Source organism: Mycobacterium sp. NPDC004974 (assembly GCF_053600815.1).
This window is the reverse complement of sequence record NZ_JBSGAQ010000001.1, coordinates 1-456,976: the sequence shown is the minus strand read 5'-3', so window position 1 is coordinate 456,976 and position 456,976 is coordinate 1. Positions and strand designations below refer to the sequence as shown.

General features: G+C 66.6%; 453 protein-coding genes, 2 tRNA genes and 3 pseudogenes (1 of these 458 cut by a window edge). 181 read left to right on the top strand and 277 right to left on the bottom strand.

The features are described from left to right. The 14 genes in view from ACWEFV_RS02290 to hypD are tightly spaced (at most 17 nt apart) and all read left to right on the top strand, a layout consistent with a single transcriptional unit that may run on beyond the window. A protein-coding gene (locus ACWEFV_RS02290; RefSeq protein WP_135453824.1) for a NifU family protein crosses the window boundary here: on the top strand, positions 1-781 show its 3' portion. It extends 134 nt beyond the left edge of the window; the window shows 781 of its 915 coding nt (coding positions 135-915); its start codon lies beyond the left edge, outside the window; the stop codon is at positions 779-781. Beyond that, positions 778-1,410, top strand: a complete 633-nt coding sequence (locus ACWEFV_RS02285; protein WP_135453823.1) for a DUF5947 family protein — start codon at positions 778-780, stop codon at positions 1,408-1,410. The genes ACWEFV_RS02290 and ACWEFV_RS02285 overlap by 4 nt, the downstream gene beginning before the upstream one ends. Continuing rightward, on the top strand, positions 1,407-2,078 hold the full coding sequence (locus ACWEFV_RS02280) for a DUF6084 family protein (RefSeq protein WP_450068930.1): 672 nt from the start codon (positions 1,407-1,409) through the stop codon (positions 2,076-2,078). The genes ACWEFV_RS02285 and ACWEFV_RS02280 overlap by 4 nt, the downstream gene beginning before the upstream one ends. Then, positions 2,075-3,394, top strand: a complete 1,320-nt coding sequence (locus ACWEFV_RS02275) for a hypothetical protein (protein ID WP_450068929.1) — start codon at positions 2,075-2,077, stop codon at positions 3,392-3,394. The genes ACWEFV_RS02280 and ACWEFV_RS02275 overlap by 4 nt, the downstream gene beginning before the upstream one ends. Before the next feature lie 12 nt (positions 3,395-3,406). Beyond that, positions 3,407-3,526: a DUF6893 family small protein gene (locus ACWEFV_RS02270; protein ID WP_135453820.1), complete on the top strand. Its 120-nt coding sequence runs from the start codon at positions 3,407-3,409 to the stop codon at positions 3,524-3,526. Positions 3,527-3,539: 13 nt separating this feature from the next. Continuing rightward, positions 3,540-4,022 (top strand): hydrogenase maturation protease, encoded by a 483-nt coding sequence (locus ACWEFV_RS02265; RefSeq protein WP_450069252.1) that lies wholly within the window; start codon positions 3,540-3,542, stop codon positions 4,020-4,022. Between the two features lie 3 nt (positions 4,023-4,025). Beyond that, on the top strand, positions 4,026-4,280 hold the full coding sequence (locus ACWEFV_RS02260; protein ID WP_135453818.1) for a HypC/HybG/HupF family hydrogenase formation chaperone: 255 nt from the start codon (positions 4,026-4,028) through the stop codon (positions 4,278-4,280). After that, positions 4,277-6,574 (top strand): carbamoyltransferase HypF, encoded by a 2,298-nt coding sequence (gene hypF / locus ACWEFV_RS02255; protein WP_450068928.1) that lies wholly within the window; start codon positions 4,277-4,279, stop codon positions 6,572-6,574. Before ACWEFV_RS02260 ends, hypF begins: the two co-directional genes overlap by 4 nt. A gap of 4 nt (positions 6,575-6,578) precedes the next feature. Beyond that, a complete protein-coding gene (locus tag ACWEFV_RS02250) occupies positions 6,579-7,328 on the top strand; it encodes a DUF6390 family protein (protein WP_450068927.1) in 750 nt (249 codons plus the stop codon). Further along, positions 7,325-8,086, top strand: a complete 762-nt coding sequence (locus ACWEFV_RS02245) for a hydrogenase assembly protein HupF (protein ID WP_450068926.1) — start codon at positions 7,325-7,327, stop codon at positions 8,084-8,086. Before ACWEFV_RS02250 ends, ACWEFV_RS02245 begins: the two co-directional genes overlap by 4 nt. Before the next feature lie 4 nt (positions 8,087-8,090). After that, positions 8,091-8,765: a D-sedoheptulose-7-phosphate isomerase gene (locus ACWEFV_RS02240; protein WP_450068925.1), complete on the top strand. Its 675-nt coding sequence runs from the start codon at positions 8,091-8,093 to the stop codon at positions 8,763-8,765. Continuing rightward, entirely contained in the window at positions 8,762-9,862 is a 1,101-nt protein-coding gene (hypE, locus tag ACWEFV_RS02235) for a hydrogenase expression/formation protein HypE (RefSeq protein ID WP_135453813.1), read from the top strand. The genes ACWEFV_RS02240 and hypE overlap by 4 nt, the downstream gene beginning before the upstream one ends. A gap of 17 nt (positions 9,863-9,879) precedes the next feature. Beyond that, positions 9,880-10,152, top strand: coding sequence for a HypC/HybG/HupF family hydrogenase formation chaperone (locus ACWEFV_RS02230; protein ID WP_450068924.1), 273 nt, complete (start codon positions 9,880-9,882; stop codon positions 10,150-10,152). Positions 10,153-10,169: 17 nt separating this feature from the next. Continuing rightward, positions 10,170-11,294 (top strand): hydrogenase formation protein HypD, encoded by a 1,125-nt coding sequence (gene hypD, locus ACWEFV_RS02225; protein ID WP_450068923.1) that lies wholly within the window; start codon positions 10,170-10,172, stop codon positions 11,292-11,294. 10 nt (positions 11,295-11,304) lie between these two features. Here hypD and ACWEFV_RS02220 read toward each other — a convergent pair whose 3' ends face one another. The 3 genes from ACWEFV_RS02220 to ACWEFV_RS02210 are packed head-to-tail and all read right to left on the bottom strand — an operon-like array spanning position 11,305 to position 12,936. Further along, complete coding sequence (locus ACWEFV_RS02220; protein WP_135453810.1) at positions 11,305-11,508, bottom strand: hypothetical protein; 204 nt, start codon at positions 11,506-11,508, stop codon at positions 11,305-11,307. A gap of 51 nt (positions 11,509-11,559) precedes the next feature. Further along, positions 11,560-11,754, bottom strand: coding sequence for a DUF3046 domain-containing protein (locus ACWEFV_RS02215; RefSeq protein WP_135453809.1), 195 nt, complete (start codon positions 11,752-11,754; stop codon positions 11,560-11,562). Between the two features lie 9 nt (positions 11,755-11,763). Next, a complete protein-coding gene (locus ACWEFV_RS02210) occupies positions 11,764-12,936 on the bottom strand; it encodes a glycosyltransferase (RefSeq protein ID WP_135453808.1) in 1,173 nt (390 codons plus the stop codon). Between the two features lie 41 nt (positions 12,937-12,977). Between ACWEFV_RS02210 and ACWEFV_RS02205 the strand changes: the two genes are divergently transcribed. After that, entirely contained in the window at positions 12,978-13,412 is a 435-nt protein-coding gene (locus ACWEFV_RS02205) for a limonene-1,2-epoxide hydrolase family protein (protein WP_135453807.1), read from the top strand. A gap of 7 nt (positions 13,413-13,419) precedes the next feature. Here the strand turns inward: ACWEFV_RS02205 and pspM are convergent, their stop codons facing one another. The 5 genes from pspM to pgsA form a co-directional block, all read right to left on the bottom strand. Continuing rightward, a complete protein-coding gene (gene pspM / locus ACWEFV_RS02200; protein ID WP_450068922.1) occupies positions 13,420-14,238 on the bottom strand; it encodes a phage shock envelope stress response protein PspM in 819 nt (272 codons plus the stop codon). A 20-nt stretch (positions 14,239-14,258) separates the two neighbouring features. Beyond that, positions 14,259-15,074, bottom strand: a complete 816-nt coding sequence (pspA, locus tag ACWEFV_RS02195) for a phage shock protein PspA (RefSeq protein WP_135453805.1) — start codon at positions 15,072-15,074, stop codon at positions 14,259-14,261. Positions 15,075-15,277: 203 nt separating this feature from the next. Next, positions 15,278-15,619 (bottom strand): transcriptional regulator ClgR, encoded by a 342-nt coding sequence (gene clgR / locus ACWEFV_RS02190; protein ID WP_135453804.1) that lies wholly within the window; start codon positions 15,617-15,619, stop codon positions 15,278-15,280. Between the two features lie 98 nt (positions 15,620-15,717). Then, a complete protein-coding gene (locus ACWEFV_RS02185; protein ID WP_450068921.1) occupies positions 15,718-16,206 on the bottom strand; it encodes a CinA family protein in 489 nt (162 codons plus the stop codon). After that, complete coding sequence (pgsA, locus tag ACWEFV_RS02180; protein ID WP_135453803.1) at positions 16,184-16,789, bottom strand: CDP-diacylglycerol--glycerol-3-phosphate 3-phosphatidyltransferase; 606 nt, start codon at positions 16,787-16,789, stop codon at positions 16,184-16,186. The genes ACWEFV_RS02185 and pgsA overlap by 23 nt, the downstream gene beginning before the upstream one ends. A gap of 42 nt (positions 16,790-16,831) precedes the next feature. Between pgsA and ACWEFV_RS02175 the strand changes: the two genes are divergently transcribed. Next, a complete protein-coding gene (locus ACWEFV_RS02175) occupies positions 16,832-17,353 on the top strand; it encodes an amino-acid N-acetyltransferase (protein ID WP_210115505.1) in 522 nt (173 codons plus the stop codon). A 57-nt stretch (positions 17,354-17,410) separates the two neighbouring features. Here ACWEFV_RS02175 and ACWEFV_RS02170 read toward each other — a convergent pair whose 3' ends face one another. Next, positions 17,411-19,993, bottom strand: a complete 2,583-nt coding sequence (locus ACWEFV_RS02170) for a DNA translocase FtsK (RefSeq protein ID WP_450068920.1) — start codon at positions 19,991-19,993, stop codon at positions 17,411-17,413. Between the two features lie 159 nt (positions 19,994-20,152). On the opposite strand from ACWEFV_RS02170, the gene ACWEFV_RS02165 reads away from it, so the two are divergent. The 3 genes from ACWEFV_RS02165 to ACWEFV_RS02155 are packed head-to-tail and all read left to right on the top strand — an operon-like array spanning position 20,153 to position 22,160. Beyond that, positions 20,153-20,467, top strand: a complete 315-nt coding sequence (locus ACWEFV_RS02165) for a putative quinol monooxygenase (protein WP_135453800.1) — start codon at positions 20,153-20,155, stop codon at positions 20,465-20,467. Then, positions 20,467-21,294 carry a mycofactocin-coupled SDR family oxidoreductase gene (locus tag ACWEFV_RS02160; protein ID WP_450068919.1) on the top strand — a complete coding sequence of 276 codons (828 nt, stop codon included), beginning with the start codon at positions 20,467-20,469 and terminating at the stop codon, positions 21,292-21,294. Before ACWEFV_RS02165 ends, ACWEFV_RS02160 begins: the two co-directional genes overlap by 1 nt. Further along, entirely contained in the window at positions 21,291-22,160 is an 870-nt protein-coding gene (locus ACWEFV_RS02155; RefSeq protein WP_450068918.1) for an SAM-dependent methyltransferase, read from the top strand. Before ACWEFV_RS02160 ends, ACWEFV_RS02155 begins: the two co-directional genes overlap by 4 nt. On the opposite strand, the gene ACWEFV_RS02150 is transcribed toward ACWEFV_RS02155, so the two are convergent. Next, positions 22,157-22,564, bottom strand: coding sequence for a group III truncated hemoglobin (locus ACWEFV_RS02150; protein ID WP_135453797.1), 408 nt, complete (start codon positions 22,562-22,564; stop codon positions 22,157-22,159). The genes ACWEFV_RS02155 and ACWEFV_RS02150 overlap by 4 nt on opposite strands. 72 nt (positions 22,565-22,636) lie before the next feature. Here ACWEFV_RS02150 and ACWEFV_RS02145 point away from each other — a divergent pair, with 72 nt between their 5' ends. Then, entirely contained in the window at positions 22,637-23,260 is a 624-nt protein-coding gene (locus ACWEFV_RS02145) for a helix-turn-helix transcriptional regulator (protein ID WP_135453796.1), read from the top strand. Further along, positions 23,260-23,697 carry a hypothetical protein gene (locus ACWEFV_RS02140; protein WP_450068917.1) on the top strand — a complete coding sequence of 146 codons (438 nt, stop codon included), beginning with the start codon at positions 23,260-23,262 and terminating at the stop codon, positions 23,695-23,697. Before ACWEFV_RS02145 ends, ACWEFV_RS02140 begins: the two co-directional genes overlap by 1 nt. Here the strand turns inward: ACWEFV_RS02140 and ACWEFV_RS02135 are convergent. The 5 genes from ACWEFV_RS02135 to ACWEFV_RS02115 all read right to left on the bottom strand — a co-directional run bounded on the left by ACWEFV_RS02135 (position 23,683) and on the right by ACWEFV_RS02115 (position 28,735). Beyond that, the gene (locus tag ACWEFV_RS02135) at positions 23,683-24,357 is read right to left on the bottom strand and encodes a hypothetical protein (protein ID WP_450068916.1); all 675 of its coding nucleotides are present in this window, start codon (positions 24,355-24,357) and stop codon (positions 23,683-23,685) included. The two genes, ACWEFV_RS02140 and ACWEFV_RS02135, sit on opposite strands and share 15 nt — an antisense overlap. Before the next feature lie 47 nt (positions 24,358-24,404). Further along, positions 24,405-26,081, bottom strand: coding sequence for a ribonuclease J (locus ACWEFV_RS02130; protein ID WP_450068915.1), 1,677 nt, complete (start codon positions 26,079-26,081; stop codon positions 24,405-24,407). Further along, positions 26,081-26,983 carry a 4-hydroxy-tetrahydrodipicolinate synthase gene (gene dapA, locus ACWEFV_RS02125; protein WP_450068914.1) on the bottom strand — a complete coding sequence of 301 codons (903 nt, stop codon included), beginning with the start codon at positions 26,981-26,983 and terminating at the stop codon, positions 26,081-26,083. The genes ACWEFV_RS02130 and dapA overlap by 1 nt, the downstream gene beginning before the upstream one ends. Positions 26,984-27,005: 22 nt before the next feature. Then, complete coding sequence (gene thyX, locus ACWEFV_RS02120; protein WP_135453791.1) at positions 27,006-27,758, bottom strand: FAD-dependent thymidylate synthase; 753 nt, start codon at positions 27,756-27,758, stop codon at positions 27,006-27,008. A gap of 116 nt (positions 27,759-27,874) precedes the next feature. Further along, entirely contained in the window at positions 27,875-28,735 is an 861-nt protein-coding gene (locus ACWEFV_RS02115; protein WP_450068913.1) for a hypothetical protein, read from the bottom strand. Between the two features lie 102 nt (positions 28,736-28,837). Between ACWEFV_RS02115 and ACWEFV_RS02110 the strand changes: the two genes are divergently transcribed. The 5 genes from ACWEFV_RS02110 (at position 28,838) to ACWEFV_RS02090 (ending at position 33,415) form a co-directional block, all read left to right on the top strand. Further along, complete coding sequence (locus ACWEFV_RS02110; RefSeq protein WP_450068912.1) at positions 28,838-29,704, top strand: hypothetical protein; 867 nt, start codon at positions 28,838-28,840, stop codon at positions 29,702-29,704. Between the two features lie 328 nt (positions 29,705-30,032). Beyond that, on the top strand, positions 30,033-30,314 hold the full coding sequence (locus ACWEFV_RS02105) for a hypothetical protein (protein WP_450068911.1): 282 nt from the start codon (positions 30,033-30,035) through the stop codon (positions 30,312-30,314). Positions 30,315-30,543: 229 nt separating this feature from the next. Next, the gene (locus ACWEFV_RS02100; RefSeq protein WP_450068910.1) at positions 30,544-31,098 is read left to right on the top strand and encodes a TetR/AcrR family transcriptional regulator; all 555 of its coding nucleotides are present in this window, start codon (positions 30,544-30,546) and stop codon (positions 31,096-31,098) included. Then, positions 31,095-32,171, top strand: a complete 1,077-nt coding sequence (locus ACWEFV_RS02095) for a DUF1214 domain-containing protein (RefSeq protein WP_450068909.1) — start codon at positions 31,095-31,097, stop codon at positions 32,169-32,171. Before ACWEFV_RS02100 ends, ACWEFV_RS02095 begins: the two co-directional genes overlap by 4 nt. Then, a complete protein-coding gene (locus tag ACWEFV_RS02090; RefSeq protein ID WP_450068908.1) occupies positions 32,168-33,415 on the top strand; it encodes a sulfotransferase family protein in 1,248 nt (415 codons plus the stop codon). Before ACWEFV_RS02095 ends, ACWEFV_RS02090 begins: the two co-directional genes overlap by 4 nt. Before the next feature lie 69 nt (positions 33,416-33,484). Here the strand turns inward: ACWEFV_RS02090 and ACWEFV_RS02085 are convergent, their stop codons facing one another. Beyond that, entirely contained in the window at positions 33,485-34,273 is a 789-nt protein-coding gene (locus ACWEFV_RS02085) for a FadR/GntR family transcriptional regulator (RefSeq protein ID WP_450068907.1), read from the bottom strand. An 81-nt stretch (positions 34,274-34,354) separates the two neighbouring features. Between ACWEFV_RS02085 and ACWEFV_RS02080 the strand changes: the two genes are divergently transcribed. After that, complete coding sequence (locus tag ACWEFV_RS02080; protein ID WP_450068906.1) at positions 34,355-35,272, top strand: proline iminopeptidase-family hydrolase; 918 nt, start codon at positions 34,355-34,357, stop codon at positions 35,270-35,272. A gap of 30 nt (positions 35,273-35,302) precedes the next feature. Then, on the top strand, positions 35,303-36,709 hold the full coding sequence (locus tag ACWEFV_RS02075; protein WP_450068905.1) for an APC family permease: 1,407 nt from the start codon (positions 35,303-35,305) through the stop codon (positions 36,707-36,709). On the opposite strand, the gene ACWEFV_RS02070 is transcribed toward ACWEFV_RS02075, so the two are convergent. Then, the gene (locus tag ACWEFV_RS02070; protein WP_450068904.1) at positions 36,686-37,888 is read right to left on the bottom strand and encodes a winged helix-turn-helix domain-containing protein; all 1,203 of its coding nucleotides are present in this window, start codon (positions 37,886-37,888) and stop codon (positions 36,686-36,688) included. The genes ACWEFV_RS02075 and ACWEFV_RS02070 overlap by 24 nt on opposite strands. Positions 37,889-37,949: 61 nt before the next feature. Here ACWEFV_RS02070 and ACWEFV_RS02065 point away from each other — a divergent pair, with 61 nt between their 5' ends. Beyond that, positions 37,950-39,191, top strand: coding sequence for a DUF4303 domain-containing protein (locus tag ACWEFV_RS02065; protein WP_450068903.1), 1,242 nt, complete (start codon positions 37,950-37,952; stop codon positions 39,189-39,191). Here ACWEFV_RS02065 and ACWEFV_RS02060 read toward each other — a convergent pair. Both ACWEFV_RS02060 and ACWEFV_RS02055 read right to left on the bottom strand, forming a co-directional pair. Continuing rightward, complete coding sequence (locus ACWEFV_RS02060; RefSeq protein WP_450068902.1) at positions 39,173-39,679, bottom strand: dihydrofolate reductase; 507 nt, start codon at positions 39,677-39,679, stop codon at positions 39,173-39,175. The two genes, ACWEFV_RS02065 and ACWEFV_RS02060, sit on opposite strands and share 19 nt — an antisense overlap. Then, positions 39,676-40,476 (bottom strand): thymidylate synthase, encoded by an 801-nt coding sequence (locus ACWEFV_RS02055; protein ID WP_450068901.1) that lies wholly within the window; start codon positions 40,474-40,476, stop codon positions 39,676-39,678. The genes ACWEFV_RS02060 and ACWEFV_RS02055 overlap by 4 nt, the downstream gene beginning before the upstream one ends. Before the next feature lie 42 nt (positions 40,477-40,518). Between ACWEFV_RS02055 and ACWEFV_RS02050 the strand changes: the two genes are divergently transcribed. Continuing rightward, positions 40,519-41,268 (top strand): dienelactone hydrolase family protein, encoded by a 750-nt coding sequence (locus tag ACWEFV_RS02050; RefSeq protein ID WP_450068900.1) that lies wholly within the window; start codon positions 40,519-40,521, stop codon positions 41,266-41,268. A 21-nt stretch (positions 41,269-41,289) separates the two neighbouring features. Next, positions 41,290-42,207 carry an HpcH/HpaI aldolase/citrate lyase family protein gene (locus tag ACWEFV_RS02045; protein WP_135453777.1) on the top strand — a complete coding sequence of 306 codons (918 nt, stop codon included), beginning with the start codon at positions 41,290-41,292 and terminating at the stop codon, positions 42,205-42,207. 7 nt (positions 42,208-42,214) lie between these two features. Here ACWEFV_RS02045 and ACWEFV_RS02040 read toward each other — a convergent pair whose 3' ends face one another. Genes ACWEFV_RS02040 through dapB form a run of 4 tightly spaced genes read right to left on the bottom strand, consistent with a single transcriptional unit; the run spans position 42,215 to position 44,348 of the window. After that, complete coding sequence (locus tag ACWEFV_RS02040; protein WP_135453776.1) at positions 42,215-42,679, bottom strand: hypothetical protein; 465 nt, start codon at positions 42,677-42,679, stop codon at positions 42,215-42,217. A 12-nt stretch (positions 42,680-42,691) separates the two neighbouring features. Further along, complete coding sequence (locus ACWEFV_RS02035) at positions 42,692-43,147, bottom strand: flavodoxin family protein (protein ID WP_450068899.1); 456 nt, start codon at positions 43,145-43,147, stop codon at positions 42,692-42,694. Next, complete coding sequence (locus tag ACWEFV_RS02030; protein ID WP_135453774.1) at positions 43,144-43,614, bottom strand: hypothetical protein; 471 nt, start codon at positions 43,612-43,614, stop codon at positions 43,144-43,146. Before ACWEFV_RS02030 ends, ACWEFV_RS02035 begins: the two co-directional genes overlap by 4 nt. Next, on the bottom strand, positions 43,611-44,348 hold the full coding sequence (gene dapB, locus ACWEFV_RS02025) for a 4-hydroxy-tetrahydrodipicolinate reductase (protein WP_450068898.1): 738 nt from the start codon (positions 44,346-44,348) through the stop codon (positions 43,611-43,613). Before dapB ends, ACWEFV_RS02030 begins: the two co-directional genes overlap by 4 nt. Positions 44,349-44,544: 196 nt before the next feature. Between dapB and ACWEFV_RS02020 the strand changes: the two genes are divergently transcribed. Together ACWEFV_RS02020 and ACWEFV_RS02015 are read left to right on the top strand one after the other, a co-directional pair. Then, the gene (locus ACWEFV_RS02020) at positions 44,545-45,777 is read left to right on the top strand and encodes an acetamidase/formamidase family protein (RefSeq protein WP_450068897.1); all 1,233 of its coding nucleotides are present in this window, start codon (positions 44,545-44,547) and stop codon (positions 45,775-45,777) included. Between the two features lie 70 nt (positions 45,778-45,847). Further along, positions 45,848-46,480 (top strand): AmiS/UreI family transporter, encoded by a 633-nt coding sequence (locus tag ACWEFV_RS02015; protein WP_450068896.1) that lies wholly within the window; start codon positions 45,848-45,850, stop codon positions 46,478-46,480. A 21-nt stretch (positions 46,481-46,501) separates the two neighbouring features. Here ACWEFV_RS02015 and ACWEFV_RS02010 read toward each other — a convergent pair whose 3' ends face one another. Next, positions 46,502-46,933: a MarR family winged helix-turn-helix transcriptional regulator gene (locus ACWEFV_RS02010; RefSeq protein WP_450068895.1), complete on the bottom strand. Its 432-nt coding sequence runs from the start codon at positions 46,931-46,933 to the stop codon at positions 46,502-46,504. 96 nt (positions 46,934-47,029) lie between these two features. Between ACWEFV_RS02010 and ACWEFV_RS02005 the strand changes: the two genes are divergently transcribed. Together ACWEFV_RS02005 and ACWEFV_RS02000 are read left to right on the top strand one after the other, a co-directional pair. Then, positions 47,030-48,079 carry a substrate-binding domain-containing protein gene (locus tag ACWEFV_RS02005; RefSeq protein ID WP_450068894.1) on the top strand — a complete coding sequence of 350 codons (1,050 nt, stop codon included), beginning with the start codon at positions 47,030-47,032 and terminating at the stop codon, positions 48,077-48,079. Between the two features lie 69 nt (positions 48,080-48,148). Continuing rightward, the gene (locus ACWEFV_RS02000) at positions 48,149-48,910 is read left to right on the top strand and encodes an META domain-containing protein (protein WP_450068893.1); all 762 of its coding nucleotides are present in this window, start codon (positions 48,149-48,151) and stop codon (positions 48,908-48,910) included. A gap of 2 nt (positions 48,911-48,912) precedes the next feature. Here ACWEFV_RS02000 and ACWEFV_RS01995 read toward each other — a convergent pair whose 3' ends face one another. After that, a complete protein-coding gene (locus ACWEFV_RS01995; RefSeq protein ID WP_450068892.1) occupies positions 48,913-49,425 on the bottom strand; it encodes an Lrp/AsnC family transcriptional regulator in 513 nt (170 codons plus the stop codon). A gap of 93 nt (positions 49,426-49,518) precedes the next feature. Between ACWEFV_RS01995 and ald the strand changes: the two genes are divergently transcribed. Then, entirely contained in the window at positions 49,519-50,634 is a 1,116-nt protein-coding gene (gene ald, locus ACWEFV_RS01990; RefSeq protein WP_135453767.1) for an alanine dehydrogenase, read from the top strand. A 199-nt stretch (positions 50,635-50,833) separates the two neighbouring features. After that, entirely contained in the window at positions 50,834-51,304 is a 471-nt protein-coding gene (locus ACWEFV_RS01985) for an Hsp20/alpha crystallin family protein (protein ID WP_450068891.1), read from the top strand. Here ACWEFV_RS01985 and bla read toward each other — a convergent pair. The 6 genes from bla to ACWEFV_RS01955 form a co-directional block, all read right to left on the bottom strand. Continuing rightward, the gene (bla, locus tag ACWEFV_RS01980) at positions 51,296-52,174 is read right to left on the bottom strand and encodes a class A beta-lactamase (RefSeq protein WP_450068890.1); all 879 of its coding nucleotides are present in this window, start codon (positions 52,172-52,174) and stop codon (positions 51,296-51,298) included. The genes ACWEFV_RS01985 and bla overlap by 9 nt on opposite strands. A gap of 18 nt (positions 52,175-52,192) precedes the next feature. After that, the gene (locus ACWEFV_RS01975) at positions 52,193-53,482 is read right to left on the bottom strand and encodes a M16 family metallopeptidase (protein ID WP_135453764.1); all 1,290 of its coding nucleotides are present in this window, start codon (positions 53,480-53,482) and stop codon (positions 52,193-52,195) included. Between the two features lie 29 nt (positions 53,483-53,511). After that, positions 53,512-55,770 carry a polyribonucleotide nucleotidyltransferase gene (locus ACWEFV_RS01970; protein WP_450068889.1) on the bottom strand — a complete coding sequence of 753 codons (2,259 nt, stop codon included), beginning with the start codon at positions 55,768-55,770 and terminating at the stop codon, positions 53,512-53,514. Between the two features lie 290 nt (positions 55,771-56,060). Then, a complete protein-coding gene (lppU, locus tag ACWEFV_RS01965; protein ID WP_450068888.1) occupies positions 56,061-56,561 on the bottom strand; it encodes an LppU family putative lipoprotein in 501 nt (166 codons plus the stop codon). A 10-nt stretch (positions 56,562-56,571) separates the two neighbouring features. After that, positions 56,572-56,841 (bottom strand): 30S ribosomal protein S15, encoded by a 270-nt coding sequence (gene rpsO, locus ACWEFV_RS01960; RefSeq protein ID WP_135453762.1) that lies wholly within the window; start codon positions 56,839-56,841, stop codon positions 56,572-56,574. A 137-nt stretch (positions 56,842-56,978) separates the two neighbouring features. After that, positions 56,979-57,974, bottom strand: a complete 996-nt coding sequence (locus ACWEFV_RS01955) for a bifunctional riboflavin kinase/FAD synthetase (RefSeq protein ID WP_135453761.1) — start codon at positions 57,972-57,974, stop codon at positions 56,979-56,981. Positions 57,975-58,054: 80 nt separating this feature from the next. On the opposite strand from ACWEFV_RS01955, the gene mntR reads away from it, so the two are divergent. The 3 genes from mntR to ACWEFV_RS01940 all read left to right on the top strand — a co-directional run bounded on the left by mntR (position 58,055) and on the right by ACWEFV_RS01940 (position 61,234). Continuing rightward, complete coding sequence (mntR, locus tag ACWEFV_RS01950) at positions 58,055-58,777, top strand: manganese-binding transcriptional regulator MntR (RefSeq protein ID WP_135453760.1); 723 nt, start codon at positions 58,055-58,057, stop codon at positions 58,775-58,777. 73 nt (positions 58,778-58,850) lie between these two features. Beyond that, positions 58,851-60,020: an LLM class flavin-dependent oxidoreductase gene (locus ACWEFV_RS01945; RefSeq protein ID WP_450068887.1), complete on the top strand. Its 1,170-nt coding sequence runs from the start codon at positions 58,851-58,853 to the stop codon at positions 60,018-60,020. Next, entirely contained in the window at positions 60,017-61,234 is a 1,218-nt protein-coding gene (locus tag ACWEFV_RS01940) for an SfnB family sulfur acquisition oxidoreductase (protein ID WP_450068886.1), read from the top strand. The genes ACWEFV_RS01945 and ACWEFV_RS01940 overlap by 4 nt, the downstream gene beginning before the upstream one ends. Before the next feature lie 11 nt (positions 61,235-61,245). Here ACWEFV_RS01940 and truB read toward each other — a convergent pair whose 3' ends face one another. Genes truB through ACWEFV_RS01925 form a run of 3 tightly spaced genes read right to left on the bottom strand, consistent with a single transcriptional unit; the run spans position 61,246 to position 63,757 of the window. Then, positions 61,246-62,133, bottom strand: coding sequence for a tRNA pseudouridine(55) synthase TruB (truB, locus tag ACWEFV_RS01935; protein WP_450068885.1), 888 nt, complete (start codon positions 62,131-62,133; stop codon positions 61,246-61,248). Continuing rightward, a complete protein-coding gene (gene pptT, locus ACWEFV_RS01930; RefSeq protein WP_450068884.1) occupies positions 62,130-62,804 on the bottom strand; it encodes a 4'-phosphopantetheinyl transferase PptT in 675 nt (224 codons plus the stop codon). Before pptT ends, truB begins: the two co-directional genes overlap by 4 nt. After that, complete coding sequence (locus ACWEFV_RS01925) at positions 62,801-63,757, bottom strand: metallophosphoesterase family protein (RefSeq protein ID WP_167857812.1); 957 nt, start codon at positions 63,755-63,757, stop codon at positions 62,801-62,803. The genes pptT and ACWEFV_RS01925 overlap by 4 nt, the downstream gene beginning before the upstream one ends. A gap of 164 nt (positions 63,758-63,921) precedes the next feature. On the opposite strand from ACWEFV_RS01925, the gene ACWEFV_RS01920 reads away from it, so the two are divergent. Continuing rightward, on the top strand, positions 63,922-64,515 hold the full coding sequence (locus ACWEFV_RS01920; RefSeq protein WP_450068883.1) for a DUF3558 domain-containing protein: 594 nt from the start codon (positions 63,922-63,924) through the stop codon (positions 64,513-64,515). Positions 64,516-64,564: 49 nt separating this feature from the next. Next, on the top strand, positions 64,565-66,208 hold the full coding sequence (locus ACWEFV_RS01915; protein WP_450068882.1) for a CocE/NonD family hydrolase: 1,644 nt from the start codon (positions 64,565-64,567) through the stop codon (positions 66,206-66,208). On the opposite strand, the gene ACWEFV_RS01910 is transcribed toward ACWEFV_RS01915, so the two are convergent. Together ACWEFV_RS01910 and ACWEFV_RS01905 are read right to left on the bottom strand one after the other, a co-directional pair. Further along, positions 66,197-66,745, bottom strand: a complete 549-nt coding sequence (locus ACWEFV_RS01910; RefSeq protein WP_450068881.1) for a DUF1802 family protein — start codon at positions 66,743-66,745, stop codon at positions 66,197-66,199. The two genes, ACWEFV_RS01915 and ACWEFV_RS01910, sit on opposite strands and share 12 nt — an antisense overlap. Then, the gene (locus ACWEFV_RS01905; protein WP_167857811.1) at positions 66,742-67,008 is read right to left on the bottom strand and encodes a DUF2277 domain-containing protein; all 267 of its coding nucleotides are present in this window, start codon (positions 67,006-67,008) and stop codon (positions 66,742-66,744) included. The genes ACWEFV_RS01910 and ACWEFV_RS01905 overlap by 4 nt, the downstream gene beginning before the upstream one ends. A gap of 45 nt (positions 67,009-67,053) precedes the next feature. Here ACWEFV_RS01905 and ACWEFV_RS01900 point away from each other — a divergent pair, with 45 nt between their 5' ends. Continuing rightward, entirely contained in the window at positions 67,054-67,812 is a 759-nt protein-coding gene (locus tag ACWEFV_RS01900) for an enoyl-CoA hydratase (RefSeq protein WP_450068880.1), read from the top strand. A 50-nt stretch (positions 67,813-67,862) separates the two neighbouring features. Here ACWEFV_RS01900 and ACWEFV_RS01895 read toward each other — a convergent pair whose 3' ends face one another. The 4 genes from ACWEFV_RS01895 to ACWEFV_RS01880 form a co-directional block, all read right to left on the bottom strand. After that, positions 67,863-68,372, bottom strand: a complete 510-nt coding sequence (locus tag ACWEFV_RS01895; RefSeq protein ID WP_450068879.1) for a hypothetical protein — start codon at positions 68,370-68,372, stop codon at positions 67,863-67,865. Between the two features lie 23 nt (positions 68,373-68,395). Beyond that, positions 68,396-69,577 carry a type VII secretion target gene (locus tag ACWEFV_RS01890; RefSeq protein WP_450068878.1) on the bottom strand — a complete coding sequence of 394 codons (1,182 nt, stop codon included), beginning with the start codon at positions 69,575-69,577 and terminating at the stop codon, positions 68,396-68,398. Positions 69,578-69,584: 7 nt separating this feature from the next. Next, positions 69,585-70,097 carry a WXG100 family type VII secretion target gene (locus ACWEFV_RS01885; protein ID WP_450068877.1) on the bottom strand — a complete coding sequence of 171 codons (513 nt, stop codon included), beginning with the start codon at positions 70,095-70,097 and terminating at the stop codon, positions 69,585-69,587. Positions 70,098-70,221: 124 nt separating this feature from the next. After that, positions 70,222-70,665: a MerR family transcriptional regulator gene (locus ACWEFV_RS01880; RefSeq protein ID WP_135453748.1), complete on the bottom strand. Its 444-nt coding sequence runs from the start codon at positions 70,663-70,665 to the stop codon at positions 70,222-70,224. A 46-nt stretch (positions 70,666-70,711) separates the two neighbouring features. Between ACWEFV_RS01880 and ACWEFV_RS01875 the strand changes: the two genes are divergently transcribed. From ACWEFV_RS01875 to ACWEFV_RS01860, 4 genes are read left to right on the top strand one after another with little or no spacing between them, the layout of a single operon-like run. Beyond that, entirely contained in the window at positions 70,712-71,329 is a 618-nt protein-coding gene (locus ACWEFV_RS01875; protein ID WP_135453747.1) for a class I SAM-dependent methyltransferase, read from the top strand. 56 nt (positions 71,330-71,385) lie between these two features. Next, positions 71,386-71,868 carry a hypothetical protein gene (locus ACWEFV_RS01870; RefSeq protein WP_450068876.1) on the top strand — a complete coding sequence of 161 codons (483 nt, stop codon included), beginning with the start codon at positions 71,386-71,388 and terminating at the stop codon, positions 71,866-71,868. Further along, complete coding sequence (locus tag ACWEFV_RS01865; protein WP_450068875.1) at positions 71,868-72,167, top strand: hypothetical protein; 300 nt, start codon at positions 71,868-71,870, stop codon at positions 72,165-72,167. Before ACWEFV_RS01870 ends, ACWEFV_RS01865 begins: the two co-directional genes overlap by 1 nt. After that, positions 72,167-73,264 carry a hypothetical protein gene (locus ACWEFV_RS01860; RefSeq protein WP_450068874.1) on the top strand — a complete coding sequence of 366 codons (1,098 nt, stop codon included), beginning with the start codon at positions 72,167-72,169 and terminating at the stop codon, positions 73,262-73,264. The genes ACWEFV_RS01865 and ACWEFV_RS01860 overlap by 1 nt, the downstream gene beginning before the upstream one ends. Before the next feature lie 5 nt (positions 73,265-73,269). On the opposite strand, the gene ACWEFV_RS01855 is transcribed toward ACWEFV_RS01860, so the two are convergent. From ACWEFV_RS01855 to rimP, 7 genes are all read right to left on the bottom strand, one after another. Next, the gene (locus ACWEFV_RS01855; RefSeq protein WP_450068873.1) at positions 73,270-74,604 is read right to left on the bottom strand and encodes an MATE family efflux transporter; all 1,335 of its coding nucleotides are present in this window, start codon (positions 74,602-74,604) and stop codon (positions 73,270-73,272) included. A 39-nt stretch (positions 74,605-74,643) separates the two neighbouring features. Further along, positions 74,644-75,648: a DHH family phosphoesterase gene (locus tag ACWEFV_RS01850; RefSeq protein WP_450068872.1), complete on the bottom strand. Its 1,005-nt coding sequence runs from the start codon at positions 75,646-75,648 to the stop codon at positions 74,644-74,646. Then, entirely contained in the window at positions 75,641-76,144 is a 504-nt protein-coding gene (gene rbfA / locus ACWEFV_RS01845; RefSeq protein WP_450068871.1) for a 30S ribosome-binding factor RbfA, read from the bottom strand. Before rbfA ends, ACWEFV_RS01850 begins: the two co-directional genes overlap by 8 nt. Positions 76,145-76,147: 3 nt before the next feature. Then, the gene (infB, locus tag ACWEFV_RS01840) at positions 76,148-78,973 is read right to left on the bottom strand and encodes a translation initiation factor IF-2 (protein ID WP_135453741.1); all 2,826 of its coding nucleotides are present in this window, start codon (positions 78,971-78,973) and stop codon (positions 76,148-76,150) included. A 102-nt stretch (positions 78,974-79,075) separates the two neighbouring features. Beyond that, a complete protein-coding gene (locus ACWEFV_RS01835) occupies positions 79,076-79,309 on the bottom strand; it encodes a YlxR family protein (protein WP_286175279.1) in 234 nt (77 codons plus the stop codon). Positions 79,310-79,477: 168 nt separating this feature from the next. Further along, positions 79,478-80,506: a transcription termination factor NusA gene (gene nusA, locus ACWEFV_RS01830; protein WP_090512613.1), complete on the bottom strand. Its 1,029-nt coding sequence runs from the start codon at positions 80,504-80,506 to the stop codon at positions 79,478-79,480. After that, positions 80,503-81,048 (bottom strand): ribosome maturation factor RimP, encoded by a 546-nt coding sequence (gene rimP, locus ACWEFV_RS01825; protein ID WP_135459973.1) that lies wholly within the window; start codon positions 81,046-81,048, stop codon positions 80,503-80,505. The genes nusA and rimP overlap by 4 nt, the downstream gene beginning before the upstream one ends. A 208-nt stretch (positions 81,049-81,256) precedes the next feature. Between rimP and ACWEFV_RS01820 the strand changes: the two genes are divergently transcribed. The 3 genes from ACWEFV_RS01820 to ACWEFV_RS01810 all read left to right on the top strand — a co-directional run bounded on the left by ACWEFV_RS01820 (position 81,257) and on the right by ACWEFV_RS01810 (position 83,024). Beyond that, positions 81,257-81,781, top strand: a complete 525-nt coding sequence (locus tag ACWEFV_RS01820) for a hypothetical protein (protein WP_450068870.1) — start codon at positions 81,257-81,259, stop codon at positions 81,779-81,781. After that, the gene (locus ACWEFV_RS01815) at positions 81,778-82,257 is read left to right on the top strand and encodes a ferritin-like domain-containing protein (protein ID WP_450068869.1); all 480 of its coding nucleotides are present in this window, start codon (positions 81,778-81,780) and stop codon (positions 82,255-82,257) included. Before ACWEFV_RS01820 ends, ACWEFV_RS01815 begins: the two co-directional genes overlap by 4 nt. A gap of 146 nt (positions 82,258-82,403) precedes the next feature. Beyond that, the gene (locus ACWEFV_RS01810) at positions 82,404-83,024 is read left to right on the top strand and encodes an antibiotic biosynthesis monooxygenase (protein ID WP_135453736.1); all 621 of its coding nucleotides are present in this window, start codon (positions 82,404-82,406) and stop codon (positions 83,022-83,024) included. Between the two features lie 70 nt (positions 83,025-83,094). On the opposite strand, the gene ACWEFV_RS01805 is transcribed toward ACWEFV_RS01810, so the two are convergent. Genes ACWEFV_RS01805 through mqo form a run of 9 tightly spaced genes read right to left on the bottom strand, consistent with a single transcriptional unit; the run spans position 83,095 to position 94,238 of the window. After that, complete coding sequence (locus tag ACWEFV_RS01805; RefSeq protein ID WP_450068868.1) at positions 83,095-84,855, bottom strand: proline--tRNA ligase; 1,761 nt, start codon at positions 84,853-84,855, stop codon at positions 83,095-83,097. Between the two features lie 24 nt (positions 84,856-84,879). Next, positions 84,880-85,554 carry a VOC family protein gene (locus tag ACWEFV_RS01800; RefSeq protein ID WP_450068867.1) on the bottom strand — a complete coding sequence of 225 codons (675 nt, stop codon included), beginning with the start codon at positions 85,552-85,554 and terminating at the stop codon, positions 84,880-84,882. Between the two features lie 21 nt (positions 85,555-85,575). Next, positions 85,576-87,096 (bottom strand): MFS transporter, encoded by a 1,521-nt coding sequence (locus ACWEFV_RS01795; RefSeq protein ID WP_135453733.1) that lies wholly within the window; start codon positions 87,094-87,096, stop codon positions 85,576-85,578. A 33-nt stretch (positions 87,097-87,129) separates the two neighbouring features. After that, on the bottom strand, positions 87,130-88,350 hold the full coding sequence (gene cobA, locus ACWEFV_RS01790) for a uroporphyrinogen-III C-methyltransferase (protein WP_135453732.1): 1,221 nt from the start codon (positions 88,348-88,350) through the stop codon (positions 87,130-87,132). A gap of 19 nt (positions 88,351-88,369) precedes the next feature. Continuing rightward, entirely contained in the window at positions 88,370-89,731 is a 1,362-nt protein-coding gene (locus ACWEFV_RS01785; RefSeq protein WP_450068866.1) for a cobyrinate a,c-diamide synthase, read from the bottom strand. Positions 89,732-89,744: 13 nt separating this feature from the next. Next, complete coding sequence (gene cobO / locus ACWEFV_RS01780) at positions 89,745-90,359, bottom strand: cob(I)yrinic acid a,c-diamide adenosyltransferase (RefSeq protein WP_450068865.1); 615 nt, start codon at positions 90,357-90,359, stop codon at positions 89,745-89,747. Between the two features lie 34 nt (positions 90,360-90,393). Continuing rightward, complete coding sequence (locus tag ACWEFV_RS01775) at positions 90,394-92,265, bottom strand: magnesium chelatase subunit D family protein (protein WP_450068864.1); 1,872 nt, start codon at positions 92,263-92,265, stop codon at positions 90,394-90,396. Positions 92,266-92,299: 34 nt separating this feature from the next. Beyond that, positions 92,300-92,785 carry a GNAT family N-acetyltransferase gene (locus ACWEFV_RS01770; protein ID WP_135453729.1) on the bottom strand — a complete coding sequence of 162 codons (486 nt, stop codon included), beginning with the start codon at positions 92,783-92,785 and terminating at the stop codon, positions 92,300-92,302. A 13-nt stretch (positions 92,786-92,798) separates the two neighbouring features. Beyond that, a complete protein-coding gene (mqo, locus tag ACWEFV_RS01765) occupies positions 92,799-94,238 on the bottom strand; it encodes a malate dehydrogenase (quinone) (RefSeq protein ID WP_450069251.1) in 1,440 nt (479 codons plus the stop codon). A gap of 571 nt (positions 94,239-94,809) precedes the next feature. Between mqo and ACWEFV_RS01760 the strand changes: the two genes are divergently transcribed. Together ACWEFV_RS01760 and mtr are read left to right on the top strand one after the other, a co-directional pair. Beyond that, a complete protein-coding gene (locus ACWEFV_RS01760; protein ID WP_135453727.1) occupies positions 94,810-95,850 on the top strand; it encodes an alpha/beta hydrolase in 1,041 nt (346 codons plus the stop codon). A 9-nt stretch (positions 95,851-95,859) separates the two neighbouring features. After that, positions 95,860-97,245: a mycothione reductase gene (gene mtr / locus ACWEFV_RS01755; RefSeq protein ID WP_450068863.1), complete on the top strand. Its 1,386-nt coding sequence runs from the start codon at positions 95,860-95,862 to the stop codon at positions 97,243-97,245. Here the strand turns inward: mtr and ACWEFV_RS01750 are convergent. Genes ACWEFV_RS01750 through ACWEFV_RS01720 form a run of 7 tightly spaced genes read right to left on the bottom strand, consistent with a single transcriptional unit; the run spans position 97,242 to position 103,781 of the window. Next, entirely contained in the window at positions 97,242-98,342 is a 1,101-nt protein-coding gene (locus tag ACWEFV_RS01750; RefSeq protein ID WP_450068862.1) for a HoxN/HupN/NixA family nickel/cobalt transporter, read from the bottom strand. The two genes, mtr and ACWEFV_RS01750, sit on opposite strands and share 4 nt — an antisense overlap. 56 nt (positions 98,343-98,398) lie before the next feature. Then, on the bottom strand, positions 98,399-98,728 hold the full coding sequence (locus tag ACWEFV_RS01745; protein WP_450068861.1) for an ArsR/SmtB family transcription factor: 330 nt from the start codon (positions 98,726-98,728) through the stop codon (positions 98,399-98,401). A gap of 9 nt (positions 98,729-98,737) precedes the next feature. After that, complete coding sequence (locus tag ACWEFV_RS01740; RefSeq protein ID WP_135453723.1) at positions 98,738-99,502, bottom strand: FadR/GntR family transcriptional regulator; 765 nt, start codon at positions 99,500-99,502, stop codon at positions 98,738-98,740. Between the two features lie 17 nt (positions 99,503-99,519). Further along, positions 99,520-100,293, bottom strand: coding sequence for a 3-oxoacyl-ACP reductase (locus tag ACWEFV_RS01735; RefSeq protein WP_135453722.1), 774 nt, complete (start codon positions 100,291-100,293; stop codon positions 99,520-99,522). Next, the gene (locus ACWEFV_RS01730) at positions 100,293-101,672 is read right to left on the bottom strand and encodes an aldehyde dehydrogenase family protein (protein WP_450068860.1); all 1,380 of its coding nucleotides are present in this window, start codon (positions 101,670-101,672) and stop codon (positions 100,293-100,295) included. Before ACWEFV_RS01730 ends, ACWEFV_RS01735 begins: the two co-directional genes overlap by 1 nt. Further along, positions 101,669-102,412 (bottom strand): gamma-glutamyl-gamma-aminobutyrate hydrolase family protein, encoded by a 744-nt coding sequence (locus ACWEFV_RS01725; protein ID WP_450069250.1) that lies wholly within the window; start codon positions 102,410-102,412, stop codon positions 101,669-101,671. The genes ACWEFV_RS01730 and ACWEFV_RS01725 overlap by 4 nt, the downstream gene beginning before the upstream one ends. 1 nt (position 102,413) lies before the next feature. Further along, positions 102,414-103,781 carry a glutamine synthetase family protein gene (locus ACWEFV_RS01720; RefSeq protein ID WP_450068859.1) on the bottom strand — a complete coding sequence of 456 codons (1,368 nt, stop codon included), beginning with the start codon at positions 103,779-103,781 and terminating at the stop codon, positions 102,414-102,416. Between the two features lie 189 nt (positions 103,782-103,970). Between ACWEFV_RS01720 and ACWEFV_RS01715 the strand changes: the two genes are divergently transcribed. After that, positions 103,971-105,560, top strand: coding sequence for an amino acid permease (locus ACWEFV_RS01715; protein WP_450068858.1), 1,590 nt, complete (start codon positions 103,971-103,973; stop codon positions 105,558-105,560). Here the strand turns inward: ACWEFV_RS01715 and ACWEFV_RS01710 are convergent, their stop codons facing one another. Beyond that, the gene (locus tag ACWEFV_RS01710) at positions 105,561-108,884 is read right to left on the bottom strand and encodes a DEAD/DEAH box helicase (RefSeq protein WP_450068857.1); all 3,324 of its coding nucleotides are present in this window, start codon (positions 108,882-108,884) and stop codon (positions 105,561-105,563) included. Positions 108,885-108,981: 97 nt separating this feature from the next. On the opposite strand from ACWEFV_RS01710, the gene ACWEFV_RS01705 reads away from it, so the two are divergent. Beyond that, complete coding sequence (locus ACWEFV_RS01705) at positions 108,982-110,787, top strand: N-acetylglutaminylglutamine amidotransferase (RefSeq protein ID WP_450068856.1); 1,806 nt, start codon at positions 108,982-108,984, stop codon at positions 110,785-110,787. Continuing rightward, positions 110,784-112,571 carry an N-acetylglutaminylglutamine synthetase gene (ngg, locus tag ACWEFV_RS01700; protein WP_450068855.1) on the top strand — a complete coding sequence of 596 codons (1,788 nt, stop codon included), beginning with the start codon at positions 110,784-110,786 and terminating at the stop codon, positions 112,569-112,571. The genes ACWEFV_RS01705 and ngg overlap by 4 nt, the downstream gene beginning before the upstream one ends. Before the next feature lie 81 nt (positions 112,572-112,652). Here ngg and ACWEFV_RS01695 read toward each other — a convergent pair whose 3' ends face one another. From ACWEFV_RS01695 to ACWEFV_RS01675, 5 genes are all read right to left on the bottom strand, one after another. Then, positions 112,653-113,216, bottom strand: coding sequence for an alpha/beta fold hydrolase (locus ACWEFV_RS01695; RefSeq protein ID WP_135453716.1), 564 nt, complete (start codon positions 113,214-113,216; stop codon positions 112,653-112,655). A 63-nt stretch (positions 113,217-113,279) separates the two neighbouring features. After that, the gene (locus ACWEFV_RS01690) at positions 113,280-113,954 is read right to left on the bottom strand and encodes a hypothetical protein (RefSeq protein ID WP_450068854.1); all 675 of its coding nucleotides are present in this window, start codon (positions 113,952-113,954) and stop codon (positions 113,280-113,282) included. A 9-nt stretch (positions 113,955-113,963) separates the two neighbouring features. Next, positions 113,964-115,463, bottom strand: a complete 1,500-nt coding sequence (locus ACWEFV_RS01685; protein ID WP_450068853.1) for a cobyric acid synthase — start codon at positions 115,461-115,463, stop codon at positions 113,964-113,966. A gap of 10 nt (positions 115,464-115,473) precedes the next feature. Then, on the bottom strand, positions 115,474-116,331 hold the full coding sequence (map, locus tag ACWEFV_RS01680) for a type I methionyl aminopeptidase (RefSeq protein ID WP_450068852.1): 858 nt from the start codon (positions 116,329-116,331) through the stop codon (positions 115,474-115,476). Positions 116,332-116,347: 16 nt separating this feature from the next. Further along, entirely contained in the window at positions 116,348-116,932 is a 585-nt protein-coding gene (locus ACWEFV_RS01675) for a TetR family transcriptional regulator (RefSeq protein WP_450068851.1), read from the bottom strand. 41 nt (positions 116,933-116,973) lie between these two features. On the opposite strand from ACWEFV_RS01675, the gene ACWEFV_RS01670 reads away from it, so the two are divergent. The 3 genes from ACWEFV_RS01670 to ACWEFV_RS01660 all read left to right on the top strand — a co-directional run bounded on the left by ACWEFV_RS01670 (position 116,974) and on the right by ACWEFV_RS01660 (position 119,667). Then, positions 116,974-118,035 carry a DUF1214 domain-containing protein gene (locus ACWEFV_RS01670; protein ID WP_450068850.1) on the top strand — a complete coding sequence of 354 codons (1,062 nt, stop codon included), beginning with the start codon at positions 116,974-116,976 and terminating at the stop codon, positions 118,033-118,035. Continuing rightward, positions 118,032-119,216: a sulfotransferase family protein gene (locus tag ACWEFV_RS01665; RefSeq protein WP_450068849.1), complete on the top strand. Its 1,185-nt coding sequence runs from the start codon at positions 118,032-118,034 to the stop codon at positions 119,214-119,216. Before ACWEFV_RS01670 ends, ACWEFV_RS01665 begins: the two co-directional genes overlap by 4 nt. A gap of 70 nt (positions 119,217-119,286) precedes the next feature. Then, positions 119,287-119,667 carry a PaaI family thioesterase gene (locus ACWEFV_RS01660; RefSeq protein ID WP_450068848.1) on the top strand — a complete coding sequence of 127 codons (381 nt, stop codon included), beginning with the start codon at positions 119,287-119,289 and terminating at the stop codon, positions 119,665-119,667. A gap of 7 nt (positions 119,668-119,674) precedes the next feature. On the opposite strand, the gene ACWEFV_RS01655 is transcribed toward ACWEFV_RS01660, so the two are convergent. From ACWEFV_RS01655 to ACWEFV_RS01645, 3 genes are all read right to left on the bottom strand, one after another. Further along, the gene (locus tag ACWEFV_RS01655; RefSeq protein ID WP_135453709.1) at positions 119,675-120,262 is read right to left on the bottom strand and encodes a DUF1707 SHOCT-like domain-containing protein; all 588 of its coding nucleotides are present in this window, start codon (positions 120,260-120,262) and stop codon (positions 119,675-119,677) included. A 23-nt stretch (positions 120,263-120,285) separates the two neighbouring features. Next, the gene (locus tag ACWEFV_RS01650; protein ID WP_135453708.1) at positions 120,286-122,109 is read right to left on the bottom strand and encodes a penicillin-binding transpeptidase domain-containing protein; all 1,824 of its coding nucleotides are present in this window, start codon (positions 122,107-122,109) and stop codon (positions 120,286-120,288) included. 96 nt (positions 122,110-122,205) lie between these two features. Continuing rightward, complete coding sequence (locus tag ACWEFV_RS01645; RefSeq protein ID WP_450068847.1) at positions 122,206-122,814, bottom strand: TetR/AcrR family transcriptional regulator; 609 nt, start codon at positions 122,812-122,814, stop codon at positions 122,206-122,208. 76 nt (positions 122,815-122,890) lie between these two features. On the opposite strand from ACWEFV_RS01645, the gene ACWEFV_RS01640 reads away from it, so the two are divergent. Further along, positions 122,891-123,442, top strand: a complete 552-nt coding sequence (locus ACWEFV_RS01640) for a peroxiredoxin-like family protein (RefSeq protein WP_450068846.1) — start codon at positions 122,891-122,893, stop codon at positions 123,440-123,442. An 18-nt stretch (positions 123,443-123,460) separates the two neighbouring features. On the opposite strand, the gene ACWEFV_RS01635 is transcribed toward ACWEFV_RS01640, so the two are convergent. From ACWEFV_RS01635 to sigI, 5 genes are read right to left on the bottom strand one after another with little or no spacing between them, the layout of a single operon-like run. Next, complete coding sequence (locus tag ACWEFV_RS01635) at positions 123,461-124,315, bottom strand: GNAT family N-acetyltransferase (protein ID WP_450068845.1); 855 nt, start codon at positions 124,313-124,315, stop codon at positions 123,461-123,463. A 55-nt stretch (positions 124,316-124,370) separates the two neighbouring features. After that, on the bottom strand, positions 124,371-125,528 hold the full coding sequence (ispG, locus tag ACWEFV_RS01630; protein ID WP_210115501.1) for a flavodoxin-dependent (E)-4-hydroxy-3-methylbut-2-enyl-diphosphate synthase: 1,158 nt from the start codon (positions 125,526-125,528) through the stop codon (positions 124,371-124,373). A 10-nt stretch (positions 125,529-125,538) separates the two neighbouring features. After that, entirely contained in the window at positions 125,539-126,759 is a 1,221-nt protein-coding gene (locus ACWEFV_RS01625; RefSeq protein WP_135453704.1) for a M50 family metallopeptidase, read from the bottom strand. Beyond that, positions 126,756-127,940 carry a 1-deoxy-D-xylulose-5-phosphate reductoisomerase gene (gene dxr, locus ACWEFV_RS01620; protein ID WP_450068844.1) on the bottom strand — a complete coding sequence of 395 codons (1,185 nt, stop codon included), beginning with the start codon at positions 127,938-127,940 and terminating at the stop codon, positions 126,756-126,758. The genes ACWEFV_RS01625 and dxr overlap by 4 nt, the downstream gene beginning before the upstream one ends. Before the next feature lie 41 nt (positions 127,941-127,981). After that, complete coding sequence (gene sigI / locus ACWEFV_RS01615) at positions 127,982-128,836, bottom strand: RNA polymerase sigma factor SigI (protein WP_450068843.1); 855 nt, start codon at positions 128,834-128,836, stop codon at positions 127,982-127,984. Between the two features lie 93 nt (positions 128,837-128,929). Between sigI and ACWEFV_RS01610 the strand changes: the two genes are divergently transcribed. Both ACWEFV_RS01610 and ACWEFV_RS01605 read left to right on the top strand, forming a co-directional pair. Continuing rightward, on the top strand, positions 128,930-129,772 hold the full coding sequence (locus tag ACWEFV_RS01610) for an NmrA family NAD(P)-binding protein (RefSeq protein ID WP_450068842.1): 843 nt from the start codon (positions 128,930-128,932) through the stop codon (positions 129,770-129,772). A gap of 12 nt (positions 129,773-129,784) precedes the next feature. Continuing rightward, on the top strand, positions 129,785-130,237 hold the full coding sequence (locus ACWEFV_RS01605) for a nitroreductase family deazaflavin-dependent oxidoreductase (protein ID WP_135453700.1): 453 nt from the start codon (positions 129,785-129,787) through the stop codon (positions 130,235-130,237). On the opposite strand, the gene ACWEFV_RS01600 is transcribed toward ACWEFV_RS01605, so the two are convergent. Genes ACWEFV_RS01600 through ACWEFV_RS01590 form a run of 3 tightly spaced genes read right to left on the bottom strand, consistent with a single transcriptional unit; the run spans position 130,234 to position 132,461 of the window. Next, a complete protein-coding gene (locus ACWEFV_RS01600) occupies positions 130,234-131,040 on the bottom strand; it encodes a DUF4097 family beta strand repeat-containing protein (protein ID WP_135453699.1) in 807 nt (268 codons plus the stop codon). The genes ACWEFV_RS01605 and ACWEFV_RS01600 overlap by 4 nt on opposite strands. Positions 131,041-131,061: 21 nt before the next feature. Then, positions 131,062-131,538: a histidine kinase gene (locus tag ACWEFV_RS01595; protein WP_450068841.1), complete on the bottom strand. Its 477-nt coding sequence runs from the start codon at positions 131,536-131,538 to the stop codon at positions 131,062-131,064. 53 nt (positions 131,539-131,591) lie between these two features. Continuing rightward, positions 131,592-132,461: a TIGR03619 family F420-dependent LLM class oxidoreductase gene (locus ACWEFV_RS01590; RefSeq protein ID WP_450068840.1), complete on the bottom strand. Its 870-nt coding sequence runs from the start codon at positions 132,459-132,461 to the stop codon at positions 131,592-131,594. A gap of 48 nt (positions 132,462-132,509) precedes the next feature. Between ACWEFV_RS01590 and ACWEFV_RS01585 the strand changes: the two genes are divergently transcribed. Both ACWEFV_RS01585 and ACWEFV_RS01580 read left to right on the top strand, forming a co-directional pair. Beyond that, positions 132,510-133,844 carry a cryptochrome/photolyase family protein gene (locus tag ACWEFV_RS01585; RefSeq protein ID WP_450068839.1) on the top strand — a complete coding sequence of 445 codons (1,335 nt, stop codon included), beginning with the start codon at positions 132,510-132,512 and terminating at the stop codon, positions 133,842-133,844. Between the two features lie 87 nt (positions 133,845-133,931). Next, positions 133,932-134,186, top strand: a complete 255-nt coding sequence (locus tag ACWEFV_RS01580) for a DUF2631 domain-containing protein (RefSeq protein WP_135453695.1) — start codon at positions 133,932-133,934, stop codon at positions 134,184-134,186. 22 nt (positions 134,187-134,208) lie between these two features. Here the strand turns inward: ACWEFV_RS01580 and ACWEFV_RS01575 are convergent, their stop codons facing one another. Continuing rightward, positions 134,209-135,075 (bottom strand): acyl-CoA thioesterase, encoded by an 867-nt coding sequence (locus ACWEFV_RS01575; protein ID WP_450068838.1) that lies wholly within the window; start codon positions 135,073-135,075, stop codon positions 134,209-134,211. Further along, positions 135,075-135,668: a hypothetical protein gene (locus ACWEFV_RS01570; RefSeq protein WP_450068837.1), complete on the bottom strand. Its 594-nt coding sequence runs from the start codon at positions 135,666-135,668 to the stop codon at positions 135,075-135,077. The genes ACWEFV_RS01575 and ACWEFV_RS01570 overlap by 1 nt, the downstream gene beginning before the upstream one ends. A gap of 209 nt (positions 135,669-135,877) precedes the next feature. Between ACWEFV_RS01570 and ACWEFV_RS01565 the strand changes: the two genes are divergently transcribed. Next, positions 135,878-136,585, top strand: coding sequence for a DUF427 domain-containing protein (locus tag ACWEFV_RS01565; protein ID WP_450068836.1), 708 nt, complete (start codon positions 135,878-135,880; stop codon positions 136,583-136,585). A 28-nt stretch (positions 136,586-136,613) separates the two neighbouring features. Further along, complete coding sequence (locus ACWEFV_RS01560) at positions 136,614-137,093, top strand: SRPBCC family protein (RefSeq protein WP_450068835.1); 480 nt, start codon at positions 136,614-136,616, stop codon at positions 137,091-137,093. Here ACWEFV_RS01560 and ACWEFV_RS01555 read toward each other — a convergent pair. The 8 genes from ACWEFV_RS01555 to ACWEFV_RS01520 all read right to left on the bottom strand — a co-directional run bounded on the left by ACWEFV_RS01555 (position 137,085) and on the right by ACWEFV_RS01520 (position 145,420). Further along, complete coding sequence (locus ACWEFV_RS01555; RefSeq protein ID WP_450068834.1) at positions 137,085-138,323, bottom strand: MinD/ParA family ATP-binding protein; 1,239 nt, start codon at positions 138,321-138,323, stop codon at positions 137,085-137,087. The genes ACWEFV_RS01560 and ACWEFV_RS01555 overlap by 9 nt on opposite strands. 191 nt (positions 138,324-138,514) lie before the next feature. Then, complete coding sequence (locus ACWEFV_RS01550) at positions 138,515-139,438, bottom strand: alpha/beta hydrolase (protein WP_450068833.1); 924 nt, start codon at positions 139,436-139,438, stop codon at positions 138,515-138,517. 3 nt (positions 139,439-139,441) lie between these two features. After that, on the bottom strand, positions 139,442-140,974 hold the full coding sequence (locus tag ACWEFV_RS01545) for a flavin-containing monooxygenase (protein ID WP_450068832.1): 1,533 nt from the start codon (positions 140,972-140,974) through the stop codon (positions 139,442-139,444). Beyond that, positions 140,956-141,687 carry an SDR family NAD(P)-dependent oxidoreductase gene (locus tag ACWEFV_RS01540; RefSeq protein ID WP_450068831.1) on the bottom strand — a complete coding sequence of 244 codons (732 nt, stop codon included), beginning with the start codon at positions 141,685-141,687 and terminating at the stop codon, positions 140,956-140,958. Before ACWEFV_RS01540 ends, ACWEFV_RS01545 begins: the two co-directional genes overlap by 19 nt. Before the next feature lie 11 nt (positions 141,688-141,698). Further along, positions 141,699-142,511 (bottom strand): HpcH/HpaI aldolase family protein, encoded by an 813-nt coding sequence (locus tag ACWEFV_RS01535; protein ID WP_450068830.1) that lies wholly within the window; start codon positions 142,509-142,511, stop codon positions 141,699-141,701. Next, the gene (locus ACWEFV_RS01530; protein ID WP_450068829.1) at positions 142,508-143,476 is read right to left on the bottom strand and encodes a zinc-binding dehydrogenase; all 969 of its coding nucleotides are present in this window, start codon (positions 143,474-143,476) and stop codon (positions 142,508-142,510) included. The genes ACWEFV_RS01535 and ACWEFV_RS01530 overlap by 4 nt, the downstream gene beginning before the upstream one ends. Position 143,477: 1 nt before the next feature. Then, positions 143,478-144,707, bottom strand: coding sequence for a cytochrome P450 (locus ACWEFV_RS01525; RefSeq protein WP_450068828.1), 1,230 nt, complete (start codon positions 144,705-144,707; stop codon positions 143,478-143,480). Positions 144,708-144,715: 8 nt separating this feature from the next. Continuing rightward, complete coding sequence (locus ACWEFV_RS01520) at positions 144,716-145,420, bottom strand: hypothetical protein (RefSeq protein WP_044517584.1); 705 nt, start codon at positions 145,418-145,420, stop codon at positions 144,716-144,718. Positions 145,421-145,495: 75 nt separating this feature from the next. Here ACWEFV_RS01520 and ACWEFV_RS01515 point away from each other — a divergent pair, with 75 nt between their 5' ends. Continuing rightward, positions 145,496-146,395: an SMP-30/gluconolactonase/LRE family protein gene (locus ACWEFV_RS01515; RefSeq protein ID WP_450068827.1), complete on the top strand. Its 900-nt coding sequence runs from the start codon at positions 145,496-145,498 to the stop codon at positions 146,393-146,395. Between the two features lie 9 nt (positions 146,396-146,404). Next, on the top strand, positions 146,405-147,220 hold the full coding sequence (locus tag ACWEFV_RS01510; protein ID WP_450068826.1) for a thioesterase family protein: 816 nt from the start codon (positions 146,405-146,407) through the stop codon (positions 147,218-147,220). 63 nt (positions 147,221-147,283) lie between these two features. Here ACWEFV_RS01510 and ACWEFV_RS01505 read toward each other — a convergent pair whose 3' ends face one another. The 6 genes from ACWEFV_RS01505 to ACWEFV_RS01480 are packed head-to-tail and all read right to left on the bottom strand — an operon-like array spanning position 147,284 to position 154,231. Continuing rightward, positions 147,284-148,960 carry a CocE/NonD family hydrolase gene (locus tag ACWEFV_RS01505; RefSeq protein WP_450068825.1) on the bottom strand — a complete coding sequence of 559 codons (1,677 nt, stop codon included), beginning with the start codon at positions 148,958-148,960 and terminating at the stop codon, positions 147,284-147,286. Further along, positions 148,960-150,609: an ABC transporter substrate-binding protein gene (locus ACWEFV_RS01500; protein WP_450068824.1), complete on the bottom strand. Its 1,650-nt coding sequence runs from the start codon at positions 150,607-150,609 to the stop codon at positions 148,960-148,962. Before ACWEFV_RS01500 ends, ACWEFV_RS01505 begins: the two co-directional genes overlap by 1 nt. Next, positions 150,606-151,448: an ABC transporter ATP-binding protein gene (locus tag ACWEFV_RS01495; protein ID WP_450068823.1), complete on the bottom strand. Its 843-nt coding sequence runs from the start codon at positions 151,446-151,448 to the stop codon at positions 150,606-150,608. Before ACWEFV_RS01495 ends, ACWEFV_RS01500 begins: the two co-directional genes overlap by 4 nt. Continuing rightward, positions 151,441-152,385, bottom strand: a complete 945-nt coding sequence (locus tag ACWEFV_RS01490; protein WP_450068822.1) for an ABC transporter ATP-binding protein — start codon at positions 152,383-152,385, stop codon at positions 151,441-151,443. The genes ACWEFV_RS01495 and ACWEFV_RS01490 overlap by 8 nt, the downstream gene beginning before the upstream one ends. Positions 152,386-152,423: 38 nt before the next feature. After that, complete coding sequence (locus ACWEFV_RS01485; RefSeq protein WP_450068821.1) at positions 152,424-153,275, bottom strand: ABC transporter permease; 852 nt, start codon at positions 153,273-153,275, stop codon at positions 152,424-152,426. Continuing rightward, entirely contained in the window at positions 153,272-154,231 is a 960-nt protein-coding gene (locus ACWEFV_RS01480; protein ID WP_450068820.1) for an ABC transporter permease, read from the bottom strand. Before ACWEFV_RS01480 ends, ACWEFV_RS01485 begins: the two co-directional genes overlap by 4 nt. Before the next feature lie 167 nt (positions 154,232-154,398). Here ACWEFV_RS01480 and ACWEFV_RS01475 point away from each other — a divergent pair, with 167 nt between their 5' ends. From ACWEFV_RS01475 to ACWEFV_RS01465, 3 genes are all read left to right on the top strand, one after another. Beyond that, on the top strand, positions 154,399-154,998 hold the full coding sequence (locus ACWEFV_RS01475) for a TetR/AcrR family transcriptional regulator (protein ID WP_450068819.1): 600 nt from the start codon (positions 154,399-154,401) through the stop codon (positions 154,996-154,998). 295 nt (positions 154,999-155,293) lie between these two features. Then, on the top strand, positions 155,294-155,641 hold the full coding sequence (locus tag ACWEFV_RS01470; RefSeq protein WP_450068818.1) for a cupin domain-containing protein: 348 nt from the start codon (positions 155,294-155,296) through the stop codon (positions 155,639-155,641). 127 nt (positions 155,642-155,768) lie between these two features. Continuing rightward, positions 155,769-157,181, top strand: coding sequence for an NAD(P)/FAD-dependent oxidoreductase (locus tag ACWEFV_RS01465; RefSeq protein ID WP_450068817.1), 1,413 nt, complete (start codon positions 155,769-155,771; stop codon positions 157,179-157,181). A 1-nt stretch (position 157,182) separates the two neighbouring features. Here the strand turns inward: ACWEFV_RS01465 and ACWEFV_RS01460 are convergent, their stop codons facing one another. Next, the gene (locus ACWEFV_RS01460) at positions 157,183-158,439 is read right to left on the bottom strand and encodes a cytochrome P450 (protein WP_450068816.1); all 1,257 of its coding nucleotides are present in this window, start codon (positions 158,437-158,439) and stop codon (positions 157,183-157,185) included. An 87-nt stretch (positions 158,440-158,526) separates the two neighbouring features. On the opposite strand from ACWEFV_RS01460, the gene ACWEFV_RS01455 reads away from it, so the two are divergent. Further along, the gene (locus ACWEFV_RS01455; RefSeq protein WP_450068815.1) at positions 158,527-159,063 is read left to right on the top strand and encodes a TetR/AcrR family transcriptional regulator; all 537 of its coding nucleotides are present in this window, start codon (positions 158,527-158,529) and stop codon (positions 159,061-159,063) included. A gap of 36 nt (positions 159,064-159,099) precedes the next feature. Then, entirely contained in the window at positions 159,100-161,322 is a 2,223-nt protein-coding gene (locus ACWEFV_RS01450; RefSeq protein ID WP_450068814.1) for a glycoside hydrolase family 3 C-terminal domain-containing protein, read from the top strand. On the opposite strand, the gene ACWEFV_RS01445 is transcribed toward ACWEFV_RS01450, so the two are convergent. Further along, on the bottom strand, positions 161,303-162,490 hold the full coding sequence (locus ACWEFV_RS01445; RefSeq protein WP_450068813.1) for a CaiB/BaiF CoA transferase family protein: 1,188 nt from the start codon (positions 162,488-162,490) through the stop codon (positions 161,303-161,305). The two genes, ACWEFV_RS01450 and ACWEFV_RS01445, sit on opposite strands and share 20 nt — an antisense overlap. A 56-nt stretch (positions 162,491-162,546) precedes the next feature. Between ACWEFV_RS01445 and ACWEFV_RS01440 the strand changes: the two genes are divergently transcribed. The 4 genes from ACWEFV_RS01440 (at position 162,547) to ACWEFV_RS01425 (ending at position 166,312) form a co-directional block, all read left to right on the top strand. Next, positions 162,547-163,686, top strand: coding sequence for a phosphotransferase (locus ACWEFV_RS01440; protein WP_450068812.1), 1,140 nt, complete (start codon positions 162,547-162,549; stop codon positions 163,684-163,686). Positions 163,687-163,729: 43 nt separating this feature from the next. Continuing rightward, positions 163,730-164,287, top strand: coding sequence for a TetR/AcrR family transcriptional regulator (locus ACWEFV_RS01435; RefSeq protein ID WP_135453672.1), 558 nt, complete (start codon positions 163,730-163,732; stop codon positions 164,285-164,287). Positions 164,288-164,423: 136 nt separating this feature from the next. Beyond that, positions 164,424-165,908: an aldehyde dehydrogenase family protein gene (locus tag ACWEFV_RS01430; protein WP_135453671.1), complete on the top strand. Its 1,485-nt coding sequence runs from the start codon at positions 164,424-164,426 to the stop codon at positions 165,906-165,908. Further along, positions 165,905-166,312: a nuclear transport factor 2 family protein gene (locus tag ACWEFV_RS01425; protein WP_450068811.1), complete on the top strand. Its 408-nt coding sequence runs from the start codon at positions 165,905-165,907 to the stop codon at positions 166,310-166,312. The genes ACWEFV_RS01430 and ACWEFV_RS01425 overlap by 4 nt, the downstream gene beginning before the upstream one ends. A gap of 94 nt (positions 166,313-166,406) precedes the next feature. Here the strand turns inward: ACWEFV_RS01425 and rlmN are convergent, their stop codons facing one another. Both rlmN and ACWEFV_RS01415 read right to left on the bottom strand, forming a co-directional pair. Further along, complete coding sequence (gene rlmN, locus ACWEFV_RS01420; protein WP_450068810.1) at positions 166,407-167,513, bottom strand: 23S rRNA (adenine(2503)-C(2))-methyltransferase RlmN; 1,107 nt, start codon at positions 167,511-167,513, stop codon at positions 166,407-166,409. A 113-nt stretch (positions 167,514-167,626) separates the two neighbouring features. Next, positions 167,627-168,253 (bottom strand): TetR/AcrR family transcriptional regulator, encoded by a 627-nt coding sequence (locus ACWEFV_RS01415; RefSeq protein ID WP_450068809.1) that lies wholly within the window; start codon positions 168,251-168,253, stop codon positions 167,627-167,629. Positions 168,254-168,304: 51 nt separating this feature from the next. Here ACWEFV_RS01415 and ACWEFV_RS01410 point away from each other — a divergent pair, with 51 nt between their 5' ends. The 3 genes from ACWEFV_RS01410 to ACWEFV_RS01400 are packed head-to-tail and all read left to right on the top strand — an operon-like array spanning position 168,305 to position 171,116. Next, positions 168,305-169,567, top strand: coding sequence for an aminotransferase-like domain-containing protein (locus ACWEFV_RS01410; protein ID WP_450068808.1), 1,263 nt, complete (start codon positions 168,305-168,307; stop codon positions 169,565-169,567). Beyond that, complete coding sequence (locus tag ACWEFV_RS01405) at positions 169,564-170,406, top strand: SMP-30/gluconolactonase/LRE family protein (protein WP_450068807.1); 843 nt, start codon at positions 169,564-169,566, stop codon at positions 170,404-170,406. The genes ACWEFV_RS01410 and ACWEFV_RS01405 overlap by 4 nt, the downstream gene beginning before the upstream one ends. Continuing rightward, positions 170,403-171,116, top strand: coding sequence for a hypothetical protein (locus tag ACWEFV_RS01400; protein WP_450068806.1), 714 nt, complete (start codon positions 170,403-170,405; stop codon positions 171,114-171,116). The genes ACWEFV_RS01405 and ACWEFV_RS01400 overlap by 4 nt, the downstream gene beginning before the upstream one ends. A 41-nt stretch (positions 171,117-171,157) precedes the next feature. Here ACWEFV_RS01400 and ACWEFV_RS01395 read toward each other — a convergent pair whose 3' ends face one another. The 4 genes from ACWEFV_RS01395 to ACWEFV_RS01380 form a co-directional block, all read right to left on the bottom strand. Continuing rightward, entirely contained in the window at positions 171,158-172,012 is an 855-nt protein-coding gene (locus tag ACWEFV_RS01395) for a phosphatidate cytidylyltransferase (RefSeq protein WP_450068805.1), read from the bottom strand. A gap of 23 nt (positions 172,013-172,035) precedes the next feature. After that, on the bottom strand, positions 172,036-172,593 hold the full coding sequence (gene frr / locus ACWEFV_RS01390; RefSeq protein WP_135453664.1) for a ribosome recycling factor: 558 nt from the start codon (positions 172,591-172,593) through the stop codon (positions 172,036-172,038). A 22-nt stretch (positions 172,594-172,615) separates the two neighbouring features. Continuing rightward, entirely contained in the window at positions 172,616-173,365 is a 750-nt protein-coding gene (pyrH, locus tag ACWEFV_RS01385; RefSeq protein WP_135453663.1) for a UMP kinase, read from the bottom strand. A gap of 146 nt (positions 173,366-173,511) precedes the next feature. Next, positions 173,512-174,204, bottom strand: coding sequence for a class I SAM-dependent methyltransferase (locus ACWEFV_RS01380; protein WP_450068804.1), 693 nt, complete (start codon positions 174,202-174,204; stop codon positions 173,512-173,514). A gap of 36 nt (positions 174,205-174,240) precedes the next feature. On the opposite strand from ACWEFV_RS01380, the gene ACWEFV_RS01375 reads away from it, so the two are divergent. Next, complete coding sequence (locus ACWEFV_RS01375) at positions 174,241-174,681, top strand: MarR family winged helix-turn-helix transcriptional regulator (protein ID WP_450068803.1); 441 nt, start codon at positions 174,241-174,243, stop codon at positions 174,679-174,681. 52 nt (positions 174,682-174,733) lie between these two features. Next, the gene (locus ACWEFV_RS01370) at positions 174,734-175,855 is read left to right on the top strand and encodes a glycerate kinase (RefSeq protein ID WP_450068802.1); all 1,122 of its coding nucleotides are present in this window, start codon (positions 174,734-174,736) and stop codon (positions 175,853-175,855) included. 30 nt (positions 175,856-175,885) lie between these two features. On the opposite strand, the gene ACWEFV_RS01365 is transcribed toward ACWEFV_RS01370, so the two are convergent. The 7 genes from ACWEFV_RS01365 to rpsB form a co-directional block, all read right to left on the bottom strand. Further along, the gene (locus ACWEFV_RS01365; protein WP_450068801.1) at positions 175,886-176,341 is read right to left on the bottom strand and encodes a DUF350 domain-containing protein; all 456 of its coding nucleotides are present in this window, start codon (positions 176,339-176,341) and stop codon (positions 175,886-175,888) included. A 19-nt stretch (positions 176,342-176,360) separates the two neighbouring features. After that, on the bottom strand, positions 176,361-177,524 hold the full coding sequence (locus ACWEFV_RS01360) for a glutathionylspermidine synthase family protein (RefSeq protein WP_135453658.1): 1,164 nt from the start codon (positions 177,522-177,524) through the stop codon (positions 176,361-176,363). Beyond that, on the bottom strand, positions 177,525-178,079 hold the full coding sequence (locus ACWEFV_RS01355) for a hypothetical protein (protein WP_135453657.1): 555 nt from the start codon (positions 178,077-178,079) through the stop codon (positions 177,525-177,527). Between the two features lie 138 nt (positions 178,080-178,217). Continuing rightward, the gene (locus tag ACWEFV_RS01350; protein ID WP_450068800.1) at positions 178,218-179,702 is read right to left on the bottom strand and encodes an amidase; all 1,485 of its coding nucleotides are present in this window, start codon (positions 179,700-179,702) and stop codon (positions 178,218-178,220) included. A 23-nt stretch (positions 179,703-179,725) separates the two neighbouring features. Then, positions 179,726-180,580, bottom strand: coding sequence for an LLM class F420-dependent oxidoreductase (locus ACWEFV_RS01345; RefSeq protein ID WP_135453656.1), 855 nt, complete (start codon positions 180,578-180,580; stop codon positions 179,726-179,728). Between the two features lie 186 nt (positions 180,581-180,766). Continuing rightward, positions 180,767-181,594: a translation elongation factor Ts gene (gene tsf, locus ACWEFV_RS01340; RefSeq protein WP_135453655.1), complete on the bottom strand. Its 828-nt coding sequence runs from the start codon at positions 181,592-181,594 to the stop codon at positions 180,767-180,769. A 19-nt stretch (positions 181,595-181,613) separates the two neighbouring features. After that, complete coding sequence (gene rpsB / locus ACWEFV_RS01335) at positions 181,614-182,444, bottom strand: 30S ribosomal protein S2 (protein WP_135453654.1); 831 nt, start codon at positions 182,442-182,444, stop codon at positions 181,614-181,616. Between the two features lie 361 nt (positions 182,445-182,805). On the opposite strand from rpsB, the pseudogene ACWEFV_RS01330 reads away from it, so the two are divergent. Both ACWEFV_RS01330 and ACWEFV_RS01325 read left to right on the top strand, forming a co-directional pair. Further along, positions 182,806-183,231 (top strand): annotated as a pseudogene (locus ACWEFV_RS01330) (M23 family metallopeptidase); the annotation flags it as partial. 59 nt (positions 183,232-183,290) lie between these two features. Next, positions 183,291-184,256: a TIGR03621 family F420-dependent LLM class oxidoreductase gene (locus ACWEFV_RS01325; protein ID WP_450068799.1), complete on the top strand. Its 966-nt coding sequence runs from the start codon at positions 183,291-183,293 to the stop codon at positions 184,254-184,256. Here the strand turns inward: ACWEFV_RS01325 and ACWEFV_RS01320 are convergent. The 11 genes from ACWEFV_RS01320 to ACWEFV_RS01270 form a co-directional block, all read right to left on the bottom strand. Next, a complete protein-coding gene (locus tag ACWEFV_RS01320) occupies positions 184,240-185,106 on the bottom strand; it encodes an alpha/beta fold hydrolase (RefSeq protein ID WP_450068798.1) in 867 nt (288 codons plus the stop codon). The two genes, ACWEFV_RS01325 and ACWEFV_RS01320, sit on opposite strands and share 17 nt — an antisense overlap. A 45-nt stretch (positions 185,107-185,151) precedes the next feature. Next, positions 185,152-186,048: a tyrosine recombinase XerC gene (locus tag ACWEFV_RS01315; protein WP_450068797.1), complete on the bottom strand. Its 897-nt coding sequence runs from the start codon at positions 186,046-186,048 to the stop codon at positions 185,152-185,154. 68 nt (positions 186,049-186,116) lie between these two features. Continuing rightward, complete coding sequence (locus ACWEFV_RS01310) at positions 186,117-188,039, bottom strand: acyl-CoA dehydrogenase family protein (protein WP_450068796.1); 1,923 nt, start codon at positions 188,037-188,039, stop codon at positions 186,117-186,119. Then, positions 188,036-189,082, bottom strand: a complete 1,047-nt coding sequence (locus tag ACWEFV_RS01305) for an oxygenase MpaB family protein (RefSeq protein ID WP_450068795.1) — start codon at positions 189,080-189,082, stop codon at positions 188,036-188,038. Before ACWEFV_RS01305 ends, ACWEFV_RS01310 begins: the two co-directional genes overlap by 4 nt. A gap of 22 nt (positions 189,083-189,104) precedes the next feature. Then, positions 189,105-189,728: a TetR/AcrR family transcriptional regulator gene (locus ACWEFV_RS01300; RefSeq protein WP_135453648.1), complete on the bottom strand. Its 624-nt coding sequence runs from the start codon at positions 189,726-189,728 to the stop codon at positions 189,105-189,107. A gap of 96 nt (positions 189,729-189,824) precedes the next feature. Beyond that, positions 189,825-191,678: a CocE/NonD family hydrolase gene (locus tag ACWEFV_RS01295; protein ID WP_450068794.1), complete on the bottom strand. Its 1,854-nt coding sequence runs from the start codon at positions 191,676-191,678 to the stop codon at positions 189,825-189,827. Positions 191,679-191,736: 58 nt separating this feature from the next. Continuing rightward, positions 191,737-192,897 carry an alpha-hydroxy-acid oxidizing protein gene (locus ACWEFV_RS01290; protein ID WP_450068793.1) on the bottom strand — a complete coding sequence of 387 codons (1,161 nt, stop codon included), beginning with the start codon at positions 192,895-192,897 and terminating at the stop codon, positions 191,737-191,739. Positions 192,898-192,920: 23 nt separating this feature from the next. Beyond that, a complete protein-coding gene (locus ACWEFV_RS01285; protein WP_450068792.1) occupies positions 192,921-193,787 on the bottom strand; it encodes a siderophore-interacting protein in 867 nt (288 codons plus the stop codon). 123 nt (positions 193,788-193,910) lie between these two features. After that, on the bottom strand, positions 193,911-195,098 hold the full coding sequence (gene dprA, locus ACWEFV_RS01280) for a DNA-processing protein DprA (RefSeq protein WP_450068791.1): 1,188 nt from the start codon (positions 195,096-195,098) through the stop codon (positions 193,911-193,913). Further along, positions 195,095-196,606: a YifB family Mg chelatase-like AAA ATPase gene (locus ACWEFV_RS01275; protein WP_450068790.1), complete on the bottom strand. Its 1,512-nt coding sequence runs from the start codon at positions 196,604-196,606 to the stop codon at positions 195,095-195,097. The genes dprA and ACWEFV_RS01275 overlap by 4 nt, the downstream gene beginning before the upstream one ends. Position 196,607: 1 nt before the next feature. Then, positions 196,608-196,976 (bottom strand): YraN family protein, encoded by a 369-nt coding sequence (locus ACWEFV_RS01270; RefSeq protein ID WP_167857800.1) that lies wholly within the window; start codon positions 196,974-196,976, stop codon positions 196,608-196,610. Positions 196,977-197,231: 255 nt separating this feature from the next. Here ACWEFV_RS01270 and ACWEFV_RS01265 point away from each other — a divergent pair, with 255 nt between their 5' ends. Beyond that, positions 197,232-197,855: a hypothetical protein gene (locus ACWEFV_RS01265; RefSeq protein ID WP_450068789.1), complete on the top strand. Its 624-nt coding sequence runs from the start codon at positions 197,232-197,234 to the stop codon at positions 197,853-197,855. A 245-nt stretch (positions 197,856-198,100) separates the two neighbouring features. Here ACWEFV_RS01265 and ACWEFV_RS01260 read toward each other — a convergent pair whose 3' ends face one another. Then, complete coding sequence (locus tag ACWEFV_RS01260) at positions 198,101-198,700, bottom strand: GNAT family N-acetyltransferase (RefSeq protein WP_450068788.1); 600 nt, start codon at positions 198,698-198,700, stop codon at positions 198,101-198,103. A gap of 116 nt (positions 198,701-198,816) precedes the next feature. Here ACWEFV_RS01260 and ACWEFV_RS01255 point away from each other — a divergent pair, with 116 nt between their 5' ends. The 5 genes from ACWEFV_RS01255 to ACWEFV_RS01235 all read left to right on the top strand — a co-directional run bounded on the left by ACWEFV_RS01255 (position 198,817) and on the right by ACWEFV_RS01235 (position 205,670). Next, entirely contained in the window at positions 198,817-199,338 is a 522-nt protein-coding gene (locus ACWEFV_RS01255) for a TetR/AcrR family transcriptional regulator C-terminal domain-containing protein (protein ID WP_450068787.1), read from the top strand. Positions 199,339-199,456: 118 nt separating this feature from the next. Continuing rightward, complete coding sequence (locus tag ACWEFV_RS01250; RefSeq protein ID WP_450068786.1) at positions 199,457-200,473, top strand: iron ABC transporter substrate-binding protein; 1,017 nt, start codon at positions 199,457-199,459, stop codon at positions 200,471-200,473. Beyond that, complete coding sequence (locus ACWEFV_RS01245; protein WP_450068785.1) at positions 200,474-202,048, top strand: ABC transporter permease; 1,575 nt, start codon at positions 200,474-200,476, stop codon at positions 202,046-202,048. Further along, entirely contained in the window at positions 202,045-203,103 is a 1,059-nt protein-coding gene (locus ACWEFV_RS01240; RefSeq protein ID WP_135453638.1) for an ABC transporter ATP-binding protein, read from the top strand. Before ACWEFV_RS01245 ends, ACWEFV_RS01240 begins: the two co-directional genes overlap by 4 nt. After that, on the top strand, positions 203,100-205,670 hold the full coding sequence (locus tag ACWEFV_RS01235; RefSeq protein WP_450068784.1) for an AMP-binding protein: 2,571 nt from the start codon (positions 203,100-203,102) through the stop codon (positions 205,668-205,670). Before ACWEFV_RS01240 ends, ACWEFV_RS01235 begins: the two co-directional genes overlap by 4 nt. Here ACWEFV_RS01235 and ACWEFV_RS01230 read toward each other — a convergent pair. After that, entirely contained in the window at positions 205,609-206,094 is a 486-nt protein-coding gene (locus tag ACWEFV_RS01230; protein WP_450068783.1) for a MarR family winged helix-turn-helix transcriptional regulator, read from the bottom strand. The genes ACWEFV_RS01235 and ACWEFV_RS01230 overlap by 62 nt on opposite strands. Before the next feature lie 140 nt (positions 206,095-206,234). On the opposite strand from ACWEFV_RS01230, the gene ACWEFV_RS01225 reads away from it, so the two are divergent. Genes ACWEFV_RS01225 through ACWEFV_RS01215 form a run of 3 tightly spaced genes read left to right on the top strand, consistent with a single transcriptional unit; the run spans position 206,235 to position 209,891 of the window. Continuing rightward, a complete protein-coding gene (locus tag ACWEFV_RS01225; protein ID WP_450068782.1) occupies positions 206,235-207,365 on the top strand; it encodes a spirocyclase AveC family protein in 1,131 nt (376 codons plus the stop codon). 5 nt (positions 207,366-207,370) lie between these two features. After that, a complete protein-coding gene (locus ACWEFV_RS01220; protein ID WP_450068781.1) occupies positions 207,371-209,086 on the top strand; it encodes a VWA domain-containing protein in 1,716 nt (571 codons plus the stop codon). Beyond that, positions 209,061-209,891 (top strand): AAA family ATPase, encoded by an 831-nt coding sequence (locus tag ACWEFV_RS01215; protein ID WP_450068780.1) that lies wholly within the window; start codon positions 209,061-209,063, stop codon positions 209,889-209,891. Before ACWEFV_RS01220 ends, ACWEFV_RS01215 begins: the two co-directional genes overlap by 26 nt. 1 nt (position 209,892) lies before the next feature. On the opposite strand, the gene ACWEFV_RS01210 is transcribed toward ACWEFV_RS01215, so the two are convergent. The 10 genes from ACWEFV_RS01210 to ACWEFV_RS01165 all read right to left on the bottom strand — a co-directional run bounded on the left by ACWEFV_RS01210 (position 209,893) and on the right by ACWEFV_RS01165 (position 222,486). Further along, complete coding sequence (locus ACWEFV_RS01210; RefSeq protein ID WP_450068779.1) at positions 209,893-211,539, bottom strand: GMC family oxidoreductase; 1,647 nt, start codon at positions 211,537-211,539, stop codon at positions 209,893-209,895. 154 nt (positions 211,540-211,693) lie between these two features. Continuing rightward, positions 211,694-212,191 (bottom strand): Rv2253/PknI dimerization domain-containing protein, encoded by a 498-nt coding sequence (locus ACWEFV_RS01205; protein ID WP_450068778.1) that lies wholly within the window; start codon positions 212,189-212,191, stop codon positions 211,694-211,696. A 47-nt stretch (positions 212,192-212,238) separates the two neighbouring features. Beyond that, a complete protein-coding gene (locus ACWEFV_RS01200) occupies positions 212,239-213,837 on the bottom strand; it encodes an MCE family protein (RefSeq protein ID WP_450068777.1) in 1,599 nt (532 codons plus the stop codon). Then, complete coding sequence (locus ACWEFV_RS01195) at positions 213,838-215,148, bottom strand: MCE family protein (RefSeq protein ID WP_450068776.1); 1,311 nt, start codon at positions 215,146-215,148, stop codon at positions 213,838-213,840. After that, entirely contained in the window at positions 215,145-216,599 is a 1,455-nt protein-coding gene (locus ACWEFV_RS01190) for an MCE family protein (RefSeq protein WP_450068775.1), read from the bottom strand. Before ACWEFV_RS01190 ends, ACWEFV_RS01195 begins: the two co-directional genes overlap by 4 nt. Continuing rightward, positions 216,596-217,693 (bottom strand): MCE family protein, encoded by a 1,098-nt coding sequence (locus ACWEFV_RS01185; RefSeq protein WP_450068774.1) that lies wholly within the window; start codon positions 217,691-217,693, stop codon positions 216,596-216,598. The genes ACWEFV_RS01190 and ACWEFV_RS01185 overlap by 4 nt, the downstream gene beginning before the upstream one ends. After that, positions 217,693-218,721, bottom strand: a complete 1,029-nt coding sequence (locus ACWEFV_RS01180) for an MCE family protein (protein WP_450068773.1) — start codon at positions 218,719-218,721, stop codon at positions 217,693-217,695. Before ACWEFV_RS01180 ends, ACWEFV_RS01185 begins: the two co-directional genes overlap by 1 nt. Further along, complete coding sequence (locus tag ACWEFV_RS01175) at positions 218,718-219,926, bottom strand: MCE family protein (protein ID WP_450069249.1); 1,209 nt, start codon at positions 219,924-219,926, stop codon at positions 218,718-218,720. Before ACWEFV_RS01175 ends, ACWEFV_RS01180 begins: the two co-directional genes overlap by 4 nt. 532 nt (positions 219,927-220,458) lie before the next feature. Then, positions 220,459-221,634, bottom strand: a complete 1,176-nt coding sequence (locus tag ACWEFV_RS01170) for an ABC transporter substrate-binding protein (RefSeq protein ID WP_450068772.1) — start codon at positions 221,632-221,634, stop codon at positions 220,459-220,461. Between the two features lie 75 nt (positions 221,635-221,709). Continuing rightward, a complete protein-coding gene (locus ACWEFV_RS01165; protein WP_418048435.1) occupies positions 221,710-222,486 on the bottom strand; it encodes a FadR/GntR family transcriptional regulator in 777 nt (258 codons plus the stop codon). A 200-nt stretch (positions 222,487-222,686) separates the two neighbouring features. Here ACWEFV_RS01165 and ACWEFV_RS01160 point away from each other — a divergent pair, with 200 nt between their 5' ends. Then, positions 222,687-223,709: a hypothetical protein gene (locus tag ACWEFV_RS01160; RefSeq protein ID WP_450068771.1), complete on the top strand. Its 1,023-nt coding sequence runs from the start codon at positions 222,687-222,689 to the stop codon at positions 223,707-223,709. After that, positions 223,706-224,572: a hypothetical protein gene (locus tag ACWEFV_RS01155; RefSeq protein WP_450068770.1), complete on the top strand. Its 867-nt coding sequence runs from the start codon at positions 223,706-223,708 to the stop codon at positions 224,570-224,572. The genes ACWEFV_RS01160 and ACWEFV_RS01155 overlap by 4 nt, the downstream gene beginning before the upstream one ends. A gap of 3 nt (positions 224,573-224,575) precedes the next feature. Here ACWEFV_RS01155 and ACWEFV_RS01150 read toward each other — a convergent pair whose 3' ends face one another. From ACWEFV_RS01150 to ACWEFV_RS01125, 6 genes are all read right to left on the bottom strand, one after another. Next, on the bottom strand, positions 224,576-225,388 hold the full coding sequence (locus ACWEFV_RS01150; RefSeq protein ID WP_450068769.1) for an acyl-CoA thioesterase: 813 nt from the start codon (positions 225,386-225,388) through the stop codon (positions 224,576-224,578). After that, positions 225,385-226,614: a CoA transferase gene (locus ACWEFV_RS01145; protein ID WP_450068768.1), complete on the bottom strand. Its 1,230-nt coding sequence runs from the start codon at positions 226,612-226,614 to the stop codon at positions 225,385-225,387. Before ACWEFV_RS01145 ends, ACWEFV_RS01150 begins: the two co-directional genes overlap by 4 nt. Positions 226,615-226,626: 12 nt before the next feature. Beyond that, entirely contained in the window at positions 226,627-228,774 is a 2,148-nt protein-coding gene (locus tag ACWEFV_RS01140; RefSeq protein ID WP_450068767.1) for a thiamine pyrophosphate-dependent enzyme, read from the bottom strand. Between the two features lies 1 nt (position 228,775). Then, a complete protein-coding gene (locus tag ACWEFV_RS01135) occupies positions 228,776-229,549 on the bottom strand; it encodes an HAD-IIA family hydrolase (RefSeq protein WP_135453634.1) in 774 nt (257 codons plus the stop codon). Between the two features lie 144 nt (positions 229,550-229,693). After that, positions 229,694-231,079 (bottom strand): aminotransferase class III-fold pyridoxal phosphate-dependent enzyme, encoded by a 1,386-nt coding sequence (locus tag ACWEFV_RS01130; RefSeq protein ID WP_450068766.1) that lies wholly within the window; start codon positions 231,077-231,079, stop codon positions 229,694-229,696. 13 nt (positions 231,080-231,092) lie between these two features. Next, positions 231,093-232,586, bottom strand: a complete 1,494-nt coding sequence (locus ACWEFV_RS01125) for a CoA-acylating methylmalonate-semialdehyde dehydrogenase (RefSeq protein WP_135453632.1) — start codon at positions 232,584-232,586, stop codon at positions 231,093-231,095. 113 nt (positions 232,587-232,699) lie between these two features. Here ACWEFV_RS01125 and ACWEFV_RS01120 point away from each other — a divergent pair, with 113 nt between their 5' ends. After that, positions 232,700-234,304: a PucR family transcriptional regulator gene (locus ACWEFV_RS01120; protein ID WP_450068765.1), complete on the top strand. Its 1,605-nt coding sequence runs from the start codon at positions 232,700-232,702 to the stop codon at positions 234,302-234,304. A gap of 5 nt (positions 234,305-234,309) precedes the next feature. Here the strand turns inward: ACWEFV_RS01120 and ACWEFV_RS01115 are convergent, their stop codons facing one another. Further along, entirely contained in the window at positions 234,310-235,722 is a 1,413-nt protein-coding gene (locus ACWEFV_RS01115; RefSeq protein ID WP_450068764.1) for an acyl-CoA synthetase, read from the bottom strand. 36 nt (positions 235,723-235,758) lie between these two features. Further along, positions 235,759-237,111, bottom strand: coding sequence for an SLC13 family permease (locus ACWEFV_RS01110; RefSeq protein ID WP_450068763.1), 1,353 nt, complete (start codon positions 237,109-237,111; stop codon positions 235,759-235,761). Positions 237,112-237,246: 135 nt separating this feature from the next. Here ACWEFV_RS01110 and ACWEFV_RS01105 point away from each other — a divergent pair, with 135 nt between their 5' ends. From ACWEFV_RS01105 to ACWEFV_RS01090, 4 genes are read left to right on the top strand one after another with little or no spacing between them, the layout of a single operon-like run. After that, positions 237,247-237,987 (top strand): IclR family transcriptional regulator, encoded by a 741-nt coding sequence (locus tag ACWEFV_RS01105; protein WP_135453628.1) that lies wholly within the window; start codon positions 237,247-237,249, stop codon positions 237,985-237,987. 33 nt (positions 237,988-238,020) lie between these two features. Then, a complete protein-coding gene (locus ACWEFV_RS01100; protein ID WP_450068762.1) occupies positions 238,021-238,407 on the top strand; it encodes a DUF2237 family protein in 387 nt (128 codons plus the stop codon). A 19-nt stretch (positions 238,408-238,426) separates the two neighbouring features. Continuing rightward, the gene (locus ACWEFV_RS01095; RefSeq protein ID WP_450068761.1) at positions 238,427-239,881 is read left to right on the top strand and encodes a protein adenylyltransferase SelO; all 1,455 of its coding nucleotides are present in this window, start codon (positions 238,427-238,429) and stop codon (positions 239,879-239,881) included. A 24-nt stretch (positions 239,882-239,905) separates the two neighbouring features. Beyond that, positions 239,906-240,610, top strand: coding sequence for a dienelactone hydrolase family protein (locus tag ACWEFV_RS01090; RefSeq protein WP_450068760.1), 705 nt, complete (start codon positions 239,906-239,908; stop codon positions 240,608-240,610). On the opposite strand, the gene ACWEFV_RS01085 is transcribed toward ACWEFV_RS01090, so the two are convergent. The 5 genes from ACWEFV_RS01085 to rplS form a co-directional block, all read right to left on the bottom strand. Beyond that, the gene (locus tag ACWEFV_RS01085) at positions 240,597-241,799 is read right to left on the bottom strand and encodes an amidohydrolase (protein WP_135459962.1); all 1,203 of its coding nucleotides are present in this window, start codon (positions 241,797-241,799) and stop codon (positions 240,597-240,599) included. The genes ACWEFV_RS01090 and ACWEFV_RS01085 overlap by 14 nt on opposite strands. Before the next feature lie 72 nt (positions 241,800-241,871). Beyond that, the gene (locus ACWEFV_RS01080) at positions 241,872-242,177 is read right to left on the bottom strand and encodes a DUF2469 domain-containing protein (protein WP_003881082.1); all 306 of its coding nucleotides are present in this window, start codon (positions 242,175-242,177) and stop codon (positions 241,872-241,874) included. After that, positions 242,174-242,959 (bottom strand): ribonuclease HII, encoded by a 786-nt coding sequence (locus ACWEFV_RS01075; RefSeq protein ID WP_286175278.1) that lies wholly within the window; start codon positions 242,957-242,959, stop codon positions 242,174-242,176. Before ACWEFV_RS01075 ends, ACWEFV_RS01080 begins: the two co-directional genes overlap by 4 nt. Positions 242,960-242,981: 22 nt before the next feature. After that, a complete protein-coding gene (gene lepB / locus ACWEFV_RS01070; protein WP_450068759.1) occupies positions 242,982-243,842 on the bottom strand; it encodes a signal peptidase I in 861 nt (286 codons plus the stop codon). Positions 243,843-243,909: 67 nt separating this feature from the next. Beyond that, complete coding sequence (gene rplS, locus ACWEFV_RS01065; RefSeq protein WP_029111328.1) at positions 243,910-244,251, bottom strand: 50S ribosomal protein L19; 342 nt, start codon at positions 244,249-244,251, stop codon at positions 243,910-243,912. Positions 244,252-244,576: 325 nt separating this feature from the next. Here rplS and ACWEFV_RS01060 point away from each other — a divergent pair, with 325 nt between their 5' ends. Then, complete coding sequence (locus tag ACWEFV_RS01060) at positions 244,577-245,533, top strand: hypothetical protein (RefSeq protein ID WP_450068758.1); 957 nt, start codon at positions 244,577-244,579, stop codon at positions 245,531-245,533. Here the strand turns inward: ACWEFV_RS01060 and trmD are convergent. The 5 genes from trmD to ACWEFV_RS01035 all read right to left on the bottom strand — a co-directional run bounded on the left by trmD (position 245,530) and on the right by ACWEFV_RS01035 (position 248,110). Beyond that, positions 245,530-246,213, bottom strand: coding sequence for a tRNA (guanosine(37)-N1)-methyltransferase TrmD (gene trmD, locus ACWEFV_RS01055; protein WP_135453623.1), 684 nt, complete (start codon positions 246,211-246,213; stop codon positions 245,530-245,532). The two genes, ACWEFV_RS01060 and trmD, sit on opposite strands and share 4 nt — an antisense overlap. Positions 246,214-246,226: 13 nt before the next feature. Further along, a complete protein-coding gene (gene rimM, locus ACWEFV_RS01050; RefSeq protein WP_135453622.1) occupies positions 246,227-246,754 on the bottom strand; it encodes a ribosome maturation factor RimM in 528 nt (175 codons plus the stop codon). A 10-nt stretch (positions 246,755-246,764) separates the two neighbouring features. Further along, positions 246,765-247,007 (bottom strand): RNA-binding protein, encoded by a 243-nt coding sequence (locus tag ACWEFV_RS01045; RefSeq protein ID WP_003881089.1) that lies wholly within the window; start codon positions 247,005-247,007, stop codon positions 246,765-246,767. An 8-nt stretch (positions 247,008-247,015) separates the two neighbouring features. Next, positions 247,016-247,495: a 30S ribosomal protein S16 gene (gene rpsP / locus ACWEFV_RS01040; protein ID WP_135453621.1), complete on the bottom strand. Its 480-nt coding sequence runs from the start codon at positions 247,493-247,495 to the stop codon at positions 247,016-247,018. A gap of 195 nt (positions 247,496-247,690) precedes the next feature. After that, on the bottom strand, positions 247,691-248,110 hold the full coding sequence (locus ACWEFV_RS01035; protein ID WP_450068757.1) for a nuclear transport factor 2 family protein: 420 nt from the start codon (positions 248,108-248,110) through the stop codon (positions 247,691-247,693). 41 nt (positions 248,111-248,151) lie between these two features. Here ACWEFV_RS01035 and ACWEFV_RS01030 point away from each other — a divergent pair, with 41 nt between their 5' ends. The 3 genes from ACWEFV_RS01030 to ACWEFV_RS01020 all read left to right on the top strand — a co-directional run bounded on the left by ACWEFV_RS01030 (position 248,152) and on the right by ACWEFV_RS01020 (position 251,615). Further along, positions 248,152-249,054: a D-alanyl-D-alanine carboxypeptidase family protein gene (locus ACWEFV_RS01030; protein WP_450068756.1), complete on the top strand. Its 903-nt coding sequence runs from the start codon at positions 248,152-248,154 to the stop codon at positions 249,052-249,054. Between the two features lie 78 nt (positions 249,055-249,132). After that, the gene (locus ACWEFV_RS01025; RefSeq protein ID WP_450068755.1) at positions 249,133-249,960 is read left to right on the top strand and encodes a D-alanyl-D-alanine carboxypeptidase; all 828 of its coding nucleotides are present in this window, start codon (positions 249,133-249,135) and stop codon (positions 249,958-249,960) included. 149 nt (positions 249,961-250,109) lie between these two features. Beyond that, positions 250,110-251,615, top strand: a complete 1,506-nt coding sequence (locus ACWEFV_RS01020; RefSeq protein WP_450069248.1) for a diflavin oxidoreductase — start codon at positions 250,110-250,112, stop codon at positions 251,613-251,615. 78 nt (positions 251,616-251,693) lie between these two features. Here ACWEFV_RS01020 and ACWEFV_RS01015 read toward each other — a convergent pair whose 3' ends face one another. The 8 genes and pseudogenes from ACWEFV_RS01015 to ACWEFV_RS00980 all read right to left on the bottom strand — a co-directional run bounded on the left by ACWEFV_RS01015 (position 251,694) and on the right by ACWEFV_RS00980 (position 261,020). Then, positions 251,694-252,758 (bottom strand): metal-dependent hydrolase family protein, encoded by a 1,065-nt coding sequence (locus tag ACWEFV_RS01015; RefSeq protein ID WP_450068754.1) that lies wholly within the window; start codon positions 252,756-252,758, stop codon positions 251,694-251,696. A 4-nt stretch (positions 252,759-252,762) separates the two neighbouring features. Beyond that, on the bottom strand, positions 252,763-254,316 hold the full coding sequence (gene ffh, locus ACWEFV_RS01010; RefSeq protein WP_450068753.1) for a signal recognition particle protein: 1,554 nt from the start codon (positions 254,314-254,316) through the stop codon (positions 252,763-252,765). Between the two features lie 9 nt (positions 254,317-254,325). Continuing rightward, a complete protein-coding gene (locus ACWEFV_RS01005; RefSeq protein ID WP_450068752.1) occupies positions 254,326-254,835 on the bottom strand; it encodes a hypothetical protein in 510 nt (169 codons plus the stop codon). Between the two features lie 270 nt (positions 254,836-255,105). Beyond that, the gene (locus ACWEFV_RS01000) at positions 255,106-257,604 is read right to left on the bottom strand and encodes a [protein-PII] uridylyltransferase (RefSeq protein WP_450068751.1); all 2,499 of its coding nucleotides are present in this window, start codon (positions 257,602-257,604) and stop codon (positions 255,106-255,108) included. 81 nt (positions 257,605-257,685) lie between these two features. Continuing rightward, positions 257,686-258,024: a P-II family nitrogen regulator gene (locus tag ACWEFV_RS00995; protein WP_003881099.1), complete on the bottom strand. Its 339-nt coding sequence runs from the start codon at positions 258,022-258,024 to the stop codon at positions 257,686-257,688. A 6-nt stretch (positions 258,025-258,030) separates the two neighbouring features. Then, positions 258,031-259,386, bottom strand: a complete 1,356-nt coding sequence (locus ACWEFV_RS00990; RefSeq protein ID WP_167857796.1) for an ammonium transporter — start codon at positions 259,384-259,386, stop codon at positions 258,031-258,033. Between the two features lie 183 nt (positions 259,387-259,569). Next, positions 259,570-259,929, bottom strand: a pseudogene (locus ACWEFV_RS00985) (signal recognition particle-docking protein FtsY); the annotation flags it as partial. A 266-nt stretch (positions 259,930-260,195) separates the two neighbouring features. Continuing rightward, complete coding sequence (locus ACWEFV_RS00980) at positions 260,196-261,020, bottom strand: carbon-nitrogen hydrolase family protein (protein WP_450068750.1); 825 nt, start codon at positions 261,018-261,020, stop codon at positions 260,196-260,198. A 332-nt stretch (positions 261,021-261,352) separates the two neighbouring features. On the opposite strand from ACWEFV_RS00980, the gene ACWEFV_RS00975 reads away from it, so the two are divergent. Genes ACWEFV_RS00975 through ACWEFV_RS00955 form a run of 5 tightly spaced genes read left to right on the top strand, consistent with a single transcriptional unit; the run spans position 261,353 to position 266,363 of the window. Continuing rightward, a complete protein-coding gene (locus ACWEFV_RS00975; protein ID WP_450068749.1) occupies positions 261,353-262,597 on the top strand; it encodes a flavin-containing monooxygenase in 1,245 nt (414 codons plus the stop codon). A 40-nt stretch (positions 262,598-262,637) separates the two neighbouring features. After that, on the top strand, positions 262,638-263,072 hold the full coding sequence (locus ACWEFV_RS00970; RefSeq protein WP_450068748.1) for a RidA family protein: 435 nt from the start codon (positions 262,638-262,640) through the stop codon (positions 263,070-263,072). Then, positions 263,069-263,743 (top strand): DUF1028 domain-containing protein, encoded by a 675-nt coding sequence (locus ACWEFV_RS00965; protein WP_450068747.1) that lies wholly within the window; start codon positions 263,069-263,071, stop codon positions 263,741-263,743. The genes ACWEFV_RS00970 and ACWEFV_RS00965 overlap by 4 nt, the downstream gene beginning before the upstream one ends. Continuing rightward, complete coding sequence (locus tag ACWEFV_RS00960) at positions 263,740-264,903, top strand: M20 family metallopeptidase (RefSeq protein ID WP_450068746.1); 1,164 nt, start codon at positions 263,740-263,742, stop codon at positions 264,901-264,903. The genes ACWEFV_RS00965 and ACWEFV_RS00960 overlap by 4 nt, the downstream gene beginning before the upstream one ends. Continuing rightward, positions 264,900-266,363 carry an aspartate ammonia-lyase gene (locus ACWEFV_RS00955; RefSeq protein WP_450068745.1) on the top strand — a complete coding sequence of 488 codons (1,464 nt, stop codon included), beginning with the start codon at positions 264,900-264,902 and terminating at the stop codon, positions 266,361-266,363. The genes ACWEFV_RS00960 and ACWEFV_RS00955 overlap by 4 nt, the downstream gene beginning before the upstream one ends. A gap of 5 nt (positions 266,364-266,368) precedes the next feature. Here the strand turns inward: ACWEFV_RS00955 and ACWEFV_RS00950 are convergent, their stop codons facing one another. Together ACWEFV_RS00950 and ACWEFV_RS00945 are read right to left on the bottom strand one after the other, a co-directional pair. Next, a complete protein-coding gene (locus ACWEFV_RS00950; protein WP_450068744.1) occupies positions 266,369-267,298 on the bottom strand; it encodes a LysR family transcriptional regulator in 930 nt (309 codons plus the stop codon). A 90-nt stretch (positions 267,299-267,388) separates the two neighbouring features. After that, positions 267,389-268,921: a purine-cytosine permease family protein gene (locus tag ACWEFV_RS00945; protein ID WP_450068743.1), complete on the bottom strand. Its 1,533-nt coding sequence runs from the start codon at positions 268,919-268,921 to the stop codon at positions 267,389-267,391. 128 nt (positions 268,922-269,049) lie between these two features. Here ACWEFV_RS00945 and ACWEFV_RS00940 point away from each other — a divergent pair. Continuing rightward, positions 269,050-269,181, top strand: a pseudogene (locus ACWEFV_RS00940) (IS30 family transposase); the annotation flags it as partial. A 142-nt stretch (positions 269,182-269,323) separates the two neighbouring features. Here the strand turns inward: ACWEFV_RS00940 and ftsY are convergent. Beyond that, positions 269,324-270,670 carry a signal recognition particle-docking protein FtsY gene (gene ftsY / locus ACWEFV_RS00935; protein ID WP_450069247.1) on the bottom strand — a complete coding sequence of 449 codons (1,347 nt, stop codon included), beginning with the start codon at positions 270,668-270,670 and terminating at the stop codon, positions 269,324-269,326. Between the two features lie 401 nt (positions 270,671-271,071). Between ftsY and ACWEFV_RS00930 the strand changes: the two genes are divergently transcribed. Continuing rightward, positions 271,072-272,682, top strand: coding sequence for a PE-PPE domain-containing protein (locus ACWEFV_RS00930; protein ID WP_450068742.1), 1,611 nt, complete (start codon positions 271,072-271,074; stop codon positions 272,680-272,682). A 332-nt stretch (positions 272,683-273,014) separates the two neighbouring features. Next, positions 273,015-273,545 (top strand): hypothetical protein, encoded by a 531-nt coding sequence (locus ACWEFV_RS00925; RefSeq protein ID WP_167857795.1) that lies wholly within the window; start codon positions 273,015-273,017, stop codon positions 273,543-273,545. Positions 273,546-273,553: 8 nt separating this feature from the next. On the opposite strand, the gene smc is transcribed toward ACWEFV_RS00925, so the two are convergent. Genes smc through ACWEFV_RS00910 form a run of 3 tightly spaced genes read right to left on the bottom strand, consistent with a single transcriptional unit; the run spans position 273,554 to position 277,880 of the window. Further along, positions 273,554-277,141, bottom strand: a complete 3,588-nt coding sequence (smc, locus tag ACWEFV_RS00920; RefSeq protein ID WP_135453611.1) for a chromosome segregation protein SMC — start codon at positions 277,139-277,141, stop codon at positions 273,554-273,556. A 26-nt stretch (positions 277,142-277,167) separates the two neighbouring features. Further along, positions 277,168-277,476 carry an acylphosphatase gene (locus tag ACWEFV_RS00915; protein WP_450068741.1) on the bottom strand — a complete coding sequence of 103 codons (309 nt, stop codon included), beginning with the start codon at positions 277,474-277,476 and terminating at the stop codon, positions 277,168-277,170. Then, positions 277,473-277,880, bottom strand: coding sequence for an OsmC family protein (locus ACWEFV_RS00910; RefSeq protein WP_450068740.1), 408 nt, complete (start codon positions 277,878-277,880; stop codon positions 277,473-277,475). The genes ACWEFV_RS00915 and ACWEFV_RS00910 overlap by 4 nt, the downstream gene beginning before the upstream one ends. Before the next feature lie 214 nt (positions 277,881-278,094). Here ACWEFV_RS00910 and ACWEFV_RS00905 point away from each other — a divergent pair, with 214 nt between their 5' ends. Beyond that, the gene (locus ACWEFV_RS00905; RefSeq protein WP_450068739.1) at positions 278,095-278,838 is read left to right on the top strand and encodes an Rv0361 family membrane protein; all 744 of its coding nucleotides are present in this window, start codon (positions 278,095-278,097) and stop codon (positions 278,836-278,838) included. A gap of 10 nt (positions 278,839-278,848) precedes the next feature. Here the strand turns inward: ACWEFV_RS00905 and mutM are convergent, their stop codons facing one another. The 10 genes from mutM to ACWEFV_RS00855 form a co-directional block, all read right to left on the bottom strand. Continuing rightward, complete coding sequence (gene mutM / locus ACWEFV_RS00900; RefSeq protein ID WP_450068738.1) at positions 278,849-279,715, bottom strand: bifunctional DNA-formamidopyrimidine glycosylase/DNA-(apurinic or apyrimidinic site) lyase; 867 nt, start codon at positions 279,713-279,715, stop codon at positions 278,849-278,851. A 6-nt stretch (positions 279,716-279,721) separates the two neighbouring features. After that, complete coding sequence (gene rnc / locus ACWEFV_RS00895) at positions 279,722-280,414, bottom strand: ribonuclease III (RefSeq protein WP_135453606.1); 693 nt, start codon at positions 280,412-280,414, stop codon at positions 279,722-279,724. Then, positions 280,411-281,022, bottom strand: a complete 612-nt coding sequence (locus ACWEFV_RS00890) for a YceD family protein (RefSeq protein ID WP_450068737.1) — start codon at positions 281,020-281,022, stop codon at positions 280,411-280,413. The genes rnc and ACWEFV_RS00890 overlap by 4 nt, the downstream gene beginning before the upstream one ends. A gap of 67 nt (positions 281,023-281,089) precedes the next feature. Then, positions 281,090-281,827, bottom strand: coding sequence for a cell division protein SepIVA (sepIVA, locus tag ACWEFV_RS00885; protein WP_135453604.1), 738 nt, complete (start codon positions 281,825-281,827; stop codon positions 281,090-281,092). A 136-nt stretch (positions 281,828-281,963) separates the two neighbouring features. Further along, positions 281,964-282,440, bottom strand: a complete 477-nt coding sequence (gene coaD / locus ACWEFV_RS00880) for a pantetheine-phosphate adenylyltransferase (protein WP_135453603.1) — start codon at positions 282,438-282,440, stop codon at positions 281,964-281,966. A 38-nt stretch (positions 282,441-282,478) separates the two neighbouring features. Continuing rightward, positions 282,479-283,033, bottom strand: coding sequence for a 16S rRNA (guanine(966)-N(2))-methyltransferase RsmD (rsmD, locus tag ACWEFV_RS00875; protein ID WP_450069246.1), 555 nt, complete (start codon positions 283,031-283,033; stop codon positions 282,479-282,481). Next, positions 283,030-286,449, bottom strand: a complete 3,420-nt coding sequence (locus ACWEFV_RS00870) for a pyruvate carboxylase (RefSeq protein WP_450068736.1) — start codon at positions 286,447-286,449, stop codon at positions 283,030-283,032. Before ACWEFV_RS00870 ends, rsmD begins: the two co-directional genes overlap by 4 nt. A gap of 34 nt (positions 286,450-286,483) precedes the next feature. Beyond that, complete coding sequence (locus ACWEFV_RS00865) at positions 286,484-287,107, bottom strand: vitamin K epoxide reductase family protein (protein ID WP_450068735.1); 624 nt, start codon at positions 287,105-287,107, stop codon at positions 286,484-286,486. Further along, positions 287,104-287,937 (bottom strand): DsbA family protein, encoded by an 834-nt coding sequence (locus ACWEFV_RS00860; RefSeq protein ID WP_450068734.1) that lies wholly within the window; start codon positions 287,935-287,937, stop codon positions 287,104-287,106. Before ACWEFV_RS00860 ends, ACWEFV_RS00865 begins: the two co-directional genes overlap by 4 nt. A 27-nt stretch (positions 287,938-287,964) precedes the next feature. After that, positions 287,965-289,101 (bottom strand): alpha/beta hydrolase, encoded by a 1,137-nt coding sequence (locus ACWEFV_RS00855; RefSeq protein ID WP_450068733.1) that lies wholly within the window; start codon positions 289,099-289,101, stop codon positions 287,965-287,967. A 13-nt stretch (positions 289,102-289,114) separates the two neighbouring features. Between ACWEFV_RS00855 and ACWEFV_RS00850 the strand changes: the two genes are divergently transcribed. From ACWEFV_RS00850 to ACWEFV_RS00835, 4 genes are all read left to right on the top strand, one after another. Further along, positions 289,115-289,942, top strand: a complete 828-nt coding sequence (locus tag ACWEFV_RS00850; protein WP_450069245.1) for an aldo/keto reductase — start codon at positions 289,115-289,117, stop codon at positions 289,940-289,942. Between the two features lie 5 nt (positions 289,943-289,947). Then, on the top strand, positions 289,948-290,790 hold the full coding sequence (locus tag ACWEFV_RS00845) for an aldo/keto reductase (protein ID WP_135453599.1): 843 nt from the start codon (positions 289,948-289,950) through the stop codon (positions 290,788-290,790). Positions 290,791-290,961: 171 nt separating this feature from the next. Beyond that, positions 290,962-291,579, top strand: coding sequence for a TetR/AcrR family transcriptional regulator (locus ACWEFV_RS00840; protein WP_450068732.1), 618 nt, complete (start codon positions 290,962-290,964; stop codon positions 291,577-291,579). Further along, the gene (locus ACWEFV_RS00835; RefSeq protein ID WP_450068731.1) at positions 291,576-291,935 is read left to right on the top strand and encodes a DoxX family protein; all 360 of its coding nucleotides are present in this window, start codon (positions 291,576-291,578) and stop codon (positions 291,933-291,935) included. Before ACWEFV_RS00840 ends, ACWEFV_RS00835 begins: the two co-directional genes overlap by 4 nt. A 20-nt stretch (positions 291,936-291,955) precedes the next feature. Here ACWEFV_RS00835 and ACWEFV_RS00830 read toward each other — a convergent pair whose 3' ends face one another. Genes ACWEFV_RS00830 through ACWEFV_RS00820 form a run of 3 tightly spaced genes read right to left on the bottom strand, consistent with a single transcriptional unit; the run spans position 291,956 to position 296,549 of the window. After that, positions 291,956-292,663: an HNH endonuclease family protein gene (locus ACWEFV_RS00830; RefSeq protein ID WP_450068730.1), complete on the bottom strand. Its 708-nt coding sequence runs from the start codon at positions 292,661-292,663 to the stop codon at positions 291,956-291,958. Beyond that, positions 292,660-294,909, bottom strand: coding sequence for an ATP-dependent DNA helicase RecG (recG, locus tag ACWEFV_RS00825; protein ID WP_450068729.1), 2,250 nt, complete (start codon positions 294,907-294,909; stop codon positions 292,660-292,662). Before recG ends, ACWEFV_RS00830 begins: the two co-directional genes overlap by 4 nt. Next, positions 294,909-296,549, bottom strand: coding sequence for a DAK2 domain-containing protein (locus tag ACWEFV_RS00820; RefSeq protein ID WP_450068728.1), 1,641 nt, complete (start codon positions 296,547-296,549; stop codon positions 294,909-294,911). The genes recG and ACWEFV_RS00820 overlap by 1 nt, the downstream gene beginning before the upstream one ends. Positions 296,550-296,811: 262 nt before the next feature. Between ACWEFV_RS00820 and rpmB the strand changes: the two genes are divergently transcribed. After that, positions 296,812-297,006, top strand: a complete 195-nt coding sequence (rpmB, locus tag ACWEFV_RS00815) for a 50S ribosomal protein L28 (protein WP_135453593.1) — start codon at positions 296,812-296,814, stop codon at positions 297,004-297,006. Between the two features lie 102 nt (positions 297,007-297,108). On the opposite strand, the gene ACWEFV_RS00810 is transcribed toward rpmB, so the two are convergent. From ACWEFV_RS00810 to ACWEFV_RS00800, 3 genes are read right to left on the bottom strand one after another with little or no spacing between them, the layout of a single operon-like run. Continuing rightward, on the bottom strand, positions 297,109-297,411 hold the full coding sequence (locus ACWEFV_RS00810) for a hypothetical protein (protein ID WP_450068727.1): 303 nt from the start codon (positions 297,409-297,411) through the stop codon (positions 297,109-297,111). A 12-nt stretch (positions 297,412-297,423) separates the two neighbouring features. After that, entirely contained in the window at positions 297,424-298,134 is a 711-nt protein-coding gene (locus ACWEFV_RS00805; RefSeq protein WP_450069244.1) for a uracil-DNA glycosylase, read from the bottom strand. Between the two features lie 51 nt (positions 298,135-298,185). Beyond that, the gene (locus tag ACWEFV_RS00800; RefSeq protein WP_450068726.1) at positions 298,186-299,178 is read right to left on the bottom strand and encodes a thiamine-phosphate kinase; all 993 of its coding nucleotides are present in this window, start codon (positions 299,176-299,178) and stop codon (positions 298,186-298,188) included. A gap of 106 nt (positions 299,179-299,284) precedes the next feature. Between ACWEFV_RS00800 and ACWEFV_RS00795 the strand changes: the two genes are divergently transcribed. After that, entirely contained in the window at positions 299,285-299,527 is a 243-nt protein-coding gene (locus ACWEFV_RS00795) for an Lrp/AsnC ligand binding domain-containing protein (RefSeq protein WP_450068725.1), read from the top strand. A gap of 10 nt (positions 299,528-299,537) precedes the next feature. Next, the gene (locus tag ACWEFV_RS00790) at positions 299,538-300,116 is read left to right on the top strand and encodes a DUF3515 domain-containing protein (RefSeq protein ID WP_450068724.1); all 579 of its coding nucleotides are present in this window, start codon (positions 299,538-299,540) and stop codon (positions 300,114-300,116) included. A 28-nt stretch (positions 300,117-300,144) separates the two neighbouring features. On the opposite strand, the gene ACWEFV_RS00785 is transcribed toward ACWEFV_RS00790, so the two are convergent. The 3 genes from ACWEFV_RS00785 to ACWEFV_RS00775 all read right to left on the bottom strand — a co-directional run bounded on the left by ACWEFV_RS00785 (position 300,145) and on the right by ACWEFV_RS00775 (position 303,445). Next, a complete protein-coding gene (locus ACWEFV_RS00785) occupies positions 300,145-301,266 on the bottom strand; it encodes a D-alanine--D-alanine ligase family protein (protein WP_450068723.1) in 1,122 nt (373 codons plus the stop codon). 62 nt (positions 301,267-301,328) lie between these two features. Continuing rightward, the gene (locus ACWEFV_RS00780) at positions 301,329-302,435 is read right to left on the bottom strand and encodes a cystathionine gamma-lyase (protein WP_450068722.1); all 1,107 of its coding nucleotides are present in this window, start codon (positions 302,433-302,435) and stop codon (positions 301,329-301,331) included. Between the two features lie 29 nt (positions 302,436-302,464). Then, the gene (locus ACWEFV_RS00775; protein WP_135459956.1) at positions 302,465-303,445 is read right to left on the bottom strand and encodes an NAD(P)H-dependent glycerol-3-phosphate dehydrogenase; all 981 of its coding nucleotides are present in this window, start codon (positions 303,443-303,445) and stop codon (positions 302,465-302,467) included. An 82-nt stretch (positions 303,446-303,527) separates the two neighbouring features. Here ACWEFV_RS00775 and cofC point away from each other — a divergent pair, with 82 nt between their 5' ends. From cofC to mutT1, 3 genes are read left to right on the top strand one after another with little or no spacing between them, the layout of a single operon-like run. After that, positions 303,528-304,196, top strand: a complete 669-nt coding sequence (gene cofC / locus ACWEFV_RS00770; RefSeq protein WP_135453587.1) for a 2-phospho-L-lactate guanylyltransferase — start codon at positions 303,528-303,530, stop codon at positions 304,194-304,196. A gap of 22 nt (positions 304,197-304,218) precedes the next feature. Next, entirely contained in the window at positions 304,219-306,426 is a 2,208-nt protein-coding gene (locus ACWEFV_RS00765) for an RNA degradosome polyphosphate kinase (RefSeq protein WP_450068721.1), read from the top strand. A 42-nt stretch (positions 306,427-306,468) separates the two neighbouring features. Beyond that, entirely contained in the window at positions 306,469-307,407 is a 939-nt protein-coding gene (mutT1, locus tag ACWEFV_RS00760; RefSeq protein ID WP_450068720.1) for an 8-oxo-(d)GTP phosphatase MutT1, read from the top strand. Between the two features lie 62 nt (positions 307,408-307,469). Here mutT1 and ACWEFV_RS00755 read toward each other — a convergent pair whose 3' ends face one another. From ACWEFV_RS00755 to leuC, 3 genes are all read right to left on the bottom strand, one after another. Beyond that, complete coding sequence (locus tag ACWEFV_RS00755; RefSeq protein WP_450068719.1) at positions 307,470-308,144, bottom strand: HU family DNA-binding protein; 675 nt, start codon at positions 308,142-308,144, stop codon at positions 307,470-307,472. Positions 308,145-308,359: 215 nt separating this feature from the next. After that, complete coding sequence (gene leuD / locus ACWEFV_RS00750) at positions 308,360-308,953, bottom strand: 3-isopropylmalate dehydratase small subunit (protein WP_135453583.1); 594 nt, start codon at positions 308,951-308,953, stop codon at positions 308,360-308,362. Between the two features lie 21 nt (positions 308,954-308,974). Continuing rightward, on the bottom strand, positions 308,975-310,429 hold the full coding sequence (gene leuC / locus ACWEFV_RS00745; RefSeq protein ID WP_135453582.1) for a 3-isopropylmalate dehydratase large subunit: 1,455 nt from the start codon (positions 310,427-310,429) through the stop codon (positions 308,975-308,977). Positions 310,430-310,547: 118 nt separating this feature from the next. Between leuC and ACWEFV_RS00740 the strand changes: the two genes are divergently transcribed. Then, the gene (locus tag ACWEFV_RS00740; protein WP_135453581.1) at positions 310,548-311,249 is read left to right on the top strand and encodes an IclR family transcriptional regulator; all 702 of its coding nucleotides are present in this window, start codon (positions 310,548-310,550) and stop codon (positions 311,247-311,249) included. A 191-nt stretch (positions 311,250-311,440) separates the two neighbouring features. On the opposite strand, the gene ACWEFV_RS00735 is transcribed toward ACWEFV_RS00740, so the two are convergent. The 5 genes from ACWEFV_RS00735 to ACWEFV_RS00715 all read right to left on the bottom strand — a co-directional run bounded on the left by ACWEFV_RS00735 (position 311,441) and on the right by ACWEFV_RS00715 (position 315,256). After that, positions 311,441-311,513, bottom strand: a tRNA-Glu gene (locus ACWEFV_RS00735). Positions 311,514-311,581: 68 nt separating this feature from the next. After that, positions 311,582-311,656 (bottom strand) — tRNA-Gln (locus tag ACWEFV_RS00730). Between the two features lie 141 nt (positions 311,657-311,797). Continuing rightward, positions 311,798-313,264, bottom strand: a complete 1,467-nt coding sequence (gene gltX, locus ACWEFV_RS00725; protein WP_450068718.1) for a glutamate--tRNA ligase — start codon at positions 313,262-313,264, stop codon at positions 311,798-311,800. 9 nt (positions 313,265-313,273) lie between these two features. Next, on the bottom strand, positions 313,274-314,050 hold the full coding sequence (locus ACWEFV_RS00720; RefSeq protein WP_450068717.1) for a fumarylacetoacetate hydrolase family protein: 777 nt from the start codon (positions 314,048-314,050) through the stop codon (positions 313,274-313,276). 60 nt (positions 314,051-314,110) lie between these two features. Further along, positions 314,111-315,256, bottom strand: coding sequence for an alpha/beta hydrolase family protein (locus tag ACWEFV_RS00715; protein ID WP_135453578.1), 1,146 nt, complete (start codon positions 315,254-315,256; stop codon positions 314,111-314,113). Positions 315,257-315,375: 119 nt separating this feature from the next. On the opposite strand from ACWEFV_RS00715, the gene ACWEFV_RS00710 reads away from it, so the two are divergent. After that, entirely contained in the window at positions 315,376-316,569 is a 1,194-nt protein-coding gene (locus ACWEFV_RS00710; protein ID WP_450068716.1) for an MFS transporter, read from the top strand. A 70-nt stretch (positions 316,570-316,639) separates the two neighbouring features. Here the strand turns inward: ACWEFV_RS00710 and ACWEFV_RS00705 are convergent, their stop codons facing one another. After that, positions 316,640-317,374, bottom strand: a complete 735-nt coding sequence (locus ACWEFV_RS00705) for a lytic transglycosylase domain-containing protein (protein ID WP_450068715.1) — start codon at positions 317,372-317,374, stop codon at positions 316,640-316,642. 3 nt (positions 317,375-317,377) lie between these two features. After that, on the bottom strand, positions 317,378-318,376 hold the full coding sequence (locus tag ACWEFV_RS00700) for a VWA domain-containing protein (protein ID WP_450068714.1): 999 nt from the start codon (positions 318,374-318,376) through the stop codon (positions 317,378-317,380). Between the two features lie 180 nt (positions 318,377-318,556). Here ACWEFV_RS00700 and ACWEFV_RS00695 point away from each other — a divergent pair, with 180 nt between their 5' ends. Then, on the top strand, positions 318,557-319,516 hold the full coding sequence (locus ACWEFV_RS00695) for a VWA domain-containing protein (RefSeq protein ID WP_450068713.1): 960 nt from the start codon (positions 318,557-318,559) through the stop codon (positions 319,514-319,516). Positions 319,517-319,600: 84 nt separating this feature from the next. Here the strand turns inward: ACWEFV_RS00695 and ACWEFV_RS00690 are convergent, their stop codons facing one another. Then, positions 319,601-320,611, bottom strand: a complete 1,011-nt coding sequence (locus ACWEFV_RS00690; RefSeq protein WP_135453573.1) for a 3-isopropylmalate dehydrogenase — start codon at positions 320,609-320,611, stop codon at positions 319,601-319,603. Next, on the bottom strand, positions 320,608-322,194 hold the full coding sequence (serA, locus tag ACWEFV_RS00685) for a phosphoglycerate dehydrogenase (protein ID WP_135453572.1): 1,587 nt from the start codon (positions 322,192-322,194) through the stop codon (positions 320,608-320,610). Before serA ends, ACWEFV_RS00690 begins: the two co-directional genes overlap by 4 nt. A gap of 60 nt (positions 322,195-322,254) precedes the next feature. Between serA and ACWEFV_RS00680 the strand changes: the two genes are divergently transcribed. The 3 genes from ACWEFV_RS00680 to ACWEFV_RS00670 are packed head-to-tail and all read left to right on the top strand — an operon-like array spanning position 322,255 to position 324,680. Beyond that, positions 322,255-323,685, top strand: coding sequence for a phytoene desaturase family protein (locus ACWEFV_RS00680; protein ID WP_450068712.1), 1,431 nt, complete (start codon positions 322,255-322,257; stop codon positions 323,683-323,685). Beyond that, entirely contained in the window at positions 323,682-324,293 is a 612-nt protein-coding gene (gene wrbA, locus ACWEFV_RS00675; RefSeq protein WP_450068711.1) for an NAD(P)H:quinone oxidoreductase, read from the top strand. The genes ACWEFV_RS00680 and wrbA overlap by 4 nt, the downstream gene beginning before the upstream one ends. Before the next feature lie 48 nt (positions 324,294-324,341). After that, a complete protein-coding gene (locus ACWEFV_RS00670; RefSeq protein WP_450068710.1) occupies positions 324,342-324,680 on the top strand; it encodes a hypothetical protein in 339 nt (112 codons plus the stop codon). A gap of 71 nt (positions 324,681-324,751) precedes the next feature. Here ACWEFV_RS00670 and ilvC read toward each other — a convergent pair whose 3' ends face one another. The 3 genes from ilvC to ACWEFV_RS00655 form a co-directional block, all read right to left on the bottom strand. After that, the gene (gene ilvC, locus ACWEFV_RS00665; protein WP_210115643.1) at positions 324,752-325,753 is read right to left on the bottom strand and encodes a ketol-acid reductoisomerase; all 1,002 of its coding nucleotides are present in this window, start codon (positions 325,751-325,753) and stop codon (positions 324,752-324,754) included. Positions 325,754-325,820: 67 nt separating this feature from the next. Beyond that, a complete protein-coding gene (gene ilvN / locus ACWEFV_RS00660; protein WP_135453568.1) occupies positions 325,821-326,333 on the bottom strand; it encodes an acetolactate synthase small subunit in 513 nt (170 codons plus the stop codon). Beyond that, positions 326,333-328,195 carry an acetolactate synthase large subunit gene (locus ACWEFV_RS00655; protein ID WP_450068709.1) on the bottom strand — a complete coding sequence of 621 codons (1,863 nt, stop codon included), beginning with the start codon at positions 328,193-328,195 and terminating at the stop codon, positions 326,333-326,335. The genes ilvN and ACWEFV_RS00655 overlap by 1 nt, the downstream gene beginning before the upstream one ends. Before the next feature lie 356 nt (positions 328,196-328,551). Here ACWEFV_RS00655 and ACWEFV_RS00650 point away from each other — a divergent pair, with 356 nt between their 5' ends. Continuing rightward, a complete protein-coding gene (locus ACWEFV_RS00650; RefSeq protein WP_450069243.1) occupies positions 328,552-328,893 on the top strand; it encodes a PH domain-containing protein in 342 nt (113 codons plus the stop codon). Between the two features lie 13 nt (positions 328,894-328,906). On the opposite strand, the gene ACWEFV_RS00645 is transcribed toward ACWEFV_RS00650, so the two are convergent. Next, entirely contained in the window at positions 328,907-329,749 is an 843-nt protein-coding gene (locus tag ACWEFV_RS00645) for a DoxX family protein (RefSeq protein WP_450068708.1), read from the bottom strand. Positions 329,750-329,885: 136 nt separating this feature from the next. Between ACWEFV_RS00645 and ACWEFV_RS00640 the strand changes: the two genes are divergently transcribed. After that, positions 329,886-331,007, top strand: a complete 1,122-nt coding sequence (locus ACWEFV_RS00640; RefSeq protein WP_450068707.1) for a PQQ-dependent sugar dehydrogenase — start codon at positions 329,886-329,888, stop codon at positions 331,005-331,007. 101 nt (positions 331,008-331,108) lie between these two features. Further along, positions 331,109-331,768 (top strand): TetR/AcrR family transcriptional regulator, encoded by a 660-nt coding sequence (locus ACWEFV_RS00635; RefSeq protein WP_167857789.1) that lies wholly within the window; start codon positions 331,109-331,111, stop codon positions 331,766-331,768. A 7-nt stretch (positions 331,769-331,775) separates the two neighbouring features. Here ACWEFV_RS00635 and gatB read toward each other — a convergent pair whose 3' ends face one another. Further along, on the bottom strand, positions 331,776-333,287 hold the full coding sequence (gene gatB, locus ACWEFV_RS00630) for an Asp-tRNA(Asn)/Glu-tRNA(Gln) amidotransferase subunit GatB (RefSeq protein WP_450068706.1): 1,512 nt from the start codon (positions 333,285-333,287) through the stop codon (positions 331,776-331,778). Positions 333,288-333,313: 26 nt separating this feature from the next. Then, positions 333,314-333,787: a MarR family winged helix-turn-helix transcriptional regulator gene (locus tag ACWEFV_RS00625; RefSeq protein WP_450068705.1), complete on the bottom strand. Its 474-nt coding sequence runs from the start codon at positions 333,785-333,787 to the stop codon at positions 333,314-333,316. Between the two features lie 75 nt (positions 333,788-333,862). Here ACWEFV_RS00625 and ACWEFV_RS00620 point away from each other — a divergent pair, with 75 nt between their 5' ends. After that, positions 333,863-334,555 (top strand): NAD(P)-dependent oxidoreductase, encoded by a 693-nt coding sequence (locus tag ACWEFV_RS00620; RefSeq protein ID WP_450068704.1) that lies wholly within the window; start codon positions 333,863-333,865, stop codon positions 334,553-334,555. Positions 334,556-334,563: 8 nt separating this feature from the next. Here ACWEFV_RS00620 and ACWEFV_RS00615 read toward each other — a convergent pair whose 3' ends face one another. The 3 genes from ACWEFV_RS00615 to gatC all read right to left on the bottom strand — a co-directional run bounded on the left by ACWEFV_RS00615 (position 334,564) and on the right by gatC (position 337,485). Then, entirely contained in the window at positions 334,564-335,595 is a 1,032-nt protein-coding gene (locus tag ACWEFV_RS00615) for an ATP-dependent 6-phosphofructokinase (protein ID WP_135453561.1), read from the bottom strand. 103 nt (positions 335,596-335,698) lie between these two features. Continuing rightward, on the bottom strand, positions 335,699-337,180 hold the full coding sequence (gene gatA, locus ACWEFV_RS00610) for an Asp-tRNA(Asn)/Glu-tRNA(Gln) amidotransferase subunit GatA (protein WP_450068703.1): 1,482 nt from the start codon (positions 337,178-337,180) through the stop codon (positions 335,699-335,701). Positions 337,181-337,185: 5 nt separating this feature from the next. Then, the gene (gatC, locus tag ACWEFV_RS00605; RefSeq protein WP_044517434.1) at positions 337,186-337,485 is read right to left on the bottom strand and encodes an Asp-tRNA(Asn)/Glu-tRNA(Gln) amidotransferase subunit GatC; all 300 of its coding nucleotides are present in this window, start codon (positions 337,483-337,485) and stop codon (positions 337,186-337,188) included. 103 nt (positions 337,486-337,588) lie between these two features. Here gatC and ACWEFV_RS00600 point away from each other — a divergent pair, with 103 nt between their 5' ends. Continuing rightward, positions 337,589-338,248: an amino acid-binding protein gene (locus ACWEFV_RS00600; protein WP_450068702.1), complete on the top strand. Its 660-nt coding sequence runs from the start codon at positions 337,589-337,591 to the stop codon at positions 338,246-338,248. Between the two features lie 12 nt (positions 338,249-338,260). Here ACWEFV_RS00600 and ligA read toward each other — a convergent pair whose 3' ends face one another. Next, positions 338,261-340,354, bottom strand: coding sequence for an NAD-dependent DNA ligase LigA (gene ligA / locus ACWEFV_RS00595; RefSeq protein WP_450068701.1), 2,094 nt, complete (start codon positions 340,352-340,354; stop codon positions 338,261-338,263). Positions 340,355-340,388: 34 nt separating this feature from the next. Further along, on the bottom strand, positions 340,389-341,810 hold the full coding sequence (locus ACWEFV_RS00590; protein ID WP_450068700.1) for a multicopper oxidase family protein: 1,422 nt from the start codon (positions 341,808-341,810) through the stop codon (positions 340,389-340,391). A 103-nt stretch (positions 341,811-341,913) separates the two neighbouring features. On the opposite strand from ACWEFV_RS00590, the gene ACWEFV_RS00585 reads away from it, so the two are divergent. The 3 genes from ACWEFV_RS00585 to ACWEFV_RS00575 all read left to right on the top strand — a co-directional run bounded on the left by ACWEFV_RS00585 (position 341,914) and on the right by ACWEFV_RS00575 (position 345,391). Then, positions 341,914-342,315 carry an MmcQ/YjbR family DNA-binding protein gene (locus ACWEFV_RS00585; RefSeq protein WP_450068699.1) on the top strand — a complete coding sequence of 134 codons (402 nt, stop codon included), beginning with the start codon at positions 341,914-341,916 and terminating at the stop codon, positions 342,313-342,315. Between the two features lie 12 nt (positions 342,316-342,327). After that, on the top strand, positions 342,328-343,902 hold the full coding sequence (locus ACWEFV_RS00580) for a 4-coumarate--CoA ligase family protein (protein WP_450068698.1): 1,575 nt from the start codon (positions 342,328-342,330) through the stop codon (positions 343,900-343,902). Positions 343,903-344,128: 226 nt separating this feature from the next. Further along, the gene (locus ACWEFV_RS00575; protein WP_450068697.1) at positions 344,129-345,391 is read left to right on the top strand and encodes a hypothetical protein; all 1,263 of its coding nucleotides are present in this window, start codon (positions 344,129-344,131) and stop codon (positions 345,389-345,391) included. Between the two features lie 855 nt (positions 345,392-346,246). On the opposite strand, the gene ACWEFV_RS00570 is transcribed toward ACWEFV_RS00575, so the two are convergent. From ACWEFV_RS00570 to ACWEFV_RS00525, 10 genes are all read right to left on the bottom strand, one after another. Beyond that, complete coding sequence (locus ACWEFV_RS00570; RefSeq protein ID WP_450068696.1) at positions 346,247-347,257, bottom strand: methionine synthase; 1,011 nt, start codon at positions 347,255-347,257, stop codon at positions 346,247-346,249. A 10-nt stretch (positions 347,258-347,267) separates the two neighbouring features. After that, on the bottom strand, positions 347,268-348,338 hold the full coding sequence (mnmA, locus tag ACWEFV_RS00565; RefSeq protein ID WP_450068695.1) for a tRNA 2-thiouridine(34) synthase MnmA: 1,071 nt from the start codon (positions 348,336-348,338) through the stop codon (positions 347,268-347,270). Beyond that, positions 348,335-349,561, bottom strand: coding sequence for a cysteine desulfurase family protein (locus tag ACWEFV_RS00560; RefSeq protein ID WP_450068694.1), 1,227 nt, complete (start codon positions 349,559-349,561; stop codon positions 348,335-348,337). Before ACWEFV_RS00560 ends, mnmA begins: the two co-directional genes overlap by 4 nt. A 47-nt stretch (positions 349,562-349,608) precedes the next feature. Beyond that, positions 349,609-350,451: a lysophospholipid acyltransferase family protein gene (locus ACWEFV_RS00555; protein ID WP_450068693.1), complete on the bottom strand. Its 843-nt coding sequence runs from the start codon at positions 350,449-350,451 to the stop codon at positions 349,609-349,611. Further along, complete coding sequence (locus ACWEFV_RS00550) at positions 350,448-351,296, bottom strand: GNAT family N-acetyltransferase (protein ID WP_135453549.1); 849 nt, start codon at positions 351,294-351,296, stop codon at positions 350,448-350,450. Before ACWEFV_RS00550 ends, ACWEFV_RS00555 begins: the two co-directional genes overlap by 4 nt. 87 nt (positions 351,297-351,383) lie before the next feature. After that, entirely contained in the window at positions 351,384-352,043 is a 660-nt protein-coding gene (locus tag ACWEFV_RS00545; RefSeq protein WP_450068692.1) for a nitroreductase, read from the bottom strand. Continuing rightward, positions 352,043-352,453: a cupin domain-containing protein gene (locus ACWEFV_RS00540; protein WP_044517420.1), complete on the bottom strand. Its 411-nt coding sequence runs from the start codon at positions 352,451-352,453 to the stop codon at positions 352,043-352,045. The genes ACWEFV_RS00545 and ACWEFV_RS00540 overlap by 1 nt, the downstream gene beginning before the upstream one ends. Position 352,454: 1 nt before the next feature. Beyond that, positions 352,455-353,198 carry an SDR family oxidoreductase gene (locus ACWEFV_RS00535; protein WP_450068691.1) on the bottom strand — a complete coding sequence of 248 codons (744 nt, stop codon included), beginning with the start codon at positions 353,196-353,198 and terminating at the stop codon, positions 352,455-352,457. Between the two features lie 250 nt (positions 353,199-353,448). After that, positions 353,449-354,405 carry an electron transfer flavoprotein subunit alpha/FixB family protein gene (locus ACWEFV_RS00530; RefSeq protein ID WP_135453546.1) on the bottom strand — a complete coding sequence of 319 codons (957 nt, stop codon included), beginning with the start codon at positions 354,403-354,405 and terminating at the stop codon, positions 353,449-353,451. A 33-nt stretch (positions 354,406-354,438) separates the two neighbouring features. Continuing rightward, a complete protein-coding gene (locus ACWEFV_RS00525) occupies positions 354,439-355,230 on the bottom strand; it encodes an electron transfer flavoprotein subunit beta/FixA family protein (protein WP_044517415.1) in 792 nt (263 codons plus the stop codon). A gap of 217 nt (positions 355,231-355,447) precedes the next feature. Here ACWEFV_RS00525 and ACWEFV_RS00520 point away from each other — a divergent pair, with 217 nt between their 5' ends. The 5 genes from ACWEFV_RS00520 to ACWEFV_RS00500 all read left to right on the top strand — a co-directional run bounded on the left by ACWEFV_RS00520 (position 355,448) and on the right by ACWEFV_RS00500 (position 360,244). After that, complete coding sequence (locus tag ACWEFV_RS00520; protein WP_135453545.1) at positions 355,448-356,221, top strand: class I SAM-dependent methyltransferase; 774 nt, start codon at positions 355,448-355,450, stop codon at positions 356,219-356,221. Beyond that, positions 356,218-357,804: a glycoside hydrolase family 57 protein gene (locus ACWEFV_RS00515; RefSeq protein WP_135453544.1), complete on the top strand. Its 1,587-nt coding sequence runs from the start codon at positions 356,218-356,220 to the stop codon at positions 357,802-357,804. The genes ACWEFV_RS00520 and ACWEFV_RS00515 overlap by 4 nt, the downstream gene beginning before the upstream one ends. An 85-nt stretch (positions 357,805-357,889) precedes the next feature. Continuing rightward, positions 357,890-359,131 carry a glycosyltransferase family 4 protein gene (locus ACWEFV_RS00510; RefSeq protein ID WP_450068690.1) on the top strand — a complete coding sequence of 414 codons (1,242 nt, stop codon included), beginning with the start codon at positions 357,890-357,892 and terminating at the stop codon, positions 359,129-359,131. Between the two features lie 40 nt (positions 359,132-359,171). Further along, on the top strand, positions 359,172-359,576 hold the full coding sequence (locus ACWEFV_RS00505; protein ID WP_450068689.1) for an MFS transporter: 405 nt from the start codon (positions 359,172-359,174) through the stop codon (positions 359,574-359,576). A gap of 71 nt (positions 359,577-359,647) precedes the next feature. After that, positions 359,648-360,244 carry a hypothetical protein gene (locus tag ACWEFV_RS00500; RefSeq protein WP_450069242.1) on the top strand — a complete coding sequence of 199 codons (597 nt, stop codon included), beginning with the start codon at positions 359,648-359,650 and terminating at the stop codon, positions 360,242-360,244. Positions 360,245-360,253: 9 nt separating this feature from the next. Here ACWEFV_RS00500 and ACWEFV_RS00495 read toward each other — a convergent pair whose 3' ends face one another. Further along, positions 360,254-360,997, bottom strand: a complete 744-nt coding sequence (locus ACWEFV_RS00495) for an acyltransferase (protein ID WP_135453542.1) — start codon at positions 360,995-360,997, stop codon at positions 360,254-360,256. A 117-nt stretch (positions 360,998-361,114) separates the two neighbouring features. Here ACWEFV_RS00495 and ACWEFV_RS00490 point away from each other — a divergent pair, with 117 nt between their 5' ends. After that, positions 361,115-362,398, top strand: coding sequence for an outer membrane protein assembly factor BamB family protein (locus tag ACWEFV_RS00490; protein ID WP_135459951.1), 1,284 nt, complete (start codon positions 361,115-361,117; stop codon positions 362,396-362,398). Between the two features lie 26 nt (positions 362,399-362,424). Here the strand turns inward: ACWEFV_RS00490 and ACWEFV_RS00485 are convergent, their stop codons facing one another. The 8 genes from ACWEFV_RS00485 to ACWEFV_RS00450 all read right to left on the bottom strand — a co-directional run bounded on the left by ACWEFV_RS00485 (position 362,425) and on the right by ACWEFV_RS00450 (position 368,633). Then, complete coding sequence (locus ACWEFV_RS00485) at positions 362,425-363,114, bottom strand: esterase (RefSeq protein ID WP_450068688.1); 690 nt, start codon at positions 363,112-363,114, stop codon at positions 362,425-362,427. A gap of 75 nt (positions 363,115-363,189) precedes the next feature. Continuing rightward, positions 363,190-364,362, bottom strand: a complete 1,173-nt coding sequence (locus tag ACWEFV_RS00480; protein WP_450068687.1) for a THUMP-like domain-containing protein — start codon at positions 364,360-364,362, stop codon at positions 363,190-363,192. Further along, on the bottom strand, positions 364,362-365,318 hold the full coding sequence (locus ACWEFV_RS00475; RefSeq protein ID WP_135459949.1) for a class I SAM-dependent methyltransferase: 957 nt from the start codon (positions 365,316-365,318) through the stop codon (positions 364,362-364,364). Before ACWEFV_RS00475 ends, ACWEFV_RS00480 begins: the two co-directional genes overlap by 1 nt. Positions 365,319-365,409: 91 nt before the next feature. Further along, positions 365,410-366,090, bottom strand: coding sequence for an enoyl-CoA hydratase (locus ACWEFV_RS00470; protein ID WP_450069241.1), 681 nt, complete (start codon positions 366,088-366,090; stop codon positions 365,410-365,412). Then, entirely contained in the window at positions 366,078-366,977 is a 900-nt protein-coding gene (locus ACWEFV_RS00465) for an NUDIX hydrolase (RefSeq protein WP_167857787.1), read from the bottom strand. The genes ACWEFV_RS00470 and ACWEFV_RS00465 overlap by 13 nt, the downstream gene beginning before the upstream one ends. Continuing rightward, positions 366,974-367,843 (bottom strand): ABC transporter ATP-binding protein, encoded by an 870-nt coding sequence (locus ACWEFV_RS00460; protein WP_450068686.1) that lies wholly within the window; start codon positions 367,841-367,843, stop codon positions 366,974-366,976. Before ACWEFV_RS00460 ends, ACWEFV_RS00465 begins: the two co-directional genes overlap by 4 nt. Next, the gene (yczE, locus tag ACWEFV_RS00455) at positions 367,774-368,490 is read right to left on the bottom strand and encodes a membrane protein YczE (RefSeq protein ID WP_450068685.1); all 717 of its coding nucleotides are present in this window, start codon (positions 368,488-368,490) and stop codon (positions 367,774-367,776) included. The genes ACWEFV_RS00460 and yczE overlap by 70 nt, the downstream gene beginning before the upstream one ends. Beyond that, positions 368,487-368,633, bottom strand: coding sequence for a hypothetical protein (locus ACWEFV_RS00450; RefSeq protein WP_167857786.1), 147 nt, complete (start codon positions 368,631-368,633; stop codon positions 368,487-368,489). Before ACWEFV_RS00450 ends, yczE begins: the two co-directional genes overlap by 4 nt. Before the next feature lie 64 nt (positions 368,634-368,697). Here ACWEFV_RS00450 and yczR point away from each other — a divergent pair, with 64 nt between their 5' ends. Further along, on the top strand, positions 368,698-370,137 hold the full coding sequence (gene yczR / locus ACWEFV_RS00445) for a MocR-like transcription factor YczR (RefSeq protein ID WP_450068684.1): 1,440 nt from the start codon (positions 368,698-368,700) through the stop codon (positions 370,135-370,137). 7 nt (positions 370,138-370,144) lie between these two features. Here the strand turns inward: yczR and ACWEFV_RS00440 are convergent, their stop codons facing one another. The 3 genes from ACWEFV_RS00440 to ctaD are packed head-to-tail and all read right to left on the bottom strand — an operon-like array spanning position 370,145 to position 373,514. Next, entirely contained in the window at positions 370,145-370,453 is a 309-nt protein-coding gene (locus ACWEFV_RS00440; protein WP_036439478.1) for a hypothetical protein, read from the bottom strand. A 46-nt stretch (positions 370,454-370,499) separates the two neighbouring features. Further along, positions 370,500-371,744 carry a phosphoserine phosphatase SerB gene (gene serB / locus ACWEFV_RS00435; RefSeq protein WP_450068683.1) on the bottom strand — a complete coding sequence of 415 codons (1,245 nt, stop codon included), beginning with the start codon at positions 371,742-371,744 and terminating at the stop codon, positions 370,500-370,502. 42 nt (positions 371,745-371,786) lie between these two features. Then, positions 371,787-373,514, bottom strand: coding sequence for an aa3-type cytochrome oxidase subunit I (gene ctaD / locus ACWEFV_RS00430; RefSeq protein WP_135453536.1), 1,728 nt, complete (start codon positions 373,512-373,514; stop codon positions 371,787-371,789). Between the two features lie 176 nt (positions 373,515-373,690). Here ctaD and ACWEFV_RS00425 point away from each other — a divergent pair, with 176 nt between their 5' ends. After that, on the top strand, positions 373,691-374,764 hold the full coding sequence (locus ACWEFV_RS00425; RefSeq protein ID WP_135453535.1) for an iron-siderophore ABC transporter substrate-binding protein: 1,074 nt from the start codon (positions 373,691-373,693) through the stop codon (positions 374,762-374,764). Here ACWEFV_RS00425 and ACWEFV_RS00420 read toward each other — a convergent pair. From ACWEFV_RS00420 to ACWEFV_RS00385, 8 genes are read right to left on the bottom strand one after another with little or no spacing between them, the layout of a single operon-like run. Further along, a complete protein-coding gene (locus ACWEFV_RS00420) occupies positions 374,757-375,788 on the bottom strand; it encodes an isopenicillin N synthase family dioxygenase (RefSeq protein ID WP_135459947.1) in 1,032 nt (343 codons plus the stop codon). The two genes, ACWEFV_RS00425 and ACWEFV_RS00420, sit on opposite strands and share 8 nt — an antisense overlap. A 26-nt stretch (positions 375,789-375,814) precedes the next feature. Then, positions 375,815-376,348 carry a hypothetical protein gene (locus ACWEFV_RS00415; protein ID WP_135453534.1) on the bottom strand — a complete coding sequence of 178 codons (534 nt, stop codon included), beginning with the start codon at positions 376,346-376,348 and terminating at the stop codon, positions 375,815-375,817. Next, positions 376,345-377,202 (bottom strand): N-acyl homoserine lactonase family protein, encoded by an 858-nt coding sequence (locus tag ACWEFV_RS00410; protein ID WP_135453533.1) that lies wholly within the window; start codon positions 377,200-377,202, stop codon positions 376,345-376,347. Before ACWEFV_RS00410 ends, ACWEFV_RS00415 begins: the two co-directional genes overlap by 4 nt. Further along, the gene (locus ACWEFV_RS00405; RefSeq protein WP_135453532.1) at positions 377,202-378,782 is read right to left on the bottom strand and encodes an ABC transporter substrate-binding protein; all 1,581 of its coding nucleotides are present in this window, start codon (positions 378,780-378,782) and stop codon (positions 377,202-377,204) included. Before ACWEFV_RS00405 ends, ACWEFV_RS00410 begins: the two co-directional genes overlap by 1 nt. Further along, complete coding sequence (locus tag ACWEFV_RS00400; protein ID WP_135453531.1) at positions 378,779-379,414, bottom strand: cysteine hydrolase family protein; 636 nt, start codon at positions 379,412-379,414, stop codon at positions 378,779-378,781. Before ACWEFV_RS00400 ends, ACWEFV_RS00405 begins: the two co-directional genes overlap by 4 nt. Continuing rightward, positions 379,415-380,419 carry an ABC transporter permease gene (locus tag ACWEFV_RS00395; protein ID WP_135453530.1) on the bottom strand — a complete coding sequence of 335 codons (1,005 nt, stop codon included), beginning with the start codon at positions 380,417-380,419 and terminating at the stop codon, positions 379,415-379,417. 15 nt (positions 380,420-380,434) lie between these two features. After that, a complete protein-coding gene (locus tag ACWEFV_RS00390; RefSeq protein ID WP_450068682.1) occupies positions 380,435-381,304 on the bottom strand; it encodes an ABC transporter permease in 870 nt (289 codons plus the stop codon). Then, positions 381,304-383,355 (bottom strand): dipeptide ABC transporter ATP-binding protein, encoded by a 2,052-nt coding sequence (locus tag ACWEFV_RS00385; protein ID WP_450068681.1) that lies wholly within the window; start codon positions 383,353-383,355, stop codon positions 381,304-381,306. Before ACWEFV_RS00385 ends, ACWEFV_RS00390 begins: the two co-directional genes overlap by 1 nt. A 223-nt stretch (positions 383,356-383,578) precedes the next feature. Between ACWEFV_RS00385 and ACWEFV_RS00380 the strand changes: the two genes are divergently transcribed. The 3 genes from ACWEFV_RS00380 (at position 383,579) to ACWEFV_RS00370 (ending at position 385,752) form a co-directional block, all read left to right on the top strand. Then, a complete protein-coding gene (locus ACWEFV_RS00380; protein WP_135453528.1) occupies positions 383,579-384,256 on the top strand; it encodes a TetR/AcrR family transcriptional regulator in 678 nt (225 codons plus the stop codon). A 10-nt stretch (positions 384,257-384,266) separates the two neighbouring features. After that, positions 384,267-384,542 (top strand): YciI family protein, encoded by a 276-nt coding sequence (locus tag ACWEFV_RS00375; RefSeq protein WP_450068680.1) that lies wholly within the window; start codon positions 384,267-384,269, stop codon positions 384,540-384,542. A 160-nt stretch (positions 384,543-384,702) separates the two neighbouring features. Continuing rightward, the gene (locus ACWEFV_RS00370) at positions 384,703-385,752 is read left to right on the top strand and encodes an NAD(P)-dependent alcohol dehydrogenase (protein WP_450068679.1); all 1,050 of its coding nucleotides are present in this window, start codon (positions 384,703-384,705) and stop codon (positions 385,750-385,752) included. An 82-nt stretch (positions 385,753-385,834) separates the two neighbouring features. Here the strand turns inward: ACWEFV_RS00370 and ACWEFV_RS00365 are convergent, their stop codons facing one another. Next, complete coding sequence (locus ACWEFV_RS00365) at positions 385,835-386,185, bottom strand: DUF3349 domain-containing protein (RefSeq protein WP_450068678.1); 351 nt, start codon at positions 386,183-386,185, stop codon at positions 385,835-385,837. A 145-nt stretch (positions 386,186-386,330) separates the two neighbouring features. Between ACWEFV_RS00365 and ACWEFV_RS00360 the strand changes: the two genes are divergently transcribed. Beyond that, complete coding sequence (locus ACWEFV_RS00360; protein WP_450068677.1) at positions 386,331-387,782, top strand: LLM class flavin-dependent oxidoreductase; 1,452 nt, start codon at positions 386,331-386,333, stop codon at positions 387,780-387,782. Position 387,783: 1 nt separating this feature from the next. On the opposite strand, the gene ACWEFV_RS00355 is transcribed toward ACWEFV_RS00360, so the two are convergent. Beyond that, complete coding sequence (locus ACWEFV_RS00355) at positions 387,784-389,163, bottom strand: alpha/beta hydrolase (RefSeq protein WP_450068676.1); 1,380 nt, start codon at positions 389,161-389,163, stop codon at positions 387,784-387,786. A gap of 252 nt (positions 389,164-389,415) precedes the next feature. Next, positions 389,416-389,781 carry a heme-binding protein gene (locus ACWEFV_RS00350; RefSeq protein WP_450068675.1) on the bottom strand — a complete coding sequence of 122 codons (366 nt, stop codon included), beginning with the start codon at positions 389,779-389,781 and terminating at the stop codon, positions 389,416-389,418. A gap of 157 nt (positions 389,782-389,938) precedes the next feature. Here ACWEFV_RS00350 and ACWEFV_RS00345 point away from each other — a divergent pair, with 157 nt between their 5' ends. After that, a complete protein-coding gene (locus ACWEFV_RS00345; RefSeq protein WP_135453521.1) occupies positions 389,939-390,190 on the top strand; it encodes a hypothetical protein in 252 nt (83 codons plus the stop codon). A gap of 265 nt (positions 390,191-390,455) precedes the next feature. After that, the gene (locus ACWEFV_RS00340) at positions 390,456-391,592 is read left to right on the top strand and encodes a transporter substrate-binding domain-containing protein (protein WP_450068674.1); all 1,137 of its coding nucleotides are present in this window, start codon (positions 390,456-390,458) and stop codon (positions 391,590-391,592) included. Positions 391,593-391,604: 12 nt separating this feature from the next. Here the strand turns inward: ACWEFV_RS00340 and ACWEFV_RS00335 are convergent, their stop codons facing one another. After that, positions 391,605-392,105 carry a DUF2510 domain-containing protein gene (locus ACWEFV_RS00335; RefSeq protein ID WP_450068673.1) on the bottom strand — a complete coding sequence of 167 codons (501 nt, stop codon included), beginning with the start codon at positions 392,103-392,105 and terminating at the stop codon, positions 391,605-391,607. A 282-nt stretch (positions 392,106-392,387) separates the two neighbouring features. Here ACWEFV_RS00335 and ACWEFV_RS00330 point away from each other — a divergent pair, with 282 nt between their 5' ends. Further along, a complete protein-coding gene (locus ACWEFV_RS00330) occupies positions 392,388-392,930 on the top strand; it encodes a hypothetical protein (RefSeq protein ID WP_135453520.1) in 543 nt (180 codons plus the stop codon). 19 nt (positions 392,931-392,949) lie between these two features. Here the strand turns inward: ACWEFV_RS00330 and nrdF are convergent, their stop codons facing one another. The 3 genes from nrdF to ACWEFV_RS00315 form a co-directional block, all read right to left on the bottom strand. Then, complete coding sequence (gene nrdF / locus ACWEFV_RS00325; protein ID WP_064865507.1) at positions 392,950-393,912, bottom strand: class 1b ribonucleoside-diphosphate reductase subunit beta; 963 nt, start codon at positions 393,910-393,912, stop codon at positions 392,950-392,952. Positions 393,913-393,987: 75 nt separating this feature from the next. Further along, a complete protein-coding gene (locus tag ACWEFV_RS00320) occupies positions 393,988-395,529 on the bottom strand; it encodes a flavin-containing monooxygenase (RefSeq protein WP_450068672.1) in 1,542 nt (513 codons plus the stop codon). Between the two features lie 80 nt (positions 395,530-395,609). Beyond that, a complete protein-coding gene (locus tag ACWEFV_RS00315) occupies positions 395,610-396,350 on the bottom strand; it encodes a TetR/AcrR family transcriptional regulator (protein ID WP_450068671.1) in 741 nt (246 codons plus the stop codon). 151 nt (positions 396,351-396,501) lie between these two features. Between ACWEFV_RS00315 and ACWEFV_RS00310 the strand changes: the two genes are divergently transcribed. Next, positions 396,502-397,680 carry an NAD(P)/FAD-dependent oxidoreductase gene (locus ACWEFV_RS00310; protein WP_450068670.1) on the top strand — a complete coding sequence of 393 codons (1,179 nt, stop codon included), beginning with the start codon at positions 396,502-396,504 and terminating at the stop codon, positions 397,678-397,680. A gap of 110 nt (positions 397,681-397,790) precedes the next feature. Then, on the top strand, positions 397,791-400,028 hold the full coding sequence (locus ACWEFV_RS00305; RefSeq protein WP_450068669.1) for a M20/M25/M40 family metallo-hydrolase: 2,238 nt from the start codon (positions 397,791-397,793) through the stop codon (positions 400,026-400,028). Positions 400,029-400,030: 2 nt separating this feature from the next. On the opposite strand, the gene ACWEFV_RS00300 is transcribed toward ACWEFV_RS00305, so the two are convergent. Further along, entirely contained in the window at positions 400,031-400,744 is a 714-nt protein-coding gene (locus tag ACWEFV_RS00300) for a LysR family transcriptional regulator substrate-binding protein (RefSeq protein WP_450068668.1), read from the bottom strand. 28 nt (positions 400,745-400,772) lie between these two features. Here ACWEFV_RS00300 and ACWEFV_RS00295 point away from each other — a divergent pair, with 28 nt between their 5' ends. The 3 genes from ACWEFV_RS00295 to ACWEFV_RS00285 all read left to right on the top strand — a co-directional run bounded on the left by ACWEFV_RS00295 (position 400,773) and on the right by ACWEFV_RS00285 (position 402,498). Further along, the gene (locus ACWEFV_RS00295; RefSeq protein WP_450068667.1) at positions 400,773-401,159 is read left to right on the top strand and encodes a DUF5997 family protein; all 387 of its coding nucleotides are present in this window, start codon (positions 400,773-400,775) and stop codon (positions 401,157-401,159) included. A gap of 582 nt (positions 401,160-401,741) precedes the next feature. After that, positions 401,742-401,999: a hypothetical protein gene (locus ACWEFV_RS00290; RefSeq protein ID WP_450068666.1), complete on the top strand. Its 258-nt coding sequence runs from the start codon at positions 401,742-401,744 to the stop codon at positions 401,997-401,999. Positions 402,000-402,039: 40 nt separating this feature from the next. After that, on the top strand, positions 402,040-402,498 hold the full coding sequence (locus tag ACWEFV_RS00285; RefSeq protein ID WP_450068665.1) for a hypothetical protein: 459 nt from the start codon (positions 402,040-402,042) through the stop codon (positions 402,496-402,498). Between the two features lie 41 nt (positions 402,499-402,539). Here ACWEFV_RS00285 and ACWEFV_RS00280 read toward each other — a convergent pair whose 3' ends face one another. After that, the gene (locus tag ACWEFV_RS00280) at positions 402,540-403,106 is read right to left on the bottom strand and encodes a metallophosphoesterase (RefSeq protein WP_450068664.1); all 567 of its coding nucleotides are present in this window, start codon (positions 403,104-403,106) and stop codon (positions 402,540-402,542) included. A gap of 183 nt (positions 403,107-403,289) precedes the next feature. On the opposite strand from ACWEFV_RS00280, the gene ACWEFV_RS00275 reads away from it, so the two are divergent. Next, positions 403,290-403,712, top strand: coding sequence for a CDGP domain-containing protein (locus tag ACWEFV_RS00275; protein WP_450068663.1), 423 nt, complete (start codon positions 403,290-403,292; stop codon positions 403,710-403,712). Positions 403,713-403,794: 82 nt separating this feature from the next. Here ACWEFV_RS00275 and ACWEFV_RS00270 read toward each other — a convergent pair whose 3' ends face one another. From ACWEFV_RS00270 to ACWEFV_RS00230, 9 genes are all read right to left on the bottom strand, one after another. Further along, positions 403,795-404,148, bottom strand: coding sequence for a cupin domain-containing protein (locus tag ACWEFV_RS00270; protein ID WP_450068662.1), 354 nt, complete (start codon positions 404,146-404,148; stop codon positions 403,795-403,797). 97 nt (positions 404,149-404,245) lie between these two features. Beyond that, the gene (locus ACWEFV_RS00265; RefSeq protein WP_450068661.1) at positions 404,246-404,410 is read right to left on the bottom strand and encodes a hypothetical protein; all 165 of its coding nucleotides are present in this window, start codon (positions 404,408-404,410) and stop codon (positions 404,246-404,248) included. 58 nt (positions 404,411-404,468) lie between these two features. Continuing rightward, the gene (locus ACWEFV_RS00260; protein WP_450068660.1) at positions 404,469-404,990 is read right to left on the bottom strand and encodes a DUF2628 domain-containing protein; all 522 of its coding nucleotides are present in this window, start codon (positions 404,988-404,990) and stop codon (positions 404,469-404,471) included. Between the two features lie 112 nt (positions 404,991-405,102). Beyond that, positions 405,103-405,243, bottom strand: coding sequence for a hypothetical protein (locus ACWEFV_RS00255; RefSeq protein WP_450068659.1), 141 nt, complete (start codon positions 405,241-405,243; stop codon positions 405,103-405,105). 610 nt (positions 405,244-405,853) lie between these two features. Next, positions 405,854-406,633 (bottom strand): NUMOD3 domain-containing DNA-binding protein, encoded by a 780-nt coding sequence (locus ACWEFV_RS00250; protein ID WP_450068658.1) that lies wholly within the window; start codon positions 406,631-406,633, stop codon positions 405,854-405,856. Positions 406,634-406,660: 27 nt separating this feature from the next. Then, on the bottom strand, positions 406,661-408,778 hold the full coding sequence (gene nrdE, locus ACWEFV_RS00245) for a class 1b ribonucleoside-diphosphate reductase subunit alpha (RefSeq protein WP_450069240.1): 2,118 nt from the start codon (positions 408,776-408,778) through the stop codon (positions 406,661-406,663). A gap of 17 nt (positions 408,779-408,795) precedes the next feature. Further along, positions 408,796-409,248 (bottom strand): class Ib ribonucleoside-diphosphate reductase assembly flavoprotein NrdI, encoded by a 453-nt coding sequence (gene nrdI / locus ACWEFV_RS00240; RefSeq protein ID WP_450068657.1) that lies wholly within the window; start codon positions 409,246-409,248, stop codon positions 408,796-408,798. Between the two features lie 37 nt (positions 409,249-409,285). Beyond that, the gene (locus tag ACWEFV_RS00235; RefSeq protein WP_450068656.1) at positions 409,286-409,525 is read right to left on the bottom strand and encodes a redoxin NrdH; all 240 of its coding nucleotides are present in this window, start codon (positions 409,523-409,525) and stop codon (positions 409,286-409,288) included. Positions 409,526-410,027: 502 nt separating this feature from the next. After that, positions 410,028-410,570, bottom strand: a complete 543-nt coding sequence (locus ACWEFV_RS00230) for an NAD(P)H-dependent oxidoreductase (protein WP_450068655.1) — start codon at positions 410,568-410,570, stop codon at positions 410,028-410,030. Between the two features lie 89 nt (positions 410,571-410,659). On the opposite strand from ACWEFV_RS00230, the gene ACWEFV_RS00225 reads away from it, so the two are divergent. From ACWEFV_RS00225 to ACWEFV_RS00215, 3 genes are read left to right on the top strand one after another with little or no spacing between them, the layout of a single operon-like run. Next, entirely contained in the window at positions 410,660-411,265 is a 606-nt protein-coding gene (locus tag ACWEFV_RS00225) for a TetR/AcrR family transcriptional regulator (protein WP_135453494.1), read from the top strand. A 4-nt stretch (positions 411,266-411,269) separates the two neighbouring features. Next, entirely contained in the window at positions 411,270-412,346 is a 1,077-nt protein-coding gene (locus ACWEFV_RS00220) for a DNA polymerase IV (RefSeq protein ID WP_450068654.1), read from the top strand. A gap of 10 nt (positions 412,347-412,356) precedes the next feature. Next, a complete protein-coding gene (locus tag ACWEFV_RS00215) occupies positions 412,357-413,535 on the top strand; it encodes an AAA family ATPase (protein ID WP_450068653.1) in 1,179 nt (392 codons plus the stop codon). On the opposite strand, the gene ACWEFV_RS00210 is transcribed toward ACWEFV_RS00215, so the two are convergent. Next, positions 413,532-414,413, bottom strand: coding sequence for an SDR family oxidoreductase (locus ACWEFV_RS00210; protein ID WP_135453491.1), 882 nt, complete (start codon positions 414,411-414,413; stop codon positions 413,532-413,534). The two genes, ACWEFV_RS00215 and ACWEFV_RS00210, sit on opposite strands and share 4 nt — an antisense overlap. 22 nt (positions 414,414-414,435) lie before the next feature. Further along, positions 414,436-415,089 carry a TetR/AcrR family transcriptional regulator gene (locus tag ACWEFV_RS00205; protein WP_450068652.1) on the bottom strand — a complete coding sequence of 218 codons (654 nt, stop codon included), beginning with the start codon at positions 415,087-415,089 and terminating at the stop codon, positions 414,436-414,438. 128 nt (positions 415,090-415,217) lie between these two features. Between ACWEFV_RS00205 and ACWEFV_RS00200 the strand changes: the two genes are divergently transcribed. After that, positions 415,218-416,699: a cytochrome P450 gene (locus ACWEFV_RS00200; protein WP_450068651.1), complete on the top strand. Its 1,482-nt coding sequence runs from the start codon at positions 415,218-415,220 to the stop codon at positions 416,697-416,699. Between the two features lie 87 nt (positions 416,700-416,786). Here the strand turns inward: ACWEFV_RS00200 and ACWEFV_RS00195 are convergent, their stop codons facing one another. Further along, positions 416,787-417,272 carry a homocitrate synthase gene (locus ACWEFV_RS00195; protein WP_450068650.1) on the bottom strand — a complete coding sequence of 162 codons (486 nt, stop codon included), beginning with the start codon at positions 417,270-417,272 and terminating at the stop codon, positions 416,787-416,789. A 190-nt stretch (positions 417,273-417,462) separates the two neighbouring features. Between ACWEFV_RS00195 and ACWEFV_RS00190 the strand changes: the two genes are divergently transcribed. Then, positions 417,463-418,224: a sulfite exporter TauE/SafE family protein gene (locus tag ACWEFV_RS00190; protein WP_135453485.1), complete on the top strand. Its 762-nt coding sequence runs from the start codon at positions 417,463-417,465 to the stop codon at positions 418,222-418,224. 25 nt (positions 418,225-418,249) lie between these two features. Here the strand turns inward: ACWEFV_RS00190 and ACWEFV_RS00185 are convergent, their stop codons facing one another. Both ACWEFV_RS00185 and ACWEFV_RS00180 read right to left on the bottom strand, forming a co-directional pair. Continuing rightward, complete coding sequence (locus tag ACWEFV_RS00185) at positions 418,250-419,314, bottom strand: phosphotransferase family protein (RefSeq protein WP_450068649.1); 1,065 nt, start codon at positions 419,312-419,314, stop codon at positions 418,250-418,252. A 47-nt stretch (positions 419,315-419,361) separates the two neighbouring features. Next, positions 419,362-420,177 carry a class I SAM-dependent methyltransferase gene (locus tag ACWEFV_RS00180; protein ID WP_450069239.1) on the bottom strand — a complete coding sequence of 272 codons (816 nt, stop codon included), beginning with the start codon at positions 420,175-420,177 and terminating at the stop codon, positions 419,362-419,364. A 172-nt stretch (positions 420,178-420,349) separates the two neighbouring features. Here ACWEFV_RS00180 and ACWEFV_RS00175 point away from each other — a divergent pair, with 172 nt between their 5' ends. Further along, positions 420,350-421,024: a winged helix-turn-helix transcriptional regulator gene (locus ACWEFV_RS00175; protein WP_135453482.1), complete on the top strand. Its 675-nt coding sequence runs from the start codon at positions 420,350-420,352 to the stop codon at positions 421,022-421,024. Positions 421,025-421,028: 4 nt separating this feature from the next. Here the strand turns inward: ACWEFV_RS00175 and poxB are convergent, their stop codons facing one another. Together poxB and ACWEFV_RS00165 are read right to left on the bottom strand one after the other, a co-directional pair. Then, positions 421,029-422,765 (bottom strand): ubiquinone-dependent pyruvate dehydrogenase, encoded by a 1,737-nt coding sequence (gene poxB, locus ACWEFV_RS00170; RefSeq protein ID WP_450068648.1) that lies wholly within the window; start codon positions 422,763-422,765, stop codon positions 421,029-421,031. Between the two features lie 70 nt (positions 422,766-422,835). Further along, positions 422,836-423,603 (bottom strand): SDR family NAD(P)-dependent oxidoreductase, encoded by a 768-nt coding sequence (locus ACWEFV_RS00165; protein WP_090424937.1) that lies wholly within the window; start codon positions 423,601-423,603, stop codon positions 422,836-422,838. Positions 423,604-423,838: 235 nt separating this feature from the next. Here ACWEFV_RS00165 and ACWEFV_RS00160 point away from each other — a divergent pair, with 235 nt between their 5' ends. The 8 genes from ACWEFV_RS00160 to ACWEFV_RS00125 all read left to right on the top strand — a co-directional run bounded on the left by ACWEFV_RS00160 (position 423,839) and on the right by ACWEFV_RS00125 (position 430,964). After that, complete coding sequence (locus tag ACWEFV_RS00160; protein WP_450068647.1) at positions 423,839-424,219, top strand: glutamyl-tRNA amidotransferase; 381 nt, start codon at positions 423,839-423,841, stop codon at positions 424,217-424,219. Positions 424,220-424,240: 21 nt separating this feature from the next. Further along, positions 424,241-425,770 (top strand): ATP-dependent DNA ligase, encoded by a 1,530-nt coding sequence (locus ACWEFV_RS00155; protein ID WP_450068646.1) that lies wholly within the window; start codon positions 424,241-424,243, stop codon positions 425,768-425,770. 46 nt (positions 425,771-425,816) lie between these two features. Then, entirely contained in the window at positions 425,817-426,089 is a 273-nt protein-coding gene (locus ACWEFV_RS00150; protein ID WP_450068645.1) for a hypothetical protein, read from the top strand. Positions 426,090-426,093: 4 nt separating this feature from the next. Further along, positions 426,094-426,501, top strand: a complete 408-nt coding sequence (locus tag ACWEFV_RS00145) for a hypothetical protein (RefSeq protein ID WP_135453479.1) — start codon at positions 426,094-426,096, stop codon at positions 426,499-426,501. 191 nt (positions 426,502-426,692) lie between these two features. Further along, positions 426,693-428,999 (top strand): carbon starvation CstA family protein, encoded by a 2,307-nt coding sequence (locus ACWEFV_RS00140; RefSeq protein WP_135453478.1) that lies wholly within the window; start codon positions 426,693-426,695, stop codon positions 428,997-428,999. Beyond that, positions 428,999-429,136, top strand: coding sequence for a YbdD/YjiX family protein (locus ACWEFV_RS00135; RefSeq protein ID WP_450068644.1), 138 nt, complete (start codon positions 428,999-429,001; stop codon positions 429,134-429,136). Before ACWEFV_RS00140 ends, ACWEFV_RS00135 begins: the two co-directional genes overlap by 1 nt. Positions 429,137-429,227: 91 nt before the next feature. Beyond that, the gene (locus tag ACWEFV_RS00130) at positions 429,228-430,514 is read left to right on the top strand and encodes an amidohydrolase family protein (protein WP_135453476.1); all 1,287 of its coding nucleotides are present in this window, start codon (positions 429,228-429,230) and stop codon (positions 430,512-430,514) included. Positions 430,515-430,601: 87 nt separating this feature from the next. After that, on the top strand, positions 430,602-430,964 hold the full coding sequence (locus ACWEFV_RS00125) for a VOC family protein (protein WP_450068643.1): 363 nt from the start codon (positions 430,602-430,604) through the stop codon (positions 430,962-430,964). An 11-nt stretch (positions 430,965-430,975) separates the two neighbouring features. Here the strand turns inward: ACWEFV_RS00125 and ACWEFV_RS00120 are convergent, their stop codons facing one another. Both ACWEFV_RS00120 and ACWEFV_RS00115 read right to left on the bottom strand, forming a co-directional pair. Next, complete coding sequence (locus ACWEFV_RS00120) at positions 430,976-432,211, bottom strand: cytochrome P450 (protein WP_450068642.1); 1,236 nt, start codon at positions 432,209-432,211, stop codon at positions 430,976-430,978. Continuing rightward, complete coding sequence (locus ACWEFV_RS00115) at positions 432,208-433,263, bottom strand: LLM class F420-dependent oxidoreductase (RefSeq protein ID WP_450068641.1); 1,056 nt, start codon at positions 433,261-433,263, stop codon at positions 432,208-432,210. Before ACWEFV_RS00115 ends, ACWEFV_RS00120 begins: the two co-directional genes overlap by 4 nt. Before the next feature lie 139 nt (positions 433,264-433,402). On the opposite strand from ACWEFV_RS00115, the gene ACWEFV_RS00110 reads away from it, so the two are divergent. After that, positions 433,403-434,899: an acyl-CoA carboxylase subunit beta gene (locus ACWEFV_RS00110; protein ID WP_450068640.1), complete on the top strand. Its 1,497-nt coding sequence runs from the start codon at positions 433,403-433,405 to the stop codon at positions 434,897-434,899. 190 nt (positions 434,900-435,089) lie between these two features. Here ACWEFV_RS00110 and ACWEFV_RS00105 read toward each other — a convergent pair whose 3' ends face one another. The 3 genes from ACWEFV_RS00105 to ACWEFV_RS00095 are packed head-to-tail and all read right to left on the bottom strand — an operon-like array spanning position 435,090 to position 437,550. Continuing rightward, positions 435,090-436,139, bottom strand: a complete 1,050-nt coding sequence (locus ACWEFV_RS00105; protein ID WP_450068639.1) for a TIGR03857 family LLM class F420-dependent oxidoreductase — start codon at positions 436,137-436,139, stop codon at positions 435,090-435,092. After that, positions 436,136-436,507: a nuclear transport factor 2 family protein gene (locus tag ACWEFV_RS00100; protein ID WP_135453470.1), complete on the bottom strand. Its 372-nt coding sequence runs from the start codon at positions 436,505-436,507 to the stop codon at positions 436,136-436,138. Before ACWEFV_RS00100 ends, ACWEFV_RS00105 begins: the two co-directional genes overlap by 4 nt. Beyond that, positions 436,504-437,550 carry a phosphotransferase gene (locus ACWEFV_RS00095; protein ID WP_450068638.1) on the bottom strand — a complete coding sequence of 349 codons (1,047 nt, stop codon included), beginning with the start codon at positions 437,548-437,550 and terminating at the stop codon, positions 436,504-436,506. The genes ACWEFV_RS00100 and ACWEFV_RS00095 overlap by 4 nt, the downstream gene beginning before the upstream one ends. Before the next feature lie 68 nt (positions 437,551-437,618). On the opposite strand from ACWEFV_RS00095, the gene ACWEFV_RS00090 reads away from it, so the two are divergent. Further along, positions 437,619-438,227: a TetR/AcrR family transcriptional regulator gene (locus ACWEFV_RS00090; RefSeq protein ID WP_450068637.1), complete on the top strand. Its 609-nt coding sequence runs from the start codon at positions 437,619-437,621 to the stop codon at positions 438,225-438,227. Here the strand turns inward: ACWEFV_RS00090 and ACWEFV_RS00085 are convergent. The 5 genes from ACWEFV_RS00085 to ACWEFV_RS00065 all read right to left on the bottom strand — a co-directional run bounded on the left by ACWEFV_RS00085 (position 438,210) and on the right by ACWEFV_RS00065 (position 443,825). Then, on the bottom strand, positions 438,210-439,232 hold the full coding sequence (locus ACWEFV_RS00085; RefSeq protein ID WP_450068636.1) for an alpha/beta hydrolase: 1,023 nt from the start codon (positions 439,230-439,232) through the stop codon (positions 438,210-438,212). The two genes, ACWEFV_RS00090 and ACWEFV_RS00085, sit on opposite strands and share 18 nt — an antisense overlap. A gap of 55 nt (positions 439,233-439,287) precedes the next feature. Next, positions 439,288-440,904, bottom strand: a complete 1,617-nt coding sequence (locus ACWEFV_RS00080) for a flavin-containing monooxygenase (protein ID WP_450068635.1) — start codon at positions 440,902-440,904, stop codon at positions 439,288-439,290. Next, complete coding sequence (locus ACWEFV_RS00075; protein WP_450068634.1) at positions 440,901-441,920, bottom strand: NAD-dependent epimerase/dehydratase family protein; 1,020 nt, start codon at positions 441,918-441,920, stop codon at positions 440,901-440,903. The genes ACWEFV_RS00080 and ACWEFV_RS00075 overlap by 4 nt, the downstream gene beginning before the upstream one ends. 187 nt (positions 441,921-442,107) lie before the next feature. Next, the gene (locus tag ACWEFV_RS00070; protein WP_135453465.1) at positions 442,108-442,542 is read right to left on the bottom strand and encodes a nuclear transport factor 2 family protein; all 435 of its coding nucleotides are present in this window, start codon (positions 442,540-442,542) and stop codon (positions 442,108-442,110) included. Between the two features lie 77 nt (positions 442,543-442,619). Next, positions 442,620-443,825, bottom strand: coding sequence for a cytochrome P450 (locus ACWEFV_RS00065; RefSeq protein WP_450068633.1), 1,206 nt, complete (start codon positions 443,823-443,825; stop codon positions 442,620-442,622). A 272-nt stretch (positions 443,826-444,097) separates the two neighbouring features. Between ACWEFV_RS00065 and ACWEFV_RS00060 the strand changes: the two genes are divergently transcribed. Genes ACWEFV_RS00060 through ACWEFV_RS00050 form a run of 3 tightly spaced genes read left to right on the top strand, consistent with a single transcriptional unit; the run spans position 444,098 to position 447,403 of the window. Then, entirely contained in the window at positions 444,098-445,114 is a 1,017-nt protein-coding gene (locus tag ACWEFV_RS00060; protein WP_450068632.1) for a Rieske 2Fe-2S domain-containing protein, read from the top strand. Then, the gene (locus ACWEFV_RS00055; RefSeq protein ID WP_450068631.1) at positions 445,111-445,728 is read left to right on the top strand and encodes a cysteine hydrolase; all 618 of its coding nucleotides are present in this window, start codon (positions 445,111-445,113) and stop codon (positions 445,726-445,728) included. The genes ACWEFV_RS00060 and ACWEFV_RS00055 overlap by 4 nt, the downstream gene beginning before the upstream one ends. A gap of 19 nt (positions 445,729-445,747) precedes the next feature. Continuing rightward, positions 445,748-447,403 carry an acyl-CoA synthetase gene (locus ACWEFV_RS00050; RefSeq protein ID WP_450068630.1) on the top strand — a complete coding sequence of 552 codons (1,656 nt, stop codon included), beginning with the start codon at positions 445,748-445,750 and terminating at the stop codon, positions 447,401-447,403. Here ACWEFV_RS00050 and ACWEFV_RS00045 read toward each other — a convergent pair. Beyond that, entirely contained in the window at positions 447,387-448,874 is a 1,488-nt protein-coding gene (locus ACWEFV_RS00045) for an aldehyde dehydrogenase family protein (protein ID WP_450068629.1), read from the bottom strand. The two genes, ACWEFV_RS00050 and ACWEFV_RS00045, sit on opposite strands and share 17 nt — an antisense overlap. Positions 448,875-449,033: 159 nt before the next feature. On the opposite strand from ACWEFV_RS00045, the gene ACWEFV_RS00040 reads away from it, so the two are divergent. From ACWEFV_RS00040 to ACWEFV_RS00030, 3 genes are all read left to right on the top strand, one after another. Next, positions 449,034-449,819 (top strand): SDR family oxidoreductase, encoded by a 786-nt coding sequence (locus ACWEFV_RS00040; protein ID WP_450068628.1) that lies wholly within the window; start codon positions 449,034-449,036, stop codon positions 449,817-449,819. A 90-nt stretch (positions 449,820-449,909) separates the two neighbouring features. After that, positions 449,910-451,130: a cytochrome P450 gene (locus ACWEFV_RS00035; protein ID WP_450068627.1), complete on the top strand. Its 1,221-nt coding sequence runs from the start codon at positions 449,910-449,912 to the stop codon at positions 451,128-451,130. An 11-nt stretch (positions 451,131-451,141) separates the two neighbouring features. Continuing rightward, entirely contained in the window at positions 451,142-451,834 is a 693-nt protein-coding gene (locus ACWEFV_RS00030; protein WP_135453458.1) for a TetR/AcrR family transcriptional regulator, read from the top strand. Here ACWEFV_RS00030 and ACWEFV_RS00025 read toward each other — a convergent pair. Further along, positions 451,826-452,167, bottom strand: a complete 342-nt coding sequence (locus tag ACWEFV_RS00025; protein WP_450068626.1) for a winged helix-turn-helix transcriptional regulator — start codon at positions 452,165-452,167, stop codon at positions 451,826-451,828. The genes ACWEFV_RS00030 and ACWEFV_RS00025 overlap by 9 nt on opposite strands. 92 nt (positions 452,168-452,259) lie before the next feature. Between ACWEFV_RS00025 and ACWEFV_RS00020 the strand changes: the two genes are divergently transcribed. Then, positions 452,260-452,904: an NADPH-dependent F420 reductase gene (locus ACWEFV_RS00020; RefSeq protein ID WP_450068625.1), complete on the top strand. Its 645-nt coding sequence runs from the start codon at positions 452,260-452,262 to the stop codon at positions 452,902-452,904. On the opposite strand, the gene ACWEFV_RS00015 is transcribed toward ACWEFV_RS00020, so the two are convergent. Continuing rightward, positions 452,898-454,433, bottom strand: coding sequence for an aldehyde dehydrogenase family protein (locus tag ACWEFV_RS00015; RefSeq protein WP_450068624.1), 1,536 nt, complete (start codon positions 454,431-454,433; stop codon positions 452,898-452,900). The two genes, ACWEFV_RS00020 and ACWEFV_RS00015, sit on opposite strands and share 7 nt — an antisense overlap. A 103-nt stretch (positions 454,434-454,536) precedes the next feature. Next, positions 454,537-456,759, bottom strand: coding sequence for a molybdopterin-containing oxidoreductase family protein (locus ACWEFV_RS00010; RefSeq protein WP_450068623.1), 2,223 nt, complete (start codon positions 456,757-456,759; stop codon positions 454,537-454,539). A gap of 29 nt (positions 456,760-456,788) precedes the next feature. On the opposite strand from ACWEFV_RS00010, the gene ACWEFV_RS00005 reads away from it, so the two are divergent. Further along, on the top strand, positions 456,789-456,976 hold a 188-nt coding region (locus tag ACWEFV_RS00005), incomplete at its 3' end, for a Zn-ribbon domain-containing OB-fold protein (protein WP_450068622.1).

Below are 456,976 nucleotides of genomic sequence, written 5' to 3'. Positions count from 1 at the left end.
GCTCGTGCGCGAGCTCACCGACCTCTACGGCGCGGCGCTGGGACGGCTGCTGCGGATCGCCACGGACCATTCCCCCGAGCCGGCGGATGCGGTCACCGAGGCGGTGGCTGCCGACAACCTGGTGGCCAGTCTGCTGCTGGTGCACGGGCTGCATCCGTATCCGGTGCACCGCCGCATCGCCGACGCGCTCGACAGTGTCCGTCCCTACCTCGGATCCCACGGCGGTGATGTCGACCTGATCGAAGTCGACGGCCCGGTCGTGCGGCTGCGGTTCACCGGAAGTTGCAAGAGCTGCCCGTCGTCGGCCGCCACGCTCGAGCTGACGATCGAGGACGCGATCCGGGCGGCGGCGCCCGAGATCTCGTCCATCGACGTGGTCACCGCCGGCCCCGAGCCGAATCTGATATCCGCGGAGTCGCTGCTGGCCCGGGTACACCCCGACGGACATCGGCACGCCACCTGGCGGCCGGTTCCGGAACTCGACGAGTTGGCTGCTGGTGAGGTCGGCGGATTCGAGGTCGGCGCGACCGCGGTGCTGGCCTGCCGAATCGGTGCGCAGCTGTTCGTCTACCGGGATCGCTGCCCGCAGTGCACGCGCGGGCTGGCCGGCGCCACGCTGACCGGCTCGGTGCTGCACTGTCCGAACTGTGGTTCCGGATTTGACGTGGTCCATGCCGGGATCGGCGCCGACGGCGAATCCGGTTCGCACCTCGAGCCGATACCGCTCTTGGCGCGTGACGGAGTGAGCTCGATCGCGCTGGCCGAGGAGGTCGCGTCATGACCGGGCCGTTGGACGTGCTGGCCCGCATCCGCGCCGCGGCGCCCGGACCCAGGCGGGACGGCCAGAGCTGCGAAATGTGCGCCGAACCTATCACCGAACCGCATCAACACGTGGTCAATGTGGCTGGGCGGCAACTGATGTGCGTATGCCGCGGGTGCTATCTGCTGTTCACCGACGATCATGCCCAGCTGCGTTACCGGGCCATCGGAGACCGCTACCTTCACCTCGCCGACTTCGGTCTGGGCCGGCGGGACTGGGAGGCGCTGCAGATCCCGGTCGGTCTGGCGTTCTTCTTCTGGAATTCGGCTCTGGGACGTGTGGTGGCGTTCTATCCCGGCCCCGCCGGGGCAACCGAATCCGAACTGCCGCTGGACGCCTGGGCCGGTGTCCGGCGTTCCGATCCGAGGGTGGACCTGATCTCCGAGGACACCGAGGCATTGCTGGTGCAGGTACCCGACGACGAAACCCGGTCGCCCACCTGTCATGTGGTACCAATCGACGCCTGCTACGAGTTCGTCGGACGGCTGCGGATGTTGTGGCGTGGATTCGACGGTGGCCAGGACGTACGCGACTACGTCGACGAATTCTTCGACAGTCTCGCCGACCGCAGCACGGTGGTGACGAGATGACCGGGCCCAACGCCACCCCCACTCCCGACGTCTCGACCGACGTCACGTTCGCGGTCCTCGACATGGCGCCCGAACCGTATGCGGTGAGCCCGATCCTGACCGCCCGGATCGGTATCACCGCCGTCGGCGAGACCCCGGTACACGCGATCGCGCTGCGCTGCCAGATCCGCATCGAACCGGGGCGGCGGGATTACACCGATGCGGAGGCCGCCGGGTTGCTCGACCTGTTCGGCCCGCGGGACCGCTGGGGCACGACACAACGCACCTTCCTGTGGCAGCACAGCACCGCGATGGTGCCCGGATTCGCCGGCACCACCCTCGTCGAGCTGCCGGTCAGCGGAACCTACGACTTCGACGTCGCGGCGGCGAAGTACCTGCACGCACTGCGCGGCGGCTCGGTACCGCTGCGATTCCTGTTCAGCGGCACCGTCTTCACGCCAGGTGCCCGCGGATTCGCGGTCCAGCAGATTCCGTGGGACCGCGAGGACCCGTTCGACATGCCGGTCACGGTGTGGCAACAGCTGATGGCACAGCATTTTCCGAACACGGGATGGCTGCGGCTCGGCCGCGACACCCTCGACGAGCTGGCCTCCTACAAGACACGCTGGGGCATGCTGTCGTTCGACGAAGCGATCGACACCCTGCTGGCACGGCAGGAAATCCGATGAACGGCAATCTGGACCAGGTCCTCGCGGTCGCCGACGCCGTCCTCTACGAGGGCTATCTGCTCTACCCGTACCGGGCGAACTCGGCCAAGAACCAATGCCGTTGGCAGTTCGGCGTACTCGGCCCGGCCGATGCCGAGCAATCCGGTATCGGTGAGGACAGCTCGCTGTCGGCGCAACTGCTGGTCCGCGGTCACGGGCACCCGCAGATCACGGTCACCGTCCGGTTCCTGCAGCTGCAACGCCGAACCGCCGAACGCCGCCGCGGCGACGGCAGCTTCGAGCCGGTCGACGAGCTCACCGCCGCGGGGCAGTCCTGGCTGACCTGGGACGAGGCGGTTGAACATCAGACCGCCTTCGGCCCGTTCGACATCCCCGATCTGGAGGTGCCGCAGACACATCCCATCACGGTCGATGCGGGCACCGACATCGAGAGCGTCGACGGTGGCCGGATCGTTCGCCGCCGTCGCGAGCTCCACGGCGAGTTCACCGTCGCCGCAGAAGCCGACGCGGGCTTGATCCGGCTCACGATGACGGTACGCAACTGTGCGGGACCCGCGCGCGACAAGGACGATGCGATCGCGGCGTCGTTGATCGGCACACACCTGATCATCGAAGTCACCGACGGCGAGTTCATCTCACTGCTGGAACCGGACGCACCCGCCGCCGGGGCGGCGTCGCGGTGTCGGCACCATCGTTGCTTCCCTGTGCTCGCGGGGAAGCCGGGCACGCACGACCTGATGCTCGTTTCGCCGGTCATCCTCTACGACCATCCGGAGATCGCCGAACAGAGCCAGGGCGACCTCTTCGACTCGTGCGAGATCGACGAGATCCTGACGCTGAGGGTCATGACGATGACCGACGAGGAGAAAGCCAGCGCCCGGGCCACCGATCCCCGGGCAGCCGAGATCATCGACCGCTGTGACTCGATGTCCCCGGAGGCGATGCTCGACCTGCACGGTGTCCTGCGCGATCCGCACGCCGCGGATCCAGGCCTGATTCCGCAGATACCCGACGGCATCGATTGGTGGGATCCCCTGGCCGACAACGCCGTGGATCCCGCCGTCGATGCGGTCCTGATCAACGGGGTGCGCGTCTGCCGCGGCAGCCGGGTGCGGTTGCACCCGTCCCGCCGGGCCGACGCGCAGGACATCTTCTTCGCCGGCCGCACCGCACAGGTGGCCTCGGTCCACGAGGACGTCGAGGGCGAGCGGCACATCGGCGTCGTGCTCGACGACGACCCGGCCGCGGATCTGCACGCGTGGTACGGCCGCTATCTGTACTTCGCCGCCGACGAAGTCGAGCCATTGGCGCAGTGAGAGGAGTTCGAGATGGAAGTTGTGGGTTGGATCGCTGTCATCGCCGTCGCGGCGGTCGTGGTCGCCGGGGTACTGGTCGGGGTCCGGTCGATCCCCGACGCCCGGCGCTATCTGAAGATGCGACGGATGTAGCGGGCGAGGTGCGATCACGTCTTCAGTTCTGGTAGCCGGCATCGGCAATATCTTTCTCGGTGACGATGGATTCGGTCCCGAGGTGATGCGGCGTCTGCCGCCGAGCCTCGCCGGTCCGGATATTCGGCTGTGCGACTACGGGATTCGAGGTGTGCACCTGGCCTATGACCTGCTCGACGGCTGGGATTCCCTCGTCCTGGTCGACGCGTTGCCCAGCCGGGGCCGCCCCGGCGCGTTGCACGTGTTCGAGGCTGATCGTGAAAGCCTGTCGAGTGCTTCGGGTCTGGACGCGCACGCGATGGATCCCACTGCGGTGTTCGCCAGCATGCGGGCGCTGGGAGGTAGCCCGCCCTACACCGTCGTCATCGGCTGCGAGGTGGCCACCGTGGCTGACGGTATCGGGCTCTCGGAGCCCGTTGCGGCCGCGATTCCCGGCGCCGTAACGGCGGTCGAAGCTGCCGTGGCACGGTTGTCGGCCCCGGTCAGGGAGGGATGAGCCATGTGCCTCGGAATCCCCGGCCAGGTGGTGCGGATGCTCCCGGGATACGGCGACCAGCTCGCGCTCGTCGACGTCGCGGGCGAGCACCGCAAGGTCAATGTCGGCATGCTGCCCGACGAGACCTTCTCCCCCGGCGACTGGGTGATCATCCACATGGGTTTCGCTGTCGAGAAGACCGACCACGCCGGCGCCGAGGCCGCGATGCGGGGCCTGGAGTTGCTGGGGCGCGGCCGCAACACCGAGGTGCCACCGTGACCACGCGGCGCCGGCTGCGTATCGGCGTTCACGGAGTCGTCCAGGGCGTGGGCTTCCGGCCGTTCGTCTACACCACGGCGGCCGCGCTCGGGCTGACCGGCTGTGTCCGCAACGACAGTTCCGGCGCCGTCATCGAGATCGAAGGTGCCCCCGGCGATCTCGAGGCGTTCCTGTACCGGTTGCGCACCGACCCGCCCGTACTGGCGGTGATCGAGTCCGTCGACACCCGGCCGATACCCGTCTGCGGTGGCACCGGATTCACGATCGCCGACACCTCCAGGTCCGGCGGCGGCCGCACCCTCGCCTCCCCCGACGTGGCGATGTGCCCGGAATGTACTGCCGAGCAACGCGATCCGTCCAACCGTCGGTACCGACACGCCTTCATCAACTGCACCAACTGCGGGCCCAGGTTCACCATCATCGCCTCACTGCCCTATGACCGCGATGCCACCACGATGGCGCGTTTCGCCATGTGCGCCGAATGTGCACGTGAGTATGCCGATCCGGCCGACCGCCGCTTCCACGCGCAGCCGGTGTGCTGCCCGAGCTGCGGCCCGACATTGCGGTGGGACCACGAATCCGGTGCGCTCACCGGCGAAGCCGCGCTGCGGCGGGCCAGGCGCCTGCTGACCGACGGAGCGATCCTCGCGGTCAAGGGCATCGGCGGTTACCACCTCGCCTGCGACGCCGCGAACGCCGCCACGGTCACCGAACTTCGTCGGCGTAAACAGCGGGGCGACAAGCCGTTCGCGGTGATGGTTCCCGATCTGCCCACCGCGCGCCAGATCGCCGAGGTCCACGACACTGCAGCCCGGGTGCTGTGCGGACCGCAGCGGCCGATCGTTCTGCTGCCCCGCGCGCCCGGTGCACCGGTCGCCGAATCAGTGGCACCCCGCAACCCCGACCTGGGCGTCCTGCTCGCCTACACGCCACTGCACACCCTGCTGTTCGGGCTCCCCGGCGATCCGCCCGGCCCCAGGGTTCTGGTGATGACCTCGGCCAATGTCAGTGGCGAACCGATCTGTTACTCCGACGACGATGCGCGACGCCGGCTCTCACACATCGCTGACGGATGGCTGATGCATGACCGCGAAATCCTGGTGCCCTGCGACGATTCGGTGGTCCGGGTCGCCGACGGCGAGGAGCTGGCCATCCGCAGATCCCGGGGCTACGCGCCGCTGCCGGTCGCCCTGCCGGTCGCGGTGCCGCCGACCCTGGCGGTCGGCGCCGACCTCAAGAACACCATCGCGGTGGCCGACCACCGGTACGCCTGGCTGAGCGCCTACATCGGCGATATGGACAGCCTGGCGACATTGTCGGCGTTCGAGCGCGCAGTCCACCATCTGGAGGCACTGACCGGCGTCGAACCCGAAACCCTGGTCTGCGACGCGCATCCGGGGTACCGCTCCAGCGACTGGGCTCATCGCAATGCCGGGTCCCACCCGGTAAGGACGGTCCAGCATCACCACGCCCACATCGCCGCGGTCATGGCCGAACACGGCCTGGACGGAACGCAGCAGGTGCTCGGATTCGCCTTCGACGGAACCGGATACGGACCCGACGGCACGGTGTGGGGCGGTGAGGTACTGGTCGCCGACTACAAGGGCTATCGGCGGGTTGCCCACCTCACGCGGGTACCGATGGCCGGCGGTGACATCAGCGTGCTGCGCCCCTACCGGATGGCGCTGTCCCACCTGTGGGCGGCCGGGCTGCCGTGGGATGCCGATCTGCCGCCGGTCCGCGCGTGCCCCGACGACGAGCTCCGGACCCTGGCACATCAACTGGCGACCGGTTCCGGCTGCGTTGCGACGTCGAGCATGGGCCGGTTGTTCGACGCGGTGTCGGCGTTGATCGGGGTGCGACAGACGGTTGCCTACGAGGCGCAGGCCGCCATCGAGCTGGAAGGGATTTCGCGTGGCACCGAGGCGGGCGCTCGCCGGTACGCCTTCGAAGTGGACTCCGGCGCGTCACCCGTCACCATCGACCCGGCCCCCGTACTCGCGGCGATCATCGTCGACCTGCGCGCCGGTGTGACACCTGCGGTGATCGGTGCCCGATTCCACCACGCTGTCGCCGGGCTCATCGTCGAACTGGCACGCGAACTGATGGAGACGAACGGCTGCACGGCGCAACCGGTGGCATTGTCCGGCGGGGTTTTCCAGAACCTCCTGCTGCTGCGCCTGACCTTGGCCGGAATGCAACAACAGGGCCTGGAAGTGATCACCCACCGCCGGGTGCCGCCGAACGACGGCGGTCTCGCCCTGGGCCAGCTACTGGTCGGGAATGCGGGGTGAAGCCATGACCGCGTTGCCGACCCAACAACTGCCCACCGGATACCGGCTGTTCGCCCGGTATGCCTTCCCGCCCAACGAACTCGGGTACTGCGGCCCCACCGGGCCGGCAGTCACACCCGGGGACAACACGGCCGAGTTTGCTTCACATGCAAAGGAATTCGACGGCGCGTGGCCGTATCTGCATTCTATCGCCGAGGCAGTCGGTGCCGACCCGCTGGACGCCGAGGTGGTTCGAAGCTATTGGGTCGGCGGACCGCTCCTGGACCGGGTGGATCCGACAATCCTGCTGGCCCAGCTGCGAGCAGCGTTCCGGGGTCAGGTGACGGGAGGGCTCGACACCGTGCCCGCTACCGGGACGACTGCCGGCGCGGCACTGGCCCACCACAGCTTCCACGTGTTCGTCGTATACCCGTGGATCCGGTTCCTGGACCGGGATCCGGGCACCGCCCTTCATGTCCTGCAGAACTGCCGGATCCGTTGGGGCACAGTCGCAGCGGTCGAGGACGAGCACGTCGTCGTCGAGTCCTGCCCGTTGGTGCTGGACGACACTCGCCTCACGATCGGCGAGCCCGTCACCGAACGCATCCGGTGGAGCCGGGACGGGAAATCCCTGACGAACATTCCCGCACCGGGTGACACCGTGTCCGCGCACTGGGATTGGGTGTGCGACACGCTGACGCCCGGCGAGACCACGGCGCTGGCCGACGCCACCCGCGCCACCCTCGACCTGATCAACACAGGAGGTCGATCATGAGTACCACGACACCGGCCGTCACCACACCGGCCGTCACCGGGTCGCCGGGGGCGCCTTTCGTGGACACGGACCTGGCCGCCGATCTGGCCGCGGCAGCACTGGATGTGGCCCGCAAGTTCCACGACGGCGCCACACTCTGGGTCATTGCGCCCCAATGGGAACCGCACGCCCATCACGTGGCCGTCGAGTTCGTCCACCCGGTCATCGTCGGCAAGCGCGCGCTGCCCTCGGTCGCGCTGGTCGAGCCCGATCCGGTGGCCCAGGCCCGGGTCGCCAGTCAGCCCGGAGATCTGCTCCTGGCCGTCGCCTCAGCCGACCAGCCGGCGGCGGTCGATGCCATGCGGCGGGCCGCCGCATGGGGTGTCACGACGTTGTGGATCGGCTGCGGCCCGCGCCCCCCGGCCGGTGCCGCCCACCACATCCTGTGGGTCGACTCCGATGACCCGATGGTCCCGGCCACCGGCCGGTTCGTCCTGATCTACCACCTGCTGTGGGAGCTCACCCACGTGTGCTTCGAACATCCCGGCCTGTTGACGCCCGCAAATGAAGACACCGGGCCGTCCTGCGTCACCTGCGGTGACGAAGGACGTCTGGCCGAAGTCGTGATCGCACCCACCGAAGCCGGTGGACGGGCCCTGGTCCGCAGTGCTGCCGGAGAGGAATGGGTGGACAGCGCCGTGCTCGAACAGGTCACCGTCAACGACCTGATCCTGATACACGCGGGTACGGCGATCGCGATGCCGCCGGAAGGCAGGTGAAGTCATGACCAACACCGAGAGCACGGGCTTCCTCTACCCGTTCATCGAATCGGAAGAGACCGACGTCCGAGCGCTGCTCGACGACCTGGCGGCCTCGGCACGCGGCAAGGCCGCCGAAAGCGCTCGGCTACAACAGGAATCACTACAGGAGTACACCGAAGGCCTGAACGCGGCCGGGGCCGCCATGGCCGACCGCTTCCTGCGCGGGGGCCGCCTGTACACCCTGGGAAACGGTGGCAGCTCCACCGACGCGGCCACCCTGGCCTCCCTGTTCAGCCGGCCCGCGAGGGGAAGACCGGTGGCGGCCTGGTCACTTGCCGCCGACGAGGCGGTGGTCACCGCGCTGGGCAACGACGTGGGTTTCGACCTGATCTTCAAACGCCAGATCATCGCGCACGCCCGCGATCGCGACATCGCCATCGCACTGTCCACGTCGGGTAACTCCGAAGACCTCATGACCGCCATCGCCGAGGCCAAGTTGCGTGGCGTACTCACCATCGGATTCTCGGGGCACGACGGCGGACGGATGGCGATCGTGGCCGGGGAGTCCGGGGATCTGGACTTCTGTTTCACGGTGCACAGCCAGAGCATTCACCGCATCCAGGAGAGCCACGCGATGCTCGGTTATCGGCTGTGGACAGTGGTGCAGGACCACATGGCACGGGCGTACGCATCATGAGCACCGTCGCCGCCTCGACCGCAGCCCAACGCGAGGACCGCGTACTGGAGCGGATCGAGAAGTTCCGGCAGCGACGCCCGCGCCTGATCGACGAGGTCGTGACCCTGGCGCACGGCGCCGGCGGGAAATCGTCGGCAGCACTGGTCGATGCGGTCTTCGTCGAGGCGTTCCGCAACCCCGAGCTCGAACAGCTCGGGGACGCCGCCCTGCTGCGTACCCCGTCCGGTGACACGCTGGCGTTCTCCACCGATTCGTATGTGGTTGCGCCGCATCGCTTCCCGGGCGGTTCCATCGGGCACGTCGCAGTACACGGAACCATCAACGACCTGGCGGTCTCGGGCGCCCGCCCGCTTTGGCTCTCGGCAGGCTTCGTCATCGAGGAGGGCTTCGCAATCGCCGAGTTGCGCGAGATCGTCGCCGACATGAGCGAGGCCGCCGCGCGGGCCGGAGTCCAGATCGTCACGGGCGACACGAAAGTCGTCGGTAAGGGCGCCGCCGACGGCATGTACATCTGCACCGCCGGGGTCGGCATCGTGCCGGCGGGCAGACGGTTGTCGCGGGAGAACGTCCGCACCGGGGACCGGGTCCTACTGTCGGGCACGATCGGCGACCACGGAATGGCGGTCATGCTGGCCCGCGGTGACCTTGCCATCGATGCCGACATTGCCTCTGACACCGCACCTCTGCACGAGCTCGTCGAGATTCTGCTGGCCGCCGCACCGTCCACCCGGTGGATGCGCGACGCCACCCGCGGAGGTGTCGGCACGGTGTGCAACGAACTGGCCAAGGACTCACCGTTCGCGGTGATCCTCGACGAGGCCCGCATTCCCGTCGAGCCACAGGTCGCGGGTGCCTGCGACTTACTCGGCATCGACCCGCTCTACGTCGCGAACGAGGGAAAGTTCCTCGCGATCGTCCCGGCCGACGAGGCGGACGCCGCGGTCGCCGCGCTGCACGCGCATCCGCAGGGCGCCCGGGCCACAGTGGTCGGCGAAATCGTCGCAGAGCCGCCCGGGATCGTCGCGCTGCGTACCGCCTTCGGCGGCAGCCGGATCGTCGACATGCTCGTGGGCGACCCGCTCCCCCGGATCTGCTAGGTGAAAGGAGCAGTCCCATGTGTCTGGGCATTCCCGGCCAGGTCGTCGACATCGTCGACGCCGAGGCCTACCTCGCCAAGGTCGATGTCAACGGGGTACGCCGGGTGATCAGCGTCCGCCTGCTCGCCGACGACAACCTGCAGGTCGGTGACTGGGTCCTGGTGCATGTCGGGTTCGCGATGGCCAAGATCGACGAGCGCGAAGCGACGCTGACGCTCGATCAGGTGCAAAAAATGGGCGCCGACTACACGACGGAGATCGACGCCTTCAATTCCTCCGAAATCGCCTGACGCAAAGAGGTGTCCGCATGAAGTTCGTCGACGAATTCCGGGACCCGGCGGCCGCCCGCGCCCTGGTGAAAGCGATCACCGAGCTTGCCGCCGGTGACGAGTTCAAGTTCATGGAGGTCTGCGGCGGCCACACCCACACCATCTACCGGCACGGGATCGAGCATCTGCTCCCGGAGTCCATCGAACTGGTCCACGGGCCCGGATGCCCGGTGTGCGTGATCCCCATGGGCCGGGTGGACGACGCGATGTGGCTGGCCGAACAGCCCGGCGTCATCTTCACCACGTTCGGCGACATGATGCGGGTACCGGGGTCCAACGGCAACCTGATCGAGGCCAAGGCCCGCGGCGCCGACATCCGGTTCGTCTACTCACCACTCGACGCACTCAAGATCGCCCGCGACAATCCCGAACGCCATGTGGTGTTCTTCGCGGTCGGGTTCGAGACGACGGCGCCGTCCACCGCCGTCACGCTGGTGCGCGCCCGCGCACTCGGCGTCGAAAACTTCAGCGTGTTCTGCAACCACGTCACCATCGTCCCGCCGATCAAAGCCATCCTCGAGTCACCTGACCTGCGGCTTTCGGGATTCCTGGGGCCCGGTCACGTCTCGACCGTGGTGGGTCTGCGCCCATACCGCTTCGTCCCCGCCGTTTACCACAAACCGATCGTGGTGGCGGGCTTCGAACCACTCGACATCCTGGCCTCGGTGCACATGCTGCTGCGCCAGATCCGCGACGGCCGCTGCGAGGTGGAAAACCAGTACACCCGGGTGGTGCGGCCCGAAGGTAATACCGCGGCACTGAAACTGATGGCTGAGACCTTCGAACTACGGCCGCACTTCGAATGGCGCGGGCTCGGCTTCATCTCGCAGAGCGCGCTCAAGATCCACCCCGACTACGCCCACTACGACGCCGAGCTGATCTTCGAGATGCCCGGTGTGCGCGTTGCCGATCCCAAGGCCTGCCAGTGCGGCGAGGTGCTCAAGGGCGTCATCAAACCGTGGGAGTGCAAGGTGTTCGGGACCGCCTGCACACCGGAAACCCCGATCGGTACCTGCATGGTGTCCCCCGAGGGAGCCTGCGCGGCCTATTACAATTTCGGCAGATTGCATCGCGAAACCGCGCAGCTGTTGCTGCGGCATTAGCGATCCGGGATCAATGACGCCAGTTCGGAAAATTGTCGAGATCCCGCAGCGTCAACACGAACCCGAATGCGCCGACAGCGACGGCCAGGAAGTAGCCGAGCGCCGCCTGCCATCCGGTCAACGTCGACGCCACCAACCAACACAGCAGCACCGCCGCGATCACCAGCAGAACACCGTAGAGCGGTGTCCGCATCGGATGATCACCAAGACCCATAAGTCCGGTATACGCCGAAAGTACGGGTGGGAAAAGCCCCGGCTTGACCGTTCACCACTGATCGCGCGGGACGTCGAAGTCCGCGCACAGCGCCCGCCACACGTTGCGCGGCTCCACCCCGTCCTCGATGGCCTGTGCGGGTGTGCGGCCGTTGAGGGCAGTGAGCACGTGGTCGACGAGCAGCGAACGACCCCGCATCGAGCCGAACTGGCCTTCTACGAGCTCATTGAATTCCGTCAACCGCACGGGCCCAACCTACCCAGTGCCCGCGAGTGCGTCATGGCACACCCGTACCGGATCCGTCACCTCGGACAGCGAGGCGCCACCGCGCTGAGCGGCCGCACGGTGGGAGGATGACCCGAGCACGGTGCCGACCGCAGCGGTCAGCGAGTCCGCGGAAAGTGGCCGCACCAGCTGCCCACTGCCCTGGCGCACAACCCGATTGGCGATCTCCCACTGATCACCGCCACCCGGCACCACCACCATGGGCACGCCGGCCAACAGTGCCTTGGACACCAAGCCGTGCCCACCGCCGCAGATCACCAGATCGGCGTGCGACAACAACTCGTCCTGGCGGCCCAGTCCCACGGCTGCCCACGGCGGCACCTCGACATCGGCGCCGCCCAGTCGCGACACCACCACACGCGCCCCATCGGGCAGCGTCTCACCCGGCCGCAGCGAGTCCAGGACCAGTTCCGACATCCCCTGCGTCCCAGTGGTCGCGGTCGACGGCGCCACCATCACGACCGGCCCCGATCCCGGCGGCACGGTCAGCACCGCGTCGGTCGGCTCGAAATGCAACGGGCCCACCACCACGGCCTCGGCCGGCCAATCCGGGCGCGGCACCTCCAACGCGGGCAGGGTGGCGATCAACCGCCGCAACGGACCGGGGTCGACCGACGGAAGGCCGAGGTCAGCGCGCACGACAGCGCGCTCGGCCAGGCCGGCCCGCACGGACCTCGCGGTCAGCGCCCGCATGACGGCGTCGCGCAGCCGTCCGCGCAGGCCGACACCGGGGGCCAGCCCGCTGCCCAGTGGCGGCAACCCCTTCGACGGCAGGTACAGCGGATGTGGACTGAGCTCGACCCACGGCAATCCGAGCAGCTCGGCGGCCAGCCCGCCACAGGCGGTGATCACGTCGGAGACCACGAGATCCGGTTGCAGCTCCCTCAGTCCGGGGACGTTGAGCTGCGCCATCCGCCCGGCACGCTGGTGAATCTTGGCCCCGGCGTCGGCATCGTCGTCGGCATCGGTGGCGTCGAGGCCGACGAGTTCGACTGCGTCGATACCGGCGGCTCGCGCGGTGTCGAGCCATTCCACCCCGGTCAGCAGCGTGGGGGTATCCCCCGCGGCCAGGAACTTCAGGCACAACGCCAGGGCCGGGAAGGCATGTCCGGGATCGGGTCCGGCGACCACAGCTACGCGCACCGGCCTACCCTGCCACAGCGCTGCACCATTAGGCTGCGGGCATGGCTGACCAATCCACCACCGCAGCTGCGTCCCAGACCAGCACGGTCGAGACCTTCCTCAACGCACTGCAGGAGCAGGACTTCGACACAGCCGAGAGCACACTGGCGCAGAACCTGGTGTATCAGAACGTGGGGTTTCCGACTGTGTACGGACGCAACCGCGCGATGAAGCTGTTCCGGTCGATGCCGGGCCGGGTCGGCTTCGAGGTGAAGATCCACCGGATCGCCGCCGATGGCGCGGCCGTGCTGACCGAACGCACCGACGCGTTGGTGTTCGGGCCGCTGCGCCTGCAGTTCTGGGTATGCGGGGTGTTCGAGGTGCACGAAGGCCGAATCACGCTGTGGCGGGACTACTTCGACATGTTCGACATGCTCAAGGCGACGGTGCGCGGCCTCGTCGGCGTCGTCGTGCCGGCACTGCGCACCTCGCTGTAACCGCGATTCAGGCGCGGCGCAGCTGACCGAGTTCGTCGAACGCCTGCGCCCAGCCGACCAGGCGATCGGTGGCACCGGTCAACTCGCTGCGGTAACGCTGCTGCGACAACGGCGACGCAGCGCCGTGCCCGCTGTTCACTGTCGACACCAGTTGCGCTGCGGCAGTGACCATTTCGTTGTACTGCCGCACACCCTGGCCGAGCTGGGCGGTGAACGCGTTGATGGTGGGCACCAGATGCTGACGCGATTGCGGGGCGTTGCTGATCGCGCGCTCCATCGAGACCACCTCGGTGGCGGTGGCCGCCATCGTCCGCGCAGTGTGGTTGGCCACCGCGGTCAACTCACGCAGTTCCTCCGCGGGAAGCATCCGGCCGCGCTCCAATACGCCGAGTAACGAGAACATGCCTCGCTCCGAGGCCATCAGCGCCGCCATGGGCTGGCGGGCCGCCGAACCCCAGGGCGGCAACCGTCGTCCGGATACCGGCCGCTGCGCCGGAAGCGGTTCCGCGCGCAACCACCGGTAGCGGAGCCAGAACAGTGTGGCCGGGAAGGCCGCGCCTGCTGCGATCGCTCCGCTGATGATCAGGCCCCAGACCGGTGTGCTCCACGACGCCAGCAGCGCCGTCACGAGCACCCAGAACACGCTCGACAGGGTGAAGAACACCCCGAAGCGCAGCGCCCACCGCCGCTTGCGCAACAGCTTTGCGCGCGGATCGGCGGCGGCGCTGAGCTTTTCGGTCAGCGCACCGGACAGATCGGCCGCGGTATCGATAGCCCGCTGCGCCAGCGATCTCCAGGCGTCCGGTCGGCCGGTCTTGGTAGCCATGATCTACAACACTCGAATCGCTATTGGCCGAGCGGGTTTTCGGGGGTGGCAGGAGTTTGGCTGGCCGCCGGGGAGGCCGGCGTGGCCGGGGCGGCGTCACCGCTGGGCAGCGCGTCACCACGCATCGAAGCGCGGATCTGCTCGAGCCGGGAGTGGCCCGCCATCTGGACGCTGGCCTGCTGGACCTCCATCATGCGGCCCTGTACGGAGTTCTGGGCCAGCTCGGCCTCGCCCATGGCGTTGGCGTAGCGGCGCTCGATCTTCTGGCGCACTTCGTCGAGGCTCGGGGTGTTACCCGGCGCGGCGACCTCACTCATCGACCGGAGCGAGGAACTGACCTGCTCCTGCATCTTGGCCTGCTCCAGCTGCGACAGCAGCTTGGTGCGCTCGGCGATCTTCTGCTGCAGCATCATCGCGTTCTGCTCGACGGCCTTCTTGGCCTGCCCGGCGGCCTGCAGGGCCTGATCGTGCAGCGCCTTGAGGTCCTCGACGCTCTGCTCGGAGGTCACCAGCTGCGCCGCGAACGCCTCGGCGGCGTTGGTGTACTCGGTGGCCTTGGCCGCATCACCGGCAGCGGTGGCCTGATCGGCCAGCGTCAACGCCTGGCGGACATTGACCTGCAGCTTCTCGATGTCAGCGAGCTGACGGCTCAGCCGCATCTCCAGCTGGCGCTGGTTGCCGATGACCTGGGCGGCCTGCTGGGTGAGTGCCTGATGCTGACGCTGGGCGTCCTCGATGGCCTGCTGGATCTGCACCTTCGGATCGGCGTATTCGTCGACCTTGGAGCTGAACAGCGCCATCAGGTACTTCCACGCCTTGACGAACGGATTGGCCATTGGTTCGTTCCGCCTTATCTGTCGGGCTTGTCAGGCCCTTGATGGGGCCTTGTCGTTCAGGTTGCCGCAATTCCTCTGATGCCAACTTATCGGTTCCGGACATGCAGCCACAGCCCCGCACGCTGTTCGCATGGGTGTTTTGCGAAAATTCGCGCCGAAGGGACGAGCAGCGCAATCAGGCCGGCGCCGGGACCGTGCTCATGTCACGCAACGGCCATCGACACGACCTGTGGAATGACCACCTTGGTCGCCGCGTCGATGTGGGCGACATTGGCGTGGGCCGGCACCTGGACCGCGGCGCCGGCGTGTTCACGCTCGGCCATGTTCTCGCCCGCATCGGTGAGTACCCGCGACAGCGGCACGTCCAGGGCGTCGCAGATGGCGCTGAGCAGTTCGCTGGAAGCCTCCTTGCGGCCCCGCTCCACTTCGGAGAGGTACCCGAGGCTCACCCGCGCCGCGTCGGACACTTCACGCAACGTCCGCCCCTGCTCGGTGCGGGCGTTACGCAGCACGTCGCCGATCACCTCACGCAGCAATGTCGTCATCGCGCTCTCCTTCGCCTCGCCTGTCACAGGTTCGCTAAAAAGACCAACGCCGCCGGCCACCGCAAGGTTCCCGAAGGAAACCGTTGAACAGATTTCGGTTACTGGTTCTCGACCAGGAAGCGCAATCGGGCGATGGCCTCGTCGACGGCGGCGCGGCGGATATCCCAGCGTGAGCCGGACACCGAAAGCTCGATGACCTCGGTGTCGACCGGGCCGGCCAGGCCGATGAACACGGTGCCCACCGGGTGCCCACCGTGCGGTTCCGGCCCGGCCACGCCGGTCAGGCCGACACCCCAGGTAGCTGCGCAACGCTGCCGCGCCCCAACGGCCAGCGCCCGTGCGGTGGGAGCCGCAACCGGGCCGACCGCATCGAGCACCTGCGGAGCCACTCCGGCCAGCCAGATCTTGGTGTCCTCGTTGTAGGTGACCAGGCCGCCCTGCAGAACCGCGCTGGCCCCGGACACCCCCGCCAGCGTCGCCGCGAGCAGCCCGCCGGTGAGCGACTCGGCGGTGGCCACGCTCTGTGAGCGCACCGTCAGGTCGGCGACCAGGGCCCTGGCGTCGTCAGTGAGCAGCGGATCGTCCACGCGAATCCCTGATCGCGGATATGACGTAGTCGGCACCGGTGAGCACGGTCAACACCACGGCCGCCCACATGATCACCCAGGCGACATCGAGCCAGATGGCGGGCCACGCATGCAGCGGCAGGATGAACAGCCCGATGGCCACGGCTTGCACCAGTGTCTTGAGCTTGCCGCCGCGGCTGGCCGGGATCACGCCGTGCCGCAGCACCGCGAACCGCAACACGGTGATCCCGATCTCACGGGTCAGCACCACCGCGGTGATCCACCACGGCAGATCGCCGAGCATCGACAGGCCGATCAGCGCTGCCCCGATCAGCGCCTTGTCGGCGATCGGATCGGCCAGAGTGCCGAACTCGGTGATCATCCCGTAGCTGCGGGCCAAAGCCCCGTCGAAATGGTCGGTGATCACCGCGACCGCGAACACCGCGAAAGCGGCGATCCGCCAGCCGGTTTCATGGCCGTCGCCGGCGAACAGAAATACGAGGAAGACCGGAACCAGCACCATCCGCACTCCTGTGAGCACGTTGGCGAGGTTGGCCACGCGCGCACGCGGGACCACCGGATCGGTAGAAGGTTGGCCCGGCACCGCAACAGAATATCGGTTGCCGTAACCGATACTCTTGCGCCTGTGAACCCAGGCAGTGTCGAGCCGCGCAAACACCCTGTGGTGCGCCGCGCCCGCACGTCCGATGTCCCGGCGATCAAGAGCCTGGTTGACGTCTATGCGGGCAAGATCCTGCTGGAGAAGAACCTGGTGACGCTGTACGAGGCGGTCCAGGAATTCTGGGTGGTCGAACTCGACGACGAACTGGTCGGATGCGGCGCGCTCCATGTGCTGTGGGCCGACCTCGGCGAGGTACGCACGGTGGCCGTGCATCCGAAGGTCCGCGGGACCGGCGTCGGCCATGTGTTGGTCGAGCAGTTGCTCGATGTCGCCCGCGACCTCCACCTGAGCCGGATCTTCGTGCTGACCTTCGAGGTCGACTTCTTCGGCAAGCACGGTTTCGAAGAGATCGACGGCACGCCGGTGACCGCCGAGGTGTACGAGGAGATGTGCCGCTCATACGACACGGGTGTGGCGGAGTTCCTCGACCTGTCCTACGTCAAGCCCAACACCTTGGGCAATACGCGGATGCTGTTGACGCTCTGAGTGATTTGTGGAGCCCTACCCGTATTGGTCACGGGTAAGACTCCACAAATCGTCGGTCTAGAACCCGTCCGGATCGTCGGCGGCGGCGCCGTTGGCGTCCGAGCCGCCCTGGATCAGCATCAGCGTGCCGGCCAGCTCATCGGGCTTCACCAGCACCTCGCGGGCCTTGGAGCCCTCGGACGGCCCGACGATGCCCCGGGTCTCCATCAGGTCCATCAGGCGGCCTGCCTTGGCGAACCCAACGCGCAGCTTGCGCTGCAGCATCGAGGTGGACCCGAACTGGCTCGACACGACCAGTTCCACGGCCTGCAGGAAGACGTCCATGTCGTCGCCGATATCGCTGTCGATGTCGCGCTTCTCGACGGTCTTGACCGTGACGCCGTCGATGAACTCGGGCTGGGCCTGCTCCTTGGTGTAGGCGACGACGGCCTGGATTTCCTCGTCGCTGACGAAGGCGCCCTGCACGCGGATCGGCTTGGGAGCTTCCGACGGCTGGAACAGCGCGTCACCCTTACCAGTGAGCTTCTCGGCGCCGACCTGGTCGAGGATGACGCGCGAGTTGGTGGCGTTGGTGACACCGAATGCCATGCGGGACGGCACGTTGGCCTTGATCAGGCCGGTGACCACCGACACCACCGGCTGCTGGGTGGCCAGCACCAGGTGGATACCCGCGGCGCGGGCCTTCTGGGTGATACGGACGATCGCGTCTTCGACGTCGCGCGGGGCCTGCATCATCAGGTCGGCCAGCTCGTCGACGACGCACAGGATGTACGGGTAGGTCTTGTAGACCCGCTCACTGCCCAGCGGCGCGGTGATCTCGCCCGAGCGCACCTTCTTGTTGAAATCGTCGATGTGCCGGACACCGCTGGCGCTCATGTCCTGGTAGCGCTGCTCCATCTCCTCGACCAGCCAGGCCAGCGCGGCGGCAGCCTTCTTCGGGTCGATGATCACGGGCGTGATCAGGTGCGGAATGCCTTGGTACGGCGGGAATTCCACCATCTTCGGGTCGACCAGGATCATCCGGACCTCGTCCGGTGTCGCGCGCTGCAGCAGCGACACGAGCATCGAGTTGATGAAGCTCGACTTACCCGAACCGGTGGAGCCGGCCACCAGCAGGTGCGGCATCTTGGCCAGGTTGTAGCTGATGAAGTGGCCTTCGACATCCTTGCCGATGCCGAACACCATCGGATGGTGGTCATTGCGGGTGGTCGGTGCGCTCAGCACGTCCTTGAGCCGGACCATCTCGCGGTCGCTGTTCGGCACCTCGACACCGACAGCGGACTTACCGGGGATCGGCGCCAGCAGGCGGATGTGCTCGTTGGCCACCGCGTAGGCCAGGTTGCGCTGCAACTGCGTGAATCGCTCGACGCGGACGCCGGGCCCAAGCTCGATCTCGTACCGGGTGACGGTCGGGCCGCGCTGGAAACCGGTGACCGTGGCGTCGACCTTGAACTGCTCCATCACCTCGGTGATGGCGTTCACGATGCGGTCGTTGTCCCGGCCGACCCGCTTCGGTGGGTCACCGTCGGCCAGCAAGTCCAGCGGCGGCAGGGTGTAATCACCCTCGATCACCCGGTCGATCACCAGGGTGTCGTCGGTCTCCTTGGCCGGCTTCGACCCGGATTCGGTTCCGGCCTTCTTGCGCCGCGGTTTGACGGCGGGCTCAGGGACGGTGGGTGCGTCAGATTCGTCGGGCAGCGGGTAGTTGTCCATCGGCGTGCCGGTCGGCGCCTTGGGCGCCTCGATCGCGGCTGTCGGCCAGGTCTGGGCCTGCGTGTCACCGCCTGCGATGTCGTCGTCGTAGTAGCCGTCGGACAGGTCGTCGTAGCCGTCCTCGTCATCGAACTCGTCGGCGTAGTCCCCGTCGTAATCGTCGTCATAGTCGTCATCGTGGAACGCCCGGGTGCTGAACATGCTCCGCAGCGTCGAGGGCACCTCACGGATCGTCGTCCCGGTGACCAGCAGTAGACCGAACAGCACACCCATGAACAGCAGCGGCGCCGCGATCCACTCAGTCAGCCCGTCCGACAGCGGCCCGCCGATGGCGAAGCCGACGAATCCGGCGGCATGCTGACGTGCGACGGGATCCTGCGGCGAGCCCGACCACAGGTGCCACAGGCCCAGCATCGGCAGTGCGATCATGGCCGATCCCAGGATCAGCCGGGGGCGGGATTCCGGATCAGGTTCGGTGCGCATCAAGACGACGGCAACGGCGCCCAGGACGACGGGCACCAGAACAACCGGGCCTCCGATGAGGGTGCGCACTGCGGTGTCGATCCACTGCCCCACCGGGCCGGCCGCATGGAACCAGGAGCTGGCAGCCACGACGACGGCGATGCCGAGCAGCGCGAGAGCCATACCGTCACGGCGATGGCCGGGTTCGATATCGCGGGCGCGCCCCACCGAGCGGGCGGTCGAACCGGCCCCCTTGGCCAGCATCAACCAGCCGGCGCGGGCACCTTGGCCGAGCTTCTGGCCGGCGGCAGAGACGGGTGAGGCCTGGGTCCGGCGGGCGGGCTTACGCCGTGGCGCAGCCGGGCGACCCTTGCGGGCCGGCGCCGGACGCCGCGAACCGCCCCGCGAGCTGGCATTCGACCTGCTCGAACGCGCTCCGGATCGGCCGGCGGTCTTGTTAGCCATGACCGCAAGCCTAGTCGCATATGCCCCACAATCACCATCTGCCACACGGGTCACAAGACGGTCTCAAATGACACTTAGCCATACGAACCAAATCCACCCGCTTATCGCCTAGGGTGGACGCTCGTCCAGTTTCGGCACTCATCGAGGAGTTCTGCACATATGCCTGTTGTCGTCGTCGCCACCATGAAGGCCAAGCCCGAATCCGTCGACGCAGTGCGCGAGGCCTGCACCAACGCCGTCGCAGCCGTCCACGACGAGCCGGGCTGCCAGCTGTATTCGCTGCATGAGGCCGACGGCACCTTCGTGTTCGTCGAGCAGTGGGCCGACGCCGATGCACTCAAGGCGCACAGCACCGCCCCGGCGATCGGCACCCTGTTCGGCTCCATCGGCGAACTGCTCGACGGTGCCCCCGATATCAAAATGTTGCAACCCGTCGTCGCGGGTGACCCCGCCAAGGGACAGCTGCGCGCCTAATGGCCACCGAAGCTCCCCTGGCCGGCAAGGTCGCCTTCATCACCGGCGCTGCGCGCGGCCAGGGGCGGGCCGAGGCCCTGCGACTGGCCTCCGACGGGGCCGACATCATCGCGATCGACCTATGCCACCAGATCGAGTCGGTGCCCTACCCGCTGGCCACCCCCGAGGATCTGGCGGCGACGGTCAAGCTCGTAGAGGAGACGGGTGCGCGCATCGTCGCTTCGCAAGCCGATGTGCGCGATGAGGAAGCTCTGCGAGCGGCGCTGCAGACCGGGGTTGATCAGCTCGGCCGGCTCGACATCGTCGTCGCCAATGCCGGGATCGCCCCGATGCAGTCGGGTCCCGACGGCTGGCGCGATGTCATCGACGTCAACCTGACCGGCGTACACCACACCGTCGAGGCGGCGATCCCGATCATGGTCGCCCAGGGCGACGGTGGATCGATCGTCCTGATCAGCTCGGCAGCCGGCCTGATTGGTGTCGGCGGCGGGGACCGCGGCTCACTCGGTTACACCGCCGCCAAGCACGGGGTGGTGGGCCTGATGCGGGCCTACGCCAATTTCCTTGCCCCGCACAGCATTCGGGTCAACTCGATCCACCCCACCGGAGTGGACACCCCGATGATCAACAACGAGTTCACCCGGGATTGGCTGCGCCACATCTCCGAGGAACTCAACGCCCCAACCGATTTCTCCAACGCACTGCCGGTGCAGGTGGTACAGGCGGAGGACATCGCCAATGCGGTGGCCTGGCTGGTGTCGGATCAGGCGCGTTACGTCACGGGCGTGACACTTCCCGTGGACGCCGGCATCGTCAACAAGCGATGAGCGATCCCGTCGCCGCCACCGCGATCGGCCCGATGGTGCTCGCCGCCGTCGAGCAGTACGAACCGGTGCGGCGACGGCTCGTCGACGACGAATTGGCGTTGTCGTTCCTCCCGGCGGGACTCCGTGCGTTCACCCGGGCCGCGCGTTGGTCCGTTGCCCGCAGACTTCTGATCAGGGCGACCGAACGCTCGGGACCTGGGCTGTGGGCGAATCTGACCTGCCGCAAGCGCTACATCGGCGACAAGCTCACGCAGGCCCTGCCGAATATCGACGCCGTGGTGATTCTCGGCGCCGGCCTGGACACAAAGGGCTACCGGCTCGCCCGGCACACCGCGATCCCGGTGTTCGAGGTGGACCTGCCGATCAACATCGAGCGCAAACGCTCGGTGGTGCGCGGCGCGCTGGGAACCGTGCCGGACTCGGTGCACCTGGTGCCGGTGGATTTCGAACGCGATGACCTGGCCGCCGAACTGGCCAGGCACGGCCACCGCAGTGAACACCGCACGTTCTTCATCTGGGAAGGCGTGACGCAGTATCTGAGCGCTGAAAGTGTCGCGGCGACATTCGAGTTCCTTCGCTCGGCGACGCCGGGGAGCCTGTTGGCATTCACGTATGTCCGCAGCGATTTCATCGACGGCACCAACCGGTACGGGGCCGAATCGCTGTATCGGCGGTTCCGCGTCCGCAGCCGGCTGTGGCAGTTCGGGCTGGACCCGGACCGGGTGGCGTCGTTCATCGAGCCCTACGGCTGGAATTTGATCGAGCAGGCCGGGCCCGAGTACCTCACCTCGCACTACATTTCACCCGCCGGCCGGAAGCTGACCGCCTCACAGGTGGAATGGACGGCTTTCGCCGAAAAGCGCTAGCAGGCAACCAACGCGTCGAGTTCCGCGGCATCGACACCGGCCAGTCGCCGATGCATGGCCTTGGCGATACGGCCGGCCTGCAGCTTGGCCCGCTCGGCATACGGACCTGAGAACAGCTCGTCGACGGTGTCGGTCCACAGGGTCAGCCAGCGCACGAAATGTTGCGCCGACAACGGATGACGGGCGTGCAGTTCACGGTGCACGATCAGGGCGCTGCCGTGGTAGAGCCCGGCGCGGAACAGCACGGTCTCCCAGAAATCGCACATGACAGGCAGATGGGATCGCAGGCCCTTGGCGCGCAGCTCGGAGAACGGTTCGGCGAGCACCGGATCCGACAGCGCGTTGCTGTAGAAGCGCCACAGCAGCAGCTCGACATCCTCGCGGCCTGCCAGGTCTTCAGACATCGGACTGATCCCTTCCGGGCCGGTCGCGCGTCGCCCTAGTTTCTACAATCTCCTGTTGTATAAACTCTAGCGATGATCCCCGCGATCGGGAAGCGCCGAGTCGACGTGCTGAGCACGTTGAAGGCCTCTGCAACGCCGATGACGAGCGCGCAGATCGCCGCCCGACTCGACGTTCACACCAACACCGTGCGGTTTCACCTGGAGCACCTCGAGGCCGGCGGGCAGGTGGAACGTGTCCAACCTCACCACCGCAGCCCCGGGCGGCCCCCGCAGCTGTACCGGGCGGTGCGCCGGATGGACCCGACCGGACCCACCCATTACCGGATGCTCGCCGAGATCCTGGCCAATGGATTGGCTTCCGACGACGACCCCGCCGCCAAAGCCCGGGAGATGGGGCGTGCCTGGGGACGCACGATGCCGCGCCCGGCGATCGACTCCCCCGTTGACGCCCTGGTACAGACACTCGATGACATCGGTTTCGCGCCGGAGCCACCCGAGAATGATCAACTCCGGTTGCGCCACTGCCCATTTCTCGAGTTGGCCCAGACCCGCGCGTCGGTTGTGTGCCCGATCCACCTGGGGTTGATGCAGGGGGCGTTGGAAAGCTGGCAGGCACCGGTTGCGGTCGAGCGACTCGACGCGTTCGTCGAACCGGATCTGTGCGTGGCCCACCTGGGCCCGAAAGGAGATTCATGATGAACGCCGGTCTGGCTGTCGCGGTCGCCGTGACCTTCTGCTGGCTGGGCATGGTGCTGGCGATCTCGTTCATCGAGGCGCCGCTGAAGTTCCGGGCACCGGGCGTGACGCTGCAGATCGGACTCGGTATCGGGCGCATGGTTTTCCGTGCATTGAACACGGTGGAAACCACGTTCGCCGTCGCCATCATCGTGACCCTCGCCCTGCATCGCCCGTCCGTAGCGGCGATCGCGGCCTTCGCAATTGCCATCGTGGCGCTCGCCGTTCAACTGATTGCCGTGCGTCCCAAGCTGACTCAGCGCTCCAACGCCGTACTCGCCGTCGCCCCGGGCGAAGAGCCGGCGGGGCGTTCACAGGCGCACTACGTCTATGTGGCGTTCGAACTCATCAAAGTGATCGCCCTGCCGACCGGCGGGATTCTGCTACTTGCCGGCTGACTCCACGCTCGGCGTCTTGACCTGAACCACAAGACCATTCGAGTACGGCCGGTGCGGGTCGCGCGGACTCGCCTCGGGAAGAATGAGACGCCAGCCCTCATACGGATTCTTGTCACCTGCCACAAGAAATCCACCCCTGGCGCCCGGGCCCGCGAGCTCGTCGGCACTGCGGATCGGACCGTCGGCGAACAGGTCGCCGGCCTGGCCAAGGGTCGCAGGATTCGACGCCAACCGCCCGAGCCACGAGACGATCGCATCGTGCACGTAAGCCGCCTGCGCATCGGGCAGCCGTGCGTCGATCAGAATTGCGACCTTGCCGTCGGGAAAACCGGCCGGGTACACGTCGCACAGGAGTCCGCCCCGCGCCACCCGGTCGTAGAAGCGACGCGCCAGGATGGACGGCATGAGCTTCGACCCCACGACGACAGCGACGAGCGCCACCACGAACACGACGGTGACGGTGGTACTGGGTCCGCGCTCCCGGACAACGAGCGAATACACCGCCCACGAGAAAACCACCGCGAACAGGAAGCCTCCGACGACGAGCAGATATCGAAGAAAGAACGGGTACTCCACCGCACGCTTTGCTTCGTCCACCGAGCTGAACGGCGGAATCGGACGGCGTCGCCCGAATGGCACCTCAGGCGCTGGTCGGCTCACCATGCCAATCTAACTGCACCGCCGAGTCGCTCGGTGCACCAATTTGGCTAGATCTCGATGACCGTCGGCACGATCATCGGCTGGCGACGGTAGGTCTCCCCCACCCACTTGCCCACCGTGCGCCGGATCGCCTGCGCGATGCGGGTCGGGTCCGTGATGTTGTCGGCGGCAAGGCTTTCCAGCTCCCGCTCGACGTTGCGGGCGACCGGCTCCAGCGCTTTCGGGTCTTCGGAGAATCCGCGGGAATACAGATGGGCCGGCGCGGCGGGCTTTCCGGTCTCGCGGTGGACGACTACCGTCACCGCCACGAAACCCGAAGACAGGATCAGGCGTTCACCAAGGGTGGCGTCCCCGACATCGCCGGTGATCAGCCCGTCGACGAACATCTTGCCGACCGTCACCGCACCGGAGATCGAGGCCTTACCGGCCACCAGGTCCACACTGACACCGTTCTCGGCCAGCACGATGTTCTCCGACGGAACCCCGGTGCTCGCGGCCAGTGCCGCGTTGGCGCGCATGTGCCGCCAGGTGCCGTGCACCGGCATCACGTTGCGGGGACGTACCCCGTTGTAGAGGAACAGCAGCTCCCCCGCGTACGCGTGGCCGGAAACATGCACGCGCGCTTGGGCATTGGTGACCACGCGGGCGCCAATCTTGGCCAGTGCGTCGATGACACCGTAGACCGCTTCCTCGTTGCCCGGGATCAGCGACGAGGACAGGATGATCAGATCGCCGGCGGTCAGCGTGATGCTGCGGTGCTCGCCCCGCGACATCCGGGACAGTGCGGCCATCGGCTCACCCTGGGTACCGGTGGTGATCAGGACGACCTTCTCGGGCGGCATCATCTCGGCCGCGCCGATGTCGAGGATGTCGGCGTCGTCGACCTTCAGGTAGCCCAGCTCGCGGGCGATGCCCATGTTGCGCACCATCGAGCGTCCGACGTACGAAACCTTCCGACCCAGCGCCACCGCCGCATCTGTGATCTGTTGTACGCGATCGACATTCGATGCGAAGCAGGCCACGATTACCCGGCCCTCGGCACCGCGGATCAGCCGGTGCAGCGTCGGGCCGACCTCACTCTCGGACGGGCTGACACCCGGGTGTTCGGAATTGGTCGAGTCGCAAAGGAACAGGTCGACACCGGCGTCCCCGAGCCGCGACATGCCCGGCAGGTCTGTCGGGCGGCCGTCGAGCGGCTGCTGGTCGAGCTTGATGTCGCCGGTGTGCAGCACGGTGCCGGCACCGGTGTGGATCGCGACGGCCAGACACCCCGGAATCGAGTGATTGACGGCGAAGTACTCGCATTCGAAGACGCCGTGCTGGCTGCTCTGCCGCTCGGCGACCTCGACGCACACCGGCTTGATCCGGTGTTCACGGCACTTCTCGCGGATCAGCGCAATGGTGAACTTCGAGCCGACCACCGGGATGTCCGGACGCAGCTTGAGCAGGAACGGAATCGCCCCGATGTGGTCCTCGTGGGCATGGGTGACGACGAGCGCTTCGACATCGTCGAGACGGTCCTCGACGTGGCGCAGATCCGGCAGGATCAGGTCGACGCCGGGCTCGTCATGCCCGGGGAAGAGCACCCCGCAGTCCACGATGAGCAATCTGCCCAGGTGCTCGAAGACCGTCATGTTGCGGCCGATTTCGCTGATTCCACCCAGCGCGGTAACTCGCAGACCGCCGGGGGCCAGTGGCTTGGGGGGCGCGAGTTCGGTGCTCACTATCGCAACACCGCAGCCGCACGCATATCGACGGCCAGCGCCTCGATCTCGGCCGGGGACGCCGGGATCTGCGGCAGTCGTGGCTGACCGGCATCGAATCCCTGCAACCGTAGGCCTTCCTTGGACATCGTCACCCCACCGAGGCGGGCCTGGGCGGCAGCCAGCGGGGCCAACGAGACGTTGATCTTGCGGGCAGTGGCGATATCGCCAGAGTTGAACGCGGTCAACATGTCCCGCAACTGGCCGGCGGCCAGGTGACCCCAGACGCTGACGAAGCCGACGGCACCCATGGCCAACCAGGGCAGGTTCAGGGCGTCGTCGCCCGAGTAGTACACCAACCCGGTCTCGGCGATGATCTGGCCGCCACCGTGCAGGTCACCCTTCGCGTCTTTGACGCCCACGATGTTCGGGTGCGCGGCCAGGGCGTGGATGGTCTCCCAGGCGATGGGAATGGAGGACCGCGGCGGGATGTCGTAGAGCAGGTTCGGCAGATCGGTGGCGTCGGCGACGGCGGTGAAGTGCGCGATCAGACCGGCCTGCGGGGGCCGTGAGTAGTACGGCGTCACCACGAGCAGGCCGTGTGCCCCCTCGGCGGCGCAGGCCTTGGCCAGGTGCACGCTGTGGGCGGTGTCATAGCTGCCCGCGCCGGCGACGATGCGGGCCCGGTCCCCGACTGCCTCCAGCACGGTGCGCAGCAGCGCGAGCTTCTCGTCATCGGTGGTGGTCGGCGATTCGCCGGTGGTACCGGAGAGCACCAGGCCGTCACAGCCGGCGTCGATCAGGTGATTGGCCAGCTGAGCGGCCGCATCGAGATCGAGCGAGCCGTCGGGCTTGAACGGCGTAACCATTGCGGTCAACACCGTGCCCAACTGCGCCGTTACATCGATTCCGCTCGTACTCACGCGCCAAGATTACCCGGTGGTCTCAAGCCTCTGTGGCCAGAGGCGACGTTGCCACCTCACTACCATCCGCAAGCGTCGAAATCTCGAAATCGGAGAACACCGCCGGAGCCGCTTCGACGAGCTCACGCAGGCAGGCGATTGCGAGCCTGCGGATCTCCACATCAGCGTGTTCGCTGGCCCGCATCGCGATGAAATGGCGCCAGGCGCGGTAGTTGCCCGTGACCACGATCCGGGTCTCGGTGGCGTTGGGAAGCACCGCCCGCGCGGCCTGTCTGGCCTGCTTGCGACGCAAAACAGCGTTCGGTTGATCGGCGAACTTGGCTTCCAGGCGAGCCAGCAGTTCGGTGTAGGTGGCTCGGCTGGCGTCCGCGGCCGCGGTGAAGATCTCCACCAGCTCGGGGTCGCCCTCGAACCCCGGCGGCACCACCACCTCGGCGTCGTTCTCGGGTACGTAGCGCTGCGAGAGCTGTGAGTACGAGAAATGCCGGTGCCGGATCAGTTCGTGGGTGGCCGATCGGGAGATACCGCTGATGTAGAAGGACACCGAAGCGTGTTCGAGTACCGAGAAGTGCCCGACGTCGATGATGTGGCGGATGTAGCTCGCGTTGGTCGCCGTCCTCGGGTTGGGCTTCGACCAGCTCTGGTAGCAGGCCCGGCCGGCGAACTCGGTGAGTGCAGGCCCACCGTCGGCGTCGGTGCTCCACGGCACCTCAGGCGGTGCCTGGAATTCCGTCTTGGCGATCAGCTGCACGCGCAGCGGCGCGATCTCGGCCACTCGCCCACCCTACTGTCGAGCCTTCGGGGGCTCCTCACCACCGCGCCGACTTCCACGCCTGGCTGTTACTCGGCCGGATTCACATCATCGCGGCAGAAAATTGGTGAAACGAGCACTCATCGGTAGATGGTCGCGACCCACGGTTGGTTGCAGAACTGCTGTGCGGCGGTCGCCGGGTCGACACCGGCGGCCTTCATCGAGGCGGTCCGGGTGGCCAGGGCACCTGGCGGATAGTCGTCGTTGTCGAGCGTGCAATCAACGTTCCTGTTGCGGATCCACTCACGGGTGTCGTCGGGTCTCTTGGGCCACTCCGGGACCTGAACGTCCAGTGCGACAGCCTCGGCGAGAGTGTCAGCGTCCCACCGGTACAGGGTGACGGTTCCCGCGCCCGCGCCGGAATGGGCGTAGTTGCCGAAGAACCCCTCGGGCGTTCGATAGAACCGCCGAAATCCGAACAGTTCGCCGGCCCGCACAAAGTGCGCGGGCTGGCCGGCCTGTCGCCACACCGCCATGGGTTCACCACCCGTGCCACCCCGTCCGGTGACCACCAACAGGACCGGGGTGCCGCTCTGGTCGATGTCCTGCAGCAGCGCGGCCACCCCGGTCTGGCCGATCTTGTCGGTGGGTTCGCGGAACTCCTGGACGGTTTTGCCCCCGTTCTGCAGGCTGAACGACCACGCCGGGTCACTGGACACGGTGATGGTCGAATGATCATCGAGAGTCAGTGCGCAGCGGATGTTTTGGGCATCCAACGCCGGTTCGAAGGAGATCGACACTGTGGCACAGGCCGGCAAAGCCTGTGGTTCCGTCGTACTGGTGGCACCGGCCGAGGTCGTCGTCGGCACCCCGGGGGCGGAATGCTCTGGTGTGCAGCCGCTGAGCACTGCGGCCCCGGACACAGCGGCCGTCGTCGCGATCGCACCGAACGTCAACGAACTCCGGCGGAATCGCGCCGATAGAAATCCACGGATCTGCACCTTGGGAGCGTATTACCGGCCAAGGCGGTGAGCTCGCACCTCCTACAATCGCCAGATGTCCCGCGCTGACGCGTTCGCACCGGCACACCAGGACGGTTCGCGGTGCTGATCGGTGTGGCCGCCGCGCTCCTCGCCTGCGTGGGTTATGGAACAGCATCGGTTCTGCAGTCGTATGCCGCGGGACATTCCGGCGCGGCGGCCGACACCGCGGAGAACGGCCCCACCCTGCGGTCGACCATCACCGCGATGCTCGCACCGATCTTCATCGCGGGTATGGCGCTCGACCTTCTGGGTTTCGTGGGCAGCCTGGTATCGGCGCGGTTGATCCCACTGTTCCTGTCGCAGACGATCATCAGCGCCAACCTCGTCGTGACCGCCGTGCTGAGCATTTTTGCGCTCCATGTCCGGCTACTGCGGCGTGACTGGGCCGCGATCGCCATAGTCCTTGTGGCGCTGTGCATCCTGGGGGCCACCGCCGGGCATCTGGGCGACCGTGATCCCGGCGCGATCCTGCATTGGGGTGTCCTGGTGGTGTCGGCGATCATCCTTGGCCTGGGCGCCACGCTCGTCCGACTCCTCGGGAGGAACGCTGCCGTGCCCGCCGGCCTGATCGCCGGGGTGCTCTACGGGGCGATGGCGGTCGCGGTGCGCGTCGTCGACGGACTCGAGCCCCTGAACGTGGGTGTGTTGATCGCCGACCCGGCGCTGTGGGCAATTCTGGTCGCCGGCCTCGGCGGGTTCTATCTGTTCACCGTTGCCCTGCAGGTCGGCTCGGTGAACGGGGTGGCAGCGGCATTGGTGGTGGGCGAAACCGTGATCCCCGGCATCGTCGGCGTGGTGCTGCTGGGCGACGTTTCACGACCGGGGTTCGGCTGGCTGGTGGCCATCGCCTTCATCGCGGCCGTTGCCGGCGCCGTGGCGCTCGCCGTCTCCGGCGCCGCCGAGTACGAGCGCGCGAAGAGTTCCTGAAGGTCGCTGAACTCCCTGGTCACGACCTCGATGCGCCGGCCGTGACCACCTGATCCGAACTTGTCGGACCCTTCCTCTTTACTGTCCTGTTCCCCGGACACCGGGTCGTGCTCACCCCCGACCGACGGAATGGTCGCTGATCGAGGGGCAGCGACCATTTCGTCCCCCCTTATCCCCCGATCGGCGGATCCGGAGTTGGCCCAGACGATGGGCCGATCAGCGGACAGATCACCGACCTCGATTGAACGATGCTGAGGGCTCACTCGATATCCCTACAGCGCACCGCATCTCCACAACACCGAACCAAGCGATAACGAGAGGAACGACCATGCATTACGAGATGTTTGATCTGGTCCGAGAACGCGCCAACGAGAAAGACTGGGACCTGATCTTCGACAGCGGCCCGAATGCCGAGTACCGCACCATGGTGTGGGAACACCCTCTGCTCAGCGCAACAGGCGTGGCGACCGAACTGGAGATCGGGTTCAGCCCGGATGGTCGCATCATCTTCTCCGAGCGGCGGCTCGGCGGCGTCGCCCACAAGCGCATCAAGCCCACCAGTGCGTTCGCCTCGACCGATCTCTATCTCGCGGCACTGGAGATGATCTGATCCGCCTGATCGACGGCGGAACCTGACCAGACCGCACCCCTCCGCTCCGCATCGTTTTCGACCCTGGGGCTGTTGTTCGACGACGACCACGACCCAGGTGTCGAAACCGGCGAGCACCGAGCACCAAATTCGCCCCTTGACCTAATTACGTGACGTATCGTAACTTAATCGTGTGTCCTCACTCACAGGCCCGGGGCGGCCGCGTGATCCACAAACTCAGCACGACATCATGAGCGCCACCCGTCGCCTGCTGGCACGTGACGGCTATGACCAGCTGTCCATCGAGGCCATCGCCCGCGAGGCCGGCGTCAGCCGGCCTACCATCTACCGGCGTTGGCCGTCGAAGACCCATCTGGTCTTTGACGCCGCCTTCGGCCTGCCACCCGGCGGTGAACTTCTCCCGGTCTCCGAAGATTTCGAGACCGACCTGCGTGGCTTCATCTCTGCGGTGCTCACCTTCTGGCGTGATCCCGTGGTCGAGGCCGCCGCGCTCGGCATCCTCACCGAACGTCGCCGCGACCCGGAATTGCACATCCGGACCCAGCAAGTGCTCGACGAGCGGACCAAGGGCGCCTTCCGATCCCTGGTCGAGTCCGGCGTGGAGCAGGGCCGGATCCGCCCCGATGTCGACGTCGACATGGTCTATCAAGCGTTGATCGGCACCGCGTTCTACACCGCCCACATGGAACCGGACATCGACGTCGACGACACCGCAGATCGATTGTGCTCCTTGCTGATCGAGGGAGCAGGACGTATCCACCCACCAAGGAAGGACCAACCATGACCGACAAGGCCGAACTGTCGGAGGCGTTCAACGGGCTTCTCGACGCGGTGCGCGCCATCGAGCAGAAGTTGCTCACCGCCGAACCCGCGCTGAGCGAACCCGACCTGCTCGACGGGTACCGCCTGGCGTTCAGCGTGCTGCGGGTCAGCGTCGACGCCTACGTGTGGGGCGACCGCGACAAGCCGATCCTGGTCGACGCCACCAGCCCGTATCTCAAATGGGGCGGTGACAACGCGGACGCCTTCTATCAGCTCGCCCCGCTGAATCCGGCCCGCACCTACCGCGTCACCGGTAACCGCGGCGACGCGGTGTACATGTCGATGACCGTCTACGGCGGGCCGGGTGAGGGCCGCTACAGCGACCGCATCGTCGGCACCATCAACAATCGCGACCTGGAATTCGACGAGGATGGGAACTTCGAGTTCATTATGAGCCCCGAACCCCACCCGGGTGCCTGGCTCAAACTGGATGCCGACGCCGAATTCGCTTTGACCCGTAACTATATGAACGATTCCGCGACCGAACGCCGGCCGGAGTGGCGGATCGAGACGGTCAATCCGCCCGCCCGGCGCTCGGACAGTGCCGCGGAGCTGGCCCGCCGCTTCCGCTACGCGAAGAACTGGCTGCAGGAACAGGTTTCCTTCCTGCCCACCAAGGTGGAGCCCGCCAACCAGCTGCACCCGCCGTTCCCGGTCCCCCAGAATGCCTACGGGTGGTCCGCCGGCGATGCGGCATACGCCATGGGCTCCTACGATCTGACGTCGGATCAGGCCCTGATCATCGAGGGCACCTCACCGGAGTGCGTGTTCTGGAACCTCTGCTTGTGGAATCCGTTCCTGCACACCTTCGACTACACCCACGAGCGTGTCACCATCAACGGCGCACACGTCACCTACGAATCGGACGGGTCCTGGCGGATCGTCGTCAGCGAGAAGGACCCGGGCCACCCGAACTGGGTCTCGACGGCTGGGCGCTCCACGGGCCTGATGTGGCTGCGCTGGTTCCTGCCCGAGGAGACTCCCGCGCAGCCGCAGTGCCGCGTCGTCCACGTGGCCGAGGTCGGTGCCCTGTGACCACCGACGTGCAGCGTCCGGCACCGATCCGGTTCGACGACCTGGCAAACCCGGTGTATCCCCCGGCCGCCCAGCCGATTCGCGATGGACTCGCCGCCTACGGCGCGAACCTGGACCTCAACCCGAACGCGTTGCTTACGGCTGCAACCGAGCGGTCCGGGCTGGACGATTTCGGCGACCCGGCGTTCCGGGAACGTCTCGACGTGCTGTGTACCGCATTGCGTGACGAAGCGGGTCTGTCCGATACGGGCGTGGGGATCGTGTTCGAGCAGCTGGTGGGCAACCTGGTCAACCGGCTGCGGTTGGAGGCGCTGATCACCGACCACCCCGAGATCGAGGACGTCGCGATCGAACGGCCGATCATCATCTGCGGTCTGCCCCGTACCGGCACCACGCATCTACACAACCTGCTCGCCGCCGACCCTGCACTGCGCTATCTGCCCTACTGGGAGAGCCTCGAACCGGTGCCCGGCCCCGGCGAGGACACACCGGCACCGCGTCGGGATCGCTGCGCGGCCGGCCTGGAATTGGTGAACACCTCGATACCGGAGTTCCGCCGGATGCACGACATGACCGTCGAGCATGCCCACGAGGAGATCCAGCTCCTGGCCAACGACATCTCCGGCATGCTGTTCGAAACCGCCTATTACGTGCCGAGTTTCACTGCCCACTACAAGGCACACGACCAGGCGCCGTCATACGCGTACGTCAAGCGCAGCCTGCAGGCGATGCAATGGCTCCGCGGCGGAACCCGCTGGGTACTCAAGTCACCGCAGCATCTGGAACAGTTCCCGACACTGGCCGCGACGTTCCCGGACGCGACTTTCATTGTCACACACCGTGATCCAGTTGATGTGACGCTGTCGATGATGACCATGATCTGCTACGCCATGCGGATGGCCGTGACGCAGCCCGATGTGGCTAAGATAACCGGGCACTGGCTGCAGCGCATCGACGATCTGCTCGCGGGCTGCATCCGCGATCGCGACGCGCTGCCCGCCGGACAGTCCATCGACGTCCGATTCGACGAGTTCATGGCAGACGAGCAGGGCACGCTGGCCGACATCTACCGACTCGCCGACCGGCCATTCGGTGACGACGTGCGTGCGGCGATGAGCGACTTCCTCACCGAACACCCGCGCGGACGCTACGGCGGGGTCATCTACGACGCTGCGAACCTTCAACTCGATCCGGCCGCCCTGGCCGAGCGATTCCGGGACTACCGCGAGCGGTTCCTCGGCTAGGACACCCTAGCCACAGTCGGGACCTGTACACAGGCCGTCAATGCCTCGACCGCCGAACCTGGCCGACCGTCAGTCGGCCAGGCCTCCGGCGCGCCGCATCGCGGCCGAAATGTGTTCGAAGTCGATCGCCAGGTGTGCGCGTGCCAGTGCTTCGGCGTCGTCCCCGCGACGCTCGGCGATCGCATCGATCAGCTGTTCATGCTCGCTCAGCGCCCGTAGCTCCATCTGGCGCATGGTCGCCGATTCACCCCACATGTGGGCCGGTGCGGCGATGCTCACGGAGGCTTCCAACTCGAGCAGCATCTGTTTGAGCACGGTATTGCCGGCCGCGTCCATGATCGCCAGGTGCAACGCGCTGTCCGCCTGCTGGGCGGCCAGACCGCTCTCCGCGTAGCGGTAGGCCTCGAGCCGTTCCCTCAGCACCACGAGGTCACGGTCCGTTCGGGCCTCCGCGGCCGCACGGCATACCGCACCGTGGATTCGGCAGATGGCATCGCAGCGGTCCCGTAGTTCATCGAGCCGCGTGGTCAGGGTGCGCCCGACTGCGGCGGTCGACGACTCCGGCCACTGCTGCAGAACATAGGTGCCGCCGCCGCGGCCGCTGCGCCGGGTCTCCACCAAGCCCAGCTCAACCAGCCTGGCCAGGGCCGCGCGTACGGTCATCCGGCCGACCCGCAGAGACGCGGCGAGCTCCCGTTCCGATGGCAGGCGGGAGCCGGGCAGGTATTCGCCGATCGCCACTGCGGTGACGAGACGGTCGGTGATTTCATCCACCCGCGACGAGGGTTCGAGTTCGCGCTCGAGCAGCCCGGGCGTGGCGCCCGCGGGCTCTGTCGTCTGCGGCTCGGGATTCCCCATGGGCACACAATATCGACGTCACAAATTAAATCCTGATTAATGGTCTTGCTACGAGACCATTATTGGTTCATGCTGTGCGCCATGTCTCGTTCCACCCGCACAGTGGCCTTCCGCGGCCACGAGACCTGGGTCCAGGTCACCACTCCCGAAAACGCACGACCTGATGCCCTTCCCCTGTTCGTCTTGCACGGTGGACCCGGCATGGCCCACAACTATGTCGCCAACATCGCCGCCCTCGCCGACGAGACCGGCCGCACCGTCATCCATTACGACCAGTTGGGCTGCGGTAACAGCACACACCTGCCCGACGCCCCTGCCGACTTCTGGACCCCCCAGCTCTTCGTCGACGAGTTCCACACTGTCCGCGAGGCCCTCGGGATCGACCGGTACCACGTGCTCGGACAATCGTGGGGCGGCATGCTCGGCGCCGAGATCGCGGTCCGCGTCCCGGATGGACTGGCTTCGCTGTCGATCTGCAACTCCCCCGCCTCGATGCAGCTGTGGGTCGAGGGCGCGGCCGACCTACGCGCTCAATTGCCCCCGGACGTCCAGTCCGCGCTCGAGCGCCACGAGGCCGATGGCACGGTCACCGATCCCGAATACCTGGCCGCCACGGAGGAGTTCTACCGTCGGCACGTCTGCCGGGTCGAGCCGATGCCCAAGGACTTCGCCGACACCGTGGCCCAGATGGAGGCCGAGCCGACTGTGTACCACACCATGAACGGGCCCAACGAGTTTCACGTCATCGGGACTCTGCGCGACTGGACCATCATCGACCGGCTGCCATCGGTCACTGCCCCGACACTCGTCGTCGCCGGCGAGTTCGACGAGGCCACCCCGGCGACCTGGCAGCCCTATGCCGACCTCATTCCCGACGCCCGCAGTCACGTGTTCTCCGACACCAGCCACTGCACTCACCTGGAGAAACCCGTGGAGTTCCGCTCGGTGATCGCCGAGTTCCTGAATCAGCACGATCTGGCCGCTGCCGCCCGGGTCTGACCTTCTCCCCTTCGACTCGACAGGAACGCCATGGCAACTGAAGCGGCCGCCGCCCATCTCACCACCGGTGAAGGGCAACGCGATCTCGAATCATTCGGCTACAAGCAGGAACTCAGCCGCTCCGTCTCCACGGCCGATCTCATCGTCTACGGCCTGGTGTTCATGGTGCCCATCGCACCGTGGACCATCTTCGGGACGGTCTACAACAGCGCGTCGGGCATGGTGCCGCTGGTCTACCTGATCGGGCTGATCGCGATGGTGTTCACCGCGCTGGCCTACTCCCAGATGGCCAAGTCGTTCCCGTTGGCGGGATCGGTGTACGCCTATGTGGGCCGCGGGATCCACCCCGGCCTGGGCTTCTTCGCCGGCTGGGCCATCCTGCTCGACTACCTGTTGATCCCCACCCTGCTCTACGTCTTCGCCGCCGAATCGATGGTCGGACTCTTCCCGGACACTCCGCGCTGGGTGTGGGCGATCGTCTTCGTGGTGGTGAACACGATCATCAACCTGCTCGGCGTGGGTTCGCTCAAGCTCGTCAACCGCGTATTCCTCGCCGTGGAACTGGTTTTCGTCGTGCTGTTCGTGATCATCGCGGTGCGCGCCATCAACGGGCAGTCACTGCCCGACGTCGGGTGGAGCGCGCTGCCGATCTGGAACTCCGAGGTGGTCACCGCACCGTTGATCGCGGCGGCACTGTCGATCGCGGTGCTGAGCTTCCTGGGCTTCGACGGCATCTCGACACTGGCCGAGGAATCGACCGGTAAGAAGAACCCGGCCGGCCGAGCGATGATCGTCGCCCTGTTCGTGGTGGCGTTCCTGTTCATCACCCAGACCTGGCTGGCCAGCCTGCTGGCCGGAGGCCGCGAATCGTTCAGTGACGACGAGGTGGGCAACGCGTTCTTCCTGCTGGTGCAGGCCGCGTCGAGCACCGGCTGGATGAACGCATTCTTCGTGGTCAACGTGCTGGCCGTCGGTTTCGCCAACGCCATGGCCGCCCAGGCCGCCACCAGCCGGTTGCTGTTCTCGATGAGCCGCGACCGCCAGCTGCCGGCATTCCTGTCCACCATCAGCTCCCGCAAGGTGCCGATCGCAGCCATCCTGGTGGTCAGCGCCCTGAGCCTGGTGCTGGTGCTGTTCTTCGTCGGTCAGATCGGATTGATCTCGTCGCTGGTGAATTTCGGTGCGCTGTTCGGCTTCTGCCTGCTCCACGCCTCGGTCATCTGGTACTACCTGGTGCGCCAGAAGTCCAAGAACTACCTGCTGCACCTCGTGGTACCGACAGTCGGCTTCCTGATCATCGGCTACGTGTTGATCAACGCCGACGCGCTGGCCAAGATCGGCGGCATCGTCTGGCTCGTGATCGGCGGGATCATCTTCGTCACCAACATGATCCGGGGGCGCGGGGTCCCCGAGCTAGCTGAGGAACCGGCGACGTAACGGCTCGGCGAGGTCGCCACGGCCCCCCACCTCGACCTCGTCCACCCCCAGCCACGACGCCATCGTCCTCAGCTCGACGGCCAGGGCCTCCGCCACCCGCGCGGGGTCCTGGCCGTTCTCTATGAACGCCCCCGGCACCTGCAGCGCGGCATCGGTGCGTTTGAGATCCACCCGCGCCACCAACTCGCCATCGAGCAGGAACGGCCATACGTAGTAACCGAATTGGCGCTTGGGCGCGGGGGTGTAGATCTCGATCCGGTAGTGAAAATTGAACAACCGCTCTACCCGGGGCCGGAAGAAGATCAACGGGTCGAACGGGCACAGCAGCGCAGTCCCGCGGTCACGGCGCGGCACGATCTGGCCCGCACGGAGATACGCCGGGGTTCCGTCGATGTCGACGGGCTCCAGCTCACCGTCGGCCACCAGCTTGGCGATCGCCGGCCTGACCTGTTTGGCCCCCATCCGGAAGTAGTCGCGGATATCGGCCTCGGTGCCGACGCCCAGCGCGGTGGCGGCCCGCAGAGCGAGCTCGCGGACGGCCTCCTCGTCGTCGACCTGCCGGGCCAGCACCTCGGCCGGCAGTACGCGTTCTGTGAGGTCATAGTGCCTGGCGAACCCGACGCGGGTCGCCGTCGTCAAGACCCCTGACGACCACAGCGCCTCGGCCACCCACTTGGTGTCGCTGCGGTCCCACCATGGCCCTTTGCGGCCGCGCGGCTCGGATTCCAGGTGGGCCTCGATCTGACCGGCGGTGGACGGGCCGAGCTCGGCGACCGCGGTGACGATGTCCTCGGCCAGCTTCTGGTTCTTCCGGACGATCTCGGTGCCCCAACGGCCGTGGGTGTACTCACGCATCCGCCACCGCAGCAGCGGCCAGTCCTCGACGGCCATCAGCGCGGCCTCGTGCGCCCAGTACTCCACCAGCAGCCGGGGTGAGCGAGCGCTGTGCGACCACGCGGCCCGGTCCAGGGCATCGCGGTCATACGGCCCCAGCCGACTGAACACCGGAGCGTAGTGCGCTCGCACGGCCACCGACACCGAATCCAGCTGCAACACCTGGATCCGGGAGACCAGCTTGCGCAGATGCGCACGGGTGACCGCACCGCGGGGCTTGGGTTCGTGAAACCCCTGCGCGACGACAGCAATGCGGCGGGCCTGCGCGCTCGTGAGGGTAGCCACGATGCCATCGTTCCCTACGGCACCGACAAGTAGCGGAGGCGCATTGGCGATACTGGTCCGCGTGGCGTTCGAGTGGGATGCGTTCGAGACCGAGTTGACCCTGGCCGCTGCGAACGCGGTCCGCGCGATGGTCGAGGCGGCCGGGTCGGAGACGCCGTATGCCGTGGCGTTCAGCGAGTTCTACGCCGAGACCACCGGGGTGATCTACCTGCCCAACCTTGCCCTGGCCACCGAGGAATCGGTGGAGGAACCGGATTGCCGGTTCAGCCCGCCCGATTGGGAACACCAGGACTATGAGTGGGGCGACACCGATTCGCAGTGGGGTGAGCGCCTCAGCACGGCGGTCACAGGTCTGCCTCGTGCGCAGTGGGAGCAGGAATGGGACCGGTTCGCACAGGCGATGCTGAATGTCGCCGCGCGCACGCGGACCGCACTCGTCGCCGACGGCACCCTGCCCGACGACGCGGTGGTCTATCTCGACGACGAGGACGCGGACCTTCTAGTTCGTTCGTTGACCGCCGATGAACTGCGGCGCCATTTCCCGGAGTATGTCGCGGCCACGCAGGCCGAACGAGACGTGCTGGCCATCCCGGTTGAGCAGCGGGTGGCAGTCCTGGCTGCGGCAGCGGGCCTGGCTCCCGGGCCGGTCGGCGCGCTCGGCCGCGAACGCGCGACCGAACTCCTGCTCGACGCCGGCGCGGCCGCGGTGCCCGTAGCAGTTGCGGCCCTCGCCCACCCCGAGACCGCCTGGACGGGCGGCAAACTCCTGGCCGACCTCAACATCGCGACGCCCGAGGTGATGGACGCACTGTGGGCGGCACTACCGCTGCGGGGCAATGCCCACGACTGGGTCGCGACTGCCCTGGGGCGCCTCGGTGCCGGGCTGGAGGTGTTGGCACGCCACGACGTGCCGGCCGGGAGCAGGGCGGCCGCAGTCGCCGCGCCTTACCGTTCGTTCCGTGATCACGGGCGCGGGCACCCGCCGCTGGATTACACGCTGCTGGCTGCCGGGCTTGCTGATCCGGCAGTCGCGGCGATCGTGGCAGAAGATCTGAAGCCGGGACGAGGGTTCTGCACGCTCGACGCTGCCGACCTGCCGGGTGCCCGGCCCGGGCTCGAGCATCCCGAGCCGGTGATCCGCCGTCACGCGGTCATCGTCCTCGGTGATCTGATCGGGCTCATGGGCCCCGGCGACCTCGACAGCGATGCGGTGGCGGCCCTGGAGGAACGGATCGCCGAGCTCGCGGCCGAAGACCCCGACAGCGAGGTGCGCAGGCTGGCCGGCTACAGCGTGCGCGCGTAGCTGCAGTACCGGTACCGCAGTCCTGAACTGCTGGTCAGCCAGTCGCCCGTGGTCTTCGTCCAGGAATCGTCGAGCTCCGGCGCCATCGCGTCACCCTCGGCCGGCGGCAGGTCGAGGTCGATCTCGGTGACCTCGCAGCGGTCGGCGAACCGCAGGGCTTGTGCATAGATCTGCGCACCACCGATCACCCAGCCTCGGAAGACGTCACCGATCTCGGTGACCACCTCGGCGCCGTCGGCCACATATCCGGGGTTGCGGGTGATGACGACGTTGCGCCGCCCCGGCAACGGACGCACCTTGGCCGGTAGCGACTCCCAGGTCAACCGACCCATCACCACGGTCTGCCCGAGTGTGAGTTGCTTGAACCGGGCCTGATCTTCCGGCAGGTGCCACGGGATGTCGTTGCCACGGCCGATGACGCCGGTGCTCGACTGCGCCCAGATCAGCGCCAGGCGTCGAAGATCGCCTGTCACATGCTTTTCGGTCATACCGCGACGGGCGCCTTGATCGCCGGGTGCGGATCGTAGTTCAGGATGGCAATGTCCTCATATTGGTAATCGAAGATCGAATCACGTTGCGCCAGAACGAGTTCCGGATATGGCCTGGGTTCGCGACCCAGCTGCAGGGCCACCTGGTCGACGTGGTTGTCGTAGATGTGGCAATCGCCGCCGGTCCAGACGAACTCACCGACACCCAGCCCGGCCTGCGCGGCCATCATGTGGGTCAGCAGGGCGTAGCTGGCAATGTTGAACGGGACGCCCAGGAAGAGGTCTGCGCTGCGCTGATACAGCTGGCAGGATAACTTCTGATCGGCGACATAGAACTGGAAGAAGGCGTGGCACGGCGGCAGCGCCATCTGCGGGATCTCGCCGACGTTCCATGCCGAAACGATGTTGCGCCGCGAATCGGGGTCATGCTTGAGCAGTTCGAGCGCATTCGAGATCTGGTCGATGTGCTCACCGGACGGGGTCGGCCACGACCGCCACTGCACCCCGTAGACCGGGCCGAGATCGCCCGTGTCACTGGCCCATTCATCCCAGATCGTGACACCGTGGTCCTGCAACCACCGCACGTTCGAATCGCCGCGCAGGAACCACAGCAACTCGTAGATCACCGATTTGGTGTGCACCTTCTTGGTGGTGATCAACGGAAAGCCGGCGGCCAGGTCGTAACGCATCTGGTGCCCGAACAGACTGCGGGTGCCGGTACCGGTGCGATCGGACTTCCGCACCCCCTGTTCGGTCACCTTCCGCAAGAGGTCCTCGTAGGGCGTCTGGATCGGCACACACTCAGCTTACGTGCCGTCACGAGGAGTAGAACGGTAGCCATGCCGACCACCACAGACACGATCACCACTGCCGATGGCACCTGCCGCGTCACCGTCGCCACGCCGGAGGGGGATGGCCCCTGGCCCGGGGTCGTGATGTTTCCCGACGCCGGCGGCCTGCGTCCCACGATGGAAGATATGGCGGCCAAGCTGGCCGGATTCGGTTACGTCGTGCTGGTGCCCGACGTGTATTACCGCACCCCCGGCTGGGGTCCCTTCGACCTCAACACCGTGTTTGCCGACCAGGAGCAGCGCAAGCAGCTCTTCGAGCTGATGGGCACCCTCACCCCGGAGATCTTTGCCGCCGACGCCGAAGCGTTCTTCGACTACCTCGCCGCCCGGCCCGATGTCTCCGGCGAGAAGTTCGGCACCACCGGCTACTGCATGGGCGGGCGGGCGTCCCTCATCGTCGCCACCCGGGTGCCGAAGCGGGTTGCGGCCGCGCTGTCCTTCCACGGCGGCAGGCTGGCGGTCGAAGACGATCCCGACAGTCCTCACCTGCTGGCCGACAAGATCCAGGCGACGGTCTACATAGCCGCCGCCGAGAACGATGCCTCCTTCACCGAGGACGACGCCAAGAGGTTGGAGGACGCGCTGTCCGGCGCCGCCGTCGACCACACCATCGAGTTCTATCCCGCAGCGCACGGCTTCGCGGTGCCTGATCATGCGGCGGTCTACGACGAGGCGGCGGCAAAGCGGCACTGGGAGAACACCGAGCGGGTGTTCGGGGCCGCGTTCGCCCCGGCATAGGCAGTAGGCGACGATTGACGCGTGTATGACCAGCCCTTCTCCGACGAGTCCCATCCCACCGAGCCCGGATTCCGGATCGACCCGGTACTGGCCCGGAGCTGGTTGCTGGTAAACGGCGCACAGTATGAGCGGTTCGCCCCCGCGGCCCGCTCCCGCGCCGACATCGTGGTACTCGACATCGAGGATGCGGTCGCCCCCAAGGACAAGGTGGCCGCTCGCGAGAAGGTGACCCGGTGGCTGGCCGACGGCAACAGTGACTGGGTCCGGATCAACGGCTTCGGCACCCCGTGGTGGGCCGACGACCTGGACATGTTGACCGGCACATCGGTGGGCGGCGTCATGCTGGCGATGGTCGAATCGGTGGACCATGTCACCGAGACGGCCCGGCGGTTGCCCGATGTGCCGATCGTCGCCCTGGTGGAGACGGCCCGCGGACTCGAGCGGATCACCGAGATCGCCTCGGCCAAGGGAGCATTCCGGCTCGCGTTCGGCATCGGCGACTTCCGCCGCGACACCGGTTTCGGCGACAGCCCGGCAACCCTGGCATATGCACGGTCGCGGTTCACCATCGCCGCCAAGGCCGCCGGACTCCCCGGCGCCATCGACGGCCCCACCGTCGGGTCCAGTGCGCTGCGACTGTCGGAGGCCACCGCGGTGTCGGCCGAGTTCGGCATGACCGGCAAGATCTGCCTGACGCCCGATCAGTGCCCGACCGTCAACGAGGGCCTGGCCCCCTCCCAGGATGAGATCAGTTGGGCCAAGGAGTTTTTCGCCGAATTCCAGCGCGACGGTGGCGAGATCCGCAACGGGTCAGACCTGCCCCGCATCGCTCGGGCCAACAAGATCCTCGATCTGGCGCGGGCGTACGGCATCCACGAACCCGAGTACAGCGACGACCCGGATCACGTGCCGGCCCCGTCCGACACGTATCACTACTGAGCTTGGTTCAGGCCGGCGGTTTGGCGTCGTTGCGGTGCATGAAGGTGTTGATCCCGCGGGCCACACCGCGGCCCGCGTAGATGCCTGCCGCCACTGAAACGACGATCATCACGACGAATGTCAGTGTCCAGTTGGTCCGGCTGTGGCTGACATTCCACCAGATGAAGGTGAACAGCAGCGCGCAGATGAAAACCACGATGTCGCGCCAGTTGCCGCGATAGGACATCGCGGCCCGACGAATTTCGCGGGAGCGGTCACCGGCCTCGATGAGTTCGTCGATGCGCCGGTCGATGCTCGCCTGCATCCGGGCCCGCCGGTCGACCTGATCTTCCGGAATCCGGGCCAGCAGGTCGAGATCTTTGCTGATCATGCCGCGGACATCCGGCGGCTTGAGATTGCCCGCCGCTACACCCAATAACGCACCACCGGCGATGGGTGCCGCCCCCAGCGCGAGATCAGCGAATCCTGGCATTACGTCCCTCCCTCACTCCATCAGCGTTGCGGCCAAGGTGCCGCCCAGCTCGTAGGCCCGTTCCCGGACACCGGCGTCGAGCGCACCCGTGACTTCAAGCACATCAGCCGCTTTGACCAACGCCAGCCCCGTCACGATCTTGTCGACCGCGTTCGCCGCGCCGACCGTGTCGTTGTTGCCGTGCACCCACAGCCCGTACGGACGCCCGGCCACGTGATCGAGGCTCGGGTAGTACACGGTATCGAAGAAGTGCTTGAGGGCACCGCTCATGTAGCCGAAATTGGCTGTGGTGCCGAACAAATAGCCGTCGGCGGCCAACATGTCCGTGACGGTCGCAGCTAACGCCGGCTTCAGTTCGACCGTCACGCCGGAGATGTCCGGATCGTGCGCCCCGGCCAGCACTGCCTCGAGGAGCTCCCGCGTCGTCGGCGACGGCGTGTGATGCACCACGAGCAGCGTCTTGGTCATGACGGCTGCTGTTCCTGCATCCGCACCGCCGTGCGCATGGTCTCGCGCGCGCGGCCCCGGTCGCCGGCGAAGTCGTAGGCGCGGGCCAGCCGGTACCAGCGAACCCAATTGTCCGGGTCGGCTTCCAGTTCGGCCTTGACCGTCGTGAAGAGTTCATCGGCCGCGTCGCGCTCGATACGCCCCGACGGCCGCGTCGGCAGCTCGCTGACGTCGAGTTCCATGCCCTGCTCGCGCGCGAGACGGGCCAACCGTTGGTGCGCCAGCCCGGCACGCAGCGTGGTGACCAGCACCCAGACACCGATCAGCGGGAACGCCAGCAGTGCCAGGCCCAGTCCGATCGCGGCCGGCTCGCCCGAGGTGATGAAGATGAACGCGGTGCGTCCGAGCATCAAGAAGTAGGCGATCAGCGCCAGGCACATGAAGCCGATCACCAGTTGGATGCGCAGCGACCGCGCGCCGTCACTCACGACAGATCGAGCAGCGGTTCAATGCCGATGGTCAAGCCCGGCCGCTCGCTGACCTTGCGCACAGCCAGCAGCACCCCCGGCACGAACGAGGATCGGTCCAGGCTGTCGTGGCGGATCGTCAGCGTCTCCCCCTGGGTGCCGAACAGCACCTCCTGATGGGCGACCAGCCCGGCCAACCGCACCGAGTGCACCGGTACGCCGTCCACGTCGGCACCTCGGGCGCCGTCGAGACCGGTGCTGGTGGCATCCGGGTTGGGCGGCATGCCTTTTCGCGCCTCGGCGATGAGCTTCGCGGTGCGCGCGGCCGTGCCCGACGGTGCGTCGGCCTTGTGCGGATGGTGCAGTTCGATGATCTCGACCGATTCGAAGTACCGCGCCGCCTGCTGGGCGAAGTGCATGGACAGCACCGCACCGATCGCGAAGTTCGGCGCGATGAGCACCGCGACCTCCGGCTTTTCCTTGAGCCAGGCTTCCACCTGTTCAATGCGATCCCAGGTGAATCCGGTGGTCCCGACGACGGCGTGAATCCCGTTGTCGATGAGGAACTTCAGATTGTCCATCACCACATCGGGATGGGTGAAGTCGATGACCACGTCGGTCTTCGTGTCGGTGAGCAAGCTCAGTGGATCACCCGCATCCACGCCGGTGGAGAACGTCAGATCCTCCGCAGATTCGACCGCGTGCACCATGGTCGCGCCGACTTTGCCCTTAGCCCCGAGAACGCCAACTCGCATGGTTGCGAGCCTACTGCCCGGGGTTGCCCACAGGTTCGGACCGGTCCGACATGGGAGCCGCCCGCGGTGGCGGGTCCATCAGCGCCATCCCGGCGACCAAATGACATCACCATTTTACTTCCACTTGACATAGTTCATTTTGGAAGTAAATTGTGAGCCGCACCACTCGCCTATCCACTTTCTTGGAGGTCACCCGATGTCAAGCGACGTTTCACTCGTCCGTCCAGACGCCGCAGATGTGGACTTCACCCGGTCGGGAGTATCCCGTTTCCCCAACCGCGACCTCGGTGTCCCGAGGTTCAGCTGCGAGGTGGGAGTTCCGCTCGCAGAGCAGAAGGAGCTCGGTCACAACCGCTGGCACCCCGATATCCCGCCACTGCACCATCTCGGACCGGGCGACGAGGTAATCCTCGAGGCCGGCGGCTACGACGATTACCAGTTGCAAGACGTCGATGACGACCAGGACGTCCGCGACTTCGATCTCACCCGCACCCACCCGATCACCGGTCCGGTATATGTCGACGGCGCACAACCGGGCGATCTGCTGGTGGTCGATGTGCTCGACGTGCTCCCGCTGTCAGGCATCGGCTACTCGAACATCCTGCCCGGGATGGGCGGACCGCTGGCCAGTTGGTTCCCTGACGGCTTCAAGACGGTCTGGGACTTGCACGGCCTGTTCGCCACCAGCCGCCAGATCCCCGGCGTGGAGATCCCCGCGATCAGCCATCCCGGAGTCATCGGCGTCGCCCCCTCACACGAACTGCTCGCGATCTGGAACGAGCGGGAGGATCCGCTCATCGCCGAGGGCCTCGCGGCGCCGCGTGCGGACGCCATGTCGACCGCGGTGCTGCGCACGCTGGAGGGCAAGGAGTGGGAGCGTGTCGCCGCGACCGCGGCCCGGACGGTCCCGCCAAGGGAGAATGGCGGCAACCTCGACATCAAGAACCTCTCCCGCGGTTCGCGGGTGTACTTCCCGGTGTTCGTCGAGGGTGCCTTGTTCTCCACCGGCGACTTCCACTTCTCCGAGGGCGACGGCGAAATCACCTGGAACGCCATCGAAATGGACGGCGTCGGATGGTTCCGGTTCAACCTGATCAAAGACGGCATGGCCAAGTACGGCGTCCGCACACCGATGCTGCGACCGTCACCGGTCGACCCGAACCTGGGTACCCGGTATCTGTCGTTCACCGGACTGTCCGCCCGCGGCAAGGAGCAGAAGTACATCGACGCCACGATGGCCGCGGTCGATGCGGTCGAGCAGGCAATCGAGTATCTGGGCAAGTTCGGCTACACGCCCGAGCAGGCCTACACGATCATCAGCGTGGCGCCGTGTGAGATGCACGTCGGCGGCATCGTCGACATCCCGAACGCGGCTGTGACACTGAAGGTTCCGCTCGACATCTTCGACAAGGACATCCTTCCCAAGTAATCCGTCGGACGCGGCGCCGGGCCCTGAAAAGCCCGGCGCCGCAAGCGCATCCAACAGAAAGCGGACACAGATGAGCAACGTCGGGCTGTTCTACGTCGGCGCCGTCCTGATCGTGAACGGCATCATGCTTCTCGGGCGCATCTCCCCCCGGTCGGCCGCACCACTGAACCTCTTCGTCGGCGCCATGCAAGTGGTGATCCCGACCGTGCTGCTCGTGACCGCGGACGGGGATGCGGCGACTATCGCCGGCGCCGCCGGTCTCTATCTGTTCGGATTCACCTACCTGTGGGTCGGCATCAATGGCATCACCGGCTGGCCACCCGAAGGGTTGGGTTGGTTCTCCCTCTTCGTGGCAGTGGCCGCTGTCGGGTACGCGGCCCACACCTGGAGTGCCGGCGGCCGGATCTTCGTCGTGATCTGGCTGGCCTGGGCAACGCTGTGGCTGCTGTTTTTCCTGGTCCTCGGACTCGGACGCGCCCAACTCACCCGGTTCACCGGAGCACTGGCGGTTGCCGAGGGCGTTCTGACCGCAGCCGTTCCCGCCGGCCTGGGCCTCGCCGGGGTGTGGACCGACTCCGCCACCGGAGCAGTGATCGCGGCTGTTCTGGGGTGCGCCGTGTTGGTCACGCTGTGGCTGATCACCCGCACCACGACGACCGCCGTACCGGTCTCGACGTCGAGGGCTCTGCGGACCAACAGCTGATCGCGCCGACTTCGACCGGTCTCAGTCGCCGGCAAGCTTCGCCAGAAGCGTTCCCAATTCACCCAATTCCGCCCCGGTCAGCGGGGAACACGCCTGCTCGAGTGCAGCCGACACCGCCGGAGCCAGTTCACGATGCCGGTCGACGCCACGCTCACTCAGGCGGACCATCATGCGCCGCCGATCGTAGGAATCCAGCGTCCGGTAGACCAGTGCGGCGTCGACGAGCCGGTCCACCGTGCGAGTGAGGCTCGGCCCGGGTATGAGGGTGACGGTGGAGACCGAACTCATGGTGGCTTCCTGCACCGATGCCAGATGGTCGATCACCCGCCATTGGTCCAGCGTGAGTCCCGAACCGGCAAGGCCGCTGCGCACGGCGGCACGCACAAGCGCGGCGGCCCGGTCGATGGCGAGCGTTTCCAGCAACGGGAAGACCTCGTCCCGATCGGTCCGCACAGTTTGACCCCCTTGCTGGACTTCGTTCCAAACGCAATACTTCCAGATGAATATTACGCTGCTGTGCCCATGCGATGGGCGCAAGGAGGCATGGCGATGTCGCGGAATTACCGCATCGGACTTGTCATTCCACTGCGAGGCCCGGGCGGGATGTACGGCCCGTCATGCGAGGCCGTGGCGAAGCTCGCCGCCGCCACGCTCAACGACAACGGCGGCATCCTCGCCCGCGAAGTCGAGATCGAGGTGATCGACGCCAGCCTCCCCGGCCCCGAACTGCAGAACGAGATCACGCAATTGATGGCCCGCGACCAGATCCACGCGGTGACCGGCTGGCACATCTCGACGGTCCGTGAACAACTCGCACCGGTGCTGACCCACCGGATCCCCTACGTGTACACGTCCCTCTACGAGGGTGGCGAGTCCCGCCCCGGTGTCATCTGTTCAGGCGAAACCCCCGCGTTGCAGATCGCACCCGCGCTGCGGTGGCTGCAGGAGAACATCGGCGTCCAGCGGTGGGCGGTGGTCGGTGCGAACTACGTGTGGCCGCGGCGCACCGTGCCGGCGATTCGGGAGTACTGCCACCAACTCGATCTGCAGATCGTGGAGGAGGTCTACGTCAACTACGGCACCACCGACTATTCCCGTGTCCTACCGCGCATCGAGCACAGTGGCGCCGAGGGCATCATCATGCTGCTGGTGGGCCGCGATGCCGTGGCGTTCAACCGAGCCTTCAGCGAACAGGGCCTGCATCACCGCATCCTCCGGTTCAGCCCGCTGATGGAGGAGAACATGCTGCTGGCCAGCGGCGCGGATGCCACCGAGAACCTGTACGTGGCTGCGAGCTACTTTCAGAATCTGGTCTCGGCGAGCGCACAGGACTTCATGTCCGACTATGTGCACAGATTCGGGCCGAGCGCGCCACCGCTGAACAACGCCGCTGAATCCTGTTACGAGGGTGTCGCCACACTCGGCGCCCTGGCGACCGCGGCCGCGTCGACCGACGTAGACGAGATGGCGCTACATCGCGGCTCGGTGAGCTACGACGGTCCACGCGGTTTCGTCCACGCCAGCGGTGGGCTGATGCATCAAGACGTGCACATCGCCGTCGCGGACGGGTACGAGTTCGACGTGGTTGCCACGCTGTGAGAGCCGAGCCGCCCTGGGTTGGTCGGGGGATCCCCCGGATATCGAGACGAATTCACCTAGCGTAGGCGTATGCGCCTCTTTCCCATCGCCCTCGCCGTCCTTGCCATGGCGGGCTGTTCCAACAACGCGGCCGCCGATGACACCACGCTCGACGGCCGCACATTCGTGTCGGAGCGGGTCGAAGGTGACCAGATCCCCGGCGGCGGGCCGTTGACGGTCGGTTTCGACGGGAATCAGATCAGCACATACGCCGGCTGTAACCACGGCTCGGGCACCGCCGATCTGGCCGAGGGCCGGATCACCACCCAACTGGCCATGACGATGATGGCCTGCCCGCCGCCGGTCGGCGATTCAGATGCCTGGGTATCAAAGTTCTTCGACGCCAAGCCAACCTGGGCGCTGTCCGGCGATTCCCTCACGTTGCGCACCGACGCCGCGACCGTCACGTTGCGGGACAAGAAAGTGGCCGATCCGGATCGCCCGCTGACCGGCACGACCTGGCAGGTCACCAGTCTGGTGTCCGCCCAGGCGGTCACCACCTCGGTCGCGCTCGAGCAGTCCAAGCCCACGTTGACCATCGGGGATGACGGCGCGGTCAGCGGCTCGACCGGCTGCAACCGGATCACCGGCCACGCAACCGTTTCCGGGTCACCGGCCGTCATCGACTTCGGCCCGTTGGCCACCACCAGAATGGCCTGCCCACCGGAGGTCGCCGAAGTTGAGCAGGCCGTGCTGCGAGTGCTCAAGGGCACGGTCCAGACCTCCATCGACGCCGACGAATTGAAGCTCTCAGGCACCGACGGCAACGGATTGGTACTGCGGGCGCAGTGATGTCAGAGCGGTGACGCCCCGCGCAGGTGCTCGAAGATCAGCGAGGTCTGCGTGCCCGCGACGTCGGCGTCGGCATTGAGGTGCTCCACCACGAACGCCCGCAGATCCTCGGTGTCACGCGCGGCCACGTGCAGGATGAAGTCGTCTCCCCCGGCCAGGAAGTACACGTCCATCACCTGCGGCAGTTGGCGGATATGGGCGATGAAGTTTCGGATCTTGCCCCGCGCGTTCGACTGCAGACTCACCGAGATCATCGCCTGCAGGCTGAGCCCCACCGCAGCCGGATCGATGTCGGTATAGAAGCCCCGGATCACCCCGATCTCCTGGAGCCTGCGCACCCGACCGTGACAGGTCGACGCGGCGACCCCGACCGCGTCGGCCAGCGCGCTGTTCGACATCCGGGCATCGGCATGTAACGCGAGCAGAATTCGGCGGTCCACCTCGTCGAGTTCAGCCCGAACATCCTTCGGCGAACGGGCCGTGCGGCCCGGCATGTTTGACGATTCTTCAGACACCAAGCGACTCTAACGAATCTTCATCGGAGATATTGCTCACTTACCGAAGGTTCTTCACAATTATTGTCAGCACCCAACCTTGAAGGAGCGACCATGCTCGTCGGCATCCCGACCGAGATCAAGAACAACGAGTACCGAGTGGCGATCACCCCGGCGGGCGTGGCGGAGCTGACCCGACGCGGTCACGACGTGATCATTCAGGCCGACGCCGGCGAAGGCTCAGCCATCACCGACAACGACTTCAAGGCCGCCGGTGCCGAGATCGTGGCCACGGCCGACCAGGTCTGGGCCGAGGCCGAACTGCTCCTCAAGGTCAAGGAACCCATCGCGGCCGAGTATTCGCGCATGCGAAAGGGCCAGACGCTGTTCACCTATCTGCACCTGGCGGCATCCAAGGAATGCACCGACGCACTGCTGGCCTCGGGTACCACCTCGATCGCATATGAGACGGTTCAAACCGCCGACGGGGCGCTGCCGCTGCTCGCCCCGATGAGCGAGGTCGCCGGCCGCCTGTCCGCACAGGTCGGCTCCTACCACCTGATGCGCACACAGGGCGGCCGTGGCGTGCTGATGGGAGGCGTCCCCGGCGTCGCGCCTGCCGAGGTCGTCGTCATCGGCGGTGGCGTCGCCGGCTACAACGCCGCCCGTATCGCCAAGGGCATGGGCGCCCACGTCACGGTGTTCGATCTGAACATCAACACGCTGCGCAAGATCGACAACGAGTCGGGTAGCAGCATCGAGACCCGTTACTCGTCGTCCCTGGAACTTGAGGAGGCCGTCAAGAAGGCCGACCTCGTGATCGGTGCGGTGCTGATCCCCGGGGCCAAGGCCCCCAAGTTGGTCACCAATTCGACGGTGTCCCACATGAAGCCGGGCGCGGTGCTGGTCGACATCGCCATCGACCAGGGTGGCTGCTTCGAGGATTCGCGTCCCACCACCCACGACGATCCGACGTTCGCCGTTCACGACACGGTGTTCTACTGCGTGGCCAACATGCCCGGCTCGGTGCCGCGCACGTCGACGTTCGCGCTGACCAACGCCACCATGCCGTACGTGCTGAAGTTGGCCGACAAGGGCTGGAAGGCCGCCTGCGAGGCCGACCAGGCACTCGCCAAGGGCCTCTCCACGCACGAGGGCGCGCTGCTGTCCGAGCAGGTGGCCATCGACCTCGACATGCCGTTCACCGATCCGGCCACTGTCCTGGCCTGATCTCACGCACCGCCGCCCGGCTGGAGTTCGCTCCGGCCGGGCGACGTGCATTCCGGTACCGGCGATGCCTGGCAGCCGCCCGTATGCACGCTGTTCACCGCACATTCGACCCGTGGCTCCACGCCGGTGCTTGGATCGAAAGGGCAAGCCTCACAAGGCCTTTTCCTCCGATCTACGTTCCAGGACTGAGGAGTCACCCATGGTCAACCTGCCCGTCGCGCACCAGCCCCGCCCGTTGCTGCCCGAGCTCTCGGAGTTCTTCGCCGGGATCACACCGTTCGCCAGCCTGCGCCCCATCTTCGAGCGCAACCTCATGCGCATCGAGGACGAGGTCACCGAAGACCACTACGAACTGCGGGCCGAGATCCCCGGTATCGATCCCGCGAGCGATGTTCAGATCACCGTGGCCGACGGCCAGCTGACGGTGAAGGCCGAGCGTTCGGAGCGAGCCGACACCACGGCGCGGTCGGAGTTCTCCTACGGCTCGTTCCTGCGCACCGTGACGCTGCCCGCGGAGGCCGATGAGGAGAACATCACGGCCGGCTACGAGCGCGGCATTCTTACCGTGCGCGTGCCGTTGTCCCAGAACCCCGCGGGAGCCCGGCAGATCGCGATCCAGGGTGCCGAGAACAGCTCGGCCGCAATCGGATCCGCCGAGCACTCAGAGTAACGACGGCAGTACGAGAGCCGTCAGCTCACCGATGAGCGGGCGCAGGTTGTCGGCCTTCGGGTCGTCGGCCTGCGACCGCGTCATCACAGCCAACAACAACCGTTGCCCGTCGGGCCCGTAGGCGATCCCGACATCGTTGGTGCTGCCGTAATCCCCGCTGCCGGTCTTGTCGGCAGTGGTCCAGCCGTCCGGGAGTCCGGCGCGCATGCTCGATGTCTGATTGGCCCGCATCCAGTCCTCCAACTGGCGGCGCTGCGGCGGGTTCAGCGCGTCACCGGCCAACATCGCCCGGTACCCGATGGCCAGCGCAGCCGGGGTGGAGGTATCCCTCGGGTCCCCCGGTATCGCCGAGTTCAACTCGACCTCCCAGCGATCCAGGCGGGTGCGCTCGTCTCCGACGCTGCGGGCGAACGCGGTGATACCCGCAGGCCCGTCAATCGTTTTCAGCAGCAGGTTGCCCGCGGTGTTGTCACTGCGCTGCAGCGCCGCCTGACACAACTCCGCCAGCGTCATCTCGGCACCGGCATGGGTCTCGGTGACCGGAGAGTTCGGCACGATCGCCTCCGGGTCGACGAACACCCGGTTGTCCAGCGAAATCTGGCGGCGGCCGACCATCTGCAGCACGCGCCCGGCGGCATAGCCTTTGAAGGTCGAGCAGATCGCGAACATCTCGTCGGGCCGGTGGGTGAGCGTCCGCCCGGAAGCCAGATTGGCCGCATACAAGCCGATCAGGACGTTGTCACGACGTTCCAGTTCCGCGATCTGGTCATCGACCGGGGCGGCGAAAGCCGGTGCGGCGTTACCCACACCGACGGCAGCCGCCGCCACGAGCGAACCGATCAGAACATTGCGTCGCGAGAGTCCCGTCATCGGACCCAGCGTAGCGGGTCAGCCGGCGATAGCTTGAAGTTGTTGCGGCAGAGTCTTTTTGGACCGATGTGGGCCGAGTACCGCGGCACCGTAGTCGCGAGACAGCAACTGGTGGGCCACCGCGTTGACCTCTTCGAGGGTAACCGCATCGATCTGGGCCAACGTGTGATCGATGGTCCGGTGTTCACCGTAATTGAGCTCGCTGCGCCCGATCCGGTGCATGCGCGATCCGGAATCCTCCAGCCCGAGCACCAGCCCGCCACGCAACGAGCCCTTGGCGATGCGGCATTCGTCGGCGGTGATCCCGTCTCGGGCAACGCCTTCCAGAACATCGGTGGTCACCCGGACCACTTCGTCGAACCGTTCCGGCTGACATCCCGCATACACCGAGAGCGCCCCGCTGTCGGCGAAGGTGTCCACCGTCGAGTACACCGAGTAGGCCAGGCCGCGGGATTCCCGGATCTGTTGGAACAGACGGGAACTCAGACCACCGCCGAGCGCGGTGTTGAGCACCGACAGCGCCCAGCGGTGCTCCCAGTGCCGGCCGGGCGTGCGAACGCCCAGCGACACGTGGGTCTGCTCTCCGTCGCGGTCGACCACGAGCAATGACGGCTTGCCGCCGACCCGTCCAGCGCCCTTACGCGGTGCCACCGCGGTGCGCCCGGCTTCCAGCCGCGGACCGAAATGCTCCCGCACCAGCGACAATACGACGTCGTGGTCGATGTTGCCCGCCACCGCCACGATCATCCGTTCGGGCGTGTATCGACGGACGTGGAACGAATGCAACTGCGCGCGTGTCATCGTCTCGATCGACTCGACGCTGCCGATCACCGGACGTCCGACCGGGTGATCACCGAACATCGCCGACAGGAAGACGTCACCGAGACTGTCCTCGGGATCATCGTCGCGCATGGCGATCTCTTCGAGGACGACGTCGCGTTCCACCTCGACATCCTCGGTGGCACACCGACCCCGCAACACGACGTCGGCCACCAGATCGACCGCGAGTTCCAGGTCGGAATCGAGCACGTGGGCGTAGTAGCAGGTGTGCTCGCGCGTGGTGAACGCGTTCAGCTCACCACCGACGGCATCGACAGCCTGAGCTATCTCGACCGCGCTGCGCGTCGGGGTGGCCTTGAACAGCAGGTGCTCTAGGAAGTGGGCGGCACCCGCGACGCTTCGTCCTTCGTCGCGGGAGCCGACACCCACCCAGACTCCGACGGATGCGGAACGCACCGACGGGATGTACTCAGTGACCACCCGGAGTCCGCCGGGCAGATCTGTTCGGCGGACATGTGTGGTGTTCAGTGCAGACGCCTTGGTTCGAGCTGAGGTGATCAGGACTCGGCGGCAGCGGCAGCGGCGTCGGCCGGAGCCGGAGCACCGTCGGCAACTGCCTCGGCCTTCTCCGCGCCCTCTTCGTCGACGAGCACCAGCGAGATCTTGCCCCGGTTGTCGATATCGGCGATCTCGACGCGCAGCTTGTCGCCGACCTTCACCACATCCTCGACCTTGGCAATGCGCTTGCCGCGGCCCAGCTTGGAGATGTGGACCAGGCCGTCACGGCCCGGCAGCAGCGACACGAACGCGCCGAAGTCGGTGGTCTTGACCACGGTTCCGAGGAACCGCTCACCGATCTTGGGCAGCTGCGGGTTGGCGATGGCGTTGATCTTGTCGATCGCGGCCTGCGCCGCCTCGCCATTGCTGGCGCCGACGAACACGGTGCCGTCGTCCTCGATGGAGATCGACGCGCCGGTCTCCTCGGTGATCGAGTTGATCATCTTGCCCTTGGGCCCGATGACCTCACCGATCTTGTCAACCGGCACCTTGATCGTGGTGATCCGCGGTGCGTACGGGCTCATCTCGTCGGGCGTGTCGATGGCCTCGGCCATCACGTCGAGGATCGTCAGGCGCGCGTCCTTGGCCTGCGCCAGCGCACCGGCCAGCACCTTGGACGGGATGCCGTCGAGCTTGGTGTCGAGCTGCAGGGCGGTGACGAAGTCCTTGGTGCCTGCGCACTTGAAGTCCATGTCGCCGAAGGCATCCTCGGCGCCGAGGATGTCGGTCAGCGTCACGTAGCGGGTCTCACCGTCGACCTGGTCGGAGACCAGGCCCATGGCGATGCCGGCCACCGGCGCCTTGAGCGGCACACCGGCGTTCAGCAGCGACAGGGTCGAGGCACACACCGAGCCCATCGAGGTCGAGCCGTTTGAACCCAGGGCCTCCGACACCTGACGGATGGCGTACGGGAACTCCTCGACGCTGGGCAGCACGGGAACCAGGGCCCGCTCGGCCAGCGCACCGTGGCCGATCTCGCGGCGCTTGGGCGAACCCACGCGACCGGTCTCACCGGTCGAGAACGGCGGGAAGTTGTAGTGATGCATGTAGCGCTTGCTGGTCTCGGGCCCCAGCGAGTCGATCTGCTGGGCCATCTTGACCATGTCCAGCGTGGTGACACCCATGATCTGGGTCTCGCCGCGCTCGAACAACGCGCTGCCGTGCGCCCGCGGGATGATGGCCACCTCGGCCGACAGCGCCCGGATGTCGGTCACACCACGGCCGTCGATACGGAAGTGGTCGGTCAGGATGCGCTGTCGCACAAGCTTTTTGGTCAGCGAGCGGTAGGCTGCGCCGATTTCCTTCTCACGACCGGCGAAGGTATCGCCCAGACGCTCGAGCACCTCGACCTTGATCTCGTTGGTGCGGTCGTCGCGCTCGTGCTTACCCGCGATGGTCAGTGCCTCCGACAGTGCGTCGGTGGCGACCGCGGCCACGGCGTCGTAGACGTCGTCGGCGTAGTCCGGGAACAGCGGGTAATCGGCGATCTCCTTGGCGGCCTTCTCGGCCAGCGCTGCCTGAGCGTCGCACAGCGTGGCGATGAACGGCTTGGCCGCCTCAAGGCCCTCGGCGACGACGGCCTCGGTGGGAGCCTGGGCGCCGCCGGCGACCAACTCGATCACGTTCTCGGTGGCTTCGGCCTCGACCATCATGATCGCGACATCGTCGCCCACCTTGCGTCCCGCGACGACCATGTCGAAGACAGCCTTCTCCAGCTGCTCGACGGTCGGGAAGGCGACCCACTGGCCATCGATCAGGGCGACGCGCACGCCGCCGACCGGACCGGAGAACGGCAGGCCGGAGATCTGCGTCGACGCCGAGGCGGCATTGATGGCCAGCACGTCGTACAGATCCTTGGGATCCAGGCTCAGGACGGTGACCACGACCTGGATCTCGTTCCGCAGACCGCTGACGAACGACGGGCGCAGCGGCCGGTCGATCAGGCGACAGGTCAGGATCGCATCGGTGGAGGGACGGCCCTCACGCCGGAAGAACGAGCCGGGGATCCGGCCCGCGGCGTACATCCGCTCCTCGACGTCGATGGTCAAGGGGAAGAAGTCGAAGTGGTCCTTCGGCGTCTTGCTGGCGGTCGTCGCGCTCAGCAGCATGGTCTCGTCGTCGAGGTAGGCGACGACGGAGCCGGCGGCCTGCTGCGCGAGCCGCCCGGTCTCGAAACGGATGGTGCGGGTGCCGAAGCTCCCGTTGTCGAGGGTTGCGGTGGATTCGAACACACCGTCTTCAAGTTCAACTACAGACATAGAGTCCGTTGGCCTCTTTCGTTCTTTCAGCTGTTTTCGCGGCGTCACGGTGGCGATACGCCACGGGCCCTGGTTACGGCTACGGCCGTCGATCGAAGCGGCCGGATGGGCCCCGACAACGGGGTTCCGGCAGCCACTACCGAAGACCGCCCGACCAGGCGGGCCCGATATGACTCGCAGGAACAACGCCCGCGGATCGCGGGTGCCGCACCTGGTGTTCAGCGCAGATTCCAGCCACTGAACGCCCTCATGTTACACGGCAGCAACGGCCCAACAGCCATCCGCGCCTGCTAGGACACGTCCTCCACGCATACGGTGAACTGGCGTTCCGGGTATGCGTAGCCCACGCCGCTGGTGCACTGATCAACTTCCGACACCCCGCGGAGGACCTCGGTGGCCCGTTGCCGGTGCGGCGCAGACGAATCCGCGCAGTCCACCCGATACGGGTCCTTGTCGTTCTGCGGGTCGATGCTCATGCAGCCGCCGGTGATCCAGTCGATGTCCAGACAGAGTGTCTGGGTCTCCTCGCTGAATGCGCTGCGCACGGAGTAGTAGGTGTCGACGTCGCCCGGGCACTGGTCGCTGTCGGTGACCGTGGAGATCACCTTGTAGTTCGACGCGTCGCTGCCGCACTCCGCCCGGCTGGCGTCGGGGCGCTCGTACGTGCCGCTCATCTTCAGGCAGTCCCCCGCCTTCATGTCCGCGGCCGCCGCTGAGGAGCAGGCGGTCAATCCGCCGAGGAAAAGTAGCGCGGCTGCCCCAAGAGGGGCAGCCGCGGAAAGTTGTGGCACCGACGCCGCGTCAGCGACGCAGCCCGAGGCGCTCGATCAGCGAGCGGTAACGCGCCACGTCAACCTGGGCGACGTACTTCAGCAGCCGGCGACGACGGCCGACGAGCAGCAGCAGGCCGCGACGCGAGTGGTGGTCGTGCTTGTGCTGCTTGAGGTGCTCGGTCAGGTCCGAGATCCGCTTGGTCAGCAGGGCGACCTGGGCCTCCGGCGAACCGGTGTCGGTCTCGTGCAGACCGTAGCTGCTCAGGATTTCTTTTTTCTGGTCGGCAGTAAGCGCCACGAAAGTAACTCCATCATTTCAGTCCCGCGAACATATTCTCGGCACAGCCACCGCGGACTGCAGCATGCACCGGATCGGCGAGAAGTCTAGCAGCACCGCGGTGAGCCGCGAATTCAGCACCGCGGCGAGCCGCGAATTCAGCCTTGGGTCTGCGCAGCCAGAATCGCGCGCGCCTTGTCAGCATCCCGCTTCATCTCTGCGACCAGTTCTTCCACCCGGTTGAACTTTTCCATGCCCCGGATCCGGGAGATGAAATCGACGGCGACATGCTGCCCGTACAGGTCGGCGTTGGTATCGAGCACGAACGCCTCTACCGTGCGGGTACGTCCGGAGAAGGTCGGGTTGGTGCCCACCGATACCGCGGCCTGATACCGCTCGCCGGGGATCACCGTGCCCATCATCGGGCCGTGGCCCAGCACCGTGAACCAGGCGGCGTAGACGCCGTCAGCCGGAATCGCGGAGAACATCGGCGGCGCCACGTTGGCCGTCGGGAAGCCCAGCACCCGGCCACGCCCGTCGCCGCGCACCACCACGCCCTCGACCCGGTGCGGTCGGCCCAGCGCCTCGGTGGCGGCCACCACGTCGCCGGCGTCGACGCAGGAACGGATGTATGTCGACGAGAACGTGACCCGCTCGTCGCGGTGCTCGGCATCGAGCGATTCGGTCACCAGCGACATGCTCTCGACCGCGAAGCCGAACCGCTCCCCCGCCTTCCGCAGCATCTCGACATTCCCGGCGGCCTTCTTGCCGAACGTGAAGTTCTCCCCGACCACCACTTCCAGCACGTGTAGGTCCTCCACCAACAGCTCGTGGATGTAGCGCTCGGGGGTGAGCTTCATGAAATCCGAGGTGAACGGCATGACGAGAAATACGTCGACGCCGAGTTCCTCGACCAGCTCAGCCCGCCGCGTCAGCGTCGTCAGCTGTGCCGGATGACTACCCGGAAAAACCACCTCCATCGGATGTGGGTCGAAGGTCATGAGAACCACCGGCACTCCACGTGACCTGCCCGCTTTTACCGCGTGGCTGATCAACTCCGCGTGTCCACGGTGAACCCCGTCGAACACCCCGATGGTGACTACACACCTGCCCCAGTCCGTGGGGATCTCGTCCTGCCCACGCCAGCGCTGCACGCGATCAGCCTACGACCCGAACGCCACGCGGTCTGCTCTAGATCCCCCGATCAGGTGATGATTGCCTAAACTTTCCTACTGTGAGTCCAGACGGTAACCATCAAGACCTCTCCACGGTTGCCCAGGACTATCTGAAAGTCATCTGGACAGCCCAGGAGTGGTCTCGCGAAAAGGTCAGCACGAAACTGCTGGCCGAGCGGATCGGCGTGTCGGCATCCACAGCCTCGGAATCCATTCGAAAACTCGCCGACCAGGGCCTGGTCCATCACGAGAAGTACGGCGCGGTGACGCTGACCGACGCGGGCCGGCGCGCGGCGCTGGCGATGGTCCGTCGGCACCGGCTGATGGAGACCTTCCTGGTGCAGGAACTGGGCTACGGCTGGGACGAGGTGCACGACGAAGCCGAGATCCTCGAGCACGCCGTGAGCGACCGGATGCTCGACCGGATCGACGCCAAGCTGGGCCACCCCACCCGCGATCCGCACGGCGACCCGATCCCGGCCGCCGACGGCCAGGTGCCCACCCCGCCGGCCCGGCAGCTGTCGGCGTGCCAGGACGGCGACGCCGGCACGGTGGCGCGCATCTCCGACGCCGATCCGGAGATGCTGCGCTATTTCGACAGCGTCGGCATCAGCCTCGATTCCCGGGTGCGGGTGCTGGCGCGACGCGATTTCGCCGGCGTGATCTCGGTTGTCATCGAAGGTCCCGGGAGTCCGTCGGATTCTGGTGGCGGAGATGACACCAGCGTCCAGGTCGAGCTGGGCAATCCGGCCGCTGAAGCGATCTGGGTCGTCGCGAGCTGACGACACGCGGGAGAAGATCACCGCGATTTTTACCCGTGCGCGATCGCCGATCCGTCACCAAGATGACCTGTTCGTGACTGTCTCTCTGCACTGGTTCCTTCCCACCTACGGCGACAGCCGGCTGATCGTCGGCGGGGGCCACGGCACGCCCGCGGGCGCTGCCGGTGGTGACCGTGAAGCCTCGATCGACTACCTGGCCTCGATCGTCCGTTCCGCCGAACGGTTCGGTTTCACCGGCGCGCTCATCCCGACCGGGGCCTGGTGCGAGGACGCGTTCATCACCGCCGCGCTGCTGGCCCGCGAGACCACCTCGCTGGCATTCCTGGTGGCGTTCCGCCCGGGTCTGGTCAGCCCGACGCTGTCGGCTCAGATGGCGGCGACGTTCGCCCGGCATGCGCCGGGACGGATCCTGCTCAACGTCGTCGTCGGAGGCGAAGCGCATGAACAGCGGGCGTTCGGCGACCACCTGGACAAGGACGCACGGTATGCGCGCTGCGACGAGTTCCTCGACGTGGTGCGGCGGCTGTGGGCCGGCGAGACGGTGACCCACAAGGGTGAGTACGTCGACGTCGAGGAGGCCTCGCTGGCGCTGCCGCCGACCCCGGTGCCGCCGCTGTACTTCGGCGGCAGCTCGCAGGCCGCCGGCCCGGTGGCCGCCCGGCACTCCGACGTCTACCTGACCTGGGGTGAGCCGCCGGCGGCCGTCAAGGAGAAGATCGAGTGGATTCGGGCGCTCGGCGAGGAACAGGGACGCAAGCTGCGGTTCGGCATCCGCCTGCACACCATCTCGCGGGATACCTCCGAGGAGGCCTGGGTCCAGGCCGACCGCCTCGTCGCCGCGCTCGATGACGAGACCGTGGCCGCAGCACAGGCCGGACTGGCGCGCAGTCAGTCCGAGGGCCAGAAGCGCATGCTGGCCCTGCACGAGGCCAACCGCGCCAACGGCACCTGGAGCGATGCCCGCAGCCTGGAGATCGCCCCGAACCTGTGGTCAGGCGTCGGATTGGTGCGAGGCGGGGCCGGCACCGCGCTGGTGGGCAGTCACACCGAGGTGGCCGACCGGATCGCCGAGTACGCCGAGATCGGTATCGACGAGTTCATCTTCTCCGGCTATCCGCACCTGGAGGAGCTGTTCTGGTTCGGCGAGGGTGTGGTGCCGATCCTGCGTGAACGCGGGCTGTTCGGCGGCGGCTCACCATCCGGCGCGCCCGCCTCGATCCCGTTCGTCGGCGCGCCGCGATGACGGATCTGGCCGGAGCCACCCGCATCTCGTCGGCTCAAGCGGCGCTGTCGGTAGCGACTCAGCTGTCGAGGTCGTTCGCCGAGGGGGCCGCCGCCCGTGACGCGCACCGGATCCTGCCGCACGAGCAGGTTCAGGCGCTGAAGGACTCGGGGCTGCTGGCTCTGACGGTGCCCACCGAGCATGGCGGGCTCGACGTACCCGTCGGCGTTCTCGCCGAGGTGCTGCGACTGATCGCGCACGGAGATCCGTCCATCGGCCAGATCCCGCACTCGCATTTCACGTTCCTGGAGGCCCTGCGGCTGCAGGGCACGCCGGCACAGCAGGCGTACTTCTACGGGCTGGTGCTGGATGGGGCGTTGTTCGCCAATGCCCAGTCGGAACGCGGACCGCATCCCGTCGACGTGGACACCACCACGCTCAGTGCATCAGGCACCGATTACGTCCTGAGCGGCCGGAAGTACTACTCGACCGGGGCGCTGTTCGCGGACTGGCTGATCGTGCGGGCGTCGCTGGCCGACGGTTCGGGGCAGGTGCCGACGGCCGCGACCCCGAAGGCCGTCGCGTTCGTGCCACGTGACGCCCGTGGGGTCGAGGTTGTCGACGACTGGGACGGCATGGGTCAGCGCACCACCGCCTCGGGCACCGTCACGCTGGAATCCGTCGAAGTGCCGGCCGCGCACGTCATCCAGTTCAGCCCGATCTTCGGGCGCCCCACGGTGTACGGGGCACGGGCGCAACTACTCCATGCCGCCCTCGACGTCGGCATCGCCACGGCCGCACTCGAAGAGGCGGTACGTCAGGCCGCCAGAGCCCGTCCGCATTTCGAGGCTTCGGTGTCCAGCGCTGTCGAAGACCCGACCGTGGTGCAGGTCGCCGGTGAGCTGACCGTGACGGTGCGGGGCGCGCAGGCGCTGCTCGCCGAGGCGGCCCGTCAAGTCGATGCGGCCCGAGCCGATCTCACCGAGGACAGTGCCGCGGAGGCCTCGATCGCGGTGGCGATCGCCAAGGTGGCTGCCGCCCGGGCGGCAGTGGAAGCCGGCAGCGCACTGTTCGAGTTCGGTGGGACCCGCAGTGCCTCGGCATCGGGCAACCTGTCGCGGTACTGGCGTGACGCCCGGACCCACACTCTGCACGACGCCACCCGCTGGAAGATCCGACACATCGGCAACTACACCCTGTCAGGCACGAAACCGCCTCGCCACGGCCAGCTTTGAGCCGTTCCCCGCTACAGCGTGGCGGGGCGCAACACCACGACGTTCTTGGTGCGTGACGAGCCGTCTTCCAGCAGAGCGATGACCTGGCCGTCGGGTGCGGTGGCGGCATAGATCCCGTCGATGCCGGCCGGGGTCAGCGCCCGCCCGTGCCGGGTGTCCTCGGTTTCCTCGGCGCTCAGATCGCGACGCGGAAAGCCGACCAGGCAGGCCGCGTCGAGTGAGTAGCTCAGCCGCGCCTGCTCGGCGAGGTCATCCAGGGTGCGCGCCTCGTCCAGGCCGTAGCGGCCGACCTTGGTGCGGCGCAATGCCGTCAGGTGCCCTCCGACACCGAGCGCAGCACCCACGTCGCGGGCCAGGGCGCGGATGTAGGTGCCCGACGAGCAGTCCACATCGACGTCCACATCGACGAATTCGTCCACCCGCCGGACCGCAAGGATGTCGAACCGACCGATGCGCACGGGCCGGGCGGCCAGCTCGACGGTCTGCCCTTCGCGGGCCAGCTTGTAGGCCCGCTGTCCGCCAATCTTGATGGCGCTCACCGCCGAGGGCACCTGCTCGATGTCCCCGCGCAGCGCCGCGACAGCGGACTCGATCTGCTCATCGGTCACATGCGCAGCTGAGACCGATTGCAGCACTTCACCTTCGGCATCGTCGGTCGTGGTGGTCTGCCCCAGCCGGATCGTTGCCGAATACGACTTGTCGGTGGCGGTGAGCAGGCCGAGGATCTTGGTGGCGCGCTCGATCCCGACCACCAACACCCCGGTCGCCATGGGGTCGAGCGTTCCGGCGTGGCCGACCTTGCGCGTGCCGAACAGCCGGCGGCACCGCCCCACCACGTCATGGCTGGTCATCCCGGCAGGCTTGTCGACGATCACCAAGCCGGCTTCTGGACCGCTCACAGCACGATCGCCGTCAACGTGACACCGTCGCGCACCGACCAACGACCTTCCAGTGCGGTCAACGGCGGGCCGTGTTCGGCGGCCGGGTCGATGAGGATCTGGGACCGGAACGTTCCTCCCGTGCCGGACCCGTCCACCCCGAAGGTGATGTGGGCATCCTCGAATCCGAGCCAGCGGTGCGTCAACGGGTACCAGGCCTTGTAGGTGGCCTCCTTGGCGCAGAACAGGATTCGGTCCCAATGCAGACCGTCGGGCAGTCCGCCGAGTTCAGAGCGTTCCAACGGCAGCGAGATGGCGCCGAGAACCCCGTCAGGCAACACGTCGTGCGGCTCGGCATCGATGCCGACCGACCTCACCCCACCGACACGGCCCACCACGGCACCCCGAAAGCCCTGACAATGCGTCAGGCTGCCGACGATGCCATCAGGCCAGCACGGCTCGCCCTTGTCCCCCTTGAGGATTGGCACCGGGCCCACGCCCAGCTCACCCAACGCCTGGCGTGCGCAGTAGCGCACGGTGGTGAACTCGTTGCGCCGCTTGGCCACCGCGCGGGCCACCAGGGCCGCCTCCTCGGGCAGCGCCGTCAGGCCCGGCGGGTCGTCGTACAACTCGGCCGCAGCGAGATCGTCCGGCATATCGGGCAGCACCTGCCCCAGCAACGTGTCGCTCATGCGCGCCTGGCCTTGATCCGCTCCTGCATCTGCTGAGCGTGGGCACGCATCTCGGCGGTGATCTGGAAATGCCCGCCGAACTCGTTGAGATATCCCGGTGCGTAGTTGGGGTCGGGCAGGATCTGGCGCAGCCAGCGGAAAGGCTTGCGGCGACGCCACTCCCGCGGATAGCCGACCGATACCTCTTCGAAGCGCACGTCGTCGTACCAGGTGGTACGCGGAATGTGCAGGTGGCCATACACCGAGCAGATCGCGTTGTAGCGGGTGTGCCAGTCCTTGGTGGCCGTCGTGCCGCACCACAGCGAGAACTCGGGATAAAACATCGCGTCGCAGGGTTCGCGGACCAGCGGGAAATGGTTGACCAGAACCGTCGGGTCGATCCAGTCCAGATCGTCGAGCCGCTTGCGGGTGGCCGCCACTCGATCACGGCACCACGCGTCACGGGTCGCATAGGGCTCGCTGGACAGCAGGAACTCGTCGGTACCGACGACGTTACGGTCCCGGGCGATGGCCAGCCCCTCGGCCTTGGTCGAGGCCCCCTCGGGCAGGAAGGTGTAGTCGTAGAGCAGGAACATCGGCACGATCGTGGCCGGACCACCCTGTTCGGTCCACACCGGGAACGGATGCTCGGGGGTGATCACACCCATCTGGTCGCACATGTCGACCAGGTAGTCGTAGCGCGACCGGCCGAAGATCTGCATCGGGTCCTTGTTGGTGGTCCACAGTTCGTGGTTACCGGGAACCCAGATGACTTTGGCGAACCGCTTGCGCAGCAGGTCCAGCGCCCATCGGATCTCGTCGGTGCGCTCCCCGACGTCACCGGCGACGATCAGCCAGTCGTCGGGCGAAGCCGGGTACAACGACTCGGTGACCGGCTTGTTTCCGTTGTGCCCGGTATGCAGATCGCTGATCGCCCACAGGATCGGCTGCCGGTCCCTCGTCTCGTGATCCATCACCACAGTTGCACCACCACAACGGACCAGCCTAACCGGGCGTCGGCGCTGCGCGTCGTTGACAACTAGAACAGGTTCTCGTTTATGGTCGAGTCCGTTGCGACTGACCGCTACACTCCCCGCAAGCCGGGGAACGTTTTGCCACCAAACTATGAGGGGGTGTGATGGCCGCCAAGTTGCGACTGCTGTCGGCGTCGACAGGGCTGGTTGCGGCGTTGGTATCGGCGGTGATCGTGTGGCAGTCGGGCCCGACCGAGCGTGCGGGCGCCGGTCCGCTTCAGCTCGATGTCACGGATCTCCCGATGACCAACGTGTCCACGACCATCAAGTGGCCGGTCGTGGAGACCACGGATCCGTCACCGTTCGATCCGTGCAATGACATCCCGTTCGACGTGGTCCAGCGGATCGGTCTGGCCTTCACCCCGCCGGAGCCCGAGGACAGCCTGCGCTGCCACTACGACGCCGGCGACTACCAGATGGCGGTCGAGGCGTTCGTCTGGCGCACCTACGAGAAGACCATCCCGGCCGATGCGGTCGAGCTGGACATCGATGGCCACCGGGCCGCGCAGTACTGGATCATGAAGCCGACCGACTGGAACGACCGCTGGTGGGTCACCTGCATGGTGGCGTTCAAGACCAGCTACGGCGTCATTCAGCAATCGCTGTTCTACTCCCCCATACACTCGCCGAGCCAGCCGGACTGCCTGCAGACCAACCTGCAGCGGGCCCACGAACTGGCGCCGTACTACAAGTTCTGAGGCATCCGGAGTTCCGAGTAGTGCGGGGACCGATCCGTAGCCTGGTCGCGTGAGCACATTCCGCCGGTACACCGGTAAGGCCGTCAGCAGGATTCTGGGGCTGCCGCCGCACGAGACCGACTTCACCGTGCAGCACGGGCTGCGGGTGCCGATGCGCGACGGCGTGGAACTGGTTGCCGACCACTACGCGCCCGTCACCGACCGTCCCGCGGGCACGTTGCTCGTCCGCGGCCCGTACGGCCGCCGCTTCCCGTTCTCACCGGTGTTCGCGCAGGTGTATGCCGCGCGGGGTTATCACGTGGTGTTGCAAAGTGTGCGTGGCACGTTCGGCTCCGGCGGACAGTTCACCCCGATGGTCCACGAAATGGCCGACGGTGCCGACACCGTGGCCTGGTTGCGGGACCAGCCGTGGTTCACCGGGTCGTTCGCCACGGTGGGGCTGTCATACCTCGGCTTCACTCAGTGGGCGCTGCTGGTCGATCCGCCGCCGGAGATGAAAGCTGCCGTCATCACCGTCGGCCCGCACGATTTCAGCTCATCGGCCTGGGGCACCGGCGCGTTCTCCCTCAACGACTTTCTGGGCTGGAGCGCGATGGTGGCCCGCCAGGAGGAACCCGGCGTGGTGCAGGCGCTGTCCCGGCAGCTGCGAGGCCCGGCGGAGCTGGCCAAGGCGACCGCCGGATTGCCGATGGGTGCGGCCGGCCGACGACTGCTGGGCACCGGCGCGCCATGGTACGAATCCTGGCTGGAGCACCCAGAACGCGAAGATCCGTTCTGGGACCGACTGCGGTTCGATGAAGCGGTGCAGCAGGTCGAGGTGCCCATCCTGTTGCTCAGCGGGTGGCAGGACCTCTTCCTGGACCAGACGCTGGAGCAGTACGAGCAGCTGCACCGGCGCGGCGTCCCGGTGGCATTGACGGTCGGGCCATGGACCCACACACAGCTGATGACCAAGGGGCTCACCACCGTGGTCGGCGAATCGCTGGACTGGCTGGGCGCCCACCTGGCCGGCGATGGCGAAACCGACCGCAGCACGGTACGGATTCATGTCAACGGGCACGGCTGGGTGGAGCAGGCCGACTGGCCACCGGTCATGCCCGAACACGAGATGTTCCTGCGGCCGGCGGGGCGACTGGCCGATACCCCGCCGTCGGAATCCGCACCACCGTCTACATTCACCTACCACCCCGCCGACCCCACCCCCACCGTCGGCGGCCGCATGCTGGCCGCGGCCGGCGGTTACCGCGACGACACCCGGCTGGCCCGGCGCAGAGATGTGCTGACGTTCGACGCCGACCCGCTTCCCGCCGATCTGTACGTGGCGGGCAACCCGGTCGTCGAGTTGGCACACAGCTGTGACAACCCGCATCACGACATCTTCGTCCGGATCAGCGAGGTGGACGGAAAAGGCCGGTCCCGCAACGTATCCGACGGATTCCGCCGAATGAACGGTCACACCGGACCGGTCCGCCTCGAGCTGGATGCCGTCGCACACCGATTCCGGGCAGGGTCACGGATCAGGGTGATGATCGCCGGTGGCTCGCACCCGCGGTTCGCCCGCAATCTCGGCACCGCCGAGCCACCGATCTCCGGTTCCCAGCTGGTGCGCGCCACTCATACCGTGCATCACGGCCAGGGCGGGGTGTCCCGGCTGGTGCTGCCCGCCGGACCGGTGCCGCCGTCAGCCGACTGAGGTCCGCACCCGCTCGGCGACGTCGCGCAACATCGTGTCGTCGTGCACCGGTGGGCCCCACCTCGCCTGCACCGGTATGTCGACCCAGCTCTTGCACCCGGCGTACTCGGGCGTGCGGGCCAGCCGGATCGGTGCACGCAGCGGGCTCACCTGGACGACCAGGACGGTCAGCCGGTGTTTGGGGCGGAAATCGAGCCGGTCCGCCCGCACCGATTCGGCGGTCCAGATGTGCAGCGGTGCGAGCTCCTCGATCGCTTCGGGCTCGTTGACCTCCACTGCAGCAACAACTTTCGCTCCAGCTCGAATGATCACCGCGTCGTCGGTGCTGTCCTGCGCGGCAGCGGCGAGCAGGTCTGCGTGTTGGGGCCGCACCCGTTCGGCATGGCTGTGCGCAACCGTCGGGAACAGCAGGAACTCGGGCGCGGCCACCGAGAACCGCTTCTCGTGGATGCCGCCCTTGCGCAACAGCACGGTCTGACGGCCATCGAGCAGGGCGTGCACGGCCGCGCTCCACTCCTTGAGCGCGGGCTGTGTCACTGTGCAGCCAGTCGGGCCCGGACCTCTGGACGACGCAGCGGAGGAACGGTTTTGGGCGGCTGACGGCGCGGGGCCAGCCGCTCGAGCAGTCGCATGGTCGTGGCGGTGACCTCGGCGACAGCCTCCTCGAACGCGTCGACGTTGGCGCCGGTGGGCCGGGTGATACCGCTGACCTTGCGCACGTACTGGCGCGCCGCGGCCTCGATCTCTTCGTCAGTTGCGGCGGGCTCCAGCCCGCGCAGCTCGGTGATGTTGCGGCACATGACACCCACGATAGGCGCGCGGAGCCTGGTGGCTAGCGTGAGTGGATGACAAGCACCGCCGTTCTCCTCGTCGATACCACCGACCGGGTTCGCACGCTCACGTTGAATCGGCCCCAGTCGCGCAATGCGCTGTCGACGCAACTCCGCACGGAGTTCTACGGTGCCCTGCGCACCGCACAGGCTGATGACGACGTTGACGTCGTGATCCTCACCGGCGCCGATCCGGTGTTCTGCGCCGGTCTGGACCTGAAGGAACTCGGCGACACCACCGAACTGCCCGATATCTCGCCCAAATGGCCGGCCATGAGCAAGCCGGTGATCGGCGCCATCAACGGTGCAGCGGTCACCGGGGGTCTGGAGCTGGCGCTGTACTGCGACATCCTGATCGCCTCCGAGCGCGCCAAGTTCGCCGACACCCACGCCCGGGTGGGGTTGCTGCCGACCTGGGGCCTGAGCGTGCGGCTGCCGCAGAAGGTCGGAGTGGGCCTGGCCCGGCGGATGAGCCTGACCGGCGATTACCTCTCGGCTGCCGAGGCCCTGCGGGCCGGGCTGGTCACCGAAGTGGTCCCCCATGACGAGCTGCTGCCCGCCGCCCGGCGGGTGGCCGCCTCGATCGTCGCCAACAATCAGGCCGCCGTCCGAGCCCTGCTCGCCTCGTATCACCGCATCGACGAGTCCCAGACGAATCAGGGACTGTGGATCGAAGCGGCCTCGGCGCGCGAGTGGATGGCGACGGCAACCGGTGACGACATCGCGGCCAGCCGCAGCGCCGTGATTGAGCGGGGACGCGCGCAGGTGCGCTGACGCCGCCTTCTTTCCCGGGCCGGCCGGCGTCCGGTGTTACTTGACACGACCTACCTTTGGGGAGTGCACACGGAGGTGAACGTCTTGCCGTCCTGCGCGGCGACGTCAGCTTCGTTGAGCCAACCCACACCGGTGAACCAGTAGGTGTCCTCAGGATGGTTCGGCGATCCGTCCACGATTTCGGAGACCTCGGTACCCGACCCGAACACCACTGATTTCGCACCCGGGGGAAACGCGTCGACCCGCAAGGTCAGTTGCTCTGCGGTACGCCAATCCACGCCCTGCGGCCACGGCTGCGTGACCTGCAACCCGGCGGGGTACGGCCCGCCCAGGGTCAAATGCTCGACGTCCGCTCCCGCCGGACTGCTGGCTGTGAGCACCAGCTCAGGTTCCCCGAGGTTGTAGCTCAACGAGATTCGCTTGACAGCGATGCACGGCGCACCGGTCCAGATCTGCAACTTTCCGTCAGTGACCCGCGCGCCCCATGACGGAGTCAGTGTCGGCGCGAACGGTGCCCTGGTCTCACAGCCCGACGACGCCGACAGCGCAAGGATTGCCACAACTACCGCGATACGGCGGCGCATCAGTGGTAGCCCCCGTCCGAAAGGCCGGCGTCCTCCTCCAGAGGGTGGACGCCGCCCTTCCCTTGGATGATCCCGCCCGTGCCGTAATCGATTCCCATTCTCACCGGCCCCTTTTCAGCCCACTGCTGCGAATGCCGCTCTTCGTGATGGAGTAGCCGATCCAAGTCCAGGCCGCCTTGAACCGGCACACCGCCCTCGCGGCCGTACCACATGTTTCCGGAGTCGATGATTGCGCGAAGCTGTTCAGCCGGGTTCTTCACATCGTTGATGTTCACGGTGAAGATGTCGCCGTAGGTGGAACCGCCCTGGAATGCCGCCCAATCGGTTGGCTTGCCGCCCAACGCCATCAGCATGCCGTTCGGCGTGGTCGCCACAGCCGCGCCTGTATAGGGAAGCCCGGCGGCCGCCGTATAGCTCCAGGAGTTGGCGTTCTGCCGATCGATGATTCTCTGGACCTCGGCGGCGGAGTACGGCACCTCCTCGAAGTCGTTCTGGACATCGTCAGACGTGCCCGCCTTGCCGTCAGGGCCGAGTTCGGCCTTGCCGTAATCCGTTCCCGCATTGAGGATGTAGGTCATCAATGCGGCCTTCTTCACCTTCTCAGGACTGGTGCCCGACGGGATGAGGAAGAACGATTTACCGTCGGCGTCCTTGACCTCCTCCATGCCGTTGAAGACGTCGAAATCCTCGGGGTCGATGTCGTGGGTCCGCGCGATGTCGACGATCGTCTCCGGTGACACATCCTGGCGAGCCGCATTCAGCAACCATTCCCGGTAACGCCCCTCCGCCGGGCCGTCGAGCACGCCCGCGTCACGCAGCGCCCGCTCGTATTGTGAGAGCTTTTGCTCCGGTGTCGCATTGGGATCCTCGGCAGGCGATTCGTCCGGCCCGGCGAAGTCAATGCTCTCGGCTGCCTCGATATCGCCGCGCTCATAGCGGTCGGCAGCCAGGAGCAGTTTGTCGGCGTACTCGGACACATCGTTGCCCAACGACTGTGCCTGCCGCGCCAGTGAACTGCCCACGTCCCGGCAGGCGTCCGCGGTCTCGAGTGCCGACAACGAACCGGACGCCCCCGACACCGCCGGACCCGCCCGACCCCGGTGAAACTCGACCGAGGCCTGGTTCAACCCGTTGGCACTGAGACGCATCGCCTCGATGCTCACCGCCAGCGGCTGATTCATGTCTGCGTCAGCCCCTGCCGATCTTGCGCAGTGCGGCGGCCGTGGCCTTGTCCGCCGCGTCGAACTTGTCGAGCGCCGTCTGAATTTTCGTCTGCAGCTTGAGTTGCCTGATCTTGACCTCGAGCGCATTGCGCGGCGACAGCGCCGCCCACCACAGCAGACGCCAGCCAGCGGTCACCGATCCGTTGTCGGCGATGTTGAAGTACTGAGCCTCACCACTGTTGACGAGGTCGGAGAGTTCCTTGCGTATGCCGGTGAGCGTCTCGCCGGACGCAGCCATCTTGTCGGACAGCTTCTGCAGCTTCGCGCGGTAGAGCTGCTGATCGCCGAACATCTCGTCGGCGTTGACTCGCGCGCCGTCGGATGCCGTACCGGTCCACTTCGACGCCAGAGCATCCATTTGAGACCGCTCGCCGGCAAGCTGAAGGTCTATTTCGGAGCCGGCCGCCTTGACCTCTCCAGCGGCGCTGACCAGTGCTTCGGGTCGAGAACCCAGGACCTGCGATACCGTCAGCGGCATCCCGACGCCCCCTGTCTGCCTAAGTCCTTCTCAGTATGGGGCCACGAGTTGGGCGGACAATGCGCCAATTCGGCCGCGAAAGCCCACGTGTCACGTACCGGTGCGGTCAGCCGACCGACGAGGATCAGTCGACGAGCCAGCCCGTCCCGGTTTGGTCGGCAGCAAGCTCCTCGACGCTCATCCCGTCGACGAGCCGGTCCAGGGCGCCGATCATCGTGGCGCAGTCGCGGGCGGGGTGTTCGGCGGGGCAACGCAATGCGTGCGTCAGAAACTGTTGCGCCCCTTTGGCTTGCGCGATCACCCGATCCAGCGCGGCGATCTGCTCGCGCACCGTCTCACGCCACTGTTCACTCGGTGCGTCCAGCACCGCGGCCGCGGTGTCGAGCGGAAGACCCAATCGGTTGACGATCTTGAGCAACGCGAGCCGACGAAGCTCTTCGGGTCCGTACATCCGCTTGCCGGCCCGCCGCAGCCGCGGCGACACCAGCCCGCGTTCGTCGTAGTACCGCAACGCCGACGGGCTCATCTGCAACCGCGCGGCCGCCTCGCCGATCGGGATCACGTCCATGCCGCCATTTGACTTCAACCCACCTTGAACCGGCAAGGTCTACCCCATGAACGCCGCGCGTGCGATCAATCACCATGCCGACCACCCCGGTTTCTCGGGAGTCACCGGGGTGCTGTGCGGATTGGCCTTCCTCCTGGTGGGCCGGGCGAAGGCCAGGCTGGCCGCCGATACCGCGCACATCTCCTCGGCGGACCATGTCGTGGACGTGGGTTGCGGACCCGGTACCGCCGCCCGGGTGGCCGCCCGCCGCGGCGCTCGGGTCACCGGCGTCGACCCCGCGTCGACCCTGCTCCGCATCGGGCGCCTGGTCACGCCGAGGCGCATGCCCATCACCTGGAGTGAGGGCACCGCAGAACACCTTCCGGTGCCCGACGGCTCAGCGACGGTGGTGTGGGCACTGGCCACTGTGCACCACTGGCAGGATGTCGCCATGGCGGTTGCCGAGGCACACCGGGTGCTGATTCCCGGCGGGCGGCTGATCGCGATCGAGCGTCAATCGGCTGACGACGCCACCGGACTGGCCAGCCACGGCTGGACACGGCAGCAGGCCGAGTCGTTCGGGATGTTGTGCCGCGACGCGGGATTCAGCGACGTGTGTGTCGCGGCGCAAGGCAAGGGACGCGACGCGGTGTGGGTGGTCAGCGGTACGCATCCGGCTCTCTAGTCAGCGTCCCACAAATGAATGGCTCGCCGTAGGTACCTGCTGGCACACTCACCCACATGAGCCACGGACTCTTCGACTGCATCGGACTGCCGCTGCACGGCTCGGACGTCGCCACCGCCTTTGTTCACCAGCACTGGGGCGAACTGCGTGGGTACCCGATGCCGGGCGGATGGTTCAACGCTGTCTGGCGAGACCCTTCAGGCGCCGAGATCGTCGTCAATGTGCACGACAGCGGCGAGATCGAGGTCGTCCCCGGGTTCGCAGGCGGCCCGACTGCGCGGATCACCGAGGTGCACTCGGCAGAGGGTACCGACATCGTTGTGGCGGACGTGGTCGATGATGACGGCACACAAATAACCCGACTGTGCGCTGACTCCGGCCAGTGGCGCTTTCTCCCACCGGCCTCATCCGATGCGACGTTCGAGGCGCTCATCACCGGTCTGGCACTCGACGTGCATGTCTGCAAGCGTTCAATGCCTCCCCAGAGTCGGACATGGGCCCGCTCACCACGCCGCAGACACTTCCGAACGGGACCGTGATGGACCGCCTGCGGTTGGGCGCCGAGAGCTTCATTCCAGCCGGGATGTTCCAGGACCCCTGGACACCGATGGCTGTGTTCTCCGCGACGGTCGAGCATTCGTGGACCAAGACCGTCGAAGCCACCGGCGGCTCATTCCATGTGGCCCGGGTGACCACCCTCGGAGCACTCGGCATCTATCTGTGCTGGCCGACCGACCTTGGGCCCCTGGCCGAGCCGGGCAACACCGTGTACGCCGAGGCCTACCTGACGGCGACGCTCCCCGAGCTCCGGCGTCGACACGCTTCGGACAACAACTGATGGGGTCACGACTCGGAGTGATCGTCCTCGCCGAATCCGGGCCAGAGCTGTACTACGACCACTGGGCCGCACAAACCGTCGGGCTGGACATCGCGCTCGACGGTTTCGAGGCCACGCTGGCACGTGTTCGAAGCATGACGCCGATGGGTGTCGACACGCCCGCGCAGTGGCATGGCGCGACGTGGATCGAAGGGTCGCTGCTCATCGATCTGATCCAGCGGCACGTTGTATGGGCCGAGGAGAGCTCGTATTTGTACCTGCCACGGATCGTCAATCATCTGATCGAGAAGACCTGGCCGGGTTGGTCGGCCGTGTGGTCCCCTGAAGGCGTCCGCGGGACCTTGTGGTTGGCCGGCGTCGACCCTGCAACGATCTTCACCGAGAACAGCTACCCACAGCGGACCGTGGAAGATCTGACGTGGTTCGTACCTTGGGCTGAGGGTGGCACCTGTGACGCCTTATCCGTTCGCCTTGACTCCGGGCAAGTGATCGCCTGGCGCGGCGAAGGCTCCCTCGACTTCATCGCCCAGCTCGGTCCGGACCTGATCCGCTCAGTGGCCGTAGAAGCGCTGGCGCGCAGCGGTGCTGGTGAACCCGTGCTCTGGGACTTCGAGCGCTGCAACGAGGGCCCGGCCACGGGGATTCACATGGACTTCACCACGAAGACCGCGCGATGGTGGGCGATCTGCGACGACGACCGGCAGATCGATGCGTTCGACGGGCTATGGCCCGGCTGGTCGGTCGAGACCGTCGGCGACGCGTACGAGTTTCACGAGCATGCCACCGGAAAACCCATGCGCAGCTGGGCAGAAGAGATCGGCACCGTGCGAGACACCGTCGAACGGATGCTCAGCAATGGGCCCCGTGAAAACCCACTGCTGCGCGTCGCATCCCTCATGGCCGACCAGGGCGAGCAGATCACGATCAACGCTGCCGCCCTCAAATTCGAACCGGCCTCGGACTTCAGCGGCGCGCCGCGTGCCATCGCGGCTCTCGATGAACTGGACGCAGTCCGCCCGCTGACGCCGGCGCGGTTTGTCAACAGGCACGGGCAGGTGTTCGAGCCCTCTCCGTCGGGCAGGTGGCCCGGCCCGTAGCCGGCTCAGGCGGTCCCCGGCACCAGCCAGCGACCGGAGAACGCGCGCCAGCCGACGAAGATCAGACGCAGCACCATGAACGTGCTCAGGCCAGACCAGATGCCGAACAGCCCCCAGCCGTAGATCAACGACAACCAGATCAGCGGCAGGAAGCCGACCAGCGCACTGGTCAGCGTGGCGTTCCGCATGAACTTCGCGTCGCCCGCACCCAGGAGCACGCCGTCAAGCGCGAAAACAACACCGGCCACGGGCAATTGGGCCACCATGAACCACCACGGGACCCCGATGGCAGCCAACACCGTTTCATCGTCGGTGAACACCGACGGCAGCACCGACGATCCGACGGCGAACACCACGGCCAGCACCACCCCGGCCAGGGCGGAGAACAGTGTCACCCGCCAGGCCACGCTCTTGGCATGCGCGAGCTGACCGGCACCCAGCGCCGCACCCACGAGCGATTGCGCGGCAATCGCGAGCGAATCCAGTACCAGTGCAAGGAAACTCCACACCTGCAGGACCACCTGATGCGCCGCAACGGAGGCGGCACCGAATCGCGCTGCCACCGCCCCGGCGGACAGGAAGCAGGCTTGGAACGCCATCGATCGCATCAGCAGGTCGCGGCCCATGGTCAACTGGGCCCGCAGCACCGTGGGTTGGACCCGCAGCGCTACCTTCTCGATCACCAAGGCACGTAGAAAGAGCAGCGCCGCCACCCACTGGCCCACCAGGTTCGCCACCGCGGAACCGGGCAGCCCCAGGCGGGGCAGGCCCAGCCAGCCGTAGACCAGCAGCGGGCACAACACCGCCGACACCGCAAACCCGAACACCACGTAGTGCAGCGGGCGGGCAGTGTCCTGCACCCCGCGCATCCAGCCGTTTCCGGCCAGCGATACCAGGATTGCCGGGGCGGCCAGGATGGCGATCCGCAGCCATGGCAACGCGGCGTCCGCGATGTCGGAATGTCCGGCGATCGCCGTGAGTAGCGGCACCGCCGCAGCTTGCACCACCGCGATGATGAGCAGCCCCAGCCCGAGCGCCAGCCAGGTGGCCTGCACGCCTTCGCCTACGGCCGACCTTCGGTCACCTGCTCCGAACAGCCGGGCCGAGCGCGACGTGGTGCCGTAGGACAAGAACGTCCCCTGGGAATTGACCAGGCCGAGGACCAGGCCGCCGATGGCCAGCCCGGCGAGGCTGAGCGCACCGAGACGGCCGACGATCGCAATGTCGAACAGCAGATAGATGGGCTCGGCCGCCAGGACACCCAGCGCCGGAAGCGCCAGACCGGCGATGCGACGGGTGGTGGCCGGCGCGACCGGAATGTCACCTTCCGGCTCAACCATGTGACCAGACGGAGTCAGGCAACATGCCCCCTGACGGAGTCAGGCAAGCGCCCGGGCAAGCGCCTGAACAACATCGTCAGCGGGGCCTGCCGCGGAATAGCCGGCCGCATGGGGATGGCCGCCGCCCCCGAACGAACTGGCAACTGTGGCCAGATTGAGCGACTTCGCCCGCATCGAAACCGACCAGTGTTTCGGCTCGATCTCTTTGAACACGGCGGCGACCTCCGCCTGCTGGGTGGTGCGCACGATGTCGACGATGCTCTCGACTTCCTCGGGCCGGGCGCTGGACCATTCGTCATGCGACACAACGGCATACACGAGCCCGCGGCCACCGACAGCCTCCGGCAGCAGCCGCGCCGAGGCCAGCACGCGCGACAGCATCGGCAGCCACGCAAACGGGTGGGTGTCGAGCAGTGCGCGGCTGATCGAGGCGTTGTCCACTCCGAGTTCGACCAGCCGGGCCGCCAACCGGTGCGCCCGGGCAGTGGCCCAGCGGAACGAACCGGTGTCGGTGGTCAGTCCGGCGTACAGGCAGTGCGCCACCCGTTTGTCGATGGGCTTGTCCCAGGCATCGAGGAGTTCGGCCACCAGCATCGTGGTGGAGTCCGCCGTCGGATCGACGTAGTTGGCGGTGCCGAACAGCTGATTGGACGCGTGGTGGTCGATGACCAACACCTCGCGACCGTTCTCGGCCAGTTCACGCAGTGCGCCGAGTCGGTTGACACTCGGAATATCCACTGTGACAACCAGATCCGCGTCATTCCGGATGAGATCAGGAGCGACCATCAGATGCCCGCCCGGCAGGGTCTGCAGGGACTCGGGCAGCTGATCGGGAGCCGCGAAGGCTACCTCGACCTGCTTACCCGCGTCATCGAGTACCTGCGCGAGCGCCAGCCCGGCGCCGATGGTGTCGGCATCGGGATAGACGTGGCACACGACACTGACGCTCGCCGCATCCGACAGGAGGTCGGCTGCCGCACGCGCGTCGACACGCAGACCGGAAAGGCCCCCGTTGGGAGCCTCCGAATGAGCAGTATCAGTCATCCGTTCGATCGCGGTCACCGGCATCCTCTGTGTCTGCCCCGTCGGCAAGCCCGTCCATGTCCTCCGCCCCGCTCACACGGTACGGGTCTTCATCACCGGCGTGCTTGGCGCCCTCTCGAACTCTCGCCAAATCCTCGTCGGCAGCCCGCGCCCGGGCCAGCAGCTCCTCCATCCGGTGCGCCGAATCGGGCACGGTGTCGCGGACGAACGCCAGGGTCGGGGTGAATCGCACCCCGGTCCCGGCGCCCACCTTGGTCCGCAACACACCCTTGGCACTCTCCAGCGCCGCCGCCACACCGGCATAATCCGGTTCCTCATCGAGACTGGTCCCGATGACGGTGTAGTACAGCGTGGCGTCGTGCAGATCACCGGTCATCTTGGCATCGGTGATCGTCACGCCGTTCAGCCGCGGATCCTTGATCTCGTACTCGATCGCCGAGGCGACGATGGTGGAGATCCGTTTGGCGAGCCGCTTGGCCCGTGCGGGATCAGCCATCGGTTATGTACGCACCTTCTCGACGAGTTCGTACGTCTCGACGACGTCGCCTTCCTTGATGTCGTTGTAGGTCAGCGTCAGACCGCACTCGTAACCTTCGCGGACCTCGGTGGCATCGTCCTTCTCCCGCTTGAGCGAGGACACCGTGAGGTTCTGCGCGACCACCATGTTGTCACGCAGCAGCCGGGCCTTGGCGTTGCGGCGCATGATGCCCGAGGTGACCAGGCAGCCGGCGATGTTGCCGACCTTGGACGACCGGAAGATCGCCCGGATCTCGGCGCGGCCGAGCTCCTTCTCCTCGTACACCGGCTTGAGCATGCCCTTGAGGGCCTTCTCGATCTCGTCGATCGCCTGGTAGATCACCGAGTAGTACCGGATCTCCACACCCTCGCGGTTGGCCAGCTCGGTCGCCTTGCCTTCGGCACGGACGTTGAACCCGATGATGATCGCGTCCGAGGCCGATGCCAGGTTGACGTTGGTCTCGGTGACGCCACCGACACCGCGGTCGATGACCCGCAGCTCCACTTCGTCGTCGATCTCGATGCCCATCAAGGCTTCCTCGAGGGCTTCGACCGTACCGGCGTTGTCGCCCTTGAGGATCAGGTTCAGCTGGCTGGTTTCCTTCAGTGCCGAATCCAGGTCTTCCAGGCTGATCCGCTTACGGCTGCGTGCGGCCAGGGCATTGCGCTTGCGCGCACTGCGCCGGTCGGCGATCTGGCGGGCGATGCGGTCCTCGTCGACAACCAGGAAGTTGTCACCGGCACCCGGCACCGACGTGAAGCCGATGACCTGGACCGGACGCGAGGGCAGCGCCTCTTCGACGTCGTCGCCGTGCTCGTCGACCATGCGGCGGACGCGGCCATAGGCATCGCCGGCCACCACCGAGTCGCCGACACGCAGGGTGCCGCGCTGGATGAGCACCGTGGCCACCGGACCGCGACCGCGGTCCAGGTGCGCCTCGATCGCCACACCCTGGGCCTCCATGTCCGGGTTGGCCCGCAGGTCCAGGGATGCGTCGGCGGTCAGGACGACCGCCTCCAGCAGCGCCTCGATGTTGGTGCCCTGCTTGGCGGAGATGTCGACGAACATGGTCTCGCCGCCGTACTCCTCGGCCACCAGGTTGTACTCGGTGAGCTGAGCCCGGATCTTGGCCGGGTCGGCGCCTTCCTTGTCGATCTTGTTGACCGCCACCACGATCGGCACATCAGCGGCCTGCGCGTGGTTGATGGCCTCCACCGTCTGCGGCATGACGCCGTCGTCGGCCGCGACCACGAGGATCGCGATGTCGGTCGCCTTGGCACCACGGGCACGCATGGCGGTGAACGCCTCGTGACCCGGGGTGTCGATGAAGGTGATCGGCCGGACGTTGCCGTCCAGATCGACCTCGACCTGGTAGGCGCCGATGTGCTGGGTGATGCCGCCGGCCTCGCCCTCGCGGACAGTGGCGTTGCGGATCGTGTCCAGCAGTCGGGTCTTGCCGTGGTCGACGTGACCCATGACGGTGACCACGGGCGGGCGGAACTCGAGGTCCTCCTCGTCACCCTCGTCCTCGCCGTAGGTGAGATCGAAGGACTGCAGGAGTTCGCGGTCCTCGTCCTCGGGCGAGACGACCTGCACCTTGAAGTTCATCTCGCTGCCGAGCAGCTCCAGGGTGTCGTCGCCGACCGACTGGGTCGCCGTGACCATCTCACCGAGGTTGAACAGCGCCTGGACCAGTGCGGCCGGGTTGGCGTCGATCTTCTCGGCGAAGTCGCTCAGCGATGCGCCGCGGGCCAGCCGGATGGTCTCGCCGTTGCCCTTGGGCAACCGCACGCCACCGACGACCGGCGCCTGCATGTTCTCGTATTCGGCGCGTTTCGCCCGCTTCGACTTACGGCCACGCTTGGGGGCACCGCCGGGACGACCGAACGCACCGGCCGCGCCACCGCGCTGGCCGGGACGGCCACCGCCGCCACCACCACCGGGGCGACCGCGGAAACCACCGGCAGCCGCTCCGCCTGCGCCGGCACCGCCGCCGGCGCCACCGCCGCGGTAGTTACCGCCGCCGCCGGCACCACCGGGACGAGCACCCTGACCGGCACCGCCGGGACGGGGGCCACCGCCGGGACGCGGGCCGGGGCGTGGGCCACCACGACCCGGAGCACCGGCGCCTGCCGGTCGCGGCGGCATGTTGCCGGGCGACGGACGCGGGCCGCCGCCGGGACGCGGGGCACCGGGCCGCGGCTGCGGACGCGGGATGGGCCGCTCGACAGGCTGCTGCGAGGAGAACGGGTTGTTGCCGACGCGCGGAGCGCGCGGGGCAGGCTTCGGGGCGCCTGAAGCCGGGCCCGGACGCGGGCCGGGTGTGGCTCCGGGAGTGGGCCGCGGACCGGGCGTAGCACCCGGAGCCGGTGCTGCCGGGGCGCTGGGCGCCGCGGCGGCAGGTGCACTCGGTGCAGCCGGGGGCTGCGGAGCGGCGGGCTTGGGTGCTGCGGGCCGGGCCGGGGTGACCGGCGCGGCCTCAGCGGCCGGAGCCTGGGGTTCGACCGCCGGAGCCGCGGGCGCGGCGGGCTTGGCCGGAGCCGGCTTGGCCGCCGTCGCCGGGCTGGGAGCACCGGGCTTGGGTGCCGCGGGCGCGGCTCCGCCCTGCGGACGGGGCTTGTCTTCGGGCTTCTTACCGCCGGCCTTTGCGCCGAACGATTCGCGCAGCCGACGCGCGACCGGCGCCTCCACGGTGGAGGACGCCGACTTGACGAACTCGCCTTGCTCCTTGAGCTTGGCTAAGAGGTCCTTACTGGTGACACCGAGTTCCTTTGCCAACTCGTGTACACGGGCCTTACCTGCTGCCACTACATCTCCTCGTCTGGAGGCAACAGCGGTGGTAGGCGCCGCGCCTCGGGTTTAGCTATGACGCATGGTCATCGGGACTTCACGGTGTGCTCATGTTCTTCGCTACCTGTTCTGTTGCCGGGGCGTCGAACCCGTCGAGATCTCCTCGACGTACTCGATCACCGCGGATGTATCCGGTGAACCGGTGAGTCGCAACGCTCGGACGAAGGCTCGCCGCTTCACTGCTACCTGCAGGCACTGCTGGTCGGGATGCAGCCACGCACCACGTCCTGGCAGGCTTGCCGCGGTATCAACGGTTACGGAACGCGTCCCATTCCCGTCGGTTACCGCGACCACTCGGAGCAACTCGGCGGCCAACTCTCGCTTCCGGCATCCGATGCAGGTCCGCACTGGTCCGACAGAGGTGTCGGAGGTGCTTCGATGCGTCAGAGCCGGAGTCTCGCGCTGGATCACGGCTGAGTCTACCGCCCCGAGGGCTGTGGTCCGAAACGCCGGTCACTACTGTCAATCGTGTACCGCCCCCGGCCGGACGTCATGGTCTGGCTGCGGCGCCGCATCGCTGCGGATATCGATCCGCCAACCGGTGAGGCGGGCCGCCAACCTGGCGTTTTGCCCTTCCTTGCCGATCGCCAGGGAAAGCTGGAAGTCCGGGACGATCACCCGCGCCGCCCTCGCGGCCTCGTCGATCACCGACACGGACACCACCTTGGCAGGCGACAGGGCGTTGGCGACGAAACGCGCGGGGTCCTCGTCGTAGTCGATGATGTCGATCTTCTCGCCAGACAATTCGCTCATCACATTGCGCACCCGCTGGCCCATCGGGCCGATGCACGCCCCCTTGGCGTTCAGCCCGGGCACCCGCGAGGCCACCGCGATCTTGGACCGGTGCCCGGCCTCGCGGGCCACCGCGACGATCTCCACGGACCCGTCGGCGATCTCGGGCACTTCCAGGGAGAACAGCTTGCGAACCAGGTTCGGATGAGTGCGGGACAGCGTGATCAACGGCTCACGCGCCCCCCGGGTGACGCCGACGACGTAGCAACGCAGCCGGTCGCCATGTTCGTAGCGCTCCCCCGGCACCTGCTCGGCGCTGGGGATCACCCCTTCGGACCCCTTGGTCTCGCTGCCCATCCGTACGACGACCAGTCCGCGGGCATTGGCCCGGGCATCGCGCTGGATCACCCCGGCGACGATGTCGCCCTCGTGCGCCGCGAACTCCCCGTAGGTCTTCTCGTTCTCCGCATCGCGCAACCGCTGCAAGATCACCTGCCGGGCGGTGGTCGCCGCGATCCTGCCGAATCCCTCTGGCGTGTCATCCCATTCATGCAGGACGTTGCCGTCGGCATCGGTCTGACGGGCCATCACCTTGACCACACCGGTCTTGCGATCGATGTCGATGCGCGCGTCGGGCTCATGCCCTTCGGTGTGTCGATACGCGGTGAGCAATGCCGATTTGATGGTCTCGACGACCACGTCGACGGTGATGCCCTTGTCCGCTTCGATGGCATGCAGCGCCGCCATGTCGATGTTCATTCCCCGGCCCCCTTTCCGGTTTCTCCCGACAGTTCCAGTTCACGTCGGTTTGGAGGTGAAAACTCCACTTGCACAACAGCTTTGGCGATATCAGTAAGAGCGAGCTCGCGGACGGTCAGATCCCGCCCTTCTGGCACCACGACTTTCAGCACTGTGCCGTCGGTTTCCCCGAGCCTGCCGGTGAATACCGTGCCGTCGGCCAGAGTCAACTCAGCCTTGCGCCCACGGGCGCGCCGGAAATGCTTTGCCTGCGTCAGCGGCCGGTCCACACCCGGCGAGGTGACGTCGAGCACATACGGCGTGTCGCCCTGCGCGAGCTGGTCGAGCAGCTCCGCGGCCGTCCGCGACAGCGCAGCCAGGGAATCGAGATCGAGGCCATCGTCGCCGTCGGCGATCACGGTGATGCGGGCTGGACGAGCCGATGCGTCGACCACGACATCGTCGATTTCGTAACCGGCGCGCGCGAACTCGCCACCTAGTAGCTCGATCACCTGCGTCTGCGACGGCAAATCCGCAGACCGCAACTTTGGATCCGGTGCCACGGCGAGCTCCTCATCTTGAATTGTCTCCGACACAAATCCCAGGGCCAGCCACCTGGATCGGCCCTGGAATCGCCTATTCACGATACGCCAGGCGCGCCGCAGCAACCGCCAATCGAAATCTGGTGCGTGGCGAATGTGGTCGCACCGGCGCCGGCCGACCGCTCGGCGCCGCGTCAGGCCGGTTCCCGAGCAATGGCAGGATGTTCACGTGCCGAGCGCCCATGCAGACATCAGCCGGCGGCGCGTACTGCTCTCGGCCGCGGCCCTTGCCCTGCTGGGCGCCACCGCCGCCGCCTGCGGTACGACGACGCCTCAGCCCGAAGTGGACGACCTGACCGAGCAGTGGGACCGCGCGCGTGCCGACAGTGCGCTGGCTGCCGATGTGGCAGCCGCCCAGTCTCCGCAGGCAGCGGTGACCCGGGCCCTGAACGCCGTGGCGAATGACCGCACCGCGCATGCCAAGGCGTTGTCCGACGAGTTGATCAGGATGACGGGCGCCGCCCCCACGAGCACCGCTGCCGGCACCACCGGCAGCACGGCCAAGGCCAGCCCGAGTACCGGGGGCGATACGTCCGCACCCGGGGTCGACGACGTCCTCAACGCGCTCAAGGAGTCCGCGGACAGCGCCGCGGGCCTGGCTCGCGCGCTCTCCGGTTACCGCGCCGGCCTACTCGGATCCATCGCCGCCTCGTGTACGGCCGCCTACACCGTCGCGCTGGGAGGTGCACAGTGACCTCACCCGGACCACGATCGACCACTTCGCCCAGCCGTCCGACCACCGCCGCCGATGCCGCCCTCTTCGATGCCGTCGCCGTCGAGCACGGGGCCATCTACGGCTACGGGCTGGTATCGGCCCATTCGACGGCCGAGGACAACGCCCTGGTGGCCACGGCGATGGCCGAACACCGGGCACGTCGCGAATCGGCCATGGTCATGCTCGAAGCCCGCTCGGTCACCCCGCCGCTGCCCGCGGCCGGCTATCAGTTGCCCGCACCGGTGAACGATCCGACCGATGCCGCCAACCTCGCGATACGCATGGAGGAGGACTCCTCGGTGGCCTGGCGGGCGCTGCTCGAACAGGCCGCCAGCACCGAGGACCGCACTTTCGCGCTGGCAGCGCTGTCGCAGACGGCCGTCACCGCCGCCAGGTGGCGCGCGATCGTGAACGCCTGGCCGGTGACGGTCGCCTTCCCCGGCGGGGGCGAATAACCCTCGCAGGCGATCTCCGGATCCCCTTTGATTGCACCCGGTAATTGATCCCGCGGTGCCCATTGCAACGTCCGCTCGCCGAGCGAAAGGTAGAGGTCGGACCGGTGGCGCCACCGGGGCGCCGCCCCGAACAAAGGGGGTGGATCGTGTACGCACGCTCTACCACTGTCCAGGCGCAACCCGAGTCGATCGATGCCGGTATCGCGCATGTTCGCGACGAGGTCATGCCCGCGCTGCAGGCGATGGACGGCTGCGTCGGAATCTCGTTGTTGGTCGATCGCGAATCCGGCCGGTGCATTGCCACCAGCGCGTGGGAGACCGAAGATGCGATGCACGCGAGCGCCGAGCGGGCAGCACCGCTGAGGGAAGGGGCGGTGGAAGCATTCGGGGGCACCGCAACCGTCGAAGAGTGGGAGATCGCCGTCCTGCACCGCGACCATCGCACCCACGAGGGCGCGTGTGTCCGGGCGACATGGGCCAAGCTGGAGCCGGGCCAGATCGACGGAGGCATCGAGCACTACAAGGCCTCCGTGCTGCCCGCGATGGAGGACCTCGACGGGTTCTGCAGCGCCAGCCTGATGGTCGACCGCGCATCCGGGCGGGGCGTGTCGTCGGCGTCGTTCGACAGCCGCGAAGCGATGGAACGCAGCAAGGAGCAGGCCAGCGCGCTGAAGACTTCGTCGATCCGCGAAGTCGGCGCCGAGGAACTGAACGAATGCGAGTTCGAGTTGGCCCTCGCCCACCTGCGGGTGCCCGAGTTGGCGTGAGCCCGAGCGTTCCGGTGCGCTGACCGGCTGTCAGCGCACCGGCATCGTCATTACCTCCGAGCCGTCACGCTCAGCCGGCGGTGAGTACCGCCGAGATCTCGGCTGCCGCATCATCCACGGCGATCTCGCGGTTCTCGCCGGTGAACCGGTTACGCAGCTCCACCACACCATCGGAGAAACCGCGGCCGACGACCACGATCCACGGCATGCCCAGCAGTTCGGCATCTTTGAACTTCACGCCGGGTGAGGCCTTGCGATCGTCGAACAACACCTCGTGGCCGAGCCGGTCCAGGGCGGCGACGAGCTCGGTCGCTCCGGTCCGGGCGACGTCGTCCTTGTTCGCCACGACCACGTGCACATCAAATGGTGCGACGGCGCTCGGCCAGCGCAGGCCCAGATCGTCGTGCTGCTGCTCGGCGATCACCGCGACCATGCGGGACACGCCGATGCCGTACGAACCCATCGTGAGGCGCACCGGCTTGCCGTCCTCGCCGAGCACGTCGGCGGTGAAGGCATCGGCGTACTTGCGGCCCAGCTGGAAGATGTGACCGATCTCGATGCCGCGCGCCGAACTCAGCACGCCGGCGCCATCGGGTGACGGGTCGCCGTCGCGGACCTCGGCGGCCTCGATCGTGCCGTCGGGAGTGAAGTCACGACCGGCGACCAGGCCGACCGCGTGCTTGTTGGGCGCATCGGCGCCGGTGATCCACGCCGTGCCGTCCACCACGCGCGGATCGACAAGGTAGCGAACCTCGTTGTCCAACAACGCCTTCGGTCCGACGTAACCCTTGACCAGGAACGGGTTCCTGGCGAAGTCGGCGTCGTCGAGCAAAGCAAACTCGGCCGGTTCCAGCGCAGCGCCCAAGCGCTTCTCGTCGACCTCACGGTCGCCGGGCACGCCGACCGCCAGCAGCTCCCAATCGCCGCCGGGCTCGCGGGTCTTGAGCAGGACGTTCTTCAGGGTGTCGGCGGCGGTGACCTCGCGACCCGAGAACTGGGCCAGGTCAGCCGAATTGGCCCAGTCGACCAGCGTCGCGATGGTCGGGGTGTCCGGGGTGTCGTGCACCTGCGCCGCGGGCTGCCCGTCGATGGGCAGTGGCTCCGGCGCCCGGGTGATCACCGCTTCGACGTTGGCGGCGTACCCGGAGTCCAGGCAGCGCACAAAGGTGTCCTCGCCGACCTCGCTCTCGGCCAGGAACTCCTCCGAGGCGCTGCCGCCCATCGCACCCGAGACCGCCGACACGATCACGTAGCGCACGCCCAGGCGTCCGAAGATCTTCTGGTACGCCTCGCGGTGGGCGTGGTAGGCGTTCTTGAGGCCGTCGTCGTCCACGTCGAACGAGTACGAGTCCTTCATAACGAACTCGCGGCCCCGCAGGATGCCTGCGCGCGGTCGCGCCTCGTCGCGGTATTTGGTCTGGACCTGGTACAGGATCGCCGGGAAGTCCTTGTAGGAGGAGTACTCCCCCTTGACGGTCAGCGTGAAGATCTCCTCGTGCGTCGGCCCGAGCAGATAGTCGTTGCCCCGCCGGTCCTGCAGCCGGAACAGGGTGTCGCCGTATTCGGTCCACCTGTTGGTGGTCTCGTACGGGCCACGCGGCAGCAGTGCGGGCAGCAGGATCTCCTGGCCGCCGATCGCGTTCATCTCTTCCCGCACGATGTTCTCGATCCGGCGAAGGACCCGCAGGCCCAGCGGCAGCCAGCTGTAGATGCCGGGGCCGACCGGACGGACATAGCCGGCCCGGATCAGCAGCTTGTGGCTGGGGACTTCGGCATCAGCGGGGTCGTCACGCAGGGTTCGCAGGAACAGCTCGGACATGCGGGTGATCACAGGCGACAACCTTAAGGCGTGTCGTCAGTCACGGCCCTGCCAGGTACAGATGCAGACCTCATTGCCCTCCGCGTCGGCCAGTACCCAGAAGGCCGGTGCGCGGCGGTCGCTGAGCAAGCGGCCGCCGGCCGCCAGGGCCGCGGCGACGCGAGCCTGCGCCGCCTCGTGCGTGACGTCGATGTCGAGGTGGATCCGATTTCTCTGCGGCCGAGGCGCATCCATCTGCTGAAACCAGATCGCCGGGCCGCGGCCGAAGGGATCGACGAGCCCGGCGTTCAGATCCGAGGAGCCTGGCTCGGCCGAGGGTTCATCGATATAGCCCGTGACCGCCTTCCAGAACGGGCGAACCGCACCGATGTCGAGGGCGTCGATGGCGACCTCGACCGCCTGGATCGCTCCGGTTCCGGCGGTCAGCTCGAAACCGTGTACGGCGAGGGTCTGGGACACCGCGCGAGCCAGTTCCAGGTCCCGCTCGGTCACCGCACCTGCATCACGCGTGCGCAGGCGCAGCATTGCCCGATCGGATCGGATGTCGATGGAAAGGTGTCGCGGCGCATCCGCGCCGGCCGCGTGCACCGCGCGAGTGGCCGCGGCCGCCGCGTCGGCCATCGACGGCACCAGCACCTCGGTGTAGATGGCTCCCAGCACCAGACGCCAGCCCAGCGGGCCGACGGCCTCGGAGATCTCCCGGCGGTTCATCGGCATCGACCTGGCAAGCCGTCAGTCGAGCTCGAGCTCTCCGGAATCGATGGCGTCCTTCACCTCTTGGGCTTGGGCCACCTGTTCGGAGGTGTAGCCGATGAACAACGCCGCAATGCCGACCAGAACCGCGACCGCGGCCACCCACAGCAGCCCGTACGTGTAACCCGCGTCCAGTGCGGCCAGTTGCGGGCCGTCCATGTTCTTGACCGGTCCGGTGATCCCACCCAGATAAAGGGTGCGCGAGGTGATGACGGCCTGGATGATGGCCAGCACCAGCGGGCCGCCCAGGCTCTGCAGCATCAGCGCGATGGCCGAGGCCGGGCCGATCTGATCGAAGCCGACACCGGCGATGGCCGACAGAGTCAGCGGCACCACGATCATCCCGATGCCGATACCGCCGATGGTGATGGGCAGCACCAGGTTCGGAAAGTACGGGATGCCGGCATGCAACGTCGACCCGTAGAGCATGGCGCCGAGCACCAGGATGCCGCCGGCGATGACCACGATGCGCGGCTGGAAGAACCGCACGATCTGCGAGGACGCCCCGAGGCCGATTCCCATACCGATCACGAACGGGATGAAGCCGATACCGGCGCGCAGGGCGCTGTAGCCCAGGATGTCCTGCACGTACAGGCCGATCAGCACGGTGAGGGTGAACAGCACACCGCCGGCCAGGAAGACGGCCGCGAACGTGGCGACCCGGTTGCGCTCGTGGAACAGGTCGAACGGCACCACCGGGTTCTCGGCGCTGCGTTCGGCGATCAGAAACGCGATACCGAAGACCGCCGCGGCTCCCCCGGAGGCCAGGGTGATCGGCGCCAACCAGCCACTCTCGGGTCCCTGGGTGAAGGCGAACACCGCGGCCGTGCAGGCCAGGGTCGCCAGCAGGGCGCCGGCGGCGTCGAGCTTCATCCGCTCACGGTTGGTCTCGCGCAGTGCGGTGCGGGCCAGATAGAGCATCATCAGCCCGATCGGGACGTTGACCAGGAAGGCCCACCGCCACGACACCTCGGTCAGGGCACCGCCGACGACCAGACCCATCACAGAACCGATCGCGGTCATGGCGCCGAACACGGCGGTGGCCGCGTTGCGGGCCGGCCCCTTCGGGAACGTGGTGGCGATGAGCGCGAGCCCCGTGGGCGAGGCGATCGCCGCGCCGACACCCTGCAGCAGTCGCGCGATCACCAGCGTCGCTTCGTTCCAGGCGATACCGCACAGGATCGAGGCGATGGTGAACAACGCGACACCGACGATGAAGGTGCGCTTGCGGCCGATGGTGTCGCCGAGCCGTCCACCGAGCAGCATCAGCCCGCCGAAGGTCAGCACATAGGCCGTGATGACCCAGCTACGTCCAGCGTCGGACAGGCCGAGCTCGTCCTGGATCTTGGGCAGCGCGACGATCGCGACCGTGCTGTCCATCGTGGCCAGCAGCTGCATGCCGCCGATCGCGATGACCGCGGAAAGGAAGCCCCAGGACGGGAACCAGGACGGGAGCCGGGCCGCAAGACCCTCGCGCTCGGCGTCGTTGAGAGCCGTCATAACGGGTCACCTTACCGGAATCTTAAGAATCCTTTAACCGCCGAAGGCAGCCACAGGTCCGATCACGATGATCGCCGGAGGTCGAATGCCGTCCGCACGAATCCTCTCGGGCGCGTCGCCGAGCGTGGCCCGCAGGGTGCGCTGGGCGACAGTGGTGCCGTGCTGCACCACCAGGACCGGCGTATCCGCAGGTCGGCCGCCATCCAAGAGCGCCTTGGTGAACAGCTCGATGCGTTCGACGGCCATCAGCAGCACGATCGTGCCGGTCATCGCCGCCAGCGCATCCCAATTCACTAACGATTCGGGGTGGCCGGGCGCAACATGACCGCTTACGACCACGAACTCGTGGGTCATGCCTCGGTGGGTGACCGGAACCCCGGCCAATGCGGGTACCGATATGGCACTTGTCACACCCGGAACCACGGTGACCGGGATGCCGGCCTCGGTGCACGCGAGGACCTCTTCGTAGCCGCGGGCGAAGACGAACGGATCGCCTCCCTTGAGACGGACGACGAACTTTCCGGCACGGGCCCGGTCCACCAGAACCTGGTTGATCGCCTCCTGCGCCATCGCCCGCCCGTAGGGGATCTTGGCCGCGTCGATCACCTCGACATGGGGCCCGAGTTCGGCCAGCAACTCCTGGGGGGCCAACCGGTCGGCGACCACGACGTCTGCGCGGGCCAGCAGGCGCCGTCCCCGCACGGTGATCAGCTCTGGATCACCCGGACCGCCGCCGACGAGGGCCACCCCCGTGGGCGCCTCCCCCGGCTCCCCACCGGAGTCCGCGGCGAGTAGGCCACGCTGCAGGGCTTCGTGGATGGCGGTGCGGATGGCTGCCGAACGGCGGTGCTCGCCGCCGGCGAGGACGCCCACCGAGAGGCCGTCGGAGTCGAATGTCGCCGGGGTCACCGCGGATCCGTCGCGGGCGACATCGGCGCGAACGCAGAAGATGCGCCGCTCATCGGCTTCGGCGGCGATGGCGGCGTTGACCTCGGAGTCGTCGGTGGCCGCGAGCACATACCAGGCACCGTCGAGATCCCCGGCGCGGAAGTCGCGCAGCTGCAGGGTGATCCCCGGTTCGTCGTGCGACAGCGCCTCCACCGCGGGGCTGGCCGCCCGCGCGATCACGTGTACGTCGGCGCCGTGGGCGATCAGCAGGGGCAGCCGACGTTGCGCGACGGTTCCGCCGCCGACAACGACGACCTTCTTGCCCGACAGGCGCAGGCCGACGAGGTAGGCATTCTCTGAAGTCACATTCCTCCTCGCGTGCGGATCACCCGCCGAGCTTAGAGGTTGCTGCTGTGGTCACGAAGCGGGTGATGGCCTCGGGGTGTGCCGCGGGGTGGGTATGCAGGTACCCCGCGTGCACGCCGCGCTGCACCGCGCCGTCCCGCCGAGCCGCCTGCCCGGGGCCGGCAAAGGCCCAGGCCGGTGGCAGATCGTCGCCGAATTCCACTGCGGTCCGGTGGAATTCATGACCGGTGACGCGATCGCCTGCCGCATGCATGCAGGAATCGGCTACCGCGACCGCGTCGCGGTAGCCCAGCGTGAGGCGCTCGGTGAACCGTGCCGAACCGGCCAGCACACCGCACATCGGTGCCCCGTCGAGATCATCGACCAGATAGGTCAGGCCGGCGCACTCGGCGTGCACGGGGGCACCGCGGGTGGCCAGGTCCCTGATCTGCTGGCGGACAAGATCGTTGGCCGACAGTTCGGTGGTGAACTGTTCGGGGAACCCGCCGGGCAGCACCAGCGCGTCGGCGCCGGCGGGCAGGGGTTCGGACAGCGGGTCGAACTCGGCGACGTGTGCGCCCGCCCCGCGCAAAAGCTCGGCGTGCTCGGCATAGCTGAAGCTGAACGCCTTACCCGCGGCCAGCGCCACCGTGACATTGGTCACCGATTCAGCCACCGGACTCCACGGCTCGGCGGTCACGTGGGCAGCCGAGGCGGCGACGATGGTCGACAGGTCGACGTGGCGGCCCACCAGGGCGGTCATCGCAGCCACCGCGTCGCGCGCCTGCCGGCCGTGCTCGACGGCGGTGATGAGACCGAGATGCCTTGACGGGACGGATAGTTCATCGGCTCGCGGAATGGCACCGAGCACCGTCACGCCGGCATGTTCACAGGCCTGGCGCAACACCGCCTCGTGCCGGTCGGAGCCCACCCGGTTGAGGATCACCCCGGCGATCCGCACGGCCGGGTCGAAGGTGACGAAGCCGTGCAGCAGCGCGGCGATGCTGTGGCTCTGCCCGCGGGCGTCGACCACCAGCACCACCGGGGCCCCCAACAGACCTGCGACCTGGGCCGCCGAACCCCGCGGGATGCCGGTCATCTGCCCCTCGATACGACCGTCGAACAGGCCCATGACGCCCTCGACGACCGCGATGTCGGCACCGGCACACCCATGCCGGTAGAGCGGGCCGATCAATCCCTCGCCGACGAGCACCGGGTCCAGGTTGCGACCCGGACGGCCGGCGGCCAGGGCGTGGTAGCCGGGGTCGATGAAGTCCGGGCCGACCTTGAACGGCGCCACCGAGTGACCCGCCTGGCGCAGCGCACCGACCAAACCCGTTGCCACCGTGGTCTTCCCACTGCCCGATGCCGGTGCGGCGATCACCACCGCCGGGGTGGTCACCAGCGCACCGCGCTCACCACTCGATGCCCTTCTGGCCCTTACGGCCGGCATCCATCGGATGCTTGATCTTGGTCATCTCCGTCACCAGATCCGCGGCATCGATCAGCGCCTGCGGAGCGTCTCGACCGGTGATCACCACGTGCTGGGTGCCCGGACGCGTGCGGAGCACCTCGACTACTTCGTCAACGGCAACCCAGCCCCACTTGAGCGGATAGGTGAACTCGTCGAGTACGTAGAAGTCGTGGCGCTCTTCGGCCAGGCGGCGTTTGATCTCGTCCCAGCCGTCGGCGGCCGCCGCCGCGTGGTCGACGTCGCTGCCGTGCTTGCGCGTCCAGGACCAACCCGAGCCCATCTTGTGCCACTCCACCGGCCCGCCGGCACCGTGCTCATCGTGCAGCCGGCCGAGTTGACCGAATACGGCCTCCTCCCCGACCTTCCACTTCGCGCTCTTGACGAACTGGAACACCGCCACCGAGAAGCCCTGGTTCCACGCCCGCAGCGCCATCCCGAAGGCCGCGGTCGACTTTCCCTTCCCCGGCCCGGTGTGCACCGCGAGCAGCGGCGCATTGCGGCGGGCCTTGGTGGTCAGGCCGTCGTCGGGAACGGTCAGCGGCTGTCCCTGTGGCATGGTCGGGTCCTTCCTGCGCAGAGTCTCGGGCCGGCTAGGCGGCGGTCTGGTGCTGCACGAGCCGGGTCAGTTCGGCCGCACGCAACTGCTCGAGCCGTACCGCAGGTGATCCCAGCTGTTCGGCCAGTTGCCCGGCCAATCCGAGTCGCACGAACGATGTTTCACAATCGACCACCACGGCGGCGGCACCCTCGGCCACCAACGCGGCCGCCGCTTGCCTGGTACGGCCCAACGGATCGGGGCCCCCGGTGGCGCGGCCGTCGGTGAGCACCACCACCAGGCTGCGCCGGGCGCGGTCACGGGCTTTCTCCCGGACGACGAGATCGCGGGCGGCCAGCAGGCCCTGTGCCAGCGGGGTCTTGCCCCCGGTGTCGAACCGGGCCAGCCGGCGGCTCGCGATGTGCACCGACGTCGTGGGCGGGAGCAGCACGCGGGCATCCTGCTGCCGGAACGTGATCACCGCGACCTTGTCCCGACGCTGGTAGGCATCACGCAGCAGCGACATCGTTGCTCCGGTGACGGCTGACATCCGATCGCGGGCGGCCATGGACCCGGAGGCATCGACGACGAAGATCACCAGATTGCCTTCGCGGCCTTCACGTACCGCGCGCCGGATGTCTTCGGGGCGGGGTCGCGGCAGGCCCGCCCCCTGTTGGCGGCCCGCGGTGGCGAGCAGGGTGGCGAACATGTGCAGCCCGTGCCCACTGCCGGGTTCGGCGGTGGCCGCGATCGGCGTGCCGGTGCGGTTGCGGGCCCGCGAACGGCGACCGGGGGCACCTTCGCCGACCCCGGGCACCACCAGCGCCCTGGTCCGGAACACCGCCGACGGCGGGGCACTCGGACGGGTGGCTGATTTCGAATTACCCTGCGGCGCGGCACTTTCGGAACCCGCATCGGCCCCACCCCCGGGCGGGTCGAAGTCGGGGTCGAAGTCCGGATCAGACGGCTCGGCGTCGTGACCCGACTGCTCGGCGGACTCCCCCGCCTGCTGCATGGCTTCTTCAAGTCGCTCGGGATCCAGGCCCGGATCGTCGAACGGATCGCGGCGGCGCCGGTGCGGCAGTGCCAGCTCGGCAGCCACCCGGATGTCCTCTTCGGCAACCGTGGTGGCGCCGCGCCAGGCGGCATGGGCGACGGCGGTGCGCGCGACCACCAGATCAGCGCGCATCCCGTCGACGTCGAATGCCGCGCACAGGGCGGCGATACGGCGCAGTTCGGCGTCGGGCAGTACCACCGAGCCGATCGCGGCCCGGGCCGCGATAATCCGATCGGCCAACTCGGCGTCGGCAGCCGCATGACGATCGACGAACGCCCGCGGGTCGGCCTCGAACGCCATCCTGGCCCGGATCACCTCGACACGTACGTCGACGTCACGCGAGGCGGCCACGTCCACGGTGAGCCCGAATCGGTCCAGCAACTGCGGACGCAACTCGCCTTCCTCGGGATTCATGGTGCCGATCAGAACGAAGCGGGACTCGTGCGAGTGCGAAATCCCTTCGCGCTCAACATGTACGCGACCCATCGCAGCGGCATCGAGCAGCACGTCGACCAGATGGTCGTGCAGCAGGTTGACCTCGTCGACGTAGAGCACGCCGCCGTGGGCGCGGGCCAGCAGGCCGGGCGAGAAGGCATGCTCGCCGTCACGGAGCACCTTCTGCAGGTCCAGTGAACCGACCACCCGGTCCTCGGTGGCACCGATCGGCAGTTCGACCAGGCGGGCGTCGTCGTCGACCGCGGACAGCACCGCGGCCAGGCCGCGTACCGCCGTGGATTTCGCCGTCCCCTTCTCGCCGCGGATCAGCACCCCGCCGATCTCCGGATGGACTGCGCACAGCAGCAAGGCCAGGCGTAGCCGGTCCTGCCCCACCAGAGCGCTGAACGGATACGTGTGGGTCTCCACCGTCATCTCAGGGCCGCCATCAGGAAGATTCGCTCTCTCGTCACATCGGCTCCTCGCGCAAGCGCTCGTCGGGTCGGGCCCCGGGACGCACCATCGGCACATGCGGGATTCCGTCATCAAGGAATTCGTCGCCGTCGCGGACGAATCCGTGCCGACCGTACATGTCGACCAGGTAGGTCTGGGCATTGATGTGGCACGGGTAGTCGCCGACCTCGGCCAGTGCCGCCTGCATGAGCCGGGTGGTGTGCCCACTGCCCCGAGCACTGCGTTTGGTGCACACCCGGCCGATCCGGAACGCCTTCTCCCCGCCGGGATGCTCTTCCATCAGCCGCAACGTCGAAATGACTTCTCCGGCGGGGCTTTCCAACCAGAAGTGACGGGTCTCGGCAAGCAGATCCCGGCCGTCGAGCTCAGGGTAGGGAGTCGCCTGCTCCACCACGAACACCTCGACACGGAGCTTGAGCAGCTCGTAAAGCGTTGGCACGTCGAGGTCTTTGGCCCAACTGCGGCGTAATGCGACCGTCATCCGCCCGCTCCGGTCACGCGGTCACAGGATCGTCCAGCTTGAGCGCCTTGGTACCCCACGCCCAGACTTCGTCGAACAGGCCAGGTTCGTTCGACAGCTTGGTACCGAGTGACGGGACCATCTCCTTGAGCTTGGGCAACCAGCTCTGGTAGCGATCGGTGAAGCAGCGCTCCAGCACGTCGAGCATGGCCGGCACCGCGGTGGACGCGCCGGGCGAGGCGCCCAGCAGACCGGCGATGCTGCCGTCGGCCGCCGTGAGCACGGTGGTACCGAATTCAAGCACACCGCCCGCGCCCTTGCGCCGGATGACCTGCACACGCTGCCCGGCAATGTCCAGCTCCCAGTCGGAATCGACTGCGCTGGGCGCGAATTCACGCAGGGTGTCAACTCGCGCGGCCTCACTCAGCAGCAGCTGGCCGACCAGGTAGTTGACCAGCCCCATCTCCGTGAGTCCGACACCGAGCATGGACATGATGTTGTTGGGCTTGACCGACAACGGCAGGTCGGTGAACTTGCCCTGCTTGAGGAACTTCGGCGTCCAGCCGGCGAACGGACCGAACAGCAGCCACGACTTGCCGTTGATCACGCGGGTGTCCAGGTGCGGCACCGACATCGGCGGGGCCCCCAGCGGCGGCAGTCCGTACACCTTGGCCTGGTGGCCCGCGGTCAGCACCTGGTTGTTGGTCCGCAGGAACGCGCCGCCGACCGGGAAACCGCCGAAGCCCTTGGCCTCCGGGATGCCCGACTTCTGCAGCAACGGCAGTGCACCGCCGCCGGCGCCGACGAACACGAACTTGGCATTGAACTTGCGCTTGAGGCCGGTGCGCCGGTTGGTCACCTTGAGCGTCCAGGTTCCGTCCGACTCCTTGCGCAGGTTGCGCACCTCGTGGCCGAACAGGGTGTCCATTCCGCGCTGCGCGGTGAAACCGATCAGCTGGCGCGACAACGCACCGAAGTCGACGTCGGTGCCGTTCTGCGACCAGTTCAGACCGACCGGATCGGAGAAATCACGCTTGGCGGCCATGAAGGGCAGCCGGCGGGCGAATTCGTCCTTGTCGTCGATGAATTCCATCGTGGCGAACAGCGGATTGGCGACGAGCGCCTCGTGACGGCGCTTGAGGTAATCGACGTTGCCCGCGCCGTGCACGAAACTGACGTGCGGGATCGGGTTGAGGAAGCCGCGTACGTCGGGCAGCACGCCGTTCTCGGCGGCGTAGGCCCAGAACTGCCGTGACACCTGGAACTGCTCGTTGACGTTGATGGCCTTGGTGGTGTCGATGGAGCCATCGGAGCGCTCGGGGGTGTAGTTCAGCTCACACAGCGCCGAATGCCCGGTGCCTGCGTTGTTCCACGGATCGCTGCTCTCCGCAGCGGCACCGTCGAGCCGCTCGATCATGGTGATGGACCAGTCCGGCTCCAGCAGCCGGATCAGCGCGCCAAGGGTTGCGCTCATGATGCCGGCCCCAACCAGCACGACGTCTGTCTTCACGGTCGTACCCACGTTTGCCTCAGACACCCTGATCGCTCGTCCTTTGTATTGCGCGGCCCGTCGACGTCGACGGCTTTCTGTGATTCCAAGGTTATCGCGCGACGAATCCCGGTTGGCCAGGCATGGTAGTGCTATCCGTCACCCGCCGCCCGTCGATGAGCAGCCGAACCAGTCGGACGCGCTGGTTCTCGCCTCCGATCTGGTTGCTGGCCGACCCAGGCGATTCCCGGCGGCCGGCCACCCAAGCCGCGCCCGGGCCACCTCGTCGACCAAGATCGAGACACCGTCCCGGGCGAACAGCAGCGGTGAGAAGTGGCTGGTGGTCGCGGGGCGGCATCGACCCGCAACCGTCGCGGACCGGCGTTGGACACCGGCCTGCTCATCGATCCTCTCGGCCCACCCCGACAACCGGAGACTGCGTCCACTTATTTACCGGAGGGTATTTACCGGAGGCAGTCTCCGGCTTCTGTCCGCAGCATGTGCACTCCCGGCCTCGTCACGGCGCTGATTTTCGGGGCGCGGTTAGGGTGGAACCGTGACGTCACGGGAGCCCGCCTGGGAGCCGGATGTATTGCCGGGGTTCTGGCAACAGACCATCGACGCAGGACCCGATCCCGACGGCGAAGGCGACCTGGTCGCCACGCTGGTACGCCGGGGTCCGGGCGCGGCGGCACCAGACGGGCAGGGCGGGTCTGGCCACGCCGTACTGGCATTGCACGGCTACACCGACTACTTCTTCCACACCGAACTCGCCGATCGATTCGCCGATCGCGGCTTCTCGTTCTACGCGTTGGACCTGCCCAAGTGCGGACGCTCCCGCCACGGCGGCCAGACCCCGCACTTCACCACCGATCTGGCGCGCTACGACACCGAACTCGAGCGGGCCCTGGCGGTCATCGCCGCCGACACCGGCAACGCCACGGTGTGCCTGTACGGGCATTCGGCGGGCGGACTGATCCTGACGTTGTTCGCCGACCGGCTGCGCCGAAGCGGCCGATTGGCCACCCATCACGTCGGTGGACTGGTCCTCAACAGCCCGTTCTTCGATCTGCACGGACCGGCGATCCTGCGCACCGCGCCCACGTCGGCCGCCCTGATCGCGCTGGCCCGGCTGCGCAAGCTGTCGGTGATCCGAAAACCCACCGAAGGCGGTTACGGCACCACATTGCACCGCGAGTACGGCGGCGAGTTCGACTACAACCTGGACTGGAAACCGTTGGGGGGCTTCCCCGTCACCCTCGGGTGGATCAACGCGATCCGCCGCGGACAGGCCCGCCTGCACCGCGGCCTGGACGTCGGCGTCCCGAATCTGATCCTGCGTTCGGACCGCAGCGTCACCGAATCCTCCGATCCGGCAGCGATGCAGCGCGGCGATGCCGTGCTCGACGTCCGTCAGATCGCGCGGTGGTCGGGTTGCGTGGGTAACCACACCACGGTGGCTCCGATCACCGACGCCAAGCACGACGTCTTCCTGTCAGTGGCCGACGCCCGCGCGGATGCCTACCGCGAGCTCGACCGTTGGCTGGACTACTACCTGAGCCTGCAAACCCGGCCGAGCACAACACCTTCCGGATAGGGAGCGCACATGGAGCATTACGACCTCACGATCATCGGCACCGGCTCGGGCAACAGCATTCTCGACGAGCGCTACGCCGGCAAGAAAGTCGCGATCTGCGAGCAGGGCACGTTCGGCGGCACCTGCCTGAACGTCGGCTGCATCCCGACCAAGATGTTCGTCTACGCCGCCGACGTGGCGGACACGATCCGTGCCAGCGCCAACTACGGCATCGATTCCCACATCGACAAGGTGCGCTGGCCCGACATCGTCGCGCGGGTCTTCGGCCGGATCGACCCGATCGCCGCCGGCGGCGAGGACTACCGCCGCAACGACCAGCACATCACGGTGTACGCCAGCCACACCCGGTTCGGACCCAAGACCGCCGACGGTCGCTACACGCTGCGCACCGAGGCCGGTGACGAATTCAGCAGCGATCAGGTGGTGATCGCTGCCGGATCCCGCGCCTACGTCCCGCCGGCCATCCTGGATTGCGGCGTCACGTACTACACCAGCGACGACATCATGCGTATCCCCGAACTGCCCGAACACCTGGTGATCGTCGGCGGCGGGTTCGTCGCTGCCGAGTTCGCCCATGTGTTCTCGGCGTTGGGCGTGCGGGTCACCATCGTGGTGCGTGGTGACTGTCTGCTCAGCCATTGCGACGAGACGATCTGCCGGCAGTTCACCGCGCTGGCCGCCGAGAAGTGGGACCTACGGACCCATGAGAACGTGATCGGGTCACACCACGAGGGCGACCAGATCGTTCTGGACCTCGACGACGGCAAGACGCTGCCCGCCGACATGCTGCTGGTGGCCACCGGCCGGGTCCCCAACGGGGATCTGCTCGACGCCGAGCTCGCCGGGGTGGAGGTCGACGAGGACGGTCTGGTCATCGTCGACGAATACCAACGCACCACGGCGCGTGGCGTTTTCGCCCTCGGCGACGTGTCCTCGGAGTATCAGCTCAAGCATGTGGCCAACCACGAGTCACGGGTGGTCAAGGAGAACCTCCTGCACGACTGGGACGACACCGACGCGATGATGCGCAGCGATCACCGCTTCGTGCCGTCGGCCGTGTTCACCGAACCGCAGATCGCCATGGTCGGGTTGACCGAGGAGCAGGCCCGCGACGAGGGCTACGACTTCGTCACCAAGATCCAGGCCTACGGCGACACCGCCTACGGCTGGGCGATGGAGGACACCACCGGCATCGTCAAGCTGATCGGCGATCGCGACACCGGCAGGATTCTCGGCGCCCACATCATGGGCTACCAGGCCTCCTCGATCATCCAGCCGTTGATCCAGGCGATGAGCTTCGGGCAGACCGCCGAAGAAGTTGCCCGCGGCCAGTACTGGATCCACCCGGCACTGGCCGAGGTGATCGAGAACGCGCTATTGGGCCTGACCGACTAGGCCCGCGCGGCCCACCGCTCCTCGATCCGGCCGAACCGCCAGATCCCCAGGGCCACAATCCAGCTCAATACAAAAAGCCCGACGATCGCGAATCCGACGAACTCCAGGTCCGCCGAACCGATGAATGCCAGCGGACCCGTGGTGATGCCCAGTCGCTCGACCAGCAGGCCGGCGAGGACGATGACGCCGATCACCAGCGCCACGATGACCGACAACACGGTGACCGTCAGGTTGTAATAGACCTTCCGGACCGGCTGCAGGAATGCCCAGCCGTAGGCCCGCGACATGAAGATTCCGTCCACGGTGTCGAACAGACTCATCCCCGCCGCGAAGAGCACCGGGAGCACGAGGATGGCGTACCAGGGCAACGTGAAGGCTGCCGCACCCGCGGCCAGCACCAGCAGTGCCACCTGCGTGGCGGTGTCGAAGCCCAGGCCCATCAGAAAGCCGACCGGGTACAGGTGCCACGGCTGGCTCACCCGCCGCATGAACCGGCCGAGCAGACGTGCCAGGAAGCCCCGCTGTTGAAGTTGACGTTCGAGCTCGGCCTCGTCGAACTGTCCACCACGCATGGCGCGGAAGATCTTGGCGATCCCGACGACGGCGAACAGATTCGTCAGGCCGATCAGAATGAGGAACGTCCCGGCCACCACCGACCCGATCAGCCCGAGGGTCTCCAACATCGGCGAATCCTCATTCTGCACCGGCCCGGCCAGCGCATGAACTCCGAACGCCAGCAGCAGGGCCAGCCCGAACACCACGCTGGAATGCCCCAGCGAGAACCAGAATCCCGCCGAGAGCGATCGCGTGCCCTCACCGACGAGTTTGCGGGTGGTGTTGTCGATGACGGCGATGTGGTCGGCGTCGAAGGCGTGCCGCACGCCCAACAGGTAGGCGGTGACACCGAGTCCGACCCCGAACACCCCGGCCGATCCCAGCGTGATGTGTTGCGGCGCAACCCCGAAAATCAGCACGCCCCAACCGAATACGTGCAACAGCAACACGACCGCGGCGACCATCGCGATCGAAGTCCAATCGGCGCGGTCGAATGGCTGCGGCTTCGTCGTAGTCACGTCGGGAACCGCGCCGGTGGTCATTTATCGAGCCTAAGACTGCGCCATATATCTGTCCAGATGAACAGATGAACACGGTTTCAGCCGTGCCGCGCTCCGATCCAGTGCAGCAGGTCATGCACCGTCTCATCGTCGAGGCGGTAATTCACGGTGCGGCCGACCCGGGTTGAGGTGACCCAGCCCTGATCCCGAAGTACCCGCAACGCCTGGGACACCGCGTTCTCCGAACGGCCCAGGGCCGTGGCCAGATCGCTGACACAGATACCCGGCGCCCGGTGCAGACCGAGCAGGATCTCCAGCCGGTGCGGGTCGGACAGCAGATCGAAGCGCTGCGCCCACCCCGAGGTGTCGACATCGGCCAGGGCCGATGACGCGCGCTCGACCTGGACCTCTTTACCGTGCTGGTCCACGGTACGAATCTAATCCAGAAAGCCGTGCAGCAAGGCCGACGATCCCCCGACATGGGCCAGCATGGCCGCGGCGGCCCGCTCACTGTCACCGGCCAGGATCGCCATCACGATCGCCTCGTGCTGTTCGTCGGAGTGGGCGATGTTGCGCGGCAGCAGCGGGATCTGATCCAGCAGGGCGTTGAGCCGCATCCGGTTCTCGGCGACCAGGGGCACCAGGGACGGGGACCCCGCCGCCTCGGCGATGGCCAGGTGCAACCGCGAATCCAGCCGGCGGTAATCGTCGGGTTCGGCGGCGCGGACGTCTGCCAGTCGCGACCAGAGCCCGTCGCGCTCGGCCGCGCTCAGGGTGCGGCCGGCCGCCATCCGCGCCGCTCCGACCTCCAGGATCTCGCGCAACCGCAACGCGTCATCGATCTCCTCGCGCGTCGGCCTCGGCCCGTCGGCGGTATGCCGGGGAAGTTCCTCGGCCAGGAAGGTGCCGCCGTACCGCCCCCGTTTGGACACCAGGTAACCGGCGTCGGCCAGCGATTTGATCGCCTCCCGGACCGTGTCGCGGCTGACCCCCAGCCGGGCGGCCAGCTCACGCTCGGGCGGCAACGACTCCCCGGGCCCCAGGACCCCCAGCCGAATCGTCTCCAACAACCGGCCGACGGTGTCCTCGAAGGCGTTGCCCAGCCGGACCGGGCGCAGCAGTGCACCCGCGGCCGCCTCCGCGGCGAGCCGCGAATCAGGCCCCGCGGCGGTCGGCTGCTGTGGATCCGGTTCAGCTGTCATGGCGAGCTATCAGGGTGTCACAGCGGTGTCACGTACGCGGAGCTGATCCCGCCGTCGACCAGGAAAGTCGAACCTGTGATGAACGACGAGTCGTCACTGGCCAGGAACGCCACCGCGGCGGCCAACTCCTCGGGCTCGGCGAAACGGCCCAACGGGATGTGCACCAGCCGTCGCGCGGCACGCTCGGGATCCTTGGCGAACAACTCCTGCAGCAACGGGGTGTTCACGGGGCCGGGGCACAGGGCATTGACCCGGATTCCCTGCCGGGCGTACTGCACCCCGAGTTCGCGCGACATCGCCAGCACGCCGCCTTTGGAGGCGGTGTAGGAGATCTGGGAGGTGGCCGAACCCATCACCGCCACGAACGACGCGGTGTTGATGATCGAGCCCTTGCCCGCGGGCACCATGTGGCGCAGCGCCGCCCGGCAGGACAGGTAAACCGATTTCAGGTTGATGTCCTGCACCCGCTGCCACGCCGGCAGCTCGGTGGTCTCGATCAGATCATCTTCGGGGGGCGAGATCCCGGCGTTGTTGAACGCGATATCGACCGAACCGAATGTCGCTGCCGCAGTGTCGAAGAGCTGATCGACAGCATCCTGGTCGGACACATCAACGCCGACGAACAATCCGTCGAGTTCCTCGGCGGCGGCCTCGCCCGCGACGGGGTCGATATCGCCCACCACGATCGTGGCGCCCTCGGCACGCAGCCGCCGTCCGGTGGCCAGGCCGATGCCGCTGGCACCACCGGTGATGACGGCAACCTTGCCGGCCAGTCGCTGGGTCAGATCCATTAATTGGACTCCTCTGCTCGATCTTCAATGGCGAAGAAGACATTCTTGGTTTCGGTGAAAAACAGTGGTGCGTCGGGTCCCAACTCGCGCCCCAGTCCGGACTGCTTGAAACCCCCGAACGGCGTGTTGTAGCGCACTGACGAATGCGAATTGACGCTGAGATTGCCCGCTTCCACCGCCCGCGACACCCGAAGTGCGCGCGAGAGATTGTCGGTCCAGATCGAGCCCGACAAACCATAGGGCGTGTCGTTGGCCAATGCGATGGCATCGGCCTCGTCGTCGAAGGGCAGCACGGTCACCACGGGGCCGAAAATCTCGTCGGTCACGGCGCGGTCGGTGCGCTGCGGCGTCAACACCGTTGGCGGGAACCAGAACCCGGGACCGTCCGGGGCGGAACCCCGGAACGCCACCGGGGCATCGTCGGGAACGTAGGACGACACCGACTCCCAGTGCGGACGTGACACCAACGGCCCCATCTCGGTGCCGCGGACGGTGGGGTCCCCCACGGCGACGCCCTTGACCGCCGGCTCCAGCAGCTCCATGAAACGGTCGTAGACACTGCGCTGCACCAGGATCCGGCTACGCGCACAGCAGTCCTGCCCGGCGTTGTCGAACACGCCGTACGGAGCGGTGGCCGCGGCCTTCTCCAGATCGCAGTCGTCGAACACGATGTTGGCGCTCTTGCCACCCAACTCCAGCGTCACCCGTTTGACCTGAGCCGCCGCCCCGGCCATCACCCGCATCCCCACCTCTGTGGATCCGGTGAACACCACCTTGCGGACGCCGGGGTGGGTGACGAACCGTTCCCCCACCACCGAACCCTTGCCCGGCAGCACCTGGAACAGCCCGGCCGGCAAACCCGATTCGATGGCCAGCTCACCGAGCCGGATCGTGGTCAGCGGGGTCCACTCGGCGGGCTTGAGCACCACCGCGTTCCCGGCCGCCAGCGCCGGGGCGAAGCCCCACGCGGCGATGGTCATCGGGAAATTCCACGGCGTGATGACCCCGACGACGCCGAGAGGCTCGTTGAACGTGACGTCCAAGCCACCGGCCACCGGGATCTGCTTGCCGCTCAATCGTTCCGGAGTGGCCGAGTAGAACTGCAGGACGTCCCGGACGTGCCCGGCCTCCCACTCGGCCTGCCCGATCGGGTGCCCGGAATTGGCCACCTCCAGGGCGGCGAGGTCTTCGATGTGGGCGTCGACGACGGCGGCGAACGCGCGTAGCGCGGCGGCCCGCTCAGCCGGGGCCAGCCGGACCCATTCCCGTTGCGCCACGGCGGCACGCGCCACGGCGTCATCGACGGCACCCACGTCCAGGAGGTCGACGGTGGTCAGCACCTCCTCGGTAGCCGGGTTGACGACGTGGCTGGATGTCATGAGACCCTCTCAGTCGCATAGGTTCTGGCCGCGTCCACCACGGCGGTGAACAGGCGTAGGTCATCGAGGTTTTCTTCGGGGTGCCATTGAACGCCCAGCACGAATGCATCACCGGGTAGTGCCGGGTCACGTTCGACGGCTTCGATCACGCCGTCGGCGTCACTGGCGCTGACCACCAGGCCCTCACCGAGCCGGTCGATCGCCTGGTGGTGATAGCACTGCGCGTCGGACGTCGCGCCGATCAGATCGGCCAGTCTGGTGTCGGGCACGGTGCGTACGGCCGAGGTGCCGAAGACCGCGTTGCCCTTCTGATGATGGGTGTGCCCGATCACGTCGGGCAGGTGCTGGTGCAGGGTGCCGCCCAGCGCGGTGTTGAGCACCTGCGCGCCCCGGCACACGCCGAGCACCGGGATACCGCGCCGCAGTGCGGCTTCCAGCAGCGCGAACTCCCAGGCGTCACGCTCGGCGGCCGGCTCGTTGGTGGCCGGATGTGACTGCTGTCCATAGCGCTGCGGATCCACATCTGGGCCGCCGGTGATCACCAGACCGTCGACGCGGTCAAGCACCCGGTCGGCGATGTCGACGTCCACCGGCTGCGGCGGCAACAGCAGCGCAATACCACCGGCACGGGTGACGCCTTCGAAGTAGACCTGCGGCAGGAAGCTCGCCTGCACATCCCACACCCCGGTCTGCGCCTGCTGCAGATAGGTCGTCATGCCGATGATCGGACGCGCCCCCATATCAGAGCCGCTCAAAGCCACGCACCCTTTCCCAGTCGGTCACCGCGGAATTGAAGGCGGCCAACTCGATCCGCGCATTGTTCAGGTAATGCTCGACGACGTCGTCCCCGAACGCCGTGCGCGCCACCTCGGACTTCGCGAACAGCTCTGCCGCCTCGGCCAGAGTGGTCGGCAGCCGTTGCGCCCCACTGGCATAGGCATTCCCCGGCAGCGGGTCGGGAAGTTCCAGCTCGTGATCGATGCCGTACAGGCCGCCCGCGATCAGCGCCGACACGGCCAGGTACTGGTTGACGTCGCCGCCGGGCGCCCGGCATTCCACCCGCATACCGGACCCATGACCAACCACGCGCAACGCGCAGGTTCGGTTGTCCATGCCCCAGGCGATGGCGGTGGGGGCGAAGCTGCCGTCGGCAAACCTCTTGTAGGAGTTGATGTTCGGTGCGTAGAGCAGAGTCAGCTCGCGCAGCGTGGCCAGCTGGCCGGCGATGAAGCTGCGGAACATGGGCGACATCCCGTGCGGGCCGGACTCGTCGGCGAAGACCGGTGACCCGTCCTCGCCACGCAGCGAGATATGGATGTGACAGCTGTTGCCCTCGCGTTCATCGAATTTCGCCATGAACGTCAGGCTCTTGCCGTGCTGGTCGGCGATCTCCTTGGCACCGTTCTTGTAGATGGTGTGGTTGTCACAGGTGGCGCGGGCATGGTCGTAGCGGAACGCGATCTCCTGCTGGCCCAGGTTGCACTCCCCCTTGACGCCCTCGCAGTACAAGCCGGCGCCCGCCATGCCCAGACGGATGTCGCGCAGTAACGGCTCCATCCGAGTGGACGCCATCATGGCGTAGTCGACGTTGTAGTCGGTGGCTGGTGTCAGGTTGCGGTAGCCCGCGGCCCAGGACTCCCGGAATGTGTTGTCGAACACCATGAATTCGAGCTCGGTGCCAACATAGGGCACGAGCTTCCGCTCGGTCAGCCGGTCGATCTGGCGGTTGAGGATGCTGCGCGGCGCCTGCTCGACCGGGCGACCGTCCAGCCATGACAGATCCGCCATCACCAGCGCGGTGCCGGGCAGCCACGGAATCAACCGCAAGGTGCTGAAGTCGGCCGTCATCACCATGTCTCCATAGCCGGTGTCCCAGCTGGACATCGAGTAGCCGCCGACGGTGTTCATGTCGACGTCGACCGCGAGCAAATAGTTGCAACACTCCGCACCGTGGGCGGCGACCTCTTCGATGAACAACCGGCCGGAAACCCGCTTGCCGGTCAGCCGGCCCTGCATGTCGCAGAAGGCGACGATCACGGTGTCGATCTCACCCGCCGCCACCATTTGCTCCAGGTCGGCCCGTGCCAGCATGCCGGGGTTCTGGCTCATTGCGCACCCTCCTGCCCGTGTGGGACTCGGTGGCCAACCTGACGTCCAGCCGACCATTGCCTCGCCGATGACGTCATGATCGTGCCCCGAATTAGCATGATTGTCACGCCCAAAAGGTAGGACAGCAGACCAATAACGTTCTATTGTCCGTGTGCAGACCGCCCACCGCCCTGCACACGAGGAGCCGCCATGCCCGAGGGGCACGAAGAACTCACCGAACACCTCAGTGACGACGAACAACATCTCGCCAAGCTCGGTTACGTCCAGGAACTGCAGCGGTCCTGGTCGGGATTCTCCAACTTCGCCATTTCGTTCTCGATCATCTCGATCCTGGCCGGTTGCTTCACCTCATTCGGGCTGGGCTGGAACAACGGCGGGCCGGCCGCCATCGCCTGGGGTTGGCCGATTGTCTCGGCCTTCATCCTGATCATCGGATTCTGTCTGGCCGAACTCGTCTCCGCGTATCCCACCTCAGGCGGAATCTATTGGTGGGCTTCGAAACTCGGCGGCCCCAAGGCCGGCTTCTACACCGGCTGGCTCAACCTGATCGGCCTGATCGCGATCCTGGCGTCGGTGTCCTACGGCAGCGCGACATTCCTGGACCTCACTTTGGGAACGTTCAGTGAATCCTGGCTGGCCGGCTACAGCCTGACCCGGGTGTTCATCATGTTCCTGATCATTCTGGCGGTCTCGGCTGTGATCAACATCTTCTCGTCACACCTGCTGGCCGTCATCAACAACGTCTCGGTGTGGTGGCACGTCGCGGGCGCCACCGCGGTGATCGCCATCCTGTGGCTGCTCCCGGACCAACACGCCAGCGCCTCCGACGTTTTCGCCAAGACCATCAACAACTCCGGGATCTTCTCCGGCTCCACCTCCGGTTGGGGCTTCCTGCTGTTCGTGCTGCCGATCTCGGCGATCCTGACGCAGTACACGATCACCGGATATGACGCGTCGGCGCATCTGTCCGAAGAGACCAAGAGCGCGGCCAATGCCGCCGCGAAGGGGATCTGGCAGTCGATCTTCTACTCGGCGATCGGCGGCTGGATCCTGTTGCTGTCATTCCTGTTTGCCGTGCAGAACTCCGACGAGGTGTCGGCCAACGGTGGAGCGGTGGCGACCATCTTCACCCAGGCGCTCGGATCGAAGTGGGCGGGCGTCGTGCTGCTGATCGCCACCGCGGGTCAGCTGTTCTGCACCACCGCCTGCCAGACCAGCGCCTCACGCATGCTGTTCGCATTCAGCCGGGACCGCGCGGTCCCCGGGCACCAGCTGTGGTCGAAGGTCAGCGCCAGCCGGGTGCCCGCCAACGCCGTCATCGTCACCGCGGTGATCGCGGCGATCATCACCCTGCCCGCCATCGTGCCGGTGAAGATTCCGGTCAACGGTGTGGACGTGCCCTCACCGGTCGCGTTCTATGCCGTCGTCTCGATCGGCGTGGTCGGGCTGTACCTGTGCTTCGCGGTGCCGATCTACTACCGGTGGAAGACCGGCGACTCCTTCGAGCAGGGCCGGTGGAACATCGGCAGCAAGTACAAGTGGATGGCGCCGGTGGCGATCGTCGAGATCATCGTCACCTCGATCATCGCGATGTTCCCGACCTCGCTCGGCGGTATGCCGTGGGACCCGAGTTTCCAGTGGAAGTTCGTGAACTACACCCCGCTGCTGGTCGGCGGCGTGTTGGTGCTGCTGTTCATCTACTGGCACGTGTCGGTGAAGCACTGGTTCACCGGTCCGATCAAGCAGGTCGACGCCCCGACCGCCGAACTGCCGGGCTGATCACCCGAGCAGTTCGCGGATGTCGGACGCGGAGATGGTCGAGCCGAACAGATCCCCGTCATCGACCACCGCGGCGAACAGTGCCCGCTTGCGGTCCTGCAACGCGACCACCTTCTCCTCGATGGTGTTCTCCGCGACCAGTCGGTAGACGCTGACCGGCCGGGTCTGCCCGATGCGGTGGGCCCGGTCGACGGCCTGAGCCTCAGCGGCCGGGCTCCACCACGGGTCGCACAGGAAGCAGTAGTCGGCGGCGGTGAGGTTCAGCCCGAATCCGCCCGCTTTCAGGCTTATCAGGAACACCTGCTTGGTTCCCGTACCGAATTCCTCGATGGCTCTGGCTCTTCCGTCGGAGTCGACCGAACCGTCCAGGTAGCTGTAGGCGATACCCGCGGAATCCAGGTGCGCCCGCACGATGGCGAGGAATCCGGTGAACTGGCTGAACACCAGCGCGCTGTGCCCCTCGGCGACCAGCTGATCGAGTTGTTCGACGAGGAAGTCGATCTTGGCCGACCCCACCGCGCGAGCGGAGTCGTCGACCAAACCCGGGTGCAGGCTGAGTTGGCGCAGCAAGGTCAGCGACCGGAAGATCTGGAACCGGTTCTTCTCCCAGTCCCCCAGCAGCCCCAGTACCTTCTGCCGTTCCCGGGCCAGCCGCGTGTCGTAGATCTTGCGATGTTTGGCGCCCAGTCCGATGGTGAGCACCTGTTCGCTCTTCGGCGGCAGCTCGCTGACCACCTGACTTTTCGTGCGCCGCAGCAGTACCGGCTTGATCCGCCTGCGCAACACCGGCAGCAGATCATCGGCGGCACCCGATTCGATCGGCTTGCGGAAATACGTCTCGAACACCTTCGGCGACGGGAACAGCCCGGGCACCGTGATCGACAGCAGTGACCACAGCTCCATCAGGTTGTTCTCCATCGGGGTGCCGGTGATGGCCAACTTGAACGGCACGTCGAGCAGCCGCGCGGCCTGATGGGTCTTGCTGTGGTGGTTCTTCACGAACTGCGCTTCGTCGAGAACCATTCCGGCCCACTGGATTTGTGAGTACGCGGCAACATCCATGCGCAGCAGCGTGTAGGAGGTGACCACGATATCCGCCTCGGCCACCTGTTCGGCCAGTCCGACGGCTGCCCGTGCATTGGTCGAGGTGACCACCACCGCGTTCAGTCCCGGGGTGAACTTGCGGCATTCGGCCACCCAGTTGCGCGCCACGCTGGTCGGCGCCACGACCAGGAACCTGCCTGCGCCGCCGGCCACGGCACGCTCGATGAGAGCCAACGTCTGCACGGTCTTTCCCAGGCCCATGTCGTCGGCGAGCACCCCGCCGATCCCGTTGTCCCACAGGAACGAAAGCCAGCCCAGTCCATCTCGCTGGTAGTCGCGCAATTCGGCGTCGAGCCCCGCGGGCGGGTCGACGGGCACCGGAGGACGCGCCGCTGCCAGACGCGCCAGGTTGGCCCGCCACCGGGCGAGCTGCTCGTCGACGACACCGAGCTCGAGCAGTTCGTCCCACAGCGTGATGTTCATCGACGCGGCATTGACCCGGTCCCCGTCGATCTCGCCGAGCGCACGCGCCTCGTCGAGCAAGGCTCTCAACCGGGCCAGCTCGGGCGTGTCCAGCCGGAAGTACATGCCGGAAGGCAACAGCATGTGCGTTGCACCAGTGCTCAATTCGCGGATGAGCTCGGGCAGCGCCACTGTCTCGCCGTCCACGCTCACCGTGATGTTCAGGTTGAACCAGTCCCCCGGAACCGAGGTGTCACCCGAGAACGACAGCACCGGATCGGCGCCGGCGGCCCGGTACCGGTCATCGGCGTCGACCGTCAGGTCCGCGAAACAGTCCAGCTGCGGCAGGGTCTGATCACACAGCACCGCGGCCTCCACGAGGGTGAGAGTCACCCCGCCCAGCAATGTGCGCTGCGACGCCACCGCGACCGCGTCCAGGGCGCTCTGGGCATTGACGATGGCTCGCAACTCATGGACAGCGTCGGTGTCGAGCGTCGTGGTTATCCGGCGGTTGACATGTTGCGCCGCTTGACGTTTCCAGTCCTGCGCGGCGGCTGCGACCGCCTGCAACGCGGGCAGCACCCGCTGCCAGAGCGCCTGTTCGGCAGTGGCGTCACGGTATCCGATCAACCCGGCCGAAGACATCGGGTCGAAGTCGTGATGCTGATCGTTGACCTGGTAGCGCGTACTCCAGAACACCCGCGCGCCGCCGTCGACGGCCTTGACCGTCAGCGCGGGCATCGGGCCCGTGATGGCCGGCGGGACGAACAGGCCGTCGGCGACCTCCATGTCCACGCTGCTGGCCAGGCGCGGCAGGATGTCGACCGCGAGTTCGCGCGCCATGTCGGCCGGGATGTGCACCTGCTCGTGATGGCCCAGCATCTCGGCCATGGTGCGTCCCGGCACCGGGTCGAAGGCGCCCAGGCGCAGCACCGAATCGGCGATCTGAAACATCCCGTGCGGAGCCGGCATCCCGATCAGCGCGACGCCGTCGGGGTCGCTGTCCTGCCCGTCGACGATCAGTGCCACCGACATCACGGCACCACCGCCCTCGGCCGCGAAGTCCAGCCGGAGGTGAACGTTCTTGACCAACTCGACCGCCCGGATGCCACTCGCGGTGTCGGCCAAGATGGTCACTCCCGCATCCAGCACCTCGTCGAGCCGGGACCACAGCGTGGCAGGCATTCCGTTGAGCACCATCCCCTCGCTGCCGTGCGGCGGGGAGTACCGCACGATCTCCGACAGCAGCGCCCGCACGGCCCGGTACTGGTCGCGGTCGAACTCGCCCGGGTCCGGGTAGTCCACGAGGCGCCGCCAGGTCAGTGCCCGGCTGATCCAGGTGCCCCGTTTCCCCAGGGACAGCGGGCGCAGCATCAGCAGGGTGCCCGGGCGGTAGCGGGTCGGGGCACCGATCGAGAATTCCAGCGCGATCGGTTTGCCGCCGCCGTCGGGAACGGCGACCTCGTCGAGCACTTTGTCGAGCACATAGCGCCATCGCTCCACCGGCGAGTGGGCCGGGTCCTGGGGTGCGGCCGTCAGAACCAGGGCGACCGCATGTTTGCAGAACGACCCCACGGGGCACGAACACAATGCCCACTCGACAACAGCCCGGCTTCCCGGCGACAGGCCGACCTCAAGGACGTACAGCTGACCATGCGAACCGACACACCGTCCGCGAAGCAGACGCTCGCCGTCATCGAACTCGATGTCACGGATCCGACCCTCGGCGGCATAGCGTTCACCCCGCACGGTCGACTGCGCGCCGAAATCACGAATCAGCTCGTCACGGGCTATCCCGAAGCCGAATCCAGGCCTCATGTGAGGAGAATAGGGCCACGCTCCGACATGTCCCGGTCACACCCCCGACACACCGCGGGTGACGCGCCGCCGCCGGATCCTGTGTAGGGTCGAACTGATGTGTGGAGCCGCCGGGGAGGTGCGTCTCGATGGCCGGACACCGGATATTTCAGCGGTGTCGGCCATGGCAGACGCGATGGCACCCAGGGGTCCGGACGCGGCCGGTGTGTGGTCGCAAGGCCGGGTCGCACTGGGTCACCGCCGCCTGAAAATCATTGACCTGACCGAAGCGGGCGCCCAGCCCATGGTCGATCCCGAACTCGGGTTGACCGTTTGCTGGAACGGCTGCATCTACAACTACCAGGAGCTGCGCCGGGAACTGTCCGGACACGGTTACCGGTTCTTCTCCCACAGCGATACCGAGGTGTTGCTGAAGGCCTATCACCACTGGGGCGACCGGTTCGTCGAGCACCTGATGGGGATGTTCGCCTTCGCGATCGTCGAGCGCGACACCGGCCGGGTGCTGCTGGGCCGCGATCGGCTGGGCGTCAAGCCGCTCTACATCACCGAGGACACCCACCGGATCCGGTTCGCGTCATCGCTGCCCGCCCTGCTGGCTGCCGGTGGCGTCGACACCCGGATCGATCCGATCGCGCTGCACCACTACCTGACGTTCCATTCGGTGGTGCCGCCCCCGTTGACCATCCTGCAGGGCATCAAGAAGGTGCCGCCCGCGTCGGTGGTCGCGATCGAACCGGACGGCAGCCGGCACACCACGGTCTACTGGTCGCCGGACTTCACCCGGCACGCCGACCGGGCCGACTGGTCGGAAAAGGACTGGGAGGACGCGGTACTGGAGTCGCTGCGGCGCGCGGTCGAGCGCCGGCTGGTGGCTGACGTGCCCGTCGGATGCCTGCTGTCCGGCGGCGTCGATTCCAGTCTGATCGTCGGACTGCTCGCCGAGGCCGGCCAGCACGGCCTGTCCACCTTCTCGATCGGTTTCGAGTCCGTCGGCGGGGTGGCCGGTGACGAGTTCAAGTACTCCGACATCATCGCCGAGCATTTCGAAACCGACCATCACCAGATCCGCATCGGCACCGACCGCATGCTGCCCGCCCTCGACGGTGCGATCGCGGCGATGAGCGAACCAATGGTCAGCCATGACTGCGTGGCCTTCTACCTGCTGAGCCAGGAAGTGGCCAAGCACGTCAAGGTGGTCCAGTCCGGCCAGGGCGCCGACGAGGTTTTCGCCGGGTATCACTGGTATCCGCCGATGGCCGAACCGGGCGCGGCCGACCTCCACGGCGCTGTGGCCAGCTACCGCGGCGCGTTCTTCGACCGTGACAGCACCGGGGTGAGCGCGCTGATCAGCGAGGGTTACCGGGCCGACGGCGATCCCAGCGGGGTGTTCGTCAGCGATCATTTCGCCGCGGCGGGCGCACAGACCGGCGTGGACCGGGCGTTGCGTCTGGATACCACCGTGATGCTGGTCGACGATCCGGTCAAGCGGGTCGACAACATGACCATGGCGTGGGGCCTGGAAGGCCGGGTGCCGTTCCTCGATCACGAACTCGTCGAGTTGGCCGCCACCTGTCCGCCGGGCCTGAAGACCGCACACGGGGGCAAAGGTGTGCTCAAACAGGCTGCGCGCCGGGTGATTCCGGCAGCGGTGATCGATCGCCCGAAGGGCTACTTCCCCGTCCCGGCGCTGACCCACCTCGAGGGGCCGTACCTGGATATGGTCCGCGACGCGCTGTATGCACCGGAAGCCAAGGAGCGCGGTCTGTTTCGCCCCGAGGCCGTCGACCGTCTACTCGCCGACCCGAACGGCAGGCTGACCCCGCTGCGCGGCAATGAGTTGTGGCAGATCGCGCTGCTCGAGTTGTGGTTGCAGCGCCACGGGGTGACGGGGGCTGCGGCGTGACCGCCACTGACCATGACTCGTCGGAAGCCTCATTGGGGTCCGACCACACCGAGGCGATCACGCTCAGCCTGCACGATGCCTCACCGCAGCACCTCATCGATGCCATGGCCGATGATGTGGTGCTCGAATTAGGCTGGGGACGGCTGATTTTCGGACAGACCTTCGCCGATCCCGAGCAGCTTGCCGAGGTGTTGCAGCAGGAGGGGCCCGGCCGGCGGGACATCTGCATCTACGCCCGCGAATCGCACGTGCTGATCGCCCGCTCCCCCGCTGAGCTGTTCATCGATCCGAGCCACACCTACCGGCTGCGGTTCACCGACGAATTCACCGCCGCCGAACCCGTCGGGTTCACCGTGCGCACCCTGCAGACGCCGAGCGACGCCGACGCGATGAACCGCGTGTACGTCCGGTGTGGGATGGTGCCCGCACCCGTCGACGTCATCTGGCACAACCACACCCTGACCCCGGCGGTGGTCTATCTGGTTGCGGTACGCGACGACGACGGCAGCGTCGTGGGCACGGTCACCGGCGTCGACCACAACCGGTTGTTCGCCGACCCCGAGGACGGGTCGAGCCTGTGGAGCCTGGCCGTGGATCCGGCCGCCGGACTGCCCGGCGTCGGGGACGCGCTGACCCGGACCCTGGCCGGGTTCTTCCGCGAGCGGGGCCGGGCCTACCTGGATCTGTCTGTGGCCCATGACAATTCCGCCGCGATCGCGCTGTACGAGAAGCTGGGTTTCCAGCGCGTCCCGGTGCTGGCCGTCAAACGCAAGAACGCGATCAACGAGCCGCTGTTCACCCATCCTCCGGAAACGGTGGACGATCTGAACCCGTACGCGCGCATCATCGCCGACGAGGCGATGCGTCGCGGGATCCGGGTCGAGGTGCTCGATGCGGGCGCGGGCGAAATGCGGCTGTCCCACGGCGGGCGCACAGTCATCACCCGAGAGTCGCTGTCGGAGTTCACTTCTGCGGTGGCGATGGCCCGCTGCGATGACAAGCGGCAGACCCGTCGGATCGTTTCCGAGGCGGGCATCTCGGTGCCCAAGGGCAGGCTGGCCACCTTCGACCGCGAGGACCACGACTTCCTGTCCGAGGTCGGAGATGTGGTGGTCAAGCCCACCCGTGGCGAGCAGGGGAAGGGCATCACCGTCGGCGTGGATGGCGGCGATGAACTGGATGCCGCGCTGCACCGGGCCCGCGAGCAGTACCCGGAGGTGCTGATCGAGCAGCGGGCCGCCGGCGACGATCTTCGTCTGGTGGTCATCGACGGCAAGGTGGTGGCCTCGGCGATCCGCAGGCCCGCCGAGATCGTCGGCACCGGTAAGCACACCGTGGGCGAGCTGATCGAGACGCAATCGCGGCGCCGCGCGGCGGCTACCGGCGGCGAATCACGCATCCCGATCGACGACGTCACCGTGGGAACGGTCGCCGAGGCCGGCTGGTCGTTCGATGATGTGCTGCCCGAGGGGGTGCACCTGCGGGTACGGCGAACGGCCAATCTGCATCAGGGCGGGACGATCCACGATGTCACCGCGGAGGTGAATCCCGAATTGTGCCGAGTTGCGGTGACCGCGGCCGCGGCGATCGGTATCCCGGTGACGGGGATCGACCTGCTGGTGCCCGATGTCACGGGCCGCGAGTACGTCTTCATCGAGGCCAATGAACGCCCCGGGCTGGCCAATCATGAGCCGCAGCCCACGGCCGCGGCATTCGTGGATTTCCTGTTCCCGCAGCAGCCGGGTTTGCCGCAAGCCTGGACGCCTTCGGAGGCGGCTGACTGAGCGCTCGCGCGAAGGCAGGCCGCCGACCCGACAACACAGTGGCGGCTGACTGAGCGCTCGCGCGAAGGCAGGCCTGGGCCGTCACCAACTGCTGGTGCGCAGCACGATCTCGGCCGCGAGCTGTGCGGTCGAGTCACCGGCGTTGCGTCGTCCCGCTATCTCCACGAGCCGGAAGTCGCCGTACACAAAGCGCTGGCTGGCCTTGGCGACGGCGCGGGCCGCGGGAGAGCTGACGAGCACGGTGGTGTTCATCTCGACCGGCGGGCATTCGTCGTCGCGGATCGTCCCCGTGGCGTCTGCGACGCGAGGGTGGCCACGATCCACCACCACCAGACCGATGAACTTGTCCAGCCGGGTCGCGGCCAGCTCCCAGGCGAGTTCTCCCCCGAGCCGGTCGCCGACCAACAACGCCCATTTGATGTTGAGCGAATCGAGAATGCCGACCACCGACTTGGCGGTCAGCCGTGGATCCGGACCGATGATCACCGTGCGCAGTGACGCGGTGTGCAGGCGCCGGCAGATCGGCTCGTATGCGGCCGGGCCGTGGTGGCCGGCGCTCAGCACTACCACGGTGGAACCCTTCTCGGGGCCCGAGACGTCGACGGGTGTGGTGAATCCGTCGATCGTCGCGACGGTGGTAAGCATTCGGCCAAACTACCGTCCAGTAGCGACGGGCGGGCCGGAATCAACATTGTCTTGACGCCCGCGTCAGTGAGAGGCAAGCCGCTCGGCCTGGGTACCGAAAACGTCCAGAAATGTCTGCGGCAATGCACCTTTGGCGACAATCGACGGATCCTGCGTGGGGAATGCAATTCCGAAAACAGCCCAGTTGCCGACATTTTCGAAGGCGAAGAAGATGCTCTGTGCCCTACCGCCCAGCTGCATCGTCTGCTGATAAGCCAACGCTGACGCACGCGGTGCGGTCAGCTTGGTGGTGGTCATCGGGATGCCCTTGTCCGCCGGATCGAAGTAGGTGGAGAACTGGGCGCATCGCTCTGCCGTGGCCGCCAACCTGTCCAGCGGCAGCGGCGAGGCCATCACGGTCAGCACCATCCGCGCCCCGTCGTAGGCGGCGATGATCTGCGCGGCGCTGCCCGGGCCCCGCTCGGCCGATTCGGCGATCACCCTCGTCAGCCCGTCGCTGCAGCCGACCGGGGTGGATAGCATCGGTGGCGGGCCGCCCGGACCGCCCGGCCCTGCGCCATCGTCGGTGACGCGATCGACCTGCACGCCGGGCGGGAAGTCGGCGGGTGTCAGCAACACCTTCTCCAGGGTGGCGCCCGGCCAGGTGGGCGTGCCGACGATCACCGGCGCGCAGCCGGACACCACGAGCATGGCGAGCAGGCCGGCCGGAGCTGCCACCCATCGATGGCATCGAGTCATCTGCCCAGGTTACCGAGGTGGGCCGACGAGCGCAGTGCTCATAGTGGGCCGCGGTGGCGGCCCGTGCTCCACGAGGTCCATCACGGCCCCGATGTCGAGATGGGCTGCCAGCAGGTCGGCCATCAGGTCAAGCTGCGCATCGCGGCGCCCCTGCACGTCGGTGTCTCCGGCCACCACGAACCCGCCACGGCCGGCGCTGTCAGCGATCTCGGTGAGCCAGGCCCCGCGCAACCGATCGTTGTCGAGCAGACCGTGCCAGTGGGTGCCGTAGACCGCGCCGTGGCGCAGCCCCACCCCGAGCCAGTCATCGGCCGCCGCGCGGGTCACCTGGCCGTGATGAATCTCGTAGCCCCACAAGGGCTTTTCCCAATGCCGGAGGGTCTTCTCGGCGGCGAACTCGATATCGGCGTCCAGCAGACCCAAGCCCTCGACGGATTCCGAGCTTGAGGATTCGACCGCGTCGTCGATGCGACGGCACAGCATCTGGAACCCACCACACACACCGAGCACGGGCCGGCCCTGCGCGGCGTGCGTGAGGATCGCCTCGGCCAGTCCGCGTTGGCGCAACCAGGCCAGATCGTTCACGGTGGCCTTGCTGCCGGGGATCACCACGAGGTCCGCGCCGGCGAGATCGGCGGCATCGGCGACCCACCGCACCAGGACTCCGGGTTCACATGCCAGTGCCTCGATGTCGGTGGAGTTGGAGATGCGGGGCAGTCTGATGGCAGCGACGGTGAGCGTCTGCGCGCCACGGGGCGCTTGCGGGGTCCCCACCACGCCTCCCGGCCGGACCGACACGGAATCTTCTGTGTCGAGCCAGATTCCGTCGTCGAATGGGACCACCCCGTAGGTGGGGCGGCCGGTCAGATCCTGGAGCTGGCGCAATCCGGGTTCCAGCAGGGCGGGGTCACCGCGGAACTTGTTGACGATGAATCCCGCGATGAGCGCCTGGTCCTCGGGCTCCAGGACGGCCACGGTGCCATGCAGGTGGGCCAGCAGGCCGCCGCGGTCGATGTCGCCCACCACGACCACCGGCAAGTCCGCGGCGCGGGCCAGCCCCATGTTGGCCAGGTCAGTGGCGCGCAGATTGATCTCGGCCGGCGAGCCCGCGCCCTCACAGATCACCACGTCGAATTCAGATCTCAGTGAGGCCAATTCCTCGGCGACGACCGTCGCGAGCCGGTCCCGGTGGGTGAAGTAGTCGCCCGCGGCGACGGTTCCGGCCACTTGTCCGCGGATCACCAGCTGCGAGGTTCGGTCCCCGCCCGGCTTGAGCAGGATCGGGTTGAACCGGGTGCTGGGCGCCAGCCCGGCGGCACGGGCCTGCATGGCCTGGGCGCGGCCGATCTCTCCGCCGTCGACGGTGACCGCCGAGTTGTTCGACATGTTCTGCGCCTTGAACGGCGCCACGGACAGGCCCTTGCGGGCAAGAAGCCGACACAGCCCCGCCACCACCATCGACTTACCGGCGTCCGAGGTCGTCCCGGCGACCAGCAGCGCTCCGCTCACGGTGCGTTGTTCACGGCAGCGTGAGGATGTCAGCGCCGTCGTCGGTGACCACGAGTGTGTGCTCGAACTGAGCGGTCCACTTGCGGTCTTTGGTCACCACGGTCCAGTCGTCGTCCCAGATCTCGTAGTCCAGCGACCCGAGATTGATCATCGGTTCGATGGTGAAGGTCATGCCCGGTTCCAGCACGGTCTCGACCGCAGGCTGATCGTAGTGCAGCACCACCAGCCCGTTGTGGAACGTGGTGCCGATGCCGTGGCCGGTGAAATCACGGACGACGTTGTAGCCGAACCGGTTTGCGTAGGCCTCGATGACCCGGCCCACGATCGACAGCGCGCGCCCGGGTTTGACCGCCTTGATGGCCCGCATGGTCGCCTCGTGGGTGCGCTCGACGAGCAACCGGTGTTCCTCGGAGACGTCGCCGGCCAGGAAGGTGGCGTTGGTGTCGCCGTGCACTCCGTCGATGTAGGCGGTGACGTCGATGTTCACGATGTCGCCGTCTTCGATCACGGTCGAGTCCGGGATGCCGTGGCAGATCACCTCATTCAGCGAGGTGCAGCAGGATTTGGGAAACCCCTTGTACCCCAGGGTCGATGGGTAGGCACCGTGATCGATCATGTACTCGTGGGCGATGCGGTCCAGTTCGTCAGTGGTGACGCCGGGGGCCACGGCCTTGCCCGCCTCGGCCAGCGCCGCCGCCGCGATCTGACCCGCGACGCGCATCTTCTCGATCACCTCAGGGGTCTGCACCCAAGGTTCGCTGCCCTCGCGCACAGTGGGCTGCCAGGCGTACTCCGGTCGTGGGATCGACTTGGGAACCATCAGGGTCGGTGAGAGCACGCCGGGGCTCAGGGCGGTACGAACTGGCATGTGGACAGCTTAATCGTCAGCCCACCGACAACGCCCCCAGCGCCGCGCCCACCCGCTGCGGCAGCGATCCGCCATGTTGCAGCCAGTCGTCCAGGGCGATGCGCACCGACGCCATCGCCAGCGCGCCGATGAGCCGCGGCCGGGCGTCGTTCGGGGTCAGGTCGGCGAATCTGGGGGCCACCAGCTCGGCGATCGCCGTCTCGTAGCCGACGTAGATCTGCAGTGTCCACGCGTTCAGCGCCGGCGATGACCGGGTCAGAATGGCCAGCTCACGCACCTGATCGCTGATGGCGTCGAAACCGTCGCCGAGGTCACGGAACGCGGCCACCACGGCGTCGCGCGCCGACAATCCGCTGGGCTGGGCTGCCAGTTGCGCGGTGATGACATCCAGCCAGTGCCTGGTCATCCCGTCGGCGACGGCGTCCTCCTTGGAGGAGAAGTACCGGAAGAAGGTGGCCCGGCCGACCTCGGCCTCGGCGGCGATCCGCTCCACCGTGGTTGCGGCCAGCCCGTCGGCTGCCACGAGCGTCGCGGCGCATGCGGCGATCCGGTCGCGGGTGGCCCGGCGCTTGCGGATGTTCAGGGGAATCGGTTCGGCCATTTCCCGTATGAGACTACGTCTCATTTGAGATTGTGTCTCGCATGAGCGAAGAGCGCGCCCCAAAAACTCTCGAAGCCTGGCAGTTCGTCCAGAAAATGCTCGGCGACATCACCGAGATCGTGAAAGCCGATGCCCGCGACGAGCGTGAACTGCTCGACGGGCTGCGGGTGGTCTCCCGGGTGACGGCACTGTGCTCGGAGCTGTCCGTGGAGGCCGACCCGGAACTGCCGTGGTTCTTCGACATGTGCTCGCCCACCAGGATGGTCGGCGGCCCAAATCCCGACGGCCGCTACCTGCTCGCGATGATCCGTGGCGACCGCACCTACCAGATCACCGGAACCCGGGGCTCCAGCGCCTATCTGGGTTTCCAGGTGCTCGCCGGCACCGGCATGACTCCGCGGCGGATGGCCGCCTACCTCAGCGACACCGAGCTGAAGCTCGACGACGACACCTTCACGGTCATCGTGTCGGCCGAGCGCCCGGCCGGACTCGACGGCGCGCAATGGCTGCAGATCCCCGCCGACGCCGCCTCGGTCGTGGTGCGTGAGTACATCGGTGACGCGGCCACCGAATCGCCGGCGACCCTGCACATCGAGACCCTTGACGCCGGTCCCCCACAGGTGCCGACCGACGCCGAGGTGGCCGAGCAGTTCACCGCGATGGCCTGGACGCTGATGAAGCTGACGACGCTGCACCGCACCATCAAGCCGGAACTGCTGACCCGGCCCAACGAGCTCGTCACCGCCGAAGCCGCCGCGCTGGGGTCCGCGGACACCACACCCGACAACCTCTACATGATCGGCACGTTCGACCTCGCCGATGACGAGACACTGCACCTGGAGTTCACCCCGCCGGACACCCGCTACTGGAACGTCACGCTGGAGAACATCTGGCACGAGTGCATCGAACCGCGACGCAGGCACAGTTCGGTGACCGACAAAGGCGTCTCTCCCGGCACGGATGGAAAAGTCCGAATTGCCATCGGCAGCAAGGACTCCAGCAACGGTCACTGGCTGGACACCGGTGGCCGCCGCCGCGGGTTCGTGGTGTTGCGCTGGCTGGACAATCCGGCCGCGCCCGAGGTAACGGTGACGGTGCGATGACCGACCGCTTCGACCCCGACGCCCTGATCGCGCAAGCCTGCGAGATCGCAGGTACCGACGACTTCGGGGAGCCCGGCGGGTGGCGCGAGGATCTCACGCGGCTGGCCGACGGGCTGGCGACCGAAGCCCAACTGAACGACTTGGGCGTTGAGATCGCCGTGATGGACATCGTCAACCCGCTGGTCAACCGACTCCGAATCATGCAGTGGCGCAAGGACAATAACGCCGTAGCGGCCACACCAGTCGAGCGGCCCATCTTCATCGTCGGCCAGCCGCGCACCGGCACCACGATCCTGTTCGACCTGCTGGCCCAGGATCCCGCCCTACGCCCACCTCTGACCTGGGAGGTGGATGCGCCCTGGCCGTTACCGCAGCCGGATACCTACACCACGGATCCGCGTATCGCCCAGATCCAGGCGAGTATCGAGATGTCCGAACAGCTGGTACCCGGTCTGCTGGCGCATCATCCGATGGGTGCGCTGGTCGGGCAGGAGTGCGTTCGGATGTCGGCCGGACAGTTCTGCAGCATGATCTTCTCAACCCAGTACCGACTGCCCACCTACTACCGCTGGCTCTTGCATGACGCCGACCACCGAAACGCCTACCGCTACCACCGGATGTTCCTGCAACACTTGCAATCCGGAGTGCCCGGACCAGGTACCACACCGCAGTGGCTGTTGAAATCGCCCGCACACCTGTGGCAGCTGGACGCACTGGTCACCGAGTATCCGGACGCGCTGATCGTGCAGACCCACCGCGATCCGCTCAACGTCATCTCCTCGATCGCCGCACTCACTACGCACCTGCGTCGACTGGCCTCCGATCACAGCGACATCGCCGAGTGTGCCCAGCAGTCGCGTGAGGAGATCGTCGTCGGGCTGGAGAACTCGATGAAGGCCCGCGACTCCGGGGTGCTGGCGCCCGGCCAGATCGTCGATGTCCAATTCGCCGACTTCATCCGTGATCCGTTCGCGACGATCCGCGGCATCTACGGGGCACTGGACCGCGAGTTCACCCCCGTCGCCGAAGGGCGCATGCGCGACTTCCTGGCCGCCCACCCCGGGGACAACGGCGGCGCGCGATACACGTGGAGCAACACCGGTCTCGACGCGGAGGAGGTCCGGGCCCAGGTCACCGGCTATCAGGAACGCTTCGGCGTGCCTACAGAGGCACTGCGGTGACACCGATGGAGAGCGGCCCTCTCAGGAAGCGGTAATGGTGTTACCGTACGGGGATGATTGAGGTACGGCGATGACCGAAACCGTTCATGTCCTGCAGCTGCTGGACTACCGCGAGGTGGAGTCGACCGCCGACCGACTGGTGTTGGAGATGGACAACCGGCCGGACCTCGCCAACGTCCGCGGCGCCCTTCAAGGCGGCCTGGTAGCCACCCTGATCGATATCGCGGCAGGCATGCTGGCCGGCAATGCCGGCGGCGTCGGTTACGACGTGACGACCGCCGACCTCAACATCCACTTCCTGGCGCCGATCATGGGCACGGCCCGCGCGGAGGCGAAGATTGTGCGGGCGGGCAAACGCCTCATCGTGACGTCGGTCGATGTCACCGACATCACGCGTGATCGGCTCGCCGCCCGCGCGACACTGACGTTCGCGGTGCTTGAACCGCGTTGAGCGCACGTCAGGACCGGCGCAGCGTCAGCTTCCAGTTCCGGCGCGGCCCACGGATGTCCACCGAGCCGCACACCACCTTGCCGGTGAGGATGATGTGCGGGGCGCCCTCAGCAGGGGCGTCGCGGCGGTGATCGTCGGCGCTGCCCACGATCACCTCGACGTCATCGATCGACGCACTGGCCCCTTCGGGCAACCGGATCTCCACCGACCCGAACTTCATGTCCAGCTCGATGACCACCATCGGCCCGGCGAACCGGGCCCGGGTCAGGTCCAGCTCCACCGACCCCATCCGGCGCACCAACGCCAGCCGGGTCGGGACCGTCCATTCACCCTGGCGTTTCAGCGAGCCCAGCACCCCGCGCAACTCGACCCGGTCGGTGGCGGTGGTGACGATCGCCCCGGGCCCGGGCAGGTCACCCACCAACGCATCGAGGTCCGAATGCAGACGGGCGTGCGACACCATCGCCGAGCGCTCCTCGAACTCGGCGATGTCGATGAGTCCGAGAGCGACGGCATTGTGCAGTCGCCGCAACGTGCCGTTGCGATCGGCATCGGAGACGCGCAGGTCCACGGATTGTTCGTTGATCCCTGTCATGGCAGGTTCAACGGTACCGCCGTTCAGGCCAGATAGGCCGGGGGCAGCCCGTCGAACATGGTCTTGCACATGCGCACCGCGTACTCCGAACTGCCGCCGCCGACGATGAGCGCGGCAAATGCCATGTCCCCGCGGTAGCCGGCGAACCAGGAATGGGAGCCGCCCATGAACTCGGCCTCCCCGGTCTTGCCACGCACATCGCCGAGCCCGTTGAGATCCTTCGCCGTGCCGTTGGTGACCACCAGTCGCATCATCGGCCGCAACCCGTCGACCATCTTCGGGCTGATCGGGGCGCCCGCGCGGTCGACCATCGTCTGGCGTCCCTCGATGAGTTGCGGCACCGGCGTCTTGCCGGCCGCCACGGTCGCGGCGGCCAGTGCCATACCGAAGGGGCTGACCAGGACCTTGCCCTGACCGAAGCCGTCCTCGGTGCGCTCGGCCAGATCGACCGTCGGCGGCACCGAACCGGTCAGCGTGGAGATTCCGTCCACCTGATAGTCGGTGCCGATGCCGTAACGCGCAGCGGCCTGGGTGAGGCCGCGCGGTGGCATCCGGCTGGCGAGCTCGCCGAAGGTGGTGTTGCACGAATTGGCGAACGCCCGCGACAACGGCACCGTGCCGAGATCGAACGTGTCGTAGTTGGTGACGGTCCGGTGGCCGATGTCGAGCGTGCCGGGGCACCCCAAAAGCGTGTTGGGCGTTGCCATGTCGCGCTCGATGGCGGCGCCGGCGGTAACCATCTTGAAAGTCGAGCCCGGCGGGAACTGGCCCATGGTTGCGAGCGGGCCGATGGCATCGGCAGCCGCGTTCTGCGCGACAGCCAGGATCTCACCGGTGGACGGTTTGATCGCGACGATCATCGCCTGCTTGCCCGTGGTGTTGACCGCGTTCTGCGCGGCATTCTGCACGGCGCGGTCCAGGCTGATGGTGATCGACGGTGCCGGATCGCCCACCACCTCGTTGAGCACATCGACGTCGACGCCGTTCTGGTTGACCGTGACCACCCGCCAGCCCGGCTGACCATCGAGTTGGTCGGCCACCGATCGCTTGACCTCATTGACGATCGCCGGGGCGAAAGTCTCGTCGGTCGGCAACATTTCGGGCTGCGGGGTGAGCACGACGCCGGGGAGCCGACCGATGGCCGGCGCGATCCGGTCGTTGTCGGATTGGCGCAGCGTGATCAGGCTCATCGGCTGTGCCGATGCGCTGGCTTGTTCAGCAAGCAGCTGAGGATCACCCAGGGCTGGATCGAAGCCCCGCAGCGCGTCGGCGACCGCCCGCGCCGTCGGCATCAACGCAGCGCCGGCCGACCTGGCATCCAGTGCGTAGTGATAGATGTAGCCGGGCACCAGCACATCGGTACCGCCGCGCTCGTTGACCGAGGCCCGCCGCGGCGCGTCGGCGCGCAGCGCAAAGGTCTGGTGCTCCCCGAGTTTCGGGTGCAGCCCGGTCGCGCTCCAGCGCACCTCCCAGCGACCCTCCTCGCGGACCATGTTGAGCTGCCCGTCGTAGGTCCAGGTGCGGTCCTTCGGCAGGTGCCAGGTGTAGCGGTAGGCGACGCTGCCGGTGTCCTCGGCGTACTTCGAACCCAGGATCTGCGCGTCGAGCCGGGTGGCCTGCAAGCCGTTCCATGCTTCGCTGAGAGCGGTCTTGGCATCCTCGGGCCGGTCGGCCAGCGCAGCGGCGGCCGCGGTGTCACCAGTGGCCAGTGCCGCGAAGAACTGCTCGGCGGCGGGTTCGGGCCCGTTGGGCCTCGGGGTGCAGGCGCTCAGCCCGGAAGCCCCAAGGACCACGACGACCGCGAACAGGCCTGCGGTTCGTGTGACTGATGATGTTTGAGTTGCCATTGAGGCTGATGTTAGAAACGTAGACGCTGGTTTCGTCGGAGGCGCACCGATACCGAACCGAGACTGTCGCGAGACCGACAAGTAGCCCCGCCGGCGTCACAGGTCCAGAGCACGCAACAGGATTTCGAGACCGCGCCGGAATTCCTCATCCGGCTGGATGCCGTGCGCCACTGCCGCGGTCTCCGACAACAGCGGATATTCCTCAGCAGACAAACCTGCCAGCGTTCGAGTTCCCGGTCCGGTCAGACTTCCCAGCATCTCGATCTCGATGGCGCCGAAAATGTAGGCCAGCACCGCCCGGAACGCATACACCCGGCGCTTGCCGCCGTAGCCGGCGGCGGTGAGCACACCGAGCACCATTTCTCCCCAGCGCAAGGACGCCGGCGAGCGGTGCCGGTGCGTCAGCAGCAAGGGCACCACCGCGGGATGCCGTGCGGCGGCAACATGCACACGCTCGGCGAGCTCGACGAGCTGGCGGCGCGCCGAGCCTTGTGGCAGTCCGGGATCCATCTCGCCGAGTACGAGGTCCACCACGAGCGCTTCGAGTTCGTCGCGATCGGCGACGTACCGGTACAGCGACATGGTGCCCAGGCCCAGCCGCCGGGCGACGGTCCGCATCGACAGGCCCCCCAGCCCATCGGCGTCAACGACCGCCAACGCAGCTGCGGCGAGCTGAGTTTGGCTGATCGAACGTGGGCGCGGCATGACGATTGACAGCGTACACCGTACGCCTATAGCCTTCAATCTATAGGCGTACACCACACGCTAACGAGGAGGAGCCGTGCCCCCACCCGATCCGCCCACGACGGTTCCCGGCCGCCAGTTCCTCAGTGTCACAGGCGAACACATCCCGGTACCCGATCCGCACGGCCTGGTACACCTGCAATTCAGACGGTTCGCGGGTTGTCCGATCTGCAATCTGCATCTGCAGTCGTTCGTGGCCCGGCACGCGGAGATCAGCGCCGCCGGTATCCGCGAGGTGGTCTTCTTTCACTCCCCCGCAGCCGAATTGGCCGAGCACACATCGGATCTGCCGTTTGCCACCATCGCCGATCCGGAGAAGGAGATCTACCGGCAGTTCGGCGTCGAGTCCGGTCCCCGGGCGCTGCTCGATCCCCGCAGCTGGCCGGCGATCATCCACGGCGGGCTGCTGACACTGCGCGGGCGGTTCCGCGCCCCGGCCGGCAGGCAGGTGGGTGGCCGGCTCGGGCTACCCGCGGATTTCCTCATCGCCCCGGACGGCGTGGTGCTCGCCGCCAAATACGGCTCGCATGCCGATGACCAATGGTCGGTCGATGACCTGCTGCTACGGGCCACCGCCGCACGGCGGTGACGCTCACTCCGGCAGCACTCAGTCCAGCAACACCGTGGCGAAGGTGCCGACCTGTTCGAACCCGATGCGGGCGTACGTCGCCCGCGCCACGGTGTTGTAGCTGTTGACGTACAGGCTCGCGATCCGGCCCGAGCCCACCACCGCGGCTGCCAGCGCCGCTGTCCCTGCGGTGCCCAATCCGTGACCGCGCCACTCGGGATGCACCCACACCCCCTGGATCTGGCCGACTGCGGGCGACTGCGACCCGATCTCGGCCTTGAACACCACCTCGCCGCGCTCGAACCGGGCCCACGCCCGTCCCGCGGCGATCAGGCTGGCGATGCGGCGGCGGTAGCCACGGCCACCGTCACCGAGCCGCGGGTCGACACCGACCTCGCCGATGAACATGTCGACCGCGGCCACCAGATAAGCGTCGAGTTCCTCCATGCGTACCGGGCGGACCGCCGGATCGATCACGCAGTGCGGCATCGAGTTCAGTGCCATCAACGGCTGTTGCTCACGGACGTCACGGGCAGTACCCCACACCGATTCGAGCCGCCGCCACATTGGCAGTACCAGCTCGGCCCGGCCGACGAGCGAGGAGCAGCGACGCGCGGTACTCATCGCCTTGTCCGAGAACGCCTTGAGATCCTCGGAATCCCCACGCAACGGGATCAGGTTGGGACCGGCGTAACACAGTGACTCCGTGACACCGCGCCTCGTCCACAGCTCCCCGCCGATCGCGCCGTGTTCGACCCCGAACTCGGCGACGCGGGCGGCCACCATGCACGACCCCACCGGGTCCTCGTCGAACACCTGCAGGCAAGGGGTGGCGTCGCGCACCACGGATACTCGGCGCTCGTCGACGAGGCGGAACAGTGGCGGAGCCGACATGGACGATTCTCTCTGTTGAAGCCGAGGCTGGGTGACCCCGCTCACAGGGTCGTTATCAGCTTACGGTCACCACAGGCGAACCGGTGGCATCATCTGAACCGGCCGATTCCGCCAGGCGCATTGCCTCTTCGATCAGGGTCTCGACGATCTGCGCCTCGGGGACGGTCTTGATCACCTCACCCTTGACGAAGATCTGGCCCTTGCCGTTGCCGGAGGCCACCCCGAGATCAGCCTCGCGGGCCTCCCCCGGACCGTTGACCACACAACCCATCACCGCGACCCGCAGCGGTACATCGAGCCCGTCCAGGCCCGCACTGACCGCGTTCGCCAGGGTGTACACGTCGACCTGGGCCCGCCCACACGACGGGCACGACACGATCTCCAGACCGCGGGGCCGCAGGTTCAGCGACTCCAGGATCTGATTTCCGACCTTGACCTCTTCGGCCGGCGGCGCTGACAGAGACACCCGGATCGTGTCGCCGATGCCCTTGGACAGCAACGCGCCGAACGCCACCGCGGACTTGATCGTGCCCTGGAACGCCGGGCCCGCTTCGGTGACACCGAGATGCAGCGGGTAGTCGCACTGCGCGGCAAGCTGTGTGTAGGCCTCGACCATGATCACCGGGTCGTTGTGCTTGACGCTGATCTTGATATCGCCGAAGCCGTGCTCCTCGAACAGCGAGGCCTCCCACAGCGCGGACTCGACCAGCGCCTCGGGGGTGGCCTTGCCGTACTTCTTCATCAGCCGGGGGTCCAGCGAGCCGGCGTTGACGCCGATGCGAATCGGGATACCCGCATCGCCCGCGGCCTTCGCGACCTCTTTGACCCGGCCGTCGAATTCCTTGATGTTGCCGGGGTTGACGCGCACGGCCGCGCAGCCGGCGTCGATCGCGGCGAAGATGTACTTGGGCTGGAAGTGGATGTCGGCGATCACCGGGATCTGGCTGTGCCGGGCGATCTCGGCGAGCGCGTCCGCGTCCTCCTGGCGAGGGCAGGCCACCCGCACGATGTCGCAGCCGGAAGCGGTCAGCTCGGCGATCTGCTGCAGCGTCGAATTGACGTCGTGAGTCTTTGTGGTGCACATGGACTGCACCGCGATCGGGTGCTCGCTGCCGATGCCGACACCACCCACCATGAGCTGTCGGGTCTTACGCCGCGGCGCCAGGGTCGGCGCCGGGGGTGCGGGCATTCCCAAACCGATGGACGCTGTCATGTGGGATCTCCTACTGGAAGATGCTGAGTGGGTTGACCAGGTCTGCGGTCACGGTCAGCAGCATGTAGCTGACCACTACCAGCAACACCACGTACGTGGCGGGCATGAGCTTGAGGTAGTTGACGGGGCCTGCGGCGACTTTGCCGCGGGCCGCCCGGATCATGTTGCGGATCTTCTCGTACGTCGCGACCGCGATATGACCGCCGTCGAACGGCAACAGCGGCACCAGGTTGATCGCACCGAGCACAAAGTTCAACTGCGCCAGGAAGAACCAGAACGCCACCCACAGCCCGGCCTCGACCGTCTCGCCGCCGATGATGCTCGCGCCGACCACACTGATCGGGGTTTCCTTGTCGCGTTCACCGCCGCCGATCGCATGAACCAGGGCGCCGATCTTGGTGGGAATCTTGGCCAGCGACTTACCCAACTCGATGGTCAGGTCACCGGTGAACGCGAACGTCGCGGGCACCGCGGCGATCGGGCTGTACGGGGTGGGCGGCTTCACTTCGACCGCGCTGACACCGATCGCGCCGACCGTGGCGGGCGCCTTGGCGTCTGCGCTGGTGAACCGCTGCGTCTGGGTCACATCGACGACCTTGGTCATGGTCTGACCGTCGCGCTTGAGCTCGATGGTCACCGGGCCGTTCAGTTTGCGGATCGCGGCGGCCATCTGGCTGAAATCGGAGACCTTGGTGTCGCCGACCTTGACGACCTCGTCGCCGGCCTGGATGCCGGCCAATGCCGCGGGGCCGGGCCCCGTGCACTCACCCATCTTGTCCAGGCTCACTTGTGCTGCAACACAACCCGTTTCACCGACAATCGCGGTGGTGGGCGCGGTGATGTTGGGTAGGCCCCACATGACCGCCACCGCGTAGAGAAGCACCAGTCCGATGATGAAGTTCATCGCCGGGCCGGCGAACAGCACGGCGACGCGCTTCCACACCTTCTGCTTGTACATCGCATAGGGCCGGTCTTCGGGCGCGATCTCATCGACGGACGTCATGCCGGCGATGTCGCAGAACCCGCCCAGCGGAATGGCCTTGAGGCCGTATTCGGTCTCGCCGAGGCGGTTGGGACGCCGCGTCGACCACAGTGTCGGACCGAAGCCCACGAAGTAGCGACGCACCTTCATGCCGGTGGCACGCGCCACCCACATGTGCCCGCATTCGTGCAGGGCCACCGATACCAGGATGGCCAGCGCGAACAGCGCGATGCCGATGACGAACATCATTTGGTGACGAGCCCTTTTCTGACGGATTTCTGCTCGAAGTGCATGTCGATGGCCCGTCGTGCCGTTTCTCTGGCCCACCGCTGCGCATCGAGTACGTCTTCCACGGTAGCGGGTTCGGCGGCCCACTGGTCGCCGGCATGCAACACGTCACCGACGGTTTGCACGATCGCCGGGAACGGGATCCGGCCCGCGAGGAACGCCTCGGCGGCCTCCTCGTTTGCGGCGTTGTACACCGCGGTCAGGCAGCCGCCGCGGGTTCCGGCCTGGCGAGCCAGATCCACCGCGGGGAACACCTCGTTGTCCAGCGGGAGGAATTCCCAGGTGGAGGCGGTGGTGAAGTCGCAGGCCAGGGCCGCGCCGGGAACCCGCGCCGGCCAGCCAAGCGCCAGCGCGATCGGCAGCTTCATATCCGGTGGGCTGGCCTGCGCCAGTGTCGAGCCGTCGGTGAAGGTCGCCATCGAGTGCACGATCGACTGTGGGTGCACCACGACCTCGATGCGGCCGTAGTCGATGCCGAACAGCAGATGGGTCTCGATCAGCTCCAGGCCCTTGTTGACCAGGGTCGCCGAGTTCAGCGTGTTCATCGGGCCCATTGACCAGGTCGGGTGCTTTCCGGCCTGCTCCGGGGTGACCGATTCCAGGTCGGCGGCCGACCATCCCAGGAACGGACCGCCGGACGCGGTGAGCACGATCTTGGCCACCTCGTCGGCGGTGCCGCCGCGCAGACATTGGGCCATCGCGGAATGCTCGGAGTCCACGGGAACGATCTGCCCCGGTGCGGCCGCCTTGAGCACCAGCGGGCCGCCCGCGACCAGCGACTCCTTGTTGGCCAGGGCCAAGCGCGCGCCGGTGGCCAGGGCGGCCAGCGTCGGCGCCAGCCCCAATGCCCCGACCAGTGCGTTGAGCACCACGTCGGCCTCAGTGTTCTCGACCAGACGGGTGACGGCGTCGGGCCCGGCATATGTCACGTCGCCGATCTGGTCGGCGGCCCGCTGGTCGGCGACCGCAATGTTGCTGACGCCGGTCGCGGCGCGCTGGGCGGCGAGCAGATCGGGGTTACCGCCGCCGGCGGCGAGGCCGACGACCTCGAACCGGTCAGGGTTGGCCGCGATGACCTCGAGCGCCTGGGTGCCGATCGATCCGGTACTTCCGAGTATCAGCACGCGCGTTGTGTCGCTCACCGTTACATTGTGCCGCGTGCCGGGACCGATGGCGCCGACGGTCACCGCATCCGGGCCGCCGGGTCCGCAGTGGCCTCGATCTTCATCACCAGGCCGTCCCGGATGGTCAGCGTGACGACCGCGAACAGCCGGCGATGGTCGTAGGCGAGGAGAACCGGCTCGCCGGCTGCCCCGCACACCAGCGTCGCTCCCGGCCCCAGGTAGCGCAGCAAGTTGGTCGCGACGACGTCGGGGCCGTGGTTGATCTGTGGGGGCGGCGCCGGATCGGCGAGGACCGTACCGACGCCCCACACGGTCGGGTCGAGCACCGCGGTCAACGCCCGCACGTCACCGGAGGCGCACGCGGAGATGAACTTCTCCATCACCTGACGGTGTTCGACGGCGCGGACATCGACCGGCCGGTGCGCCTCGGCGGTGAACTTCTCCCTGGCCCGGCGCGCCAACTGCCGACAGGTGCCCACCGGTCTGCCGACCGTCTCGGCGATTTCGTCGAACGGCACCGCGAAGACGTCGTGCAGCACGAACGCCACGCGTTCGCCGGGACTGAGGCGGTTCAGCACCTCGAACAAGGCGGCGCGCACCTCGTCGTCGAGCGTGACCCGGTCGGCAGGGTCCAGGTCGGCCGCCGCCTTCGACGCCAGGACCACACCCGGATCGGGACGCTCGAGCCGGGAACGGGCCGATCGAACGTGATCGAGGCAGAGCCGCCCGGTCACCACCGTGAGCCAGGCGCGTACGTCGTCGAGGTGCTCATGGTCGGTGCGGGCGAGCCGCAGGAATGCCTCCTGGGCGACGTCCTCGGCGTCGCCGATGTCGCCCACCATCTGGTAGGCGAGATTGACCAGGTACGGGTGGTGCTCCCGCCAGGCCGACTCGATACCCACTGATCCGTTCATGTGCTTACGACGAATCCGGGAGCCGGAAAGTTACAGGATTTCCGATCTCTCTTTCGCTGTAACTTTTCGGACGGCTGCTCCGTCCTTGATCGCATGAACACAATTCTCGTCACGGGCGCAACCGGCAATGTCGGCCGCCCGCTTGTCAGCGAACTCGTCCGTGCCGGTGCACAGGTGCGCGCCGTCACCCGCAGTCCCGAAACCGCCGGGTTTCCGCCCGGTGTCGAACTGTTCCGATCCGCCGCCGACGGCGTGGCGGGCGCCTCGGCGGTATTCCTCAACTCCCGTGCGCTGGGACAGGAATTGGCGCCGACAGTCGAGCTGGCCCGGGCCGCAGGCGTGAAACGTCTGGTCGCGTTGTCGGCGATCAACGCCGACGACGACGACTCCCGGCAGCCGTCGCGCGTGCGCGGGGACCGCAACCGCGAAGTCGAACAGCTGGCCGTGGCCTCCGGCCTGGAGTGGGTCAGCCTGCGCCCCACGGTGTTCGCCTCGAATTTCGCGGGCATGTGGTCGGCACAGATCCGGTCCGGCGATGTGGTGAGCGGCCCGTACGCCGGTGCATCCACAGCGGTGATCGTCGACGCCGACATCTCCGCCGTGGCCGCGGTGGCGCTCCTGACCGACGACCTTGTGGGACAGCGCATCCCGCTGACGGGACCGCAGGCGCTGACCAACACCGAACTGGTGAACACCATCGGGCGGGTGCTGCGGCGGCCGCTGCACTACCGCGAGGTGCCCACCGACGTGGTGCGGCAGCGGTTCGTCGGGCTGGGCTTTCCGGCCGCGTTCGCCGACGCGTACATGGGCCTGCTGGCCGACACCGTCGAGCGGCCGGCACTGGTCACCCATGAGGTCGACAAGATTCTCGGACGACCCGCCACGGCATTCGGCGACTGGGTCGATGAACATCGCGGGTTGTTTACCAATAGTTGAGGAGGACAAGACATGTCAGAGCAGAGGACCGAGCCGCAGCCACCACGCTGGCTCAAGCCGATGAACAAGGTGATGATGGCGGTGCAGCGCCTCGGACTCCCCACCGGGCCGGCGATGGTGCTGACCGTCCCGGGGCGCAAGACCGGCAAGCTCCGCAGCACTCCGATGACGCCGTTCGACCACGACGGCGGCCTGTACACCGTGGCGGGCTATCCCGGCTCGGACTGGGCGGCCAATGCCCGGGCCGCCGGAACCGGGACACTGACCCGGGGCCGGCGGTCCCGGCCGGTGCGAATCGTCGAACTCACGCCGGACCAGTCGCGTCCGGTGCTGCGCGCGTTCGCGGTCAAGGTGCCGGTCGGTGTCGGCTTCGCCAAACGCAGCGGCCTCGTCATCGATGGCACACCAGAGGAATTCGAGAAGCTGGCCGGACGCCTGACGGTGTTCCGGTTCGATCCCGCCTAGGAGGCGGCCGATGTGACGGCGCGGCGGATCGAGATGTCTCCCGAGCCGGTGCGGGCGTGCACCATGAACGTCTCGTCGCCGTCGGCTGGCCCCTCGGAGGCCTGCAAACCGTTGTCGACGGTGCCCGAGTGGGTCTTGAGCTCGAGCCGCGCCGCGGTGCCCTCCGGAATGCCGACTTCGACCTCACCGCTACCGGTCTGGGCGCTCAGGGCACCGCTGATCCCGACCCCGACGGTGACAGAACCCGACGCGGCCTGATGCTTGAGGTGCCCACGCAACGTCCCGACCGCCAGGCTGCCGCTGGCCGCCTGGAACTTGACGTCTCCGTCGATGCGATCGATCGACGCATCACCGGACGCCGTGGCGATCTGAGCGTTGCCCGCGACATCGCCAATCGAGATATCGCCGGATGCGCTGTCCGCCTTGATGTTCCCGGTAATGGTCGCCACCCGTACCGCACCACTGGCAGAGGCACAGCGGCAGTCCGAGTAGACGCCGTCCGCGTCGATGTCGGCCGACGCGGAGGACAGGTTCAGTCGAGAGCCTGTCGGCAGGGCGATGTCGACGCGGACCGCTCCCCCGCGTCCCAATGACAGGACCTTTCTGCCTGCGGTCACCACGAGGGTGCCGTTGTGAAAATCGACGCGGGCCTGTTCGGCCGCGCGCACATCGGAGGCGCGCTCGGGATCCCGCGGCGCGATGTCGACGACGGTGTCGTCACGGTCGGTGGCTGCCAGGTGCACCGCACCGGCAACGACTTCGACGACGGCCGTGATGGGTTCGGCTGTGTGGAACGTGGTCATCGGATTCTCCTTCGGTCAGATTCAGCGGACCCAGCCGCTGAAGTTCTTGTCGCTGCCACGGCTCGGACGTCCGGCCCCACCGAGGGCCGCCGCAGCGGAACGTACGAGCCAGGCGTTCACCGACACACCGTCGCGGCGGGCGGCGCCCTCCACCCCGGCGCGCAGGCTCTCCGGGAGTCGCAACGACACCCGCCAGGTGCCGCCGCCGTCATCGTCGGGGACGTCCACCACCGGTGCCGGCGCGGGAACGTCGGCCTCGGCGGGCTCGACAGTGAACTCGGGGTCACGGCCGTTGAGCCGGACGTGCACGGATCCGGGCGCGAGTTCACGCGTGATCTGCTCGGCCGCCTCCGACAGCGCTTCCAGCAGCGTGAGCCGCAACGCCGATTCCAGCGGCGCGGTCAGCCGCTGTGCCAACGCCTCCGCCTCGGCGCCTCCCGCCGCCGCGGCGACGCCGAACTCGTGCCGGACGGTCTCGACATACGGCTGCAAGTCCATGATGTCATGGTGACATCATTTTGATGTCACCGCAAGCGTCAGCCCGCGCGGAGTTACTTCAGCTTCGCGATGAAGGTCTCCGCGAAGCGCTCGATGGGACCGCGGAACCGGTCGGCGCCGGTGGCACCGTTGGGCGCTGTCAGCCAGGGCGCGCACATCACCGCGGTGATGCCGAGGTCCTCGGCCCGCCTGTACAGATCCGGCGAGGGCGGATCGAGGAGGGCCAGGATGATGTCGAACGGCTCGTGTTGCCGCCCGTATTCACGGCGCAGTTCGGCCAGCCGGGTGGCGTAGGAAGTCGCCTGTTCGAGGGTGTAGGCGTAGCCGATCCAGCCGTCACAGGATCGGGCCGCGCGCCGCAGCGCCGCCTCGGATTCACCACCACACAGGATCGGCACCGGCTCAGGCGGGTGAGGTTCGATCATCAGCTCGGGAACCGAGTAGTAGCGCCCCTCGTACGAGACCCAACCGCCACGCCAGATCTCGCGCAGTGCCGGGATCATCTCGTCGAGCCGCTTACCGCGGGTGTCGAAATCCTGGCCCATGAGCTCGAATTCCTCCCGCATCCAGCCGACGCCGACACCGAGGGCCACCCGTCCACCCGAGATCACCGCGGCCGTCGCCACCTGCTTGGCAACCTCGAGCAGCGGTCTCGCCGGCGCCACGTAGACGGCATTGGAGAAACGCAGCCGACGCGTGAGCGCCGCCATCGCCCCGATCAGTACCCAGGAGTCCGGCCAGCTGGTCTCGGGTGCCCACGGGGGCTTACCGGTCGGGGAATCCGGGTAGGGCGAGGACAGTTCGCGCGGGTAGATCATGTGGTCCGAGCACACCATGCCGTGGAAGCCGGCCTCGTCGAGCAACGGCGCCACCGTCAGCGCGTCGGCGACATCCATGAATGCCGTACCGCTCCAGAACTGCATCTACCAACCCTCCGTGTTTTCCGGTGTGTTCATAGGCAGCATGGACACATGCCCACGCTCCTGTGGTTTCGGCGAGACCTGCGCTGCTTCGACCATCCCGCCCTGCTGGAGGCAGCACAAACCGACGGCGAGGTACTGGCCTGCTATGTGCTCGATCCGCGATTGGAGGCATCCTCGGGTCCGCGTCGCCTGGCATATCTCTATCGGGCGTTGCGCGAGCTGTCCGACAACCTCGAGGGAAATCTGCTGGTGACCCGCGGCCGACCCGAGCAGCGGATTCCGGCGCTGGCCCGGGCCATCAGCGCTACCTCGGTGCACATCTCGCAGGACTACGCGCCCTTCGGGCGGCGCCGCGACGACACGGTCCAGGCGGCGCTCGGCGAGACCGCCCTGTGCGCAACGGGATCGGGTTACCTGGTGTCGCCCGGCCGGATAACCAAACCGGACGGCGCGCCGTACCGGGTGTTCACGCCGTTCTTCCGCGCCTGGCGCCGGCATGGCTGGCGTGCTCCTGCGGATACCGGACCCGATTCGGCGCGCTGGATCGACCCCGCCGACACACCCGCAGGCACCTGCGATCGCATCGAAATTCCTTCTGCGACAGAGGCTTCGATGTTCAACGCGGGTGAGCGCGCAGCGAGGTCGCAGTGGCGGGAATTCGTGGATCAAGGACTCACCGACTACCCGGCCCGGCGCGACCGCCCGGATCTCGACACCACCAGTCGGATGTCGGCCCACCTCAAGTTCGGCACCATCCACCCTCGGACGATGGCGGTTGACCTCGGCTCCGGCGATGATTCCTACCTCCGCGAGCTGGCGTTCCGAGATTTCTATGCGGCGGTGCTCTATCACTGGCCCGACAGCGCGTGGCAGAACTGGAACCACGACTTCGACGCGATCGAACTGGATGACGATGAGGCGGCCATGCGGGTATTCGAGGCATGGAAGGACGGCCGGACCGGATTCCCGATCGTCGACGCCGGAATGCGCCAACTGGCCGCCACCGGGTTCATGCACAACCGGGTGCGCATGATCGTGGCTTCGTTCCTGGTCAAGGACCTGCATCTGCCCTGGCAATGGGGTGCGCGCTGGTTTCTCGACCAGCTGATCGACGGCGATCTGGCCAACAACCAACACGGATGGCAGTGGGCAGCCGGCTGCGGCACCGACGCCGCGCCGTACTTCCGCGTTTTCAATCCGGACCTGCAGGGCGCGAAGTTCGACCCAGACGGCGACTACATCCGACGCTGGGTCCCGGAGTTGGCCGGCGTCATCAACGTGCACAAACTGGGGACCGACCGGCCGACGTCGTATCCGGAACCGATCGCCGATCACGCCGAGGAGCGACTGGAGGCGCTGCGGAGGTACCGAAGCCTGGGTTGACCCCCCACGGCCGGCATACGACACAGCGTCGTATGCCAGAATGTCCGCAAGCCAAGCCAGAAGGCAGTTCGATCCGGAGGAGCAAAAGTGGTCAGCACCGAGGTGGAGCGCAGCAACGGCGTCGACGTCGAGGAAGTGCCCTCGGCAGCGTGGGGCTGGTCGGATCTGAACATCAAGGTGATCCACCTCGGCGGCATCCTGTCCGCGCTCTTCCTGCTGGTCATGATGATCGGCAATCACGTGGGCCACGTCGAGGACTGGTTCCTGATCTCCTTCGCGGCGTTCCTCCTGCTTGCGGTGGGCCGCAACATCTGGCTGCGTCGCCGCGGCTGGATTCGCTAGCCGCACATCGCGCATGCCGGCTCTACAACCGAGCCGGCACGTCGATCGAGGTATCCACCGGTCGCATCGGGCGGATCAGCCCCTCCTGGGCGAACGAAGCCAACAGCTCGCCGTCCTCGGTGTGTACCTGACCGCGAACATACGACATCCCCTGTCCGGCTGCGGTGCTCTCGTGGCTGTAGAGCAGCCAGCCATCCCACTCCACGGGTTCGTGGAAGCTGACCGAAGTCGACATCAATGCTGTCGACACCGTCGCGTGCGCCTGCGCTGTGCCGACCCCAGGATGGGGCCGCATCGTGGTCGAGATGCCGAGTTGCCCGGTGAAATACGCCAGCAGTGCCTTGGCCAGATCGTCCCGTTCGGGGACCGGGTCATAGCGCAACCAGGCATAGAGTTCGGGTGGCCCCACCTCGTCGGGACTGTTGACATCGACCACGTCCACCAGGCGCAGCTCGTGGCCGAGCATGGCCTGCCCCGCCGGGTGGGCGTCGTCCGGCGTCTCGACGTCGGGCCGCAGGGCATGGTGGCGGATCACATCGGCCGTGGGCACATCGGCCAACACCGTCACTGTCGCGCACAGCCGCGAATCCTGTTCGACGGCGACCACCGCCGTCGCCGTCGAGCGGCCCGAGTGCATCACAGTGACCGCCAGTTCGACCGTGGAGTCGATCTCGACCGGCCGGGTGAAGACCGCATGGGCTGATCGGATCATCTTGTCCGGGAACCGTTTAGCCGTCGCGACAATGGCCTGGCCCAGCGCTTGCGCCCCCTTGGCCACCCGCCTGCCGTCGGTTCCGGTCGGCCCGGTCACGCCGACGAATCGATCCGGACCGGCGGGCGTCACGTCGAACACCTCGAGCAGGCCGGCGACTGATGCCTGCGCCGGCATCAACACACCGGAACCAGGTCGGCCTCGAATAGGCCCGCCGATCGCCCACACCGGAACAGAGTCTCCCCGCTTCCCACCGACCCCGGGTCTCCCCCGGCCAGGGCCAACGCATGGGCCTTGAACGCCAGGGCGGCCGCGCTCGGCCGGTACTGAATCCGCTGAACCTGCACGCCAAGGCCGACCGGAGCGTGCGGCCCGAAGTAGACCACGTCGCCAACGGGACTCCGCGAGGCGAGGCCGTGGTCACCGGATTCGAGGCGCGACGTGCCGATCGCCGTCATCGCGACCGAGTCCGCCGCCCCTGATCGCCACAGCCCGTTCAGGTCAACGGCTTTCAGCCCGAGGATGCGCAACGCACGCTCATCTCCGGCCTCGCCGGCGGCGACACTGACCCGCCAGCCCGCCATCGCCCGGTCGAACAACCATCCACCGATGCCCGACACAGCTTCGGCGACATCGGCAGCCACCACGTTCAGCTCGTACCGCAGGGCCTTCTCGGGACGCACCCGCGGCCGGGCGAACGGGACCGCGAGCATATTGCCGTCGCCGCGCTCCTCCGACAACTGCGCGGACATTCCTGACTGTGGGGACATAGGGGCATCCAATCCGGGTCCAAAGGGCTGATCGGCCGACACTCTCGACGGGGGTGTTGCGGTGTGGCCCGCCTCATCCAACAGCGTGACATTCTCAAGAGAATCTGTAAAGCTTCTATCTGGACGCAACCATCGGCCGAACGATCGCACCGATGCGTCCCACTGACGCGCCCGGGTCCCAGCCCATCAGCCAAATTGGAGGTGCTGCAATGAGTCTCGTCGCAGGGCGGGGTCCGTTGAGTACACAACCGGCCGGTTGGTTCACGCCCCCGCTGACAGAAGGCACGGTCTACATCGAGCCCCATCCGCGCCGCATCCAGGCCTTCCGCGGCGACACCGTCCTGCTCGACACGGAACACGCCCTGATGGTGCACCGCGCCGGACAACCGCTCAGCTATGCGTTCCGCAGCGATGAGGTCGGCGATCTTCCGCACGAGCCGATAGCCGAAGCACCGGGGTACGTCGCAGTGCCCTGGGATGCCGTCGACGCGTGGTTCGAAGAGGGCCGCAAGCTGGTGCACTACCCACCCAACCCCTACCACCGGATCGACTGCCGGCCGACCCGCCGCGGTCTGCGGGTGACGGCCGCCGACGCCGTCCTCGTCGACACCGACGAGACGGCGATCGTCTTCGAGACAGCCCTGGAGCCGCGCCTCTATGTGGATCCCGCCCGGGTCCGCACCGACCTGCTGCGGCCCAGCACGACCACGTCGTACTGCAACTACAAGGGCACGGCCACCTACTGGTCGGTGGCCGTGGGCGACACCGTCATCGCCGATGTGGCGTGGAGCTACCCCGACACCCCACCGGAATCCCTGCCGATCCAGGGGTTCCTCAGCTTCGACGCGACGCGCGTGGACGTGCTCGCCGAACTCCCTTCGTCCGGGGCGTCGGCCACGTGCGGTTGCGAACTCTGACCTGCAAAACCGAGGAAAGCGAACACCATTGGGCATCGTGACCACCACCTCCGAGACGGCCTTCACCCAATCCGCCGAGGAGGTCTACGACTTCGTCACCAATCCGGCGAACTGGGTGAAGACGTATCCGGGCAGCGCGCACATCGGCGGACTACCGGAGCGGCTACCGCTGCAGGTTGGCGATACCTGGACCGAGGCCGGACCCGACGGCGCACAGATCTACACCTGGCACCTGGCGATCGCCATGCGACCGCGCATGTGGGTGTTCAATTCGGTGGGCCGGCTCGGCCATGACCGTGAAGGAAACGGCGGCATGGAAGGCCGCATCACCGTGCAGTATCAGTTCACCCGCCCGGGCAACGACATCACGCTGTTCAGCCGCACGATGACCATCGAGGCATACAAGGACGCCCCGCTACCGGACGCGCTGTTCCGTGTGGTCAATCCGGCCAACATCGACAGGTATCACGCCGCGGTGGGTCGGGAACTGGCGCTCAGTTCAAGCTAGCGCCGCGCCGCCCTCGAAATCGTCGGACAGCGCCGCCGCCAACTCGAGCGTGCGGCGCCGGAACGCCGGGCGCAGCAGGTCGAAATGGATCTCGGTGCCCGCGGCGATGTGCTTGTCCCACGGCAACACGAACACCCGGCCCGGGGCCACATGCTTCTGGAACTGGTGCACCAGGTCGCCGGTGTTCACATTGGGTTTCCGCGGCCCGACGTGGTTGACCACCACGCAGGAGCGGTTCAGCAGGTCCTGGTAGCCGTTGTGCCGCAGCCAGTCCATGGTCACGGCAGCTTGCCGGGCACCGTCGATCGAGGCACTGGCCACGATGACGGCACCGGAAACCGTCGCCAGGACGCCACGGCCCGCCGAGGCGAACATGTCCGCCGCGCAATCGGCCAGGATCAGGTTGTAGTGCTTGGAGACCGTGGCGGTCGCGGCATTCCAATCGGCATCGTTGAACGCGCGGCTCGCGCCGCTGTACTCATCGCTGGACAGCACCTCAAGCTTGGACTCGTTCATGCTGGTGAAGGCTCGGACATCGTTGTAGCGCGACAGGTCCTTGGCGGCCAGGAGGTCGCTCACCGTCGCCGCGGACTGCCGTCCCACCCGGTCGGCCAGGTTGCCGCCGGCCGGATCGGCGTCGACGGCGAGGATGCGGTCACCGCGCACGGCGCTGAGCACCGATCCGAGCGCGACGGTGACGGCGGTCTTGCCGACGCCGCCCTTGAGGCCGAAGACACCGATCTGGTGGGATTCGCGGGCCGTGCGGCGCACCCTCGCGTACAGATCCAGTTCGTAGAGTTCGTCGCGGGACAGCCCGAGGTTGAGGCGGGTGGTGGCATAGACCGCCCGCCGCCAGCCGCGTCGTGGCTGCATCTTGACCGAGGAGCGGACACCGACGCGGGAGAGGTTGTCGATGGCGCGCGGCTCGCCGGGTGCGGCCGGCGGGATCGGTTGCTCCAGGATCCAGCTGCCGGCCGAGGACGACCCGCTGATCGGACGGCCCGGAACCACGGGCAGCTTGGCGGTGATCTCCGCCTCGCGGGGGGCGGCGAAATTCGAGGTCAGAACGATCGGTGGCGTCGATACCCTGGTGTCGCCGTGCCGGGACCGCCCGCTCGGCAGCGCCGCGACCGGTCCGCCCAGCAGCGCGTCAAGCCCGCCGTACGCCAGCGGGTCCCGGGCATGCTTGGCATCGCCGGAGTACATGAGCCGGTCGTCGTCGGCCGACATGTTTACCTCTCAATCGCTCACTCGCTCCCGACGCGACCAGGTTGACCCTCGGGTGCACCGCCGAGGCCGTCGGCGCACCGGCCGCACCGAATTGTCCGCGCGAGTTTTCACTTGCAACAGACCTGCATTATTGCCCACAACGTCGATCACAACCACTGCCGAGCGCCCGCCGGGGTGCCCCAGCTACCAGCTCAACCGTGCAGCGCACGGCGCAGCGCCGCGCCCTGTAACGCGAACAGTTGTTGGCTGACCTCCCACTCCGGAAGCAGCGAATCGAAGCCGTGGCACGTCCCGGGAAACAGATGCAGTTCCGTGGCAACGCCCGCGGCCAACAGCCGACGCGCATAGTCGAGCGCTTCGTCGCGAAGCGGATCGAGCTCCGAACAGGTGATCAGCGCCGGCGCCACACCGGTCAGTGTGGCGCCGCGGGCCGGCACCGCCGCCTCCGGCACGTCCCGGCCGCCCACATAGTGCCGCCACATCGCGATGGTCGCCGGACCGTCGAAGCCCGGTGTGTCGGCGAACTCCTCCTTCGACCGGGTGGGCCGGTCGTCGAGCACCGGCTGGTGCAGCGACTGGAACACGATCGGTGGCGCGGAACCGGCTGCGGAGTGCTGTGCCAGCAGCGCGGCCAGAGCGCCACCCGCGCTGTTGCCGGCAACCGCGATGCGGCCCGCGTCGATGTCGAGCTCAGCGGCCAGCGTGGCCGCCCAGTTGAGCACCACCATCGCGTCATCGAAGGCGGCCGGATACGGATACTCCGGTGCCAATCGATAATCCATCGAGATCACGGTGCACCGGGCTCGCCGGGCCAACTCCACACACTGGATCTGGTCGGTGTCGAGGTTGCCCAGGACGAAGGCACCCGAATGGCAGTACACCACCGCGGGCGACGGCGAGGGTCCGCCGCGATAGATCCGCACCGGGATGGTGCGACGTCCGAGCGCGACGCCGGCGCCGACGATCTCCACGCCCGGCGTGTCCAGGACCTGCGCAGCGTCACGGCGCCGCTGATCCAGTGAGGAACGCACCACGCCCAACTGGTCCGTGGTCAGATCGGTGCGCGCCTCGGCAAATCCGTGCAACGCGGGGTCGAGGCGCTCCAGCCAGGGCATGGCTCAGCCGTCCGTCCGATCGGCGGCCGCGGAGACCGGGGCCGGGTAGTTGGTGTGCGGTTCGAAAGTGTAGTCGGCGGACCGGAACCGGCGGGTCATCGACCAGAATGCGCGGGCGCTGCGTGGCCATTGGGTGACCACCCGGCCGCTGGGCGCCCGGAAATAGCTGCTGCACCGGGTCAGCCACACCGTGCCCTGCATCCACCGGTCGATGTCGGCGAGAAACGCGGCCATGGCGCTGGGACGCACCGCCACATAGGACTTGCGTTTGCGCCGAAGGTGTTTCAGTGCCCGCACCACGTAGCGGGCCTGCGCCTCCAGGATGAAGATGACGCTGTTGGAGCCGACATTGGTGTTGGGCCCGTACAGCATGAAGAAGTTGGGGAAACCGGGCACCGCCATCCCCAGGTAGGCGAATGCCCCGTCACTCCAGGTGTCGTGCAGCGACACCCCGTTTTCGCCGGTCACCTCGATCTGCCCCAGATAGTCGGCGGCCGCATACCCGGTGGCGCACACCACCACATCGACGTCGATTTCCCGACCGTCCTCGGTGACCAGCGACCGGGCCCGCAACGCACGGGCCGGGCTGGACACCACCTCGACGTTGGGCCGGGTCAGGGTCGCGATGAAATCCGGCGAGAACACCAGGCGCTTGCAGCCCAGCGGATGGTCCGGGGTGAGCCGGGCCCGCAATTCCTCGTCGGCCACGGTTGATTCGAGGAGGTTGAGCGCGAGTGCCTTGAATTCCTGCGTCTTGTCGCTGCCGTTCTCGATGACGGCGATGTTGGACTCGCTGCGCAGCCACAGCCGGGTCCGGTAGATCTTCTTCGCGAACGGCACATGGGCGAACAGCCAGCGCTCCCGGTCGGTGTACGGCCGGTCGGGTTTCGGCAGCACCCAGGTCGCCGAGCGCTGGACCGAGTACACCTTCTCGGCGACCTTCGCCATCTCCGGAACCACCTGGGAGGCAGTCGATCCGGTGCCGAGTACGGCTACCCGCGCCCCGTCGAGGTCGACGCTGTGGTCCCACTCCGCGGTGTGCATGAGGGTGCCGGTGAACGGTTCCTCGGCCACCAGATCTGGTTGCAACGGTTGGGTGAACAGGCCGATCGCCGAGACCACGATGTCGAAGCGGCGCTGCGCCCCGGCCGCGGTGGTCAACACCCAGTTGTTGGCGTCGGAATCCCACCGCGCCGCGATGATCTCGGTGTTCAGCTGCAGGTGCGAGCCCAGGCGGTAGCGCTCGGCGCACCGCTCGAAGTACTCCAGGATCTCCGGCTGCCCGGCCCACAGCCGGCTCCAGCCGGCGTTGAGATCGAAGGAGTAGGAGTACAGGTGTGACTTCACGTCGCAGGCCAGGCCCGGATAGGTGTTGATCCGCCAGGTGCCACCGATCCCGTCTTCGCGGTCGAAGATCGTGAAATCGTCAAAACCCGCCTTTTTCAGGAAGATTCCGAGCGCCAGCCCGCCCGGGCCGGCACCGATGATCCCCACCGAGGGTGAGCTCGACATGCGCACTATCCGATCTGCAGACATTGGCCGCCGTCGACGAGGAGCTCGGAGCCGGTGATGAAGGTCGCCTGGCCGGACAACAGAAATGCCACGGCGTCGGCGATTTCGGTCGGCTTACCCAACCGCCCGAGGGTGGCCCGGTCGACCAGCCGGGCCTGAGTCGACTCGTCGAGCATCGGTGTCTCGACAGGCCCGGGGAACACCGCGTTGACCCGGATACCGTCGCGGCCCAGTTCGGCGGCGGCCAGCTGGGTGAGGCCGCGCAGCGCCCACTTCGACGACCCGTAGGCCGCGTGGTACGGGAACGGCCGGACGGCGCCGGTGCTGCAGGTGTTCACCACGGCAGCGCCTTCGGCCTGCCGGAGGGGCTCGAGGGCTGCCTGCAATCCGAGGAAGGGGCCCAGGCAGTTGACCCGCCAGGATCCTTCGAATCCGGCCGGCGTTTCCTCGGCGATCGAGGCGCGGTGCAGCACACCGGCGTTGTTGACCAGCGCGTTGAGCCCGCCGAACCGCTCGACGGTGGCCCGCACCGCGGCCTGCCATTGCTCGGCCGAGGTCACGTCCAGCTGGACGGCCAGCACCTGGTCACCGAATTCGGCTGTGCTGGCGGCCAGTTCGTCGATCAGCAGATCAGCTGCTGTCACCCGGTAGCCGTCGGCCACCAGCCGGCGCACGATGGCCGCGCCCTGGCCACGCGCGGCGCCGGTCACCAGCGCGACCCGATCGCTGCTCGGCACTGCTCCTGCGTTCAGTTGTAGCCTCCTCGTTCGGCGCCGGTCGCGGCCTGCCCGGATGCGGACGGACCACCGGCGTTTCCTGCTGCTTCGTTGAGGTGCTCGGCGGCACCGCGGCGTAACGCCTGGGATTCCGAGGCCAAGGTGATCATCTGGAAACCGAAGTCGGCCATCGCTTTTCCGAGTTTTCCTGCCCCGGCATGGATTCCGGCGACCAGTCCGGACGCGCGGGCGGCGGTCTGCACGGTGACCATCGCCGCTCGCACCTCGGGGTGCGTCCAGGCGTCGGAGAGTTGGTATCCCATCGAGATGGCCAGGTCCGCCGGGCCGACGTAGATCCCGGTGAGGCCGGGTACCGCGCAGATCTCCTCGGCGGCGGCCAGGCCCCGCGCGGTCTCGATCATCGCGAATACACTCACCCGGGCCTCGAGCTCGACGGTGTCGTGTCCGAGGCTCGCCCGTAGCGGCCCGAAGCTGCGCACCCCGGCGGGGGCGTATCGGGTGGCCGCGACTGCAGCGGCGGCCTGGTCGGCGGATTCCACCATCGCGATGATCACCGCGTCGGCGCCCGCGTCGAGCACCCGGCCGATCGGTGCGGGGTCGGCCGAGGGCAACCGCACCGCCGTGGCGATCGGCACATGCTCGAGCCGTCGCAACAGCAGGGCTACGTCCGCGTCATCGAGATACCCATGCTGGACGTCGAATCCGACATAGTGGTAGCCCGCCGCCGCGAACTCCTCGGGACCGAGGATCGTCGGCCCCACGACCCAGCCACCCCAGACCTGGGCGTTGGCCGCCAGCGCGTCCTGCAATCGACTGGGGTTCATCGGGTGATCGCAATCTTGACGCGCTCGGGCACCGGACGGCAGGCCAGTTCGAACGCCGCCTGCACATCGTCCGAGCCGAAAGTGTGGGTCACGTAGCGGGGCAACAGGTCGGGATGCTCCCGGGCGAAGTCGTCGGCCCGGCGCAGCACACGCTGACGGTCGAGTGTGACACCGGATTTCAGGGTGAGGTTGTTACGCAACATGGTGCGCATGCTGATCGGATAGCTGTCGTCGTCGGGCACCCCGAAGTAGAACACCGTGCCCCCGAACGCGGCGGCATCCAGTGCGTGGTTGAGCGTGGCGACCTGATGCCCGACGGCCTCGATGACGATGTCGGGCTTGCCGTCCGGCCCCAGGTGCCTGACCCAACGGTCACTCGTGGCCCGGATCGCGTCGTCGACCCCGAAGTGGGCGCTCACCGCGCAACGGTCCACGGGGTCCACCCCGGTGACCCGTGCGGCACCGAAAGCCTTTGCCACATAGGAGAACAGCAAGCCGATCGAGCCCTGTCCGATAACGGCGACGTGGCGGCCTTGCAGATCCGGTAGTTGCTCGACGGCGTACAGGACGCATGCCAGCGGCTGCAGGCCGACGGCCAGTTCCGGGGTCAGTGCCGGGTCGTAGGAGACCAGCCCGGCTCCGTCGGCGATCACGCGGCCCATCAGACCGTCGAAACCCGACGCCCAACCCACCACGCGCTCCCCCGGGCGGTGGTCAGGATGGCGGCTGGCCAGTACCTCGCCGACGATCTCGTGGATCGGGAAGCCGTTCATCTCCGCCGCGCAGCATCCGGTGTCCCCCGGCAGCTTGCCTTGGGTGCCACGGAATCCGGGCAGGTCGCTGCCGCAGATCCCGGCGGCCAGGAAGTCGAGCAGCACTTGGCCGTCGGTCAACGATTCCGGCGATGGTTCTGAAATATCTTTCCGCTCAAACACATAGGGAGCGACGAGCCGATACGACCACACGTCACACCTCCACAGGGATGTTGTTCCAGCCCCACTGGAAACTCGACGGCGGTCGGGACGCCGCGGTCTCGTCGATGTGATAGTCGGGCACGCGCTTGAGGAACTCCTGGATCATGATGGTGATCTCCAGCCGGGCCACGTGTACGCCGAGGCAGAAATGCTGCCCGTGGCCGAACGACAACAGCCGTTCGATGGGCCGGTTCCACACGAAGTCGTCCGGATTGTCGTATTCCCGTTCGTCGCGGGCCGCCGAGGCCAGCAGCGTGATGACACGTTGGCCGGGATTGATGGTGGTGCCGTGAACGGTGTAGGGCCGCCGCACCGTTCGGGCGAACCACTGCGCCGGGGCGCTGTGCCGGATGATCTCCTCACGGGCGACCGGCACATTGCCGTCGAGATCGGAACGCACCGCGGCCAACTGGTCGGGGTGCCGCAGCAGCTGCCACAGCCCGGTCGCGGTGATCTTCGGGACCGTTTCGGTTCCGCCGATGAACACGCCGAGCATCTGCACCGCGGCTTCCATGTCCCCGAAGGCCGACCCGTCGGGCAGCCGGAAGTCGATCAGGGCATCGGCGATCGGCACGCTGCCGTCATGACCTGCCGCGCGCCGCCGCTCGATGATCGGGGTGAGGTAGGACAGGTAGCCGGGGCGGGCGTTGCCGACCTCGACCCCCTCCCCGGGTTGCGCGAGGCTGCCCGCGTTGACCGTGGCCAACACCTCCGGTGCGAGATCGGCTGGTAGTCCGACGAACTCGCAGACCATTGCGGCGGCGACGATGCCGCCGTAGTCCTGCGTCAGGTCGAACGTGCCGCGCGGCAGCAACTCGTCCAGACGTTCGTTGGCCAACGTCCGGATCCTCTCGGCCAGCTTGGCCGCCGAGCGTGGCCGGAACTGCGCCGACGTACACCGCCGCACGTTCTCGTAGAGCGGAGAGTCGAAGTTGGCGTGGAAGGGCATGGGATGAAGCGGCGGATCGGGCACCGGGCCGTCGTTGCGGTGCGCCAGCACGTTCGCGGCCGGCAGGGTCCCCTCGGAGGCGACGAAGGTTCCGTCGTTGACTCCGAGCATGTTCCAGATGTCGTCGAACCGGGACAGCGCGTACGTGTCCCATTTGTCGATGTAGTACACCGGGTACTCGTCGCGCAGGATCCGGTAGTACGGGAGCGGGTCGGCCATCACGTCCGGATCGAACGGATCGTAGGTGAAGTCCTGCAGCACAGGCTGATTCATGGCCGCCTCTACTTCAGCGGTGAGGGCGGCAGGGCCGAGAGGATCGAATCCTCCCAGCCGTCACGAAGCGCGGGGGCCACGCTCATCCAGGTGACGATCTCCGCGGGCGGGCTGCCCTTCCACGACGGGTAATGATTCTCGAAGCAGTCCCAGTCGTCGTCGAGTGCCCAGTAGTGGATCACCTCGTTGAACCGGAACGTGGTGATGAACGAGCCCAGCCAGCGCTTGCCGGTGCTTTCCGACCACGGCACATACAACCGCTCGAGTTCCCGGATGTAGTCGTCCTGGCGCCCGGGCTTGGTCTCCATGATCTCCTGAATCACCAGGCCCGCACCGAAGTTCGCCTCCTGGAGCTGCGCGAGCGTCCTGTTGTACTTGCCGGCGTACATGATCCGCCCCTCGCCGCGGGCCCCGAGCTCGGACAGGTAGGCCGCCCACTGGAGTGCGGGCTTCTCATGACTGCCGCCGACCGCCTGCGCCTTGCCGATGCGGGCGTAGTCGGCGAATGCGTCGATCTCCCAGATGATCGTCACCTGCGGCCAGTGCCCGTTGTAGGGCGTGGTTTCCCAGATCGCGAACAATCGGGCGCCGAGGTCCTCCATCATCGGCCGGTAGACCTCACCGAAGGTCTCCGTGAATTGGTCGGTCCTACCCGACCCGAGGTCGATGGTCTCGTGCAAATACAGCAGCGTGTGGCCGTAGAACTTCTTCATCACGACGCTCCGATAGTTGACAGTGGCACCATGCGAGCGTGACACTTGAGGCGTGTTTTGTAAAGGTGCGAGGACATGACGGCGGGAACCGAACAAACCGGGACAACCCAACTGGCGCATGGTTTCTGTTTCGGCGAGGGGCCGCGCTGGTTCGAGGGCCTGCTGTGGTTTTCCGACATGCTCGGCGAGGCGGTACACACGGTCACGCTGTCAGGCTCCATGACCGCCCTGCCCGTCCCCGGACATTCGCCCTCCGGGTTGGGTTTTCGGCCCGACGGCACCCTGCTGATCGTGTCCACCGAGCGCCGCCAGGTGCTGCGTTACGACGGCGACACCGTCGAGCTGCTGGCCGACCTCAGCGACCTGGCCCCCGCGGCCCTCGGTGACATGGTGGTCGACGCGCACGGCCGGGCCTATGTCGGATCCCAGGCCCGCATCGGGGGCGAGCGCAGCGACGGGGAGGGTCGGGGCGGGGTGATCGTGCGCATCGACCCCGATGACCAGGTCACCGTGGTCGCCGAACATCTCGACTTTCCCAACGGCATGGTGATCACCCCGGACGGCACCACCCTGATCGTCGCCGAGTCCACCGCGCGACGACTGAGCGCCTTCACGATCGATGCCGACGGCGGCCTCGTCGACCGGCGGGTGTTCGCCGAGGGGCTCGACGGCCCGCCGGACGGCCTCGCGATCGACGTCGAGGGCGGGGTGTGGGCGGCATTGACCTTGGCGCAGGAGTTCCAGCGCTTCGCCGCCGACGGACAGGGCGAGGCGACGGTCACGCACCGGGTCGACGCCGACGGCCGCACCGCGATCGCGTGCGCCCTGGGCGGCGCCGAGGGACGCACCCTGTTCCTGGTCACCACCACCGACGCCTATCCGGAACGCCTGATCGGCACCAAACTGTCGCGGGTCGATGCGCTCATGGTCGAAACCCCCGCACCGGGCGATCACGACACCCATCATCACCACTGAACGGTAGATATGTCTGATTCTTACTACGAACTGATCGACGAGAACGACGCGGCCGGTGAGAGGTTCCGCGCGACCGACATGGCCCGCGGCACCTGGTCGGCGGCCATCCAGCACGGTGCGCCGGTGTCGGCGTTGCTGGTGCGGGCGCTGGAACGCTGTGAGTACCGCGCCGACACCCGGTTGAGCCGGGTCGCCATCGATCTGATGGGCGGCGTGCCGTCGGAAGGCGACCTGTGGGTGCGCGCACAGCTGGAACGGCCGGGCAAGCAGATCGAACTGGTCAGCGCCGAAATGCTGGCACCCGGACCCGACGGTGCTCCCCGGGTGGTGGCGCGGGCCAGCGGTTGGCGGATGTTGCAACTGGACACCACCGCGCTCACCCACACCGGCGTCGAGCCGCTACCGCCGCTGGAGCAGGCCCGCGGCCGCGACATGGCCAAGAACTGGGAGACCAACTACGTGCACAGCGTGGATTGGCGCTGGCTGACCGTGCCGCAGGCGCCCGGCCCGGGTGGGTCCTGGCTCAAGCCGACGGTCGACGTGGTCAAGGGCGAGCCGATGACACCGTTGCAGCGGTTGTTCGCGGTGGCCGATGACGCCAACGGCATCGGCTCCAAGATCGACATCCGCAAGTGGACATTCCTCAACACCGACCTGGTCGTGCACATCCACCGGGTGCCCGACGGGGAGTGGATCGGCATCCGCGCCGACACCAGCTACGGCCCCGACGGCATCGGTGCCACAGTGGGGACGCTGTTCGACCAGACCGGCGCGGTGGGCGCGATCCAGCAGTCGGTGCTGGTCCGCCCACGCCCCTCCCGCTAGACCGGCGAGGTAGGAGTTCCCTTCCCACACAAGCAGACACGAAGCCACCCGCCCGAGCTCAGGTCACGACGGGCTCCCTCCCCGGACGGGGAGTGTGAGCGTGCACGGCGCCGCTGTCGAGCAGTGGAGTCGATGGGTGGACTTCGCCGTCGACGTCGGATGCCACACGTCTGCGTCGGTGCCCGGGTGCACCGGGTACAGCGGAAAACAGGAGGACATGACCGCGAGTCGCAGTCGGTGACCGACCCGCACCCGATAGGCGGTGTCCCCCATGTCGACGGTGACCCGCTGGGTGCCCGACCCGGTGTGGGCGACGGCGGCCCCTTCCAGAATCACGCGAGCCCGGCCCGAGGGATAGACATCCAACAGTCGGGTGATGACATGGGTACTCGGACCGGAGGCCTCTACATGCAACTCGGCGGCGACATGACCGACGATGTCGAAGGGTGCGCCCTGCAGTGCCGTGGTGAACGTGGCTACATCCGGGCGGAGGTGAAGTTCCTGCTCGTCAGGCAGATTCGCGCACTGTCCCCAGTCCGAGCCGATCAGGTACGGCACGGGCGCGTCCGGATCGTGTGTCCAGCTGGCGGTAGAGCTGTCCGTGGGCGCCGCCGGTGACAGTTGCCCGCCGTCACTGCTCGACAGCGCCAGCTCGGCGCGGCTCAGCATCAGGCTCACCGCGGTGGTGTCGCCCGATTCCCAACGGTCGGCCACGCACCAGTCGGCGTTGGCCACCTCGTAGCGCACCCGCGGCGCTTGCCAGCGGCCCAGGCGTTCGCGCAGGTAGTGATCGAAGAATGCCAGCGGTTCGGCCATCATGACGTCGAGGTAGTTGCGCAGCGCCTCATCGTCCACCTCGTGGTCGAAGTGCGGTTCGTGGTCCTCGTGCAGATGGAAGTCCTCGTGGTCGGAGGCGCGCATACGCAGGAACTGGTGCTCGGCTGCGGGCGCGCCGGCGACACGTCGCCAGTCGGCGAGTTGATCGCGCTGAAGGTTGTCCCACCAACCGCCCATGTGCAGTGCCGGGATCTGCAGTCCTGACGCCGGGCTGCCCCCTCCGAAGGCGCGGGTGATCAAGGAGCCGTCGGCGTTTCCGGCGACCAACGACGCCAGCGTGTCCGCAATCTGCGACGCGGCCTCGGGCAACCCGTACCGAGTGCCGTCGGTGCGGGCGATCAGCGGTCGTTCCAGCATGCCGCTCATGGAGAACGTGTGCACGATCCACTCGTAGAGCGGAATGCGCGGGACCACGTCAGGGGAAAACATCGTGAAGAACTCGGATCCCGTGACGCGTGGAACGATCGCCCGCAGTGCCGGATGACCCGAAGCAACCGCCGCCCACTGGGTGAAACCGTAGTAGGAGTCCCCCATCATGCCGACGATGCCGTTGCTCCAGGGCTGCTCGACGATCCAGTCCAGGGTCGCGTGGCCGTCACCGGACTCGTTGACGAAGGGGTCGCGCTCACCTTCGGAACGAAACTTTCCGCGGACGTCCTGCAGGACAGCGGCGAATCCGTGTGCCGTCAACCGAGCGGCGATCTGCGGCAGGAAGGTGTAGCGGCCGGACTTGTCGTACGGCAGGCGTACCAGCACGGTGGGGCGTGGCACGGTCGTCGGTTCGGGTAGGTAGACATCGGTGGCCAGTCGGACGCCGTCGGGCATGGCCACCATCACCGGATCCGCCCGTGGATCGAGTGGCGCTGGTTGCGATGCGACTTCGGCATTGAGTGTTGTTGTCACTACTTTGCTCCGATCATGGCGGCCCATGGCATGTCGATGTAGGCGAACGAAGCCGGGGCGCCGCTGATGTTGTTTTTCAGGAACAGGCTCTCGTTGGGAGAGACCAGCGCGATGGCGAGTTGTTGTGGGACGAACAGCGCTTGCGCCTCGGTGAACAGTTCTGCCGACTTCTGCGGGTCGTCGGTTTGACGTGCTTGCTCCAGCAGGTCATGAACCTTCGGATCGGAGTAGCCCGTCCAGTTGAACAGCCCGCCCTCGACAGCGAACTCCGGCGCATAGGCAAGCGGATTGGCGAACTCGGAGTATCCCTTGGCATACAGGAGATCGACTGCAGCACGGGCAGATTCGTCGTAGAACATCTCGGAGTTCTCGGTGGGCTGTACCTGTTGAATCTTCATGTCCAGGCCGATCTCCTTGGCTGCCGCCTGCACGAACGTCAGCGTGCGCAGACCGGCCTCGTCACCCGAGCCGACGGCGGCGGTGAACGCCCGGTCGGTCAGTCTGGCGCTGTCGACGAGTTTCTTGGCCTCCTCGATGTTGGCCTCGGTGGTGTCGGGCAGCTTGTCGTAGGCCTGTTGGTAGACCGAGCGCGCCGGTCCCGAGCCCCACATGAACGGCGGGATGAACGACTTCAGCGGTTCTGCTGCGCCGCCATAGACCGATTGCGCGAGAGCCTTCTTGTCGATGGCCAGGTCCAACGCGGTCCGCACGGCGACATTGCTCATCGGCCCGGCCTTCTCGGTGGGGATGAGTTCGATCATTTGGGTGCTGGGACCGTCGTACACGACGCCGGTGGTGGAGTTGGCCAGCGCGCTTCGGGTCGAGACGGGCAACTCGTAGGCGCCGTCGAATTCTCCGGCTTGGAGTGCAGTGGTGAGGGTGCTCGGCTCGGAGACGATCCGGAAGTCGACCGTCGCCGCCTTCGCGGCGTGCTCGCGATCCCAGTATGTCTCGTTCCGCTTCAGCGTGATCGACTCACCGGGCTTCCAGGACTGCATCGTGAACGGGCCGGTACACATGACCCCGCCGGTCGGTGTGCCATAGCGGTTTCCGGCTTGTTCGACGAACTTTCGCTGAGATACCGCTCCGCCCAGACTGGCCATGGCCGATTCGAACAACACGTCGGGCCGGCTGAGTCGGACGGTCACCTGATTCGGGCCGGTCACATCGATAGAGGACACCGATTGGTAGTAGGACGACCAGAAGGACCCCACCTCGGGATCCGCATTGCGTTTGAGGCTGTAGACAACGTCATCCGGGGTCAGGGGATCACCGTTGCTGAACGTCACACCGGGATGCAGGTCGAAGACATAGGTCGTCGGGTCAGGTTTGGTGATCTTCTCGGCGAGGTTCGGCCGCAGGTTGAAGTCGGCGTCGAAGGCCGCCAAGCTTTCGCAGACGTTCGTCGCGACTGCCGCCGGAGAGTAGTCGCCAACCTTGGCAGGGTCGACCGAGGCCGGCTCGCCTTCGGGCAACGCCCACCGCAGGGTGTCGATCGCACCGCCGGCCGCGGGTGTCGCGGTCTGCAGTTTCGGTGGTGACGCGTTGTCACGCTGACCACCACTGCCTGCACAGCCCGCAAGCAGCACACTACTCACGGCGAGGACGGCCACTGCGGACCGCCGCGTGGGCGAACAGATCGTCTTCATGTTCCAGGCCTTTCCTTGGGACCGATGACCGAATGGTCACGACGAGTGGGTTTCCATCCCCGCCGCGGCACGGCCGTCAGCAGTGCCTGCGTGTAGGGATTCTGGGGTGCCGTCAGCACGTCTTGGATCGGGCCGGACTCCACGATTCGACCCGAGCGCATGACGACGACGTCGTCACACATGAATTCGGCGACAGCGAGATCATGCGTGATGAACAGCAACGCGACACCGGTCGCTGCACGCACGTCCTGCAGCACCTGCAGTATCTGCGCCTGAATCGACACGTCCAGTGCCGCAACCGGTTCGTCGAGCACGAGCACACGAGGTCCGGGGGCCAGCGCGCGAGCAATCGCCACCCGCTGTCGCTGCCCACCCGATAGCGTGCGCGGATGATCGGCGTAGCGCTGGTCATCCAGGCCCACCAGCGACAGCAGTTCTCGCGCTCGGGAAGCGGATGCGGAGCGACTCAGGTCGGTATGCAGGTGGATGACTTCCTCCAACGCATCCCCGATCCGCTGGCGCGGATCCAGCGAAGAGTAAGGATCCTGGAACACCATCTGCACCTTGCGGGCCAGCGCGCGACGCCGGGCATGGGACATGTCGTCGTCGACCGCTGTGCCGCAGACCATCACCGATCCCGACGTCGGCGTCTCCAGTCCCACGACGATGCGGGCACACGTCGATTTTCCAGAACCGCTCTCTCCGACGACGGCCAGGGATCGGCCCTCGTCGATGCTGAAACTAACGTCGTCCACGGCCACGAAGTCCTCGGACTTGCGGCCATTGCGGACCGTGAACGTCTTTCGCAGCGCGCTGATCGCCAAGACCGGCTCAGACATGCAACACCTCTGTCGGGTGTGCGATTCGGCGATCCTGCCACAACTCGCAGGCCACCGATCCAGTTGCGCTAGGGCGTAATTCAGGATCTTCGGTCAGGCAGACGTCCATCGCCGCCGCACATCGGGGCGCGAACGCGCAGCCCTGCCCAACCTCCGCTCCCGAGATGGGGCGCCCCGCGATGGGATGCAGCTCACCCGCACGGCCCAGCTCGGGTCGCGACCGCAACAGGCCAGCGGTGTAGGGATGAGCCGGGGTGTCGACCAGAGCTTCGGCCGGCGCCTGTTCGACGATGGCGCCGGCGTACATGACCGCGATTCGATCGGACACCGCAGAGGCGAGATCCAGGTCGTGGGTGATGAAAAGCATTGCCATCCCTCGTTGATGACGTTGTTCGTCGATGATGGCCATGACATCCGCCTGGGTCGTGACGTCGAGTGCGGTGGTGGGTTCGTCGGCCAGCAACAGTCGTGGCTGCCGGAGTAGCACCGATGCGATCATCACCCGCTGCAACAGTCCGCCCGACAGTTCGTGCGGCCGTCGTTGCGCGCGCTGCTCGGGATCACTGATGCCCACCTCCCGCAGCATTTCCATCGCGCGTTTGTACGCCGCATGCCGGTTGGCGAATCGATTACCCAAGCCCTCCAACAAGAAATCACCCACGGTGCGCACGGGATTGATGTGCGCCTCGGGGTCCTGGAAGATCATCCCGACGTCGGTCGCGCGCCAGCGGCGCAATGCCTTGCCGCTCAACTGCATCACATCGAGTCCGTCGAAGTCGATCACACCTTGGACATCAGATCCTCGGGGAAGCAGTCGCAGTATCGCCCGGGTGGTGAGCGACTTCCCCGAACCCGATTCGCCGACCAACGCCACTGCCTCGCCGACACCGACCTGAAGCGAGACCTCCCGCAGCAGTGGTCGATCGAGCGTAGGCACCTGCACCTTCAAGCGCTCTACTGTCAACAGCGACGTCATCATCGCCCCCCCACTCGGGCCGCCAGCCGCGTGCCCACGAGGTTCACGCACACGACGGTTGCGACGATGATCAAACCCGCGAAGATGGACTGCTGTGGGTATCCGGACAGGATCGAGGATTGGCCGTTGGCGACCATGAGCCCCCATTCGGGATCGGGTGGCTGCACGCCCAGCCCGATGTAGGAGATGGCCGCGAGGTCCAGCAGTGCGTAGCCGAACGCAAGGCTGGTCTGCACGACCACGACGGGCAGCAGGTTGGGTACGACGTGTCGGACACAGATCCATACCGGTGAGAACCCCTGGATCTGCAGGGCCGCGACGTAGGGCTGTGACCTTTCGCGCAATGCAGCGACGCGCACCACCCGACCGATGTAGGGCACGTAGGCCACTGCCAATGCGAGCACCGGACTCAGCAGCCCCCGGCCGAATACGGTCACGGCGATGATGGCCAAAATCAGGCCGGGAAAAGCGAACAGTAGATCGAAGATTCGCGAGATGAGCGCATCGGCCCAGCCGCGTCGCCAGGCTGCGATGACTGCCAGCAGGGTCCCCACCAGGGCGGCGGTGAGCACCACCAGGGCCGGCCCGACCAGGCTCGGCCGGGCGCCGACAATGATGCGGCTGAGGATGTCGCGGCCCGTGTCATCCGTGCCCAGAAGGTGATTGGCACTGGGCAGCGCGTGAATGTCCAGTGCATCGACCTGCAGCGCACCATGCGGAGCGATCCACGGCCCCAGGACGGCCATGCCGACGACGATCGCCAAGAAGCCGACACATGTCCACGTCACCCAGGTGAACGACCCGTCACCGGATCGACGCACCCGGCGCGGAGCGAGTTGAATGGCGCTCATACGGCAACTCCCCCGGCCAGCCGCGGGTCGAGCATCGCGCTCAACATGTCGACCAGCGTGTTCACCACGACGAACGCGGCGATCATGATCAGGGTGACGGCTTGCACGGTCACGATGTCCTGCCGGGCTGCACTCTGAACCAGCAGGGAGCCGATGCCGTTGACCCCGAAGGCCTGTTCGGCAACCGACGTCGCCGCGAAGATCCCGGCGATCGACAACCCGTTGACCGCCACGATCGGCCCCGATGCGTTGCGCACCACGTGCCGCCAGATGATCGCCGACTCGGCGATGCCCCGACTGCGTGCCGTCTCGACGTGTTCAGAGGTGATCTCCCGGCGTACGGCCTCCTGAGTGATGTTGGCGACGTAGGCAATCCAGGCGAATCCAAGCGAAGCAGCGGGCAGCGTCAGGTGCCACAGTTGGTCCAGGAACCCTGCCCCGCCCCCGTAGACCGGGAACCAGCCCAATCCCGAGGCGAACACGGCGATCAGGATGACCGCGACGGCGAACGTCGGAGCGGCCATCAGGACCGTGGTCACACTGGTCATCGCCGTCGCCGTGCGCCCACCACGCCAGCCGGCCAGAACTCCCAATACCACGCCACCGATGACGATGAAGACGGCCGCATAGGCCACCAGGAAGACCGTCGTACCCAGCCGGCTGGCAACCAGTTCGCCGACCGGCGCACGGTTGATCAGTGACACCCCGAAGTCTCCGCGCACCACACCACCGAGCCACCGGGCGTAGCTCTGCAAGAAGGGTTCGTCGAGGTGAAACTCCGCTCGCGCCGCGGCCAACGCCTCCGGACTGGGCTTGGAACCCCCGACGAGCAGCGTTGCCGGATCACCTGGGGATACGAACATCGCGCCATAGACGAGCACACTGCCCACGGCCAGGGTCACGACCAGCGCGATCACGCGCTTGACCACCCAACGCAGGGAAATCGAGGCATTCACCGATGCACGCCTCCTCTCCGAGTTTCGAACGGGCGCAACAGAACACGGGCCCGACGTTGCGTCAGCGGAGTTTCCTGCAACACTGTGACACAACGTTGTTGTACAACGGCGTACGATAGTGTGGCGTAACGCACGTCACTTCGTCAAGGGACAGGGAGGTAGCGCACATGCCGATCGAAGTCGATGCTGCTGCGCGCCTGGATCAGATCGCCGAGGCCACCTTGCGGGTCGCCGCACGCGAGCGCCCCGCCGGCGTGACTATCCGCGCGGTGGCCGCCGAGCTCGGCGGTTCGACCACCGTGGTGACCAACTACATCAAGTCTCGGGCGGACCTTCTGCTGAACGCCGTCCGCTACGAACTGTCCGCCTGGCGACGTGAGCAGGCCGAGGCGATCGCCGGGGCGCAAGACGACCCGCGATCGAGACTGCGGGAACAAATTCGGTGGTCGACCACGACATTGCACAATGATCGGGCCGCCCGCCAGATTTGGCTCGACCTGGTGTCACGCGCGTCGAGCGACGGCGCTTCGGAATTGCTGCGCAACGACGCCGCCGAACACCACGAACTCATTCGCACCGATGTGCAGGAGCTGGCACCGGCGGACTCGGACCCCGACGCGATTGCCGACGCCATTTACCTGGCCATCCGAGGCTTCTACTTCGCCACTACAGAGGATCCTGAGCAGTGGCCGCCCGAGCGGGCCACACATGCCATCCTTCAGATGGCCGATCTGTTGCTCGGCCTCACCGCCAAGTCCGCCGTCTGACCTACAGCCGTGGCATCCGACAAGCTCGACCGAAGACCGGACAGGGTGAAATACCCTGCAGGATAGCCACTTCCGGCAACAAAGTGTAAGACCTCGGATGCCGAACCTTACACACTGCCACGCCGCGACCTGATCGGTGTCGTGCAGACTAAATCCTTGGTACACAACATGCTTCGCGATCAGCTGCACCACGCAGGACCAGGCACTCGCCGAACGACCGCACTGCCCCCGGAGCAACAAGAACGAGGAGAGATCAGATGATGAACCGACCGCAGGCACCGGGCCTGGCGAACACATGACCGCCCTCGGATCCAATTGCTCGGTCACGGCGGGCACGATCGCGCTCGAACTGACCGACGTCCCGACCGATCAACTGGTTCTTGGCCGGCCCCAAACGGGCAGCGCCGAACTCGGGACGCTCGGCGAGCTCGAGATCGGCGTGTGGGAGATGACCGAAGGCACGATGCGCGACGTTGAGGCAGAAGAGGTGTTCGTTGTTCTGGCTGGACGTGCCGTCGTCGAATTCGACGACGGCACCGCCCCACTTCACCTGCAGATAGGCGACGTCGCCCGACTAGCCGCGGGTGCACGCACGGTGTGGACGGTGACCGAACGACTGCGCAAGGTCTACGTCACCGTCTGATCGAGCAGACCGATCGCAGCGATGTCCCGAATTTGACGACACCGCCGAACTTTTGGGCCGCGCAGCGCTAGGCATGTCGCTGCCACCGATCGAACTCTGCCGCCGAACCGAGGAACAGGAGAAATCAATGCCCACCACACACTCGACCGCATACGAGCGCCACGCTCCTGATGCCCGCGTGGTCAGCGCCGCGCTGGCAGACAGTGTCGCGTCGGTGTTCTGGCTCGACGACACCGACGATGACACCGCGTATCCGACGTTGACGTCATCCACCTCCGCCGATCTGACCGTCGTCGGCGGCGGCTACCTCGGGCTGTGGACCGCGGTTTTGGCCAAGCGGCGCAACCCGAGTGCCCGCGTGGTGCTGCTGGAGGCCGAAACCGCGGGCTGGGCGGCATCGGGTCGCAACGGCGGATTCTGCGAGGCCAGCCTCACCCATGGCGAGAGCAACGGTCAGACGCGCTGGCCCGGCGAGTACGAACAGCTGGAACGGCTGGGCATGGAGAACCTCGCAGCCATGGAGGCCGACATCGGTGAGCTTGGCATCGAATGCCAGTGGGAGATGCCGGGTTCCCTCAGCGTCGCAGTCGACCAGCATCAGATCGACTGGCTGGATCCGCAGCTCCGCCTCGACCGCGAACAGACCCGAGCACAGGTGAACAGCCCGCTGTATCTGGCCGCAGAGTGGCACCGAGAAGGTTGCGCCCTCGTGCATCCGGGCCGGCTCGCCCGTGAACTCGCGCGGGTCGCCGCCGAACTCGGCGTCGAGGTCTTCGAGCACTCACCGGTGCAGAAAGTCGACACCGACAACCCGACCGCCGTATGCGTACACACACCGCGCACCACGGTCACCACGGATCGAGTCGCGTTGGCCACGAACGTGTTCCCGTCACTGCTGCGCCGCAACCGGCTGCGCACCGTGCCGGTCTACGACTACGTGTTGATGACCGAACCCCTCTCGACGGCCCAGATGGACTCGATCGGATGGCACAACCGCCAGGGCGTCGGTGATCTGGCCAATCAATTCCACTATTCGAGGCTGACCCAAGACAACAGAATCCTCTACGGCGGCTATGACGCCATCTATCACAGTGGTCGTCACGTTCGCGCCGGCTACGAGGACAGACCCGAGTCCTATCGCACGCTCGCATCGCACTTCCTCGCGACCTATCCACAACTGGAGGGCATTCGCTTCAGTCACCGCTGGGCCGGGGCCATCGACACGTGCACGCAGTTCGCGGCGTTTCACGGCCTCGCCCGCCGAGGGCGGGTTGCCTACGCGGCCGGTTTCACCGGCTTGGGGGTGGGGGCAACCCGTTTCGCCGCCGAAGTCATGCTCGATCACCTTGACGGTCGGTGCACTGCCCGAACCGCGTTGAAGATGGTGCGCCGCAAACCACTGCCCTTCCCGCCAGAACCGCTGACCTCGATTGGCATCAACGCCACCCGATGGGCGCTGAATCGAGCGGATCACAATCAAGGCCGGCGTAATGCCCTGCTGCGCACCCTTGATGCGGTTGGTTTGGGATTCGACTCCTGATCTACCCGACGTGCGCGGGCACGCGCTTGATGCCGTGCACGAAACTGCTGTACAGCAGTTCGGGCTCACCGAATTCGACGGTCTTCAGCCGGGTCAACAACTCGCGGAACAGGTGTCGCAACTCGGTCTTGGCCAGCTGGTTGCCCAGACAGAAGTGCGGACCACCACCGCCGAACCCGACCTGCGGATTGGGTGAGCGGCTCAGGTCGAAACGCTGCGGGTCGGTGAACACCGACTCGTCCCGGTTGCCCGAGCAGTAGAACAGCCCCACCTTGTCACCCGCCCTGATCTGCTGGCCGGCCAGCTCGACGTCCTCGGTGGCATGCCGGGCGAACTGGATCACCGGTGTGGCCCACCGCACGAATTCCTCTGTGGCAAGACCGATCCGGTTGTCGAAATCCTCCAACAGCCAATCCTTCTGGTCCGGATTGGCCGCCAGCGCCATCATCGCGTGAGTGGTGGTCTGCTTGGTGGTGTCGTTGCCCGCCGAGGCCAGCAGGATCAGGAACGCGCCGATCTCCTCGTCGGTCAGCCGGTGCCCGTCGACCTCGGCGTTGACGATGCTGGTCATCAGGTCGTCACCGGGATTGGCCCGCCGGAACTTGGCCAGCTCCACCCCCGTGCTCGAGATCAGCATGATCTCGTTGATGGTGGCCATGGCGCGTTCTTCGAGCGAGGAGTACTCGTCATCGCTCATGCTGAACAGCTTCTCGGCGGCCTTGGCCAGCGCGGGCTGATCGGCGGTGGGCACACCGAGCATGTCGGAGATCGTCCGCATCGGCAGCTGCGCCGAGCACGCCTCGACAAAGTCGACGTCGCCTGCGCCGATCAGATCGTCAACGACGGCGACGGCGTTGCGCTGAATCTGCTCCTCGATCTTGCGCACATTGCGCGGGGTGAACGCCGAGCTGATCAGACGCCGGTACGTGGTGTGCTCAGGCGGATCCATCATCAGGAAGAAGGTGGCGAACTTCTGCACGTCGGCCGGCATCGGGTCCAGCGCGACACCCTGGGTCGAGGTGAACAGCTCAGGATGCTGGCTGACGAACTGGATGTCGGCTCGGCGCGTCACCGCCCAGAATCCGGGCTCTTCGACGTCGAACATCGTCGACAGCGGCTGATGCCAGCTCAGGCCCGCACCGGCGCGCAACTGCGCGAATGTCTCGTCACGCTCGGCGAATGACCGGCTCCAGAAATCGTGCGACGTGATGTCGAATGGGCTGTATTCGCGTGCCTGCGGTGAGCTGGCAACTGTCACGGTGTTCCCTCCTGCACGGGCGTCCGACGACGGTGTCGCGCCGCGAATCAGCGTGACAGTTCGCCGATAGTTTGTAAAGCTGTGGGTATGGCGGAAACATCGTCCATCGACGACGACAGCAGCACCCGCGGGCGAATCCTGGCCGCCACCGCCGAGGTACTCGGGGCCAACGGGATGACCAAGCTCAGCCTGTCCGAGGTCGCCTCGCAGGCCGGGGTTTCCCGGCCCACGCTGTACCGCTGGTTCGCGTCCAAACAGGAACTGCTCGACGCATTCGTGGTGTGGGAGCGCAAGCACTACGAACAAGCCGTGGCGAAGGCCTCCGAGGACCTTCCCGAGGACGAACACCTGGACGCCGCGTTGCGCACGGTCGTCGAATATCAGCAGTCCTACCCCGGACTGCGCATGGTCGATATCGAACCCGAACATGTCATCAAGCGGCTCGCCCAGGTGATCCCGCTGATGCGGGAGCGTCTGCAACGGCTGACTTCCGGGCCGGATGCCGACATCGCCGCGGCCACCGCGGTGCGGGTGGCGGTCTGCCACTACCTGGTGCGCAGCGATGACGCCGATGAATTTCTCGCGCAGTTACGCCATGCCGCCAGAGGGAAACATCAGCACTGACCAGGGCATTTCACAGCCGGCGCTACCCTGGGCTCGGTGACCGACTCAGCTGATCCCATCGTCGGGCTTGACCTGACCGAACAGGCCGCGCTGGGCAGCGGCGCCAGCTTCTGGACCACCAAGGCGATCGGCCCCGTACCCGCGATTGTGCTGACCGATGGCCCGCACGGGGTACGCAGGCAATCCGGCAGCGCCACAGACCATCTGGGCCTCTCCGGCAGTGAGCCGGCAACTTGCTTTCCCCCAGCGGTCGGACTCAGCCAGACCTGGGACCCCGAATTGGTGGAGCGGGTCGGCCGGGCGCTGGGCGACGAAAGCCGCGCGCTCGGCGTGCATGTGCTGCTCGGGCCGGGAGTCAACATCAAGCGTGACCCGCGGTGCGGGCGCAATTTCGAGTACTACTCGGAGGATCCGCTGCTCTCGGGGGCGCTGGGCGCGGCGTGGGTGCGCGGGGTGCAGAGCCGCGGTGTCGGTGCATCGCTCAAGCATTTCGCGGTGAACAACGCCGAGCAGGACCGGATGCGGGCCAGCTCGGACGTCGACATCCGCACGTTGCGTGAGATCTACCTGCGGACATTCGAGATCGTGGTGCGCCAGGCCGAGCCCTGGACCGTGATGTGTTCCTACAACCGGATCAACGGGGTCTACGCGTCGGAGAACGCCTGGCTGCTGACCACGGTGCTGCGCGACGAATGGGGTTTCGACGGCGTGGTGGTCAGCGACTGGGGCGCGGTGGCGGACCGGGTCGCGGCCGTGGCCGCGGGCCTGGACCTGGAGATGCCGACGAGCGGCGGTGTCTCCGACGCTGAGGTGGTGAACGCGGTACGCGCCGGGCAGCTGGACCCGGCTGTCGTCGCGCGCGCCGCGGGGCGCGTCGCTCGACTGACCCAGCGGGTCACCGAAACAGGCACCACCGCAGCGTCATTCAGTGCGGTCGATATCGATGCACATCACAAGCTGGCACGCGAGGCGGCACAGCGGGCCATCGTGCTATTGAAGAACGACGGTGATCTGCTGCCGCTGGCGCCGTCACCGCTGGCGGTCATCGGCGGATTCGCCCAGGAGCCGAGATATCAGGGTGGCGGCAGTTCTCATGTGAATCCGACGCGCCTCGACATCCCGCTGGACGAGATCCGCAGGCTCGCAGGCGATCACCCGGTGAGCCATTGTGCGGGAAGCGACATCGCAGCCGCGGTCACCGCCGCCGAATCCGCCGAAACCGCGATCGTATTCCTCGGCCTCACCTCCGAAGAGGAGTCCGAGGGCTACGACCGCGAGCACATCGATCTGCCCGCCGCTCAGCTCGACCTGCTACGCGCCGTCGTCGAGGCCCAGCCCCGCACCGTGGTGGTGCTGTCCCACGGCGGCGTGGTACGCCTCGACGCCGTTGCCGGCCTGGCCCCGGCCGTCGTGGACGGTGCCCTGCTCGGGCAGGCCGGAGGTGGCGCGCTGGCGGATGTGCTGTTCGGCGTCGTCAACCCGTCGGGTCGGCTGGCCGAGACCGTGCCGTTGCGGCTGCGGGATTCTCCTGCCTACCTCAACTTTCCGTCGGAATCCGGCCATACGGTCTACGGCGAGCGGATGTTCGTCGGCTACCGCTGGTATGACACGCGGGACATGCCGGTGGCGTTCCCATTCGGCCACGGCCTGTCCTACACCCGGTTCGACTACTCCGGCCTCGAGGTCAACGCCGTCGGCGATGGACTGTCCGTGCGGCTGACGGTGGCCAACACCGGCACCCGGTCAGGCCGTGAGGTGGTGCAGGTCTATGCCGGGCTACCCGGCTCCGCTGTCGGCAGGCCTGTCCGGTGGCTGGCCGGTTTCACCGCGGTGACGGTCGAGCCGGGCGAGCAATGTGCCGTCGAGATCCCGGTCAGCCGAAGCGATCTCGCGTACTGGAGCACGACTGCCGGGCGCTGGGATGTCGAGCCCGGCGAGTACGCGGTGTCGGTCGGCGCATCGAGCCGGGATCTTCGGCTGACGGCGACGGTGACGTTGGCCGGCGATGAACCGACACAGCCGTTCACCCGCGATTCAACGCTGGGCGAGCTGCTCGCCGACCCGGCGGCGGCGCAGACGATTCTGACGGTGCTGGGTAGCGCTTCGCCATTCGGAGCGGCCGATTCCGCACTCGGCAGCAATCTGCTGCGGATGCTCGAATCGGTGCCGATCGGGCGGATGGCCGCCTTCTCGGCAGGCAAGGTCACCCGCGAGCAGCTCGATCAACTGCTCGCGGGAATCAACGCTCAGCGATCCTGATCGCCCGCAGCTCGGCCAGGATCTCGTCGGTGTGCGCGCCGAGCGCCGGGGCGACCATGCGCGGCTGCCACGGGGTGGCCGAGAAGTCGGCCGGGCTGGCCACCATCGGCACCGTCGAAATCCCGTCGGGGACTTCGACAATCCCACCTGCGGCGTGGAACTGTTCGTCGGCGATCACGTCGTCGAGACTGTTGATCGGTGACCAGAAGAAGTCGGGTTCACCGTCGAACAGGGTGGCCCAGTGCTCCATCGGATGCTCGGCGAAGATGGCGTCCAGATCGGCGATCAGCTCGCGGGCATTGACGTATCGATCACGCGCCGTGGCGAAACGCGGGTCGGTCAGCCAATCTTCACGGGCCACCACGCGACACAATGCGGGCCAGTGCCGGTCCCCCTGCAGCCCGACGATCCAGAACCGACTCCCGTCACCGGCGGTGTAATTGTTCATGCACGGATTGGCCATCGCCTCACGCTGGCCGATCGCGATCTGCTCACCGCTCATCAGCAGCGTGTTGAGATCGAAGCTGACGGTGTAGGCGCCTTGGCGGTACAGCGAGGTGCTGACCAATTGGCCAGTCCCCGTGCGGTTTCGGGCGAGCAACGCGGCACACACCGCGGCCGCCAGCGTCATCCCCGCGGAGTGGTCCCCCATCCCGCCGCGCTGAAACGGCGGAGTGTCCCCGGGCCGGGTGAGCAGGTCGGCCAGCCCGGCGCGGGCCCAGAAGGCGGCGACGTCGTAGGCGGCCCGGTCCGCCTCGGGTCCGCTCAGTCCGTATCCGGTGATCAACCCGTACACCAGGCGCGGATTGCGTGCCGCGACGGTCTCGAAGTCGAGTTCCAGCCGCCGTAATGCGGCGGGCCGCACGTTGGTCAGGAAAACGTCTGCGGTGGAAAGCAATTCGCCTACGGCATCCCGCCCCTCGGCGGTACCGAGGTCGAGCACGATGCTGCGTTTGGACCGGTTGTCCATCTCGAACGGCGGGTTGGCCGCCACCCCCAGGTCCGGATCCAGGCCGAGCATCCGGCCGAATGTTCTCGCCGGGTCGCCCGACGGCGGCTCGATCTTGATGACGTCGGCGCCCCAGTCAGCCAGGAGTGCGCCGGCGGCCGGTGCGGCCACCCAGACGCCCAACTCGATGACCCGAAACCCCTCCAACGGACCCGCCATCACCACTCCTTCCCGAAACCGCTTTACAATTTGTCGCAAATTTGTAAACTTGGCGAATGCTCACACCGGCCCGCCACCTCGTCCCCGTCGCCGGTCTGGCCGCGCACATCGGTCACGGGGTGCAACGTATCGCAACCGATGCGGCGATCGGATGCATGCGGGCACTGCCCCGCCGGATCGCCGATCTCGATGCGGCCTACCTGTCCGAGCTCACCGGACGCAGGGTCGAATCGGTGTCGGTGATCGGCGGCGATGCGGGCACGTCGTCACGCGCGCGGCTGGCGCTGTCGGGAGCAGGGGTACCCGAATCGGTGTTCGTCAAGATGCCCGCCGAAACGGCCGCCACCCGGATGATGGGTGAGCTGGGCCGGCTGGGGCACACCGAGGTTCGGTTCTATCAACAGCTGGCCGACGGCCTGCCCGGAGTTCCCCGCGCCTACGGCGCGGCCTTCGACGCCCTCACCGGGCGGTACGTGCTGGCGCTGGAGGACCTGACACTGAGCGCCTGCGAGTTCCCGGACACCCTGCACCCGCTGGACAGAGACCGGGCCGCCATGACGGTTGAGCTGCTGGCCCGGGTACACGCGGCATTCTGGGACAAACTGCCGGCCCGCACCGGCAGCGGGCCGCTGGGCTGGCTGTACTCGGCGTCGGGTGACCACACCTCGTTGATGACCGGCTCGCTACTGAAGATGTCGACCAAACGACTGGCCGAGAACACCGACATCCCGGTGGCCGATGGCCGGTTCATCGACGAGAACTACCGCGCGGCGGCGCAGCTGCTGGACCGCCCGCCGCATACCGTGATGCACGGTGACGCACATCCGGGCAATCTGTTCTTCCGCAACGGCGAGGCGGGTCTGCTCGACTGGCAGGCCGTGCGCCGCGGCCATCCCGGCCGCGAGCTGGCGTACACGCTGGTCACCTGCATGACCACGGCCGACCGGCAGGCCGCCGAGCGTGACCTGCTCGACGAGTACCGCCGCGCACTGGCGGCGGCCGGCGGCCCCTCCCTCGACCACGACGAGTTGTGGGAGCGTTATCGCGTCGGTGCGATCTATGCGTATGCCGCACCCGTCATCACCGCGGGCCTCGGCGGCATGCAGGACGAAGGCATCGCACTGGAGGGCGCCAGACGCGGTGTGACAGCTTTGGCCGACCTGGAGACTGTGGCAATACTCAAGAAGTTGCTGTGATGGTCCTACCATTTGGTGAACCACGATCAACCAAGGCCTGGACGTGAATGAACCTGTAACCGCGCAGCGGGGCACATCAGCCGAAGACACCTCGACGCGCCATCGAATCCTGGTCGCAACGGCCGAGGTACTGGCCCGCAGCGGCCAGACCAAGCTGAGCCTTTCCGAGGTGGCACTGCAGGCCGGGGTGTCTCGGCCGACGCTCTACCGCTGGTTCGCCGACAAGCAGGAACTTCTCGACGCGTTCGGCACCTATGAGCGTGAGATGTTCGACCACGGCATGAGCCGCGCCACCGTTGGCCTGCGGGGCAATGAGAAACTCGATGCCGCACTGCGTTTCATCGTGCAGTACCAGCAGTCGTATTCCGGGGTCCGGCTCATCGACATCGAGCCCGAAGTCGTCATCACACAGCTGGCCAACGTCTTGCCGCTCATGCGGGCGCGGCTGCTCAAACTCCTGTCGGGCACCAATGCCCCGGTCAAGGCTGCCACCGCGATCCGGGTCGCAGTCTCGCACTACGTCGTGCGCAGCGATGACGGCGATCAATTCCTGGCACAGCTACGTCACGCCGTCGGGATCAAACAGCCCGACGCAAACTGACCCCTCTTCCGCTCTTCACCTTCCGCACCTCCTGCCCTCGCGCCCACAAGACTCTACGATCGCAGAGACTTATCGATCGGTCAATCCTTTCTTCAAAGGGGTGACACGGCACGCAATTTTTGTAAAGCTGTCTCCTATGACTCAGGTGCAGAGCGACACCGGCGTGCTCGCCGGTGACGAGCGGATGCTCATCGACGGTGAGCTCCAATACACCGGCAGCGGTGCGAAATTCGACGTTGTCCACCCCGCCAGCGAACAGGTGGCCGGCCAGGCGACCGACGGCACGGTGCCCGACATCGAGCGTGCAGTGGGAGCCGCGCGCCGCGCATTCGACGAAACCGACTGGAGCCGCGACGTCGAGTTCCGCTACCACTGCCTGATGCAGCTGCACGACGCGCTGGAGGCCGAGAAGGAGCGGCTGCGCCGGGTGCTGATCACCGAGGTCGGCTGTCCGGTGACCGTCACGGGCTCGCAGATCGAGGACCCGATCGGCGAGGTCAAGCACTGGGCTGAGCACGGGAAGAACTTCGACTACGTCGTCGACAACGGCGTGCACCAGACCCAGCTCGGGCCGGCGCGCCGCAAGATCGCCTATGAGCCGGTCGGTGTGGTCGGTGCGATCACCCCGTGGAATGTGCCGTTCTACCTCAACATCGCCGAGACGGTGCCGGCGCTGATGGCCGGTAACACCGTCGTCCTCAAGCCCGCGCAGCTCACCCCGTGGTCGGGTACCGAGTTGGGCCGCATCGTCGCCGAACACACCGACATCCCGGCCGGCGTGTTCAACGTCGTCGTGTCCAATGCCAACGAAGTCGGCGCCGCACTGTCGGCGGACCCGCGGGTCGACATGATCACCTTCACCGGGTCGACCGCGACCGGGCGCGCCATACTGGCCGCCGGCGCCTCCACAGTCAAGAAGACCATGCTCGAACTGGGAGGCAAGTCCGCCCACATCGTGCTCGACGATGCCGACTTCAACTCGGCCCTGCCGATCGCGGCGATGATGGCCTGCGTCATGAGCGGGCAGTCGTGCATCCTGCCCAGCCGAATCCTGCTCCCCCGCAGCCGGTACGACGAGGGCATCGCGCTCCTCAAGGGCGCGATGGAGAACTTCCCGGTCGGGGATCCGTGGACCCCGGGCATCATGCAGGGGCCGCAGATCAGCGCCACCCAGCGCGAGAAGGTGCTCGGGCTCATCAAATCCGGCATCGATTCCGGCGCCCGGCTGGTCACCGGCGGCGGTGTTCCGGAGAACCTGCCCACCGGCTACTACACCCAGCCCACCCTGCTCGCCGACGTCGACCCCGATTCACAGGTCGCGCAGGAGGAGATCTTCGGACCGGTGCTGACGGTCACGCCCTACGACTCCGACGACGAAGCGGTCGCCATCGCCAACAACTCCATCTACGGCCTGTCCGGGGAGGTTTCGTCCGGAGATGTGGACCGGGCATTCGCCGTCGCGCGGCGCATCCGGACCGGCAACGTCACCATCAACAGCCGCAGCCACTTCGGCATCAACAGCCCGTTCGGCGGTTCCAAGCAGAGCGGTCTGGGTCGGCGCAACGGCGAGGAAGGCTTCAAGGAGTACTTCGAGTCGAAGACCATCGGGATGCCCGAGTGAGTGAGTACTCCGACATCTCGGCCCTGCTGTACCGGTACGCCCGGGCCGTCGATTCCAAGGACTGGGAGCTGTACCGCTCGGTGTTCACCGAGGACGCCCACATCGACTACTCGTCGGCAGGCGCCACCGTGGGCAGCCGCGACGAAGTCGTCGACTGGTTCGCCGCGAACTTCGGGGTGATCCCGTGGAGCATGCACTACATCACCAACATCGAGATCCTCGAAACCGACGGCGACACCGCGACGGTACGGGCGATGTTCTACAACCCCATGCAGCTGCCGGGGATGGCCCAGATCAGCGCGTGCGGCGGCTACTACCACCATGAGCTGGCGCGCACGCCCGACGGCTGGCGCAGCCGCAGCTTGCGCGAGGAGAATCTCTGGTTCACCAACCCGCCGGGTTAGGCCAGCGCCCGAGACTGCCTACAGCCCACCGAAACTGCGTACAGATCGCCATTTTCCGCAAAAACGCGATCTGGGCGCAGTCTCGGCGCAATAACTAGCCCTCGGCAGCCAACTGGCCACAGGCCGCGGCGATTTCCCGGCCCCGGGTATCACGCACTGTGCACGACACTCCCTTGGCCTGGACCCGCTTGACGAACTCCCGCTCGACCGGCTTGGGGCTGGCATCCCACTTGCTGCCCGGCGTGGGGTTGAGCGGAATCAGGTTCACATGCACCAACTGCCCCAGCTTGCTGTGCAGCTTTTTCCCCAAAAGGTCCGCGCGCCAAGGCTGGTCGTTGATGTCACGAATCAGCGCGTACTCGATGGACACCCGCCGGCCGGTGACGTCGGCGTAATAGCGCGCGGCATCGAGGACCTCGTCGACGCTCCACCGGTTGTTCACCGGAACCAGGGTGTCGCGCAGTTCGTCGTCGGGGGTGTGCAGGGACACGGCCAGTGTGACACCGAGGCGCTCGTCGGCCAGTTTCCGGATGGCCGGGGCGAGGCCCACCGTCGACACCGTCACCGACCGGGCGCTGATGCCGAAGCCGTTCGGCGGCGGGGCGATGATGCGCCGCACCGCGGCCAGCACCCGGTTGTAGTTGGCCAGGGGCTCCCCCATGCCCATGAACACGATGTTCGACAACCGACCGTCATGCTCCAAGCGCATGGCCGACGACGCCGACCGGACCTGCTCCAGAATCTCGGCGGTGGACAGGTTGCGCTTGAGGCCGCCCTGGCCGGTCGCGCAGAACGGGCAGGCCATGCCGCAGCCGGCCTGCGAGGAGATGCACACGGTGTTGCGCTGCGGGTAGCGCATCAGCACGGACTCGAAGGTCGTGCCGTCAACCGCACGCCACAGGGTCTTGCGGGTCTCCCCCGCATCGCACTGGATCTGCTTCACCGGATCGATCAGCGTCGGGAACAGGGCCTCGGCCACCTGGTCGCGCACCGCGGCCGGCAGATCGGTCATCTGCTGCGGGTCGGCGATGAGTCGGCCGTAGTACTGGTTGGCCAGCTGCTTGCCGCGGAACTTCGGCAACCCCAGCTCGGCGACCGCCTCGGCCCGGCCGTCCTGGTCGAGGTCGGCAAGGTGCCGCGGCGGCATGGCACGTCGCGGGGCGTCGAAGACCAGCGGTAACGGCTTACTTTCAGCAGACATAACACGTCCAGTATCCCAGCACCGTCATTGCGCGTGAACACCGCCGAGTTGTAACGTGTTCTAAAACCAGAGTGAGCGCTCTGTTTTGATGCGAGAGTGCACGAGAGGGTCAATCAGTGCCGTTCCAAGACAGCCTCCACGGCGGTCGCCAGATGTTCGGCACGGACGGCCGAGTCCATTGCAACCGAAGTAATTTCGTCACTGCCGAACACAGCCGGCAGAAACGCGTAGGAGTACACCATCCGGAATGCGGTGTCGGCAGCGGCGGCGCTGCACCCGAATCGCTCCGTGAGCACCCGGCCGAAATCCCGCGCCAAGGACCGGCTCCACTCGACTCCGTCCGCCCACATGTCCGGATCCGCCCGGCCGAGACTGACGAAGACGAAGAGCAGAGCACGATTGTCCGCGACAGCGCTCAAGAACATGGCCACGAAGCCCGATACGAACACCTGCCTGTCCGTGGCTGGATACCAAGGCGCCGAACGGTATTCGCTGGATTCGCTGAGCCGGTTCAAAAACCTGGCATGGGCTTCGACCAGGAGCTGTCGACGGTCGGCGAAGCGATGGTAGATGGCGCCGTTGGAGACTCCGGAGCGCTCACTGACCGCGGCGATGGTCAAGCCCTGCGCCCCCGACTCGGCCAGGATTTCCAGCGCGGCATCGAGCACCCGGGAAGCCGTCACCTGACTGCGTCGCTGCACCGCAGGACGCTTTCCGGGAACCTCGACAGCCTCACTCATCGCAGCCAACTGTAAATGTGGCATCGAACAAACACGAAGGAGCCGTGCGCCGTGGTCGACGTTCAGAAGTTCTTATCCGATATCGCGCGCGTGGCACCCTTCGTGCCCCCGCAGGACCCGGTACCGGTCACCTTCAACTTCGACCAAGGGATTCCGTCCGCAGAGACGTTCCCGATTGGCACGCTTGATCACCTGCACAGCGACGTCCTCGCCCACGACGGAGCGCGCGCACTGGAGTACGTGTCGCTGGACGTCGACGGACCCGGCGACCAGATCGTGTACGGCAATACCGGCTATACCGAGCTGGTCCTGGGCAGTCTGCACCTGCGCCGCGAACTGGCGCGGTGGCTGGGTGAGCGCAATGCGCGCACCGACCTGGGCCCGGACAACCTGATCATCACCTCCGGTTCGGTGCAGGCCATTGCCCTGGCGATCAACGCGCTGGTCAACCCCGGCGACGGCGTGCTGGTCGAGGCCGCAACATTCCCCTACGCGCTGCGGTACGCGAAAATGCGCGGCGCCGACATTCGGCCCGTGGCAATCGACGCGGACGGCCTCGATCCCGACGCGCTGGAATCGCGTCTGGCGGAAATGGCCGCCGCGGGGGTGGTCCCGAAGCTGCTGTACATCGTCGCCACCTTCCAGCTCCCGACCTGCGTTTCGACGTCGGAACCGCGACGCCGACGCATCCTGGAGCTGGCGCAGGAGTACGACTTCCTGATCATCGAGGACAACATCTACGGCGACCTGCGCTACCACGGCGAGCCGATTCCCACGCTGCTGTCGATGGACACCACCGGCAGGGTGATGCAGTCACACGGCTTCAGCAAGACCGTGGCACCTGCGCTGCGAATCGGGTGGATGACCGGACCGCAGGACCTGATCACCGGATTGGGTTCGGTACGGCAGGACTTGGGCCCGAGCCTGTGGACCTGCCGGGCCTTGGCGCGGTTCGTCGCATCCGGTGACTTCGACAAGCAGATCGACCGCGCCAACGACGTGTACCGGCGCAAGCTCGATGTCGCGGTGGCCGCGGTTCGGGAACACTGCGGTTCCTGGGTGACGTTCTCAGTCCCCGAGGGCGGCTTCTACCTGTGGCTCAAGCTGTCCGATCAGGTCGACTGGCGCGAGGTTCGACGCCGCTCCGCCGAGGGCGGCGTGGCTTTCCGCCCGGGCGAGCGGTTCATGATCGACAGCGCCGCTTCCGACGGGGCAGGATATCTGCGGCTGGCCTACAGCCACGTCGATGACGAGGAAATGCGAAGGGGCATAGCAATTCTCGGCGAGGCCATCCGTGAATCGGTGATCAAGTGATCGCGGACGGCCCTCGGGCCGTTGCCGAGGGCCTGACCTTCCCGGAGTGCCCGCGCTGGCACGACGGCGCGCTGTGGTTCTCCGACCAGCACGCAGGCACCGTGTTCCGGCTGGTGCCCGGGCAGGCGTGCGAGCCGGTACTCGATGTCGCCGGCCGGCCGTCGGGCCTCGGTTGGACGCCTGACGGCGATCTGCTGGTGGTGTCCATGCTGAACCGGAAACTGTTGCGTTATGACGGTCAGACCACCACGACGGTGGCCGATCTGTCGCCGTATCACCGCGGACCGAGCAATGACATGTTGGTCGACGATGCCGGCCGGGCCTACATCGGCGACATCGGCTTCGACTACTACGAAGGGGGCTCCCCCACCCCGACGAAACTCATCAGGGTGGACGTGGACGGCGCGGTTCAGGTGGTCTCCGGTGACGTGCTGGTGCCCAACGGCATGGCCTTGGCCGACGGCGGAACCCGGCTCATCCTCGCCGAGTCACTGGCCCGCCGGCTCACCAGCTTTCGCCGGGATCCCGACGGCACCCTGTCCGACCAACAGGTGTTCGCCGACCTCGGACGGAGGGTTCCCGACGGGATCTGTGCCGACCCCAGCGGTGCGGTGTGGTTCGCCTCGCCCAACTCCAATGCCGTTGTCCGCGTTGACCGGACCGGCGAACAGACCCATGTCATCGGCACCGGCAACTGGTACCCGGTGGCCTGCCAGCTCGGCGGGACGCAGGGTCGCACGCTCTACATCTGCGCCTCGACGTCGGTGGCACCGACGGACACCGGCACCCCGCGATCGGGCGCCATCCTGGCGATCGAGCTCGACGAGGCGATCGCATGACCGACAATTCGAAAGAGGGACAAGCCATGAAGTTCATGTACGCGCTGTGGGGCTCGGATCTCGATCGGGTGCTGCATGCACCGCAGCTGCGCGAGGCGATCCACGCAGCCGGCGCCAGCCGTCTGCAGGTCAATGTGGACGATGCCGATGTCGCCCCCACACAGCTGCGCATCACGGCGTTCGACACTCCGGTGAACGCGGTGGTCAGCATCTGGACCGAGGCCGAGCCGACCGCGATCTCCGAACTGCTGTCCGGGGTCGCCGATCACTGCGTGGGGTGGGAGGTCGAGGAAACGGTGCGGTTGGTGCCACCGCCGGTCGCCGATGGGCAACGCACCCCGGCGCTCGCCCAGATCGGATTCCTGCGAATCCCCGCCGACCTCACCCCCCAAGAGTGGCTGCACCGCTGGCAGGGACAGCACACCACGGTGGCCATCGAGACGCAGGCGAACTTCGGCTACGTGCAGAACCGGGTGCTGCGCACGGTTCTCGGTGAGGAGCGGGTCGACGCCCTGGTCGAGGAGCTGTTCCCGATGTCGGCCATGACCGACCCGCACGCTTTCTACGGCAGCGGCGGCGACGATGCCGAGTTGCAGCGACGCCTCGGTCTGATGATCGAGAGTGTGACCCGGTTCGGAGCACACACCAACCTGGACTCGGTCCCCACCAGCCGGTACGTCTACGCGCCGGCGTCGCAACCATCCCGGTAGGCGATGGTCGGCCGCGCGTCGTGACGCGCGGCTTCCGCGCCTCACGCCAGCAGGGTCAGCACAATCCAGCCGACGACGGCCGCGGGCAACATCGCGTCGATGCGATCCATGATTCCACCGTGACCGGGCAGCAGCGTGCCCATGTCCTTGATCCCGAGGTCACGCTTGATCTGCGATTCGACCAGGTCGCCGAGCACGCCGGTGATGACCAGCAGCAAGCCCAGCGGCGCGCCCACCCACGCGGGCTTGTCCAGCAGAAATACCACCGAAAAAACGGCGGCGGCGATACCGAACAACAGCGAACCGCCGAGACCCTCCCAGGACTTCTTGGGGCTGATCGCCGGCGCCAGCAGATGCTTGCCGAACAGGACGCCAGCGACATAGCCACCGATGTCGGCGAAGACGACCGTCACGATGATGATGAACACCCGGACTCCGCCGTGATCGGCGAAGATGAGTAGCGCGGTGAACGCCGCGAACAACGGCACCCACGTGGCAAGCAGGACCGTCGCGGCGATATCGCGCAGGTAATTCACCGGTTGCTGGTCCAGCCCCTGACCGACCAGACGCCACACCATGCAGACGACGATCGTCCCGCCGTAGGCGCCCAGCAGTCCGAGCGCGCCGAACGGCCAGGTCAGCCAGATCATCGCCTGACCACCGAGTAACAGCGGGACGGTGGGCAGCGCGTAACCCTGTTCGCTCAGCCGCCGGATCACCTCGTGAGTGGCGATGGCGATGGCCACCGCGAGCAACGGCAGCCACCACATCGGCGCGAACAGGAGCGTACCGATCGCCATGGCGCCGAGGACGGCGCCGACGGCGATGGCGGCCGGAAGGTTACGGCCGGCCCGGGACTGTTTTTTCTGCGGTTCTCCGACCGGTGCGTTTGTCACGAAAGGTATTTGCTGATCGGCCTCTAGACCTCCAGCAGTTCGCCTTCCTTGTGCTTGACCAGGTCATCGATCTGGCTGGTGTAGGTGTGGGTGGACTTGTCGAGGTCCTTCTCGGCCCGCCCGACCTCGTCCTCGCCGGCCTCGCCGTCCTTCTTGATCCGGCTGAGCTCCTCCATGGCCTTGCGGCGGATGTTGCGCACCGACACCTTGGCGTCCTCGCCCTTGGACTTGGCCTGTTTGACCAGGTCGCGGCGGCGTTCCTCAGTGAGCTGCGGGATGGAGATCCGGATGATGCTGCCGTCGTTGGTCGGGTTGACCCCGAGGTCGGAGTTGCGGATCGCGTCCTCGATCGGCTTGAGCTGTCCCGCCTCGTAGGGCTTGATGACGACCATGCGCGCCTCGGGGACGTTGATGCTCGCCATCTGCGTGATCGGCGTCATCGACCCGTAGTAGTCGATATTGATGCGGGAGAACATGCCCGGATTGGCCCGGCCGGTCCGAATGGCGGACAGGTCGTCACGGGCCACACTCACGGCCTTTTCCATCTTCTCTTCAGCGTCGAAGAGAGTTTCGTCGATCACGTCGGCTTCTCCCGTTTCCCGTTCAGGTGGTGACCAGTGTTCCGATCTTCTCACCCGCCACCGCGCGGGCGATATTGCCTTCGGTGAGCAGGTTGAACACCAGCATCGGCATCCGGTTGTCCATGCACAAACTGAAGGCGGTGGCATCGGCGACCCGCAGGCCGCGATCGATGACCTCGCGATGGCTGACCTCGGTGAGAAGCTCGGCGTTCGGATCCTCGCGCGGGTCGGCGGTGTAGACGCCGTCGACGGCCTTGGCCATCAGCACCACCTCGGCCCCGATTTCCAGAGCCCGCTGCGCGGCGGTGGTGTCAGTGGAGAAGTACGGGAGGCCCATGCCGGCACCGAAGATGACGACGCGGCCCTTTTCCAGGTGCCGCACGGCCCGCAACGGGATGTACGGCTCGGCGACCTGCCCCATGGTGATGGCGGTCTGCACGCGGGTATCGATGCCCTCTTTCTGCAGGAAGTCCTGCAGCGCAAGGCTGTTCATCACGGTTCCGAGCATGCCCATGTAGTCGCTGCGCGTGCGTTCCATGCCGCGCTGCTGCAGTTGGGCGCCACGGAAGAAGTTGCCGCCGCCGATCACGACCGCGACCTGGACGCCGCTGCGCACCACTGCGGCGATCTGGCGGGCAACCTGGTGCACGACGTCGGGGTCGAGGCCGACCTGGCCACCGCCGAACATCTCTCCGCCAAGCTTCAGCAGAACCCTCGTGTAGAAGGGACGAATGGGTGCTGCGCCCTCGCCGGCGATATTCGGATCCGCCATCGGTCTCCTCGGCACTCCTCGCATGTAGAGAGCCACCCGGGTTACCCCTGGACGGCCTCTCCATCCTGCCTTATGGCGGGCAACACACCTAGTGGGGGGAGCCTTCGCGGACCGAGTGTCGCCGGCGGGCGCAGGTCAACCGGCAACTACCCCAGGTGCGCCTGAAGCAACCAGGCCGCCACCGACTTGCGGTCATTGCCCTCGTCACGGATGTCCATCCCGGCGAAATCGGCGAAGGTGGCGAATTCGGCAGGCACGTGGGCGTGGATGCGGGCCGGCCGGACATCGTCGATCACCCAGTACTTACCGACGACCTCGCGCAATTCGGCCTCGGTGACCGGATTGGCCGGCCCGGTATCACCCATCGTCCCCTTGTCGAACACCAGCACGAAGTAGGAGGCGCCGGGTGCAGCGGCCCGGACGATCGACTGCTGGTAGCCCTCACGAAGTTCCACCGGCATGGAGTGGAACAACGTGCTGTCGACGATCGTGCCGAAGCGGCCGTCGTAGCCGGTGAACGCGCTGATGTCGGCGACTTCGAAGGTCGCGTTGGTCAGCCCCCGCTTGGCGGCCTCGGCCCGGGCCATGTCGATGGCGGTGGCCGACTGGTCCAGCCCGACCGTGGTGAACCCCCGCTCTGCCAGGTCCAGCGCGGTGGCCGCCTCACCACAGCCGGCGTCGAGGACGTCGCCGTGGAACTTGCCTTCTGCGATCAGTGCCGCAATCTCGGGCTGCGGTTCGCCGATACTCCACGGCGGGCGCACCCCGGCGAACTCGGGAGCCTCACCGCGGTAAGCCGATTCGAACATTGCATCTGACATTTCGCTTGGTGTGGTCATACGTCCGGTATATCAACGTGGTTGATATGTGTCAATATGCTTGATATGAACTCCGAAACGGGGGGCACCCTCGAGGAGCAGCCACTCGGATACCTGATGTACCGCGTCGTCGCGGTGCTGCAGCCGAAGGTCACCGCGCAGCTGCAGCCACTCGGACTCACGCTGCCCGAATTCGTCTGCCTGCGAGTGCTGTCTCTGTTTCCCGGCCAGTCCAACGCCGAGCTCGCCCGCCACACCAACGTCTCACCGCAGGCCATGAACAACGTGCTGCGCGGCCTGCAGGACCGCGGTGCGGTACGCAGACCCGCCACCGTCAATTCGGGACGGGCACTCCCGGCCGAACTGACGGCCGAGGGAGCCGAATTGCTCAAACGCGCCGAAGCGGCAGTGCTTGCCGCCGAGGACAATGTGCTCGACCGGCTCGACCCCCTGCAGCGACGCGAACTCAAGCGACTCCTGGCCCAGGCGGTGATCTGAGGGGCGCGCGTGGCGCGCCGAACAGCCGCGCAGTCGGTAATGTCCCAGGCGCATGAAGATCGTTCTGGCCCCGGACTCGTTCAAGGAGTCGATGACCGCGTCGCAAGCGGTGGCAGCGATGCGCGAGGGCGTCCGGTCGGTACTGCCCGACGCCGAGTGCATCGGGGTACCGATGGCCGACGGCGGCGAAGGGACGGTAGACGCCGTCGTCGACGCGCTCGGCGGAGACCGCGTCACGGTCGAGGTCAGCGATCCACTGGGTCGGCCGGTCCGCGCCACCTATGGCTACATCGCCGAGCGCCGCCTGGCCGTGATCGAGATGGCCAGCGCCTCGGGCCTGGAGCTGGTGGCTCCGGCGGATCGAGACATCCTGCGCGCCAGCACGTTCGGGGTAGGCCAGCTGATCATCTCGGCGCTGGACCACGGCGCGGCCGAGCTGCTGATCGGGATCGGCGGTTCTGCGACGAATGACGGCGGGGCCGGCATGCTCACCGCCCTCGGCGTCTCCTTCACCGACGCCGCGGGTGCCGCACTACCGCCGGGCGGCGCTGCCCTGGCCCGGCTCCGGCACATCGATGTCTCGGGTCTGGATCCCCGACTGGCTGACACTCACATCCGGATTGCGTCCGACGTCACCGCACCGCTGCTCGGAACCGGTGGTGCCAGTGCAGTTTTCGGCCCACAGAAGGGTGCCACACCTGACGACGTCGAGATTCTCGAAGCCGCGCTGACCCGCCTGGTCGCGGTGACCGGCGCTGCGCTCGGTCACGCCCGGCCCGACCGTCCCGGCTCTGGTGCCGCCGGCGGCCTGGGCTTCGGCCTGATGGAATTCCTTGCCGCCGAATGTGCGCCGGGTGTCGACGTGATCGCCCAAGCCGTGGGACTGGAACAGTCGCTGGCCGGGGCGGCCTGGGTGTTCACCGGCGAAGGCAGCGTGGACGCCCAGACCATGTTGGGCAAGACACCGTTCGGTGTCGCCCGGGTAGCCGTGCGTACCGGTGCGCGGGTGGTGATCTTCGCCGGCCGGGTGGCGGCCGACGCCGATGTACTGCTGGCCAACGGCGTCGAGAAACTGGTGGCCATCACCGCACCGGGCACTCCGCTGGATCAGGCCTTACGTGACGGCCCGGCCGCATTGGCCCGTGCGGCCGCCGCCGTCTGCCGCACCCTCTAGCCCGAGCAGTCCCCCGCAAGCGGGAGGGAATCAGAGGATGGCGGCCGCGATGATCAGGCCGAAGGCCAGATAGGAAGCCGTGACGACCAGGACCTGCGGGGTGAACTTCTCGGAGGCCAGAACGCCGCCGATGTCGATCCCCTTGATCGCACCGACCAGCCGGACCGAGAACGCCTGGGCCGCAATGCCCAACAGACCGAACACCAGGGTGGTGATCAGACCTTGGATCAGGTCACCCGACGAGCTGTAGATGGCCAGCACGATGATCAACGCCATCGAGACCACGCCGGACGCCGTAATCGCAGCGGCGTTGGGGCGCCCGGCCTGCACCAGGGCCCGCAACGGTCCCGGCGTGGTCCAGTCGATCACGTAGAAACCCAGGATCAACAGCGCCACACCGACAATCGAGTACAGCACGATCGCCGACACCCCGTGACCGAGGACCGACCAGTAATCGGGGCCGAGCACAACCAGAGTGGTTGTCATAGGGGTTATTCCTTCCAGGTCACAGCGGGATGCGGTGTGGCACAAAGGCAGCGCCGTTGTCGGTGACGAGACCGGAGGTCTCGCGGATCCCGAGTCCGGCGGATTCGTCGCCGACGATCCAGGCGCCCAATGCGGGACGCATATCGTCGAATTGCGGTAGCGGATCGAGCAACTGGTACACGTAGCCCTCTTCGCCGTACACGCCGCCCGTCTCGGTCTCGTACCCGGCGCCCACGATGGTGATGTTGGCGCCCTCACGTCCCAATTTGGGTTTGCGCACGTAGTCGGTCAGCTCGTGCGGGTCATCGACGTAGGCGGGCAACAGGTTCGGGTGCCCGGGATACATCTCCCACAGCACCGCGAGGATCGCCTTGTTACTCAGCAGCGTCTTCCACAGCGGCTCCACCCACATGGTGGCAGGCAGCTGTTCGACCGCCCGGCGGCCGAAATCGTCGTCGAGCATCCACTCCCACGGGTAGAGCTTGAAGATCGACGCCATGGGGGCTTCCTCGAGGTCGACGAATCGGTCGAGATCCGGGTCGAACCCGATGTCCTCGATCGCCAGACCCACGGTGCGCAGCCCGGCCTCGGCCGCACACTCCTGGAGGTAGGCCACGGTCACGTGATCCTCACCGCTGAGTTCGGCCCCCGACCAGGTGAAGTACGTCTCCGGTCCCGGAAGCCGGTCCCTGATCTCAGCCCAGCGGGCAACCAGCTTCTCGTGCAACGAGTTCCACTGATCGTCGGCCGGGTACACGTCGGTCTTCCAGTGCCATTGCAGGATCGCCGCTTCCAGCAGTGTGGTCGGCGTGTCGGCGTTGTACTCCAGCAGTACCGGCGGCCTGCGGCCGTCGTAGCGTAGGTCGAACCGGCCGTACAGGTGCGGATCACTACGCCGCCAGGACTTCTCGATGTGCTCCCAGCTCCATTCGGGAAGCCCGAAGTCGCGGTAGCGCCCGGTCAGTACGACGTGCTCGACGGCCTCAAGGCACATCGAGTGCAGCACCTCCACTGAGGCCTCGATCGAGAGCACCTCGTCCATGTCGAAGACGTAGTGCACCGATTCGTCCCAGTACGGACGGTCGGCACCGGTCGCGTCGCGCGCCGGAGTCCCGTAACACATCCCCTGGTCGGCGACGATCTGTTCCCAGCCGGCCCGCGGGGAACTACGTTGACGGCGCATTCAGCTTCCCGAGCTTTTGCCGTAGCTCGACGACGAACCGAAGCCGCCGCGCGAGATCGACGTCCCAGACTTGGTCTTGGCTGTGGTGCCCTTGGGCTGTTCGATGGTCCCGCCCCGGGCAATGGTGCCCACCCCGCCGTTGTTGCCGCCGTAGTAGTACCGGTACGGCGAGCCCAGGTAGATGAACGTGCCCCCGGAACCGCTGTGTCCACTGGAGCAATACGAATCGGGCACCACCTCGTTGGTGCCCTCCTTGACGCACGACGCCGCGATTTCCTCTTTGTGCAGCAGGTGGTAGCCGAGTGCGACCACGCCCACCACGCCCACCACGGCCACCGACCCCATCAGGATCTTGCCGTTCCTGGCCTTGCGGTCCTGGGCCTTCTGTTCCTGCAGGGCCGCGAACTGCGCGGCCACCTCACGGGCCTTCTGGGCCTTGTCGCGTTGACGTGCCTCGGCCACGGTCGGTGGCCGCGGCGTGGCGGTAGCCGGATCCTGCCAACGTATCGATCCCCGACCGTCCTGGCTCCACTGGTCGTCTGGCCCAGACGTCATTCCCACCCCCGCAAACTCTGACACCTGCCGGTCATCATAGGAGGACGCTGCCAGTTGCGTGTCCAGCACCTGACCAAAACCGGCACGCGAAGGCGGGGCCGCACCTCTGTACCAGCGCCCGGGGTGCGCAAAAACCGGCTATTTCACCGCTTTTCGCGCCCGCTTGCGCGGGGCCGCGGGGGCCGGATCCTGAATGCGCGGCCAAGGCCTGGCCTCCTCGAGCTCGTAGGCCAGCTCCAGCAGCAGGGCTTCCCGGCCCCGGGTCGCCGACAGCATCATGCCCACCGGCAGGCCGGTGTCGGTCTGGGCCAGCGGCAGCGAGATGGCCGGATCCCCGGTGGCGTTCTGCAACGGGGTGAACGCCACCCACCCCAGCAGACGGTCGATGATCTGCTCGTAGTCCGCCGTCGGGTCGAGACGGCCGATCTCGAGGGTGGGCTCGGCCAGGGTCGGCATGAGCACCGCGTCATAGCTGTTGGACAGACGCTCGGTGATCCGCCGCGACCGCGCCAGCCGGACGATCGCCGGAGGGACCCGATGCAAGTTGCGCGAGGCGAGCCGGTCCAGCCCGAGCGTCAGGCTGTCGAGCTTGTCGCGGTCGAAACTCGGGCCGAAGGACCGCTTCCCGCCGCGTACGAGTGCGTACGCCAGGAACGCCCAGTACAGCAGGAAATCATCCTTGAACCGGGCCGGGACCGGGTTGCCGATCACGGTGATCTGGTGGCCGAGTTCCTCGAGGAGCGCGGCGGTCTTGTGCGTCAGCTCGGTCATCTCCGGACCGGCATCGTGCACGATGGACTGCGTGCACACCGCGATGCGCAGGCGCTGTTTGCCTGGGCGGCTGACATCGCCGATCGGCGGCAGCTTGGGATTGTGGTAGACGCGTTCCATCTCCCGAAGCAGCGCGGCGGTGTCACGCACCGATCGGGTGAGCACCCCGTCGGACACGATCCGCAACGGCATCATCCGCATGTCCTTGTCCTGCGGAAGCCGGCCCCGGGTGGGCTTGAGGCCGACCAACCCGTTGCAGGCGGCCGGGATCCGGATCGACCCGCCCCCGTCGTTGGCGTGGGCGATGGGAACCACCCCCGATGCGACGAACGCACCGGAGCCCGAGGACGACGCACCCGCGGTGAAGGCCGGGTTCCACGGGTTGCGGACCGGCCCGAGCCGCGGATGCTCACACGACGCACTGAAACCGAACTCCGAGAGCCGGGTCTTGCCCAGCGGTACCAGACCCGTGGCCAGGTAGGCGCGGGCGAAGTCACCGTTGGCCGTTTCGGGCCGGGGTTCCCACGCGTCGGTACCGCGCATGGTCGGCATGCCCTGGACCGCGGCGTTGTCCTTGACGAAGGTCGGGACACCGTCGAAGAACCCGCCGTAGCGGCTGGGGGCCGCGCCCCGGGCATGGGCCCGATCGAAGGCTTCGAACGCCAGACCGTTGAGGGTGGGATTGACCGCCTCGACCCGCGCGACGGCGGCCTCGATCAGGTCGGCTGCCGATACCCGGCCGGCCCGCAGTTCCTCTACCAGGCCGACGGCATCGTGCTCGCCGAGGGCATCGTCGCCGAAGGCGCTCAGGCGGGTCGGGGCATTTCGCGCTGGGCGCGGACCGCTAGTCACGCTGTGACGCTAGCAAGCCGACATCACTGCGCCCGAGCCACGCTCTGCAGCGCGGCCAGATGCTCGTCGACTGTCCGCAGTCCGGCACCCATGGTGTTCACCGTGACGTGGGTGGCTCCGGCGTCGGCCCATGCCGCGATGTCGGCTGCGGTCTGGTCCGGATCGCCGGCCCAGCCCACTCGCCCCTCCATCCCGATGGTCGCCGGGTCGCGGTCTGCGGAAACGGCGGCGCGCTCGACCCGGGCCCGGGCATCGTCGAGCTCCGGGCCTGGTCCGATCATGGGGAACCAGCCGTCGCCCAGCCGCCCGGCCCGCTCCAACGCCCGGGCGGAGGCCGCTCCGAACCACACCGGGATCGGGCGCTGCACGGGTAACGGCGCCAGGCCGGCACCGGTCACCCGGTGGTAACGGCCCTCGAACGTGACCGACGATTCGGTCCACAGCCGGCGCATCAGCTCAACCTGCTCCTCGGACCGCTTGCCGCGGTTTCCGAAATCTTCGCCGAGCGCCTCGTACTCGACCGCATTCCAGCCCAGCCCGACGCCCAGGCGCAGCTTCCCGCCGGTGAGCAGGTCAACCTCGGCCGCCTGTTTGGCCACCAGTACGGCTTGACGCTGCGGCAGGATGACCACCCCGGTCACCAACTCCAGCGAGGTGACGGCGGCCAGGTAACCGAACATCACCATCGGCTCGTGGAATGTGGTGTACAGGTCGTAGGGCCCCGCCCAGTCCCGGTGTACGGCCGGATCGGCGCCGACGACGTGGTCGTAAGCCAGGATGTGGGTGAAGCCCAGCTCCTCGACACGCTGGCCGTAGGCGCGCACGGCTCCCGGATCTCCGCCGAGTTCCGTCTGCGGAAATACCACACCTACGCGCATGTCACCTCCAACACCATTGGTACCTGCCACACTCCCACATCGGCAAAGCCCCTAGCCCCTGCGAAAGCAACTACCCGGCACCGACCGCATCACGAATGAACAAAACCCCGCACTTTCCGGGATCGCCGGAATGAGCGCGGGGTTTTGCGGCGGGCGGTGGGTGTGCCGCCCGGGTCTTCTGGTGTGTTAGGCCTGACCGACCTCGAACCGCACGAAGCGGGTCACGGTGACCCCGGCGTCGTCCAGCAGTGCCTTGACGGTCTTCTTGTTGTCGGACACCGACGGCTGGTCCAGCAGCACGACGTCCTTGTAGTAGCCCGTGACGCGACCTTCGACGATCTTGGGCAGAGCCTGCTCGGGCTTGCCCTCTTCCTTCGCGGTCTCCTCGGCGATGCGACGCTCGTTGGCGACGATGTCCTCGGGCACGTCCTCACGGGTGAGGTACTTGGCCTTGAGCGCGGCGATCTGCAGAGCGACCGCGTGCGCGGCCTCCTTGCCCTTGTCCGCGTCCCCGGCCTGGTACTCGACCAGCACACCGACGGCCGGCGGCAGGTCCGCGGCACGCTTGTGCAGGTAGGTCTCGACCGTGCCGTCGAAGTAGGCGGCCCGACGCAGCTCGAGCTTCTCGCCGATCTTGGCGCTCAGGTCAGCGATGGCCTGCTCGACGGTGGTATCCCCGACCTTCGCGGCCTTGAGGGCATCCACGTCGCCGGCCTTCGCAGCGGCGGCAGCCGCGACGACCTGCTCGGCGAGCTCCTGGAATTCGGCGTTCTTGGCGACGAAGTCGGTCTCGGAGTTCAACTCGATCAGCGCGCCGTCCTTGGCCACGACCAGGCCCTCGGCAGTGGCGCGCTCAGCGCGCTTGCCGACGTCCTTGGCGCCCTTGATACGAAGCAGCTCGACAGCCTTGTCGAAGTCGCCGCCGGCCTCGACCAGAGCGTTCTTCGAGTCGAGCATGCCGGCGCCAGTCAGCTCCCGCAGTCGCTTGACGTCGGCAGCGGTGTAGTTAGCCATTTAAAGACTTCTCCTGGAATTACGAAGCGTCAGTGGATGTTTCGGGTGCAGCAGCGGCCTCGCCCTCGGGGGTGCCTGCAGTGGCACCGGCCAGCAGCTCCTGCTCCCACTCGGCGAGCGGCTCGACACCCGCGGCGTCCTGCTTCTCACCGGCACCTTGGCCGGCGCGAGCCTGCAGGCCCTCGGCCACCGCGGAGGCGACGACCTTGGTCAGCAGGGCGGCCGAACGGATCGCGTCGTCGTTGCCCGGGATCGGGTAGTTGACCTGATCGGGATCGCAGTTGGTGTCCAGGATCGCGATGACCGGGATGCCCAGCTTGATGGCCTCATTGACCGCCAGGTGCTCCTTGTTGGTATCGACGACCCAGATGGCCGACGGCACCTTGGCCATGTCACGGATACCGCCGAGGCTGCGCTCAAGCTTGTTCTTCTCACGCGTGAGCATGAGGATTTCCTTCTTGGTGCGACCCTCGAAGCCACCGGTCTGCTCCATGGCCTCGAGCTCCTTCATACGCTGAAGGCGCTTGTGCACGGTGGAGAAGTTGGTGAGCATGCCGCCCAGCCAGCGCTGGTTCACGTAGGGCATGCCGACGCGGGTGGCCTCTTCGGCGATGGACTCCTGCGCCTGCTTCTTGGTGCCGACGAACAGGACGGTGCCACCGTGGGCGACCGTCTCCTTGACGAACTCGTACGCCTGGTCGATGTAGGTCAGCGTCTGCTGCAGGTCGATGATGTAGATGCCATTGCGGTCGGTGAAGATGAACCGCTTCATCTTGGGGTTCCAGCGACGGGTCTGATGCCCGAAGTGAGCGCCGCTGTCAAGCAGCTGCTTCATGGTTACAACAGCCATGAGTTGGTGGTTCCTTTATGTCGGTTGTCGCCCGGCGTCGGGTGATGCCAGGCCCTGGTGCCCACTGGTTGCCGAACCCGATCTGGGGAATCCCAGGTCAGGACCGTCGGCACCCGTGTACGACCCCGTTGCGGCAGTCGAATGCGCAGACACGCGAAGTCAGCCCGCAAGCGAGCTGCGGGTAGAAGTTTACACGCTGAACAGGGGTGCTTTTACCACGCAGCGAAGCCGGACGCATTCATCCACAACCCGGGTTTCGGGGCTTTCGCCCGCGCCGGGACGGCGCTGAACTGAGATGGTGAGGTTTGGCGCCGCCGTGCTGATGCTGGGATTGGCATCGATCTTGCCGGTCACCGCCAACGCCGAGGGCTCGCGGCTGCATTGGCCGGTATCACCGCGACCGGCGGTGACCAGGGGTTTCGACGCCCCCTCCCCCAACTGGAACCGCGGCCATCGCGGCGTCGATCTGGCGGCCGCGCCCCAGCAACCCGTCTACGCCGCCGGCCCGGGCACCGTCGTCTTCGCCGGCGTGCTCGCGGGGCGTCCGGTGGTATCGGTCGCCCACCCGGGTGGGCTACGGACCAGCTACGAGCCGGTGCAGGCCGCGGTACGGCCCGGTCAGACGGTGAGTGCGGGCCAGCTGCTCGGCACGCTCTTGGCCGGCCATCCCGGATGTGGGGTGGCCGCGTGCCTGCACTGGGGTGCGATGTGGGGTGCGGCGGCCCGGGCCGACTACGTCGACCCGCTCGGGCTGCTGGCCGAGACCCCGATCCGGCTCAAACCGCTCCACCGGTGACAGTTTTGCGCACACTCACACCGCAGTCAGGGCGGCCTACTGTCGGAACCATGACCACCGCGTCGCGATCCCACCGCAACCGGCCCATGCGATTCGGTCTGCACACCGCGCTGCCCCGCGGCACGGACTTCGCCGAATTCGCCGTCACAGTCGAGGAATCCGGATTCGACGTACTGACCATTCCCGACCATCTGATCGGGTCACTGTCACCGTTCGCCGGCGCGGCAGCGGCGTGCGCGGTGACCACCCGACTGCACACCGGAACTCTGGTGCTCAACAACGATCTTCGGCACCCGGTCGACGTCGCGCGCGAATCGGCGACGACGGCGGCACTGTCGGGCGGACGGTTCGAGTTGGGTCTGGGCGCGGGCCATATGAAATCCGAGTACGACGCCGCCGGCCTCAGGTTCGATTCCGCCGGCACGCGCGTGGACCGTCTGGTCGAGTCGGTCGAGGTGATCCGCCCGCTGCTCGCCGGCGAGCCGATCAACGTCGACGGGGCGCACTACTGTGTGCGCGCCGCCGCCGGCGAGCTGGTCGCGGCGCCAGACGTTGCCGTTCCACTGCTCGTCGGGGGTAACGGCACCCGGGTGTTGCGGTTGGCGGGGCGGGTGGCCGATATCGCCGGCCTGGCAGGTTTCAGTCACAACCACGACGCCACCGAAGTGCGGTTGACCCATTTCGATGCGGCGGGCCTGCAGGACCGCATCTCGGTTGTGCGCGAGGCGGCCGGCGATCGCTTCGAGGACATCGAACTGAACGCGCTCATCCAGTTCGTGGTGCCCACGGAGAATCCGGCGAAGGCCGCCGCGGAACTCGCCGCCCAGCTGGAGACAGATCCGGAGCTGTTGCTGGAGTCCCCGTTCGTGCTGCTGGGCACGTATCAGCAGATGGCCGAGGCGTTGGCCGACCGTCAGCACCGATTCGGCATCAGCTATTGGACGGTGTTCGACGAATGGCCCGGCCGCGAATCAGCTCTGCCGCACCTGGCCGAGGTGCTCAGGCTGCTGCGCTGATGTCCCGCAGGAATCCGCTGATCGCGGCGAGTACGGCGTCCGGCTGGTCACGCTGAACCCAGTGTCCGGCACCGCCAACGATTTTCAGCTGCGCATCCGGGATCAGCTCGGCAGCGGCGCGGGCTCGCGCGACGGGAACGCCGGGGTCTCGATCGCCGTGGATGACGAGGGCAGGGCACCTCACCTCCGACAGCCGTGACGTGTAGTCGGTGCGCAGCCGGTTCCACCCGACCTGGTCGCGTTGCCATTGTTCGAACGCGTCGAATCCGTCGGGTTGTGCTGCCGCAGCCATGATCTCGTCCATCAACGCGTCGGTCAGCTGCCGCGGATCCCTGATCAGCGCGTGCATGCTGCGGGTCATCGCAGCCCGGTTGGTGCCGACCCAATGGGTCACCGCACCGAGCAGACCCGTGCGCACCATCGCCCAGCTGACCAGTTGACGGACACCCGACAGCGGTCCGTCTGACAGCCGCGGCATGATGCCGTAACTGCCCAGCAGCATCGCGCCGGCCACCCGGTCCGGGCGGTCCAGCACGTGGCCGATGGTCATGCCGCCGCCGAGCGACAAACCGCCGATCACGTACCGGTCCAACTCCATCCCGTCGACGAACTCCGCCACGTAGGCGACCAGCCGGTCCTGGGTCACCGGCTGTCGCGCCGGCGGACTCTGGCCGTAGCCGGGGTGGTCCGGGGCGATGACGCAGTAGCCCGCGTCGGCCAGTCGCGGGCCGATGCCACCCCATGACAACGATGCGTTGTCCACGCCGCCGCCGTGCAGCAACACCACGGTGGAAACGGGATGGAGGGGTGCCCAGGTGAGATACGAGACAGGTCCGGATGGCAGGTCCACGATGGATCGGATTGCGCGTTCTCCTAAATCTTCCGTTCCGGGATGTCAGGCCCGTGGGTGGGCCTGGTCGTGCACTGCCCGCAACCGTTCGACGGTGACGTGGGTGTAGAGCTGCGTGGTGGCCAACGAGGTGTGGCCCAGTAACTCCTGCACGATGCGGAGATCGGCGCCGCCTTCGAGCAGGTGGGTGGCAGCACTGTGCCGCAGCCCGTGCGGGCCGATGTCGGGGGCACCGTCGACGGCAGAGATGGTCTGGTGCACGACGGTGCGCGCCTGACGCGGATCGATCCGTTTACCGCGGGCCCCGAGCAGCAGTGCCGGACCGGAATCGGCAGTGGCCAGGGCGGGGCGGCCTTCGGTGAGCCATGCCGTCAACGCGACGTGTGCGGGCTCGCCGAACGGGACGGTGCGCTGCTTGTTGCCCTTGCCCAGCACCTGCAGCACCCGGCGTGAGGTGTCGATGTCGTCGATGTCCAGTCCGCACAACTCGCTGACCCGGATCCCGGTGGCATAGAGCATCTCCACGATCAGCCGGTCCCGCAGGGCCAGCGGATCACCTTCGCGCGCCGCGGAATTCATCGCTTCCATGGCGTCGATCGCCTGATCGCGACGCAACACCGCGGGCAGGGTGCGGTGCGCTTTGGGTACCTGTAACCGGGCCGCGACGTCCTCCGGCAGCAATCCCCGCCGAGCCGCCCAGGTACAGAAGGTCTTGACCGTCGAGGTGCGTCGCGCCAGCGTGGTCCGCGCTGCTCCGGTCGTGGCCTGGCCGGCCAGCCACGACCGCAGCGCCGGCAGGGTCACGGTATCCAGGCCACCGCCGGTGAAGTCGAACAACGCCGACAGGTCACCGCGGTACGCCCGGCGGGTGTGCTCAGACCTGCCGCACTGCAGCGCCAGGTATTCGTCGAACTCGGCGAGCACATCCTGGACTGCGGGCACTGTGCCACGGTGGCAGAAGGACGCCCGCCCCGCACCCGACGCGCCGAGCCGCTACCGTCGCGTGACCATCACGGGTTCATCTCGTAGCGGCCGGCCAGTCCGCGCACACCTGCCACCACGCGATCCCGGCGGGCGGCGTCGGCCACGGGCTGCTTGACGATGTCGAGGGCGCGCTGCTGTTGCACGCCGGTGGCATCCGGATGGCAATGCAGCTTGGTCGCGTGCGTGGACATGTCGGTGACGAGCACCTCGAAGAGCTGGTCGATCAGATCGGTGTCGATCGCTTCGATCTCCGCCTGCTCCAGGATCAGCTGGGCGTATGGGATCAGGGTGAACATCTCACCGATCGCGAACAGGAAGTCCACGTTGCGTTGTTGATCGGCGGTGGGTGTCGCCACTGCCAGCAGGGTCTGCAACGCCAGGGCCTGGTCGAGGAACACCGCGACATTCGGCGTCGACGAGAACTGGCGCAGCACCGACTGCCAGTCCCCGAACCTGATCTTCGCCAACCCGCTGCTCGGCCCCTGCCGGAACAGGAAGTCGTCATTGGTCGCGTCCCTACGCGTCGGAATCTCCGGCACCTCGGCCAGCAGCGACTTGAGTTGCGGAATATGTTGCGCCACAGGCGAACCTGCGATCGCTCCCCCGGCCGCACGCAGGCCACCGGCGAGCGCGCTCACCAGCGGCGCCGGAGCCCGGCCGACAGGCAGCACGGACAGCGCCGCCAGCCCCGCATCGGATGCGCCGAACATGTAGTTCTGCATGAACTTCAGCGACAGTGCCATGTTGACGTGCACGGTGCCCTCCAGCCGCGGCAAGCCGGTGAGGCCCAGCAGCGCCATGGTGAAGTACATGTCGGATTCGAACGCCCGGGCCGCGATGGTGTCGGCGAGCAACGTCACGATCTTCTCGCCCTCGCGGGTGACGTTCATCTTCTCGATCGCGTTGAACAACAGGTAGCGCCGGTCGTCCGGGCTTGCGCTGCGCATGTAATCGATGGCCCGCTCGCTGTAGAGCTTCATCCCGATCAACCGGGCGTAGCCGTCGGCGAGCATGCGGCGGATCTGCGGGAACTCGGTGACCCGCCGGCCGAACAGCACGCGGTTCTCGGCGTGGGTGACGGCCTCGTACATCGCATGCTCACAGGCCCCGATCGCCCCGAATCCGAGGTTGAACTTGCCGATGTTGACCGTGTTGATCGCGGCGTTGAAGGCCGCCTTACCCTCATGCAGGATGTCGTCGGCACTGACCGGATAGTTCTCCAGGTCGAACGCCGCGACGTACATCTGGCCATCGACGACGTTCTTGCGCAGGTGGTAGTTCGAATGTTGGCTGTTGGCGGCGAAGAACAGGTATCCGTCGAAATCCTGCTCAGGACGGCGCCGGTCGAGGTCGGAACTGTCGATGATGGGTTTGTCGGAGCGACGGCCGAACACCGAGACCATGCCGGCCAGGTTGCCGTTGCCGATGTAGTACTTGCCACCGCTCGCCGCGTACGACCCGTCCGCATTCGGTGTCAGCACCATGTCGGTCGAGTAGACGTCGGCGCCGTGGGCCTGCTCGGACAGCCCGAAAGCGAAGATCTCCCCCGAATCCAGTAGGGCGGCCGCCTTCTTCCGCGCCGCCGCGTTCTCCGACTGCCAGATCGGGCCGAGCCCGAGGATCGTGACCTGCCAGACGTACCAGTACTGCATGCCGTAGAACCCGAGGACCTGGCTGTACATGGCGTTGCGCGCGGTATCCCAGCGTTTGTCGGGGTCGCCGTCGGCCTCAGATGCCGGGGTCAGGAACGTCGCGAAGATGCCCTCCCGCTTGACCAGGTCGAGAAAGTCGCTGTACCAGACCCGATCCCGGTCCTGCTGCTTGAGCCACCGCTTGCCGTGGGACTCGAAGAAGTCGATGGTGGCCCGGAAGATCTCCCGGGTTCTGGTGTCGAACTGGTCGAAGTCGGTCCGGTTCGGGTCGAACAGGACATCAGATCGTGCGGTCACGCCAAACTCCCTAGGTAGGACTGAGATTCGACGAGGCCCTCGTCGCTGGGCAGTTGCCCCTGCCCGAACACCCGCTCGTGCTGGCGGGCCCGCAGCTCGTGATGTGCATCGGCGGGTTTGGCGTAGCCGTAACGCTTGCGGCCCTCTTCGGGGCTGAGCACCTCGGTCGACCGCGGCGGTATGCCCATGATGTAAGGGCCCGCGATCGGCACCACGGACGGCGAAATGATCTTGGCCACCAAGAGCTTCAGCCGCGGCACGCGGTTGACCACGCCGAAACCGAGCTTGAGCACCGGCCGCACGGCCAGGTCCACCACGCGCGGCTGATCGAATCCACTGAGCCTGCGCATCCACCTCGGCATCGTGGCGATGGTGCCCGCACGGAGGAACCAGTTGAGAATCTCGACGGCCGGCTTCGCGATCCGCGGCGCGGGCGGCAGCACCACCTTGGCGTTGAGCAGGTGGTCCATCATCGCGCGGGCGGCCTCGCTGACGGCGAGGTGTGGCCGCATCTGCTCGAAGTACTCGTTGATGCCCTCGCGGGTCCGCGGGACGTCGGCCGGATCGCAGGTCTGGAACTCGGCCGCGCGGGCGCAGTCCTGCCAGTAGCGGGCCTCCTCCTCGGCCGTCAGCGTTCCGCCGCCGTACAGCTCGTAGGCCTTGAGCACCGAGTGCCAGCCGGTCAGCAGGATCCACAGCTGCGACTGGGGGTCGTTGGCGTCGTACTTGTTGCCGCTGAGCGGTTCGGTACCAATGGCTTTCGAGTGGACTTTCACCAGGACATCGGCGGCCTTGAGCACCGATTCGGTGTCGGCGAACGCGACCATCGCGAAGTAGCGCACAGTCCGGTCGTAACGCGTGCGGGGCCGGTCGTAGTTGGCGCCGGTGGTGTCGACCGCGGCGATCAGGGCGGGATCGAGTTCCTCGACCACCACGGCGCGCTGCAGTCCGATGATCGGCGTTGTCGCATGACCCCAGACCTTCCAGGTCACCGAATCCGGCCCGAAGAACCCATAGTCAGCCATCGGCTGGAGATCAGACATGCGATAACTCCTCTGTTCTGGATCAGGCGGTGCGAAACGCCCGATAGGTGGCCGATCCGATGAATTCACCCAATGTGGTTGGGGTCCAGTTCTTTCCGTCGTCGTGCAACAAGGTCCGCACCGCGCCTTCACAGGTGGACACGAACTGCTCGACCAGCACCGGCAGCTTCCTGTCGGCGTCGGTGGTGCCCCAACGTTCCAGCGTGGGCGCCAGCCGTCGGGAGACCTTGCCGACCATCAGCGCGCGACCGTTGCGGAAGTGTTTGGCCACGGCCGGATCCGGGTCGGCGCTCATCACGAGCCGCCAGGAATCGGGCCGGCCGGCGACCGTCTCAAGCAGCGCCTGGAAGCCCTCGACGAAGACGGCTTCGTCAGCGTCCGCGCGGCCGTAGGGCAGCGCATCGACCGCCCCCTGGACCAACAGCGCCAACTCCCGCTCGAGCAAGGCCCTCAGCAGTTCGACCCGATCGGGAAAGCACGAGTACACCACCGGGCGGGTGACCTTGAGTCGCTGAGCCACCGCGCCGATCGTGACCGCCGCGACCCCCTCGGACACCGCAATCGCCAGGGCCGCATCCAGCACCTGCGGGCGCCGCCGCTCGGGGCCCAGGTGGGCGGCCCGCCCGCGAACGGTTTCTACACTCATGAAGGAAAATGCTACACGCATGAATATTCTGGGCGCCACCATCAATTACCTGGCGTTTTACCTGTTCAGAGTTTCAGCGCTACAGCGGCCCGAGCGTCACGGGATGACGGGAAGGGTCACCGCGGACGGGTGCTGCGCGTCATGCAGGACGGTCTGGTTGGCGGTGCGGACCTGGGTGTCCTGCCCGAACGGCGCGCCGGTGTTCGGGTTCGGCGCGAACTGCGGATAGTCGCTGCTGGAGATCTCCAGTCGGATGCGATCACCGGTGCCGAACTGGTAACTGGTCGGCCAGACCTGTATCTGGAAGGGATAGGGCTGCCCGGGCAGGATCGGAGTGGGGTTGGACAGCGAATCCCGAAACGCCGTCCGCACGATGCCGTTGTTGAGGTTGATCACCTGGCCGTCTGGTTTCACCACCGCAAGTTTGGCCGTGAAATCCGTATCGACGGCACTGGATTGGGCCCACAGCCGCACCGATACCGGCCCCGTCACCTCGGTGTCATGGTCGAGCGGTGGGCTGCTGTAGACCAGGACGTCGGAACGCTGTTCGACGGGGGTCTGGTCGTACGGGCCCTGCGGGCCACTCAGCGCGCCGCAGCATGAATGCCCGCCCGTGCTCGGCACCGGGAAAGCCGGGTCGTAGGTGTAGGTGTCGGCTGCCTGTGCACCGGGTGCGGCGGCCACGAGTTGGCCTTGGCGATCGGCGATTCCGCCCGGCCCGGACAGGTACATCGTCGTCCACCGGGTCTGCGGCAGTGGCCATTGCGTCGCCGACTTCCACTTGTTCGCCCCCATGAGGAAGTAGTCGACCCGGGGCTGACCGGTCGTGACCGGATTTCCGTCGGGAGCATCGGTGTCCTTGAGGAAGTGGTCGTACCAGGCCACCATCAGTTCATTGATCGGGCTGTTGCCGACCGTCCCGATACCGCGGAGCAGTGGAGCCGGTTCCGAGTCGGGCCGACCCCAGTTGACATGGTCCCACGGACCGATGACCAGGCGCTGGTTGTCCCGGGCCGCCTGGGTGCCGCCGTGTGCGACCATGCCGGTGAAGTTCTCGACACCGCCGGCGAGAAAGGCGTCATACCAGCCTTCGAAGTCGAGGACGGGTACCCGCACCGAACCGTAGCGCTCCCTGATGCTGACCCGCTGCCAGAAGTCGTCACGAGTCGAATGCCGGATCCAGTCGAAATACCAGGGCGCGACAGCGGGGTTGCCCGGTTGTAGCGGCGGCACGTCTTTGAACGGCCGGAAGTTCATCCAGCGGGTGGGATCGGCCGCGGCCGCGGTCAATTGCGCTGCCGCAGCCTGATCGTGACGGTTCTCCGCGGCGGTCAACGCCAGCGAGCCGATGGCCCACGGCTGGACGAATGCCAGCCGGAATTGCCCTCCCTCATACGTCCATCCGTCGTAGTAGTCCGAGGCGGTGTTGGCCGGCGCGATCGTCACGAGATGTGGCGGAGCGGTGACTGCCGCCAACCACTGCGTGGCGCCGACATACGACGACCCGTACATGCCGACCTTGCCGCTGGACCCGGGCAGCGCCGCAGCCCACTCCACCGAGTCGTAGCCGTCGTCCATGTCCTGGGTGAACTCTTCGAAGACTCCGCCCGAGGCGCCCTGGCCACGGACATCCTGAATGACCACCAGATAACAGTGCGACGCGAACCAATCCGGTGGCCGGTAGCGCGTCTCGGCCTGAGCGCCCGATTTCCCGTACTGGGTGCGCATCAGCAGCACCGGAACGGGACGGTCGATACGCGGCCGGTACACGTCGGCGCGCAGCACGGTGCCGTCGCGCATGGTCGCCGGCACATCCGTCTGTTCGGTCACCTGACACGGCCCGCGCCCCGCGGCGGGCGGAAACGGCTGCCGGGGCCCGCCGCCGCACCCACCGAGGACCAGCACGGCGACAGCCGCGATCGTCAAACCGCGAGCGACGACGGAGCGCACCCTTTGACCGTAATCCCGGGGACGTCCGGTGATCTGCTGTCCGGCAACGCCGGTCTGGTCAGTCGACCCGCCGCAACGCGTCGGGCGTGAGATCGGCCAGCGTCGGGTACCCGTCGACGCCCATGATCAGGTCGGCCTCGGCGAGCATCGACCGCAGCACGTGCACGATGCCGTCGGCGCCGCCCAGCGCCAGCCCGTACGCATACGGGCGGCCCACACCTACCGCGGTGGCACCCAGTGCGAGCGCCTTGACGATGTCGGCGCCGTTGCGGATTCCTGAGTCGAACAACACCGGCAGACCGTCGGCGGCCTCGACCGCGCCGGGCAGGCAGTCGATCGCGGGAATGCCGCCATTGGCTTGGCGCCCACCGTGATTGGAGCAGTAGATGCCGTCGACGCCACCGTCTTTGGCCCGCCGGACGTCATCGGGGTGACAGATGCCCTTGAGGATCAGCGGCAGCTTGGTCAGTGACCGCAGCCACGGCAGGTCGTCCCAGGTGAGCGGATTGCCGAACAGGCTGACCCAGCGCAGCACGGTGGCCTGCGGGTTCTCCTCGGGCGGCTGCGGCAACCCGGCCCGGAACACCGGGTCGCTGGTGTAGTTGGCCAGGCACTTGCCGCGCAACTGCGGGAAGTTGGAGGTGGCCAGGTCCCGCGGCCGCCAACCCGGCACCCAGGTGTCGAGCGTGACGACGATGCCCTTGAATCCGGCCTTCTCGGCGCGCTGCACCAGACTGGCGGCCAGATCCTTGTCGGTCGGTGTGTACAGCTGGAAAAAGCCTGGGGTGTCCCCGAATTCGGCGGCGACGTCTTCCAGCGGGTCCTCGGTGAGCGTCGACAACACCATCGGCACCCCGGTGCGCGCGGCGGCGCGGGCACCGGCCAGATCACCGTGCCCGTCCTGCCCGCAGATGCCCAGCACCCCGATCGGTGCCATGAACAACGGCGTCGGCAGCGTGAGCCCGAACAGGTCGACGGACAGGTCGCGTTCCCGGTGGGCGTTCAACATGCGCGGCATCAGCCCCCACCGGTCGAAAGCGGTGCGGTTGACCTGCTGGGTTCGCTCGTCGCCGGCCCCGCCGGCCACATAGGACCAGATCGAGGCCGGCATGGCCGCCTGGGCCTTGGCCTCCAGCCCCGCGTAGTCCATCGGCATGGTCGGCAGCACGCCGGACAGCCCCTGCAGGTAGATCTCGAGTTGATAGTCGCCGTACGCCATGACGGCTACCTTGCCACCTGGTCTCAGCCCGCGGTGTCGGCCTCCGCTTTCGCCAGCTCGGCCTTCCACTGCCGGAACGTCTCCTCGGTGCGCCCGCGGCGCCAGTACCCCGAGATCGAACCCGCCCATTTCGCCGCGACACCGCGCTCCTTGCGGATGTAGGGACGCAGGTTGTGCATGACGGCCTGGGCCTCGCCGTGGATGAACACCTGAACCTGACCCGGCAGCCAGGCCGCCTCCTTGACCGCGGCGATCAGCGGTGCGTTGTCTCCGGCCTTGTCCTCGCCGACCAGGTCGGCTCGCCCCCCTCGGTGGATCCAGTTGACCTCGACCCCGGCCGGAGCGGTGAGCTCGACCTCGTCCTCATGGCCGGCGACCTCGATGAAGACCTTGCCGGTCGCATCGGCGGGCAAGGCTTCGAGGGCGGCACCGATGGCCGGCAGAGCGGCCTCGTCACCGGCCAACAGGTGCCAGTCAGCGGCCGGGTCCGGGTTGTAGGCCCCACTGGGCCCCATCAGGTAGGCGGGCTGGCCCGGCACCGCTGCCGCGGCCCAGGGTGCGGCCACGCCCTGCTCACCGTGCACGACGAAGTCGATGGTGATCTCGCGGCGCTCCTTGTCGAACTTGCGCACGGTGTAGGTCCGCACCGTGGGGCGCAGTTCGGCGGGCACGTCCTGAAAGCTGTCCAGCGTCAAGGGTTTCGGCAGCGCCGACACATCCACAGCAGCGGGAACGATGGCGAGTTTGACGTAGGCATCGCTGAAGTCGTTGGGCGAGAACGTGTCGAAGCCCGTCCCCTCACCCGATCCACCCAGCACCAACCTGACCATATGGGGGGTCAATTGCTCGCGATGCACCACCTGGAATGTGTGCATTGGTCGTCCTGCCATGGCGCCTCCAAGATCATCTGCCGCTCGTTTTATTAGCCGACCTCATCGACTATACGGAGACCACGGGCCGGCCTGGGTGCTACGTGAATCAGGCCTCGGATCTCCCCCGGACCCCGGCCGGCCTCACAACAAGTCGGCGGATACCTGGCCCTCCCCTGCCGACCCGGGGGTTGCTGAGCGGACCCGGCGCCGACGCGCGATCCGCCAGCATCCGTCGACGCTCTCGACCAGCCCGGCCAACTCCAGCATCGTCAACGGCGCCAGCACCTGGTGCGGCGGCAGCGCGGCGAGCATCGCGATCTCGTCCACGGTGTGTGCACCGCGCGCCGGCAGCGCGTCGTAGACCTGTTTCTCAACCGGTGCGAGCCCATCGAGGGGACCAGCCGGATGGGGCTCCTCCGGCGCCAGTTCGCCTATGCGACCGACGAGTTCGACGATCTGCTCGGCCCGGTCGACCAGAACAGCGCCGTTCCGCAACAGCGCATGGCAGCCCGCCGATGCGGCCGAGGTCACCGGCCCCGGAACGGCACACACTTCCCGGCCCAGCGACCTGGCCCACGCCGCGGTATTGGCCGCGCCGCTGCGCACCCCCGCCTCCACCACCACCGTCGCACCGGAAAGCGCGGCCACCAACCGGTTGCGGGTGAGAAACCTCAACCGCCCCGGCGATGTCCCGGGCGGGTACTCGCTGACCAGCAGACAGTCCTGGCGGATCCGGTGGAACAGCGCGCTGTGCCCGGCCGGGTACGGGTTGTCGATACCACCGGCCACGATCGCGACCGTTACTCCCTCACATGCCAACGCCGCGCGGTGGGCTGCCCCATCGACGCCGTAGGCCCCGCCGGACACCACCGTCACGTTCCGTTCGACGAGACCGGCGGCCAGCTCAGCGGCGACATGCTCGCCGTAGGCGGTCGCCGCACGGGTCCCGACGATCGCCGCGGCCCGCTCGGCCGCCTCGTCGAGGCGCACGGGCCCGACCGCCCACAACACCAGCGGAGGGTGTCCGTTCGAGCGTTTGGGTACCGCATCCCCGCGAAACGCCCGGAAGCGCAGCAGCGGCCACTCGTCGTCATCGGGCGTGATCAATCGCCCGCCCATCCTGTCGAGGACATCCAGGTCCTCTGCCGCACAATCGAATTCCCGCCGCGCCTCGACTCGGCGCAACACCTCGGTGTCGACCTGTCCGGCTTTGACCCGGCCGGCCGCCTCGACCGGACCCACCTGCGTGACCAAGGCCGCCAACTGCGGGCACGGCGGTTCGGCCACCCGCGACAGATACGCCCATGCACGCCGCACCTCGTCGGTCATGCCACACCCCCGGCCTGCCGGAAGCTCAATGCGGTGGCGACGTCCTCATGGGCGGGCATGGTCCGTCCGGCCAGATCCGCCAGGGTCCAAGCGACCCTCAAACAACGGTCGGCACCGCGCATGCTGATCACGCCACGGTCGAGTACCGACCGTAACGGCTCCATCGCGGCTTTGGGCAATCGGAATTCGCGCCGCAGCAGCGGTCCGCCGACCTCCGCATTGGTGCCGATCCCGTACGGTTTCCACCGTTCCCGGGCGGCCAGGCGCGCCGCGGCGACCCGCTCACGGACCACCGCGCTGGACTCGCCCGACTGTGGCATGAACGCCCCTGCACTGACCGGATACAGCTCCACCCGCAAGTCGACACGATCCACCAGAGGCCCCGACAACTTGCCCCTATACCGGAGCTTGGCTTGGGCCGAACAGACACAGTCGGCCGAATTGGGTGGGGCACACGGGCAAGGATTCGCCGCCAGAACCAGTTGGAACCGGGCCGGATAACAGGCCACCCCATCGCGGCGAGCCAACCGGATCTCGCCGTCCTCCAAGGGAGTTCGCAACGCCTCCAGGGCACTGGATCCCATTTCGGCGAACTCGTCGAGAAACAACACACCCCGATGCGCCCGACTGACCGCCCCGGGACGCGCGAACCCACTTCCGCCGCCGACCAGTGCCGCCACGCTCGAGGTGTGGTGCGGAGCCACAAACGGAGGCCGGGTGATCAGCGGTGTGTCCCCCGCCAACAGCCCCGCCACCGAATGAACCGCGGTCACCTCAAGCGATTCAGCCGACGACAGCGGCGGCAACAGGCCCGGAAGCCGTTGCGCCAACATCGTTTTCCCGATACCGGGCGGCCCGGTCAACATCAGGTGATGGGCACCGGCGGCCGCCACCTCGACGGCATAACGGGCCTGGGCCTGCCCGACCACATCGGCGAGATCCGCCGTCGCTTCCAGAGCGTGGCCCGGCGCAGCGACCCGGGCCTGCAGATCGCCCTTACCGTCGAGCCAGGCCTGCAGTTGCCGCAGGGTTCGCACACCGCAGACCTCGATGCCGTCGACCAGACTGGCCTCGGCCAGGTTGTCGACCGGCACCACCACCGTGGGCCAGCCCTCCTGCTTGGCCGCCAGTACCGCCGGCAATACGCCGTGCACCGGACGGACCCGGCCGTCGAGAGCGAGTTCACCGAGCAACACCGACTTTTCCAGCCGTGCCCACGCCGACTTGGTGTGCGCCGAGAGCACCGCCGCCGCCAGCGCCACGTCGTAGACCGACCCGACCTTGCGCAGCGTGGCCGGGGACAACGCCAACGTCAGGCGCGACATCGGCCACGTGTTGCCGCAATTGGTGATCGCCGCGCGCACCCGGTCCCGCGATTCCTGCAAGGCGGTGTCGGGCAGCCCCACCAGGTTCACGCTGGGCAGCCCCGACGTGATGTCCGCCTCGATCTCGACAATGACGCCGTCCACGCCGCGTACGGCCACCGAATAGGCTCTACCCAAACCCATTTCAACCCACCCCCTTGAGGTGCGTCAGCTCCGGTTCTCGGCGCCGGCCGACGCGCACCCCGATCACATCGATACGCAGCGCGGCGAAGCGAGACTCCTGCTCAGCCAGCCATAGCGCCGCCAACCGGCGGATACGGCGCACCTTCTGCGCCGTCACCGCCTCGGCAAGCCCACCGAAACCATCCCCGGTACGGGTCTTCACCTCGACGAAGACCACCGTGTTCGTGGCGACCTCTTCGGCGATCACGTCGAGCTCGCCGTAGCGACACCGCCAGTTGCGCGTCAACGTCCGCAACCCCTGTGCCGCCAGATGCTCGACGGCCAACTGTTCACCCAGTGCGCCGATCTCGGCCCGTGTCAGAGAACTCATGCCCACACCGTGCGGACACGGTCCGACAGAACCGGCTCAATCAGGCCGACTATCCCCAGCGCCGATTTCATCCACAGGGCCCCGATCTGATGCGTGTTGACGAGCCGCATCAAAGATGCCGTCCGGCAACCGACCCGGGCTGCCCAGACGGCCGCTACGCTGTCAAGCCGATCAACCGAAATCCCGTGTCCACTACATGGGGGCAAGGGCGAACTGCGATCAACAAGGTCGGAGTCGCGGATGAATGGAGCGATGATGAGCATCCAGGGATGCGGCGACAGCGGAACCCCCGACGGCGAAGAAACAGCGGCGACAGGTATTCCCGCACCGCTGCTTCGGGATTACCGCCACATCGGAGGAATCGAATCGATCGAGGTTGACGGCACTCGGTACTTCTTCGGTTACGACTACAGCGAAGATCTGGTCCTGTCCCCACTCATCAACGACAACGAACTCATGTCGGTCTTCGCGGAGACGCACATGGAGCAACGGGACGGCCTTCACGATCGTGCGTACTGGCGGGATCTCGTTGATGGATCACCTGAATCCTCAGGATTGGCGGACCCGGAATCTTGTTCGTTCGAGTCCGAACAACTGCGGTTGATCGTCATCTCACTGAAGAATGTTGCAGAAGCCGGAGTGCCGGTGCCTGACTTCCACTACCCCTATCACCTCAGATTCCTGCTGTCCTCCGCCGGGCAATGGAAAGAGCAGTTCACCGCAACCGCAGAGGGCATGAGGGTCATCAAGGGCACTGAGAGCCCTGCCGCGGAGACCACGCTCGAGCAGATCGCTCGGGACGTTCTCGTTGAGACTCGGAATGCGATGGATGCCGCCGGAGGAAACTGGGCGGAGATCTTCGGCGCACTCACCCCATGACACCACGCGGTACTGCGCCCTCGATTGCTGTGATCGGCCGACACAGGGTTTGCTCAGGAAGCGTCAATGCCCCTCCGCCGGAGCCAATTTCGATGATGGGTCCGTCTGCCTTGGTGACAAGGCCGACGATCCTGTCAACCGCTGTGCGATCGGTGAGGAAGTTCTGACCGAGCTCGTGCCACCCAGCGCGATGGGTGGGCATGGGCTGAAACCTCTCGATAGTCGATACGGCGCGTTGCGGTCTGTCATATGGACTTCTCCTCGGTAGGCGCTCCCAGAGACGCTCGGCGCCTATGGTCCCCGCCCTTCTCCGGGGAGAGTCGGCGTTCGTAGTGGACAAGTTCGACTTCATGTCCGGATGGAGCAATCCCGGTAGCCGTTGTCAGCACTTCGAATCCCGCACGTGTCAAGGTTTTCTGCGATGCGCGATTGTCCGTGGCGGTTCGGGCGGTGATCGCGACGAGACCGCTACGACATGCGAATTCGGAAGCAAGTTCCAGAGCGTCAATTGATCGGCCCGAGCCTCTGGCATCCGGGTGGAGCCAGAAGCCGACCTCGGCACTCTCGACAGTCACGTCGAAGATGACGAGGCTGCCCAGGAAGTCATCGGTCGTCGCGTCGACGATGCTCAACATTGCCAGATCTGCTCGGCGAAGCCCTTCTGGAACAACCGTATTCGCCAGTCGAGTCACCAACTCGACCGTGTAGTTCGGTTCCGGTAGGTGCGCGTAGGCACGAACCGAAGGGTCGCGAGTGCCCTCGACATAGATGGCGGCATCGCGTGCGGCGAGAGGGCGGAGGCTGGTTCGGGAGCCGGCGAGCGGCAGCAGTGTGGAGTCGAACACCCCTTTAAACTAACAGTGTTCGGTTAAGCTTGGGTGTGAGTTACTGGTTACGCGCCAAACCTGTCCGCCGCGCTCGGGCAGTCGCGGTCGAGGACATCGCCCGCGAAGCAGTCGACATGTTGGACGAACATGGCATTCAGGCGCTCTCGCTACGCAGCCTTGCCGGAACGTTGCGCGTAGCTCCCGCGAGCCTCTACTCCCGCATCAGCAGTGTCGACGATGTCCTCGACCTCGCCCTCGACCACGCGCTGACAACCGATGCCCCATTTCGACGGGCAATGGATGAAGTAGGCCACCTCGACCTGCTGGTGGCCTATTACCGTCACCTGATCGCGCATCCGTGGGCGGTGACTGTCGTGACACTGCGCCCTCCTCGCGGACCCGCCTACCTCAACTTCTCCGAGACTCTCTGTAAACGACTGCAGCAGGACGGTGTCGACAACGTACTAACGACCGCCTATGCCATGTCGAACTACGTTCTCGGCTGCGCGGCTACGGCGCAGGCGGCCGCACGCGAACTACACACTCCCGCAAGCCAGGAGAACTCCCCGTTATACGAGAGACTTCGATCCGAATACGAGCACAGTCCAGACGTCGTGGTGCAGGAAGGCCTGAAGGCGCTCCGACACATCCGGTAGCGGCACCGTCGATGCCGATGGCCGTCGGTCAGCGATTCACGGCGTCTCAGGTTTCGCACCCGCCGGCCCCGGTAGTGTCCTTAGGTGATGCTCAGCTAATACCGAGAGGATTCACTTGATGCGCACACGTTGGACCCGCCGGGTTGCTGTTGTCCTGTCGACCGTCGCGGTCGCGGCCGGCATGGTCGCGTGTTCCAGTTCGGAGTCCGACGAGCTGCTGATCTACAACGCCCAGCACGAGTCCCTCACCAAGGAATGGATCGACGCGTTCACCAAGGAGACCGGGATCAAGGTCACCTACCGGCAGGGCGGCGACACCGAGCTCGGCAACCAGCTGGTGGCCGAGGGCAATGCCTCACCCGCCGACGTGTTCCTCACCGAGAACTCCCCGGCGATGGCGGCTGTCGAGAAGGCCGGGCTGTTCGCCGACGTCGAGCAGCAGACCCTCGATCAGGTCCCGGACCAGTTCCGGCCGTCGTCGGGCAAGTGGACCGGCGTGGCGGCCCGCTCGACGGTCTTCGTCTACAACAAGGCCAAGCTGCCGGCCGACCAGCTGCCCCACTCGATCATGGATCTGCAGCAGCCGCAGTGGAAGGGCCGTTGGGGTGCACCGCCGGCCAAGGCGGACTTCCAGGCGATCGTCGCGGCCATCCTCGACCTGAAGGGCGAGCCCGCCACCGCGCAGTGGCTGGCCGGTTTGAGGACCAATGCCGTTGTGCTCCAGGACAACATCGCCACGCTGCGCGCCGTCAACGACGGCCAGGTGGACGGCGGAATCATCTACCACTACTACTGGTTCCGCGATCAGGCCAAGACCAAGGAGATCAGCGGCAACACCGCGCTGCATTACTTCAAGAACCAGGATCCCGGGGCCTTCGTCAGCCTGTCCGGCGGCGGCGTACTGAAATCCAGCAAGAAGCAGGATCAGGCCCAGCAGTTCCTCCGGTTCGTCACCGGCAAGTCCGGTCAGGAGGTGCTACAGAAGGGCACCTCGTTCGAATACCCGGTCGCCAGCGGCGTCGCGGCCAACCCGGCCCTGCCTCCGTTGGACACGTTGCAGGCGCCCGCGGTCAACCCGTCCAATCTCGATGCCGCCAAGGTCACCGATCTGATGACGAAGGCTGGCCTGCTCTAATTGGTCGCGACAGAGCCCCCGTCAACGCCGCCGGCGACGCTGCAGCGCTCCGCAGGAGCACGGCCGGGGCCGGTACTGGGCACCGCCGTGGCGCTGTTGCTGACGGCCACCTTCATCCCGCTGGGCTACGTCGCGTGGTCGGTGATCACCACCGGTCCGAGCCGCGTGATCGAGCTCGTGGTGCGGCCCCGCGTCGGGGAGCTCCTGCTCAACACCGCGGGCCTGGTGCTGATCACCGTGCCGGTGTGCGTGGTGCTCGGAGTCGGCGCGGCGTGGCTGGTTGAGCGCACCGACCTGCCGGGGCGCACGTGGTGGCGGCCGGTGTTCGTCGCGCCGCTGGCAGTACCGGCGTTCGTCAACAGCTACGCCTGGGTCAGCGTATTGCCGACGTTGCACGGAATGCCGGCAGGCATCCTGATCGCGACGCTGTCGTACTTCCCGTTCGTCTACGTGCCGGCCGCGGCCACACTGCGCCGCATCGATCCGGCACTGGAGGAATCGGCCCGGGCGCTGGGCTCCGGATCGTCCGGGGTGTTCTTCCGGGTGGTACTGCCCCAGCTACGCCTGGCGATCCTGGGCGGCGCCCTGCTGATCGGTGTTCACCTACTGTCCGAATACGGCGCGTTCGCGATGATCCGCTTCTCGACCTTCACCACCGCGATCTTCGAACAGTTCCAGGCCACCTTCGACGGCGCCGCCGGCGCCACGTTGGCCGCCGTCCTTGTGCTGTTGTGCCTGCTGCTGTTGGTCACCGAGGCGGCGGCCCGCGGCAACGCGCGCTTCGCGCGGATCGGTTCCGGAGCGCAACGCTCCAGCACACCGATGCGCCTGGGCCGCACCATGTTGCCGGCCACCGCCGGGCTACTGACCCTGGCCGCACTGGCCTTGGGAGTGCCGCTGTGGACGCTGACACGGTGGCTGTGGATCGGCGGCGCGCAGGTGTGGGAACCCGCGCCGATCGGCACCGCGCTGGCCCAGACGGCCGCGCTGGCCGCTGCTGCCGCGGTCCTGACCACGGTGCTGGCCTTCCCGTTCGCCTGGGTCGCCGTCCGCTACAGCGGCCTGCTGGCCCGCTCGATCGAGGGCGCCAATTTCATCACCAGCTCGATGCCCGGCATCGTCACCGCACTCGCCCTGGTCACCGTGGCGATCCACTACGCTCCCCCGCTCTATCAGACTGCGGCCCTGGTGATCTGCGCCTACGTGCTGCTGTTCCTGCCGCGCGCCCTGGTCAGCCTGCGCTCGGGCCTGGCGCAGGTGCCGCCGTCGGTGGAAGAGGCCTCGCGCTCACTCGGAGCGTCGTCTGCGCGCACGTTCGTGCGTATCACGCTTCGGCTGACCGCCCCGGCCGCGGCTGCCGGCGCCTCGCTGGTATTCGTCGCGGTGGCAACGGAATTGACGGCGACGCTGCTGCTCGCGCCCACCGGCACCCGCACCCTGGCGATGCGGTTCTGGTCGTTGAGCAGCGAACTGGACTACGCCGCAGCGGCGCCCTACGCCCTGATGCTGATCGCCTTGTCGATCCCAGTGACCCTGATGTTGTTGCGCCAGTCGACGAAGGTGGCCGCCCTGTGACCGAGGACGTTCTGCAGGTACGTGGACTCCACAAGTCCTTCAACGGCACCGTCGTGCTCGACGGCATCGACCTGACCCTGACGCCGGGGACCATCACCGCGGTAGTCGGGTCGTCCGGCTGCGGCAAGACCACGCTGCTGCGGGTGATCGCCGGCTTCGAATCCCCCGACGCGGGCACCGTGACCATCGGTGGGCGCCAGATGACAAGCCCCACAAGTACTGTCGCTCCCCACCGCCGCGACGTCGGCTACGTGGCGCAGGACGGCGCGCTGTTCCCGCACCTGACGGTGGCCCAGAACGTGGCCTACGGCCTACCCGAGCGCGGTGCCGCGGCCCGGGCCAGGGTCAACGAGTTGCTGGCTACCGTGTCCCTGGATTCCTCGTTCGCGCAACGCCGGCCGCACCAGCTCTCCGGCGGTCAGCAGCAGCGCGTCGCACTGGCTCGGGCCCTGGCCCGCCGGCCGGTGGTGATGCTGCTCGACGAACCGTTCAGCGCCCTGGACACCGGGCTGCGCGCGGCCACCCGCAAGTCGGTGGCCCGGGCGCTCTCCGACACCGGGGTGACCACCCTGATCGTGACGCACGACCAGGAGGAGGCGCTCTCGATCTCGGATCAGGTCGCGGTGATGCGTGAGGGCAGGTTCACTCAGGTCGGAACCCCCGAGCAGGTGTACCGCCAACCCGCCGACCGGTTCACCGCCGAGTTCCTCGGGGATTGCATCACGGTGCCCGGCACCGTCACCTCAGGGTGGGCCGACAGCGAGCTGGGCCGCATCCCGGTTCAACCCGGCGCCGCCGACGGTCCGTGCACGCTGGTGCTGCGACCCGAACAGCTTGTCGCCACCGCGATCTCGGACAGCGCGGATGATCTCGAAGCGGCAGCCACCGTGGGGACGGTGGTGGCCACCGAGTTCCTCGGCCACGACGTGCTGCTCACCATCGAACCCCCGGCAGCCGGTGAGTCCATCGTCGTGCGTCAGCACAGCCTGAATCCGCCGGCACGTGACACCAAGGTCCGTATCGACGTGCGGGGCACGGGGACGGCGTTGCCTTGAGGCACATCGTCGAGGCGTTGGCGGCCCACGGTGACCGGATCGCGGTGGTGACCGAGACCCAACAGGTCGACTACGCGACTCTTGCCGATCTGGTGTCGCAGGCCTCGGCGGCGCTGGGCCGCGAACGTCGGCTCGTGCTACTCGAAGCACGCAACGACCTGCCCACCCTCGTGCACTACCTGGGCGCACTCGCCGGCGGCCACGTAGCCCTGCCGGTACCCACCGGCGGCGATCACCGCGAGATCCTGCGGACCTACTCCCCCGACACCGTGATCGACGCCGGGGGCATCCACCACCGGCGCACCCACAGCACACACCGGCTGCACGACGACCTTGCGCTGCTGATGTCGACTTCGGGCAGCACCGGGTCACCGAAGCTGGTCCGACTGTCCCACACCAACCTGGCCGGCAATGCCGCCGCCATCGCCGAGTACCTCGACGTCAGTGAAACTGACCGGGCCGCAACCACATTGCCGCTGTCCTACTGTTACGGCCTTTCGGTGGTCAACAGCCATCTGCTGCGCGGTGCGGGCCTGATCCTCACGGATCGCTCGGTGGTCGACGACGAGTTCTGGGACCAGTTCACCCGCCACCGTGCCACCACCTTCGCGGGGGTGCCCCACACGTTCGAGCTGCTCGACCGGATCGGCTTCGACAGCATGGACCTACCCCACCTGCGGTACATCACCCAGGCGGGCGGACAGATGGCACCCGATCGGGTGCGTCGTTACGCAGCGCTGGGACGCCGCCGCGGCTGGCAGCTGTTCGTGATGTACGGGGCCACCGAGGCGACCGCCCGGATGGCCTATCTGCCACCGGAATTGGCCCTGTCACATCCTGAATCCATCGGCCGTGCGATCCCCGGCGGCAGCCTGTCCATCCGCCCCGGCGCCGCATGGCCAGACGGTACCGGCGAACTGGTCTACCGCGGCACCAATGTGATGCTCGGGTACGCGCAGCGGCCCGAGGATCTGGCCTTGGGCGCCACCGTCGAAGAGCTGCGCACCGGCGACATCGCGCGGTGCACACCTGACGGCCACTATGAGATCATCGGCCGCAGTAGCCGGTTCGTGAAACTGTTCGGACTGCGCATCGACCTGGACCGTCTGCAAACCACCCTGGCCGAGCACGGAGTGACGGCGTTGTGCACGGAAGAGGGCGAGACTCTCGCGGTGGCAGCCGTCGGCACCGGTACGGCCACCGCCTACGACGTTCAGCAGTTGACCGCCACCCTGGCGGGTGTGCCGGCCGGAGCGGTGCGGGCTGCGCTCGTCGCCGAGCTGCCCCGGTTGGTCTCGGGTAAGCCCGATTACGCCGCGGTGCGCACGTTGGCCGCCGGACCGCCCGTCGCCGAGGTCACGGATCTGAGGAGCCTGTTCGCCGCGGTTCTGCATATCCCTGCCGAATCCATCGACCGCAACGCCAGCTTCGTCGACCTCGGCGGTAACTCACTGACCTATGTGACGATGTCGGTTCGGCTGGAACGCGCCCTGGGAGGGTTGCCGAAGGACTGGCACCGGATTCCGCTGCGGGAACTGGAGCGCAGCGGCCCACCGCGTCTGCGCCGATGGGCGACCGTGGAAACCAGCGTCGCCCTACGGGCTGCGGCCATCGTTCTCATCGTCGGCTCGCACGCCGAGTTGTTCGCGCTGTGGGGCGGTGCGCACATTCTGCTGGGGGTGGCCGGCTACAACTTCGGCCGGTTCTGCCTGACACCGGTGCCACGGTCGACCCGGTTGCGTCACCTGCGCAACACGATCGCCTGGATCGCGGCGCCCTCGATCGTGTGGGTCGCCGTCGCGCTGATCCTCACCGACGACTACCACGCGTCGAACCTGTTGCTGGCCAACAAGTTCCTCGGGCCACACGACAGCATGACCGCCGGGCGGTTGTGGTTCGTCGAGGTGCTGTTTTGGATCCTGGTGGCGCTGACCGTGGTGTGCGCGCTGCCGGGAGCCGACCGGCTGGAGCGACGCCGCCCGTTCGCCTTCGCCGCGGCGTTCCTGGCGGTGGGGCTGGTATTGCGTTACGACCTACCCGGTTTCGGGTTGGGTCGCGAGGCCTGGTTCACGGTGCTGGCGTTCTGGTTCTTCGCGGCCGGATGGGCGGCGGCCAAGGCCACAGCCACCTGGCAGCGGATGATCGTCACGGTGGTGCTCGCGATCGGGTTGCACGGCTACTTCGGCAACAGTGGCCGAGAAACCCTGGTGCTGGCGGGGTTCGTGCTGCTGATCTGGCTGCCCGCGGTGCGCTGTCCCGCCGTGGTGGCGGCAGGCTGCGGGTTGCTGGCCGAGGCGTCGCTGTACATCTACCTCACCCACTATCAGATCTACCCGCTGTTCGGTGACCACCGGGTGATCGGGGTGCTGGCCGCACTGATCGTGGGTATCGCACTCACCCATCTGGTCAACGCGGCCCGGAAATGCGTGGCATCTGTTGCCGCCGGCTCGGACCAGGGATATGACCTTCGATTGTGGGGCACATCCATGACCCGACGGTTCTCGGTCAAGAAGCGTCGTCAGCCTTGCGATGCGGATTGGGAACTGAGGACTGCGGAACGCCGCTGAGCTTGCGGAGCGTGGCGATGCAGGCATGAAGTTCTTCGAGGGCCACACCGGCCGCCTTGGCACGGAAGAAGTCGTGCAACTGGCGCAGTGACTTCTTTTGCGCGCCGGCACCACGACGGGTCACCTCGATACGGATGCCTCGCCGGTCGTCGTTCGATGGCGTCCGTCGCAACAGCCCTGCGGCGACGAGCTTGTCGATGTCCGAGGTGATCGTGCTCGGCAATACGTTGAGGTAGTCGATCAGCATGCCGGGACGGTCGAGCCCGGCATGCACCAGGAAGATGATGCCCAGTGCACGCTCGGAGATTCCGTACTCACGAGCCACAGGCGTGGTGAGGGTTGAAATCATGCGCCGGATGTCTGTTGCGGCACCGAGAAAGTCCACGATGTCGCTGTCGTCGGCAGCTCCGATGGTGTCAGCCACGACGCCATACCCTACCTGACCTCGCGTTCCAGGGCCGATATCCAACCGATAGTTCATTATCTGAAATATGTGCGCTACTGTCTTACTCGGGCGGGGTAAACCTCGCGCGTCACCTGTCTCGGGAAACAGTGCGGAGTGCAATGAAGCCATCAACTCGTGTTGACCAACCTTCGGTAGCCGACCATGACGGACGCTTGCGTGCGCCGCTGTCCTGGAAGGCCTTCATCTGTTGGGTGATGGTCGCTGCGGTGGCGGTCGTCATTCTGGTGACCGCGGAGAAGGATGGGCCGGCCTCGCCCGAGAACGCGAATCCAGCGGGCGCAGGCAAACCATCTCCGGTGCAACCACTGTGGTCCAGCATCGATTTCGTCTTGTGGGGGCAGATATTGGGCGCACTGCTCCTCGCCGTCACGGTCGTTGCTTCGGTGGTGGTTTGGAGGCGGCATCCCGGGCATCCGATCATCCTGATGATCCTCGCGTCCAGCACGCTTTTCTGGTGGGACCCGATCAACAACTGGGCGATCGGCCTGGTGTACAACCCGGACCTGTGGCACTTCCCCCGAGATTGGCCGTGGCTCAACATCTCTCCGGTGATCGAACCGTTGACGTCAGTGATCTATGCACCATATGTCCTGCTCCCCTATTTCCTTGCCATGCCGATCCTGCGGACACTTCAGCAACGTCGAGGCCCTGACGCGTTCGTTTGGCGCCACCCACTGATTTCGATAGCTGTGCTGACATTCGTCATCGGCGTGATTTGGGATGCCGCCCAAGAGATCCTGCTCACACGCACCCAGTTCCTCACCTATAGCCACGTGGTCGAATTCGGCTCTATCGACGTGGGCAAGAACAGTCAGTTCCCGTTGTTGATGGCCAGCGTGCTCATCACGGTCATCATGATCCCGGCGTCGATTCTGTTGTATCGGGACGACACCGGAAAATCGCAGGCCGACAAGATCGCCCAACGACTGCCCTTGCACAATCGTCGACCCAAGCTGGCGACGTTTCTGGTGATGGCGATCGTCCTGAACGTCGCCATGATGAGTTTCAGCTCGGCGTTCTGGCTGGCACGTACGACGGGAGCGGCCTCCACCGTCGCCTGCCCGTGGCCCTACCCAGAGGCCAAGACGTGGGATCCACGCGGTTACTACCAATCTCAGGGCGCCCCAGGACCATTCGCGGCCGGGAAAGGCAGCACGTGGCAGATCGGGCAACCCGACGGCCGGCCTACCGATATCACCGTGGAGTCCTACCGCTGCAATCCCCAGTGACTGCCGTGGCGGCGGAGCCAGGCCATGGCGGCGCGCCGCACGTGCACAACATGCTGGCATCGGCGGTCGCCGGCCGGCCGGTCGAGGTCGTCGGCGGCGGACCGGGCAAGCAGGCGTGGTCCGACGGCCACACGATCACGCTCGACCCCAGCGAGGATTCGCGAAAGGCCATCGAGGCGGTGGTGGTGCACTCAGCACTGATCGGCGCGGGCAGCCTTTCGTCCAAGCTGATGCGATCCATGCTGTGGCACAGTCGATTACGCCGCAGATTTCTGAAAATTGAGGGTCCGCGGGCCGTCGCCGAACTGCGAGATCTTCTGCCGCGGTCACTCGCCTATATGATTCGCGACGACATCGCACGGCTCAGCGACTCACCGGCAGCCTCATTGGCCTTCGCACGCACCCGGACCGCCATTCCGGAGTCCGGTCTGTATCTGGGAGTACTTCGGCCACGCCAGGTACTGGCGGCGCTGACCATTGGTACGGCAACTCCCGAGTCCAACGACTCAGACGAGCGCAGCGCCGCCGCCGAAGGGGCGACGCAGCCCGTGCCGCCGATTCGGATGCCCGACGACGGTTTCTTCTTCTCCGCCGGAAACGGCTCGCTACTGATGGGGCGTCTCCTGCGCGCATTGTTGCGGGGGGCGGGCCTGGCCGGTACGGACGGGCCCGTCGGGGGACGTTCGATGTCGCAGCTGGGTGCAGCGGGGCGTGCGCGCTCCACCGCGGTGATCGGGACCAAGGTCGCGGACGATCCCGTTACATCGCCATCTGGCAGAGGGTTTCGGTACCCGGAGTGGGATTCAAGGAGCGGACGCTACCGGCCCGAGTGGTGCACTGTGCGCGTCGTAGAACCCGATGACCGCCCACAAGGTTCGATGGCGAACGCTGATCTAGGTATGCGAAGACCACTGTCTCGGCTGGGGACCGATTTCGGGATCCGCCGTCGGCAGCCCTACGGAGACGACATCGACCTCGACGCCGCCGTCGAGGACCGGATCCGCGCACTCACTACACAGGAATCTGACGGAGCGTTCTATCTCGCGACGGGCCGCGATCGTCGTGATCTGTCGACGCTGATCCTCCTCGATATCTCGGGGTCAACCGCCGAGCCCGGCGTCGGGCGAGTCCGGATCCACGATCATCAACGGATCGCGGTTGCCGCACTGGCCACGACCATGCAGCGGCTAGGTGATCGCATTGCCGTGTACGGCTTTTCCTCACACGGACGGCATAACGTCCGGCTGACTACGTTGAAGACGTTTGCCGAGTACAACGAACGTTCTCTGCTCGCTCGCCTGCACCAATTAGAACCTTGTGGGTACTCACGATTGGGTGCTGCGATCCGGCACGGCGCCAGCATCATCGACCAAGGTGGGGGCACCACCCGACGCCTGCTGATCGTGGTCTCGGACGGCCTGGCGTTCGATCACGGCTACGACCTGGATCACGGCGCGCGAGACGTTCGAAAGGCACTCGCCGAAGTACGCAGCCGCGGTACCGGGTGTCTGTGCCTGACGGTGGGCACCACCGCGCCCTCAGAAGATTTACGACTCGTCTTCGGCACCGCGGCCCACGCCGCGGTCCCCCGGCCCGATCAGCTGGCACCGGTCATCGCCAGCCTCTGTCAAGCGGCTCTGCGCACCGCCGAAGTCCGCCGACACCAGTCAGGACACCGAAAGGACCATCGATCTGATGCCGACACCCAACGCTGCCGTTGACACATCCCGCGCCGTGACGCGTCCGTTCTACCACGCCGTCGGCAATGAAGAACGAGTGTTCGCGGCCGCCTTCCAACAACAACTGCCCGTATTGCTAAAGGGACCGACCGGGTGCGGCAAGACACGCTTCGTCGAGGCGATGGCTCATGAGATGGGACGGCCGCTGATCACCGTGGCGTGCCACGACGACCTCACCACCGCCGACCTTGTCGGGCGGTTCTTGTTACGTGGCGGGGAAACCGAATGGGTCGACGGCCCGCTGACGCGCGCGGTTCGCGAAGGCGCGATCTGTTATCTCGATGAGGTGGTCGAGGCCCGACAGGACACCACAGTGGTGCTTCATCCCCTCGCCGATCACCGCCGCACACTGCCGATCGAACGACTTGGTGAAACACTCACCGCTGCAGCAGAATTCTGCCTGGTCGTCTCCTACAATCCGGGCTACCAGAGCGTTCTCAAAGATCTCAAAGATTCCACCCGCCAGCGCATGGTCGCCATCGAATTCGACTATCCAGAACAAGATGTTGAACGGATCATCGTGCAGCGTGAAAGCGGCATCGGTGCCCACGTCGCCGAGGATCTAGTCCGGCTTGCCCAGGCGATCCGCCGTCTTGACGGTGCCGGGCTCAGAGAGGTTGCCTCGACCCGCGTGCTGATTGCCGCAGCCCGCCTTACCCAGGCCGGCCTGTCGGTGCGTGAGGCTGCCGAGGCTGCCATCGTCGCGCCACTGACCGACGACCACGCCGTGGGCGCAAGCCTTCGGCAGTTGCTCGAGGTTTATCTGGCGGGCCAACCTCGCGACTGAATCAGCCGCCGGTGATCAGTTCGGCGGCCCGTTCTCCGATCATCATCGCCGCAGCATTGGTGTTGCCGCCGACGATGCTCGGCATGATCGACGCATCGACGACTCGTAACCCTTCCACTCCCCGGACCCGTAGCTCGGGATCGACGACGGCGCGTTCGTCGGTTCCCATCCGGCAGGTCCCGACCGGGTGATACACACCCGAGGCGTTTCGGCGCACAAAGTCGGTCAGGTCAGCGCCGGTGTGATTCGAACCAGGCAGTACCTCGCAGCCAACCTCCCGCGCTATCGCCTGGTGAGTCAACGTTTCTCGGACCAGCTCCATGCCGGCCACCAATGTCGATACGTCCCGGGGCTCAGCCAGGTAGTTGGGATCGATCAGCGGAGCAGTGAACGGGTCAGCCGACGCCAAGCGCACGCTTCCCCGGCTCTCGGGATAAATCATCGTCGGCATGAGCGTCAGTGAAGACGAGGACTCGGCGGCCAAGTGCAGACCCGGGCTGTCCTGATTCTCCGGATAGCTCATCGGAAGAATGAACATTTGCAAGTCCGGAACGTCAGTGCCCGTTCCTACGCCGCTGTCGAGGAACGCCACCGCTTCAAACAGGGTGTGCGCCAGGTACGTCGACCGCGGGCGCACACATTCACGTACCGCCGCGCCGGCGAAACTCAGCGGTGATGCGCTGCGCCCGCCACGAGCCTGATAGGACATCGGCACGAACAAGTGATCGTGCAGATTGTCACCGACGGGCAGGTCGGCGATCACCTTGATCCCATGGTCACGCAAGTGTGCCGCATGGCCGATGCCCGAGAGCATCAGAAGCCGCGGTGAACCGAGGGAACCTGCGCTGACGATCACCTCGCGGTTCGCGTGTACTGGGCCGATCGGTCTCCGGTTGCGGCCGGTGACCAGCTCCACGCCCGTTGCGCGCCCGGCTTCCGTGATCACCCGGGTGGCAGTGACACCGGTGAGTACACGCAGATTCCGGGGCGCGTCCGATAGGTACCCGCGATCGGTACCCACTCTTCGGCCCGCACCCGCGCTCTGCTGTAGCGGCGCTACCCCGGTCTGCTGCACGCCGTTGTAGTCGTTGTTGATGCCGACTCCGGCGGTTTCCGCGAGTGCGACCATGTAGCTTTCGGTGATGCTCGCCAACCCCGTGGCGCGTTCGACGGCGATGGGGCCATGTCCGCCGCGCAGCTCGCTGGGACCGTCCTCGAAACTCTCCAGCCTGCGGAACGAGGGCAGAACCTCTGAGAACGCCCAGCCTTTCGCTCCACCAGTGGCCCAGTCGTCGTAGTTCTGCCGGTTTCCGCGCACAAAGGCCATCCCGTTGATCGCGCTGCCGCCGCCGAGGATCCGGCCATGCGACTGGGGCAGGGTGCGGCCCTTCATATGTCGTTGCGGAACGCTGTACGCGGGCCAGGTGACCAGCCGTTGAAGCGGTGTGACGGCGTGGATGGCTCCGCACATGCCGGGAACGGTGACCAGCGGGCCACGCCGCCGGCGGCCCGACTCGATCAGGATGACGGTCGCGCCGCTGTCGGCCAGTCGTCGCGCCACGATGGCACCTGCACTACCTGATCCCACGACCACATAGTCCGCTGACTTCAACCCTGCCGAATCCTTGGTCACCGGTACTCGCTTCATTCTCAAGACCTTTCACTGGCCCAGTGTTACTTCGTTTTGTGAAATATGTACTGACAGTAGCTCATTCGGTGCCACCCTCCGGCCGGAGGAGCCAGATGCCCTCCGGCACAGGACGCTACGCTGGTTTCGGTTCGCGGCGACAGTTCCTCGCGCGTCATTGAATGCGGGTGAGTTGGAATGGCATCTCGATGACCAGCGGCCGGTTGATTCCGCAGCCACCGCTGATGCCTACGGTGCGGTCCCAACCGGAGAACGAACTCACCTCATCGAAACTCGGCGATCCCGACAGGTCAGGCGAAAAGTACAGCAGCTGATCGGCTGGCGCAGCGGTGCCGTCGTGGCACGGCTCCCACTGGTCGAGGTGTCTCCGCACTGACCATAGCCCGGCTGAGTCGCATCGGATCGGGGCGTCCCACCCTTGGCTGCTGCTCACTTCGCCTGCACAGTCGTATGTTTCGGAGCTGCATGTGGTACTGACCGTCCAGGTGCTGGTCACGGTGGCTTCGTCGTGAAAGATCTCGTTGGTTTTCGCCCATGTCCCGTCGGACACTGCACGGTAGGCGCCGTTGAGTGTGGGGTCGCAGAATGCAGCGGTCGCGCTCGGAGCGCTGGTCAATGCCGCCACGGTCGCCGCAGCGATCAGAACGAGCATTGGCAGTGCAGTGGCCGCTGGTTGCCGTCTTACGGTTCGCGTCGATGTCATGGATGATCCTCCATCACGAGGTCTTTCCAGTTCGCTGCCCGCCGTGAGGCAACGAGGTTGGCCTGCTGATAGGTCTGGCCGTCAGGTGAGACGTAGCGTCCGGAATTCGGATCGTAGTGCGCGAAGACGACCGCGGGCTCTGCGTGAGTGTTGTTGCCGCCGAATGCGCTTGGTGCTGCCGGTACCGTGGCGTCAGTTTCGGGTGGTGGCGGCGTGGGATTGGGCGGTGCTGTAGGTGGCGGGATTTGGATGGGTCCGCCAGGGGCAGGGTCTTGCGCGGCCGGCGGCGGCATGGGGGTGCCGTTGGTCGGGCCTAAGATGTGGTCGTCGTTGGCGACCCTGGCGTCGGGCGGCACACCTTGGGCGATCAGGTTGGGGTCCAGTGGGTAAGGGCCTGTGAGGTGTTGGCGCATCGCCAGGGGTACAAACGGCTTGTCACTGTTGCAGATTTCGGCCGTCGGGGCCCGCTTTCCTGGCTTGTTCATGCAGGGATAGTTTCGCGCCCCGCGTACCGCCAGCGGTGAGTCTTGGGGCAGTTTGCAGTAGAGGCCATCAGGGGTGTCCACTTCGGAGGTGTCTTCCGGAGAGCGCCATTGGCTGGGCGGGAGGAACCCAACGGTGCATGACGGTGGGTCCCCGAATGACATGGTGAAATCACCTTGCCCCAGCCCGGTCGGATTGTGATCGGGTGCGGCCGAGATGATGTTGGCGACGAAAGGTGGCAGTAACACCAGGATTTGTTCGAGGCCGGGGCGGTAGGTGACCAGAATCTGTCCGATCGAGGTCAGGTTGGCCAGCAGCACCGGCAGTGTCGGCTTGACCTGTTCGAAGAGCCGGGATGCTTCGTTGATCGATGCCGGTCCATCGCTGAGCACCTTCCTGATCTGTTGATCGTCATCTACCAGCGTTGTGGTGATGTTGGCCAGGCTGCGCACCCAAGTCCGCAGGTCGTTGGTGGCAGCGGCCTGCGAATCGAGTAGCGGCGCGGAGTCCTCGATGAGGGCTCTGGTGGGGTCGCGCACATCGTTCAGGCCGGCCGAGACTTTGGCCGATGCGTCCATCAGGGATCCCAGGTCGTAGCCGGCGCCGTTGAACGCCTTGAAGCTTTCGTCGAGCAGCAGTCCGAGTTTGTCTTTGGGGATGCTTTTGATCAGCGTGCTGGTTTGGTCTAGCAGTGGCCCGACTTGTTGCGGAATGGTTGTGTCAGCCTTGGCGATCGTCGAACCGTCGTGCAGGTACGGCGGCGCGTCCGAGATGGGTTTCAGGTCGAGGTATTGCTCGCCGATCGCCGATACGCTGCGCACGTCAGCCTTCAGTTTTGCGGGGATTTTTGGTGAGGCATCCAGCGACAGGGTCGCTTTGGCACCGCGCGGGATGAGCGAGATCGCCGTCACCTTGCCGACCTGCACACCGCGGTAGGTCACGTTGGAAAAGCGGTACAGCCCACCGGTTCCCGGCAGCTCCACTGTCACGGTGATACGTCCCATACCCAGCAGCGTCGGCGCCTGCATGTAGACCACCACCATGGTGACCAGACCCGCGATCGAGCCGATCGCGAAGAGCACCAACTGAATCCGGACCAACCGAGTGAGCATTCAGCGGCCCCCCTCATCTGCTGAGGGCAGGGGTGAATCCTCACTTGGCGGTTCGGGGGGCACGGGCGCCGCCGGTGGCGGTGATCCCAGCGGTGCACTCGAGGGTGGAGCGGCTGCGGGTGGGACGGGCCCACCGGGAAGGATCACCGGTGGCCCGGCTGGCGGGGGCGGAGGGGCAAACTCGGTGCCTTCCGGCGGCACCGCTAGCGGCGCGCCGAGCGGATTGTTGGTGTAGTACCAGTCATAGCCGGGGTCTCCGGGGGCCGGCGCCAGTACTGCTCCATCCATACCCCAGCGGGTTCCCAGGAACAGGCCGCGTTTGAGGCGCGGAACGGTCAGGTCAGCCACGGCGAACAGGTTCATGTAGTCACCTTTGAGGCCGCGGTCAATCACGTTCTGGCCGTATGGAAAGACTGTGGCGTACATCAGGCCGTCGACGATGCCCGGGCCGGCATCGGCCAGTGCACGAACGGTGGGCTGGAGGTTTTGCAGGTTCTTCATCAGGTCGGCCTGGGTGTCGTTGATCAGCGCGGTAGCGGTATTGCTGAAGACCCGCAACTTGTCGAGGGCGATGATGATGCGTGGCTTCTCGGCCAGGAGCACATCGAGCGCGGAGGGAAGTGTGCGCAGCGTCTCGGTGATCACCTCGTGCTGTCCGGAGAATGTGCCGGCCAGTCGCCCAAGGGCATCGATCGAGGCGATCAGATCTCCGCGTTGACGGTCCAACACGCCGACGAACTTGTCGAGGCGGGTGATGAGGTCGCGGATAGCGTCCTGGCGGCCGGACAATGCCGCATTGAAATTGTGCACGATGTCCCCGAGCTGGCCCAGGCCTCCGCCGTTGACCACCGCTGACAGTGAGGACAACGTCTGCTCGGTCGAGGGGTAGGTCGATGATTGGTTCAGCGCAATGGTGGACCCAGGTGCGATGTGTCCCACCGGTGACTGCCCGGGCGGCGGGTCCAGCGCCAGGTGCTGTGATCCCAGCAAGCTGGTCTGCCCGACGGTGGCGACCACGTTGGCTGGGACTTTGGCTCCGCTTTGCAGCCGGACTTCGACGTCGGCGTGCTGGTCGCGGAGCGTCATCGCACCGACACTTCCGACAACGACGTCGTTCATCATGACCGGTGAATTCGACTCCAGCGTGCCCACGTTGGCGATCTCCACGTGGTAGACGGTGGCCCCGGGTTCGTGTCCGACGGTGCCGGGCAGCGGCAGGGAGTTCACTCCGTTGAATTCACAACCCGACAACGTGAGCACCGTAGCGGCGATCACCGCCACGCTCACTCCCGCGGGATGCCGAACGGTCATGATGGGGGCGTCCCTTCGATGGGTGGCACGGGCCCAGGTTGCTCGGGCAAAGGTGGCGGTTGCAGCGCGGGAGAAGGTAGTAGCAGGTTCTCGACGCTGGGCGCGGTGGGCTGCGGTGCGCCGGGATAGAGCGCCGGCGATGGCGCTGCGGGCAGCGGTGTATACCGGCCTGGCGGCGCGGGCGGTTGGCTCCAACCTGGAGGAGGAGGCACGTCGCCCGCCCCGGTGAAGGCCGAAACCGATGGAGGCTGTTCGGCGGGCACGGGAGCGCCTCCGGTCCCGCCGGGTGCCAGCGCGGGATCGGTGTAGAGGACGTTGCGCGGCGAGGGAGCCAACGCGGGGTTGATCGGGAACGGCAAGTTGTTGAAGTTGAGCTGGTCCAGGCCGGGACCGAGGTACTGCGCACACAGTTTCGCGGTTTCGGCTGCAGTGGTGTTCTTGACGGCGCCGATTGCGGCACACACGAACTGCACCGGATTGGAGAAGTTCGTAAACGAGATCGAGCCGAGAATGGTGCCGGTGTCTGGGTTGTAGTCGGCGTAGCCGTTGGCGAGCGCGGTCGGTGTCACATGCAGAAGTTGTTCGAGGTCCTTGCGGTGCTCGACGAGGTTGGAGGTGACATTGGTCAGCCGCTGGACTTGTTCGCTGGTCTTATCACGGGTGCCGGCGATGAAACGTTGGACTTCACCGAGTGCCGAGGACAGATTGTTCAGTGCGGCATCGAGATCGGTGCGGTTCTCATCGAGGATGCTGGTCAACGTGGCGAACCTGCCCTGGAATTGCACGATTTGGGGGTTGGTGTCGCGCAGCGCGGTGACCAATGTCTGCAGGTTTTTGACGGTGTCTGCGATGTTGCCGCTGCCGTCGGCCAGGATGCGCCCGACGCCGGCCAGCTGGTTCAAGGTTTCGCGAAGTTTGTCGCCGTTGCCGTTGAGTGCGTTGGCGGTGGTGTCGATGAATCGTGCGATCGCTGGAGTCGATACCTGGCTGTTTGGCCCCAATTCTGTTGCCAGGCGCATCAGTTGAGACTTGACCTCGTCCCACTCGACCGGAACGGCAGTGCGATCGATCGGGATGACGGCGTGGTCGGCCATGGTGGGGCCGTTGGCGTGGGGGTCGCTGGACCGGTAGGCCGGGGTGAGTTCCACGTAGCGGGCAGCGAGCAAGTTGGCAGCGACGATGACGGCTTTGGCATCTGCGGGGATGGGCACGCCACTGTCGATGTCCAGCGACATTTTCACCTGGTCGCCTTCAGGGGCGATGGCGGTGATGGTCCCGACTTTGATTCCCGCGACTCGGACGTCATCGCCCGGGTAGATGGCTGTGGCAGAGCTGAAGTAGGCGGTCACCGTTTTGACGCCGAAGAACGAGGCGTGCACCAGCACAGCACTAGCCGCGAGGGCCAACGCTATGAGTGCACCGGCCAGCGCGGTGCGTCGGCGAGCGATCATGGCGGTCCCCATCGTTCTTGTGGTTGCGGGATGCCGTTGCGCGGGAACGGAAATTCGGCACGAGGGCCCGCGTTGTCCGGTGGCTGCCCTGCGTTGGCTCCTCTGCGGAGTCCGAAGGCATAGTCCAAGAAGGGCTGCAACAGCTGCGGCATGCTCAAGTTGGCGATTTGGGCTTGGTAGTACGGACCGCTGGAGACCAGTTCACCGGTGCTCAGCTCGTACTTCGCCAAGCCGGGCAGTGCCTTGGCAATGTTGTCGCGGTTCTTCTCCAGCACCGCGGTGACGGCGTTGAGTTTGTCGAGCGTGGGCGCCAGTTCAGCCTCGTTGTCGTGCACCAAGTCCGTGAGCTGGTTGGCCACCGCCGAGGTGTTGGCGAGCAGGTCAACAATGCCCTGGCGCACTTGCGCGAGAACGTCGAGCAATGCGTTGCCGTCGAGGATGAGCGTGTTGACTTGTTGGCTGCGCTCGGACAGGACCGCGCTGACCTCGCTGATGTGTTTGAACAACTCACCCAACGTTTGGTTACGCGCATTGAGTGCCCGCGACAATCGGGTCAGGCCGTCGAAAGTCGATGCCAGTTCCGGAGATATCGCCTCGATGGTGGCCGAGAGAGTATCTAGGGACTGGTTGAGGGTGTCGGTGTCGGTGCCGGCGATGTCGGTGGTGAGGTCGCCCACGGCTTCGGTGAGCGAGTACGGCGATGAGGTGCGGGTCGACGGGATGACGTCGAGGGCTCGCATCCGGCCAGGCCCGGCGGTGTTCACCGTCAGCACCCGCTGTCCCAACAACGAACCGGTGCGGATATGGGCGGTGGATTGTGTACCCAGCGAAATGTCACTGCTGAGTGAGAAGGTCACCAGGGCCTGCCCATCGTGAAGCTCCACACCCGAAACGGTGCCGACTTTCGTTCCCGACATGGTGACGTTGTTGCCTACGGTTAACCCGCCGGCCTGATCGAACAAGGCCTGGTATCGGATCTCGGTGGCCCAGGACACCAACTGTTGGCTCCGCATCCCGACGGCAATGACCAGAAAAATAACGACGACACCGATGAAGCCGCGTCGGATCAGCTGGGGTCCACGGTATTTCAGCATCAGTTGTCCGAGCACCTTCCCGTTTCTTGCTTCATCCAGGGAAAGACCGCTGTGCGTCCTTGAAGATCGGTGACTCGCACTGCCACGCCGCACAGGTAGTAGTTGAAGAAGCTGCCGTAGGCGCCCAGGCGCGCCAGCTTGCGGTAGTTGTGCGGCATTCGCTGCAGCCCGGCGTCGAGGTGGTCTTTTTGCGTCTCCAGGTTGGGGGCGAGGCGGTTGAGTTCGTCGACGGTGCCGGCCAATGGTGGGCGCGCGTGGGTGAGCAGGTCGGCCAGCGACGCGGTTCCGTTGTCAAGGGCGGTGATTGCGTTGCCGATGGGATCGCGGTCGGCGGCGAGTTGGCTGGTGAACTGTTGGAGGCGATCAATCGTGCCGGAGAACTTCTCGCCGTCTTTGGCTAGCGTGCCCACTGCAGTGGTGAGGTTGTCGATGAGTTGCTGAACGAGTTGATCGTTGTTGGCGAGGTCGGTGGTAAACGAGGAGGTTTCCGCCAGCAGCGATTGCAGGGCACCGCCCTGCCCTTGCAGGACCTGAAGCAACGATTGGGTCAGCGCGTTGACGTCGTCGGGATTCAATCCCTGAGTTACCGGCCGCAGCCCACCCAGGAGCAAGTCGAGGTCGAGTGCCGGCGCGGTGCGTTCGGTGGGAATCTGGGCTTTGGCGGGCAGGATGGTGGTGGGTCCTGGCGCAGCGGCGAGTTCGAGGTAGCGGTCTCCGGTCAGGTTGAGGTAGCGCACTATCGCCCTGGTTCCGGTGGTGAGCACCGCGTTTCGATCTGCGTCGAAGCTGACCAGCACGGTGGTGTCCGGCCGTAGTTTGACGCTGGTGACAGTGCCGACTCGGATGCCCGCCACCCGCACCGAGTCCCCCTTTTTGAGGCTGGAAGCGTCGGCAAATACTGCTGAGTAGTCCTGCGATGATCCGGTCCGGTACTGGCCGAAAACAACGAACAAGCAGGCGGTCAGTATTGCCATCACGACACCGAACACCCCGAACTTGACCGCCGTGACGCTCGTCGCGTGCCTCATCCGGGTTGCCCGATTTGTGCGGAGTTTCTCGGCGGCCCAGCGAGTGGTCCGAACAGGGTTTGCTTGAGGCCATCGGTGTTCAACAGGATGCCTTCGTTGCCGTATCGAGCGGGGTTGGTGCCGACGTCTGCGATGACGAATGGCGGCCGGGACAGATAGCGCACGTTGGGCAACCCTGAGACGCATTGTGGGCCACCGGTGGCAGCGACCTTGGGCAGATCGATCGGGTATCGGTAGCGCTCCTTGCCCAGGACGAACCCGGCATTGACCATCGCGCCGGGTACCTGAGGTTGCTTGATGTAGGAGGCTTGGATCAACCCTCCCATCAGGCAGTACAGGGCTTGGTTGTACTGGCCGGTCAAATCGGTCGTCGGCGCCAGCAGATGCACGGCATCGGTCAGTGCGGCGCGGTTGGTCGCCAGGACGTCGTTGCCGACATCGGCGAGTCCGATCATGCTCACCAGAAATGCATCGAGGTTGTGCTGCTCGTCGACGATGCTCTGGCTGATCCGGCTTGCGTTGCCGGCAGCAGTCAACAGATCGGGTGCTGCATCGGCATACGTGTTGAGCACGGTTGGGGCAGTGGCCAAGTCGTGACTCAACGCCGGCAATCCGGGCTCGATGGTGGCGAGGTAGGTGTCCAGGTCGACCAGCATTTGACCGATCGAGTGCCCGCGGCCGTTGACGGCCGATGCGATCGCGCCCAACGTCTGGTTGAGTTTGGCCGGGTCGATTGTCGAGAGCACCGCGGTGAGTTGCTCGAAAACTGTGTTCACTTCGACCGTGACCCGTGAGGCGTCGAGTACTTGACCGGGAACCATCGCCTGCGGGGATGGATCCGCTGGATCAATGAGCTGGACATACTTCGCGCCGAACACCGTGGTCGACGAGATATCAACCCCGACGTTGGCCGGAATCTGCTGCAGCTGGGCAGGATCCATCGCCAGATGCAGTACTGCGCGCCCGTCGGGCAGGGTCTCCAACGACTTGACAGCCCCGACTTGAACCCCGCGCAATTTCACCTTGGCGTCCGGGTTCATCACCAGTCCCGCTCGGGGTGACAGCACCGTCACCGGGACTGCCGAGTTCAGATCACCGCGAAACAGCACTGCCACCATGGTGATTGCCAGTCCGATGATCAGCACTGTGATCAACCCTGCCACCGGACGCGGCCAGTCACGCCCAGCACGTGAGTTCGGGTTCACCGCTGCTGCCGAGGCGCGCGGATGCGTTCGCGCGCCCACCCGCGTTTCCGCCAAGTCGGATCGATCCCCGTGTCGGCTCAACGGCGTTTCACCCCCTCCAAAGTCCGCTATCACGCCTGCTGCGGAGGCTGGCCACCACACCTCGTGGTGGCGGCCGACCACATCACCTCGGCGGCAATGCTTTCGCGGTGCCGATCGAGGCCGCGGCGCGCTCCAGAGTCCCCCACCCCTGATCGCCGCAAGCTGATTCGCATCTGTCCCGCGTGCGATCATCCGGATACCGAAGACCGCATACCTATAAAGGTATAACGCAGCACGTGACGCGTTGTCTACCCTTCGCGAGCATCCCTCGATAGCGACCCGACGGCATCGAACGCACAGGATGTATCGCTTACAAGCAGTTCACAGGGCCGAAGTGGCCACTCATCGCTGCGATATCAGGCGGGACCGCTCACCGCTGCCCGCTGTTTGCCGGACAACTTTTTTGCGTCACCCGCGAAGATGCGCAAGATACATATAGATGTAAATGCGACTAGCGGAGCATCAGAGGGTCATGCACGTGGCCCTCGATGGTGGCGTGCAGGACTGACGCGCTGCCGTCAGGAAGCACTCGCCTCGCGACCAGGAATTCACTGCCCACCCAACCGTGCCGGATGAACTTTCCGAACCTCAACCGGGTCCCGGGGGCACCGGTCGCCGCGGGCAGCATCTTGATGCGCTCCAACGCCTCTTTGACGGCCGGACCGGTCAAGGGCCGAGCACCGGCGAGCGCGGTCATCATCAGCCTGCCAACGTCGTAGCAGTACAAGGGGAAGAAGTATTCGGGGCGCCGCCCGTGGGCGCCCTCGAATCGATCCAGAAAGGCTTGCGCAGTCCGATTCCGCTCGTCGTACTGGTCAAGACCGATCCAGCCGGCGAGTTGCTCACGCCACCACGGACTGGTCGCGGCGAATTCGAATGCGGTCGTCGTATAGCGCGGCGGCATCCAACCGATGTGGTGAAGTGCAGCATTCATGCCGATGATTCCCAGCCCGAAGCCGACGTGCATGACCGCGTCGGGCTTGCCGTGCGCCAAGGTAGCCATGGCGGCATGCTTGTCGCTTTCAACTTGAGGAATCGCCACCTCTGCGGTGATCGTCAATCCCGCATCTCGGCAGGCCTCCCTCGTCGTTCGCAGATACTCGCGGCCAATGAGGCTGTCCTCGAACGCCAGGCCCACGGTGCGGCACCCATCGAGCGACGCGACGGTGGCCATGATGATCGGTTCCTCCTCCATGGAACCAGCCGGAAGTCCGAAAACCCAATCGCCAAGCATGCTTTCGGAAGCAGCCATGGTGATGATCGGCACCTGGGCCAGACCCTCGACGTACGGGCGCAGTGCGACCCCGTTCTCGGACACCCAGGGACCGAAAATCACCAACGCGTCCTGCTCGACCAACTCGAAGAAGGCGTCGCGCACCGCCCGAAACGACCCCTCCGGCAGGCCCTGGACGGCACGGATGACGAATTCAACCGGACGTTCGAGGATTCCACGCTCCAAATACTCGTCAGCGACGAGTTGCAGTGCTGGAAGGACGTTCTCGTCGTAGTTGCCGTTCTCGTCCAGGTAATCGATGAGCAACCCGATGCGTGCCGGGGTCACGTCGGCCACGGGTGCCTCCCGCATGTCGAGTGCCAGGCAGGCCCGGCGATACGTCTGACAATTCAAATCAATCCAAGCTAACGCATCATCAAAGCCCGCGTCCAGAGAAGCCTGTAGAGGTTTCGGGCGCCGTCACCTGTGTCACCGATGCCGGTTTACCTCGATCGTCGAACTGCCACGCTCGCCGAGCAGAGCCCGCCGCACCCGGGCCATGTGCGCGGCACAGTGGGATTGAGCTCCGTCACCGTCCCCGGCAGCGATCAAATCGACGAGCTGCTCGAACTCACGGATCGTGCGACGCCGCGACGTAACCGGCTCCCCTTGGCTTCGCGTCAGGACATCAGCCACTGCCGCACGGGTAATGACCTCATTGATCATTTCGCAGATGATGATCAGGGTCTGGTTGCCGGCCAACTGCACCATCTCGCTGTGAAAACCAACCATCGCCGTAGTGCAGGCTGTCGGATCCTGAACGGTGCGCTTCATCTCGACCACGAACTCACGTAGGCGCACAGCGGCACGTTCACGTCCGCGGGACAACGCGACCATACGCGCCAAGGCAGGTTCGATAACGGCACTGGCTTCGAATACATCGGCCAGCGAGATGCTGCGAGACTGCATCACGAGGGCCGCCGCTCGAGCCGTCATGCGCTGATCGGGCCGGTGTACGACCACACCGCCCAATGCACCCCGCAGCACCGAAATCAGACCTTCGGCCTCCAGGATGCGCAACGATTCGCGCAATGACGGACGCGACACCTGGAAGCGTTCCAACAACTCGGCCTCGGTGCCCAGGAGGTCCCCCTCATCGAGCCTTCCGGCGATGATGAGGTCGCGCAGTTCGTCGGCAATCTGCTTGGGTTTTCCCGACGCTGAGCCGCCGGACGTTCCACCCTTCGCCGCAGTCGGCTTGGCCACTCGTCTCCCTACCGTCCGATCATTCGGAGCAACACCTCGAACAACGACCAAACTATCCGATGGCCCAATCGGGGTAGTAGCCGTCAGCCCCCGTGTCGCTCCGCGTTCTTTACAAAGAATATATCTAGATATTTAAATAGGGTCCTGGAAGCCGGGACAACATCCGCGGCATGATCGACTTCACCCTTGGGGGCTGTCCAGTGAGCAACTTCGAGTTCACGGTGGCAACGCATCTGCCCACCCTTGACCACTATCGACGGGACTGGACTCCGGCGCCGGATGTCGGGCTCGCTGGCATGTGGATCGGCGCGGTGGTCAATGATGCTGCGGGACAGATATATTGGGGACTACGCGGGGCCGATGACTTCATCGCCGGAATGACACATGTGGTGTCACCAATCACCGGCTTCAAGAAGCTGCCCGCGTCGTTCGATCCCGACCCGCCACACCTGTTCGCGGAGTACTCGAACATCGACTGGTTCGAGCCGATGACCTATGCCGACACCGACGCCGACGCCGACGCCGACGCCGACGCCGACGAGAAGGTCACGCTGAGCTATCCCAGCGGACGCATCGAGCGCGACGCCGCCGGCGGATTCCACTGGCACGATGCGAGCGGGCGCTGGGAAATGCACGGTACCAACGTCACCGACGTGTTCACCGTCCATGTTCCGGAGCAGCGCGGTGTGACTGAGCAGGTGTATTACCGCCATGAGCTGATGGCCGCCACCGGGACCATCGAGGGTGTACCCGTCTCGGGCTACCTGCACCAGGACTACGCCTACGGGCCACCCGGATTGGTGTATCCGGAGCTCCCCATCGCCAGGCACCTGCAGGGTATGTGGGTGTCGTGGGTACACGAGTACCCGGACGGAGCATGGGGCGGCGGCTGTTTCTGGCAGGGGCGCGACGGCGTCGCGTTCGGCCCCGGCTATCAGGTCGTCGACGGAGTGACCACCGCATACGACGACATCACCGCAACGCCGACGTTCGACGGCGCCCGCAAGCTGACCAGACTGGACGCCAACATCGGTTCGGACACATACACATTCACGTTCGACACGTCCGGCAGCTACATCCACTACTTCGGCCGTCTGGTGTCCGGTTCGTCGGGCAGGGATCCCGAACGCAGCTGGTGCTGGGTCGAGCACGCCGGTGCGCTGCTCACTCCCGAGATCCTCGACATGGTGATGGCGTCCTTCGACCTCGCACGCGGACGATGACCCAGGCAGAACCGCGCAAGTTCCATCTCCTGGCGGCGAATCCCGGCAAGCGGCGCACCGAGATCATCTATCTGGTGTGGTTTCTCGTCACGGTTCCGCTGCAAGGGCTGGCCGTGATGAATCTCAGCTACGACCGGCCCAATGACCCCGCACTGGTCGGTCAGGCGATCGTGATGGCGCTCGGCACCCTCATCTGGCCGCTGGTGTTCCGGGTCCCCGAAGACCGCGGGCGCCCACTCACCGAGCTGTACGGCTTCCGGATGGGTGTCTTCCTGACCATCTGGGCTGTGTTGGGCGGGTTCGTCGGCACCGACCCCTGGTATGAGGTGCTGCACGGCCACTTCGCATTCAACACCGCATGGAATCCCAATGGCGTACCGCTGTTCATGTTGCCCATGACCATCAGCGTGTTCGGCTTCTACACCGTCATCTTGGGAACCCTCTACCGGGTGCTCAGCCAACTGCTGGACCGCACCGGCGGGGTCCTGCACCGCGACTCGCCGACCCGCCACGCCGTCCTGTGCCTACTCCTGGCCGGCATCATGCCTCTCGGCAAAACGTTCGCCTACTCGGGCTCCAACTACTGCTTCGACAACGGTGTCGGCATGTGGGGTCTCAACGTACTCATCTACGGCTCATGGCATTTCGCGGCGCTGCTGTTCTACACCCGCTGGGATCGGCTACCGGGCGAGCGCGCTTCGCTGAGGACTGCCGTCGTGTCGGGGTTCGCCACGATAGGCGTCCTGATGGTGCTGATGACGATCACGAAGACTTTCATCGCTCCGCACTTCGTCGACGTAGTCCACGGAGTGCGCCACCTCAACGACTGGAGTCCGGACAACTGCCTGGGGCCGAAACCGTAGCGGTCACGCCGGATCGCGCTCGACGACCAGCCCCTCCTGCACCAGAGTCGCGGCGACCGCGCCGTCGGCGCGCAGCAGGCTCGACGTGATCAGGCCGCGGCCTCGCGCGGCAGCGGGTGAGCGCGACTCCAGCAGATTCCACTCCCCGGCCCGCACCGGACGGTGAAACCAGATCGACGAGTCCGTCGTGCCACTGCGGTGACTGCGCGACCGCATGCTGTGCCCGTGCACGGCCAATGCCGGATCGATCCCGTACAGGTCGGTGATGTAGACCGCGATGAGCGTGTGCACCAACGGATCCTCGGGCAGGTCGGTGGTGACACGCCACCACATCCGGCGTACGAACTCGTCGCCCTCCCCGTCGTCGGCGATGCGGATGTCGAACTCGTCGAGCGGCAGGGACGGCGCCGGGCCGGGCGGGCCGGTACACGGCAGCACCTCAGGATCGTGCGGCATCGCACTCAACCCGTGCTCGGGCCCGGCGAGCGCCGTCGCGAACGACACCGTCGCCGTCGTCAGCATGCGGCCGTGCTCATACGATTCGACGCGCCGGGCCGAGGTGGTGCGCCCGTCGTACACGTGCTGCACGCGATACTCGGCGGCTTCTCCGGCGTCCCCGCCGCGCAGGAACTGCAGGTGCATGTTGGTCGGCGCCCGGTCATCACCCACCGTCCGACAGGCGGCCGCCAGGCTCTGCGCGGCCATCAGACCGCCGTAGGCCCGCTTGCCGGCCGGACCGCTGGCCTGCCCCGTGAAAGCCTCCCCGTCGGCGGCAGCATCTGGCCGGACGTCCAACAGCGTCAGCAGGGTGCTCACCGCTCGTCGGCACCCGTTGCGACGGTACCGGATTCGGTCAGTGCCACGATCTCGTCGGCACCGAGCCCGAGGTGTTCGGCCAGTACGGCGGTGGTGTCATCCCCGAGTGCGGGCGCGGGGACCGCGGGCGGGTATATCCCACCGATCGATACGGGCAGACCCGGTGCCAGGTACGTACCGATGCGGGGTTGCTCCAGTGGGGTGAACAGCGGGTTGGCGACCACCCGCTCGTTGACGGCAACTTCGGCGAAGCTGCGGTACCGCTCCCACAGCACCGAGGTACCCGAGAGCGCCGCGCTGATCTCCTCGGCGGTGCGCTCGCTGAACCAGAGAGTAAATAGGCCGGTCAGGGCGTCGCGGTGGGTGTAGCGCTGACCTTCGTCGCTGAAGTCGGCCCCGAATGCCTCGGCAAGGGCGGCAACGGCTTTGGTGGTCCCGGTGACCTCGGTGAGGTCGCGGAAATGCCGGCCGGTCAGCGCCACGAGCATGAAGCCGACGCCGTCGCTGCTGGTGAAGTTCTGCCCGTAGGTGCCGTACAGGGTGTTGCCGAGCCGTTCGCGGCCGGTGCCGTTGATCATCACCTCGGTCAGGAATCCGAGATTGCCCGCCGTGGCGAGTGCGACGTTCTCCAGGGGAATGCTGATCCGTGCGCCCGCACCAGTGGAATCGCGGTGGCGCAGTGCGGCACTGACTGCCAGCGCCACATACAACCCGCAGCTCACATCCCAGGCCGGCAGCACATGGTTGACCGGGGTGGCCAACTGCGCAGGCCCCGTGACCATCGGGAAGCCCAACCCGGCGTTGACCGTGTAATCCACCCCGGTGCCGCCGTCGGCGCGCCCCGACACCTCGACGTGGATCAGGTCGGGGCGTAACGCGGACAGGACATCGTACGAATGCCATTGCCGTCCAGCCACATTCGTGATGAGTACGCCGGCCTCGGCGATCAGCCGCTGCACCAGCTGCTGTCCCTCAGGTGAGCGCATATCGGCGGCCAGCGAGCGCTTGCCCTTGTTCAGGCCGGCCCAGTAGATGCTGTCGCCGCCATCGGTGAGCGGCCAGCGGTGATAGTCGGCAGCTCCCCCGATGGGATCCACCCGCACTACCTCGGCACCCAACTGGGCAAGGGTCATGCCGGCCAGCGGCACGGCGACGAAGCTGGAGATCTCGATGATGCGCACCCCGGCCAGCGGACGGGTCTGATCCGGCGTCACAGGTTCTGCCATTCGGTCAAGCTATCAAGCCCGTTCACCGACCAGTTTCACCGCGGCGCCCTCGATGGTGTCCTCGGACAACAGCACCTCCAGTGCGGCATCGCCCAGTGGGATGAAGCTGTCGGCACTGGCCACCCGCTGCACCCGGCCGGTGAAGCCGTGGTCGACCAGTTCGGCCAGCACCCCTTCACCCACACCCCCGGTACGGCGGGTCTCATCGACGATGAGCACCCGGCCGGTCGTGTCCGCCTCGCGCAGCATGTCCTCGACCGGCAGCGGCGACAGCCAACGCAAGTCGACCACACGGGCCGCGATGCCGGCCTCGGCCAACCGACGGGCCACCCGAAGGCTCATCCACAGTCCGTTCCCGAACGTCAGGATGGTCAGATCGGTGCCGTCGCCGTAGGTGCGGGCCCGGCCGATTTGTACCGGCTCCCCAGGGTAGGGCGCCGGCCACTGCTGATCGCCGTCCTCGTAGAGGTCCTTGGTGTGATACAGCGCGATCGGTTCGAGGTAAATACACACCACGCCAGCACTTTTCGCTGCGGCAACACACGTGTGCAGCATCGCCGCGGCATCGTCGGGCCGGGCCGGCGAGGCGATCACCACTCCGGGGATGTCGCGGATCGCCGCGATCGAGTCGTCGTTGTGGAAATGACCGCCGAATCCCTTCTGGTAGCCGTAGCCCGCGATCCGCACCACCATCGGGTTGCGGTACTGCCGGTTGGAGAAGAACTGCAGCGTGGCTCCCTCGCCGCGGATCTGGTCGGCGGCGTTGTGCAGATAGGCCAGGTACTGGATCTCCGGGATCGGCAGCAGGCCCGAGACACCCGCTCCCAAGGCCAGGCCGAGAATCGTTTGTTCGTCAAGCAGGGTGTCGAATACCCGCGCGGGTCCGGCAGCAGCCTGCAGGCCGCGGGTCACCCCGTAGACCCCACCCTTGCGGGCGATGTCCTCACCGAACGCGATCGCCTCCGGGTGCTGCGCCAGCACATCCTTGAGGGCCCGGTTGATGGCGAGAGCCAGGGTCAGTGGCGGCCCACCGGGCTCTCCCGGGGCGGCGACGGACACCGCCCGGGCGTCGTCGAGCGTTTCGCGCAGCGGTTGCATCACCGCCGTCGCGCTGTCGAGCTGCGCAGACCGGCAGAGCTCCCCCGCCAGGTCGATCACCTCGGCGCGTTTGGCCTCGTAGCGTCGCAGCACCTGTTCTGGCGTCAGGATGCCATGGGCCACAAGTGTTCTCGCGGTATTGAGTACCGGGTCACGCTCATAGTCGGCAACGATGTCGGCGGGCCGCCGGTAGGCCTGTTCGTAGTCGGTGCCGGCATGTCCCATCAATCGCACCGTACGCAGATGCAGGAACGCAGGCTTGCGCTCGCGGCGGACCCAACCGGCCGCGGCGCGTGCGGTATCGAACGCATCGACAAGGTCGCTGCCGTCGGCCGCGAAGTACCTCAGTCCCGCACGGTCCCCATAGGCGCGGGCGATCCAGCCGCGCGGCGTCGGCGTGCTGATCCCGATGCCGTTGTCCTCACAGACGAACAGCAGCGGCATCGGCAGGCCCTGGTAAGCGGCGTGCAGGGCCGCGTTGACAGCGCCGACAGTCGTCGAGTGATTGGCCGAGGCGTCCCCGAAGCTGCACACCGTGACCGCATCCTCCGGCCATGGGCAGGTCACACCGAGCTTGCGGGTGCGGGCGATCGAGAACGCCACCCCGACCGACCGTGGCAGATGTGAGGCAATGGTGGAGGTCTGCGGAATGATGTTCAGGTCGTGACGGCCGAACACCTTGTGCCGCCCACCGGAGATCGGTTCGGCGGTGGCCGCCACCAACCCGAGCAGCACGTCACGCAGTGGATCAGAGCCGTCGACCTGCGCGGCGCGGGCCAGGTAGAAGCCGCCCGACCGGTAGTGCAGCAGCGCCGGATCGCTGGGGCGCAGTGCCGCGGCGACGGCGGCGTTGCCCTCGTGCCCGGAGGATCCGATGGTGTAGAAGCCCTGCCCCTGTGAGCGCAGCCAACGCGCGGCCAGGTCCAGGTGCCTGCTGCCCAGCTGAGCATCGAAGAGCTCCAAGGGATTCCGCACGTTCAGCGACGACACTCCCCCGGGGCCCGGCGCGCTGAGCGCCGATACGGTCGCGGTGAAGTACGAGTCGATGGGCTCGATTGTCATCTCAGATCAGCTCGATCGCCTCGGCGATCGACGGCAGCACCCGGCTGGGCCGGAACGGATAACGCTCGATGTCCTCGACCGACGTCGAACCGGTGAGCACCAAGATGGTGTCCAGCCCCGCCTCGATCCCGGCCACCACATCGGTGTCCATCCGGTCTCCCACCATCACGGTGTTCTCCGAGTGTGCCTCGATCCGATTGAGCGCGCTGCGGAACATCATCGGGTTGGGCTTGCCGACGAAGTAGGGGTCGCGGCCGGTGGCCTTGGTGATCATCGCGGCCACCGACCCGGTCGCGGGCAGCGGCCCCTCCGCCGACGGGCCGCTGACGTCAGGGTTCGTGGCAATGAACCGGGCACCGCCGAGGATCAGCCGGACGGCTTTGGTGATCGCCTCGAACGAATACGTGCGGGTCTCCCCCAACACCACGTAGTCCGGATCGATGTCGGTCAGGGTGTAACCGGCCTCGTGCAGGGCGGTGGTCAGCCCGGCCTCACCGATCACATAGGCCGAGCCGCCCGGCAGCTGATCATCGAGGAACGCGGCCGTCGCCAGGGCCGACGTCCAGATCGACGCCTCGGGGACGATCAAGCCCGAGCGCGCCAAACGGGCGGCCAAATCACGCGGCGTGAAGATCGAGTTGTTGGTCAGCACCAGAAACGGCCGCTGCTTGTCGGCCAATGTCTGCAGGAATTCGGCGGCACCCGGCAGCGCATATTCTTCGCGCACCAGGACGCCGTCCATGTCGGTTAGCCAGCACTGGGCAGGTGAACGCACGGGTCCAGTGTCCCAATTCGCGCTACAGATCAGGGCTCAACCGGGCAATAGCGGTGTAAAACGCACACCGAGACTGCACTCAGGGACAGATTTTTCGCGATTCTTGTCCCTGAGCGCAGTCTCAGTGAAGGGCAGCCCCAGAGATCAGTTCGTGTGCTGATCGGCGACGTCGAGCGCCTTGTCCAGGATCGCCAGACCCTCGCGCGCCTCCTGCTCCGAGACGTTGCACGGCGGCACCACGTGGACGCGGTTGAAGTTGGCGAACGGCAGCAGGCCGTTGGCCTTGCACGCGCCGATCACGGCGTTCATCGCCGGGCTGGAGCCACCGTAGGGCGCCAACGGCTCCCGGGTCTGCTGATCCGCGACCAGTTCGACGGCCCAGAACACACCGGCGCCGCGCACCTCGCCGACGCTGCGGTGCTTGGCGGCCAGCTCGGCCAGGCCCGGCGCCAGCACCTCGGCACCGATCTTGGCCGCGTTCTCGACCATGCCCTCGTCGGCCATCGCGTTGATGGTCGCCACGGCGGCCGCGGTGGCCAGCGGATGACCGGAGTAGGTCAGCCCACCCGGGTAGGAACGATGCGCGAACGTCTCGTAGATGGCCGGGCTGATCGCCACACCACCGAGCGGCACGTAACCGGAGTTCACGCCCTTGGCGAAGGTGAGCAGATCGGGCACCACGTCGAAGTGGTCGATGGAGAACCACTTTCCGCTGCGGCCGAATCCCGCCATCACCTCATCGGCGATGAACACGATGCCGTAGCGATCGCAGATCTCGCGCACCCCGGCCATGTATCCGGGCGGGGGCACCATGATGCCGGCAGTACCCGGGATCGACTCCAGGATGATCGCGGCGATGGTGGACGGGCCCTCCATCTGGATCAGCTTGTCGAGGTACTCCAGCGCGCGCTGGGATTCCTGTTCCTCGGTCTCGGCGTAGAACGACGAGCGATACAGGAACGGCCCGTTGAAGTGCACGACGCCGGCGTTGCCGCGGTCGTTGGGCCAGCGCCGCGGATCACCGGTCAGGTTGATCGCGGTGTCGGTGCCGCCGTGGTAGGCGCGGTACCGCGACAGCACCTTGTAGCGGCCGGTGTGCAGACGGGCCATGCGCACCGCATGCTCGACCGCGTCGGCGCCGCCGTTGGTGAAGAACACCTTGTTCAGATCGCCGGGGGTGCGCTCGGCGATCAGCCGGGCCGCCTCCGAGCGGGCCGCATTGGCGTACTGCGGGGCCACCGTGCACAGCTTGGCGGCCTGCTCGGCAATGGCGGCAACAACTTTCGGGTGCTGGTGGCCGATGTTGGTGTTGACCAACTGGCAGGAGAAGTCCAGCAAGCGGTTGCCGTCACCGTCCCACACGTAGGAGCCCTGCGCGGCGGTGATCGTCATCGGCGAGATCTCCTCCTGCGCCGACCAGGAGTGGAACACGTGTGCGCGGTCGAGTTCATAGGCCCGCGCGGCCTCGGCCTTCGCCGCCTCCACGGTCAACCCGTTGGGCAGCACGGCGGACTCTTGAGTCACAGTCATGGCTGAAATTCTCTCACTTGTTCTCGGGGAAGCCGAGGTTGATGCCACCGTGGCTGGGGTCAAGCCAGCGGGTGGTGATGGCCTTGGTGCGAGTGAAGAAGTGCACGCCTTCGGCGCCGTGTGCGTGGCTGTCACCGAACAGCGAAGCCTTCCAGCCGCCAAAGCTGTAGTAGGACATCGGAACCGGGATCGGCACGTTGATGCCGACCATGCCCACCTCGACCTCGTTCTGGAAGCGCCGTGCGGCGCCGCCGTCGTTGGTGAAGATCGCGGTGCCGTTGCCGTAGGGGTTGTTGTTGATCAACGCAAGAGCCTCGTCGTAGGTCTCCACCCGCAGCACCGACAGCACCGGGCCGAAGATCTCGTCGGTGTAGACGCTCATCTCGGGGGTGACGTTGTCCAGCAGGGTCGGGCCCAACCAGAATCCGTCGGCCCCGCCGTTGGCGATCACGGTGCGGCCGTCAACCACGACCTTGGCACCGTCGGCCTCGCCGGCGTCGATGTAGGAGGCCACCTTGTCCCGGTGAACCTTGGTGACCAGCGGACCCATGTCCGAATCCTTGGTTCCGTCACCGGTTTTGATGGTGCTGGCGCGCTCGGCGATCTTGGCGACCAGCTCGTCGGCGATCGGGCCGACGGCGACGGCGGCCGAGATGGCCATGCAGCGCTCACCGGCAGAACCGAAGCCCGCGTTGACCATGGCGTCGGCGGCCAGGTCCAGATCGGCGTCGGGCAGGATCACCGCGTGGTTCTTGGCCCCGCCCAGGGCCTGTACGCGCTTGCCGGCCGCGGTGGCGGTGGCGTAGACGTACTGGGCGATCGGGGTGGACCCAACGAAGGAGATCGCCTTGATCTTGGGGTTGGTCAGCAGCTCGTCGACCGCGGTCTTGTCGCCCTGCAGCACGTTGAACACGCCCTCGGGCAGGCCGGCCTCGGCCCACAACCGGGCCATCCACAGCGCGGCGCTGGGATCCTTCTCCGAGGGCTTGAGCACCACGGTGTTGCCCGCAGCGATGGCGATCGGGAAGAACCACATCGGCACCATGGCCGGGAAGTTGAACGGCGAGATGATGCCGACCGGGCCCAGCGGCTGCAGCACGGAATGCACGTCGACGTTGGTCGAGGCGTTCTCGGTGAACCCGCCCTTGAGCAGATTCGGGATACCGCAAGCGAACTCGACGACCTCCAGACCGCGGCTCACCTCGCCGAGCGCATCGGAGAGCACCTTGCCGTGCTCGCTGGTGATGATCGCGGCGAGTTCTTCCTTGCGGGCGTTGAGCAGCTCGCGGAACGCGAACAGCACCGAGGTGCGCTTGGTCAGCGACGCGTCACGCCAGGCCGGGAACGCCGCAACCGCGGCATCGATCACCGCACGCGCGTCATCCACGCTGGCCAGCGCGACCTCGCCGGTGACCTCGCCTGTCGCCGGATTGGTAACCGGGGCCGTGGCCGCCGAAGCGCCGGCAAATACCTTGCCGTCGCGCCAGTGCTGGATGACATTGCTCATGGATTCCGACCCTTCCTGTGGCGGTAAGTACAGGTATTACTCTGGGTCACCATCGGCTCCGTCGAAGCCATCATCTTGTAAGTCTGGCCGATTAGTTCATTACACTTTGTAAAATGATCCCAACCGTGCGCGACATCGTGGGACTCCCGGTGGTGCAGGCCGGCGAGCCCGAGGTCCTCAGCGCACAACAACTGGACCGCCCGGTGCGCTGGGTTCACGTGAGCGATATGCCCGACCTGGCCGGGCTGCTGCAGGGCGGCGAGCTGGTGCTGACCACCGGCGCGGCACTGCGCGATGCGCCGCGCGACTACCTGCGACGGATGCAGCGGGCCGGCGTCGTCGGCGTCGTCGTCGAACTGGGCACCCGTATCGAATCGCTGCCCACCAGCGTCGGCGAAATGGCACAGACCCTCGGCCTGGCGCTGGTGGTGCTGCACCAGCAGACCAAGTTCGTCGAGGTGACCGAGGCGGTGCACCGGCTCATCGTCGCCGACCAGTACGAGGAGCTCGAGTTCGCCCACCGCACCCACCAGACGTTCACCGAGCTCAGCATGAAACGCCCGTCGATGGCGGACATCGTGCGGGCGACGGCCGAGATGATCGACGAATCGGTGGTGTTGGAGGACTTGTCCCGCCAGGTACTGGCGATCTCCCCCCGCCATGAGCCGGCCACCACCGTGCTCACCGACTGGCAGCGCAGATCCCGGGCGATGACCGAACCCTGGGCGACCACCGCCGTCGGACCTCGCACCGAGGAGTGGGGCCGGCTCATCGTGCCGCACGCCCCTGCCGCCCCGGCCAAGACCAAGATGGTCCTGGAACGGGCCGCACAGGCACTGGCCCTGCACCGGATGGCCGAACGCGGACGGACCGGCCTCGAGCATCAGGCCCAGAGCGGGTTGATCGACGACGTCCTTGGCGGGCGGATCGCCGACGACCGTGAGGCCGACGCCCGCGCCCTGGGCCTCGGCCTGCGCGCCTCGGGGCCCTACCTGCCGACCACCGTCCGGGTGGGCGCGCCGGCGGACCGGCTCGACCCCGTCGGCACCCAACGCCGCAACCTCCGCATCCTCGACGCGGTCACCCACGGCGTGAAATCCCAAGGGCACAGCGCGATCTGCTCCATCCGGCGCGACGGTGAGATCGGCCTGGTGCTTGCTCTCAACCCGCGACGTGGGGTGAGCGCCGATGCCACACTCAGCCGTCTGGCCGAGGGCTGGCGCGAGGCGGTCGCCCGCGGCGGCGACGCCGACAAGGTCATCATCGCCGTCGGCGGCAACGCCGGTGCGTTCGCCGATGCCGTACACGGCCTGCGCGAGGCGACCCACGTCGCCGAGGTCGCGGCGTCGATGTCGGACCTGCCACGCCCGTTCGTACGCGCCTCCGACGTCCGCCTGCGTGGACTGATCACCCTGCTGCTCGATGATCCCCGGGTCCAGATGTTCGCCGAGACCGAACTCAAGGCCCTGTTGATCCACGACGCCGAGCGGGGCAGTGACGACATGGAGGTGCTGCGGGGTTACCTGGAACTGGCAGCCAACAAGTCCGCACTGGCCAAACGCCTGCACATGAGCCGTCCTGCGCTCTACAACCGGCTGGCCTCGATCGAACGCCGCCTCGGCGTCAACCTCGATGACGGTGAATCGATGACCTCACTGCACGTAGCGCTACTCGTGCTCGACGCGCAGGGCAGCGCCAGTCCGCAGCCGACACCCTGATCCGCTCAGTCGATCAGGAGCTTCTTCTGCACCTTGCCCATGGCGTTTCTGGGCAGCTCGCCGACGAAGACGACTTCACGCGGCCGCTTGTGCTGCGACAGGGTCTGGGCCACGAATTCGATGAGACCGTCGGCGAGCTGAGGCCGGTTCCCGTCATCGGTCACCACGTATGCCACGACCCGCTGTCCCAAGTCGGGGTCAGCACGCCCGACAACGGCTGCCTCACGCACCGACGGATGGGCGAGCAGTGCGGTTTCGACCTCGCCGGCGCCGATTCGGTATCCGCCCGACTTGATCAGATCCACCGATTCCCGCCCGACGATTCGGTGGAACCCGTCCGTGTCGCGGGTGGCGACGTCTCCGGTGATGAACCAGCCGTCGTCGGTCCAGGCGTCCGCGGTGGCTTCGGGCCGGTTGAGGTAGCCGTCGAACAGCATCGGGCCGCGCACCTGGAGCCGTCCGATGCTGCTGCCGTCGTCGGGAACAACCTGACCGTCTTCGGTGCGCAGCCGGGTATCGACGCCGAGGACGGGTTGACCGACCGAGCCGGGCCGGCGTTCCCCGTCCGCGCGGGTGGACAAGGTGATCATGGTCTCGCTCATCCCGTAACGCTCGATCGGCGTGCAACCGGTCAGCTCGGTGATGCGGTGGAAAACCGGGGTCACCAACGGCGCGCTACCCGATACCAGCAGGCGGGCACCACGTAGCGCCCGCGCCGATGCTTCGTCGGCGGCAATGCGCGACCACACCGTGGGCACGCCGAAGTACATCGTGCCGGCCGCGGCGGCATAGCGCTCCGGTCGCGGTTTGACGGTATGGACCACCCGGGAGCCGATGCGCAGCGAGGCGAGCACACCGAGCATCAGTCCGTGCAGGTGGAACAACGGCAGACCGTGCACCACCGTGTCGTCGCGGGTCCATTGCCAGGCGTCGGCCACGGCGTCGATGCCGGCCGCCAACGCCCGATGACTGAGGTTGACCCCCTTGGGTGCACCGGTGGTCCCCGACGTGTACAGAATCATCGCGACCGCGTCGGGTGACGGTGCGTCTGGCAATTCGCCACTCCCACGGCCCTGGACGGTTGCCGCTATCACGGGAAGTTCCGAGTCCCGATGCGGCGGTCCCGCCCAGCACGTGACGCGGGCGTCGGTGAGCATGTGCAGCAGCTCAGCAGAGCCGGAGTCGGGTGGAATCGGCACTACCGGGACGCCGGCCAACAGGCAGCCGACCACAGCGACGACCGTCTCCAGCGTCGGTTGGGCACACACCGCGACCGGTCCCCCGTCGGGCAATGCGCCGGCAAGCGCACGGGCAGCATCGAACAGCTGCGCCCGCGACATACTCCGGGCACCGACCGAGATCGCGGCGGCGGTGTCGACTGAGTCACTCCCGGCAGGGTCAAGAGACGTCAAAAGCATGGGCGGACAGGTCCTTTCATTGCTGGTGGCTGACACTCAGAACACCGTGCCCGGGAGGACGAGGGTCCCGACGAGCAGAACCGGGCCGATCACCACCATCGACAACCCCCAGCGCATCAGCAGCCTGGTCATCCGGGGTCGTTGCGCTTCGTCGACGGTGGTGGCGACCAGCGTCGCGCCCACCGTGGAGAAAGGCGAGACGTCGACGATCGACGCGCACACACCGAGCGCACACATCAACGCCCAGCCGGGGATGCCGCCGGCGGCCACCAGAGGCAACGCGAGCGGAACCAGAGCCGCCAGCATGCCGGTGGTCGAGGCGAACGCCGAAACAAGACCTGCCACAAGGCATATGAACAGTGCGGCCAGCAGCGGAACACCGATGTGGCCGGCGAACTCACCGAGCAGATCGACCGCCCCCAGCTTGTCGAGCACGCCGACGAACGTGATGATGCCGCCCACCAGCAGAACTGTCGACCAGTCGATACGGGGAATCGCCTTGTTTCCCGATCGCGGGTCCGTGAGGGTGAGCACCGCGCCGAGCGCGAAGGCCAAGACGCCGATATCGGGATCCATGCCTGCCAGCGACATTCCGATGACCGCACCGATCAAGCCGACCATGGCCATCACGGTGGCGATCTGATTGCGGGTGAAAGGGTTTCGTTCCGGACCGGATGGCAGGTCCGGGCTCGACGCGGCGCCCAGCGGGACACCCCGCGCACCGCCGCCGACGGCGACCAGTCGGTCATCCACCGACAGGGATACCGCCGGAGCTGCGGCCACATTTCGGCGCAGCAGCTTGAGTCCGCCGAACAGGACGTACGCGGCCGTCAGCAGCGCCAGGTTGACCATGAGCGCCACGAAGAACAGCACGAACGGGTTGAGGTCGATGCCGGCCTGATGTGCGGTGCCGTAGGTGACGATGCCGAACAGGCTGGTGGGCGCGAACGCCCCGGCGCTCAGGCCGGTGCCGATCGACAGTGCCATCAGCATCGGATCGATCGCGCGCTTGTCTGCCACCATCATGCCGATCGGCGCCATCACCAACCCACCCAGCGGGGAGCCCATCGCCGAGATTGCCGCGGTCAGCAGGAAGAACACCAATGGCAGCAGCACTGTCCGATGCCCGACCTTGGCCAGGGTGACCTCGATGATCCGGTCGATGGTGCCGTTGACGTGGGCGATCCCGAAGAAGTACGTCACCCCGACCAGCAGCACCAGGATGTCGATCGGGAAGCCGTCGACGATGTCGTCGATCGGCATGCCCGCCAACCCGAGCCCCACCCCGCATGCCGCGGCGAACATCAACACGCCCAGGTGGGCGTTGCGCCATGCCGAAACCGCGAAGACGCCGACAAAGATCGCCAGCGCCAGCAGCTGAATTGTCATTCCTCGCCTTTCGAAACGTTGGACCCGCTTCCCAATTGGTCCACTGTGTGGCACAGTGGTCTACTGTATGAACCGGTGCGGGTAAGCTAGCTCACATCTGCGCCACGGGTCAATGTGGATCGCCGAGGAGGGCGCGTGTCGACGAACAGCGTGGTGTCCGCGTTTCAGGTGTTGGAAACGGTCGCAAGAATGCAGCCCGTAGGTCTGTCCGAGCTCACGCGCGCGGTCGGCCTGCCCAAGAGCACGGTGCAGAGGTGTTTGCTCACGCTGCACGAGATCGGCTGGCTACGACCGACCTCCGCGCAACCCACCCGATGGAACCTGACGTACCGGGCGTTTTCCGTCGGCAGCCGGGCCGGCGATCATCAGCTGATGCGCGAAACCGCGCTCCCGTTCCTCAACGAGCTGCAGCTCGATACCACTGAGACCATTCACCTGGCCGCACCCGACGGGCCGGAGTTGGTACTCATCGAGCGCTTGGACACCCCACATCCGCTGCGCGCCTTCATGCCGTTGGGATCGCGAATTCCGTTGCACGCCTCAGCAACCGGGATCGCGTTTCTCGCTGCCAGCACCGACGATTACGTGGCGCAGTACCTTTCGCACCACCTCGCGCCGCAGACCGAACACACGATCACCGATCCGGGCCGGTTGCGCGAGACCATCGAATTGGTGCGGACGCGGGGATACTCGGTGAACGAGCAGGGCCTGAACGCCGGCATCACCGCACTCGGCGCCAGTATCGTCAACGCACAGCGCGAACCCATCGGCTCGGTCTCGATATCGGGACCCAGCAGCAGGATTACGGCCGACAAGTTCGCCAGGTTCGGAAGTGCGGTGCGCGAGACCGCGCACCGAATCTCCGCGGCACTGTGAACTCGCGCAGAACTCTGGAGAGGCGATACCGAGATGGCTGATCGCAACGTGCTGGGTGGCCCGCTGGCGGAGTGCGGCACCGACCCGCTCACCGGCTTCTACCGCGACGGGTGCTGCTCGACCGGCGACGCCGATGCGGGCCGGCACACCATCTGTGCGGTGGTGACCGCCGAGTTCCTCGAACACCAGCAGTCCATCGGCAACGACCTGTCGACACCGGCCCCGCAGTACCGGTTTCCCGGCCTGACGCCCGGGGACCGCTGGTGTGTCACCGCCGTCAACTGGCTGCGCGCACACAATGACGGCAAGGCAGCCCCGGTGGTGCTGGCGGCCACCCATGAACGCACCCTCGAACTCGTGCCCCTCGACGTCCTTCAGCAGTACGCCGTCGATGTGCCCGACGACCTGGGCAGCCTCTGAGGCTCCGTAGGCTCAAGGCGTGAGCGTCGCATCCGAGCCGACCGTTGTTCTGGACAACCGCTTCGCCCGCGCCCTGCCCGAGATGGCGGTCGCATGGCGGGCCGAGGCGGCCCCGGCTCTACGACTACTCGTGCTCAACGAGCCACTGGCGGACGAACTCGGCCTCGACGTCTCCTGGCTGCGCAGCCCCGACGGGCTCGGCCTGCTGTCGGGCACCGTCGTGCCCGACGGCGCCACCCCGGTCGCGCAGGCCTACGCCGGGCACCAGTTCGGCGGGTACGTCCCTCGCCTGGGCGATGGCCGTGCGCTGCTGCTCGGCGAATTCGTCGATGCCGATGACCGTCCCCGTGACCTGCATCTCAAAGGATCGGGACGCACACCTTTCGCCCGCGGCGGCGACGGCCTGGCCGTCGTAGGGCCGATGCTGCGCGAGTACATCGTGAGCGAGGCCATGCACGCCATGGGCATTCCCACGACGCGGGCACTGGCCGTCGTCGCCACCGGTCGCGACGTCCGCCGCGAAACCCTGGTGCCCGGGGCGGTGCTGGCCAGGATCGCCGGCAGCCATCTACGGGTCGGCAGTTTCCAGTACGCCGTCGCGCATGCGCAGGCCGTCGGAGACATCGGGTTGCTGCGCCGGCTGGCCGACCACGCCATCGCCCGCCACCATCCCGGAGCGGCCGACGCCGCCAACCCGTACCTGGCACTGTATGAGGCGGTCATCTCGGCGCAGGCCTCACTGCTGGCGCGGTGGATGCTGGTCGGGTTCGTGCACGGTGTGATGAACACCGACAACATGACCATCTCGGGCGAGACCATCGACTACGGGCCGTGCGCGTTCATGGAAACCTATGATCCCGCAACGGTATTCAGCTCGATCGACCATGGCGGCCGGTACGCCTACGGCAACCAGCCGACAGTGGCCGCGTGGAACCTGGCCCGTTTCGCCGAAACCCTGCTCCCCCTGCTCGACGACGACGGCGAGCACGCCGTCGAGATCGCCACCCAAGCGCTGCACGGCTTCGGCCCCCAATTCGACGCGGCGTGGTCGGCCGGCATGCGCGCCAAGCTCGGACTGTCCGCCGATGTCGACGGCGAGGTGGCACGCACCCTGATCGACGACCTGATTGTGCTGTTGCAACAGAACCGAACTGACTACACGTCGTTCTTTCGTGACCTCGGCCGTGCCGCGCGCGGAGAAGGCACGATCGCCGCCGGATTCGACGAATGGCTGGCGCGGTGGCGCGCCCTTGGCCCCGACACCGCCGCGATGGACCGGGTCAATCCCGTCTACATCCCGCGCAATCACCTCGTCGAGGAAGCCCTGAACGCGGCGATGAACGGCGACATGGAACCCGTCGAGCACCTCATGACCGCCCTCGCGGCGCCTTACGACGACCGCCCCGGGCTCGAACGGTATGCCGCTCCGGCGCCTGCCGACTTCGGCGCCTACCGCACGTTCTGCGGAACCTGAGGACCAGGCGCTACCGTGGGTCGGGTGACGACGATCACGATGGACACCCCGGCCGGCCCGATCGACGCTCTGCTCAGCCTCCCCGGCGGCGAAGGACCGCGGCCCGGGGTGGTGATCATCCATGACGCGATCGGCTATGGACCGGACAACGAGGCGATCTCGGAACGCGTTGCGGGCGCCGGCTATCTCGCGCTCACGCCGAATCTCTACTCCCGTGGCGGCCGGGCCCGCTGCATCACCCGGGTGTTCCGTGAACTGCTGACCCAGCGCGGCCGGGCGCTCGACGACATCCTGGCCGCCCGCGACCATCTGCGCGCGCACCCGCAATGCAACGGGATCATCGGCATCGCGGGGTTCTGCATGGGCGGCCAGTTCGCGCTGATCATGGGCCCCAAAGGATTTGGCGCCTCAGCGCCGTTCTATGGGACCCCGCTGCCCAAGCGGCTCGACCAGACGTTGGACGCCTCGTGCCCGGTGGTGGCCAGCTTCGGCCGCCGCGACCCGATGGGCATCGGTGCCGCAGACCGGTTGCAGCGCATCGTCGGCGACAAGAACATCCCGGCCGACATCAAGGTCTACCCCGAAGCCGGGCACAGCTTCGCCAATCAACTGCCCGGGCAGGCCTTTCTGCGCATCGCCGGCTTCGGCTACAACGAGGCCGCCACCGCCGACGCCTGGTCGCGGGTGTTCGCGTTCTTCGACGAGCACCTGACCGCTAAAGCCAACTGAGCCCGGCCACTACCAGCGCCTCTGTTCCGGTGTCCAACGTCGGCTGGAGCACCGGGGCGAACCGGGGTGAATGGTTCATCGGAATGTCGGCGCCCACACGATCAGCGGCCACCGCCGCACGGAAGGCCTGCTCGTCGACGCCGCCGAAGCCCCAATAGGTGTAGGGCGCGCCGAGGGCAGCCGGGATGTCACCGAAGTCCTCACTGGCCGACCCGGCCGGCATGGACTGCACCCGGTCGCCGAAGTACTCGCCGAACGCGGCCTCGACGCGCGCCGTCACCGCACCGTCGTTGACGGTCAGCGGAAAACTCTCGTACAACTCGATTTCGGGCTCGCGGGGCGAGTCGGATGCCCGGCACTCGGCGATGACCACGCGCCGGATCGCCGCGAGTACCGCGGTGCGCACCGATTCGTCGAAGGTGCGCAGGTTGAGTTCGAGCACCGCATGGTCGCCGATGACGTTGCTCTTGATCCCCGACTGAATGCTGCCGACGGTCAGCACGACGGTCTGGCTCGGATCGACCTCGCGGGACACGATCGTCTGCAAGCGGATGACGATCATCGACGCCAGCACCACCGGATCCACCGTGGTCTGGGGCATCGAACCGTGCCCACCACGGCCGTAGACCGTGATGCGCAGGCTGTCGGCCGCAGACAACACCGGACCGCTGCGGGTACGCAGCTGCCCGGCCGGGGCCGGAAACACGTGCTGGGCCAACGCCACATCGACCGGGCCGACGAGATCGGCCAGGCCGTCATCGGCCATCCCGCGCGCCCCGTCGCCGACCTCCTCGGCCGGCTGGAAAACCGCAATCATGGTGCCGCGCCAGTGATCCGTCGCCCGGGCGAACAATTCGGCCGCGCCCAGTAGACACGTGACGTGCACGTCATGGCCACAGGCATGCATCACGCCGGGCTCGTCACTCGCATACGGCAGACCCGTCGCCTCGGTCACCGGCAGCGCATCCATGTCCGCACGCAACAGCACCCGGGGACCGTCGCCGTTACCCAGCACCCCGACCACACCGGTTCCCCCGACACCTTCATGGACGGCCAAGCCAGACTCCCGCAGGCGCGCAGCCACGACACCCGCGGTACGCCGTTCCTGATGCGAGAGTTCGGGATGCTGATGCAGGTCCCGGTAGAGCGGCTCCTGCCATGCGCGCACCTCAGGCAGGTGCGCCAGCACGGCCTCGGCGCGGCGACGAACATCGTCGGGTCCGGTACCGACCGTCGCCATCGCCTCGCCCCCTGACCGCTGTTACTCCGGCAACCGCAACTCGGGCTTTTCGACCTCTTCGATGTTCACGTCCTTGAACGTGATGACCCGCACCTGTTTGACGAACCGGGCCGGGCGGTACATGTCCCACACCCAGGCGTCGGCGAGCCTCAATTCGAAATAGACTTCGCCCTCGGAGTTACGCGGAATCAGCTCCACACTGTTGGCCAGGTAGAAGCGGCGCTCCGTCTCGACGACGTAGCTGAACTGCCCGACGATGTCCTTGTATTCGCGGTAAAGCGAGAGCTCCATCTCGGTTTCATACTTCTCGAGATCCTCGGCGCTCATCTGGTGTGCTGTCCTTCTGGTTGTGCTGATGCCCTGTCGACCATCTTTGCGTACGCCGCTTCAGCATGCCGCATTGGTGCCATATCCCGCCGCACGTCCGCCATCTCGGCGGCCCGCCGCACGCCGGTGATCTCTGCGGCCCGCCGCACGTTCACATACGAGTAGCGGTGCTCCGCACACGGCCCCAACTCCGTCAACGCCGCGGAGTGCGCCGCAGTGCTGTACCCCTTGTGCTCGGCGAACCCGTAGCCGGGATGGTGCTGCTCCATCTCGACCATCAACCGATCCCGGCTGACCTTGGCCAGCACGCTGGCCGCGGCGATGCAGGCGGCCGCGGCGTCTCCCCCGATCACCGGTAAGGAAGGCACCGCCAGTCCCGGAACCCGGAACCCGTCGGACAGCACGTACCCGGGCCGCAGCGACAACCCCGCCACGGCACGCCGCATGCCCTCGATATTGGCCACGTGAACACCGAGGCGGTCCACCTCATCCGACGGGATGAACACCACGTGATACGCCAGCGCATACCGGCGGATCAGGGGAAACAACCGCTCCCGCTCCCGCTCACCCAGCTTCTTGGAATCGTCGAGAGAGGCCAGGCTGTCCATCCGGTTGGGACCCAGTACGCAGGCCGCCACAACCAACGGTCCCGCGCAGGCCCCGCGGCCCACCTCGTCCACTCCGGCGACCGGGCCGAGACCGTTGCGATACAACGCGGATTCCAGGGTGCGCAGACCGGATGACCGCCGGATCACCGTCCGAGGCGGCCACGACGCTTTCACCGCTGGAGGCACAGGGCAGCTCCTAGGAGTCGGTCTGCGGGTCCCCGCCAGTGATACCGCCCCAGCGCGATGGCGGCCAGGCGATGAACCGTGCCTTTCCGATTACATTCTCCACCGGAACGGTGCCGGCCATCGGATCGCCCGTGCACAACAGACCTTCCCGTGCGTCGGCGGGCAAATTGCTGCAGTGCACCCGTGAGTCGGCCGAGTGGGTCCGATTGTCACCCATCACCCACAGCCGATCAGGCGGGACGGTGACCGGACCGAACTCATTGCCCAGACACGGATAGATGCTCGGGTCGGCCATCATGGTGGCCGGATCCAGGTAGGGCTCGTTCAGCCGTTTGCCGTCGACTGTCAGCCCGGTGTCGGCACGGCACTGCACTGTCTGACCGCCGACCGCGATCACCCGCTTGACCAGGTCGTTCTCGTCCGGCGGCACAAACCCCACAAACGAGAGGGCATTCTGCACCCAGCGGATGGCGGTGTTGTCCGAACGGATCGACTTGTAGCCGATGTTCCACGACGGCGGCCCCTTGAAGACCACCACATCACCGGGCTCCGGCTTCGAGAACCGGTAGGTGACCTTGTCGACCATGATGCGGTCACCCACGCAGCCGGCGCAGCCGTGCAGCGTCGGCTCCATGGATTCCGAAGGAATCAGATAGGGCCGCGCGATGAACGTCAGCGTGACGTAATAAAGCACCAAGGCGATGGTGGCCAGAATGGCAACCTCGCGCGCCGTGGAATGCTTGGGCTTGGGTGACTCGTCCGGCGTTTCGCCGGCAGCGGACTCCGCCGAATCTGAAACGGAATCTGGATCCGAGTCGGTTTCGAGGTCGTCCCCCGCGCGCGCATCGGCAGAGTCGGTGGGTCCGGTCACAGGCACCACAGTAGCGAGCGTCGTGACCGGTCCCGCGACGAGAGCTTCGTCAGGCGGAGCAGCGCGCTCAGCGCTTTTCCTTGATCTTCGCCTTCTTGCCACGCAGTTCGCGCAGGTAGTAGAGCTTGGCGCGACGCACGTCACCGCGGGTCACGACATCGAGGTGATCGATGTTGGGCGAATGCACCGGGAAGGTCCGCTCGACGCCGACGCCGTAGCTCTCCTTCCGCACGGTGAAGGTCTCGCGGATACCGCCGCCCTGGCGACGGATCACGACACCCTTGAAGACCTGGATGCGCTCCTTCGAGCCCTCGATCACCTTCACATGCACGTTGACGGTGTCGCCGGGGCTGAAGGTCGGGATGTCGTCGCGCAGCGACGCCTGATCGACGAAGTCCAGCGTGTTCATCGGTGACACTTCCTTGTTGTTCGCGGCTCCGGACGAGCGTGCACATGGCGCGCAGCCGAAGCTATTTTCGGGTGTATCGGGGTGTATCTCGCAGCGGAACGCGGACAAGCCGGCCCAGTCCTGCGCAGACAACTGCTCAATTGTGCCAGATGGGTGCCCATACCGTGAAATCCGGCGAGTCGCAGCCCCCCATCAGCACCGACTCCGGCAGCATACTTCGAGCACGACTACGCACGCGAGCCACGAGGCGAACGGTTAGGCTTCACCCACCGATGTGCCGGTCCTGCAGAGCCCATCGGATTTTGTTGACGGTTCAAGGAGGACCATGCGACGGCGGCCGTCGAAGCTGAGGATGGCGAGCGCAGCCGGCGTGACGGCAGTGGTCGCGATGGCTGTCGTAACGGTCGGCTGCGAGGCCCGGGTCTATGGGACTCCCCCGGCCCCCGCCGGCGCGCCGCAGCTGACCGTCGTCGTCCCGCAGGGCAGCATGGCTCCGCTGCCCGAGGCGCCGCCCGGCGAACCCACCGCCGCATTCATGGGGCTCGCGGACCGCGCGCAACTGGCCACCGACACCGCCGCGGACGCCGGCGCCGAGATCACCCTGCTGGTGCTCGACCGCAACACCGGCCAGCTGGTGTCCAACGGAAATGAGACCACCATCGCCATCGCGTCGGTGGCCAAGTTGTTCATCGCCGATGATCTGCTTCTGCAGGAAGCCAAGGGACAGACCGTCCTCAGCCCCGAGGACCGCGAAAACCTCGACGTGATGCTGAGATCCTCCGACGACAGCGCCGCCGAGGTCTTCTGGAACCGCAGTGGCGGAAGCGCGATCGTCAACCGGGTGACCGCCCGCTACGGCCTGGAATCGACCCGGCCGCCGAACGACGGGCGGTGGTGGAACACCATCAGCACCGCGGCTGATCTGGTGCGCTACTACGACATGTTGATGAACGGCAGCGGCGGTCTTCCCGCAGAACAGGCCAATGTCATCCTGTCCAACCTGGCTCAGTCCACTCCGAACGCCATCGACGGCATGCAACCGGGCGGGGTCTACCCCCAGCGATTCGGCATCCCCGAAGGCCTTTACGCCGAGCCGGTCGCGGTCAAGCAGGGCTGGATGTGTTGCATCGGTTCGGATTGGATGCACCTGTCGACCGGCGTGATCGGCCCCGACCGCCGCTTCATCATGGTGATCGGCTCACTGCAGCCTACGGACGCCGCCACCGCGCGCGACACCATCACCGACGCCGTGAAGACAATGTTCCCCGGCGGGCGGATCTAGGACTCCTCGAGCAAATCCGGCCGGCGCTCGCGGGTGCGTTGCAGCGACTGCTCATGGCGCCACGCCGCCACCTTGGCGTGGTCCCCCGACAGCAGTACATCGGGCACGTCGAGCTCACGCCAGGTCTGCGGCCGGGTGTAGCTCGGCCCCTCAAGCAGGCCGTCGGAATGCGAATCCTGTTGGTGGGATGCGGGATTGCCCAACACGTCGGGCATCAGCCGGACCACCGCCTCGATCATCACCAAGGCCGCCGACTCGCCGCCGTTGAGGACGTAGTCGCCGATGGAAACCTCTTCGACCCGCATCCGGCGCGCCGCGTCGTCGGCCACCCGCTGGTCGATCCCCTCGTATCGTCCGCAGGCGAACACCAGGTGAGATTCCGTACTCCAGCGTTCGGCGACAGCTTGGGTGAACGGACGCCCCGCCGGGGTCGGTACGACCAGAAGTGTCTCCTCGGAACAAATTTCGTCGAGCGCCTCACCCCACACCGGCGCTTTCATGACCATTCCAGGACCCCCGCCGTACGGTGAGTCATCCACCGACCTGTGCACATCGTGGGTCCAGTTCCGCAGGTCATGTACGGCCACGCTGAGGATTCCGGCGTCGATCGCCTTGCCCGGCAACGACTGCCGGATGGGATCGAGGTAGGCCGGGAAAATCGTGACGACATCAATACGCACAGTTGCGCACCTTCTAGACCAGGTCCAGGTTCAGCAGACCGTCTGGAGGATCGATGACGACGGTTCCGGTTTCCCGGGATACCGAGATGACGATGGCACTGACGAACGGAATCAACACTTCGCGGCCGTCAGCATCGGCCTTGACCGCCAGCAGCTCGCCGGCCGCGGTGTGCAGTACCTCGCGCACCGCACCCACCGCGGTGCCGTCAGCCGTGACGACCCGCAGGCCTTCGAGTTCGTGGTCATAGAACTCGTCGGGATCGTCGATCGCGGGCAGATCGGCGGTGTCGACGATGAACACCGTGCCACGCAGCTCGTCGGCCGCATTGCGATCGGCGACACCGGCCAGACGAATCAGCAGCCGACCGGCGTGATCACGCACGGACTCGACTGAGAAAGTACGCTCGGCACCTCCCTTGGCGCGGCCCCGAAGGGCCACGCCAGGGATGAACCGCGCGTCGGGGTCGTCGGTACGGACCTCGACGACAACCTCACCGGAAATGCCGTGAGCTTTGACAACCCGCCCGACAACCAGGTCCATGGATCCGACGCTACTGGTCGGTGTCCACCACGTCGACGCGGATACCGCGCCCACCGATGCCTGCGACCAGGGTCCGCAGTGCAGTGGCGGTGCGGCCACCGCGGCCGATGACCTTACCCAGGTCATCGGGGTGCACGTGCACCTCGACGGTCCGCCCACGGCGGCTGGTGACCATGTCGACGCGTACGTCGTCGGGATTGTCCACGATGCCGCGGACCAGGTGCTCGACGGCGTCGACCACGACAGAACTCACTGCGTTACTCAGCTCTCGCTTGCGGCTTCGCCGGCAGCGGCCTCGGCGGCAGGTGCCTCAGCCTCGGCGCCGGTGGCCTCGTCCTGCTGATCCTTCTTAGGGGCCTTCTTCTTCTTGGGCGTGACGGCCGCAGCACCGGTGCCGCTCTCCGCCTCGGCCAGTGCCGCGTTGAACAGCTCGAGCTTGGACGGCTTGGGCTCCTTGACCTTCAGCGTGCCCTCGGCACCCGGCAGGCCCTTGAACTTCTGCCAGTCACCGGTGATCTTCAGCAGGGCCAGCACCGGCTCGGTGGGCTGGGCGCCGACACCCAGCCAGTACTGCGCGCGCTCCGAATCGATCTCGATCAGGCTCGGCTCTTCCTTGGGGTGGTAGCGGCCGATGACCTCGATGGCGCGGCCTTCGCGGCGGGTGCGCGCGTCGGCGACAGCGATGCGGTACTGGGGGTTGCGGATCTTGCCAAGCCGGGTGAGCTTGATCTTGACAGCCATGTTTGAGACTTCTCCTCTATGTCACGCTGCAATTCGGCGATGCGGGCGGAATTGCCCGATCCGGTTTTGCCTTACGTGTGTGACCGCCGCACAGCGCATTGAACGAGTCGCGCGGCAGACAGCCGCCAATTGTGCCAGAGCAGGCAGTATTGGCCAAAATCGCGCCGGTTCAGACGACACGTCGCCGGAGGCGACTCAAACCACCTTGTCGAAACACTTGGTCTCGACGCGGCGACTCATCCGCCAGCCGTCGGCAGTCCGGACGAACTCGTCCTCGTACCAGAGCCCGCAGAACAACACCTGTTGCTCCAACCCCGGCAGCACCATCGGGTTGAAGCAGATGGTGCGGGACGAGGCTTTGTCCCCGTCGATGCGCACATCGAAGTTGCCGAGCATGTGCGCGTAGGCCGGGAAGTTCGGCAGCACCTCGGCCAACCACGCCTTGACCTCCGGAAACTGGCCGTCGATACCGCCCATTGCCCGGTAGTCGATGTAGGCATCAGAAGTGAACACCGCATCGAGGTCATCGAACAGTCGACGGTCTATCGCCGTGGAGTAGTCAATCAACAACTGCTGGATCTCCAAGCGATCCGAAATCTCGGCCAGGCTCAACATGTCTCGATTCAACACGATCAAGGCGACTAGGCTGGCCCGCCATGGGGAGGTTCGTCAGGTTCTCTGTTGGAGCGACGGTCGCAATTGCCGCCGCGCTGATCCCGCTCTCGTCCGTGATCGGCGCCGCGCCCACGGCCAGAGCCGATATCGAAGTGCAGCAGGTCGGATCCGCACCCATCCCGGACGGTCCCGCGCAAGGCTGGGTGGTCGCCGATCTCGACACCGGCCAGGTGCTGGCCGCCCGCAACGAGAACGCCCGTTACGCGCCGGCGAGCACGATCAAGACGCTGCTGGCCCAGGTGGTGCTCGATGAGGTGCCGCTGGACTCCACGATCGTCGCCGACGACGCCGATACCCGGGTCGAGTGCAACTGCGCCGGCGTCGCGCCTGGACAGACCTACACGGCGCGCCAATTGCTGGAAGCGGCACTGCTGGCATCGGGCAATGACGCCGCCACCACCCTGGCGCGAATGGTCGGCGGCCCCGAAGCGGCCGTGACCAAGATGAACGCCAAGGCGGCGGCACTGGGGGCGAACAGCACCAATGTGGTCACGCCGTCGGGTCTGGACGGGCCGGGCATGCCGTTCTGGTCGACGCCGCACGACATGGCGACCATCTTCCGCGGGGCGATGGCCAACCCGGTCTTCGCGCAGATCACCGCAATGCCCTCGACCACGTTCCCGACCAAGACCGGCGATCGGGTCCTGGTCAACCAGGACGAACTGCTGCAGCGCTACCCCGGCGCCATCGGCGGCAAGACGGGCTTCACCGACATCGCCCGGAAGACCTTCGTCGGCGCCGCTCAGCGCGACGGCCGGCGTTTGGTGGTCGCGATGATGTACGGGCTGGTCAAGGAGGGGGGCCCCACCTATTGGGATCAGGCCTCGACACTGCTGGACTGGGGTTTCGCTCAGGACCATTCGGCCAGCATCGGGTCGCTGTAGCGCTGCGTACCGGTCCGATATCTGAAGGAAACCTGACCGTGCGCGCACCGAGTCCAACGCTGCGTAGCGTCGGCGCTCGTGCGAAGACTGTTCGTGATGGCGGTGCTCGCCCTCGGTACGGCGATGACCGCTGCCACCGTCTGGGCCCCGCCGGTCACCGCGCAGCCGAGTGTTCAGCCGGCAGGCGCCCAGATTCCCGAAGGACCGGCCAAGGCCTGGCTGGTCGCCGATATGGACACCGGCCAGGTCCTGGCGTCCAAAGATCCCAACGGCTCGTACGCCCCGGCCAGCACCATCAAGCCGCTGTTGGCGATGGTCGTGCTCGACCACCTTCGGCCCGATAACTTCGCGCGGGCCAACGAGTCGCACACCAAGGTCGAATGCTCATGCGTGGGCCTCAAACCGGGCCAGCCGTACACCACCCGCCAACTGCTCGAGGCGCTGCTCATGGTGTCGGGCAACGATGCGGCGAACATGCTCGCCGACATGCTCGGCGGTCAGCCCGCAACGGTGGCGGCGATGACGCGCAAGGCGGCCAGCGTCGGCGCCCGCAACACCCGGGCCTCCTCGCCGTCGGGCCTCGACGGCCCCGGCTGGGAAACCGTCACCACCCCGCACGACCTCGCGGTGATCCTGCGGGCGGCGCTGAACTACCCGCTGATCGCACAGATCATGCGCCAACCGTCGGCCCAGTTCCCGGGTAAGACCCTGACCAACCAGAACGAGCTACTGGCGCGCTACCCCGGCGACATCGCCGGCAAGACCGGGTACACCGATCTCGCCCGCAAAACGTATGTCGGTGCAGCCCAACGCGGTAACCGACGTCTGGTCGTGGTCCAGATGTACGGCACCGGCGATCTGTACGGCCAGGCGACCGACTTGTTCGACTACGGCTTCTCGCACTGACCGCGGACGCCGGCGGTAAAAGGTAGGGCCCCACCGGGACTCACACCAAACTAAGGTAACCCTAAATTCGCGTGGTGTGCCCGCGCGCGATGAGGGGAGCCGATGTGTCCGACCGTGAGTTCTCGTTGGTGGTCGCCTATGGCACCGACATGGGCAACGCCGAGGACGCTGCCATGTCGTTCGCCGAAGCCACCACGGCCGCCGGAATCCCCGCCGAGGCCGTCGAACTCAACCAGGTTGAACTCGGCCATCTCACGACCACAACGCATTTCATCGTGGTGACGTCGACCTTCGGCGACGGCGAGTTCCCTGACACGGCCACGTTGTTCTGGGAGGCGATCAGCGCCTCGGCCGAGCGGCTGGAGCACATGAGTTTCGCAGTGCTCGCCCTCGGAGACACGTCCTACGAATTGTTCTGCAACGCAGGGAAACTCCTCGACGCGCGGCTGGAAGAGCTCGGCGCAACCCGACTGACCGACCGGGTCGACGTCGACGGGTACTACGAAGAACCCGCCGCTGCCTGGACCACCGACCTCGTCAAGCAGCTCACCGCCGCCCAGACCGGACCCGGCACCACAGCCATCACCGTCGCCGAAAACCCCCCGGCCGATCCCCCGCACCGCGGCCAGGAGCGCAACCACCCCTTCGCGGCACCCCTGACGGTCAATCGACTGCTCACCTCGACGGAATCCGACAAGGAGGTTCGCCACTACGAGCTCGACCTCACCGGTTCCGGGATCGCCTACCAGGCCGGCGATTCGCTGGCCGTCCACGCAGTCAATGATCCTGATCTGGTCGCGGCGATCCTGACCGAACTCAAAGTGGGCCCCGAGCACCGCGTCGCCGGAACCGATGAGACATTGGGGGTTCTGCTCACCGAGCAGCTCGAGATCCGCACACCCTCACGCGCACTGCAGGAGTTGGCGGGCCCCGCCGCCTACGGCGAGGATGTCCTCGATCTCATCAGGCGCGCCGACCTCACCGTCGATGAGGTCGTCGATACGTTGCGCCCGTTGCAGTTCCGCGACTACTCGATCGCCTCAAGCCCCCTGGTGCACCCCGATCGCGTGCACCTGACCGTGGCCACGGTGCGCTACCCCGCAGGCGACCGCCGACACGGGGGCGTGGCGTCGACCTACCTGGCCGAGCGCACCCAGACCGTTCGGGTACACCTGCGCCCCAACCATCATTTCCGGCTGCCTGCCGCCGAGGTGCCGATCATCATGATCGGGCCGGGCACCGGTATCGCACCGTTCCGCGCCTTCCTGCAGGAGCGGCAGGCCGCCGCCGCATCGGGCCGGTGCTGGCTGTTCTTCGGGGACCGGCGCCGGGCCACCGACTTCCTCTACGGTGAGGAGCTGACGGGATTCGTCGAGTCCGGCATACTGACCCGGCTCGATGTGGCATTCTCCCGCGATCAGGACACGAAAGTGTATGTGCAGCAACGTATGCGGGAGAACGCAGCCGAGCTGTTCGCCTGGTTGCAAGACGGTGCCCACCTCTATGTGTGCGGTGACGCCGACCGCATGGCCAAGGACGTCGACGCCACTCTGCACGAGATCGTCGCCGAGAGCGGCGGTATGGACGCCGGCGCCGCGCACGCCTATGTCAACGACCTGATCAAGACCCACCGCTACCTGCGGGACGTCTACTAGGGCTCTCCGCGCGATGTGTGCACCTCAGGTAACGGTGGGCGTTACGGCAGGTGCACAAATCACCGGGGCCGCGGCCGGTCAGTACACCCGGCCGCGCAGGATCACCAGATCCGGGTGGCTGACCCCACCGTGACGTGGATCCTCGGTATAGCAGACCAGGTCCGCTGACGCCCCGTGCTCCAGCACTGGCCGGCCGAGCCAGGCCCGGGCATCCCAGCTGGCCGCCCCCAACGCGGCGGTGGGACTCATCCCGATGCCCTTGAGCGCCTCGATCTCGTCGGCGATGCGGCCGTGGGCGATCATCCCGCCGGCGTCGGTGCCCGCGAAGATCGGCACGCCCGCCTCGTGGGCCGCGCCGACCCGGCTCCGGCAGGACGCGTAGAGATCGCGCATGTGCTTGGCGTACGCCGGGTACTTGCCGGCGCTGTCGGCGATACCGGGAAAGTTCTCGATGTTGATCAAGGTCGGTACCAGCGCGGTGCCGTGGTCGAGCATCAATTCGATGGTGTCGTCGGTGATCCCGGTGCCGTGCTCGATGCAGTCGATGCCGGCCTTGATGAGCCCGGGCAGGGCATCCTCGCCGAACACGTGCGCGGTGACCCGGGCACCCTCGGCGTGGGCCGCGTCGATCGCAGCCTTGAGAATGTCGTCAGACCACAGCGGGGCCAGGTCGCCGATCCCCCGGTCGATCCAGTCGCCGACCAGCTTCACCCAGCCGTCGCCCCAGCGGGCCTGCTGGGCCACCGCGTCGGGCAGCTGCGACTCGTCCTCGACATCGAAGGCGATTCCGTGCCCGTAACGCTTGGGCCGGGCGATATGCCGGCCGGCCCGGATGATGCGCGGCAAGTCGTCGCGCTCGTCGAAGCTCCGGGTGTCCACCGGTGAACCGGCATCCCGCAACAACAGTGCGCCGGCATCGCGTTCGGTCTCGGCCTGTGCCACCGACTCGTCCAGTGACACCGCGCCACCGGGCCCCAGCCCCACATGACAGTGCGCGTCGACCAGGCCGGGGATGATCCAGCCGCCGTCAAACACGGTGTCGGCGTTGACAATCGGCTCCGCTGACAGCACGCCCCGGTCCACCCACCACTCGACGGGTTCACCGTCGGGCAGACCGCGTCCCCGGACGTGGAGCGCGTGCACCGAACTACTTCTGGCCGGGGAACTTCAGCTTCGACAGGTCGAAATCGGCCAGACCGGGCGGCAACTCGTCCAGTCCCTTGGGCATGTTGGACAGGTCCGGGAAGCCGGCCGGCATCCCGGCACCCATCGGGTTCCGCGGTGGGGTCGGTCCACGCCCCTTCTTCTTGCCGGCCTGCTTGTTCTTGCCCTTGGCAGCCTTGCGTGGCGAATTCTTGCGGCCGAACGGCATCCCCATCTGGCCGGCCATCGACGACATCATCTTGCGCGCGTCGAAGAACCGGTCGACCAGAGAATTGACCTCCGATACGGTCACACCGGATCCGTTGGCGATGCGCAGCCGACGCGAGGCGTTGATGATCTTCGGATCGGCCCGCTCAGCCGGGGTCATGCCACGGATGATGGCCTGCACCCGATCCAGCTGCTTGTCGTCGACCGCGGCCAGCGCGTCCTTCATCTGGCCCGCCCCGGGCAGCATGCCCAGCAGGTTGCCGATCGGACCCATCTTGCGGATCGCCAGCATCTGCTCGAGGAAGTCCTCCAGCGTCAGTTCACCGGAGCCGATCTTGGCGGCGGCCTCCTCGGCTTTCTGCTGGTCGAAGACCTGCTCGGCCTGCTCGATGAGGGTGAGCACGTCGCCCATCCCCAGGATGCGGCTGGCCATCCGGTCGGGGTGGAAGACGTCGAAGTCTTCGAGCTTCTCCCCCGCGGAGGCGAACAGGATCGGCACGCCGGTGATCTCGCGGACCGAAAGGGCCGCACCACCGCGGGCGTCGCCGTCGAGCTTGGTCAGCACGACGCCGGTGAAGCCGACGCCCTCGCGGAATGCCTCGGCGGTGGCGACGGCGTCCTGACCGATCATGGCGTCGAGCACGAACAGGGTCTCGTCGGGCTGCACGGCGTCCCGGATGGCCGCGGCCTGGCCCATCAGCTCGTCGTCGATGCCCAGCCGGCCCGCGGTATCGACGATGACGACGTCGAAGTGCTTGGCCCGGGCCTCGGCCATACCGGCTGACGCGACCGCCACCGGATCGCCGTGGCCACCGATCTCCAGGCCGTCGGGCGAGGTGCCCGGGTGCGGGGCGAAGGAAGCCACCCCCGCGCGCTCGGCGACGATCTGCAGCTGGTTGACCGCACCGGGACGCTGCAGGTCACAGGCCACCAGCAACGGGGTATGACCCAGTCCCTTAAGCCATTTCGCCAGCTTGCCGGCCAGCGTGGTCTTACCGGCGCCTTGCAGGCCGGCCAGCATGATCACCGTCGGCGGGTTCTTGGCGAAGTTCAGCTGACGCGTCTCGCCGCCGAGGATGCCGATGAGCTCCTCGTTGACGATCTTGACCACCTGCTGCGCGGGATTCAGCGCAGCCGACACCTCGGCACCCTTGGCGCGATCCTTGATGCGCGCGACGAAGGCACGCACCACCGGCAACGAGACGTCGGCCTCCAGCAGGGCCAACCGGATCTCGCGCGCCGTGGCGTCGATATCGGCGTCGGTCAACCGACCCTTGCCGCGCAGGCCCTGCAGGGCTCCGGTCAACCGGTCAGACAGGCTCTCAAACACGTGGTAAGCCTAGCGGCCCGGGATTTGTGGCTGCGGCCGCGACCTGCTGCCTGTCGCGTCCAGCGCCCAGCAGATCAGGCAAGACAGCACGAATGCACCCACGTGAAGGGCCCATGACTTGATCCACCAGGAATCGTTGACGATGACATCGATCGGCAGCGACCGCTGAATCCACTGCACGACAGCACCGCACGCCACAGCCGCGATCAATCCGGCTACCCAGATGCCGTTGCGCCTGCGTGCCATCCCCCAGGCAGCGACATAGCCCACCAGGACCAGCACCGGGACAGTGACCAGTACCCACGCCGGCAGGGTGATCGGAGCCCGAGGAAGACCGTGTGAGTCCGGAACGAGCGAAAGCCGGTAGAGATAGAAGTCCACCCCCGCTAGCGCCAAGTCGACCAGAGCCGCGACCAGGACGATTGCCAGCACAGCACGCCGGCGGCCTCGTCGGGCCCAGCTGACGACGACGACCACGTAGTACAGCGCGAGGACGGTTGCCAATACCAACGACGCCACATCCGCCGACCATCCATCGAGCCAGGCTCTCCGGAACGACCGCGAGCCGGCGTAGAAGATCGCGATCGTCGGAAGTATCAGCAGAGCGCTGATGAGGATCTGCCCGCCGGGAGGGATCCGCTCCGCCGTCGGTGGTGAAGTCGGGATCGGTCCGGGCGCGCCATATCCGAACTGAGGCGGAGCACCGTATCCGTACTGAGGTGGCGCGCCGAACCCGTCTCCGTACCCCCGTAATTCGTCACGCGGGCAATCATGACCTATCGAGGTGGATCAGCTGGCGTGCTCAGCTGGTTTGGCCGGCTTGGCCGGCGGCGGCGCGGGCAGGATCGCGAACATGTCGCGCTCCAGTTCCTCGCGGAACGCGGCCCGTCTCGCCTCGTCGGCGGCCAGCGCCGGTGCGGTGATGCAGAACACGTCGACCACCGAGGAGCCCAGCGTGGTCACCTTCGCCCAGGAGATATCCACGCCGTCCCGCTCGAACACCGCGGTCAGCCGCGCCAACAGGCCGGCCCGGTCGATCGTGCGGATCTGGACGATCAGGTCTTCTGGCGCGGTGCCGGGCGACCACAGGATGCGCGGCGGGGCGGGCACGTGGTTGGCAGGCACCGAGGCCAGGATCTCGCCGGCCCGGGTGGTCGGATGCTGGGCAGCCTCCTGGTCGCGCCGCTCCAGCGCACCGATCACGTCCAGTTCGCCCTCAAGCGCCAGGATGAACTGCTGACGCAGCAGTTCGGCAGCTGGTGGCGCACCGAAGTGCGGGGACACCGCGAACGTGTTGATCGCCGAGCCCTCGTGGCTGTTGACCGATGCCGAATGGACCCGCAGGGTATTCAACGCCAGTACGCCGGCCGCCTTGGACAGCAGGCCGCGCCGGTCCGGGGCGATCATCGTCACGTTGTAGATGTGCGGGCCGTCGCCCGGCGTGAGTTCGACATGGATACCCGCGTCCGCCGCCAGTTCCATGAACCGCGGCTCGATGGGATCGGGCTGCGGCAGCGGTTCGCCCGCCATCACCAGCCGGCACCGCCTGACCAGGTCACCGATCAGCGATGCCTTCCAATCTCCCCACACCCCCGGCCCCGTGGCCAGTGAATCGGCCTCGGCGAGGACGTCGAGCAGCTCCAGCAGCACCATGTCCCCGCCGAGAGCGTCGGCCACCGCGTCAATGGTCTTGGGGTCCTGCAGATCTCGTCGCGTCGCGGTGTTGGGGAGCAGCAGGTGGTAGCGGACGATCTTCGACAGCACCTCGATGTCGGACGGCCACAGACCCAGCCGTGTGCCGATCTGCGTCGCCAGCTCTGCACCGATCACGCTGTGGTCACCGCCGCGGCCCTTGCCTATGTCGTGGCACAGCGCGCCCAGCAGCAGCAGATCCGGACGTGACACCCGCGTGGTGAAAGCACCTGCCCGCGAGACGGTTTCAACGAGGTGGCGGTCGACTGTCCAGGTGTGCACCACATCCCGCGGAGGCAGGTCTCGCACCGCACCCCACTCCGGGAACAGTCGGCCCCACAGGCCGGTACGGTCCAGAGCCTCGATGGTGGCGACCGCCGCAGGTCCGGACGCGAGCAATACCAGTAGGTCCTTGAGCGCCTCATGCGGCCACGGGGTACGCAGTTCCGGTGCGGTTTCGGCCAGTCTGCTCAACGTGGACACCGCCATCGGTAGCCCGGTACTGGCCGACGCGGCCGCGACCCGCAGGATCAGGCCCGGATCACGTTCCGGCCGGGCATCGCGGGCCAGGATCACCTCGCCGGCGTACTCGATCACGCCTTCGTCGAGCGGGCGGCGCACGGGACGGCGCAGAGCGGCAAAGCCGCGCCGCGGCAGGGCGTTGGCGGCGGTACGAATCCCGGAATCGACGTAGTAGCTGACCGTGCGCGCGGCATCAGAGAGCGTGCGGGCCAGGTCGAATCGGTCCCCGATCCGCAAGGCCGCACCGATCTCGTCTGCATGCTGGGCCAACAGCAGTTCCCGGCCCCGACCGGAGACCCGGTGCAGCTCGGTCCGGACGTTCAGCAGCGCCAGGTGCGCATCGCCCAGGGTTCCGGTCGGCGAGGCCAGCGCCCGACTCGGATACACGTCGGCCAGTTGCGCGATCGCGAGCGCGTTGAGCAGTTGAACGTCCCGCAGGCCACCCCGTCCCGACTTCAGGTCCGGTTCGGCACGGTGCGCGATCTGGCCGCTGCGCTCCCATCGCGCCTGCGCATGCTCGACGAGTTCGTCGAACCGCGAGGCGATTCCGATCCGCCATTGCCGACGCCCCCCGCCGACCAGGAGCGCCGACAGGTCGGCATCGCCGGCGATATGACGCGCGTCGAGCATCGCCAGACCCACCGCGATGTCCTCACCGGCCACCTTGAGCGCTTCGGGCACGGTACGCACACTGTGATCGATACGAATATTGGCGTCCCACAAGGGATACCAGAGTTTCTCTGCGACCTCGGAGACGAGTTCGGCGGGCATGTTGTCATGCAGCAACGTGAGATCGAGGTCGGAATACGGCAGCATCTCGCCGCGGCCCAGACCACCTGTGGCGACGATCGAAAATCCGCTGGTGGCCGTGATCCCGATCTCGGTAGCCTTTGTGACGAGCCAGAATTCGTGCAGATCGAGCAATGCGTTCCGCAGTGCGGCAGCATCGAGCTGACGCGATCCCCCGGAGAGCAACTGTTGGGTGGCCGCGGCCAGATCGCTGGCGGGCCGTGACGGCGCCGCCGGAGCCTCCCGAGGAGAGGCCCCGGCGGATTCTGGGCTGTTCTCTGTCATTTCGACTCCTCCCCGGCCGATCACCGGGTAGTGCTCACGCGATTGCTGGCCGGGGAGAAGACGTCTCGCTGGACGCTCCGACTACAGCGCGTCAGCTCCCCGCTCACCGGTACGCACCCGAACCACGGTGTCGACCGGGCTGACCCATACCTTTCCGTCGCCGATCTTGCCGGTACGTGCGGCCTGCACGATGACGTCCACGACCTTGTCGACCGCGGAATCGTCGACAACGACCTCCACCCGGACCTTCGGCACGAAATCGACGGAGTACTCAGCACCGCGGTAGACCTCGGTGTGCCCCTTCTGACGGCCATAACCCTGGACCTCGCTGACCGTCATTCCGAGAATGCCGGTTTGCTCCAGACCTGTCTTGACGTCCTCCAGCGTGAACGGCTTGACGATCGCAGTGATCAGCTTCATATTTCCTTATTCCTCCCCGCCGTGACGACCAAGAACAGAACCGGTTCCGACAGCGACGAAGTCGTAAGCGCTCTCTGCGTGCTCGGACTCGTCGATACCGGATGCTTCCTCTTCTTTGTCCAGGCGCAGGCCCACGGTGTATTTGACAATCAACGCCAAGATAGCGGTACCCACCGCCGAATAGAGCAGAACAGCACCGGCCCCGATCGCCTGTCGCCACAGCTGATCGAAGCCGCCGCCGTAGAGCAGACCGGCAACCGCGGCAGGCGCTTCCTTGGTCGCCACCAGGCCGACCATCAACGTGCCCACGATGCCGCCGACCAGGTGTACGCCCACGACATCGAGCGAATCGTCGAAGCCGAACCTGAATTTGAGCCCGACAGCCAGTGCACACAGCACACCGGCAGATGCACCGATCGCCAATGCGCCCACCACATTCACCGAGGAGCAGGACGGCGTGATGGCCACCAGTCCCGCAACGATGCCCGATGCGGCACCAAGGGAAGTGGCGTGTCCGTCGCGAATGCGCTCGGTGAGCAGCCAGGCCAGCATCGCCGTCGCGGTCGCCACCGTGGTCGTGATGAATGTCGAACCGGCAGTTCCGTTCGCCGACACCGCAGAACCCGCGTTGAAGCCGTACCAGCCGAACCACAGCAGGCCCGCGCCGAGCATCACGAACGGCAGATTGTGTGGTCGCATAGGCGTACTGGGCCAGCCGATCCGCTTGCCGAGGATGATCGCCAGGACCAGACCCGCGGTGCCCGCATTGATATGCACAGCGGTGCCGCCGGCGAAGTCAATTGCCTTGAGCTGGTTGGCAATCCAACCGCCATGGTGAATAACGGTCTCGCCGTCGGAACCCTTGACGTCGAAGTCGAAGACCCAGTGCGCGACCGGGAAGTAGACAACGGTCGCCCACAGCGCGGCGAACAGCAGCCAGCCGCCGAACTTGATGCGGTCGGCGACCGCGCCGGAAATCAGTGCGACGGTGATGATCGCGAACATCAGCTGGAAGCCGACGAACACGCTGGCCGGGATCGTCCCCGCGAGCGCGATAGGTGCATCGGCCGAGCCGTTCGCCCCGATCAGCCCCTTGAGTCCGAAGAACTGTGCCGGATTGCCGACCACGCCGGCGGTGTTGTCACCAAAAGCCATCGAATAGCCGTACAGCGACCACAGCACGGTCACGACACCCATCGCACTGATGCTCATCATGATCATGTTGAGCACGCCTTTGGCACGCACCATGCCGCCGTAGAAGAAGGCCAGACCCGGCGTCATCAACAGCACAAGTGCGGCACTGGCCAGCATCCATGCCGTGTCACCGGTGTCCGGCGCACCCAGTATCGGGAATTGCTCCACTCGCAGTTTCCTCCTTCACCACACCACGGCCGCAAGGATTTACGACCATTGACCTGGTCCAAGACAATGCTGAGTGGATGTTTCAGCTACGACGCTGTTGCGTTTCGCTCGTGTGAACGGATAGGCAGGCTGCGTTTCGCCGGTGTTACACCGTGCGTTTCCCTGGGTTTTTCAGCCGGTTTCTCAGCCCAGAAGGGCGTCGACGAAGGCCCCGGGCTCAAACGGCGCGAGGTCATCGGGCCCTTCGCCGAGACCGACGAGCTTGACCGGGACACCGAGTTCCTGCTGGACCCGGAACACAATCCCGCCCTTCGCGGTGCCGTCGAGCTTGGTCAGCACCACCCCGGTGATGTCGACGACCTCGGCGAACACCTTGGCCTGCGGCAGGCTGTTCTGGCCAATGGTGGCATCGAGCACCAACAGCACCTCGTCGACGGCGGCACGCTTCTCCACCACCCGCTTGACCTTGCCGAGTTCGTCCATCAGGCCGGTCTTGGTGTGCAGGCGGCCCGCGGTGTCGATCACGACGACATCGGCACCGGCGTTCAGATCTTCTCGCGTCCTGCGCCGGGCCCAAAGACCTGGAAGCAGGGTTGGCCGTGGACACCCAGGTCAACGACACCGTTGCCACGCATCGCACCCGATTCCGCGGCTTTGACACCCTGCGGCAATTGCCCGGCGACGCCATCGATCAGATGGAAACGATATGAAGCACTCACATGGCGAAGTCCGACCGAACTGGCAGCTGTTCCTCTCTGCGCTGCAGAGCAACCAATCCGGCGAGGGGACGATGGCCGATCTGCTTCATTTCAGCGGCGCGGCAGATCTGCTTGTATGTCGCACTCTGCCCACAGCGCAGCTGCCGTGCGATCGGCTTCCTGTATGCCGCTGTCGAAGTCGACAGTCACGACGAGAAGCTCCGACCGGCCAGCCTCACCCACCCGACCCGCCTGAGCGATCGTTGTCGCATCGGGCGCAATGACCTTGCTCTTACCTAGCAGGTCACCGCCGCATTGGTTGACCATCACCCACCATTGCCCGTTGACCAAGGCATTGGCCGGGTACAACACGTCCCACCAAGTCTCGGCCCCAACCTCGTAGGCAGATGGCTGGATGACGATCCGAGCGCCGAGGTTGCGCAATTGGCGGACGTAAGCGGGATGGTCGCCATCGAAGCAGATGCTCAGCCCGACTGTGCCGATACCGTCGATGTGTAGGACCGTGGGTTCATGGCCGGCCGAGTAGACCTTGTCCTCACCATGTGGTGTGTACAGGTAAACCTTGCGGTGGGTCGCCGCGAGCCGACCATCAGGCCCGTAGACCACCGCCGTGTTGTAGAGGACTCCATTATCGAGTTCGGGCACCGTCCCCGCGAACAGCCAGATGCCATGGGCGGCCGCTGCGGCTGACAACGCCTGGCCCCGAGGTCCTTCCAGCGATTCGGCGGCCGCTTCGGCCTGTCGAGCGGAGGTCTCCGGGTCACTCCCGTACGGCCACGATTCCGGCAGCACGACGAGATCGCAGCCTCGGTCGGCGAGTTCGCCGATGAATGCCACGGCATCGCGCAAGTTCTGTTCAAGCTCATTATCCGCAGGCAGCCACTGGGCGATTCCGATGGTGCAGGTGCCAGTCATTAGCGGATTCTCCTATTCGGTGGCCCTTGCCCACAGAACCGGAGCGAAGGTGCACAGCGACTATCGCTGCATGTTAAGCGCCCGGTCAAGAAGCTAATTCTGATGCAATAGACCGATTTCCCAGATCCACGGCCTTTTGAAGTTCCGCGTGGTGGCGCGGAGCCTCTGGTGTGGTCGGCGGGCCAACCGTGGCCGACGCCCTCTGCCGGGAACGGCAACGGCGGATCGATTTTGGAGATGTAGTACATCGAATATATGCGCTGTACAGATGTTTCCGGTGGCTGAATCATGGAGCCAACGAACGAGTCTGTCTGAGCAGTGGAGGTTTGGGGATGTCGAGCCAAGAGACCGAGGTTCTCATCGTCGGCGCGGGTCAAGCTGGTATCGCGATGAGTGAGCACCTCAGTTTGCACGGTGTGGGGCACCTCGTTGTGGAGCGCGACCGGATCGCCGAGCGCTGGCGGTCCTGGCGGTGGGATTCCCTGGTGGCGAACGGGCCCGCCTGGCATGACCGATTTCCGGGTCAGGAGTTCAGCATCGATCCCGATGCGTTCGCCGGAAAAGAACAGGTCGCGGACTACCTCGTCAGATACGCGGAGAAGATCGACGCACCGATCCGTACCGGCGTCGAGGTAACCTCGGCACGGAAGAACAACGGCCGGCCAGGGTTTCGCGTAGAAACGTCGGACGGAACAATCGAGACACGCTATGTCGTGGCCGCAACCGGAGCATTCCAGAAGCCGGTCATTCCGCCGGTCGTCCCCGAGGACTCCGGAATCCACCAGATTCACTCCAGCGCTTACCACAACCCGCGACAGCTGCCCGACGGTGCCGTCCTGGTGATCGGTGCCGGGTCGTCCGGGGTGCAGATCGCCGAAGAACTCCAGCAGTCAGGGCGTCAGGTCTACCTCGCGGTGGGGCCGCACGACCGGCCGCCCCGCAGCTACCGCGGTCGCGACTTCTGTTGGTGGCTAGGAGTTCTCGGCAAGTGGGATATGTCGGCGCCGCCGCGGGGCGCCGAGCATGTGACCATCGCGGTCAGCGGAGCACACGGCGGTCACACGGTCGATTTCCGGTCCCTGGCCGCCAGCGGAATCACCCTCCTCGGCATGGCGGGCCCGTTCGACGACGGCGTCATGCGCTTCGCGCCCGACCTGCGCGACAACATCGAGAGCGGTGACGCGAACTACCTGTCCATGCTCGACGAGGCCGACGCCTACATCACCCGCAACGGTCTCGACCTGCCAGAAGAGCCGCAGGCCCGCATCCTCGGCCCCGACCCGGACTCCATGGCCAATCCCCTCCTCGAACTCGACATTGCCCCTGCCGGTATCACCTCGATCATCTGGGCGGTCGGCTTCGCGTTCGACTACGAGTGGCTGCAGGTCGACGCGTTCGACGAGAACGGCAAGCCGCGCCACCAACGTGGTGTGTCCTCGGAGCCCGGCGTCTACTTCCTGGGGCTCCCGTGGCAGTCCCGGCGCGGATCGAGCTTCATCTGGGGTGTGTGGCATGACGCCAAATACCTCGCCGACCAGATCGCCATCCAACGCAGCTACCTCGCCTACCCGGGCTAATTCGTCTGCCCGCCAACCCCTTCAGAAAGGAACGCTGATCATGGGACCAACCCACACGCGGATCCGGCCCTTCAACACCAAGGACACCTACCCGGAACAGGACCTCGACAACGACCTGTGCCAGGCGGTCGTCGCAGGCGGAGTGGTCTACCTAAGGGGCCAGATCGGCCAGGATCTCGACACGCGGGAATCGGTGGGCATCGGCGACGTCGCGGCTCAAACCGAGAAGGCGATGAGCAACATCGAGATGCTCCTCGACGAGGCTGGTAGCTCGCTGCACGACATCGTCAAGGTCACCGTGTACCTCACCGACATCCGATACCGCGAAACCGTGTACCGGATAATGGGTCGCTGGCTCAAGGGCGTCCACCCGGTCTCGACCGGGTTGGTCGTCGAGGCACTCGCGCGCCCCGAATGGCTCGTGGAAATCGACGCCACCGCAGTCATCAGCGAGTCGACGGACACCGAAAGATGACGTTCTCCCTCGTTGCACGGGACCCCGCCACCGCCGCATTCGGCATCGTGATCTGCTCGTCGAGCCCCGCGGTAGCGGCACGTTGCGCACACGCCCGGGCGACCGTCGGGGTGGTCGCGACGCAGAACGTCACCAACCCGGCGCTCGGTCCCCGCTTGCTCGAAGCGCTCGCCGGCGGTTCCGATGCCGACGAGGCACTCAAAGCCACATTGGCACAAGAACAATTTCCGGACTACCGGCAGCTGACCGTCGTCGACATCCACGGCAACACCGCAGTGCACTCCGGGCCACACAGCCTGGGCGTGCACATCCACGTCCAGGGGGATCAAGCGGTGGCCGCAGGCAATCTCCTCAACGACGAGAGGGTAATCGCAGAGCTGCTAGCCGGCTACGCCGACAGCACCTCGGGGGCCTTCGAAGAGCGCCTGCTCGACGGCCTGCGGGCAGCACTCGCCGCCGGCGGCGAAGCGGGCCCGGTGCACTCCGCAGGTCTGCTTGTGGTGGAGGATGTTCCGTGGCCGGTGACCGACCTGCGGGTCGACTACGCCGACGATCCGGTGGACGATCTGGCCGGACTGTGGCAGCTGTGGAAGCCGCAGAAACAGGACTATCGAGTACGTGGCGTCGACCCGACCCGCGCACCGTCCTACGGCGTGCCGGGTGACCAGTGACAACCATCGACACGGTGACAGCTGCGGGTGTCGCCGCCGCGCACCCGCAACTGATCCAGCTATCCCGCAACCTCTACGACCACCCCGAAACCGCATGGGAAGAGGTGCGATCAGCGCAACGGGTCGCCGGACAGCTGTCGGACAACGGGTTTGACGTCACCGAACACTACTGCGGCCTGGACACCGCCTTTGCCGCACGGATCGGCAGCGGCAACCTGCACATCGCGCTGTGTGCCGAATACGATGCGCTGCCCGGCCTCGGGCACGCGTGCGGCCACAACCTGATCTCGGCGATCACCGTCGGTGCCGCACTCGCACTGGCGCCCGTCGTCGACGACCTCGGCCTGACGCTGACGGTGATCGGCACCCCCGCCGAAGAAGGTGGCGGCGGCAAAATCGAACTGCTGGAACGCGATGGATTCAGAGGTCAGCACGCTGCCGCGATGCTGCACCCCGGCCCGCTAGACGTGGCTCGGGCACAGCCATTTGCCGTGTCGCACAGCCACATCGAATACGCCGGAAAGTCCGCGCACGCCGCCGCCTACCCGGAGCGAGGCATCAACGCCGCCGACGCGTTCACCATCGCACAGGTGGCCATCGGACTACTGCGGCAACAGCTGCCCTCCTCCGTGCGAGTGCACGGCATGATGACCCGCGGCGGGGAAGCACCGAACGCGATCGCCGAACGCACCGAAGGACGCTGGTACGTGCGCGCCGAGACGCTCGCCGAGCTCGCCGAGGTCGAGCCCCGGGTCATGCGCTGTTTCGAAGCGGGTGCGCTGGCCTCCGGCGCCGAACTCACAGTCTCACCAGAGTCGAAGCCGTACGCGGAATTCCGCACCGACGAGGAACTTCTCGCCTGCTACGAACAGCGCGCGGCGGCCGCCGGTCGGAGGTTCAGCTCAGGGCCCGACACCATGATGGCGCGCGCGTCCACCGACATGGGCAACGTCTCCCAGACCCTTCCCGCCATTCATCCCTACATCGGCATCGACTCGCTGCCGGCGGTCAACCACCAACCCGAGTTCGCCGCCGCCACCATCACCCCCGCAGCCGAAACCGCCATCGCACAGGGTGCGCTCGCCCTGGCCGGCACGGTCGTCGACGCCGCCTCCCAAACCCACATTCGTCGCCGCTTGCTCACCGGAGTGAATCCTTGACCGCTCAAACGGACCATCCCAGCACACGCATCGAGCATGATCTGCTCGGCGACCGAGAGGTTCCAGCCGACGTCTACTACGGTGTGCACACAGCGCGCGCGCTCGAGAACTTTCCCATCAGCGGGGTACCCATCTCGCGGCACAGTGACCTCGTCGTCGCCCTCGCCTCGGTGAAACAGGCCGCCGCGGAAGCCAATCAGCAACTCGGACAACTCGATACCGAGATCGCCGAGGCGATCATCGCGGCCTGCATCGAGATCCGCGGTGGAGCACTGCACGATCAGTTCGTCGTCGACCAGATCCAGGGCGGGGCCGGAACGTCGACCAACATGAACGCCAACGAGGTGATCGCCAACCGCGCGCTAGAGATCCTCGGCCACGGTCGCGGCACTTATCACGTCGTTCACCCCCTCGAGCACGTCAACCTCGGGCAAAGCACCAACGACGTCTACCCGACGGCCGTGAAAATCGCCCTCGGGACCGCGACCCGCTCCCTGGAGCGGGCCCTGCGCGGGCTTGTCGAGCGCTGCAGCACAAAATCTCTGGAGTTTGCCGACATGCTCAAGCTCGGCCGCACCCAGCTACAGGATGCGGTGCCGATGACGCTCGGCCAGGAGTTCGGTGCGTTCGCGGTCACCATCGGCGAGGACGCAGACCGCATCAACGAAGCCTCGGCACTGATCGCCGAGATCAACCTGGGCGGCACCGCCATCGGAACCGGACTCAACACACACCCGGCATACGCGGCGATGGTCTGTGACCGACTCCGCCACATCACCGGCCTGCCGCTGATCACCGCCGGCAACCTCGTCGAGGCCACCTCCGACGTCGGCGCATTCGTGCAGCTATCCGGTGTCACCAAGCGCGCCGCGGTGAAGCTGTCGAAAATCTGCAACGACCTGCGGCTGCTGTCCTCGGGCCCGCGCGCCGGCTTCGGCGAGATCAACCTCCCGCCCGTGCAGGCCGGCTCCAGCATCATGCCGGGCAAGGTGAACCCCGTCATCCCGGAAGTAGTGAACCAGGTCGCCTTCGAAGTTATAGGCAACGACCTCACCATCACCTTGGCTGCCGAGGCAGGACAACTGCAGCTCAACGCCTTCGAACCGATCATCGCCCGCGCCCTGCTGTCCTCGCTGCGCCACCTCACGGCCGCGGTGGACGTTCTGGGCGAGCGCTGTATCCAGGGCATCACCGCCAACCCCGACCGCATGCGCGATGCGGTGCTGCAATCAGCCAGTATCGCCACCGCACTCAACCCGGTCCTCGGATACGAGGCCACCACCGCACTCGTCGCCGAAGCCATCGCCACCGGTGCCTCCATACCGGATCTGGTACGACGCGAAGCACTCATCGACGACGCAGTCCTGGCGCGCGTGCTCAGCCTCGAAAATCTGTGCCGGCCCAACGATTCCAAAGCGATGAGCGATACCGGGGCAACACCCGACAAGCAGCTGTTTTGAGCGCTTCAGGCGCTACTGAGGTTGTTGCGATCAGCGAAGATGGCGCGCGCGGCCGCAGCGACGGCGCGCGCGCGTGCGGTGGTACGCACCGACTGCAGTTGGGCCAGCACGATCGGTAGTCCCGGGAGGTCGTCACGGATGGAGACGGTGCTCACCTCGCCTCCGTCGTAAGTCCCCCGGTGCGCCGGGATCTGATTGAGGATCGAGAACCCGTGCCCCCGCGCGACCAGCCCTCGGACGGCCTCGTAGCTGGCCGAGCGGTACCGGATGTTAGGCGTCACACCGGTTTTCGCAAGCAACGACTCAAAGTAGTCCCGGCTGTCGGGAAGGTCGAGCAAGACCATCGGCTCATCGGCGAGCTCGGTCAACCGAACGGATTTCCGTTTCGCCAGCCGATGTTCGGGCGGCAGCGCTACGTAGGGTGCTGCGACACCTAGATGCTCGACGTCGACACCGGCTCCGAGTGCCAGTTCGTACGTGAGCGCCAACTCCGCGGTGCCGTTGCGCAGAACGGTCCGTACGGCGTCAGCGGACGTCTCGATGACTTCGACCTCGAGGTCGGGATGGCGCTCGCCGAGGTCGGACAGCAGACGTGGCAACACGAATGGGGCCAGGGTGACGAAGCAGGCCAGCCGCACCGTTCCGTGCACCTGGTCGACGCGGCCGCTGGCGCCGTCTAGGACCTCGTCGAGATGTGCCAGCAGGGCCCGGGTATCGCGCAGCATCTCCTCGCCGGCCGCGGTCAGGGCCAGGCCGCGGGCCCGGTGCCGGATGAACAACTGCGTGCCGATCTGATGCTCGAGTTGGCTGATGGCGGCCGAGACCGCCGACTGTGCGATGTGCAACTCGCCGGCGGCCTTGGTCATGGACGAATAGGTGGCAGCTTTCACGAAGTATCGAAGCTGGGTGAGCGTGACGTCGGAACGTCGGCGCATTCTGAAACTCCCTACCGCGTCGGGGAGTACCAGCATTACAGCTGGACGGCTTGCTTTCCAAAGGTGGTCGTGACTATGGACGGCATGTGACTACTTCCGGGTCAGTTGGGGCCTGGCGTCCAGGCGGATCAGCCCGGGTGCGGTGCGGGCTATGGCGATGTATGCCAGTGCGCTGACGAGGAGGCCCACCAGCCAGGCGATGTCGATACTGCCCATCGCCTCGGCGAGAGCGCCGGTGTAGAAGGGGGTGGACATGAACGGGATTTGAGCGAGCACGCCGATGGCAAAGACCAGTAATGCGCCGGTGTTCCAGCGGCCGTATCGTCCGCCGTCGGCAACATAGAACTCTTCGACGGCGTAGGAGCCGTGTCGGATGACATAGAAGTCCACCAGATTCACCGCCGACCATGGAATCAGCACGTAGAGCAGGACGGACAAGAAGCTGAAGTAAGAGGAGGCGAAGTTAGTGGCTGCGGCCAGGGCCAATGCCACGCCCAGCACGTGCAGCACCAGCGAGGTGTTCAGCCGCGCACGGACGCCAGGGCGCCATCCGGAGCGGAAAGTCTCCACGAAGGTCAGCGCGCACAGGACGGAACAGTATGCGTTCACCGAGTTGCCGGCAGCCGCGACCAGGGCAAAGCCGATCAGCACCACCGCGCCCAGCACCGGGCCCAGGATGCCGTTGAGACCGGCCATGGTGTCCGCCGCGTTGACCGCCAGCCCAACGCCAGCGCCCAGAATCATCAGGAGCGCACTGGAGATCACGCAACCCAAGTAGGTGCCCCAGAACGCGCCGCGCACGCCCGAGTCGGCAGGCATGTAGCGCGAGTAGTCCGAGACGTACGGGGCGTAGGTCAACTGCCAGACGACGCCGATGGCCAGCATCGCGAAAAAGCCGGTCCAGGTGAACTCGCCGCTGCTGATGTGCGCCCAGAAGTCGCCGCTGGCCAGCAGGGCGACGAAGGAGACGATGACCAGTGCACCAACGATGTACCCGCCAAGCGCGGTCACCTTGCGAACCAGGTTGTAGCCGAACGCGGCGATGATGAAGCTAAACACGGCGCAGCCGATGATCAGCGCGTTGCCACTGGCGCCGGGAACCAGCGCGGTGATCGACTCGGCGGAGACGATCAGGTTCGAGGAGAAGTACCCGACGAACATCACGATTGCGACCAGCACGATGAGGCTGGCACCCCGGTATCCGAACTGGCCGCGGGCCTGCAACATCTGCGGGACGCCCAGCTGCGGGCCCTGCGCGGCATGCAGGGCCATGCCAATGCCGCCGATCGCGTGGCCCAGCAGGATCACGATCACCGAGGTGAGCAGTGGCAAACCGAGCAGTGTGGTGGCGGTAGCACCGGTGACTACCGTCAGCGGGGTCATGTTCATGCCGAACCAGATGGTGAACAGTTCCCGGGACCGCCCGTGGCGGGCATCCGGCGGGATCGGCGCGATGGATTCCCGTTCAATCTCGAAAAGTCGGGCTGCTAGCGCAGCGGGCATAGTGGTCTCCTCGAAGGTGTGCGGGTTACTGCAGGCGGCAGGTGAGTCCGATTGAATCCACGCTGAATCGCAACTGCTGTCGGCTAAGGCTAGGCAGGTGATGCACATCACGCCAAGCATCGATAATGTATGCGCTGCATCTGTTTTACAGATAACTGACTGCCGCATCGCAGAAGTGCGCCGTGGCACCGGTGAGCGAGGTGTTCCGACTTCCATCAGTCCGTCTCCGGAGTACGCGTCTTAGCCGGCCGTGGGAACGCGGCACCAACGAGAACACCGATGGACTTCTGCGCCAACGCTTTCCGAAAGCCAGAGATCTATCCGGGCACATCCGCACCGATCTCGCACGTGTTGAACACGCACTCAATCACCGACCCCGAGCAGTCCCTGACGATGCAGCCCCGCCCAAATTTCTACCCAGTTGCGAACCGCTCTGTTCAGCGGTCCGCGACGGTGGCGCGGTCGGCAGCTCGCCCCTCGCCGCATCGCAATACGGGCGTCTCCGCCGTATCGCCGACTCGACTACCCCAGAAGGGCGTCGACGAAGGCCCCGGGCTCAAACGGCGCGAGGTCATCGGGCCCTTCGCCGAGACCGACGAGCTTGACCGGGACACCGAGTTCCTGCTGGACCCGGAACACAATCCCGCCCTTCGCGGTGCCGTCGAGCTTGGTCAGCACCACCCCGGTGATGTCGACGACCTCGGCGAACACCTTGGCCTGCGGCAGGCTGTTCTGGCCGATGGTGGCATCGAGCACCAACAGGACCTCGTCGACGGCGGCACGCTTCTCCACCACCCGCTTGACCTTGCCGAGTTCGTCCATCAGGCCGGTCTTGGTGTGCAGGCGGCCCGCGGTGTCGATCACGACGACGTCGGCCCCCACCTTGACCCCCTCGTCGACGGCGTCGAATGCCACCGATGCGGGGTCGGCACCTTCGGCTCCCCGCACCACGTCGGCGCCCACGCGGGCAGCCCAGGTCTGCAACTGGTCGGCAGCCGCGGCGCGGAACGTGTCGGCGGCACCCAGCACGACGCGGCGACCATCGGCCACCAGCACCCGCGCGAGCTTGCCCACCGTGGTGGTCTTACCGGTGCCGTTCACGCCGACCACCAACAGCACCGACGGCTTGTCGGCGTGCGGCAGCGCCTTGATCGAACGGTCCAGCTCGGGTCGCAGCTCGGACATCAGCACCTCGCGCAGCACCGCACGGGCATCCGCTTCGCTGCGCACGCTCTTGCTGGCCATCCGCTCACGCAATGCCGCGACGACGGATTCGGTGACCACCGGGCCGAGGTCGGCGATCAACAGGGTGTCCTCGATGGCCTCCCATGAGTCCTCGTCGAGATCGCCGCCGCCGAGCAGCCCGAGCATGCTGCGGCCCAATGCGTTCTGGGATTTGGCGAGGCGGCCGCGCAACCGGTCCATCCGGCCTTCGGCCGGGGCGATGTCCTCGACAGCAGCGGCGACCGGATCGGGGGTATCGATCGGTTCGACGACAGGTTCCGGCTCGGCAACCACTTCCGGCTCGGCCGGTTTCTGCGGCGCGGCCGGCTCGGCCGGAGGTTCGGGCAGCTGAACATCGGAGATGGTGCGCTTGGGTGCGTCCCGGGGAATGGTGGCGTCATCACCGACCGCGGGCAGCCCACTGGTGTCGATGCGCTCGACCGTCGCGGTGCCCGACTGGCTGAACGTGATGCCCGAGGAAGCCGTGTAGCCGCCGGAACGGTCGATCGGTTTCGTCGCGTCACGCTCGGACAGGTTGATCCGCCGCCGCCGGTAACGCACCAACCCGACGGTGAGCGCGACGACAACGAGAACGGCGACGACCGCGATAGCGATCCACAGACCCAACAACGCACCTTCTGTCACGCCGTCATTGTCGCAGGGCAGCGGACCGGCAACGACCGGCCCCGTTCCCGGCCCGTGTCCGGCGAGGTCCGCACATGCCGATTCGGCCGGAAAGATAGGCATTCCGGATCGCCCAGAATAGCGGTACACTCACGTACCACAGCAGTATTTCCTCCTCACCGCACCATCGCTCCAACGCGCCGACGCCAGCCGTAGATTTCATCTACGGCTTAGCTGCATTGGCCGATATTTCGGCGATAAATCGCGATTCAACTGCGGCCTTGAACATTTCTGCGCAGTTTTACCAATTCGCTGACAACCGGCATTGCGATGGTCCACGATCCACACGGGTCGGGAATGACTTCTGCGTGTGGTCGGCGTGTGGTCCTTCCCTTGGGATTTTCACGAAAGGGAGGACAAGGATGCACATTCGTGTGCTTCGGGGGGCAGCACTGACGCTGGTCGCCCTGGTCGGCACCGTCGGACTCGTGCTGACGGCAAGCATGACCACATTGGTTCAGCTGGCGGCAACGGCGCTCATCATGGGCGGAACCGGGATGAAAGCACTGGGCGACCCGCACCAATGGGGTGCCGGTACCTATATGGACCAGGTGAACAACACGTATCTGTCCGACCGGCACCTCGACGAGGACGACCTGAAGTGGGTGCAGACACCGGAGCAGTTCTGGCCCGCGACCGGCCTGACCGACATCAGCTTCGACACCTCAGTCGCCCGCGGCGTCCTCAGCCTCAATAACGCCGTACTGAACACACCGGGAGAAAAAGTCGTCGTCGGCTACTCACAGAGTGCCAACATCGCCACCCGGGAGAAGCGCAATCTGGCCGAGCTTCGCGCCCAGGGCGCCCCGGTGCCCTCCCCTGACGAGTTGTCATTCGTGTTCGTGGCCAACCCCAACCGGCCCAACGGTGGAATCCTGGCCCGGTTCGAGGGCCTCTACATCCCGATCCTCGGCGTCAGCTTCGACGGCGCCACCCCCGATGACGAATACAAGACGATCGACGTCGCCCGCCAGTACGACCTGATCGCCGACTTTCCCAAATATCCACTCAACCTGCTGGCCGATCTCAACGCCCTGATGGGCTACGTCTACCTGCATCCGAACTACGGGTCATCGGTGGTCGACCTGAACGATCCGAGTAAGTACTCGTCCTATACCTCCGGCAACACCACCTACTATCTGATGCACACCGAGCACCTTCCGCTGCTGCAGCCGTTCCGCGACATCGGAATCCCGGCGCCGGTGATCGACCTGGTTGAGCCCACCCTGCGGGTGCTGATCGAGCTCGCCTACGACCGCACGCCGGCCAACATGGGTGTCCCCACCCGTGCCGGGCTCATGCCCCACATCGACCTCGACAAGTTGGCGTCGGATCTGAGGGCCGCGGCCGAGGAGGGCGTGCGCAATGCGCTCGCCGGCTTGGGCATCAAGACCGCCGACCTTACCGACCGCCACACAGAAACCCTTGCCACACTTGATAAGTCGGCTCCCACAAAGGTGGCGCTCGACACCTCGGTGCCCGACAGATCACGGCTGGAACACACTCGTCCGGAACTGGCCGGCATGCACCCTGCAACCGGGGCCGACGCCCTCACCCGTGACACCGATACCCCGCAGTCCGGTCCCAAGGCACAGGACCCCGAGATAAAGACTGAGACCGGGGCTCAGACCGAGACCGACACCACGGCCCAACCCGCGACCGACACCAAGACCAAAACCGAGTCGCCGACGACTCGGCAACTAGCGCCGCCCGAGCGGCAGCCGAAGTCCAAGCCTGAGCTCATCCGGCAGTCAATCCGGCAGGCGCTCATGCCCGACAAGCCGTCTGACGATGCCTCCCAGGCGAAAGCAGATGCGCCACAAGACGGCCCGCGTCCTCCCCGCACAATCCGCCGCTCCGGCCAGAACGATTCGGCCCAGCCGAAACCCGACGCCAAGCACACCAAAGACGGCGGCACGCAAGTCAAACCCCGCCGCGCCCAAGCCCGTTCCGGGCACTCCGACGCGGCATAGGGGCGCATCGGTCGAGCATGCGGAACAGGGCCCGGATCCACGGGGGAATCCGGGCCCTGTCCGCACGCTCGGCACAGTTTTTCCTGGCGGTGGTCCGGGCGCGCGGGCTTCTGACATCCCGCGCGCGATCGGGACATTCGAGTAGTCCACTACTCATGCGCTGCGCGTGATCATGGCGTGATCATTTCTGTACCGAACCGACAACCGTCGGCGGACAGGTTCAACGACACACAAGGCACACGGCCATGACTACGAACTCACCAGCCGTCGGCACCACGACGCAGTCGCGCCCGAAACGCCGCCGCTCAAGCACCATCAAGAAGCCGAACGCAATGACCGCGGCCATCATCGGACTGGTCGGCACCCTCGGCACGGCGTTGATCACGCAGCTGCCGAATTTCTTCGACAAGCCCGGCAGCATTCCGTCGACACCAATCACCGCGACCCAACCTTCCGACCGCGTTGCCGTCGAAGATGCCAAACTCAGTGACTCGCAAAAAGCGCTTGCACTCTGGGGTTCCGCGAGTCCGTCTGTGGAGGCCGTACGGGTAGAGGTCAGCGCGCCGAACGCCAAAGAACCTCTCGTGACGGCCGAAACGGATGTCACCGACGGCAAATGGAACGTAGTGGCCACCAGCGACCAGCAGATCCCGAAACCATTCGAGGTCAAGGCGTTCTACCGGGAGCGGCCCCTCACATCCAGCGGGATCATGAAGTCTTCGCGCATCATGTTCAAGCTCGACCCATCACAGCCGGCACCGACACCACAACCGGGACAGGGTAGCGGTTGCCCCGCCAATTCCGTCCCCGCTTGCACCACCGAGCCCGGCTGGGGACCGCCCGCGGTATACCGATCGGAGTAGCTCCCGAATCAGCCTGAACTGGACGCCAGTTCCTGTCCCCGCATCCGCTGCGAGATCACGGTGGTGATGCCGTCACCGCGCATGGTCACACCGTAGAGCGCGTCGGCGACCTCCATGGTGGGCTTCTGGTGGGTGATCACGATCAGCTGGGAACGTTCCCGCAGCTGCTCGAACAGGCTGATCAGCCGGCGCAGGTTCACATCATCGAGTGCCGCCTCGACCTCGTCCATCACATAGAACGGGGACGGGCGGGCCCGGAAGATCGCCACCAGCATGGCCACCGCCGTCAGGGACTTCTCGCCGCCGGACAGCAGCGAGAGTCGCTTGATCTTCTTGCCCGGCGGCCTGGCCTCGACCTCGATGCCGGTGGTCAGCATGTCACTGGGGTTGGTCAGTAGCAGCCGGCCCTCGCCGCCGGGGAACAGCGTGGAAAACACCTGCTCGAACTCGCGCTCGACATCGACATAGGCCTCGGTGAACACCTGCAGGATGCGCGTGTCGACATCGGCGATCACATCGAGCAGATCGGTGCGCGCGGCTTTGACGTCCTCAAGTTGCGTGGACAGGAAGTTGTAGCGCTCCTCCAGGGCGGCAAACTCTTCCAGCGCAAGCGGATTGACCCGACCCAACTCTGAGAGCTCACGTTCGGCCTTCTTGGCCCGACGCTCCTGGGTCGGCCGGTCGAAAGGCATCGGCGCGGGCGCCATAACCTGCTCGCCCCGCTCACGCGCCTGCTCGTACTCCGCCATCTCCAAATCGCTGGGCGGCAACGCAATCTGCGGACCGTACTCGGCGATCAGGTCGGCGGCGGGCATGCCGAACTGCTCGAGCACCTGCGCCTCGAGCTGCTCGATACGAAGTGAGGCTTGCGCTTTGGCCATCTCATCACGGTGCAGCGCATCGGTGAGCTTGTTGATCCTCGCGTTGAGTTCGGTGACCACCTCACGCACCTGTGACAACGCCGTCGCACGCAGTTGACGCTCGGTGGCCAGCTCGTCACGCATCCGCGAGGCGACCGAAACGACCGCGCTCAACCGTTGGGCCACAATGCGTCCCGACTCGGACACCGCGGCGGCCACCCGCGCCGCATGTTCGCGGGCCTCGCGAGCCCGTTGTGCACGTACCCGGGCCTCGCGCTCGGCAGCAGCGGCCCGGCGCAGTGAATCAGCTCGTCCGCGAACCGCATTCGCTCGTTCCTCGGCGGTACGCACCGACAGCCGGGCCTCCACCTCGACCGAACGGGCCGCCTCCGCGGCAGCCATCGAGGCCTGACGGTCCACCGGCTCGGCCTCGAACATCGGAAGCTGTTCGGCGTTGTGCAACCGCGATTCAAGTTCGGTGAGTTCCTCGACCGTCGAGGTACGCCCGGCCTCGAGTTCGTCGCGTTGGCGGATCAGCCGCTTCCACTCGTCACCGGCACCACGGGCATCCTGCCCCAGCCGGCCCAGTTGCTCGTAGATGGCCGAGATCGCGGCGTCGGATTCGTTGAGCGCGGCCATCGCCTCTTCGGCCGACTCCTGTCGGGCCGCCTGCTCGGTCAACGCACCCGACAATGCGGCCGCCAGCTCACCGGTCTGCCGCTCGACGATTTCCAGTTCGCGTCGGGCCTTGTCGATCTCGGAACTGATCTCCAGTGTGGAGGGCTTGCGGTCGGACCCACCACTGATCCAGCCGGCACCGACCAGGTCACCTTCCGCGGTCACCGCACGCAGGTCCGGTCGTGCCGTCACCAGTTGCACCCCGGCGGGTAGATCGGTCACCACGGCCACCCCGGCGAGCATCGCGGTAATCGCCCCACTCAGCCGGTCCGGGACGGAGACCACCTCGTTGGCCCAGATCGCGCCTTCAGGCAGTACTCCCGATGGTTCCGAGCCGTTGACCTTCCAGTCCCCCAGCAACAGCGCCGCCCGGCCACCGTCGGATTGCTTGAGCGCGGCCACCGCGGCGGCAGCGACACCGAAATCCTCGGCGGCCAACGCGTCGGCAGCCGCACCCAGCACCGTGGCCACCGCCACCTCATGACCCGGCCGGACTTTCAGGTATTCCCCGATGGTGCCGAAAAGTCCTGGGCCACTGTGGTTCTTCTGCAACCAGGCGGCACCGTCTCGTCGGTCCAGACTGACGGAGAGGGCCTCGATGCGGGCCCGCAGCGAGGCCACCTGCCGTTCGGCGGCGCGCTCGGCCGACTGCAGTTCGGCCACTCGCTCATCGGCGAGCCGCAGCGCCGCCACCGAACGGTCGTGCTGCTCGTCCAGGCCCACTTCTCCGGCGTCGAGTTCGCTGACCCGGCTCTGCACGGTCTCGAACTCGGCCTGTGTCAGTTGGGCTTTGGCGGCGGCTTCCTCGATGTTGACCGACATCCGCATGACCCCGTCGTCGATCGACTCGACCCGGGTACGCATCGTGTCGACCTGCCCGGCCAACCGGGCCAGCCCTTCACGACGGTCGGCCTCAGCCCTGGCCGCGGCCAGGTGCGCCCGCTCGGCCTCAGCGGCGATCTGTTCGCGTTCGGCCAGCTCGGCGCGGGCGCTCTCCAAGACGATGCGCGACTCTTCGAGCTCGCCGAGCAGCTCCATCTCCAGCTCGGCAACCTCGTCGGCCTCGGCCTCCAGCGCCTCGGGGTCCTGCCCGGTGGAAACCTCTGCCTGGGACTCGAACAGCTGCGCGCGGTCGGTCGCGATACGCACGGTGGCGCTGAGCCGTTCGGCCAGGGCCGACGCCCGGAACCAGGTCTGCTGTGCCGCCTCGGCGCGGCGGGTCAGTTCGGCCACCGCGGCCTCGTGTGCCTGCAGTTCGACGGTCGAGGTTTCCAGCCGAACGGTCGCCTCGTCGTGCTCGCGGCGCAGCGTGGTCTCGGCCTGGTTGGTGTTGTGGAACTCGACCTGCCGTCTCACCAGGTCATCGGCGGCGAGCCGGAGACGGGCGTCGCGCAGATCGGCCTGGATCGTCGCCGCGCGCCGGGCCATCTCGGCCTGTCGGCCCAGCGGTTTGAGCTGGCGCCGCAACTCTGTGGTCAGGTCGGTCAGGCGGGCCAGGTTCGCCGCCATCGAGTCGAGCTTGCGCACCGCCTTTTCCTTGCGCTTGCGGTGCTTGAGAACGCCGGCAGCCTCCTCGATGAAGGCGCGGCGATCCTCGGGGCGCGACTCCAGGATCTCGGCGAGCTTGCCCTGGCCGACGATGACGTGCATTTCCCGGCCGATACCGGAGTCGCTGAGCAGCTCCTGGACGTCCATCAGTCGGCAGCTGCTGCCGTTGATCTCGTATTCGCCTGCGCCGTCACGGAACACCCGACGGGTGATCGACACCTCGGAGTACTCGATCGGCAGTGCGTTGTCGGAGTTGTCGATGGTCAGCGTCACCTCGGCGCGACCCAGCGGCGCCCGCGAGGACGTGCCGGCGAAGATGACATCCTCCATCTTGCCGCCGCGCAACGTCTTGGCGCCCTGCTCGCCCATGACCCAGGTCAGGGCGTCGACCACGTTCGACTTGCCCGACCCATTGGGGCCGACGACGCAGGTGATGCCGGGTTCGAAGCGCAGAGTCGTCGGCGAAGCGAAGGACTTGAAGCCCTTCAGCGTCAGACTCTTGAGGTGCACGGCGTCTTACCCTACCGCCGACTCGGCTACCGTTCGTGAAACCCCGCCATCGGGGCGTCGGCATCCGCCCAATCTGCGACGACGTTATCGACTGACCCCGGGGTCTGACCGCTCTGCAACAGCTCAAGCAATCGCTGGCACTTATCCCGCGGGCCCTGCGCCACGACATGCACCCGGCCGTCGGGCCGATTGGAAGCAAACCCGGCCAGACCCAGCTCAAGCGCCCGTGACCGGGTCCACCAGCGGAACCCCACGCCCTGTACCTGACCGTGTACCCAGGCGCTCAGGCGTACCTCGGATTCGGGCCCGGCGGCGGGGACTTCCGGTCCGGTCATCGAGTGGCGACCTCGAACTTCACCTCGGTGCCGGATTTCAGCGTGCGGCCCACTGTGCAGACCTGGTCGATGGCGCGCTCGACCACGGTCAACAGCCTGGCCACCTCGGCCTCCGAAAGGCCCGACACGTCGATTTCGAGTTTCTCCTCCAGCAGCGGGTAACGCTCCTGCTCCCGGTCCGCCGGCCCTGACACCCGGATCGTCGCCGGATAGTCGTCGCCCAGGCGGCGACGCAGCGGCTGATCGCTGGACATCCCACTGCACGCCGCGAGGGCGATCTTCATCAGTTCCCCCGGGGTGAACACGCCCTCGACGTCCTCACCGCCGATGAGTACCTCTGCACCGCGCGAACTGCGCCCGACATACCTGCGCACACCGGTGCGATCAACCCAAAGTTCGGTCATGCGGTATTTCTACACGTCGCGGCACACGGTTATTCCAGCGGTAATCGTCCGGCGGCGACCTCTACTTCCGCAACGAGGGTGACGAGTGGAAGGTCTGTATGTCCGCCAGACCTGGGAAATGAGTGCATGCGCCCACGGGTGACCGTTTCGCCACCGCCCCACACCGTTGTGCCGGGGATAGACTCGGCGCAACCGACTTCGCTTGAGGAGCACCGTGACGTATCCGCCCATTCCGCCGACGGGCCCCACCGGCCCCTGGCAACAGCCATACCCCCAGCAACCGGGCGGGCCTCAGGGGTATCCGAACGCCGAGCAGCCGTACGGATCCCCGTACGGAGCGCCTCAGCAGCCCTACGGTGAGCCTCAGCAGCAGCCCTACGGCACGCCGTACGGAGCGCCGCAACAGCCCTACGGGGTCCAGCAGCCCTACGGTGCGCCGCAGCAGCCGTATGGTGCGCCGCAGCAGCCCTACGGCTACCCCACGCCGCAGCCACCCAAAGGCGGCAACGGCAAGTGGTTCGCGATCGCCGCTGCGGTGATCGTGGTGCTGGCACTGGTCGGCGGCGTCATCTTCGCATTGAGCGGCGATTCGAAATCGAACGGCGGCCGCACCAGCGCCGGCTCCTCGCAGTCCAGCGGGAGCGATGCCGAGCAGGAAGTCCGCGACTTCCTCGATGAGGTGATGTCCAGCTCCAGCGACCTCAGCGAAGCCCTGCCCTATTTCTGCCAGGCAGATCAGGATCTGTTCGACAAGATCGGTGGGCTGGATGCGATCGACATTCCGAAGACCACCAACTCCAGCGGGTCGGCGGAGATCACCAAGATCACGGTGAACGGCAGCAAGGCGGTCGTCGACATCTCCAGCAGCGCGGGCCCCGGCAAGTTGTACCTGCGCAAGGAAAGCGGATCGTGGAAGATCTGCATGTCAGACATGCCGGGCATGCCCAGCATGCCGTGATCGGTTCCGGTCAGCCCCGCGGGCGGGGCTGACATTTCGGGCAGTAGAACGACGACCGGTTCATGAACTTCTCACGGCGCATCACCGCGCCGCACCGCCCGCACGGCTCCCCTTCGCGGCCGTAGGCGTCCAAAGACCGTTCGAAGTAACCGGATTCGCCGTTGACGTTCACATACAGCGAATCAAATGACGTCCCGCCCTGGCTCAGCGCATCGGTCATCACCTTCGCGGCGGCGTCGAGCACCTCGGCCAGTCGGCGGCGCGGCAGCAGCGCGGCGGTCCTGGCACCGTTGATCTTGGTCCGCCACAGCGCCTCGTCGGCGTAGATGTTGCCGATACCGGACACCACGGTCTGGTCGAGCAGCTGACGTTTGATCTCAGAGTGCTTGCGCCGCAGCACCGTAACCACGCTGTCTCGATCGAACAGCGGGTCGAGCGGATCGCGCGCGATGTGAGCGACAGGCTGAGGCAACGCGGCGCCGTCGACCGTCACCAGATCGGCCAGCTGCCAGCCCCCGAACGTCCGTTGGTCGACGAAGCTCAGGGCCGTCCCGTCGTCGAGCAGCGCGGCGATTCGCAGATGCCGGTCGTCGCGCAGCGGCCCCAACAGCATCTGGCCGCTCATCCCCAGATGCACCACCAGGGCATCGGTCGCGTCCTCGCTGCCGTCCTCCCCCAGCGTCAGCCAGAGGTACTTACCCCGGCGGCCGGTTCCGGTGATGCGGGCGCCCAGGAGTCGCGCGGTCAGATCGGCGGGACCGGCCTCGTGACGGCGTACGGCACGCGGATGATGCACACGTACCGCTGAAATCGTCTTGCCCGCAACGTGTTCCTGCAAGCCCCGGCGGACTACCTCTACCTCGGGCAGTTCGGGCATCGGTCCTCACGCATTGTCGAGTGCATTCCAGGCCGCGGCCGCAGCCTTGAGCTCGGCCTCTTTCTTGTTGCGCCCCACACCTCTGCCGTACTCGACATCGGCCACCACCACGACCGCCGAGAATTCCTTGTCGTGGTCGGGTCCGGTGGAGGTCACCACATAGCTGGGGGCGCCGAGCCCACGGGAGGCGGTCAGCTCCTGCAGGCTGCTCTTCCAGTCCAGCCCGGCTCCCAGCGTCGGCGCGGTGTCGAGCAGCTCACCGAACAACCGCAGGATCACCTCACGCGAAGTGGTCAGTCCGTGCTGCAAATAGATTGCGCCGAGCAGGGATTCGACACCATCGGCGAGAATGCTGGACTTGTCGGCACCACCGGAGTTCTCTTCGCCCTTGCCCAACAGCAGGTGACTGCCGAGGCCGCCGTCGGTGAGGCCACGGCCGACATCGGCCAGCGCCTGGGTGTTGACGATGCTGGCCCGAAGCTTCGCCAGGTCACCCTCCGAGCGTTCGGGGTGGCGGTGATAGAGCTCCTCGGTGATCGTCAACCCGAGCACGGCATCGCCGAGAAACTCCAGCCGCTCGTTTGTCGGCACGCCGCCGTTCTCGTAGGAGTAACTGCGATGTGTCAACGCGATGGTGAGCAGTTCGGCGGAAAGTTCGACGCCGAGTGCGTCCAGCAGCGCCTCACGCGAGTCGGTCACTCGTCGCCCCTGGGCCGCTCGTCGTCGGGAAGCATCGCAGCCAGCTTGGCCCAGCGGGGATCGATCTTGTCGTGGTGGTGTCCCGGCTCGGCGGTAGCAAGCGCCACTCCGCATTCGGGGCACAGGCCCGGGCAATCCGGGCGGCACAACGGGGAGAACGGCAATGCCAATCCGACAGCGTCGATGATCGGCTGTTGCAGGTCGACCGTGTCGGCCTGGCCGGAGGCGCCGACCCGACCCATCTCGTCGGCCTCGGTGGTCTCGTCGGTGGTGCTGTCCGGGTACGCGTACAGCTCGGTGAGGTCGATCTCGACGTCACCGGTGAGTTCGGTCAGGCAGCGCGCACATTCGCCGGCTGTGGGGGCCGATACGGTCCCACTGACCAGCACACCCTCCGACACCGACTGCAACTGCAGGTCGAGTTCCAGTGGGGCGCCCTTCTCGATGGCGACCAGCTCGGCCCCGATCCGCACTGGACTCGGCACCGTCTCCTGGTGGGCCAGGAACGAACCCGGCCGCCGGCCCAGTCGCGAGACATCGATCACCAGCGGCGATCGCGAATCACCGTGTCCCGCGCCATGCCTGCCCGATCTTGCATGCGTCGCCATGAATCGATCCTACGGCGGCGTCAGATCGCACCACGACGCAGTGCGCGCCGAGAACTGCACAGGGGTGTCAGCGGGTGGCGTAGTCGTGCGTGCCGGCGGTCGTGCGTAGCTGGTGACGTCCGCGGCCGACGGAGCGCAGCGTGCCGTTGAGGAAGTCCTCGAACTCCGCCAGTTTGCTGTCGACGTAGATGTCGCACTCGCCGCGCAACCGGTCGGCTTCGGCGTGCGCCGCGTCGACGAGCCGGGTGGCCTCGGCGGTCGCCGTCGAGACGATCTCGGTCTGCGACACCAGGCGTTGCTGTTCCTTGATGCCTTCTTGCACGGCCTTCTCGTAGGAGATGTTGCCGTTTTCGGTCAGACGATCGGCCTCGGCCTTGGCACGGCCCGTGGTCGCGTCGTACTCGCGTTTCGCCGCGGTCGCGACCCGCGCCGCCTCTTCACGAGCCTCGACGACCATGCGCTCACTGTGCTGACGGGCCTCGGCGACCATCCGGTCGGCCTGCGCCTTGGCGTCGGCGAGCAAGCGATCAGCCTCGCCTCTGGCGTGATTGAGCATGCCGTCGGCATCGGCGTTGGACTTCGACATCACCGACTCGCAGTGATCCTTGGCCTCGCGCAGCAGCGAATCGCGTGCGTCGAGCACGTCCTGCGCATCGTCGAGCTCACCGGGGATCGCGTCCTTGATGTCGTCGATCAGTTCCAGCACGTCACCGCGCGGGACCACGCAACCGGCGGTCATCGGCACACCACGCGCTTCTTCGACGATCGCGCCGAGCTCGTCGAGCGCTTCAAAAACTCGGTACACGGCAAAACCCTCCAGGTCGTCGTTGTCAGTGACTAGTGTGCCTGGTGTTACGCCTGTGACTTGGGAGCACAATCGGTGTGTCGCCCGCAAGCCGCCGGAGAGTCCGGAGGTCGCCGAAGCGCGGGTACCCGATGCGCTAGCCGCTCAGCTTCTCCTGCAGCCGGCGGTTCACCGGCTCGGGCAGCAACTCCGAAACGTCGCCGCCCAACGACGCAACCTCCTTGGCCAACGACGACGACACGAACGAATACTGCGGTGTGGTGGCTACGAAGAAGGTGTCGACGCCGGCCACATGCTTGTTCATCTGTGCCATCTGCAGCTCGTACTCGAAGTCGGTGCCGGTACGCAGACCCTTGACGATCGCGGTCAAACCGCGTGCCTTGACGAAGTCGACCACCAGGCCCTGACCGGACTCGACCCGCAGATTCGGCAGGTGTGTCGTGGATTCGGCGATCATCGCCATGCGCTCGTCGAGGTCGAACATGCCCTTCTTGTTCGGATTCACCAGAACCGCCACCACGACCTCATCGAACTGCGCGGCCGCACGTTCGAATACGTCGACATGGCCAAGGGTCACCGGGTCGAAGGAGCCGGGGCATACCGCGCCACTCATGGGTGACGACGCTACAGGCCGCCGCATCGACGGGTGCTTCAGCCCACTTCGGCGAGTTCCACCCGGGTATCGCCGTAGCGTCGGCTACTCAGCTCATCCCAGCCCGCCGGCCAACTCACCGGCCCACTCGACGAGCGCCGCTCCACCAGGACGACGCTGCCGACGGTCACCCAGCCCGCTTCGGCCAACACGACGAGCATCGCATCGACCGCGGCATCGTCGAGGTCGTACGGCGGGTCTGCGAACACCAGATCCACTGGCCGCGTGGCACCCCCGGCCAACACCACCTCGACACTGCCGCGGCGCACCGTGGCGGCGCGGACGCCGAGGGAGGCGATGTTCTCGGCGATGACCGCCGCCGCGCGAGCATCGGCCTCGACAAAGGTCGCCGAGGTCGCACCTCGTGAAAGCGCTTCCAGGCCGAGCGCTCCCGAACCGGCGTACAGATCCAGCACCGACAATCCGGTGAAATCCAGCCGCGCCGTCAACGCGTTGAACACGGCCTCCCTGACCCGATCGGACGTCGGCCGGGTACCGCTGCGGGGCACCGCAATCCGACGGCCGCCGAGCGTCCCCGCAATGATGCGGGTCAGATTGATTCCCCGGTCGCTTCGCTCCTGCCCGCCGAACCGACCACCACCAGGAGGTCACCGCCCTCGACCTGGGCCGTGGCAGCCACCGCGACACGTTCGACGGTGCCGGCCTTGGGTGCGGTGATCGCGGCTTCCATCTTCATCGCCTCGATGGTGGCGATCGTGGCGCCGGCCTCCACCGTGTCCCCTACCGCGACACCGACGGTGACGACACCGGCGAACGGCGCCGCGACATGAGCCGGGTTGTTGCGGTCAGCCTTCTCCGCCGCCGGGACCTCACTGGCGATGCTGCGGTCACGTACCGTGATGGGACGCAGCTGCCCGTTGAGAATGCACATCACCGTGCGCATCCCGCGCTCGTCGGCGTCGGAGACCGCCTCAAGACCGATGAGCAACTGCACACCGCGCTCGAGTTCGACACGATGCTCCTCGCCGTAGCGCAGCCCGTAGAAGAACTGGTTGGCACTGAGACTCGACGTGTCGCCGTACGTTTCGCGGTGCGCCTCGAACTCCTTGGTCGGCGCCGGGAACAGCAACCGGTTCAATGCCGCCTGACGTTTGGGCCCCGGCGCGGCCAGCAGCGCCTCGTCCTCCGCCGAGAGCTCCTGGATCGGCTTGGCGGGCCCCCGGCCCTCAAGAGCCTTGGTGCGCAACGGTTCCGGCCATCCGCCCGGAGGATCACCGAGTTCACCACGCAGGAACCCGATCACGCTGTCGGGGATGTCGTAGCGGGCGGGATCGGCGGCGAACTCCTGCGCGCTGACCCCGGCGCCCACCAACGCGAGCGCCAGATCCCCGACCACCTTGCTCGACGGGGTCACCTTCACCAACCGGCCCAGCACCCGGTCGGCCGCGGCGTAGTTGGATTCGATCTCCTCGAACCGGTCCCCCAGCCCCAAGGCGATGGCCTGCTGGCGCAGGTTACTCAACTGCCCGCCGGGGATCTCGTGGGTGTACACCCGCCCGGTCGGCGCAGGCAGCCCCGACTCGAACGGTGCATAAACCTTCCGCAGTGCCTCCCAGTAGGGCTCCAGATCGCAGACCGCATCCAGGGACAGACCGGTGTCGTACTCGGTGTGCGCGGCGGCGGCCACGATCGAGGACAACGCCGGCTGACTGGTGGTGCCGGCCAGGGGCGCGGCTGCGCCGTCGACCGCCGACGCGCCGGCCTGCCAGGCGGCCAGGTACGTCGCCAACTGTCCACCCGGGGTGTCATGGGTGTGCACATGCACCGGCAGGTCGAACCGCGACCGCAACGCCGACACCAGGGTGTGCGCCGAATGCGGACGCAACAACCCGGCCATGTCCTTGATCGCCAGCACATGCGCACCGGCGTCGACGATCTGCTCGGCCAGCTTCAAGTAGTAGTCCAGCGTGTACAGGTTCTCGTTGGGGTTACTGAGATCCCCGGTGTAGGACATCGCCACTTCGGCGATCGCCGTGCCCGTCTCACGGACCGCATCGATCGCCGGACGCATCGACTCGACATTGTTCAGCGCGTCGAAGATCCGGAAGATGTCGATCCCGGTGCGGGTCGCCTCGTCGACGAATGCCGATGTCACCAGTTCCGGATAGGGCGTGTACCCCACGGTGTTCCGGCCCCGCAACAACATCTGCAGGCAGATATTGGGGACCGCCTCGCGCAGGGCGGCCAACCGCTCCCACGGATCTTCCTTCAAAAACCGAAGCGCCACATCGTAAGTCGCCCCACCCCAACACTCGATGGACAGCAACTGCGGCATCGTCCGAGCCACATACGGCGCCACCTTGAGCAGGCCGGTGGAACGCAGGCGGGTGGCCAACAAGGACTGATGGGCATCACGGAACGTCGTATCGGTGACCCCGAGGGCCTTGCTGTCACGCATCCAGCGCGCGAACCCTTCGGGGCCCAGCTCGACCAGACGTTGCTTGGAACCCGCCGGCGGTACCGTCGACAGATCCAACGCAGGCAGCTTGTCCTGCGGATACACCCCAGTCGGACGCTCCCCGTTCGGCTTGTTCACCGTGATGTCGGCCAGGTAATTCAAGATCTTCGTACCGCGATCGGCAGGCGACCGCGAGGTCAGCAGCTGCGGGCGATCATCGATGAACGAGGTGGTGACCCGTCCGGCACGGAAGTCCGGGTCGTCGATCACCGCCTGCAGGAACGGGATGTTCGTCGACACGCCCCGGATACGGAACTCCGCCAGCGCACGCCGGGCCCGCGACACCGCCGTGGAGAAGTCCCGTCCCCGGCACGTCAGCTTGACCAGCATCGAATCGAAGTGCGCGGAGATCTCCGCACCCAGGTTGGATCCGCCGTCCAGGCGGATACCGGCACCGCCGGGTGACCGGTAGGCGGTGATCCGCCCGGTGTCCGGACGGAATCCGTTGGCCGGATCCTCGGTCGTGATCCGGCACTGCATCGCCGCCCCGCGGATCACCAACGAGTCCTGGCTCAAACCCAGATCGGCCAGGCTCTCCCCGGCCGCGATCCGCAACTGTGAGCCCACCAGGTCCACATCGGTGATCTCCTCGGTCACCGTGTGCTCCACCTGGATCCGTGGATTGCACTCGATGAACACGTGATGTCCGCGCTCGTCGAGCAGGAACTCGATCGTGCCGGCACAGCTGTAGCCGATCTGGCGAGCCAGGGCCACCGCATCCGAGCAGATCTTCTCGCGCAGCGCAGGATCCAGATTCGGCGCCGGCGCCAGCTCGATCACCTTCTGGTGGCGCCGCTGCACACTGCAATCGCGCTCGAACAGGTGCATCACGTTGCCCTGCGTATCGGCGAGGATCTGTACCTCGATGTGACGCGGGTTGATGACGGCCTGCTCCAGATACACCGCCGGATCGCCGAACGCCGACTCCGCCTCACGCGACGCCGCCTCCACCGCCTCGGGCAGCGCATCGGGATCGGTCACCCGGCGCATGCCGCGACCACCACCACCCGATACCGCCTTGACGAACAACGGGAACTCCATATCCCGTGCCGCAGCGACCAATTCATCCACCGACGACGACGGCGCCGAGGACGCCAGCACCGGCAATCCAGCTGCCTTCGCCGCCGCGATCGCCCGCGCCTTGTTGCCGGTCAATTCCAGAACGTGCGCCGAGGGCCCCACAAAGGTGATTCCCGCCTCCGCGCAGGCCGACGCCAATTCCGGGTTCTCCGACAAGAACCCGTAGCCCGGATACACCGCATCCGCGCCGGAGTGCCTGGCGACCCGGATGATCTCCTCGACTGACAGGTACGCCCGAACCGGATGGCCGATCTCGCCGATCTGATACGACTCGTCGGCCTTCAGACGGTGCAGTGAATTGCGATCCTCATACGGATACACAGCCACCGTCGCGATACCCATCTCATAGGCAGCACGAAATGCACGGATTGCAATCTCGCCACGATTGGCGACTAACAGCTTGGAAATCACGGGTAGACCTAACCGACAAGTTATTGCGTGGGTGTTACGGGAGCGTTGACCAGTATTCCCAGAAACGCACCAAGATCAACAGCACGAGTGAGGTGAACCAGAGCGCCACGAGCGACCACCGCCACTGGTAGATCGCCCGGGCGACCCCGTTGGCTTGCAGCGGTCGAAGCGCGATGGAACTCGACACCACCAGCAGCGGGATGGTCACCGACCACACCACCATGCAGTACGGGCACAGGGCGCCGATGGTGTAGAGGCTCTGGAAGATCAGCCAGTGCACCATGACGGCACCGAGCAGTGTCCCCGTCGCCAGCCCGGCCCAGTACCACCGGGGCAGCCGAACGCCTGCCACGGCCAGCACGCCGGTGACCAGGGTGACCGTGAAGGCGACCAGTCCGATCAGCGAGTTGGGAAATCCGAAGACCGATGCCTGCTCGCGGGTCATCACCGAGCCGCAGGAGATCACCGGGTTCAGGCTGCAGGTCGGAACGTACGACGGATCGATCAGCAGCTCGATCTTCTCGATCGTGAGCGCCATCGACGCCGCCAGACCGAGGACACCTGCGATCAGTATCCAGACGGCACTGGCCTTGCCGACGGCTACGCCCGGGGACTCCTCGGTCCCCAGTTCGTCCAGCTCGGCGGCGGTGTCGCTCATGGGTTGGCCGGCGCCGGAGCGGGTGCTGCAGGTGCGGGGGCCGGCGCGGCAGGCGCCGCCGGGGCAGGCTCTGCGGGGGCAGCGGGGCCGGGGGCCGGGCCCTTCAGCGCGGGCAGGTCGCCGACGATCTCCTTGACCTTCGCGATCAGCGCGTCAGGAGTGGTCGGGCTGTATTCCTCGCCGTTGAACCGCATGGTCGGCGTGGAGTTGATTCCGGTGGCCGCGGCCATGCCCTGCACCATCTCCACGTAGCGGCTCTTGGTGATGCAGTCGGGCACCTCACCGGCAGCGCCGGCCTGGCGGGCAAGTTCGATGATCCGGGCGTTGTCCGGGTAGACACCGCCGCCTTCCGCAGGCTGGATTCCGGGCGTGAAGAGCGCCGAGTGGAAACGCCGGAACGCCTCGACGGACTCGTCGGCGACGCAGTAGCCGGCGCCGCCGGCCCGCGACGAGTAGCCGTTGCCCATCTTGTCCAGGATCGCCACCATGTGGTAGTCGACGGCCACCGCGCCGGCGTCGATCAGCTTGTTGATCGTCGGGCCGAACTGCTGTTCCAGATGACCGCACGCCGGGCACAGGAAATCCTCGTACATGCTCAGCGTCACCTTGGGCTCAGTGGTGCCCTCTTTGGTGATCACACCGGGCGCAGCGACGTGCACCGCCCTGGCCTCCCCGGAGGCCGGCCGCTTGTGGCCCGTCGTCACGATGTAGAGCACCAGGCCGACGGCGAACAGCACGACAACGGCTGTCAGCCCGATCTGAACGAACAGGTTGCGCTTGCGGTCAGCCGCCTTGAGGTCGTACTTCGCGGTCTTCTTCGGTTTGGCCACGTCGACAAGCGTACCGGCGTCGACAGGTCAACTTTCGGCGTGGCTGAGATGTGCGCGCAGCGCAGAGATCATTGCGCCCGTGGCGGCGGCGCTGCCGCCTCCCAGCGGGAAGAAGTTGGCGAACGCGTGGATCAGCGACCGCTCTTCCCGGAGGTCCACGACCACCCCGGCGTCGCGCATCGCCCCGGCATATCGGTTGCCCTCGTCCCGCAACGGATCGAACCCGGCAGTGACCACCAGCGCGGGCGGCAGGCCGGAGAGATCTTCACTGAGCAACGGTGACACCAGCGGATCCTCGGCCGATACCTCGGCGCCGTCGAGGTAGTGCCCGGCAAACCAGTCCATGTCACGCTTCCCCAGGAAATAGCCGTCGGAGAACAGCGTCTTGGATCGCGTCTCACTCGACCAGTCGGTGACCGGGTAGAGCAGCAGCTGGAGCGCAGGCAGCGGCAGTTCGGAGTCACGGGCCTGTTGGGCCACGACGGTGGCCAGGTTGCCGCCCGCGCTGTCTCCCCCGACGACGATGCGCGTGGCCCCCAGGCCGGCGGCGTGGTCGAGTGCCCAGCGGTAGGCCGCGTAGGCGTCGTCGACTGCGGCCGGCGCCTTGTGCTCGGGCGCGAGCCGATAGTCGACGGCGATCACCTGGATTCCGCCGTCCCGGCAGATCAGCCGGCAGAGGCTGTCATGGGTGTCGAGGTCACCGATCACGAAGCCGCCGCCGTGGAAGTACAGCAGCAGCGCCGAGATCGCCGGGGACCCGGTCCCATCGGGGACGTACCGTCGCGCCGGGATCGGCCCGGCCGGCCCGGGAATCGAAATGTCGGTGACATCCGCTCGGATCCGGGCCTTCATCATGGCCGCCGTGGCTCGCAGCGCGGCCCGCGAGACGGCGACACCGGACTCCGGACTGTAATCGGCGACCAGGCCGCCGACTCCGGCCGCGTGTTCGGCCGCCAAGGTGAATTGCAGGGTGGTGTCCAGGGTGTTGCCGTCGACGGTCACCGAACGCCCACCGAGCAGCAGCCGCTTGGTCCGATCCGAAATCCTGGGAATCGCGGCCAAGGTCAACCCGGTCGCCCGCTCAAGCAGCACGTGTTTGACCGTGTCCCGGCGATGACCGTCAGGTCCGCCTCCGGCTTGTCCGCCTGGCAGACTTTCAGTCATGGCTGCTCCCTCTGTGAGTCCTCGTGTCACGCTCAACGACGGTAATTCGATACCGCAGGTCGGGTTGGGGGTTTGGCAGACCCCTGCCGAGGAGACCGAACGCGCGGTGACCGCAGCCCTGCAGGCCGGGTATCGGCACATCGATACTGCCGCCGCCTACCGCAACGAGGCCGAGACCGGCCGCGGCCTGCTCAACTCCGGGGTCCCCCGCGAAGACGTGTTCCTGGTGACCAAACTGTGGAACAGCGACCAGGGATATGACTCCACCCTGGCTGCGTTCGACGCGAGCCTGGACCGGCTCGGCGTCGACTACCTCGACCTCTACCTCATCCATTGGCCGGTACCGGCCAACAACGCCTACGTCGACACGTTCAAGGCCTTCGCACACCTCCACGATCAGGGCCGGGTCCGCTCGATCGGGGTGAGCAATTTCGCGCCCGAACACCTCACTGTGCTCATCGACGCCACCGGCATCGTGCCTGCGGTCAATCAGATCGAATTGCACCCGCTGTTTCCGCAACGCGAGCTTCGTGAAGCGCACGCCAGATTGGGCATCGCCACCGAGGCATGGAGCCCGCTGGGGCAGGGTTCGCTGCTCACGGATCCGGTGATCACCGGCATCGCCGGACGGCACGGTAAAACCCCCGCACAGGTACTGATTAGGTGGCATATCCATCTGGGTAATATCGTCATCCCCAAGTCGGTGAACCCCGAGCGCATTGTCAGTAATTTCGACGTGTTCGATTTCGATCTGGACGAAACGGACATGGCGGCCATCGCCACGTTGGAGACGGACACCCGCCTGGGACCCGATCCCCGAACCTTCAACTTCACAGGATAGGTGACATGACCTCCTCGGACGGGGCTGCGATTCCCACCGTCACGCTCAACGACGACCGTACGATCCCCGTCGTCGGTCTCGGCGTCGGCGGCCTCTCGGATTCCGAGGCAGAGCGTGTCGTGTCCGCGGCGCTGGAGGCGGGCCACCGGTTGATCGACACGGCGGCGGCCTACGGAAACGAGGCCGGCGTCGGGCGCGCCATCGCGGCATCGGGCATTCCGCGCGAGGAGATCTCGGTCACCACCAAGCTGGCCATCACCGATCAGGGTTTCCAGTCGTCCCAGAACGCCGGGCGGGCCAGCCTGGAGCGGCTGGGCCTGGACTACGTGGACCTCTACCTGATCCATTGGCCCGGCAACGACATCGGCAAGTACGTCGACAGCTGGGGTGGGCTGATGGCACTCAAGCAGGAGGGGCTGGCCCGCTCCACCGGCGTGTCCAACTTCAGCCCCGAGAACCTCTCGACGATCGTGGACCTGACCTTCGTCGCACCCGCGGTCAACCAGATCGAGCTGCACCCCTTGCTCAACCAGAGCGCCTGGCGGGCGGCCAATGCCCAGTACAACGTCACGACCGCGGCCTACAGCCCGCTCGGCGTCGGCAATCTGCTCGACAACCCGGTTGTCACGGCCATCGCCGAGGCGCACGGCAGGACCCCGGCACAGGTGCTGATCCGCTGGAGCATCCAGCTGGGCAACATCGTGATCTCCCGGTCGACCAACCCGGAGCGGATCGCGTCCAACCTTGAGGTGTTCGGCTTCGAGCTGACCGCCGAGCAGATGGACAGCCTCAACGGCCTCGACGACGGCACCCGGTTCCGGCCGGACCCGGCGACGTTCACGGGCTAGCCACGTTCGCGGGTAGCTCCCCGCGCGAGCAGACGAGAAACCCCCTTTTCCATTGGAAGAGGGGGTTTCTCGTCCGTTCGCGATGGTCGCCGGCACATCTGCAATCGTGCCTGCACCGGTGTATGTCTCCGAGCCCTTGACGTTCGTGCGCGCACACTCCATTATTTGAACATGTTCACTGAACATGTTCAGTCACGCGCCGCCGCCAAGGACGAGACCAGGCGCAAGGTCCTGGTGGCCGCCGAACGGCTGTTTCGCAGACAGGGTTTCGTTGACACGACCATCCGCCAGATCGCTGCGGAGGCGGGCGTCAGCACGGGCACGGTGATGGGCGTCGGCGATAAGGACGGCCTGCTGATCAAGGTGTTCGACGACTGGATCGCCGCAGTGCACCGTGCACGCCGACCGGGAGGCGAACGGCAAGAGCCGTTGACCCCCGAAGGCGCGGCCGACGCGGTGATCGATCTGCTCATGCCGTTCTTGCGGCATTTCGCCAAAGATCCGGCCCTGTCCAGGCAGTACTCGTCGATCGTCGTTCGCGGCACCCACGAATCAGCGATCTTCGGCGACCTCGCCGTCGCATTGGTCACCGAATTTCAGGCAGTGCTGGCACGAGCCGCCCTCTGCGATGCCGCCGCCGCGCGCGCAGCCCGGGTCGTCTACTTCGCGTATCTGGGCATCGTCATGACCGGTGGCAATTACGTGTCCGGCGGCGCATCGGTGCCCGACCAACTGCGCGATGCGGTCCGCTCCGTGATCGAGCATCCACAACAAGGAGATGATTTGTGACTGGTGTTCCGCACTACTGGTGGCCTACAGCATTGTTGGCGCTTGCCCTCTTCGGCGATGCCGTGATGTCGATCCACCCGCCACAGTTCATCCGCAAATGCTTGGAGGGAGTGCGCCTTCCGCAGGACTGGTGGTGGGCGTTGGTGGTAGTCAAGCTGTTGGCTGCGGCCGGCCTGGTGGCTGGATTGAAATATCCCGGTATCGGCGTGGCCGCCAACGTCGGCGTGATCGCCTACTTCCTATGCGCCACCTATGCGCACTATCGTGCCAAGTTCTTGAAACAGGAGTTCTGGCTCAATTGCCTGGGCATGCTTGCGCTCTCGGTCGGAGTCTTCGTGGTGTCATACCTGCTGTGACCACCTCGCGCGGGAGTCACTCAGCCCGTGGGGCAGGTGCCCGCGGCTTCGCGCAGCACCCCGGCCGACGCGGTGTCGACCGGGAGCGCGTAGCCGCGCAGTACCTCGACGAACTGCACCGCGTACTGACACCAGAACGCCCGGTTGGGCGGCATCCAGTGGGCCGGCTCCTGATCGCCCTTGTCCTGATTGGGTTTGCCGGCGACCGCCAACAGATTGGCCGGGTCGTTGGCGAACCGCAGCCGTAGATCGTCGGGCCAGTCGCGGGCCCCCAGATCCCAGGCCAACGCCAGCGGCACGATGTGGTCGATCTGTACCGAGGCGCCGGTCTGATTGCCGCGGACGAACGACACCACCGCATTCGTGTACGGATCGTGCAGCGTGCCGGTCGCCACGGCGTCCGGACACCGCTTGATCGCGACGAACGTCTTGTCGACGAGGTCGCGGTTGAGGATGTCGTTACGGGTGTCGCAGCCGTTGTGGCCACCGGGCGCGCTGTTGTCATCGTCCCAGGACTCACCGAACGCCGCGCGACGATAGTCGTTGCCGCGCACCCGCACCGGCACCTCGGGCACTCCGGCCAAGAGATCGGCCCCGGGGGCGATAGTGGGCGGTTGCGCCTGGGCCGCGAACTGTACGGAGTGTCGGTTCGATGTGCTCACCTGGACGGCGACCACCACCGCGAGCGCGACGGCCGCGGCCAGCCACCACACCCGGCGGCGGGTCATGCCTTGTCCAGGTATTCGACGCGATCGGTGTTCACGAACTGTGCTGCCAGCAGATCCATTCCGGAATCGTGCGGGCTCTGCGAGTAACGCTGCTCGCAGAACGCCCGGGCCTCCTGGATCACTTCGAGGTGATCCCGCAGGGACAGGAAGCGCAGATTGATGGTGCGCCCGGATTGGTTGAGGCCCAGCACATCTCCCTCGCGACGCTCATCGAGGTCGAGATCCGCCAGGGCGAAACCGTCGAGTGTTCCGGCCACCGCGGTGATGCGAGCACCGGCCTTGGAGGTCTCGGGGAGCCGGGTGGCCAGCAGGCACAGGCTGGGATGCTGGCCACGACCGATCCGGCCGCGCAGCTGGTGCAGCTGGCTGATGCCGAACCGGTCGGCGTCCATCACCACCATCATCGTCGAGTTGGGTACGTCGACGCCGACCTCGATGACGGTGGTACACACCAGCACGTCGATCTCGCCGGCCCGGAACGCACCCATCACGGCGTCCTTCTCGTCACCGGACAACCGGCCGTGCATGAGCCCGATCCGCAACCCCGACAACGGGCCTGCGCTCAACCGATCGAACAGATCGACCACCGTGACGGGCGGCGGGCCGCCGCGCCCGTCGTTCTTGTCGCCGGGCTTGTCGGATTCGTCGATACGTGAGGCGACCACGTAGGCCTGCCGGCCCGCGCCCACCTCCTCTCGGATGCGGGCCCAGGCCCGGTCCAGCCAGGTCGGCTTCTGCGAGACGAAAATGGTGTTGGTGGTGATGGGTTGACGGCCGCGGGGTAGTTCGCGCAGCGTCGAGGTCTCCAGATCGCCGTACACCGTGAGCGCCACGGTGCGCGGGATCGGGGTGGCCGTCATCACCAGGAGGTGGGGAGTCAATCCATCACGAGCCTTGGCACGCAGTGCATCCCGCTGCTCGACGCCGAACCGGTGCTGTTCGTCGACGACCACCATGCCGAGATTGTGAAACTCCACCGCATCCTGCAGCAGGGCGTGCGTACCGACGACGATCCCGGCCTGCCCGGACGCCACCTCGCCGCGCACGGCACGCTTCTGCGGCGCCGTCATCGACCCGGTCAGCAGCGCGATACCGGTGGCCGTCTCGGTGCCGCCGAGCTGTCCCGCCATTGCCAGCGGCCCCAGCACGTCACGGATCGAGCGCGCATGTTGGGAGGCAAGCACTTCGGTGGGCGCCAGTAATGCGCACTGGTAACCGGCATCGACCATCTGCAGCATCGCCAGCACCGACACGATGGTCTTGCCCGAACCCACCTCGCCCTGAAGCATCCGGTTCATCGGCCGCGTTGAGGCCAACTCGCCCGAGATCACCTCCAGCACTTCGGATTGCCCCGCGGTCAGCTCGAAGGGCATCCGACTGCGCATCGCCGCGGCCAATCCGCCGTCGACAGGTGGTGCGGGAGGACCGGATTCGCTGAGCTCGCTGTAGCGCCGGCCCACCAACCCCCACTGCAGACCGATGGCCTCATCGAAGGTAAGTCGTTCGGCCGCACGCTCCCGCTGCGTCGCGTTCTCGGCCAGGTGGATGGCCCGCAGTGCCTCATCCTCGGATACCAGGTTGTGTTGGCGGACAAAATCTTCCGGAAGCGGATCCGGGATCGGGTCGAGCATGTCGAGGGTCTGCCGCACGCAGGCGTAGATGTCCCAGCTCTGAATCTTGGCCGACGCCGGGTAGATCGGGAAGAAGTCCCGCTCGAACTCGGCCAGCATGTCCTCGCCGCTGGCCCCCGACGCCGACGCGATGGTGGTCAACGACTTGGTGCCGATCTGCTTTCCGGGTGGCGGATTGAGCACCAGGAACGCCGGGTGGTTCAACTGCAGGGTGTTGCGGAAGTACTTGACCTCGCCGGAGAGCATCAGACGGGTGCCCGTCTCCACCTTGTCAACCATCCACCCGGCATTGAAGAACGTGGCCGTCACCGCGGGCCGATGATCGCCCAGGGCCACCCGCAGGTATTTGGCCCGCCTGGTCCCGCCGGATTTCGTTCGGACGGTCGACTTCATCTCACCGACCTCGGCTTTGGTCACCACGTCGATGAAGGTGACGTGTTCGCCTTCTTCCAGGTCGAGCGCCTCACCCTCCTCACGCACCGTCATACCGTCGCTGTATTTGCGCGGGTAGTGCCGCAGCAGATCGTTGACCGTGCGAAGGCCGAAATTCACATTCAGCTTGTCCGCGTTCTTCTTTCCGACCACGAACTCGAGGCGGTCGCTGAGACTGACCATTACTCCACCCCGATGAGCAGGGCGTCGCCGCGGTGGCCGGTGTGATAGGTGATCAGCTCGGCGCCGAGGTGCTCGCGATGCACATGGGCCTGCAGCGCCTCCCCCACCGCGCCGTCCACACCATCCCCGGTCAGCACCGTGATCAGCTCTCCGCCCGCCACCATCAACAGGTCGATCAACCCGGCGGCCGCGGTGGTGATGTCGGGCCCCACGATCAGCACCTCATCGCCTGCGATGCCCAGCCCGTCGCCCGGCTTACAGGTACCCGCCCACGTCAACGCCTCTTCGGTGGCGATCCGCACGGCTCCGTGCCGCGCCCCTGCCGCTGCTCGCGCCATGGTGTACCCGTCATCGACCGCTTGTCTGCTCTCGTCGTGGACCGCCAACGCGGCCAGCCCCTGCACCATCGAGCCGGCCGGCACCGGCACGACATCGATGCCGCGCCCGATCGCCGCCGTGCAGCCCGCCACCAACTCCTCGGCGGCGACGTACCCATTGGGCAGCACCATGACCTGGGCAGCGCCCACGTCGATCAGGGCACGCAACAACTGCTGGGCGTTGATGGGCTCGCCTCCGTCGGGCCGTAATACGTGCGCGCCCTCACCGGCGAACAGTTCGACGCCGCCGTCCCCGTCGACGACGGCCAGCACCGCACGCTCGCGGGCCCAGGCCCCGGCAGACCGGAGGCCCGGGGCCCCGGTCAGGGCGGTGATCTGGATGCGGTTCAGCGCGCCGACCGCGAGCCCGGCCTCGACCGCAGCCCCGGCGTCGTCGACGTGGACGTGAACCGAGTACTGATCACTTCCCGAAGCGGCGATCGCCACCGACTCGCCCATCTGCTCGAGCGCGGCCCGCAACCCCTCGACGGCGGGTGCGCCGCATCCGGTGAGCAGGTACATGACCTCGAACTGCGGCGCGGCCTCTGCGGCGGCAAGGGCCGTGGCCGCGAGTGCGGCCTGCGGTGAGGCCGGGGTGTACACCGGCCGCCGCGGCGCATGCCCGACCAGGGTCGCTGTCATCGCGTCGAGCAGGACCAACAGACCGCGGCCACCGGAATCGACCACGCCGGCCCTGGCGAGCACGTCGAGTTGCTGTGGTGTGCGATCCAGGGCTGCTGATGCGGCATCGCCGGCGGCGGTAGCCGCATCGGCGACGTCACCTCCCCCGGCCGCGCAGTGTTCGGCAGCCTCGGCCGCGGCCTCCAGCACCGACACGATCGTGCCCGGCACGGGCTCACCCATCGAGGTGACAGCCAGGGCTGCCGCATGGCGCAGCGCCGCACCGAACAGCGCGGCGTCCACAACGGCAAGGTCGCCGTCACGCTGGGCCGCCGCGGTGGTGACCACCTCGGCCAGGCCGAGCAGAATTTGCGACAGGATCACCCCGGAGTTGCCGCGGGCCCCCTGCAACGCCCCGGCCGCCAACGCGCCTGCCACCGACGGGATGTCCCCGCCTACCGGTTCGGCATCGGCATGCGCCCATGCCGAACGCATCGTGAACAGCATGTTTGTCCCAGTGTCCGCGTCGGCCACCGGGAACACGTTGAGCCGGTTGATCTCGTCGGTATGGGTGATCAGGTCATCAACGGCAGCGTGGGCCCATGCCCGCAGAGCAGGGGCGTCCAGCCGCCGAGCCGACATCGGACCTCCCAATCCCCATCAGATCCCACAGAATCCCGCGGCCGTCCCCCGCAGTCACCGCCGTGGGCGCCAGCCTATCGACTGACGGCGACAATCTTGATCAGAGCACCGCCGGCTGTGGACAACCTGGGGTGGTGTTCACGGGCCGTTTTGGCGATCTTCCGGCCTCCCGGTATTCTGATCAGGTTGTCGGGTTGAGCCCCGCCGTTTTGCGGCGAGCGGGCCCAGACCCCCCAAGTACTGATTTCAAGGAGTTGTTGATATGGCTGCCGTGTGCGATATCTGCGGAAAGGCCCCAGGCTTCGGCAAGTCGGTGTCGCACTCGCATCGGCGGACCAGCCGGCGCTGGGATCCGAACATCCAGTCGGTGCGTACCGTTGCGCGTCCGGGTGGCAACAAGCAGCGCGTGAACGCCTGCACCTCCTGCATCAAGGCCGGCAAGGTCTCGCGCGGCTGACGTCGCACGCCTGATCGGGTGCGCGACCATCTTGTTTAGCTGAGGTGACGGCGGGGTATTTCCTGCCGTCATGACCTTATGCCCTGCATCACATAAATCGCTTTATGCGTTTGCTGCCGCCATCGCGGTCGGCTCGATGCTGACCGCGTGTGGCGGTACCGCCTCCGACGACAACAAGACCACTTCGGAGACCCCTTCGACGACCGAGGCTCCGGTGACCCACACCGAGACCACCGTCATCGAATCCCCGGTATCGCCCGGCCCGGCATCGCCGTCGGCGGAGATGCCCGGCCCCGCGACCGGAGGCGGTGGGGACATGACCATCCAGATTCCCTCACCGGAGATCCCGTCACCCCCGCCGATCCCGGCGCCGCCCGCGATCCCCGCCCCGCCTGCGGTTCCCATGCCCTGATCGTCTCAGGGCAACCGCCAGTCGATCGGGTCGGCGCCTTTCTGCTGCAGCAGTTCGTTGGCCCGGCTGAACGGACGCGACCCGAAGAATCCGCGCGACGCCGACAACGGCGAGGGATGCGGCGATTCGATCGTCGCGCAGTCGCCTTCGGCCAGCAGCGGTTTCAGCGTCGACGCATCACGGCCCCACAGCACCGCCACCATAGGTTGCTCGCGCGCCACCAGCGCCCGGATCGCGCACTCCGTCACCGCTTCCCAGCCCTTGCCGCGGTGCGAGGCCGGAGTGCCCGGGGAAACCGTCAGCACCCTGTTGAGCAGCATCACGCCTTGTTGTGCCCACGGCGTGAGATCACCGTTGGCCGGCTTCGGATGGCCGAGATCCTCGGAGTACTCGGTGAAGATGTTCGACAGACTGCGCGGCAGCGGACGCACGTCGGCACCGACCGAGAAACTGAGGCCGACGGCATGCCCCGGCGTCGGGTACGGGTCCTGACCGACGATCAGCACGCGCACCTGCTCGAACGGGAACGTGAAGGCGCGCAGAACATTCTGGCCTGCTGGCAGATAGCGCCTGCCCGCGGCCAGTTCGTCGCGGAGGAACTGCCCCATCTGCGCGACGTGCGCTCCCACCGGCTCCAGCGCGCGGGCCCAGCCGTCCTCGAGAAGTTCATTCAGGGGGCGTGCACCTGTTGAATCGCTCGTCGCATCCGCCCCCACCGTCTCGCTCCTCGCGTCCGCAGTCACGGAAAGCCAACTTAGCGTGAGCGCTCAGTCAAACGATTGCCATCCCGCATTACCCGCCCACGGCGCGCCGTCGACGAGCACCACGGCCGGGCCTTCGAGCACCCGCCCGATGGCCCGCCAGCCAGGCGGAAGTGCACCCGGGAATGTCGCTGCCAGCGCGTGGTCCTCACCTCCGCCGAGCACCCATTCCCACGGATCCGCACCCACTGCCGCGGCGGCCTCGGCGACCTCCTGCCGATCGCCGTCGAGAAGGCTGCGGTCCACGTCGATGCCGACCGCGGAGGCCGTCGCGATGTGTCCCAGATCGGCAAGGAGGCCGTCGGACACATCGGTCATCGAGGTGGCACCGGCGTCGGCCGCCCGTGCTCCCTGCCCGTAAGGGGGCTGCGGGGTCAGGTGCCGCTGCCGCAATTCGGAGAACCCGGCCTGCCCTTCTATGCCACGGTGCAGGAGTGCATATCCGGCCGCGGAGCGACCCAGTTCGCCTGCCACTGCCACGGTGTCGCCGACCCGGGCACCGCTGCGACACACCGGTTCCCGGCCGCCGAGATCCCCGAGAACCGTGACCGATATCACCCACTGTGGTGCCCTCACCAGGTCTCCCCCGGCGATGCTGGCGCCCAGCCGGCGCGCCTCGTCCCACAGACCGTCGGCCAATTCCGCGGCGGCGGTGACGGAGGTGTCCGACGGTGCGCCGAACGCCACCACGAAGGCGGTACTCCGGCCGCCCATGGCTTCGATATCGGCGGCGTTCTGGGCGATCGCCTTGCGGCCGATGTCGTGCGGCGTCGACCAATCCAGCCGGAAATGGCGGTCCTGCACCAGCATGTCGGTGGACACCACGGTGCGGCCGTCGGCCACTGCCACCACGGCCGCGTCATCACCCGGGCCCAGCGTCACCGCGTCGGCTTGTGTACGTCCGGCCACCAAGCGGTCGATGACGACGAATTCCCCGGCTCCTGCCAGAGTGTCGTCGTTGTCGTCACCGGAATCATCGCCGATGGTCTCGTCGGTCATATGGCCTCCTGCCGGTCGGCTGCCGCGTCCTGAACCCGAACCCGACCTGCGGTAAGTTTGGTGCCTGCGGCCAGCAGTTTATGCAGCGAGATGGAGGAGACAGCCGGTGGTGGAGGCTTACGTGCTGATCCAGACCGAGGTGGGCCGCGCCGAAGTCGTCGCCAAACAGCTCGCCAGCCTGCCGGGCGTGGTGTCCGCGGAGTATGTGACCGGGCCCTACGACGTGGTGTTGCGCATCAGTGCCGACACCTTGGCGCTGCTCCAGTCCGATGTGGTGCCCGCCGTGCAACAGGTACCCGGAATCACCCGGACCTTGACCTGCCCGATCGCAAACGCCGGCCGGCCATAGAGTTGGTGGTGTGACCGACTCACACGCCGTCGATGGACCGCCCCGCGCCTTACTCATCGCGGCGGTCGTCGTCGCAGTCTCGGTGCTGATCACCGTCCTCGGGATCGCGGCGTCACGGCAGCAATCCCCCGACCAGCAACCCGTCGCCATCCCGGCGATACCGGCACCCCAGGCCGACAGCCAGCAGTGCCACGACCTGCTGAACGCGCTGCCCGAGCAGCTCGGTGATTTCCGGCGCGCCCCGACCGTCGATCCGACGCCTCCTGCCACCGCGGCCTGGCGCGCCGAGCCGGACACCGAGCCGGTCGTCCTGCGGTGCGGGCTCGAACGCCCGACTGATTTCGTCGTGGGCACGCCACTGCAGGTGGTCGACGAGGTCCAATGGTTCCGGGTTACAGACACGGGCGTGGCGGGCCCGGCTAACGAGGCCGACGATCAGGGCCGCAGCACCTGGTACGCGGTCGACCGCCCGGTGTACGTCGCGTTGACCCTGCCGGCCGGCTCGGGACCGACCCCCATTCAGCAGATCTCCGGACAGGTCGCCCGCACGATGCCGGCCCAGGAGCCGGCACCGGGTGCGGTGCGCTGAAGCGTTTTTCGCTCCTCGCGTGCGCGGCTCAGCGCAGGCCGGTGCCGCGCGCGAGCGCGGTCTCGACCATCGCCGTCAGCAAGGTCGGGTAGTCGACGCCGCTGGCCGCCCACATCCGCGGGAACATCGAGATGGTGGTGAACCCCGGCATGGTGTTGATCTCGTTGATCACGGGCCCGTCGTCGGTGAGGAAGAAGTCGACGCGAGCCAGCCCCTGGCAGTCGATCGCGGCGAAGGCGCGCACGGCCAGCCGGCGGACCTCCTCGGAGACGTCATCGTCGACCTTGGCGGGCACATCCAACTCGGCTGCATCGACAAGGTATTTGGTGGCGAAGTCGTAGAAGCCGTCCTCGCGTCCGCGCACTCCGGCCACCCGGATCTCGCCGACCGTGCTGGCTTCGATGCTGCCGTCGGGGAACTCGAGCACACCACATTCCAGTTCGCGCCCCGGGACTGCGGCCTCGACGATGACCTTCGGGTCGTGGCGGCGCGCGAGCTCGATCGCCGCGGGCAGCTCGTCCCACGCCGCGACCCGGCTCACGCCGATCGAGGAGCCACCGCGGGCGGGCTTGACGAACACCGGCAGGCCGAGGCGTTCCCGCTGCTCCAGATCGAGGGTGGGGGCGTTGGCACGCAGCACCACGAAGTCGCCGATCGGCAGACCCTCGGCGACGAGCAGCTTCTTGGTGAACTCCTTGTCCATGCCGGCAGCGCTGGACAGCACACCTGAGCCCACGTAGGGAATCCCGGCCAGCTCCAGCAGTCCCTGGATGGTGCCGTCCTCGCCGTAGGGGCCGTGCAGCACCGGGAAGACCACGTCGACGGCGGCCAGCAGCTCACCGGGTCCGTTGCTCAGCGCCAGCAGCTGGCCGCTGCGGTTGGGGGCGGCAGGCAGCGCCAGCTCGGTACCGGACGTCTCGGTGACCTCGGGCAGCTGACCGTCCGTGATCGCGAGCGTCTCGGGGCGTCCGTCGGTCAACATCCAGGAGCCATCGGGGGTGATCCCGACGGCGACCACCTCGAACCGCTCTGGGTCGAGATTGCGCAGAATGCTGCCTGCCGATACGCAGGAGATCGCGTGCTCCGAGCTACGCCCGCCGTAGACGACGGCGACGCGGGTGCGGGATCCGGTCTGATTGCGGCCTGTCACAACCTAGAGAGGCTACCGTCCCGGTCGGTCCCTGCCTTCCGGCGCATCCCGACCTGGGGCTTTCACCCCGGTAACGCCTGCTCCACGTCGGAGATCAGGTCTTCGGTGTCCTCGATCCCGGCCGAGATGCGGGCGAACCCGGCAGGTACCGGGTCACCCCAGCGGGCCCGGCGGTCGACCGAGGTGTGAATGCCGCCGAAGCTGGTCGACGAGATGAGCAGGGCGCTGCGTTCCACCAGGGCATGGACTGCGGCAGCGTCGGCCAGCTCGATCGACACCAGTCCGCCAAACCGCTTCATCTGGGTCGCCGCCAGCTCGTGGGCCGGATCTTCGGGCAGCCCTGGGTACCGGACCGAGCGCACCGCCGAATGGTTGCGCAGCATCATCGCCAGGGCTGCGGCGTTCTGGCACTGCCGCTCGAAGCGCAGGCCGGCACTGCCGAGGCTGCGTAACACCAGCCAGGCCTCGAACGCGCCCAGGATCGGCCCGGCCAGCAGCCGGTCCCGCTCTACCGCGGCCATCAGCTCGGGCTGGCTGCCCGCGACGTAGCCGGCCACCAGATCGCTGTGTCCCGACAGTGATTTGGTGGCGCTGGCCACCACGAGGTCGGCACCGAGCGAAAGCGGTTGTTGGCCCAGCGGTGTGGCGGTGGTGTTGTCGACGACGAGAGTGGCGCCGCGGGCACGGCAGGTCATCGCCAGCCGGTGCAGGTCGACGACGTCGAGCCCGGGGTTGGCCGGAGTCTCGGCAAGCACCACGTCAGCGCGAGCGGCCGCCTCGCAGATATCGGCGACATTCGCCTCGATCACTGTGATCCCTTGCGGGGCAAGGTATTCTGCCGCGTACCGGCGGACCTGATAGTAGCCGTCGGCCGGCACGACCAGCGTGGTTCCGGGTTTGGCGAGCACCCGCAGAGCCGAGGTGATCGCGGCCATGCCGGACCCGAACGTGAGCGCGGCGCCGGCCCCTTCCAGTTCGGCGAGTGCTGATTCCAGTTGTCGCCATGACGGGTTGGAGCTGCGCCCGTAGCTGTCCAGTGGTTCGGTTTCGTCGGGCGAGAGATGGTACGTCGACGCCGGTACCGGGATCGGGGCCACCGGCTGTCCCGGAATCGATTCCAGACCAACGGCTTTGACGCTCCGGGTGGAATCCCCGTACAAGCCGTCCATACCTGTTACCTCCTCGCGTCCGGAGGCCGTTACTCCGGTTTGGTACTGCGCCCCAACAAGCCTGCGACTGCCTCGTGAACCGACAATCCCTTGTGACACACCCTATGAACGGCGTCGGTCAACGGCATCTCGACGCCGTAGCTGGATGCCAGTGCCAACACCGATTCACACGAGGTCACTCCCTCGGCCACATGTCCACCTGCCGCGATCAGCGCTGATTCCATGGTGCCGCCCTTGCCGAGTCGCTCGCCGAAGGTGCGGTTGCGGGAATGTCCGGAGGTACACGTAGCTACCAGGTCGCCTACGCCGGCCAGCCCGGCCAGCGTGGCGGGGGTGGCGCCCAGCGCGATGCCCAGCCGCATGACCTCGGCCAGGCCGCGGGTGATGATGGCGGCCACGGTGTTCTCCCCCAAGCCGACTCCGACCGCCATGCCGCAGGCGAGCGCGATGACGTTCTTGCAGGCCCCGCCCACCTCGGCGCCGACCACGTCGGCGTTGGTATAGGGCCGGAAGTATCCGGTGGCCAGTGCGCGCTGGAGCGTGACCGCGCGTCCGGAGTCGCTGCATGCGACAACGGTGGCTGCGGGCTGCTCGTCGGCGATCTCGCTGGCCAGGTTCGGCCCGGTCACCACCGCGACCCGGGACGGATCGGCGCCGGTCACCTGGACGATGACCTGGCTCATCCGCATGAGCGTGCCGAGCTCGATGCCCTTGGCCAGGCTCACCAGCGTCACGTCGTCACCGATCAGATGCTTCCAGCCTTCGAGGTTCGCCCGCAGCTGCTGCGCCGGAACTCCGAGCAGCACCGTGCAGGCCCCGGTCAATGCCTCGGCCGGATCGGTGGTGGCCCGGATCGTCGAGGGCAGCACGACGTCGCCGAGGTACCGACTGTTGCGATGGTCGGTGTTGATCTCGTCGGCAACCTCGGGTCGCCGGGCCCACATCGTCACCGGATTGCCCGCGTCCGCCAGCACCTTGGCCAGCGCCGTCCCCCACGCACCGGCACCCATCACCGCAGCCTCTACCACCCGCTCACCCTATCCCGGCGGCTGCACCACTCACCGACACCAGCGGGGCTGGCAGGATGAACCCATGAGCGGCTCCCGAAGCGACAACGCCGCAGCAGCACCGCAGGCCGCTGACGTCACCCTCGTGATCGCGGTGAAGCGGCTGTCGGCCGCCAAAACCCGGCTGGCGCCCATCTTCTCCGCGGCTACCCGCGAGGCCGTGGTGCTGGCGATGCTCGTCGACACCATCACCGCCGCGTCCTCCATCGCCCCGGTAACAGTCGTCACCCCCGACGACACCGCGGCCGACGCGGCCAGGCAGCTCGGGGCCGGGGTGTTGATGGACCCGACACCGCCCGGTCATCGTGACCCACTCAACAACGCCATCACCGCGGCCGAGGCCGAACTTCGCTCCACCGCCCCGAATATCGTTGTTCTCCAAGGAGATCTGCCTGCCCTGCAGCCCCAGGAGTTGGCCGAGGCCCTGGCCATGGCCCGCGGTTATCAACGCAGCTTCGTCGGTGACCGGCACGGCACCGGTACCTCGGCGCTGTTCGCGTTCGGCACTTCGCTGGCTCCGCGCTTCGGATCCGATTCGGCTGCGCGCCATCGACACTCCGGCGCGATCGAACTCACCGGCGCGTGGCCCGGTCTGCGCTGCGACATCGACACACCCGACGATCTTCAGACCGCGCGACGCCTCGGCGTCGGTACCGCAACCACGCACACCCTCGGTAGGCATGCCAGCAGGTAGCCGCGACCCCACCAGATAGGGAATGATCGGACGAATGAGCGAAGCCACCGAAGCCGAGCCTGCGACCCGGGCGGAGCACTCCCATCGGGATAACACCGCAGCCGCATCGGGGCAGTCCGTCGAGCCGGCAACACCGGAAGTCCCACCGGCTGCGACCTGGCCGGCAGTGGACAACGCACTGCCCGAAGACCGGTACCTCAACCGCGAGCTGAGCTGGCTGGACTTCAACGCCCGGGTACTGGCGCTGGCGGCCGACCCGTCACTGCCGTTGCTCGAGCGGGCGAAGTTCCTGGCGATCTTCGCGTCCAATCTCGACGAGTTCTACATGGTGCGGGTGGCCGGGCTGAAACGGCGCGACGAGATGGGGCTTTCGGTGCGCTCGGCCGATGGTCTGTCCCCGCGTGAACAGCTGCGCCGTATCAACGAACGCACCCAGCAGATCGCCAACCGGCACGCCAACGTGTTCCTCAGCTCGGTCCGCCCGGCGCTCGCCGAAGAGGGCATCATCATCGTCAACTGGGCCCAGCTCGACGAAACCGAACGCGCCAAGCTCTCCACCTACTTCCACGAGCAGGTGTTCCCGGTGCTCACCCCGCTCGCGGTGGACCCGGCCCACCCGTTCCCGTTCGTGAGCGGGCTGAGCCTGAACCTGGCAATTACCGTCAAGCATCCCGAGGACGGCGGGCAACACTTCGCCAGGATCAAGGTGCCCGACAACGTCGGCCGCTTCGTGGAACTGAGCGCCCCCACCGATGGATCGACCGTGGTGCGGTTCCTGCCCATGGAGGAACTCATCGCGGCGTTCCTGCCGGTGTTGTTCCCCGGCCTGGAGATCGTCGAGCACCACGCGTTCCGGATCACTCGCAACGCCGACTTCGAAGTCGAAGAGGATCGCGACGAGGATCTGCTGCAGGCGCTCGAACGCGAGCTGGCGCGCCGCAGATTCGGCTCGCCGGTGCGGTTGGAAGTGTCCGACGACATGACCGAGAGCATGCTCGAACTGCTGTTGCGGGAACTGGATGTGGCGCCCGGCGACGTTATCGAGGTGCCCGGGCTGCTGGATCTGTCCGCGCTGTGGCAGATCTATGCCGTGGACCGGCCCGCGCTCAAGGACCGGCCGTTCGTGCCCGCCACCCCACCGGCATTCGGCGAACGTGAGACGCCCAAGAGCATTTTCTCGACGCTGCGCGACGGGGATGTGCTGGTACATCATCCCTATGACTCGTTCTCCACCACCGTGCAACGCTTCATCGAGCAGGCCGCCGCCGACCCCAACGTGCTGGCGATCAAACAGACGCTCTACCGCACATCCGGTGACTCGCCGATCGTCAACGCACTGATCGACGCCGCCGAGGCAGGCAAGCAGGTGGTCGCGCTCGTCGAGATCAAGGCGCGCTTCGACGAACAGGCCAACATCAAGTGGGCCAGAGCACTCGAACAAGCCGGAGTGCACGTGGTCTACGGGTTGATCGGCCTCAAGACCCACTGCAAGACCTGCCTTGTGGTGCGCCGTGAGGGGTCGACCATCCGGCGCTACTGCCACATCGGCACCGGCAACTACAACCCGAAAACCGCGCGGCTGTATGAAGACGTCGGGTTGCTCACCGCCGATCCCGACATCGGCGCCGACCTGACCGATCTGTTCAATTCACTGACCGGCTACTCACGCAAAGACGCCTACCGCAACCTGCTGGTGGCTCCGCGCGGTGTGCGCAAGGGCATCATCGAACGCATCGACCGTGAGATCGCCGCCCATCATGAGGGAGCCACGACCGGAATCCGGTTGAAGGCAAACGCACTGGTGGACGAGCAGGTGATCGATGCGCTGTACCGGGCGTCGCAGGCCGGGATCCCGGTCGAGATCGTGGTGCGGGGCATCTGCGCCCTACGCCCAGGCGTGCCCGGGTACTCCGACAACATCAGGGTGCGCTCGATCCTGGGGCGCTTCCTCGAGCACTCGCGGATTATTCACTTCCGCGCCATCAATGAGTTCTGGATCGGCAGTGCCGACATGATGCATCGTAATCTCGACCGCCGTGTCGAAGTGATGGCTCAGGTCAAGGATCCGAGGCTGATGGCGCAACTCAACGAGGTGTTCGAGTCCGCGATGGATCCGGCCACCCGGTGCTGGGAGTTACGACACGATGGTCACTGGACGGCGCTGCCCCAGGAGGGGCAGACAGTTCGCGACCACCAGGTGTCACTGATGGAACGTCACCGGCACCCCTGATCCCACCTGGCCCGGGCCGGTGAATGACCTGCAGGAGTTGAGGTGTCGAACGACAGCACGACAGCAGCGCAGCCGGGCAACAAGCTGGTGCCCGCAGCAGGCGCCGTGTTGTGGCGCAGCGGCGAGGACGCCGCGGGCACTGCCGTGCCCGAGGTGGCCGTCATCCACCGTCCACGGTACGACGATTGGTCCCTGCCCAAGGGAAAGGTCGAGTTCAACGAAACCGATCCGGTGGCCGCGGTGCGCGAGGTTCACGAGGAGACCGGCTACACCGCGCAGCTCGGGCGCCGGCTCGGCTCGATCTCGTATGACATTCCGCAGGGAACCAAACGGGTTTGGTACTGGGCTGCGCGCGCGACCGGCGGCGACTTCACCCCCAACGATGAGGTGGACAAGCTCATCTGGCTGCCGGTGGAATCCGCGATGGATCAGCTGATCTACCCGCATGACCGAAAAGTATTGCGCCGCTTTGCAAAACAGCCGCCGGATACCAAGACGGTACTCATCGTGCGGCACGGTGTGGCCGGCCGGCGATCCCGATTCAAGGGCGACGACCGCAAGCGTCCGCTGGACAAGAAGGGGCGGGCACAGGCCGAAGCCCTGGTCGCCCAACTACTGGCATTCGGTGCCACAACGCTTTACGCGGCCGATCGGCTGCGCTGCCACCAGACCCTGGAGCCGTTGGCCCAGGAGCTCGGGGTGGACATTCACAATGAGCCGACGCTGACCGAGGAAGCGTACAACTCCGACCACAAGGCCGGCCGCAATCGTGTGCTCGAACTCGCGGCCCGGGCCGGGACCCCGGTGATCTGCACACAGGGCAAGGTGATTCCCGATCTCATCTCGTGGTGGTGCTCGCGCTCACAGGTGCGCCCGCAGACCACCGGAAACCGCAAGGGCAGCACCTGGGTGCTGTCGATGACGGACGGCCGACTGGTCGCTGCAGACCACCTCGGCAGTCCCCTGCCCGCCGGCGGCTAGTTACACACGAGAAAAGACACGTCGTGAGCTCACCTACGGCTCACGACGTGCCTTTACCGTAATTACTTGCGGCCCTTCTTGGCCGGTGCCTTCTTGGCAGCCACCTTCTTGGCGGGTGCCTTGGTCGCGGCCTTCTTGGCGGGTGCCTTGGTCGCGGCCTTCTTGGCGGGTGCCTTGGTCGCGGCCTTCTTGGCGGGCGCCTTGGTCGCGGCCTTCTTGGCGGCCGGGGCCTTCTTGGCAGCGACCTTCTTGGCGGCCGGGGCCTTCTTGGCAGCCACCTTCTTGGCGGGTGCCTTGGCCGCAGCCTTCTTCACAACGGCCTTGACCGCAGCCTTCTTGACTGCCTTGGTGGCGGCCTTCTTGGCCACTGCCCTGGTGGCCACCTTCTTGGCGGCGGCGCGCTTGACCGGGCCTGCGGTGACGCCACGCTTGACCGCCGGACCTTCAGACGGGAGGCGCTGTGCCCCAGAGACAACCGCCTTGAACTGAGCGCCCGGACGGAAAGCCGGCACCGAGGTGGGCTTGACCTTCACCGTCTCGCCGGTGCGCGGGTTGCGCGCCACACGGGCAGCGCGGCGGCGCTGCTCGAAGACACCGAAGCCGGTGATCGTGACGCTGTCGCCCTTGTGCACCGCGCGGACGATGGTGTCCACAACGTTCTCCACCGCGGCGGTAGCCTGCCGACGATCGGTGCCCAGTTTGGTTGTGAGTACGTCGATGAGCTCCGCTTTGTTCATCCAAAACCTCCGAAACCAGTGGTCCTCCTTGGACCGACTAGAGGACACGGTAAACCCTGTAACCACTGATTTCCAAGAGCCACGCGCAATTTCAGGCGTAGCTAGCGAACAATCCGGCAATCCGCTTGCCCCACTTGGACTCCCCCAGGTTGGGTCCAGAACCGGTTTGGCACGCGGCGAATTCGGGCTCCGATGCACCCGTACGAGGCCCCCGATCAGGCGGGCAGAGTGCGCGGCTTCCAGGCCGGCCGGTGCTTCTCGTAATCCTCGATCGAAGAGAGTTTCCGCAGCGTAAGGCCTATATCGTCGAGTCCCTCGAGCAGTCGCCAAGCCGTGTAGTCGTCAATTCTGAACGGCAGCACAACCGTTCCGGCGACGATATTTCGATCTTGAAGATTCACAGTGATTTCCAGCCCCGGATTCTGCTCGATGAGCTTCCATAAGAGCTCGACATCGTCTTGGGCGACTTCGGCGGCCAATAGCCCGGCCTTGCCGGCGTTGCCGCGGAAAATATCGGCGAAACGGGATGAGATAACCACCCGGAAGCCATAGTCCATGAGCGCCCAGACGGCATGTTCGCGTGACGATCCGGTGCCGAAATCGGGTCCGGCGACCAACACCGAGCCTTTGTCGAATGGCGGAAGATTCAGAATGAACGACGGATCAGCGCGCCAGGCGGCGAACAATCCGTCCTCGAAACCCGTTCGGGTTACCCGCTTCAAATAGACGGCGGGGATGATCTGGTCGGTGTCGACATTGGACCGCCGCAGCGGGACGCCGATGCCGGTGTGAGTGCTAAAAGCCTCCATCAGGCTTCTCCTTCTGGTTTCTTAGCGGGTCGCGGCGGGCAGATCGGCAGGGGACGCCAGCTTTCCGCGTACGGCGGTGGCTGCGGCAACGGCCGGCGAGACCAGGTGCGTGCGGCCCCCCTTGCCCTGTCGGCCTTCGAAATTCCGGTTGGACGTCGAGGCACAGCGCTGCCCCGGGGACAGTTGATCGGGGTTCATGCCCAGACACATCGAGCAGCCGGCTTGCCGCCATTCGGCGCCCGCGGCGGTGAATATCCGGTCGAGACCTTCCGATTCGGCCTGGGCCCGGACCCGCATCGAGCCCGGCACGACGAGCATCCGCACCCCGTCGGCGACCTTGCGATCGCGCAGCACGTCGGCGACCACCCGCAGGTCCTCGATCCTGCCGTTGGTGCAGGACCCGACGAAAACGGTGTCCACGGCGATGTCACGCATGGCCATCCCGGGTCGAAGATCCATGTAGGCCAAGGCCTTCTCCGCCGACTGACGCTCACCGTCGTCGCCGATCAACTCCGGATCGGGCACCGAAGCGGACAGCGGGACGCCCTGTCCCGGGTTGGTTCCCCATGTCACGAACGGGCTCAGCGTGGCGGCGTCCAGGTAGACCTCGGTGTCGAATTCGGCGCCCTCGTCGGTACGCAACTCGCTCCAGGCGGCCACCGCGGCGTCCCAGTCGGCCCCCTTCGGAGCGTTCGGGCGGCCCTTGAGGAATTCGAAGGTGGTCTCGTCAGGAGCGACCATGCCGGCCCGGGCCCCGGCCTCGATGCTCATGTTGCAGATCGTCATCCGGCCTTCCATGGACAACGCCTCGATGGCGCTGCCCCGGTACTCGATGACGTGGCCCTGGCCGCCGCCGGTACCGATCTTGGCGATCACGGCCAGGATGACGTCCTTGGCGCTCACGCCGGGCGGCAGCACGCCGTCGACGTTGACCGCCATGGTCTTGAACGGCTTGAGCGGCAGTGTCTGCGTGGCCATCACGTGTTCGACCTCGGAGGTGCCGATACCCATCGCGATGGCGCCGAATGCACCGTGGGTCGAGGTATGGCTGTCCCCGCACACGACCGTCATGCCCGGCTGCGTCAGCCCCAGCTGCGGTCCGATGATGTGCACGATGCCCTGTTCGGCATCGCCCATCGGGTGCAACCGGATGCCGAATTCCTCGCAGTTGCGCCGCAATGTCTCGACCTGGGTGCGCGAAACCGGATCCGCGATCGGCTTGTCGATGTCGACCGTGGGCACGTTGTGGTCCTCGGTGGCGATCGTGAGGTCCGGTCGTCGCACCGGCCGGCCCGCCAATCGCAGGCCGTCGAACGCCTGCGGGCTGGTGACCTCGTGGACGAGATGCAGGTCGATGTAAATCAGGTCGGGCTCTCTGGCCGCGCCCTCTCCCTCACCGCGCGCCACGACGTGGTCGTCCCAAACCTTTTCGGCCAGGGTGCGCGGCTTCACGGATGTCTGTGTCGATTGGTCCATCGCTACTTCTCGATTCGATTAACGGCAACGCGGGCTTGCATCAAGAGTCCGCCAGGGCTGGGAGTTACTGTCGCCATCTCATCTGCCATCTCACAATGCGAGACGCTAGTATCTCTCTGTGAGAAATGATAGCGGCATCGGCGTTCTCGACAAAGCCGTGGGTGTGCTGCACACCGTGGCCGAGTCACCTTGCGGGCTGGCCGAACTCTGCGAGCGGACCGGGCTCCCGCGGGCGACCGCGCACCGGCTGGCCGCCGGGCTCGAAACCCACCGGCTGCTGGCCCGCGACGGAGACGGACGCTGGCGCCTCGGCCCGGCATTGACCGAATTGGCCTCCCACGTCAACGATCCGCTCCTGGCGGCCGGCGCCGCGGTCCTGCCCCGCCTGCGTGAGATCACCGGCGAGAGCGTGCAGCTGTACCGGCGCGAAGGGCAGTCCCGGGTCTGCGTGGTGGCGCTGGAGCCTCCGGCCGGGCTGCGCGACACCGTGCCGGTGGGCACCCACCTCCCGATGACGGCCGGCTCGGGCGCCAAAGTGCTACTGGCCTATGCCGACCCGGCCACCCAGCAGGCCGTGCTGCCGGCCGCCAAGTTCACCGACCGCACCCTGGCCGAGGTCCGCAAGCGCGGCTGGGCGCAGAGCGCCGCCGAACGTGAGCCGGGTGTGGCCAGCGTCTCGGCACCGGTGCGTGACGGCCGTGGCGCGGTGATCGCCGCGGTGTCCGTGTCCGGGCCGATCGACCGCATGGGCCGGCGACCCGGGGCCCGCTGGGCCGCCGATCTGCTTGCCGCCTCCGATGCGCTCACCCGCCGACTGTGAGACGAATCTCAACACGCGGCTGACGCGCCCGGCGTGGCGGGACGTCGCCGGCCCCGAATCCGACCAGCCTCACGGCGGAGTGACGTTCACCACCCGGGGCCATTCTGGCGTGACGATGGGGCGCGGGCGGGCGCCGTGTCCGCATAACGCAAAAGCGCCCAGTTCGTGAGAACTGGGCGCTTTTACTTCTGTACCCCCGATGGGATTCGAACCCACGCTACCGCCGTGAGAGGGCGGCGTCCTAGGCCGCTAGACGACGGGGGCTAGAACTTCCGGATGGTCAGCTTAGCTTAGGCGGTCGTGCTCACCTAATCCGGCTGATCCTCTCCGGATGGCTGGGGTACCAGGACTCGAACCTAGAATGGCGGTACCAGAAACCGCTGTGTTGCCAATTACACCATACCCCAATAATTGCCCATCACCGCAGGTCACAGGCAATTTCGATCCGATCGGCTCAGCGGGGGCTTCCCCGTTTTGCTTTTCGGGCCGACGAGCAGACTACCAAAGATTTTCGGCTCTCTTTACCAACCCCCGGCACGCCTGGGCGTTCACAGCCGGCCCCGGGCGGCCCGCAACCGCGCCAGGCTGCGGTCGGCACCCAACAGCTCCATCGACTCGAACAGTGGCGGGCTGATCGTCGCGCCCGTGACGGCGACGCGGATCGGTCCGAACGCCTTACGGGGCTTGAGCTCCAGACCGTCCAGAAGCGCCGCCTTGAGCGCCGCCTCGATGTTGGGGGTGTTCCACTCCCCGACGCCCTCCAAGGCGCTCAGCGCGGCGTCCAGGACCGGTGCGGCCTCCTCACGCAGTTCCTTGGCGGCCGCCTTCTCGTCGATCTCGTAGGAGTCGTCGTCGAAGAACTTCAGCAGCCCCCACGCATCGCCGAGGACGACGATGCGGGTCTGGATCAGCGCGGCGGCTTCGGCGAATGCGGCGTCGTCCAAACCGGTGTCGTGACCGTGGGCGTCGAGATAGGCGCGCAGCCGGGCCGTGAAATCCTCTGGCGTCAGCAGCCGGATGTGCTCGGCATTGATCGCGTCGGCCTTCTTCTGGTCGAACCGCGCCGGGTTGGAGTTGACGTTGGCCACGTCGAATGCGGCCACCATCTCGTCGAGGCTGAACACGTCGTGGTCGTCGGCGATGCCCCAGCCCAGCAGCGCCAGGTAGTTCAGTAGCCCCTCCGGCAGGAAGCCGCGGTCGCGGTGCAGGAACAGATTCGACTGCGGATCACGCTTGGACAACTTCTTGTTGCCCTCGCCGAGAACACTTGGCAAATGAGCGAATTCAGGTACCCGCTCGGCCACGCCGATCCGCATCAGCGCCCGGTACAGCGCGATCTGCCGCGGTGTCGAGGGCATGATGTCCTCGCCGCGCAGCACGTGGGTGATCTTCATCATCGCGTCGTCGACCGGATTGACCAAGGTGTACAACGGATCTCCGTTGGCACGCGTGATCGCGAAATCCGGCACCGAGCCCGCTGGGAAGCTCACCGGGCCGCGCACCAGATCGGTCCAGCCGAGGTCCTCGTCAGGCATACGCAAGCGCAGCACGGGCTTACGGCCGTCGTCGGCAAACGCCTTGCGCTGCTCGTCAGTGAGGTCGCGGTCGTAATTGTCGTATCCGAGTTTGGGATTTCGCCCGGCCGCGACATGCCGCGCCTCGACCTCTTCGGGCGTCGAATAGGCCTCGTAGACCTCGCCGGCCTCGAGCAGACGGGCGATCACATCGCGGTAGATCTCGCTGCGCTGTGACTGCCGGTACGGCTCGTACGGGCCGCCGACCTCGGGGCCCTCATCCCAGTCCAGGCCCAACCACCGCAGGGCGTCGAGAATCGCGGCGTAGCTCTCGTCGCTGTCGCGCGCGGCATCGGTGTCCTCGATACGGAAGACGAAGGTTCCGCCGGTATGCCGGGCATAGGCCCAGTTGAACAGCGCGGTGCGCACCAACCCGACGTGCGGGGTCCCGGTCGGCGACGGGCAGAACCGCACCCTGACATGACCAGAGGGAGATGTCATCACTTACCTCTACTTCTGCTTGCGTACAACGGGATTGGTAAGGGTGCCGATGCCCTCGACGGTGACGCTCACGGTGTCCCCGTCTTCGATGGGGCCGACACCTTCGGGGGTTCCGGTGAGGATCAGGTCGCCAGGAAGCAGCGTCATCACCGCCGAGACCCACTCGACGATGGCACCGATGTCATGGATCATCAGCGAGGTCCGGCTGCGCTGGCGCACTTCTCCGTTCACCTCGGTGCGGATCTCCAGGTCCGAGGGATCGAGGTCGTTGACGATCCACGGGCCCACGGGACAGAAGGTGTCGTGGCCCTTGGCCCGCATCCACTGGCCGTCCTTGGCCTGCTGGTCGCGCGCCGAGATGTCGTTGGCGATGGTGTAGCCCAGAATGTTCTCGGCCGCACGTGCGGCGGGCACGTCCTTGCAGGGCCGCCCGATGACGATGGCCAGCTCACCCTCGTGGTGAACGGGATTGGCGTCGGCCGGCAACTGGATCGGCACGTTGGGCCCGATGATCGCGGTGTTGGGTTTGAGGAAGATCACCGGATCCTCGGGAGCTACCCCACCCATCTCCGCGGCGTGGGCCTCGTAGTTCTTGCCCATACAGATGACCTTGCTGGCCAGGATGGGCGCCAGCAGGCGGACGTCGGCCAGCGGCCAGCTCCGCCCGGTGAAGTTGGGATTGCCGAACGGATGCTCGGCGATCTCTTTGCAGACGGCATCGGCGCCGTCGCCTTCGACACTGACGAAAGCGACGCCGTCGGGACTGGCGATTCGACCTAAGCGCATTTTGACCAGGGTAGTGCGCAGCGTCCGACCACCAGCGCGGACGCCTCCGGTCGGATTCCGTCAGTCGGCCGCGAATGCCGCGGCCAGGAACGGCGTGGAATCCGGGACCGAGGCCAGCACGGTGCCCGAGTGATCTTCGTCGGGATAAACCTTGAGTGTGACGTCCTGTCCGTTCGCCCGCAGCTGCTCATCGAGTTGCAGTGACATGTTCGGCGGGACATCGCGGTCCAGGAGTCCGACGCCGAGGAAGATCGGCCGGTCGTAACCGCTGGTCGGCGTGCCCAGGTAGGCGTCGAGAGCCTCCGAGGCGCCGGGCAGGGTGTCCAGCGGCGCGCGGAAGAACGCCGTCGGCGTCATCCCGGTGAGCTGCTGATCGAGTTGCGGCTTACACAGCGTCTCCGCCTTGTCCACGGCATCCAGCCCGGCCGGGGTGAGGACACTGTTGACGTCGATGTCGGGACGAGCTTCCCGGAACCCGGCCAGGATGTAGCCGGTATAGCTGTTGGCCGCCGGTCCCAGATTCGGCGGCAGCGCCATATCGGGGCCCGCCTGCTTCACGATGCCCTCGACATTGAACGGCGTCCCGGTGGCCACCACGCCGCGATAGTCCAGGCCGGTCCCCCGGCTGAATTCGGTGGCCCAGCGTGCGCTGTTGACCGCGGCCCCGCCGCCCTGAGACTGACCCACGATGGCCCATTTCGGCGACAACGGCAGATCCATGTGGTGCATCGCGATCACCGAGTCGACGACGCTGTGGGCGGTGGCCACGGTGTTGAGGTAGCTCATCAGCCCCGGGGTGCCCAGCCCGGCGTAATCGGAGCCGACGACGGCGTAGCCCTGGTCAAGCCAGTGCGTCAGATACTCGACATCCCTTGCGGTGCGCGGCTGTGCCGACGGTGCGCAATCGTCACCGAGTCCGACCGTGCCGTGTGCCCATGCGATCGTGGGCCAGCCGCCCTCGGGCGCCTGGCCGTGCGGGATGAACACCACGGCGGTACTCAGCGCCGGCGAATCATGTTGATCGACAGTCGAGTAGAGGATGCGGTAGGCACTCGCCGCACCCGGTACCGACAGTGCGGGATCCAACGGGACCGCCTCGATCAAGGTTCCGGCCACGGGAATGGGCGCGTCGTAGTGACGGGCGTCCAGGCCCGACCAGTTCGGCACGGCCGCCGCCGCGGTCGGTGCCGCCACAAGTCCACACATCAGCAAAACGGTTGCCGTCAACCACAACTTCACCGGCACAGCTTAGGTCAGCTTTTCATCGGTCTCACATATTGGGACGCAGGTTCAATATTTTGAGATATCCGTGGAACGATGCACGCATGGCTGTTTCGTCGATCAGCACGTTTCGCCGTTGGTCGATGTTGGCGATCGCACTCACCGCGACCACATGCGCCAACGTGTTCATCAACGGCGCCGCGTTCCTCATCCCCACCCTGCACGCCGAGCGTGGCCTGGATCTGGCCAAGGCCGGTCTGCTGTCGTCGATGCCGAGCTTCGGACTGGTGCTCACCCTGATCGCCTGGGGGTACATCGTTGACCGGGTAGGCGAACGGATCGTGCTGACGGTGGGCTCGGCCCTGACCGCCGCGGCGGCCTTCGGGGCGGCTGCGGCGGATTCCCTGATGTCCGTCGGACTGTTCCTGCTGCTGGGTGGAATGGCTGCGGCCAGTAGTAATTCGGCGAGCGGGCGGGTCGTGGTGGGCTGGTTCCCACCTGAACAGCGTGGGCTGGCGATGGGAATCCGGCAGACGGCAACACCTTTGGGTGTCGGCTTGGGCGCATTGGTGATTCCGCGCCTGGCCGAGAGCCACGGCACCGCGACGGCACTGCTGTTCCCTGCAGTGGTGTGTGTCCTCTCGGCGGTGATCTGCGCTGTGGGCGTGCTGGATCCGCCCCGGCCGGCCCGCCACGAGGCACCGGCCGAACACCTGGCCAACCCGTACCGCCGCTCAAACGTGTTGTGGCGCATCCACGCGGTGTCGGTACTGCTGGTGATCCCCCAGGGCGTGGTGTGGACCTTCACCCTGGTGTGGTTGATGAGCGACCGGGGTTGGTCTGCGGCATCGGCGGGCACACTGGTGACCGTCGCTCAATTGCTGGGCGCGGCAGGGCGGATCGCGGCGGGCCGATGGTCCGATGTCGTCGGGCAGCGGCTGCGGCCTATCCGGACGATTGCGTTGGCCGCAGCAGCGACGATGGGGCTGCTGGCGCTCACCGATTGGCTGGGTTCACCGATCAGTGTCGCGCTGATCGTGATCGCCTCGGTGATCACGGTGTCCGACAACGGTTTGGCGTTCACGGCGATCGCCGAGATCGCCGGTCCGTTCTGGAGCGGACGCGCACTGGGCACACAGAACACCAGCCAGCACCTGGCGACCGCCAGCTCGGCACCGTTGTTCGGTGCGCTGATCGGTGCGGCGGGCTACCCGGCGGCTTTCGCGGTGTGTGCGTTGTTGCCGTTGTTGGCGGTCCCCCTCGTGCCGGCCGATGAGCGCTTGCGCGAAGAGCAATAGTCCGTGAGCGCTTGCGCGAAGAGCAATAAGGCACGATGAGCGCTTGCCCGAAGGCACAGATCGACGCCGGTCACGCCCACAACGAATGCCCTGCCGCGTAAGCCGTCGCCCAGTCTCGGACCGTACGCACATACAGTCCGGAGTCGTTGTAGGCCAAGAGCGCATCCAGCCACCCCAGCCGGGTGGACAGATCGCCGCCGCGGTAACACAGGTATCCCGCCGCTGCCAGCGCCGCATCGTCGATGTTGTCGACATTGACCACCCCGTCGTTGTGGGCATCGACACCGTAGAGTCGCCACGTCTCCGGGATGAACTGCATGGGCCCCATGGCCTGCGCGTACTCGGCTTGGTCGGTACCGGCCTCTTCGACGATGCGGAGATTGCCGTTGGTGCCATCGAGTCTCACACCACGGATGGGCGGGGCAACATCGCCGTTGGATGCGATCGTGGCTCCCCGGTAGGTGCCATTGCGACTTTCCACGGTGCCGATTCCGGCCAACGTGGTCCAGCCGATATGGCACCCCGGATTCACCACCTCCGCAACCTTGGCCGCGTACGCGTACGCCTCCAGCGCGGCGGCCGGGAGGCCCATCGCGGCGGCGCGAGGTGCAGCCCATGCTGCGAGTTGGTCGGCGGGCCGGCCCCGGGCCGAGATGTCGATATCGGGCACCGGATCACCGGGTGGCGGCGGGATCCCTTCCGGGATCGGCGAAGCGAAGTGGCCGCTGCAGCTTGAGGCGAGCAGGATAACGGTGGCGGCGATGACCGCGACCGGTTGTCGCCAACGTTGGCGCGCCACATCCATGTCCTACAACGGTAGCCGCCGATTGACGAGAATGCCCGTAGTCACCGCGGCTGTCATCACCAAGAGCGACAACCCGATCCAACCGGCGCTGGCATCCCCGCGCACCGTCTCATACCCGACCTGCTGCTCCAATTCTGAGTAGACCGAATTGAGTTCATCGAGACTGCCCGCGTGATAGGCCTGACCGTGGCTGATCTCGACGATCTTCTGCAGGGTGCTGTCATCGACGGGAACCGGTATCTGCTGGCCCTCCATATTCACAGTGCCGTAAGGGGTTCCGAACGAAATCGTCGAGATCGGCACGTCCTGGTCGCGTGCGGCTCGTGCCGCAGAGAACGCACCGCGCGGATCGTCCGGATTCCCGGGCACCGTCTCCTTGCCATCAGACTCCAGCACGATCCTGGCCGGCGGTGGGCCATCGCCTCCGCCCATTACCGCCCCGGCCGTAGCGATGGCCTGCAGTGCGGTGAAGATCCCCTCGCCGGTCGCGGTGCGTGGCTCGGGTTGCAGCGTGGCGACCGCGCGCTTGACGGCATCGTGATCCGCTGTGGGGGCCACCAGCATCACAGCACTCGAAGAGAATTTGACCAGTCCGAGGTTGATCCCCGGGGTGAGTTGGTCGGCGAAGTGAGTCGCCGCATCGCGGGCTGCCTCGATCCGGCTCGGCGGCACGTCTGTGGCGGCCATCGATTCGGATACGTCGATGACCAACATGACCACCGCGCGATTCCGCGGGACACGGATGTCGTCAGTCGGGCCGGCCATCGCGGTGGTCATCAAGGCCAGTGCAGAAACGAGCAGCGCGGCGGGCAGGTGACGCCAACGGCTTGGCGTCTGTGCGGCAGCGACCTGCTCGAGCACCTCCATGTTGGCGAACCGCAACACGCGCTTCCGCCGGGTTCGCTGCACCCACAGGTAGGCGACAGCAATCGCCACGACGGCGAGCAGGCACAGGAAGTACAAAGGATGGGCAAACCCGGACAGGCTCAGGTCGTTCAGCACGAGAATTCCGGCCTTTCGGTGCAACCCACAACGATCAAACGATTGCTTGAGTATATAACTGAATCAGGAGTGCGCCCGCTGGCCCGACCGGACGCAGCGCAATGGAACGGATGGTGTCAACGTGAGATTCGACTCGGCCGATAGTTCCGTTCGCCTGGCCCGGACAAGGAGGCGCTGCTGATGAGGGCGCTGTCTGAACCGGGTTGGCTGGCGCTGCTGGCGGTGCCGGTTGCGCTGCTGGTGCTCTATGTCGTCGCCCAGATCCGCAGACAACGTCTGTTTCGTCGGTTCACCGGCCACACCGCGCCGCGCCGGTGGAAACGTCATCTACCGGTGGCACTCGGGCTGTGCTCACTGGTCCTGCTCACCGTGGCGCTGGCGGGGCCGACGCGCGAGATCCGCATCCCTCGCAACCGTGCGGTGATCATGCTCGTCATCGACGAGTCCCGGTCGATGGGTGCCACCGATGTCACCCCCACACGTCTGGCGGCAGCCCAGGACGCCGCCAAACAGTTCGCCGAACAGCTCACACCCGGGGTGAACCTGGGCCTGGTGGCTTTCGCGGGTAACGCTGCCCTACTGGTCTCACCGACGCCGGATCACGAAGCCACGGTGCAGGCCCTCGACCACCTGAGCCTCAACGACGCGACAGCCACAGGTGAAGCAATATTCACTGCACTGCAATCGATTTCATCTGTCGGCCAGGTACTCGCGGCCGATAACTCCGATGCTCCGCCCGCGCGGATCGTGCTCGAGTCCGATGGCGCGGCAAACAAACCCGCCAATCCCGACAACCCGCGTGGCGCCTACACCGCGGCACGCGCCGCGAAAGATCAAGGCGTGCCGGTGTCCACGATTGCGTTCGGCACCAAGGACGGCTGGGTCGCCCTCGAGAACAATCAGGTGCCGGTACCCGTCGACGAGGAGATGCTCAAGCGCATCGCCACGTTGTCCGGTGGTGAGTCCTACACCGCCACCGACATCGATGAGCTGAACCACAACTATCAAGCGATCCAGCAGCAGATCGGATATCAGACGATCAGCGGCCCCGATCGCGGCTGGTGGCTGCGGGCCGGCGCATTGGCCGCGCTCGCCGCCGCCGGGTGCGCGTTGCTGGTCAACCGCAGGCTGCCGGTGTAGCGACGCCGCCGATGCCGCGAGCAGACGTAAAAGTGCCCCAAATCAAGCGATCTGGGGCACTTTGCGTCTGCTCGGCAGAGATCTTTACAGCAGCGACAGGATGCGCTCGCCGACCTCGCTGGTCGAGAGCTTGGCGTCACCACGGGTGGCCAGGTGCTCGCTGACAGCCTTGTCGACCCGCGCCGCCGCGTCGGTTTCCCCGAGGTGGGTCAGCAGCAGCGCCACGCTCATCACCGCAGCGGTCGGATCGGCAAGACCCTGCCCGGCGATATCCGGAGCACTGCCGTGCACCGGTTCGAACATCGACGGGTTGGTGCCCGTCGCATCGATGTTGCCCGATGCGGCCAGGCCGATACCGCCGGACACCGCGGCCGCCAGGTCGGTGATGATGTCGCCGAACAGGTTGTCGGTGACGATCACGTCGAAGCGGCCCGGGTCGGTGACCATGTGGATGGTTGCGGCATCGATGTGCTGGTAAGCCGTCTCGACGTCCGGGTATTCCGCACCGATCTCATCGACGGTGCGCTTCCACAGAGAGCCGGCAAACGCCAGCACGTTGTTCTTGTGCACCAGAGTGAGGTGTTTGCGCCGAGCGCGGGCTTTCTCGAACGCGTAGCGCACCACGCGCTCCACACCGAACCGGGTGTTGGTGGACACCTCGGTGGCAACCTCGTGCGGGGTGCCCACCCGGATCGCGCCGCCGGTTCCGGTGTAGGGACCCTCGGTGCCCTCGCGCACCACCACGAAGTCGATCTCCGGGTTGCCCGCCAGCGGGCTGGAAACCCCGGCGAACAACCGCGACGGGCGCAGGTTCACATGGTGGTCCAACGCAAACCGCATGTTCAGCAGCAGTCCGCGCTCGAGCACACCACTGGGCACAGAGGGATCACCGATGGCGCCCAACAGGATTGCGTCGTAGCCCTTGAGCTCGTCGACAAAGCCCTCGGGCAGGGTCTCCCCGGTCGCGTGGTAGCGCCGCGCACCCAGGTCGTATTCCGTCCGGTCCACACCGGGCAGTACCGCGTCGAGCACCTTCAGTGCCTCGGCGATGACCTCCGGACCGATGCCGTCGCCGGCGATGACAGCGAGTTTCATGACAGGTCGACCACTTCCAGCGTCGTGGCGTCAACCGCAGCGGCGATCGCGGAACGCACATCCTCGGGCACATCGGTATCCAGCCGCAGCATCACGATGGCGCTGTCGCCCTCGACATCCTGGCTCAGCTGCGCGGCCAGGATGTTGACGTTGGCGCCACCGAGCAGGGTGCCGATCTTGCCGAGCGCGCCCGGCTGATCGTTGTAGTGGACGATGAGGTTGTAGCCCTCGGCCCGCAGGTCGAAGTTGCGTCCGTTGATCTGGACGATCTTCTCGACCAGCTGCGGCCCGGACAGGGTGCCCGCCACGTTCAGCGCGCTGCCGTCAGCGTGCACGACACGTACATCGACCACGCTGCGGTGGTTCGGGCTCTCGGTGGCGGTGCTGATCTCGGAGGCCACGCCACGGTCGGCGGCCAGTGTCGGCGCGTTGACGAACGTCACCTGCTCGTCGACCACCGCGGAGAACAACCCACGCAGCGCCGACAGCTTCAGGATCTCAACGTCTTCGGAAGCCAGCTCGCCACGCGCCTGCACGGACAGCGACACCGGGGCCGCGTCGGACAGGGCACCGGCCAGCAGACCGAGCTTGCGCACCAGGTCCAGCCACGGCGCGACCTCTTCGCCGACGGATCCGCCGCCGACGTTGACCGCGTCCGGCACGAACTCGCCGGCCAGCGCCAGCTTCACGCTGGCGGCCACATCGGTACCGGCCCGGTCCTGCGCCTCAGAGGTCGAGGCGCCCAGGTGCGGGGTCACGACAACCTGGGGCAGCTCGAACAGCGGGCTGTCGGTGCACGGTTCGGTCGAGAAGACGTCGAGGCCGGCGGCGCGCACATGGCCGCTGGTGATGGCGTCGGCCAGGGCCTGCTCATCGATCAGGCCGCCGCGGGCGGCGTTGACGATGATGACGCCCGGCTTGGTCTTGGCCAGGTTCTCCTTGCCCAGCAGGCCTGCGGTCTCCTTGGTCTTGGGCAGGTGCACCGAGATGAAGTCGGCGCGGCCGAGAAGCTCGTCCAGCGGCAGCAACTCGATGCCGAGCTGTGCGGCGCGGGCCTGCGAGACGTAGGGGTCGTACGCCACGATGTGCGCGCCGAAGGCGGCGAGGCGCTGGGCGACCAGCTGCCCGATGCGGCCCAGGCCGACGACGCCGACGGTCTTGTCGAAGATCTCGACGCCCGAGAACGACGACCGCTTCCAGGTGTGATCGCGCAGGGTCGCGTCAGCGGCGGGGATCTGCCGGGCCGTGGACAGCAGCAGGGCCAGGGCGTGCTCGGCGGCGCTGTGGATGTTGGAGGTCGGCGCGTTGACCACGAGCACCCCGCGGGCGGTCGCGGCGTCGACGTCGACGTTGTCCAGGCCGACGCCTGCGCGGGCGACGATCTTGAGCTTGGGGGCCGCGGCAATGACCTCGGCGTCGACCGTGGTGGCGGAACGCACCAGAAGCGCGTCGGCTTCCGGCACGGCAGCGAGCAGCTTCTCGCGGTCCGGACCGTCGACCCACCTGACCTCTACCTGGTCGCCGAGGGCGGCGACGGTCGATTCCGCGAGCTTGTCGGCAATCAAAACAACGGGAAGACTCACGCGGACAGCCTAATGTGTGGGCCCTACCACAGCCGAACCGCGTGCGGTGTACTGATGGGCGTGGACGTCACAATCGTCGGCAGCGGCCCCAACGGCTTGTCCGCCGCTGTCATCTGCGCCCGAGCCGGACTGTCGGTACGCGTGATCGAAGCGCAGCCGACCCCGGGTGGCGGCGCCCGCACCGTGAGCGACCCAGAGTTTTCGGGCGTCAGCCACGACATCTGTTCGGCAGTACATCCGCTGGCGCTGGCGTCGCCGTTCTTCGCCGCCTACGACCTGCAGGCCCGCGGGGTGCGCCTGGCCGTCCCCGAGATCTCCTATGCCAGCCCGCTGACCGACCGGCCCGCCGCGGTCGGCTACCGCGACATCGAGCGCACCTGCGCCGAATTGGACTCGGGAGATTCCTGGCGACGGCTACTCGGCCCACTGGCCGCCGATTGCGATGGCGTGGTGGGCCTCATCCTCGGCGACAAACGGTCGATACCCCCGTCTCTGGGCGCGGCGGTGCGCGTCGCACCCCGACTCCTGGCCCAGGGCACCCCGCTGTGGCGGTCACTCAAAGGCGAGGATGCCCGCGCACTGTTCAGTGGTGTTGCCGCACACACGATCTCAACAATGCCGTCCTTGGTTTCGGGAGGCGCCGGGTTGATGCTGGCAACACTGGGACACGCGGTGGGATGGCCCATCCCGCTCGGCGGATCCCAGGCCATCCCCGATGCGCTGATCGCCGATCTCACCGCACACGGCGGCGAACTGGTCCTCGGACATGAGGTCACCGAACCGCCGTCGGGAGTGGTCCTCTACGACACCGCACCGACCGCGCTGCTGTCGATCTACGGCCAGACCCTGCCGCCTCGCTACGCCCGGGCATTGGGCCGTTACACCTACGGGCCGGGGGTAGCGAAGGTCGATTTCGTGCTGAGCGGCGAGATACCTTGGCGTGACCCACGTCTGGTCCTGGCACCGACGCTGCACCTGGGCGGCAGCCGCGCCCAGATGGCGCTGGCCGAGTCCGAGATCGCCGCAGGCCGCCACGCCGAGTGGCCCATGGTGCTGGCCGCACTCCCCCATATCGCCGACCCCTCCCGCATCGATGACGCCGGCCGCCGCCCGTTGTGGACCTACGTCCACGTACCCAACAACTCCACGCTGGACATGGCCGAGACCGTCATCGGGATCTTCGAACGGTTCGCCCCGGGCTTTCGCGATGTCGTGGTCGCCGTACGCAGCGTGCCGGCGTCGCGGATGGACGAACACAACGCCAATCTGGTCGGCGGCGATATCGGGGTCGGCGGCAACAACATGGCCAGCGCTCTGCTGGGACCCACTCCGCGGTTCGATCCCTGGACCACACCGATCCCCAAGGTCTACCTGTGCTCGTCGGCCACCCCGCCCGGCGGTGGCGTGCACGGGATGGCCGGGTTCTACGCGGCCCGCACCGTCTTGAAACGCGAGTTCGGCATCAAGGATCTGCCTAAGCTGGCGCCATGACCACCACCCAGCCCAAGGTCGCCGTCATCTACTACTCCGCGACCGGCCACGGCACCACGATGGCCCGACGCGTCACCGCCACTGCGGAAGCCGCGGGTGCCGAGGTGCGGCTGCGCCCTGTTGCCGAGACCGCCGCCCCGGAATCCTTCGCCCACAATCCGGCCTGGACCGCCAATTACGAAGCCACCAAAGATCAACCGCGCGCCACCGGTGACGACATCGTGTGGGCGGACGCGGTGATCTTCGGCTCCCCCACCCGATTCGGTTCTGTCGCTTCGCAATTGCGGGGATTTCTGGACTCGCTCGGCGGCCTCTGGTCGCAGGGCAAGCTCGCCGACAAGGTCTACGCCGGGTTCACCTCGACCAACACCGCCCATGGCGGGCAGGAGACCACGCTGCTGACGCTGTACGTCACGTTGATGCACTGGGGTGGGATCATCGTGCCGCCGGGCTACACGGACCCGCTGAAATTCGTCGACGGCAACCCGTACGGCGCGAGCCTGATCGCCAACCACGACAACATCAGCGAATTCGACGACGCCACCTACGACGCGCTGGATCACCTGGCCCGTCGTGTGGTCAGCGTGACTGCGCGCCTGAGCTCCTGACGAGAACTGCTGCGCCGCAGCCCTGCCGGGACCGCTTAGATTTGAACGGTGAACACGGGCTTCGCGCGGTTGGTGGGAACCGTCCCGCACACGGATCCGATCATGACGTTGTTCGCGGTGGGTGACCTGGAGCTCTATCACGTGAGTCCGCCGTTGCACGGCTACAACGTCGTCGCCGCTTCACAACAGCTGTGGGCCATGCGCGCGCAGTGCATCTACCCGGATGGTCGGATCGAGCCGGCCGAGCCTGACGATCCGGTGTCGACCGAGCTCTACGGCGTGGTCGGTGAAGGTCTGCAGATCGACGGTACCGGGAAGCTGCCCGGAAGCGCCGACGGCAGGAACGTGTCCCGCACGCTGGCCGCGCTCGGCTACCGAATTGTCTAGAACGCGAAAGGCCAGTTATTGCACGCGCTTTCAATGCTTGCGTGCAATAACTGGCCAGTCAGCGTGAAAAATTAGGCCGTTTCGGTGATCGGCCGGTCGACCCAGCTCATCAGGTCGCGCAGCTGCTTGCCGGTGACCTCGATCGGGTGCTCGGCGTTGGCCTTGCGCAGCGCCTCGAGCTCCTTGTTGCCGCCCTCGACGTTGGCGACCAGGCGCTTGACGAAGGTGCCGTCCTGGATGTCGGTCAGGATGTCCCGCATACGCTGCTTGGTGTCGGCATCGATGACGCGCGGACCCGACAGGTAGCCGCCGAACTCCGCGGTGTCGCTCACCGAGTAGTTCATGCGGGCGATGCCACCCTCGTACATCAGGTCGACGATGAGCTTGAGCTCGTGCAGCACCTCGAAGTAGGCCATCTCCGGGGCGTAGCCCGCCTCGACCATGACCTCGAAGCCGGCCTTGACCAGTTCCTCGGTGCCGCCGCAGAGCACGGCCTGCTCACCGAAGAGGTCGGTCTCGGTCTCTTCCTTGAAGGTGGTCTTGATGACGCCGGCGCGGGCACCACCGATCGCGGCGGCGTAGGACAGCGCCAGGGCCTGGCCCTCGCCCTTGGGGTCCTGGTCGACGGCGATCAGGCAGGGCACGCCCTTGCCGTCGACGAACTGGCGACGCACCAGGTGGCCGGGGCCCTTGGGGGCGACCATGCCGACGGTGACGTTGGCCGGGGCCTTGATCAGACCGAAGTGGATGTTGAGGCCGTGGCCGAAGAACAGCGCGTTGCCGTCCTCCAGGTTGGGCTCGATGTCGTTCTTGAAGATCTCGGCCTGCGCGGTATCGGGTGCGAGCACCATGATCACGTCGGCCCACTTGGCCACCTCGGCCGGGGTGTCGACCTCGAGGCCCTGCTCCTCGACCTTGACGCGGGACTTCGAGCCCTCTTTCAGACCGACCTTGACCTGCACGCCCGAGTCGCGCAGCGAAAGCGAATGCGCGTGCCCCTGGCTGCCGTAGCCGATGACGGCGACCTTACGACCCTGGATGATCGACAGGTCCGCGTCGGCGTCGTAAAACATCTCAACTGCCATGCGAAATATTCCTTCTCTTTCTAGCTCTACAGCCGATTAACGCTACTTGACGTGCTTACTTCACTGCGCTGATACCACGGGGTCCGCGCGAGACCGACACCATGCCGGACTGTGCGATCTCGCGGATACCGTAGGGCTCCAGGACCCGCAGCAGGGCCTCCAGCTTCTCCGCCGTACCGGTCGCCTCGACCGTCAGGGACTCGGTCGAAACATCAACGACCTTGGCGCGGAACAGGTTCACTGCTTCGATGACCTGGCCGCGGTTGGTCGCATCGGCCCGCACCTTGATCAGGGCGAGTTCGCGCGAGACGGAATTGTCGTCCTCCTGCTCGACGATCTTGATCACGTTGATCAGCTTGTTGAGCTGCTTGGTGATCTGCTCCAGCGGCGATTCCTCGACGCTGACCACGATCGTCATCCGCGACAGGTGCTTCTGCTCGGTGGCACCCACAGCCAGGGACTGGATGTTGTAGCCGCGACGGGAGAACAGCGTGGCCACCCGGGCGAGCACGCCGGGCTTGTCCTCGACCAACACCGACAGGGTGTGGGTGGGGGTGGAGTTGCTCATCAGGCATGCCCCTCTTCATCGTTCTCGTCGAACAGCGGCCGGATATCGCGGGCCGCCATGATCTCGTCGTTGCTGGTACCGGCGGCGACCATCGGCCACACCTGCGCGTCGGCACCGACGATGAAGTCGATGACCACCGGGCGGTCGTTGATGGCCCGGGCCTGGTTGATGACGTCCTCGACGTCTTCGGCCCGCTCGCAGCGCAGTCCGACGCAACCCAGCGCCTCGGCCAGCTTGACGAAGTCGGGGATCCGGCGTGAGTGCGTAGCCAAATCGGTCTGGCTGTAGCGCTGGTCGTAGAACAGCGTCTGCCACTGCCGCACCATGCCGAGGTTGCCGTTGTTGATCAACGCCACCTTGATCGGTGCACCTTCGATGGCGCAGGTGGCCAGTTCCTGGTTGGTCATCTGGAAGCAGCCGTCGCCGTCGATGGCCCACACCTCGGCCTCGGGGCGGGCGAACTTGGCGCCCATAGCCGCGGGGACGGAGAAGCCCATGGTGCCCAGCCCGCCGGAGTTCAGCCAAGTCTTCGGGTTCTCGTACTTGACGAACTGCGCGGCCCACATCTGGTGCTGACCCACACCGGCGACGTAGATCGCTTCCGGTCCGGCGATCTGGCCCAGCTTCTCGATGACGTACTCGGGGCTGAGGCTGCCGTCGCTCTGCGGACCGTAGCTCAGCGGGTAGGTCGACTTGAGGCCCGACAGGTACTCCCACCAGCTGTCCATTTTCAGTGCGGCGCTGGTGGTTCCGTCGCGGCGCAGCACCTCGATGAGATCGGTGATGACAGCCTTCACGTCACCCACGATCGGCACGTCGGCGTGCCGGTTCTTGCCGATCTCCGCGGGGTCGATGTCGGCGTGGATCACCTTCGCCTCAGGGGCGAACGAGGACAGCTGGCCGGTGACCCGGTCGTCGAACCGGGTGCCCAGGGCGATCAGCAGGTCGCTCTTCTGCAATGCACCCACGGCGGCCACGGTGCCGTGCATGCCCGGCATCCCCAGGTGCTGCGGGTGGCTGTCCGGGAACGCGCCACGGGCCATCAGCGTGGTGACGACCGGGATACCGGTCAGCTCGGCCAGTTCGAGCAGCTCGGTACTGGCCTCACCGCGGATGACACCACCGCCGACGTAGAGCACCGGCTTGCGGGCCGCGGCGATCAGCTTGGCGGCCTCGCGCACCTGACGGCTGTGCGGTTTGGTGTTCGGCTTGTAGCCGGGCAGATCCATCTGCGGCGGCCACGAGAAGGTGCACTGGCCCTGCAGGATGTCCTTGGGGATGTCGACGAGCACCGCACCCGGGCGCCCAGAACTGGCGATGTGGAAGGCCTCGGCCATCACCTGGGCGATGTCGTCACCGTTGCGCACCAGGAAGTTGTGCTTGGTGATTGGCATGGTGATGCCGGAGATGTCGGCTTCCTGGAAGGCGTCGGTGCCGATCAGGCCGCGACCCACCTGCCCGGTGATGGCCACCACCGGGATGGAGTCCATCTGGGCATCGGCCAGCGGGGTGACCAGGTTGGTCGCGCCGGGGCCCGACGTCGCCATCATCACGCCGACCTTGCCGGTGGCGTGCGCGTAGCCGCTGGCCGCGTGGCCGGCCCCCTGCTCGTGGCGGACCAGCACGTGGCGCAGCTTCTGCGAGTCGAACAGCGGATCGTAAACCGGCAGCACGGCGCCGCCGGGGATGCCGAACACGACGTCGACGCCGAGCTCTTCCAGCGACCGGACGACCGCCTGGGCACCGGTGAGCTGCTGCGGAGCAACCCGATTGGGCTGCCCGGATTCTGATTTGGCCTTGGCTGCGCCATTGGCAGGCGCTGATCCCGACCGGGCCGGCGGTCGCGTTGTCGGTGCGCTCACGATGTCCTCTTCACGGTCTGCGTCACATTCCTGTTCAGGAAGTTTTAATTTTCCAATGATTCCGGTGCACTTGTGGGCAAACAAAAAACCCCCGTCAGCTGGCAGCTGTACGAGGGTGGCGCGTCGATGCGTTTTGCTATGCCCGGCAGAGGGCCAGCGCGGCATCAACGCGCCAACCAATTACTACGAGCAATCCGGGGGTCTGCATAGCACCCGACGGTAGCTGCCGTACAGGTTAAAGGTCAAATTGCCGCCGGAGACGGGGTGATGGGCGAGGACCGCACTTCGGCTGGTGCAAGGATGAACCCGTGAGCGCACGTTCGGCAACCGCCCCTGTCGTCATCCGGATATCGCCCATGGCGCACCTGGCAGTCGGCTTCCTGACGCTCGGCCTACTGACCCTGGTGCTGAGCAATCCGACTTCATTCTCGGTACTGCTGGTGATTCCGATTGCCTTGTCCACGGCCATCGTCCGGTACCGCACCACTGTCGATGCCGACACCGTCACCGCACGTTCTCTGACGCGCAGCCGCACGGTGCCGTGGGGCGATATCAAGGGACTGCGGTTCGACCGGTCGTCATGGGCGATTGCCGAGTTGAACGACGGAACCGACTTGCGCCTGCCCGCCGTGACGTTCGCCACGCTGCCGTTGCTTACCGAGGTGAGCGGCGGCCGAGTACCGAATCCCTACGCCTGACGGCTCAGCTCTGTCAGGCGAGCGGGTTGCCGCCGTTGAGCAGCACCCAGATGGCGATGCCGCCGGCCACTCCGAGCAACAGGGCCACGAAGGATCCGACGAAGGGTCGCCGGGCCCAGCCTCGACCGGCGTCGAATCCGTAGCGACCCGGGCCGGTCAGGATTATGGCGGCCGCGGCCACGACGACGATCATCCGGTATTCGGTGCCGTCGGTGATGACTTCCGAGAGCCGGGCCTGCTCATGGGCCGCCATCGCCGTGGCGAGCAACCCGTTGATCAGGTAGGCCAGTGCGCCGGCAGCCGCGATCGGCGTGAACAGCCCGAGAACCAGTAGGACACCGGCGGCGATCTGACCTCCGGTGGCCGCATAGGTCAGGATGTCGGCGTTCTTGAAGCCCATATCGCCCAGCGAGGCGTTGAATCCGTCCAGTCCCGGGCCGCCCCACCAACCGAACGCCTTCTGCAGGCCGTGGATGATCATCAACCCGCCGAGGGCCACGCGCAGGATCAGTAGACCGAGGTCCTGGGTGCCCCGCCGCCCGGCGGCCTTGATGCGGTCGTCGACGAATTCGTCGCGCTCGATCTCGGCCGGTTCGGCCGAGAAGGGTCCGATCGGGGCTGGTCCGCCCGGTTGCACATACGGCAGTGGCTCAGGGTCGGCGACCAGGCTGAACGCCGACTGGTCGCCCGATTTGGAGTCGTAGCGCGGAATCGCGGTGGTTTCGAAGTCCCCGCCGTACGCCGCCGACGGCAGGTCGTCCTCCGGGTCGACCAGGCTGGCTCCGGCCGGCCTGGCGGAATCGTCCGAGTAACCCGGTCGTTGCCAGGCTTGCGGGTCCTGCGAGTGACTGGTCACAGCTGCCAGGGTAAGTGCAAGGTCGGTCCGATCCTGGTATTTACCCCGGCGCTTCTGCCTGGTATCGGGCTGCTATGGATGCGGCACAAGGTGCCGACGTGGCGCGCACTGCCGAGGCATCCGTAATCTGGCGGGCATGAAATCGCGCCGGCGGATGACGGGGGTGGCCGCCGTTCTGTGTGCCGCGATGCTGGTCGGTTCGGGCTGTGCCCGTTTCGACGCGGCCCAGTCCGAGCCTTTCACCACTGCACCGAAGATGGAGCCGGGGCCGACCACGACGCCACCGCCTCCGCCACCACTGCCGGCCAAGCCGTTCCCCAAGGAATGCAAGGCAACGGGCGTGATGCAGGGCTGCCTGGACAGCACCAGCGGTTTGATCATGCTCCCCGACAGCCAGTCCGCCCTGGTCGGCGAGCGGCTCACCGGCGCGGTCAAGCAGGTGTCGGTGAAGGCCGAACCGAAGGTCAAGGTGATGATCCCGGTCGATCCGTCCGGTGACGGCGGTCTGATGGACATCGTGTTGTCGCCGACCTACGGCCAGGACCGGTTGATGTACGCGTACGTCAGCACGCCGACCGACAACCGGGTGATACGCATTGCCGACGGCGACGTGCCGAAGCCGATTCTCACCGGCATCCCGAAGGGCGCCAGCGGCAATATGGGGTCGCTGACCTTCACCAGCAAGACCACCCTGCTGGTGCAGACGGGTGATGCGGGCGATCCGGCACTGGGCGCCGATCCCGGATCACTGGCCGGCAAGGTGCTGCGCATCGAGCAGCCCACCACGGTCAACCAGGCCCCGGTCACCACGGCGCTCAGCGGTCTGGGCGCCGCCGGGGCCATGTGTGTCGATTCGTCGGACGGCTCGCTCTACGTCACCGACCGCACTCCGAGCGCAGATCGGCTGCAGCGGATCACCAAGGATTCCAAGGTGTCCACGGTGTGGACCTGGCCGGACCGACCGGGAGTCGCCGGGTGCGCCGCCCTGGAGGGCACGGTGTTGGTCAACCTGGTCAACTCCAAGAAGACCGTCGCCGTACGGCTGGCGCCCGACACCGGCGCGGTCACCGGCGACCCGGAGGTGGTCCGGGAGAACGTGCGCGGTCACGCCTGGGCGTTGCAGCTCTCCCCCGACGGCAACGTGTGGGGTGCGACGGTGAACCGAACTGCCGGAGATGCCGAGAGCTTCGATGACGTCGTCTTCCCGCTCTTCCCGCAGGGCGGCGGCTTCCCGCGCAGCAATGCCGACAACACCTGAGGCACAAGACATTTCGTCATAGATCGACCCTCGGGGCCTGACCGGGACCGGCTGAGTCAATGGGTCGAGATGAATACAACGTGCGTGATGCGCCCTTAGAAATGGTTCGCCTATCACGTACCATTGTCCGGGTGCCTGACCGCCAGCGCCGCAGATATGCACCGCGGCTACCGCGTGAAGAACGGCGCGAGCAACTGCTGGACGCGGCGATGACCGTGCTCCACGACTGCCCCTTGCACGAGCTGAGGATGGAGGCGGTCGCCGAGGCCGGCGGAGTCGGCAAACCTGTCCTCTACACCGCTTTCCGGACGCGCACCGAGCTGGTGACCGCCTTGCTCATCCGCGAACACCAGAACGGGCTGAGCCAGGTACTGAGCGCCCTGCCCAAGAAACTGTCCGTCGCGGGCCCGACGGACGCCTACACCGCGACCGTCACCGGGTTCCTGCGTTGCGTGTTGGAGAACCCGACGCGCTGGCGGCTCATCCTCACCGTGCCCGACAGCACTCCGCGGGACTACCGCGCGGCGGTCCGCAACGCCCGCAACCAGATCCTCACGCAGCTCGAGCAGATGGCGAAAGCCGGCATCGCGGTGGACCCCCGGCTTTCCGCGCTGGACCCCGAGCTGCTCGGCCACACCCTGCTCTCATTCGCCGAGATGCTGGGCCGACTGGCCGTACACGATCCGGACAACTACCCGCGCGAGCGACTGGAGCAATATGCCGCCGCGGCGATGACGATGTTCGCCGGTCCGGTGCGCTGACGGGCGATTACCCGCTCTGGCCGCACGCGGCCAGGACCAGCTCACGAACCCGGGCGGCGTCGGCCGAACCCTTGGTCGCCTTCATCACCGCACCGACGATCGCACCGGCGGCCTGGATCTTGCCGCCGCGGATCTTCTCCGCGACGTCCGGGTTGGCGGCCAGCGCCTCGTCCACAGCGGTCTGGATCACCGAGTCATCACGCACGAGCGCCAACCCGCGGTCGGTCATCACCTGCTCGGGTTCTCCCTCGCCGGCCAGCACGCCCTCGATCACCTGGCGGGCCAGTTTGTTGGACAGCTTGCCTTCGTCGACGAGCTTGACGACGGCGGCCACCTGGGCCGGGGTGATCGGCAGCGCGTCGAGCTCGATCTGGGACTCGTTGGCCTTCTGCACCAGGAAGTTGCCCCACCAGGCGCGGGCGGCCTCGCTGGAGGCGCCGTGTGAGACGGTGGCTGCCACCAGCTCGACCGCACCGGCGTTGACCAGATCGCGCATCACCTCGTCGGAGATGCCCCAGTCCTCCTGAATCCGCTTGCGCGCCAACCACGGCAGCTCAGGGATGGTCTGGCGCAACCGCTCGACCAACTCGGCGCTGGGAGCGACCGGTTCCAGGTCTGGCTCGGGGAAGTAGCGGTAATCCTCCGCGGTCTCCTTGCTGCGCCCCGGCGAGGTGTAGCCGTCCTCGTGGAAATGCCTGGTCTCCTGGGTGATGGTGCCGCCGGAATTGAGGACTGCTGCCTGACGGCGCATTTCGTACCGGACCGCAACCTCGACGCTCTTGAGCGAGTTCACGTTCTTGGTCTCGGTGCGGGTGCCGAACTCGGCGGCGCCGATCGGCTTGAGAGACAGGTTCGAGTCACATCGCATCGATCCCTGGTCCATCCGCACATCCGATACGTCCAAGCCGCGCAGCAGATCCCGCAGGGCAGTGACGTAGGCGCGGGCGATTTCCGGCGCACGCGCCCCGGTTCCCTCGATGGGTCTGCTGACGATCTCGATCAGCGGCACGCCGGCGCGGTTGAAGTCGGCCAACGACGTGGTCGCGCCCGCGATGCGGCCGGTGTCGCTGCCCAGGTGGGTCAGCTTGCCGGTGTCCTCCTCCATGTGCGCACGCTCGATCTCGACGCGGAAGGTGGTGCCGTCATCGAGCGGAACGTCGAGGTATCCGTTGATCGCGATCGGCTCGTCGTATTGCGAGATCTGGTAGTTCTTCGGCTGGTCCGGGTAGAAGTAGTTCTTCCTGGCGAACCGGCCCCACGGTGCGATGTCGCAGTTGAGCGCCAGACCGATGCGGATGGCCGCCTCCACGGCGGCCTCGTTGAGCACCGGCAGGGAGCCGGGCAGGCCGAGGCAGACCGGGCAGACCAGCGTGTTGGGCTCGGCACCGAACTGATTGGCGCAGCCGCAGAACATCTTGGTGGCCGTGGACAGCTCGACGTGCACCTCCATGCCCATCACGGGCTCGTAGGCGGCGATGACGTCGTCGTAGTCGACGAGTTCAGCGGTAGCGACAGACATGGTGTCGATCCTAGTTGGGCAGCTTTTCAGGCCAGTCCGGGGTGGACGCCGGGGATCAGACCGGCCGCGGCCGACAGCCGCCGCAGAATGTGTCGCAGCGCGGCACGTTCCTCATCCGACAACGACGCCGTCACCTCGTCCTCGAGCGCACGACCCGTGGCGTCCAGCGCCGGGATCAGCTCGCGCGCCCGCTCGGTCAGCGACACGGCGAATGCCCGCCGGTCGTCGGGGTGCGGCCGGCGTTCGACGAGCCCTTCGGCTTCCAATGTGTCGATCAGCGTGACCATGACGTTGCGGTGCAGACCGAGGCGTTCGTACAGCTCGCGCTGCGACTGCCCGTCGGCCGCGGCCAGCGCCAGCAGGACTGCGGTGGCCCGGGGATGCAGGCCCAGCGGTTCGAGGCGGGCCTTGAACCCCTCGGCCACATACGCGCCGAGTTGGGACAGCAGAAACGGTATGCGCTGGTCGAGCGCGGACACACCGATCGGTTCCTCAGCCACGCTGCGGACACTAGCACTGCCGATGATTGTCATCTACAGTGATTGTCACTATTAGTGACTATATCGGGAGTTCACATGCGAATCGTCATCTTCGGCGCCAACGGCGCAACCGGACGTCTGCTCACCCGCCGAGCCCTCGACGCCGGCCACACCGTCGTGGCGGTCACGCGCCACCCTGAACAGTTCCCGCTCACCGACGCCGCACTCACAGTGGCCGAAGCCGACGTACGCGACGCAGCAGCGGTCAGCGCCGTAGTCGAAGGCGCCGACGCGGTGCTGTCCACCCTGGGTGTCACGTTCACCATGGATCCGGTCGACACCTACTCGGTCGGGGTCGGCAACATCGTCACCGCGATGCGCGCCACCGGAGTCGACCGGTTGGCCGTCGTGAGCTCCACCGCGATCGCCGACTACCCCGGCCGAACCGATACGCCGCTCGCGCTGCGCGTGGTCCAGCCCGTGATCAGCCGCATCTTCGGCAAGACCCTCTACGCCGACATGCGCAGGATGGAGGACATCGTTACCGGCAGCGGACTGAACTGGACGATCGTGCGGCCGTCCGGGCTGTTCGACCTGCCCGACGTCACCGAATACATCGCCGGCCGGCGCGACCCGGTCGGCGCGTTCACGTCGCGCACCGATCTCGCCGACTACTTGCTGAAGGTGGCCGAATCACCCGAAACCGGTGCGACCGTGACGATTTCGACGACGGTTGACACCCCGTCCATGTGGCAGCTGCTACGCCGCGAAGCGCTCAAGAGCGCATGATCTCCGGCCTAGCCGAAGAATTCGGCGGCGTCGTCGTAACGAGACTGCGGTACCAGTTTGAGGTGGCGGGTCGCATCGGCCAGTGATACCCGGCCGATGTCCTGCCCCTGCAACGACACCATCATCCCGAACTCGCCGGCATGCGCGGCGTCGGCGGCGTTCACTCCGAACCGGGTGGCCAGCACCCGGTCATACGCCGTCGGGGTGCCGCCGCGCTGGACGTGCCCCAGCACCGTGACCCGGACGTCCTTCTTGATCCGCTTCTCCACCTCGAGCGCCAATTGCTGTGCCACACCGGTGAATTTCTCGTGTCCGAACTCATCCATGCCGCCCTGGCGCAGCTGCATGGTGCCCTCGGCCGGCTTCGCACCCTCGGCCACCACGCAGATGAAGTGTGACGATCCGTGCTGGAACCGCTTCTTCACCAGGCGACACACTTCCTCGACGTCGAAGGGCTGCTCGGGGATCAGCGTCATGTGCGCGCCAGAGGCGATCCCGGCGTTCAGCGCGATCCAGCCGGCGTGCCGGCCCATCACCTCGACCAGCATGACGCGCTGGTGCGATTCGGCGGTGCTGTGCAGCCGGTCGATGGCCTCGGTCGCCACCTGCAGGGCCGTGTCGTGGCCGAAAGTCACGTCCGTGCAGTCGATGTCGTTGTCGATGGTCTTGGGTACCCCGACCACCGGGACATTCTCCTCGGACAACCAGTGTGCGGCGGTCAACGTGCCTTCACCGCCGATCGGGATCAACACGTCGATCCCGTTGTCCTCGAGCGTCTGCTTGATCTGGTCCAGGCCCGCCCGCAGCTTGTCCGGGTTGACCCGCGCGGTGCCCAACACGGTGCCGCCCTTGGCCAGCAGCCGGTCATTGCGATCGTCGTTGGCCAGCTGGATGCGGCGATCCTCCAACAGACCTCGCCAGCCGTCGAGGAATCCGACCACCGACGAGCCGTAGCGCTGGTCGCAGGTACGCACCACCGCCCGGATCACCGCGTTCAGGCCAGGACAGTCACCACCGCCGGTGAGAACTCCGATGCGCATGGGCACCATCTTGCCCCGCGCCGGCCGTTTCAGCGGCTCGAGCAGACGCAGAATCGCACGCGCCGCGCGATTTTTATGCGATTCCGCGTCCGCTAGCCGGGAATTACAGCGCGCTGGGCAACGGACCGCGGGCGGCCTCGTAGGCCGCGCCGACGCGGTACAGCCGGTCATCGGCCAGGGCGGGCGCCATGATCTGCAGACCGACGGGCAGCCCGTCGTCGGGCGACAGACCCGACGGCACCGACATACCGCAGTGCCCGGCCAGGTTCAGCGGCAGCGTGCACAGATCGAACAGATACATCGCCAGCGGATCGTCGACCTTCTCCCCCAACCGGAACGCCGTCGTCGGCGTGGCCGGGGACACCAGGACGTCCACGCTCTGGTAGGCCCGCTCCAGGTCGCGGGCGATCAGGGTCCGCACCTTCTGCGCCTGGTTGTAGTAGGCGTCGTAGTAGCCCGCCGACAACGCGTAGGTGCCGATCATGATCCGGCGCTTGACCTCCGGCCCGAAGCCGGCGGCCCGGGTCAACGCCATGACCTCCTCGGCGCTGTGGGTGCCGTCATCGCCGACGCGCAGCCCGAACCGCATCGCGTCGAACCGGGCCAGGTTGCTGGACACCTCCGACGGCAGGATCAGGTAGTAGGCATCCATCGCATGGTCGAAGTGCGGACAGTCGACCTCGGTGACCTCGGCCCCCAGCGCGGTCAGCTGAGCGACCGCGGCATTGAACGACTCCAGCACGCCGGGCTGGTATCCATCGCCGCGCAACTGCTTGACGACGCCGACGCGCACGCCCTTGAGATCGCCTGCCGCACCGTCCCGGGCCGCACCGACCACATCGGGCACCGGAGCGTCGACGGAGGTGGAATCACGCGGGTCGTGGCCGGCGATCACCTGGTGCAGCAGCGCGGTGTCGAGCACCGTGCGGGCGCAGGGGCCACCCTGGTCCAGTGAGGACGCGCAGGCGATCAACCCATACCGCGAGACCGTGCCGTAGGTCGGCTTGACGCCGACGGTGGCAGTCAGCGCGGCGGGCTGACGAATCGAGCCGCCGGTGTCGGTGCCGATGGCCAGCGGAGCTTGATACGCGGCGAGAGCCGCGGCGCTGCCGCCGCCTGACCCGCCGGGCACCCGCTCGGTGTTCCACGGGTTACGCGTCGGACCGTAGGCCGAATTCTCGGTCGAGGACCCCATGGCGAACTCGTCCATGTTCGTCTTGCCGAGGATCGGGATGCCCGCGGCGCGCAGTTTGGCGGTGACCGTCGCGTCGTACGGCGCACGCCACCCCTCGAGGATTTTCGAACCCGCGGTGGTGGGCATGTCGGTGGCGGTGAAGACGTCCTTGAGCGCCAGCGGCACCCCGGCCAGCGGCGAGGGCAGCGCCTCACCGGCAGCCACAGCGGCGTCGATCCGGGCCGCGGTCGCCAATGCGGAGTCGGCTGCCACATGCAGGAAAGCGTTGAAGCGGTCGTCGGTCTCCGCGATCTGGTCCAGGTGGGCCTGAGTCACCTCGGTCGAGGAGACCTCCTTGGCCGCGATCTGGGCACCCAGGGTCGCCGCATCGCGACGGGTCAGCTCACTCATGCTCGTCATTCACCCTCTCCGAGAATCCGCGGCACGGCGAAGCGCCCGTCTTCGGCACGCGGTGCGGCGGCCAGCGCTTCTTCCTGCGTCAGGCATGGCTCGACAACGTCAGGCCGGCTGACGTTGACGTCCTTGAGTGGGTTGTCCGTCGCTTCCACGCCGGTGACGTCGACGGACTGGATCTGGCTGACGTGGCCGAGGATGGCATCCAGCTGGCCGGCGTAACTGTCCAGTTCGTCGTCGGTCAGCGCCAAGCGCGCCAGACGCGCCAGATGGGCAACCTCGTCTCGGGAGATCTTCGACACGACAAAGCAGCCTAGTCAAGCCGCCAAATCGGGCTCCCGTCGGCAGTACAACCGACGATGCGCCGGCATGCCCCGGCACGCGCCCTGTGCAACAGTGATGCGCGTGCCTTCGTATCTGCTGCGGGTCCAGCTAGAGGACCGACCAGGCAGCCTCGGCTCGCTCGCCGTGGCTCTGGGCTCGGTCGGTGCCGACATCCTGTCGCTCGACGTCGTCGAGCGCGGAGCCGGCTACGCGATCGACGATCTGGTCGTCGACCTGCCGCAGGGCTCCATGCCGGACACCTTGATCACTGCCGCCGAGAACCTGTCGGGCGTCTTTGTCGACAGCATCCGCCCGCATACCGGGCTGCTGGAGGCACACCGCGAACTCGAATTGATCGACCACGTCGCCGCCGCGCATTCAAGGGCCGACCGGCTGAAGATGCTCGCCGAAGAAGCACCCCGGGTCCTGCGCGTCAGCTGGTGTGTCGTGGTCCGGTCCACCGCAACCGGCGTCGAACGCATCGCCGGGAGTCACGGCGCTCCCGAGACGCAGGCCCAGTCGGCGCCGTGGTTGCCGTTACAGCACGCCGCCGCACTCGACGGCACCGAGGAATGGGTGCCGCGGGTGTGGCGTGACATGGACACCACCCTGGCCGCCGCGCCCCTGGGTGACCCGAACACAGCGGTCGTGCTGGGCCGTCCCGGCGGTCCGGGGTTCCGGCCCTCGGAGGTGGCCCGGTTGGGTTATCTGGCCGGGATCGTCGCCACGATCCTGCGCTGAAACGCCCTGCGACTAGCTCTCCTCAGGCGTTTCCTCGTCCGGTCCCGCTTGCGGGCCTTCCGCCAGCAAGGTGCGGAAGCCGTCCTCATCGAGGATGGGAACGCCGAGCTCCACGGCCTTGTCGTACTTGGATCCGGGCGCGTCCCCGGCCACCACGTAGGCGGTCTTCTTGGAGACCGAGCTGGCGGCTTTGCCGCCGCGGCTGATGATGGCCTCCTTGGCCTGGTCGCGGGAGAACCCGGGCAGGGACCCGGTCACCACGATCGACAGACCTTCCAGCGTGCGCTCGATGCTGGCGTCGCGCTCGTCGGCCATCCGGACCCCGGCAGCGCGCCACTTGTCGACGATCGCGCGGTGCCAGTCGACGGTGAACCAGTCGATGACCGCGGCGGCGATCGTCGGGCCGACCCCTTCGACCGCGGCGAGCTGCTCCTCGCTCGCCGCGATGATGGCGTCCAGGCTGGCGAACTCGGTGGCAAGCGCCCGCGCCGCAGTGGGACCCACGTGGCGGATCGACAACGCCACCAGCACCCGCCACAGCGGCTGGGCCTTGGCCTTGTCCAGATTGGCCAGCAACCGCTTGCCGTTGGCCGACAATTCACCGGCCTTGGTCGTGAACAGTTCGGTGCGCAGTAACTGGTCGGCGGTCAAGGTGAACAGATCACCCTCGTCGGCGATCACCCCGGCCTGCAGCAGCGCAGTGGCCGCCTCATAGCCGAGCCCCTCGATGTCGAACGCGCCGCGGCCCGCGACGTGAAACACCCTCTCCCGCAACTGCGCCGGGCAACTACGGGTATTCGGGCAGCGGATGTCGGCGTCGCCCTCCTTGGCCGGCGCCAGCTCGGTGCCACATTCGGGACAGTTGGTCGGCATGACGAACGCATGCTCGGATCCGTCGCGCAGGTCGACCACCGGGCCGAGCACCTCGGGGATCACGTCGCCGGCCTTGCGGATCACCACGGTGTCGCCGATCAGCACCCCCTTGCGCTGAACTTCCGTCGCGTTGTGCAGTGTGGCCAGGCCGACGGTCGAGCCCGCCACCTTGACCGGCTCCATGTAGGCGAACGGCGTGACCCGGCCGGTCCGCCCCACGCTCACCCGGATGTCGAGCAGCTTCGTGGTCGCCTCTTCCGGTGGGTATTTGTAGGCCACCGCCCAGCGGGGTGCGCGTGAGGTCGAGCCGAGCCGACGCTGCAGCGCCACCTCGTCCACCTTGACGACCAGGCCGTCGATCTCATGGTCGACATCGTGGCGGTGCTCACCCCAGTAGGCGATCCGCTCGGCGACCGCGGCGACGCCGGAAACCTTTGCGGTGTGCGCGGATACCGGCAGCCCCCACGCACCCAGCGCCCGGTAGGCGTCATGCAACGACGGCGGGTTGAAACCCTCGGTGTACCCGAGCCCGTGGCAGATCATCCGCAACCGGCGGCGTGCGGTGACCGCCGGGTTCTTCTGACGCAGCGAGCCCGCTGCGCTGTTGCGGGGGTTGGCGAACGGCGGCTTGCCCTCGGCTACCAACCCGGCGTTGAGCTCCTCGAAGTCGGCGACGCGGAAGAACACCTCACCGCGCACCTCCAGCACATCGGGCACCGGAAACTCGTCGGAGGCCGTCAGTTGCTCAGGGATGTCGGTGATGGTGCGGGCGTTGAGCGTCACGTCCTCACCGCTGCGCCCGTCACCCCGGGTGGCGGCCCGCACCAGGCGGCCGTTGCGGTAGACGAGCGCCAATGCGACGCCGTCGATCTTCAGCTCGCACAGAAAGTGCGCGGCGTCGCCCGTCTCCCCGCTGATCCGGGCCGCCCACGCCGAGAGCTCATCGGAATCGAACACGTTGTCCAGGGACAGCATCCGTTCCAGATGCTCGGCGGGCGCGAATTCGGTGGCGAACCCGGCGCCGCCGACGAGTTGCGTCGGGGAATCCGGGGTCCGCAGCTCGGGGTGCGCCTCCTCGAGCGCCTGCAACTGCCGCAGCAGCACGTCGAAATCGGCGTCGGAGATGACCGGTGCGTCTTTGACGTAGTACCGGAACTGATGGCCCCGCACCTCTTCTGCGAGTTCCTGCCAACGTCGTCGCAGGTCAGCGTCTCCAGTGTCGTTCGAGGTCACCCCCGCAGGTTAGTCGAATGCGCCGACAAGCCGATCAGCCGCTGTAGGAGAAGTATGTCGCCATTCCGCCGTCGAGGTGGTAGTCGTTGTGACAATGGACAATCCATTTGCCGGGATTGTCGGTGTCGAAGTCCACCTCCACGGTCTGTTTGGGCGGCACCAGAACGGTGTCTTTGCGGGCCGCCGGACCGCTGCGCCCGACCACCTGGAACGTGTGGCCGTGCAGGTGCATCGGATGGAACATCATCGATTCACTGAGAAACCGGATGCGGACCCGCTTGGCTTTCGCCAGGACGATGCCGTTGTCGGGCGGGTCGTAGAGCTTCCCGTTGATCGGCCAGGTGTAGCCGGCCATCGGTCCGGCCAGCCGTAGATCCACGGTGATATCCGGATTGCGTTGCGGCAGAAGGACAGCCGCGGTGGGCCTGAGTATCGCGGTGTTCAGTGGGGCCCGCGCACGCAGCGTCTTGACGAATGCCTCCACGTCGAGCGTTGACGGCAAGGTGTCGACCCGCATGTTCAGACGCGCATAACCGTCCTTGCCCTCGGCCGCGGCGATCACCGGAACCGAGGACCCCAGCGTGACGATGGCGTCGGCGCGTTCGCCCATGCCGAGGATCACGGATTCGGTGCGCTGCGGCTGCACCGGATACCCGTCGGCGTGGGTGACGGTCAGCTCGGCGCCGGGCACCGCGACCCGGAATGCGGTATCGGCGCCCGCGTTGATGATCCGCAGCCGAATACGTTGCCCGGACCGGTAATCGACCGTCTGCGGGTCCTTGATGGTGCGCCCGTTCGCCAGGAAGTACGGATAGGTGACATCCCCACCGTCCGCGCCGAGCGGCATCGTCGGGCTGAGCATCGGTCCCGCACCGGACATCGGCTTCATGCCCTTGCTCTTGAGATTTTCGGCCACCTGATCCGGATCGGTGCCGGTGCCGTCGACCCAGTCATCGAGCACGACAACGAGTTCGTCGTCGTAGTCCTTGCCGTCCGCAGGGTCCTCCACGATCAGCGGTCCGTACATGCCGCGGTCGAGCTGGGTCCCGACGTGGGGGTGCAGATAGTAGGTGCCCGCGTCGGGGACGGCGAACTCGTAGGTGAAGTTCCCGCCCGGAGCGATCGCCGGCTGGGTCAGCACCGGAACACCGTCCATCGCATTGGGAATCGCCAGGCCGTGCCAGTGCACGCTGGTCTCCTGCGGCAGCTTGTTGGTCACCGGTACGCGCAGCGTCTGGCCTTTTCGCAACCGGATCTCGGTGGCGGGGACCGTGCCGGTGTACGTCCAGGTGCGCACCGCGACGCCACCGAGGTCGACGTCGGATTCGGCCGCGGTGAACGCGACTTCGACGGGTTTGCCAGAATTGTCGGCCGACGGCGTCCGTGACGTGCAGGCGCCGAGCGCCGCAGCGGCGCCTGCCGCGGACAACACCAGAAATCCGCGCCGATCGATCATCGATTCAGCGTGACACCACAGGATTGCCCAAGGCGCAGAACGGCCGAATCGCCTGCTGGGTTGCGCCCGCAGGCGGGACCGGGCGTCCCATTAATCTAGGTGCATGCCGCACCCGATCATGTTCAGCGACGACGACTTGGGCCTGGCCGAACTCCGCACCGTTGCCCTGGGATTTCCCGAGGCGTTCGAGAAGATCTCCTGGGGCCGGCCGGTGTTCTGTGCGCCGAAGATGTTCGCCATGTACGGCGGCAACGTCAAACCCGAGGGTCGCGGCGAGATGGTGCCGTATCCGCATTCACTGCTGATCAAGGTCGACGAAAGCGACCGCCGGGCGCTAGAGCAGGACAACCGCTTCTTCTTCCCGGCCTACATGGGCCCGTTCGGCTGGCTCGGTCTGGACTTCACTGCGGCGAAGGTGGATTGGGGCGAGGTCCGCGAACTCATCGACGCCTCGTTCCGCCTGGTCGCCGCGCGCCGGCTCATCAAACAACTCGACGAGAACTGATCGGAAGCAGCCATGAGTTTCGCCAGCCCATTCCCCGACGTCGACCTGCCTGCCGTCAGCGTCTACGACTACCTGTTCGCCGGCATGTCAGCGGCCGATGCCGGCCGGATCGCCATGGTGGACGCCAAGTCCGGTACCGAGACCAGCTACGGCGACCTGGTGAACCGGATTGACGCGTTCGCCGGCGGGCTGGCGGCGCGCGGCATCGGCGTCGGCGACGTGGTGGCACTGCTGTCCCCCAACAGTTCGGGTTTCGCGATCGCGTTCCACGGGATCCTGCGCGCGGGCGCCACCGCCACCACCGTCAACGCGCTGTTCACCGCGCGTGACATCGCCAAGCAGCTCAAGGATTCGAAGGCGCGCCTGTTGGTCACGGCGAGCGCGTTGCTGCCGCAGGCCACCGAGGGCGCGGCCGCCGCGGGCCTGGCCCCCGACCAGGTGGTGGTGCTCGACGGCGACGGCCTCGGTGCGCAGGGCCCGGCACCCGACGTGAGCTTCGATCCGGCCACGCATCTGGCCGCACTCCCCTACAGCTCGGGCACCACGGCGAACCCCAAGGGCGTCATGCTCACCCACGCCAACCTGACCGCCAACGTGGCACAGATCCGCCCGCTGCAGGGCATGACCGCCGATGACCGGCTGCTGGCAGTGCTGCCGTTCTTCCACATCTACGGCATGACGGTGCTGCTCAACGCCGCCCTGCACGCGCGCGCCCAACTCGTCATCATGCCGTCGTTCGACCTCACTGAATTCCTGGACAACATCGCGACCCACCGGTGCACGTTCGTCTACATCGCCCCACCGGTGGCCGTCGCCCTGGCCAAGCACCCACTGGTCGATTCCTATGACCTGTCCTCACTGCGCGCGGTCCTGTCCGGTGCGGCCTCGCTCGATGCCGACCTTGGTCGCGCCGTTGCAGATCGATTGAGCTGCACGGTGTCTCAGGGCTACGGCATGAGCGAGCTGAGCCCGGTCAGCCACATCACCCCGCATGACGGTGGACTGGCGTCGGTCGGCACGATCGCGCCGCTGGACTCGTGCGGATGGACCGTTCCCAACGGCGTGAGCAAGCTGGTCGACCCCGACACCGGCAAGGAAATCGAGATCGCGGCAGAGGGATTGAGTGAGACCGGCGAGCTGTGGTTCAAGGGGCCCAACGTGATGGCCGGGTACCTCGGCAATGAGGCGGCCACCCGGGAGACCATCGACGCCGACGGGTTCCTGCACACCGGGGATCTGGCCCAGGTCGATTCCAACGGCTGCGTCTACGTCGTCGACCGGCTGAAGGAACTCATCAAGTACAAGGGCTACCAGGTCCCGCCCGCCGAACTGGAGGCTGTGCTGCTGGGCCATCCCGGCATCGCCGATGCCGCGGTGATCGGTGTGCAAGACAAGGAATCCGGCGAGGAAGTGCCGAAAGCCTTTGTGGTCAAACAGCCCTCATCCGAGTTGAGCGCCGATGAAGTGATGGCGTTCGTGGCCGGCCTGGTGGCGCCCTACAAGAAGGTGCGGCAGGTCGAGTTCATCGAGGCGATCCCCAAGTCGTCCGCCGGCAAGATCCTGCGCCGGGAGTTGCGCGGCAGCTAGGCCGATTGCCAGTGGGGCCGGCGGAGCAAGGCGTAGGCCCTCTCGCACTCGCCCGGTGGCCTTCGAGGCCCTCGGGTCTCCAGGGAGGCGCCGCTTTTGGTCTGCTAACAAGCGTCCAGAGCCGAGTGCGAACCGTCCACGCTGACGATTGCAAATCCCGCCGCTTACAGCCGCAGTTGTCCTGTTCGCAGACGCGATGTCACTGGGCCGTCCTACGATCCTTGGCATGTCCTTCCAGGTCAACTTTCTATCGATCGACCCGCGTGAGGCCATGCCTGAGGGATTCCCGGATAGCGGCCCGCACAGTGGTGCGGAGTGGATGAAGTTTGCGCAGGCAATCTACCCGGAGATCTTCAAAATCATCGAGGATGGGGACTGGCCGAAGAACCCGGTTGGTCAGCTAGCGATCTACTGGAACGCACCAACGGGGCAATCAGCCGCACGTCTGATCAACTTGGCTTTCTCGTTGAATCAGCTGCTGGTTCGCGTTGGCCCCGAGGGCCGCCAGGTGCTCAAGCCCAAGATCGCAGCTCTGTTCCGTGCCAAGGAAATGGTGTTTGAGGAGAACCTGGCCGAGCTCGAAGTTGGCTCAGTGCTGAGCTGCAATTTCGAACGGTTCAGCCTTGAGCCGCTGGTGCCGCCGGCACTGCGAGCCGCCCCAAGGAAACCGCCGTCACCCGATTACGGAATCGAGGTCCCCGAGGGCCTCGTCCTTATTGATGCGACTGTTTGGCATTGGGAGAACCTATCCGCTTGGCACCGAATGCGAATGGTAATTAATGAACGGATTTTCAACGAGATAGATAAGCGCAAAGTCAGCCGTGATGTTCTGTTGCATCTGCCGATTAAGCCGTCGAATGATGCTCAGCAGATCGTGGCCAGTAAGCAGATTTGCAGTAAGATCGCCGACTCTGAGACCGGCGAAGAGGTAATCGAGGTGGGGGCTTCGCGCCCTGCCCGGATTGTTTGGACTGAGTTTGAATTGCCGTCGGATCTCGGGTGGAACCCTGCAAAGATTCCTCGATTTACCGAGGCTCCGATCGATCCGGCGCTTGTCGCCCACAGCCATCCGTACGTCATCGCGGGGACCAGGTTCACGGGTGAGTACCTCCATTTCATGGCTGAGCTGTGCTTGACCGAGGAAGACGTACAGAACGGACTCAGCTCGTTGCGGGACGCCCTCGATAGGAAGAAGCGCCAGGCGAGCGCCCGCCCAGATCTGCCGTACCTAGTCGCGGTTCACCTGTATAGCGGCAGCGCCAAATGGGATGAGTTCGCACCGATGATCGAAGCGAGAATCTGGCCGAACCCTCGGTATCGGTGGTTGTCGGGCATTCTCGCGTACGAGCCGCAGGCAGCGCGCCTCTCGTCGTCGCCCTCTTCGGGCCCGCGCTGTCTGTTCCCGATTGCCAACCCGAATGCCACTGTTCCGATCCCTGCCTCAATGCTCGGTCCGAACGAGCCTCCGCCGGGACCTGACCTCGATTGAATCGAACTCGGCCCCTGACCTGACCTCAGTTGAACTGTTACCAGCCCCGTTTGCCGTAGTCAGAGTGGATGTGCCAATTCGGCGCGTGGGGCGTGACCTGCGGTTTCAGGGTTTCGTCTTGATTCGCGATGGAACTCAGCCGGGTTACAACGGTTGGACTCCCTGCATTTGCGGACCTTGACGTACTCGGCCCGCGCTGTTGATGCCGAGCCGTTGTAGATCATCGCGCGCCACCGGCGATGAATACCGCTTGTCAGTTCCTTTGTCTAGCAAGCTCATTGGTGTTCGTATCTGGCTCTCAGATCAACGGAGGGCCACGTTCACGGGGTGGCTGGTGTAAGCGAGGGCCCCCCGCAGTCGCGGCAGTTCGGGTATGAGCTGCTGTCGATCAGAGCTCTGCAGAGCCCGGCGCGGAGTTGGTTGGCTACCTCGCGAGCAGTTGCGGAGGACGTTGCCGCTCGGGGGCGGGATGGTCTGGGGTGCTATGCCAAGCCGGATTCGCAAGTGGTCGGCCACCCGAGTATCCGCCCGGCGGCACGAACGATCTTGGGTAGGCGGTCGACCTCATCGGCGAGGTAGCACGCCGCCTCGATAACCAGCCTCGTCTCTGGGCTGTCGCTGAAGTCAGCGGACTCATGGAGTTCGCGCCACAGCCGCTTGCCAGGAAGTGCAGTAATAGCCGGATCTTGGCCTTCCGGAGAACCTCGCGGCGGTCGGTCGATTCGTCCTCCCAAAGTTCCCGCTAGGTCTTGCCGGTGTCTACCTCCTCGTACCGCGCCGGGACTATGACGTTAGTCCCCGACGTAGGCCCGCAGACGGTCGATGGCACGGTCCCAGCGACGTGACAGCGCTTTACTAGATGGCGTCCGGATCTTCGGCGAACGCGTCGGCGGCCTTCTGCGTGAGTTCCACCGCAGTGCGCGCCCATTGGGAGGTGGCGCCGGCCAGCCCACAGGACGGCGTGATGCCGATGCGGTCACGCAGCACGGCCCGGGCGAACCCGAGTCGATCGGTCAGCGCGACCGCCGCCTTGGCGACCTCCTCGACCGACGGCCTGCCCTCGGGCGCGGTCGAGGGCACCACGCCGAGCAGCACAGTGCGCCCCGAATCGACGAACTCCCCCACACCGTCCAGATCCGCGGGCGTCAGAGTCGAGACGTCGACCGACACAGCGTGAACAGCGCTGCGCAACAACGCCTTCCACGGCAGCTCGGGAGCACAGCAGTGCAATGCGACATCGGAGCCGGCCGCTGCCACACAGGCGTCGATCAGGTTGATCGCCAACGGTTCGTCCACGGGATGCACCGGGGTGAAACTGGTGACCCCGGACAGCCGGCCCGCCAGCGCGGCGGGCAGCGACGGTTCATCGATCTGGACCACCACCGGGGTCTCCAACCGCCGGGCCACCTCGGCACGGTGGATCGCCAGCCCCTCGGCCAGGGAAGCCGAAAGATCGCGCAGCGCACCGCGATCGGTGATGGCCCGATGTCCGTTGGGTAGTTCCAGCTGGGCGGCCAGCGTGATCGGTCCGGGCGCCTGCACCTTGACGGCGCGCCCGCTGCCCCGCAGCCCCGCGCGCTCCCAGGCTTCTTCCAGCGCATCGATGTCCTCGCCGAGCAGGCTCACCGCCCGCCGCAGCGCAGCACTGCGGCCACCGGCGATGCGGTACCCGCGCGGCACGGTGTCGATGGCGATGTCGACCAACAGGGCCCCGGCCCGACCGATGAGGTCGGCGCCGATTCCCCGCGCCGGGAGTTCCACGAGGTGCGACAGGGTGTGCAGTTCACCGACGACAACTTCTGCGGCAGCCCGCGGCTGGGTGCCCGGCCAGGAACCGATACCGGTTGCCGCTGCGAAGACGCTCATACGAAGGCGCTCATACGCGCGCGATGGTCGCGCTGGCGATGACCTCGTCACCGTCGGCGTCGGGCCGGTACAGCACCATGGTCTGGCCCGGGGCCACCCCGCGCAGCGGTGCCCGCAGGGATACCGCCAGCCGACCGTCGCGCAGCTCGGCCACCGCGTCGGTGATCCCGCCGTGCGCCCGCACCTGAAGCTGGCATTCCACCGGCCCCTGCAACGCGGCCCCGCTGGTGAACACGGGCTTGTCGCCGACCAGTTCCCAGATTTCGAGGTCTTCGGCCGGTCCGACGCGCACTGTGCCCGTATCGGCGTCGATCGCCGTGACGTAGCGAGGCCGGCCGTCGGCACCCGGTCCCGCGATGCCCAAACCCTTGCGCTGTCCGATGGTGAAACCGTGCACGCCTTCGTGTTCGGCGAGCACCGTGCCCTCGTTGTCGATCACCGAGCCGCGGCGGACCCCGATCCGCGCACCGAGGAACGCCTGGGTGTCTCCGGAGGGAATGAAGCAGATGTCGTGGCTGTCAGGCTTTTTCGCGACGGCCAGGCCACGCTCGGCGGCCTCGGCCCGGATCTGCGACTTGGGCGTGTCACCGATCGGGAAGAGCGCATGTGACAGTTGTTCGGCGGTCAGCACACCCAGGACGTAGGACTGGTCCTTGTCGGCGTCTACCGCGCGGCGCAGCCGGCCGTCGGACAGCCGTGCGTAGTGACCGGTGGCCACCGCGTCGAAACCGAGCGCCAGCGCCCGCGCCGCCAGCGCAGAGAACTTGATCCGCTCATTGCACCGCACACAGGGGTTCGGGGTCTCGCCGCGGGCGTACGACTCGACGAAATCGTCGATCACGTCGTCCTTGAACCGGTCGGCGAAATCCCATACGTAGAACGGGATGTCAAGAATGTCGGCCACCCGGCGGGCATCGCCGGCGTCCTCCTTGGAGCAGCAACCCCGGGATCCCGTGCGCAGCGTCCCCGGCGCCGAGGACAGCGCCATGTGCACTCCGACGACATCGTGGCCGGCATCGACCATCCGTGCGGCGGCCACCGAGGAATCCACGCCGCCGCTCATCGCGACAAGGACTCTCATGAGAACGTCCTCCCCGCGCTGGCCAGCGCTGCCTGCCGGGCCCGCTCGACCGCCGCGGGCAGCACCTGCAGCACAGCGTCGACGTCGGCGTCGGTGCTGGTGTGCCCCAACGAGAATCGCAGTGATCCCCGCGCGGTGGCCGGGTCGGCGCCCATGGCGATCAGGACGTGCGACGGCTGCGCCACGCCGGCGGTGCACGCCGAGCCGGTGGAACATTCGATGCCCTTGGCGTCGAGCAGCATCAGGAGCGAATCGCCTTCGCAGCCACGGAATGTGAAATGGGTGTTGGCCGGAAGCCGGTCGGCTCCACGCGGCCCGTTGACGTAGGTGTCCTCGATCGTGGACAGCACACCGTCGATCAGCCGGTCCCGCAGGGCCTGCACCCGGGCACTGTGTTCGGCGAGCCCGCCGATGGCCACCTCCGCGGCCGCGGCCATCGCCACGGTGCCGGCCACGTCGGGTGTCCCGGACCGGACGTCGCGCTCCTGCCCGCCGCCGTGCAGCAGGGGCACACACGCGGTGTCCCGACGCAGGACCAGCGCGCCGATTCCCATCGGACCGCCGAACTTGTGCGCGGCGACGCTCATCGCCGCCAGCCCGGTGGCGGTGAAATCGACCGGGATCTGTCCGACGGCCTGGATGGCGTCGCTGTGCATCGGGACCTCGAACTCGGCCGCGATGGCGGCCAGCTCGGCGATCGGCATGATCGTGCCGACCTCGTTGTTGGCCCACATGATGCTGATCAGGGCCACGTCAGCGGGTCCGTCGCCCGCCTCCAGCGCCGAGCGCAGCGACTCGGGTGCGACGGCGCCCTCGGCGTCGACCGGCAGCCAGGTCACCTCGGCACCCTCGTGGTCGACCAGCCACTGCACGGCGTCCAGAACGGCGTGATGCTCGACGGCGGTGGTGATGATCCGGCGCCGCGCCGGCTCGACATCGCGGCGGGCCCAGTAGATGCCCTTCACGGCGAGGTTGTCGCTCTCGGTGCCACCGGCGGTGAAGATCACTTCCGAGGGGCGACAGCCCAGCAGGCGGGCCAGCGTCTCGCGGGCCTCCTCCATCCGGCGACGCGCCATCCGGCCGGAACCGTGCAGCGACGACGCGTTGCCGACGGTGGCCAATGCAGAGGTCATCGCCTCGATGGCAGTGGCGTGCATCGGGGTGGTGGCGGCGTGATCGAGATAGACCGGCCGGCCTGAGGTGGAGGTCAGGATGGAGGCCATAACCCTCCTAGGATAGCCGCTGGCAGGCGACCGTCCCTCCAGCCGCCTCAGGCCACCAGGACGTGCGCGGGTGCGCCGGGGAGCTCCTGGTGGCCGCGCACCACCGCCTCGCAGCGGCCCGCCAGTGCCCGCCGGTCGTCTCCCGGCAGCTGCAGCGACCCCACATGGACATGGCACACCGTGCGACGTGCGGTGATGACCCGCCGCACCGATCGCAACAGGGTGTCCTCCCCCACAAAGGCCGGAATCGTCGACGGCCGGCCGTCGCGGTGGCGGTAGACCAGCCGCAGCGGCTGCACCGGCCGGGCCGCGTCGATCGCGGCCTGGAACATCGCCGGCCGGAACGGCCCGTAGGCCAGGCCGCACCAGGTGGTGCCCTCCGGGAAGGCCACCACCGTGTGCCCCGCGCGCAGGCGCTCGGCCACGGTGTGTACCACCGCGGGCAGCCGGCGCAGGCTGCCCCGGTCGATCGGGATCACCTTCATCACCCGGGCCAGCCGGCCCACCGCCGGCCACTCGACCAGATCGGCACGGGCCACGAACGAGCCGGGCAGCACCGCACCGACCGTGAAGATATCCAGCCAAGACACGTGGCCGCTGACCACGAGCACGCCCTTCAGGTTACGAATAGGTCCGCCCGACAAGGCGATTCGTACCCCCAAGCAGCGCAGCATCAACCGGCAGTAGAAGCGCTGCACGTGTGAGCGGCCCGGCATCGGCACCGCCAGCAGCGGCACCCCGGGCGCCAGAAGGACGGCCATGACCACCCGCACCGTGGTGCGGGTCCAGACCACGAGCCGACGGCCGGCATCGGCGCCGCCGGCATGCACGCAACTGCCGTCGCACGAGGCCTTGGGCAGCCAGGAATGTTCACTCGTGGCGGTGCTCATGACGCGCCCCCGGCCGTCCCGTCGGCCATGTCGGCTGCGGCCGAGACGGAGCGCAGGCGTTTGAGGTAGCGGACATCGGCGCGGCGTTTGTCCAGCAGGGCCGGGAAGTCCCCGACCCCGAAGTCTGGGTCGTGGGCGGGTTCCCCGCACACCTGGGCGCCCAGGCGCAGGTAGCCCCGCATCAGCGGAGGCACCGTGGTCCGCGACGGCGGGTCGATTTCGTCGAGCCCTCTGCCGTCCAGGACGACCGGCCGGTACGGGTACACCGTGTGTTCGGCGGGCGCGGCGTGGCGACGCCGCACGAAGTCACGTACCCCGCGGATCTGGGTTCCGGGTGGGCCGTCGGCGTTCCCGGCGACCGGCACCGAAACGCAGCCCGTCACGTAGTCGTACCCGGAGCGGTCGAGGTAGGCCAAGATGCCCGCCCACATGAGCAGGACGACGGCGCCGTTGCGGTGGTCGGTCCGCACCACCGCACGGCCCATTTCGACCAGGGACGGCCGTAGTGCGTCGAGACCGCGGACATCGAATTCGGTGGCGGTGTAGAGCCCGCCCGCGGCGATGGCGCCGGGTGGGGGCAGCATCCGGTAGCAGCCCACCAACTCGCCGGTGCGGTCCTCACGTACCAGCAGGTGGTCGCAGTGCTCGTCGAATCGATCGGCGTCCCGTCCATCGGCAGCCCCGGTGAGGGCGAATCCGGGTTCGGAGGTGAACACGTCGTGACGGAGCCGCTGGGCGGCTTCGATGAGCTCGGGATCGGCGGACAACAACAGGGTGTAGCGCGGCGCATCGGGCGCGGCGCTGTCGGCGTGGTCAGCGGCGATGAGTACAGATGCAGTGCTCATAACCAGCACGGTCGCCCAGCCGGGTCTCCATACGGCATCGCCTGTGTGACATGTCTGTGAGCGCCAGGTGACTTTTTGGGCTGCCGGTCAGTCCTGCAGGAACACCACGTTCTCGCCGATCGGGTTGCGCGGTGTATCCAGGTGATTCGCCGCAAATTGGGGGTCGGCATAGCCGATCGACAGCCCACTCAGGATCGTCAGATCGTCGGGGATGTCCAGCTGTTCGCGCAGTACGTCCGGATAGAACGAGATGGACACCTGCACGCAACTGCCGAGTCCCCGTTCGTTCAACGCCAACAGCAGGGTCTGCAGGAACATCCCGACCCCCATCGCGTCGACGTTGGTGAAATCCCGGTGCATGCAGACCACCCCGGCGACGGGCGCGTGGAAGAACTCCCAGTTGCGCTTCTGGGCCGCCCAGCGTCCCTCGGCGTCGTCGCGGGCGATCCCCATTGCCCCGTAGACCAGGGCACCGCTCTCGCGGCGCAGGTAAGCGAACCGCGGCGGAAGGCCCGCGGAGCCGACCGCCGGCGGTGCCGCCTCGACCGCGGCGAGCAGCGCGTCCACCAATCGGACGCGCCGCTCGCCGGTCGTGAAGAAGACGTGCCAGGGTTGCGTGTTCGAGTTCGACGGCGCCCGCACGGCCAACGCGAGCGCCTCGTCCAGGAGCTCACGTGGAACAGGCTTGTCCGGCAGGAACATTCGCGACGAACGACGCGACCGGACGACGTCTCCGAACTCGGCCATCAGCGAACTCGCCGGTCCTTGCGGGCCTCGAGCTCCTCGTCTTCGACGATGACGAGCATGGGTTCACCTGGCACACACAGCATGTTGACGAGGAACTTCAGCGGAATGTCGTCACGGTTGTTGGCATCCGAGTAGTGGATGACGTCACCGCCGGGCTCCCAGAAGGCCTCCCCCGCCTTCACCACCCGTGGCGCCTCGCCCTCCAGCTCGAACAGCATCTCGCCCTCCAGCACATAGCCGAAGGCGGGTCCGGCCGGATGCCGGTGTGGCGGCGCCCCTGGGGATCCCGCGGGCCACTCGATGATCGTCGTCATCACCTCGGCATTCGGCGGGATGAACGGCGGTGTCGCGGTGGCGATCACAGTCATCGCATCGTGGAGGGCTTTTTCCTGCTCCGCTGTGACAGGCATGTCAGTGAGCCCCGGTCCATGCGACCCAACGAGTTTCACCGAGGATCCCGTCGTCGCCGGTCACCAGGCTGTCGTCGTCGACGGCGGTGCCGAAATACGTTGCCTGCGGATCGATCACGACCGGCTTGTCGTCGCCCTGCTTGGCAAGTACCGCGCGTGCCATGTCGGCGAACGAGATCTTGTCGGGCCCGCCGATGTTGACGATGCCGCCCAGCGGCGCGCCCTGGGCGACCTTGGCCACCTCGGCGGCGACGTCGTCGACGGAGATCAGCTGGATCCGGGCATCGGGGACGCGTACCTCGCCGCCCACCACCAGCGTCCCGGTGATGGCCTCGGCGAATTCCTGGAACTGCGTGGCGCGCACGATCGTGTACGGCAGCCCGGACTCGGTGATGACCTTCTCCTGGGCCACCTTGGCCCGCATATAGCCGCTGTCCGGCAGGCCGTCGGTGCCCACGATCGACAGCGCGACGTAGTGCCCGACACCGGTCTCCTTCGCGGCGGCCGCCAGGTTGCGTGCGGACGTGGTGAAGAAGTCCATCACGGCGCCGTCTTCGAACGAGGGCGAGTTGACCACGTCGACCAGCACCTCAGCGCCGTTGAGCGCGTCCGCCAGGCCCTCGCCGGTCAGGACGTTGGCACCCGACGACAGGGAGGCGGCCACCACGTCGTGCCCGGCTTCGGTGAGCAACCGCACGACCCGCGAGCCGATCTGGCCACTGGCACCTATGACTGTGATTTTCATTGTGCGAATCCCTTTCTCGACGTGCTGGCAGAACCAACACTGGCACCGCAGGCCGAGATCCAAACCCTGGAAAGTCCGTAGTCGGGACGGCAGACCGTGCCGCCGCCCTGTCACGCGAGAGTGGCTCTCGGGCTCGAGCGCCACTTCAAGCGTGACACCCGGTGCGCGTTGTGTGCGCCCGTTTGCCCCACACAGCACAGAACCCCGGCGCACCAGGTGCACCGGGGTTCTGCGTTGACGCGTTGGGGATCTATCCCTTGCGGGCCTTGACCGCCTCGGTCAGCTGCGGGCTGACCTTGAACAGGTCACCGACGATGCCGAGGTCGGCGATCTCGAAGATCGGAGCTTCCTCGTCCTTGTTCACCGCGATGATCGTCTTCGACGTCTGCATGCCGGCGCGGTGCTGGATCGCGCCGGAGATACCGAGGGCGATGTACAGCTGCGGCGACACGGTCTTACCGGTCTGGCCGACCTGGAACTGGCCCGGGTAGTAGCCCGAGTCGACCGCGGCGCGGGAGGCACCGACGGCGCCGCCCAGCGAGTCGGCCAGCTCCTCGACGACCGAGAAGCTCTCGGCGCTGCCGACACCACGGCCACCGGCGACCACGACGCTGGCCTCGGTGAGCTCGGGGCGGTCACCGGCAACGGCGGGCTCGCGCTTGGTGATCTTGGTCGCGTTCTCGGCCTGGGCCGGGACCTCGACGTTGACGACCTCGCCGGCACCGTCGGCCGGGGCGGCCTCGATGGCACCCGGACGGACCGTGATCACCGGGGTGTCACTGGTGACCTGGGCCTCGACGGTGAAGGCACCACCGAAGATGGAGTGGACGCCCACTGCACCCTCGCGGACCTCGACCACGTCGACCAGCAGGCCCGAGCCGATACGCGCAGCCAGGCGGGCGGCGATTTCCTTGCCGTCAGCGGTGGCGGCGACGATCACGCCGGCGGGGGCGGCCGTCTCGGCCAGTCCGGCCAGCACGTCGACAACGGGGGTGACCAGGTAGCTCTCCGCGTCGTCGGACTCGGCGACGTAGATTTTGGCCGCGCCGGCGGCCTTCAGGCCGTCGACCAGCGGGGCGGCGGTGCCCGGCTTGCCCACCACAACAGCGGCAGGCTCGCCCAGCACGCGGGCGGCGGTAATGAGCTCGGCGCTGACCTTCTTCAATGCGCCTTCGGAGTGCTCAACGAGCACAAGTACTTCAGCCATGAGTTCTCGTTACGTCTTTCGGAAGTGGGTGGGCTAGATCAGCTTTTGGGCAACCAGGTACTCGGCGATCTTCGTGCCGCCGTCACCTTCGTCGGTCACCTTCTCGCCGGCGGTCTTCGGCGGCTTCGGGGTCGAAGACAGCACCTTGGAACCGGCATTGGCAACACCGACCTCATCGGCTTCCACGCCGATCTCGGCGAGGGTGAGCACGGTGACTTCCTTCTTCTTGGCGGCCATGATGCCCTTGAAGGAGGGGAAGCGGGGCTCGTTGATCTTCTCGTTGACGCTCACCACGGCCGGCAGCGAGGCCTCGAGGCTGAACACGCCCTCGTCGGTCTCACGCTCGGCGGTGACCTTGCCGCCCTCGACGGTCAGCTTGCGCACGTGGGTGAGCTGCGGCAGGCCCAGGTACTCGGCGATCACGGCCGGAACTGCGCCGCCCACACCGTCGGTGGCCTCGTTACCGGCGATGACCAGCTCGGTGCCCTCGATGGTGCCCAGCGCGCGGGCCAGTGCCCACCCGGTCTGGATCACGTCGGAGCCGTGCAGGCCGTCGTCCTTGAGGTGTACAGCCTTGTCGGCACCCATGGACAGCGCCTTGCGGATCGCCTCGGTGGCGCGCTCCGGGCCGGCGGTCAGCACGGTGACCGTGCTGTCTCCGCCCTCACGCTCCTTGATCAACAGCGCCTCTTCCACGGCGCGCTCGTTGATCTCGTCGAGCACGGCGTCGGCAGCCTCGCGGTCGAGGGTGAAATCGCCGTCGGACAGCTTGCGCTCCGACCAAGTGTCTGGGACCTGTTTGATCAGGACCACGATGTTCGTCATGACTCTGGTTCGTCCTCCTCGATGAGACCGGTGGCCCGGGCTCATATCACGTTCTAGGCAACTAGCACCATGTTACCGGTCGGTAACTTTTGATGGTTCGCAGGAACACCATAGCTGGTCGAAGTTTGTATTCCGGCCTCCCCTACCACACCCCTGAGGTAAGGGAACCGTTCGCGGATAGTCCACCACCGCTTCGCCTGGGTTAGCCTGCCTTCCAATGAGCGCATTCGTTGGCGACCCGGATAACGCCCTACCCCTGACCGGCGAGCGGACCATCCCCGGCCTGGCCGAGGAGAATTACTGGTTTCGCCGTCATGAGGTGGTGTATCAGCGATTGGCCGGCCGGTGCGTCGATCGCGAGGTCCTGGAGGCCGGCTGCGGTGAAGGCTACGGCGCCGACCTGATCGCCGACGTGGCGCGCCGCGTCGTCGCACTGGACTACGACGAGGCCACGGTGGCACACGTGCGGGCCCGCTACCCCCGGGTGGACATCCGGCACGGCAACCTGGCCGAGCTGCCCCTCGCGGACGAGTCCGTCGACGTCGTGGTGAATTTCCAGGTCATCGAGCACCTGTGGGATCAGGGTCAATTCGTCTCCGAGTGTTTCCGCGTGCTGCGGCCCGGTGGCGTTTTCCTGGTCTCCACCCCCAACCGCATCACCTTCTCCCCCGGTCGCGACACCCCGCTGAACCCGTTCCACACCCGTGAGCTCAATGCCGCGGAGCTGACCGAACTGCTGCACGACGCCGGTTTCACCGTCGAGTCGATGCTCGGGGTGTTTCACGGCGCCGGGCTGGCCGAACTCGACGCGCGGCACGGCGGCTCGATCATCGAGGCACAGGTGCAGCGGGCCGTGGCCGACGCTCCGTGGCCCGAACAGCTGCTCGCCGACGTGGCCGCCGTCAGCATCGATGACTTCGATCTCACGTCCGCGAACGAACGCAACATTGACGACAGCCTGGACCTGGTCGCGATCGCGGTGCGGCCGTGACACATCCCGCTGCCGACCCCGAACCCGAACCTGTACCCCGGCCCGATGTCGCCGGCGATCCGGTTCCGGGGTTGTTCACGCTCGTCCTGCACACCCATCTGCCCTGGCTGGCCCATCACGGCCGCTGGCCGGTCGGCGAGGAGTGGCTCTACCAGTCCTGGGCCGCGGCGTACCTGCCGTTGATGCGGGTGCTGCGCGGTCTGGCCGCAGAGGACCGCAGCCATCTGATCACGCTCGGCATGACGCCGGTGGTCACCGCACAGCTCGATGACCCCTACTGCCTCACAGGCATGCATCACTGGCTGGCCAACTGGCAGCTGCGCGCCCAGGAGGCGACGACGCTGCGCGGTCAAGAAGCCTTGCAGCAGTTCGGGGTTCGCGAATACGCCGAGGCCGGCGCGGCCATCGAGCAATTCACCACCCTTTGGCGGCACGGCGCCAGCGGGCTACTGCGCGAGCTGATCGATGCCGAGACCATCGAGCTGCTCGGCGGTCCCCTGTCGCACCCGTTCCAGCCCCTGCTCAACCCGCGACTGCGCGAGTTCGCACTGCGCGAAGGCCTGGCCGATGCGCAGCAGCGGTTCGGGCACACCCCGGTCGGAATATGGGCGCCCGAATGCGCGTACGCGCCGGGCATGGAGACCGGATATGCCGCGGCCGGTGTCGGGCATTTCATGGTGGACGGCCCGTCGCTGCACGGCGACACCTCCCTCGGCCGCCCGGTCGGTGACTCCGACGTGGTGGCCTTCGGGCGCGACCTGCAGGTCAGCTACCGCGTGTGGTCGCCGAAGTCCGGCTACCCCGGCCATGCCGCATACCGGGATTTCCACACCTACGACCACACCACGGGCCTCAAGCCGGCCCGGGTCACCGGCCGCAACGTCCCGTCCGAGGAGAAGGCTCCCTACGATCCGCAGCGCGCCGACCGTGCGATCGACGAGCACGTCGCCGACTTCGTCGAAGTGGTCCGCCGCCGGCTGGTCAGCGAGAGCGAGCGGATCGGCCGCCCGGCACATGTGGTGGCCGCGTTCGACACCGAACTGTTCGGGCACTGGTGGTACGAGGGCCCCGAGTGGCTGGGCCGGGTACTGCGGGCACTGCCGGCAGCCGGCGTGCAGGTGGGCACGCTGGCGGATGCCAAGGCCGGTGGATTCGTCGGCGACCCGGTCGAATTGCCGCCCAGTTCATGGGGTTCGGGCAAGAACTGGCAGGTCTGGAACGGCGAGAAGGTCACCGATCTGGTGCGGCTGAACAGCGAAGTGGTCGACGGTGCGCTGAGCACTGTGGACAAGGCGCTCACCCAGCATGCCGCGGTCGGTGCACCGACCCCGCGCGACCGGGTGGCCGATCAGATCCTGCGGGAGACGTTGCTGACCGTGTCCAGCGACTGGCCGTTCATGGTGAGCAAGGATTCGGCCGCCGATTACGCGCGCTACCGCGCCCATCTGCACGCCCACGCGACGCGCGAGATCTCCGATGCACTGGCCTCTGGCCGTCGCGACCACGCCGAGCGCCTCGCCGACGGCTGGAACAAGGCGGACGGACTGTTCGGTGCCCTCGACGCCCGGCGTCTGCCAAAATGACCATCAGCGCGAGCTTGCGTGTCTGCCGCCCGACACGCCACCAACCCTCAGCACTTTCCGCACACCGGCACGAAGGCACGCAGTCATGAAGATCCTGATGGTGTCATGGGAGTACCCGCCCGTCGTCGTCGGCGGTCTGGGCCGACACGTGCACCACCTGGCCACCGCGCTGGCCGAAGCCGGACACGAGATCGTGGTGCTCAGCCGCAGGCCCACCGACACCGATCCCAGCACGCACCCGTCCACCGACGAGGTCAGCGAGGGAGTACGGGTGGTGGCCGCCGCCCAGGATCCGCATGAGTTCGTGTTCGGCGCGGACATGATGGCCTGGACCCTGGCCATGGGCCACGCCATGGTGCGCACCGGCCTTGCCGTCAAAGACAATTCGGGCGACCGCTGGGTGCCGGACCTCGTTCACGCCCACGATTGGCTGGTGGCCCATCCCGCCATCGCCCTGGCCGAATTCTTCGATGTGCCACTGGTTTCCACCATCCACGCCACCGAGGCGGGTCGGCACTCCGGCTGGGTCTCGGGCCCGATCAGCCGCCAGGTGCATGCCGTGGAATCCTGGCTGGTACGCGAATCCGATTCGCTGATCACGTGTTCGGCGTCGATGAGCGATGAGATCACCGAGCTGTTCGGACCCGAGCTGTCCGAGATCAGGGTGATCCGCAACGGGATCGACGCCGATCTCTGGCCGTTCGCGCCGCGACGTCCCCGGCAGGGTCCACCCGAGTTGCTCTATCTCGGCCGCCTGGAATACGAGAAGGGTGTGCACGACGCGATTGCGGCCCTGCCCCGTATCCGGCGCGCACATCCCGGCACCACCCTGACCATCGCCGGCGATGGAACCCAGCAGCAGTGGCTTATCGAGCAGGCCCGGAAGCACAAGGTGCTCAAGGCGACCCGGTTCGTCGGACGGCTCGGGCACGAGGAACTGCTGCAGGCCCTGCAGGCCGCCGACGCCGCGGTGCTGCCCAGCCACTACGAGCCGTTCGGCATCGTGGCGCTGGAGGCCGCGGCCACCGGAACCCCGCTGGTGACATCGAACGTCGGCGGCCTGGGCGAAGCGGTGATCGACGGCCAGACCGGAATGTCCTTTGCACCACGGGATGTGGTCGGGCTGGCTGCGGCGGTCCGCGCTGTGCTCGACGATCCCGAGGCCGCGCAGCGGCGGGCGATCGCCGCGCGCGAGCGGCTCAGCGCCGACTTCGACTGGCACACCGTGGCAGCCGAGACCAGCCAGGTCTATCTGGCCGCCAAACGTGCCGAGCGGGAGCCACATCCGCGCCGGCCGATCGTCGAGCACGCCCTGCCCGACCGCTGATTCGACCGGCGTCGAATCATTCCGCACCTAGCGTGCGGTTATGGCACCACAACCCTCGCCCGTCCTCACGCTGATCGCCGCCTACCTCGGGCTGTTCGTCGGCCTGGTCGACGCGAACGCCGTCAACCTGGCGCTCCCCGCGATCGGCAGTGACCTCGGCGGCGGGGTGACCGGTGCGCAATGGACCATCGACGCCTACAACGTCACGTTCGCGGCGTTTCTGCTGACCGCAGGATCGCTCGGTGACCGGTTCAGCCGGCGCCGGATGCTGCGGATCGGGTTGGCGACCTTCGTCGCGGCGTCGATTGCCTGCGGGCTGACCCCGTCACTGACGCTGTTACTGGTGGCACGGGCGGTTCAGGGACTGGGTGCGGCGATGATGCTGCCGCAGGGTCTGGCCATCGCCGCCCTGAGCGCCCGCTTCGGCATCGACTGGGCGGGTTGACGCGCGCGTTCGAGAATCGTCGATCCGCTGTCGGCGCCGCACTGACCAAGCACAATCGAGGCGTGGTCCAGATCCCCCGACATCTACGTACGGTCTGCGCTGCTTTCGTCGGCGCAACGCTCACACTCGGCCTGGCCGCACCGGCGACCGCCGAGCCCAACGGCACCGCGCCCTCACTGCCGGCGTTCGTGCCCCAACCCTCGGACTGGTCACCGAACTACACGGTGTTCCCCTACAACCTGTGGCAGGTGCGCGTCACTGGAGAGCAGATCGACGCCCAGCGTGAGTCCTGCCAGTGGTTCAACGCCCAATACGGCACGTTGATGAGTCAGATCGTGGGTTTCCAGAATCTCCTGGGCGGGCAGCACGACTATTGGACCGCACCCGGCGTGCAGGCCGCAGGCAACGCCGTGAAAGCCAACGTCGATCAGTCGGCGGCGTTCCTCGATCCCCGAGCTCACACCCTGTACATCACCAATTACCCCGACCAGAGCCAGTATTCACCGCTGTACAACGGTGATTCGATCTATCACCTGTGGTATCAGCTGACCCAGATCAGCGACAAGATCCAGAAACAGCAGCCGGCCGGGGTGATCAACGCCAACATCGCCACCGCGAATGTCTACGGGAACGTGATCCGCGATTCCGGGGTGTGCAACGGGGCCTGAGCGGCCCGGTCAGTTGCTGTTGGCCGCCTTCTTGCGCTCGATGTCGGCCAGTGCCGCGGCGAGCTCGGCGCGCTCGGCGGCCGACGTCTCCCAGTCCAGCTTGCGGTTCTTGACCACCCTGGCCGGCGCCCCGACCGCAATCGAGAAATCGGGGATCTCACCCTTGACCACAGCGTGGGCGCCCAACACGCAGCCGCGGCCGATCGAGGTGTTGCGCAGGATGGTGACCTTGGCGGCGATCCAGGTGTCCGGGCCGATGCGCACCGGGCCCTTGATGATCCCCTGGTCTTTGATGGGCATGTCGATGTTGTCCATCTTGTGGTCGAAGTCGCACACGTAGCACCAGTCGGCCATCAGCGCGGAGTCGCCGAGCTCGATGTCGAGGTAGGTGTTGATGACGTTGTCGCGGCCCAGCACCACCTTGTCGCCGATACGCAGCGAGCCCTCGTGGCAGCGGATGGTGTTCTTGTCGCCGATGTGAACCCAGCGACCGATCTCCATCTGCGCCAGCTCCGGCGTGCACTGGATCTCCACACCCTTGCCGAGGAAGACCATGCCGCGAGTGATGATGTGCGGGTTGGCCAGCTTGAACTTCAACAGCCGCCAGTACCGCACCAGGTACCACGGGGTGTAGGCGCGGTTGTCGATCACCCATTTCAGCGACGCCTTGGTCAGGAAGTCGGCCTGGCGCGGATCACGTAGCCGGGAGCCCCGCCAGCGTTTGTGAATCGGGGCGCCCCACATCGTCGTCATGGCCGGACAGCCTACGCGAGGCCAACAGGCGCGTTACCAGGTCCTGCCGCGCGGCCGGGTACCCTCACCTGGGCCACTCATACCTGCCCCATGCGTGTTCGGCGACGAAAGGACATCGTGTTCCGGCGATACCTTGCACTGGCGGTCGCGGTGCTGTTCACAGGCCTGCTCGCCGGTTGCGAGAACACCGATTCCTGGGTGGAAGCGCACGCCGCACAGGGCTGGTCAGCGCAGTACGGAGACGCCGCCAACAGCAGCTACATCCGATCCCGCGGCCCCGAGGCGCTCCGCCTGGAGTGGAGCCGGTCGGTCAAGGGTGAGCTGGGTGCCCAGGTGGCACTGAGCACGGATAATCGCCTGGCGGTCAACGCGCAGACCGCCGGGGGCTGTTCGTTGATGGTGTGGGAGGCCGACAACAACGCCCGCCAGCGCTGGTGCACGCGATTGGTGCTGGGCGGTGGCTGGTCCAGTCCCCTGTTCGACGGCTTCGACAACGTCTATGTCGGGCAGCCCGGCACCATCCTGTCCTTCCCGCCGACACAGTGGATCCGCTGGCGTCAACCGGTGATCGGCATGCCGACCACGCCCCGGCTCCTCGATGACGGCCAACTGCTGGTGGTCACCCATCTGGGCCAGGTGCTGGTGTTCGACGGGCACCGCGGCACGGTCGAGGGAACACCGCTGGATCTGGTTTCCGGTGTGGACCCGACCGATTCGCAGCGTGGTCTGGGCGACTGCCAGCCGGCCCGGTCGCGGTGCCCGGTGGCGGCCGCACCGGCCTTCTCCCATCAGGCCGGCCTCGTGGTGCTCAGTGTGTGGCAGCCCGGGGCCGAGGCGCCCGTGCTGATGGGGCTGCGCTACCACCCCGGCCAGGCCACTCTTCTGACCCAGGAATGGACCAGCAACGCCGTGGGCCGCGGACCGCTGGCCAGCCCGGTACTGTCCGCCGACGGTTCGACGGTGTACGTCAACGGCCGTGACCAGAAGCTGTGGGCACTCAACTCTGCCGACGGCTCGCCGAAATGGTCGGTGCCACTGAACTATCTGGCCCAGACCCCGCCGTCCGTGTCGCCGGAAGGGCTGATCGTGGCCGGGGGCGGACCGGAGGCCAAGCTGACCGCGGTGCGCGATGCCGGAGACCACGGCGAGGTGGCCTGGACCCGGGACGATGTGGTCCCGCTGACCACATCGAGTCGCGCGGACGGTGTCGGCTACACGGTTGCCCGCGAGGGCGGACACGGCCAGACCCTGTTGGTGTTCGACACCTCCGACGGGCACACCCTCAATGCCTATCCCGTTCCGGAGGCCACCGGCTGGCCCGTCGGGGTATCGATCGGGAACGACCATCGGATCGTCACCGCGACCAGTGACGGCCAGGTGTACGGGTTCGCGCCGGCCTGATGACGCGTCAGGCGCGATCTCGCGCGTCAGGCCAGGAGTGCCGCCACGGCTGACCGCGGGACGTTGGCCTGGCTGGCTCCGGCGGCCTCCGGCAGCAGTTCGCCCTGCCCGAAGTAGAAGATCACCGAGTCGTCGGTGATCGCGAAGTTCTGGTAGTGCACCGGGTCCAGTCCGACGGTCGACGGGATCGCCAGTTCGACGCCGGACTGTTTCTGCAATTCGCGCTGGACGATCGGGAAGATCACGTCCAACGGCTTGGAGCCCGGCTTGAACAGGGTGTCGAAGGTGATCGGTGCCCGCGTGGCCACGTTGTAGTTGAACGTCTTGTACCAAGTCTGCGGGTGGGCGCCACCGACGTTCTGATACACCTCGAACACCAGGCTCTGGGTGCGGGCAGGCGTCCCGGAGCTGTAGGCGGTGCCCTTGGCGTCCAGGACGTAGGGCTGATCGCGTGAGCCGGGCATTCCCGACACGTTGACGAAGCCGTCGCGGGTCTGGATCAGGTAACCGGCAACAGCCTGCTGATCGGGGTACCCGAGCGGGAACGTGTAATCCAGTGTGTAGGTGGCATTCGCGGTGTGCACCTGACATATCTCGTCGCCGTCGACGGTTCCGCCGAGGTCGGCGCAGGCCGACTGCGCAGCTGCCACCGATATGCCGAGCCAGCCGAGCAGCGCACCGGCTGCCAGCAGCGCTGTCACAGGGGGAATTCGCATCGTCAGTCGTCCTCGCAGGCGATCAACTCACACCGGTTGAACCACCGGCGTGTTTGGGACCAGGTTACTTGGCGGTTATCGCGACGGGCGACAAATGAATGCCGTTGCCCGGCTGGCCGCCCCGGAACCGAGCCGCGCGATCACCACCGCCAGGTGCTCGGTGCCACGCAGCCGCATCCGGGCCCGCAACGCATCGGGATCCACGTCCAGGCCGCGAACCAGAATCTCCAGCGCCCCTACCGACCGGGCCGCCAGTGCGGCGCGCAACCGCCGCTCCTGGAAATGCAGCTGCTCGAGGACCTCGAAACCGCGCACCCCGGCGGGCAACTCGTCACCGGACAGGTAGGCGATATCGGGGTCGAGCTGCCACAGGCCGTGCCGCGCCGCATAGTGGCGCACCAACCCGGCACGCACCACCGCACCGTCGGGGTCGACGATCCAGCGCCCCGCCGGGGCCACGGAGCAGTCGTCGGGTTCGGCGTCGCTGATCTCTTCACGGGTTTCGAGCATGCTGGCCCGCCGGCGTACACCGGGTTCGGTCAGACCGGGCGACCACAGGCAGGCTTCGCGCACGCTGCCCCCGACCGAAGTCACCTCGATCTCACCGCCGAAACCCATCTCGGTGAGCGCGTCGAAATCGATTCCCGGAGCGCACTTCACCACGAGGTCCCGGTCGCGGTAGACGTCCAGGACCGCGTCGAGCGCCGGGGTATAGGCCCGTGGGTCGAAGCGGCGCCGTCCGCCCGACCGGCGGGCCGGATCGATGATCACCACCGTGTCGCGGGTGACCGGCGCCAGCGCGTCGGCACGGCACAGTGGGACAGCGGGACCGCCGTCATCAAGATTGTTTGCGGCCATCGCCAGCCGCACCGGATCGAGGTCGCTGCCGACCAGCTGTGCTGCGCAATCACGCAGTGCCACAAGCTCACTGCCGATCGAGCAGGTGGCATCGTGCACCCGGGCCCCGGCCAGCCGGCGGGCCCGATGCGCGGCCACCGGCGCGGCCGTGGCCTGTTGCAGCGCCTCGTCGGTGAACAGCCACTGCCCCGGGTCGTCGAACTTGGCCGCGGCCCGACGCCTCAGCTGTACGGTCTCCACCAGAATTCCGGCGTGATCACCGAATTGTGTTCGGACAGCGGCGATGTCGCTGACCAGGCTGGCCCCGGTGAGGCGGCGCCCGGCCACCTCATCCAGGGCCTGCGCTCCCGCCTGCGACCGCAGATATGCGACGTCGGCGGGATCGAACACTATGACGGCTTGACCCCGGTGACCATCACGTTGTAGAACCAGCCCTTGGGCACCACGCGGCGCCACACGTTGGAGTCGACCCAGCTCAGCGTGGTCCAGCTGTTGAACGCGAACTTGGCCCAGCCCCAGCCCAGACGCCCCGGCGGCACCGCGGCCTCGAAGGTGCGGACCGGCCAGCCGAGCATCGCCGCGGTGAATTCCTCGCTGGCGGTGCGCACTTCGACCGCACCGGCGTTGGTGGCCATCCGCTCCAGATCGGCCGGATCGAAGGTGTGCAGGTCGACGACGGCTTCCAGCGCCGCGGCGCGGGAGGACTCGTCGAGTTCGGCCTGGGGACGGCGCCAGCCGCTCAGCCAGGGCAGCTTGGTCAGGTTGGTGGTGGCGTGCCAAGTCAGGGTGGACAGCTCCCGGGCGTACTTGTTGCCGACCGTGGTGGGCTCACCGGCGAAGACGAAACGGCCGCCGGGCTTGAGCACCCGGACCACCTCACGCAGCGAGAGTTCGACGTCGGGGATGTGGTGCAGCACGGCGTGCCCGACCACCAGATCGAACGTGTTGTCCTCGTAGGGGATGCCCTCGGCGTCGGCGACCCGCCCGTCGATGTCCAGGCCGAGCGACTGACCGTTGCGGGTGGCGACCTTGACCATGCCCGGGGACAGATCGGTCACCGAACCGCGCCGCGCCACACCGGACTGGACCAGGTTGAGCAGGAAGAACCCGGTACCGCAGCCCAGCTCGAGGGCCCGGTCGTACGGCAGCTCGCGCTGCTCGGATTCGGGGACGATCGCGTCGAACCGGCCGCGGGCGTAGTCGATACACCGCTGGTCGTAGGAGATCGACCACTTCTCGTCGTAGGTCTCGGCTTCCCAGTCGTGGTAGAGCACCTGCGCGAGCTTGCTGTCGTGCATCGCGGCCTCGACCTGTTCGGCCGTGGCGTGCGGGTTAGGAGTCGGCATGCCAGCTACATCGACCGCCGCGTCAACGTCGGCGCCGGAATCCTTGATGTCAGTCATGCAGGGCAGCCTAACGGCCCGGGTGGGGTGGGCGTCAGGGCCGGTCCACCACTCCGTCGACGGCGGCCTTCGCCGCGGCCAACACGTCCACCGGATGGTCGACGAATCGCCGTGCCCAGGCCAGTGCCTCGTCATAGACGTGATCGGGTGCCACCATCTGGTCGATCAGCCCGAGTTCCAGCGCCTCCTCGGCGCCGACGAACCGGCCGCTGAACACGAGTTCCTTGGCCTTGCTGGCCCCGACGACCTTGGCCAGCCGCGCACCGCCGCCGGCGCGGGGCGCCAGACCGGCCAGGATCTCCGTTGCACCGAATTTGACGTTGTCGCCGCTGACCCGCCAATCGGCGGCCATCGCCAGGCTCAGCCCGCTGCCCAGCGCGTAGCCGGTGATCGCGGCCACCGTGGGCTTGGGGATGGCGGCCACGGCCTCGATGCACTGGCGTAGCGCAGCGTCGGCGGCGGCGGCCTCACCCGTGTTCAGCGTGCGCAGTTCGGGAACGTCATCGCCGGCGCAGAAGATCTCATGCCCGCCGAACAGGATCACCACCGAGATGTCGGTGCGCTCACCCAGCTCGTGGGCCGCCGCGATGATCTCGCGGTACATCTGCCGGGTCAGGGCATTGGTGGGTGGCCGCGACAGCATCAGGGTGCCGATACGGTCCTGCTCCGGCGCCGCCCCGGTGATCGCGTTGACGAACTCGTTCACTGAACCGATTCCCCGGCAGCTTCGCTGCTGCCCGCCGAACCCGATCCCTCGGCCGCCCCGCCGCGGCCCAGCGGGGCCCGGTGGTTCCTGGCCGCGTTGTACCGGCCGCTGTCGAAGAACTCGATCTGCCAGCTCCCCTCGCCGAGGGAGAGGTTGGGTTCGGTGGCGACGATCTTGCGTTCGGTCGCCAGCACGTCGGCGACCGAACGGCCGTGGAGGGAGTTGAGCTGGGTCCAGGTCGGCGGCAGCAGGAACGAGTTGCCCTGCTCGAAGTCGTCGAGACCGGCTTGCGGGGTGCTCCAGAACGCCCGGTCGGTCTCGGTGTTCTCGCCGTCGGCCCGCTGGCCCTCGGGCAGGGCGCCGACGAAGAAGAACGTGTCGTAGCGGCGGGTGCGTTCCTCTTTGGGAGTGATCCAGTTGTCCCATGGCCGCAGCAGGTCGGCGCGCAGCACGAGTTTCTCGTCCCGCAGAAAATCGGCGAAGGACAGTGAGTGGTTGGCCAGGGCGGCACGCGCCTCGCCATACACAGAGGCGTCGGACACGATGCCCGGGTCGCCTGGTCCGCTGTGCGGCCCGGCGAACAACACGCCGGATTCCTCGAAGGTCTCGCGGGCCGCGGCGCATACCAGCGCCTCGGCCAGCCCGGTGTCCACGCCGAGCCGCTGTGCCCACCAGTCCGGTTCGGGTCCGAACCAGGCGATGTCGGCATTGCGGTCGCGGTCGTCGACTCCCCCGCCCGGGAACACCATCACCCCGGCGACGAACTCCATCGCCGCATGCCTACGCATCATGAAGACTTCGATATCCGGCGCACCTCCGCAGTGCACATCGCGGACCAGCATCACCGTGGCCGCCGGCCGGGGCACCAGTGGATCGTCGGGGGTACTGCTGCTCATTCACGCCTCCTGTGCGCCGCTCGGGTCCTGGTTCGCCGGGCGAAGTAGCGCCCGTCGATCGTGTCCAGGGCGATCGACTGACCGAACGCCTTGGAGAGGTTCTCAGCAGTCAACACCTCGGTCAGCAGACCCGAGGCCACCGCCTTGCCCTCCGACAGGATCAGCGCGTGGCTGAACCCGACCGGAATCTCCTCGACATGATGGGTGACCAACACCATGGCCGGCGCATCGGGGTCGGCAGCCAGATCGGTCAACCGGGCTACCAGCTCCTCGCGGCCGCCCAGGTCGAGCCCGGCCGCCGGCTCGTCGAGCAGCAGAAGTTCGGGGTCGGTCATCAGTGACCGGGCGATCAGGACCCGTTTGCGCTCACCTTCCGACAGGGTCCCGTAGGCCCGTTCGGCAAGATGTTCGGCACCGACGCTTTCCAGCATGTCGATGGCCTGCGCGTAGTCGACGTCCTCGTAATCCTCGCGCCAGCGGCCCAGAACGGCGTAGCCCGCCGACACCACCAGGTCGCGCACCACCTCGGTGTCGGGGATCCGCTGGGACAGCGCCGAGCTGCTCAGGCCGACCCGGGCCCGCAGCTCGGACATGTCGGTGCGCCCCAACCGTTCACCGAGCACGTAGGCGGTGCCTGATGACGGATGTTCGGTGGCGGCGGCGATCCGCAGCAGCGAGGTCTTGCCCGCCCCGTTGGGGCCGATCACCACCCAGCGTTCGTCGAGTTCGACGGCCCAGGTGATGGGCCCGACGAGGGTGTTGCCGCCACGCCGCAGGCTCACCCTGGCGAAGTCGATCAAGAGGTCGGGGTCGGTTCCGTCTTCGTCGTCGCCGATTGTCGAGTCGGTACGTTCCCCTGAGGCCACTCGCTCATCGTAGTGACCGGTTCCCGATCCGCCCGGGCACGTCCGCCGCTGAAATCGTGGAACAACAACGACCGTGGCATCAGCCGCAGGAACAGCTGCACGAGCGGCCCGATCCCGAACGCGTAGATGACGGTGCCGATCCCGACGGTGCCGCCCATCAGCCAGCCCACCGCCAGCACGGTCGCCTCAATTCCGGTGCGCACCAGACGCACCGACAACCCGGTGCGGGCGACGAGTCCGGTCATCAGGCCGTCCCGGGGTCCGGGGCCCAGGCCGGCGCCGATGTAGAGCACGGTGCTGATGGCGTTGAGCACGACGGCGCCGGTCATCATCGCGATGCGCACCGGCATCGCCGACGGCGCGGGCAGGATGGCCAGCGTCGCGTCCACCATGACGGCGATGACGATGACGTTGGCGACGGTCCCGATCCCGGGCCGGTTCCGCAACGGGATCCAGGCCAGCAGGACGACGACGCCGACGACGGCCGAGGCCATTCCGAGGGACAGCGGGGTGTGCCGGGTCAGGCCCTGGTGGAAGACGTCCCACGGATCGAGGCCGAGCCCGGCACGCACCATCATCGCCATCGACGCGCCGTAGCCGCACAGGCCGATCAGGAGCAGGGCACCGCGTTTGAATGCGGTCCTCATGCGTGGTCAGGGAATCGGACGCGGATCGCGTCGAGCTCGCTGCGCACCCGGCGGGCGTCCACGTCGCGGTCTCCGGGGTAGTTGCCGGGGTCGTACATACGGCGGAGATTCTCCGCCAGTCGGGAAATCCAGTTCCGGGCCATGCACCCATGATCTCGACCATCTGGCTTGCCATTCAATATCCAGTTGACACATACTGGCCTCATTATGTCGATGGATATGGCGGCTAGAGCCCTCGACGTGGACCTGTTGGCCCGCGAACTGGGTAACTGGCGCACCTCCAGCCAAAGTGGCCCCGCCTATCTCGGCCTGGCCGACGCCATCCGGCTGCTCATCGTGGACGGCCGGGTCCCGGTCGGGTCACGCATTCCCAGCGAACGGGCGCTGGCCGAGTCGTTGCGGGTGTCGCGCACGACGGTCACCGCCGCCTTCGCCCAGTTGCGCGACGACGGCTACCTGCACGCCCGCCGCGGGGCCCGCAGCATCACCGCCCTGCCGGCCGCCGGCCACATCGGGCCCGACGCCACCACACCCACGGTCAGCCTGGCCGCCGCCGCCCTGTCCGCGCCCGGCACCGCTGTACTGGAGGCGTTCGCCGAAGCCGCTCGCGATATCGCGCCGTATCTGCGCGAGCCCGGTCACGAACTGATGGGTGTCGGACCGCTTCGCGCGGCGATTGCCGAAAGATATTGCGCCAGAGGACTACCCACCGATCCGAGCCAGATCATGGTGACCAGCGGAGCCCAGCACGCGATCGGGCTGATCCTGGCCAGCCACACCCAGCCCGGCGACCGGGTACTCGTCGAGCAACCCACCTATCACGGCGCGCTGTCGGCGATCTCGACCGCGGGAGCGCGGGCGGTGCCTGTCGCACTCACCGGGGACGGCTGGGAGCTCGATGCCGTACAGGCCGCGCTGCGGCAGCTCGCCCCGAGCCTGGCCTACCTGGTTCCCGACAGTCACAACCCGACCGGTTTCACCATGCCCGCAGCGGAGCGAAAGCGGTTGGGGCAGATCATTTCCGACACGCGCACCCGCACCATCGTCGACGAATCGATCATCGACATGTGGATTGACGAGGCGCCTCCCGAACCGCTGGCGGCCTCGGTCCCCCGCAACGATCTGGTGCTGACCATCGGCTCGATGTCGAAATCGTTCTGGGGCGGTCTGCGGGTCGGCTGGATTCGCGCCGAGCGCGGCACGCTGGCCACCATCGCCGCCATCCGGCCTTCGGTGGACCTCGGTACCCCGATCCTCGAACAACTCGCCGCGGCAAAGCTACTCGAGATGCACGCCGAGGTACTACCGGAACGGCGCGAGATCCTGCGCGTCCGTCGGGAGTTCCTGGTGGCGCTGCTGGCCCGTGAGCTTCCGGACTGGCAGCCCGGGCACGGCCGCGGCGGGATGTCGCTGTGGGTGAAGCTGCCCGCGCCGATGAGCACCGCGTTGTCGGCCGCCGCGATGCGGCTGGGCCTGGATGTGCCCGCCGGCCCGCGGTTCGGGGTGGACGGCACGCTGGAACGGTTCATCCGGCTGCCCTATGCGCTCCCGGAATCCGAACTGGAAGAGGCGGTGCACCTGCTGGTGCGGGCCTGGCACAGCATCACCGGCACGCTCAGCGCGCAACCGCAGACGCTGGTGGTCTAGTCAGCGATCAAGGCTGCTGCGACATCGCGTAGCACGTGCTGTAGTGCTCGATGGTGCACGGAATCCCGTTTACCGTCGGCAGCTGGCCCGGCTGGTTCGTGATGTTGGTCCCCCCGGCGCTGGGCGCCATCACCGGCGGTGCCACTGCACCCATCCCGCCGCCGGACGAACCGGCCACGCACACACCCTCGAACTTGGTCTGCACCGTTCCCGACGGGCACCGCTTGGCCTCCGCCGGGGCCGCGACCGCCAACTGTCCCAGGACTGCCGCAACGGCGAACGCGCCAACCACGACCGTGTGCTTCAGGTTCGCCATGCCCACACCCTACTTCAGGGTGCCTGCCGGTTCACCCTTCCCGACGTCAGTCCTCGGGGATCTCGACGCGACGCAGCATGCCGTCCTGGGCGTCGGCGGCCTCGATCTCACCGCGGGTGACGCCGAGGATGAACAGCACGGTGTCCAGGTAGGGATGGCTCAGCGACGCGTCGGCGACCTCACGCAACGCAGGTTTGGCGTTGAAGGCGACGCCGAGGCCGGCTGCCGCCAGCATGTCGATGTCATTGGCCCCGTCCCCCACGGCCACGGTCTGTTCCATGGGCACGCCGACCTGCTGGGCGAAATCGCGCAGTGCCTTGGCTTTACCCGGTCGGTCGATGACCTGGCCGATGACCCGTCCGGTCAGCTTGCCGTCGACGACCTCCAGTTCGTTGGCCGCCACGTAGTCCAGCATGAGTTCGTGCGCCAGTGGCTCGATGACCTGGCGGAAACCGCCCGACACCACGCCGCAGTGAAAGCCGAGCCGCCGCAGGGTCCGGATGGTTGTCCGGGCGCCGGGCGTCAACTCCACCTGATCGGCGACATCGTCGAGCACCGAGGCCGGCAAACCGGCCAGGGTCGCGACCCGGCGGTGCAGCGATTCGGCAAAATCCAGTTCGCCGCGCATCGCGGCTTCCGTGACGGCGGCCACCTGGGCTTCCATGCCGGCCCGGGCGGCCAGCATCTCGATGACCTCGCCCTGGATCAGCGTGGAGTCGACGTCGAAGACGATGAGCCGCTTGGCCCGCCGTGCCAGGCTGTAATCCTCGAGCGCGATGTCGACACCTTCGTCGACCGCCACCTGGGCCAACGCCGTTTGCAGCTGGCTGTACGCGGCCCCCGCAGGCACCGACACACGGAGTTCCAGGCCCGTCACCGGGTAGTCGGACACCCCGCGGATCGTGTCGATGTTGACGCCCAGACCTGCGACCGCACGGGCCACCACGCTGAACGACTCAGCAGTGATCGGACGGCCCAGCACCACGATCGTGTGGGTCGACGGCTCGCGCATGACAGGCATGTCGTCACTGCGCTCGATCGTGACGTCCAGGCCGAGCCGGTGGATCGCCGTCTCGACGTCACTGCGCAGCGCATCGCCGTCGACCAACTCGACCGGTGCCGCGACCAGCACACCCAAGGTGAGCCGGCCGCGGACCACGACCTGTTCGACGTTGCGGAGATCCACCTGATGGCGGGCGAGCACCTCGAACAGCGCCGATGTGACACCGGGCTGATCGACTCCGGTGACGGTGATCAGTACTGACGAGCGCTCTCGTGGAGCACCGGTCATCGAAACATCCTCGACGTGCTCACCCCCGGATGCTGCCACCCGTCAGCTGGAGCGGTCCGCAGACTCGAGCTCTGGGTGATGCGCGCGGCCCACGTGGGCCTCGGCGCGCATCCGCTCGACCATGTGCGGGTAGTGCAGCTCGAACGCCGGTCGCTCCGAACGGATTCGGGGCAGCTCGGTGAAGTTGTGCCGCGGCGGCGGGCAGGAGGTCGCCCACTCCAGCGAGTTGCCGTAACCCCAGGGGTCATCGACCGTCACCGGCTCGCCGTAGCGCCAGCTCTTGAACACGTTCCACACGAACGGCAGGGTCGAGATGCCCAGGACGAAGGCACCGATCGTGGAGACGACGTTGAGCGTGGTGAAGCCGTCGCTGGGCAGGTAGTCGGCGTAGCGGCGCGGCATGCCCTCGTTACCGACCCAGTGCTGCACCAGGAAGGTGAGGTGGAAGCCGATGAAGGTCAGCCAGAAGTGCAGCTTGCCCAGGCGCTCGTCGAGCAGACGTCCGGTCATCTTCGGGAACCAGAAGTAGATGCCCGCGTAGGTGGCGAACACGATGGTGCCGAAGAGCACGTAGTGGAAGTGCGCGATGACGAAGTAGCTGTCGGTGACGTGGAAGTCGATCGGCGGGCTGGCCAGCAGCACGCCCGACAGGCCACCCAGCAGGAAGGTGATCAGGAAGCCGACCGAGAACAGCATCGGCGTCTCGAACGTCAACTGGCCCTTCCACATCGTTCCGATCCAGTTGAAGAACTTGATGCCGGTCGGGACCGCGATCAGGAACGTCATGAAGGAGAAGAACGGCAGCAGGACCGCGCCGGTGGCGTACATGTGGTGCGCCCACACCGCGATCGACAGGGCCGCGATGCTGATGGTCGCGTAGATCAGCGTGGTGTAACCGAAGATCGGCTTGCGGCTGAACACCGGGAAGATCTCGGACACGATGCCGAAGAACGGCAGCGCGATGATGTACACCTCGGGGTGACCGAAGAACCAGAACAGGTGCTGCCACAACAGGACACCGCCGTTGGACGGGTCGTAGATGTGCGCGCCCAGGTGGCGGTCGGCGGCCAGACCGAACAGCGCGGCGGTCAGGATCGGGAACGCGATCAGCACCAGGATCGAGGTCACCAGGATGTTCCAGGTGAACACCGGCATCCGGAACATCGTCATACCGGGCGCACGCATGCAGACCACGGTGGTGATCATGTTGACGCCACCGAGGATGGTGCCCAGACCACCGACGGCCAGACCCAGGATCCACAGGTCACCGCCGGCACCCGGCGAGTGGATGGCGTCGGTCAGCGGCGAGTAGGCCGTCCAACCGAAGTCCGCGGCACCGCCCGGCGTGATGAAGCCGCCCAGGGCGATCAGCGCGCCGAACAGGAACAGCCAGAACGACAGCGCGTTCAGCCGCGGGAACGCCACATCGGGCGCGCCGATCTGCAGCGGGAGCACCAGGTTGGCGAACCCGAACACGATCGGGGTCGCGTAGAACAGCAGCATCACCGTGCCGTGCATGGTGAACAGCTGGTTGAACTGCTCATTGCTCAGGAACTGCAACCCAGGCATCGCCAGCTCGGTACGCATGAACAGCGCCATCAGACCGCCGATGAAGAAGAAGGCGAAGCAGACGACGCAGTACATGATGCCGATCAACTTGTGATCGGTCGTCGTGATGAGCTTGTAGATCAGGTTGCCCTTGGGGCCCATCCGTTCCGGAAAAGGACGACGTGCCTCGAGTTCTCCGATTGGGGGCGCTTCGGCTACCAAGAGATCCTCCAAAGATTCGTCGGGAAATCCCGCATATCGACCTGAATCCTAACGCTCCCGGCGGCCTGTGCGCCCGTGGGTCCTACAAACCGTCGTACTGAGTCGCTCCCTGGAGTCGCGACTTTCAGCCGCGAGGCCCTGACCAGCGATAAGACGATGAATGCTACCGTCGCCCGGTGCTGACCAACCGACCCCGCGCCACCGTCGCGGTGATCGCCGCGGCCGCGACACTCGCCAGTGGGTGCGGCTCTGCCGAGCAGACGCAACAGGCGCAGACGTCGATGACCACCAGTGTCACCAAGATCGCCGACGCCGGCGTGCTGGGTAATCAGCGCCGCCCCGACGAATCCTGCGCGGCCGAGCCGGCCGCCGCCGATCAGTCGGCACGAGAGGTCCGCAACGCGCGCGCCGAAGGTGCCGATATTCCGGAGTCCACCGAGGTGCGTGGCGACCCGCAGCGCATCGTCGCGCTGTCCGGGGACCAACTGGATGCGCTGTGCGCGCTGGGCCTGCAGTCGCGCATCGTCGCGGCGGCACTTCCGGATGGTTCGTCCGAGCAGCCCTCCTATCTGGGGGCCGTCGTGCACGGGGTCGCCCCGGCAGGTTCCCGGAACGCGCCGGACCTCGAGGCCATCAAGTCGGCCAACCCGGAGCTGATCCTCGGTTCCGCGAGCCTCACCCCTGCATCGTTCGGCGCGCTGTCGGCGATTGCCCCGACCGTGTTCACCGGGGCGCCCGGGGCCGCCTGGCGCGACACACTGCGCGCGGTGGGTGAGGCGACAGGTCGCCGGGACGCCGCGGCCGACCTGATCGCGAAGTTCGACGACGCCGCCCGCGATACCGGCGCGCAGAACGACGCCGGGCATTTCCAGGCGTCGGTGGTGCAACTGACCGAGAACAGTGTCCGGGTGTATGGCGCCGACACCTTCGCTGGCAGCGTACTGGCCGCGGTGGGATTGGATCGCCCTGCCGCGCAACGGTTTACCGACAAACCCTACGAGGAGCTCGGCACCGCCGACGCCGATTACCGCAGCGCCGATGCGGATATCGTCTACGTCTCGTTCGCGTCCGCGGCAGCCAAGGACAACGCACCCAAGATCCTGGAAAGCCCGGCCTGGCGGGCCCTGTCGGCGGCCAAGGACAACCGGGTGTTCGTGGTGAACAACGAGGTCTGGCAGACCGGGCAGAACATCGTGGCCGCCCGCGGCATCCTTGATGACCTGCGCTGGGTGAACGCCCCGATCAACTGATCCGGCCGTCGACTCCGTACACGGCCTGTTGGCCGAATTGGCCGGTGGCCAGCGACCCGTCGGGTAGCACCAGTTCCCCGGCCTGCATGCGGCGGCGCAGATACGTGAAGGTCTGCGCGGTCTGGGCGAACAGATGCTCACCGGCTCGCAGCGCCGGACGCCGCGAGCCGTCGCCCGTGACGAACCGGGGCAGCGGTTTCACCTCGGTGTGATAGTCGACGTTGAAGAACAGCGGGAACGAATAGCGCTCCTGCGCGACTCGGCGCACCCGGTGACTGGTCGCCACGAATGTTCCGTTGGTCCACAGTTCGAGCAGATCGCCGATGTTGACGACGAACGTCCCGTCCAGCGGCGGCACATCGATCCACTCGCCGGCGCCATTGAGCACCTCCAGGCCGGGCGCGGTGGGTTTGAGCAGCGTGAAGCACTCGTAGTCCGTATGCGCGCCGATGCCCTGTCCGTCCTGCGCGTCCGCGTTGTACGGGTAGTGCATCAACCGCAGTTGGCTGGGCGTTTTCGTGGTGTGCCGGGAGAACACCTCGGGGTCCTCCCCCAGCGCCACCGCGAACGCCCACAACAGTTGCCGGCCAACATCGATCGCAGCCTGGTAGTACGCCGTCACCGCTTCGGCGAATCCGGGGAGTTCGGGCCAGGTGTTCGGTCCGAGCATCGGGTTGCCCGCCAGATGGTCGGGGTCGTCGGCCGGCAGGTCCAGTGCGGTGTCGAAGGCTTCCTTCAGGTCGGGCGGGCTGTCGGATTCGAGACCTTCCTCCCCTACCGGGACGTAACCGCGGTGACACTGGGACAGCCCGATGTAGCTGCGCATCTTCTCCTCCATCGGCAGGGCGAAGAACTGCTTGGTGACAGCGAGCATCCGGTCGAATACCGCTTCCTCGATGCCGGATCCGCTGATGTAGAAGAAGCCGACCTCTCGGGCCGCCGTGCCGATCTCGGCCGCGACCCGTTCCCGCTCGTCACGCCGCGCCGAACGCAGCCCACTGATGTCGACGATCGGCACGGACATGAACGCCGCCAACGATGATGTGCCACTCACAGATTCACTGTCCCTTCAGTTCGTTCCACGACCCAGCGCACGCCGTTGGCCTGAATCTGCTGACCTTCCAAGTCGATCGCGAGTGCGGCCCATCGCGGCCCGCCCACCGTGTCGATCACCACCTCACCGGCGCCCAGCCACGCGAAGATCGGGCCGACCCGCACCAGGATGGCCTGGCCTCCGTCGGGCGCCCGCAGGAAGAACCCGCCGCGCGGAGTCGTCGGACCGAGCTCCCGCACCCAGTGCTCGACGTAGTCCTCATGCACCCCGGTCTCGATCAGAGTGTCTCCTTCCCAACGCATCTCACCCTCGTCGGGAGCCGGGCCCGACGGCACCAGCTCGACATCACGGCGCCAGGAGAAGACGGTGCCGCGCTGGACCAGCTCACCGCCGAAGCCCCGAGAGTCGACGTAGGCGCTGCCGGCCTGCAACCACGCGATGTCTGTCCCGGTGTCACGTGATCCGTCGGCCTCGATCAGCAAGGTGCGCCGCCACAGTCCGGCACACTCCGCGGCCATCACCGGCTTCATGAGAATTCCTGTTCCAGCCCGTGGGAAACCGGACCGAAGCGCTCGTGAAAGTGCTCGGTCAGCCCGGGCCACACCTCCGGGTCATGGCCGGGAATCAACTGATATCCCTTGTCGCGCGCCAGCTTCTTGAGCTTGCGGATCGGTTCGACCGTTTCCTCGGGATCGACGTCGATGAACCCGCCGATCGGGAGTTCGTGCTCGATGTTCTCCGTGAGATCTGCGGCATCGAACGCGAATACGAACCCGCCGCCGCCGACTGACTCATCGAGCTCCACCGCGAAACTCTGATGCCCCGGCGTGTGTCCGTACGTCGGGATCGCGGTGACGCCGGGTGCGATCGTGGCCTCGCCGTCGGCCAGCCGCCAGTCGATGTTCGGATCGTCGAAGTCCACCCGGACGATCGCATTGCGTTCCGGCTCAGGGTGGTTGGACAGACCGTATTCGAGCTCACGGCGTTGGGCGTGCACCGGGACCTTGCCGGCGAACAGCTTGAGCCCACCGGCATGGTCGTGGTGCAGATGGCTCACCGCGACGGTGTGGATGTCGTCGAAGTCGACTCCGACCTCGGCGAGCCGTTGCTCGATCGGCTCGCCGGGCCCCGGGAGCACCGGTCGGTACTCCACGGTCGGGAAGAACCGGCGATACAACGCGGGGTCACGCACGAGTGCGGTGTTGAACCCCGTGTCGAGCAGCACCCAGCCGCCATCGGTCTGAAGCAGCACGCCCGGAACGGGTTCACGCATGCGCTCCGCGGCCGGCGCTCCGTACACCGACACCGATTTCGGCAGTTCCTCCCAACCCAGGGTGAGCAGAATGATGTGGCGGACTCCGCTCCTGCGGACCAGCGTCGCCATCAGCCCACCGACAGCGCGGCGAGCCGCAACGAATTGGGGTTGGTAACCACGTGGGACTGTTCGACACCCTTGAGCCAGGGCTGGGCCACCATGAAGTCGTTGACGTCGGCGATGTTGAGCCAGCAGCCGGTCTTCACCGCTTCCAGCCCGGCCCGTGAAAACACCGCGGAGTCACCGGTGGGCAGGCCACCGGCCAACGCCTCGGTGACCGGCGGTGCCGAGCAGCCCAGATAATTCAGGCCGCCGTCGGCATCCCACGTGATGTGTCCCCAGGTGTACGGCGACGGGGCGTCGGGCCACGCCAGCGCGGTGAAGATCTCCGGAGCCGATTGACCGTCGGTGCCGACCCAGCCGTAGATTTCTGACGTCGGGTAGGCCTGTACCTTGGCGGTCAATCCTGCAGCGGCAAGTTGTGTCTGAAGCAGATTGCTGACCAGTTGATTGTCTGGATTGCTCGAGTCGTAGCCGATCGTGATCGCTTTCTGGTCGGCGGGCAGTGCCCCTGCGATGCCGCTGAGCACCGACGGATCGTGAGCCACGGCCTGATTGGCGAAGTCCGAGGCCATCATGTTGGGCGGATAGATCTGTCCGGCCACATCACCGCGCCCGAAGTACGTCTGCTTGACCAGCTCGTCGACGTTGATCGCCTGCAGCACCGCAGTGCGGTTCTTGGCGTCGGCCATCATGCCCTTGTGCGGGTTCACGTAAAGGTAGTTGGACATCATGGTCGGCAGCGAGTAATTGGCGAACGCCTTGTTGTCCAGGTACGACTGGACCGCTGACGAGGGCAGGTCATGCAGGATCGCGGCGAGCTGCCCGTTGTTGAACTGGAGTTGTTGGGCCGAAACGTCGGTGATCACCGGCATCTCGACCTTCTCGAAGTACGGCTTGGCACCCCAGTACTCCGGAAATGACGCCAGTGCATAGCGTGATCCGACCTCCGCCGCGGTGAGCGTGTACGGGCCGGTCCCCAGATCGTGATTCGTCAGATAGCTCTGTGCGTGATCGGAGCCCGCGTTCTGCTGCAGGCCCTGAGGACTCAGCATCCTGGGCCCGTAGGCGCACGCCAGGTAGTCGAGGAAGGCCGCGTTGGGCGCCTTCAGCGTGATGGTGACGTCGTAATCACCGTGTGGGGTAACCGATTCCACGTCCTTGACCATGTAGGCCGGCCCCTGATTGACCGCCAGCCTGCGATCGAACGACGCCTTGACAGCCTCCGCGGTGAACGGGGTGCCGTCATGGAACTTGACGCCCTGGCGCAGCTTGAAATCGAACACTCTGTTGTCCGGCGATGCTTTCCACTCGGTGGCCAGCAGAGGTTCCAATACGGGCTTGTCGGTTCCCGCCTGGTACTGCAGCAGCCCCTCGTAGATATTGGTGGTCAGCAGCAGGCCCTGGCCGGCGTAGTAGATGTCAGGGTCGGGTGGCTGACCGGGGTCCTGCAGGAACGAAAGGTGCAGCACCTTGTCGGTCGGTGCCGCGCTGGGTGTGCCGCTCCCGGAATCCGAACCGCCACAGGCGCTCAGCATCAACGCCGCCACCGCACTCACGGCGGCCATGGTCGTCCATCGGTTGATCATCGTGCGGCTCCTTCGAGAACGGGCTGGGACGTGGCGAATTCTGTGAAGGCGGCCAGGATCTCGTCGGAGGTTCGTAGCGCACCGGTCTGCAGGTACTCCATGGCGTCGAGCGCGGCATCGTGCCGGTACTGCGACGACCCGCCCACGCAGTCGGTGACGACGCGCACGTAGAAGTCACGCTGGTGGGCGTCGGCGAAGGTGTAGTGCACACACACGTCGGTGAGTCCGCCGATGAGGATGAGCGTCGACGCCTTGAGACCGGACAGGACGATCTCGAAATCCGTTCCGATGAACCCGGAGTAGCGCCGCTTCACGATGTGGAACTCGTCGGGCAGTGGCCGCAGGGTCGGTTCCAGGTCGGTGCCGGGCTGGCCCTCGACGCAGTGGACGCCCTCGGTGCCGTCTAGCTCGCGGCCGAAGTCGATGCCGCTGGGCCGGTGGACCTCCTGGAAGAACACCACCGGCACATCAGCCGAACGCGCTGCGGCGAGCAGCTTCTCGGCGACGGTGACGCGCTCGGCATGACCGGGCATCACCGGAATCCCGGCGTCCTGGGCCGACATTCCACCGCCCTCCTGTATGTCGACCACGACAAGTACTGGATTACCCACGATGAGTGGCTGTTTGGGCACCTAACCTCCTATTACTGCGATACGGGGATCGGCTGCCGCCTGGAGCAGGTCCACGGCGGTGTTGATGACTACATAGAGCGCACCCAACATCAAGGTGACGCCCGCGATGGCCGGGAAGTCGGCAACCGGGATGCTCTGGGCGATGTACTGGCCGATTCCCGGCCACCCGAAGACCTGCTCGACGACGAGCACGCCCGAGAACATCAGGCCCACTTGAAGACCCGTCATCGACAACGCAGACCCGACGGAGTTGCGCAGCACGTGCCGCGTCATGATCTGGCCCTCCGACAGCCCCTTGGCCCGGGCGGTCCGTGCGTAGTCGCTGTCGATGTCGGTCATCAGGCTGCTGCGCAGTACCCGCCCGATCGCCACGGCCGGGCCGATCGCGATCACGAGGGCCGGCAACATCAGGTGCTGTACGGCATCGGCCACCACGTCGAACCGGCCGTGCAGGAGGCCGTCGACGGTGAGCAGGCCCGTCGGCCCGGTAGGTGGATTCGACACCGCGATGCGCCCATTGGCCGGAACCCAGCCCAGCTCCTGGTAGAACACGATCAGCCCGAGGATGCCGAGCAGGAACATCGGCGCCGCGGCACCGGTGAACAGCACCGCCCGAAGCACCTGGGCACCCGGCCATTTCAGCGTGGTGCTGAAGGCCAGCAGGGCCGCCAGCACCAGCGCGATGGCGATCCCGAAGATCGCGAGTTCCAAGGTGGCCGGCAGGAAGCTGCCGAGGTCCGACAACACCGGGTGACGGGTGCGGTAGGAGGTTCCGAGATCACCGGTCACCGCATTGGTCAGGTAGTGCCAGAACTGCACGAGCACCGGCTGGTTCAAGCCGAGTTCCTCGCGTCTGGCGGCGACCGCCTGGGCCGAGGCCTGTGCACCCAACTGCGCCTTCACGGGGTCCAGCGGCGAGACGTGCTGGAGCACGAACATCACTCCGGTAAGGGCGATCAGGATGGCGATCATCGCACCCAGCCGGGAAGCCACGAAAGTCTTCATTCGAATCCTCCTCACTCACCGGTTCTTCATCAGGTTGCGCAGACAGTCCCCGGCGATGTTTCCGACGAGCGCCAGAACCAGGACACCGAGACCCGGCATCACCGGAATCCACCACTGCTGCAGGAAATAACTGAGGTTGCGGGCCGAGTCGGCACCCAGTTCGGGTGCCGGCGCGGCCTGCCCGAGCCCGAGGAACGACAGTGCCGCCACGGTGAGGATCAGGGTGCCCAGATCCAGGCTGGCGGCGACGAGGGCATTCGGCACCGCACCCGGAAGCAGGTGCCGCGTCGCAAGCCGGAATCGGCTCGCCCCAGCGAGTTTGGCGGCCTCGACGTGTGGGCGGGCAGCCAGGCGAGCAATCTCGCCGCGTACCAACCTGGCGTAGAACGGCCACCAGACGATCGACACCGCGAACAGGGTGTGCACGAAACTCGGTCCGAGCGCGGCGACTACGGCGATCGCGAGCACTGGGGCGGGCAGGGACAGGAACCCGTCGGTGATGCGCATCAACACCGAGTCGATCCAGCCTCCGGACGCGCCGGCGATCAGGCCGATCAACCCGCCGATCGCGAGTCCTGCAGCGACCACGACCAGCGCGGCGAACCAACTGGAGCGGGCGCCGTAGAGAACTCGGGACAGGATGTCGCGGCCGACGCTGTCGGTGCCGAGCAGAAACCCGTTCTTGCCAGGCGCTTGCAGCGGCATGCCCACCGGTGTGAGCGGGTCGTGCGGGGCGATCAGCGGCACCGCGATGACGAGCATCGTCAGCACGATCACCATCGAGAATCCGGCCCAGTTGAGCACCGTGGACCGTGGCCACGACCGCGACAACCACGGGCGTGCACGCCCGCTCGCCAACGTGGGGAACGCAACGGCTATCGCCATCAGACCGCCCGCCTTTCGATACACGCAACGTGATGGGGGTTGCCCGGTGTGCCCTCCAACCGGACGTCGAGTTCGCTACCGCCGCACGCCGGTATCGAGATCGGACATCTCGGGTGGAAGGCGCAGCCATCCGGCGGTGACAGTGGGCTGGCGGGCTCGCCTGCCAGTACGCGTGATTCGCGGCCCAGGTCGGGGATCGCGTCGACGAGTGCCCGGGTGTACGGATGGGCCGGGTCGCCGATCACCTGATCTGCGGGTCCGATCTCGACGATGCGACCCAGATACATCACGGCGATCCGGTCGGCCACCACCCGGGCGACGGACAGGTCGTGGGTGACGAAGACGACGGACATGTCCAGACTGCGGCGCAGATCCCCGATCAGGTTGAGGACCGAAGCCGCCAGCGACACGTCGAGCGCGCTGGTCGGCTCGTCGCACAGCAGAACCGACGGTGGCACGACGGTGGCCCGCGCCAGCGAAACCCGTTGGCGCTGCCCGCCGGACAGCTCCCCTGAACGCGCTTTGGCCACCTCGGCCGGCAGACCGACCCGTTCGAGTACCTCCGCCACGGCGGTGCGGCGCTGAGCCGCCGGCATCTTGGTGCCGCGCAACCGCTCGGCGATCAACTCACCGACCGACAGCCATGGTGTCAGTGAGGCGCCCGCGTCCTGGAAGACCATCTGTGGTCGTTGACCGCCGGCCACCTGGACGGATCCCGAGGTCGGACTCTCCAGCCCGGCGATGATTCGCAACAGTGTGGACTTGCCCGAGCCGCTCTCCCCGACCAGGGCCACGGACTCGCCCTGGCGCACACGCATGGTCACGCCGCGCAGCGCGTGCAGCTTTCCGTGATTGTCGGCCGAACGATCCAGCCATCGTCGCGACACCGCGAACGTCTTGGCGACATTGGCCAGCGCCACGGCCGGTGGCTGCTCGACGCTGTCCGCCACCTTGGCCGGGAACAATTCTGCGGCCTTCGCTGTCGAGGGCCGCACCACGCCGGCGATGTCCGCCATCGGCCGGACACACGCACTGACCCGTTGGGGTGCAACGACAACGGGCTCCGGTAGCGACGTTGAACAGCCCCCGGAGGCCACGGCACACCGCGGCTCGAAGGCACATCCGGGCAACGGCGAGGCCGGGCTGGGCACCGAGCCGGGCAGCGCGGCGAGCTTCCGGTCACGTGCGGTATCCAGGGTGAGCCGGCTGCCGAGCAGTCCTTTGGTGTAGGGATGGGCGGGGTTGGCCAGCACCTCGGCGGCGGGGCCGATCTCGGCGATGCGCCCCGCGTAGAGCACCGCGATGCGATCCGAGATCTGCGCAGCAACGCCCAGGTCGTGGGTGATCAGCACGATGCTGCAACCGATCTCGTCCCGCAGCCGTTGCAGCAGCCGCAACACCTGGGCTTGAACGGTGACATCGAGCGCTGTGGTCGGTTCGTCGGCGATGACGAGTTCTGGGTCCCCCGCGACCGCCATCGCAATCATCACGCGCTGACGCAGCCCGCCGGAGAGTTCGTGCGGATATGCCCGCATCCGGCGCTTGGGCTCCGGAATACCGACGGCGGTGAGCAGGCGCAGCGCCTCTTGCTCGCTGCCGGCCGCCTCGGCCACCTGCTTGCCGATACGCATGGTCGGGTTGAGCGAGGTCATCGGATCCTGGAACACCGCGCCCAGGTCGAGGCGGCGCACCTTGCGCAACGCCTTGGTTCCGCCGTTCACCATGTCGGAGTTCACCACCCGGACCGACCCGCCGATCTTGGCGCTCTTGGCCAGCAGGCCGAGCATCGTGAACCCCAGAACGGTTTTGCCGGAACCGGATTCACCGACCAGACCAACGATCTCCCCCGGGGCGATGGTGAGGGAGACTCCGCGCAGCGCGTGGATGTCGCGGCCATTGCGACGAAAGGTGACGTGTAGGTCGTCGATGGTGGCAACCGGCTGTGGCGGTGAGAGTGACGTCGGCTCAGCGTGTATCGCCGAGTCGTCAGTCGCGGGGTCATCTGCGCCGAGATCCGCGGGGAAGGTCATGTCGATCGTGACCTCAGCCATCGTGGGCCTCCCAGAAGCGATTTGGCTGTTCCGCGTCACCACCCTGTGCCGCAGCCTGTCGAGCGACAGTTTTCCCGGGCGGCGGCGTCACTGGGTGTCACAGGCGTTAATGAGGTGTAAAGGAATTGACGGGCCCGGTAACCGTCACGTGTCGCGCGTTTCTATCGAGTGACCGATACCCCCTGCGCTGGCTGTTCGTGGCTGAAGAGCCAACCATGGCCCTATGGCAGGAAGACCACGGGTACACGCCCAGCGTCGGCAGGGGCACACCGCTCGTGACGAAATCCTCGACGCCGCAGGGGAATTGTTCACCGCAACCGGCTACGCGGGTACTTCGACGCGGGCGATCGCCGAGGCGGTCGGTGTCCGCCAGGCATCCCTGTACCACTACTTCAAGACCAAGGACGACATCTTGTGCGCACTGCTCGAGCAGACCGTTGCGCCGACCCTCGAGTTCATCCCGAGCCTGCTGGGCACCGAACCCGCTTTGACCGCCGATGAACATCTGCACGCATTGGCGGCGTTCGACGGCGCGCAACTGATGTCCGGGAGGTGGAACCTCGGTGCGCTCTACCTGCTGCCCGAATTGCGTGAAGCCAAGCTCGAACCGTTCTGGTCGGACCGGGAGCGGCTACGGCTGCACTATCTGTCTGTGAGTCGCGCACTGAGCCGGCGGACCGGCGTTCACGAAGCAGCCGCCGACCTCCCGTTCCGGCTCGTCGAATCGTTGGTCAACGTGTGGTCGATGCCGCCCGGTCCGAAACGTTCCGATATGCCGTTCCACGTGGCGGATGCCTGCATGCGCGTCCTGGGCATTCCTGACGATGCGGCCGCAGCCCTGCGTTCACGTAGCCACCGGGAGATCGACAGGCATAACAGGAACAGCGCATCCGACCCGTAGTCTGCATTGCATGTTCCACGTCCTCACCACGACTTACGTGCAACCCATCGACGTCGTCGACCAGACCCGCCCCGCGCACGTCGCGTGGCTCAAGGAGGAAGTGGCCGCGGGCCGCATCCTGTTGGCCGGACGTCTGGAATCAGCGACCGGCGCGGTCCTGGTCACCGGGGACCTCAGCGAAGAGGAGGTAGAGGACGTCATCGCCCGCGACCCCTACACCCTGGCCGGGCTCATTCGCTGCGAGCGCGTGTCCTTCAACGGGTCGGTCCGCGCACCCGGGTTGTGACCCGCGCCCGGCTTCGATCGGGGAGATTTGTCACACCGGCGGTGGGATTATCGCCGCTGCCTGCGTCGTTGCAGCTACGAGACTGCCGCTCAGGCAGTATTCAGTTAACCGGACTAACCTTTTCCGGGATACGCACAGACGACGAGCAAAGAGGGCTTTGATGAGCACTGTTTATGCCTATGCCGCCAATTCGGCGACCGAACCGCTGGCCAAGACCACCATCACCCGCCGTGAAGTAGGGCCTCATGACGTGGCCTTCGACATCCATTTCGCAGGCATCTGTCACTCCGACATCCACACCGTGAAGGGCGAGTGGGGCACCCCCAACTACCCCGTGGTGGCCGGTCATGAGATCGCCGGCGTGGTGACCGCCGTGGGCTCGGAGGTCACCAAGTACAAGGTCGGCGACCATGTCGGTGTCGGCTGCTTCGTCGACTCCTGTCGAGAGTGCGACAACTGCAAGGCCGGGCTGGAGCAGTACTGCACCGGCGGCGGCATGATCGGCACCTACAACGCGACCGGGCGCGACGGCACCCCGACCTACGGCGGCTACAGCGGCGCGATCGTCGTCGACGAGAACTACGTCCTGCGCATCCCCGATTCGATTCCTCTGGACAAGGCCGCTCCCCTGCTGTGCGCCGGCGTCACGCTGTTCTCACCGCTGCGCCACTGGAACGCCGGGCCAGACAAGAAGATCGCCGTGATCGGCCTCGGCGGGCTGGGCCACATGGGCGTCAAGCTCGCACACGCGATGGGCGCGCACGTCACCGTGCTGTCACAGTCGCTGAAGAAGATGGAAGACGGCCTGCGACTGGGCGCCGACGAGTACTACGCGACCAGCGACCCGGACACCTTCCGCAAGCTGGCCGGCAGCTTCGACCTCATCCTCAACACCGTGTCGGCCAATCTCGACCTCGGCGCCTACCTGGGCCTGCTCAAGACCGACGGCACGCTGGTGGAGCTCGGAGCGCCGGAGAAGCCGCTGGTGGTGCCGTTCTTCCCGCTCGGCGCCTACCGCCGCAGCCTGTCCGGTTCGATGATCGGCGGCATCCCGGAGACCCAGGAGATGCTCGACTTCTGCGCCGAGCACAACGTGACCCCCGAGATCGAGGTCATCCAGCCCGATTACATCAACGAGGCCTACGAGCGGGTGCTGGCCAGTGATGTGCGGTACCGCTTCGTGATCGACACCGCCTCACTGCGCGGCTAGTCCGCAGCCCGGTCAAACAATCCCGAGTCGTCAACGCCGCGGATTGCCGTCACATAGTGACCGCAATCCGCGGCGTAACGCGTTATCGGGCCTCTGACTCCTGACCGGTGTGGGACTGCAGTTCGACCCCGGCCAGCGGCCAGCCCGCAGCGGCCAGTTTGGCCGCCACCCGCTGAATGTTCTCCGGACCGGCATCGTGGTCGGTGACTTCGGCGATGAATTCCGCGATGTCGTCGCGGTCGATGGGATGGTCGACGTCGGCAGGTGCCGCAGCCTCAGCGAGGTTGCGCACCACCTCGGCCACCTGTTCCTCGGTCAGCGGGGTGGCCCGCAGCAGCGCGAGCAGAGGCACGCGATCAGTACCCGGCACGCCTTCCGGGTAGCCGGCGCGCAGCCAGTTCAGGACCGAGATCAGCAGCGACTTTGTTGACACCCGACTAAGTTTCGCGGTTGCGAGGCCGACCCACCACTGGAGGAGCCGACAGTTGGGCGGCCATTCATTCGTGGTTCACCGCCAAATACAATCCCGCTGAGCGCAACCGGTGACCATCCACCGCTGTCCCGGCATTCTCGGCGCAGTGACCCGTGTGATCCGTTTCAACGCTTTTGACATGAACTGCGTCGCCCACCAGTCGCCGGGCTTGTGGCGTCATCCAGACGATCAGTCCTGGCGCTACAAAGACATCACCTACTGGACCGAGCTGGCGAAGTTGTTGGAACGCGGGCGTTTTGACGGCCTGTTCATCGCGGACGTGCTGGGCACCTACGACGTGTACGGGGCCAGCGACGAAGCGGCGATCCGTCAGGCCGCCCAGATCCCGGTCGGCGACCCGATGCTGCTGGTATCGGCGATGGCGCTGGTCACCGAGAATCTGGGGTTCGGAATCACCACCGGTACCGGATTCGAGCATCCGTATCCGTTCGCCCGGCGGATGTCGACGCTCGACCATCTGACCAACGGCCGGGTCGGCTGGAACATCGTCACCGGGTATCTTCCTGCGGCAGCACGCAATATGGGCCAGACCGACCAACCGGCGCACGATGCCCGCTACGACCATGCCGACGAGTACCTCGAGGTGCTCTACAAGTTGTGGGAGGGCTCCTGGGAGGACGACGCGGTGGTGCGCGACGCCGAACGCGGAGTCTTCACCGACCCGGCCAAGGTGCACCATATCGGTCATTCCGGCACTCATTTCAACGTCCCCGGGGTGCATCTGGCCGAACCGTCGCTGCAGCGCACGCCGGTCATCTACCAGGCCGGTTCCTCGCCGCGCGGGGTCCGCTTCGCCGCGGAGAACGCCGAGGCGATCTTCACCGCCGCTCCCACCAAAGCCCTTCTGCGCGAAACAGTTTCCACGATACGGGCCGAGCTTGAGTTGGCGGGCCGGGATCCGTACTCGGCCAAGATATTCAACCTCACGACCATCATCACCGGCGAGACCGACGAAGAAGCCCACGCCAGGCACGCCGAGTATCTGGCCTACGGCGATCCCGAGGGCGCACTGGTGTTCATGTCCGGGTGGATGGGCGTGGATCTGGCCCGTTACGGCCTCGACGAACCGATCGGCAATGTCGATTCCAACGCAATCCTGTCCGCGGTCAAGGCATTTCAGTCCGCTTCGGACAAGGGCGGTGAGTGGAATGTGCGGGATATCGCCGAGTGGGGTGAGATCGGCGGCATGGGGCCGCGCATCGTCGGGTCGGGTGTGCACGTCGCCGATACCCTGCAGGAGTGGGTCGAGGAGACCGACGTCGACGGCTTCAACCTGGCCTATGCGATCACGCCGGGATCCTTCTCGGAATTCATCGAGCACGTCGTTCCGGTCCTCACCGAGCGCGGTGCCTACCAGCCGGCATACGCGCCGGGCAGTCTGCGCAACAAGCTGCTGGGGCACGGCGATCGCCTGGCCGATGAGCATCGCGGTGCCAGTTACCGCGTGGGAGGGCAGAATTCGACCATCATCGAACGCCCGTCGACTCTGCCGTCCTCGTCAGCATCGACGGCTGCCCAGCCCGCGCGGGGCCGCTGACTCAGCGCGGCGCGGCCTGGACGTTGGTGGGCTGCGACCCCAACGTCGACGGTGGCAGTTCGGTCTGTTCCACGCCGGGGGTGCCCAGCTGACCGGCCAGCCACGGTAGGGCGGCGCCAAACGCGTTGGCGGCGAATGCCCAGTCGTGGCGGCCCGGCGCGGTCTGCACCGAGCACGTGATGGCGTCCGCGCGGGCCGCGCCGCACAGCGTGCTCGCGGCGACGTCCTGAGCCTCGGGATTCGCCGTGGGATCGTGCGTGTTCGCACCACGCTGCGAGATCGGCACCTCGAACCACGCCGTGACATCGGAGTACGGGCCGTGGCGGCGCATGATGGTGACCGGGTCGTAGGCCGCCCACGCGTCGGCGTCCCCACCGAAGAGCCGGTTGATCGTCTGCGTCTTGTCGCCGGTGTTGGGTCGCAGGTCCCCAGCGATGTCGATGAATGACCTGAACATGTCCGGGTGCATCAGGGTCAGGTCCACCGCGCAGGTACCACCCATCGACCAGCCCGCGATCCCCCACCCATCACGATCGGGGCGCACACCGAAGTTCGAGATGAGATACGGAACAACGTCTTTGGTCAGATGGTCGGCGGCATTGCCCCGGACGCCGTTGACGCACTCGGTGTCGTTGGTGAAGGAGCCGGTGGCATCGACGAATACGAACACCGGCGCGTTGCCGTCGTGGGCGGCCGCGAAGCCGTCGAGGATGCCCAGCACGTTGCCTGCGCGTAGCCAGTCGGCTGGGGTGTTCAGTTGCGAGCCGATCATCATCACGGCCGGAAGTTGCGGCGGCGGATTGCCGGCGAACCAGGCCGGCGGCAGGTAGACGAGTTCACCGCGGTGGCTGAACCCCGAATCTGTCGAGTCGATGGTGACCGGGACCAGAACGCCGCTTGTCGGCCGGAAGTGGGCGAGCTGCATCTTCGTCACGGTCAACCGGTCCGTCTGCCCCGGCAGTGGGCTCGAGGTGAGCTGCTTCCAGGCGGCGTCCACAGTCGGGAAATATCCGACCCAGATGTTCAGTGTCAGCACACAGGCCAGCCCGCAAACCCCGACCGACGCGACCGACGCGGTCCGTCGCCACCATCGGGCACTCACCCAACCCAGCAACGCAACCCCGGCGGCCAGCGCGGTCAATGCGATCCAGACCCACAGCTCCGGTGGCCCGGCGTTGCCCGCTACCCCGATCGAGTCGATATACCAGTAGGTCACGGCCGCCAGCACCGCCGCCGTGACCACGAGCGCCGGCAGCAACCTACGGCGCCAGCGCGGCGAGCGCCAGCCCACCGCGGCTCCCAGCAGCAGGGCCGCGATCGCCTGCACGGCAAATGGGAACCAGCCGTGGATCAGCGAGATCTGTGCAATGAGCTGGTACATCAGCTCATTTCCTATCAACGCCAGCTGTCAACTCGCTGAGTGGTTTCTGCATGGGCAGGTGCACGCCACGACGTCGTCATCGCCCGCCGTCCCGGCCGGAACCGCCGGTGCGATGAATACTGCTGATCCGATCACGTTGCGACGCAACCAAATCCAACAACGCGCCTCGGGGGCGCCGTGGTCGGTAGGACCGCGCACCTCCACGCCTGGGAGCCTCTGCAGGCTCCGGTACTACCAGCGAAAGTGTGACTCTCAGATCACGCCGGATATCTCGGCTTCCAGCGGGATGTTGCAGCGATTGCGCAGGTCCAGCGCCGGCGCCCGGATCGCGTCGAGCTCGGCGCGTACCTGCGGATTCTGGTTGAGGTAGTCCTTCGTCTGCGCGGCTGTCGCGGACTTGCTCTGCCCCTGCAGCCCGGTGAAGAACGCGTTGACGTCCGGGTGGGTGAACAAGTAGCCGGTCATGTTTGTCGAAACACTTGCCATCACGGCGGTCACGTCAGCAGTTGTGCAGTTCGGCGCCTCGGCGGAGGCGGTTGCCGACGCGCTCAGGATTACCGCCGCCGTTCCCAGTGCCGCCGCGGTGGCACGGCCAAGCGAATGCATTGCAGGCTTCATGCGACTCCATCAATCATCGGTTCCGGTTTACGAGCTGCGGTTAATGTTTGCATGCAACCATATCGTGCGTGACAATCAGGTGCACGGATCGAGATAACCAGCGGGTCAGCAGGTGTCGTGGATGTGGTTCGCGCCAAAACGGAAGGTGTCGTCGCAAATGCCGCATGTTCGTAAGGTTCTGATTGGGAGTGCTGCGGTGGTCGGTGCGGCTGTTGCGCTGCTGGGCGCGCCGAACGCAGGCGCCGATCCCTCACTGCTGCCGCAATGCCAGGTGACCGGTGGCAGCTCGGTAGCTGGTGGGCAGACCACCGAGTGCGCATCCGAAGGCAATACCCAAATCGACGCCACCCCAGGGGTGTACCCCGGCGAGGATGAGTTCTACGGCTTCCCCGGTTTCGGCTTCATCTGATCGCGAATCGCCAACTGTTCAACCTTGTTGTACCGCAGCGTGTTTACACGACTGCCCTGGTTGATGGTCGCACGTGAGCCGGTTCGGCGGTGAAAGCCCGCCCCACCCGAGAAACAGCTGAACCGGCACGGGTCGAGTGTTACGCAGCGTCAGCGCCTGGCATGGTGAAAGACGCTCTGGTGGCACCGTCACGCTTCGTGTGGTTGTAACACTTGCCATGCGGGCAGGAAGTGTAGGTAGTGTGCTGATACGTCGATGCTTGGGGTTGGCGGCTCTCGCGATCGCCTCGTCGTTGCTTGCGATGGGACCCGCTGTTGCAGCGCGGGCCGCTGCCGAGCCGGCGCCCCCCAAAGACCCAGGAACAACGGCGGAGACGGTCAGCGTTGCCGTCCATCAACTAGAGCCGTTTGTGATGCGAACCAGCAGCGGGGAACTCACTGGGTTCAGCATCGATCTGTGGGACGAAGTTGCCAAACGTGTGGGATGGACAACCGACTACCTGACCACTGATGATGTCCGCGGGCAGCTGGCGGCGGTGACTGCCCGACGTGCTGATGTCGCGGTCGGCGGAATTTCACTGACGGCGCAGCGCGAACAGTCGTTCGACTTCACCCAACCCACCCTGGACGCGGGATTGCAGATCATCGTCCCGGTGCAGGACACCCGGCCTTCGGTGCCTGGGTTGGGCGGCTATCTTGACCTGCTGCTGTCGCGCACGATGTTGGTCTGGCTCGCTGCCGCGGTGGTGGTCAGTGTTGTTCCCGCCCATGTTTTCTGGCTGGTGGAGCGGCGACGCACTGAACGGCCCGTAGTGTCGCGGTCGTACTTCCCGGGCATTTTTCAGGCGTTCGGCTGGGGAATGGGTTCGCTGGTCGGACGCCAGAGCGTCTCGGCCACCCAAACGATCACCAAAGCGCTGGCGATCCTGTGGGGTTTTGCCGCAATCGTGTTCGTTTCGTTTTACTCGGCCAACCTCAGCGCCACCCTGACCGTGGCAAAGCTGGACGCGAAAATCACCGGTCCGGCCGATCTTTACGAGAAATCCGTGGCTACGGTGCACGGGACGACGGCGGCGGATTTCCTTCACTCGATGGGTATTGACGCTACCGAGACATCCACCATCGAGGAGTCGTACCACTTACTGCGCGAAGAGGGCTATGACGCTGTCGTTTTCGATGCCCCCGTGCTGCGTTACTACGTCGCTCACCGCGGTGAAGGCGTCGCAGTCACGGCCGGTCCGGTGTTCCAAGACGAGAACCAGGGCTTTGTCATCAGCACCAACAGCCCATTGCGTAAACCGATCGATCAGGCCTTGTTTCGCATGCGCGAAGACGGAACCTACAACCTGATCAAAGAGAAGTGGTTCGGCGACGACGTCGCAACCGCCGCCGGCGCCAGCTGAAACCAAATCCGGCTAATTGGCCCAAACAGCCACTCCGAGCACGATCCCCGCGATCATGCCGCAGGCCGCCGCGGCGATTGCGATAGGCGCGAAGCGTTCCTTCTTCGTGAGGCCGACCGCTCCGAGAATAAGGCCGGCGGGCCCGAACAGGATCGGGCAGAACAGCACGGAGACACCCGCGCATACAAAGGCAATGATCGAGAAGAGATTGGACGACGCGGACCCGTTCGCATATTGAGCTTGTGGCGGTAGCGGATACTGCGCGTGCACATCCGGTTGCGGATACGGCGGCGGCGAATACGACGCGTGAGCGGGTAGCGGCGGATATTGCATCTGTGCCATCGGTGGCGGTGGTTGCAGTGGCGGTGGAGTGGGTTGTGGGTAGGCCGGTTGAGGGTTCGACCCGGATTTCATCCGCTGTTCTGGAGTCCACTGGTGGCCGTCCCAGCGGCGTTCGGAGTTGGGTGACCCGTCCGGGTCGTCATACCAGCCTGGCGGCATGGGCACCGTCATCGATAGGTCCTCCCCGGTTCGGACTGCAGAGATCTCGACGGGAGAATAGCGCGCCCGCCCGTCACCGACGGCCAAGTTGCATCAACCGAATTGGGGCACACGTATACAGCCCACGGCCAAGTCGACACCAGATCCGTCGATCGGGACAAAAGAACGGCGTGATCATCGGTGCGGACGGTTCGACCAGATTCGAGAGCACGCCACTTGCGAGGGTTGCCGGGCCAGGCACGTTAACGCCCCGGTGTTACTGCGTGCCTCGATGTGACGTCATAAGGTGAACCGATGCGCAGGAGACTTCTGATGGCTTTGGTGAGTGCGGCGGTCGGCGCCGGCCTCTGCATCCCGGGCGTGGCTGCAGCGGACCCGCCCCCGCCGCCGCCCCCACCGCCGCTCAATCTCAATGCGCTTACGCCGGTGAAGCCGTCGGACTTCGCGATGCAGAACGGCGAGTACTACGCATTCGCGGTGCCGGGCGATATCGCATGCGCCATCAGCCGCAAGTCGGGCAATTACGGTTGCAGTGGCCCGCTGCCCGCAGCACCAGATGGGGCCAACGCGGTCACCGGCGCGCAACAGGGGCTGCCGACGTTCGTCAGCGACAACCGGCCGCTGTTCGTGTTCGACGGGCTGCCGAACCGGCTGCTGCCCGGATCACGCATCAGCTTCCGCAATGTGACGTGTGGGACCGACGGCACGGTGACGATGTGCAGCAACTCGTTTGACGGGGCTGGGTTCGTCCTCAGCCCGGCGAGCAGCCATGTCCTCGATCCGAACAATCCGCTGCTGCTCAACACCGGCGAGGGACGCAACCCGTACGCCAACTAGTGGCGAGAAAACCGCGTGACTAGAAGTCCCAGTCCTCGTCTTCGGTGACGACAGCCTTGCCGATCACGTACGAGGAACCCGAGCCCGAGAAGAAGTCGTGGTTCTCGTCGGCATTCGGCGAGAGCGCAGACAGGATCGCCGGGTTCACGTCGGTCTCGTCCTTCGGGAACAACGCCTCATAACCGAGGTTCATCAGCGCCTTGTTGGCGTTGTAGCGCAGGAACTTCTTGACGTCCTCGGTGAGCCCGACCTCGTCGTAGAGGTCCTGGGTGTACTCGACCTCGTTGTCGTACAGCTCGAAGAGCAGCTCGTACGTGTAATCCTTGAGCTCCGTACGCTTTTCCTCGTCGACCAGGGCCAGCCCACGCTGGTACTTGTAGCCGATGTAGTAGCCGTGCACGGCCTCGTCGCGGATGATCAGCCGGATCATGTCGGCGGTGTTGGTCAGCTTGGCCCGGCTGCTCCAGTACATCGGCAGGTAGAAGCCCGAGTAGAACAGGAAGCTCTCCAGCAGCGTGGAGGCCACCTTGCGCTTGAGCGGCTCGTCACCCTTGTAGTACTGCATGACGATCTCGGCCTTGCGCTGCAGGTTCGGGTTCTCTTCCGACCAGCGGAACGCGTCGTCGATCTCAGCCGTCGAGCACAGGGTGGAGAAGATGTTGGAGTAGCTGCGGGCGTGCACCGACTCCATGAACGCGATGTTGGTGTAGACGGCTTCCTCGTGGGGAGTGAGCGCGTCGGGGATCAGGCTGACGGCGCCGACGGTGCCCTGGATGGTGTCCAGCAGCGTCAGGCCGGTGAACACGCGCATGGTGAGCTGCTTCTCGTGCGCGGTCAGCGTTCCCCACGACGGGATGTCGTTGGACACCGGCACCTTCTCTGGCAACCAGAAATTACCGGTGAGCCGATCCCAGACCTCGGCGTCCTTCTCATCCTGGAGCCGGTTCCAGTTGATCGCAGAGACGCGGTCGATCAGCTTCATGCCTTCGCTCACCGGAACCTCATTTCACCAGGTCGTTGTGTTTGCCAGCAGATACCCATGACACTACCCCTGGGGCTAACCACCCGCGGGGACCGGAACATCTAGTGTTTTCGTGTCGCGCCCAGCCTTGAGGAAATCGAATTCCGCGGGATCCAGCTTGCGCGTTGCCAGCCAGTACTGCCAGGTCATGCCGCTCCACAGGGTGCGGTTGACGCCGTGGGCGTCCATGTACCAGCTCCGGCAACCTCCGGTATTGAACACCGTGTCGGCCAGATCACGTTGCAGCTCGGCATTGAACTCCGCCTGGGCGCGGGGGTTGGGTGAGAGCGCCTCGGCGCCGGCCTTGTCGACGGCGGCGATCGCCTGACCCACGTAGCGGATCTGCTGCTCGATCATGAACACCACCGAGTTGTGCCCCAGCGCGGTGTTGGGCCCGAGCAGGAAGAACAGATTCGGCATGCCGGCCACTGCGACGCCGCGGTGCGCGGCCATCCCCTCGCGGTTCCACCGGTCGACCAGATCCTCACCGCCGGAACCCTTGATGTCGACGTAGGTGTAGGAGTCGGTGACATGGAAGCCGGTGGCGAACACCACTACGTCGACCGGATGCTCGACGCCGTCGGCGGTGACGATGCCGGTCGGCGTCATGCGGGTGATGGACTCGGTGATCACCTGGGTCTTGGGATTGGCGATCCCGCGGTAGTAAGTGTCGGAGTTGAGAATTCGCTTACACCCGGCGCGGTAGCGCGGCGTGAGCTTGCGACGCAGCTCGGGGTCTTTGATGCTGCGGTTGATGTTGTAGCGCCCCATCGCCTCGCCGATCTTGAGCAGCCATGGCTGCTGCGTCATGGCGAAGCCGACGCCCTCGTGGATCCAGTAGATCGCCGCGCGCATCGCCGCACGCGTGCCGGGCACATAGCTGAACATGCGCCGAATCGATTGCGGGAACTTGGTGTTCACCCGGGGCATGACCCAGGCCGGGGTGCGCTGGTAGAGGTGCAGCTCGGCGACGTCGTCGACGATCGCAGGCACGATCTGGATCGCGCTGGCACCGGTGCCGATCACCGCGACCCGCTTGCCCGTGAGGTCGACACTGTGGTCCCACTGCGCGGAATGGAAAGTCACACCGGCGAATTCGTCACGGCCCTCGATATCGGGGATCTGCGGGATGTGCAGGCCACCGGCGCCCGAGACCAGGAACTGGGCGATGAACTCCTGGCCGGTGTCGCTGAACACGTGCCAGCGCAGCTCCTGGTCGTCCCAGTGCGCGCGGTCCACATGGGTGTTGAACCGGGTGTAACGGCGCAGCCCGTACTTGGACGCCACACCCAGCAGGTAATCCTGGATTTCGGGCTGGAACGACCACATGTGGCTCCAGTCCGCCTTCGGCTCGAAGGAGAATGAGTACATGTGTGACGGGATGTCGCAGGCACAACCCGGGTAGGTGTTGTCGCGCCATGTGCCGCCGAACTGGTCGGCCTTCTCCAGGATGAGGAAATCGACGCCGCGGCGTTGCAGCTCGATCGCCATCCCCATCCCCGAGAACCCGCTACCGATGATCAGGGCGCGGGTGTGGATTGGTTGCTGACCCTGCGGCGAGGATTGGGCAGCCGTCATAGCTCAGGTCCTTTTCTGGGAACGGCGGTACCGGATACTTCCCAGTCTCCGGACCTGGGACCCGACTGTCAACGAGATGGTTAGCTGGCGTGCTGGCGACGCTGGACACCCTCATGAAGCGGCAGGTCCGGGTCGATCCAGATGCCGAGCAGTTCACAGGTGCCGTTGATGGAACCGACCATGATCGTGGTCAGGTGGTTGACGAATTCCTGGGCCGGCATCCGGCGCGGGCTGTCCTCGTCGGTGCCCAGCCACCAGTCCGTGGCCGAGGCGCAGGCCCCGAAGGTGGCGAAAGCGGCGAGCTCGATCGCGGCCCCGTCAAGTTCCATCTCGCGCAGTTCGTTGGAGAACATGTCGGCCATCGCCAGGGTGATGCCCCGGCCCTCGTTGAGTGCCCGCATGGTCGATTCGCTCTGTTCAGCGAACCGGCCCTGAATCAGGAACCGCAACACGTTGGGGTGTTCGTCGACCAACAGCACGTACTGTTCGACGCTGCGGCGGATGACTTCCCGGGCCGGATCGGCACCGAGGTTGATCACCGGGAAGATCGCCGACCACAGCATGTCGCGCAGCCGCTCGCCGATCGCCTGGAACAGATCTGACTTGTCGGCGAAGTGACGGTAGATCTTCGGCTTGGCCGTACCGGCCTCTTCGGCGATTTCCCGCAGGCTGACCTCGGGGCCCAACCGGTCGATCGCCCGGAACGATGCGTCGACGATTTCCGACCGCACCTTCTTTCGGTGCTCACGCCAGCGCTCGCTACGGGCGTCAACCTTGACGCCCGGGCCATCGCTGGAATGTGATCTCGACGTTCGCCGCACGCGATCACTGTACCCGCCCTGATAGCGCTGACCTGCCCAGACCGCCTCACAACACGCGGTTGTACCGTTTGACCCGGGCGTTCGCCCGTCAAGCCACCGACACCTCGCTTGGGTACTATCGCAGCCACAGTCAACCGATGAGACGAGGCTCATGACGCAGCGATACGACCTGGTCATAGCAGGTGGCGGCCCGTCGGGGTCAGCCGCGGCGTGGCAGGCCGCTCAGACCGGCGCCAAGGTGTTGGTCCTGGACAAGGCGGAGTTCCCCCGCGACAAGCCCTGTGGTGACGGGCTGACCGCCCGCGCGGTGAGCTACCTGCAGAAGATGGGCCTGTCCGACGAAGTCGCCAAGTTCCATCGGGTCAACAAGGTGACCGTGTACAGCCCCAGCGAGTGGGAGCTGTCCTTCCCGCGGCGTCCCGGCATGCCCGACCACGGCCACACCGTGAGCCGCACCGAACTGGACACGCTGTTGCTCAAGCACGCCGAGTCGGCGGGTGCCGAGGTGCGCCAGGGCGCCGAGGTGGCCGGGCCCGAATTCGACGCCGCGGGCCGGGTGGTCGGCGTGGTGCTCAAGAGCGGTGAGAAGGTCTACGGCGACGCGGTCATCGCGGCCGACGGTGCCTACTCCCCCATCAAGCGCGCACTGAAGATCGACTCGGAGTACAACGGCTACTCAGCTATCGCCATCCGGTCCGAGATGCACGCCAACCGTCCCGACAGCGATGCCTTCGAGATCTACCTCAAGCTGATGTTCCAGGGTGACCAACTGCCGGGCTACGGCTGGGTCTTCCCGATGGGCGGCGGCCGGTTCAACATCGGCCTCGGCTACGTCAACAGCTACAAGAACTGGCAGTCCATCAACGCCACCCAGTTCCTCGGCGACTTCATGCGGACCCTGCCGGCCGAATGGGAACTGCCGCCGATCGAGGAACTCAAGAAGAACAAGAGCGTGCGGGCCTGGCGATTGCCGATGGGCTTCACCGCCTGGCCGCCGTGGCGTCCCGGTGTGCTGTTCGCCGGTGACTCGCTGGGCGCCGGCAAGCCGGTGTCCGGTGCGGGCATCTCCAAGGCGCTCGAATCCGGGCTGACCGCAGGCGAGTGCGCGATCGCCGCGCTCACCAACGGCGGGCCCGATGACTTCACCAACTACGAGCAGCGGATGCGCGCCGCGTGGGGTCGTGAATACCGCCGGGGCCGCTTCTTCAACAAGCTGGCCGGGATTCCCGCGGTCGCGGGTGCGGGCCTGAAGGCGTTGGACAATCACACCTTCCGCGACATGTTGCTCAAGTCGCTGTACAAGAAGGCGCAGAGTCCGCAACACACGTAGGCACGTGACGACGCTCTCGGGACGCGGCGCCGATGCGAATCAGACTGTGGTTCATAGGCGCTTGGCCCCGGGCAGCAGGCCAACCACCCTCGCGGGGATACGATCGTGGGGTGGGCCGTCGACTGTCCGGGGTGCTGGCGTTCGCGATCCTGTTGGCAGTAGTGGCCGGCACCGCATGGGAACAGCAACCGCGTGGCCACCGCGATACCTCCGCACCCATGGAGATGTTCAGCGCCGAGCGCGCGCTCGACACGGTCAAAGCGATCGCGTCGCGGCCGCATCCGGTCGGTAGCGCCGAACACGACCGGGTGCGTGAGCATCTCGTCGACCAATTGCGAAATCTGGGTTTGGACACCGAGATCCGCTACGGCGTCGGCCGATACCCCGCGCAGCTGGAACACGACCTGCTCGGCATGGCGCGCGTGGGGAATATCGTCGCGCACCGGCCCGGACGCGACTCCACCGGCACCGTTTACCTGATGGCGCATTACGATTCAGTGCCGTCGGGCCCCGGCGCGAACGACGACGGCGTCGGAGTCGCCACCGTCGTCGAAGCCGTACGCGCGCTGCAGGCGAGCGCAACGGAACTGCGCAATGACCTGGTAATAGTGCTGACGGATGCAGAGGAACTCGGCCTACTGGGCGCCGAGGCGTTCGTGGCGTCGGGCGGCGCCGACCCGCGCGGCGGAGTGGTCATCAACCATGAGGCTCGTGGGGCGGGCGGCCCGCCCCTGATGTGGCGGATGAACCGACCGAGCAGCATGTTGATCAATGCGGTAGGCGCTGCCCCGCACCCGAATACCGACTCGCTGACGACTACCCTGGCCGGTGCTCAGACCGGCAGCAATACCGATTTCGCCGCCCTTGACCTCAGCGGTCTGCAAGTGCTCGATTGGGCGTTCGTCGGGCGGAATGCCTACTACCACAATCCGTTCGACGATCCCAGCCAGGTCAACCTCGCCACCGTGCAGCAGTTCGGTGACAATACCCTCGCACTGGCCCACGATTTCGGTCGGCGCGACCTCGGCACTTCCGTGGACGAGAACAGCGCGTACTTCCCACTGCCGTTCGGAGTGCTGGTGATACTGCCGCTCTGGGTGATCATCGTGCTTGCGGTCACCACAGTGCTCGTTGTCGGCTGGGTGGTGTGGCGGATGCGGCGCAGCGGTGAGGCAAGCATCGTCCGCTCGCTCGGTTCGGCGGCGACCGCGGTGCTTTCGATACCGGTCGCGATGGCCGCTGTCTACGGACTGCGGGAAGCGATCATCGCGATTCGGCCGCAGTACCGCTCGCTGTTCGTCGATCCGTACCGGCCCGAGTTCTACTACGCAGCCGTACTCGTCTTGTGCGTGGCCGTACTCGCCGTGTGGTATGCGCTGTCTCGTCGGTGGTTCGGAGCGTCGGCAACCGTCGCGGGACTGCTGTGCGGTATGGCGTTGATCGGCGCGGTATCGACGGCCATTGCCCCGGCGGCCGCGGTCGTGGTGGTAGTACCTGTTTTCGCTGCGGCGCTGGGTGTTTCGCTCACCTTCCTGGTGCCCGATCCGTGGCGGCTGCCCATACTCACGATCTTGCTGGTTCCGGGTGCGGTGATGCTGGGCACGATGGCATTCTCCGGACTGCAGGCGGGAGTCTCCGGCGCGCCGTACCTCACAGCTCCGGCGGTGATGTTGCTCGGGGTGCTGTTGCTACCGACGCTCACACACTCCTGGCCGAGCCGCCGGACCGCGATCATCCCGTCCGCGGCGCTGGCCCTCACCGTGGTTCTGGCGGCCGCGGGTCTGGCTGTCGACCGCTTCGACGATCAGCATCCGCTGATGTCCCAGCTGTCCTACGCGCTCGACGCCGACCGTCATGAGGCACAGTGGGTTTCGCAACAACGGCCCGATCATTGGACGCGACAGTTCGTCGAGCCGGGCCAGCCACGAACACAGTTCGCCGGGCTATGGCCCGACGCGGTCGCCAGCGGCTCAGCTCCGGTCCGCGCATTGACCGCGCCGAGTGCCGAGATCCTTTCCGACACCACCGATTCCGGCCATCGAACCGTCGGACTGCAGTTGCGCTCAACCCGCGGGGCGACCTCGATCGCCCTGCGATATGACCGCCCGCCACAGGCGCTGCGTGTCTCCGGACGCGACATCACACCGGTGCCACGGCAGGGTTTTCAGTTCTCGGCCGTTCCTGCCGACGGGATCGAGGTGCAGCTCACCGGGCCGGCCGGGCCACTCGAAGTTCAGGTCGTCGACTACAGCTGGCTCCCGGACTCGCATCTGGCCGATCCGCCGACGGACATCTTCTACCGTCAGGACAGCACGGTCGCGGTGTTCACGACCGTCACGGAACCCTGAAGTCAGCGTCGGCCACGCTCGGTCCGGCCCGGCTTGCGGGCGACCTTGCCCGCGGCGGCACGGGCGGCCTGCTTCGCGAGGGTCTTCTCCCGTGCGGTGCGTTTCGGTGCCGGCTGGGCCTGCCCGCGCGATGATCCGGGTTTACGGCCCCGCACAATCCCGATGAACTCCTCGACCAGTGCCGGCTGCTGCCCTTCGGGGAAGGCGAGCGCCACGTGGCAGGTGGGTGCGTCGGTGATCGGCCGGTAGGTGAGGTCCTTGCGGTGATGCAGCCGTGCCAGCGACTGGGGAACGACGAGAGCGCCCATCCCCGCGGCGACCAGTTCGATCGCGTCTGCGGTGGTCTCCGGGCGGTGATCGACCGGCGTGCCGGGAGCACGCGCCCAGTCGACGACATCATCGAGTGGCAGCAGCGTCGGCTCGCCGTCGAGGTCCGCGGTGGTGATCGCGTCGACGGCACTGAAAATATGATCGGCCGGCACCACGGCCACCGTTGTCTCCTCGTAGAGCGGGATGACGGCCAGCCCAGAGGTGTCGGCGGGTAGCCGGAGCAGCGCCACGTCGACGGTGCCGGCCCGCACCGCATCGGCCGCGTCGGCCGCGTCGACAGAGCGCAACCGCAGCGGCACGTCGGGGTGGCGGTCCGCCCAGATCCGCGCCCACTTCGCCGGGGTCCCCCCGGGAACGTACCCGAGGGTGAGGGACAGCAGGGTCACTGCTTCAGGCTACCGATAGGCTGGTTCCATGAGCAGGCCAAACGCGCAGTCCATGAAGCCCGCCACGGCGGCGAAGAAGCTGGACGTGTACTTGCCCGCGACACCTGCGGAGTTCCAGGAGAACGCGATCACCAGGGCCGAGCTCGCCGCCCTGCAGGAGGACCCGCCGCAGTGGCTCAAGGAGCTCCGCAAGAACGGGCCGCACCCGAAGAACCTCGTGGCGGCCAAGTTGGGTATCTCGATCGCCGGCCTCGCGCGCGGCGGCGTCGGGGATGCGCTGACCACCGAGCAGATCGATCAGCTGCTCGAGGAGAAGCCGGAGTGGCTGACCGCCGAACGCGAGAGCTACCAGAACGTGCTACAGGAGCAGCGCCGCCTGAAGGCGCTGCGCGCGGAGCAGGCTCGCGACGCCTAGACGTCGAATGGCCAGTTATCGCACGTTCTTTCGCGGTACGCGGGTAATAACTGGCCACTGGACGACCGACAACGCGAGCGGTCACATATCGAGTGCTGCTTCCTTGTCTCCGCCGTTCCACAAGCGGGCGACTCCACGGAGTCGACCGCGGTACGCACCCCGACCCGATCGGCGAGGCTGACGACGACTGTGCCAGTGGCACATCCAGCACGAGCACCACTTCTGGCCGGTGAAAGTCCACTCCCATCGGCAGCAGCCGGGACCTGTGGTCCAGCCGGCTTCCAGATCAGGAAGGGAGCAGAGCGCCGGATCACCACCACAGAGGTGCACCGGGTGATGGGTTACTTCCTCTCGGAGCAGGCGGACGGCGAAGGGAGCGTGAGCATCGGTGCGAGACATGCGGATCCTCGGAACTGGGGCAGCCCCACCGAGTCCGCAGATCCGCTGCGGGGCAGGGCTACCGCGGTCTCCTGAGACCGCCGGCCGAGGTTGTGCGCATGAGCAGGAACGCTACGCCACAGGGATGACATCGTCGGAAATTTCCGTGTGGAACAGGAGTCAGAGTGGGGCAGACTTCTCGATATGCCAGATTCCGTGCGAGCGAGGTACGCGGTCGTCAGTGACGACCCGGAGTACGCCGGCACGACCTACGTCCTGGACGACCTCGACGACGGCGTCTTGATCTACCTCGAATACCCCGACGGCAGCGCGCTCGATGCCGGCTACCTCTACGAGGAGGACGTGGAGGGCCTCAGCGAGAGCGAGTTGCTCGCGGAGGTCGACCAGGCGCTCCGCGACGGTCAACTGCCGCCGCGCGGCGAAATCGTGACACCGAGCTGACCCGACACTCAACGAGATAATCGTTCGCAAGGAACCAGTAATGGACGAGACGACAATCCACGAGCTCTTCGGTGACTGGAGCAACGAATACTGGGGCCGGGCAGCAACTGTCGACACTGACTACGTCCCCGACTGCGAGGCGCAGGAATGGGTGGAGAAGTTGGTGACCGAAGCTCTGGCGGTGCTGGCGAACATCGGCATCCAGGTGACCCGCACATCCCTGCGCACGGCCGACGACAAGATTTACATCGCTCTCGACGGTCAGGAGATCCTGGCACGTGACATCAACAACGACTGCCTCGACGCCGTCCACGCTGTCCTCGGTCGTCTCGAAGAGATCGCCGCGGAGCGCGGCCGACGCGAACGCTGGTACGTGTGCGGAGCCCCGGTCGGTTCTGCGTTCTTCGTCAGCCCCGAGGAACTGATCACTTCAGCGGGGGTTGATGTGCGACAGCTGAATATCGGCGAACACTGGTACCAGATCACCTCGAAGTGGTAGGACGTCCCACGACTACGCCCTGACGCAATGCAGGCTCGGCGTCACCGCTGCATCTCCTCAGCGATCTCCTCAGCCGATGCCGGCCGCCGATCCCACGCCTCCAGCGACACGCAGATCGACCGCTTCCCCGACCGTCGCTGGTCCGAGTGTGTGTGTCCGTGGATCAACCAGATCCCGAGGTTCGGCAACTGGTATTGGTCGAAGTTCGTGCGCGAGAACCTGTCCGGGACGTCGGCGTATGGGAAGTGGCTGAGTATCACGCCTTCACCGCCCACCTTCGTCCGCGCCACCTGCTGCACGCTGGCGAACACAGCGGCATAGTCGGCGAAGCGCTTCTGCGCGCCCCGGTACATCGGATGCACCGGGTCGTGGTTACCGGTTACGAGGTGCATCGGCACCCGCAGCGTGCTCAGCTGCGCCAGAGCCGATTCCATGGACGCCACACCGCCGGCGCAGATGTCGCCGAGCGCCCACAACGTGTCGTGCTTCGGATCGAGCCGATACAGCGGCGCCATCACTGCGGCGTCGTGCGCAGCCACGGTGTCGAACCCGCGCAAACCCGCCAGCTTCGGGTGCGCGAGGTGCAGGTCGGCGGTGAAGAAGTCCACGCGCGCACGGTAGCTGGCAGGCCCGATACGTGGCGACCGAGTTTCCTGCCCCGCTGGAGGCATAGCGACAGAGTTTGGCCACGTTGTCGTGCCGTAGGCATTACCGCCGTTTGCGCACTGCAAGTGCCCGGGTTCACGTAAATTGACGCTGCCTTCAATCATCGACACCCGAAAAGGACCCCAATGACCGCCAGCGCCATGGGCCGCACGCTTCTCTTGCTCGGACTAGGAATGGTCATCGGCGCAACAACTATCCACGCGCCCGTCGCCAATGCCGAAATTCCTCCCAACTGCGAGAATCGCCCGTGGGGCTTCCTCGGGTCGGAGACGCGTCAGATCTGCGACCAACCGATCCGCCCCGACGGGTCCTGGACACGGCACCGAGTCATCGGAGTTCCCCGCCACTATCAGAACCCGACCAGCAGCTGCTCCAACTCCTATTGGGGCAGCAACTGCACCTATTACCCCGGCGGCTGGGTCGAAGACAAGGTCAGGAGTGATGACACCTACGAGGTGCGTGCCGACGACGTACTTCCCGACGAACCCGGGCACATGCCCGACCCGGCACCGGCTCCGCCCGCGCCCCCAGAAGCGCCAGCGCCCTAGCGCCGTTTCCGCGTGCAGGCTCAATCCGACTGTCGCTGCAGGTTTTTCGAGCGGGGCAGGCCATTTGCCGGCCCCGCACTGTCTAGCCTTCTGGGTAGAAAAGGAACAGCACACACCCCACCGCGGATTGCGGTATATGCCACGACCCGGCCGGGGCGTGCAGGAATGTGCCTGCGGCGTAGTCATTCACGCCGTCGTTGAAGACCCCGGAGACAACATAGACCTCTTCGGGGCCCGGGTCGTGTAGGTCTTCACCGACCCAGACGGCACCCGGCGCAATGGTCGTGACCGCCGCCTTGGCACCGTTGACACCCTGCCAGAGCAGTTGGACGGTGATACCTGGAGAGACTTCGATCGGTTCGACGTCCGTAGTCGACTTCCACACATATCCAGGCGCGTTGGGACCGAACGACGCAACATCACCGCTTATTGTCATATGTGCACGAACCCTGCGCGCCGGCTCACAATTCCCGAACCCTCGGGCGTACTGCGGCGGACGGTTGGCCGACGCCACGATCACGCCATGCGCGACGCTACCGGTCGAACATGTCGCTCACGCGGTCGAAGAAGCGATCGATGCGCTGCTCCAGCCGCGTGCCTTTGCCCCACTTCTCCCACAGGTAGATCAGTCCGAATATCGCGACAACGATGCCGAGAACCAGAGCGGTGACAAGGATGGCCTCAACGGTCGTCGACATCGGAACATCTTCGCGTACACGGCCCTACCCTGCGGCCACGCGGCCGAGCCCGCGGACGTCAGCTCTTCCGGCCGAAAAGCGGCACGCCCTCGTACGGGTTCCAACTGGTGCTGCCGCGGGTGACGTGGAGGAAGTAGGCCCAGTTCGCGGTGCTGGAGTAGAGCACGCCGATTGCGGCGCCGTAGGCGGCCGGCGGGAAGGTGAGGTTCAGGGTCAACTCGATGAGCGCGATGATGAAGCTCAACACGAACGAAATGCCGAAGATGGTGAGGCCCTTGCGCCAAGGCCCCTTGATAGCGAAGTAGATCGGGCCGAAGAAGAACGCCGGACCGTTTGCTCCGAGCCGCATCCGCTGTCCGAACGAGAGCTGCTTGAACGCGGCCTTTGCCTCGGGCGAGGACGCGGGCTGGCCGTAGCGTGAGAAGAAGTCGAACCGGCTGCGCCACTTCTCGGGCACCTCGAAGGCCGCCGGGCCCGGCGCGGGCGCCCCATACGGGTTCGGCGCCCCATAGGGGTTCTGCGCCCCGTATGGGCTCTGCGGGTCATGCGAGTACTGAGGAGGAAAGCTGTTGTCGGTCACCGCGCGATAATAGCTGTCGAGTGAGACTCGGTGTTTGCCTGCGGCGCTGCCATTCCGGCACCTGCCGCAGAGTGGCGGTCTCTACGTGCTGTGTGCGCCGCAGAGAATCGGTTCACCACTCACCGTCGTCGCCTTCGTCGTCGTCCTCAAGCGGCGGGCGCGGCTTGCGCATCACCGACACCGCCCAGATCACGCCGCCGATCAGCGCCGCGACGACAGCCAAGAAGAGCAGCTGTCCCGCCAGGTATGCCATCGTCATTCCTCCTCGGAGCCCTCAGTGAGGTACTTTGTCGAGACTGTTGGCGCGCAGCGCCTCCATCATTGCGGCGACGACACGTCGGCGGGCCAATCGTCCGACGCCGAGATCAATGTTCCACCAGCCAATCTGCGATGGGGTCGCCGATCTGATCTCCCGAGAGCAACTCCTGCAAGGGGTTTCGACGGACAATCTCCGACAGAGTCTCCGGTGAGCCTCCCATCTATCACCCGTCGACATGTCCCACCGCGGTACGTCAAAGCGGTTTGTAGCTGACGGGCAACGCGTCGGTCCGCGACGCGATCCACTCGCGCGACTCCCCGGCCGCCGCTCAGATCGCTAGCAGCGATAGCCGGGAGCCTAACCACACCGGCTGGTGAAAGTCAGTCGCGCAGCTACCTACCTCATGGTTTGGAGTGTAGATGACGGTTACGTCACCGGCTTCGACTGCAGGCGGTCACGGACGAGCTCGCGAGCTGTTCGGCGGTCCAGCGGATATCCTCGGCGTGTTCACGGAGGAATGGAAACGTGCGTGGCGAAAGGCTATGACCGCAACCGTATCTGGAGGGCCGAAGAAGCCCCAAAACTTTAAGGGGTCTTCCCGACCTTAGTCCGACGACCGCGGCCGCCAAGCCGGCTGATCGTCGCGGCAGTGTTGGCACGTGTCCTTGAACACGCCCTTGTTCGTGTGATGACGCGTGTGAGCACTGCGCCGACTCGACGGCATCGGCCGGCCTTTCCGCGCGGCGGACATCTTGGCGCGCGTTTCTTCGTTCGCAGTACGCCCAAAGTTCGGATTTCCGGCGCCCTTCCGCATTTCGGAAAGATTGGCCTTGGCCTCTTCCGACATCACGTGACCGAAACTGGGATGGTCAGCTCCGAACTTCCCGTAGTTCGGATTGTCAGCGCCGACATTGGTCCCCTTACGCGCCGCGGACCATTTCGCTCGTTGCTCGGCGGAGTGCTCCCGCTGATAGAACGGGTTCTCCTCCCCAAATCGACTAGGAACCTTACGACCGGTCGATCGGATCCTCGCAGCCTCCCGCATCTCCGCGCTCCATTCCACGCCCGTCGGTCCAAGGCCACCGTCCGCGAGGTTCAACAAGGAGTGCCCCTCTTGTCTGAGAAGAGCTATCCAGGCAATCTCGGCCTCACCAAGCTCGTCGAGTCCGTCTGCCCAGTCCAGCGGAACCGCAATGACGTTGTCGCGATCCTGCTTGCGTAACCAATCGTAAAACGGCGTCTTCCGCCCAGCGGCAGCGACTTTGAAGTGTTGCCGAATCCGAACCTGCGCAGTTTTCGTCGTAAGGCCAACATATCGATATACGACCTCCGACCGGAGCCTGACGCCATAGATCAGGCCACCGGTCGGAGGTTCAGCAGTCACGAAATGTGCACTGTCAGCAACGAATCGTCACAACATGCAGCTGACGCAGTTTTCCACCTCAGTGCCTTGCAGTGCCATCTGCCGCAAGCGGATGTAGTACAGCGTCTTGATGCCCTTGCGCCAGGCGTAGATCTGCGCCTTGTTGACCTCGCGGGTGTCGGCGGTGTCCTTGAAGAACAGCGTCAGTGAAAGACCTTGATCCACATGCTGAGTCGCCGCAGCGTAGGTGTCGATGATCTTCTCGTAACCGATCTCATACGCGTCCTGGTAGTACTCCAGGTTGTCGTTGGTCAGGTACGGCGCCGGGTAGTAGGCCCGGCCGATCTTGCCTTCCTTGCGGATCTCGATCTTCGACGCCACGGGGTGGATCGACGACGTCGAGTGGTTGATGTAGGAGATCGACCCGGTCGGCGGGACCGCCTGCAAGTTCTGGTTGTAGATGCCGTGCTTCTGCACCGACTCCTTCAACTGCTTCCAGTCGTCCTGCGTCGGGATGTGGATCTCCGCATCGGCGAAGATCTGCCGGACCTTGTCGGTGGCCGGCTCCCACACCTGATCGGTGTACTTGTCGAAGAACTCACCGGAGGCGTACTTGGAGTTCTCGAACCCGCCGAAACTCGTACCACGTTCGATCGCAATGAGATTCGATGCCCGCAAGGCGTGGAACAGCACGGTGTAGAAGTAGATGTTGGTGAAGTCGATGCCCTCTTCGGAGCCGTAATGGATCCGTTCGCGGGCCAGGTACCCGTGCAGATTCATCTGCCCCAGGCCGATCGCGTGCGAGCTGTTGTTGCCCTGTTCGATCGACGGGACCGACCAGATGTGCGTCTGATCGCTCACCGCGGTCAGCGCCCGGATGGCCACCTCGATGGACTGGGCGAAGTCCGGTGAGTCCATCGTCTTCGCGATGTTCATCGACCCCAGGTTGCACGAGATGTCCTTGCCCACCTTGGAATAGGACAGATCGTCGTTGAACTCCGAGGCGGTAGAGACCTGCAGGATCTCCGAGCACAGGTTGGAGTGGGTGATCTTGCCGGCAATCGGGTTGGCCCGGTTCACCGTGTCCTCGTACATGATGTACGGGTAGCCCGACTCGAACTGCAGCTCGGCCAGCGTCTGGAAGAACTCGCGCGCCTTGATCTTGGTCTTGCGGATCCGGCCGTCGTTGACCATCTCGTGGTACTTCTCGGTCACCGAGATGTCGGCGAACGGAACGCCGTAAACCTTCTCGACGTCGTACGGCGAGAACAGGTACATGTCCTCGTTCTTCTTGGCCAACTCGAAGGTGATGTCCGGGATCACCACGCCCAGCGAGAGCGTCTTGATCCGGATCTTCTCGTCGGCGTTCTCACGCTTGGTGTCGAGGAACCGGTAGATGTCGGGGTGGTGCGCATGCAGGTACACCGCACCGGCTCCCTGGCGGGCTCCGAGCTGGTTGGCGTAGGAGAACGAGTCCTCCAGCAGCTTCATGATCGGGATGACGCCCGAGCTCTGGTTCTCGATGTTCTTGATCGGGGCGCCATGCTCACGAATGTTGGTCAGCAGCAAGGCCACTCCGCCACCGCGCTTGGACAGCTGCAGCGCAGAGTTGATGGAGCGCCCGATGGACTCCATGTTGTCCTCGATGCGCAGCAGGAAGCAGGACACCGGCTCGCCGCGCTGCTTCTTGCCCGAGTTGAGGAAGGTGGGCGTGGCCGGCTGGAATCGGCCGTCGATGATCTCGTCGACGAGCTTCTCGGCCAGCTCGGTGTCACCGGCGGCGAGAGTGAGCGCGACCATCACCACGCGATCTTCGAAGCGCTCGAGGTAGCGCTTCCCGTCGAAGGTCTTGAGCGTATAAGAGGTGTAGTACTTGAACGCGCCCAGGAAGGTCGGGAACCGGAACTTCTTGGCGAAGGCCCGATCCAGCAGTGACTTCACGTAATTGCGGCTGTACTGATCGAGCACCTCGCGCTCGTAGTACTCCTTCTCGATCAGGTAATCGAGCTTCTCGTCCTGGCTATGGAAGAACACCGTGTTCTGGTTGACGTGCTGCAGGAAGTACTCCCGCGCGGCGAGCACATCCTTGTCGAACTGAATCTTGCCGTCGGCGTCGTACAGATTCAGCATCGCGTTGAGCGCGTGGTAATCAGTCTCGCCGGGCAGGGCGTGCCCGGGGTTGGTTACAGGCTCTGCAGCTGTGACGGTTGGTGGCACGTCTGGTCCTTCCAAAAGTCTTTCAACCCCGCACGGACAGCGTCAACGTCGTCCGGAGTTCCCATGAGTTCGAATCGATACAGGTACGGCACACCGCATTTCCGCGAGACAACGTCGCCCGCGTAGGCGAACTCCGCACCGAAGTTGTTGTTGCCCGCGGCGATGACACCGCGGATCAACGAACGATTGTGTTCATTGTTCAGAAACGCGATGACCTGCTTGGGCACATAGCCGCCGTTGTTGATGTCGGGGGTGGCACGGCCGCCGCCGTAGGTGGGAAGGATCAGAACGTAGGGCCCGCTCACCTCGATACGGCCGCGCAGCGGGATCCGGGTGACTCGGTCGTCGGGCCACTGCAACTTCTGGACGAAGCGGTGGGTGTTTTCCGAGACACTGGAGAAGTAGACGAGGTGGCTCATCGTGTTCTCCGTCCTCCCCCGTGGTGATTACATTCCGTTACGCAGTGGCCGCGACCGTGCTGAGTGTCTTGATCCGATCCGGACGGAAGCCCGACCAGTGCTCGTTGCCGGCCACGACAACCGGGGCCTGCAGGTAACCGAGCGCCATGACGTAGTCACGGGCCTCGCTGTCGAGGGTGATGTCGACCTTCTCGAACGCGATGCCCTGCTTCTCCAACGCCTTGTAGGTGGCGTTGCACTGCACGCATGCGGGCTTGGTGTACACGGTGACGGTCATCTTCGGTACGGCTCCTCTTGCGGAAAGTGAACAAACTAGACAGGTGACTGGCAACTGATCGGGTCTTACGTTTTGCTTAAGTTCAGCGACCTTCGGGCCGCCAAAATTCCTGCCGGTCGAAGCCGCTCCCCGGCTGGTCTTGAAACCGACCCGGCCGGATTCGCTGCGCTCCGGCCGGCTCCCGAACTGTGGTGGCCTGTCGGTCTCCCAGACACTACACCTAGTGGCCGACAGTTCGAAGTCATACAAGATGTTCTGAATAACATTTCTGAAATTCCCAGGTCGTAAGCTTGCCAGCAACCACGTCCACGGCGTGTCGCGCTCGACTTGACAGACCGTGTCGCGCCGCACCACTAGATGTAGCACCAGCCACCGACAAAGTGGCCTGGCACACACCGGGGCGCCCCCCAATAGCAAAGCCGCCGGCCGGGTCGGAGTGACCCAGCCGGCGGCAAGATTTTGCCGGAAAGCGGCGTGAACGGCAAAACGCGAAGACGAACCCTCAGCCGACCTCAACTGTGAGCTTGCCCACAATGTCGCGCAGCGCCTCGGCGACCTCCGCGTTCTCCCTCGGATGCTTGCCATCGAGCGCCTTGGCCGGCACCGAGAGCTTGAGATCCTCGACCACGCGCGGTCCGGCGATGCCGAAGGACTTGCGGGTCTCGTCGTGCGCCCACACGCCGCCGTACTGCCCGAGCGCGGCACCCACCACCGCGAGCGGCTTGTCCTTGAGCGCACCGTTGCCGAACGGCCGGGACAGCCAGTCGATCGCGTTCTTCAACACACCCGGGATGCTGCCGTTGTATTCGGGCGTAACGACCAGTGCGGCGTCGGCCTCGGCGGCCGCCGCCCGCAGCGCGACCACGGGCTCGGCCACATCCGCGGTGTCAATGTCCTCGTTGTAGAACGGCAACTCCCCCAGCCGATCGAAGATTCGCAGTTCCACGCCGTCGGGCGCCTGCTCCACCGCCAACTCGGCGAGCTGCCGGTTGATCGACGCCGCACGCAGACTTCCTACCAACACCAGGACCTTGACATCGGCCATGTTCACCACTCCTTGTTCGTCTGACCCGATTCTTGCAACGATCAACCGGACTGTGGTCCGATTAATTCCACCTGAGTTAAAGTGCAGTTGTGGCAGCCTCCGACCGCCCGACCCAGCTCGCGGGCATCGACCAGGTGCCACAGGAACGCGGCGATGCCGCTCGAAACCGCGCCCTTATTCTCGATGCCGCGCGCCGGCTCATCGCCGAACGCGGGCCCGACGCGGTCAGTACCGACGATATCGCGGTCGAGGCAGGCGTCGGAAAAGGAACGGTGTTCCGAAGGTTCGGTAGCCGTGCGGGGCTGATGATGGTGCTGCTCGACGAGGACGAGACCGCCGAACAGAACGCCTTCATGTTCGGCCCACCCCCACTGGGGCCCGGCGCGCCCCCGCTGGAGCGGCTGCTGGCCTACGGCGCGGATCGGCTCCGGTTCGTGCACTGCCACCAAGCCCTACTGTCCGACGCCATCCGCGATCCCGCCCTGCGCTACGCCGGCCCGTTCACCCTGCACCGCACCCACGTCCGGATGCTGCTCGAAACCGCGGGCACCACAGGTGATCTCGATGCCCAAACCGACGCCCTGATCGCACTGTTGAACCCCGACTACCTGGCCCACCAGCTCTCCCTCGGCCGCAGCCTCGACGAGCTCACAGCGGCGTGGCAGGACACCGCCCGCAAGTTGTGTGGCCACTAGCACCATGACCGCTTGGGTGCTGCACGTCGACCTGGACCAGTTCCTGGCGTCGGTGGAGCTGCGCCGTCGCCCTGAACTCGAGGGCCTGCCCGTCATCGTCGGCGGCAGCGGTGATCCGACCGAACCCCGCAAGGTGGTCACCTGTGCGTCGTATCAGGCGCGTGAGTTCGGTGTGCACGCCGGAATGCCGTTGCGCACCGCGGCACGCAAATGCCCCGACGCCACCTTCCTACCGTCGGACCCTGACGCTTACGACGCGGCGTCCGAGCAGGTGATGGGTCTGCTGCGCGATCTCGGCCACCCGCTGGAGGTCTGGGGTTGGGACGAGGCCTATCTGGGGGCCGACGTGAGCGATCCGGTCGAGCTGGCCGAGCGCATCCGCACCGTGATCGCCGCCGAAACCGGGCTGTCCTGCTCGGTCGGCATCAGCGACAACAAACAGCGCGCCAAGGTGGCGACCGGGCTGGCCAAACCCGCGGGCGTCTACGCGCTCACCGAAGCCAACTGGATGTCGGTGATGGGTGACCGTCCGCCCGATGCGCTGTGGGGCGTCGGCCCCAAGACCACCAAAAAGCTTGCCACGCTGGGCATCACCACGGTTGCCGATCTGGCCGCCACCGATGCCACCATCCTCACCTCGGCGTTCGGGCCCAGTACGGGGCTATGGATCCTGTTGCTGGCCAAAGGCGGTGGCGATACCGAGGTGAGCTCCGAACCCTGGATTCCGCGATCACGCAGTCACGTCATCACCTTCGCCGCCGACCTCACCGAACGCAGCGAGATGGACGACGCGATCCGCGAGCTGACCCGGCGGACCCTCGACGAGGTGGTCGAGCAGGGCCGCATCGTCACTCGGGTGGCGGTCACGGTGCGCACGGCGACGTTCTACACGCGCACGAAGATCCGCAAGCTGAGTTCGCCCGGCACGGACGCCGGCGTCATCACCGAGACCGCGCTGGCGGTGTTCGACCAGTTCGAGCTGGACCGACCGATCCGGCTACTGGGCGTACGCCTGGAACTGTCCATGGATGACGGCGAATCCGAGCGTCCGATCGGCCCGGTTGTCACCGCCGACCAATAACCTCGACCCCATGTTGCAGACCATCGCGATTCGGGGCTACCGCTCCTTGCGGGAGGTGATCCTGCCGCTGACCGACCTCACGGTGGTCACCGGCGCCAACGGCACCGGCAAGTCATCGATCTACCGCGCGCTGCGGCTGCTGGCGGACTGCGGGCGGGGCCAGGTGATCGGCTCACTGGCCCGGGAGGGGGGCCTGCAGTCGGTCCTATGGGCTGGGCCCGAACAGCCGAACGAACAGACCCAGGGCACCACCCGCACCCGCCCGGTGTCGCTCGAACTCGGCTTCGCCGCAGACGATTTCGGATATCTGGTGGACCTGGGCCTGCCGCAGATGGCTGGATCGGGTGGCGAGCCGTCGGCATTCGCGCTCGATCCGGAGATCAAACGGGAAGTGGTGTTCGCCGGACCGGTGTTGCGTCCCGCCTCGGCGCTCGTGCGTCGCACCCGCGAATACGCCGAGGTGGCCGCGCAATCAGGCCGGGGGTTCGATGAACTGACCCGCTCGCTGCCTTCCTACCGCAGCGTGCTCGCCGAGTACGCACACCCGGACGCGCTGCCCGAATTGTCGGCCGTCTCGGACCGGCTGCGCGACTGGCGGTTCTACGACGGATTCCGGGTCGACGCCGGAGCGCCGGCTCGCCGGCCGCACGTCGGTACCCGTACCCCCGTGCTCTCCGACGACGGCTCAGATCTGGCCGCGGCAGTTCAGACGATCGTCGAAACGACCTTCGACGATCTGGCCCGTGCGGTGGCCGACGCGTTCGACGGGGCCACCATCTCGGTTGCGGTCAACGACGGGCTGTTCGACCTTCAGCTGCGTCAACGCGGCATGCTCCGCCCGTTGCGCGCCGCCGAATTATCGGACGGCACACTGCGTTTCCTGTTGTGGGCCACGGCGCTGGCCAGCCCCCGGCCGCCATCGCTCATGGTGCTCAACGAGCCCGAGACATCTTTGCACCCCGACCTGGTTCGACCACTGGCCTCCCTCATCAAGAGCGCCGCGAAACAGTCCCAGGTGGTCGTGGTGACGCACTCACGTGCGCTGTTGGATTTCCTGGAGACCACCCCCGCCGCCGACGAGCAGCCCAGCACGGCGATCGAGGTGGAGCTCTACAAGCAATGGGGTGAAACGAAGGTGGAAGGGTTCGGCATGCTCAACACGCCGTCCTGGCATTGGGGAAAACGCTAGGGCTGCACGGATTTCGGCCGCAACGCCCGGCTGAACAGCACGTTGACCTGTCGCATCGCCACGCTGTAGGGCCACCACGCGGTGCGTTTGAACGCGTACAAGGCACGGATGTCCACCGAGGTGTAGATCAGGAAGCGGTTGCGTGCCACCCCGGCCAGGATCTTGTCGGCGGCCTTCTCCGCGGAGATCGCGTGGCCGGCGAACCGGTCCACCCACTTCTGCACATTCGGGTCCTCCCGATCCACACCGGCGATCTGAACCGTCTGCACCAGACCGGTTTTCACCGCACCTGGCACCACTACCGACACCCCGATGCGGTGCCGCGCCAGGTCGAAACGCAGCACTTCACTCAACCCGCGCAACCCGTACTTGCTGGCGCTGTAGGCACTGTGCCACGGCAACGCGACGATGCCGGCCGCCGAGGACACATTCACCAGGTGCCCACCGCGGCGGGCCTGCACCATCGGCGGCAGGAACGTCTCGATCACGTGGATCGGGCCCATCAGGTTGACGTCGATCATCGAGCGCCAATGTTGATGGGTGAGTTGGTCGACGGTCCCCCAGGCCGACACTCCGGCGATGTTCATCACCACGTCCATCGCCGAATGCGCCGCATGGATGTCGGCACCGAAGGCCGCCACCTGGTCGTAGTCGGAGATGTCCAGCGCCCGGTGTGCGGGCACCTGGGCGCCCAGCGCCCTGGCATCGGCAACGGTCTGGGCCAGCCCGACTTCGTCCCGGTCGGTCAGGTACAACTCAGCGCCCCGAGCTGCCAGGGCCAGCGCGGTGGCCCGGCCGATGCCGCTGGCGGCGCCTGTGATCAAACACCTCTTGCCACGAAAGTCGGCTCGGCCGTTACCCGCGGTATCACTCCCCATAGCGGTGACCTTACCTGTGACGCTAACCCGCTTGGCCACCCCACAGTGCGTTGAGCCACAGTCGCTCGACCACGTCGACCGCGCGGGCCGGGTCGGCGCCCCGCCCGACAAAGGCCGAGTCGTGCGACAGCGTCATCGCCGTCGTCGCCACCAGGGTGCGTACCAGCGCCGGGAGGTCGTTCGAGATCGGGCGGGCACCCGCATCCTGTTCGACGAGGCCGACGATCTGACCGATCACGGCGTCCTCGTAGTCGTTCATCAACTCCCGGATCTGGGCGTCGGTGTTCTGAGCGACGGTGCAGGCAGACATGATCGGGTCGTTGGTGGCGAACACGGTTGCCGCACTGCCGACCATCCGCTTGGCGAAAGCGGCAGGTGTTTCACCGGCATCCCGGGGCGCGTAGTTGTGCGTCAACGCGGCGAGTTGTTCCATCGCGTCGGACACGATCACGGCCAGCACCGCGTACTTCGAATCGAAATAGAAGTAGAAGCCCGATCGGGCCACCCCGGCGCGTTCACTGATGGTGCTCACCGACAAATCGGCGAACGACTGCTCCTCGAGCAGGTCCCGCACGGCCGCCACGATGGCCTCGCGTTGCCGGTCACCCCGGCTGCGACGGGCCTGCGGACGCCCGGTGGAGCCGCTACTGCTCCCCGGTATCGATTCGGCGGTCATGGCACTAGACCTTTGCACCGCGACGCGCCAGTTCAAAACTTGACATGCGTCAAGTCTGACAGCCAGGATGGCCTCAAGTGGTGACATCGACCACACTTCGTCAGGCTTTCAATGGTCAGGAGCGGCCCATGGCAACCATCAGCACCCCGCATTACCTGCTCGATCAGGCCAAGCGCCGGTTCACCCCGACGCCCAACACATTGCCGGGCATGGGTGCGCTGGAGAAGAGGCTGAAGGCCAAGGACTGGGACCAGTTCGTGTTCGCAGAACCGCCGGCCGGCAGTGGCCTCAAGCCGATCCTCGGTGACTCCGGTTTGCCGATCATCGGCCACATGATCGAGATCTTCCGCGGGGGTCCCGACTTCGTCCTGGAGCAGTACCGCAAGTACGGACCGCTCTACTACGCCCAGTCCCCCGCGCTGTCATCGGTGATGGCGCTGGGTCCCGACGCCACCCAGGCGGTCTTCTCCAACCGCAACAAGGACTTCTCGCAGCGGGCCTGGGATCCGGTGATCGGCCCCTTCTTCGAGGGCGGCCTGATGCTGCTCGACTTCGACGAGCACATGTTCCACCGCCGGATCATGCAGGAGGCGTTCACCCGCACGAGACTGAGCGGCTACATCCCCCACATCGACTCGGTGGCGTCGACCGTGCTGGCCGATGACTGGGTGGCCGACGACCCGCGGTTCCTGTTCCACCCGGCGATCAAGGAGCTCACGCTCGATATCGCCTCCGAGGTGTTCATGGGCGTTGCCGCCGGCACCGACCGCGCCCTGGTCACCACGGTGAACAACGCGTTCACCACCACCACCCGGGCCGGCAATGCGATCGTTCGGACGGCGGTTCCGCCGCTGAAGTGGTGGCGCGGGATCCAGGCGCGCAAAACCCTCGAGGAGTACTTCGCCAGCCGCATCGGCGAGAAGCGGCGGTCGGAGAGCACCGACATGTTCAGCGTGCTGTGTCACTCCGCCGACGAGGACGGACAGACCTTCACCGACGACCAGATCATCAGCCACATGATCTTCGTGATGATGGCTGCGCACGACACGTCCACCTCGACGATGACGACGATGGCCTATCACCTGGCGGCCAATCCGGAATGGCAGGAACGCCTGCGCGACGACTCCGCGCGTATCGGCGACGGACCGCTGGACTTCGAGTCACTGGAGAAGCTGGAAACCTACGACCTGGTGATCAACGAATCACTGCGGATGATGACGCCGCTGCCGTTCAACTTCCGCGAGGCCGTGCGCGACACCGAACTGCTGGGCTACTTCATCCCGGCCGGGACGAGCGTGGTGACCTGGCCGTCGATCAACCACCGGTTGCCCGAGCTGTGGACCGACCCGGACAAGTTCGACCCGGACCGCTTCGCCGAGCCGCGCAGCGAGCACAAGCGGCACCGCTACGCGTTCGCCCCGTTCGGCGGTGGCGCGCACAAGTGCATCGGCATGGTGTTCGGCCAGTTGGAGATCAAGACCGTGATGCACCGGCTGCTGCGGCGTTACAAGCTGGAACTCGCCAGCCCGGATTACCGGCCGCACTACGACTACGGGGGCATGCCGGTACCGATCGACGGTATGCCGATCGTGCTGCGCCCGCTGCACTGAGGCATTCGATGACCGATTGGCCGGTTATTGCACGGTTTCCTGGAATTTGCGTGCAACAACTGGCCATTCGGCGCTGACAGGCAGCAATCAGGCTTCCATCAGCCGGTTGGCACAGGCGATCACGGCGTACAGCGCCGACTGCTCCGGATCATCGGCGAGCCCCATCGCCCACTCGCTGTGCAGGCCGTCGCAGCCTTCGATGAAAGTCGCGGTCCGACCGCCGGTGGGCAGCTGGTGAAACGACATGGTCTCGACCGTGATCCCCCGCGCGTAGAGCATCTCGGTGAGTGCGGCGATGGGCCCGCTCGCGGCCGCGGTCAAGGTACTGATGGTGTCGCCCAGGGCCAACGTGGCCTGGTAGTGGCGAGCCTGCGGCCCCAGCCTGCTGGCTGAACGCTCCGTATCGGTGCAGGTCCACTGGCCCAGTTTCAACACTCCCGGGCCGGCCGCGTATTCGTCCAGGAACTGGTCCCAGGAGGCGGTCTGGCCGGCTTCGCGCAGGCCACGCGGCAGCGGGTCGGTGAAATGGGCCGCGAACGACGACTGCGGAGCGGTTTCAGGAGAGGTGTGCATGTGCCGGTCTTCTCTGGTTAGAGGAAGTGACCGACGGAAGTAGCGAACGACCCACAGCGAGGGGTCGGTCTGATCAGACCCCGCTGCGGGTTGCTACTACGAGTCGCCTTGGCACGTTGGCGATGCTAGACGCAGCCCGGCCGGTCACGCAAACACTTTGAGTACGTAGTGTCGGCGGAGTGGGGACGGCATGAGCGTCGGTGAGGTCGTCCTGCTCGTCCTGGCCGGTATCGGCGGCGGACTCACCGGCAGTATCGCCGGACTGGCCTCGGTGGCCACCTATCCCGCACTGCTGCTCATCGGCTTGCCTCCGGTCACCGCCAACGTGACCAACACCGTGGCGTTGGTGTTCAACGGCGTCGGTTCGGTGCTGGGGTCGCGGCCCGAGCTCGCCGGGCAGGGGGCGTGGATCAAACGGATCATCCCGGTCGCGGTGGCCGGTGGGGCACTCGGCGCGGCCCTACTGCTGTGCACACCGGCCGAGGGCTTCGAGAAGGTCGTCCCCTTCCTGTTGGCGTTCGCATCGGTGGCGATTCTGCTGCCGCGTGGCCGCCAGCGGGAGTCGCGGGTGGCCGATCACCGTGAGCATCGGATCAAGGTGGCCATGGAGGCCGGGGCGATCTTCCTGATCACCATCTATGGCGGCTACTTCGGTGCCGCGGCCGGAGTGCTGCTGCTGGCGCTGCTGCTGCGGACCGGCGGTGCGACGCTCGCGCATGCCAACGCCGCCAAGAACGTGATCCTCGGTGTAGCCAATTCGGTTGCCGCGGTGGCGTTCATCGTGGTTGCCCCGGTGTACTGGCCGGCCGTCATCCCGTTGGGCGCCGGGTGCCTGATCGGCTCACGCCTGGGCCCGGTGATCGTGCGGCACGCACCCGCCGCTCCGCTGCGATTCCTGATCGGCGCGGCGGGCGTGGCCCTTGCCGTCAAGCTCGCGCTCGACACGTACTGAATTCCCCCGCGCGGATTACTCGGGACTACTCGAACGGGTTGTCCCCCTTGGCGACCCGAGTCCCCAGCGCGAGGAGGTTCTCCGCCGACGCGTGAAGTTGCTCGCCGGCGTCGCGGCTGGCCCGCCCGGCCAGGTACCGCGACCAGGTGCCCTCGATGACGATGCCGAGTTTGAAACAGGCCAGCGCCACATACCAATCCAGCCGGTCGGTCTGGCGACCCCCGGCGGCGCGGTAGGACGCTATGAGTTCACTGCGGTGGGCCAGACCGCCGAGGGCGGCCAGCGCCGACCCCGCGTTGATCGGATTGGGATCGTCGGGCCAGCACACCAGCATCCACCCGAGATCGAGCAGTGGATCGCCGATCGTGCCCATCTCCCAATCGATGAACGCGGCCAGCTCGGGGGTGTCCCGGCGCAACAGGACGTTGTTGAGGTGCGCGTCGCCGTGCATGATGCCGGGTTCAGCGTCCGGTGGGCGGTTGTCCTCCAGCCACTGCGCCAACTCCCCCACGCCCGTCAACGATTCGGGTGAATACTGCTCATGCCGGTAGCTGTCGAGAAGCCCCAGGAATTGCGGAACCTGCCGGGCCAGAAAGGATCCCGGCCGGCGGATCGCGGCGAGTTCGCTGTTCTCCCAGGCGACGTTGCCCAGTTCGGCGAGGCTGCCGGCATACGACAATCCGACGCGGTAACGCAGGTCGGCATCGGCCTCATACGCCGGACTCACCTCGGTACCGGGGTTGAATCCGTCGACCTCCTCCATCAGGTAGAACACGACGCCGATGACGTCGAGGTCGGTGCAGGCGGCGATGAATCCTGGATGAGGCACGGCTGAACCGGCCAGCGTGCGCAGCACCGCGATCTCCCGCAGCATGGTCTTGTCACTGGTCGGACGGGGGTGTAAAGGCGGCCGCCGCAACACCATTCGACGACCGTCGACGCTCATGCCCACCACGATGTTCTGGGTCCCGCCGGTCAGCGGTGCCACGTCGGTCAGGGTCGTTCCGATCCGCTGATCCTGCAACCACCGCTGAATGGCGTCCTGATCGGTGGCACTGAGTGACGGCAGTTCCTGAACATCGTCGGGCATGCAGTCATGGTGCCAGCTGCCCCGGTCGCCCAGGGTGGTTCGGCCGATCAGCGTACGTCTACCACTGTCAGCAGGTATTCCCACGGCATCGTGGAATCGGTGAGGAACCGGTCGCCGAGCGCGGCGATCTCGGCGTCCAGTGCCGCGACCCGATCGGTGTCTGCGGCGATGGCCCGGTAGGCCGAGATGGTCGGGCCGTAGTTGGCCTTGAAGTGGTCGCGGAACGCGGCGCCGTCGGTGAACGCGGTGACCTCCAGTTGCCGCCGCTCACAGGTCAACTCGCCGACCCGGTCCCCCAACAGGGTGCGCACATACTCCTCGTCTCCCCACCGCGGCGGCGGGGACACCCCCGGTGGCGGCGCCGGCACGTACGGCTTCATGGTGGCGAACAGCTGCCCGATGAAACCTTCAGGCGTCCAGGCGATGAGACCGATCCGCCCACCCGGACGGGTCACGCGCAGGAGTTCGTCAGCGGCCCGCTGGTGGTGCGGGGCGAACATCACCCCGATGCAGGACAACACAATGTCGAAGGAGTGGTCGCCGTAGGGCAATGCCTCGGCGTTGGCCTCTCCCCAGTCGATCGCCACTCCGGCTTCCGCTCCGAGTTGACGTCCCTGTTCGACCAGTTCCGGGCACAGGTCGCTGGCGGTCACCCGCGCACCGGTCGCGGCAGCGGGGATGGCGGCGTTGCCGGTGCCGGCAGCCACGTCCAACACGCGGTCACCGGGCCCGACGCCGCTGGCTGCGACCAGCACGGGGCCCAGCGGGCGCACGATGTTCGCGGCGATCGCCGCGTAGTCTCCGAGCGCCCACAGCGCCCGGTGTTTGGCCTCAAGCTCACTGTCGGCGATCGTGACGTTCATGGCCAGACTCCCATCGTCCATTTCTCCGGTCGGTTCCATCGTCATCCCGCGAGGTGCGGCCATTCCAGTACCAGATCTGTAGTGGGCCAGGTTCTGGATCTGTACTGGCTTCCGGGCCACGACAGCGGTGTACTTAAGACACTGCGCACTCTCCCGGGGAGGAAGACCGCCGATGTCGACATATGGCCAGTTCTGTCCCGTGGCCAAGGCCATGGAGTTGCTCGACGAACGCTGGACCTTGTTGGTGGTCCGAGAACTACTGCGGGGCAGCGCCCACTTCAACGATCTGCGCCGCGGTGTGCCGAAGATGTCCCCGGCACTGTTGTCCAAGCGGCTGAAATCGCTGACCCGCGCCGGGGTGATCGAACGCTCCGAAATAGACGGGCGCACAAACTACTCCCTCACTCCATGTGGCCAGGAACTCGCCGGCGTGGTCGATGCACTCGGGTCGTGGGGCGTGCGGTGGATCGGTGAGCTCGGCGAGCAGGATCTCGATCCGCACCTGCTGATGTGGGACATGCGCCGCACCATCCCCATCGGGGACTGGCCGCGCTCGCGCACCACGATCGCGTTCGTCCTCGACGGTGTCGCGCCCAAGTCGTCGAGGTGGTGGCTGACGGTCAGCGACGGGCAGGCCGACGTGTGCGATTTCGATCCCGGCTACGAGGTGGCCGGCACCGTACAGACCCACCTGCGCACTCTGATCGAGATCTGGCGCGGTGACGCCGGGTGGGCGCGTGCCGTGCTCGATGGCAGTGTCGCCTTGTCAGGCTCCGCTGACGTCCGCCGGGCTATCCCGAAATGGCTGGGCCAGAGCACTGCGGCTGCGATTCCGCGGCCGGCCTGAGCGGTCAGTCCAGGATCCGGCGGGCGACGTTGGTGGTGACAAGGTCCAGGAGTTCGTCGGCACGCCCCGCGAGGATCGTGCGGATCGCGTAGAGCGAGAACCCCTTGGCCTGCTCGACCGTGATCGCCGGCGGTATCGACAGTTCCTGGCGGGCGGTGAGCACGTCGATGACGGCGGGGCCGTCGTGGGCGAAGGCATCGGCAATGGCGCGCTCGAGGTCTGCCGGTTCGGTGACCCGCCGGCCGAACACGCCCATGGACTGAGCGACTGCGGCGAAGTCAGGATTGACCAGGTCGGTGCCGAACGTGACGATGCCCGCGGCCTTCATCTCGAGCTCGACGAAATTCAACGACGAGTTGTTGAAGACGATCAGCTTGACCGGCAACCGGTTCTGGATCAGCGTCACCAACTCACCGAAGAGCATCGTCAGACCGCCGTCACCGGCCAGTGCGACCACCTGCCGGCCCGGGAACGCCGTCTGCGCGCCGATCGCGTGCGGCAGCGCGTTGGCCATGCTGCCGTGGTTGAACGACCCGACCAGCCTGCGCCGACCGTTCATGGTCAGGTAGCGAGCCGCCCACACCACCGGGGACCCCACGTCGCAGGTGAACACCGCATCGTCGGAAGCGAGCCGGTTGGCAAGCGCAGCAACATATTCCGGCCGGATCGGGGTCTTGTCGCGATCGTTGACGGCGAGCGAATCGAGGGTGGAGCGCGTCTTGCGGTAGTGGCGTAACGACCGGTCGAGGTGCTCCCGGTTGGTCTTGGGCCGCAGCAGCGGCTGGAGTGCGGCCAGCGTGTCGGCGACGCTGCCGCGCAGGCCGAGGTCGATCGGGGTGCGGCGGCCCAGATTGCGGCCGCGGATGTCGACCTGGATGACGGTGGCGCCCTCGGGATAGAACTGCTGATACGGGAAGTCAGTGCCCAGCATCAGCAGGGTGTCGGCCTCCTTGATGGCCTTGTAGCCCGAGGCGAACCCGAGCAGTCCGGTCATGCCGACGTCGAAAGGGTTGTCGTACTCGATGAATTCCTTGCCGCGCAACGCATGAACGATCGGGGCCTGCAGGGCTGACGCCAGTTCGATCAGGGCGTCGTGCGCACCGGCCACGCCCGCGCCGCCCAGGATCGTGACGCGCTCGGCGCTGTTGAGGATGTCGGCGGCCCGGCGCACCGACTCGTCGTCCGGGCGCACGATCGATCGGGTGGGCCGCACCGGGCGTGCCGTCCAACCGGTCTCCCCCGCACGCTGCAGGAAGATCTCACCGGGGATGACGACGACGGCGACGCCGTTCTCCTCGACGGCCGCTCGCATCGCCATCTCCAGGATGCGCGGCGCCATCTCGGGAGTGCTGACGAGTTCGCAGTAGACGCTGCATTCGCGAAAGAGGTCCTGGGGATGGGTTTCCTGGAAGTACTCCGACCCGATCTCGGTGCGCGGAATGTGGGCGGCGATCGCCAGCACCGGGACGCGGCTGCGCTGCGCGTCGAATAGTCCGTTGATCAAGTGCAGGTTGCCCGGCCCGCAACTACCCGCACACACGGCCAGTTGCCCGGTCAGTGCGGCGTCAGCGGCCGCGGCGAACGCGGCGGTCTCCTCGTGCCGGACGTGCTCCCAGGTGATCTCGCCGCTGCGCCGGATGGCGTCGGTGAAGCCGTTGAGGCTGTCGCCGGGAAGACCGTAGACCCGTCGTACCCCGCTCAACGTCAGGGTGGAGATGACCTGGTCTGCAATCGTCGCCATGACGCCTCCCCGGTATGCGATTCCGGCGTGATCGGTGACGCTGGGCGCCCTCGATCACGCCGGATTCACTCTACTTGGGGGCGAAGCGCTGGCCGGCGTCCAGACGCAGGCACTGGCCGTTGAGCATCGGGTTCTCGGCGATCGCGACGGCGAGCTTGGCGTACTCCTCGGGCTTGCCCAACCGCTTGGGGAACGCGGCGTCCTTGGTCAGCACCGCGGCGAACTCGTCGGGGATGCCTTCGGTCAGTCCGGTGGCGAACAGGCTCGGCGCGATGGCCAGCACCCGGATCCCCAGGCTGCCCAGGTCGCGCGCCATGGTCAGGCACATCCCGGCGATGGCCGCCTTGGACGCGGTGTAGGCAACCTGACCGATCTGACCCTCGAACGCCGCGATCGAGGCGGTGTTGATGATGACGCCGCGCTCCTCGGCCTCGGCATCGACCGGCTCGTTCTTGCTCATGTGCCAGGCCGCCAGCCGGCTGATGTTGAACGTGCCGATCAGGTTGAGGTCGATGGTGGAGCGGAACGAGTCCAGGCTGTGTGGACCGTCCTTCTTGATGGTGCGCTCACCGATGCCACCACCTGCGGTGGTCACGATGATGTGCAGGCCACCTAGCGCCGCGACGGCCTCTTCCAGCACCTTTTCGGTGCCGTCGAAGTCGGTGACGTCGACGGGGAAGAACGAGCCGCCGATCGCGTCGGCCACTTCCTGCCCCTTGGACTGGGGCCGGTCCAGCACAGCCACGCTGGCGCCACGCTTGGCCAATGCCTCAGCGGTGGCCCGGCCGAAGCCCGACGCGCCGCCGACGACGATCGCCTTCTTGCCTTCGATCTCCATCTAGCTTCCTTTCCAAAAATGACCGAAATCGTAAAGCAACCTATCCCATCAACCCTTCCGGTAAGCCTTTCGGGTTCCCCCTTTTTTTCTTCCTCTTCCGGTTCCCCTGCACCGCGACCGTGCATGCCTGTTCCCTGACACGCCGCATGTCGCCGGCATTCCGCGCTCCCTCACCGTCGACGAGCGTGCGAAAAACCCTCGACGCCGCCCCACGACCCCGTTAAGTTCGCCTGCCATGACACCTGCCCAGCACTGGCGCGACCGACTCCGCGAATCCCTGCTGTCGGCGCGCAAGTCCCGCGACGCCACCAGCGTCACCGCGATCCGATCGGCGTTGAGCGCCATCGACAACGCGGAGACGCCGCAGGCCGACCAGACCGATACCCGCATCGGCGGACCGATCGCGGGTGCGGTGTCCGGGGTGGGCTCGACCGAGGTCGCCCGCCGGGCGCTCAGTGACGCCGAGATTCGCGGCCTCATTCAGACAGAGGTCGATGAACGACTCACGGCGGCAGACCAATACATCGCGAATGGGCATCACCAACGCGCGGCGGACCTGCAATCGGAGGCCTCCGTCCTGACGCAGGTGCTCAGCCAAACCCCGGAGGTTGTCTGAGCCCCGTGGCACGCTGAGGGCGTGTTGCTCGCCGACGTCACCTCTGCATCCGCCGACATCGCGGGGACGTCGGCGCGGCTGGCCAAGATCGACCGCATCGCCGCCCTGCTGTCGGTGGTCGCCGCCGAGGGCGACGCCCGCACAGTGGCGGTCACGGTGTCCTGGCTGTCCGGAGAGCTCCCCCAACGCCAGATCGGCGTCGGATGGGCGGCGTTACGTTCACTGCCGGCACCGGCAGAGGACCCGGAGCTGACAGTGGACGGGGTCGACGAGCGGTTCACCCGGATCGGCGCGGTCTCCGGGAAGGGCTCGCAGGCGCTGCGCGCCGAATTGGTGCGGGACCTTTTCGCCACAGCCACGGACACCGAGCAGACCTTCCTGCGCCGCCTCCTCGGTGGCGAGCTGCGTCAGGGCGCCCCGGCCGGGGTGATGGCCGACGCCGTGGCCCGGGCATCCGGCATCCCCGCGGCCGAGGTCCGCCGCGCCGCCATGCTCGCCGGTGATCTACCCGCGGTGGCCGCCGCGGCGCTGACCGGTGGCCGTACCGCCCTGACCGACTTCGCTTTGCAGGTCGGTCGCCCGGTCGGGCCGATGCTCGCACAGACCGCGACCGGTGTCACCGATGCGCTCGAACGCCTCGGCGGCACAGCGATTCTGGAGGCCAAGCTCGACGGCGCCCGGGTACAGATCCACCGCACGGGATCACAGGTGTCGGTGTTCACGCGCAGCCTCGACGACGTCACCCACCGGCTGCCCGAGGTGGTCGAGGCGACGCTGGAATTGCCGGCCACGGATCTGATCGCCGACGCCGAGGCCATCGCTCTGCGTCCGGACAATCGCCCGCACCCCTTTCAGGTCACCGCCGCCCGGTTCGGCCGCAAGACCCCGAATGATCTCGAACCGCTTTCGGTGTTCTTCTTCGACCTGCTGCACGTCGACGGCCGGGATCTGCTCGATCTGCCCACCGACCAGCGGCTGGCCTCCCTCGACGCGCTGGTTCCGCAGGACCGCCGCGTCGATCGCGTGGTTACGTCGGACACGTCGGTCGCGCAGGAGTTCCTGCACCGCACCCTGGCCGCCGGCCATGAGGGCGTCATGGCGAAGTCACCGACGGCACCGTATGAGGCTGGCCGCCGCGGCGCCGGCTGGCTCAAGGTCAAACCCGTGCACACCCTGGACCTGGTGGTGCTGGCCGTCGAGCAGGGGTCGGGGCGGCGCACCGGCAAGCTGTCCAACATCCACCTCGGCGCGCGCGATCCCGACACCGGCGGATTCTTGATGCTGGGCAAGACCTTCAAAGGCATGACCGACGCGATGCTGGCCTGGCAGACCGAGCGCTTCCGGGAACTGCAGGTCGATGACGACGGCTGGGTGGTCACCGTCCGGCCGGAGCAGGTCGTCGAGATCGCCTTCGACGGGGTCCAGCGGTCGAGCCGCTACCCCGGTGGCGTCGCGCTGCGCTTCGCCAGGGTCTTGCGTTATCGCGACGACAAGACCCCGGATCAGGCGGACACGATCGATACCGTGCGGTCGTATCTCGCCAGCCCGTGACCACAATCGGTCTCCCATGCGAGGCAGCGTCGTCGAGAATGGCGACGTGGACAATCGGGAGCCCGAGAAGCAGATGGCAGGAGTGCGTGCTCTGCTCATGGAGTGGGACGCCATCGGCGTTGCGGACGCCGTCGAATGCCAAGACGAGTACGACTGCATGATCGGTCCGCTTCTCGGCCACATTCGGAGCGGAGCCGACGCCGTGTTCCTGCACGGCTGGATCGCACGCGAACGAGTCGACCACTTCGGCCTGAACCCTGATTTCGGCGCAGATCGCAAACTGGCAGAGGCGCTCGTTTCCTGGCGCGACGGCGAGTAGTCCGATGGGCGAATTCACCGCCGAGGACTACGAGTCCATCGATCGGGCATCCCGCGAACTCCACGCTCGCGGATGGCGCAAGGCATTCACGGTGAATGAGATGTTCGCTGCATGGGCTTCACTCGTCGCAGAAGTCGAGCGGGGCTACGACCAGATGGCGTATGAGTACACCAACGACATGGCTTGCCGGGACTGGCTTGCCCTCGTGTGGCCGATGCTGACCGACCGCGTCCGTGGCGCACGCGTTGGGGAGCTGGAGGCGCTCGACGCCCGCTTCCGCGCCGCAACGGTGGACGACGGAGGCCTCGCAATTGGCAGGTTCTACCGCATCGAGAACAAGGACGGCTGGTGGTGGCATCGCCGGCCGATCAACGTCGCGGGCGAGTTTGCGGCTGACATCGCAGCCAACTGACTTCGCGGGGCTTGACCGCGTGATGCTGACGCGGCAGACCGAGCACGATCGACACCGTGCGCGCATTCCTCACCTGACCTGCCGACGATTTCCCGGTTACGGTTCGGAAACCGGGATTCGATGCCGCGCGGTTTGGCGCGATGAAAAGATCACAGACGACGCGTATGACACTGGGTGAGCGAGGAGAGACCGTGGCAACACCGGACGCCCCACCGGCGGACCGCATCGAGGAGCACGACGGCGACGTCACCTATATCCGCACCGACAAGGATCTTCCGCCGGTGGCGATCATCGACCGCTCTCCGATCACCGCCAAACACAAGGCGATCTTCGCGACAGTCGCGGTGCTGGGCGCAGTGGCCTGGGCGGTCATCGCCTTCTTCCGCGGTGAAACCGTCAATGCGGTCTGGTTCGTGATCGCCGCGATCTGCACCTACGTCATCGGCTTCCGGTTCTACGCCCGGTTGATCGAGATGAAGATCGTCCGGCCTCGCGACGATAACGCCACTCCGGCCGAACTTTTCGACAACGGCACGGACTACATGCCGACGGATCGGCGGGTGCTGTTCGGTCATCACTTCGCCGCGATCGCGGGTGCCGGCCCGCTGGTCGGCCCGGTGCTGGCCATGCAGATGGGCTATCTGCCCGGCACGATCTGGATCATCATCGGCGCCGTGGTGGCCGGCTGTGTCCAGGACTACCTGGTGCTGTCCATCTCGGTGCGCCGCCGCGGCCGGTCGCTGGGCCAGATGGCGCGCGACGAGCTCGGCCTGGTCGGCGGTGTCGCGGCGATCGTCGGCGTGCTGGTCATCATGGTGATCCTGCTTGCGGTGCTGGCGCTGGTGGTGGTCAACGCGCTCGCCGAAAGCCCCTGGGGTGTCTTCTCGATCGCGATGACGATCCCGATCGCCATCTTCATGGGCCTGTACCTGCGGTTCTTCCGCCCCGGCCGGGTGTCGGAGGTCTCCCTGATCGGTGTCGTACTGCTGCTGCTCGCGGTGATCGCCGGCGGTTGGGTGGCCGAAACATCCTGGGGCGCCGATTGGTTCACCCTCTCCAAGGTCACCCTGTCGTGGTGCATCATCATCTACGGCCTGGCCGCCTCGGTGCTGCCGGTGTGGTTCCTGCTGGCCCCGCGTGACTATCTGTCGACGTTCATGAAAGTCGGCACCATCGCACTGCTTGCCGTCGGCATCCTGATCGCCCGGCCGGTGATGCAGGCACCCGCGATCTCGCAGTTCGCCACCAGCGGCACCGGCCCGGTGTTCGCCGGCTCGTTGTTCCCGTTCCTGTTCATCACCATCGCCTGCGGTGCTCTGTCGGGCTTTCACGCGCTGATCTCCTCGGGCACCACGCCCAAGCTGCTGGAGAAGGAAAGCCAGATGCGGCTGATCGGCTACGGCGGCATGCTCACCGAGTCCTTCGTCGCGATCATGGCGCTGATCACCGCGGCGATCCTCAACCAGCACCTCTACTTCGCGATCAACGCACCGACAGCCGCTACCGGTACGACGGCACAGACCGCGGCCGACTACGTCAACGGCCTTGGCCTGTCCGGTCAGCCGATCACTGCACAGGAGATCACCGCAGCCGCCGAGGGCGTGGGCGAGCACTCGATCGTGTCGCGGACGGGCGGTGCACCCACCCTGGCCTTCGGCATGTCCGAGGTGCTGCACCAGGTGTTCGGCGGCGAGAGCCTCAAAGCGTTCTGGTACCACTTCGCGATCATGTTCGAGGCGTTGTTCATCCTCACCACGGTCGACGCCGGCACCCGGGTCGCGCGATTCATGTTGTCTGACGGCCTCGGCAATCTCGGTGGGCCGCTGAAGAAGCTGCGCAATCCCAGCTGGCGGGCCGGCGCCTGGGCCTGCAGCGTCATCGTGGTCGCCGCGTGGGGTTCGATCCTGCTGATGGGCGTCACCGACCCGCTGGGCGGCATCAACACCTTGTTCCCGCTGTTCGGCATCGCCAATCAGCTGCTGGCCGCGATCGCATTGACGGTGGTCACGGTGGTGGTGATCAAGCGCGGGCTGGTGAAATGGGCCTGGATTCCGGGTATTCCGCTGCTGTGGGATCTGACGGTGACGATGACGGCATCGTGGCAGAAGATCTTCTCCGCCGACCCGAAAGTCGGTTACTGGAAGCAGCATTCGCAGTACGTCGCCGCCCAGGAGGCCGGCAAGTCGACATTCGGTGCGGCGAAGAACCCCGATCAGATCGACGCGGTCATCCGCAACACCTTCATCCAGGGCACCTTGTCGGTGGTCTTCGCGGTGCTGGTGCTGATCGTGTTCATCGCGGGCGTCGTGATGGCGCTGCAGGCGCTACGTGGAACCGGGCGACCGCTGGCCGTGGATGAGGAAGTGCCCTCGCGCATCTTCGCCCCGTCAGGTCTGATTGCCACTTCGGTCGAGAAGGAGGTGCAGAAGCAGTGGGACGCCTTGCCCGGAGCACACGCCAGGCCGCACGCCACATCGGGTGGTACTGGTCAACATTGATGGGCGACAACCACTATCGGCGCTACGTCGCGCTCCGCGCCCGTACTCATCCCGGTGACCCGGTGCTGTCCGAGCGGGATTATTGGAAAATGCGGCACCGCAACACGGAAGCCAATCCAGGGGCGCGCTGCTGCTGAACCGCGAATCTGCTGATGGCCTGGCCTGAAGCCGTCACGTCCGGCTAAACTGTCGTCCATACGGTAAGGCCGTCGTGAATGGAGCGCGTTCGTGAACAAAGACGACATGATCCTGATCAGCGTGGACGATCACATCGTCGAACCGCCTGACATGTTCAAGAACCACCTGCCGAAGAAATACGCCGATGAGGCGCCGCGTCTGGTGCACAATCCCGACGGCAGCGACACCTGGCAGTTCCGCGACATCGTCATCCCCAACGTCGCGTTGAATGCGGTCGCCGGCCGGCCCAAGGAGGAATACGGCCTGGAGCCACAGGGCCTCGACGAGATCCGCAAGGGCTGCTACAACGTCGACGAACGAGTCAAGGACATGAACGCCGGCGGCATCCTCGGCTCGATCTGCTTCCCGTCCTTCCCCGGTTTCGCCGGCCGCCTGTTCGCCACCGAGGATCCCGAGTTCTCCCTGGCCCTGGTCCAGGCCTACAACGACTGGCACATCGACGAATGGTGTGGCGCCTACCCGGCCCGGTTCATCCCGATGGCACTTCCGGTGATCTGGGACGCCGAGGCGTGCGCCGCCGAGGTCCGCCGGGTGTCGAAGAAGGGTGTGCACGCGCTGACGTTCACCGAAAACCCCGCCGCGATGGGTTACCCGAGTTTCCACGACGACTACTGGACCCCGCTGTGGAAGGCGTTGTGCGACACCGACACCGTGCTCAATGTGCACATCGGATCGTCGGGCAAGCTGGCCATCACCGCCCCGGACGCGCCGCTGGACGTGATGATCACCCTGCAGCCGATGAACATCGTGCAGGCCGCCGCGGATCTGTTGTGGTCCAAGCCCATCAAGGATTACCCGGATCTCAAGATCGGGCTGTCCGAGGGCGGGACGGGCTGGATTCCGTACTTCCTGGAGCGCGTCGACCGCACCTATGAGATGCACTCGACCTGGACGCACCAGAATTTCGGCGGCAAGCTGCCCAGCGAGGTGTTCCGTGAGCACTTCCTGACCTGCTTCATCTCCGATCCGGTCGGCGTCGCGTTGCGCGACAGGATCGGCGTCGACAACATCAGCTGGGAGGCCGACTACCCGCACAGCGACTCGATGTGGCCGGGCGCCCCCGAGGAGCTGTGGGACGTGTTGACCGAGAACAACGTGCCCGATGACGAGATCAACAAGATGACTCACGAGAACGCCATGCGCTGGTACTCGTTCGACCCCTTCACGCACATCTCGCGCGATCAGGCGACGGTTGGCGCGCTGCGCAAAGCCGCTGAGGGTCATGATGTTTCGATCCAGGCGCTGAGCCACCACGAGCAGGGCACCCGCGGTGACGCGCTGCACGCCGCGGCGCGGGGGAACTCGGGGTCGAGCTAGTCGACACCGGGTCCGACCCGCGAGGCGTACCTTTCCTACTGACCCGCCAAGTGGTTCCCACGAGGGTCAGGAGGGAAGGTGCATCGCATGCTCGATCCACCCCCGGGGTACCACACGGTCACGCCCCGCATGGTTGTCGGCGACGTCGCGGTAGCGGTGAATTTCCTGCGGACAGTCTTCGGTGCCAACGGCGAGGTCCATCCTGATCGCCCTGCCGAGATGCGCATCGGCGATTCGCTGGTCATGGTCACCTCGGTTGGCGAGCGCGGGCTGTTCCCCGCCTTCCTCTACATCTACGTCGACGACGCCGACCGCGCCTATCAGCGGGCCCTCACCGCCGGCGCGACCAGCATCGAAACGCCGCGCGACACCCCGTACGGCGACCGGCGTGCCATGGTGGCCGACCCGCAGGGCAATCTCTTTCAGATCGCCCATCGCAGAGCCGAGTGATGCTCGGCGCCCTACCGCAGCGAGTAGCGCACGGGCAGGTGCTTGAGCCCGCCGACGAAGGTAGTGGCCATGTGCTGCGGTTCGCCGGTGAGCTCTGCGGAGCGCAACCGCGGTAGCAGCTCGGAGAAGAAGCTGTTGATCTCCATCCGGGCCAGTGCGGCACCGAGGCAGAAATGCACACCGTAGCCGAACGAGATGTGTCTGTTGGGATCTCGACCGACGTCGAAGCGGAACGGATCGACGAAGACATCCTCGTCGCGGTTACCCGAGACATAGGACAGCAGCACCGACTCGCCCTTCGCAACGCGTACACCGCGAATCTCGTAGTCCTGTTGCGCGGTACGCATGAACTCCTTGACCGGTGTCGACCACCGGACCATCTCCTCGACCGCCAGCGGCATCAGACTCATGTCATTCTGCAGCCGGGCCAGTTGGTCGGGATTCTGCAGCAGCGCGTGCATGCCGCCAGAAATGCTGGCACTGCTGGTGTCATGGCCGGCCGCGGCGATGATCGCGTAATAGGAAACCGTGTCGATATCGGACAGCGGCTCCCCATCCAGGGTGGCGTTGGCGATCGTCGAAGCCAAGTCGTCGGTCGGATTCGCCCGACGCGAGGCAGTCAGTTCGGTGAAGTACTGAAACATCTCCAGCAGCGCCATGCCCTGCTCTTCCATGCTGGTGCCGCGCTTGAACTCGTCGTCGTCGCTGCCGAACAGCTCCTGGGTGAGCTTGAGCATGAACGCAAAGTCGGACTCGGGCACACCGAGCAGCGTCATGATCATGTACAGCGGATAGTTCACGGCGACCTGCTGCACGAAATCGCATTCCGGCCCCTCATCGACCATTCTGTCGACGAACCGCTTGGCCAGTTCATCGGCGCGATCCTTCAACGCGCGCATGGCCTTTGGCCGAAACCAGTTGGCACCGATGGCCCGCAGGTCGCGGTGCAGTGGGTCGTCCGTGTGGATCAGCGTCCGGATGCCGATGGCGGCCTGCTGCTCGTCACCCTCGCGGGTGACCAGTACCGGGCGGGGAGAGTTGGTGAAGATGTCGTTGGCACGCTCGATCTCCATGATGTCTGCGTGCTTGGTGATCGCCCAGAACGGCGCATACTCGGGCACCTCGACCCAGGAAACCGGGGCGTTGGCCCGCAGGTGGGCCAGGTCCGCATGGATTGTCGCCTCGTCGGTATAGGCCGACGGGTTGGCGAACATCTTGGCGACATCGTCGATCGTGCGGACGGTCATACGTTGCTCCTCACTGGCGGGCATTCGCGAAACTCCTGCAACACCGCGTTCACGGTTTCCGGGGATACAGCGGCGGGAAAGCCTGGAAGCACGCGGTCGATGACGCCGTCACAACGGCGCCGCAATGCCACGGCCAGCTCTGGGATCGGGGCGACCACGGCGAAGGTGCCGAGCACTTCGTCGTCGATGAGCTCGCCCATCGCGTCCCACTCCCCGGCGAGCGACAGCCGGTGCAGGTCGGTATGCAGATCGCCCCAGCCGTGCAGCTCCAGGACTTTGCGGTAGGCCGGTGTCGAGCCGTAGAACGCGAGCTGTTTGCGGGTTGCGACCGACGCCGCAGCCATCTCCTGTTCGTCGGCACCGGTGACCAGGAAGACCGGGCAGGACAATTCGAAGTCGTCACGGTCGCGCCCGCTGCGGTCCATGCCCCGCTGCAGCGCGACCGTGGTCACCTCGTCCAGATATCGCCGGGTGGTGAACGCATGGGCCAGCAGCCCGTCGGCCACCTCACCGCACACCTCGGTCATCAGTTCACCCACCGCGGCCAGGAACACCTTCGGAAACGGCAGCGTCGACGGCTCCGGGGTGAACATCGGAGTCATGATCTTGTGGGTGTAGAACTCCCCCTCGAACCGCAGCTTGGTGCCATCGCGCCAGCAGCCCCAAATCGCATGCAGCGCTTCGATGTACTCTCGCATGCGGCGGGCCGGATGACTCCACGGCATGCTGAACCGCTTCTCGATGTGCGGCTGGATCTGGGTGCCCAATCCGAGAATGAAACGTCCTCCCGAATAGGTCTGCAGATCCCAACCCAACTGGGCCATGCTCATCGGATTGCGCGCGAAGGCCACCGCGATGCTGGTGCCGATCTGGATCCGCTCGGTGTGCTCGGCCGCGATCGCCAAGGGCAAGAACGGGTCGTGGTTGATCTCGCCCGTCCAGCACCCGTCATAACCGCTCGCCTCGAGCTCACGGGCGATGTCCGGGACATCGGCCAACCGGCTGGGGACGCCTCGGTCGACTTTGACAACGCGCGGAACGGGGTCACTCATCGGCGACGCATTCCTTTGCCAGCGTGTTTCACCATGCGCAAAGCGACCACCTGATCGACGCTACAGTAAGCAATTCAGTATGGTCAACGGCGGTAGGCTTGTGCACCCAGGCGCGAACGCTCGACAAAAGGACGGCGGCATGACGAACGACCCGGAGTGGAAGGAAACTCTCGAGGACCTTGCTCGTCGGCGTGAACACACCCATGGCATGGGCGGTCCCGATCGGTTGGCAAAGCACCACGGCAAGGGCAAGCTCGATGCCCGTGCGCGGATCGCGCGACTGCTGGATCCCGGCACCTTTCAGGAGTTCGGGACGCTGGTCGGCGGCGACATCGCCGCCGATGGCCTCGTCGCGGGGGCGGGCCGTATCGACGGCACACCGGTGATGGTGGGCGCCGAGGATTTCACCACCCTGGCCGGCAGTATCGGCCCGGGCGGCAACGCCAAGCGGTACCGGCTTGCCGAGTTGGCGCTTCGCAACAAGATTCCGCTCGTGATGCTGTTGGAGGGCGCAGGTTTTCGCCCCAGCGGTGAGCACTACGGGCGCACACCGACCGATCTGATCGCCCAGGCGAGATGTTCGGGAAAGGTGCCCACGGTATCGGCGATCCTCGGCCCGTCTGCCGGCCACGGTGCCCTGGTGGCCCCGGTGTGCGACTTCAGCATCATGAGCCGTCAGGGAGCGATCTTCACTGCCGGCCCGCCGGTGGTGAAAGAGTCCACCGGAGAGGATATTTCGAAGGAGGATCTGGGCGGTCCGAACGTGGCATTGGCCAGCGGCGTGATTCACAACTACGCCGAGGACGACGAGACGGTCATCGACGACATCCGGCGCTACCTCTCCTACTTCCCGTCCAGCGCATGGTCGTATCCGCCGACCCGGCTTGCCGACGACACCGCAGACCCGAGACTCACCCCGGAAATTCTCGACATCGTGTCCCGCGACAACCGCCAGATCTACGACATCCGCGCGGTGATCGACGAGATCTTCGACCGGCCCGACTGGTTCGAGGTGCAACCCAAGTTCGGTCGCGCGATCATCTGCGCGCTAGCTCATCTGGGCGGCTATCCGGTCGCGGTGGTGGCCAACCAGCCACAGGTGATGGCCGGTTCGATCGATGCCGACGCCGCCGACAAGGCAGCGCATTTCATCACCGTGGCCGACTCGTTCCATCTGCCGATAGTTTTCCTTGCCGACAATCCCGGAATGCTGCCGGGCAGCCAATCCGAACGCAGCGGCGTGCTGCGCAGTGGGGCACGCATGTTCGCCGCCCAGACCGCCGCCACCACTCTCAAATTGCACGTGACGTTGCGCAAGGCCTTCGGGTTCGGGTCAATGGTGATGTCGTTACTGGGGTTTGACGATCAGGTGGCGACATTCGCCTATCCCGGAGCCACGATGGGCGCGATGGGCGCGGCCGCACTCAGCGCCGCCACCCACGCCGGCGAGGACTACACCGAGGTGCTCAAGCGGATGGAACTGGAGGCGTCCTTCCGGTCGGCGGGTCACCTCGGTTTTGACGAGCTGATCTCCCCCGAAGAAACCCGCAACGCCCTGCTGACGACGCTCCAGCACGGCATCTTCAGCCGCCAGGCGGTCGCCGAACCAGTGTCGCGCACCGTGATCACGCCCTAGCCCTCCACCGCGCCGCGGCGTCTCAGGATGCCAGCACCTGATCGTCGAGTGATTCCAGCTCCTGCTGGGCGCGGTCGATGTCAGGTGAGCGGTACTGAACCTCGGGGATGGCGGCGAGTCGCGATGCGGCGATTGAGATGGGCTGCTGGGTGTCGCACCCAGCCGCCCACCTCGCTCGGGAGCAGTAGCGTTATGACACCTTGGTCGCCCGGTACTCGGCGACGATCGGCTCGAGCTCGTCGGGGGTGGCCCCGTGCATGATCACCGCGTCGGCGCCGTAGTCGAACTCCTTGCGGATGCGGTCCACACAATGACGTGCCGATCCGGTGGCCGACGGTTCCAGCCACTCGTCGGGGATCAGGGTCGCGATGTGTTCGATCTGCTCGGCACTCGCCTTGTGGTCGATACCGCCCGGAATCGACGTGACGACAGCGTCTTCCCGGAAGCGTTGCAGCACAGCCGGATCCCAATTGTTCGTGCTCACCAGCAGGTCGCCATAGCCCTGCAGGTAGGTGGCGAGCCGAGCCACGGTCTTCTTGAGCCGCAGTTCCTCGGGCAGGTGGTCGCCCACGGTGGCAAAGCACGACCAGACCCGCACGCTGGCGGGGTCGCGGCCGGCCTGCTCGGCGGCTTCCTTGACCGTCTTCACCGCGCGTTGCAGCGTCTCGGGGGTGAAGTAGGTGTGCAGGATGACGTCATCGAACTTCCGCCCGCCCAACGCCAGCGTCTTCGGTCCGAAGGCCACGATCGCCAGGCGGATGTCCTCGTTGAAGTCCGGGTCGAGAAACAGCACCTGGTACTTGCCGATCGGGCCGTCGTGGTTGAAGACCACCTCGCCGTGCCACAGTCTGCGCATGACCTGCGCGAAGTCCTCCATCTGCGCGGTGGTCACCGCGGGTACCCCGAATGCGTTGTACATGGCCGCAACGCCGCGACCGATGCCCAAGGTAAATCGGCCACGTGACAGCCGGTGCATCGTGGTGGCCCATGACCCGGTGATCAGCGGGTGGCGGGTGTTGTGATTGGTTGCCGCCGTCGCGATCTGCATGCGTTCGGTCACCGCGCAGGCGGCGCCGACCAGCGAGGATGCTTCCTTGACGTTCCACCGCTCGGAGATGAACGCGGTACCGAAGCCGAGTTCCTCGCCGCGGCGCGCCTCGTCCATCAGCGTGGCCGGGCCTTCACCGCCGGCGCCGGCCAACAGGTAGTAGCCAAGTTCGTCGAGAACCACTTCGCTCATGCCCAAACTCCTTGTTTGTAACCACAGTTCCACACCTCGGTGATGCGACCGTCGACCACGCGGAAGATCTCCATGCTGCTGACGGTCATGGCGTTGCCGTCCGGGAACGTCATCGGGGATTCGTACACGATCGCGACGTGCTCAGCGTCGTCACCAGCGACGATCAGGTTCAGGTCGAACCGGATCGTCTCGAACATCGCCCAGTGGTCGATCACCCGGTTCACCGCCTCTTCATGGGTGAGCACGTTGACCTCGCCCACATCGTGACGGGTGACTGTGTCCCCCAACAGTTCATCGGCGAGGGCGAAGTCCTTCTCGTTCCAGACCACCCAGTTGTACTGCTCCACGACTTCACGCGCCGTCCTCATGAAAACTCCTCCAAGGCGTCGATGTCCTCGATGGCCGCGACGGCGCGGTCGATGAGCGTCAGACACAGCTGCCGGGACCGCTCCGGTGCGACGTCCCAGGTGAGCAGCGCCACCACCGGCATGTACATCACCAGGGCGGTCGCAAAGCGATAGTGCCGCCAGGCCTCATCGAACGAATACCCCTCGACCTGGCTGACATACTCGCGCAGCAACTCCGCGTCGTGGCCGCGGCGGACCTCGGTGGGCAGGCCCTGGCTGATGAGATACGCGATATCGGCCGCACCCGCACCGCGGACCGTCAGCTGGAAGTCGACCACCTTCAGCGCATCGTCGCGAAAGAACATGTTGTCAGCTCGAATATCTCCGTGCAGCAACATGTTCCGGTCCGAGAGCGCAGACAGCGCGGCGGGTGCGAGATCGGCGAACCGCTCAGCGAAATGCGCCACCGCCGGCGAAACCGTCCGGCCGGTGTGGTCTCGGTAGAGCTGCCACCCGGCCGCAAATGCCGGCAGGAACAGGTCGCGCGTCAACGAGCTGTCGATGCTCGGGAATTCCTGCAGTACAGCATCATCGACACCTGTCGACCATGTGTGCAGCCCGGCCAACTGTTCGATACCGAGCCGGGCGCGCGGGAGCGACAGCCCGGCCAGGTGGTCGGCGTTCTCCCAGTCCCGCAGATCTTCGAGGACGAGCACGAAGTCGGGACCGGACATCCGGGCGACATGGCAGCGCGGCGTGGCAATAGGAGATTCCGACGCGACATGCCGGTAGAAGTACAGCTCGCGCTGGTAGCCGCCGAGCATCTCCATCCCGCCACGCGCCAGTGAGTCCGCGGGCAGTTTGACGATCAAAGTCTCTGGCACATCATCGGATCCGCTCAGATGGATCCGGTACAGCGCTGCGGAGAAACCGGTGTCCAAAGCGATCCGCTCCGCTCGAACCGCCGTCACCTGTGCACCCAGTGCCTCGGTCAACCAGGGCGCGGTGACCTCATCGATGCCGGTGGGTACCGGCCCAGAGAAAGGCACTGCGACTGATGTCATCGTTGACCTCCGCACAGAAATTTGACGCCGAACAACTAAGTTAGTTGTCGACCGTCTAATATGCAAGGGTGCCTTCCCCAGCTCAGGGCCTCACCCAGCCACAGCGCGTCGAGCAGTCCTCGCGCCGGCTGCTGCAGGCTGCCGCTGAGTTGATCGTCGAAAAGGGCTGGGAAGCAACGACTGCCGCTGAGATCGGCCGACGGGCCGGGTACAGCCGGGCCATGGTGCACGCCCGCTACGGCAACAAGGACGCCATCCTGGATGCCTTCCAGGATGTGTACGTGGCGCGCCTGAACCCCGACCCTGAACCGGGCGCCACCGGACTGCAGCAGGTACTGGCACATTTCGACCGCGTGCAGGAGATTCACGCCGAGGATGCCGCCGTGACCATGGCCATGTTCGTATCGGCATTCGAGGCCGTGAAGACCACCTCGCCACTGCGCGACGGCGTGCGCACCCAGTTGGCCGGGGCAGCCGTCAAGATCGAGGCAGGCCTGCGCACCGGTATCGCCGACGGTTCTCTGCGGGCCGACATCGATGTCGACATGGCGCTGCGGGACATCACCGGATCCATCTTCGGGATCGCTTTCCAGTGGGTGGTCCTGCCCGAGGACCACGATCTCGACCACGAGATCAACTGTGTGCGGGCCCGGATCACCTCAAGCTACGGTCGTTAAGAACCGCTCGGTCTCATCCTGTACCGCACCGGAAAACAGGTGTCCGACATGGCTGCCGTCGTGCCAGTAGAGCTCCCCGCCCCACTGCTCATGCATGGCCAGCGCCGAACTGCGCAGCGCCATCCGGTCATGCCAGGCACCGACGATGAGGCGACGCTCGGCGCGCGGCCGGGTGCGCAGCGGGTCGATCACCGAGGTCATCGCCGCGACTGTGGTCGACTGCAACTCTCGCGCCGACTGCTGTCCGGCTGCTCCCCAGCGTCCCAGGTGCAATCCGATCATCGTGTTGAGCCCGAGAATGGGGGTGTAGACCGCCACCGCCCCGACCCTTTCGTCCAGATGTGACACCAGCGCCGCCACCGCACTGCCCAGTGACAGACCGGCTACCGCGATCGACGGCGCCTGTGGTTCCAGCCAGCCGATCAACGCCCGCACCTCTGACACCGCCCGCATCATGCCGGCGACATTGGCCAGCGGATCGCGGGCGGGATATTCGGGCCGGCAACCGCGCCGAGCACCGTGCCCGGGCTGCACCGGCAACGCCACGTTGAATCCGAGTTCGCGCAGGCGTCGGACCCGCGCGACCAGCAGGTCCATCGGATCGCCCTGACCGGCCCCATGCACCCAGATCAGCCAGGGCCGGGTGTCGTCGCCGCACCGATACAACCGCACCCTGGCCGTGGCAACCCCGCCGTGACCGTCGGCCAGCACTGAGGCCGGCAGCGCGGGTTCGTGTTCGAAGACCAACTCATCGAACGTCAGCGCGCCGAATCGGCGTGGCCGGATGTGTTTGACCTGCAGAGCATCCGGGCGCGAATGTGCCGCGTCGATACCGAGCGCGCCAAGTTCGTCGGAGGCCCGCTGATACTCGCCCAGTGGTCGCGGCAGTTGCGGCGGTGGGCCGGTCAGCGTCATACCGGTGACCACGAGCTCGTCGAGGGCGACCTCGCCGAGCTGACGTAGACCGGTGATGGAAAGCGGATTCCAATCCCCCGCGCCTGCCATAGCGCCCACCGAGCGCGGCACCACGCCGCCGAGCTCCCACGCTATCCGGGTCGCCCTAAGCAATGATGAATCCCGGGTAGCCGTCAGCGGCGATCTCGTCACAGCGGCGACGGTACTCGGGTATGCCCGCGGTGTATCCGAGGTACATCCTCTTCTTGCCGGGCACATTGCCGCCGTTGTACCAGGAGTTGCAGCTCGGGTGCACCAACACAGTGGGCGCCACGAGCGCCGTGGTGTGCTCGACCCATTCGGCCTGCGCCTGCCGCGCAGCCTCGATGCTCGAGTACCCACCGGCTCTCAGGTACGCGATGCAGTCCGCGATCCACTCGACGTGTTGCTCCAGGGCGGCCACGAAATTCGTTGCTGCCGAGGGACTTCCCGGTCCCTGAATCGTGAACAGATTCGGGAACCCGGCCACCGCCAAGCCCAGGTAGGACAGCGCGCCTTCCTTGGACCAGTACTCCCCCAGCACCACTCCGTCCCGGCCCCGCACATCGATCCGGCTCAACGCGCCGGTCATGGCGTCGAACCCGGTCGCATACACGATCACGTCGAGGTCGAAATCGCCTTGCTCGGTGGAAATCCCGGTCGCCGTCGCCTCACGGATGGCACCCTTGCGCAGGTCGACAAGGGTGACGTTGTCGCGGTTATATGTTTCGTAGTAGCCCTGATCGATGATCGGCCGTTTGCAGGCAAACGGGTGGCTGGGCGTGAGCGACGCCGCCGTGTGCGGGTCGGTGACGATGCGGGCCACGGCCTGTCCGTACAGCTCGGTGGCCATCCGGTTGGCGTCGATGTCGAAGAAGACATCGCCCCAATTCAGCGCACCCATGACACCGTCCTCCTCGACGGCGCGCCGTTTCTCCTCGGGCGATGCCGATTTCACCGGCGGCCGCACCAGCATCTCCAGCAGCACCGAGAACGCACTGAGCCGCGCCGCCCCGACTGGATGTTCCCGCTGCGCAGCCCGGATGCTCGCGTAGTCAGCCTTGAGTGCGTCGAGTTCCCCGGGTTCGAAAGACCTGACCTGCCACGGCAGGGTGAACGCCGGGGACCGCTGGAACACCGTGAGGTGTTCGCACTGCCCGGCCACCACCGGGATCAGCTGAACACCGGTGGAGCCAGTACCGATCACCCCGACCCGCTTGCCGGTGAGGTCGACACCCTCGCGGGGCCAGCGGCTGGTGAACAACGACGTGCCGGTGAATCGGGACATCCCGGGAATGTCGGGTTCCAGTGGCACCGAAAGGATTCCGGTGGCGGCCACCACGAAAGGGGTGTGCAGTGTCTGACCATCGGCGGTGGTGACGGCCCATTGCGAGGTGCCCTCGTCGAACGCCATCGTCACGACCTCGGAACCGAATGCGATATCACGGCGCAGGTCGAGTCGGTCGGCGACGAAGTTCAGATATGCCTCGATCTCGGGTTGCGCGGGCATCGTCTCGGTCCAGACCCACTCCTGCTGGATCTCATCGCTGAAGCTGTAGGAGTATTCGATGCTCTCAATGTCGCAGCGAGCACCCGGATACCGATTGACCAGCCAGGTGCCGCCGACGGCCTCGGCCTTCTCCAGAACCCGCACCCGCAGGCCCTGCTCGCGCAGCCGGTGCAGCGCGTACAAGCCGGAGAATCCTGCACCCACGACGATCGCATCGAAATCGGTATCGCTCACAAGTCGATGACCTTCTCGTTGCGGCTCTTGCGGTCGATGTAGAACTGCGCGGCCCGGCCGATCGATTCGGCGGTGGGTGCCGGTTTCCAGCCCAGATCGCGAGTGGCCTTGCCATGGTCGGCCGGCGAGGTCAGCCACATCAGCCGCGCGGCCGTGAGGTTCATCGGAAAGTCGGTGCCGAACAACCGATTCGACATGCCGGCAAACCATCCGAAGACATACAACGGGGCCATCGGGATTCCGAATCGCGGTGGTCGCGCGCCCACTGCCTCCGCGGCGGTGGTGAACATCTCCCGCTGAGACATATAGCCCTCGGACACGATGTAGCGTTCACCGATCCGGCCGTGCTCGGCGGCCCGGACGAGCGCATCGGCTGCGTCGTCTATGCCAACCACCTCCGAGCCGACGCCGCGCACATACACGGGCAACTTGCCGAACGCAGCCATCGCGACGAGCGCACCCTGTCTCGGCTGCCAGTCCGGCGGTCCGTACGGGTTGGACACGCACATCGCCACAGCGGGCAGTCCGCGTTCCCTGGCGTAGGACAGCACCAGGCGTTCGGCCTGGCGTCGGGATTCGATGTACGGCCCGCCCTTGCCGGCCCAGTTGAACGGGGTGTCCTCATCGACGGTCGCGCCGTCGTCACCGACGGCGATCGTCCCGATGGTGCTGAGAAAGACGAACCGCTGCAGGTCGGCATTCGCCGCGACGTCGAGGACATTCCGCAGGCCCTCGACGTTGGTGGAGAACAGTGGTGCTGGGTCGGCCAGGTGGGCGCGGGTGTCGACGACGCAATAGAACACCACGTCCCGGCCGGCCATCGCCGCCGCCACCGCATCGGTGTCGAAGATATCGCCGTAACACCGTTCAACGTCGAGACCGTCGATTCCCTTGGTCGAACTACTCCGCCGCAGCAGCACCCGCACGTCGTCGCCCCGCTCGACGAGTTGACGGGTGACACAGGCTCCTACATTTCCGCTTGCGCCCATGACGAGTACTTTTCGCCGGCGATCCATCGCTACTCCATCCCAGTTGACGGCCAACGATGGATGTTACGGTAACGCTTTCAGTAGCGCCTCGAAAACGATGAGATCGATGGATCTTGCCGCAAGACACGGCATCTCGGAATCACGTTTGTAGCGCTGCGGCGGTGAGCACCCTGATTTTTCGCCACAGCGCTACGCGCGCGGGCAGCTCAGCCGACTAGGCGGTCTTGAACTTCAACAGGGTCCGGGTCAGGTGCAGGCTCGTGATCTGCCATGTCCCGTCGCGCTTTTCGTAAGTCTCGTGGTAATGACCGGCGCCGTGCAGCTCGCTGCCATCGGGGAAGTACAACATGTCCTCCATCGCCCAGATACCCGTCGCGGTGGTATCGGAGGTCAGCATGATCTCCGGAGTGTGACAGTGGTGCACCGTCGCCGCGTTCTCGACACCGCCCCAGACCACCGGGAAAAACTCGTCGAAGCTGTTCAGCGGTGGGGCCGTCTGCGGATCGGCCCCACCGGTCGAGACAGCCATGTCGAGCTTCACCACAACGTCGTCGACGAACAACGCGCGCCAGGCATCGATGTCCTTGGTGTCCAGGAACCGGCAGTAACGGGCCTTGAGCTGCTTGATCGCTTCGATGTCGTCGGACAACGGGTCACCTCCTGGTCGACTACGGCGAACTATACGGTAAGCACCTCAGTTGCGATGCCGGCCGGCAGCTTCGCCACTCAGTCCAACAGGCGCACCGGTACGTTGCTCCAGCCCGCGACGTTCTGCATGTTCACCCGCTTGCAGGCGTCGTAATCCACTTCGTAGCGCGGCATGAAGTCCAGCATCTTGTCCAGTGCGATCACGCTTTCCAGACGCGCCAACGCCGCACCCAGGCAGCTGTGAATTCCGTAGCCCAGCCCGAGATTCTGCGCCTGCGATCGATCGCGGTCGATGTCGAACCGGTCCGGCTCGGTCCACGCTTCAGGATCCCGGTTGGCAGAACCGCCCACCAGGAACACCGGCTTGCCGGCCGGAATCGTCACCCCGTGCAATTCGACCTCGCGCATCGAGCGGCGCACGTTGTACTGCGCCGGCGCCTCGTAGCGCAGCAGTTCCTCGACCGCCGCCGGCACCTTGCTACGGTCCTCGAGCAGCTTCTGCCACTGGTACGGAAACTGAGCAAAGACCACTGCCGCATTGCCGAGCAGCTTGGTCACCGTCTCGGCACCGGCACCGCCGAGCAGCGTGGCGAATTCGGTGATTTCGATGTTCGTCAGCGGGGACATCTCACCGTCGTCCCGTTCGATCTCGGATTCGATCAGCTTGCTGAGCAAGTCCTCGCCGAGATCCTCGCGACGCTTCTTGATCAGCCGGTAGTAATAGACGGCCATGTTGACGGCGGACTCCACCCCAGCCGCACTCATCTCGATCTGTCCCGCGTCCCGGTGAAGCAGGTCGTCGATCCACAGCCGCACCTGCTGGCGATCTTGGTCGGGGACGCCCTGCAGCGTGGTCATCACATCGACGGGAAAAAGGGCTGCGAAGTCCTGGACGAAGTCGAAACCTGCTGGGTCCACGGCCGAAAGGTGTTTGTCGACCAGTCCGTTCACCAAGTCCCGCTGGGACTGGATAGCGCGCGGTGTGAAGACCTTGTTGAGCAGACTGCGCATCCTCCGGTGCGCCGGTGGATCCATGGCGATGATCGAACCGTGCTCGGTGACATCACCTTTGCTAACTTGAGCGAGGTCGACACCGTAGGCCGAGGAGTAGGTCTCGTAGTCCTTGAACGCCGCGGCGACATCCTCATGACGCGTCAGCGCGTAGAAGTCATACCGCTCGCTGTAGTAGACCGGTGCGTGCATGCGCATCTGGCGGTACATCTCGTAGGGACTGTTGAAGAAGTCCTCGGAGAACGGGTCGAACACCACCGTGGCCGCAGTCATCGATAATCCTCTTCCGACTCTGTGACGAGTCACGGTCCGCGACATACCCCTGACCAGCTCACCCGTCCAGATCGGGGATCGGCCAGTCTTACTTTTTGTAAACGCTACCGTAAGCTATTCAGTAGAATCAACAACCCGCCCACGGGCCCTACCCGACCGAACGCTCCCACGCCGGTTCGCGACCGCGATTTGCCCACTATCTATGCGGTAACCACTACTGTAATGTCTTCCGTACTTGTTGTGAGAGGCGTGAAGCAGGGAGGCAGCTGGCCATGAAAGTGCCGTTCACCTGGAAGGTAACCGGCTGGTTCATGATCGGATGGTCGGCTGAGTACGCGGTCGGCGATGTCAAAGCGCTCAAGTACTTCGGCGAAGATCTCGCCGCCTATCGCGACGAGTCCGGCGAGCTGCGCGTACTGGAGGCGCACTGCAAGCACCTGGGCGCCCACATCGGCCACGGCGGCAAGGTCGTCGGGGACTGCGTCGAGTGCCCGTTCCACGGCTGGCGCTGGGGCCCCGAAGGCAACAACACCTACATCCCGTATCAGCCGGACAAGCCCAACCGCGGCCTGCGGCTGCGTTCCTACCCGGTCAAGGAGCAGTACGGCTGCATCTTCATGTGGTACCAGCCCGCCGGCTCGGAACCGCAGTGGGAACTGCCCGACATCTTTCACAAGTTTCCCCAGTTCGAAACCGATCCGAATGCGTACTACCGGCCCTACCCGGAGTTCTCCAGCCGGGCCGACGCGATCCCGGTCCACCCGCAGATCGTGGCCGAGAACGGCCCGGACAGTTCACATTTCCGCTACGTCCACGGCGCCACCGTGACGCCGGTATGTCTGCACTGGGAGCATGTCGACGAGGAGTGGCGGTTCCTGACAGGCTGGCCCGACGCCCGCAGTGACGATCCGAACAAGATGGCACTGCGGATTCACAGCCACTTCTCCGGCCTCGGCTTCGCCATGAGCGCCTTCGAGGGCTCGTCCAACCACCGCTTGATCTTCGCCTGCACCCCGGTCGACGACGAAGTGTCGGACATGTTCTATTCGATCTGGTGGCCCAAACTCGCGGGCGAGACGTCCGACATCCCGCCCGACGCGGTGCGCAAGCAGGTCGAGAAACAGTTCCTCAAAACCGTGTGGGAGGACTGCGACATCTGGCGCTACCAGAAGTACGTCGAGCATCCGCCGCTGGCCAAGATCGACGCGAAACCGTATATGGCCATGCGTAAGTGGGCGACCCAGTTCTACGAGGTCCCGCCCGTGGAGAACGCAGTCACCGTCTCATGAGGCCCGACCTGGCCGAACTGGTCACGCCCGAGCACACCGCGATCGTCACCCAGGAATGCCAGGGCGCCGTGGTCGGTCCCGACGCCGGGCTGGCCGCACTGGCCGACGAGGCCCGCCGGGAAGCGCTGCCCAATATCGCCAGGCTGCTGCCGGCGGCGCGGGCCGCCTCGGCCCGGGTGGTGCATTGTCTGGTGCAGCGACGTCCGGACGGACTGGGTTCCAACCACAACGCCAAGATCTTCGCCATCGGCCGCAATGACGTCGGCATCCTGCCCAGCAGCGCCGGCGCCACGCTGCTGCCCGAATTCGGCCCGGAGCCAGACGATCTCGTACTGTCCCGCTGGCACGGCCTGGGGCCGATGGGCGGCACCGACCTGGACGCGATCCTGCGCAACCTCGGGGTACGCACCATCGTGGCTGTCGGCGTCTCGGTGAACATCGCGATCACCAACCTGGTGATGGACGCGGTCAACGCCGGGTACCGGGTGGTGCTGCCCCGCGACGCAGTAGCCGGTATTCCGACGGCCTACTCCGACGCCGTCATCGACAACACACTGTCCTTGCTCGCCACCATCACCACCACAGACAACCTGCTGCACGCCTGGCAGCGCTGACCGCCCAAGAGGAGCACTCGTGCAGTTCACCGTTCCGGCTGTCGCTGAGGCCGTCGCCACCGCCCTCGGAGACCGCCCACTGATCGTCCAGGGCGACCGCCGCTATACCTACCGCCAGATCGTGGACCGGTCGAATCGGCTGGCGGCGTATCTGCATTCGCGCGGGCTGGGTGCACGGACCGAACGCAGTGAGCTGGCCGGCCACGAGGTGGGTCAGGACCTGCTGGGCATCTACGCCTACAACGGTCCCGAGTTCGTCGAATCCCTGCTCGGTTCCTTCCGCGCCCGCGTCGCCCCGTTCAACGTCAACTACCGCTACGTCAAGAACGAATTGCAGTATCTGCTGGCCGATTCCGGCGCCTCTGCGCTCGTGTACCACGCCGCGTTCGCACCGCGGGTCGCCGAGATTCTCGGAGATCTGCCGGCACTGCGGGTTCTGATCCAGATCGCTGACGACTCTGGCAATGAACTGCTCTACGGCGCAGTGGATTACGAGTCGATCGTCGGCTCCCCGACGCTGACGGCACCCCCGGTTGAGCCCAGCCCCGACGATCTCTACGTGCTATACACCGGCGGTACCACCGGCATGCCCAAGGGAGTGTTGTGGCGGCAGCACGACATCTTCATGACCGCGTTCGGCGGCCGCAACATGATGACCGGTGAGAAGGCACAGTCCGTCGAGGAGATCGTGGGGCGTGCGGTCGACAACCCGGGCACGAAGCTGCTCATCCTCCCGCCGCTGATTCACGGCGCCGCCCAATGGGGTGCGATGACGGCGCTGACGACCGGCCAAACCGTCGTATTCCCCAGTGTGGTCGACCGTTTCGATGCTGACGACGTGGTCCGCACCATCGAACGCGAGCAGGTGCTGGTGGCCACAGTGGTGGGTGACGCCATGGCGCGTCCGCTCCTTGATGCGATCAAGACCGGCCTGCGGGACGGCACCGTGGATGTGTCCTCACTGTCCGTCGTGGCCAACGGTGGGGCGCAATTGACCCCGTACGTCAAACAACAACTCATCGACGCCAAGTCCAACCTCATCGTTGTCGACGGGGTGGGGTCATCGGAAACCGGCGCTCAGATGAGCCACATGTCGGCCCCGGGTGCGGTGTCGACAGGAACCTTCAACGCCGGACCCGATACCTGCGTGGTTGCCGAGGATTTCACCGCGGTCTTGTCTGCGGGACACGACGGGCTGGGCTGGCTGGCACAGCGCGGGTTCGTGCCGCTGGGATACAAGGGCGACGCGACCAAGACGGCGGCGACCTTCCCTGTGATCGACGGCGTGCGCTATGCGACACCCGGTGACCGCGCCCGCCATCTCGACAGTGGCGCGATCGAGTTGCTCGGCCGTGACTCGGCGACGATCAATTCCGGTGGGGAGAAGATCTTTGCCGAGGAGGTCGAATCCGCGATCGCCTCACATCCGGCGGTGCGGGATGTGGTGGTCACCGGCCGGCCCAGTGAACGCTGGGGCCAGGAAGTGGTGGCTATCGTCGCGCTGGCCGATGGCGCCTCAGCGGAAGCCGAAGAGCTCATCCGGCACGCCGAATCCTCCATCGCCCGCTACAAGCTGCCCAAGGCCGTGGTGTTTCGCCCGGTCATCGAGCGCAGCCCGGCCGGCAAGGCTGACTACCGATGGGCCCGCGAGCAGGCGGTCAGCGAAACTTCTTGAGCCGGGCGGCGGTTCGGCTCCGGGCCCGCCGCAGCGCGAGGTCGGTGGTGACCCGCATCGAGGCGGTGAACGGCCTGGCCGCTTGGCCGGTGACGCTGAACGGCAGGTCACTGCCCACCACAGAGCGGTAGTGACTGAACGTATCGAAGCCGGCCTTGCCGTGGTAGGCGCCGGTCCCGCTGCGCCCGACGCCACCGAATGGGGCGTCCGACGGAATCATGTGCGCGGCAAAGTCATTGCGGGCCACCCCACCGCTACGGGTGTGGCTGACGAAGCTCCGGAAGTCGGCGTCGTCGGGGCCGAACCAGTACGCCACCAACGGTGAGGGATTGGCGTTGACGTGGTCGATGGCCTCGGTGAGCGCGGAGTAGCCGCGGACCACCAGCACCGGTCCGAACACCTCCTCGCCCGCGATCCGCATCCGATCGTCGACGTCACGCACGATGGTCGGGGCGATCTTGCGCGAGCCCGGATCGGGCAGCACCTCCCCCGCCGGCACGACGGAGTCGATGCGAGCCCCATGGGCGCGGGCGTCGGCGATCAGGCCGACCACCCGGTCGAAGTTGGCCTCGTTCACCGAGGAGCAGTAATCGGGATTGTCGACGATGGTGGGAAACAGATTGGTCAGTGTCTTGCGCGCCACCGTGACGAACCGGTCCACCTGAGCATCGGGGACGAAGACGTAGTCGGGACAGACGCAGACCTGCCCACCATTGACCATGCGTGCCTGGGCGATTCGGCTCGCCGCCCGTTCGATGTCAGCCTCCGGGGAAACCACCACCGGATTCTTGCCGCCCAGCTCCAACGTCACCGGAACCAGGTTTTCCGAGGCCGCGCGGGCGACCAGCGCACCGATCGAGGGCGAGCCGGTGAAGAACAGGTGGTCGAACGGCAGGCCGGCGAACTCGGCAGCCACATCCGGACCGCCGGTCACGACCTGTAATTCAGTGGCGTCGAAGTACTTCGGCGCGGTCGCCGCCATCAACTCCGCGGTGCGCGGGGTGACCTCGGACATCTTGATCATCACCCGGTTACCCGCTGCGAATGCCGCTGCCGCGGGTAGCACCGTCAGCTGGATCGGGAAGTTCCACGGACCGATCACCCCGACCACGCCCAGCGGGCTCGGCAGCACCTCGGCGCGCAGGCCCGCGAATCGCGCGGCCCGCATCAGCTTCGTGGCGCGCATCCATTGCGGGATATGCGACCTGGTGTGCTCGATGACCGAGAGCATGCCCATGATCTCGGAGAGGAATGCCGCCGACCGCGACCGCGATCCGTAGTCGGCCGCCGTGGCCGCGACGAAATCCTCGGAGTTGTCCAGGACCATGGCCAACAGCCGATCAATGCGGTTGCGGCGCAGCGCGACATCGGGCGGGCCGTCGGCGATGAAGGACCGGCGCTGGGCAGCCAGCAGCTCATCCAGACCGTCGCGCTGCGGCCGCACCGCCGCACGCTCCTCGATCGCGCTCATCGAATCCGTCTCCTCGCCAGGCACACGACATTTCACTCCGGAGATCTGTCCGGGGAGGCTAACGGTAGCACTGCCCCCGCAGGTCGTAGGCAATTGTCCGGGCGGACGGAATTGTTTACAGTCATGCTTACTGTCGTTCATTCAGTGAGAGGTCGGCGCATGTCGGAAACCGCACGCAGAATCGTCGTCGTCGGAGCCGGATCCGGGATCGGCGCAGCCACCGCGGCGCATTTCCACGAACGCGGCGACCACGTGCTCGCCGTCGATCTGCGCACAAGTGAGACGCCGGCGTCGGAGCACGCGACCTGCGACCTACGGGATGCGGGTGACGTCGCCCGGCTGTTGAGCGAGATCGGGGACGGCTGGGACATGCTCGCGCACGTCGCGGGGGTTCCGGGCACCGCACCGGCGGCCGACGTCCTCAAGGTCAACTATCTCGGGATGCGGCTGATGGCCGAGGGCATGTTGCCGCTGCTGCGCCACGGCGGCTCGATCGTCACGGTGGCATCGACCGCGGCCCTGGGTTGGCAACAACGCCTCGACATCCTCGATGGCCTGCTCGAGCTCACCGATGGAGACGCGGTGGCGCAATGGCAGGCCGGACAAGATCCGGACTTCCCGGTGTACACCACCTCCAAACAAGCCGCGATTCTGTTCGTCAAGCGGGTGGCGGGGCCGGCTTGGACCAAGTACGGGGTACGCGTCAACACCGTCAGCCCGGGTCCCGTCGAGACGCCGATTCTGACCGATTTCGAACAGACCATGGGCAAGGACGTCCTCGACCTGGTGCGGGCCACGGTGGGTCGGCACGCCACCGTGGACGACGTGGTTCCGCTGATCGCCTTCCTGGCCTCCCCCGAGGCGCGTTGGATCAACGGCCAGGACATCCAGGTCGACGCAGGCTTCATCGCCTCGATGAGCAATGGGGCCCCGATCCCCCTCTGACCGCTCAGAACCGCACAGATTCCGTTACTGTAAGATTTACAGTAATATTCATCAGCGTCGTGGATCCGTTGCGGACGGTGGGGGTGAGCTGTGGAGAGTGAAGTGCAGGATCTGACCGTCGACGAGTCGGTCGACGACACAGCCACCCTGCTGCGCGACCCGTACCCGATCTTCGCGCGGCACCGCGCCCAGCACGGGGTCTTCCGTGGCTCGGTGATGGACTGGTCCAAGACGCCGGAATCCCTACTGCCAGAACACCAATTCGCCGCGGTGTCCTTCGACGCGGTCAACGCCGTGTTCCGCGACGGCAAGTCGTTCAATTCGAAGATCTACGACAACACCATCGGGCTGTTCATCGGGCCCACCATCCTGGCCATGGAGGGCAAGACCCACCGCGACCACCGCAACCTGGTCTCGGCCGCCTTCAAGTCGCGCTCGCTGCAACGCTGGGAACCCGAGATCGTCCGCCCCATCTGCGAGGCCCTGGTCGACGAGTTCATCGAAGCCGGTACCGCCGATCTGGTGCGCGACTTCACCTTCGAATTCCCCACCCGGGTGATCTCCAAGCTGCTCGGCCTGCCCGAGGAGGACCTGCCCTGGTTCCGGCAACGGGCCGTCGAACTGATCAGCTACACGGTGAAGTACAAACGCGCCTTCGAGGCATCTGCGGCGTTGAAAGACTATTTCCTCGGCCAAATCGACCTGCGCCGCTCCCGCCCCACCGACGACATCATCGGCGACCTCGTCACCGCCGAGATCGACGGGGAGAAGCTGACCGACGAGGCCATCTATTCGTTCCTGCGGTTGCTCTTGCCGGCCGGGCTGGAGACCACCTACCGGTCCTCGGGCAATCTGATCTACCTGCTGCTCACCCACCCTGATCAGTTCGCCGCGGTACAGGCCGACCATGAGCTGGTCGGCCAGGCCATCGAAGAGGCCTTGCGCTACGAAACACCACTCACCACCGTGCAACGCTCGGCCACCCGGGACACCGAGCTTGACGGTGTGGCGCTGCCGGCCGGCGCGGTGATCGACGTCTGCATGGGGTCGGCCAACCGCGACGAGAACCGCTGGGAACGGCCCGAGGAATTCGACATCTTCCGGAAACGGTTACCGCACATCACCTTTGCCGCCGGCGAGCACACCTGCATGGGGCTGCACCTGGCCCGGATGGAAACCCGGGTGGCCATGGAGAGCCTGCTCGGCCGGGTACGCAACCTTCAACTGGTCACCGAGGACGACCCGCACATCTTCGGTCAGCCGTTCCGCTCCCCCACCGCCATACCCGTCACGTTCGACCCGATCCGCTGAAGGACGATGCAATGGTCAGGCCCGCGAACACCAGTGGTCGCCAGCGCCGCGAACGCGGGTCGATCAGCGTCGACGAAATCCTGCGCGGCGCATTTGAAATCGCCGACGAGGTGTCGATCGACAACCTCAGCATGCCGCAGCTGGCCCGTCATCTCGATGTCGGCGTCACGAGCATCTACTGGTATTTTCGCCGCAAAGATCAGCTGCTCGACGCGATGACCGAGCGCGTCCTGCGCGATTATGACCTCAGTGTGCTGTCCATCGACGCCGCCACCTGGCGCGAGTCCCTGCGCGCCCATGCCCACCGCATGCGCGCGATGTTCACCGAGAACCCGATCATGTGCGACCTCATCCTGATTCGCGGCACCCGGGGCGTACCGGCGGCCCGCACCGCGTTGGAGAAGATCGAGCAGCCGGTGGCCGCACTGGTGGCGGCCGGACTCACTGCCAAACAGGCCTTCGACACCTATACGGCCATCTCCGTGCTGGTACGCAGTTCCGCTGTGCTACAGCGCTTGCAGAGCCGCACCGCCGAGGACCAGTTCCCCCGCGAGTACTGGGAACAGGTACTCGACGCCGACGCGATGCCACTGATCGCGTCGATCCCCGGGCGTGGCTACCGAATCGGCATGGCCGACGACGGCAACTTCGACCACATCCTCGACAGCATCCTCGACCGGGGCGAGGCGTTCTTGTCACGCTGACAGCTCGGCCTGATTCTCCGCCGCCCACCGGGCGAGGTGTGCCAGCGGCCCACATGCGAATGAAGTGCCCAACTCGGTGAGTTCGTAAACGGCTGCCTCGCATCGTGAATCGTCAACCGTCCGCGCAATCAGGCCACGCGACTTCAAACGGCGCAGCGATTCGGTCAGAACCTTGTCGCTGATGCCGGAGATTCGGTGCAGCAGGAGGCTGCGGCGGGTTGGGCCGAGTCGCAGTGCGGACAGGACGACAGGGTCCCAAGTGTGGTTGATGAGTGCGACAGCAGCACGTACGTGACAGTCCGAAACAAACGACTGGCAATTCCCGTCGATCACCGGGCCAGTATCCCACTGCGCAGCACACCGATCGGTAGGAACCGGCCCTCTAGCGTCGCCACGACGACAACTACTCGGCGAAGGAGAGAAACGTGGTCATCGGACTTTTGGGTACCGGGAACCTGGCGGTCGCACTCGGAAAGGCGTGGGCCGGCACAGGGCATGCCATTGTGGTCACGGGACGTAACCCCGACCATACGAACGCCGCGGCAACGCAGATCGGCCCCGCCGCAAGGCCCGTCGCCCCCTCCGACCTGGCCGGCCTGGCCGACGTCATCGTGGTCGCGATCGCCTGGGACGGGTTGGCAGACGCACTGACGCTCGTCGGCGGCCCGACCGCGGCGTTGTCGGGTAAAACCGTCGTCGACTGCACCAATCCGGTGGATTACCGCAGCGGACGCCTGCATCCGGAATCCGGGTCAGCTGCCGAACTGGTCGCCCAGCTTGCCGTCGGCGCCCACGTGGTCAAAGCGCTGCATCTGTTCGCGGGCGTCTCATGGCCTTTCACCGGGGAACGAAGCATGTCTCCCGTGGTCGCAATCTGTGGTGACGACGCCACCGCGTTGCGGGAGAGCGAGAAGTTGATCGCCGATCTGGGGGCGCGCACGGCGATTCTCGGCGGACTCGATGCTGCCCGGCAGGCCGAAGAAGCCGCGGCATTCGTGATGCGCGTCGTGGCGGCCGGAGCAAACCCGCGCCTGACGGTTCCGGATGTGGACAGCCCCGTCGGTCATTGACGGGGCAGCCGCCAGCCGATCGTCTTGGTCTCGGTGTACTGCGCGAACCCCTCTATGCCGCACTGCCTTCCGACACCGCTGTTCTTGTATCCGCCGAAGGGTGCATCGGCTCCGTAGTACATGCCACCGTTCACGCCGATGGCCCCGGTGCGGATGCGCCGCGCGATGCCCATCGCCCGCTCGGACGATGCCGACAGCACCGCTCCTGCCAAGCCGAATGCGCTGTCGTTGGCGATCCGCACCGCCTCGTCGTCATCGTCGAACGGGATCATCACCAACACGGGTCCGAACACCTCGTCCTGCGCGATGGACGATCCCGGATCGGCCCCGACGATGACGGTGGGTGCGACGAAGTGCCCGTCGCGCAGATGATCGGCCAACCCGGCGACCTCACCACCGCCCACCACGATGTCGGCGCCGTCGCGGCGGGCGCCGGCGATGGCACCGAGCACGCGCTGCTTCTGCGCCGCACTGATCAGCGGGCCGACCAGGGTGGTCGGCAGTGCGGGATCGCCAACGGGCACCGCACCGAACGCCATCGTCACATTGGCGACCGCCTCATCGAACAGGCTGCGGTGCACCAGCATCCGGGTATTGGCCGCACACGCCTGGCCGGCGTGCACACAGGCTCCGATCGCACCGGGGATGATGTGGCCGGGCTTCGCGTCGTCGAGCACGATCATCGCCGACTTGCCGCCGAGCTCCAGGAAAGTGCGCTTCATGGTGTCGGCGCCCACCCGCATCAGGTGCCTGCCGACGGCCGTCGACCCGGTGAACGACACCATGTCGACACGCGGGTCGGTGCCCAACTGCCCGGCCACCTCGTTGGACGGCGTGGGCACCACATTGACCACGCCGGGCGGCATATCGGTGCGCTCCGCGATCAAGCGGCCCAGCCGGGTGGCATTCCACGGCGTGTGCGGATCGGGTTTGAGCACTACGGTGTTGCCGGCGGCCAGCGCGGGCCCGAGCTTGTTGAGGATCACCTCGATGGGGAAATTCGACGGGGTGATCGCTGCGACCACACCGACCGCCTCCTTGACCACGGTGCGGGCGTTGCGCTCACCGAACAGCCCACCGCCGTCGAGCGTGCGTTCCCACTCGAACTCGTCGATCAGCCGGGCCGGGTACCGCAGCGCGTCGGCCAGCGGCCAGTCCAGCTGGGCATTCTCCGTCGTCATCACCGGGCACCCCACCTCGGCGATCAACTCCTCACGCAGGTCATCTTTTTCGGATTCGATCGCCTCCTGCAGTTGGGCCAGCACGCGCTGACGCAGCTCACGATTGGTGCTCCAGTCGGAATCGTCGAACGCGCACCGGGCCGCCCCGATCGCCCGATCCATGTCCTCGGGACCGGCGGCCGCGGTCTGCCCCAGAACCAGGCCCGTGGCAGGGCTGAGATTGTCGAATTCAGCACCGGACGCCGCGGCGACCAACGCACCGTCGATCAGCATGCGTTTCTCGGCCCGGGCGCCGGCGCGGGCGCCGATGTCCACACTGGTAGCGGCCTGGTCGACGACTTCGCTCACGCGCACAACTGTAACACTTACAGTAATGCACCCAATCGCCGAAACCGCATTCCAGCCGAGAAAGTTCGAGTACCGGCCTGCTGGAACACAGTTTCGCGGTAGGTCAGCAGGCTTCCACCTGCACTGGCACGCCCGTCAGCCAGGACATGCCGGCCAATGCCTCGACGTCGGCGGGATCACTCGACATCAGCTGGTTGACGTTGGCCCCGCCCGCCTGGTTGGCGATCCGCCAGCCACCACTCCCCTTGTGCCCCCAGCCGTGCGGTATCGCGACCGTGCCACGCACGATGTCGTCGGTGAGCGAGAGCGCAATGTCGATCTGACCGTAGGGCGAACGCACCCGCACCGCGTCGCCGTCCGCGAGGTGGCGCGCCGCAGCGTCCTCGGTATGCATGAGCGCTCGATGAATCCTCTTGCCGCGCATGAGCAACGGTGAATTGTGCAACCAGGAGTTCTCCGAGCGCGGTTCCCGCATGCCGATCATGCGCAGCGGGTAGCCGTCGGGCTCGGCTCGTCGCGACAGCGCCGTGATCTCAGAAGCGATGTCCTCGTGCGCGAGCCGTATCCGCCCCTTCGGATACACCACGACCTCACCGAGCACGCCGGTACGGATGTTCGGTGCCACCACCACACCGTGTGGATACTGTTCGGCCAGGCGGCGGAACGTCAGCCCGCCGCGACGCAGCCCGAAACGGTCACCACCGTCGGCCATCCGGATCATTCCGTCGATCATCGGCCGCGGACTGAGCCGCTTCCCGCGTCGCGCAGCCCGCGTGGCCGCCAGCCGAAGCGCAACGAAAACCGGTGTGCGGACGCCCATCCGGCTGATCAGGTCGACGACGATGTCCCATTCGGTCCGGGCCTGGCCGCGCGGTGCCACCACCGCATCGGTGGCCTGACGGAACGGCGTGGCCTGGAACATCTGGAAGGTGACCGCGAAGTCGTCACGCTCGTACATCGTCGTCACGGGCAGCACGTAGTCGCAGTGTGCGGTGGTCTCGTTGACGTAGAGGTCCAGTCCGACCGAAAGGTCCGTCGATTCCATTGCTTCTTCTAGTTCCGCGCCGTTGGGGACCGACAGCACCGGGTTACCGGCTCCGATGAACATCGCCTTGACCTGCCGCCGGCCCGGCGTCGTGATCTCCTTGGCCATGAATGCGGCAGGCTCCGCCCCGATGACCAACGGCAGGTCACCGACCCGCGTCCGTTTGTTCCGGTAGCTACGGCGCAGCGAGGCGCCCATCGCGAGCGATCCCCATTTCTGGCCGGGGATGCCAAGTGTGCTGAACACGCTGCCGCCCGGGGCGTCCAGGTTGCCCGCGACGAGATTGACCGCATCGAGGAGGTAGGTGGTCAGGGTTCCGTTGCGGCCGACGCAGGTGCCGAGCCGGCCGTACACGGCGGCCCGTTCGGTGGCGGCGAGGTCGCGGGCCAACGTGCGCACGGCGTCTGGGTCGATGCCGGTGTGCCGTTGCGTGGCCTCCGGGCTGAACCGCGCCGATTGCGCCTCCAGCCAGTCCAGCCCGTCAGCCTGGGTCCGGGCCCGCGCACTGACGAGCCCCTCGGCGAACAGCACCTGCAGGATCGACAACAGCAGGTAGGAATCGGCATCCGGGACGATCCCGAGCCATTCGAACTGGGCGGCGGTCTCGCTGCGCCGCGGATCGACGACCACGACCCGTCCGCCGCGCTTGACGATGTCGTGCATGCGGTCCTTGATCCGGGGCGCGGTCAGGAAACTGCCGTGGGACACCACCGGATTCGCGCCGAACATGACCAGCAGGTCGGTCCGCATCAGGTCCGGGATGGGCACGGGGAACGGGGCGCCGTAGAGGAACTGGTTGGCCAGCAGCCGGCTGCTGGTGTCCTGAGTCGAGGAGCTGAAGAAATGGCTGTCGCCGCCGATGCCCTTGGCGAACGCCATCGCGGCGAACAGGTGCGAGTAGCTGAAGGCTGCCGGGTTTCCCATGTACCAGGCGAGCGCACCCGATCCGTGGCGGCGGTGGATCTCGGTGAGCCTGGCCGCGATGTCGTCGAGCGCCGCATCCCAGCTCACCGGTTCGAAACCGTCCGCGGTGCGCTTCAACGGCATGGTGACCCGATCGGGGTCGTTGACCACCTCGGTGAACGCGATGCCTTTCTGGCAGGCGAATCCGGCCGAAAGCGGGTGGTCCTTGTCCGGGCGCAGCGCGGCGAGCTTGCCGTCCTCGACCGTCGCGATCATGCCGCACAGCGGCTCGCAGATCCGGCAGAACGTCACCTTGGACTCAGCCTTGCCTTCGATCACTTGGACTACGTTACTGTAAGAGTTACAGTTGCTAGACATTTTTGGCCGACCACGGAGGAATCGGACGCATGCAGAAGGCCCTCGCGCCGGAGATCTCGACCTGGCCCGATGCCGAACCCCAGCTGATCTGCAGCCGCTGCACCGACTGCACGGCCACCACGTTCCCCGCCCAGGCCCGCTGCCCCAAATGCTCCGGCGGCAACACCGAACAAGCCCTGCTGCCCCGACGCGGCACCGTCATCGCCTGGACCACCCA

Coding starts and splice junctions, on each gene's coding strand:
- ACWEFV_RS02285 (WP_135453823.1), top strand. CDS start 778: ATGACCGGGCCGTTGGACGTGCTGGCCCGCATCCGCGCCGCGGCGCCC.
- ACWEFV_RS02280 (WP_450068930.1), top strand. CDS start 1,407: ATGACCGGGCCCAACGCCACCCCCACTCCCGACGTCTCGACCGACGTC.
- ACWEFV_RS02275 (WP_450068929.1), top strand. CDS start 2,075: ATGAACGGCAATCTGGACCAGGTCCTCGCGGTCGCCGACGCCGTCCTC.
- ACWEFV_RS02270 (WP_135453820.1), top strand. CDS start 3,407: ATGGAAGTTGTGGGTTGGATCGCTGTCATCGCCGTCGCGGCGGTCGTG.
- ACWEFV_RS02260 (WP_135453818.1), top strand. CDS start 4,026: ATGTGCCTCGGAATCCCCGGCCAGGTGGTGCGGATGCTCCCGGGATAC.
- ACWEFV_RS02250 (WP_450068927.1), top strand. CDS start 6,579: ATGACCGCGTTGCCGACCCAACAACTGCCCACCGGATACCGGCTGTTC.
- ACWEFV_RS02245 (WP_450068926.1), top strand. CDS start 7,325: ATGAGTACCACGACACCGGCCGTCACCACACCGGCCGTCACCGGGTCG.
- ACWEFV_RS02240 (WP_450068925.1), top strand. CDS start 8,091: ATGACCAACACCGAGAGCACGGGCTTCCTCTACCCGTTCATCGAATCG.
- hypE (WP_135453813.1), top strand. CDS start 8,762: ATGAGCACCGTCGCCGCCTCGACCGCAGCCCAACGCGAGGACCGCGTA.
- ACWEFV_RS02230 (WP_450068924.1), top strand. CDS start 9,880: ATGTGTCTGGGCATTCCCGGCCAGGTCGTCGACATCGTCGACGCCGAG.
- hypD (WP_450068923.1), top strand. CDS start 10,170: ATGAAGTTCGTCGACGAATTCCGGGACCCGGCGGCCGCCCGCGCCCTG.
- ACWEFV_RS02220 (WP_135453810.1), bottom strand. CDS start 11,508: ATGGGTCTTGGTGATCATCCGATGCGGACACCGCTCTACGGTGTTCTG.
- ACWEFV_RS02205 (WP_135453807.1), top strand. CDS start 12,978: ATGGCTGACCAATCCACCACCGCAGCTGCGTCCCAGACCAGCACGGTC.
- pspM (WP_450068922.1), bottom strand. CDS start 14,238: ATGGCTACCAAGACCGGCCGACCGGACGCCTGGAGATCGCTGGCGCAG.
- pspA (WP_135453805.1), bottom strand. CDS start 15,074: ATGGCCAATCCGTTCGTCAAGGCGTGGAAGTACCTGATGGCGCTGTTC.
- clgR (WP_135453804.1), bottom strand. CDS start 15,619: ATGACGACATTGCTGCGTGAGGTGATCGGCGACGTGCTGCGTAACGCC.
- ACWEFV_RS02170 (WP_450068920.1), bottom strand. CDS start 19,993: ATGGCTAACAAGACCGCCGGCCGATCCGGAGCGCGTTCGAGCAGGTCG.
- ACWEFV_RS02165 (WP_135453800.1), top strand. CDS start 20,153: ATGCCTGTTGTCGTCGTCGCCACCATGAAGGCCAAGCCCGAATCCGTC.
- ACWEFV_RS02160 (WP_450068919.1), top strand. CDS start 20,467: ATGGCCACCGAAGCTCCCCTGGCCGGCAAGGTCGCCTTCATCACCGGC.
- ACWEFV_RS02155 (WP_450068918.1), top strand. CDS start 21,291: ATGAGCGATCCCGTCGCCGCCACCGCGATCGGCCCGATGGTGCTCGCC.
- ACWEFV_RS02150 (WP_135453797.1), bottom strand. CDS start 22,564: ATGTCTGAAGACCTGGCAGGCCGCGAGGATGTCGAGCTGCTGCTGTGG.
- ACWEFV_RS02145 (WP_135453796.1), top strand. CDS start 22,637: ATGATCCCCGCGATCGGGAAGCGCCGAGTCGACGTGCTGAGCACGTTG.
- ACWEFV_RS02140 (WP_450068917.1), top strand. CDS start 23,260: ATGAACGCCGGTCTGGCTGTCGCGGTCGCCGTGACCTTCTGCTGGCTG.
- ACWEFV_RS02105 (WP_450068911.1), top strand. CDS start 30,033: ATGCATTACGAGATGTTTGATCTGGTCCGAGAACGCGCCAACGAGAAA.
- ACWEFV_RS02100 (WP_450068910.1), top strand. CDS start 30,544: ATGAGCGCCACCCGTCGCCTGCTGGCACGTGACGGCTATGACCAGCTG.
- ACWEFV_RS02095 (WP_450068909.1), top strand. CDS start 31,095: ATGACCGACAAGGCCGAACTGTCGGAGGCGTTCAACGGGCTTCTCGAC.
- ACWEFV_RS02085 (WP_450068907.1), bottom strand. CDS start 34,273: ATGGGGAATCCCGAGCCGCAGACGACAGAGCCCGCGGGCGCCACGCCC.
- ACWEFV_RS02080 (WP_450068906.1), top strand. CDS start 34,355: ATGTCTCGTTCCACCCGCACAGTGGCCTTCCGCGGCCACGAGACCTGG.
- ACWEFV_RS02075 (WP_450068905.1), top strand. CDS start 35,303: ATGGCAACTGAAGCGGCCGCCGCCCATCTCACCACCGGTGAAGGGCAA.
- ACWEFV_RS02060 (WP_450068902.1), bottom strand. CDS start 39,679: ATGACCGAAAAGCATGTGACAGGCGATCTTCGACGCCTGGCGCTGATC.
- ACWEFV_RS02050 (WP_450068900.1), top strand. CDS start 40,519: ATGCCGACCACCACAGACACGATCACCACTGCCGATGGCACCTGCCGC.
- ACWEFV_RS02040 (WP_135453776.1), bottom strand. CDS start 42,679: ATGCCAGGATTCGCTGATCTCGCGCTGGGGGCGGCACCCATCGCCGGT.
- ACWEFV_RS02035 (WP_450068899.1), bottom strand. CDS start 43,147: ATGACCAAGACGCTGCTCGTGGTGCATCACACGCCGTCGCCGACGACG.
- dapB (WP_450068898.1), bottom strand. CDS start 44,348: ATGCGAGTTGGCGTTCTCGGGGCTAAGGGCAAAGTCGGCGCGACCATG.
- ACWEFV_RS02020 (WP_450068897.1), top strand. CDS start 44,545: ATGTCAAGCGACGTTTCACTCGTCCGTCCAGACGCCGCAGATGTGGAC.
- ACWEFV_RS02015 (WP_450068896.1), top strand. CDS start 45,848: ATGAGCAACGTCGGGCTGTTCTACGTCGGCGCCGTCCTGATCGTGAAC.
- ACWEFV_RS02005 (WP_450068894.1), top strand. CDS start 47,030: ATGTCGCGGAATTACCGCATCGGACTTGTCATTCCACTGCGAGGCCCG.
- ACWEFV_RS02000 (WP_450068893.1), top strand. CDS start 48,149: ATGCGCCTCTTTCCCATCGCCCTCGCCGTCCTTGCCATGGCGGGCTGT.
- ald (WP_135453767.1), top strand. CDS start 49,519: ATGCTCGTCGGCATCCCGACCGAGATCAAGAACAACGAGTACCGAGTG.
- ACWEFV_RS01985 (WP_450068891.1), top strand. CDS start 50,834: ATGGTCAACCTGCCCGTCGCGCACCAGCCCCGCCCGTTGCTGCCCGAG.
- bla (WP_450068890.1), bottom strand. CDS start 52,174: ATGACGGGACTCTCGCGACGCAATGTTCTGATCGGTTCGCTCGTGGCG.
- ACWEFV_RS01970 (WP_450068889.1), bottom strand. CDS start 55,770: ATGTCTGTAGTTGAACTTGAAGACGGTGTGTTCGAATCCACCGCAACC.
- ACWEFV_RS01940 (WP_450068886.1), top strand. CDS start 60,017: ATGACGGATCTGGCCGGAGCCACCCGCATCTCGTCGGCTCAAGCGGCG.
- pptT (WP_450068884.1), bottom strand. CDS start 62,804: ATGAGCGACACGTTGCTGGGGCAGGTGCTGCCCGATATGCCGGACGAT.
- ACWEFV_RS01925 (WP_167857812.1), bottom strand. CDS start 63,757: ATGGATCACGAGACGAGGGACCGGCAGCCGATCCTGTGGGCGATCAGC.
- ACWEFV_RS01920 (WP_450068883.1), top strand. CDS start 63,922: ATGGCCGCCAAGTTGCGACTGCTGTCGGCGTCGACAGGGCTGGTTGCG.
- ACWEFV_RS01905 (WP_167857811.1), bottom strand. CDS start 67,008: ATGTGCCGCAACATCACCGAGCTGCGCGGGCTGGAGCCCGCCGCAACT.
- ACWEFV_RS01900 (WP_450068880.1), top strand. CDS start 67,054: ATGACAAGCACCGCCGTTCTCCTCGTCGATACCACCGACCGGGTTCGC.
- ACWEFV_RS01890 (WP_450068878.1), bottom strand. CDS start 69,577: ATGAATCAGCCGCTGGCGGTGAGCATCGAGGCGATGCGTCTCAGTGCC.
- ACWEFV_RS01885 (WP_450068877.1), bottom strand. CDS start 70,097: ATGCCGCTGACGGTATCGCAGGTCCTGGGTTCTCGACCCGAAGCACTG.
- ACWEFV_RS01880 (WP_135453748.1), bottom strand. CDS start 70,665: ATGGACGTGATCCCGATCGGCGAGGCGGCCGCGCGGTTGCAGATGAGC.
- ACWEFV_RS01875 (WP_135453747.1), top strand. CDS start 70,712: ATGAACGCCGCGCGTGCGATCAATCACCATGCCGACCACCCCGGTTTC.
- ACWEFV_RS01870 (WP_450068876.1), top strand. CDS start 71,386: ATGAGCCACGGACTCTTCGACTGCATCGGACTGCCGCTGCACGGCTCG.
- ACWEFV_RS01865 (WP_450068875.1), top strand. CDS start 71,868: ATGGACCGCCTGCGGTTGGGCGCCGAGAGCTTCATTCCAGCCGGGATG.
- ACWEFV_RS01860 (WP_450068874.1), top strand. CDS start 72,167: ATGGGGTCACGACTCGGAGTGATCGTCCTCGCCGAATCCGGGCCAGAG.
- ACWEFV_RS01855 (WP_450068873.1), bottom strand. CDS start 74,604: ATGGTTGAGCCGGAAGGTGACATTCCGGTCGCGCCGGCCACCACCCGT.
- ACWEFV_RS01850 (WP_450068872.1), bottom strand. CDS start 75,648: ATGACTGATACTGCTCATTCGGAGGCTCCCAACGGGGGCCTTTCCGGT.
- rbfA (WP_450068871.1), bottom strand. CDS start 76,144: ATGGCTGATCCCGCACGGGCCAAGCGGCTCGCCAAACGGATCTCCACC.
- nusA (WP_090512613.1), bottom strand. CDS start 80,506: ATGAACATCGACATGGCGGCGCTGCATGCCATCGAAGCGGACAAGGGC.
- ACWEFV_RS01800 (WP_450068867.1), bottom strand. CDS start 85,554: ATGAACCGCCGGGAGATCTCCGAGGCCGTCGGCCCGCTGGGCTGGCGT.
- ACWEFV_RS01795 (WP_135453733.1), bottom strand. CDS start 87,096: ATGACGGCTCTCAACGACGCCGAGCGCGAGGGTCTTGCGGCCCGGCTC.
- cobO (WP_450068865.1), bottom strand. CDS start 90,359: ATGCCACAGGGACAGCCGCTGACCGTTCCCGACGACGGCCTGACCACC.
- ACWEFV_RS01775 (WP_450068864.1), bottom strand. CDS start 92,265: ATGACGGTGGAGACCCACACGTATCCGTTCAGCGCTCTGGTGGGGCAG.
- ACWEFV_RS01770 (WP_135453729.1), bottom strand. CDS start 92,785: ATGACGGTCGCATTACGCCGCAGTTGGGCCAAAGACCTCGACGTGCCA.
- mqo (WP_450069251.1), bottom strand. CDS start 94,238: ATGAGCGCAACCCTTGGCGCGCTGATCCGGCTGCTGGAGCCGGACTGG.
- mtr (WP_450068863.1), top strand. CDS start 95,860: ATGGAGCATTACGACCTCACGATCATCGGCACCGGCTCGGGCAACAGC.
- ACWEFV_RS01750 (WP_450068862.1), bottom strand. CDS start 98,342: ATGACCACCGGCGCGGTTCCCGACGTGACTACGACGAAGCCGCAGCCA.
- ACWEFV_RS01740 (WP_135453723.1), bottom strand. CDS start 99,502: ATGACAGCTGAACCGGATCCACAGCAGCCGACCGCCGCGGGGCCTGAT.
- ACWEFV_RS01735 (WP_135453722.1), bottom strand. CDS start 100,293: ATGGATCTGACCCAGCGACTGGCCGGCAAGGTTGCCGTCATCACCGGT.
- ACWEFV_RS01730 (WP_450068860.1), bottom strand. CDS start 101,672: ATGACATCCAGCCACGTCGTCAACCCGGCTACCGAGGAGGTGCTGACC.
- ACWEFV_RS01725 (WP_450069250.1), bottom strand. CDS start 102,412: ATGGGGGCGCGTCCGATCATCGGCATGACGACCTATCTGCAGCAGGCG.
- ACWEFV_RS01720 (WP_450068859.1), bottom strand. CDS start 103,781: ATGAGCCAGAACCCCGGCATGCTGGCACGGGCCGACCTGGAGCAAATG.
- ACWEFV_RS01715 (WP_450068858.1), top strand. CDS start 103,971: ATGCCCGAGGGGCACGAAGAACTCACCGAACACCTCAGTGACGACGAA.
- ACWEFV_RS01710 (WP_450068857.1), bottom strand. CDS start 108,884: ATGAGGCCTGGATTCGGCTTCGGGATAGCCCGTGACGAGCTGATTCGT.
- ACWEFV_RS01705 (WP_450068856.1), top strand. CDS start 108,982: ATGTGTGGAGCCGCCGGGGAGGTGCGTCTCGATGGCCGGACACCGGAT.
- ACWEFV_RS01695 (WP_135453716.1), bottom strand. CDS start 113,216: ATGCTTACCACCGTCGCGACGATCGACGGATTCACCACACCCGTCGAC.
- ACWEFV_RS01690 (WP_450068854.1), bottom strand. CDS start 113,954: ATGACTCGATGCCATCGATGGGTGGCAGCTCCGGCCGGCCTGCTCGCC.
- map (WP_450068852.1), bottom strand. CDS start 116,331: ATGCCAGTTCGTACCGCCCTGAGCCCCGGCGTGCTCTCACCGACCCTG.
- ACWEFV_RS01675 (WP_450068851.1), bottom strand. CDS start 116,932: ATGGCCGAACCGATTCCCCTGAACATCCGCAAGCGCCGGGCCACCCGC.
- ACWEFV_RS01670 (WP_450068850.1), top strand. CDS start 116,974: ATGAGCGAAGAGCGCGCCCCAAAAACTCTCGAAGCCTGGCAGTTCGTC.
- ACWEFV_RS01665 (WP_450068849.1), top strand. CDS start 118,032: ATGACCGACCGCTTCGACCCCGACGCCCTGATCGCGCAAGCCTGCGAG.
- ACWEFV_RS01660 (WP_450068848.1), top strand. CDS start 119,287: ATGACCGAAACCGTTCATGTCCTGCAGCTGCTGGACTACCGCGAGGTG.
- ACWEFV_RS01655 (WP_135453709.1), bottom strand. CDS start 120,262: ATGACAGGGATCAACGAACAATCCGTGGACCTGCGCGTCTCCGATGCC.
- ACWEFV_RS01650 (WP_135453708.1), bottom strand. CDS start 122,109: ATGGCAACTCAAACATCATCAGTCACACGAACCGCAGGCCTGTTCGCG.
- ACWEFV_RS01645 (WP_450068847.1), bottom strand. CDS start 122,814: ATGCCGCGCCCACGTTCGATCAGCCAAACTCAGCTCGCCGCAGCTGCG.
- ACWEFV_RS01635 (WP_450068845.1), bottom strand. CDS start 124,315: ATGTCGGCTCCGCCACTGTTCCGCCTCGTCGACGAGCGCCGAGTATCC.
- ispG (WP_210115501.1), bottom strand. CDS start 125,528: ATGACAGCGTCCATCGGTTTGGGAATGCCCGCACCCCCGGCGCCGACC.
- ACWEFV_RS01625 (WP_135453704.1), bottom strand. CDS start 126,759: ATGATGTTCGTCATCGGCATCGCGCTGTTCGCGCTGGCCATCCTGGTA.
- sigI (WP_450068843.1), bottom strand. CDS start 128,836: ATGAACGGATCAGTGGGTATCGAGTCGGCCTGGCGGGAGCACCACCCG.
- ACWEFV_RS01610 (WP_450068842.1), top strand. CDS start 128,930: ATGAACACAATTCTCGTCACGGGCGCAACCGGCAATGTCGGCCGCCCG.
- ACWEFV_RS01605 (WP_135453700.1), top strand. CDS start 129,785: ATGTCAGAGCAGAGGACCGAGCCGCAGCCACCACGCTGGCTCAAGCCG.
- ACWEFV_RS01600 (WP_135453699.1), bottom strand. CDS start 131,040: ATGACCACGTTCCACACAGCCGAACCCATCACGGCCGTCGTCGAAGTC.
- ACWEFV_RS01595 (WP_450068841.1), bottom strand. CDS start 131,538: ATGGACTTGCAGCCGTATGTCGAGACCGTCCGGCACGAGTTCGGCGTC.
- ACWEFV_RS01590 (WP_450068840.1), bottom strand. CDS start 132,461: ATGCAGTTCTGGAGCGGTACGGCATTCATGGATGTCGCCGACGCGCTG.
- ACWEFV_RS01585 (WP_450068839.1), top strand. CDS start 132,510: ATGCCCACGCTCCTGTGGTTTCGGCGAGACCTGCGCTGCTTCGACCAT.
- ACWEFV_RS01575 (WP_450068838.1), bottom strand. CDS start 135,075: ATGCCGGCGCAGGCATCAGTCGCCGGCCTGCTCGAGGTGTTCGACGTG.
- ACWEFV_RS01570 (WP_450068837.1), bottom strand. CDS start 135,668: ATGTCCCCACAGTCAGGAATGTCCGCGCAGTTGTCGGAGGAGCGCGGC.
- ACWEFV_RS01565 (WP_450068836.1), top strand. CDS start 135,878: ATGAGTCTCGTCGCAGGGCGGGGTCCGTTGAGTACACAACCGGCCGGT.
- ACWEFV_RS01555 (WP_450068834.1), bottom strand. CDS start 138,323: ATGTCGGCCGACGACGACCGGCTCATGTACTCCGGCGATGCCAAGCAT.
- ACWEFV_RS01550 (WP_450068833.1), bottom strand. CDS start 139,438: ATGCCCTGGCTGGAGCGCCTCGACCCCGCGTTGCACGGATTTGCCGAG.
- ACWEFV_RS01545 (WP_450068832.1), bottom strand. CDS start 140,974: ATGTCTGCAGATCGGATAGTGCGCATGTCGAGCTCACCCTCGGTGGGG.
- ACWEFV_RS01535 (WP_450068830.1), bottom strand. CDS start 142,511: ATGAACCCCAGTCGATTGCAGGACGCGCTGGCGGCCAACGCCCAGGTC.
- ACWEFV_RS01525 (WP_450068828.1), bottom strand. CDS start 144,707: ATGAATCAGCCTGTGCTGCAGGACTTCACCTACGATCCGTTCGATCCG.
- ACWEFV_RS01520 (WP_044517584.1), bottom strand. CDS start 145,420: ATGAAGAAGTTCTACGGCCACACGCTGCTGTATTTGCACGAGACCATC.
- ACWEFV_RS01515 (WP_450068827.1), top strand. CDS start 145,496: ATGACGGCGGGAACCGAACAAACCGGGACAACCCAACTGGCGCATGGT.
- ACWEFV_RS01510 (WP_450068826.1), top strand. CDS start 146,405: ATGTCTGATTCTTACTACGAACTGATCGACGAGAACGACGCGGCCGGT.
- ACWEFV_RS01500 (WP_450068824.1), bottom strand. CDS start 150,609: ATGAAGACGATCTGTTCGCCCACGCGGCGGTCCGCAGTGGCCGTCCTC.
- ACWEFV_RS01495 (WP_450068823.1), bottom strand. CDS start 151,448: ATGTCTGAGCCGGTCTTGGCGATCAGCGCGCTGCGAAAGACGTTCACG.
- ACWEFV_RS01485 (WP_450068821.1), bottom strand. CDS start 153,275: ATGAGCGCCATTCAACTCGCTCCGCGCCGGGTGCGTCGATCCGGTGAC.
- ACWEFV_RS01475 (WP_450068819.1), top strand. CDS start 154,399: ATGCCGATCGAAGTCGATGCTGCTGCGCGCCTGGATCAGATCGCCGAG.
- ACWEFV_RS01470 (WP_450068818.1), top strand. CDS start 155,294: ATGACCGCCCTCGGATCCAATTGCTCGGTCACGGCGGGCACGATCGCG.
- ACWEFV_RS01465 (WP_450068817.1), top strand. CDS start 155,769: ATGCCCACCACACACTCGACCGCATACGAGCGCCACGCTCCTGATGCC.
- ACWEFV_RS01455 (WP_450068815.1), top strand. CDS start 158,527: ATGGCGGAAACATCGTCCATCGACGACGACAGCAGCACCCGCGGGCGA.
- ACWEFV_RS01445 (WP_450068813.1), bottom strand. CDS start 162,490: ATGGCGGGTCCGTTGGAGGGGTTTCGGGTCATCGAGTTGGGCGTCTGG.
- ACWEFV_RS01440 (WP_450068812.1), top strand. CDS start 162,547: ATGCTCACACCGGCCCGCCACCTCGTCCCCGTCGCCGGTCTGGCCGCG.
- ACWEFV_RS01430 (WP_135453671.1), top strand. CDS start 164,424: ATGACTCAGGTGCAGAGCGACACCGGCGTGCTCGCCGGTGACGAGCGG.
- rlmN (WP_450068810.1), bottom strand. CDS start 167,513: ATGTCTGCTGAAAGTAAGCCGTTACCGCTGGTCTTCGACGCCCCGCGA.
- ACWEFV_RS01415 (WP_450068809.1), bottom strand. CDS start 168,253: ATGAGTGAGGCTGTCGAGGTTCCCGGAAAGCGTCCTGCGGTGCAGCGA.
- ACWEFV_RS01400 (WP_450068806.1), top strand. CDS start 170,403: ATGACCGACAATTCGAAAGAGGGACAAGCCATGAAGTTCATGTACGCG.
- pyrH (WP_135453663.1), bottom strand. CDS start 173,365: ATGGCGGATCCGAATATCGCCGGCGAGGGCGCAGCACCCATTCGTCCC.
- ACWEFV_RS01380 (WP_450068804.1), bottom strand. CDS start 174,204: ATGACCACACCAAGCGAAATGTCAGATGCAATGTTCGAATCGGCTTAC.
- ACWEFV_RS01375 (WP_450068803.1), top strand. CDS start 174,241: ATGCTTGATATGAACTCCGAAACGGGGGGCACCCTCGAGGAGCAGCCA.
- ACWEFV_RS01370 (WP_450068802.1), top strand. CDS start 174,734: ATGAAGATCGTTCTGGCCCCGGACTCGTTCAAGGAGTCGATGACCGCG.
- ACWEFV_RS01365 (WP_450068801.1), bottom strand. CDS start 176,341: ATGACAACCACTCTGGTTGTGCTCGGCCCCGATTACTGGTCGGTCCTC.
- ACWEFV_RS01360 (WP_135453658.1), bottom strand. CDS start 177,524: ATGCGCCGTCAACGTAGTTCCCCGCGGGCCGGCTGGGAACAGATCGTC.
- ACWEFV_RS01355 (WP_135453657.1), bottom strand. CDS start 178,079: ATGACGTCTGGGCCAGACGACCAGTGGAGCCAGGACGGTCGGGGATCG.
- ACWEFV_RS01345 (WP_135453656.1), bottom strand. CDS start 180,580: ATGCGCGTAGGTGTGGTATTTCCGCAGACGGAACTCGGCGGAGATCCG.
- tsf (WP_135453655.1), bottom strand. CDS start 181,594: ATGGCTAACTACACCGCTGCCGACGTCAAGCGACTGCGGGAGCTGACT.
- rpsB (WP_135453654.1), bottom strand. CDS start 182,444: ATGGCTGTTGTAACCATGAAGCAGCTGCTTGACAGCGGCGCTCACTTC.
- ACWEFV_RS01325 (WP_450068799.1), top strand. CDS start 183,291: ATGACCACCGCGTCGCGATCCCACCGCAACCGGCCCATGCGATTCGGT.
- ACWEFV_RS01305 (WP_450068795.1), bottom strand. CDS start 189,082: ATGTCTGATCTCCAGCCGATGGCTGACTATGGGTTCTTCGGGCCGGAT.
- ACWEFV_RS01300 (WP_135453648.1), bottom strand. CDS start 189,728: ATGAGTGTAGAAACCGTTCGCGGGCGGGCCGCCCACCTGGGCCCCGAG.
- ACWEFV_RS01290 (WP_450068793.1), bottom strand. CDS start 192,897: ATGGCGTACGGCGACTATCAACTCGAGATCTACCTGCAGGGGCTGTCC.
- ACWEFV_RS01285 (WP_450068792.1), bottom strand. CDS start 193,787: ATGGCAGGACGACCAATGCACACATTCCAGGTGGTGCATCGCGAGCAA.
- dprA (WP_450068791.1), bottom strand. CDS start 195,098: ATGACCGACGAGGTGCGGCGTGCATGGGCGTATCTGTCGCGGGTGGCC.
- ACWEFV_RS01275 (WP_450068790.1), bottom strand. CDS start 196,606: ATGGGTTTGGGTAGAGCCTATTCGGTGGCCGTACGCGGCGTGGACGGC.
- ACWEFV_RS01270 (WP_167857800.1), bottom strand. CDS start 196,976: ATGAGTTCTCTGACACGGGCCGAGATCGGCGCACTGGGTGAACAGTTG.
- ACWEFV_RS01265 (WP_450068789.1), top strand. CDS start 197,232: ATGAGCATCCAGGGATGCGGCGACAGCGGAACCCCCGACGGCGAAGAA.
- ACWEFV_RS01255 (WP_450068787.1), top strand. CDS start 198,817: ATGTTGGACGAACATGGCATTCAGGCGCTCTCGCTACGCAGCCTTGCC.
- ACWEFV_RS01250 (WP_450068786.1), top strand. CDS start 199,457: ATGCGCACACGTTGGACCCGCCGGGTTGCTGTTGTCCTGTCGACCGTC.
- ACWEFV_RS01225 (WP_450068782.1), top strand. CDS start 206,235: ATGAAGCCATCAACTCGTGTTGACCAACCTTCGGTAGCCGACCATGAC.
- ACWEFV_RS01215 (WP_450068780.1), top strand. CDS start 209,061: ATGCCGACACCCAACGCTGCCGTTGACACATCCCGCGCCGTGACGCGT.
- ACWEFV_RS01210 (WP_450068779.1), bottom strand. CDS start 211,539: ATGAAGCGAGTACCGGTGACCAAGGATTCGGCAGGGTTGAAGTCAGCG.
- ACWEFV_RS01205 (WP_450068778.1), bottom strand. CDS start 212,191: ATGCTCGTTCTGATCGCTGCGGCGACCGTGGCGGCATTGACCAGCGCT.
- ACWEFV_RS01200 (WP_450068777.1), bottom strand. CDS start 213,837: ATGCTCACTCGGTTGGTCCGGATTCAGTTGGTGCTCTTCGCGATCGGC.
- ACWEFV_RS01195 (WP_450068776.1), bottom strand. CDS start 215,148: ATGACCGTTCGGCATCCCGCGGGAGTGAGCGTGGCGGTGATCGCCGCT.
- ACWEFV_RS01190 (WP_450068775.1), bottom strand. CDS start 216,599: ATGATCGCTCGCCGACGCACCGCGCTGGCCGGTGCACTCATAGCGTTG.
- ACWEFV_RS01185 (WP_450068774.1), bottom strand. CDS start 217,693: ATGCTGAAATACCGTGGACCCCAGCTGATCCGACGCGGCTTCATCGGT.
- ACWEFV_RS01180 (WP_450068773.1), bottom strand. CDS start 218,721: ATGAGGCACGCGACGAGCGTCACGGCGGTCAAGTTCGGGGTGTTCGGT.
- ACWEFV_RS01155 (WP_450068770.1), top strand. CDS start 223,706: ATGACCCAGGCAGAACCGCGCAAGTTCCATCTCCTGGCGGCGAATCCC.
- ACWEFV_RS01145 (WP_450068768.1), bottom strand. CDS start 226,614: ATGGCAGAACCTGTGACGCCGGATCAGACCCGTCCGCTGGCCGGGGTG.
- ACWEFV_RS01140 (WP_450068767.1), bottom strand. CDS start 228,774: ATGACAATCGAGCCCATCGACTCGTACTTCACCGCGACCGTATCGGCG.
- ACWEFV_RS01130 (WP_450068766.1), bottom strand. CDS start 231,079: ATGACTGTGACTCAAGAGTCCGCCGTGCTGCCCAACGGGTTGACCGTG.
- ACWEFV_RS01125 (WP_135453632.1), bottom strand. CDS start 232,586: ATGAGCAATGTCATCCAGCACTGGCGCGACGGCAAGGTATTTGCCGGC.
- ACWEFV_RS01120 (WP_450068765.1), top strand. CDS start 232,700: ATGATCCCAACCGTGCGCGACATCGTGGGACTCCCGGTGGTGCAGGCC.
- ACWEFV_RS01115 (WP_450068764.1), bottom strand. CDS start 235,722: ATGCTTTTGACGTCTCTTGACCCTGCCGGGAGTGACTCAGTCGACACC.
- ACWEFV_RS01110 (WP_450068763.1), bottom strand. CDS start 237,111: ATGACAATTCAGCTGCTGGCGCTGGCGATCTTTGTCGGCGTCTTCGCG.
- ACWEFV_RS01100 (WP_450068762.1), top strand. CDS start 238,021: ATGGCTGATCGCAACGTGCTGGGTGGCCCGCTGGCGGAGTGCGGCACC.
- ACWEFV_RS01080 (WP_003881082.1), bottom strand. CDS start 242,177: ATGAGCGCCGAGGATCTCGAGAAGTATGAAACCGAGATGGAGCTCTCG.
- rplS (WP_029111328.1), bottom strand. CDS start 244,251: ATGAACACGCTGGACTTCGTCGATCAGGCGTCGCTGCGCGACGACATC.
- ACWEFV_RS01060 (WP_450068758.1), top strand. CDS start 244,577: ATGCGACGGCGGCCGTCGAAGCTGAGGATGGCGAGCGCAGCCGGCGTG.
- rimM (WP_135453622.1), bottom strand. CDS start 246,754: ATGGACCTGGTTGTCGGGCGGGTTGTCAAAGCTCACGGCATTTCCGGT.
- rpsP (WP_135453621.1), bottom strand. CDS start 247,495: ATGGCTGTCAAGATCAAGCTCACCCGGCTTGGCAAGATCCGCAACCCC.
- ACWEFV_RS01035 (WP_450068757.1), bottom strand. CDS start 248,110: ATGTTGAGCCTGGCCGAGATTTCGGATCGCTTGGAGATCCAGCAGTTG.
- ACWEFV_RS01030 (WP_450068756.1), top strand. CDS start 248,152: ATGGGGAGGTTCGTCAGGTTCTCTGTTGGAGCGACGGTCGCAATTGCC.
- ACWEFV_RS01020 (WP_450069248.1), top strand. CDS start 250,110: ATGGGCAACGCCGAGGACGCTGCCATGTCGTTCGCCGAAGCCACCACG.
- ACWEFV_RS01000 (WP_450068751.1), bottom strand. CDS start 257,604: ATGACAGAGAACAGCCCAGAATCCGCCGGGGCCTCTCCTCGGGAGGCT.
- ACWEFV_RS00995 (WP_003881099.1), bottom strand. CDS start 258,024: ATGAAGCTGATCACTGCGATCGTCAAGCCGTTCACGCTGGAGGACGTC.
- ACWEFV_RS00980 (WP_450068750.1), bottom strand. CDS start 261,020: ATGACTGGCACCTGCACCATCGGAATCGCCCAGTGGCTGCCTGCGGAT.
- ACWEFV_RS00975 (WP_450068749.1), top strand. CDS start 261,353: ATGTCGAGCCAAGAGACCGAGGTTCTCATCGTCGGCGCGGGTCAAGCT.
- ACWEFV_RS00970 (WP_450068748.1), top strand. CDS start 262,638: ATGGGACCAACCCACACGCGGATCCGGCCCTTCAACACCAAGGACACC.
- ACWEFV_RS00965 (WP_450068747.1), top strand. CDS start 263,069: ATGACGTTCTCCCTCGTTGCACGGGACCCCGCCACCGCCGCATTCGGC.
- ACWEFV_RS00950 (WP_450068744.1), bottom strand. CDS start 267,298: ATGCGCCGACGTTCCGACGTCACGCTCACCCAGCTTCGATACTTCGTG.
- ACWEFV_RS00945 (WP_450068743.1), bottom strand. CDS start 268,921: ATGCTTGGCGTGATGTGCATCACCTGCCTAGCCTTAGCCGACAGCAGT.
- ACWEFV_RS00930 (WP_450068742.1), top strand. CDS start 271,072: ATGCACATTCGTGTGCTTCGGGGGGCAGCACTGACGCTGGTCGCCCTG.
- ACWEFV_RS00925 (WP_167857795.1), top strand. CDS start 273,015: ATGACCGCGGCCATCATCGGACTGGTCGGCACCCTCGGCACGGCGTTG.
- ACWEFV_RS00915 (WP_450068741.1), bottom strand. CDS start 277,476: ATGACCGGACCGGAAGTCCCCGCCGCCGGGCCCGAATCCGAGGTACGC.
- ACWEFV_RS00910 (WP_450068740.1), bottom strand. CDS start 277,880: ATGACCGAACTTTGGGTTGATCGCACCGGTGTGCGCAGGTATGTCGGG.
- mutM (WP_450068738.1), bottom strand. CDS start 279,715: ATGCCCGAACTGCCCGAGGTAGAGGTAGTCCGCCGGGGCTTGCAGGAA.
- ACWEFV_RS00890 (WP_450068737.1), bottom strand. CDS start 281,022: ATGGCGACGCATGCAAGATCGGGCAGGCATGGCGCGGGACACGGTGAT.
- coaD (WP_135453603.1), bottom strand. CDS start 282,440: ATGAGTGGCGCGGTATGCCCCGGCTCCTTCGACCCGGTGACCCTTGGC.
- ACWEFV_RS00865 (WP_450068735.1), bottom strand. CDS start 287,107: ATGAGCGACACCGCCGCCGAGCTGGACGAACTGGGGACCGAGGAGTCC.
- ACWEFV_RS00855 (WP_450068733.1), bottom strand. CDS start 289,101: ATGACTGAAAGTCTGCCAGGCGGACAAGCCGGAGGCGGACCTGACGGT.
- ACWEFV_RS00845 (WP_135453599.1), top strand. CDS start 289,948: ATGACCTCCTCGGACGGGGCTGCGATTCCCACCGTCACGCTCAACGAC.
- ACWEFV_RS00840 (WP_450068732.1), top strand. CDS start 290,962: ATGTTCACTGAACATGTTCAGTCACGCGCCGCCGCCAAGGACGAGACC.
- ACWEFV_RS00830 (WP_450068730.1), bottom strand. CDS start 292,663: ATGACCCGCCGCCGGGTGTGGTGGCTGGCCGCGGCCGTCGCGCTCGCG.
- recG (WP_450068729.1), bottom strand. CDS start 294,909: ATGGTCAGTCTCAGCGACCGCCTCGAGTTCGTGGTCGGAAAGAAGAAC.
- ACWEFV_RS00820 (WP_450068728.1), bottom strand. CDS start 296,549: ATGTCGGCTCGGCGGCTGGACGCCCCTGCTCTGCGGGCATGGGCCCAC.
- rpmB (WP_135453593.1), top strand. CDS start 296,812: ATGGCTGCCGTGTGCGATATCTGCGGAAAGGCCCCAGGCTTCGGCAAG.
- ACWEFV_RS00810 (WP_450068727.1), bottom strand. CDS start 297,411: ATGGGAACCGCAGGCGGGGCGGGGATCGCGGGCGGCGCCGGGATCGGC.
- ACWEFV_RS00800 (WP_450068726.1), bottom strand. CDS start 299,178: ATGACCGACGAGACCATCGGCGATGATTCCGGTGACGACAACGACGAC.
- ACWEFV_RS00780 (WP_450068722.1), bottom strand. CDS start 302,435: ATGGACGGCTTGTACGGGGATTCCACCCGGAGCGTCAAAGCCGTTGGT.
- ACWEFV_RS00775 (WP_135459956.1), bottom strand. CDS start 303,445: ATGGGTGCCGGTGCGTGGGGGACGGCGCTGGCCAAGGTGCTGGCGGAC.
- cofC (WP_135453587.1), top strand. CDS start 303,528: ATGAGCGGCTCCCGAAGCGACAACGCCGCAGCAGCACCGCAGGCCGCT.
- ACWEFV_RS00765 (WP_450068721.1), top strand. CDS start 304,219: ATGATCGGACGAATGAGCGAAGCCACCGAAGCCGAGCCTGCGACCCGG.
- ACWEFV_RS00755 (WP_450068719.1), bottom strand. CDS start 308,144: ATGAACAAAGCGGAGCTCATCGACGTACTCACAACCAAACTGGGCACC.
- leuD (WP_135453583.1), bottom strand. CDS start 308,953: ATGGAGGCTTTTAGCACTCACACCGGCATCGGCGTCCCGCTGCGGCGG.
- leuC (WP_135453582.1), bottom strand. CDS start 310,429: ATGGACCAATCGACACAGACATCCGTGAAGCCGCGCACCCTGGCCGAA.
- gltX (WP_450068718.1), bottom strand. CDS start 313,264: ATGACATCTCCCTCTGGTCATGTCAGGGTGCGGTTCTGCCCGTCGCCG.
- ACWEFV_RS00720 (WP_450068717.1), bottom strand. CDS start 314,050: ATGCGCTTAGGTCGAATCGCCAGTCCCGACGGCGTCGCTTTCGTCAGT.
- ACWEFV_RS00715 (WP_135453578.1), bottom strand. CDS start 315,256: ATGTGTGGACTTGTGGCGGCACCGACCGCGGCGGCGGCCGTGCCGAAC.
- ACWEFV_RS00710 (WP_450068716.1), top strand. CDS start 315,376: ATGGCTGTTTCGTCGATCAGCACGTTTCGCCGTTGGTCGATGTTGGCG.
- ACWEFV_RS00705 (WP_450068715.1), bottom strand. CDS start 317,374: ATGGATGTGGCGCGCCAACGTTGGCGACAACCGGTCGCGGTCATCGCC.
- ACWEFV_RS00695 (WP_450068713.1), top strand. CDS start 318,557: ATGAGGGCGCTGTCTGAACCGGGTTGGCTGGCGCTGCTGGCGGTGCCG.
- ACWEFV_RS00690 (WP_135453573.1), bottom strand. CDS start 320,611: ATGAAACTCGCTGTCATCGCCGGCGACGGCATCGGTCCGGAGGTCATC.
- wrbA (WP_450068711.1), top strand. CDS start 323,682: ATGACCACCACCCAGCCCAAGGTCGCCGTCATCTACTACTCCGCGACC.
- ilvC (WP_210115643.1), bottom strand. CDS start 325,753: ATGTTTTACGACGCCGACGCGGACCTGTCGATCATCCAGGGTCGTAAG.
- ilvN (WP_135453568.1), bottom strand. CDS start 326,333: ATGAGCAACTCCACCCCCACCCACACCCTGTCGGTGTTGGTCGAGGAC.
- ACWEFV_RS00650 (WP_450069243.1), top strand. CDS start 328,552: ATGGCGCACCTGGCAGTCGGCTTCCTGACGCTCGGCCTACTGACCCTG.
- ACWEFV_RS00640 (WP_450068707.1), top strand. CDS start 329,886: ATGAAATCGCGCCGGCGGATGACGGGGGTGGCCGCCGTTCTGTGTGCC.
- ACWEFV_RS00635 (WP_167857789.1), top strand. CDS start 331,109: ATGGTTCGCCTATCACGTACCATTGTCCGGGTGCCTGACCGCCAGCGC.
- gatB (WP_450068706.1), bottom strand. CDS start 333,287: ATGTCTGTCGCTACCGCTGAACTCGTCGACTACGACGACGTCATCGCC.
- ACWEFV_RS00620 (WP_450068704.1), top strand. CDS start 333,863: ATGCGAATCGTCATCTTCGGCGCCAACGGCGCAACCGGACGTCTGCTC.
- ACWEFV_RS00615 (WP_135453561.1), bottom strand. CDS start 335,595: ATGCGCATCGGAGTTCTCACCGGCGGTGGTGACTGTCCTGGCCTGAAC.
- gatA (WP_450068703.1), bottom strand. CDS start 337,180: ATGAGTGAGCTGACCCGTCGCGATGCGGCGACCCTGGGTGCCCAGATC.
- ACWEFV_RS00590 (WP_450068700.1), bottom strand. CDS start 341,810: ATGATCGATCGGCGCGGATTTCTGGTGTTGTCCGCGGCAGGCGCCGCT.
- ACWEFV_RS00585 (WP_450068699.1), top strand. CDS start 341,914: ATGCCGCACCCGATCATGTTCAGCGACGACGACTTGGGCCTGGCCGAA.
- ACWEFV_RS00580 (WP_450068698.1), top strand. CDS start 342,328: ATGAGTTTCGCCAGCCCATTCCCCGACGTCGACCTGCCTGCCGTCAGC.
- ACWEFV_RS00575 (WP_450068697.1), top strand. CDS start 344,129: ATGTCCTTCCAGGTCAACTTTCTATCGATCGACCCGCGTGAGGCCATG.
- ACWEFV_RS00570 (WP_450068696.1), bottom strand. CDS start 347,257: ATGAGCGTCTTCGCAGCGGCAACCGGTATCGGTTCCTGGCCGGGCACC.
- mnmA (WP_450068695.1), bottom strand. CDS start 348,338: ATGAGAGTCCTTGTCGCGATGAGCGGCGGCGTGGATTCCTCGGTGGCC.
- ACWEFV_RS00560 (WP_450068694.1), bottom strand. CDS start 349,561: ATGGCCTCCATCCTGACCTCCACCTCAGGCCGGCCGGTCTATCTCGAT.
- ACWEFV_RS00555 (WP_450068693.1), bottom strand. CDS start 350,451: ATGAGCACCGCCACGAGTGAACATTCCTGGCTGCCCAAGGCCTCGTGC.
- ACWEFV_RS00550 (WP_135453549.1), bottom strand. CDS start 351,296: ATGAGCACTGCATCTGTACTCATCGCCGCTGACCACGCCGACAGCGCC.
- ACWEFV_RS00545 (WP_450068692.1), bottom strand. CDS start 352,043: ATGGCCGAGTTCGGAGACGTCGTCCGGTCGCGTCGTTCGTCGCGAATG.
- ACWEFV_RS00540 (WP_044517420.1), bottom strand. CDS start 352,453: ATGCCTGTCACAGCGGAGCAGGAAAAAGCCCTCCACGATGCGATGACT.
- ACWEFV_RS00535 (WP_450068691.1), bottom strand. CDS start 353,198: ATGAAAATCACAGTCATAGGTGCCAGTGGCCAGATCGGCTCGCGGGTC.
- ACWEFV_RS00530 (WP_135453546.1), bottom strand. CDS start 354,405: ATGGCTGAAGTACTTGTGCTCGTTGAGCACTCCGAAGGCGCATTGAAG.
- ACWEFV_RS00525 (WP_044517415.1), bottom strand. CDS start 355,230: ATGACGAACATCGTGGTCCTGATCAAACAGGTCCCAGACACTTGGTCG.
- ACWEFV_RS00520 (WP_135453545.1), top strand. CDS start 355,448: ATGAGCGCATTCGTTGGCGACCCGGATAACGCCCTACCCCTGACCGGC.
- ACWEFV_RS00510 (WP_450068690.1), top strand. CDS start 357,890: ATGAAGATCCTGATGGTGTCATGGGAGTACCCGCCCGTCGTCGTCGGC.
- ACWEFV_RS00505 (WP_450068689.1), top strand. CDS start 359,172: ATGGCACCACAACCCTCGCCCGTCCTCACGCTGATCGCCGCCTACCTC.
- ACWEFV_RS00495 (WP_135453542.1), bottom strand. CDS start 360,997: ATGACGACGATGTGGGGCGCCCCGATTCACAAACGCTGGCGGGGCTCC.
- ACWEFV_RS00485 (WP_450068688.1), bottom strand. CDS start 363,114: ATGCGAATTCCCCCTGTGACAGCGCTGCTGGCAGCCGGTGCGCTGCTC.
- ACWEFV_RS00475 (WP_135459949.1), bottom strand. CDS start 365,318: ATGCCGACTCCTAACCCGCACGCCACGGCCGAACAGGTCGAGGCCGCG.
- ACWEFV_RS00465 (WP_167857787.1), bottom strand. CDS start 366,977: ATGAGCAGCAGTACCCCCGACGATCCACTGGTGCCCCGGCCGGCGGCC.
- yczE (WP_450068685.1), bottom strand. CDS start 368,490: ATGAGGACCGCATTCAAACGCGGTGCCCTGCTCCTGATCGGCCTGTGC.
- ACWEFV_RS00450 (WP_167857786.1), bottom strand. CDS start 368,633: ATGGCCCGGAACTGGATTTCCCGACTGGCGGAGAATCTCCGCCGTATG.
- yczR (WP_450068684.1), top strand. CDS start 368,698: ATGTCGATGGATATGGCGGCTAGAGCCCTCGACGTGGACCTGTTGGCC.
- ACWEFV_RS00440 (WP_036439478.1), bottom strand. CDS start 370,453: ATGGCGAACCTGAAGCACACGGTCGTGGTTGGCGCGTTCGCCGTTGCG.
- serB (WP_450068683.1), bottom strand. CDS start 371,744: ATGACCGGTGCTCCACGAGAGCGCTCGTCAGTACTGATCACCGTCACC.
- ACWEFV_RS00420 (WP_135459947.1), bottom strand. CDS start 375,788: ATGTCCGTGCCGATCGTCGACATCAGTGGGCTGCGTTCGGCGCGGCGT.
- ACWEFV_RS00415 (WP_135453534.1), bottom strand. CDS start 376,348: ATGAAGCCGGTGATGGCCGCGGAGTGTGCCGGACTGTGGCGGCGCACC.
- ACWEFV_RS00410 (WP_135453533.1), bottom strand. CDS start 377,202: ATGGCGACGCTGGTCCGCAGGAGCGGAGTCCGCCACATCATTCTGCTC.
- ACWEFV_RS00405 (WP_135453532.1), bottom strand. CDS start 378,782: ATGATCAACCGATGGACGACCATGGCCGCCGTGAGTGCGGTGGCGGCG.
- ACWEFV_RS00395 (WP_135453530.1), bottom strand. CDS start 380,419: ATGAAGACTTTCGTGGCTTCCCGGCTGGGTGCGATGATCGCCATCCTG.
- ACWEFV_RS00390 (WP_450068682.1), bottom strand. CDS start 381,304: ATGGCGATAGCCGTTGCGTTCCCCACGTTGGCGAGCGGGCGTGCACGC.
- ACWEFV_RS00385 (WP_450068681.1), bottom strand. CDS start 383,355: ATGGCTGAGGTCACGATCGACATGACCTTCCCCGCGGATCTCGGCGCA.
- ACWEFV_RS00380 (WP_135453528.1), top strand. CDS start 383,579: ATGGCAGGAAGACCACGGGTACACGCCCAGCGTCGGCAGGGGCACACC.
- ACWEFV_RS00375 (WP_450068680.1), top strand. CDS start 384,267: ATGTTCCACGTCCTCACCACGACTTACGTGCAACCCATCGACGTCGTC.
- ACWEFV_RS00370 (WP_450068679.1), top strand. CDS start 384,703: ATGAGCACTGTTTATGCCTATGCCGCCAATTCGGCGACCGAACCGCTG.
- ACWEFV_RS00355 (WP_450068676.1), bottom strand. CDS start 389,163: ATGTACCAGCTCATTGCACAGATCTCGCTGATCCACGGCTGGTTCCCA.
- ACWEFV_RS00350 (WP_450068675.1), bottom strand. CDS start 389,781: ATGAAGCCTGCAATGCATTCGCTTGGCCGTGCCACCGCGGCGGCACTG.
- ACWEFV_RS00345 (WP_135453521.1), top strand. CDS start 389,939: ATGCCGCATGTTCGTAAGGTTCTGATTGGGAGTGCTGCGGTGGTCGGT.
- ACWEFV_RS00335 (WP_450068673.1), bottom strand. CDS start 392,105: ATGACGGTGCCCATGCCGCCAGGCTGGTATGACGACCCGGACGGGTCA.
- ACWEFV_RS00330 (WP_135453520.1), top strand. CDS start 392,388: ATGCGCAGGAGACTTCTGATGGCTTTGGTGAGTGCGGCGGTCGGCGCC.
- nrdF (WP_064865507.1), bottom strand. CDS start 393,912: ATGAAGCTGATCGACCGCGTCTCTGCGATCAACTGGAACCGGCTCCAG.
- ACWEFV_RS00320 (WP_450068672.1), bottom strand. CDS start 395,529: ATGACGGCTGCCCAATCCTCGCCGCAGGGTCAGCAACCAATCCACACC.
- ACWEFV_RS00310 (WP_450068670.1), top strand. CDS start 396,502: ATGACGCAGCGATACGACCTGGTCATAGCAGGTGGCGGCCCGTCGGGG.
- ACWEFV_RS00295 (WP_450068667.1), top strand. CDS start 400,773: ATGAGCAGGCCAAACGCGCAGTCCATGAAGCCCGCCACGGCGGCGAAG.
- ACWEFV_RS00290 (WP_450068666.1), top strand. CDS start 401,742: ATGCCAGATTCCGTGCGAGCGAGGTACGCGGTCGTCAGTGACGACCCG.
- ACWEFV_RS00285 (WP_450068665.1), top strand. CDS start 402,040: ATGGACGAGACGACAATCCACGAGCTCTTCGGTGACTGGAGCAACGAA.
- ACWEFV_RS00275 (WP_450068663.1), top strand. CDS start 403,290: ATGACCGCCAGCGCCATGGGCCGCACGCTTCTCTTGCTCGGACTAGGA.
- ACWEFV_RS00270 (WP_450068662.1), bottom strand. CDS start 404,148: ATGACAATAAGCGGTGATGTTGCGTCGTTCGGTCCCAACGCGCCTGGA.
- ACWEFV_RS00265 (WP_450068661.1), bottom strand. CDS start 404,410: ATGTCGACGACCGTTGAGGCCATCCTTGTCACCGCTCTGGTTCTCGGC.
- ACWEFV_RS00255 (WP_450068659.1), bottom strand. CDS start 405,243: ATGGCATACCTGGCGGGACAGCTGCTCTTCTTGGCTGTCGTCGCGGCG.
- nrdI (WP_450068657.1), bottom strand. CDS start 409,248: ATGAGCCACCTCGTCTACTTCTCCAGTGTCTCGGAAAACACCCACCGC.
- ACWEFV_RS00235 (WP_450068656.1), bottom strand. CDS start 409,525: ATGACCGTCACCGTGTACACCAAGCCCGCATGCGTGCAGTGCAACGCC.
- ACWEFV_RS00230 (WP_450068655.1), bottom strand. CDS start 410,570: ATGGCCGATGTCAAGGTCCTGGTGTTGGTAGGAAGTCTGCGTGCGGCG.
- ACWEFV_RS00220 (WP_450068654.1), top strand. CDS start 411,270: ATGACCGCTTGGGTGCTGCACGTCGACCTGGACCAGTTCCTGGCGTCG.
- ACWEFV_RS00215 (WP_450068653.1), top strand. CDS start 412,357: ATGTTGCAGACCATCGCGATTCGGGGCTACCGCTCCTTGCGGGAGGTG.
- ACWEFV_RS00210 (WP_135453491.1), bottom strand. CDS start 414,413: ATGGGGAGTGATACCGCGGGTAACGGCCGAGCCGACTTTCGTGGCAAG.
- ACWEFV_RS00205 (WP_450068652.1), bottom strand. CDS start 415,089: ATGACCGCCGAATCGATACCGGGGAGCAGTAGCGGCTCCACCGGGCGT.
- ACWEFV_RS00200 (WP_450068651.1), top strand. CDS start 415,218: ATGGCAACCATCAGCACCCCGCATTACCTGCTCGATCAGGCCAAGCGC.
- ACWEFV_RS00195 (WP_450068650.1), bottom strand. CDS start 417,272: ATGCACACCTCTCCTGAAACCGCTCCGCAGTCGTCGTTCGCGGCCCAT.
- ACWEFV_RS00190 (WP_135453485.1), top strand. CDS start 417,463: ATGAGCGTCGGTGAGGTCGTCCTGCTCGTCCTGGCCGGTATCGGCGGC.
- ACWEFV_RS00185 (WP_450068649.1), bottom strand. CDS start 419,314: ATGCCCGACGATGTTCAGGAACTGCCGTCACTCAGTGCCACCGATCAG.
- ACWEFV_RS00180 (WP_450069239.1), bottom strand. CDS start 420,177: ATGAACGTCACGATCGCCGACAGTGAGCTTGAGGCCAAACACCGGGCG.
- ACWEFV_RS00175 (WP_135453482.1), top strand. CDS start 420,350: ATGTCGACATATGGCCAGTTCTGTCCCGTGGCCAAGGCCATGGAGTTG.
- poxB (WP_450068648.1), bottom strand. CDS start 422,765: ATGGCGACGATTGCAGACCAGGTCATCTCCACCCTGACGTTGAGCGGG.
- ACWEFV_RS00165 (WP_090424937.1), bottom strand. CDS start 423,603: ATGGAGATCGAAGGCAAGAAGGCGATCGTCGTCGGCGGCGCGTCGGGC.
- ACWEFV_RS00160 (WP_450068647.1), top strand. CDS start 423,839: ATGACACCTGCCCAGCACTGGCGCGACCGACTCCGCGAATCCCTGCTG.
- ACWEFV_RS00145 (WP_135453479.1), top strand. CDS start 426,094: ATGGGCGAATTCACCGCCGAGGACTACGAGTCCATCGATCGGGCATCC.
- ACWEFV_RS00135 (WP_450068644.1), top strand. CDS start 428,999: ATGGGCGACAACCACTATCGGCGCTACGTCGCGCTCCGCGCCCGTACT.
- ACWEFV_RS00125 (WP_450068643.1), top strand. CDS start 430,602: ATGCTCGATCCACCCCCGGGGTACCACACGGTCACGCCCCGCATGGTT.
- ACWEFV_RS00120 (WP_450068642.1), bottom strand. CDS start 432,211: ATGACCGTCCGCACGATCGACGATGTCGCCAAGATGTTCGCCAACCCG.
- ACWEFV_RS00115 (WP_450068641.1), bottom strand. CDS start 433,263: ATGAGTGACCCCGTTCCGCGCGTTGTCAAAGTCGACCGAGGCGTCCCC.
- ACWEFV_RS00110 (WP_450068640.1), top strand. CDS start 433,403: ATGACGAACGACCCGGAGTGGAAGGAAACTCTCGAGGACCTTGCTCGT.
- ACWEFV_RS00105 (WP_450068639.1), bottom strand. CDS start 436,139: ATGAGCGAAGTGGTTCTCGACGAACTTGGCTACTACCTGTTGGCCGGC.
- ACWEFV_RS00100 (WP_135453470.1), bottom strand. CDS start 436,507: ATGAGGACGGCGCGTGAAGTCGTGGAGCAGTACAACTGGGTGGTCTGG.
- ACWEFV_RS00095 (WP_450068638.1), bottom strand. CDS start 437,550: ATGACATCAGTCGCAGTGCCTTTCTCTGGGCCGGTACCCACCGGCATC.
- ACWEFV_RS00085 (WP_450068636.1), bottom strand. CDS start 439,232: ATGGCAGGCGCGGGGGATTGGAATCCGCTTTCCATCACCGGTCTACGT.
- ACWEFV_RS00075 (WP_450068634.1), bottom strand. CDS start 441,920: ATGGATCGCCGGCGAAAAGTACTCGTCATGGGCGCAAGCGGAAATGTA.
- ACWEFV_RS00065 (WP_450068633.1), bottom strand. CDS start 443,825: ATGACTGCGGCCACGGTGGTGTTCGACCCGTTCTCCGAGGACTTCTTC.
- ACWEFV_RS00060 (WP_450068632.1), top strand. CDS start 444,098: ATGAAAGTGCCGTTCACCTGGAAGGTAACCGGCTGGTTCATGATCGGA.
- ACWEFV_RS00055 (WP_450068631.1), top strand. CDS start 445,111: ATGAGGCCCGACCTGGCCGAACTGGTCACGCCCGAGCACACCGCGATC.
- ACWEFV_RS00045 (WP_450068629.1), bottom strand. CDS start 448,874: ATGAGCGCGATCGAGGAGCGTGCGGCGGTGCGGCCGCAGCGCGACGGT.
- ACWEFV_RS00040 (WP_450068628.1), top strand. CDS start 449,034: ATGTCGGAAACCGCACGCAGAATCGTCGTCGTCGGAGCCGGATCCGGG.
- ACWEFV_RS00030 (WP_135453458.1), top strand. CDS start 451,142: ATGGTCAGGCCCGCGAACACCAGTGGTCGCCAGCGCCGCGAACGCGGG.
- ACWEFV_RS00010 (WP_450068623.1), bottom strand. CDS start 456,759: ATGTCTAGCAACTGTAACTCTTACAGTAACGTAGTCCAAGTGATCGAA.